General features: G+C 65.6%; 427 protein-coding genes, 7 tRNA genes and 4 pseudogenes (2 of these 438 cut by a window edge). 218 read left to right on the forward strand and 220 right to left on the reverse strand.

Annotated features, from left to right (window positions below):
• Positions 1-3831 carry the 3' portion of an HAD-IC family P-type ATPase gene (locus ACTXG5_RS05150; RefSeq protein ID WP_445162665.1) on the forward strand. 1017 nt of this gene lie to the left of the window's left edge, so the window shows 3831 of its 4848 coding nt (coding positions 1018-4848); its start codon lies beyond the left edge, outside the window; the stop codon is at positions 3829-3831.
• 11 nt (positions 3832-3842) lie between these two features.
• Here ACTXG5_RS05150 and ACTXG5_RS05155 read toward each other — a convergent pair whose 3' ends face one another.
• The 3 genes from ACTXG5_RS05155 to mrf all read right to left on the reverse strand — a co-directional run bounded on the left by ACTXG5_RS05155 (position 3843) and on the right by mrf (position 7653).
• A complete protein-coding gene (locus ACTXG5_RS05155; RefSeq protein ID WP_445162666.1) occupies positions 3843-5402 on the reverse strand; it encodes an AMP-binding protein in 1560 nt (519 codons plus the stop codon).
• Positions 5399-6289, reverse strand: coding sequence for an SDR family NAD(P)-dependent oxidoreductase (locus ACTXG5_RS05160; RefSeq protein ID WP_445162667.1), 891 nt, complete (start codon positions 6287-6289; stop codon positions 5399-5401). The genes ACTXG5_RS05155 and ACTXG5_RS05160 overlap by 4 nt, the downstream gene beginning before the upstream one ends.
• 170 nt (positions 6290-6459) lie before the next feature.
• On the reverse strand, positions 6460-7653 hold the full coding sequence (gene mrf / locus ACTXG5_RS05165; protein WP_445162668.1) for a ribosome hibernation factor-recruiting GTPase MRF: 1194 nt from the start codon (positions 7651-7653) through the stop codon (positions 6460-6462).
• A 112-nt stretch (positions 7654-7765) separates the two neighbouring features.
• On the opposite strand from mrf, the gene rpmB reads away from it, so the two are divergent.
• Genes rpmB through rpsR (ACTXG5_RS05185) form a run of 4 tightly spaced genes read left to right on the forward strand, consistent with a single transcriptional unit; the run spans position 7766 to position 8730 of the window.
• Positions 7766-8002, forward strand: coding sequence for a 50S ribosomal protein L28 (gene rpmB / locus ACTXG5_RS05170; protein WP_445162669.1), 237 nt, complete (start codon positions 7766-7768; stop codon positions 8000-8002).
• Complete coding sequence (rpmG, locus tag ACTXG5_RS05175; protein ID WP_036465848.1) at positions 8002-8166, forward strand: 50S ribosomal protein L33; 165 nt, start codon at positions 8002-8004, stop codon at positions 8164-8166. The genes rpmB and rpmG overlap by 1 nt, the downstream gene beginning before the upstream one ends.
• Positions 8167-8472, forward strand: a complete 306-nt coding sequence (gene rpsN, locus ACTXG5_RS05180; protein WP_445162670.1) for a 30S ribosomal protein S14 — start codon at positions 8167-8169, stop codon at positions 8470-8472.
• Positions 8473-8730, forward strand: coding sequence for a 30S ribosomal protein S18 (gene rpsR / locus ACTXG5_RS05185; protein ID WP_445162671.1), 258 nt, complete (start codon positions 8473-8475; stop codon positions 8728-8730).
• On the opposite strand, the gene ACTXG5_RS05190 is transcribed toward rpsR (ACTXG5_RS05185), so the two are convergent.
• The 4 genes from ACTXG5_RS05190 to ACTXG5_RS05205 all read right to left on the reverse strand — a co-directional run bounded on the left by ACTXG5_RS05190 (position 8727) and on the right by ACTXG5_RS05205 (position 13096).
• Positions 8727-10121 (reverse strand): aldehyde dehydrogenase family protein, encoded by a 1395-nt coding sequence (locus ACTXG5_RS05190; RefSeq protein WP_445162672.1) that lies wholly within the window; start codon positions 10119-10121, stop codon positions 8727-8729. The two genes, rpsR (ACTXG5_RS05185) and ACTXG5_RS05190, sit on opposite strands and share 4 nt — an antisense overlap.
• Before the next feature lie 4 nt (positions 10122-10125).
• Complete coding sequence (locus tag ACTXG5_RS05195; protein ID WP_445162673.1) at positions 10126-11217, reverse strand: phenazine antibiotic biosynthesis protein; 1092 nt, start codon at positions 11215-11217, stop codon at positions 10126-10128.
• Positions 11218-11333: 116 nt separating this feature from the next.
• Positions 11334-12107 (reverse strand): SDR family oxidoreductase, encoded by a 774-nt coding sequence (locus ACTXG5_RS05200; protein ID WP_445162674.1) that lies wholly within the window; start codon positions 12105-12107, stop codon positions 11334-11336.
• Between the two features lie 92 nt (positions 12108-12199).
• Positions 12200-13096, reverse strand: coding sequence for a LysR family transcriptional regulator (locus ACTXG5_RS05205; RefSeq protein ID WP_445162675.1), 897 nt, complete (start codon positions 13094-13096; stop codon positions 12200-12202).
• A gap of 87 nt (positions 13097-13183) precedes the next feature.
• On the opposite strand from ACTXG5_RS05205, the gene ACTXG5_RS05210 reads away from it, so the two are divergent.
• Positions 13184-14173: an amidohydrolase family protein gene (locus ACTXG5_RS05210; RefSeq protein WP_445162676.1), complete on the forward strand. Its 990-nt coding sequence runs from the start codon at positions 13184-13186 to the stop codon at positions 14171-14173.
• Here ACTXG5_RS05210 and ACTXG5_RS05215 read toward each other — a convergent pair.
• Positions 14170-15123: an oxygenase MpaB family protein gene (locus tag ACTXG5_RS05215; RefSeq protein ID WP_445162677.1), complete on the reverse strand. Its 954-nt coding sequence runs from the start codon at positions 15121-15123 to the stop codon at positions 14170-14172. The two genes, ACTXG5_RS05210 and ACTXG5_RS05215, sit on opposite strands and share 4 nt — an antisense overlap.
• Positions 15124-15228: 105 nt before the next feature.
• Here ACTXG5_RS05215 and ACTXG5_RS05220 point away from each other — a divergent pair, with 105 nt between their 5' ends.
• The 3 genes from ACTXG5_RS05220 (at position 15229) to ACTXG5_RS05230 (ending at position 18089) form a co-directional block, all read left to right on the forward strand.
• The gene (locus ACTXG5_RS05220) at positions 15229-15828 is read left to right on the forward strand and encodes a TetR/AcrR family transcriptional regulator (protein WP_445162678.1); all 600 of its coding nucleotides are present in this window, start codon (positions 15229-15231) and stop codon (positions 15826-15828) included.
• Between the two features lie 20 nt (positions 15829-15848).
• On the forward strand, positions 15849-17228 hold the full coding sequence (locus ACTXG5_RS05225; protein ID WP_445162679.1) for an adenylate/guanylate cyclase domain-containing protein: 1380 nt from the start codon (positions 15849-15851) through the stop codon (positions 17226-17228).
• Positions 17229-17351: 123 nt separating this feature from the next.
• The gene (locus ACTXG5_RS05230) at positions 17352-18089 is read left to right on the forward strand and encodes a class I SAM-dependent methyltransferase (RefSeq protein ID WP_445162680.1); all 738 of its coding nucleotides are present in this window, start codon (positions 17352-17354) and stop codon (positions 18087-18089) included.
• A gap of 15 nt (positions 18090-18104) precedes the next feature.
• On the opposite strand, the gene ACTXG5_RS05235 is transcribed toward ACTXG5_RS05230, so the two are convergent.
• The 3 genes from ACTXG5_RS05235 to ACTXG5_RS05245 form a co-directional block, all read right to left on the reverse strand.
• Complete coding sequence (locus ACTXG5_RS05235) at positions 18105-18911, reverse strand: SDR family NAD(P)-dependent oxidoreductase (RefSeq protein ID WP_445162681.1); 807 nt, start codon at positions 18909-18911, stop codon at positions 18105-18107.
• Between the two features lie 18 nt (positions 18912-18929).
• Entirely contained in the window at positions 18930-19388 is a 459-nt protein-coding gene (locus ACTXG5_RS05240) for an SRPBCC family protein (RefSeq protein ID WP_445162682.1), read from the reverse strand.
• A gap of 89 nt (positions 19389-19477) precedes the next feature.
• Positions 19478-20170 (reverse strand): SDR family oxidoreductase, encoded by a 693-nt coding sequence (locus tag ACTXG5_RS05245; RefSeq protein WP_445162683.1) that lies wholly within the window; start codon positions 20168-20170, stop codon positions 19478-19480.
• Between the two features lie 85 nt (positions 20171-20255).
• On the opposite strand from ACTXG5_RS05245, the gene ACTXG5_RS05250 reads away from it, so the two are divergent.
• Positions 20256-20891, forward strand: a complete 636-nt coding sequence (locus ACTXG5_RS05250; RefSeq protein ID WP_445162684.1) for a CGNR zinc finger domain-containing protein — start codon at positions 20256-20258, stop codon at positions 20889-20891.
• Here ACTXG5_RS05250 and ACTXG5_RS05255 read toward each other — a convergent pair.
• The gene (locus ACTXG5_RS05255) at positions 20845-21606 is read right to left on the reverse strand and encodes a 5'-methylthioadenosine/adenosylhomocysteine nucleosidase (protein ID WP_445164270.1); all 762 of its coding nucleotides are present in this window, start codon (positions 21604-21606) and stop codon (positions 20845-20847) included. The two genes, ACTXG5_RS05250 and ACTXG5_RS05255, sit on opposite strands and share 47 nt — an antisense overlap.
• Positions 21607-22222: 616 nt before the next feature.
• Here ACTXG5_RS05255 and ACTXG5_RS05260 point away from each other — a divergent pair.
• The gene (locus tag ACTXG5_RS05260; protein ID WP_445162685.1) at positions 22223-22828 is read left to right on the forward strand and encodes a PaaI family thioesterase; all 606 of its coding nucleotides are present in this window, start codon (positions 22223-22225) and stop codon (positions 22826-22828) included.
• A gap of 15 nt (positions 22829-22843) precedes the next feature.
• Here ACTXG5_RS05260 and ACTXG5_RS05265 read toward each other — a convergent pair whose 3' ends face one another.
• From ACTXG5_RS05265 to ACTXG5_RS05275, 3 genes are all read right to left on the reverse strand, one after another.
• A complete protein-coding gene (locus tag ACTXG5_RS05265; protein ID WP_445162686.1) occupies positions 22844-23608 on the reverse strand; it encodes a DUF2127 domain-containing protein in 765 nt (254 codons plus the stop codon).
• 62 nt (positions 23609-23670) lie between these two features.
• Positions 23671-25059: an MmgE/PrpD family protein gene (locus tag ACTXG5_RS05270; protein WP_445164271.1), complete on the reverse strand. Its 1389-nt coding sequence runs from the start codon at positions 25057-25059 to the stop codon at positions 23671-23673.
• Between the two features lie 56 nt (positions 25060-25115).
• Positions 25116-26009 (reverse strand): helix-turn-helix domain-containing protein, encoded by an 894-nt coding sequence (locus ACTXG5_RS05275; RefSeq protein WP_445162687.1) that lies wholly within the window; start codon positions 26007-26009, stop codon positions 25116-25118.
• Between the two features lie 121 nt (positions 26010-26130).
• Between ACTXG5_RS05275 and ACTXG5_RS05280 the strand changes: the two genes are divergently transcribed.
• From ACTXG5_RS05280 to ACTXG5_RS05305, 6 genes are all read left to right on the forward strand, one after another.
• Positions 26131-27183 (forward strand): zinc-binding dehydrogenase, encoded by a 1053-nt coding sequence (locus tag ACTXG5_RS05280; protein WP_445162688.1) that lies wholly within the window; start codon positions 26131-26133, stop codon positions 27181-27183.
• The gene (locus ACTXG5_RS05285; protein WP_445162689.1) at positions 27180-27590 is read left to right on the forward strand and encodes a nuclear transport factor 2 family protein; all 411 of its coding nucleotides are present in this window, start codon (positions 27180-27182) and stop codon (positions 27588-27590) included. The genes ACTXG5_RS05280 and ACTXG5_RS05285 overlap by 4 nt, the downstream gene beginning before the upstream one ends.
• 17 nt (positions 27591-27607) lie before the next feature.
• Positions 27608-28426: an SDR family NAD(P)-dependent oxidoreductase gene (locus ACTXG5_RS05290; RefSeq protein ID WP_445162690.1), complete on the forward strand. Its 819-nt coding sequence runs from the start codon at positions 27608-27610 to the stop codon at positions 28424-28426.
• A 344-nt stretch (positions 28427-28770) separates the two neighbouring features.
• Positions 28771-30069 carry a sodium:proton exchanger gene (locus ACTXG5_RS05295; RefSeq protein ID WP_445162691.1) on the forward strand — a complete coding sequence of 433 codons (1299 nt, stop codon included), beginning with the start codon at positions 28771-28773 and terminating at the stop codon, positions 30067-30069.
• Between the two features lie 195 nt (positions 30070-30264).
• Complete coding sequence (locus ACTXG5_RS05300; protein ID WP_445162692.1) at positions 30265-33327, forward strand: ATP-binding protein; 3063 nt, start codon at positions 30265-30267, stop codon at positions 33325-33327.
• A gap of 43 nt (positions 33328-33370) precedes the next feature.
• Positions 33371-34207, forward strand: coding sequence for an SDR family oxidoreductase (locus tag ACTXG5_RS05305; RefSeq protein ID WP_445162693.1), 837 nt, complete (start codon positions 33371-33373; stop codon positions 34205-34207).
• On the opposite strand, the gene ACTXG5_RS05310 is transcribed toward ACTXG5_RS05305, so the two are convergent.
• Positions 34204-35988 carry a SulP family inorganic anion transporter gene (locus ACTXG5_RS05310; protein ID WP_445162694.1) on the reverse strand — a complete coding sequence of 595 codons (1785 nt, stop codon included), beginning with the start codon at positions 35986-35988 and terminating at the stop codon, positions 34204-34206. The two genes, ACTXG5_RS05305 and ACTXG5_RS05310, sit on opposite strands and share 4 nt — an antisense overlap.
• A gap of 9 nt (positions 35989-35997) precedes the next feature.
• Positions 35998-37077 (reverse strand): sulfate ABC transporter substrate-binding protein, encoded by a 1080-nt coding sequence (locus tag ACTXG5_RS05315; protein WP_445162695.1) that lies wholly within the window; start codon positions 37075-37077, stop codon positions 35998-36000.
• Between the two features lie 165 nt (positions 37078-37242).
• On the opposite strand from ACTXG5_RS05315, the gene ACTXG5_RS05320 reads away from it, so the two are divergent.
• A complete protein-coding gene (locus ACTXG5_RS05320; protein WP_445162696.1) occupies positions 37243-38643 on the forward strand; it encodes a DUF2252 domain-containing protein in 1401 nt (466 codons plus the stop codon).
• Between the two features lie 5 nt (positions 38644-38648).
• On the opposite strand, the gene ACTXG5_RS05325 is transcribed toward ACTXG5_RS05320, so the two are convergent.
• The 4 genes from ACTXG5_RS05325 to ACTXG5_RS05340 form a co-directional block, all read right to left on the reverse strand.
• Positions 38649-39701 (reverse strand): FUSC family protein, encoded by a 1053-nt coding sequence (locus tag ACTXG5_RS05325; protein ID WP_445162697.1) that lies wholly within the window; start codon positions 39699-39701, stop codon positions 38649-38651.
• Positions 39702-39775: 74 nt separating this feature from the next.
• Positions 39776-41347 carry a flavin-containing monooxygenase gene (locus ACTXG5_RS05330; RefSeq protein ID WP_445162698.1) on the reverse strand — a complete coding sequence of 524 codons (1572 nt, stop codon included), beginning with the start codon at positions 41345-41347 and terminating at the stop codon, positions 39776-39778.
• Positions 41344-43143 carry a flavin-containing monooxygenase gene (locus tag ACTXG5_RS05335; RefSeq protein ID WP_445162699.1) on the reverse strand — a complete coding sequence of 600 codons (1800 nt, stop codon included), beginning with the start codon at positions 43141-43143 and terminating at the stop codon, positions 41344-41346. Before ACTXG5_RS05335 ends, ACTXG5_RS05330 begins: the two co-directional genes overlap by 4 nt.
• 52 nt (positions 43144-43195) lie before the next feature.
• Entirely contained in the window at positions 43196-43843 is a 648-nt protein-coding gene (locus ACTXG5_RS05340) for a TetR/AcrR family transcriptional regulator (protein WP_445162700.1), read from the reverse strand.
• Between the two features lie 84 nt (positions 43844-43927).
• Here ACTXG5_RS05340 and ACTXG5_RS05345 point away from each other — a divergent pair, with 84 nt between their 5' ends.
• Positions 43928-44626: a trimeric intracellular cation channel family protein gene (locus tag ACTXG5_RS05345; RefSeq protein WP_445162701.1), complete on the forward strand. Its 699-nt coding sequence runs from the start codon at positions 43928-43930 to the stop codon at positions 44624-44626.
• A complete protein-coding gene (locus ACTXG5_RS05350) occupies positions 44623-45252 on the forward strand; it encodes a TetR/AcrR family transcriptional regulator (protein WP_445162702.1) in 630 nt (209 codons plus the stop codon). Before ACTXG5_RS05345 ends, ACTXG5_RS05350 begins: the two co-directional genes overlap by 4 nt.
• Here ACTXG5_RS05350 and ACTXG5_RS05355 read toward each other — a convergent pair.
• Positions 45193-45696: a YkgB family protein gene (locus ACTXG5_RS05355; RefSeq protein WP_445162703.1), complete on the reverse strand. Its 504-nt coding sequence runs from the start codon at positions 45694-45696 to the stop codon at positions 45193-45195. The two genes, ACTXG5_RS05350 and ACTXG5_RS05355, sit on opposite strands and share 60 nt — an antisense overlap.
• A gap of 112 nt (positions 45697-45808) precedes the next feature.
• Here ACTXG5_RS05355 and ACTXG5_RS05360 point away from each other — a divergent pair.
• Positions 45809-45976, forward strand: a pseudogene (locus ACTXG5_RS05360) (pyridoxamine 5'-phosphate oxidase); the annotation flags it as partial.
• A gap of 1 nt (position 45977) precedes the next feature.
• Here ACTXG5_RS05360 and ACTXG5_RS05365 read toward each other — a convergent pair.
• Positions 45978-46451: an SRPBCC family protein gene (locus ACTXG5_RS05365; protein ID WP_445162704.1), complete on the reverse strand. Its 474-nt coding sequence runs from the start codon at positions 46449-46451 to the stop codon at positions 45978-45980.
• 348 nt (positions 46452-46799) lie between these two features.
• On the opposite strand from ACTXG5_RS05365, the gene ACTXG5_RS05370 reads away from it, so the two are divergent.
• From ACTXG5_RS05370 to ACTXG5_RS05410, 9 genes are all read left to right on the forward strand, one after another.
• Positions 46800-47927 carry a sulfotransferase family protein gene (locus ACTXG5_RS05370; protein WP_445162705.1) on the forward strand — a complete coding sequence of 376 codons (1128 nt, stop codon included), beginning with the start codon at positions 46800-46802 and terminating at the stop codon, positions 47925-47927.
• 25 nt (positions 47928-47952) lie between these two features.
• Entirely contained in the window at positions 47953-49017 is a 1065-nt protein-coding gene (locus ACTXG5_RS05375; protein ID WP_445162706.1) for a hypothetical protein, read from the forward strand.
• Between the two features lie 24 nt (positions 49018-49041).
• Entirely contained in the window at positions 49042-49863 is an 822-nt protein-coding gene (locus ACTXG5_RS05380) for a mycofactocin-coupled SDR family oxidoreductase (protein ID WP_445162707.1), read from the forward strand.
• 224 nt (positions 49864-50087) lie between these two features.
• The gene (locus ACTXG5_RS05385; RefSeq protein ID WP_445162708.1) at positions 50088-52334 is read left to right on the forward strand and encodes a heavy metal translocating P-type ATPase; all 2247 of its coding nucleotides are present in this window, start codon (positions 50088-50090) and stop codon (positions 52332-52334) included.
• Between the two features lie 43 nt (positions 52335-52377).
• Positions 52378-53760 (forward strand): alpha/beta hydrolase, encoded by a 1383-nt coding sequence (locus ACTXG5_RS05390; RefSeq protein WP_445162709.1) that lies wholly within the window; start codon positions 52378-52380, stop codon positions 53758-53760.
• Between the two features lie 243 nt (positions 53761-54003).
• The gene (locus ACTXG5_RS05395; RefSeq protein ID WP_445164272.1) at positions 54004-54819 is read left to right on the forward strand and encodes a polysaccharide deacetylase family protein; all 816 of its coding nucleotides are present in this window, start codon (positions 54004-54006) and stop codon (positions 54817-54819) included.
• A gap of 11 nt (positions 54820-54830) precedes the next feature.
• On the forward strand, positions 54831-55604 hold the full coding sequence (locus tag ACTXG5_RS05400) for an HD domain-containing protein (RefSeq protein ID WP_445162710.1): 774 nt from the start codon (positions 54831-54833) through the stop codon (positions 55602-55604).
• Positions 55605-55731: 127 nt separating this feature from the next.
• Positions 55732-57021, forward strand: a complete 1290-nt coding sequence (locus ACTXG5_RS05405; RefSeq protein ID WP_445162711.1) for a lipase family protein — start codon at positions 55732-55734, stop codon at positions 57019-57021.
• Between the two features lie 24 nt (positions 57022-57045).
• Positions 57046-57678, forward strand: a complete 633-nt coding sequence (locus ACTXG5_RS05410) for a TetR/AcrR family transcriptional regulator (protein WP_445162712.1) — start codon at positions 57046-57048, stop codon at positions 57676-57678.
• A 16-nt stretch (positions 57679-57694) separates the two neighbouring features.
• On the opposite strand, the gene ACTXG5_RS05415 is transcribed toward ACTXG5_RS05410, so the two are convergent.
• Entirely contained in the window at positions 57695-58864 is a 1170-nt protein-coding gene (locus ACTXG5_RS05415) for an acyl-CoA dehydrogenase family protein (protein WP_445162713.1), read from the reverse strand.
• Positions 58865-59103: 239 nt separating this feature from the next.
• On the opposite strand from ACTXG5_RS05415, the gene ACTXG5_RS05420 reads away from it, so the two are divergent.
• On the forward strand, positions 59104-59571 hold the full coding sequence (locus ACTXG5_RS05420) for a winged helix-turn-helix transcriptional regulator (RefSeq protein WP_445162714.1): 468 nt from the start codon (positions 59104-59106) through the stop codon (positions 59569-59571).
• A gap of 28 nt (positions 59572-59599) precedes the next feature.
• Here the strand turns inward: ACTXG5_RS05420 and ACTXG5_RS05425 are convergent, their stop codons facing one another.
• Complete coding sequence (locus ACTXG5_RS05425; RefSeq protein ID WP_445162715.1) at positions 59600-60214, reverse strand: TetR/AcrR family transcriptional regulator; 615 nt, start codon at positions 60212-60214, stop codon at positions 59600-59602.
• A 65-nt stretch (positions 60215-60279) separates the two neighbouring features.
• On the opposite strand from ACTXG5_RS05425, the gene ACTXG5_RS05430 reads away from it, so the two are divergent.
• From ACTXG5_RS05430 to fadD1, 3 genes are all read left to right on the forward strand, one after another.
• Entirely contained in the window at positions 60280-61110 is an 831-nt protein-coding gene (locus ACTXG5_RS05430) for an alpha/beta fold hydrolase (RefSeq protein WP_445162716.1), read from the forward strand.
• Between the two features lie 61 nt (positions 61111-61171).
• Positions 61172-61942 carry an SDR family NAD(P)-dependent oxidoreductase gene (locus ACTXG5_RS05435; RefSeq protein WP_445162717.1) on the forward strand — a complete coding sequence of 257 codons (771 nt, stop codon included), beginning with the start codon at positions 61172-61174 and terminating at the stop codon, positions 61940-61942.
• A 169-nt stretch (positions 61943-62111) separates the two neighbouring features.
• Positions 62112-63755 (forward strand): fatty-acid--CoA ligase FadD1, encoded by a 1644-nt coding sequence (gene fadD1, locus ACTXG5_RS05440; protein ID WP_445162718.1) that lies wholly within the window; start codon positions 62112-62114, stop codon positions 63753-63755.
• Here fadD1 and ACTXG5_RS05445 read toward each other — a convergent pair.
• Genes ACTXG5_RS05445 through ACTXG5_RS05470 form a run of 6 tightly spaced genes read right to left on the reverse strand, consistent with a single transcriptional unit; the run spans position 63700 to position 69992 of the window.
• Positions 63700-64347 carry a PadR family transcriptional regulator gene (locus tag ACTXG5_RS05445; RefSeq protein ID WP_445162719.1) on the reverse strand — a complete coding sequence of 216 codons (648 nt, stop codon included), beginning with the start codon at positions 64345-64347 and terminating at the stop codon, positions 63700-63702. The genes fadD1 and ACTXG5_RS05445 overlap by 56 nt on opposite strands.
• Before the next feature lie 6 nt (positions 64348-64353).
• A complete protein-coding gene (locus tag ACTXG5_RS05450) occupies positions 64354-64776 on the reverse strand; it encodes a Zn-ribbon domain-containing OB-fold protein (protein WP_445162720.1) in 423 nt (140 codons plus the stop codon).
• Positions 64773-65942, reverse strand: coding sequence for a thiolase family protein (locus tag ACTXG5_RS05455; protein WP_445162721.1), 1170 nt, complete (start codon positions 65940-65942; stop codon positions 64773-64775). Before ACTXG5_RS05455 ends, ACTXG5_RS05450 begins: the two co-directional genes overlap by 4 nt.
• Before the next feature lie 12 nt (positions 65943-65954).
• The gene (locus ACTXG5_RS05460) at positions 65955-66293 is read right to left on the reverse strand and encodes a hypothetical protein (protein ID WP_445162722.1); all 339 of its coding nucleotides are present in this window, start codon (positions 66291-66293) and stop codon (positions 65955-65957) included.
• A 1-nt stretch (position 66294) separates the two neighbouring features.
• Entirely contained in the window at positions 66295-68634 is a 2340-nt protein-coding gene (locus ACTXG5_RS05465) for a CoA transferase (protein ID WP_445164273.1), read from the reverse strand.
• 2 nt (positions 68635-68636) lie between these two features.
• A complete protein-coding gene (locus tag ACTXG5_RS05470) occupies positions 68637-69992 on the reverse strand; it encodes an amidohydrolase family protein (protein ID WP_445162723.1) in 1356 nt (451 codons plus the stop codon).
• 276 nt (positions 69993-70268) lie between these two features.
• On the opposite strand from ACTXG5_RS05470, the gene ACTXG5_RS05475 reads away from it, so the two are divergent.
• Both ACTXG5_RS05475 and ACTXG5_RS05480 read left to right on the forward strand, forming a co-directional pair.
• Positions 70269-71246: a LacI family DNA-binding transcriptional regulator gene (locus tag ACTXG5_RS05475; protein WP_445162724.1), complete on the forward strand. Its 978-nt coding sequence runs from the start codon at positions 70269-70271 to the stop codon at positions 71244-71246.
• A 50-nt stretch (positions 71247-71296) separates the two neighbouring features.
• Positions 71297-72133, forward strand: coding sequence for an amidohydrolase family protein (locus tag ACTXG5_RS05480; protein WP_445162725.1), 837 nt, complete (start codon positions 71297-71299; stop codon positions 72131-72133).
• Here ACTXG5_RS05480 and ACTXG5_RS05485 read toward each other — a convergent pair.
• Positions 72123-72737 (reverse strand): TetR family transcriptional regulator, encoded by a 615-nt coding sequence (locus tag ACTXG5_RS05485; protein ID WP_445162726.1) that lies wholly within the window; start codon positions 72735-72737, stop codon positions 72123-72125. The genes ACTXG5_RS05480 and ACTXG5_RS05485 overlap by 11 nt on opposite strands.
• Before the next feature lie 17 nt (positions 72738-72754).
• On the opposite strand from ACTXG5_RS05485, the gene ACTXG5_RS05490 reads away from it, so the two are divergent.
• Positions 72755-73831 (forward strand): DUF1214 domain-containing protein, encoded by a 1077-nt coding sequence (locus ACTXG5_RS05490; RefSeq protein WP_445162727.1) that lies wholly within the window; start codon positions 72755-72757, stop codon positions 73829-73831.
• Entirely contained in the window at positions 73828-75000 is a 1173-nt protein-coding gene (locus tag ACTXG5_RS05495) for a sulfotransferase family protein (protein ID WP_445162728.1), read from the forward strand. Before ACTXG5_RS05490 ends, ACTXG5_RS05495 begins: the two co-directional genes overlap by 4 nt.
• 113 nt (positions 75001-75113) lie before the next feature.
• On the opposite strand, the gene ACTXG5_RS05500 is transcribed toward ACTXG5_RS05495, so the two are convergent.
• The 3 genes from ACTXG5_RS05500 to ACTXG5_RS05510 are packed head-to-tail and all read right to left on the reverse strand — an operon-like array spanning position 75114 to position 78990.
• Positions 75114-75527 carry a Zn-ribbon domain-containing OB-fold protein gene (locus ACTXG5_RS05500; protein ID WP_445162729.1) on the reverse strand — a complete coding sequence of 138 codons (414 nt, stop codon included), beginning with the start codon at positions 75525-75527 and terminating at the stop codon, positions 75114-75116.
• Positions 75528-75533: 6 nt separating this feature from the next.
• Positions 75534-76742, reverse strand: coding sequence for a thiolase family protein (locus ACTXG5_RS05505; RefSeq protein WP_445162730.1), 1209 nt, complete (start codon positions 76740-76742; stop codon positions 75534-75536).
• A gap of 22 nt (positions 76743-76764) precedes the next feature.
• Entirely contained in the window at positions 76765-78990 is a 2226-nt protein-coding gene (locus tag ACTXG5_RS05510; RefSeq protein WP_445162731.1) for an acyl-CoA dehydrogenase, read from the reverse strand.
• A 188-nt stretch (positions 78991-79178) separates the two neighbouring features.
• On the opposite strand from ACTXG5_RS05510, the gene ACTXG5_RS05515 reads away from it, so the two are divergent.
• The 4 genes from ACTXG5_RS05515 (at position 79179) to oxlT (ending at position 82618) form a co-directional block, all read left to right on the forward strand.
• A complete protein-coding gene (locus tag ACTXG5_RS05515) occupies positions 79179-79766 on the forward strand; it encodes a TetR/AcrR family transcriptional regulator (protein ID WP_445162732.1) in 588 nt (195 codons plus the stop codon).
• Positions 79767-80343: 577 nt separating this feature from the next.
• A complete protein-coding gene (locus tag ACTXG5_RS05520) occupies positions 80344-80568 on the forward strand; it encodes a hypothetical protein (protein WP_445162733.1) in 225 nt (74 codons plus the stop codon).
• Positions 80569-81095: 527 nt separating this feature from the next.
• A complete protein-coding gene (locus ACTXG5_RS05525) occupies positions 81096-81254 on the forward strand; it encodes a hypothetical protein (protein WP_445162734.1) in 159 nt (52 codons plus the stop codon).
• 86 nt (positions 81255-81340) lie between these two features.
• Positions 81341-82618 carry an oxalate/formate MFS antiporter gene (gene oxlT, locus ACTXG5_RS05530; protein ID WP_445164274.1) on the forward strand — a complete coding sequence of 426 codons (1278 nt, stop codon included), beginning with the start codon at positions 81341-81343 and terminating at the stop codon, positions 82616-82618.
• Between the two features lie 33 nt (positions 82619-82651).
• Here the strand turns inward: oxlT and ACTXG5_RS05535 are convergent, their stop codons facing one another.
• The 10 genes from ACTXG5_RS05535 to ACTXG5_RS05580 form a co-directional block, all read right to left on the reverse strand.
• Entirely contained in the window at positions 82652-83734 is a 1083-nt protein-coding gene (locus ACTXG5_RS05535; RefSeq protein WP_445162735.1) for a zinc-binding dehydrogenase, read from the reverse strand.
• Positions 83731-85167: an MFS transporter gene (locus tag ACTXG5_RS05540; RefSeq protein WP_445162736.1), complete on the reverse strand. Its 1437-nt coding sequence runs from the start codon at positions 85165-85167 to the stop codon at positions 83731-83733. The genes ACTXG5_RS05535 and ACTXG5_RS05540 overlap by 4 nt, the downstream gene beginning before the upstream one ends.
• A complete protein-coding gene (locus ACTXG5_RS05545) occupies positions 85164-85856 on the reverse strand; it encodes an HAD family hydrolase (protein ID WP_445162737.1) in 693 nt (230 codons plus the stop codon). Before ACTXG5_RS05545 ends, ACTXG5_RS05540 begins: the two co-directional genes overlap by 4 nt.
• Positions 85857-86093: 237 nt before the next feature.
• On the reverse strand, positions 86094-87092 hold the full coding sequence (locus ACTXG5_RS05550) for an ABC transporter ATP-binding protein (RefSeq protein ID WP_445162738.1): 999 nt from the start codon (positions 87090-87092) through the stop codon (positions 86094-86096).
• Between the two features lie 3 nt (positions 87093-87095).
• Positions 87096-88145, reverse strand: a complete 1050-nt coding sequence (locus tag ACTXG5_RS05555; protein WP_445162739.1) for an ABC transporter permease — start codon at positions 88143-88145, stop codon at positions 87096-87098.
• Between the two features lie 58 nt (positions 88146-88203).
• Entirely contained in the window at positions 88204-88827 is a 624-nt protein-coding gene (locus ACTXG5_RS05560; RefSeq protein WP_445162740.1) for a cysteine hydrolase family protein, read from the reverse strand.
• A 23-nt stretch (positions 88828-88850) separates the two neighbouring features.
• Complete coding sequence (locus ACTXG5_RS05565) at positions 88851-90491, reverse strand: GMC family oxidoreductase (RefSeq protein WP_445162741.1); 1641 nt, start codon at positions 90489-90491, stop codon at positions 88851-88853.
• Positions 90492-90595: 104 nt separating this feature from the next.
• Positions 90596-91426 (reverse strand): helix-turn-helix domain-containing protein, encoded by an 831-nt coding sequence (locus tag ACTXG5_RS05570; protein WP_445162742.1) that lies wholly within the window; start codon positions 91424-91426, stop codon positions 90596-90598.
• Between the two features lie 121 nt (positions 91427-91547).
• Positions 91548-92147 (reverse strand): cytochrome b, encoded by a 600-nt coding sequence (locus ACTXG5_RS05575; protein WP_445162743.1) that lies wholly within the window; start codon positions 92145-92147, stop codon positions 91548-91550.
• On the reverse strand, positions 92144-93277 hold the full coding sequence (locus ACTXG5_RS05580) for a catalase family peroxidase (protein ID WP_445162744.1): 1134 nt from the start codon (positions 93275-93277) through the stop codon (positions 92144-92146). The genes ACTXG5_RS05575 and ACTXG5_RS05580 overlap by 4 nt, the downstream gene beginning before the upstream one ends.
• Positions 93278-93561: 284 nt before the next feature.
• On the opposite strand from ACTXG5_RS05580, the gene ACTXG5_RS05585 reads away from it, so the two are divergent.
• From ACTXG5_RS05585 to ACTXG5_RS05600, 4 genes are all read left to right on the forward strand, one after another.
• A complete protein-coding gene (locus tag ACTXG5_RS05585) occupies positions 93562-95322 on the forward strand; it encodes an N-acyl-D-amino-acid deacylase family protein (RefSeq protein WP_445162745.1) in 1761 nt (586 codons plus the stop codon).
• A gap of 11 nt (positions 95323-95333) precedes the next feature.
• Positions 95334-96671: an aromatic ring-hydroxylating oxygenase subunit alpha gene (locus tag ACTXG5_RS05590; protein ID WP_445162746.1), complete on the forward strand. Its 1338-nt coding sequence runs from the start codon at positions 95334-95336 to the stop codon at positions 96669-96671.
• Entirely contained in the window at positions 96668-96967 is a 300-nt protein-coding gene (locus tag ACTXG5_RS05595) for a hypothetical protein (protein ID WP_445162747.1), read from the forward strand. Before ACTXG5_RS05590 ends, ACTXG5_RS05595 begins: the two co-directional genes overlap by 4 nt.
• Before the next feature lie 120 nt (positions 96968-97087).
• Positions 97088-97465: a hypothetical protein gene (locus ACTXG5_RS05600; protein WP_445162748.1), complete on the forward strand. Its 378-nt coding sequence runs from the start codon at positions 97088-97090 to the stop codon at positions 97463-97465.
• A 13-nt stretch (positions 97466-97478) separates the two neighbouring features.
• Here the strand turns inward: ACTXG5_RS05600 and ACTXG5_RS05605 are convergent.
• Positions 97479-97643, reverse strand: a pseudogene (locus ACTXG5_RS05605) (response regulator transcription factor); the annotation flags it as partial.
• A 122-nt stretch (positions 97644-97765) separates the two neighbouring features.
• Between ACTXG5_RS05605 and ACTXG5_RS05610 the strand changes: the two are divergent.
• Both ACTXG5_RS05610 and ACTXG5_RS05615 read left to right on the forward strand, forming a co-directional pair.
• Positions 97766-98080 carry a TetR/AcrR family transcriptional regulator gene (locus ACTXG5_RS05610; protein WP_445162749.1) on the forward strand — a complete coding sequence of 105 codons (315 nt, stop codon included), beginning with the start codon at positions 97766-97768 and terminating at the stop codon, positions 98078-98080.
• A complete protein-coding gene (locus ACTXG5_RS05615; RefSeq protein WP_445162750.1) occupies positions 98080-98388 on the forward strand; it encodes a hypothetical protein in 309 nt (102 codons plus the stop codon). Before ACTXG5_RS05610 ends, ACTXG5_RS05615 begins: the two co-directional genes overlap by 1 nt.
• A 499-nt stretch (positions 98389-98887) precedes the next feature.
• Here the strand turns inward: ACTXG5_RS05615 and ACTXG5_RS05620 are convergent.
• The 5 genes and pseudogenes from ACTXG5_RS05620 to ACTXG5_RS05640 form a co-directional block, all read right to left on the reverse strand.
• Positions 98888-99550, reverse strand: a pseudogene (locus ACTXG5_RS05620) (Crp/Fnr family transcriptional regulator); the annotation flags it as partial.
• An 809-nt stretch (positions 99551-100359) separates the two neighbouring features.
• The gene (locus ACTXG5_RS05625; RefSeq protein ID WP_445162751.1) at positions 100360-101097 is read right to left on the reverse strand and encodes a TetR family transcriptional regulator; all 738 of its coding nucleotides are present in this window, start codon (positions 101095-101097) and stop codon (positions 100360-100362) included.
• Positions 101098-101273: 176 nt separating this feature from the next.
• Positions 101274-102800 (reverse strand): SulP family inorganic anion transporter, encoded by a 1527-nt coding sequence (locus ACTXG5_RS05630; RefSeq protein ID WP_445162752.1) that lies wholly within the window; start codon positions 102798-102800, stop codon positions 101274-101276.
• A 309-nt stretch (positions 102801-103109) separates the two neighbouring features.
• Positions 103110-104438 (reverse strand): sensor histidine kinase, encoded by a 1329-nt coding sequence (locus tag ACTXG5_RS05635; protein ID WP_445164275.1) that lies wholly within the window; start codon positions 104436-104438, stop codon positions 103110-103112.
• Between the two features lie 197 nt (positions 104439-104635).
• Positions 104636-105523 (reverse strand): fructose bisphosphate aldolase, encoded by an 888-nt coding sequence (locus tag ACTXG5_RS05640; protein ID WP_445164276.1) that lies wholly within the window; start codon positions 105521-105523, stop codon positions 104636-104638.
• Between the two features lie 169 nt (positions 105524-105692).
• Here ACTXG5_RS05640 and ACTXG5_RS05645 point away from each other — a divergent pair, with 169 nt between their 5' ends.
• The 4 genes from ACTXG5_RS05645 to ACTXG5_RS05660 all read left to right on the forward strand — a co-directional run bounded on the left by ACTXG5_RS05645 (position 105693) and on the right by ACTXG5_RS05660 (position 109334).
• On the forward strand, positions 105693-106304 hold the full coding sequence (locus tag ACTXG5_RS05645; protein ID WP_445162753.1) for a TetR/AcrR family transcriptional regulator: 612 nt from the start codon (positions 105693-105695) through the stop codon (positions 106302-106304).
• 27 nt (positions 106305-106331) lie between these two features.
• On the forward strand, positions 106332-107543 hold the full coding sequence (locus ACTXG5_RS05650; protein WP_445162754.1) for an acyl-CoA dehydrogenase family protein: 1212 nt from the start codon (positions 106332-106334) through the stop codon (positions 107541-107543).
• 10 nt (positions 107544-107553) lie between these two features.
• Entirely contained in the window at positions 107554-107973 is a 420-nt protein-coding gene (locus tag ACTXG5_RS05655; protein ID WP_445162755.1) for a hypothetical protein, read from the forward strand.
• A 140-nt stretch (positions 107974-108113) separates the two neighbouring features.
• Positions 108114-109334 (forward strand): MFS transporter, encoded by a 1221-nt coding sequence (locus ACTXG5_RS05660; protein ID WP_445162756.1) that lies wholly within the window; start codon positions 108114-108116, stop codon positions 109332-109334.
• On the opposite strand, the gene ACTXG5_RS05665 is transcribed toward ACTXG5_RS05660, so the two are convergent.
• The 4 genes from ACTXG5_RS05665 to ACTXG5_RS05680 form a co-directional block, all read right to left on the reverse strand.
• Positions 109267-110394 (reverse strand): LLM class flavin-dependent oxidoreductase, encoded by a 1128-nt coding sequence (locus tag ACTXG5_RS05665; protein ID WP_445162757.1) that lies wholly within the window; start codon positions 110392-110394, stop codon positions 109267-109269. The genes ACTXG5_RS05660 and ACTXG5_RS05665 overlap by 68 nt on opposite strands.
• A 13-nt stretch (positions 110395-110407) precedes the next feature.
• The gene (locus tag ACTXG5_RS05670; RefSeq protein ID WP_445162758.1) at positions 110408-111802 is read right to left on the reverse strand and encodes an NtaA/DmoA family FMN-dependent monooxygenase; all 1395 of its coding nucleotides are present in this window, start codon (positions 111800-111802) and stop codon (positions 110408-110410) included.
• A gap of 24 nt (positions 111803-111826) precedes the next feature.
• A complete protein-coding gene (locus ACTXG5_RS05675) occupies positions 111827-113032 on the reverse strand; it encodes an LLM class flavin-dependent oxidoreductase (protein WP_445162759.1) in 1206 nt (401 codons plus the stop codon).
• Positions 113033-113345: 313 nt separating this feature from the next.
• On the reverse strand, positions 113346-114434 hold the full coding sequence (locus ACTXG5_RS05680) for an LLM class flavin-dependent oxidoreductase (RefSeq protein WP_445162760.1): 1089 nt from the start codon (positions 114432-114434) through the stop codon (positions 113346-113348).
• A gap of 181 nt (positions 114435-114615) precedes the next feature.
• Here ACTXG5_RS05680 and ACTXG5_RS05685 point away from each other — a divergent pair, with 181 nt between their 5' ends.
• Entirely contained in the window at positions 114616-115833 is a 1218-nt protein-coding gene (locus ACTXG5_RS05685; protein ID WP_445162761.1) for a GNAT family N-acetyltransferase, read from the forward strand.
• A 7-nt stretch (positions 115834-115840) separates the two neighbouring features.
• On the opposite strand, the gene ACTXG5_RS05690 is transcribed toward ACTXG5_RS05685, so the two are convergent.
• Complete coding sequence (locus ACTXG5_RS05690) at positions 115841-116653, reverse strand: adenylate/guanylate cyclase domain-containing protein (RefSeq protein ID WP_445162762.1); 813 nt, start codon at positions 116651-116653, stop codon at positions 115841-115843.
• Positions 116654-116710: 57 nt separating this feature from the next.
• Complete coding sequence (locus tag ACTXG5_RS05695) at positions 116711-117652, reverse strand: alpha/beta fold hydrolase (RefSeq protein ID WP_445162763.1); 942 nt, start codon at positions 117650-117652, stop codon at positions 116711-116713.
• Between the two features lie 110 nt (positions 117653-117762).
• Between ACTXG5_RS05695 and ACTXG5_RS05700 the strand changes: the two genes are divergently transcribed.
• Positions 117763-118413: a DUF998 domain-containing protein gene (locus ACTXG5_RS05700; protein WP_445162764.1), complete on the forward strand. Its 651-nt coding sequence runs from the start codon at positions 117763-117765 to the stop codon at positions 118411-118413.
• Here ACTXG5_RS05700 and ACTXG5_RS05705 read toward each other — a convergent pair.
• From ACTXG5_RS05705 to ACTXG5_RS05715, 3 genes are all read right to left on the reverse strand, one after another.
• A complete protein-coding gene (locus ACTXG5_RS05705) occupies positions 118410-119111 on the reverse strand; it encodes an ABC transporter permease (protein WP_445164277.1) in 702 nt (233 codons plus the stop codon). The two genes, ACTXG5_RS05700 and ACTXG5_RS05705, sit on opposite strands and share 4 nt — an antisense overlap.
• A gap of 71 nt (positions 119112-119182) precedes the next feature.
• The gene (locus tag ACTXG5_RS05710) at positions 119183-120148 is read right to left on the reverse strand and encodes an aliphatic sulfonate ABC transporter substrate-binding protein (protein ID WP_445162765.1); all 966 of its coding nucleotides are present in this window, start codon (positions 120146-120148) and stop codon (positions 119183-119185) included.
• Entirely contained in the window at positions 120145-120927 is a 783-nt protein-coding gene (locus tag ACTXG5_RS05715; RefSeq protein ID WP_445164278.1) for an ABC transporter ATP-binding protein, read from the reverse strand. The genes ACTXG5_RS05710 and ACTXG5_RS05715 overlap by 4 nt, the downstream gene beginning before the upstream one ends.
• Positions 120928-121234: 307 nt before the next feature.
• On the opposite strand from ACTXG5_RS05715, the gene ACTXG5_RS05720 reads away from it, so the two are divergent.
• Positions 121235-122470 (forward strand): MFS transporter, encoded by a 1236-nt coding sequence (locus ACTXG5_RS05720; protein WP_445164279.1) that lies wholly within the window; start codon positions 121235-121237, stop codon positions 122468-122470.
• Between the two features lie 9 nt (positions 122471-122479).
• On the opposite strand, the gene ACTXG5_RS05725 is transcribed toward ACTXG5_RS05720, so the two are convergent.
• Positions 122480-123421, reverse strand: a complete 942-nt coding sequence (locus tag ACTXG5_RS05725; protein ID WP_445162766.1) for an alpha/beta hydrolase — start codon at positions 123419-123421, stop codon at positions 122480-122482.
• 129 nt (positions 123422-123550) lie between these two features.
• Positions 123551-124441: an SAM-dependent methyltransferase gene (locus ACTXG5_RS05730; protein ID WP_445162767.1), complete on the reverse strand. Its 891-nt coding sequence runs from the start codon at positions 124439-124441 to the stop codon at positions 123551-123553.
• 131 nt (positions 124442-124572) lie between these two features.
• Between ACTXG5_RS05730 and ACTXG5_RS05735 the strand changes: the two genes are divergently transcribed.
• From ACTXG5_RS05735 to ACTXG5_RS05745, 3 genes are all read left to right on the forward strand, one after another.
• Positions 124573-125658: an LLM class flavin-dependent oxidoreductase gene (locus ACTXG5_RS05735; RefSeq protein WP_445162768.1), complete on the forward strand. Its 1086-nt coding sequence runs from the start codon at positions 124573-124575 to the stop codon at positions 125656-125658.
• A gap of 13 nt (positions 125659-125671) precedes the next feature.
• Complete coding sequence (locus tag ACTXG5_RS05740) at positions 125672-126439, forward strand: DUF1684 domain-containing protein (RefSeq protein WP_445162769.1); 768 nt, start codon at positions 125672-125674, stop codon at positions 126437-126439.
• Positions 126440-126559: 120 nt separating this feature from the next.
• Positions 126560-127984 (forward strand): MFS transporter, encoded by a 1425-nt coding sequence (locus ACTXG5_RS05745; protein ID WP_445162770.1) that lies wholly within the window; start codon positions 126560-126562, stop codon positions 127982-127984.
• 13 nt (positions 127985-127997) lie between these two features.
• Here the strand turns inward: ACTXG5_RS05745 and ACTXG5_RS05750 are convergent, their stop codons facing one another.
• Entirely contained in the window at positions 127998-128714 is a 717-nt protein-coding gene (locus ACTXG5_RS05750; RefSeq protein ID WP_445162771.1) for an NUDIX hydrolase, read from the reverse strand.
• Positions 128715-128847: 133 nt separating this feature from the next.
• On the opposite strand from ACTXG5_RS05750, the gene ACTXG5_RS05755 reads away from it, so the two are divergent.
• Complete coding sequence (locus ACTXG5_RS05755) at positions 128848-129423, forward strand: hemerythrin domain-containing protein (protein WP_445162772.1); 576 nt, start codon at positions 128848-128850, stop codon at positions 129421-129423.
• A 78-nt stretch (positions 129424-129501) separates the two neighbouring features.
• On the forward strand, positions 129502-130401 hold the full coding sequence (locus ACTXG5_RS05760) for a class I SAM-dependent methyltransferase (protein ID WP_445162773.1): 900 nt from the start codon (positions 129502-129504) through the stop codon (positions 130399-130401).
• Here ACTXG5_RS05760 and ACTXG5_RS05765 read toward each other — a convergent pair.
• From ACTXG5_RS05765 to ACTXG5_RS05775, 3 genes are all read right to left on the reverse strand, one after another.
• The gene (locus ACTXG5_RS05765; protein ID WP_445162774.1) at positions 130398-131279 is read right to left on the reverse strand and encodes a TIGR03854 family LLM class F420-dependent oxidoreductase; all 882 of its coding nucleotides are present in this window, start codon (positions 131277-131279) and stop codon (positions 130398-130400) included. The genes ACTXG5_RS05760 and ACTXG5_RS05765 overlap by 4 nt on opposite strands.
• A 94-nt stretch (positions 131280-131373) precedes the next feature.
• The gene (locus ACTXG5_RS05770; RefSeq protein ID WP_445162775.1) at positions 131374-131796 is read right to left on the reverse strand and encodes a nuclear transport factor 2 family protein; all 423 of its coding nucleotides are present in this window, start codon (positions 131794-131796) and stop codon (positions 131374-131376) included.
• 51 nt (positions 131797-131847) lie between these two features.
• Positions 131848-132405 carry a TetR/AcrR family transcriptional regulator gene (locus tag ACTXG5_RS05775; protein ID WP_445162776.1) on the reverse strand — a complete coding sequence of 186 codons (558 nt, stop codon included), beginning with the start codon at positions 132403-132405 and terminating at the stop codon, positions 131848-131850.
• Between the two features lie 95 nt (positions 132406-132500).
• Here ACTXG5_RS05775 and ACTXG5_RS05780 point away from each other — a divergent pair, with 95 nt between their 5' ends.
• Complete coding sequence (locus ACTXG5_RS05780; protein ID WP_445162777.1) at positions 132501-132908, forward strand: hypothetical protein; 408 nt, start codon at positions 132501-132503, stop codon at positions 132906-132908.
• Complete coding sequence (locus ACTXG5_RS05785) at positions 132905-134386, forward strand: FAD-dependent oxidoreductase (protein ID WP_445162778.1); 1482 nt, start codon at positions 132905-132907, stop codon at positions 134384-134386. Before ACTXG5_RS05780 ends, ACTXG5_RS05785 begins: the two co-directional genes overlap by 4 nt.
• Here ACTXG5_RS05785 and ACTXG5_RS05790 read toward each other — a convergent pair.
• Positions 134367-135428, reverse strand: a complete 1062-nt coding sequence (locus ACTXG5_RS05790; protein ID WP_445162779.1) for a ketopantoate reductase family protein — start codon at positions 135426-135428, stop codon at positions 134367-134369. The two genes, ACTXG5_RS05785 and ACTXG5_RS05790, sit on opposite strands and share 20 nt — an antisense overlap.
• Before the next feature lie 196 nt (positions 135429-135624).
• Here ACTXG5_RS05790 and ACTXG5_RS05795 point away from each other — a divergent pair, with 196 nt between their 5' ends.
• Positions 135625-136200, forward strand: a complete 576-nt coding sequence (locus tag ACTXG5_RS05795) for a TetR/AcrR family transcriptional regulator (RefSeq protein ID WP_445162780.1) — start codon at positions 135625-135627, stop codon at positions 136198-136200.
• A gap of 112 nt (positions 136201-136312) precedes the next feature.
• Positions 136313-137644, forward strand: coding sequence for a cytochrome P450 (locus ACTXG5_RS05800; RefSeq protein WP_445162781.1), 1332 nt, complete (start codon positions 136313-136315; stop codon positions 137642-137644).
• A 4-nt stretch (positions 137645-137648) separates the two neighbouring features.
• On the opposite strand, the gene ACTXG5_RS05805 is transcribed toward ACTXG5_RS05800, so the two are convergent.
• A complete protein-coding gene (locus tag ACTXG5_RS05805; protein ID WP_445164280.1) occupies positions 137649-138122 on the reverse strand; it encodes a hypothetical protein in 474 nt (157 codons plus the stop codon).
• Between the two features lie 537 nt (positions 138123-138659).
• On the opposite strand from ACTXG5_RS05805, the gene ACTXG5_RS05810 reads away from it, so the two are divergent.
• Together ACTXG5_RS05810 and ACTXG5_RS05815 are read left to right on the forward strand one after the other, a co-directional pair.
• The gene (locus ACTXG5_RS05810; RefSeq protein WP_445162782.1) at positions 138660-139361 is read left to right on the forward strand and encodes a sensor domain-containing protein; all 702 of its coding nucleotides are present in this window, start codon (positions 138660-138662) and stop codon (positions 139359-139361) included.
• 245 nt (positions 139362-139606) lie between these two features.
• Positions 139607-140251 (forward strand): sensor domain-containing protein, encoded by a 645-nt coding sequence (locus ACTXG5_RS05815; RefSeq protein WP_445162783.1) that lies wholly within the window; start codon positions 139607-139609, stop codon positions 140249-140251.
• A gap of 10 nt (positions 140252-140261) precedes the next feature.
• Here the strand turns inward: ACTXG5_RS05815 and ACTXG5_RS05820 are convergent, their stop codons facing one another.
• Positions 140262-140435 carry a hypothetical protein gene (locus ACTXG5_RS05820; RefSeq protein ID WP_445162784.1) on the reverse strand — a complete coding sequence of 58 codons (174 nt, stop codon included), beginning with the start codon at positions 140433-140435 and terminating at the stop codon, positions 140262-140264.
• Positions 140436-140573: 138 nt separating this feature from the next.
• On the opposite strand from ACTXG5_RS05820, the gene ACTXG5_RS05825 reads away from it, so the two are divergent.
• From ACTXG5_RS05825 to ACTXG5_RS05835, 3 genes are read left to right on the forward strand one after another with little or no spacing between them, the layout of a single operon-like run.
• A complete protein-coding gene (locus ACTXG5_RS05825) occupies positions 140574-141176 on the forward strand; it encodes a TetR/AcrR family transcriptional regulator (RefSeq protein WP_445162785.1) in 603 nt (200 codons plus the stop codon).
• Entirely contained in the window at positions 141169-142746 is a 1578-nt protein-coding gene (locus ACTXG5_RS05830) for a flavin-containing monooxygenase (RefSeq protein ID WP_445162786.1), read from the forward strand. The genes ACTXG5_RS05825 and ACTXG5_RS05830 overlap by 8 nt, the downstream gene beginning before the upstream one ends.
• Complete coding sequence (locus ACTXG5_RS05835; protein ID WP_445162787.1) at positions 142743-143570, forward strand: mycofactocin-coupled SDR family oxidoreductase; 828 nt, start codon at positions 142743-142745, stop codon at positions 143568-143570. The genes ACTXG5_RS05830 and ACTXG5_RS05835 overlap by 4 nt, the downstream gene beginning before the upstream one ends.
• Before the next feature lie 471 nt (positions 143571-144041).
• On the opposite strand, the gene ACTXG5_RS05840 is transcribed toward ACTXG5_RS05835, so the two are convergent.
• Together ACTXG5_RS05840 and ACTXG5_RS05845 are read right to left on the reverse strand one after the other, a co-directional pair.
• Positions 144042-144245, reverse strand: coding sequence for a cold-shock protein (locus tag ACTXG5_RS05840; protein ID WP_313860636.1), 204 nt, complete (start codon positions 144243-144245; stop codon positions 144042-144044).
• 120 nt (positions 144246-144365) lie between these two features.
• Positions 144366-144686, reverse strand: a complete 321-nt coding sequence (locus ACTXG5_RS05845; RefSeq protein ID WP_445162788.1) for a DUF1330 domain-containing protein — start codon at positions 144684-144686, stop codon at positions 144366-144368.
• A gap of 126 nt (positions 144687-144812) precedes the next feature.
• Between ACTXG5_RS05845 and ACTXG5_RS05850 the strand changes: the two genes are divergently transcribed.
• Positions 144813-145844: a fused (3R)-hydroxyacyl-ACP dehydratase subunits HadA/HadB gene (locus tag ACTXG5_RS05850; protein ID WP_445162789.1), complete on the forward strand. Its 1032-nt coding sequence runs from the start codon at positions 144813-144815 to the stop codon at positions 145842-145844.
• A 200-nt stretch (positions 145845-146044) separates the two neighbouring features.
• Here ACTXG5_RS05850 and ACTXG5_RS05855 read toward each other — a convergent pair whose 3' ends face one another.
• The 22 genes from ACTXG5_RS05855 to ACTXG5_RS05960 all read right to left on the reverse strand — a co-directional run bounded on the left by ACTXG5_RS05855 (position 146045) and on the right by ACTXG5_RS05960 (position 169609).
• A complete protein-coding gene (locus ACTXG5_RS05855; protein WP_445162790.1) occupies positions 146045-147517 on the reverse strand; it encodes an amidase in 1473 nt (490 codons plus the stop codon).
• A 354-nt stretch (positions 147518-147871) separates the two neighbouring features.
• Positions 147872-150262, reverse strand: a complete 2391-nt coding sequence (gene dnaB / locus ACTXG5_RS05860; protein ID WP_445162791.1) for a replicative DNA helicase — start codon at positions 150260-150262, stop codon at positions 147872-147874.
• A 531-nt stretch (positions 150263-150793) separates the two neighbouring features.
• The gene (rplI, locus tag ACTXG5_RS05865) at positions 150794-151252 is read right to left on the reverse strand and encodes a 50S ribosomal protein L9 (RefSeq protein ID WP_445162792.1); all 459 of its coding nucleotides are present in this window, start codon (positions 151250-151252) and stop codon (positions 150794-150796) included.
• 33 nt (positions 151253-151285) lie between these two features.
• On the reverse strand, positions 151286-151540 hold the full coding sequence (gene rpsR / locus ACTXG5_RS05870) for a 30S ribosomal protein S18 (protein ID WP_313862744.1): 255 nt from the start codon (positions 151538-151540) through the stop codon (positions 151286-151288).
• A gap of 54 nt (positions 151541-151594) precedes the next feature.
• Positions 151595-152116 carry a single-stranded DNA-binding protein gene (locus tag ACTXG5_RS05875; protein ID WP_445162793.1) on the reverse strand — a complete coding sequence of 174 codons (522 nt, stop codon included), beginning with the start codon at positions 152114-152116 and terminating at the stop codon, positions 151595-151597.
• Positions 152117-152219: 103 nt separating this feature from the next.
• A complete protein-coding gene (gene rpsF, locus ACTXG5_RS05880) occupies positions 152220-152510 on the reverse strand; it encodes a 30S ribosomal protein S6 (protein ID WP_061557737.1) in 291 nt (96 codons plus the stop codon).
• A gap of 94 nt (positions 152511-152604) precedes the next feature.
• Positions 152605-153159, reverse strand: a complete 555-nt coding sequence (locus ACTXG5_RS05885; protein WP_445162794.1) for an HD domain-containing protein — start codon at positions 153157-153159, stop codon at positions 152605-152607.
• On the reverse strand, positions 153156-153995 hold the full coding sequence (locus ACTXG5_RS05890) for an inositol monophosphatase family protein (protein WP_445162795.1): 840 nt from the start codon (positions 153993-153995) through the stop codon (positions 153156-153158). The genes ACTXG5_RS05885 and ACTXG5_RS05890 overlap by 4 nt, the downstream gene beginning before the upstream one ends.
• The gene (locus ACTXG5_RS05895; protein ID WP_445162796.1) at positions 153992-155188 is read right to left on the reverse strand and encodes an alpha-D-ribose 1-methylphosphonate 5-triphosphate diphosphatase; all 1197 of its coding nucleotides are present in this window, start codon (positions 155186-155188) and stop codon (positions 153992-153994) included. The genes ACTXG5_RS05890 and ACTXG5_RS05895 overlap by 4 nt, the downstream gene beginning before the upstream one ends.
• A complete protein-coding gene (locus ACTXG5_RS05900) occupies positions 155185-155931 on the reverse strand; it encodes an ATP-binding cassette domain-containing protein (RefSeq protein ID WP_445162797.1) in 747 nt (248 codons plus the stop codon). Before ACTXG5_RS05900 ends, ACTXG5_RS05895 begins: the two co-directional genes overlap by 4 nt.
• Complete coding sequence (locus ACTXG5_RS05905; RefSeq protein ID WP_445162798.1) at positions 155928-157745, reverse strand: alpha-D-ribose 1-methylphosphonate 5-phosphate C-P-lyase PhnJ; 1818 nt, start codon at positions 157743-157745, stop codon at positions 155928-155930. Before ACTXG5_RS05905 ends, ACTXG5_RS05900 begins: the two co-directional genes overlap by 4 nt.
• Positions 157742-158851: a carbon-phosphorus lyase complex subunit PhnI gene (locus tag ACTXG5_RS05910; protein WP_445162799.1), complete on the reverse strand. Its 1110-nt coding sequence runs from the start codon at positions 158849-158851 to the stop codon at positions 157742-157744. The genes ACTXG5_RS05905 and ACTXG5_RS05910 overlap by 4 nt, the downstream gene beginning before the upstream one ends.
• Positions 158851-159432, reverse strand: a complete 582-nt coding sequence (phnH, locus tag ACTXG5_RS05915; protein ID WP_445162800.1) for a phosphonate C-P lyase system protein PhnH — start codon at positions 159430-159432, stop codon at positions 158851-158853. Before phnH ends, ACTXG5_RS05910 begins: the two co-directional genes overlap by 1 nt.
• Positions 159429-159860 (reverse strand): phosphonate C-P lyase system protein PhnG, encoded by a 432-nt coding sequence (locus ACTXG5_RS05920; protein WP_445162801.1) that lies wholly within the window; start codon positions 159858-159860, stop codon positions 159429-159431. The genes phnH and ACTXG5_RS05920 overlap by 4 nt, the downstream gene beginning before the upstream one ends.
• Positions 159853-160605 carry a GntR family transcriptional regulator gene (locus tag ACTXG5_RS05925; RefSeq protein WP_445162802.1) on the reverse strand — a complete coding sequence of 251 codons (753 nt, stop codon included), beginning with the start codon at positions 160603-160605 and terminating at the stop codon, positions 159853-159855. Before ACTXG5_RS05925 ends, ACTXG5_RS05920 begins: the two co-directional genes overlap by 8 nt.
• A gap of 97 nt (positions 160606-160702) precedes the next feature.
• Entirely contained in the window at positions 160703-162349 is a 1647-nt protein-coding gene (gene phnE, locus ACTXG5_RS05930; protein ID WP_445162803.1) for a phosphonate ABC transporter, permease protein PhnE, read from the reverse strand.
• Entirely contained in the window at positions 162346-163134 is a 789-nt protein-coding gene (gene phnC, locus ACTXG5_RS05935; RefSeq protein ID WP_445162804.1) for a phosphonate ABC transporter ATP-binding protein, read from the reverse strand. The genes phnE and phnC overlap by 4 nt, the downstream gene beginning before the upstream one ends.
• Entirely contained in the window at positions 163134-164096 is a 963-nt protein-coding gene (locus tag ACTXG5_RS05940) for a phosphate/phosphite/phosphonate ABC transporter substrate-binding protein (RefSeq protein WP_445162805.1), read from the reverse strand. Before ACTXG5_RS05940 ends, phnC begins: the two co-directional genes overlap by 1 nt.
• A gap of 192 nt (positions 164097-164288) precedes the next feature.
• A complete protein-coding gene (locus ACTXG5_RS05945) occupies positions 164289-164927 on the reverse strand; it encodes a DJ-1/PfpI family protein (protein WP_445162806.1) in 639 nt (212 codons plus the stop codon).
• Positions 164927-166591 (reverse strand): glycosyltransferase family 87 protein, encoded by a 1665-nt coding sequence (locus ACTXG5_RS05950; protein ID WP_445162807.1) that lies wholly within the window; start codon positions 166589-166591, stop codon positions 164927-164929. Before ACTXG5_RS05950 ends, ACTXG5_RS05945 begins: the two co-directional genes overlap by 1 nt.
• Positions 166588-169191 carry a transglycosylase domain-containing protein gene (locus ACTXG5_RS05955; RefSeq protein ID WP_445162808.1) on the reverse strand — a complete coding sequence of 868 codons (2604 nt, stop codon included), beginning with the start codon at positions 169189-169191 and terminating at the stop codon, positions 166588-166590. The genes ACTXG5_RS05950 and ACTXG5_RS05955 overlap by 4 nt, the downstream gene beginning before the upstream one ends.
• Positions 169184-169609 (reverse strand): DUF5318 domain-containing protein, encoded by a 426-nt coding sequence (locus tag ACTXG5_RS05960; RefSeq protein ID WP_445162809.1) that lies wholly within the window; start codon positions 169607-169609, stop codon positions 169184-169186. The genes ACTXG5_RS05955 and ACTXG5_RS05960 overlap by 8 nt, the downstream gene beginning before the upstream one ends.
• A 100-nt stretch (positions 169610-169709) precedes the next feature.
• On the opposite strand from ACTXG5_RS05960, the gene ACTXG5_RS05965 reads away from it, so the two are divergent.
• The 15 genes from ACTXG5_RS05965 (at position 169710) to ACTXG5_RS06035 (ending at position 184313) form a co-directional block, all read left to right on the forward strand.
• Positions 169710-170582 carry a DUF1707 SHOCT-like domain-containing protein gene (locus tag ACTXG5_RS05965; RefSeq protein WP_445162810.1) on the forward strand — a complete coding sequence of 291 codons (873 nt, stop codon included), beginning with the start codon at positions 169710-169712 and terminating at the stop codon, positions 170580-170582.
• Between the two features lie 159 nt (positions 170583-170741).
• Positions 170742-171284 (forward strand): PadR family transcriptional regulator, encoded by a 543-nt coding sequence (locus ACTXG5_RS05970; protein WP_313864774.1) that lies wholly within the window; start codon positions 170742-170744, stop codon positions 171282-171284.
• Between the two features lie 76 nt (positions 171285-171360).
• A complete protein-coding gene (locus ACTXG5_RS05975) occupies positions 171361-172458 on the forward strand; it encodes an inositol-3-phosphate synthase (RefSeq protein ID WP_445162811.1) in 1098 nt (365 codons plus the stop codon).
• Between the two features lie 246 nt (positions 172459-172704).
• Positions 172705-173832 carry an LLM class flavin-dependent oxidoreductase gene (locus ACTXG5_RS05980; RefSeq protein WP_445162812.1) on the forward strand — a complete coding sequence of 376 codons (1128 nt, stop codon included), beginning with the start codon at positions 172705-172707 and terminating at the stop codon, positions 173830-173832.
• On the forward strand, positions 173829-174998 hold the full coding sequence (locus ACTXG5_RS05985; protein WP_445162813.1) for a sulfotransferase family protein: 1170 nt from the start codon (positions 173829-173831) through the stop codon (positions 174996-174998). Before ACTXG5_RS05980 ends, ACTXG5_RS05985 begins: the two co-directional genes overlap by 4 nt.
• Positions 174999-175001: 3 nt before the next feature.
• Complete coding sequence (locus ACTXG5_RS05990) at positions 175002-175802, forward strand: sugar phosphate isomerase/epimerase family protein (RefSeq protein WP_445162814.1); 801 nt, start codon at positions 175002-175004, stop codon at positions 175800-175802.
• A gap of 2 nt (positions 175803-175804) precedes the next feature.
• A complete protein-coding gene (locus ACTXG5_RS05995; RefSeq protein WP_445164281.1) occupies positions 175805-177013 on the forward strand; it encodes a DUF1214 domain-containing protein in 1209 nt (402 codons plus the stop codon).
• 155 nt (positions 177014-177168) lie between these two features.
• Positions 177169-177591 carry a nitroreductase family deazaflavin-dependent oxidoreductase gene (locus ACTXG5_RS06000; protein WP_445164282.1) on the forward strand — a complete coding sequence of 141 codons (423 nt, stop codon included), beginning with the start codon at positions 177169-177171 and terminating at the stop codon, positions 177589-177591.
• A 215-nt stretch (positions 177592-177806) separates the two neighbouring features.
• The gene (locus ACTXG5_RS06005; RefSeq protein ID WP_445162815.1) at positions 177807-178721 is read left to right on the forward strand and encodes an alpha/beta fold hydrolase; all 915 of its coding nucleotides are present in this window, start codon (positions 177807-177809) and stop codon (positions 178719-178721) included.
• A gap of 26 nt (positions 178722-178747) precedes the next feature.
• On the forward strand, positions 178748-179563 hold the full coding sequence (locus ACTXG5_RS06010; protein WP_445162816.1) for an LLM class F420-dependent oxidoreductase: 816 nt from the start codon (positions 178748-178750) through the stop codon (positions 179561-179563).
• 110 nt (positions 179564-179673) lie between these two features.
• Entirely contained in the window at positions 179674-180417 is a 744-nt protein-coding gene (locus ACTXG5_RS06015) for a GntR family transcriptional regulator (protein WP_445162817.1), read from the forward strand.
• Positions 180418-180467: 50 nt separating this feature from the next.
• Entirely contained in the window at positions 180468-182276 is a 1809-nt protein-coding gene (locus ACTXG5_RS06020; protein ID WP_445162818.1) for an ABC transporter substrate-binding protein/permease, read from the forward strand.
• Positions 182273-183022, forward strand: coding sequence for an amino acid ABC transporter ATP-binding protein (locus ACTXG5_RS06025; protein WP_445162819.1), 750 nt, complete (start codon positions 182273-182275; stop codon positions 183020-183022). Before ACTXG5_RS06020 ends, ACTXG5_RS06025 begins: the two co-directional genes overlap by 4 nt.
• Before the next feature lie 64 nt (positions 183023-183086).
• Positions 183087-183593, forward strand: coding sequence for a MarR family winged helix-turn-helix transcriptional regulator (locus ACTXG5_RS06030; protein WP_445162820.1), 507 nt, complete (start codon positions 183087-183089; stop codon positions 183591-183593).
• A 48-nt stretch (positions 183594-183641) separates the two neighbouring features.
• Positions 183642-184313, forward strand: coding sequence for an SDR family oxidoreductase (locus tag ACTXG5_RS06035; protein WP_445162821.1), 672 nt, complete (start codon positions 183642-183644; stop codon positions 184311-184313).
• Positions 184314-184331: 18 nt separating this feature from the next.
• Here ACTXG5_RS06035 and leuS read toward each other — a convergent pair whose 3' ends face one another.
• The gene (gene leuS / locus ACTXG5_RS06040) at positions 184332-187241 is read right to left on the reverse strand and encodes a leucine--tRNA ligase (RefSeq protein ID WP_445162822.1); all 2910 of its coding nucleotides are present in this window, start codon (positions 187239-187241) and stop codon (positions 184332-184334) included.
• A 187-nt stretch (positions 187242-187428) separates the two neighbouring features.
• Between leuS and ACTXG5_RS06045 the strand changes: the two genes are divergently transcribed.
• From ACTXG5_RS06045 to ACTXG5_RS06055, 3 genes are all read left to right on the forward strand, one after another.
• The gene (locus ACTXG5_RS06045) at positions 187429-188592 is read left to right on the forward strand and encodes an LpqN/LpqT family lipoprotein (RefSeq protein WP_445162823.1); all 1164 of its coding nucleotides are present in this window, start codon (positions 187429-187431) and stop codon (positions 188590-188592) included.
• Positions 188593-188660: 68 nt separating this feature from the next.
• The gene (locus ACTXG5_RS06050) at positions 188661-189002 is read left to right on the forward strand and encodes a hypothetical protein (RefSeq protein ID WP_445162824.1); all 342 of its coding nucleotides are present in this window, start codon (positions 188661-188663) and stop codon (positions 189000-189002) included.
• Positions 189003-189040: 38 nt separating this feature from the next.
• On the forward strand, positions 189041-190054 hold the full coding sequence (locus tag ACTXG5_RS06055; protein ID WP_445162825.1) for a bile acid:sodium symporter family protein: 1014 nt from the start codon (positions 189041-189043) through the stop codon (positions 190052-190054).
• Here the strand turns inward: ACTXG5_RS06055 and ACTXG5_RS06060 are convergent.
• Positions 190051-190659, reverse strand: coding sequence for a YqgE/AlgH family protein (locus tag ACTXG5_RS06060; RefSeq protein ID WP_445162826.1), 609 nt, complete (start codon positions 190657-190659; stop codon positions 190051-190053). The two genes, ACTXG5_RS06055 and ACTXG5_RS06060, sit on opposite strands and share 4 nt — an antisense overlap.
• Positions 190660-190800: 141 nt before the next feature.
• Here ACTXG5_RS06060 and ACTXG5_RS06065 point away from each other — a divergent pair, with 141 nt between their 5' ends.
• Positions 190801-192087, forward strand: a complete 1287-nt coding sequence (locus ACTXG5_RS06065; RefSeq protein WP_445162827.1) for an MFS transporter — start codon at positions 190801-190803, stop codon at positions 192085-192087.
• A gap of 10 nt (positions 192088-192097) precedes the next feature.
• On the forward strand, positions 192098-192871 hold the full coding sequence (locus tag ACTXG5_RS06070; RefSeq protein ID WP_445162828.1) for a TIGR03084 family metal-binding protein: 774 nt from the start codon (positions 192098-192100) through the stop codon (positions 192869-192871).
• Positions 192872-192947: 76 nt separating this feature from the next.
• Here ACTXG5_RS06070 and ACTXG5_RS06075 read toward each other — a convergent pair whose 3' ends face one another.
• From ACTXG5_RS06075 to ACTXG5_RS06100, 6 genes are all read right to left on the reverse strand, one after another.
• Complete coding sequence (locus ACTXG5_RS06075) at positions 192948-194153, reverse strand: PPE domain-containing protein (protein ID WP_445162829.1); 1206 nt, start codon at positions 194151-194153, stop codon at positions 192948-192950.
• A gap of 18 nt (positions 194154-194171) precedes the next feature.
• On the reverse strand, positions 194172-194477 hold the full coding sequence (locus ACTXG5_RS06080; protein ID WP_445162830.1) for a PE domain-containing protein: 306 nt from the start codon (positions 194475-194477) through the stop codon (positions 194172-194174).
• A gap of 178 nt (positions 194478-194655) precedes the next feature.
• Positions 194656-198735 (reverse strand): type VII secretion protein EccCa, encoded by a 4080-nt coding sequence (eccCa, locus tag ACTXG5_RS06085; protein WP_445162831.1) that lies wholly within the window; start codon positions 198733-198735, stop codon positions 194656-194658.
• Between the two features lie 6 nt (positions 198736-198741).
• Positions 198742-200250: a type VII secretion protein EccB gene (gene eccB, locus ACTXG5_RS06090; protein ID WP_445162832.1), complete on the reverse strand. Its 1509-nt coding sequence runs from the start codon at positions 200248-200250 to the stop codon at positions 198742-198744.
• 51 nt (positions 200251-200301) lie between these two features.
• Positions 200302-200631 (reverse strand): DUF2710 family protein, encoded by a 330-nt coding sequence (locus tag ACTXG5_RS06095; protein ID WP_445164283.1) that lies wholly within the window; start codon positions 200629-200631, stop codon positions 200302-200304.
• Between the two features lie 68 nt (positions 200632-200699).
• Positions 200700-202178, reverse strand: coding sequence for a DUF5631 domain-containing protein (locus ACTXG5_RS06100; protein WP_445162833.1), 1479 nt, complete (start codon positions 202176-202178; stop codon positions 200700-200702).
• 148 nt (positions 202179-202326) lie between these two features.
• Between ACTXG5_RS06100 and ACTXG5_RS06105 the strand changes: the two genes are divergently transcribed.
• Entirely contained in the window at positions 202327-202470 is a 144-nt protein-coding gene (locus ACTXG5_RS06105; protein ID WP_169718264.1) for a hypothetical protein, read from the forward strand.
• Positions 202471-202481: 11 nt separating this feature from the next.
• Here the strand turns inward: ACTXG5_RS06105 and ACTXG5_RS06110 are convergent, their stop codons facing one another.
• The 6 genes from ACTXG5_RS06110 to ACTXG5_RS06135 all read right to left on the reverse strand — a co-directional run bounded on the left by ACTXG5_RS06110 (position 202482) and on the right by ACTXG5_RS06135 (position 206736).
• Positions 202482-202793 (reverse strand): DUF2694 family protein, encoded by a 312-nt coding sequence (locus tag ACTXG5_RS06110; RefSeq protein WP_445162834.1) that lies wholly within the window; start codon positions 202791-202793, stop codon positions 202482-202484.
• Positions 202790-203107 carry an ESX-1 secretion-associated protein gene (locus ACTXG5_RS06115; RefSeq protein ID WP_445162835.1) on the reverse strand — a complete coding sequence of 106 codons (318 nt, stop codon included), beginning with the start codon at positions 203105-203107 and terminating at the stop codon, positions 202790-202792. Before ACTXG5_RS06115 ends, ACTXG5_RS06110 begins: the two co-directional genes overlap by 4 nt.
• 45 nt (positions 203108-203152) lie before the next feature.
• Positions 203153-204595 carry a DUF4226 domain-containing protein gene (locus tag ACTXG5_RS06120; RefSeq protein ID WP_445162836.1) on the reverse strand — a complete coding sequence of 481 codons (1443 nt, stop codon included), beginning with the start codon at positions 204593-204595 and terminating at the stop codon, positions 203153-203155.
• 136 nt (positions 204596-204731) lie between these two features.
• On the reverse strand, positions 204732-205094 hold the full coding sequence (locus ACTXG5_RS06125) for a DUF4226 domain-containing protein (RefSeq protein ID WP_445162837.1): 363 nt from the start codon (positions 205092-205094) through the stop codon (positions 204732-204734).
• Positions 205095-205123: 29 nt separating this feature from the next.
• Positions 205124-205951 carry a C40 family peptidase gene (locus ACTXG5_RS06130; protein WP_445162838.1) on the reverse strand — a complete coding sequence of 276 codons (828 nt, stop codon included), beginning with the start codon at positions 205949-205951 and terminating at the stop codon, positions 205124-205126.
• Complete coding sequence (locus tag ACTXG5_RS06135) at positions 205948-206736, reverse strand: helix-turn-helix domain-containing protein (protein WP_445162839.1); 789 nt, start codon at positions 206734-206736, stop codon at positions 205948-205950. The genes ACTXG5_RS06130 and ACTXG5_RS06135 overlap by 4 nt, the downstream gene beginning before the upstream one ends.
• Before the next feature lie 143 nt (positions 206737-206879).
• On the opposite strand from ACTXG5_RS06135, the gene ACTXG5_RS06140 reads away from it, so the two are divergent.
• The 5 genes from ACTXG5_RS06140 (at position 206880) to ACTXG5_RS06160 (ending at position 211850) form a co-directional block, all read left to right on the forward strand.
• Positions 206880-207296 carry a WhiB family transcriptional regulator gene (locus ACTXG5_RS06140; protein ID WP_445162840.1) on the forward strand — a complete coding sequence of 139 codons (417 nt, stop codon included), beginning with the start codon at positions 206880-206882 and terminating at the stop codon, positions 207294-207296.
• Positions 207297-207387: 91 nt separating this feature from the next.
• A complete protein-coding gene (locus tag ACTXG5_RS06145; RefSeq protein ID WP_445162841.1) occupies positions 207388-208770 on the forward strand; it encodes an acyl-CoA dehydrogenase family protein in 1383 nt (460 codons plus the stop codon).
• A 48-nt stretch (positions 208771-208818) separates the two neighbouring features.
• Positions 208819-209799 (forward strand): pirin family protein, encoded by a 981-nt coding sequence (locus ACTXG5_RS06150; RefSeq protein ID WP_445162842.1) that lies wholly within the window; start codon positions 208819-208821, stop codon positions 209797-209799.
• Positions 209796-210137 carry a GNAT family N-acetyltransferase gene (locus tag ACTXG5_RS06155; RefSeq protein WP_445162843.1) on the forward strand — a complete coding sequence of 114 codons (342 nt, stop codon included), beginning with the start codon at positions 209796-209798 and terminating at the stop codon, positions 210135-210137. The genes ACTXG5_RS06150 and ACTXG5_RS06155 overlap by 4 nt, the downstream gene beginning before the upstream one ends.
• 351 nt (positions 210138-210488) lie before the next feature.
• The gene (locus tag ACTXG5_RS06160) at positions 210489-211850 is read left to right on the forward strand and encodes a PPE family protein, SVP subgroup (RefSeq protein ID WP_445162844.1); all 1362 of its coding nucleotides are present in this window, start codon (positions 210489-210491) and stop codon (positions 211848-211850) included.
• A gap of 14 nt (positions 211851-211864) precedes the next feature.
• Here the strand turns inward: ACTXG5_RS06160 and ACTXG5_RS06165 are convergent, their stop codons facing one another.
• Both ACTXG5_RS06165 and ACTXG5_RS06170 read right to left on the reverse strand, forming a co-directional pair.
• The gene (locus ACTXG5_RS06165) at positions 211865-212758 is read right to left on the reverse strand and encodes an SCO6745 family protein (RefSeq protein ID WP_445162845.1); all 894 of its coding nucleotides are present in this window, start codon (positions 212756-212758) and stop codon (positions 211865-211867) included.
• A gap of 121 nt (positions 212759-212879) precedes the next feature.
• Positions 212880-212965, reverse strand: a tRNA-Leu gene (locus ACTXG5_RS06170).
• Positions 212966-213222: 257 nt separating this feature from the next.
• Here ACTXG5_RS06170 and ACTXG5_RS06175 point away from each other — a divergent pair.
• The 7 genes from ACTXG5_RS06175 (at position 213223) to pknB (ending at position 223096) form a co-directional block, all read left to right on the forward strand.
• The gene (locus tag ACTXG5_RS06175) at positions 213223-214899 is read left to right on the forward strand and encodes a DUF3662 and FHA domain-containing protein (protein WP_445162846.1); all 1677 of its coding nucleotides are present in this window, start codon (positions 213223-213225) and stop codon (positions 214897-214899) included.
• A 108-nt stretch (positions 214900-215007) separates the two neighbouring features.
• Complete coding sequence (locus ACTXG5_RS06180) at positions 215008-215475, forward strand: FHA domain-containing protein FhaB/FipA (RefSeq protein WP_313860605.1); 468 nt, start codon at positions 215008-215010, stop codon at positions 215473-215475.
• Positions 215472-217010 carry a PP2C family protein-serine/threonine phosphatase gene (locus tag ACTXG5_RS06185; protein WP_445162847.1) on the forward strand — a complete coding sequence of 513 codons (1539 nt, stop codon included), beginning with the start codon at positions 215472-215474 and terminating at the stop codon, positions 217008-217010. Before ACTXG5_RS06180 ends, ACTXG5_RS06185 begins: the two co-directional genes overlap by 4 nt.
• Positions 217007-218416, forward strand: a complete 1410-nt coding sequence (locus ACTXG5_RS06190) for an FtsW/RodA/SpoVE family cell cycle protein (protein WP_445162848.1) — start codon at positions 217007-217009, stop codon at positions 218414-218416. Before ACTXG5_RS06185 ends, ACTXG5_RS06190 begins: the two co-directional genes overlap by 4 nt.
• Positions 218413-219891, forward strand: a complete 1479-nt coding sequence (pbpA, locus tag ACTXG5_RS06195) for a D,D-transpeptidase PbpA (RefSeq protein ID WP_445162849.1) — start codon at positions 218413-218415, stop codon at positions 219889-219891. Before ACTXG5_RS06190 ends, pbpA begins: the two co-directional genes overlap by 4 nt.
• Positions 219888-221219 (forward strand): serine/threonine-protein kinase, encoded by a 1332-nt coding sequence (locus tag ACTXG5_RS06200; RefSeq protein WP_445162850.1) that lies wholly within the window; start codon positions 219888-219890, stop codon positions 221217-221219. Before pbpA ends, ACTXG5_RS06200 begins: the two co-directional genes overlap by 4 nt.
• Positions 221216-223096: a Stk1 family PASTA domain-containing Ser/Thr kinase gene (pknB, locus tag ACTXG5_RS06205; protein WP_445162851.1), complete on the forward strand. Its 1881-nt coding sequence runs from the start codon at positions 221216-221218 to the stop codon at positions 223094-223096. Before ACTXG5_RS06200 ends, pknB begins: the two co-directional genes overlap by 4 nt.
• Here pknB and ACTXG5_RS06210 read toward each other — a convergent pair.
• Complete coding sequence (locus ACTXG5_RS06210; protein WP_445162852.1) at positions 223074-223772, reverse strand: aminodeoxychorismate/anthranilate synthase component II; 699 nt, start codon at positions 223770-223772, stop codon at positions 223074-223076. The genes pknB and ACTXG5_RS06210 overlap by 23 nt on opposite strands.
• A gap of 49 nt (positions 223773-223821) precedes the next feature.
• A complete protein-coding gene (locus ACTXG5_RS06215) occupies positions 223822-224565 on the reverse strand; it encodes a DUF881 domain-containing protein (protein WP_445162853.1) in 744 nt (247 codons plus the stop codon).
• Positions 224566-224683: 118 nt separating this feature from the next.
• Here ACTXG5_RS06215 and crgA point away from each other — a divergent pair, with 118 nt between their 5' ends.
• Both crgA and ACTXG5_RS06225 read left to right on the forward strand, forming a co-directional pair.
• Positions 224684-224965, forward strand: coding sequence for a cell division protein CrgA (gene crgA / locus ACTXG5_RS06220; protein WP_313860613.1), 282 nt, complete (start codon positions 224684-224686; stop codon positions 224963-224965).
• Between the two features lie 155 nt (positions 224966-225120).
• Positions 225121-225555: a PH domain-containing protein gene (locus ACTXG5_RS06225; RefSeq protein WP_445162854.1), complete on the forward strand. Its 435-nt coding sequence runs from the start codon at positions 225121-225123 to the stop codon at positions 225553-225555.
• A gap of 11 nt (positions 225556-225566) precedes the next feature.
• Here the strand turns inward: ACTXG5_RS06225 and ACTXG5_RS06230 are convergent, their stop codons facing one another.
• Positions 225567-226115, reverse strand: coding sequence for a peptidylprolyl isomerase (locus tag ACTXG5_RS06230; protein WP_445162855.1), 549 nt, complete (start codon positions 226113-226115; stop codon positions 225567-225569).
• A gap of 138 nt (positions 226116-226253) precedes the next feature.
• Here ACTXG5_RS06230 and cwsA point away from each other — a divergent pair, with 138 nt between their 5' ends.
• On the forward strand, positions 226254-226691 hold the full coding sequence (gene cwsA / locus ACTXG5_RS06235; RefSeq protein WP_445162856.1) for a cell wall synthesis protein CwsA: 438 nt from the start codon (positions 226254-226256) through the stop codon (positions 226689-226691).
• Between the two features lie 123 nt (positions 226692-226814).
• On the opposite strand, the gene ACTXG5_RS06240 is transcribed toward cwsA, so the two are convergent.
• The 10 genes from ACTXG5_RS06240 to dnaA form a co-directional block, all read right to left on the reverse strand.
• Positions 226815-227117, reverse strand: coding sequence for a CDGP domain-containing protein (locus ACTXG5_RS06240; RefSeq protein ID WP_445162857.1), 303 nt, complete (start codon positions 227115-227117; stop codon positions 226815-226817).
• A 164-nt stretch (positions 227118-227281) separates the two neighbouring features.
• Positions 227282-227354: transfer RNA gene (locus ACTXG5_RS06245), tRNA-Ala, on the reverse strand.
• 154 nt (positions 227355-227508) lie between these two features.
• Positions 227509-227582 (reverse strand) — tRNA-Ile (locus ACTXG5_RS06250).
• Positions 227583-227646: 64 nt separating this feature from the next.
• Entirely contained in the window at positions 227647-228534 is an 888-nt protein-coding gene (locus tag ACTXG5_RS06255) for a DUF3566 domain-containing protein (RefSeq protein WP_445162858.1), read from the reverse strand.
• Between the two features lie 120 nt (positions 228535-228654).
• The gene (gene gyrA / locus ACTXG5_RS06260; protein ID WP_445162859.1) at positions 228655-231174 is read right to left on the reverse strand and encodes a DNA gyrase subunit A; all 2520 of its coding nucleotides are present in this window, start codon (positions 231172-231174) and stop codon (positions 228655-228657) included.
• Between the two features lie 38 nt (positions 231175-231212).
• Entirely contained in the window at positions 231213-233246 is a 2034-nt protein-coding gene (gene gyrB / locus ACTXG5_RS06265; protein ID WP_445162860.1) for a DNA topoisomerase (ATP-hydrolyzing) subunit B, read from the reverse strand.
• A gap of 267 nt (positions 233247-233513) precedes the next feature.
• Complete coding sequence (locus tag ACTXG5_RS06270; RefSeq protein ID WP_445162861.1) at positions 233514-234077, reverse strand: DUF721 family protein; 564 nt, start codon at positions 234075-234077, stop codon at positions 233514-233516.
• On the reverse strand, positions 234074-235240 hold the full coding sequence (gene recF / locus ACTXG5_RS06275; RefSeq protein WP_445162862.1) for a DNA replication/repair protein RecF: 1167 nt from the start codon (positions 235238-235240) through the stop codon (positions 234074-234076). The genes ACTXG5_RS06270 and recF overlap by 4 nt, the downstream gene beginning before the upstream one ends.
• Positions 235241-236440: a DNA polymerase III subunit beta gene (gene dnaN, locus ACTXG5_RS06280; protein ID WP_445162863.1), complete on the reverse strand. Its 1200-nt coding sequence runs from the start codon at positions 236438-236440 to the stop codon at positions 235241-235243. It lies immediately after the preceding gene.
• Between the two features lie 526 nt (positions 236441-236966).
• Positions 236967-238487: a chromosomal replication initiator protein DnaA gene (gene dnaA / locus ACTXG5_RS06285; RefSeq protein ID WP_445162864.1), complete on the reverse strand. Its 1521-nt coding sequence runs from the start codon at positions 238485-238487 to the stop codon at positions 236967-236969.
• Between the two features lie 612 nt (positions 238488-239099).
• Between dnaA and rpmH the strand changes: the two genes are divergently transcribed.
• The 9 genes from rpmH to ACTXG5_RS06330 all read left to right on the forward strand — a co-directional run bounded on the left by rpmH (position 239100) and on the right by ACTXG5_RS06330 (position 245623).
• Positions 239100-239243: a 50S ribosomal protein L34 gene (rpmH, locus tag ACTXG5_RS06290; RefSeq protein ID WP_003874369.1), complete on the forward strand. Its 144-nt coding sequence runs from the start codon at positions 239100-239102 to the stop codon at positions 239241-239243.
• Positions 239244-239264: 21 nt separating this feature from the next.
• Positions 239265-239621 (forward strand): ribonuclease P protein component, encoded by a 357-nt coding sequence (rnpA, locus tag ACTXG5_RS06295; RefSeq protein WP_445162865.1) that lies wholly within the window; start codon positions 239265-239267, stop codon positions 239619-239621.
• Positions 239618-239977: a membrane protein insertion efficiency factor YidD gene (yidD, locus tag ACTXG5_RS06300; protein ID WP_445162866.1), complete on the forward strand. Its 360-nt coding sequence runs from the start codon at positions 239618-239620 to the stop codon at positions 239975-239977. Before rnpA ends, yidD begins: the two co-directional genes overlap by 4 nt.
• The gene (yidC, locus tag ACTXG5_RS06305; RefSeq protein ID WP_445162867.1) at positions 239961-241073 is read left to right on the forward strand and encodes a membrane protein insertase YidC; all 1113 of its coding nucleotides are present in this window, start codon (positions 239961-239963) and stop codon (positions 241071-241073) included. The genes yidD and yidC overlap by 17 nt, the downstream gene beginning before the upstream one ends.
• Positions 241074-241156: 83 nt before the next feature.
• Positions 241157-241729: a Jag family protein gene (locus ACTXG5_RS06310; RefSeq protein WP_445162868.1), complete on the forward strand. Its 573-nt coding sequence runs from the start codon at positions 241157-241159 to the stop codon at positions 241727-241729.
• A 66-nt stretch (positions 241730-241795) separates the two neighbouring features.
• Complete coding sequence (rsmG, locus tag ACTXG5_RS06315) at positions 241796-242539, forward strand: 16S rRNA (guanine(527)-N(7))-methyltransferase RsmG (protein WP_445162869.1); 744 nt, start codon at positions 241796-241798, stop codon at positions 242537-242539.
• The gene (locus ACTXG5_RS06320) at positions 242536-243555 is read left to right on the forward strand and encodes a ParA family protein (protein WP_445162870.1); all 1020 of its coding nucleotides are present in this window, start codon (positions 242536-242538) and stop codon (positions 243553-243555) included. The genes rsmG and ACTXG5_RS06320 overlap by 4 nt, the downstream gene beginning before the upstream one ends.
• Positions 243556-243578: 23 nt before the next feature.
• Entirely contained in the window at positions 243579-244562 is a 984-nt protein-coding gene (locus tag ACTXG5_RS06325) for a ParB/RepB/Spo0J family partition protein (protein WP_445162871.1), read from the forward strand.
• Between the two features lie 296 nt (positions 244563-244858).
• Positions 244859-245623 (forward strand): acetyltransferase, encoded by a 765-nt coding sequence (locus tag ACTXG5_RS06330; RefSeq protein WP_445162872.1) that lies wholly within the window; start codon positions 244859-244861, stop codon positions 245621-245623.
• Here ACTXG5_RS06330 and ACTXG5_RS06335 read toward each other — a convergent pair.
• From ACTXG5_RS06335 to ACTXG5_RS06370, 8 genes are all read right to left on the reverse strand, one after another.
• Positions 245620-246840 (reverse strand): N-acetylmuramoyl-L-alanine amidase, encoded by a 1221-nt coding sequence (locus ACTXG5_RS06335; RefSeq protein WP_445162873.1) that lies wholly within the window; start codon positions 246838-246840, stop codon positions 245620-245622. The genes ACTXG5_RS06330 and ACTXG5_RS06335 overlap by 4 nt on opposite strands.
• A 132-nt stretch (positions 246841-246972) precedes the next feature.
• Complete coding sequence (trxA, locus tag ACTXG5_RS06340) at positions 246973-247326, reverse strand: thioredoxin (protein WP_445162874.1); 354 nt, start codon at positions 247324-247326, stop codon at positions 246973-246975.
• Positions 247323-248339 carry a thioredoxin-disulfide reductase gene (gene trxB, locus ACTXG5_RS06345; RefSeq protein ID WP_445162875.1) on the reverse strand — a complete coding sequence of 339 codons (1017 nt, stop codon included), beginning with the start codon at positions 248337-248339 and terminating at the stop codon, positions 247323-247325. The genes trxA and trxB overlap by 4 nt, the downstream gene beginning before the upstream one ends.
• Before the next feature lie 93 nt (positions 248340-248432).
• Positions 248433-249209, reverse strand: a complete 777-nt coding sequence (locus tag ACTXG5_RS06350; RefSeq protein WP_445162876.1) for a hypothetical protein — start codon at positions 249207-249209, stop codon at positions 248433-248435.
• Between the two features lie 58 nt (positions 249210-249267).
• Positions 249268-249855: an RNA polymerase sigma factor SigM gene (gene sigM / locus ACTXG5_RS06355; protein WP_445162877.1), complete on the reverse strand. Its 588-nt coding sequence runs from the start codon at positions 249853-249855 to the stop codon at positions 249268-249270.
• Between the two features lie 61 nt (positions 249856-249916).
• Positions 249917-253414, reverse strand: coding sequence for a lipid II flippase MurJ (locus ACTXG5_RS06360; protein ID WP_445164284.1), 3498 nt, complete (start codon positions 253412-253414; stop codon positions 249917-249919).
• Positions 253415-253614: 200 nt separating this feature from the next.
• On the reverse strand, positions 253615-255972 hold the full coding sequence (locus ACTXG5_RS06365) for a DUF6049 family protein (RefSeq protein WP_445164285.1): 2358 nt from the start codon (positions 255970-255972) through the stop codon (positions 253615-253617).
• Positions 255973-256016: 44 nt separating this feature from the next.
• Entirely contained in the window at positions 256017-256649 is a 633-nt protein-coding gene (locus ACTXG5_RS06370) for an NUDIX hydrolase (protein WP_445164286.1), read from the reverse strand.
• A gap of 262 nt (positions 256650-256911) precedes the next feature.
• Between ACTXG5_RS06370 and ACTXG5_RS06375 the strand changes: the two genes are divergently transcribed.
• Complete coding sequence (locus ACTXG5_RS06375) at positions 256912-258354, forward strand: CCA tRNA nucleotidyltransferase (protein ID WP_445162878.1); 1443 nt, start codon at positions 256912-256914, stop codon at positions 258352-258354.
• Between the two features lie 13 nt (positions 258355-258367).
• On the opposite strand, the gene ACTXG5_RS06380 is transcribed toward ACTXG5_RS06375, so the two are convergent.
• Positions 258368-260275 (reverse strand): serine/threonine-protein kinase, encoded by a 1908-nt coding sequence (locus ACTXG5_RS06380; protein ID WP_445162879.1) that lies wholly within the window; start codon positions 260273-260275, stop codon positions 258368-258370.
• Positions 260276-260426: 151 nt separating this feature from the next.
• On the opposite strand from ACTXG5_RS06380, the gene ACTXG5_RS06385 reads away from it, so the two are divergent.
• From ACTXG5_RS06385 to eccA, 11 genes are all read left to right on the forward strand, one after another.
• Complete coding sequence (locus ACTXG5_RS06385) at positions 260427-262349, forward strand: serine/threonine-protein kinase (protein ID WP_445162880.1); 1923 nt, start codon at positions 260427-260429, stop codon at positions 262347-262349.
• 39 nt (positions 262350-262388) lie between these two features.
• Positions 262389-264470, forward strand: coding sequence for a serine/threonine-protein kinase (locus ACTXG5_RS06390; RefSeq protein ID WP_445162881.1), 2082 nt, complete (start codon positions 262389-262391; stop codon positions 264468-264470).
• Between the two features lie 54 nt (positions 264471-264524).
• Positions 264525-265034, forward strand: coding sequence for a pullulanase (locus tag ACTXG5_RS06395; RefSeq protein ID WP_445162882.1), 510 nt, complete (start codon positions 264525-264527; stop codon positions 265032-265034).
• A 140-nt stretch (positions 265035-265174) separates the two neighbouring features.
• Positions 265175-265498, forward strand: coding sequence for a WXG100 family type VII secretion target (locus tag ACTXG5_RS06400; protein WP_445162883.1), 324 nt, complete (start codon positions 265175-265177; stop codon positions 265496-265498).
• 50 nt (positions 265499-265548) lie between these two features.
• The gene (locus ACTXG5_RS06405) at positions 265549-265845 is read left to right on the forward strand and encodes a WXG100 family type VII secretion target (protein WP_445162884.1); all 297 of its coding nucleotides are present in this window, start codon (positions 265549-265551) and stop codon (positions 265843-265845) included.
• 59 nt (positions 265846-265904) lie between these two features.
• A complete protein-coding gene (locus ACTXG5_RS06410; protein WP_445162885.1) occupies positions 265905-266738 on the forward strand; it encodes an ESX secretion-associated protein EspG in 834 nt (277 codons plus the stop codon).
• A 35-nt stretch (positions 266739-266773) separates the two neighbouring features.
• Positions 266774-267802, forward strand: a complete 1029-nt coding sequence (locus tag ACTXG5_RS06415) for a nucleotide-binding protein (protein ID WP_445162886.1) — start codon at positions 266774-266776, stop codon at positions 267800-267802.
• Positions 267802-269295: a type VII secretion integral membrane protein EccD gene (eccD, locus tag ACTXG5_RS06420; RefSeq protein WP_445162887.1), complete on the forward strand. Its 1494-nt coding sequence runs from the start codon at positions 267802-267804 to the stop codon at positions 269293-269295. The genes ACTXG5_RS06415 and eccD overlap by 1 nt, the downstream gene beginning before the upstream one ends.
• Positions 269292-270950 (forward strand): type VII secretion-associated serine protease mycosin, encoded by a 1659-nt coding sequence (gene mycP / locus ACTXG5_RS06425; protein ID WP_445162888.1) that lies wholly within the window; start codon positions 269292-269294, stop codon positions 270948-270950. The genes eccD and mycP overlap by 4 nt, the downstream gene beginning before the upstream one ends.
• A complete protein-coding gene (eccE, locus tag ACTXG5_RS06430; protein ID WP_445162889.1) occupies positions 270947-272485 on the forward strand; it encodes a type VII secretion protein EccE in 1539 nt (512 codons plus the stop codon). The genes mycP and eccE overlap by 4 nt, the downstream gene beginning before the upstream one ends.
• Positions 272482-274332, forward strand: a complete 1851-nt coding sequence (gene eccA, locus ACTXG5_RS06435) for a type VII secretion AAA-ATPase EccA (protein WP_445162890.1) — start codon at positions 272482-272484, stop codon at positions 274330-274332. The genes eccE and eccA overlap by 4 nt, the downstream gene beginning before the upstream one ends.
• A gap of 17 nt (positions 274333-274349) precedes the next feature.
• Here eccA and ACTXG5_RS06440 read toward each other — a convergent pair whose 3' ends face one another.
• Positions 274350-275165 (reverse strand): hypothetical protein, encoded by an 816-nt coding sequence (locus ACTXG5_RS06440; protein WP_445162891.1) that lies wholly within the window; start codon positions 275163-275165, stop codon positions 274350-274352.
• Between the two features lie 336 nt (positions 275166-275501).
• On the opposite strand from ACTXG5_RS06440, the gene ACTXG5_RS06445 reads away from it, so the two are divergent.
• Positions 275502-275783: a WhiB family transcriptional regulator gene (locus tag ACTXG5_RS06445; protein ID WP_445162892.1), complete on the forward strand. Its 282-nt coding sequence runs from the start codon at positions 275502-275504 to the stop codon at positions 275781-275783.
• Here the strand turns inward: ACTXG5_RS06445 and ACTXG5_RS06450 are convergent.
• Entirely contained in the window at positions 275780-276214 is a 435-nt protein-coding gene (locus tag ACTXG5_RS06450; RefSeq protein ID WP_445162893.1) for a nitroreductase family deazaflavin-dependent oxidoreductase, read from the reverse strand. The genes ACTXG5_RS06445 and ACTXG5_RS06450 overlap by 4 nt on opposite strands.
• A 21-nt stretch (positions 276215-276235) precedes the next feature.
• Complete coding sequence (locus ACTXG5_RS06455; protein ID WP_445162894.1) at positions 276236-277072, reverse strand: NAD(P)H-binding protein; 837 nt, start codon at positions 277070-277072, stop codon at positions 276236-276238.
• A 122-nt stretch (positions 277073-277194) separates the two neighbouring features.
• On the opposite strand from ACTXG5_RS06455, the gene sigI reads away from it, so the two are divergent.
• A complete protein-coding gene (gene sigI, locus ACTXG5_RS06460) occupies positions 277195-278079 on the forward strand; it encodes an RNA polymerase sigma factor SigI (protein ID WP_445162895.1) in 885 nt (294 codons plus the stop codon).
• A 16-nt stretch (positions 278080-278095) separates the two neighbouring features.
• Here the strand turns inward: sigI and ACTXG5_RS06465 are convergent, their stop codons facing one another.
• A complete protein-coding gene (locus tag ACTXG5_RS06465; protein ID WP_445162896.1) occupies positions 278096-279379 on the reverse strand; it encodes a MinD/ParA family ATP-binding protein in 1284 nt (427 codons plus the stop codon).
• 663 nt (positions 279380-280042) lie between these two features.
• On the opposite strand from ACTXG5_RS06465, the gene gltB reads away from it, so the two are divergent.
• Positions 280043-284638: a glutamate synthase large subunit gene (gene gltB, locus ACTXG5_RS06470; protein WP_445162897.1), complete on the forward strand. Its 4596-nt coding sequence runs from the start codon at positions 280043-280045 to the stop codon at positions 284636-284638.
• Positions 284631-286097, forward strand: coding sequence for a glutamate synthase subunit beta (locus tag ACTXG5_RS06475; RefSeq protein WP_445162898.1), 1467 nt, complete (start codon positions 284631-284633; stop codon positions 286095-286097). Before gltB ends, ACTXG5_RS06475 begins: the two co-directional genes overlap by 8 nt.
• Before the next feature lie 374 nt (positions 286098-286471).
• Here the strand turns inward: ACTXG5_RS06475 and ACTXG5_RS06480 are convergent, their stop codons facing one another.
• Positions 286472-287323: an LLM class F420-dependent oxidoreductase gene (locus ACTXG5_RS06480; RefSeq protein WP_445162899.1), complete on the reverse strand. Its 852-nt coding sequence runs from the start codon at positions 287321-287323 to the stop codon at positions 286472-286474.
• Between the two features lie 49 nt (positions 287324-287372).
• Here ACTXG5_RS06480 and ACTXG5_RS06485 point away from each other — a divergent pair, with 49 nt between their 5' ends.
• Both ACTXG5_RS06485 and ACTXG5_RS06490 read left to right on the forward strand, forming a co-directional pair.
• The gene (locus ACTXG5_RS06485) at positions 287373-287813 is read left to right on the forward strand and encodes a hypothetical protein (RefSeq protein WP_445162900.1); all 441 of its coding nucleotides are present in this window, start codon (positions 287373-287375) and stop codon (positions 287811-287813) included.
• A gap of 21 nt (positions 287814-287834) precedes the next feature.
• On the forward strand, positions 287835-288845 hold the full coding sequence (locus ACTXG5_RS06490; protein WP_445162901.1) for a PHP domain-containing protein: 1011 nt from the start codon (positions 287835-287837) through the stop codon (positions 288843-288845).
• On the opposite strand, the gene dinB is transcribed toward ACTXG5_RS06490, so the two are convergent.
• Positions 288834-290042 carry a DNA polymerase IV gene (dinB, locus tag ACTXG5_RS06495; RefSeq protein ID WP_445162902.1) on the reverse strand — a complete coding sequence of 403 codons (1209 nt, stop codon included), beginning with the start codon at positions 290040-290042 and terminating at the stop codon, positions 288834-288836. The two genes, ACTXG5_RS06490 and dinB, sit on opposite strands and share 12 nt — an antisense overlap.
• Before the next feature lie 23 nt (positions 290043-290065).
• Positions 290066-290707 carry a TetR/AcrR family transcriptional regulator gene (locus ACTXG5_RS06500; RefSeq protein ID WP_445162903.1) on the reverse strand — a complete coding sequence of 214 codons (642 nt, stop codon included), beginning with the start codon at positions 290705-290707 and terminating at the stop codon, positions 290066-290068.
• A gap of 77 nt (positions 290708-290784) precedes the next feature.
• Between ACTXG5_RS06500 and ACTXG5_RS06505 the strand changes: the two genes are divergently transcribed.
• On the forward strand, positions 290785-292254 hold the full coding sequence (locus tag ACTXG5_RS06505) for a flavin-containing monooxygenase (protein WP_445162904.1): 1470 nt from the start codon (positions 290785-290787) through the stop codon (positions 292252-292254).
• Here ACTXG5_RS06505 and rraA read toward each other — a convergent pair.
• The 9 genes from rraA to ACTXG5_RS06550 form a co-directional block, all read right to left on the reverse strand.
• Positions 292251-292730, reverse strand: coding sequence for a ribonuclease E activity regulator RraA (gene rraA / locus ACTXG5_RS06510; RefSeq protein WP_445162905.1), 480 nt, complete (start codon positions 292728-292730; stop codon positions 292251-292253). The two genes, ACTXG5_RS06505 and rraA, sit on opposite strands and share 4 nt — an antisense overlap.
• Positions 292730-293176: an Rv3852 family protein gene (locus ACTXG5_RS06515; protein WP_445162906.1), complete on the reverse strand. Its 447-nt coding sequence runs from the start codon at positions 293174-293176 to the stop codon at positions 292730-292732. The genes rraA and ACTXG5_RS06515 overlap by 1 nt, the downstream gene beginning before the upstream one ends.
• A 106-nt stretch (positions 293177-293282) precedes the next feature.
• Positions 293283-293795: a copper resistance CopC family protein gene (locus ACTXG5_RS06520; RefSeq protein ID WP_445162907.1), complete on the reverse strand. Its 513-nt coding sequence runs from the start codon at positions 293793-293795 to the stop codon at positions 293283-293285.
• A complete protein-coding gene (locus tag ACTXG5_RS06525; protein WP_445162908.1) occupies positions 293792-294466 on the reverse strand; it encodes a YcnI family protein in 675 nt (224 codons plus the stop codon). The genes ACTXG5_RS06520 and ACTXG5_RS06525 overlap by 4 nt, the downstream gene beginning before the upstream one ends.
• A 15-nt stretch (positions 294467-294481) precedes the next feature.
• Positions 294482-295138 (reverse strand): DUF6474 family protein, encoded by a 657-nt coding sequence (locus ACTXG5_RS06530; protein ID WP_445162909.1) that lies wholly within the window; start codon positions 295136-295138, stop codon positions 294482-294484.
• A gap of 122 nt (positions 295139-295260) precedes the next feature.
• On the reverse strand, positions 295261-295659 hold the full coding sequence (locus tag ACTXG5_RS06535; protein ID WP_445162910.1) for a transcriptional regulator: 399 nt from the start codon (positions 295657-295659) through the stop codon (positions 295261-295263).
• 454 nt (positions 295660-296113) lie between these two features.
• Positions 296114-296809, reverse strand: coding sequence for a TMEM165/GDT1 family protein (locus ACTXG5_RS06540; RefSeq protein ID WP_445162911.1), 696 nt, complete (start codon positions 296807-296809; stop codon positions 296114-296116).
• Between the two features lie 255 nt (positions 296810-297064).
• Positions 297065-297598 carry a peptidase gene (locus tag ACTXG5_RS06545; RefSeq protein WP_445162912.1) on the reverse strand — a complete coding sequence of 178 codons (534 nt, stop codon included), beginning with the start codon at positions 297596-297598 and terminating at the stop codon, positions 297065-297067.
• 196 nt (positions 297599-297794) lie between these two features.
• A complete protein-coding gene (locus tag ACTXG5_RS06550; RefSeq protein WP_445164287.1) occupies positions 297795-298418 on the reverse strand; it encodes a superoxide dismutase in 624 nt (207 codons plus the stop codon).
• A gap of 873 nt (positions 298419-299291) precedes the next feature.
• On the opposite strand from ACTXG5_RS06550, the gene ACTXG5_RS06555 reads away from it, so the two are divergent.
• Complete coding sequence (locus ACTXG5_RS06555) at positions 299292-300332, forward strand: DUF4328 domain-containing protein (protein ID WP_445162913.1); 1041 nt, start codon at positions 299292-299294, stop codon at positions 300330-300332.
• Between the two features lie 4 nt (positions 300333-300336).
• The gene (locus ACTXG5_RS06560) at positions 300337-301161 is read left to right on the forward strand and encodes a glycerophosphodiester phosphodiesterase (RefSeq protein ID WP_445162914.1); all 825 of its coding nucleotides are present in this window, start codon (positions 300337-300339) and stop codon (positions 301159-301161) included.
• Here ACTXG5_RS06560 and ACTXG5_RS06565 read toward each other — a convergent pair.
• From ACTXG5_RS06565 to ACTXG5_RS06575, 3 genes are all read right to left on the reverse strand, one after another.
• Positions 301158-301709, reverse strand: a complete 552-nt coding sequence (locus tag ACTXG5_RS06565) for a ferritin (RefSeq protein ID WP_445162915.1) — start codon at positions 301707-301709, stop codon at positions 301158-301160. The two genes, ACTXG5_RS06560 and ACTXG5_RS06565, sit on opposite strands and share 4 nt — an antisense overlap.
• Positions 301710-301874: 165 nt before the next feature.
• Positions 301875-303137, reverse strand: a complete 1263-nt coding sequence (locus ACTXG5_RS06570; RefSeq protein ID WP_445162916.1) for an LCP family protein — start codon at positions 303135-303137, stop codon at positions 301875-301877.
• 78 nt (positions 303138-303215) lie between these two features.
• The gene (locus ACTXG5_RS06575; protein WP_445164288.1) at positions 303216-304013 is read right to left on the reverse strand and encodes a DUF2470 domain-containing protein; all 798 of its coding nucleotides are present in this window, start codon (positions 304011-304013) and stop codon (positions 303216-303218) included.
• A 94-nt stretch (positions 304014-304107) separates the two neighbouring features.
• On the opposite strand from ACTXG5_RS06575, the gene pheA reads away from it, so the two are divergent.
• Positions 304108-305070 (forward strand): prephenate dehydratase, encoded by a 963-nt coding sequence (gene pheA / locus ACTXG5_RS06580; RefSeq protein ID WP_445162917.1) that lies wholly within the window; start codon positions 304108-304110, stop codon positions 305068-305070.
• Positions 305067-305762, forward strand: a complete 696-nt coding sequence (locus ACTXG5_RS06585; RefSeq protein ID WP_445162918.1) for a histidine phosphatase family protein — start codon at positions 305067-305069, stop codon at positions 305760-305762. The genes pheA and ACTXG5_RS06585 overlap by 4 nt, the downstream gene beginning before the upstream one ends.
• Here ACTXG5_RS06585 and ACTXG5_RS06590 read toward each other — a convergent pair whose 3' ends face one another.
• From ACTXG5_RS06590 to ACTXG5_RS06600, 3 genes are all read right to left on the reverse strand, one after another.
• Entirely contained in the window at positions 305763-305954 is a 192-nt protein-coding gene (locus ACTXG5_RS06590) for a hypothetical protein (protein WP_445162919.1), read from the reverse strand. It abuts the gene before it with no gap.
• A 63-nt stretch (positions 305955-306017) separates the two neighbouring features.
• Entirely contained in the window at positions 306018-306368 is a 351-nt protein-coding gene (locus tag ACTXG5_RS06595; protein WP_445162920.1) for a metallopeptidase family protein, read from the reverse strand.
• A 5-nt stretch (positions 306369-306373) separates the two neighbouring features.
• The gene (locus ACTXG5_RS06600) at positions 306374-307744 is read right to left on the reverse strand and encodes a septum formation family protein (protein ID WP_445164289.1); all 1371 of its coding nucleotides are present in this window, start codon (positions 307742-307744) and stop codon (positions 306374-306376) included.
• A gap of 110 nt (positions 307745-307854) precedes the next feature.
• Here ACTXG5_RS06600 and serS point away from each other — a divergent pair, with 110 nt between their 5' ends.
• Positions 307855-309126, forward strand: a complete 1272-nt coding sequence (serS, locus tag ACTXG5_RS06605) for a serine--tRNA ligase (protein ID WP_445162921.1) — start codon at positions 307855-307857, stop codon at positions 309124-309126.
• Positions 309123-310334, forward strand: coding sequence for a formate-dependent phosphoribosylglycinamide formyltransferase (gene purT, locus ACTXG5_RS06610; protein ID WP_445162922.1), 1212 nt, complete (start codon positions 309123-309125; stop codon positions 310332-310334). The genes serS and purT overlap by 4 nt, the downstream gene beginning before the upstream one ends.
• Before the next feature lie 40 nt (positions 310335-310374).
• On the opposite strand, the gene ACTXG5_RS06615 is transcribed toward purT, so the two are convergent.
• Entirely contained in the window at positions 310375-310854 is a 480-nt protein-coding gene (locus ACTXG5_RS06615; protein ID WP_445162923.1) for a DUF2834 domain-containing protein, read from the reverse strand.
• Positions 310855-310923: 69 nt separating this feature from the next.
• On the opposite strand from ACTXG5_RS06615, the gene ACTXG5_RS06620 reads away from it, so the two are divergent.
• Both ACTXG5_RS06620 and ACTXG5_RS06625 read left to right on the forward strand, forming a co-directional pair.
• Positions 310924-311568: a TetR/AcrR family transcriptional regulator gene (locus tag ACTXG5_RS06620; RefSeq protein ID WP_445162924.1), complete on the forward strand. Its 645-nt coding sequence runs from the start codon at positions 310924-310926 to the stop codon at positions 311566-311568.
• Positions 311569-311617: 49 nt separating this feature from the next.
• A complete protein-coding gene (locus tag ACTXG5_RS06625; protein WP_445162925.1) occupies positions 311618-313174 on the forward strand; it encodes a phytoene desaturase family protein in 1557 nt (518 codons plus the stop codon).
• On the opposite strand, the gene ACTXG5_RS06630 is transcribed toward ACTXG5_RS06625, so the two are convergent.
• From ACTXG5_RS06630 to ACTXG5_RS06640, 3 genes are read right to left on the reverse strand one after another with little or no spacing between them, the layout of a single operon-like run.
• On the reverse strand, positions 313171-313503 hold the full coding sequence (locus tag ACTXG5_RS06630; RefSeq protein WP_445162926.1) for a hypothetical protein: 333 nt from the start codon (positions 313501-313503) through the stop codon (positions 313171-313173). The genes ACTXG5_RS06625 and ACTXG5_RS06630 overlap by 4 nt on opposite strands.
• A complete protein-coding gene (locus ACTXG5_RS06635; RefSeq protein WP_445162927.1) occupies positions 313500-315050 on the reverse strand; it encodes a Rieske 2Fe-2S domain-containing protein in 1551 nt (516 codons plus the stop codon). The genes ACTXG5_RS06630 and ACTXG5_RS06635 overlap by 4 nt, the downstream gene beginning before the upstream one ends.
• 37 nt (positions 315051-315087) lie before the next feature.
• On the reverse strand, positions 315088-315831 hold the full coding sequence (locus ACTXG5_RS06640) for a phosphotransferase (protein ID WP_445162928.1): 744 nt from the start codon (positions 315829-315831) through the stop codon (positions 315088-315090).
• A gap of 59 nt (positions 315832-315890) precedes the next feature.
• Between ACTXG5_RS06640 and ACTXG5_RS06645 the strand changes: the two genes are divergently transcribed.
• From ACTXG5_RS06645 to ACTXG5_RS06675, 7 genes are all read left to right on the forward strand, one after another.
• Positions 315891-316658 carry a lysophospholipid acyltransferase family protein gene (locus ACTXG5_RS06645; RefSeq protein WP_445162929.1) on the forward strand — a complete coding sequence of 256 codons (768 nt, stop codon included), beginning with the start codon at positions 315891-315893 and terminating at the stop codon, positions 316656-316658.
• 6 nt (positions 316659-316664) lie between these two features.
• Positions 316665-317420 carry a lysophospholipid acyltransferase family protein gene (locus ACTXG5_RS06650; protein WP_445162930.1) on the forward strand — a complete coding sequence of 252 codons (756 nt, stop codon included), beginning with the start codon at positions 316665-316667 and terminating at the stop codon, positions 317418-317420.
• Between the two features lie 14 nt (positions 317421-317434).
• Positions 317435-318220: a lysophospholipid acyltransferase family protein gene (locus ACTXG5_RS06655; protein WP_445162931.1), complete on the forward strand. Its 786-nt coding sequence runs from the start codon at positions 317435-317437 to the stop codon at positions 318218-318220.
• Positions 318217-319032, forward strand: a complete 816-nt coding sequence (locus ACTXG5_RS06660; RefSeq protein ID WP_445162932.1) for an HAD family hydrolase — start codon at positions 318217-318219, stop codon at positions 319030-319032. The genes ACTXG5_RS06655 and ACTXG5_RS06660 overlap by 4 nt, the downstream gene beginning before the upstream one ends.
• Positions 319033-319188: 156 nt before the next feature.
• The gene (locus ACTXG5_RS06665; RefSeq protein WP_445162933.1) at positions 319189-319812 is read left to right on the forward strand and encodes a hypothetical protein; all 624 of its coding nucleotides are present in this window, start codon (positions 319189-319191) and stop codon (positions 319810-319812) included.
• Positions 319809-320975, forward strand: coding sequence for a glutathionylspermidine synthase family protein (locus ACTXG5_RS06670; protein WP_445162934.1), 1167 nt, complete (start codon positions 319809-319811; stop codon positions 320973-320975). Before ACTXG5_RS06665 ends, ACTXG5_RS06670 begins: the two co-directional genes overlap by 4 nt.
• 32 nt (positions 320976-321007) lie before the next feature.
• Positions 321008-321478: a DUF350 domain-containing protein gene (locus ACTXG5_RS06675; protein ID WP_445162935.1), complete on the forward strand. Its 471-nt coding sequence runs from the start codon at positions 321008-321010 to the stop codon at positions 321476-321478.
• Between the two features lie 9 nt (positions 321479-321487).
• On the opposite strand, the gene ACTXG5_RS06680 is transcribed toward ACTXG5_RS06675, so the two are convergent.
• The 3 genes from ACTXG5_RS06680 to ACTXG5_RS06690 all read right to left on the reverse strand — a co-directional run bounded on the left by ACTXG5_RS06680 (position 321488) and on the right by ACTXG5_RS06690 (position 326175).
• Positions 321488-323410, reverse strand: a complete 1923-nt coding sequence (locus ACTXG5_RS06680; RefSeq protein WP_445162936.1) for an alanine racemase — start codon at positions 323408-323410, stop codon at positions 321488-321490.
• Between the two features lie 46 nt (positions 323411-323456).
• Positions 323457-325088 carry an N-acetylmuramoyl-L-alanine amidase gene (locus ACTXG5_RS06685; protein ID WP_445164290.1) on the reverse strand — a complete coding sequence of 544 codons (1632 nt, stop codon included), beginning with the start codon at positions 325086-325088 and terminating at the stop codon, positions 323457-323459.
• A gap of 169 nt (positions 325089-325257) precedes the next feature.
• Positions 325258-326175 (reverse strand): PirG, encoded by a 918-nt coding sequence (locus tag ACTXG5_RS06690; RefSeq protein ID WP_445162937.1) that lies wholly within the window; start codon positions 326173-326175, stop codon positions 325258-325260.
• A gap of 245 nt (positions 326176-326420) precedes the next feature.
• Between ACTXG5_RS06690 and glf the strand changes: the two genes are divergently transcribed.
• From glf to ACTXG5_RS06745, 11 genes are all read left to right on the forward strand, one after another.
• Positions 326421-327620 (forward strand): UDP-galactopyranose mutase, encoded by a 1200-nt coding sequence (gene glf, locus ACTXG5_RS06695; protein WP_445162938.1) that lies wholly within the window; start codon positions 326421-326423, stop codon positions 327618-327620.
• A 49-nt stretch (positions 327621-327669) separates the two neighbouring features.
• On the forward strand, positions 327670-329559 hold the full coding sequence (locus ACTXG5_RS06700) for a glycosyltransferase (RefSeq protein WP_445162939.1): 1890 nt from the start codon (positions 327670-327672) through the stop codon (positions 329557-329559).
• Positions 329552-330079, forward strand: a complete 528-nt coding sequence (locus tag ACTXG5_RS06705; protein WP_445162940.1) for a phosphatase PAP2 family protein — start codon at positions 329552-329554, stop codon at positions 330077-330079. Before ACTXG5_RS06700 ends, ACTXG5_RS06705 begins: the two co-directional genes overlap by 8 nt.
• Before the next feature lie 11 nt (positions 330080-330090).
• Entirely contained in the window at positions 330091-331002 is a 912-nt protein-coding gene (locus ACTXG5_RS06710; RefSeq protein ID WP_445162941.1) for a decaprenyl-phosphate phosphoribosyltransferase, read from the forward strand.
• Entirely contained in the window at positions 330989-332983 is a 1995-nt protein-coding gene (gene aftB, locus ACTXG5_RS06715) for a terminal beta-(1->2)-arabinofuranosyltransferase (RefSeq protein ID WP_445162942.1), read from the forward strand. The genes ACTXG5_RS06710 and aftB overlap by 14 nt, the downstream gene beginning before the upstream one ends.
• Before the next feature lie 324 nt (positions 332984-333307).
• Positions 333308-334348 carry a diacylglycerol acyltransferase/mycolyltransferase Ag85A gene (gene ag85A, locus ACTXG5_RS06720; protein WP_445162943.1) on the forward strand — a complete coding sequence of 347 codons (1041 nt, stop codon included), beginning with the start codon at positions 333308-333310 and terminating at the stop codon, positions 334346-334348.
• Between the two features lie 182 nt (positions 334349-334530).
• A complete protein-coding gene (locus tag ACTXG5_RS06725) occupies positions 334531-335430 on the forward strand; it encodes an esterase family protein (RefSeq protein ID WP_445164291.1) in 900 nt (299 codons plus the stop codon).
• Positions 335431-335561: 131 nt separating this feature from the next.
• On the forward strand, positions 335562-336575 hold the full coding sequence (gene culp6 / locus ACTXG5_RS06730) for a carboxylesterase Culp6 (protein ID WP_445162944.1): 1014 nt from the start codon (positions 335562-335564) through the stop codon (positions 336573-336575).
• A 323-nt stretch (positions 336576-336898) separates the two neighbouring features.
• Entirely contained in the window at positions 336899-338794 is a 1896-nt protein-coding gene (fadD32, locus tag ACTXG5_RS06735; protein ID WP_445162945.1) for a long-chain-fatty-acid--AMP ligase FadD32, read from the forward strand.
• 10 nt (positions 338795-338804) lie between these two features.
• Entirely contained in the window at positions 338805-344210 is a 5406-nt protein-coding gene (pks13, locus tag ACTXG5_RS06740) for a polyketide synthase Pks13 (protein ID WP_445162946.1), read from the forward strand.
• On the forward strand, positions 344210-345784 hold the full coding sequence (locus ACTXG5_RS06745; protein ID WP_445162947.1) for an acyl-CoA carboxylase subunit beta: 1575 nt from the start codon (positions 344210-344212) through the stop codon (positions 345782-345784). Before pks13 ends, ACTXG5_RS06745 begins: the two co-directional genes overlap by 1 nt.
• On the opposite strand, the gene ACTXG5_RS06750 is transcribed toward ACTXG5_RS06745, so the two are convergent.
• The 4 genes from ACTXG5_RS06750 to ACTXG5_RS06765 all read right to left on the reverse strand — a co-directional run bounded on the left by ACTXG5_RS06750 (position 345781) and on the right by ACTXG5_RS06765 (position 349860).
• Positions 345781-346278 (reverse strand): FAD-binding oxidoreductase, encoded by a 498-nt coding sequence (locus ACTXG5_RS06750; protein WP_445162948.1) that lies wholly within the window; start codon positions 346276-346278, stop codon positions 345781-345783. The genes ACTXG5_RS06745 and ACTXG5_RS06750 overlap by 4 nt on opposite strands.
• Positions 346279-346329: 51 nt before the next feature.
• Complete coding sequence (locus tag ACTXG5_RS06755; RefSeq protein WP_445162949.1) at positions 346330-347637, reverse strand: FAD-binding oxidoreductase; 1308 nt, start codon at positions 347635-347637, stop codon at positions 346330-346332.
• Between the two features lie 151 nt (positions 347638-347788).
• Entirely contained in the window at positions 347789-348091 is a 303-nt protein-coding gene (locus ACTXG5_RS06760) for a hypothetical protein (RefSeq protein ID WP_445162950.1), read from the reverse strand.
• Positions 348088-349860: an acyl-CoA dehydrogenase family protein gene (locus ACTXG5_RS06765; protein ID WP_445162951.1), complete on the reverse strand. Its 1773-nt coding sequence runs from the start codon at positions 349858-349860 to the stop codon at positions 348088-348090. The genes ACTXG5_RS06760 and ACTXG5_RS06765 overlap by 4 nt, the downstream gene beginning before the upstream one ends.
• A 150-nt stretch (positions 349861-350010) precedes the next feature.
• On the opposite strand from ACTXG5_RS06765, the gene ACTXG5_RS06770 reads away from it, so the two are divergent.
• On the forward strand, positions 350011-350877 hold the full coding sequence (locus tag ACTXG5_RS06770) for a cyclopropane mycolic acid synthase family methyltransferase (RefSeq protein ID WP_445162952.1): 867 nt from the start codon (positions 350011-350013) through the stop codon (positions 350875-350877).
• Positions 350878-350901: 24 nt separating this feature from the next.
• Here the strand turns inward: ACTXG5_RS06770 and ACTXG5_RS06775 are convergent, their stop codons facing one another.
• From ACTXG5_RS06775 to ACTXG5_RS06800, 6 genes are all read right to left on the reverse strand, one after another.
• Positions 350902-351396, reverse strand: coding sequence for a hypothetical protein (locus tag ACTXG5_RS06775; RefSeq protein WP_445162953.1), 495 nt, complete (start codon positions 351394-351396; stop codon positions 350902-350904).
• Between the two features lie 189 nt (positions 351397-351585).
• Positions 351586-354807 (reverse strand): arabinosyltransferase domain-containing protein, encoded by a 3222-nt coding sequence (locus ACTXG5_RS06780; RefSeq protein ID WP_445162954.1) that lies wholly within the window; start codon positions 354805-354807, stop codon positions 351586-351588.
• Positions 354804-358136, reverse strand: coding sequence for an arabinosyltransferase domain-containing protein (locus tag ACTXG5_RS06785; RefSeq protein WP_445162955.1), 3333 nt, complete (start codon positions 358134-358136; stop codon positions 354804-354806). The genes ACTXG5_RS06780 and ACTXG5_RS06785 overlap by 4 nt, the downstream gene beginning before the upstream one ends.
• A gap of 78 nt (positions 358137-358214) precedes the next feature.
• A complete protein-coding gene (locus ACTXG5_RS06790) occupies positions 358215-358841 on the reverse strand; it encodes a maleylpyruvate isomerase family mycothiol-dependent enzyme (protein WP_445162956.1) in 627 nt (208 codons plus the stop codon).
• Positions 358838-359326 carry an SRPBCC family protein gene (locus ACTXG5_RS06795; RefSeq protein WP_445162957.1) on the reverse strand — a complete coding sequence of 163 codons (489 nt, stop codon included), beginning with the start codon at positions 359324-359326 and terminating at the stop codon, positions 358838-358840. The genes ACTXG5_RS06790 and ACTXG5_RS06795 overlap by 4 nt, the downstream gene beginning before the upstream one ends.
• Entirely contained in the window at positions 359323-359655 is a 333-nt protein-coding gene (locus ACTXG5_RS06800; protein ID WP_445162958.1) for an ArsR/SmtB family transcription factor, read from the reverse strand. Before ACTXG5_RS06800 ends, ACTXG5_RS06795 begins: the two co-directional genes overlap by 4 nt.
• A gap of 82 nt (positions 359656-359737) precedes the next feature.
• On the opposite strand from ACTXG5_RS06800, the gene ACTXG5_RS06805 reads away from it, so the two are divergent.
• Positions 359738-360088, forward strand: coding sequence for a hypothetical protein (locus tag ACTXG5_RS06805; RefSeq protein WP_445162959.1), 351 nt, complete (start codon positions 359738-359740; stop codon positions 360086-360088).
• Between the two features lie 3 nt (positions 360089-360091).
• On the opposite strand, the gene ACTXG5_RS06810 is transcribed toward ACTXG5_RS06805, so the two are convergent.
• From ACTXG5_RS06810 to ACTXG5_RS06845, 8 genes are all read right to left on the reverse strand, one after another.
• Positions 360092-363367: an arabinosyltransferase domain-containing protein gene (locus tag ACTXG5_RS06810; protein ID WP_445162960.1), complete on the reverse strand. Its 3276-nt coding sequence runs from the start codon at positions 363365-363367 to the stop codon at positions 360092-360094.
• The gene (locus ACTXG5_RS06815) at positions 363367-365343 is read right to left on the reverse strand and encodes a galactan 5-O-arabinofuranosyltransferase (RefSeq protein ID WP_445162961.1); all 1977 of its coding nucleotides are present in this window, start codon (positions 365341-365343) and stop codon (positions 363367-363369) included. Before ACTXG5_RS06815 ends, ACTXG5_RS06810 begins: the two co-directional genes overlap by 1 nt.
• A 2-nt stretch (positions 365344-365345) precedes the next feature.
• Positions 365346-366110: a decaprenylphospho-beta-D-erythro-pentofuranosid-2-ulose 2-reductase gene (locus tag ACTXG5_RS06820; protein ID WP_445162962.1), complete on the reverse strand. Its 765-nt coding sequence runs from the start codon at positions 366108-366110 to the stop codon at positions 365346-365348.
• On the reverse strand, positions 366111-367502 hold the full coding sequence (locus ACTXG5_RS06825) for an FAD-binding protein (protein WP_445162963.1): 1392 nt from the start codon (positions 367500-367502) through the stop codon (positions 366111-366113).
• A 32-nt stretch (positions 367503-367534) separates the two neighbouring features.
• Positions 367535-367963, reverse strand: coding sequence for a GtrA family protein (locus ACTXG5_RS06830; protein ID WP_445162964.1), 429 nt, complete (start codon positions 367961-367963; stop codon positions 367535-367537).
• 39 nt (positions 367964-368002) lie between these two features.
• A complete protein-coding gene (locus ACTXG5_RS06835; RefSeq protein WP_445162965.1) occupies positions 368003-368482 on the reverse strand; it encodes a GreA/GreB family elongation factor in 480 nt (159 codons plus the stop codon).
• Positions 368483-368674: 192 nt separating this feature from the next.
• Complete coding sequence (locus tag ACTXG5_RS06840; protein WP_445162966.1) at positions 368675-369799, reverse strand: SPFH domain-containing protein; 1125 nt, start codon at positions 369797-369799, stop codon at positions 368675-368677.
• 58 nt (positions 369800-369857) lie between these two features.
• Entirely contained in the window at positions 369858-370073 is a 216-nt protein-coding gene (locus ACTXG5_RS06845; protein WP_445162967.1) for a hypothetical protein, read from the reverse strand.
• A 173-nt stretch (positions 370074-370246) separates the two neighbouring features.
• Between ACTXG5_RS06845 and ACTXG5_RS06850 the strand changes: the two genes are divergently transcribed.
• Positions 370247-371383 (forward strand): glycosyltransferase, encoded by a 1137-nt coding sequence (locus ACTXG5_RS06850; protein ID WP_445162968.1) that lies wholly within the window; start codon positions 370247-370249, stop codon positions 371381-371383.
• Here ACTXG5_RS06850 and wzm read toward each other — a convergent pair.
• The 5 genes from wzm to ACTXG5_RS06875 all read right to left on the reverse strand — a co-directional run bounded on the left by wzm (position 371380) and on the right by ACTXG5_RS06875 (position 376494).
• On the reverse strand, positions 371380-372210 hold the full coding sequence (wzm, locus tag ACTXG5_RS06855) for a galactan export ABC transporter permease subunit Wzm/RfbD (RefSeq protein ID WP_445162969.1): 831 nt from the start codon (positions 372208-372210) through the stop codon (positions 371380-371382). The two genes, ACTXG5_RS06850 and wzm, sit on opposite strands and share 4 nt — an antisense overlap.
• Positions 372207-373121 carry a galactofuranosyltransferase GlfT1 gene (gene glfT1 / locus ACTXG5_RS06860; RefSeq protein ID WP_445162970.1) on the reverse strand — a complete coding sequence of 305 codons (915 nt, stop codon included), beginning with the start codon at positions 373119-373121 and terminating at the stop codon, positions 372207-372209. Before glfT1 ends, wzm begins: the two co-directional genes overlap by 4 nt.
• Positions 373114-373959, reverse strand: coding sequence for a galactan export ABC transporter ATP-binding subunit Wzt/RfbE (wzt, locus tag ACTXG5_RS06865; RefSeq protein ID WP_445162971.1), 846 nt, complete (start codon positions 373957-373959; stop codon positions 373114-373116). The genes glfT1 and wzt overlap by 8 nt, the downstream gene beginning before the upstream one ends.
• 12 nt (positions 373960-373971) lie before the next feature.
• Positions 373972-374439, reverse strand: a complete 468-nt coding sequence (locus tag ACTXG5_RS06870; protein WP_445164292.1) for a bacterial proteasome activator family protein — start codon at positions 374437-374439, stop codon at positions 373972-373974.
• Between the two features lie 84 nt (positions 374440-374523).
• A complete protein-coding gene (locus tag ACTXG5_RS06875; protein ID WP_445162972.1) occupies positions 374524-376494 on the reverse strand; it encodes a DUF6541 family protein in 1971 nt (656 codons plus the stop codon).
• 128 nt (positions 376495-376622) lie between these two features.
• On the opposite strand from ACTXG5_RS06875, the gene ACTXG5_RS06880 reads away from it, so the two are divergent.
• Positions 376623-377819, forward strand: coding sequence for a cysteine desulfurase-like protein (locus ACTXG5_RS06880; RefSeq protein ID WP_445162973.1), 1197 nt, complete (start codon positions 376623-376625; stop codon positions 377817-377819).
• Positions 377820-377990: 171 nt separating this feature from the next.
• Here ACTXG5_RS06880 and ACTXG5_RS06885 read toward each other — a convergent pair whose 3' ends face one another.
• A complete protein-coding gene (locus tag ACTXG5_RS06885; RefSeq protein ID WP_445162974.1) occupies positions 377991-378959 on the reverse strand; it encodes an NAD(P)H-quinone oxidoreductase in 969 nt (322 codons plus the stop codon).
• Positions 378960-379026: 67 nt separating this feature from the next.
• On the opposite strand from ACTXG5_RS06885, the gene ACTXG5_RS06890 reads away from it, so the two are divergent.
• Positions 379027-379113: transfer RNA gene (locus ACTXG5_RS06890), tRNA-Ser, on the forward strand.
• Positions 379114-379118: 5 nt separating this feature from the next.
• Here the strand turns inward: ACTXG5_RS06890 and ACTXG5_RS06895 are convergent.
• The 3 genes from ACTXG5_RS06895 to ACTXG5_RS06905 all read right to left on the reverse strand — a co-directional run bounded on the left by ACTXG5_RS06895 (position 379119) and on the right by ACTXG5_RS06905 (position 382393).
• Positions 379119-380201 (reverse strand): Rv2629 family ribosome hibernation factor, encoded by a 1083-nt coding sequence (locus tag ACTXG5_RS06895; RefSeq protein WP_445162975.1) that lies wholly within the window; start codon positions 380199-380201, stop codon positions 379119-379121.
• Positions 380202-380297: 96 nt separating this feature from the next.
• The gene (gene lipE, locus ACTXG5_RS06900; RefSeq protein ID WP_445162976.1) at positions 380298-381542 is read right to left on the reverse strand and encodes a lipase LipE; all 1245 of its coding nucleotides are present in this window, start codon (positions 381540-381542) and stop codon (positions 380298-380300) included.
• Between the two features lie 26 nt (positions 381543-381568).
• Positions 381569-382393: a crotonase/enoyl-CoA hydratase family protein gene (locus ACTXG5_RS06905; RefSeq protein ID WP_445162977.1), complete on the reverse strand. Its 825-nt coding sequence runs from the start codon at positions 382391-382393 to the stop codon at positions 381569-381571.
• A gap of 23 nt (positions 382394-382416) precedes the next feature.
• Here ACTXG5_RS06905 and ACTXG5_RS06910 point away from each other — a divergent pair, with 23 nt between their 5' ends.
• Positions 382417-383001: a TIGR03086 family metal-binding protein gene (locus tag ACTXG5_RS06910; RefSeq protein ID WP_445162978.1), complete on the forward strand. Its 585-nt coding sequence runs from the start codon at positions 382417-382419 to the stop codon at positions 382999-383001.
• Between the two features lie 133 nt (positions 383002-383134).
• Here the strand turns inward: ACTXG5_RS06910 and ACTXG5_RS06915 are convergent, their stop codons facing one another.
• Complete coding sequence (locus tag ACTXG5_RS06915; RefSeq protein WP_445162979.1) at positions 383135-383596, reverse strand: DUF4334 domain-containing protein; 462 nt, start codon at positions 383594-383596, stop codon at positions 383135-383137.
• Positions 383593-384663, reverse strand: a complete 1071-nt coding sequence (locus ACTXG5_RS06920) for a pyridoxal phosphate-dependent aminotransferase (RefSeq protein ID WP_445162980.1) — start codon at positions 384661-384663, stop codon at positions 383593-383595. The genes ACTXG5_RS06915 and ACTXG5_RS06920 overlap by 4 nt, the downstream gene beginning before the upstream one ends.
• A 90-nt stretch (positions 384664-384753) precedes the next feature.
• Here ACTXG5_RS06920 and ACTXG5_RS06925 point away from each other — a divergent pair.
• Together ACTXG5_RS06925 and ACTXG5_RS06930 are read left to right on the forward strand one after the other, a co-directional pair.
• Positions 384754-384844, forward strand: a tRNA-Ser gene (locus tag ACTXG5_RS06925).
• Positions 384845-384864: 20 nt separating this feature from the next.
• Positions 384865-384937: transfer RNA gene (locus ACTXG5_RS06930), tRNA-Arg, on the forward strand.
• A gap of 534 nt (positions 384938-385471) precedes the next feature.
• Here the strand turns inward: ACTXG5_RS06930 and ACTXG5_RS06935 are convergent.
• The gene (locus tag ACTXG5_RS06935) at positions 385472-385690 is read right to left on the reverse strand and encodes a hypothetical protein (RefSeq protein ID WP_445162981.1); all 219 of its coding nucleotides are present in this window, start codon (positions 385688-385690) and stop codon (positions 385472-385474) included.
• Between the two features lie 23 nt (positions 385691-385713).
• On the opposite strand from ACTXG5_RS06935, the gene ACTXG5_RS06940 reads away from it, so the two are divergent.
• Positions 385714-385881, forward strand: coding sequence for a hypothetical protein (locus tag ACTXG5_RS06940; protein WP_445162982.1), 168 nt, complete (start codon positions 385714-385716; stop codon positions 385879-385881).
• Between the two features lie 342 nt (positions 385882-386223).
• Here the strand turns inward: ACTXG5_RS06940 and ACTXG5_RS06945 are convergent, their stop codons facing one another.
• Entirely contained in the window at positions 386224-387222 is a 999-nt protein-coding gene (locus tag ACTXG5_RS06945; protein ID WP_445164293.1) for a phosphotransferase family protein, read from the reverse strand.
• A 75-nt stretch (positions 387223-387297) separates the two neighbouring features.
• Positions 387298-388026, reverse strand: coding sequence for an IclR family transcriptional regulator (locus ACTXG5_RS06950; RefSeq protein ID WP_445162983.1), 729 nt, complete (start codon positions 388024-388026; stop codon positions 387298-387300).
• 93 nt (positions 388027-388119) lie between these two features.
• On the opposite strand from ACTXG5_RS06950, the gene ACTXG5_RS06955 reads away from it, so the two are divergent.
• The 3 genes from ACTXG5_RS06955 (at position 388120) to ACTXG5_RS06965 (ending at position 393607) form a co-directional block, all read left to right on the forward strand.
• Entirely contained in the window at positions 388120-389286 is a 1167-nt protein-coding gene (locus ACTXG5_RS06955; RefSeq protein ID WP_445162984.1) for a pyridoxal-phosphate-dependent aminotransferase family protein, read from the forward strand.
• 69 nt (positions 389287-389355) lie between these two features.
• Positions 389356-390669, forward strand: a complete 1314-nt coding sequence (locus ACTXG5_RS06960; RefSeq protein WP_445162985.1) for an MFS transporter — start codon at positions 389356-389358, stop codon at positions 390667-390669.
• Positions 390653-393607 (forward strand): FAD-binding and (Fe-S)-binding domain-containing protein, encoded by a 2955-nt coding sequence (locus ACTXG5_RS06965; protein WP_445162986.1) that lies wholly within the window; start codon positions 390653-390655, stop codon positions 393605-393607. The genes ACTXG5_RS06960 and ACTXG5_RS06965 overlap by 17 nt, the downstream gene beginning before the upstream one ends.
• A 137-nt stretch (positions 393608-393744) precedes the next feature.
• Here the strand turns inward: ACTXG5_RS06965 and ACTXG5_RS06970 are convergent, their stop codons facing one another.
• The gene (locus ACTXG5_RS06970; protein WP_445162987.1) at positions 393745-394092 is read right to left on the reverse strand and encodes a nuclear transport factor 2 family protein; all 348 of its coding nucleotides are present in this window, start codon (positions 394090-394092) and stop codon (positions 393745-393747) included.
• 127 nt (positions 394093-394219) lie between these two features.
• Between ACTXG5_RS06970 and ACTXG5_RS06975 the strand changes: the two genes are divergently transcribed.
• On the forward strand, positions 394220-395161 hold the full coding sequence (locus ACTXG5_RS06975) for a class I SAM-dependent methyltransferase (RefSeq protein WP_445162988.1): 942 nt from the start codon (positions 394220-394222) through the stop codon (positions 395159-395161).
• Here the strand turns inward: ACTXG5_RS06975 and ACTXG5_RS06980 are convergent.
• The gene (locus ACTXG5_RS06980; protein ID WP_445162989.1) at positions 395158-396108 is read right to left on the reverse strand and encodes a zinc-binding dehydrogenase; all 951 of its coding nucleotides are present in this window, start codon (positions 396106-396108) and stop codon (positions 395158-395160) included. The two genes, ACTXG5_RS06975 and ACTXG5_RS06980, sit on opposite strands and share 4 nt — an antisense overlap.
• Before the next feature lie 94 nt (positions 396109-396202).
• Here ACTXG5_RS06980 and ACTXG5_RS06985 point away from each other — a divergent pair, with 94 nt between their 5' ends.
• The 5 genes from ACTXG5_RS06985 to ACTXG5_RS07005 all read left to right on the forward strand — a co-directional run bounded on the left by ACTXG5_RS06985 (position 396203) and on the right by ACTXG5_RS07005 (position 399519).
• Positions 396203-396613: a MarR family winged helix-turn-helix transcriptional regulator gene (locus tag ACTXG5_RS06985; RefSeq protein ID WP_445162990.1), complete on the forward strand. Its 411-nt coding sequence runs from the start codon at positions 396203-396205 to the stop codon at positions 396611-396613.
• Positions 396614-396790: 177 nt separating this feature from the next.
• Positions 396791-397027, forward strand: coding sequence for a hypothetical protein (locus ACTXG5_RS06990; RefSeq protein WP_313865100.1), 237 nt, complete (start codon positions 396791-396793; stop codon positions 397025-397027).
• Positions 397028-397037: 10 nt separating this feature from the next.
• Positions 397038-397193 carry a DUF6131 family protein gene (locus tag ACTXG5_RS06995; protein WP_445162991.1) on the forward strand — a complete coding sequence of 52 codons (156 nt, stop codon included), beginning with the start codon at positions 397038-397040 and terminating at the stop codon, positions 397191-397193.
• 126 nt (positions 397194-397319) lie between these two features.
• Positions 397320-398024, forward strand: coding sequence for a response regulator transcription factor (locus tag ACTXG5_RS07000; RefSeq protein WP_445164294.1), 705 nt, complete (start codon positions 397320-397322; stop codon positions 398022-398024).
• Positions 398002-399519 (forward strand): sensor histidine kinase, encoded by a 1518-nt coding sequence (locus tag ACTXG5_RS07005; RefSeq protein ID WP_445162992.1) that lies wholly within the window; start codon positions 398002-398004, stop codon positions 399517-399519. Before ACTXG5_RS07000 ends, ACTXG5_RS07005 begins: the two co-directional genes overlap by 23 nt.
• Here the strand turns inward: ACTXG5_RS07005 and ACTXG5_RS07010 are convergent.
• Positions 399512-399985 carry a lipoprotein LpqH gene (locus tag ACTXG5_RS07010; RefSeq protein WP_445162993.1) on the reverse strand — a complete coding sequence of 158 codons (474 nt, stop codon included), beginning with the start codon at positions 399983-399985 and terminating at the stop codon, positions 399512-399514. The two genes, ACTXG5_RS07005 and ACTXG5_RS07010, sit on opposite strands and share 8 nt — an antisense overlap.
• Positions 399986-400152: 167 nt before the next feature.
• Between ACTXG5_RS07010 and ACTXG5_RS07015 the strand changes: the two genes are divergently transcribed.
• Entirely contained in the window at positions 400153-402033 is a 1881-nt protein-coding gene (locus tag ACTXG5_RS07015) for an alkyl/aryl-sulfatase (protein ID WP_445162994.1), read from the forward strand.
• A gap of 28 nt (positions 402034-402061) precedes the next feature.
• Here ACTXG5_RS07015 and ACTXG5_RS07020 read toward each other — a convergent pair whose 3' ends face one another.
• The 6 genes from ACTXG5_RS07020 to ACTXG5_RS07045 all read right to left on the reverse strand — a co-directional run bounded on the left by ACTXG5_RS07020 (position 402062) and on the right by ACTXG5_RS07045 (position 407544).
• Positions 402062-403030: an NADPH:quinone oxidoreductase family protein gene (locus tag ACTXG5_RS07020; protein WP_445162995.1), complete on the reverse strand. Its 969-nt coding sequence runs from the start codon at positions 403028-403030 to the stop codon at positions 402062-402064.
• Positions 403030-403641: a TetR/AcrR family transcriptional regulator gene (locus ACTXG5_RS07025; RefSeq protein WP_445162996.1), complete on the reverse strand. Its 612-nt coding sequence runs from the start codon at positions 403639-403641 to the stop codon at positions 403030-403032. The genes ACTXG5_RS07020 and ACTXG5_RS07025 overlap by 1 nt, the downstream gene beginning before the upstream one ends.
• Positions 403638-404945: an acyl-CoA dehydrogenase family protein gene (locus ACTXG5_RS07030; RefSeq protein ID WP_445162997.1), complete on the reverse strand. Its 1308-nt coding sequence runs from the start codon at positions 404943-404945 to the stop codon at positions 403638-403640. The genes ACTXG5_RS07025 and ACTXG5_RS07030 overlap by 4 nt, the downstream gene beginning before the upstream one ends.
• Before the next feature lie 70 nt (positions 404946-405015).
• Positions 405016-405774, reverse strand: a complete 759-nt coding sequence (locus ACTXG5_RS07035; RefSeq protein ID WP_445162998.1) for an SDR family NAD(P)-dependent oxidoreductase — start codon at positions 405772-405774, stop codon at positions 405016-405018.
• A gap of 1 nt (position 405775) precedes the next feature.
• Positions 405776-406831: a phosphotransferase family protein gene (locus ACTXG5_RS07040; protein ID WP_445162999.1), complete on the reverse strand. Its 1056-nt coding sequence runs from the start codon at positions 406829-406831 to the stop codon at positions 405776-405778.
• A 53-nt stretch (positions 406832-406884) separates the two neighbouring features.
• Positions 406885-407544: a class I SAM-dependent methyltransferase gene (locus tag ACTXG5_RS07045; RefSeq protein ID WP_445163000.1), complete on the reverse strand. Its 660-nt coding sequence runs from the start codon at positions 407542-407544 to the stop codon at positions 406885-406887.
• A 109-nt stretch (positions 407545-407653) separates the two neighbouring features.
• On the opposite strand from ACTXG5_RS07045, the gene ACTXG5_RS07050 reads away from it, so the two are divergent.
• Positions 407654-408262 carry a histidine phosphatase family protein gene (locus tag ACTXG5_RS07050; RefSeq protein WP_445163001.1) on the forward strand — a complete coding sequence of 203 codons (609 nt, stop codon included), beginning with the start codon at positions 407654-407656 and terminating at the stop codon, positions 408260-408262.
• Between the two features lie 9 nt (positions 408263-408271).
• Positions 408272-409321, forward strand: coding sequence for a phosphotransferase family protein (locus tag ACTXG5_RS07055; RefSeq protein ID WP_445163002.1), 1050 nt, complete (start codon positions 408272-408274; stop codon positions 409319-409321).
• On the opposite strand, the gene ACTXG5_RS07060 is transcribed toward ACTXG5_RS07055, so the two are convergent.
• Positions 409318-409695, reverse strand: coding sequence for a LapA family protein (locus tag ACTXG5_RS07060; RefSeq protein WP_445163003.1), 378 nt, complete (start codon positions 409693-409695; stop codon positions 409318-409320). The two genes, ACTXG5_RS07055 and ACTXG5_RS07060, sit on opposite strands and share 4 nt — an antisense overlap.
• Positions 409696-409807: 112 nt before the next feature.
• Between ACTXG5_RS07060 and ACTXG5_RS07065 the strand changes: the two genes are divergently transcribed.
• From ACTXG5_RS07065 to ACTXG5_RS07085, 5 genes are read left to right on the forward strand one after another with little or no spacing between them, the layout of a single operon-like run.
• Entirely contained in the window at positions 409808-410755 is a 948-nt protein-coding gene (locus ACTXG5_RS07065) for an ABC transporter substrate-binding protein (RefSeq protein ID WP_445163004.1), read from the forward strand.
• Positions 410756-410777: 22 nt separating this feature from the next.
• Complete coding sequence (locus ACTXG5_RS07070; RefSeq protein ID WP_445164295.1) at positions 410778-411875, forward strand: ABC transporter ATP-binding protein; 1098 nt, start codon at positions 410778-410780, stop codon at positions 411873-411875.
• A gap of 2 nt (positions 411876-411877) precedes the next feature.
• A complete protein-coding gene (locus ACTXG5_RS07075) occupies positions 411878-412564 on the forward strand; it encodes an ABC transporter permease (RefSeq protein ID WP_445163005.1) in 687 nt (228 codons plus the stop codon).
• Positions 412561-413304, forward strand: a complete 744-nt coding sequence (locus ACTXG5_RS07080; RefSeq protein ID WP_445163006.1) for an ABC transporter permease — start codon at positions 412561-412563, stop codon at positions 413302-413304. The genes ACTXG5_RS07075 and ACTXG5_RS07080 overlap by 4 nt, the downstream gene beginning before the upstream one ends.
• Positions 413305-413351: 47 nt before the next feature.
• Positions 413352-413906: a putative glycolipid-binding domain-containing protein gene (locus ACTXG5_RS07085; RefSeq protein WP_445164296.1), complete on the forward strand. Its 555-nt coding sequence runs from the start codon at positions 413352-413354 to the stop codon at positions 413904-413906.
• Here the strand turns inward: ACTXG5_RS07085 and ACTXG5_RS07090 are convergent.
• Positions 413869-414813: a prephenate dehydrogenase gene (locus ACTXG5_RS07090; protein ID WP_445164297.1), complete on the reverse strand. Its 945-nt coding sequence runs from the start codon at positions 414811-414813 to the stop codon at positions 413869-413871. The genes ACTXG5_RS07085 and ACTXG5_RS07090 overlap by 38 nt on opposite strands.
• A 131-nt stretch (positions 414814-414944) precedes the next feature.
• Here ACTXG5_RS07090 and ACTXG5_RS07095 point away from each other — a divergent pair, with 131 nt between their 5' ends.
• The 3 genes from ACTXG5_RS07095 (at position 414945) to ACTXG5_RS07105 (ending at position 416039) form a co-directional block, all read left to right on the forward strand.
• The gene (locus ACTXG5_RS07095) at positions 414945-415466 is read left to right on the forward strand and encodes a tRNA adenosine deaminase-associated protein (protein WP_445163007.1); all 522 of its coding nucleotides are present in this window, start codon (positions 414945-414947) and stop codon (positions 415464-415466) included.
• The gene (locus ACTXG5_RS07100) at positions 415463-415921 is read left to right on the forward strand and encodes a nucleoside deaminase (protein WP_445163008.1); all 459 of its coding nucleotides are present in this window, start codon (positions 415463-415465) and stop codon (positions 415919-415921) included. The genes ACTXG5_RS07095 and ACTXG5_RS07100 overlap by 4 nt, the downstream gene beginning before the upstream one ends.
• 29 nt (positions 415922-415950) lie before the next feature.
• A tRNA-Ser gene (locus ACTXG5_RS07105) sits at positions 415951-416039 on the forward strand.
• A gap of 31 nt (positions 416040-416070) precedes the next feature.
• Here the strand turns inward: ACTXG5_RS07105 and ACTXG5_RS07110 are convergent.
• Entirely contained in the window at positions 416071-416613 is a 543-nt protein-coding gene (locus tag ACTXG5_RS07110; protein WP_445163009.1) for a winged helix-turn-helix transcriptional regulator, read from the reverse strand.
• 396 nt (positions 416614-417009) lie between these two features.
• On the opposite strand from ACTXG5_RS07110, the gene ACTXG5_RS07115 reads away from it, so the two are divergent.
• The 5 genes from ACTXG5_RS07115 to ACTXG5_RS07135 all read left to right on the forward strand — a co-directional run bounded on the left by ACTXG5_RS07115 (position 417010) and on the right by ACTXG5_RS07135 (position 420145).
• Positions 417010-417960 carry a fumarylacetoacetate hydrolase family protein gene (locus ACTXG5_RS07115; RefSeq protein WP_445163010.1) on the forward strand — a complete coding sequence of 317 codons (951 nt, stop codon included), beginning with the start codon at positions 417010-417012 and terminating at the stop codon, positions 417958-417960.
• Positions 417961-418012: 52 nt separating this feature from the next.
• Positions 418013-418771 carry an SDR family oxidoreductase gene (locus ACTXG5_RS07120; protein WP_445163011.1) on the forward strand — a complete coding sequence of 253 codons (759 nt, stop codon included), beginning with the start codon at positions 418013-418015 and terminating at the stop codon, positions 418769-418771.
• Between the two features lie 61 nt (positions 418772-418832).
• On the forward strand, positions 418833-419198 hold the full coding sequence (locus ACTXG5_RS07125) for a nuclear transport factor 2 family protein (RefSeq protein WP_445163012.1): 366 nt from the start codon (positions 418833-418835) through the stop codon (positions 419196-419198).
• Between the two features lie 41 nt (positions 419199-419239).
• A complete protein-coding gene (locus ACTXG5_RS07130) occupies positions 419240-419623 on the forward strand; it encodes a tautomerase family protein (RefSeq protein ID WP_445163013.1) in 384 nt (127 codons plus the stop codon).
• Positions 419624-419695: 72 nt separating this feature from the next.
• Positions 419696-420145, forward strand: a complete 450-nt coding sequence (locus tag ACTXG5_RS07135; RefSeq protein WP_445163014.1) for a tautomerase family protein — start codon at positions 419696-419698, stop codon at positions 420143-420145.
• Positions 420146-420348: 203 nt separating this feature from the next.
• Here the strand turns inward: ACTXG5_RS07135 and ACTXG5_RS07140 are convergent, their stop codons facing one another.
• The 3 genes from ACTXG5_RS07140 to ACTXG5_RS07150 all read right to left on the reverse strand — a co-directional run bounded on the left by ACTXG5_RS07140 (position 420349) and on the right by ACTXG5_RS07150 (position 423393).
• Positions 420349-421629 carry an MCE family protein gene (locus ACTXG5_RS07140; RefSeq protein ID WP_445163015.1) on the reverse strand — a complete coding sequence of 427 codons (1281 nt, stop codon included), beginning with the start codon at positions 421627-421629 and terminating at the stop codon, positions 420349-420351.
• A 102-nt stretch (positions 421630-421731) separates the two neighbouring features.
• Complete coding sequence (locus ACTXG5_RS07145; protein WP_445163016.1) at positions 421732-422490, reverse strand: alpha/beta fold hydrolase; 759 nt, start codon at positions 422488-422490, stop codon at positions 421732-421734.
• Positions 422491-422757: 267 nt separating this feature from the next.
• Positions 422758-423393: a TetR/AcrR family transcriptional regulator gene (locus ACTXG5_RS07150; protein WP_445163017.1), complete on the reverse strand. Its 636-nt coding sequence runs from the start codon at positions 423391-423393 to the stop codon at positions 422758-422760.
• A gap of 149 nt (positions 423394-423542) precedes the next feature.
• On the opposite strand from ACTXG5_RS07150, the gene ACTXG5_RS07155 reads away from it, so the two are divergent.
• On the forward strand, positions 423543-424103 hold the full coding sequence (locus ACTXG5_RS07155) for an ERG2 family protein (protein ID WP_445163018.1): 561 nt from the start codon (positions 423543-423545) through the stop codon (positions 424101-424103).
• A 79-nt stretch (positions 424104-424182) separates the two neighbouring features.
• Here the strand turns inward: ACTXG5_RS07155 and ACTXG5_RS07160 are convergent, their stop codons facing one another.
• The gene (locus tag ACTXG5_RS07160) at positions 424183-424818 is read right to left on the reverse strand and encodes a TetR/AcrR family transcriptional regulator (protein ID WP_445163019.1); all 636 of its coding nucleotides are present in this window, start codon (positions 424816-424818) and stop codon (positions 424183-424185) included.
• Between the two features lie 192 nt (positions 424819-425010).
• On the opposite strand from ACTXG5_RS07160, the gene ACTXG5_RS07165 reads away from it, so the two are divergent.
• Genes ACTXG5_RS07165 through ACTXG5_RS07175 form a run of 3 tightly spaced genes read left to right on the forward strand, consistent with a single transcriptional unit; the run spans position 425011 to position 427365 of the window.
• Positions 425011-425940: a metal-dependent hydrolase gene (locus tag ACTXG5_RS07165; RefSeq protein ID WP_445164298.1), complete on the forward strand. Its 930-nt coding sequence runs from the start codon at positions 425011-425013 to the stop codon at positions 425938-425940.
• 8 nt (positions 425941-425948) lie between these two features.
• On the forward strand, positions 425949-427133 hold the full coding sequence (locus tag ACTXG5_RS07170; protein ID WP_445163020.1) for a DUF7802 domain-containing protein: 1185 nt from the start codon (positions 425949-425951) through the stop codon (positions 427131-427133).
• A 55-nt stretch (positions 427134-427188) separates the two neighbouring features.
• On the forward strand, positions 427189-427365 hold the full coding sequence (locus ACTXG5_RS07175; protein WP_445163021.1) for a hypothetical protein: 177 nt from the start codon (positions 427189-427191) through the stop codon (positions 427363-427365).
• 110 nt (positions 427366-427475) lie between these two features.
• Here ACTXG5_RS07175 and ACTXG5_RS07180 read toward each other — a convergent pair whose 3' ends face one another.
• Positions 427476-427829, reverse strand: a complete 354-nt coding sequence (locus ACTXG5_RS07180; RefSeq protein ID WP_445163022.1) for a hypothetical protein — start codon at positions 427827-427829, stop codon at positions 427476-427478.
• A 72-nt stretch (positions 427830-427901) separates the two neighbouring features.
• A complete protein-coding gene (locus ACTXG5_RS07185; protein ID WP_445163023.1) occupies positions 427902-428096 on the reverse strand; it encodes a hypothetical protein in 195 nt (64 codons plus the stop codon).
• 112 nt (positions 428097-428208) lie between these two features.
• Here ACTXG5_RS07185 and ACTXG5_RS07190 point away from each other — a divergent pair, with 112 nt between their 5' ends.
• Positions 428209-428859 (forward strand): HD domain-containing protein, encoded by a 651-nt coding sequence (locus ACTXG5_RS07190; RefSeq protein ID WP_445163024.1) that lies wholly within the window; start codon positions 428209-428211, stop codon positions 428857-428859.
• 148 nt (positions 428860-429007) lie between these two features.
• Positions 429008-430579 carry a GMC family oxidoreductase gene (locus ACTXG5_RS07195; protein WP_445163025.1) on the forward strand — a complete coding sequence of 524 codons (1572 nt, stop codon included), beginning with the start codon at positions 429008-429010 and terminating at the stop codon, positions 430577-430579.
• 54 nt (positions 430580-430633) lie between these two features.
• On the opposite strand, the gene ACTXG5_RS07200 is transcribed toward ACTXG5_RS07195, so the two are convergent.
• From ACTXG5_RS07200 to ACTXG5_RS07210, 3 genes are all read right to left on the reverse strand, one after another.
• The gene (locus tag ACTXG5_RS07200) at positions 430634-431665 is read right to left on the reverse strand and encodes an SDR family oxidoreductase (protein WP_445163026.1); all 1032 of its coding nucleotides are present in this window, start codon (positions 431663-431665) and stop codon (positions 430634-430636) included.
• Positions 431658-432137 (reverse strand): MerR family transcriptional regulator, encoded by a 480-nt coding sequence (locus tag ACTXG5_RS07205; RefSeq protein ID WP_445163027.1) that lies wholly within the window; start codon positions 432135-432137, stop codon positions 431658-431660. The genes ACTXG5_RS07200 and ACTXG5_RS07205 overlap by 8 nt, the downstream gene beginning before the upstream one ends.
• A 70-nt stretch (positions 432138-432207) precedes the next feature.
• Positions 432208-432957, reverse strand: coding sequence for a response regulator transcription factor (locus tag ACTXG5_RS07210; protein WP_445163028.1), 750 nt, complete (start codon positions 432955-432957; stop codon positions 432208-432210).
• 250 nt (positions 432958-433207) lie between these two features.
• Here ACTXG5_RS07210 and ACTXG5_RS07215 point away from each other — a divergent pair, with 250 nt between their 5' ends.
• Complete coding sequence (locus tag ACTXG5_RS07215; protein WP_445163029.1) at positions 433208-434332, forward strand: LLM class flavin-dependent oxidoreductase; 1125 nt, start codon at positions 433208-433210, stop codon at positions 434330-434332.
• 51 nt (positions 434333-434383) lie between these two features.
• On the opposite strand, the gene ACTXG5_RS07220 is transcribed toward ACTXG5_RS07215, so the two are convergent.
• Positions 434384-434710, reverse strand: a complete 327-nt coding sequence (locus ACTXG5_RS07220; RefSeq protein ID WP_445163030.1) for a hypothetical protein — start codon at positions 434708-434710, stop codon at positions 434384-434386.
• 184 nt (positions 434711-434894) lie between these two features.
• Here ACTXG5_RS07220 and ACTXG5_RS07225 point away from each other — a divergent pair, with 184 nt between their 5' ends.
• From ACTXG5_RS07225 to ACTXG5_RS07255, 7 genes are all read left to right on the forward strand, one after another.
• Positions 434895-435968 carry a diguanylate cyclase domain-containing protein gene (locus ACTXG5_RS07225; protein WP_445163031.1) on the forward strand — a complete coding sequence of 358 codons (1074 nt, stop codon included), beginning with the start codon at positions 434895-434897 and terminating at the stop codon, positions 435966-435968.
• 78 nt (positions 435969-436046) lie between these two features.
• Complete coding sequence (locus tag ACTXG5_RS07230; protein WP_445163032.1) at positions 436047-436667, forward strand: TetR/AcrR family transcriptional regulator; 621 nt, start codon at positions 436047-436049, stop codon at positions 436665-436667.
• A gap of 62 nt (positions 436668-436729) precedes the next feature.
• Positions 436730-437503, forward strand: a complete 774-nt coding sequence (locus ACTXG5_RS07235) for an SDR family NAD(P)-dependent oxidoreductase (protein ID WP_445163033.1) — start codon at positions 436730-436732, stop codon at positions 437501-437503.
• An 11-nt stretch (positions 437504-437514) separates the two neighbouring features.
• Positions 437515-437958, forward strand: coding sequence for a nuclear transport factor 2 family protein (locus ACTXG5_RS07240; RefSeq protein WP_445163034.1), 444 nt, complete (start codon positions 437515-437517; stop codon positions 437956-437958).
• On the forward strand, positions 437955-438800 hold the full coding sequence (locus tag ACTXG5_RS07245; RefSeq protein ID WP_445163035.1) for an enoyl-CoA hydratase/isomerase family protein: 846 nt from the start codon (positions 437955-437957) through the stop codon (positions 438798-438800). The genes ACTXG5_RS07240 and ACTXG5_RS07245 overlap by 4 nt, the downstream gene beginning before the upstream one ends.
• 32 nt (positions 438801-438832) lie before the next feature.
• Entirely contained in the window at positions 438833-439936 is a 1104-nt protein-coding gene (locus ACTXG5_RS07250) for a nitronate monooxygenase (RefSeq protein WP_445163036.1), read from the forward strand.
• Between the two features lie 60 nt (positions 439937-439996).
• Positions 439997-441085, forward strand: a complete 1089-nt coding sequence (locus ACTXG5_RS07255) for a Rieske 2Fe-2S domain-containing protein (RefSeq protein ID WP_445164299.1) — start codon at positions 439997-439999, stop codon at positions 441083-441085.
• 33 nt (positions 441086-441118) lie between these two features.
• Here ACTXG5_RS07255 and ACTXG5_RS07260 read toward each other — a convergent pair whose 3' ends face one another.
• The 3 genes from ACTXG5_RS07260 to ACTXG5_RS07270 form a co-directional block, all read right to left on the reverse strand.
• A complete protein-coding gene (locus ACTXG5_RS07260; protein ID WP_445163037.1) occupies positions 441119-442249 on the reverse strand; it encodes a 1,4-beta-xylanase in 1131 nt (376 codons plus the stop codon).
• 98 nt (positions 442250-442347) lie between these two features.
• Complete coding sequence (locus ACTXG5_RS07265) at positions 442348-442824, reverse strand: TM2 domain-containing protein (protein ID WP_445163038.1); 477 nt, start codon at positions 442822-442824, stop codon at positions 442348-442350.
• Positions 442825-442866: 42 nt separating this feature from the next.
• Complete coding sequence (locus ACTXG5_RS07270; protein ID WP_445163039.1) at positions 442867-446034, reverse strand: ATP-binding protein; 3168 nt, start codon at positions 446032-446034, stop codon at positions 442867-442869.
• A 175-nt stretch (positions 446035-446209) separates the two neighbouring features.
• Here ACTXG5_RS07270 and ACTXG5_RS07275 point away from each other — a divergent pair, with 175 nt between their 5' ends.
• From ACTXG5_RS07275 to ACTXG5_RS07295, 5 genes are read left to right on the forward strand one after another with little or no spacing between them, the layout of a single operon-like run.
• Positions 446210-446596 carry a DUF2237 family protein gene (locus tag ACTXG5_RS07275; RefSeq protein WP_445163040.1) on the forward strand — a complete coding sequence of 129 codons (387 nt, stop codon included), beginning with the start codon at positions 446210-446212 and terminating at the stop codon, positions 446594-446596.
• 9 nt (positions 446597-446605) lie between these two features.
• A complete protein-coding gene (locus tag ACTXG5_RS07280) occupies positions 446606-447853 on the forward strand; it encodes a sulfotransferase family protein (protein ID WP_445164300.1) in 1248 nt (415 codons plus the stop codon).
• A 9-nt stretch (positions 447854-447862) separates the two neighbouring features.
• Positions 447863-449122, forward strand: a complete 1260-nt coding sequence (locus tag ACTXG5_RS07285) for an MBL fold metallo-hydrolase (protein WP_445163041.1) — start codon at positions 447863-447865, stop codon at positions 449120-449122.
• A 21-nt stretch (positions 449123-449143) separates the two neighbouring features.
• Positions 449144-449629, forward strand: a complete 486-nt coding sequence (locus tag ACTXG5_RS07290) for a VOC family protein (protein WP_445163042.1) — start codon at positions 449144-449146, stop codon at positions 449627-449629.
• 1 nt (position 449630) lies between these two features.
• A complete protein-coding gene (locus tag ACTXG5_RS07295; RefSeq protein WP_445163043.1) occupies positions 449631-450602 on the forward strand; it encodes an LLM class flavin-dependent oxidoreductase in 972 nt (323 codons plus the stop codon).
• A gap of 296 nt (positions 450603-450898) precedes the next feature.
• Here the strand turns inward: ACTXG5_RS07295 and ACTXG5_RS07300 are convergent, their stop codons facing one another.
• From ACTXG5_RS07300 to ACTXG5_RS07310, 3 genes are all read right to left on the reverse strand, one after another.
• Positions 450899-452221 carry a M1 family metallopeptidase gene (locus ACTXG5_RS07300; protein ID WP_445163044.1) on the reverse strand — a complete coding sequence of 441 codons (1323 nt, stop codon included), beginning with the start codon at positions 452219-452221 and terminating at the stop codon, positions 450899-450901.
• Complete coding sequence (locus ACTXG5_RS07305) at positions 452218-456162, reverse strand: Pls/PosA family non-ribosomal peptide synthetase (protein ID WP_445163045.1); 3945 nt, start codon at positions 456160-456162, stop codon at positions 452218-452220. Before ACTXG5_RS07305 ends, ACTXG5_RS07300 begins: the two co-directional genes overlap by 4 nt.
• A 65-nt stretch (positions 456163-456227) precedes the next feature.
• Positions 456228-456887 carry a GntR family transcriptional regulator gene (locus ACTXG5_RS07310; RefSeq protein ID WP_445163046.1) on the reverse strand — a complete coding sequence of 220 codons (660 nt, stop codon included), beginning with the start codon at positions 456885-456887 and terminating at the stop codon, positions 456228-456230.
• Between the two features lie 67 nt (positions 456888-456954).
• On the opposite strand from ACTXG5_RS07310, the gene ACTXG5_RS07315 reads away from it, so the two are divergent.
• The 5 genes and pseudogenes from ACTXG5_RS07315 to ACTXG5_RS07335 all read left to right on the forward strand — a co-directional run.
• Positions 456955-458328, forward strand: coding sequence for an LLM class flavin-dependent oxidoreductase (locus ACTXG5_RS07315; protein WP_445163047.1), 1374 nt, complete (start codon positions 456955-456957; stop codon positions 458326-458328).
• Positions 458321-459505, forward strand: coding sequence for a CaiB/BaiF CoA transferase family protein (locus ACTXG5_RS07320; protein ID WP_445164301.1), 1185 nt, complete (start codon positions 458321-458323; stop codon positions 459503-459505). Before ACTXG5_RS07315 ends, ACTXG5_RS07320 begins: the two co-directional genes overlap by 8 nt.
• 18 nt (positions 459506-459523) lie before the next feature.
• Positions 459524-460432, forward strand: coding sequence for an HpcH/HpaI aldolase/citrate lyase family protein (locus ACTXG5_RS07325; protein ID WP_445163048.1), 909 nt, complete (start codon positions 459524-459526; stop codon positions 460430-460432).
• A gap of 83 nt (positions 460433-460515) precedes the next feature.
• Positions 460516-460671: a hypothetical protein gene (locus ACTXG5_RS07330; protein ID WP_267733058.1), complete on the forward strand. Its 156-nt coding sequence runs from the start codon at positions 460516-460518 to the stop codon at positions 460669-460671.
• Between the two features lie 186 nt (positions 460672-460857).
• Positions 460858-461373: pseudogene (locus ACTXG5_RS07335) on the forward strand (type 1 glutamine amidotransferase domain-containing protein) (it continues 183 nt past the right edge of the window).

The following is a 461373-nucleotide window of genomic DNA, read 5'->3' on the forward strand; positions in this document are numbered from 1 at the left end:
GGCTCAATCGCGGGTCCGGTGGAGAGCTACGTCGATTCCGCGGCGAACGGGTCGTTGATCGCCGCAGCGAGTGCGCTGGTGGCCGGTGGCGGTACCGAAGACGCCGCCGCCGCGATCGAAGCCGGGGTGCCCAGAGCGGCGCACATGGGCCGCCAGGCGTTCGCGTCCACGCTGGGTCGCGGCCTGGCCAACGGCGGCCAACTGGTCCTCGATCCGGGCGCGTTGCGCCGCTTGGACCGGGTGAAAGTCGTCGTCATCGACGGCGCGGCGCTGCGCGGTGATCATCGCGCCGTACTGAAATCGCTCGGTGATGCACCCGGCTGGGACGACGACCGCGTTTACGAGGTTGCCGACGCGCTCCTGCATGGCGAAGAGGCACCCGAGCCCGACCCCGATGAATTGCCCGCCACCGGCGCGCATCTGAGATGGGTTCCGTCGCAAGGCCCGTCGGCGACGCCCGCCCAAGGCCTGGAAAGTGCCGACCTGGTGGTCGACGGCGCAATCGTGGGCAGGGTCGAGGTTGGCTGGGAAGTCGACCCGTACGCCATCCCACTGCTGCAGACCGCGCACCGGACCGGAGCCCGGGTGGTTCTGCGTCACGTGGCCGGCACCGAAGACCTGACTGCCAGCGTCGGTGCGACGCATCCGCCCGGCACGCCTCTGCTGGGTGTGGTGCGCGACTTGCGGGCCGATCGCGGGCCCGTCCTGCTGATCACCGCGGTGCACCGGGATTTCGCATCGACCGATACGCTGGCCGCGTTGGCAATCGCCGATGTTGGTGTGGCCCTTGATGATCCACGTGCCGCGACGCCGTGGACCGCGGACATCATCACCGGCACGGACCTGGCTGATGCGGTGCGGATCCTGTCCGCGATTCCGGTAGCCCGGTCGGCCAGCGAATCGGCCGTACACCTCGCCCAGGGCGGTACCACGCTGGCCGGACTGCTGCTGGTCACCGGGAGTGGGCAACAGCGATCCACCAACCCGTTGAGCTTCCGCCGCTGGCTTAATCCGGTCAACACCGCAGCGGCCACCGCGCTGCTAGCCGGAACCTTCTCGGCCAGCAGGGTGCTGCGCCTGCCCGACCCCACCCCGCAGCCGCTCACCGCCTGGCACGCACTAGACCCGGAGATCGTGTACTCGCGGCTGGCCGGCGGTGCGCGCCCGTTGGCCGTCGAGACCCTGACGCCATCCTGGCGGCGGCGCCTCGACGACCTGTCCTACAGCCCGGCATTCGAGCCGCTGCGCGGACCGCTCCATAACGCGGCGCGGTTGGCCTCGGCGACCCGCGTCGAGCTCGCCGACCCGTTGACCCCGATCCTGGCGGTCGGGGCGGCCGCGTCGGCCATCGTCGGCAGCAACATCGACGCGCTGCTGGTCGGCGGCGTCATGATGGTCAATGCGATAACCGGTGGGACACAACGGTTGCGGGCCGAGGCGGCAGCCGCCGAGCTGTTCGCCGAACAGGACCAACTCGTGCGCCGCGTCGTCGTCCCGGCCGTGGCCACCACACGCCGGCGCCTGGAGGCGGCCCGGCACGCCACCCGCACGGTCACGGTGTCCGCCAAGTCGCTGCGGCCCGGCGACGTCATCGACCTGGCCGCACCGGAGGTGGTTCCGGCTGACGCGCGGCTGCTGGAGGCCGACGACCTCGAGGTCGACGAATCCTTCCTCACCGGCGAGTCGCTGCCGGTGGACAAACAGGTGGAACCCGTCGCCGTCAACGACTCCGAGCGGTCCAGCATGCTGTTCGAGGGCAGCACGATCGTCGCGGGCCACGCTCGCGCGATCGTTGTGGCCACCGGAGTCAATACCGCTGCGCACCGGGCGATCTCGGCGGTCGCCGGCGTCGAAACGGCGGCCGGAGTCCAGGCCCGGCTGCGCGAGCTCACCAGCAAGGTTCTGCCGCTGACCCTGACCGGCGGCGCCGCGGTGACAGCGCTGGCGTTGCTGCGCCGCGCATCACTGCGTCAGGCCGTCGCCGACGGCGTCGCCATTGCGGTGGCCGCCGTGCCGGAGGGACTGCCGCTGGTGGCCACCTTGTCCCAGCTCGCCGCTGCCCAGCGCCTGACGGCGCGCGGAGCGCTCGTGCGCTCGCCGCGCACCATCGAAGCCCTGGGCCGGGTCGACACCGTATGTTTCGACAAGACCGGCACTCTCACCGAGAACCGGCTGCGCGTGCTGTGCGCCGTGCCGCACGATGCCCGTCCGGGCGATCCATTCCCTGAAGCTGAGGATCCGCGATCGGCCCCAGTACTGCGGGCAGCCGCATGGGCGTCCACGCAGCCCCAAGAGGGACAGGGCCACGCGCACGCCACCGACGAGGCGATCATCACCGCAGCGAGTTTCCTTCTCACCAAGAACAATTCGGGATGGCAGGTGCTCGCCGAGGTACCGTTCGAGTCCAGCCGTGGCTTCGCCGCCACGATAGGTACCTTCAGTACGGATTCCAACTCGCCGGTTCTGATGCTCAAGGGCGCACCCGAGGTGGTTTTGCCGCGCTGCCGGTTCACCAACCCGGAAGCTGACCATGCGCACGCCGATGCGGTGGTACGCAGCCTCGCCGAACAAGGGCTGCGCGTGCTCGCGGTGGCGCGACGTCCGTGGCCCAACGGGACCACCCATGACGAGGACACCGACGCCGACGCCGTCGACGCCACCGCGCAGGACCTCGAGTTGCTGGGCTACGTCGGTTTGGCCGACACCGCGCGGGCATCGTCGCGGCCGCTTATCGAAGCGTTGGAGGCCGCCGACCGCAACGTGGTGCTGATCACCGGCGACCACCCGATCACCGCGCGCGCGATCGCCCGTCAGCTGGGATTGCCGGCCGACGCGCGCGTCATCACCGGCGCCGAGCTGGCCGGCCTCGACGAGGACGCCTGCGCCAAAGTGGTCGAAAACGTCCAGGTTTTCGCCCGCGTCAGCCCGGAGCAAAAGGTGCAGATCGTGGGCGCGCTGCAACGCTGTGGGCGAGTGACGGCGATGGTCGGCGACGGCGCCAACGACGCTGCCGCGATCCGGATGGCCGACGTGGGCATCGGGGTCAGCGGTCGCGGATCGTCGGCAGCCCGCGGGGCCGCCGACATCGTGCTGACCGACCGCGATCTGAGCGTGCTGCTCGACGCGCTGGTCGAGGGCCGCAGCATGTGGGCCGGTGTTCGCGACGCCGTCACGATCCTGGTCGGCGGCAACGTGGGCGAGGTGCTGTTCACCATCATCGGAACCGCGTTCGGCCAGGGCCGCGCGCCGGTGGGAACCCGTCAGCTGCTGCTGGTGAACCTGCTCACCGACATGTTCCCCGCGCTTGCGGTTGCCGTCACTTCCCAGTACGTCGAACCCGACGAAACCGAGTACGAAACCAAAGAAGAGGCCGAAAAGGCGCGTGCCGCACACCGGCTCGCGGTGCTGACCGGCCCCACCCCTTCGCTCGACGCCCCGCTGATGCGCCAGATCGTCAGCCGCGGTGTCGTCACGGCCGCGGGCGCGACGACCGCCTGGGCCATCGGGCGCTATACGCCGGGCAGCGAACGCCGGACGTCCACAATGGGATTGGCGGCATTGGTAACGACCCAGCTTGCACAGACACTGCTGACGCGCCAGCACAGCCCGCTCGTCGTGGCGACCGCGTTGGGCAGCGCGGGTGTCTTGGTCGGAATCATTCAGACCCCGGTGGTCAGCCAGTTCTTCGGATGCACACCGCTGGGACCGGTCGCCTGGTCGGGCGTGATGGGAGCCACGGCGGGAGCCACCGCTATCTCATGGCTGGCACCCAACTGGCTGAACAGGACGATCGGTGTCATCCAACCCAACGGCGAGCCCGGCGACGAGTGAGGCGTCGGCGCCTAGGTCGCCAGTTCCTTGCGGATGACCTTGCCGGCGGGATTGCGTGGAATGCTGTCGACGACGTGGATGTCCCTGGGTTGTTCGAAACGAGAAACCTTGCCCTTCAGATACTCCCGTAGCGCCGCCACCTCGATGCCACGCTGAGTGCGGGCAACGACGAACGCGGCCAGGCGCCGCCCGAACTGCTCGTCAGGCACCCCGACGACTGCGTTCTCGGCGACGTCGGGATGTTCGGCGAGTGCGTTTTCCAGCGCGCGCGGATACACGTTCTCACCGCCCGACACGATCATGTCGTCCTCGCGACCGACGATGTACAGCCGGCCCGAGTTGTCGAGATAGCCCATGTCGCCGGTGCTGGTCATGTGGTCGATGACGGTCTTGGCGCCACCGCCGATGTAGCCCTTGGTTGTCAGCTCACCGCCCACGAAGATACGGCCGGTAACCCGCGGTCCAACGGGCCTGCCGGTCTTGTCGAAGATGCGAACCGGGCAGCCCGCGACCGGTCTACCAACTGTATCGGGGGCATGGCGCAACTCGAAAGGTGTTGCCAAGGCCCCGATCCCGACCTCGGTGGAACCGTAGCCGTTGTAAAGGACATCGCCGTAAAAATCCATGAACCGGCGCGCCAGGCTGGGATCCAGCCGATCGCCACTGGATATCACGACCTGCAACGCCACTGGATTGCGCGCACGCACACGTTGCGGCAGATCCATGATGCGCGCCAGCATGATCGGAACCACACTCAACGCATCGGCACGCTGCAGCGACGCCTGCGCGAGCGTGGCCTCGGCATCAAAGCGCCGATGGGTAAGGACCGTGCCACCCAGGCTGACGGTGAGCATCAACATGCCGAGGCCCAGGCCGTGAAACATCGGCACGGCCACCGCGATTCGCGACCCGACGCGCAAGCCGGTGCGCTCGAGAATGGTCATACCGACGCCCACTCCCGAACTCATTCTCGGCATCCGCGGCACGCCCTTGGGCTTACCGGTAGTCCCCGAGGTCAGCAGAATGAGCCGGCCGGACTCGACGACGCGGGGTCGTGGCGCGCCCGGCTGGATCTGCACGGTTGCCGGATCGATCACTGGAATTGATGGCCCGGCATCGTGGACCTGTTCGGCAAACTCGTTGTCGCAGAACATTGTTGTCACCTGATGCGCGCTCAGCGCGTCCGCGAGAGCGGTGGTGCGAAACTCCGTATTCACCAGCACCACGTCCGCTCCGACCAAGGCGGCTGCGAACACTGCCGTCGCGAAGTCGCGACCGTTGCGGCACATGATCCCCACCGCCTCGCCCGGACCCGCACCGCCGCGGACAAGCTCGCGTGCGAGCGCCTCGGTCTTGGCTTGCAGCTCGCGGTAGCTCAGCGCCCCGTCGTCGTCGATGATCGCCGTGCGCTCCGGCCAGCGAGCCGCCGCGACGGCCGGCAGCGTAGCGAGATTCGTGCCACCGCGAAGCACCTCGCGGATAAGCCGCAGCACCGCGATCGGTGTGGGCACACTCAGCAGCCGCGACGACGCCAATGCCCGGGCCGTCGTGACGACCACGCCGTCGGTCATCGCTCGTCGTTTCGCGCGCCGGATTCGGCGAAGAACCGGCGATGCCACAGCCGGGCTGCCCAATCTGCCGGTCCGGCCAACAGCACCGAAGCCAGCTCGGCCGGATACACCCAGGGCGGTTCGTTGGTGCGCGGGCGCTCGATGACGGCCTTGGCGATGGCGTCGGCGGCCTCCTCCGGGGATAGCCCGGGCAGGCGGCCCAGGATCGGCGTCGGTGCGATCATCCGGGTCCGGACCAGCGCGAAGTAGACCGACGTGACCTGCACACCGTCGGCGTGCAGTTCGGGCGCCACGCTGCGCAGCCAGCGATCGAAAGCGCCCTTAGACGCCTGGTAGGCGCCCCATTGCGGCCCGGGGACCACGCGCACGCCGACACTCGAGACGTTCACGATCTGGCCGCCGCCGTTTTCTCGCATGGCCGGCAGCAGTCCCAGGAGCAGCCAAATCGGGCCCAGGTAGTTGATGTCGATGGTGCGCTGGAAGTCGTGTGGGCGGTCGTACTGGTGATGCAACGACCGGCGCAGCGACTTGCCGGCATTGCTGACGACGATGTCGAGCGGGCCGTGGTTCTCGGTGATCTGCTTGGCCAGGACGTGGACGGCGGCCTCGTCGCTCAGATCCGTCGGGTAGGCGACCGCCTGCCCGCCACCGGCGTTGATCGCCGCCGCCAGATCGTCGAGCCGCTCCGCCGATCGGGCGACGACCAGCACTGTCGCTCCTGCCGCGGCCAGCCTGCGGGCGGTCGCCTCTCCGATTCCGTAAGACGCGCCGGTGACCAGCACCGTCTTGCCGGAAACGGCGCTGCGCAGCTTGTCGGGGTCCGACACCCGCGCCGGGTTGGCCAATCGGTCTGTCACCGTCTTAAAGGCCTGGCCTATCAAGTTCACCTTCACACCGCATTCACCGAGCTGGCGTGCTGAGTCCTGATGCAGCGCTGCTTTCCCAACGCTTCGTGACTCGTAACCTACAGCTACCAGACCACCCGCACAGCCCGAACCCCTGGTCCTGGCTAATCGGTGCGAGTCGGGGTTGATGCGGGTAGCGCCGCGGCGTTAGTTCACGGTTCTCGGCGGTCGGCCTCTGAGGCGACTTCTTCTGCCGCGCCCGAGGTTTCGTCGCAAGGGTCCTTGTGCCAATCGCCGAACGGGTCCGGGTAACCGCTCCACTCCCGCGGAGTCGCCATTTCCTGGTCGGTGAGCAGCGCGCCGTGCAGGGCGTCGAGAATGTCGGGGGGCTCTGCGCCGCAGACCAGCACCGTCATCGCGGTGTGCCGGTCGCCGAACCGGTGTTCCCACTGCAGCTCGGCGAACAGGCGCCGTTCCGCGTCGGCATTGGCCGCCTCCCGGGCGGTCATGGCCGCCAGCCACTTTCCCGCGCAGGCGACCCGCAAACCGCCGCCGGCCGATTCCAGCCACATGACCTGGTCGGGTCGACTGGCCAGCCACAGCCGCCCACGGGTGCGCACCACGCCACTCAGCAGCAGATCCACCGCGGCATGCAAGCGCTCAGGGTGAAACGGGCGGCGGGCATTGAACTCGACGATGCGCACCATCTCGTCGGCGACCAGCGGCGGGCTGCCGGCCAGCAGCCATCCATGCGGATGATCGCTGCTGCCGCGTCGCGAATCGTCTTCCAGGTTCGCCAGCGCCATCTCGACGCGGTCGAGCCCCACGGTGATTCGCGCCCGCGGAGCAAGTCGACGCAGGACGGCCAGCGTCACGGGTTCCGGGCGGGTCAACACCAGCAGGTCGGCGAACTCCGCTTGGTTGACGACGACCTGGGCCATCGTGCGCCCGTCCGGCAGACCATCACCCTCGAGTGCGCGGGTGAGCCAGTTGTCTGAGTCGATGCATGTCACCACCCCGGCGATCGCCACGTCCAAGGCGGCCGGGCCGTCGGGATATCCGGGACCGACGCGCACCCGGACGTGATTGATCGCGACGCAGATGGGTTCGGGTTCGAGCCAGCCGGTCAGATGCACGACGATGCGCTCGATCGCGTCGTCGCGGGCCAGCCTGCGCAGCAGTGCGAGCAGGTCGTTGCGAACGGTGCAGGCCACGCACCCGTGTGCCAACTCCAATGCGTCCTCGGCGGTCGTTAATTGGCCATCGCGCAACGTGATCGTTGTCCGCCGCACCACGTGGCCGTCGAACCGGTGCTCCACGACCACTGTTCCGGGCCGGCGTAACAGACCGCCCGTCACCGCGTCGGTGTCGCCCTGACCTGCTACCAGCACCACCGGGGTCCGCATCCTCGCTCCTTATTGCAAACGATTGTCAATAACGCTTAAGTCACGGTACAGTCCCTGGCGGACCTTGTCGAAAATGATTTTCAATAAACGTATGCCGCGAAGAGGAGGCGTCATGCCCATGCACTGTCAGGTCACCGGCCGCACAGTCGGTTTCGGCAACTCGGTGTCGCACTCGCATCGCCGAACCCGGCGGCGATGGTCGCCCAACATCCAGACCAAAACGTATTACCTGCCGTCGGAGGGCCGGCGCCTCACGTTGCGCGTGAGCGCCAAGGGAATCAAGGTCATCGATCGCGACGGCATCGAGGCCGTCGTTGCCCGGCTGCGCCGGCAAGGCCAGCGCATCTGATGGCGCGCAACGAGATTCGGCCCATCGTCAAGCTGCGCTCCACCGCGGGCACCGGCTACACCTACATCACCCGCAAGAACCGGCGCAACGACCCCGACCGGCTCACCCTGAGGAAGTACGACCCGGTGGTCCGCCGCCACGTCGAGTTCCGGGAAGAACGCTGAATGGCCAAGAAATCCAAGATCGTCAAAAACGACCAGCGCCGCGCGATCGTCGAACGCTACGCGGAGCGCCGCGCCATGCTCAAAGAGATCATCCGATCACCCGCAAGCACTCCCGAGCAACGGCTGGCCGCTCAGCAAGCGCTCGCCCGCCAGCCTCGCGACGCCAGCGCGGTGCGGGTACGCAACCGCGACTCGGTCGACGGTCGTCCGCGCGGGCACCTGCGCAAGTTCGGGTTGTCCCGGGTGCGGGTGCGCGAGCTGGCGCATCAGGGGCAACTACCCGGCATCCGCAAAGCGAGTTGGTAGATGGCCGGCAAATCGAAACGCCCAGCCCGGCCCGCAGCACGTCAGCCAACGGAGAAAAAGAGGAACCTGCTGGCCGGCCTCGATATCAAAGCTGTTGACTACAAAGACGTCACGACGTTGCGGATGTTCATCTCCGAGCGCGGCAAGATACGATCCCGCCGCGTCACCGGCCTGACCGTTCAGCAGCAACGGCAGGTGGCCACCGCGATCAGGAATGCCCGCGAGATGGCGCTGTTGCCCTACGCCAGTGCTCGCTAGTCACGAATGAAGCCCTTGTTGCGCATCAGGAAGTCCGCCAGGAATCCGTCGTGCGGGATTTCGGGTGCGCCGTAGAACGTCGGGTGGTTTCCGCGGTAGACGTTGCTGACCGTTGGTTCGCCGAGCAAGGCGTCGATCAGATCGTCGTCGCCGGTAATCGCGTTGATTACCAAGGATTGTCGCAGCGGGCCCAGGCCGGCGGCGCGCGACCACGGCGACACCCACACGCAGGGGAACGGCAGTTCGATGTTGAGCCTATCGACGTCGGGTGCGGCCAGCAGATGCACCGCCGGACGCAGGGCGGCACAGCCGTCGCCCACTGCGGCGAAGACCTGATCGGCGCCGAGCAGCGGGGTCGTGCCCGCGGCCTTGGCCGCCAGATGCTTCGCCAGCGCCTGCGCCTTCTCGACGGGCTGAGTGGGCAGGATCGCGCGCTCGTCCTCGGTGGGCAGCGGCTCGATCGTCGCCAACCGGTCGGCGATCGCCGCAGCCAGCGGGGCCGGATCGCCTTCGTAAAGGACTGCGGTGGTGTTGACGCACGCCATGCCACCCAGATTGGCGATCGAGTCGACGATCAGGTCGAGGTAGTCACGCCAATCGCGGTCGGCGGTGATCAGGATCTTGGCGCGCCCCGGTCCGTTCACCATCACCGTCGGATCGATGGCGTATTTGTCCACGACATCCTGGCCGCCGTACACCATGGCGAGGTCGGCCGACCGGATGATCTCGTCGGCTCCGCTATGGTCGGTGGGCAGATAGACCGCATCTTCGGGACGAAATCCCGCCTGGCGCAAGGCGTTAACGAGTCGATGGCCGGTGAGGGGTTCGCGCCGCGATGGGCGCACCGCGACCCGGTAGCCCAGGGCAAGCGCCTGGGGCCACAGGCCGTGCACACCCGGACCGTTTCCCGCGGCGTGCACGGCGAACACTTCACCGCGCCGCGTCCAGACCGCACTGCCGTCGCGGGTGCGTTCCTCCCGCCAGTCGCGGGCCGCGCCGACCGGCTGGGCTGGGCGCACCGCGTCGAACGCGCTGCCAACGGCGTCGGCGACGTTGCGGGCTCCGGCGCGGGTCACCGCGATCGGCACCCCCGAAATCCGGCTGGCCAGTTCGACATAGGCGTCGAAGTCCAGGCCACCGATGGTCGCGGTCCGGAAGATATCGGCCGCATTGGCCAAAGCCTTTTCGCGCTGCGCGACCGGCAGCGGTGCGACCTTGCGTTGCGCGCCGACGGTGCGCGATACGTACAGGGGCGGCACCATGCTCAACTCGACGACCGGCACTCCGGCTGTGCTGGTGACAATCTCACGGTTACGGGTCCGATACTCGCCACTGGGCCCAAGTGCGTCGACGAGCACTAAATCAGTGGTGACGCTTGGTATTTCGCTCACCACTTCAGTACACGCCTTCGATGACGGCCTCGCCCTCGAAGGTGGACACCGGCCGCACCGCACTGACCGAATCGCTGAGTTTGCTTGCGGGCCCGGGCATTCGGATGGCCATGTCGCGTTCCAGGTTATTCGGCAGGAACATGCCTTTGCTGACGTGGTTCATCACCACCTGGCCGAGCTCCCCGTAGGGCACCTGCTCTCCGGTGTCGGGGTCGATTACCCAGAACACCACATACGGTGTCCGCGGGTCGAAAACGAGTGCCTCGCCATCGGTTCGGGTGACCGCCTGCGAGAGAATCATGGTGCTACCGAAGGCCATCGTGATCGTCGTGTCCGGGAAGATGTCGCGCAGCAGGTCCAGCGTGTCGGCGTCGACGTGGGCGCCGCTGAGCAACAGGTAGCGAATCTTGGCGTTTACCAAGTCCACCACGTCGTCGTTGCGGGCAATCGCTTCGAGCAACGGCGGAGTGGCATGCAGGTTCGCGACGTTCTGCGTCTGCAGAACGTGTACCGCCTGCTCGAGGACGTGGTCGACATAGGCCGCCACTTCCGCGGCGGCATTGCGCGCGGCGATCTTCTTCACCCAGCGGGGATCGATGTCGATCGCGTGGAACGCCGAGCCGAGCCGCTCGGCGACCAACCGCGAGAAATAGCCCACGCCGTGCGGGCCGCTCGGCATCAGGCACAGGAAGCCCTGGCCCCGCTGGAAGCCGCCGGTGGCAAAGTCCTCGGTTTGCCATTCGATGACTTGTGCAACCCAATCCGGAAGCTGCGCAGTCCGTTTCGGCGCCCCGGTAGTGCCGCCCGATTCGAATATCTGCGGTACCGGTGGCGGTGCGCCGTATCCCCTCGGTATCAGTTCCTCGATCGGCACATTGCGCAGCTCGCTGAGCAGATTGGGAAACAACCGAAGATCCCTGAAGGTTTTGATATCGGTCAACGGCTCGAAGTCCAGCGTCTTGACGGTCCGTAGCCAAAAAGCAGAGCCGGTGTCCTCGCCGAAGTGCCAGGCGATCGCCGCACGCAAATAGGCCTCGGCGTCTTCGACCGGTACCGATCTCGGGACGTCCAACAACGAAAAGTCGATATCGGCCATGTCATCGATCCTGTCGCATGCCGGTCCCGCCCGCCACGCAGCCTCAGGTCTCACCGGGCATACAAGGACTGAACGTTAGCCTCTGCCGCGGCGAATTCTGGGTTACCGCAAGGTTTTCACTTGTCCGCACCCCGCTGCCAGGCCGTGATCGCCTCGTTGAAAGCGGGATAGATGTCCTGGTAGGTGCCGTCGCGTTCGGCGAACCGGAAATTCTTGACGCGCTCCACCACGATCTCATCGGGCGCCGGCTCCGACTGCAGCAGGGCCATCGTCTCGGCGACATAGTCGTCCAGCGGCATCGCCCTCGGGTCGAATCCGCGCTCGCCCTGCAGCGCGGTCTGCACATGCGGCGGAATGATTTCGATGACCCGGATCGCGGTGTCGCGAAGCTGGAAGCGCAGCGACTGCGTGTAGGAGTGCAGTGCTGCCTTGGCGGCGCAGTAGGTCGGCGTGAGCGCACTGGGCATGAATGCCAGGCCCGAAGTCACGTTGAGGATCGCCGCGTGCGGCTTTCGCAACAGCGCCGGAAGCAGAGCCGAGATAAGCCGGATCGGGCCCAGCAGGTTGATCGCGATGCTTTGCTCCGCCAAGCCGGCGCTACTGGCGGTGAGGTCCTCGACGCGCTGAGTGCCGGCGTTGTTGACCACGACGTTGAGTTCCGGGTAGCGGTCCGTCAGCTCGACGGCGAACCGCCTGACGTCGGCCGCGTCCGATTGATCCAACGGCAGGTAGTCGATGCCCGGGTTGTCCGCTACGACGGCTTGCAGCAGCTCACGACGACGGCCCGCAATCACTACCTGGTTGCCGAGCCGGTGCAACGACTCCGCCAATCCGCGGCCGATTCCGGTGCCGCCGCCAGTGACCAGCACGGTATTGCCCGTCATTTGCATCGCTGTGCTCCTTACGCTTGGACCGACGTAGCGTAATGCCCCGATATGCCTCGGGGTAACCACCAGTTTCCGCGCGAGTCACCAACACGTCGTCAGGAACCCGCGACGGCGTGCACGATCCCGCGAAGCCAGCGGTGGGAGGGATCGGTGTCGAGGCGTGGATGCCAGACCGCGTAGAACTGCACGTCGCCCAGCTCGCGGGGAGCGTCGAGTACCCGAACACGATCCGAGTCGGCAAACCGCGAAACCAGCCGAGCCGGAACGGTCAGCACCAGATCGGTGCCGGGCAAAATGCTCGACCCCACCACGTGGTACGGCATGGCGACAGCGACGCGACGAGCCGCACCGCGTGCCTCGAGCGCCAGATCTACCCAGGGCCGGCCCACGTCGATACTCAGATGCGGCCACCGCAGATACTGCGACAGCGACACCGACGTGCGACCGCTAAGTGGGTGTTCGGCGGCCACCACGCAGACGAACCGATCGGTGAACAGGTGCTGGCTGCTGTACCGGTCGGGTGCCGCGCTGCCGTAGATCGCCAAGTCGAGCGTCCCGGCGTCCAATTTGTCGAATGCACGCGCGTCGAGGGCCTCGCAGACGACCGTCGAATTCGGAGACTGCATCAGGATCCGCTGGACCAACGCGGGACCGAAGGCCGCGACGGTGTAGTCACTGACGGCAAGGCGAAACGACTGCGGCGTGGTGGCGGGGTCGAAGGTCTCGGTGGCGAACAGCTGATCCAATTCCGTTACCACCGTGGCTAATTGAGTTCTGATGCGCTCGGCGCGCGGCGTCAGCGAGTAGCCCTCGGAACCCCGAACCAGCAACTCGTCGCCGAAATGCCGGCGCAACCGCTGCAGGGCCCGGCTCATCGCGGGCTGGCTGAGCGCAAGGCGGTCGGCCGCCCGCGACACGTGGCGTTCTTCGAGCAACGCCTCCAGGGGCGGTAACAGATTCAGATCAACTCGATCGATATGCGTCTCAGGCATACTTCTAATACTAAATATTCATTTCACAAATAGGGGGATCGGGGCGCAGAGTCGAAGGGAGAGAAACAACCGAGGTAAGGAAAGCCGATGCGCTACATCGCCTTAGAGGAAGCGTTCTTCATCCCCGAATTGGCCGAGCGCCAGCCCACCACGGCGCACCAGCAGCTATGGAAGCGCATGCAACCGCAATACGCCGAGCGCTGCGCACTGCGGCTACCCGATTTCGCCGAATACCGGCTCGCGGAGATGGACGACGCCGGCATCGACATCCAGGTGCTGTCCCTGACATCGCCGGGTCTACAGGTCGACATCGGCGCCGAGCGGGCTCGCGACAACGCCCGGTTCGCCAATGAATACCTGGCGAAGGTCATCGGTGAACATCCGGATAGGTTCCGCGGTTTCGCCGCGCTGCCCCTACAAGACCCCGCAGCTGCCGCGGCCGAGCTGGAACGCGCCGTCACGCAGGACGGACTGTGCGGCGCGTTGGTCAACGATTGCGTGACCGGGCCCGGCGGCCGCTACCTGGACGCACCCGAATACGACGAGGTGTGGTCGGCGGCGGAATCCCTTGGCGTGCCGCTGTATTTGCACCCAGGATCGCCGCCGGCCGATCAGTGGCAAGTCATCGAGGGTCGTCCCGAACTGTACGGCGCGACCTGGAGCTGGGCCGCTGAAGTCAGTGGGCACGCGCTGCGGATCCTGTTCAGCGGGGTGTTCGATCGGCATCCGGGCGCGACGATGATCTTGGGGCACATGGGCGAGTTCCTGCCGTTCCAGCGCAGCCGACTGGACTCCCGCTTCGCGTCGACATCGTTCGCGGCGGCCAGCACGCTGCAGCGCGCACCGTCGGCTTACCTCGGCACCAACATCGTTTTCACCAACAGCGGCGTGTTTTCACCGGCGGCAATGCTCGGTGCCGTACTCGAGGTCGGCGCCGACGCAGTGATGTTCTCCATCGATTACCCGTACGAGTCCTCATATGACGCCGTCCGGGGATTCGAGCAGACGACGCTCAGCCCCGCCGACCGGGAAAAGATTGCGCACGGCAACGCCGAACGGCTGTTACGGATCGGCTAGGCCGGGCGGTTATGGAGCCCGCGCGGGTCGACACCCGCCCGGCGCCATGCCGCCACCGCCCACGTCGTGTAAAGGAACCAGAGCGGGAACCGGTTGAACACCGGGTTCAGCGCGCGCACGACGGCGGCGAAACGCTGAAATCGCTTCTCCTTCTTCGCATCCCATTCCAGCTGACACACCTCGCGCATCTGTGGCGGCATGGTCCCGACCAGCACGACACGGGTGTAGGCGTTCAGCGGCGCGGACACCATCTTCCAGATCGGCGTGGGGAGCCAACGCGGCCCCGGGATGCCTTTGCGGATGTAGCCGGTGCCGTACAGGACGGTCTTGTGCGGCACGAACCGCTCGAGCATGTCGTCCCAATACGTGACGAACTCAGCGTAGGTCTGCGGCTGGCCGCGGCCGCTGACGCCGTACAGGCTGTACCAGACCTTGCCTTCATTGAAGATCTGTTCCTTCTCCGCGTCCGTCAGCCGCCGGATGAACATGTCGGTGTTGTAGATGACCTGGTCGACGAAAGTGGCATGCGCCCAATAGAACAACTCGGGATTCAGGGCGTGGTACCTCGAGCCGTCGCTGATGGTGCCTTTGATCGGTTTGTGGAAGTCGCGCACCTTACGGCCCCACTCATGCGGGTCGTCGGAGTAGACGGTCTTCATCAATGGCGGCGCGGTTCGCTTGGCCCGACCCAATGTGTCGCTGAAGATCACCGAGTGATCGAGCACTCCCTGGGCGAGTTGCTCGATGCAGTTTTCGACACCGGCCACGCGCTGGAATCCGAAGAATTGTGTGCGGTGATCGCCGTAGAACTTCCAGATCAGAGAGTCGGGTCCCAGCCGCGGCGCGGCCTGGGCGATCTCGTCAACCAACAGGGGGACGGCTTCCCGAACACCGGTATCGAAACGGGCACCGGCGGTCGAGCCGGCCAACTGGTCATTCTGGGCGCTCATGCCCACCTCCCTGCGGCACGCACATCGTGAAGCACTGACACAAAAGTGTATCTTTGTTCCAAGCTACCAATTCTTGCGCCGAGATTGCCGTGAGGGTCGTGATCCATGCAGAACCGCAGCCTTGCCGGCATTCTCGACGAAAGCACCGATATCGACCGCGCCATTCTGGACACCGCGCGAGCGGTCTTCGAGACCTACGGCGTGCGCCGGGCAAACATCGAGGACGTCGCCGCCCGCGCCGGGGTCAGCCGCAGCACCATTTACCGGCGTTTTCCCACCAAGGACAAGCTGTTCGAACAGGTGGTGCGGCGCGAGGCCGAACTCTTCTTCTCCACCCTCGACGAGGCCACCAGCGGTTGTAACCCGCAAGAAGCCGTGATCGAGGCGTTCGCACTGGGCGTACGCCTGGTCCAGGACTCATCGCTGTACTCCCGGATCGTGGAAAGCGAACCCGAGCTGTTGGGCTTTTTCTCCCGATCGCACGTCTTCCCTACCGGCCAATTCGCCGACGGAATCGCCCACACCCTGCGCAGATGTGGAGCCGACATTCCCGAGACCGACCTGGCCAACATCGCCGACATTCTGCTGCGCGTCGCGCTGGGCATCATCATCTTCCCCACCGACCGGCTCGACATCTCGGATGATGCCGCCGTTCGGGAGTACGCGGCGCGCTATCTGGTGCCGATCATCGGCGACTTGTCATAGCCCTGCATTAGCCTGGTGACGTGGCGCCGGTTCCGCGGACTCGGTACGCCAGTTGCGGTGAGATCGACATCGCCTATCAGGTCTTTGGTGATGGCCCGATCGACTTGCTGGTGCTGCCGGGCCCACTAATTCCGATTGACTGTGTCGACAGCGAGCCGTCGATGTACCGCTTTCACCGTCGGCTGGCGTCCTTTTGTCGCGTGATTCGGTTCGACCAGCGTGGGATCGGCCTGTCGTCGCGGCTTCCTTCGCTGGACATGATCGGGCCGAGCTCCTGGGCACAGGACGCGGTCGCCGTGATGGACGCGGTCGGGTGCGAGCGGGCGACGGTCTTCGCCCCCGGATTCACTTCGCTGGCCGGGCTGGTGCTCGCCGCCGATTTTCCCGAGCGAGTAAGCAACCTGGTGATCTTCAACGGTGCGGCAAGGACGCTTCGTGGTCCCGACTACCCGATCGGCAGCGACGCGAGCGCCGCAGAGCCGTACACGACGGTCGGCGTCGAGCCGGATGCCGTCGAGCAGGGCTTCGACATGCTCGGCATCATCGCTCCTTCCGTGGGCGGCGACGACGCGTTCCGCGCGTGGTGGGACCACGCGGGCAACCGGGCCGCATCCCCGAGCATGGCTCGCCTCTTCATCGAGACCATTCGGCAATCCGACGTGCGCGACGCACTGCCGCGCGTTACCGCACCGACGCTGATCCTGCACCGCGACAATGCGGAGTTCAGTCCGATCGGGCACGGCCATTACCTTGCCGAGCACATCGCCGGGTCGCGCTTCGTCGAGCTACCGGGCGAAGATGCGCTGTACTGGGTGGGCGACACTGCGCCGATGGTCGACGAGATCGAGGAGTTCATCACCGGCGTCCGCGGCGGGTCGGATGCCGAGCGCCTGCTGACCACGATCGTCTTCACCGACATCGTCAGTTCGACCGAGCGCGCCGCCCTGCTCGGCGACGACCGCTGGCGCGACCTGCTGGACAACCATGACACCATCGTGCGTCACGAACTGCAGCGATTCTCCGGCCGCGAAGTCAACACGGCCGGAGACGGATTCGTCGCCACGTTCAGCAGCCCGAGCGCGGCGATCGCGTGCTCGGACGCCATCGTCGACGCGGTCCGGGTGCTGGGAATCGAGGTGCGGGTCGGGATCCACGCGGGTGAGGTGGAGGTGCGCGGCGGCGCCTTGAAAGACGACATCGCCGGCCTGGCCGTGCACATCGGCGCCCGGGTTGCCGCCCAGGCCGGCCCCAGCGAGGTATTGGTGTCCTCAACACTGCGCGACATCGTCACCGGATCGCGGCACAGGTTCACCGACCGCGGCGAGAGCGCACTCAAAGGGGTACCAGGCCAGTGGCGGCTGTACGCCCTGGAGAGCGAGCATTCGGTCGTCAAGCGTTAACGAAGGCCACATGCTCCGCGGGTCGAAGTGACCGGTGGCCGCGCGTAGGCTGCCGTAGGGGCTGTCAGCGTCGCGGCTCCCGGATTTCGCTGTACAGCTTGGTATTTGATCGAAGGAGTACGCATGACCGACGTGCATGTCTCGCTTCCTCCCGCGCTGCGCCGGGCGCTGGAACTACTTGCCGATCCGCCGGCGGATCCGGACGTCAGCAAGGGCTATCTCGATCTGCTCGGCACCGGATCCGAGGATGTCCCGAAGAACACCGGCCCGATCCAGGCGGCGTGGGCGTCGCCAATCGGGTCAATGCTCTACGACAACGCCCAGGCTTTCTCGCGGCGGCTGATCGCCGCGCTGCAACACCCCGCCGAATGGCTGGACGTACCGCCAGGCGGGACCGTGCTCGATGTCGGCTCCGGTCCGGGTACCGTCACCGCCTCGCTGGCGCGCGCTGCCGGCGAGGACGGACTGGCTTTGGGCGTGGACATTTCCGAGGCGATGCTGACCCGGGCCGTCCGCAACGAGGCCGGCCCGCACGTCGGGTTCATACGTGCTGACGCACAACGACTTCCACTGCGCGACAACACTGTCGACGCGGTGGTATCGATGGCCGTCTTGCAATTGGTTCCGAATCCGGCGGCCGCCCTCGCCGAGATCGCGCGGGTGCTGCGACCCGGCGGACGGCTGGCCGTCATGGTCCCGACAGCGGGGCGTGCCGCGCGGGTTTGGCAACTGCTGCCGAACGTCGGGGCACATCTGTTCGGCGAAGACGAAATCGGCGACATCCTGGAAGACAACGGCTTCGTCAGCGTGCGGGTGAAGAGCCTCGGCACGTTTCAGTGGGTGCGCGGTAAAAACGGTTGAGGCGCAGTCGCGCCGCTAGTCGTTTTTGAAAGCCGGGTGACCGCGTACCAGTAGCGGCAACAACGACTCGGGCGGCGCGATCCGGAAAAACGCCGAAGCGATCCGGTTGACCCGACCGGGGACGACGACGGCCTTGCCGGCGGCCAGCCCGTCGATTCCGGCCTGCGCGACCTTGTCGGCGGGAAGCCACATGATCCGCGGTAGGGCGGCTTCGGCTTCCTCTTTGCTGAAGCCCGCCGCCTCGCCGAACCCGGTGTCCACCGGGCCCGGACATAGCGCGGTCGCGGTGACGCCGGTGCCGCGCAGTTCACCGCGCAGGCTGTGGGTGTAGGACAACACGAACGCCTTGGCGGCCCCGTACGCGGCTTGGCCCGGCAGCGGCCCGAATGCGGCCACCGACGAGACATTGAGCACCGCACCCCGACGACGGTCGACCATGCCGGGCAGCAACCTGCTGCACAGATCGACCACGGCGGCCACATCGACCTCGACGAGGTTGATTTCCTGCTCGGGAACCGATTTCGCGACGCGTCCGAGAGTCGACAACCCGGCGTTGTTGACCAGGATGTCCGGAGTCAGCCCGAGTGCGGCGACCCGGTCCGGCAGGGCCGCCCGTTCGGATCGGTCGGACAGGTCGGCGGGCAGCGGGTGCGCGTTCGCTCCCAGACGTGCGGCGAGCTCTTCGAGGCGGTCGGCGCTGCGGGCCACCAGCACTACCTGATAGCCACGCCGAGACAGTATTGAGGCGAAATGTTCGCCGATACCCGATGATGCGCCGGTGACGATGGCGGCGCGGTCATTTCCTGGAGGTGGGAGAGCCATGCGGTGACCGTAACCCTCTTACTCGTAACGCTGGGCGAGCATGGCGAGGTTGTCCATCGACTCGCGCAGCATCTCGGCCGTCGTCGAACGCGCCTTCTCCAGCCGCTTCGCGTCGGTCAGCGCGGTGAAATCGTAGGTGTGGGTGACGTTGGTCAGTGTTGAGTTGATCTCGCTGAGCTCCCAGCGCCACAGATGGCCGGGCGGCGGCCTACCGGGTTCTGCTGGACGCCACGCGATCTTGGTGGCCTCGATGAACTCCACGACGTGGTTCTCCCGCACGGCACCGTTGGTCAACGTCGTCTTGAACACGTCACCGACTTGCCGCACGCGCTGCCCGGGAGCCGAGGAGGCGAGGTTGTTGTTGCCGTCCCAGCTCGGCTGGCTGGACGGCTCGGCGATGAGTTCGAAGATTCGCTCGGCGCTAGCCGACATGGCGCGCGTGGCGCTCACAATGCCTTCGGGATCCGTATCAGCCATGGCCCTATCCAAACATGTCACCCGCGACCAGGGTCGGCTGACTGCCGGCCCCGACCGCGGGTGACTTGCGTTTTGTCGGACCGCGAATCTCACCTCATTTGGAGCACTTCGACCGGCCCGGACAGAACCGATTTCACGCGGCGGCTGACATCATCGGCCAGCACCTCGGTGTCGCCGCGCTCGATGCCGTCGACAATTTCGCGCGCTACCTGGCGCGGGTCGGTCTTCGGCACGTCGATATGGCCGAACATTTCGGTGTCGGTGTAACCCAGGTGCACGCCCGTGACCAACGTGCTCTGCTTCTCGAGCTCGATGCGCAACGAATTGGTTGCCCCCCAGATCGCAGCCTTGGAGTCTCCGTAGCCACCCATGCCGCCAAGCCAGGACGCCACCGAATGGATGTTGATTAGCGCTCCGCCGCCGTTGTCGGCCAGGACCGGTGCGAACGCCCTGGCGACCCGAAGCGCACCGAAGTAATTGGTCTCGAACACTGCGTGAATCTCCGCGTCGTCACTACTGAGGAGCTTCGGCGCACCCGCGGTGCCGGCATTGTTGATGACGATGTCGGCATCTGATGCCGTAACGGCCAGCGCCGCAACGGAATCCGCCTTGGTGACGTCGAGCGCGACGCTCACGACGCGGGGGTCCTCGCTGGGCTTCGGTGTCCGCGCCGTGGCATAGACCTTCGCCGCGCCCCTGCGCAGAAACTCGTCCGCGATGGCCTTACCGAGCCCGCGCTGTCCGCCGGTAACGACGACGGTCGACCCCTTGATGTTGACCATGATCCGTACTCCTTGACTGAGGTGAACTACCTTTGCATCAGTCACGTTAGTTGCCATGCTCGACATAGTCAAGTAGCATTTGATTATGTCTGAATGGTCTGCCTCGGGTCGGCTGCCGGTCGCGTCGGCACCCGGCGGCCTGGGGCTGGTGCAAGATTTCCTGAACACGGTCAACGTGCAGGACTACGGCCCCGACTTCCTGGCTGACACCGCACTCGCGCGGGACTGGGCCGCCGCTGCCGTGCGGACGTGGTCGCTGCTGCGCGGCGTCGATGCCGAGCCGCCCACACTGGACGATGCGGACCTGTCGAGGCTTCGAGCCTTACGCGACACCATCGCCAAGATGGTCGCCGGAGAACCGCCGGACCAGACGGCCGCTGTTTCGGCCACTTTCGCGCTGTCGGACACCGGCGAGGTGCGGCTCGAACCCAGCGGTGGTGGCTGGCGCTGGCTGGCCTCGGCACTCTGGGCCGAGATCATGCTCGGCCAGCAGGATGGCACCTGGCGACGGGTCAAGCGATGCCACAACCACACGTGCGGGTCGACCTTCTACGACCGTTCGAAGAACAACAGCGGCGTATGGCACGACGTGAAGACGTGTGGCAACGTCGCCAATCTGCGGGCCTCGCGGGCGCGCCGGCGCGAACGTGAGCGCGCCGCCGAGGACAGCCGGCTCAACCCAGCGTCGGGAGCAAGTGCAACAGGACTCGAGCCGAACTGATCGCAACCTCTTGCGCGAAGAGGTTGAAGTCAACGCCCGAGTCGGCGCCGGCCAGATCGGACAGCGCGCGGACCACCAGCCAGGGGATGTCGAAGGCTTCGCAGACTTGGGCCAGCGCCCCGCCCTCCATCTCGATAGCGAGAGCATCGAAATCGTCGCGCAGCCGGGTGCGGGTGGACTCGCAGTGCAGGTACTGGTCGCCGGTCAAGACGGTGCCGTAGGTGATCCGAGGAGGCGTGTCGGTGCCGCCCGCCGCGGCCGGTAGCGCCGGAAGGGTGAATCCCTCGAGACGGCGTGTGACGCGATCGATGAGTTCGGGGTCGACCGGGTAGCCGAATCGGTCGGTCGCGTTGATGAACGGGATATGTCCGGGCTGGTAGGGCGCCAGCCGCTCGTCTTTGATGACCCCGAAATCGTGCTGCACCACTCGGTCGGCGATGACGATGTCACCGATGTGCAGTCGCGGATCCAGCCCGCCCGCGACTCCGGTGAAAACCATTGTGTGGCAACGGAATCTGTCGGCCAGCAGCGTTGCCACCAGCCCCGTGTTCACCTTGCCCATGCCGGCCGCGGCCAGCACCACCCGGTGCGCGCCGAGTTCGCCGGAATCGAAGGTGATGTGTGCGATCTGTTCGCGCTCGGCTCCCGACAGCACGCTGCGCAGATGAGCCCACTCTTGCGGGATCGCACAAATGATGCCGATCGTCACCGCGATCCGCTCGGACGCAACTCGAACTCCAATCGCCGGGCTCCGGCCCTGGCACCGCCGGCGATTGTATCGACCCCGTCAGGCGGTCAGCAGCGCTCGTCGCCTCTACGCATGACGCGCGAGTCAGCTACCTGCCCGCGTGACCTGGTTCTCCGCACAAGGTTCAATGCGTCACAGGCGCGCGCTTTGATCGGGGCCACTACGTCAAGGTTGGTAGCGCTCTGGTTGATCAAGTTCTGCAGTGTTGGCACAGTCTCGACCCCTCCTCTGTCGGCCTCGTCAGCCGACTTGTCAATTGGAACCCAGCTGTTTTACAAGTGTGCAGCAACTTGGTAAACGCTGAGATAATGCGGTTTGTGGCGTAGCCCACACCTCCGGTCTTCGCGGTCGCCCCGTCACGCATCCGCGGGCCACCGGAACCGCCCGGACCAGCGCTGATCGTGTCGAGAGGGCCACGCAGGCGCGCCCTCGACTGCTGGGCCCGGGGATACCCGGTTAGATTCACGCTGGCGAAAATGGCGCTGCCACAATGGAAGTCCGCCGACTCTGGCGGTGATAAGACCAGTGTGCCACATCCGCCGCCGTGAGAGCGGTCCCGTTACCGGAATGTTAGGTTGCCTATATGTCTGACGAAATGGTCTGCATTGATTACAGCCGGCTCGAATCGGTCTACGGTGCGCTGGCCGAATCGATCCGCCGACTCGTCGACCTCAGCATCCGGACCGAAGCAGACCCCGCGACGGTGGCGCAGGCAAAAGCCAAAATCGACAGTGCCGCAGACGAATTGAGCGTCTCTGCACTGCCCGGAACCTTTGGTGTGCAGCAAACTCGGGACGGCCAGACCATCGCTTGGGGCAACGCGGTGGTCGGTCTGCGCAACCCGGTCGCCCCACCGTTGGTGCTCCATCACGACCCGGACGGACTGGTGTGGTCAGAGTTCACTCTCGGCGCGGCGTACGAAGGCCCGCCGGAGCATGTTCACGGTGGAGTGTCAGCCCTGATCCTCGACCACGTGCTGGGTGCCACGGCCCACAAGCTGGGTCGACCCGCCTACACCGGCACCCTTACCCTGCGTTACCGGCGCCGGACCGCGCTCGGCCGCGCCTTGCGGGCGGAAGCGCACGTCGAGCGCACCGAAGGGGTCAAGACGTACTCCGTGGGTCATATCGCCGACGAGGACGGTGTCACCGTGGAAGCCGAAGGCGTGTTCATCCACCCCAAGCCGTGACATGACACGTGCGCGTCAGGTGGTCATGGCGGCCCGCTCGACGTCGAGCAACTGCTCACCACGTCGTTCTTCGTCGTAGGCTTTGCGCCCTCCCCGCAGGCCGAACAGCCGCTTGGAGATCAGCAGGTAAATCACCGCCAGGACGTTGATGGAAAACGTGACCAGGCGCGTCATCGTGATGCCTTTGGCCAGGTCATGGATCTCCAACGGCAGAAAGACCGAGGTGGCTATCACCGCGAAGTATTCGCCCCAGCGTTTGAGCAACCACAGGCCGACCCCCTCGAGCACCTCGATCAGTGCGTAGGCGGTCAGCATCAGGGTCAGCAGCGCCAAGGTGGATGGTTTGGCGGTCAGCGCCTTTTCCAGCTCGTGCACCACCGTCATCTGGTCGACCTTGAAGCCGGCGGCCCGGAAGATCGGCAGATCGCGGTCGAGGGTGGCCTGGATGGATCCTCGTGCACCGCGAAACTTCCACACCGCATAGGCCGCGAGCACGATCACCACCGCCCGGCAGAGTCGTTCGACCGCGAGCGCACGAATGATGATGGCTTGCCGTAACGCCTTGCCGCGCATGATCATCGGGGCGTCTTCTGCGTGGCCCCGTCCGTGTGGTTCGCCGATGGTGAATTCTCCGCAGCGTAGACACCGCCACACTTCGCCCAGTCCGGTGGTCCCGCTGAGCCGGTCGGCAAGTACCTGCTCATCGGGCGCGTACGTGACATGGCCTGCGAGCGCGCAGGTAACCAACTCCCAGCGGTTGATGCCGCCATCTTTGCCCATGGCCGATCATTCAACGCGGGCGGCAAACGATGCAAGAGGGCGCGCACAGCCGCGGCCGAAAGTCAGAACCGCGGTCGGCTGCGGGGCCGCCGCGGTACCGAGCTCACCGCCCCAAGGAGTCCGGCGAGCTCGGCGATCGGGATGTCGTCGATGCGTTCGACGGCAGTGACGATCTCGGCACGCAGCGCCTGTTCGCAGAACGGTTCGGCGAGCCAGTGAAACTTATCCACGACTCGGTCCCACGACATCGGCCGGGTCGGTGACCCCTCGTAATCGCTTTCCTCGCGCCTGAATTCCCGCCCGTCTCGGGTGACGACATGCACCCGCGTTGCGGTGCGTCGTGGATAGTCCGCGGTCAGGTCGGCTGCGGCGACGACGTCGACCCGCGCCAGCAACTCCTGAACATCGCTGCGCAGAACACGTTCGGTCTCAAGCTGTTCGGGTCCCACCCCGCCGTCGAGCAGTGCAACCGCGCTGAGGTACTTGAGGTTGTAGTCGGCCTGTTCCTTGGTCTGCGGATGATCTTTGTTGCCGTAGGCTCCCCCACCGGCGATGTCGTACGCGCTCTGAAAGACCTCGACGGTCACCCGTTCGATGTCGTCGCCGCGCAGATCGTTGTCGGCCCGAATCGCTAAGACCGCGTCGATGATGGCCTGCCCGTGGATCAGCGCGCAGTACTGCTTGAGGTAGGTCTGCTCGACCGCCGTCAGCCCTCGCTCGGCGGTGTTGAAATCGATTGGCTGATCGAAGAGTTGCACGAGGCCGTTCGGGCCCTCGAACAATGACTTGGGTCCGGTGATCCCACGGCCGGCCAAGATCGTCGTGTAAACCGCGCGCATGCCGGTGATGGCCGGTGAGATGCCTTTCCAGTTCGAAACCGGCTCGGTGTGAACCGCGGCAACCGACACGTTGTCGGCCGCGGCGGCCGCGATCGCGTTGGCGGTGCGCTCCGCGTCCAGCCCGAGCAGCTTCGCCGATCCGGCCGCGACCGACATCGCCAGCTGCAGTGCATGGTTGAGGCCTCGTGCCATCACGGGAACCTGTGCGCTGAAACGGCATTGGACCTCGTAGGCGACCGCGAGAGCGAGCAGGAAATCGGCGCCAGTGGCGTTGACGTGCTCCGCCACGGCCAGAACCGCGCCGAAATTGTCAGCGGGGTGGCAGAGGCCGCCCACGGTCAGATACGTGTCGAGCAGATCGGGGTAGCGCACCAGCACCGCATTGAAGAACGCGGCCTGATCCACCGAGGCCCGGCCACCCCCGACGAGTGTCGCCGACGCGGCCCCGCTGAATTGGCCGGTGTGCTGCCGAATCGTCGCAATGAGTTCACCGTCGAGCGAACCGACGGCGCAGGCAATGCTGTCGAGCACGTTGCGTTTGAGCAATGCCCGTGGATGTGCGCTCAGGTCCGGCGGCTGCGCACCGACGACGAACCCGGCAAGGTCGTCCACAACATAGGTATGTGCCACCGCTTTTCGCCCCTTCGCCCGCTACCTATGGGGCGAGCTTAGGCCCGGCGACGATGCGCGCCGCTGTGCTCCTCGAGGTCCACCACTGCCGGATGCTGCTGGGCTTCGCTGATTGCCGTGGTTTCGTCGGTGAGCTTTTTTCCGATGACCCGGATCTGCCGCGCGTTCAGGGGCGACAGCGGATGCACCGCAACCATCAGGGCCACCTGGTCGCGGCGGTCGAAAACCGGTGCGGCAATGGTCACGACCGGCTGCTTGCGCCGCCCGGGGTTGTCGTCGGAGAGAAAGCCGATGGTGGTGAACTCGACGAGCAACTGATCCATGATGTGCCGCACCGGAGTGGGCATGTCGTTGCCGTCCAACGTGGCGACTGCCTGGGCGGCCTGCGCCAGCGCCGGCGTTGTCCAGTCGACATCGAACCCACGCTCGCGGGTGTGCTGCAAAACCTGCTCCAGGCGCTGGGTGCGGTCGGGGTTGTCGCCCGCGCCCCGCCGGATCCACGCGCGCTGCTCTTCGGCGGCATCCCAGGCGGCCAGCGCGACACCGAACGGCGGCGCGTACGGGATGCGATCACCCGGTATGCCCGCGGGCTGGGTGGCCGGATCACCCTCAAAGGCCGTGACTACCAACGAGTCACCGAACCGTTCGACCACCGAGCCGGCGTAGCCGACCTCGCGCGAAAGTCGCAGCGCCGCAGAACGAGCGGCATGCGTGAGCGGCCGTGCGGTGTCCATCCGCGCGGCGACCACGGCGAGCGAGGGGCCCAGAGCAAAGGTCTTCGCCACCGGATCGCGGCTCGCCCAGCCGCGATCACACAGCGTCTTCAGGATCGCGTGCACCGTCCCCTGCGTCAGGTCGAGCTCCCGCACGATGTCGGAGAACCGCAGTTGGGTGTTCCCGGACCGCGCCAGCAGCTCGACCACATCGAGCACCCGCGCGGTCGGCGCCGAGGTAGATCCGCGAATGGCTTGACTCCTTTACGATCCGGTTCCTACAGTTATAACGAACATTCGACACGTTAATTCGATTATTCGAGAAATTGGAGCGGACGCGTTGCGCGCTGCGGTACTGAGAGACGGTCGGGTGACGGTCCGCGAGACGGCAGACCCCGAGCCCGGGCCTGGTGAGTTGTTACTTCGCACGCTGAGCACCGCGATCTGCGCGTCGGACGTGCATTTCATGGACCACCCCGAGCTCGCGATCGACGACCCGACCGGCCGCTCGTTGTACGACACGGACCGCGACATCGTGCTCGGTCACGAATTCGTCGGCGAGGTGATCGGGCACGGGTCCGGCTGCACCGATCAGTTCGCGATCGGCACACGGGTGACGGCGATGCCGATACGCCTGTTGGACGGCGGCGCCGGTGGCACGCGGATCATCGGTCAGCATCCCGAGGCGCCGGGCAGTTTCGGCGAGTTGCTGGTGATTTCAGAAGTTGCGGCCAAGCCGGTCGCCGCCGGTGTCTCGTGCGACGCTGCCGCGCTTACCGACGCGTTCGCGGTCGGCGAATTCTACGTTCGTTCGGCGCAGGTGCAACCGGGCGAGATCGCCATCGTCATCGGCGCCGGGGCGGTCGGCCTTTCTGCGGTTGCCGCCCTGGCCAGTCGGGGTATCGATCCGATTATCGTGGCGGACTTCAAGTCCGAACGACGCGAGCTGGCCCGCGACCGCTTCGGCGCACATATCCTGGTCGATCCCGCCGAGAAGTCACCGTTCGGCGCGTTCCAGGAGCTGCGTGCCCAGCGTGGGTTGCCAGGACCCGCGGTCGTATTCGAGTGCGTGGGCGCCGCCGGGCTGATCCAGAACATCGTCGAGTCGGCCGAAATGGCGACCCGGATCTATTGTGCGGGCGGCTGGTACACCGGGGACACCCTGAACATCACCACCGCCACCCGGCAAGGCGTGACCATCCAGTTCGGCGGCGGGCCACACCCGCAGGACTGGTACGGAACGCTGGACGCCATCGCCGAAGGACGGCTGGACCCCCTGCCCAGCGTCGGCAAGATCATCGGCCTCGATGAGGTTCCCGACGCGCTCGACCTCGCGCGCAAATCGGACGGCCCCCCACGAATCATTGTGCACCCCAACGGAGATATCGAATGACCGGACGAGACGACCGTCAGGACATCTCCGATCTCCTGGTGCGTTACGCCACCGGGATCGACCGACGCGACTGGCCGTTGTTCCGCACCGTGTTCACCGACGATTGCGAACTCGACTACGGCGAGATCGGCACCTGGCAGGGTGTGGATGCGGTCACCGACTTCATGGACACGACGCACGCGATGGCGGGCAACACCCTGCACCGCTTAACCAACCAGGCCATCACGCTCAACGGCGACACTGCATCGGCCCGCACGTATGTCGACGCAGTAATCATGTTCGGCGACAATCAATCCGGCGTCAACGCCTGGGGTTTCTACGACGACGAGATCGTCCGGGCCGCCGATGGCTGGCGTATCGCCCGCCGCCGGTTCACCCAGGTGCGTATCACGACATTCGGTCCGTGACGGAGCAGGAGATTCAGGTGACGTTCGCAACCAAGTACGGACCGTGGGCGCTGGTCGCCGGCGCCTCTGACGGCTTAGGCGCCGCGTTCGCCGCGGGACTCGCCGAGCGTGGCGTCAACGTCGTGCTGCTGGCCCGCCGGCAGGCCGTGCTCGATCAGGTCGCGGCCCAGATCGAATCCGAGACTGGTGCCCAAACCCGGACTCTGGCCATCGATCTCGCGGTGCCCGGAGCGGCAGCGGCAATCGCCGAGGCGACCAGGGACCTGGAGATCGGCTTCCTGGTGTACTGCGCGGGCGCCGACCCGAATTTCGCGCCGTTCCTTGCTAATTCGATCGAGACCGCCGAGGCGATGGTGCATCGCAACTGCATGGTGCCCATGCAACTGTGCCACCACTTTGCCCCCGCAATGGCCGAGCGAGGCAGCGGCGGAATCGTCATCTTCTCCTCCGGCGCCGCATTGGCCGGTGGCCCCAACATGGTCGCCTACGGAGCCTCCAAGGCGTTCGACATGGTCTTCGCCGAGGCACTGTGGGCCGAATTGCACGACAAAGGCGTCGACGTGCTCGGTCTGATGCTGGGCAAGACCAACACACCCGCGTTGCGGGAACTCGAATACAGCCGCGGCCTGCTCAGTTCGCCCGACGAGGCTCCGGCGGGCGCAAGCTCGGTGGACGAGGTCATTGCCGAGGCGTTCGAGAACCTGACCAATGGGCCGACCTGGATGGCGGGCGAGATGATGCGCGCCGGCGCACAAATGATCGCGTCCCTGACGCGCAATCAGGCCGTCGAACTGTTTACCCAAGCCGCGGCCGCGGCGATGGGGCCCGACCACTAACGAGCGTCGGGCGGAACCGCGAAGTCCAGCAATGCGTCGTCGTGGATGTTGATGTACCACGGTTGGTTCATAGACGTGCCACCGAACACTTCCCCGAACCCGTCCCAAACCTCACAGAGTCACCGCTAGGCAGCTAGATCGGTTTGCCATAATCTGAAGTTAGCTGTGCCTAACTTTTGAGATTGAGTGCGCTGGCCAGCAAATATAGATCAATGGTCGGCGCCACTTGGCGCGCTCACAACGTTGCTGGATAAGGCTCTAGCAGGTACCTTTGGCGAGCAGGTCAAGCCACGGCCGCGAGCCAAGGACCCATTCATGATCGGCGCCGAGAGTTAAGGACGACGATGCTCGCCACTGACAGGCCGCCCGCCTCGGTTTCGACGGCAGCACGCTCGCCACGTCGCACTCTCTCGCGTTCGGCGGTGATCACGGCGATATTCATCGCCCCCGCGGTCGTGGTCCGGGTCGTCGGCCTGCATCCAGATCCGGTGGCCGCCCTGTTGATCTTCGGTGCCGCGGTCGTCTCGGCCAGCTTCCTGCTCGCGTGGGCAGCCGAGGCCGCGCAGATCGACGTCTCCGGCGGCCTGGCCATCGCGGTGCTCGCTCTGGTCGCGGTCTTGCCGGAATACGCCGTAGACCTGTACTACGCGTACGTGTCGGGCCACAACCCGGACTACACGCAATACGCGGCGGCCAACATGACCGGATCCAACCGGCTGTTGATGGGCCTGGGCTGGCCGGTCGTGGTGTTGGTCAGCATGCTGGCGGCACGCAGGGTCGGCGCCGGCAAGACTGCCGGCCTGCGGCTCGAGCCCACCAATCGCGTCGAACTCGGGTTCCTGCTGATCGCTGGAGTGGTCGCGTTCGCGATACCGGCCAGTGGCGAAATCCACCTCACGCTGGGGTTGGCGCTGCTGGCCTGGTTCGGTTTCTACCTGTACAAAGTCAGCCACGGTGATGTCGAAGAGCCCGACCTGGTCGGCACCGCCGCCGCTCTGGGGGAGCTGTCGGACCGGAACCGGCGCGCTGTCGTCATCGGCCTGTTCGTGGTGTCCGGTGCAGTGATCCTGTTGTGTGCCAAACCGTTCGCCGACAATCTGGTCGCGGCCGGTACCGAGCTCGGTATCGACCGGTTCCTGCTGGTGCAGTGGCTCGCGCCGTTGGCCTCCGAGGCGCCCGAGTTCATCATCGCGACCATCTTCGCGTCCCGCGGCAAGGGCACCGCGGCCATCGCCACGCTGATCTCCTCGAAGGTCAACCAGTGGACGTTGCTGATCGGCTCGCTGCCGGTGGCCCATCTGCTGGGCGGTGGCGGCTTCTCCCTGGCACTCGACTCCCGCCAGATCGAGGAAGTGTTGCTGACAGCCTGCCAAACGCTGATGGGTGTCGCGTTGATCCTGGCACTGCGCTTCAACCGAACGGCCGCGTGGACGCTGCTGGGACTGTTCATCGTTCAGTTCCCACTCACCTCCACCACCGGGCGTCTGGGGCTCTGCGGTATCTACGCCGTGATCGCCGTCGGCGGGCTGGTCATCAACCGCCACCACCTGGCCGCCACTCTTCGGGCGCCGTTCATCGGGACAGCCATCCGGCACGCCGGTCATCCGCACCACGAAGCGGAGAGTTCCACGCTCGCGAGGTAGCACCCGCCCGGCAAAGGGTCAATATCCGCGCTTCCCTGCGGCAAGCCGCCTATTCTTAGCGACTGGGGTGGTACGGCCTGGATGGGTGGTGCTCACGTGACGACGTCGACAGTGTCGTGCCCGTCATGCAGCGCCGAATTGCGCTCCACCGCGAAGTTCTGCGATGAGTGCGGGTCGCCAATGGCGGCTTCAGGCATGCCGGCCGAGTACAAGCAAGTAACGGTGTTGTTCGCCGACGTCGTGCATTCGATGGATATCGCCGCGGCGGTGGGCGCGGAACGGCTCCGCGAGATCATGGGCGAACTCATCGAGCGCGCCGCGGCGGTGGTGCAACGATTCGGCGGCAGGGTGGACAAGTTCACCGGCGACGGGATCATGGCGGTCTTCGGCGCGCCAGTCGCATTGGAGGATCACGCTTTTCGTGCGTGCCTCGCAGCGCTGGGAATCCAGGATGAGGCCCAGCATGTCGCCGGTGAGGTCGCGCCCCGCGACAAGGTCGACCTACAGCTAAGGGTTGGCCTGAATTCGGGTCAGGTTATCGCCGGCGAAATCGGCTCGGGCGCTTTGGGTTACACCGCTATCGGCGAGCAAGTTGGAATGGCGCAGCGGATGGAGTCGGTGGCACCGCCGGGTGGGGTGATGCTCAGCGAGTCAACCGCTCGGCTGGTCGAGGATGCCGCGACGCTCGCGGATCCGGAAATGGTGTACATCAAGGGAGCCCGTAAACCGGTGCCGGCTCGCCGCTTGCTCGCAACGACAAGTGATCACCGCCGCCGGAAGGACCCGCAGTTGGTCGGGCGCACTTGGGAACTCAGTACGATAGCCGGCATCCTCGATGAGGCGGTCGGCGGCGCAGGATGCATCGTCGGTGTCGTCGGCCCACCTGGGATCGGCAAAAGCCGTACCGTTCGCGAATCGGTGGAGTTGGCGAAAAGCCGCGGCATGGATGTCTTCACCACCTACTGCGAGTCCCATACCAGCGATATCGCCTTCCACGCGGTGACGGGGTTATTGCGCGCCGCCCTCGAGATCGACGGGCTCAACGGCGAGGCCGCGCGGGCACAGCTGACAGCCCGGTTTCCCAATGCTGATGCCGAGGATCTCTGGCTGCTCGACGACCTGCTCGGCATTGCGGATCCTGCCGTTGAGGCGCCCGACATCGAGGGTGACGCACGACGACGGCGGCTGACCGCGCTGGTCAATGCCGCATGGGTGAGCCGCCATGGGTCCGCGCTGTATGTGATCGAGGATGCCCATTGGATTGACGAAGTCAGCGAGACAATGCTGGCCGATTTTCTGGCAGTGATTCGTCAAACCCGCTCGATGATGCTGATCACGTATCGCCCCGAGTACGAGGGCGCGTTGGCGGCAATTCCCGGCGCACAGACCATCGCCTTGCGTCCGCTGAACACCGCGCAAACGGTAGCGCTGATTGGCGAATTGCTCGGCACCGATGCCTCCGTGCACGGCCTCGCCGAAGTCATCTCCGAACGTGCCGGCGGCAACCCGTTTTTCGCCGAGGAGATCGTGCGCGACCTCGCCGAACGGCGCTCGATTCAGGGCGAGCGTGGTTCCTATCTGCTGGATGGTGAGGTCGCCGACATCACCGCACCGCCCACATTGCACGCCGTTATCGCCGCCCGCATCGACCGTCTCAGCTTTGCGGCCAAACGGACGCTCAGCGCCGCCGCAGTCATCGGATCCCGGTTCAGCCCGGACCTGGTGACCGCGCTGAGGGTCGAACCGATCCTCGACGAGCTCGTCAGGGGCGAGCTGATCGACCAAGTGGCTTTTACCCCGAAGATCGAGTACGCGTTTCGCCATCCACTGATCCGCTTCGTTGCCTACGAATCGCAACTGAAATCCGATCGCGACGAACTGCACCGCCGGCTAGCCGCTCTGATCGAGCGGCGCGAGCCGGAATCAACCGACGAAAACGCCGCGCTCATCGCCGAACACCTCAAGGCTGCGGGAGATCTACCCGCAGCGTTCGGCTGGTACATGCGCGCCGGGACGTGGCTGACCCACCGCAATATCACTGCGGCACGCGCCAGTTGGCGGCACGCACGAGACGTCGCGGACCGATTGCCAGACAGCGCCTCCGGCCGGGCCGCCATGCGGATTACCCCACGCACGCTGCTGTGCGCCAGCTCGTGGCTGGCCGGCGGGACCATGGCCGACACCGGGTTTGACGAACTGCGCGACCTCGCCGACGCCGCCGGTGACAAGGTGTCACTCGCCATGGGTATGGCGGGTTGGGTGTCGGCCCTGGTCACTCACGCCCGATTCGACGAAGCGTCACGGTTGGCGACCGAACTCACCGGCCTGCTCGAGTCGATTGACGACCCGACGCTGGTTCTGGGGTTGCTCTACAGTCCGGTCGCGGCCAAGTACATGGGCGGTGAGATGACCGAAACTGAACGCCTCGCGCAACAGATGATCGACCTGGCCGATGGCGACGTCACCAAGGGCAATCTCATCGTCGGGTCTCCGCTGGTAGGCGCGATCATGCTGCGGGGCTGTGCACGATGCTTCCTGGGGAAGCCAGGCTGGAGAACCGACCTCGACCAGGCCGTGACGATGAGCCGCGGCCTTGACCCAACGTTGCGCGCGATGCTCCTGCTGTTCAAATACACCCTTCTCGCAGTCGGCGCCTGGCTCCCAGATATGACAGACCTCGATGCGACCGCAGAACTACTGGAAATCGCGGAGCGACTCGGCGACGATCTGACCCTCGCTTGTGCCCGACATGTTCGCGGCATGGCGCTGGCGACCTACTTCACCCCCGAGCGCGATGATGCGATCGAGTTGCTCGCCGCGGCCCGAGAGGCCGCTGTGCAAGAGCGCTTCACAGCGGTGGCCGCCGCCGCCGTCGATCTGTATGCGGCGCAGGCAAGAGCGCGCGCCGGCGACCTCGACGCAGCGATCGAATTGTCGCGCGACGCCGTCGAGGAGGAATACAGATGCGGCGACATGATTATGCGCGCGGCCAGTGTTTCCGGTCTGGTAGGCGTGCTGCTGCGCAGGGGCTGGCCAGCGGACCTCCCGGAAGCGCGGGCGGCGATCGACCGGCTGGCCGCGGTGCCGACCGAGCCCGGATCCGTCCTGCACGACCTGTGGCTACTGTCGCTGCGGGCGTCGGAAGCACAGGCACTCGGCGACGAACCCGCATATCGCGACTATCGCGACCGGTATCGTTCGATGGCGAATTCCCTTGGCTTCGAAGGACATATCGCCTGGGCAGCAGCCATGGAGTGACCCGCCACGTCATCCGAAATCACGGTGCGTATACGGTCCAGATATGAATCCAGTGTCGGTGATCACAGGTGGCGCGGGCGGCATGGGTCTGGCGACCGCCAAAATCGTGGGCCGCGACCACACCGTGGTCCTCTGCGACGTCAGGCAGGACCGGCTAGATACCGCCGCCGCAACCCTGGAAGACCTCGGGATCACCGCCACGGTCGTCAATTGTGACGTCACCGACCGGGGCGCGGTCGCCGAGTTGCTGGACACCGCGAAGAACCTCGGGACCGTCGCATCCGTGATCCACGCCGCGGGAGTGAGCCCCAGTATGGGCCCCGCCGACTACATCATGCGGACCAATGCCATCGGCACGGTCAACGTCAACGAGGCGTTCCACGCGACATTCGGCGAGGGCTCGGTGATCGTCAACGTCGCGTCGATGTCGGCCTACCTGATGCCCGCGGAAATGATTCCGACAGAGCAATTCCCGCTGGCGCTTCAGGATGCCGATGCTTTCATGGCCGCCATGCTGACCGCCTGCACCATCGCTCCCGAGAATATGCGATCTGGTATCTCCTACGCGCTGAGCAAGAGCTTCGTGAAGTGGTACAGCCAATCGCAGGCGGAACGATTCAACGCACGCGGAATGCGCATCGTCTCGGTATCTCCGGGGTCCGTCGACACCGAGATGGGCCTGCTCGAGGAGCAGGCCGGGGCCGGTGCGATGGTTGCCAACGCCGCGGTCCCGCGGTGGGGCAAGGCGGAGGAGATGGCAGAACTGTTCGCCTTCTGCGCCAGTGACAAGGCGGGTTACCTCACCGGCACCGATATCCTCAACGACGGCGGCGTGGTCGCCTCGATGACCGAGCGCGCCAGGGTCGCCGCCGCCAACTAGACCAGGTAGTACAGGTCGGTGTGCGGCGTGCGTTCCGGTGAGGCCGTGAACGGCGCTTTCAGCTTCAGCTCGGCCAGCTTGTTGTGGGCATAGCGCACCGCCTTGAGGGTCGCCGAGTAGTTCTCATCCTCTTCAGGGAAGACATGCTCTGCGGTGAACCAACTTTGGAATCCGACGTTGTTCAGCACCGTGAGCGTATCGGGACGCACCCCGGCCAGCAGGATGGTCGCGCCCCGCGCGGTCTCTTCGCGCAGGAAGTGCTCGATGCGCTCGACGCACACGACGTCCGGGTGGCGCACCCGTTTGAGTCGCAACACCACGAACTTGATGTCGTCATCCGCGATCCGCTTGCTGATCTCCAGGAGGTAGCGGTCCAATTCTGGTGCGGCGCCAAAGAACAGCTCGCCTTCAAGATCGTAGATGACGACCAATGAATCCGCGAGGTCACCCGAAATACGCTCACGCACAACGCGTTCGGGTGTGACAATGAGTTCCCTGGATTTCAGCTTCGCCGCGCGCGGCACGAATAACAAGATTGACAGGATTACGCCCAGCAGTACTGATTTGTCGAGATCGATTGCCACACCGGTGAATGCGGTAATGATCACCAAACCCGCGTCATAGCGAGATGCCTTGACGGTGTAGATCAGGCGCTTGAAGTCGACCAGCCGCACGGCAGTTACCAGCAGCAGCCCTGCCAGTGCCGGTTGCAGAACGTACCGCAATAACGGCGCAAACAGCAGTAGTGCCGCGGCAACCGTTGCGGCCGAGACGATCCCGGAGAATCGGGTTTTGGCCCCGGACTGGAAGTTGATCGCCGATCGCGACAGCGAGCCCGAGCCCGGCAGGCTCTGGAAGAAGCCGCCGGCGAGGTTGGCCAGGCCCTCGGCCATGATCTGCCGGTTGTAGTCGATCTTCTGCTGTGTCTGGTGGGCAATGGCTTTGGCGATCGACAGCGCCTCGATGATGCCGACGAAGGCAATGGCCAACGCGCCCGTGGACAACTGCGGCAACCACTCGGTGTGGACCTCGGGAACATGCGCGGTGGGCAAACTGCGCGGGATCTTGGCGGCCACGGACACCGCGGTATGGCCGCCGGCTCCCGGAATCGACCAGCCCGCGAAGTAGGCGATCAGCGCGGTGATGATCAGCACCGCAAGCATGTCGACCTGCGGCAAGCCGTAGCGCTGCACCAGCTTGCGCAGCACGACCGCCAGAACCACGGCGCTGGCGCTCAGTATCAGGGCGCGGTAGTTGACCGCATCGCCATGGGTCAACGTGAGCCACACCCGGCGCAGAACCTGCATGTGCCCGTTGCCCTTGTCGTGCACGCCCAGCGCGTTGCCCAGTTGTCCGATGGCGAGCAGAAACGCGGCGGCCGCCATGAATCCGATGATCACCGACTCGGAAATGTAGCGGGTCAGGTTGCCGAGCTTGAACAGGCTGATCACGATCTGAAACGCGCCAACCAGGACGGCCAGCAGGAACAGCCCCTCGAACAGTTCGGTGCTGTTCTCCGAATCGATGAACGCCAGCGCGGTGAACACCAGCAGCGATATGGCGCTGGTCGGCCCGTTGATCAGATGCGAGGACGACCCGAAGATCGAGGCGACGATCGTGACGACGATGGCCGAGTACACGCCGAACCTGGGGTCGACCCCGGCAATCAGCGCATACGCCATCGCCTGAGGGAAGGAGATGGCGGCGACGGTGAGGCCGGCGATGACATCATGCCTGCCTTTCACCGCGTCGTAGTTCAGCGCGAAGCCCACCTTGTGCACGTCTTTCCGCTAGGTTCCCGACGCCGCGGCGGGCGGCGCTGAGATCGTGTCGAGGATTCCGTTGGTGCCGAAGAACTGCTCGCGCGCGTCGTTCCAGTCCTTGGCGATCTCGCCGATCGGGAACAGCGCCAGCGGGGGCAGCCGGTCGGCGTGTTTGGCGAGAATTTCGGGCTTGAACGGCCGATAGCCGAATTGTGCGGCCTGCTCTTGTGCGGCATCGGTGAAGAGGTATTCGAGATACGCCTTGGCATAGGTCGCGGTCTTGGGCTCGGTCACGTTGGCGTCGACCCAGGCCACGGCCGGCTCGGCCCGGATGCTGACCGGCGGGTAGACGAGTTCGAGTTCGTCCTTATTGGCGGCAACCTCGCGCAGCGCTTCATTCTCCCAAGTCAGCTGCACGTCACCGATCTTGGCCAGAGTGAAGCTGTCGCCGGCACTGCGGGCGCCGGCGTCGGATACCGCCACGTGTTGCAATAACGCCTTGACGTAGGCGGCCGCTTGGGCCTGGCTGCCGCCGCGCGTGGTGACCGAGCCCCACGCGGCGAGGACGCTCAATTGGCCGTTGCCGGAGCTGCGCGGGTTGGGGGTCACCACGGACACATAACTATGGACCAAGTCGGGCCAGTCGAGGATGTGTTTCGGATTGCCCTTCCGGACGACGAAGACAATGGTCGACGTGTAAGGCACCGAATTGTTCGGCAGCCGCTGCTGCCAATCAGGCGCGATCAGCCCACGCTTGCTCAACGTCTGGATGTCGCTAATCAACGCCAGCGACACCACATTGGCTTTCTGGCTGCCGTCGAGGACACTGCGCAGCTGGCGACCCGAACCACCGTGCGACTCTTTGATGTCCAGGCTGACACCGGTGCGCGTGCGATATTGCGGGATGAACGAGTTGTCGATCGCCGCGTACAACTCGCGCGTGGGGTCGTAGGAGACGTTCAGGAGTTGATTGGACCCGGCCTCGGGGACGTTCTTGACCACGAGTGCTGTCGTCGCGAACACGATGGCCACCACACCGAGGACGTTGAGCCAGGGAATGCGCCAGCGGGAAGAGGCGTGCTCGGCTGGCGGAGGCGTTTCCACCATCGGCAGGCGTCCTCTCAGAACGAACTTCCAGACAATTGCCTGGCATCCAGCATTTCCAGCGATATTAACCAAGAGGACACTTCGTGACAGCGGTGAAAATCAGTCTGACGCTAAAGGTGCCTTCCTCAGCCGGTGAAAGCCCGCTCCGCTACGTATGCTGAGCACATGCCGCAACGGATGTTGCGTGACCGCTTGGTCGAACTGGAAGTTCCGGGCGAGGATGTGGCGCGCGGCCGGGCGCTGCGCAAGACCGCCCCGCGCCGCTCGCTGGCGCAGCTGACTCCTTCCTCGCGATCCGCCACGGAAATTCTCGTCGCCCAAAATGCCGGGCGGCTAAGGGAACTCGTTCCGCTGCGGTTCGCCCGAATGCTCGCCGACCCGTTCGCCTTTTACCGAGGTTCGGCGGCGGTGATGGCCGCCGACCTCGCCGCGAGCCCGACGAGCGGGATCGAAATCATGTGCTGCGGCGACGCACACGTCTCCAACTTCGGCTTGTACGCCGCCCCGCACCGCTCGATCGTCTTCGACCTGAACGACTTCGACGAAGCCGCGGTGGCGCCGGCCGAGTGGGACGTCAAGCGGCTGATCACCAGCGCGATCATCGGGGGCCGCCACGCCGGGTACCCGACCAAGGCCGTCCGCCGATGTGTCGAACAGGCGGTCGTGGGTTACGAGACCAGTCTGACGGCGATGCTCGAGGAGATGGACGTTCTGGACCGCTATTACCTGCGGGTGGAACCCGAGCACTACACCGGGAAGTTCTCCAAGGGCCTGCAGGCAGTGATCCAGAAAACGATATCCCGGGCCCGCACCCGGACCTCCGCGCGGGTCTTCAAGCAAATCACCGAGATTGGGCCGAACGGGACACCACGCCTGCGGGAAGCGCCCCCCGTCCTGCAGCACGTCGACGAGGACATCGAAGCCCTGTTGGTGGAATCGATTCAGGAGTATCTGGCCGCGGTCCCGGCCGACGTCGCGCTGCTGCTCTCCCACTTCCGAGTCACCGATGTCGCGTTACGGGTGGTTGGCGTCGGCAGCGTCGGTACCCGTTGTTACTTGGTCATCCTGGTGGGCCCGAACGACACACCGCTGATCCTGCAGATCAAGGAGGCCACGCGTTCGGTGCTCGACGAATATGGCGGATGGCCCCAGCCGGACACCCTGACCGCGGCAATCGAGGCCAATGGCCAGGGGGTGCGCGTCACCGACGGCCAGCTGATCCTGCAGGCCATGTCGGATGTGTTCCTCGGAACGACACGCAAGGACGGCCGCGACTACTACGTTCGTCAATTCCACGACATGAAGGGCACCATCGACACCGAAGGCATGTCGCCCTCCACGTTCTCCGACTACGTCAGCGCGTGCGCGGTGCTGTTGGCGCGGGCGCACGCGCAGAGCGCGAACGCCTCGATACTGCGCGGGTACGTCGGCACCAGCAATGCGGTGCACGACGCGGTCGCCGAGTGGTCGTACGCCTACGCCGACAAGTCCCTCGACGACTTTCATCAACTGCGCGCCGCGGCCGCGGCCGGCGAGATCGAGGTTGCCGACGATCCCGTCCGATAAGCCAACTATTGCCGAAGGTCGATCACCAGTTGTAGGTCGTCGACGCAGGTTTCGACGACGTTGGTAAGTGCCAGATTCGTTCGGGTTGCGCCGGCCGAATCCAGCACGGCAACGTGTTCGCGCGTGGCGGCGACGCGGGCACTCGCTCCGCCGGGATCCGTCTCACTGTCGGCCAGCCCGGCCGCGAGGTCGCTGATCGCATCGTTCACCGGTTGTGGCAGCGAGCCGCTGACGCCGAAGGCCGTCGTCAGGGTACGCGCCAGGTACAGCAGCGAGCCGGCGAGCAGGGCCACCTGCGCTGCCTGCCGATCCGCGGCCCGGACGGTGTCGCGTGTGGCCCACCGCCGTGGCGCGATCCACACGAGATGACGAGCGTGGGTGCGGGCCTTGCTGAGTGCATCCAGTCGTTCGTGCAATTGATCGACGGCGGAGTACTGCCAGCCCGACGGGATCACCGCACCACCGCCGACCCTGTCCTCGGTCTCGGCCAGCACGTCATGCAGGGCGCCGAGTACGCCGATCCGAGCGTTGCGCAGCGCGGTGTGCGGGTTGGGCGGGAACAGCACGATGCTCAACACGAGCGCCACACCGCCACCGATCAGAGCCTCCTGGAGGCGCTGAAAAACGCTGTCGGTACCGACCGAGAGCGCCATGACCAGGATGGCGGACCCGGCGGTTTGATTGGCGAAGGTCAAATCTCGTGCGAGGATCCCCTGCCCGAGCAGCACCGCGGCGCATAGCGCGACAAAGACCATGGCAGCCATCGCGATCCACTCGGTGCCGAACAGTTGCTGCACCGTGGCGCCCAGACAGATCCCCAGTGCCACACCGACAATGTTCTGGATCGCCCGTTGCGCTTGGAACACGTTGCTCGCCGACACGAACGCCGCCGCGGCGATCGGAGCGAAGAAGGGGTCCGGGTGACCGAGCACGTCATGAGCGACGTACCACGCCACGCCCGCGGCCACCGATGCCTCGGCGATCGGCCACAACACACCACGCAGACGTTGAACAGCCGCGTGGGCGCTGTCGATCGTCCTGGTAAGGAAAGCAGTCATCACGGTTGCTAACCCCACCACAAGCTGCGAATTCTCGCTACCGGCTCGACGAGATCAACGATGCCTACTCCGACCTAGCCTCCGGTGAATTGATCAGCGGGGTAATCGATTTCGGCATCTGCGAGCCTTCGTCCGCCGGCCGGAGCCACACCGGCGCGGTGCAGCCAGTCTCGGGGTCGCAGCCGCCAGGTCCGGCGAGCGTATTCCAGCTCGGTGTAGGGCCATTGGGTGACGATCCGGCCCGTTGACGAGCGGAAATAGCTGTCGCACTGGGTCCAGATGGTGCGCTCCAAATCGGCGGAAAGCCGGTCGTTGTAGCGCGTTTCCGCTTCCGGGCGCACGTCGAGATAGCCGCCGCGGCGCGCCAGCCTGGTTGCCGCGCTGGCCACCAGTCGCGCGCCGGCCTCCAGGATGTACACGATCGAGTTGCCGCCCTGGTTGGTGTTGGGGCCATAAAGCATGAAGAAGTTCGGGAACCCGCCGACAGCCACGCCCAGGTACGCGCTGGGATCGTCGCCCCAGCGCTCGTGCAGGCGCTGTCCGCCGCAACCGACCACGTCGATCCCCGACAGGTAGCGCGACGTCTCGAACCCGGTGGCCAGCACGATCGCGTCGACGTCGAGTGCATCGCCTGCGGCCGTGACGACCGACGTCTCGGTAATCCGGTCGATGGGGTCGGTGATGAGCGCGACGTTGTCTTGCTGCAACGCCCGGTAGTAGTCGTCGCCAAGCAGCACCCGCTTACAGCGGAACGGATACTCCGGCGTCAGGGCGCGGCGAAGCCGCGCGTCGGCCACGGTGCGCTCCAGGAACGAGGTGGCGACCTGGGTGCGGGCGGCGACCACCGGGTCGTCGGCGAAGGTCGCGGTGTTGTCGTGCTGAAACTTCCAGATCTGCCAGCGGGTGCGGGGCACCGCCAAGGGGTTGCGGCGGAATTGTGCCAATTCGGTTGCGCGGTATGGACGATCGTCTTTGGGAACCATCCATGGCGGTGTGCGCTGAAACACCGCCACCCGGGCGGCGACCTTCGCCAGTTCGGGAACAAGCTGCACCCCACTGGCACCCGTGCCGATCACCGCCACCTTCTTGCCCGCCAGCGCGATGTCGTGCGTCCACTGTGCGGTGTGGATGACCGAGCCTCCGAAATCGCTCAAGCCGGCAATATCGGGAAGCTTCAACGACCCGAACAGGCCGACGGCGCAGACCACCACGTCGACGGTCAGTGTGCTGGCGTGTCCGGAGCGCTCCAGTTGACAGTCCCAGCTCCAGCTATCCGCATTCCATTCGATGGAACGCACCCTGGTTCCGAGCCGCAAGTGACGGCGCAGATCGAAGTCGTCGGCCACCGACTCCAAGTAGGCAAGAATCTCGGGCTGTCGCGCGTAGGTCCGGCTCCAGGACTTGTTGGGCGCGAACGAGAACGAGTACAGGTGACTTTGGATATCGCACGCGGCGCCCGGATAGGTGTTGCGCCGCCAGGTGCCCCCGACACCGTCGTCGGCCTCGATGATCACCAGGTCGTCGATGCCGGCGCGGCGCAGCGCCACCGCCGCGCCCAGCCCGCCGAATCCCGCGCCGATGATCGCTACCTTCGGTGAGCGTCGACGCCGGGTGGCCGCCCTCACCCGGCCGAGCAGGTACTTCACGGCCCGGCCCCGGCACCGCGAATATCAAGCCCGGCAAGATCTCCCGTGGCCCGCCAGGCCGCCAAGATGTCGGCGTACTCGGTGGGAGCGCCGAAGAAGAAACTGCCCTGCCGCGTCTTGGCGTCCGCCTTGCCCTCGCGGTTGTAGTAACCGGGAGTGCACGTCTTGGCGCGCTCGGCGGTCGCGGTCGACCGGGCCACCACCGTATCGACCCAGGCGGCTTCGGCGGCCGGGGACGCCTCGACCTCCGCGACACCGTGTTCAAGGGCCCACGCGATGATCCAGGCAGCGTGGCTGGCTTGTACGTCAAGCACGTACGGGAAGTTCACTGTCAATCCGGCCTGGGAGATGCTTTCGATGAAGCAGTTCGGAAAACCGTTGGCGCACAAGCCCTGGAAGGTGCGAACGCCGTCACGCCAGCGTTCGCTCAGGGCCACGCCGTCGCGGCCGATCAGCTCGAACCCGGAGCGACGGCAGTAGTCGGTGCCTACTTCGAAGCCCGTCGCGAAGATGAGGCAGTCGAGCTCGTACGACACGCCGTCGACGACGACGCCGGACTCGGTGATGCGCTCCACGCCGCGACCGTGGGTATCGACCAGGGTCACGTTGTCTCGGTTGAAGGTTTGCAAATATTCGTCGTGAAAGCAGGGGCGTTTACAGAAGTAGCCGTACCACGGTTTGAGGGCCTCGGCGGCGGCGCAGTCCGCCACGATCTCGTCGACTCGCGCCCGGATTTCCTCCATCTTGGCGAAGTCCGCGAGCTCGCTATTGCGGCTGCGCTGCTCCGGGTCCACCGACCCGTCGCTGTCATGGCGCATCACGGGGAGCTTGCGGGTGATGCTCGTCCAGGCGTCGGCGACGAGATCTTCGGGTGCCTGCCCACCGGCGGTCAGGATCTGAAAATTCTGGATGCGCTGGCGTTGCCACCCCGGCTGTAATGTGTTGACCCACTCCGGATCCGTGGCTTTATTGGCGCGCACGTCGACCGAAGATGGCGTGCGCTGAAAGACGTAGAGGTGCTGCGCGGCGGCACCCAGATACGGCACACACTGGATCGCGGTCGCGCCGGTGCCGATGATCCCGACTCGCACACCGCCCAGGTTCTCAAGCTTCTCGCCCGTGTAGCCGTAGTCCCAGCGGCTGGTGTGGAACGTGTGACCGCGAAAAGACCCGAGCCCTCCGATGCCGGGCAGTTTGGGTTTGGCTTGATACCCGTTCGCCATCGACACGAACTTGGCCCGCATCTCGTCGCCCCGGTTGGTGCGGATGATCCAGCGGGATTCCGCCGACTCCCAACGGATCTCATGGACGTCGGTGCGCAGGCACGCGTCGCGGTACAGGTCGTAGTGCTCTGCGATGCGCTGGCAGTGCGCAAATATCTCGGCGCCCTTCGCGTACTTTTCCGTCGGTATGTAGCCGAGTTCTTCCAGCAGCGGGATGTACACATAGGACTCGACATCGCAGGCGATCCCCGGATACCGATTCCAGTACCAGGTGCCTCCGACGTCGGCCGCCCGGTCGATCAACCGCACACTTTTCACACCGAGCTCACGCAGCCGCGCCCCCGTCAACAGCCCACCGAAGCCGGCGCCCACGATCACGACGTCGACTTCGTCGGTCAGGGGTTCGCGGACGAATTCCTGGTCGACCCATGGGTCCTCGGCGAAACGGGCGAACTCACCCGCGATTTCCACATACTGGTCAATGCCGTCCGGGCGCAGTCGCCGGGCACGCTCTTCCGCATACTTTTGCCGCAGCGCATCGACGTCGAACGCGCACCCAACAGTCTCGGTCAAGTCCCGACTCCGCTCTTCGTGAGTCGACTCTATAATCAATCGCCTGATCGTATCAAGGAGAAGCCGGCTGTCCGCCGAATAAGGCACCTCTGACCAGCACCTTCGCTGAACTCAGCGCGGCGTGGTAATCCGCCGGAGGCAGGGTGGCGGCCAACTCCGTGAGGCCGTAGACGAGCGCATAGATCGCCGCGACGACGCCCCGGGAATCGGGATGATCACCCAGCTCGCCACGTCGGCTCGCATCCTCGACGACGCCCTCGATGATGTCGCGGAACGCCTCGAACCCGGGATTCTTCGGTTGCCCGCGGGCCTTCCGCCGAACCGGCGCGACAACAGTTTCCGCCCGGATCGCGAACTCGAATGCGGCCAGGTCCGGATATTCACGCATCAATTGGCCACATTCGTCGAGCACCGCTTCGATTCGATCGACAATGTCGCCGGGACCTTCCGCGGCCTGTCGTAACCGGGGCATAGCCGTGTCGGTTCGGGCCGCGATAGTGTCCTTGATCAGTTCGGACTTGTTCGGAAAGTAGTTGTACAGGCTGGCACTGGTCACATTGGCCGTGCGGGCGATCTCACGGATCGTCGCCTTCGCGTAGCCGACCTCGGCCACACATTTCATGGTCGCGGCGATGATGCGCCGGCGGGTCTCTTCACCGCTGGCGCCGACGGGGCGCCCCAGCTGGGTTCTCGCTTGCATAGTTGCCCACCCTTCGACCGCGGGCGCAGTGCCGACATGGTCGAATATATTTGACCAACAGCTTAATCCCGGAGGTGAGCGGCCGTGAGTCTCGCGTTGGGGGAATTCTCGCGCGGAATCGACTTGGCCGGCGTGTTCGTCAACGCTGTGCTGGGCGGCGTGGTGGCTCGCGAATTCCGTATGGACCCTGTGGGATTCGTAGCGCTCGCGATTTTGTCGGGCCTGGGCGGCGGCGTGATCCGCGATACCCTATTGCAGCACGGCCCGCCGGTGGCATTGACGGACTCGCTCTACGTGGTAGTTGCGCTGGTGGGAGCGGCGGTCGCGTTTTTGATACCGCTGCGCGCCCGACTGTGGTCACTGACCTATCCGGTCGTCGATGCGCTGGCGTTGGGCACCTGGGCGGTGGCCGGCGCGGAGAAGACATTGGCAGCCGGATTGAGTTGGCTCCCAGCGATTTTGCTCGGCACGGTCAGCGCCGTGGGCGGCGGGGCGCTGCGGGACCTGGCGGTGCACCGCACGCCGGCGATCTTCGGCGGCAACACTCTCTACGCGACGTGCGCGGTGGCGGCCAGCGGCACCGTGGTGGTGCTCTCCCGTTACGGTCTGGCGCCGCAGGGCGAACTGGCGGGAATCGTGGTCGGTTCAGGTCTGTGTCTGCTGGCCAGGTGGCGCGGTTGGCGGCTCGGTGAGACCTCGCCCGCGGAGTACTACCTGACGCGGCGAAAGCGGACGTGGCGCATTCGGATCGGTAGGCGAGTGCGCCGCCCCGAAGACCCGTGACTCAGCTGGGCCGCCCGGTGGGGGCGAGCAGTGCAGAGACCCGTCGGCGAATCATCACCGCCGCGATGCGCTGCGTGGCCGAGGTCGGCTACTCGCAGGCGACCATCCGCGAGATCGCCCGGGCCGCCGACATGACCAGTGGCAGCCTGTACCACTACTTTCCGAACAAGTCGGAACTGCTCCAAGCGACCGGCGAGGAGATCGAGGAGATCGTCTTGCCGCGGCTGCGTGCGGCCGCGGCGCAGCACGACGACGTCATCGACCGACTCGAAGCGGTGCTGGACGAGTCGACGCGGCTGATCCGCGACTATCCATACCTGACCGGTTTCCTGCGGGCGCTGCGCGCCGGGAGCACAGCCCGGGCAGGGCGCGGTGTCCCGAAATCCCCTGGGTCCAAGGCGTTGCACGACGTGGTCTTCGAGATCGTCGACGATGCGCAAAAGTGCGGGACACTGTCCCCCGAGACGGACACGCGCTCGACGGTGGAAGCGATCTGTGCACTGACCCGGGGGCTGTCGGAGCAGGCGGACAGCCTGTCCGCGGAGACCTACCAAGCGACGCTGAGCTCAGCCAAGGGACTTATCAGGGGAACGCTGTTCACTCAGCGCATCGCCCAGCGTCCATAGCGCCACCCCGATCAGCACCAGGTCCTTGAGCAGGAATTGGCCCGGCATTCCCGACAGCACGGGCAGGCCGGCGGCGTGGGTCGAGACCACGCCGGGAGTGGTGAACAAGAAGCTCAGCGTCCCCAGGAACAGCACCACCGCCAGCGCGCTTCCGGCCGCCGACACCCGCGGCCATACCGGGCGCAACGCAATGAGAAGGGCGGCAAGGATTTCCATCGTGCCCAGCGCGCGGGCGACGGTGGTGACGCTGAATACGTCGTAGACCCAACTCATCAGCGGGCTGTGTTCGATGAGCACCCGGGATTCCATTTTCACGTACTTGCCGAACCCGATCCAGGCCAAGACGACCACCAGGCCGTAACGACTGATCAACTGGCCCAAGCGGGTCAGCGAGTCCGACAGGGTGCGCGTTGTTGTGCTGAGGGTGAGGCTGCGGTCGGTCATCGACAAAGTCCTTCGGTGGGCGGGGCTGATCATCCGAAGGAACCACGATTCACACCGTGACCGCGTTCACATCTGCAATCGCTCGAGCCCGGCGACGATGAGCTGCAACCCGCCCTACATCGAAGAGATGTCGGAGCGGGAAAGCCGTGTCGTCATCCGCTGTCGCCCTTACGCCACGTTCGGTCAGCCCCCGCGTCACCTGCACCGCAACGACCAGGCCGAAGAACTGACCCACTGGGTCTCGGGCACGGTCGCGTGGGACGCCGACGACCCGTCCTGATTTACTCCGCGGCGTAGCGATCACGCAGTTTGGCCAGCGTCGACTCAATGCCGGCCGCGTTGGCTTTCGCGAAACCCATCCGCTCGTAGTACTTCAGCTTCTTCTTCATTGTGCCCGCGTCGCGGTAGTCGAACGTCTCGGTGACCCTGGTCAGGGTGGGTGAGAGCGACTCGAATTTCCAGCGCCAGCGGTGACCGAGCGGATGGCGCCATTCGATCAATTCGTGCGGTTTCAATGCGGTCACCGTGCTGGTGAGGCGATACGGCACGCCCAGCATCTTCATGCGCGTCGAAAACTTCGAACCGACAACCAGTGCCTCGGGCGCTTTGATATTGCCCACAACGGTGCCCGATCCGTCGAGTTCATGGTGCCGCCGAGGGTCCGCAGCGAGGTCGTACAGTTCCGCAGCCGGCGCGGCCACCTCAACCTGCCGACTCACTTGTTGGGGTCCTGCTTCGACAACGATGACGGTCATGACGTCTCCTTCCACCTAGCCGGAAGCCTAGCGCCGCCTAGTCCTGCAGTTCCGGAATGTTCGGATCCCACACCGGTGCGGGTACGAAACGTGCCGGCCAAAAGCCGGATTTGGTCAAAACCGGCAGGACTGGTTTCCCGAATCGGTATTACCTGACCGCCCCGATCCGGCAATATCGTCGGCGATATGGCCACGGTGCCGCGATGCGATGCCGTGCGGGTCTGGCTGGCGATTCGAGTCGGACGTCTGAGAGGGAGGTCGACTACATGTGCGACCAGACCATTGAAGTCGCCGGCGGTCAGTGGATGGGTTGACCGTGGCGCCAACGACTTTCGCAGGGCCCAGGCGATGCTGACCACCGCCGAGGTCATGGACGAGTCGAGTGCGCAGACCGGACTGGCCGACTTCGGTGCAGTCTCCTTCGCCGAAGGCCTCGACATCCTGCTCTCCGCGCTACGCAACGAGGCGCAACTCCACGGCCGCGGCCAGGCGTTCCTGCATCAGCGCATCGTGGGTTACTTGTCGCAGCGACTGCAGGTCGAGGATTGGTATCGGCGACACCCGGAGATCGACGACGTGCCGGTCGCCGCGCCGTTGATCGGCTTGGGACTGCCACGGACCGGGTCGACCGCGCTGTCGATGCTGCTGGCTCAGGATCCCGACGTGCGTTATCTACGGCGATGGGAATCGTCGCAGCCATGTCCCCCGCCTTCCACGGTGCAGGGCGTGGACCCGCGCATCCCGCCGGACACGGGTGAGATGATCGGCACCCGCCACCATGTCCCCGGCGACACGCATGGGCCGATGGAATGCCACGAACTGATGGCGCTGGATTTCAAGTCGCACATCTTTCAGTCCTTCGCGGAAATCCCCTCGTATTCAACATGGTTGGTCCAGCAAGCCGACCTCACCTCGACATTGCAGTATCAGCGCCGCGTGATGAAGCTGCTCGCGTGGGGTGAGCCCAGTCGCCCGTGGCGACTGAAATGCCCGTCGCACGTGTTATGGCTCGACGCCCTGAATACGGTGTTTCCGGACGCGCGGTTCGTGATGACGCATCGCGATCCGACCGATGTCATCTTGTCCGTGGCCGATCTGTATGCCGACATCATCGGATCGTTCAGCTCCACGATCGACCGTCGCTACATCGGTCGGCTCAATGTCGAGCATTGGTCGCTGGGCATGCAGCGGGCGCTGCAGTTCCGCACCGACGGCGCTGAGGATCGCTTCTACGACATCGACTTTCGCGCCATGCAGGACGATCCGATCGCGGAGGTCACCGGCCTGTACGCCTGGCTGGGCGTCCCGGTGAGTGCGCAGTTCGAAGCACGGATGCAAAGCTGGTGGACGCATGCTGCCGCGGAGCGTGAGCCGAGCTCGCATGCCGATCCGGTGGAATTCGGCATTGATCTCGACAAGGTGCGGCCCCGGTTCACCCACTATGTGGACAGTGCGCGCCGGTGGACTTCGCACTGAAACGCCTACGAGCAAAGGATATTCGATGGCTGTTGATCTGACCGGGGGTATCGATCCGGCACGCGAGTACCTGCTGGCGCAGCGGCCGGAGGATCCGGAGATCCGTGACTCAGTGAGCTTCTGGGTGGTCGACGATCGCGGCGAGATTGGCTTGCCGCGCATCGGAATCGAGGCGGTGGGCGCAAACTGGGAAGCTCACGACATTCAAGTCAATGTCGCATTCCCCGACGGTCGGGTCTACCGGCTCCGCACCAACGGGCCGTCGCTACCCGCCGAGGGTTCCGACGGGCGCGCCAGCGTATTGGGGGCCGGGGGCCTGGTGTTCCGCTGTAACGAGCCCTTCGACACCTGGACGATGTCCTACGACGGACCGGCGGTGCAGACGTCGTCGGCCGATTTGGTCGCCGGCAAGAAAGCGGGTCCGTCGGTCGACATCAGTTTCCATGTCGAAGCCACGATGGCCGTGCCACCCTGGGTACAGGGGGCGCTGCAGGCCGATGCCGATAACCAGCTGCGCACCTCGAACGTCGGTGAGATGATGGGCGGGCCGCGCTACGAGCAATTGTTCACCGCCACAGGTGAATTCCGCAGCGCGGGCCAGCAGCACGAGTTCACCGGCAGCGGGCTGCGCATCCGGCGCACCGGTGTGCGCAAGCTGGCCGGTTTCTGGGGGCACTGCTGGCAGTCGGCCGTGTTTCCCGGCGGGAGGGCGTTCGGCTACATCGCCTACCCCCCGCGTCCCGACGGCGAGCCCACCTTCAACGAGGGCTTCGTATTCACCGGCGACGGCGGCCTCATCCCGGCCCGTGCGGTGCGGGCCCCATGGTTGACTCGGCTGCAGCCGTTGGGCGAGGACGTCTCGCTGGTCTTGGAGACCGCCGAGGGTGTCGTTGAAATCGCCGGTGAAACAGTGTTTTCCACGCACGACATTCATCACAACGATGACATGTATTCCATGCAAGCCCTCAAACAGGAGATGGCGAGCTTCCCCGCGGTGCAGCAGGCCGGGGTCAGATACAGCTGGGACGGCGAGGAGGCCTATGGCATGCTCGAACGCTCCAACCCGCTCGACAAGATCACCGGCCACTAGAAGGCAAAGGAGCTCAAAAGACCGATGAGCCAGTTAATCCCAGAGAAGGTGGCATTGGTTACCGGCGCCGCACGTGGACAAGGCCGGGCGCACGCCGTGCGTCTGTCCGCCGAAGGCGCCGACATCATCGCGGTCGATATCGCCGGCCCGCTGCCGCCCAGCGTTCCCTACGACTCGCCCACACAAGACGACCTGGCGGAGACGGCGCGGCTGGTAACCGCTAACGGCCGAAAGGTCATCACCGCCGCGGTCGACATCCGCGACCTCGACGCGCTCAAAGCCGCCGTCGACCAGGCGGTCGTCGAGCTGGGCCGACTGGACGTCATCGTCGCCAACGCCGGAATCTGCAGCCCGGCCCCGTGGAATCAGATCACCGCGCAGGCATTCCGGGACACCATCGACACCAACGTGATCGGCACCTGGAACACCGTGATGGCCGGTGCCCATCACATCATCGATGGCGGTCGCGGCGGGTCGATCATCCTGATCGGATCCGCCGCCGGCATCAACATGCAGTCGTTCATGATCCATTACACGGCGAGCAAACACGCCGTCGTCGGGATGGCACGCGCGTTCGCCGCCGAACTCGGCCGATACAACATCCGGGTCAACAGCCTGAACCCGGGCGCGGTCGCCACCCCGATGGGCACCGGCCGGATGCGCGAGGCGCTGCAGTCGGCCGCCGACGACTACCCGCACCTACGCGGCATGCACAAGCCGCTGCTACCCGAAGGCATCGCCCAGCCGGAAGACATCTCCGATGCCGTCGCGTGGCTGGCCTCCGACCAATCCCGATTGGTCACCGCTACGCAGGTTTCGGTCGACATCGGCGTGGGATACGTCTGATTCGCGGGCTGATGGGCGGGCTGAAAGACAAAACCTTCCTGTCCGCCGGCGGACCCACTGGGATCGGCGCGGCCACCGCCGAATGCCCGGCCACACGCCGCCGCTGCCGACCAGGCAGAATCGTCCTGACATCACGCGGCGACCAGGTCTTGACGGGAATACCCCCCAGGGGTGTATACGTTAGTGAGAGGTATGTACCCCTGGGGGGTATCGGAAGGAGCGTCATGACCACGAGCGCGGTCAGCAACCTTGAGCTGGACATCGCCGGGATGACGTGTGCCTCCTGCGCGGCCCGGCTGGAGAAGGCGCTGAACAAACTCGACGGCGTGACGGCGACCGTGAATTTCGCGATGGAACGAGCCAGCGTCACCGTCCCGGCGGGATACGACCCGCAGTCGCTGGTCGCCGAGGTGGAAAAGGCCGGCTATACCGCTGTTCTGCCGCAGCGGCACGAGCAACCCGCCGCGGCCGACGACCTCGAGCTGGAGTCGCTGCGTAGTCGCCTGATCACCTCGATAGTGCTCGCCACCCCGGTGATCGCCATGGCGATGATCCCGGCCCTGCAATTCCGCTACTGGCAGTGGGCGTCGCTGGCCCTGGCCGCACCGGTGGTCGTGTGGGCCGGCCGGCCATTCCACGCCGCCGCCTGGGCCAACCTCAAGCACGGCGCCGCCACCATGGACACGCTGATTTCGATCGGCACCCTGTCGGCGTTCCTCTGGTCGCTGTATGCCCTGTTCTTCGGGACGGCCGGCGAGGCGGGCATGCGCCACGGCTTCGCGCTGACCGTCACACCCAGTGACGGCGCGGGCAACATCTACCTCGAAGTGGCCGCCGGCGTGACCTTGTTCGTCCTGTCCGGCCGCTACTTCGAGAAGCGCTCCAAGCGGCGCGCCGGTGCCGCCTTGCGCGCCCTGCTGGAGCTCGGCGCCAAGGACGTCGCGGTGCTGCGGGACGGCGCCGAGACGCGCATCTCGATCGACCAGCTCAAAGTCGGCGACGAGTTCGTCGTGCGTCCCGGCGAGAAGATCGCGACCGACGGGATCGTCGTCTCCGGCTCGTCGGCCGTGGATGCCTCGATGCTCACCGGCGAGTCCGTTCCGATCGAAGTCGGCGAGGGCGACGCCGTGGCTGGTGCCACCGTCAACGCGGGCGGGCGGCTCGTCGTGCGTGCGACCCGGGTCGGCGAGGACACCCAGCTGGCGCAGATGGGCAAGCTGGTCGAAGCCGCCCAATCGGGCAAGGCCAAGGTGCAAAGGCTCGCGGACCGTGTCTCCGGAGTCTTCGTTCCGATCGTCATCGCCATCGCCGTGGCCACCCTCGCGGCGTGGCTCGCCGCCGGATTCCCGATCGCCGCGGCGTTCACGGCCGCGGTCGCGGTGCTCATCGTCGCCTGCCCGTGCGCACTCGGGCTGGCCACTCCGACCGCACTGCTGGTCGGCACGGGTCGCGCGGCCCAACTCGGCGTGCTCATCAAGGGACCCGAGGTGCTGGAGTCCACCCGCAGGGTCGACACGATCGTGCTCGACAAGACGGGCACCGTGACCACCGGCAAGATGACCCTCGTCGAGGTCATCACCGCGCCGGACACGGACCGCGCAACGCTGCTGCGCTACGCCGGAGCACTGGAGGACGCCTCCGAACATCCCGTCGCTCAGGCAATCGCCAAGGCCGCCGCCGCCGAACTCGGGTCCCTGCCGGTGCCTGACGGTTTCGCGAACGTGGAAGGCAAAGGCGTGCAAGGCATCGTGGACGGCCATAGCGTCGTCGTCGGCCGCGAGAGCCTGCTGGCCGACTGGGCCCAGCACCTCGACCCGACGCTGTCGGCCGCGAAAGTTCGCGTCGAGAGCGAAGGCAAAACCGCCGTCGCCGTCGGCTGGGAGGGTAGCGCGCGCGGGATCCTGGTGATCGCCGACACCGTCAAGCCCACCAGCGCCGAGGCCATCCGACAGTTCAAGCGGCTTGGCCTGACGCCGGTCCTGCTGACGGGTGACAACGAGAACGTGGCAAACCGCGTCGCCGGCGAGCTCAGGGTTGCGCACGTCATCGCCGAGGTCATGCCCGCCGACAAGGTCGCCGTGATTCAGCGTTTGCAGTCCGACGGCAAGGTCGTCGCGATGGTCGGCGACGGGGTCAACGACGCCGCCGCACTGGCCACCGCCGATCTGGGTCTTGCGATGGGCACCGGTACGGACGTCGCGATCGAAGCCGCCGATCTGACATTGGTCCGTGGAGACCTGCGCGCCGCCGCGGACGCAATCCGGCTCTCCCGCAAGACACTGGCCACCATCAAGATGAACCTGTTTTGGGCGTTCGGCTACAACGTCGCCGCGATCCCGCTCGCCGCGCTCGGCCTGCTCAATCCGATGCTCGCGGGCGCCGCGATGGCCTTCTCCAGTGTGTTCGTCGTCGGCAACAGCCTGCGGCTGCGCTCCTTCACGAGCACGATCCGTTCGGACGATATGGGATAGTGAGCCTGGCCTCCCGGGTTCCATAGCTTTAAGGTCTCGACGTTTGCCCCAATTCCTCGGACAACTGTCCTTGCTGCACGGCTGGTTGCCACTCGCAACGCAAGTGTTCGCGTTGCTGGTGGCGCTGATCGTCATCGACTGGCGCAGGCGGAGTTGGTGGCAGCGCGCGCTGCCGGTGGCGCTGGTCGCCGCGGTCGCAGTGACCGCGCTGGCGTACTGGTACATCGCCTCGCTCGGAGTAGCCGGGGACCCGGCACCTAAGTCGCTGTGGCTGTGGATCGCGATGAGCGGATTGACCGCCGCGGTGCTGGTGCTGGGGTGGAAGGGCGCCCGCTGGTGGCGCCGGGGGCTCGCGCTTGTTTCCGTCCCGCTGTGCGCACTGTGCGCGAGCATGTCCTTGAACCTTTGGGTCGGCTATTTCCCCACCGTGCTCGCCGCCTGGAATCAGCTGACTTCCGAGCCCCTGCCCGATCAGATCGACCGGCTGCGCGTCACCGCGATGCAGGTCGCCGGCACCAGGCCGGACAAAGGGGTCGTGGTGCCGGTCAACATCGACTCCGACGCATCCCACTTTCCGCACCGTCAGGAACTCGTCTACCTGCCTCCGGCGTGGTTCAACACCAACCCGCCGCCCCGCCTGCCGACGGTCATGATGATCGGCTCGGCGTTCAACCTCCCTTCCGACTGGCTAGGGCCCGGCGGCGCCTTCACCGCCATCGACGGCTTCGCCGCCAGCCATCACGGTTTCGCCCCGGTGTTCGTGTTTGTCGACGCCACCGGCTCGTTCGACAACGACACCGAGTGCGTCAATGGGAGCCGCGGTAACGCCGCCGATCACCTGACAAAAGATGTGGTGCCGTTCATGGTCTCGAACTTCGGGGTCAGCGCCGACCGGGCGAATTGGGGAGTCGCCGGATGGTCCATGGGCGGTACCTGCGCCGTCACCTTGTCCGTCATGCATCCGGAGTTGTTCAGCGCCTTCGTGGACATCGCCGGCGACTTCCGGGCCAACATCGGCAGCAAGGAACACACCATCGCCCAGTTGTTCGGCGGCGATACCACCGCGTGGGCGGAATACGACCCGCTCACCGTGATGACTCGGCACGGCCGCTACACCGGGTTGTCGGGATGGTTCGACATCCCCACCCCACCCGGTGCACACAGCGTCGCGCAGGCCGCTAATCCCAGCCTCGGAAGTACCAGTGCGGCCAACCCTGAGGGCCAGGACGCTGCCGCCAACGCTTTGTGCACCATCGCCGGCGCCAATGGGATTAGCTGCGCGGTGGTGACGCAGCCAGGCAAACACGACTGGCCATTCGCCGCCCAAGCATTCGCGGCGTCGTTGCCATGGCTCGCTGCGACGCTGGGAACCCCCGACGTCGAGCCGGTGCAGTTGCCGCAACGGGGCACCGGGGAGCCGCATTGATCCGGTCGCTGCCGAGACCACATCCGTGGCCGGCGCAGCTCTGCGCCATTTTCAATGGAAATTCACAGCTGACCCTCCCGTAACGTAGCCGACATATTGGGACGCGCGATGGTACGGTTCGCTGCTGTGGCTGCGAAGTTTGGCGAGGTAGGCGACCCGTACGCGGGCTCGCCTGGCGGCCACCGCGCGGCAAACAGACGGCAGTCGTCGCGGGTGGTCCACCGCACCGCCGAGCAGGCAGAGATGAAGCGCCGTCGATTCCTCGGCTCGCTGGCCGCGGCCACCGTTGCCGCCGTGGGCGCGGCGCGCCTGATCGTCGACCCGCAACCGCGCACGTTTGCCCAGGTGCCCCTGGACTCGGCCGCGACCTCCGGCCCGGTCGCCCCTTCGCCGGTCGGTTTGTTGCCACCGCCACCGCTGAGTGCTCGCATCCCGCTGCCTGGCGGTGGCGCCCTGATGAAGATCCCTGGAGACGGTGACTTGCTCGCCCTGACCCTCGATGACGGGGTCAACAGCGATGTGGTGCGTGCCTACACGCAGCTCGCCAAGGACACCGGTGCCCGAATGACCTTTTTCGTCAACGGCATCTACGACTCGTGGACCGAAAATCTGGATCTGTTGCGGCCGCTGGTGGAGTCCGGGCAGATCCAGCTCGGCAACCACACGTGGTCGCACCCGGATCTGACGACGGTGCCGCAAAGCAAGGTCGAAGACGAACTTAAGCGCAATGACGAGTTCCTGAAGACGACCTACGGCGTCGGCGCGAAACCGTACTACCGGCCGCCCTATGGAAAACACAACGGCGTCGTCGACACCGTGGCGAACGAGCTCGGCTACACCGTCCCGACCCTCTGGTCGGGTTCATTGTCGGATTCCACGCTGATCACCGAGGAATACATCCTCAAGATGGCCGACGAGTACTTCACTCCGCAAAACATTGTGATCGGTCATCTGAATCACCTGCCCGTCACGCACGTGTATCCCCAACTCATCGACACCATTCGCGACCGGAATCTTCGTACCGTCACGCTCAACGACGTGTTCATCAGAACGCCTTAGCGACAACACGATTGGCCGCGCACACCCCGGATCCGCAGCGGCTCGGCGGCCTCGGTTGGGCCCGTCGCACCGGTGGTCAGTTGTCGCGTACAGAGCGTCGGCGTCTCGTGCTCGCGACCGCGGCGGGGCAATGGACGAACGCCGTGGGACGGATCAAGCTCGCATTGGGTCGGGTCCCCGCGGCGGCCGCGCACGTTGATCTCGACGCGTTGCGAGTACCCGATTCCAGGTTCGCGCGGGAGGCCGAAGAGGCGTGTGCCCAATTGCCGCCGGCCCTGCTGGGCCACTCCTACCGCACTTGGTTGTTCGGGCATGCGCTCGCGGCGGTCGACGGATGCGAGCTGGACGACGAGCTCTTCTATTGCGGGGCGCTGCTGCACGACTACGGCATCGTCAACCCAACGGCCAACCGCGATTTCACCCTCGGCAGTGCCGACCAGATGTTCGCCTGCGCGCAGGCCGCCGGTGTCGATGACCAGAGTGCGAATCTGCTCGCCGACGGCATCTGTGTGCATGCGACACCGGGAATCCAGGTGGACGCCGACGGCGCGATGGGCTGCTATCTGCAATGGGGCGCGATGGCCGACGGCGCGGGATTGCGCATCTGGGACATCGCCCCCGGCAACGTAGCCGAGACGCTGCGCCGTTACCCACGAGGCGATTTCAAACGCGAACTGGTGAGCATGATCCGCGCGGAGGCCGCAGCGGTACCGGCGGGCCGCATGGGCCTGCTCGTCCGCTGTGGATTGCCGTTGGCCGTGCGGCTAGCACCTTTCGACTCCTGAGGTCGTGCAGTGGATTCCGCTGACAACAACATATGAAGCCACCGCTAAAAGCGTTCACCCGAGCAAATCTCTAAAATTTTAGAGATTCCCCTTCCGCTGGCGACCCATACATTGTTACCGTTTCGTGATGCGCCGCGGTGGGGGAATCTTCGCAATACTTCTCGTGTTCGTTTCAGCGCTGATCTGCATCGGTAATGCGCGAGCCGACGGCGGGGATGAGCCGCAGTATGCCGCGTTCTACACCCCGCCGGATCCGCTACCACCTGGGAAGCCGGGCGACCTGATCCGCACCGAGCCGTCGAGGCTGGTTCTGGAGCCGTCGGGTCAGCTAGGCGCGATCATGGCCACCGGCACCCGAATCATGTACCGCAGCAACGACACTCGCGGCAATCCGATCGCGGTCACCGGCACCTACTTCGAGCCCTACAACGCGTGGCCGGGCCGCGGCCCACGCCCGCTGATCAGCTATGCGCCCGGCACTCAAGGTCAGGGCAATCAATGTGCCCCCTCGCGAATGTTCAACCAGGGCATCCACTATTCGGGCGGCTGGGACATCATGTTCAACTACGAGGAGCTGTTCGTCGCGACGATGGTTGCCCGTGGTTTCGCCATTGTGATGACCGACTACGAGGGCCTGGGGACGCCGTCGATGCACACGTATGTGGGTCGCGTAGCGGAGGGACAGGCCGTACTCGATGCCGCCCGTGCCGCAATGCGTCTGCCTGACACCTCACTGGATCCGCATGGACCCGTGGCTTTTTGGGGCTATTCGCAAGGTGGCGGGGCGACGGCGTCAGCGGTGGAGCTTGCCCCGTCGTATGCCCCGGAGCTGCACATCGTGGGCACGTACGCCGGTGCGCCTACGGCCAACCTGAAGGAACTCCTGCCCTACGCCGACGGCAGCGTCTTGGTCGGCGCCGTCGGCTACGCCCTCAACGGTGTGATGGCCGAATATCCCGAGTTCGCCGACTTCATCCGCTCCAAAATGACACCCCGCGGGCTGGCGATGCTCGAATCGGCGTCGCGCCAGTGCGTCGGACAGACCCTGCTGGATTTCATGTTTCGCCATCTGCGCCCCTACTTCACCGAAGACATTTATCAATTGGTCAACGAAGAACCCTTCAACACGATGTTCGAAGAGCAGAAACTCGGACGCTACAAACCCAGCACGCCGGTGCTGATCAACAGCAACCGCTACGACTCGCTGGTGCCGTGGACCGCGGCAAACCAACTCGGCCGCGACTGGTGCGCGCAGGGCGCCGACGTGGAATTCCGCACCAACGAGGAACCACCGTTCCTCAACAAGCTGATCATCAACCACGCGCTGCCGATGCTCGTCGACGGTGAACCGGCCATGCAATGGATCGCCGCCCGCTTCAATGGCGAGCCCACCGCACCAAACTGCGGTCAGTTCTGAATCGCTCATAACATCGAGATCGCCATGGCGACCAGTGCACGCAGGAAGCACAACGCACCCGAGCGGCGTCGACACCTCACCGACGCCGCCATCGACTTGCTGGGCAGCAACGGTGTACACGGCGTGAGCCATCCGAAGGTCGACGAACGCGCCGACGTGCCCGCCGGCAGCACATCGTTCTACTTCCGCACCCGCCGAGCACTACTGCATGCGGTCGCGGAGCGGCTCGCCGAGCTCGACGTCGCCGACTTCTCGTTGATGACCGAACTGGCCGGCTCGCAGTCAACCCCATTCACCGGCACGGCGGGCCTGGCCCGGATTGTGATGTACGTGAACAGCGAACCGTGGCTGACCCGCGCCAAGGCACGCTATGAACTCATGTTGCTCGCCAGCCGCGATCCCGAATTGGCAACCAGCCTCAGCGAGTCTTCCGACCGGCTCTACACGCTGGCCCGCGAGGTTGTCACCCAATGGCATCCCGCGGGAAGCACACCGGATCCGGGGTTGATCGAGGACCAAGCGATGGCCACCCTCACCTACATCAACGGGGTGATGATGACGTTCGTTGCCGGCCGACCGGTCGTCGACAGCGCCGAGCACCTCGACCGACTCATCCAGGGCGTCATCGCGGGAGTCGCTCAGGTTCGCGGCGACTGAAACGTCGCGCGGCGCCTCAATAGGCGGGGTAGGGCGGGCGGTTGCCGAAGTAGAGTCCGCCGGCCCATTCCCACACCCGTTGGTTGGTCAGTCCATGCTGGGCGATCATGTTGAGGTCACGCAGTTGTCGGCCCAGCGGGGAGGAGCGTTGCAGCGCAGCCGAACCGACCGCGTCGACCAGCATTTGCACGGCGTCTCGACAAGTCGTTCCCGTGTGGACAACGCATCCCGCCCATTGCGCCCGCTGATCGAAGGAGGGTTCATCGCCCGCCTGAACGGTGGCAAAGAATCCGCCCAGCGTGTCGTAGACATAGCTGCGCGTCGACCCGATCAACGCCGCGGCCCGAGCCAGGGCCGCACGAACATTGGGTTCTCCCGTAACCGAGCCCATCAGCACCTTGCTGTACTTTTCCTGCAGCGAGCTGCGAGCCACATCGAAAGCCTCGGCGGCCACCCCGAGCGCCACGCCCACGCCCGCGCTGGGAGCCAGGCCAAACCAGGAATACAGCGGCTCGGGCCGCCTGTAGTGTCCGGGAACCCAGGTGTACTCATCCGGGACGAATGCATCGGCAATCGTGTAGTCATGACTTCCACTGCCGGCCAGGCCATCTGGGTCCCACGTTTCCAACACCTGCCACTGCGTAGCGGGCAGCATGGCCACCCGCACATCCGGCCTTCCGCTCTTGGTGCGTCGCGGCTCGCCGTTCTCTGTCACCGTCGCGCCGCCCAAGATGACGTCGGCATGAGTGACCCCGCTGCCAAACGACCAGCGGCCCGACAAGCGGTAACCACCGTCGCAGACCTCGAGCACTCCCGACGGCCCCTGAAAGCCCGCGACAATCGTGTCCAACGAGGGGAACAAGCGCCGGGACGCAGGCTCGTCGATGTATGACGCGAAGAACCCGCTCTCTGAACCGATCATTGCGCACCAGGCCGCGGACGCGTCGGCCCGCGCGAGTGCCTCGATGATCTCGACCTGTTTACCGACGTCGGTTTCCGGGCCGCCCCAGGCCGCCGGCATCGCCATCCGGAATACGCCCGACCATCGCAGCGCATCGACAACCGCGGAGCTCAACCTGCGTTCACGCTCGGCCTGGGCGGCGTGCTCGCGCACAATTGGGTCGATCTCCTTAACCCGGGCCATGATTGCGGCGGTATCGAGCGCCGCCGGCGTGCATTGCGTCATGTGTTGTCTCCTTAGGCCACCGCCAGCCTAGCAATCAAGGTTTTATGACGCAACTGATTATCGGCCGCACGTATCGAGACCCGAGATGACTCCGGCGGTTGAATACCTAGCGATACTCGGTCATGGACAGTGGGTTTAACGCCGCAGGATAGGCTCGGAATCACTCACAACCACCCGCGCGTCTGGTATCGATCACGCACACTTGGTCTTGTCACGCAACTTAGAGTAGTCTCACGCACATGCTCAATAGTGAGTACAGCGGCGAGAACTGCTCGGTTGCTCGCGCGTTGGAAGTTGTCGGTGAGCGCTGGACACTGCTGATCGTTCGCGACCTGTTGACCGGGCCCCATCGTTTCGCCGAACTCCAACGCAAACTGGGCGTCGCCAAAAATGTTCTGACAGTTCGCCTTCAGAAATTGGTGGATGAGGGCATCGTCGAGAAGACCCCTTACACCGGTGCCGGCAACCGGAACGATTACCGACTCACCCGCAAGGGAAAAGACCTATTCCCGGTGCTGAGCGCCCTGATGGCGTGGGGCGACCGGTACGCGGCGCCGCCCGGTGGCCCTCCGCTGATCTTCGAACACGAATGCGGCCACGCCGCCGGCCACAGAATGGTGTGTGCCTACTGCGGCGACGATCTCGTTCCACGGACAGTCAGAGTCATCCCCGGGCCCGGCGCGACGACCAACATGGCCCCCGCCTGAGCCGGTCGGCCAACCTCGTCACCGTTTGTCAACGCGTCGGGTCGTGCAGCATCGCGTCGATCAGCCGGTGTAGCACCTGCGCCGTCTCGCGGCGGGCGCGTTTGGGGTCGTCGGCGGTGGCGATGACCATGGCCGCCTCATCGAGCGCGCCAATCAGCACATGCGCCAACGGCCGCACCGGTTGCCGAGCCAGCTGGCCAGCCTTGATGGCCTCCCCGAGCAACTGCTCGGTCATGCCCAGGCTGTATCGCTGCGCGACGTCACGGAAGCCGGCCCAGCCGAGCACGCTCGGTGCATCCAACAGGATCAACTGACGTACCTCCGGATCGCCGGAGACCTCCAGCCAGGCGTCGACGGCGGCGCGAATTGCGTCCGCCGGTGATGTCCCGCCCGAGGCGGCCACGATGGTGGCCATCCGGGCCATGACATCCTGCTCGACGGCTTCGACAACCTCACTGAATAGCGCTGCCTTATCGGCGAATTGGTGGTACATCGCCCCCCGCGTAACGCCCGCGGCGGTGACGATCTCGGGCGTTCCCACCTCCGCGTAACCCCGCTGTCCCCACAGCCGGCGGGCAGCCGAGATCAGCGCGTCGCGGGTCGCCGCGGAGCGCTCCTCCTGAGTGCGTCTCTTGCTTTCCATACAACCTGTTGGTAACTTACGAACAGACAGTCTGTTTGTAAGACTAACCCTAGTAGGAGTCATCCATGTCGACGATCGACATTAGCGCCGGAACCATCCACTACGAAGCAATCGGACCCGAGAACGGCAGGCCAGTTGTGTTCGTGCACGGCTACATGATGGGTAGGGAGCTCTGGCGTCTGGTCAGCGAGCGCCTCGCCGCCTTGGGTCTGCGGTGCATCGCCCCCACCTTTCCTTTCGGGGCGCACACACAACCGCTGCGCCCCGGCGCCGACCGAACCATCTACGGTGTGGCGCGCGTCGTAGCCGACGTGCTTGCCGCCCTCGACCTCGAGGACGTGGTGCTGGTCGGCAACGACACCGGCGGATTGGTCACCCAACTCGTGGCCGTGCACTATCCCGAGCGCCTTGGCGGACTTGTGTTCACGAGTTGCGATGCGTTCGAACACTTTCCGCCTCCCATCCTCAAGCCGCTCATCATGGCGGCACAGGCGAAGCCGCTGTTTCGGACTGCAATCCAGGCTGTCCGGGCGCCGCTGGTGCGCAAGCGTGCCTTCAACGGACTGGCGCACAGCGACATTGACCACCTGACCCAGCTCTGGGTCCGCCCGGCACAAAGCGACCCGGCGATCGCCGAAGACCTGCGCCAATTCACCCTGTCGCTGCGCTCGGAGGTCGCCACCGGTGTCGCGGCCCGGCTGCACGAGATCGACATACCCACCCTTGTCGCCTGGTCGGCCGACGATGTGTTCTTTCCACAGGAGGACGGCCGGCGTCTGGCCGCTACCATCCCCAACGCCCGCCTCGAAGTCATCGACGGCGCGCGGACGTTCTCGATGGTGGACCAGCCGGACCGGCTCGCCGATCTGATGTCGACGATCGCGGTGCGCGCCTAGCGCGCTCACCTCTTTCAAGGCGGTGCAGTGGCGGTTGCCCAGGCCGTATAGCGTTTCGGCCATGGCAGACGTGACGTCACCGCTCAACGACCGACGAATCCTGGTGACCGGTGGAGCGACCGGAATCGGTGCGGCCGCCGTCGCGGTTCTCACCGCGGCGGGGGCTGACGTCGCCGCGACTTATCACCAGACGCCGCCACCCGAGGGCCTCGCCGCCAGCTGGACGCAATGCGATGTGCGGGATGCCGATGCCGTCTCGGCGATGGTTCAACACACCGCCGAGCAGCTTGGCGGGCTCGATGTCCTGGTGAACGCCGCGGGGCTGTGGCAGGCCGGGATACCGGGCTATATCGGCGCCGACGACATTTCATTCCTGTTGGACACCAACGTCAAGGCGACCATCCTGACCAATCAGGCCGCGTATGGCGTCATGAAAGATCAAGATCCCAAGGGCGGCAGGATCATCAACTTCGGGTCCTCCGAAGCCGTTATGGGCAGCCCAATTTCGGCTGTTTATGCCGCGACCAAGGGGGCGGTGCAGGCCTGGACGCGATCGGCCGCCAAGGCCTGGGCCGCCGACAATGTCACCGTCAACGCTCTCGCGCCCGCGGTGCAGACGCCGGGTGCTGATCGGCTCCGGGATTTCCTCGGCCCGGAGGCCGCCGCGCTGATCGACCAGCAGATGAAAATGATGATTCCGCTTGGTGGAACGTTGGGAGATCCGGCCCGCGATGTCGGCCCGATGCTGGTTTTCCTGGCCGGATTGGGATCGGGCTTCATCACCGGGCAGCTGCTGGCCGTGGACGGCGGCCTGATGATGGTGGGCGGGTAGGGAACTGCCCGGCGCGCTCATGCGTGCACTGGGCATCGTATTCATCAGCGTCGTCGGGCGACCTCCCGTCGACTTCGTAGCAGCACGTGAATTACTGCGCGAATCGACCCGCTAATATAAGACGGACCGTCTCGTCTCGTAAGGGTGGGCAGAGTGAAGGTGAATCTCGATGGCTGACGACACGATGCAGGCGTTCCTGCGACGGCGCCTGTCGGATCCGAACGTCGCCGTGAAACATCGCGATCTGCAATGGAGTTGGAGCCAGCACCTGGAACAGGCAACCGCCCGAGCGGCGGCCCTGATCGGCGCTGCCGATCCGCAACGACCGATGCACGTCGGCGCGCTGTTGGGCAACACCCCGGAGATGCTCAACCAGATGGCGGCGGCCGGACTCGGCGGCTATGTGCTGTGCGGTCTGAACAACACCCGCCGGGGCGAGGCGCTGGCCGCCGACGTCCGGCGGGCTGACTGCCAGTTCGTGGTGACCGACGCCGAACACCGGCCGCTGTTGGACGGGTTGAACCTCGAGGGGACGCAGATCCTCGACACCTCGACGCCGCAATGGGCCGAATTCACCGGTGCTGCCGGCGAACTGATTCCGCATCGGGAAGTCAGCGCGACGGACGCGTTCATGATGATCTTCACCTCGGGGACAAGCGGAAATCCCAAGGCGGTTCAGGTGTCACACCTGATGGCGATGTTCGCCGGCACCAACCTGGTCCAGCGCTTCGCACTCTCCGAACAGGACACCTGCTATGTGTCCATGCCGCTGTTCCACTCCAACGCGGTCGTCGCCGGATGGGCGCCCGCGGTGGTCTCCGGCGCCGCGATCGTGCCGGCGAAGTTCTCGGCGACCAACTTCCTCGACGATGTCCGCCGCCACGGCGCGACCTACATGAACTACGTCGGCAAGCCGCTCGCCTACATCCTGGCCACCCCCGAACGTGACGACGACGCGGACAACCCATTGCGGGTGGCGTTCGGCAACGAGGCCAACGACAAGGACATCGAAGAATTCGGGCGCCGCTTCAGTGTCCAGGTGGAGGACGGCTTCGGCTCGACGGAGAACGCGGTCATCGTGATCCGCGAAGACGGCACGCCGAAGGGCTCGATCGGCAGAGGCATCGACGGGATCGCGATCTACAACAGCGACACCATCACCGAGTGTGCGGTGGCACATTTCGACGCCAACGGCGCGCTCGCCAACGCCGACGAGGCCGTGGGCGAGTTGGTCAACACGACGGGATCGGGCTTCTTCACCGGGTATTACAACGATCCCGCGGCCAACGCCGAACGCCTGCGCCATGGCATGTACTGGTCAGGAGATCTCGCCTATCGCGATGCCGACGGATGGATCTACCTCGCCGGCCGCACCGCCGACTGGATGCGGGTGGACGGCGAAAACATGGCCGCCGCACCGATCGAGCGAATCCTGCTGCGCCACGGCGTGATCAACCGTGTCGCCGTGTATGCCGTCCCGGACGAGCATGTGGGCGACCAGGTGATGGTCGCTGTCGTGCTCAATGATGGCCAGACTCTCGATCCCGATACGTTCGAAGCGTTCCTCGACGCGCAGCCCGATCTGTCCCCCAAGGCGCGGCCGCGATACGTGCGTATCGCGACCGACCTGCCCAGCACCGCCACCCACAAGGTCCTCAAGCGCCAACTGATCGCCCAGGCGACGGCCATCGGTGCGGGCGAGACTCTCTGGGTACGCGAGCCACGCGGCACGGCCTACCGGATCGCTTCGTCCGCGGCTAGTCTTTCGGTGCCCGACGGCGGATCTGCCCCTTCGCCCGCGGCACCCGTTTGACCGGATCTCGGGTTGTGCCGCTGGCGATCTCGTCGCGCAGCTGCGCGATGTTGGAGATCTCGGCGTACAACCCACGGATCGCGTAGTCCAGGACGGCAAACGAGAAGCGCTGGTCCGGATCGTCGGTGATGCCGAGTTCGCGGGAACGCTGGCGCGACCACAGGGCCTCGTCCAGCCGAGCCCGGGTCGCGTCGAGATGGCGGTCCAACGTGTCGACGACGCGTTCGGGATCTTCGCCCCGCGCGAGCCAGGTTCGCAGGATGACGGGGTGCTTGATGACGACCTGATCGTCGCCCGGAAAGTGCTGGACCCACCGACGAAGGGCATCGAGCCCGGAATCCGTGGTCTCATACAACGTGATCGCGCGCTTGCCGGACTGAGCGCCGATTTCACTGACCATCCCCCGCGCCAACAGTCTGTTCAGTTCGCGCCGCACGTGACTGACCGACGGCGACCAGTAGAAGTGGCCCACGGTCAGCTCGGCGCGCATCTTGATCTCGCCGGCGGTCAGTTGCTCATCGTTGGCCGCCAGCACACCCAGCACCAGATAGGCCGTTACCGGTAGGCCGTTGGTGGTGCGCCGGGGACTCACGGCCGTCTATTTCTGACTGGTGAAGTACGGCAACGTCAGGTCCGGACCAACGACCTGGAAGTGCACCCGCACGCGCATACCGATGGCCAGATCGCCGGGCGCCACACCGACGACGTTGGTGAGCATCTGGTAGCCCTCATCCAGGGTGACGATGGCGGGCGCGTAGGGCGGTTCGAACTCCGGCGTGACGGGCCGGTAGACCACCGTCCAGCTGTAGATCTCGCCCACTCCAGCACTTTTCGTCCAGCCCAGTTCGGCCGAAAGGCATTGGCGGCAGTGCTCGGTCGGCGGGAAATTGGCCAGTCCACACGCGTCGCACCGCTGGTAGCGCAGCTCCCCCGATTGACATCCCTGCCAGAACGGCACGCTGAGGTGACTATTCGCGTGCGGCAACGGACCGGTCTGCGGTCGCAAAGATTCGGCGGTCACAGCGGCTCGTCCCCGACCAGCAGCACCGTGGTGAACAAAGCGCCTGCTCCCCCGTTGCTGCACAATGCAATATGTGCATCGGGCACTTGGAGCGCGCCCGCCTCACCACGTAGTTGCTGGACGGCACGGATGGCACGTTGCATCATTTGCGGATTGGCGCCGGCGTGGCTGAACGACATGGTTCCTCCATCGGTGGTGATCGGGTGACTGCCGCCAACGGCGATGTGGCCGTCGGCGACGAATGGCCCTCCTTCGCCCTCACCACAGAAGCCGAATGCCTCGAGCTGGCGGATGATTTCGAACGAGAACGGGTCGTAGAGTTCCAGTACATCCACGTCATCAGGCCCGATGCCGGCGTGGCGGAACGCACATTCGGCCGCGCGTCTTCCGACGACACCGTTGACGTAGCGGCCGTGATCACCGCGCCGCCCGGCAAGGTCCCAGGCCGGTGGGTGCTGATACGACGGGCCGTGGAAGTCCGCGCCGCTGCCGAGCACGTAAATCGGCCGACGTGCCGCATCGACTTTGTCGATGTTCGCGACGACCAGTGCACAGCCGCCCTCGGAGGTGGTGGCGCAATCGAGGAGATGAAACGGGTCCGCGATCGGCCGCGATGCGGTGATGTCGTCCGGACTGAACGGACCCCGTTGGTAATAAACGGCTTCGGGGTTCTGCGATCCGTTGTTGCGGATGGTGGCCGCCACGACGGACAGCTGCTCGCGTGTGGTGCCGTAGACGTGCATGTGCCGTCGGGCGATGAGCGCGAACTCGGCGGTGGTGAACATTCCCCATGGCGCGACGAATTCGTTCTCGGGCCTGGTCCATGGCGCCGTGGCCTCGTGATCGCGGTACTCACCGGCTTGGGCGGCCACCAGTACCACGACGTCGGCCATGCCGTGCTCGATCGCGGTGACCGCCTCGGTGACCATGCCGACCCCGAAAGCCAGCCCCTGCCAAGCCGGTCCGATCCGCAGGTCGTAGATCAACGAGGTCGAGTGTGGGCTCGCACTGATGCCGTCGACGTCGTCCAGGCTCAGACCGGCATCGTCGAGCGCGCCCAGAATCGCCTTGATCGCCAAACCGCGCGAGGTTTCGCCGTCCAGGCGCCGTCCCTGCCGGGTGTTGTGCACCCCGACGATCGCTGCGGTGCGCTTCGTTGCGCTCACTCGTGCGGCTCTTCAGTTTTCATCTGCTACTACCCCTAAATAGGTGCCCAGTACGTCGCATTGCCGTCCGTCGCGAACGATGGTGCCGATCATCGTCGTCCGCGCATCCTCGGGTTTCGCGCCCGCTGCCCCGCTTTCCAAGACATCGATTCGCACGTCCACCGGCCGCGCGGTTTGTGGGTCGGTGATCTCGACGACCATGGCCACCGCGCGCTCTCGCTCGTCCCACTCGACGCTGGTAATCCGATGCCGCGCCGTCAGTTCCATCACGACGGAGTCCTGACGGACCAGAAAGCGCACCGGCGCGCACAGCTCCCCAGCACGCGGTGGCACGCACAGCGTGACCGCCATGTCACAAGCCCGCGGGCCGCACGCTGGTTGCGCCCGCCGCCCGCAACTCGGCCAGGTCTTGTTGGCTGCGGCCCAGAATGCTCGTTAGCACCTCGGTGGTGTGCTGGCCGTACAGCGGCGATATGCGGTGCACCCAGCGTCTCGGCTTACCGACGAACGCGAAGGGCATTCCGGTGCAGAGGAAGGAGCCGGCAACAGGGTGGTCGACCGTTTCCCAGAACCCCCGGGCAAGCAGGTGTGGGTCGCTCAACAGCGCGGCCGCCTCCGTCACGCGCGCGGCGGGCACCTCCGCGGCGCGTAGGGTGCGCACCGCGTCGGCCACCGGGTGCCGCGCGGTCCAATCCGAGATCAGTTTGTCGATTTCGTCGGACCGCTCCCGCCACCCGGCCTCGTCGGATCCGAGTTCGGGCTTGTCGATGAGCCCGGCCAAGGATGCGCGCGCCGCGTCGGTCTGCACGGCGAGCGCGACCCATTCGTCGTCGCCCCGGCAGCGATAGACGCCCTGCGGCGTCGCGCCCGGACCGCGATTTCCCTGCCGGCGCATCTGGATTCCGTTGCGCGAGTATTCGAGCAGCATTTCGGCGGCCACGTTCAGCGCGGACTCCACCATCGTGGATTCGACGTGCATGCCGGTTCCCTGCCGGTCCCGGATCGCCAGCGCCGCGACGGCCGCGAACGCGGCATGCAGCCCTGCCATCGGATCGCACACGCCACGCGGAATCACCGGGGGGCCGTCGGCATGTCCCGTCATCCATGCCATCCCCGTCGCCTGCTCCATCGTCTGTGCGAAGCCGACGCGGTCGCGCCACGGGCCGTCGAGGCCAAACGCCGGCATCCGGACCATGACAGCACGTGGATTTGCCGCACGCACCGCGTCCCACTGCAGGCCGAAGTTTTCCATCACCCTGGGGGAGAAGTTCTCGATGACCAGATCGCTTGCCGCAATGAGCTCCAGCGCGAGCGCCCGGCCGGCGTCGGTGCTGAGTTCGACACTGATACCGCGTTTGTTGTTGTTGCTGCACAGGAAGACTGGGCCCCACTCCCACCATTGGTCCCAGTCGGGAGGACGGCCCGCGGAGAACCGCATACCGTCGGGGCGGCGCACCCCCTCGAGCTTGATGACGTCGGCGCCCAGCGCACCGAGGAATTGAGTGGCCACCGGTCCGGCCCAAAACGCGGTGAAGTCGGTTATCCGGATGTCGGACAACGGAAGTACGTCGGGGTCGCTGAGTTCCGGCCGGTCGGACCGCGGTGGCCAATGCACTCGGCCGCTGTCAGCACCCAGCAGCGGAGGTCGTCCGGGCGGGCGCGTCGTGAAAGCGTCGCTGCGATACGGCACCCGCGGCTGCAGGACCCCGAGCTCGGATTCGACGAACACTTCGCGTTGGACAAAGTGGTCGACTGTTGGCAGTTTGTCTGGCGCACCGATGGGTGCCACCGGGATACGAAACGCCACCGCGAGGTCGACGATCTCTTGTGTGGTCCGAGTCTGGGTCCACTGGGTGACCATGCCGAGGAACTCGTCGCGGCGCTCGACGCGGCCGACGAAGGAGGCCAACTCGGCATCGTCGACCAGATCGGCACGATCGATCATGATCAGGAAGTCTTGGAACTGCTGCGCGGTGATGGTGCAAAAGCCGACCATGCCGTCGGCCGTGGGGACGATCGACGGCAGTTCCAGACTCCGTTGGTGCAGCAGGGAATCCACGCCCAAGACACTGGCGGACATGGCGGAAAGCCCACCCATCGCGATCGCCATCGCCTCATAGGTCGAGACGTCGACGATGTCGCCACATCCACCCCGGGCGGCGTGCCGGCCCGCGGCAGCCGCGACCGCAGCGGCGAACGAACCCGCCAACCACTCCCCGAGCCGGCCACCCGCCTGCACCGGTTCATCGCCCGGCCAGCCCCGGCCCGCGATCGAGCCGCACAACGCCTGCAGGATGAACTCGTTGGCCACCAGATGGTCGTCGACATAGGGACCCGTCAACCCGAACGGAGTCACCGTGACGACCACCGCCGACGTGCCCGTGTGCGCAGTGATGTCTTCGAGCGTCCAGCCGTCGGTCAGGTCGGTGAGCACGATGTCGGCGCCGGCCAGCAGCGCCGTGATTTCCGCATCGTCGCGACGGACCACCGATTTTTTGCCCGCCGCCAGGTAGCCGAACAACGCGCCGGGCGGGCCGCCGGCTGAACAACCGCGCATCGAATCACCGTGCGGCGATTCGATCTTCACCACCTCGGCGCCGGCGTCGGCGAACATCTTGGCGGAGTACGACACCGCGATCCCATTGGACTGCTCCAGCACGCGCCAGCCGGTGAACGGTGCCTGCGGCGCCACGCTCAATTACCCAGCGTGGTAGCGCGGCCGGCGATGCCGGCAACCTCGGCCGTCACCGACGCCTGCGCGGAGGCCTGTGCCTGCAAGGCGAACTGCGTCATCCGCGTCCACGCGTCACGGTCACGCTGACTGGCCTCGCGACCGACGTGGGTGACGACATCCACGTCGGTGGCCTGCGAGCGCAGGTAGCCGGCCCGGGCATGCTCCTTCGGTATGTACTTGAACGGATCGAACGAGTAGGCGGCCATGGCGTTTTCGTGAGTGATTTTGTTGATGACCGTGTCATCGAGGTGGCCCATCGTTACCACGATGTCCTCAGGCGCGAATGGCCAGTTGCTGTCGGAATGCGGGAAGTCGGACTCCCAGCACAGCATGTCCTCGTTGAACCAGTCCATATTGCGCACACCGACTTTGTCACTGATGAAGCAGGTGTAGAAGTGCCGCTTGAACACGTCGGTGGGCCCGCTATAGCCGGGAGGGAATTTCGCGAGCGTCCAACCTGAGTGACGGTTATAGACATGCTCGGCCCGCCACACGAAGTACGGCATCCAGCCGACGTCGCCCTCGGTGAGCGAGAACTTCAATTGCGGGAAGTCTGCCCAGAACTCGGCCCAGATCAGCTCGGTGAAGGTGAACATGCTCATCATCGAGGACGCCGTCATCTGCACACTGGGTGGGGCGTCCGTCGACACTTGCGGTGATCGCGACGCGGAGCCGACGTGGGTGCACAGCACCGTATTGTTTTCACACACCGCCTCGAACAGCGGGTACCAGTATTTGGTGTGAATGCTGGGCATTTGCAAAGCTTCTGGATTCTCCGAGAACGTCACCGCGTGGCAACCCTTGTCCGCCAGGCGCTTGACTTCCTTGGCCGCCTCGGCGACGTCGAAAAGTGGCAGGATGCCGCACGGGATGAACCGCCCCGGATAGGCACCGCACCACTCGTCGACATGCCAGTCGTTGTAGGCCTTGATCATCACCAGATTGACGTCGCGGTCGGGGCCCTGGTTGAGAACCTGGCCGGAGAAGCCGGTGAAATTCGGGAAGTTCAAGCCCGCCAGCTGCCCGCCGGCGTTCATGTCGCGGACCCGCTCGTCGACGTTGAAGCAGCCCGGCCGCATCTCGTCGTAGCGCGAGGCGTCGATGTTGTACATCTCGCGGGGCTTGCCCGCGACGGCATTCAGGCCCATGTTCCGGCCGCGAACCTCGCCGTAGTACCACTGCTGGATGCCGTCGGGCTCGTTGACCACCCGCGGCGCGTACTCCTTGTACTTCGCCGGAACATGCGCGTCGAACATGTCCGCCGGCTCGGCGATGTGATCATCCACGCTGATCAGGATCAGATCGTCTTTGTTCATGCCGCGCTCCTTGAGTACAGCGACTAGTAGACAATGATCCCAGTCACAGTTGCCATGCCAGGCAGTGCTGCTTCTGGGAAGTTAAAGTGCCGTAATACCGGTAATATACAGCGGATACCCGGACAAGCAACCACGCCGGCTCCTGGACGCTAACTAGTGACTATTAGTCCGTCTTGATCACGAGCGGCGCTTCCGCTGCGGTTGCGGGATCGTGCGCTGCCGATCGTCCTCGCGTGCCACCATGAGTCATGGCTGGGCCCCGGAAGGTGACGCGAGTTGACCACGAATAAGGCGGCGCGGCCGACCAACGCCGACGTGGCTCGTTTGGCCAGCGTTTCGACCGCGACCGTCAGCTACGTATTGAACAATGCTGCGGGCCGCAGAATCTCGGCACGAACCCGGGACGAGGTCCACCGCGCCGCGGAGCTATTGGGCTATCGGCCCAACCTCGCCGCGCGCAACCTCGCGCGGGGCAAGAGCGGCGTGGTTCTCTACGTGGTACCGCACGTGGCGGTGGGCGAGATGCCGATGCAAGCCGGCAGCCGGATGACGACCGAACTGACGCGCCTGGGTTTGCTTCAGGTGCAGATCTTCGAGACCGAGGATGACCAGCACGTCGTCGATGCGATCGAGAACCTCGACCCGGTCGCGGTCACGAGCCTGTTCCCGCTCAGCAGGGCAGCCGCGCGCGCGGTGCAGGCTGCGGGCATAGCGAACATCGAGATCGGGACGCTGCCCGGGCTCGGAGACCCACACCTGTCTATTGGCGAGCTGCGGGTCGAGCATCTTGTCTCGCGCGGTCACCGGCAGATCGCGTTCGCCTTCACCGGAATTCAGAGGTGGCGTGCGCTGGGCGACTACTGGTTCGGCGGCGTCGTGCGCGCGGCGCGGGCGCGTGACCTGCCACGGCTGGCCGTCGCCGACGTGACTGTGGACAACGCCGCGGAGGTGGTGCGCAATTGGGTGCGCGACGGCGTGACAGCCGTGTGTGCGCAAAGCGACGAGATCGCCTGCCTCGTCCTGTACGGCATTCACGAAGCGGGGCTGCGCTGCCCGCGCGACCTTGCCGTCATCGGGGTCGATGCCAGCCCGATGGGGGTGGTGAGCAGCCCGCCACTGACCACCGTGCAATTCGACCCGCGGGCGGTCGCCGACGTCGCTCTCGCCGCGCTCTGCGAACGGTTGGGATACCCGGTCCCGCCATCCGGGGCGCCGACCGAGATCGCCCGCCTCATCGTGCGCTCGTCCACCTAGCCGCGCTGGCATACTCCCGTCTGAGCACACCACCGGATAGGAGCATCTCGATGGACATTGTCGACGCCCAGGTGCACGCCAACATGCTCGGCACCGAGACCACGCTGGCGATCATGGATGCCCTGGGCATTGCAGCGGTGCTCGTCGACGAGTTCGACACTTTTGCCGAGGACGGAACGCTGAGACCCGGCTATCGGCTCGCCAACGGCGCCTTTCGCAGCGTTGGACCCAACGCCGAGGCGGCGGCGATACACCATCCCGAGCGATTCGGCTTCTTGATGCGGGTGGATCCAACGGATCCGGGCATCGAATCCTGGGTTGAGGCGCTGACGGCCGCCCCCGGTTTCAAGGCCCTACGCACCACGATCTTCACCCCTGCCGAGGGCGCGGTGTTCGAGGACGGCGGCCATGATCGGCTGTTGAAAACCGCACGGGCCCATGGCCTGCCGGTGTTCGTCACATGCCCCGGGAGGGTTCCGCACCTGGCGCAATACGTGCAACGTTATCCCGACGTCCAATTCGTCATCGATCATTGCGGCGCCGCGTTCGACGCGCCGCCCGGCCAAGCCAGCATTGACGACGCCGTGGCGATGGCGAATTACCCCAACGTGGCCTACAAGTGGGCACACGCGGCATCCTTCCTGTCAACCGAGCCCTACCCGTTTGCAGACCTCGAGCCCAAGCTGCGCCGCGCGGTGGATGCCTTCGGACCCCAGCGCGTCATGTGGGCCAGCGACTATACGATGACCCGCCACCGTGCCACTTGGGCCGAGACCCTGTTCAGCATCAGTGGCTCTGCGGCGCTCTCGGAGGACGAGAAGAAGTGGATCTTGGGCGGAACAGCCCGCAAAATTCTGAAATGGCCAGCGCCGCAAGCTAGTTCGTAGGATACGAACCGGTGATGGTGATCGCGGCCAGGCCGTGACCCACCCGGTCGGGCAACGATCCGCCGTCGCGCAGCCAATCGTCCAGGGCGATGCGAACCGTGGCCATTGCCAGCGCACCGATCAGACGGGGCCTGGGATCCTCGGGAGCTAGCTCACCCAGGCGCGGCGCGACCAGCTCGGCGATGGCCGCTTCGTAGCGCACGTAGATGTGCAGCGTCCAGGCGTCTAGCGTCTCGGATGATCTTGTCAGCGCGGCTAATTCACGTACCTGGTCCTCGATCTCGGCGAATCCGAGTGCGAGGTGATGAAAGGCTCCGACGACCGCTTCAGTGGCGGACAGCTGGGGCCGCTGAATGGCCAGCGCAGTGGTGATCCGGTTCAGCCAGTGCACATTCACGCCCTCGGCGACGGCGTCTTCCTTGGAGTTGAAATAGCGGAAGAAGGTCGCCCGGCTGATGTCGGCGGCATCGGCGATGCGGTCCACGGTTGCCCCCGCTAACCCATGACTGGCGACCAGCTGCGCGGCCACCGCGGCAATGCGCTGTCGCGTGGCCGCGCGCCGGCGCTCGGCGGGCGAGGTCGTGCTAGACAACGCGTGAGTCATAGTCTAAATATAAGACTATGACTCAAGGCTCCGCAAAGACGCTGGCGGCGTGGCAATTCTTCCAGCAGATGATCACCGACATCACCAAGATCGTGACCGAAGACGCCGAATCCGACCGCGAGCTCCTCGAAGGGCTGCGGGTCATCGCGCGGGTGTCGTCGCTGTGCGCGCAAATGTCGGTCGAGGCCGACCCTGCTCGCCCGGCCTTCTTTGATATGTGTTCGGACACCAGGATGATCGGCGGACCCAATCCCGACGGCAGCTACTTCCTGGCGATGATCCGTGGCGATCGGCGCTACCGGATCACCGGCACCCGCGGCACGACCGCCTACCTCGGCTTTCAGATCCTGGCCGGCACCGGCCTGACTCCGCGCCGGATGTCCAACTACGTCGGCGACACAAACCTGGACCTGACTTCGGGTGAATTCGCGCTGGTGCTCTCGGCCGACGAACCCGCCGATCTCGGTGGCGCGCAGTGGGTACAGATCCCCGATGACGCGTCATCGGTCGTCGTCCGGGAGTACATCGGCGACCGCGACTCCGAAGAGCCGGCCACCATGCGGATCGAGGCGCTGAACCCCGACCCGGTGACCGCGTTGTCCGACGACGAACTCGCCGACCAATTCACCGCGATGGCGTGGTCGCTGATGAAGCTCACCACGCTGCACCGCACCATCAAGCCGGAGCTGCTGGAGAAGCCGAACACACTGCTGACTGCCGAGGCCGCCGATCTGGGTGCGGCCGACACCACGCCGGACAACCTGTACATGATGGGCACCTACCGCCTCGATCCCGGCCAGGCGCTGGTGCTCGACATCGAGCCGCCCGATACGCGCTACTGGAACGTCACGCTGGAAAGCATCTGGCACGAGTGCCTGGAGCCGCGCCGCCGCCACAGTTCGGTGACCAATCGTGCCGTACAGCCGGACGCCGACGGGCGAGTACGTATCGCGATCTCGGCAGAGGACTTCGGGTTGGGGCATTGGCTCGACACCGGTGGCCGGCATCGCGGGTTCGTGATTTTGCGCTGGCTGGACAACCCGAGCGCGCCCGACGTGAAGGTTTCCGTGTGCGAAGGCGATGAGCAAGCATGACCTTGAAGCAGCGATTCAACCCGGAGAGCCTCATCGCCGCCGCCTGCGAGGAGGCCGGCAGCGACGACTTCGGCGATGACGGTTGGCAACCCGGACTAGAGCGCGTCGCCGATGGACTGGTCAACGATGCGCGGCTCTCCGTGATCGGTGTGGAGGTCGCCTACCTCGACTTGATACGTGGCCTGAAGAATCGGCTCGACGTGATCGACTGGCGCAAACAACATCCCGAGATCGCCGAGAAGCCGATCACTTCGCCGATCTTCATCGTCGGTCAGCCCCGCACCGGAACCACCATCCTGTACGACCTACTGGCCCAGGACCCCGAGCTGCGAGCACCCCTGACCTGGGAGGTCGACGCGCCCTGCCCGGTTCCGCAGCCCGAGACCTACCACGACGATCCGCGCATCGCCCAAACGCAGGCAACCATCGAAATGTCGGAGCAGATCGTTCCGGGGTTCCTGGCCTTCCACCCGATGGGCGCGCTGGTCGGGCAGGAGTGCGTCCGCATCACCGCCAGCGAGTTCACCAGCATGATCTACACCGTGCAGTACCGGCTACCGGACTACTACCGCTGGCTGCTCTATGAGGCGGACCACACGGGTGCCTACCGATTCCATCGAATCTTCCTGCAACACCTGCAATCTGGGGTTCCGGGTCAGTGGGTGCTGAAGTCGCCGGCGCATCTGTGGCAGCTCGACAAACTGCTCGCCGAATACCCCGACGCGTTGATCGTGCAGACGCACCGTGATCCGCTCAACGTCATTTCGTCGATCGCCGCGCTGACCCACCACCTCCGACGGATGTGTAGCGACGAGTCGAACATCGCCGATTGCGCGGCCCAGTCCTATGAGGAGATCACCGTCGGTCTCGAGCGCGGGATGGCGTTGCGCAACAGCGGCGTTGTCCCCGAGGGCCGGATGATCGACGTCCAGTTCGCGGATTTCATGAACGACCCCTGGACGACGATCAAAGACATCTACGCCAAGCTCGGCCGCGAGCTGCAACCCGATGCCGAGCAGAAGATGCGCGACTTCCTGGCCGCCCATCCCGGCGACGGCGGACGCGGTCGCTACACCTGGTCGGACACCGGCCTGGACGCCGGCGAAGTGCGCGACCGGGTGCGCGCTTACCAGGAACGCTACGCCGTGCCGACCGAGGAGTTGCGCTAGCTGCCTAGCGCGAGTGTGAAGCTGGCCGCACATTCGTGGTCGAGCGTGAGGCTGGCCGCACATTCGTCGAGTGTGGCTTACTCCACGTGGGAGTCACGGAAGGCGCCGGCTCGCTATTCCGCGGGCTCGTAGCGCAGCATCGTGACGTCATGGTCGGGGTAGTCGAAGAACACCGGCCGCACCCGCATGCCGACGCTGAGTTCGGCCGGATCGACGTTGACCATTTCGGTGGAAAACCGTGGCCCCTCGTCCCATTCGACGATCGCCAGCAGCTGCGGAACGGCGTCGGCGAAGTGCGGGCTGACCGGGCGGTACGCCACGGTGAAGGAATACAACGTCCCCATACCGGATATCTCACGCCATTCCAGGTCGTCGGCCAGAGTGCCCGGCGCCCGTACCCGCGGATAGAACACATACGCGTCCGACGACGGCGAGTATTGAATGACGATGCGATGCTGGGCCAGCGCATCCCAAAACGGCGCGGTGGTAGGCGTTTTGACAGGCATCGGGCGTTCGAATGTCACCATCGGTCCTCAGTCTCCCTGCAGGATGAGCGTCGTTTGCTCGGAAAGGATTCCGCCATTGCCGGACACGAAGGCACGGTTGCAGTCGGCGACCTGCGCCGCGCCCGCCCGGCCCATGATCTGGCGGGTGGCGTCGCAGACGTGGTGCATGCCGCCGGCCAGTCCCGCTTGTCCGAAGCCGAGCTGCCCGCCGGCGGTGTTGAGCGGAAAGTCGCCCCGGAAGGTCAGGTCGTGGTTGGCGACGAATTCCATCCCGGTGCCCTTCTCGCAGAAGCCCGCGTCCTCGAGCGACAGCAGAACGGTGATCGTGTAGCAGTCGTAGATCGATACCATGTCCATCTGCTCACGCGTCAGATCGGTCATGGCGAAGGCGGTGTCGGCGGCCTCCCTAATCGGTGTTGACAACAGATCCTCGGCATAGGTGGGCGTTTTGAATGGCACGTGTTCGCCAAAGCCCTTGATCCACACCGGGCGATTACGCGAACGCTTGGCGATGTCGGCGTTGCCGACGACCACCGCGGCGCCCCCGACGCACGGCATCACGATCTCCAGCATGTGCAGCGGGTCGGCGATCACCGGGCTAGCCAGCACGTCCTCGACCGTGAGTGGCTTGTCCTTCCAGATCGCACCCTCGGTGTGGTTGGCATTAACGCGGGTATCGACGACGAGCTTGGCCATCGCCCGCTCGTCGTAACCGTAGATCGCGGCATAGCGCTGGGCCACCTGACCATATGGCCCGTTCTGGCCGAGGTTTCCGTACGGAATCTCGAATTCGGCCTGCGGAGAGCCGTATTGGTTGCTCGACGAGCCGAAGAACATCGCGTCGATCATCGGTCTCGGTTTCTTCTTCGATGACGGCGTGATGTAACGGGCCGGCAATGCGCACAACACGGCGTCACAGATACCGAGCTCGACAGCCGCGGCCGCTCGCCACACCATGGCCGCGGCGCTGGCTCCGCCAAGATCCACGTGCTCGGCGAATCGTGCTCCTATCCCTAGGTATTCGGCAATCGTGGAGGGGACGAATATCTCCGACTCGGCGAGGTGGGAGGCGACGATCCCGTTGACCACGTCGCCGGGCAGTCCCGCATCCTCGAGCGCGGCGGCCGATAGCTCGGCCCACTGCTCGATGACGAATGGCGCGGGTGAGGCCTTGTTCAGCCGCTCGGGCGGCAGCTCGACGTACCCGACGATTGCGGCCTCTCCGCGTAATCCCATGGTGTGTCCTTATTTTCGGTGTTTACTTGCGAGGTAGGCCGAGAATCATCTGCGCGATGATGTTGAGCTGGATCTCCCTCGTTCCGCCGCCGATAAGCTCGGCAGGCAAGTGCAGATAAGGCTGCACGATGGCGGGGTCGGAGTCGGCGACCATAGCCACCCGCCCGGTCAACTGCAGCGTCGCCTCGAACGTGCGCCGCAGCAGCACGTTCATCGCGACCTTGGCGATGCTCGACGCCGGGCCGGACGGCTGCCCGTCGAGTAGCCGGATGGTTTCGCGCACCCCCAGCGCTCTGATCGCGTTGGTGTAGGCGTCGAGTTCTCCCAACGCCCGCTCAGCATCGTCGCGTTCGGGTCCGGGTTCGGCCGCCAACTGGCGCAGCGCAACAGCACGATCGAACTTGACGTATCCGCTGATGGCGGAACGCTCTTCGGCCATAGTGGCGATCGCGAGGCTCCAGCCGTCGGTAGGACCGCCCAGCAGCATGTCGTCAGGTACGAAGACATCGCTGAGGAAGACCTCGTTGAAGTGCGCCTGTCCGGTCGCCGTCTTGATCGGCTGCACCTCAACCCCGGGGGATCGCATATCGAGGATGAAATAGCCGATGCCGCGGTGCTTGCTCGCCTCCGGGTCGGTGCGCGCCAGCAGGGCGCCCAGGTCCGCGTACTGCGCCAACGACGTCCAGATCTTGTGGCCGTTGATCTGCCAGCCGCCCTCGACCTTGGTCGCCCGGGTGGCCAACGACGCGAGGTCGGAGCCGGCTCCGGGCTCGCTGAACAGCTGGCACCAGTGAATGTCGCCACGTTGCGTTGCCGGAATCAGGCTTTCCTGCAACTCTTTTGGCGCGGCGGCCAGGACCGACGGCAAGATCCATTCGGCGATATTCAGCGACGGCCGGACCAGTCCGGGGCGCTTGGCGAACTCCTCGTCGATGATGAGCTGTTTGAGGGGACCGGCATCGACGCCCCACGGCGCCGGCCAGTGCGGCGCCATCAGACCGGCGTCGGCGATCAACGTGCGCAGCGGCCCGCTGGCCTGGTCCTCGTAGTCGCCGTGCGGTGCGGGTTTATCGTTGCGCAACTGCAGGGCGGCGTCCAACGTCTCAGCTACCCAGGACCGGAAGTCCGATTCGGCGTCGCCCAGATTGACCGACATGTCGCGCTGCTGGGCGCAGCCCAGTTGTCCTAGCCGCCGGGCCCAGCGACTGGCCGGGCCGATCGATCCCGCCAGGCTGATGGCCCGCCGCCAATACAGGTGCACGTCGTGTTCCCAGGTGAAACCGATAGCGCCGAGCATCGTCAGGGCGTCCAGCACCAGGTCCGGCACCGGCGAGATCGCGATGACCGCGGCCCCCGCCGCGGCGAGGCGGTGCTGATCGGGCGGTTCGTCCGCGGCACGCACCGCATCCCAGGCTGCCGCGGTGGCTAATTCGCTGTTGACCAACAGCATCGCCGCACTGTGCTGCAGGGCCTGAAAGGTGCCGATCACCTTGCCGAACTGTTCCCGGGTGCGCAGGTGTGCGGTGACGACGTCGACGCACCACTGAGTGATACCGGCTGTCGTGCTGGCCACCAGACCCACGACCACACCCGCCGCGCGGTCTTCGTCGATTCCGGTCAGAACGTCTGACTCGACGGCCCGATACTTCGCGAGCCGCAGCACTCCGACATCGGCGACCAGGTCGGTGCCGTGCGCGGATTCGACTGTCGCGGTGGGCTGTCCGGTGTCGACCGCCACCCAGATGACCTCGCCGCCGTCGGTGCGCGCGCCGACCAGGATCACCCGCGCCGCACACACGCCGGCAGTGAACTTCGAGCTGCCCGTGATCAGCCATCCCTGATCGTCGGCGCATGCCTGGAAATCCGCGTCGTCGGGCAGGACGATCGCGGCGGGTGCTCCCGAGGCAAGTTCGCGAATCAGTGATTCGGAACTCGACGGCGGATCAGCAAGCAGCGCAACGGCTCCCGTAGCCACGGTCGGGAGTAGCGGCCCGGGCAATAGCGCCTTGGCCGCCGACTCCAGCACACATGCGGCATCGATCAGCCGTCCGCCCTGACCGCCGAGGTGCTCGGGCAGGTGGACGGCGTGAAAACCGTTGGCGACCAGAGCGTCCCACCATTCGGGAAGTTGCCCGGCCGCTAGGCCGTCGAAATTTTCTCGCGTCGCGGCGATCGGGGCGTGTCGGGCGGCGAATTGCTCTACGGCGTCGCTGAGATCCTGCTGCTCCGGGGTCAGTCCCAGGGTCATGACTTGGTCATAAGGTGGGCCGCCAATTGGCGAACATGGGCGTCGGCCGCACCGGCTGATATCCTTCCGTCTTACAAGACGAACCGTCTCGTCTTGTGGCAGGTTACCGGGGCGGATCGAGATATGTAAAGCGATCCGGATCCCCGCGGCGAGGACGGTGAGGGACTGTGAGAGATGAGGATCAGCAGATGCCAACCGATCTCACTCAGGCGAGTCCGCGGCGCCGCCGCAGCGAGAAGTCACGGACGGCGATCGTCACCGCCACGCGCGAGCTGCTTCTCGAGCGCGGATTCGACGGGTTGACGATCGAGGCGGTCGCCGCACGCGCCGGTGTGGGAAAGCAGACGATCTATCGCTGGTGGCCCAGCCGTCCGGCGCTGGTCGCCGACGTCATGCTCGAAGACGCCGACAAGATTCTCGCGTCGGTCGATCACACCGACGACCTGGCGGCCGACCTGGTGGGCTGGGTACGCAAACTGACCGCAACCCTGACGACGGAGCGAGGCTCGGCGATGCTGCGGACGTTGACCGTCGCCGGTATGGAGCATGCGGACACCGCGGTCAGGTTGCGCGCCGGATTCAGTTTGCCGCTGCACGACAGCGTCCGCACCAGGCTCTTGGCCGCCGGCATCGATGCGGACACCGCCGAGTCGGCGGCCGACGCCATTGTCGGCGGCGTGGTGTATCCGATCCTCTCTGACGCGCAGCAATATTCACGTCGGCGGGCCGAATTGACCACTCAGATCATCGTCGAGTCCTTGCAGCGAGAGCGCTGAACGCATCGGATTACCCGAGCGGATCGGGGGCCGACACGTGACGCCGGGGTCCGCGGAGAAAAGTTAGACAGGCGAGGTATATCGGCAGCGCCGTCCCGGAATTGACTGCTCCGCAAAATATTTGCGCACCACCACCCCGGCGACTTCGAAAGTGGCTGGGCTATAGCATCATCAATACGGATCGCGGGTATCACAAATTCGGATTGGACCTCACTGCGGGCGGATGTAAGGATCCGATCAGTACGTCGACCGGATGACAAATCCAGGAGCCCAGCCATGGATCTAGCTATCGGGAGAGCGCGGTGCTCTCAGACCGCCACGCCGGACCGACCGAGCAACCGCATCAAGGATTGCCGAGAAACCCAGGGTGGTAGTCGCGCGGCCTCCCGAAAACAGGCCCGAGCGATTTAGGCTCCGGCTTATGACGAACCGGTCGCATCCGTGGGGGAATGAGCGAGGGCGACTCTCGCATCAACTGGACATGCGCGGTGAAGTTCTCGGCCGCAGGCGCGCGCGACGACTTTGCCACCGTTTCGCACGCGTCGGCGTCGAGACTTCGCCGGACCGACTCAGAGCGATGGCGGCCGGCGCACCCGTCGCGGCCAATGAAGAGGCGGACGTCAGATTTGCATTGATCGCGGCCGAGATTGATCGTGAAGCCCGCATCGCGAAGTACAGGCAGTTGCGACGCGAGGGCGCGCGGTCACTGCTGATCGCAGGCATGACTCTGCTTGCGTTGAACTTCCTGCTCTGCGCGGCCTACGCGCTGTTGAACTTGGCCCAACAGTCCGCGCCGTACTAGTCGACTCGGGCTCTGCTCTTACGTTGGGACGCTGCCGGCGCGGTGCGGCAGCTTAACGATTGCGTTTCAGCCCACGGCGTCGAGTCGGTTCCTGCGCCAGTGAGGCACGTTAATAGCCTTGAAATAGCGCCGGTTAATTCGGGTAAGCGCACGTATCGACGTGTCTGTGCTGCCTACTCCGCGATCCGGCCCCCGAGGGGTTTGTAGCGGCAATCACAGTGCGTGCACAGAATGTGGATCTAGCACCCCTTGTCCCGTAACGATATACAGAATCTATCACCGTGCCCGTCGCATACGGCGGTTGCAAAGCTGTAGCGTGGCAACAGTATTCGAGTCAACTATGCGAGTCGGATTCGGCTGTGAGTGAGAGTTAATACGGCGGTTACTATCGGCACTGTTCCGGCAACAACCGAAATCTAGTGTTAGCAACACACATTGGTATCACACCAATTCGCACTATCTGAAAGCGTCTGCGGCCACAGTTGTTCCGGCAGCACCACGCTAGCTAACTAGATGGAGAGTCAGCGGTGGATTTTGCCGTGTTGCCGCCGGTCAACCGGGCAATGATGTCGATGTTGTTGGCTACCACCGTTTTTGCGCAGAACACTTCGCTGATTGCGGCCACGTGTCGTGCAGATCCCTTGCATGCCACCAGAGGGCTCGCGGCCCACGTCATCGAAAGCTGATCGGACCATTCCCGGATGCCGTCAGATATCGGCGGACAGCACGCAATTCGAAACGGAGAACCACATTGAGTACCCGCACGGACGCAGTGGAAGACACAGTCGCGCCTATCGCGCCGACCCTCGCACGGACCCGTTGGCTTCAGCTTGGTCTTGGCCTTGTTTGCATGATGACGATATCGAGTCCGCAATATGTATGGACGCTGATGACCAAGCCGCTTGGCGCCAAACTCGGCATCGCCTTGCCTGAATTGCAGGTTACCTTCTCAATTCTCGTGGTGTTGCAGGCCTTCTTTTCGCCATTCCAGGGCGCGCTGATCGACCGCTTCGGGCCGCGCCTGTTGATCTCAATCGGCACGCTGTTGGCGGGCGTGAGCTGGATGCTGGCTTCCGACGCGCATAGCGTGCCGATGCTGTACCTCACCTATGGCGGTGTCGGTGGTCTCGGCACGGGCATTGTCTACGTCGGCGTGGTTGGACTGATGGTCCGGTGGTTTCCCGATCGACGCGGTTTCGCCGCCGGTGTGGTAGCGGCCGGCTACGGGATGGGCGCGGTTCTCACGACCTTTCCGATTGCTTCATCGCTGGCTGCGCACGGCGTGGAGTCGACGTTATGGCTGTTCGGTATCGTCTTCGCCGTAGTCGGCTGCATTGCCGCGCAAGGGTTGCGCGCGGCGCCGGTGGATTTGGAGCTGAGCGTGTCGAGCGCCCAGACGTCGGTAACTTCGCGCGATTATCGCCCGGCCGAAATGCTCAAGCGGCCGCTCTTCTGGTTGATGTTCCTGATGATGACAATGATGGCCACCTCGGGCCTGATGGTCACGTCGCAGATGGCGACCTTCGCGACCGACTTCGGTGTGAGCAAGGTCTTGGTGTTCGGGCTCGCGGCTTTGCCGCTGGCCTTGACGATCGACCGCTTCACCAATGGCCTGACGCGGCCGTTGTTCGGTTGGGTATCGGATCGACTGGGCCGGGAAAACACCATGGGGTTTGCCTTTGCGCTGGAGGGCGTTGCCATGGCGCTCTGGTTGCTGACGCGAGACGACGCCGTGCTGTTCGTCCTCCTTTCAGGTTTGGTGTTCTTTGGTTGGGGCGAGATTTTCTCGCTGTTCCCGTCCACCTTGACCGATACCTTTGGCACCCGCTACGCCACAGCGAACTACGGATGGCTCTACATCTCGTTTGGGATTGGTTCGATCTTCGGCGGCCCGCTCGCCGCGCTGCTGCATCAGCAAACCGGGAGCTGGATTCCGGTATTCGGGTGCGCGATTGCGCTCGATCTGGGCACCGCAGCGCTGGCCCTGTTCGTGTTGAAGCCGGCGCGTGGACGTTTCGTCGGCGCCGGGGCGCTGAGAAGCTCCGGCTAGATCAGTGCGACCGACGGGCTGCATGCAATCTAATTACCATGTGGGGCAAATAGATTGGCGCAGCGATAGCGACGACGCCGCGCTGCGCAATGCATCGTCGAGGTGGTCAAGATCGGCCGCCGCTGCCACCAGCTCGGCGAACGGGTAGCGGTCGTGGTGGGCGACCAGGAAGTCGACGGCAGTCCGCAGATGTTGAGGACGGTAATTGTGCACGCCAGTGATGGTCATCAGGTTGCGGACCAGATGCTCGGGGTCGATCGAGATGGGCTGGCTGGTGGCCACTGATCCCGCGAGAACGGCCTGGCCGCCGACATCCAGGCAGGCGATGCACGCTTCAACCGCAACCGGGCTGCCCGAAAGTTCCAGCGCCACGTCGACCGGAGGCACTTCCTCGGCGTCACCGACAACGAGGTCGGCACCGAAGCTGTACGCCGTTTCCTGCCGCGCCGGGTCGGGATCGCACACCGCCACCCAGGCACCGAGTGCATCGGCCATCGCAGCGGCGGTGATTCCCAACATGCCGGCGCCGGTGATCAGGATCCGGGTGGGGTCTCGGTGCCGGTCCAGTTCGGCAGCGTCGAGCACGGCCGCGACTGTCGCGGTGGCGCACGACGCGGGCGCGGCCACCGTGTCCGGCACGCTGTCGGGTACCTCCACGATCGTGGTGCCCGGCAGCAAGACGCAGTGACTGGCGAAGCCGCCGTTGAGCGGCCAGGCGCTGTCGAGCGCCTCGTGACCGTACTTCTTGAGGTGCAGACACTTCTGTTCCAAGCCCCACACGCAATTGCGGCATCGTCCGCAGGACGCCGTAATGGACCACACGATTCGGTCGCCAATCGCCACCTCGGCGCCACTCGGATAGTGGGGACGCGCGCCGGAACCGATTGCCACCACATGACCGACCTGTTCGTGGCCGAGGATGCCCGGATGCGGGGCGTTCCTGCGTCCATGCACGGTGTGCAGGTCGCTACCGCAGATGGTGGCCAGGTCGATCGCGACCAGCACCCGGCCTGGACCGGGATCGGTCGCCGCACTGGTCGTCACCACGGTGATCGGCCGTCCCACCCCGTCCCAGCGGGCATACCGGGCGGCGACCGCGCCGTTGACGCCGGTCACGCCGACACCGGCCGCGAGCCCGGCTGCGCAATGAGCTTGCCGGCGCGCCGTTTCGACTGCTCGGTATCGGTGGCTGAGGTGTCCAAGGCGTCCAACTTGGCACCGTTGGGTTCGTTGAGCAGCATCGTGGCGGCGATACCGAGCACAAAGCATGCCCCGGCGATCAGTACCGTCGGCCGCAGACCGAAGTGAGCAAGGGCCACCGGGGTGATCAGGGCACCGAGGAAGGCGCCTACCTTAGCGGTACCGGCCGAGATCCCGTGTGCCGTACTGCGTATCGCGGTCGGATAGCTTTCCGCCGCCAGCAGCATCGTCGTGTAGTTGGGTCCCACGGCGATGCCGAAGAGCGACAACCCGAAGACCACGGCAAACGGCGTCACCGTGGACGTCAGACCCGGGATCGTGGCGATCAGCGCCATCGACAGTGCCGAGAGGCCAAAGCCGAACATCTGCAACGGTTTACGGCCGACTCGATCCAATAGGGTCAACCCGACGAGGGCGGCGACCAGGCTGAAACACACCACCAGCGAGGCGTTGATCGCCATGTTGGCGACGACGCTGGTGTGCGGCGCGATGCTATTGATGAGCAGCGGCTGGCTCACCGAATTTCCGTACACGGCGACGTTGAAGAAGAACCAGCTGCCGGCGGTGCCCAGCAGGGTGAGCTGAAAGGGTCGGGAGCGCAATGCCTTCCACAATGTCACCGATGTAGGCGAGCGGTCGGCAGTGACCCCCTGCACCGCGCGGCCGGAGAAGACACTGAGATCCTTTGCCGCCCTGTCGACATCGCCGGCGACAGCCAAGGTCCACCGCGGGGATTCCGGCATGTGCCGACGGTTCCACAGCACCAGCAAGGACGGGATCGCCCCGAGGCCGAGGATCAACCGCCAGGCAAGCCCCGGCGACGTGCCCAGCCCGACGACTACCAGCGCGACGACGTAGGCCGCCACCTGCCCGAAGACGTAAAACAGGAAGGTCAACCCCACCAGACGACCGCGGTTTCGTCGGTTGGCGTACTCGGTCATGATCACCCCGGAAGCCGGGTAGTCGCCGCCGATGCCGACACCGAGGACCGCGCGGGCGATGAGCAGGCTGATGAAGTTCGGAGCGAAGGCTGAGGCGAGTGCACCGATGATCATCAGCACCGCCTCCAGCCCGTACACCCGCCGGCGCCCCAACAGGTCGCCGAGGCGCCCGAATATGAACGCGCCCACCGCGACCGCCAGCAGGGTCGAGCTGGTCAGTGCGCCGACCTGGCCGGCCGACAGATGGAACTCGGGTTTGACGAGCAGGGTCACCGTGCCGATGACGTTGAGGTCGTAGGAGTCGGTGAAGAATCCCATCCCGGCGGTCACGGCGGCTTTCAGGTGAAACCGGCTGACCGGCGCATCGTCGAGCTGGGCGCGCACACCGCCGGTGTCCAGCGTGGTCATCGCGACACCGCTCGGTTGTGGATGTCGATGCAGGCGACCAGGTCGGCGACGGAGTCCAACACGTGGGTGTGCGGCACGGTGGCGAAGTCGGCATCACTGTGCGCACCGGTCCGGACGCCGGCGACGATCGCGGCGCCAGCCCGACTACCTGCCGTCAGGTCGCTCGTGGTGTCGCCGGCGACGGCGATCTGGTCGACGGCCTCGGTACCGGTGCGCAGCAATGCCGTCAGCACCATGTCCGGGTAGGGACGTCCGCGACCGGCGTCCACCGGTGACAGCGCCAGCGTGATCAAGTCGCCCCAGCCCAGGGCGGCGATGATGTAGTCGCGAGTGGTCGGTGCGAAGCCCGCCGTAAGCACGACGGCGCAGCCTGATCCGCGGAGTTTTTCGATGGTTTCGGCGGCCTGCGGAATCGGCGCCATGCGGTTGCTCTGGACGGCTTCGATGTATGCCGTTTCAAACGCGCGGTTAGCCGCTTCGGCGCGGTGCAGATCGTCATCGAAGATCGACCGAAACACTTCGATCTTCGACTGTCCCATTGTCTCGTGGACATAGCGGACGGCCGATTGATAATCGGGACTCCCGGCAGACAAGCCCGACGCCGACAGGGACGCGTCAAACGCATCCGCGACAGCACCGTCGTCGAGCACTGTGGTGCCCGCCATGTCCAGGCAGGCCAATTTGATCATGTCCGTCTCCTCCAGTGCCGGTGCCGGGGCCTTGGTGAAACGGTCTGGCGGAGCCCTGGCGAGCCGGCTTCGCGAAGGTAGACGAAACGTGAACGTTGACAGCCGATCTCATCGCAGTTGTTCGAACAAGTCGGAGATCGTCGGTCTGGTACTGCGGCAGAGTACCGCTCGATCGTACTAATCCCGGAAGACGAGATTCGGGGCTTCAACGACGGGCCACGGGTGCGCCGTCAGTAGCTAGGATTGGTCGCCGGCAAGCGCGTGTTGCCCGATCAGCTCGCTGATACCTGTCGCACCGAGCCGCTCACGGAACGCCTGCGCCGTATAGCCGACGGCTGTCGCGTCGGTTCGGGCGCGCACCGTCGCCGAACGCGGCATGTGAAACAGCACACCGATTTCGCCGAAGTAGTCCCCGGGCCCGGCTACCTTGACCAATTCCTCACCGCCGTCGGCCAATTCGCGCACAATGTCGAACTCTCCTTCAGACACCACGTAGATCAGATCGCCCATCGTGCACTGTTCGAACAGCACCTCGCCGGCCTTCACCTGCACGGTTTCGGGTGGCCGGTTCGTTGACGCGAGCGCGGGTGCCAGCTCGACGACGTGATCTGCCATCGGCAGTATTCGGCTGTCGTGGGTGGCAACCACCACCACACGCTCGCCCGCCGCGAGCGAGCGGATCAACCGCAGCACCTCCTCCACCTGGATGAAGTCGAGGTGCGCGGTCGGCTCGTCCGCCAGGATCAATGGGGGCTCGAGCGCGATAGCGCGAGCGATCGCGACGCGTTGCTGCTGCCCGCCGCTCAGGTCGCCCGGTCGGTGTTTCATTCGCTCCGCAAGATTGACGCGCGTCAGCAATTCCTCGGCACGCCGACGCGAGTCCGCACGTGACATCCCCGCCGCGCGCAGTGGCACCATCACGTTCTCGAGGGCGGTGAGGCTCGGCACCAGGTTGAACGCCTGGAAGACGATGCCCACCTTGTCGCGCCGATAGTGCGCAAGTGCGGTGTGCTCGAGCGCCGTGACGTCGACGCCGTCGAACTTGATTGCCCCAGACTTCGGACGCAGAATGCCGCCGAGGCAGGACAGCAACGTCGTCTTGCCGCAGCCGCTCGGCCCGAGCAGGATCACCAGTGACCCCGCCGCCACCTCGAGGTTCAAACCATTGATCGGCCGGACCGCGTACCCACCGCTGGAGTATTCGACGACCAGGTCGGCAATGCTCAGATCGCTCATCGCCTAGGGACCTCCAAACGCGAGCGCCGGATCGACGGCCACCGCGCGCCTGAAACCAGCAAGGCTGGCCAGCAGACCGACCACGGTCGCGACCAGCGGTAGCGAGATGTAGGCACTCATCGGCACCACGATGAGCAACGGGAACAACGGTGCCAGCAGCCACGAAAGGATCACGCCCAGCACCGCAGCGAGCAGCGCGACGACGACGGCCTGCAGCGCCAGCCCCGCCAGGATCGAACGCGCAGGCACGCCAATCGCTTTGAACACCGCAAAGTCGCGCAACCGCTCCAGTGCGGACAGATAGACAACCGACCCGACGATCAACACCGCGATGATCCACAGCAAGACAGCCACGATCGTGATGGAACCCCCCGCGACCTTTACCGCGCGCATCAGGTCGTCGACACCGGCCGCTCGACCGACGGTCTGGTAGCCGTCCGGGAGCTGCCGGGGCGTGCCCTGGATCGCGATAGACGTAACGATCGGCTGCCCGTTGTACGCCAATTGCTGCACGCCTTGGGTGGTCAGGAAGACATTGGGCATCTTCGCCAGCGAGGTGGAATTCGGCACGATCCCGACGACCTGCATGGTGCGCACGCCGATCTTGATTTCGTCGCCAACGTGGTGGCCGAGTGTGCTCGACACAGCGACCTCGTCCGGCGTCGACGGATCCCGCCCCTCCGACACGCTTGGCATGCCGAGTCCGTGTGCTGGTGCCCCGAACGCCGTGACGTTTCGTCTTGACGAGCCATCTTTCACCGTCGATGGCGCGCAGGCCAATGGAGCCGCGACCGCGACGCCCGGCACAGCGGCCACCCGAGCCAATTCAGCTTCGGCGAATGGGGTGGCACCCAGGAATGGTCCGGCCGCCCCGTCTTTGACCACGAACGTATCTACGCCAATGGCATCGACGGTTCGCTGAGCCTCGACATGAAAGCCGTTCGCAAGTCCGGTCAGGACGAGCGTCATCGCGAACACCAGTCCGGTGCTTACTACCGCGATGACGAGGCGCCGCATTCGCCATTGCATATCGCGCAAAGCCGCGAACAGCATGTCCAGACGCTACCGCCGCCCACGGTGGTTGACCAGGCCTTACAGCTACGACAACTATTTAGCCCGCTAGCGACGAAATCTTTGCAACGACTTCGTCGGTGGTGACAATCGCGCTCGCGTAGTTCGGGATATTGACTTCGAGAGCGGCATGCATCTCATTATCGGAATAACTCGCCGTGGCGTCCTTGACCATCGTCACCTCGTAGCCGAGCTCCGCGCCGTATCGAACGGTTGCCTCGACACAGGTGTGGGCGATCAGGCCCACCACGATCAGTCGATGGATGCCGTGCTTCTTGAGCAGTAGATCCAAATCGGTGTTGGCGAAACCACTGGAGCACCAATGCTCTTGGGCGACAATGTCGCCTGGCTGCGGCTCGAAGTCGCGATGGAGTTCGCCGCCCCAGGTTCCGTACTCGAAGGTTTTGCGTGACCATGCGGCCTTCTGGATTGGCGCCACGTATTTCCACGTCTCGTAGTCGCCCGGACGGTAGCGGCGGTGCAGCGCGTAAAAGACGCGAATCCCCGCCGCTCGTGCCGCGTCAAGGGTTTGACGCATATGCGGGACGCACCCGTTGGCCTCAGCGACACCCTTCAGTCGATCCCATACTTTTCCGCCTTCGGAGATGAAATCGTTGTACGGATCGATTACGACAAGGCCGGTGAGATCCTTTTCCTGCGTCACGTTCACATGGTCGCACGCCCCACTCAGCCCGAATGGTCGCCGATCAGAATTTCCGCGGCACGTTCACCGATGATCACGCACGGGGCCATCGTGTTGCCGGTGGTAATCCGCGGCATGATCGAGGCGTCCGCGACGCGGAGGTTCTCGATCCCATACACCCGCAGCGATGCGTCGACGACGGCGTCGCAGTCGCGTCCCATCTTCGCGGTACCGCACGGGTGCCAGTAGCTGGCGGCGGCGTCGCGCACGAATTCCTCGAGGTCGCAACCTTTGAGGTTGCCGGGCATGACCTCGCGGCTGACAAACGACCCCAGGGCGGGCGAGTTGGCGATTTCGCGACACAACTGCACGCCGGCGATCGCCGTCTTGACGTCGTCGGGGTCATCGAAGGTGTTGGCGTCGACACGGATTGGGTCGCCTGGGCTCGGTCCGGTCAATTCCACGCGGCCGCGACTCTTGGGGTGCGTGACGCCGGCGGCCATGGTCCACCCGGACTCTGGAAGACCGAATCGGGCGACGGTCTCATCGGTGCCCAGCGGTACCTCTGCCTGGCAGATGAACACGTCGGGCGCGTCAGCGTCAGACGTCGTCCAGTACACGGTGGACTCGGCCATGTTGTTGTGCGGCGTCAGTGGCATCCGGGCCTGCCACACGCAGTACAGCGCGAGGTGATCCTGCAGGTTGCGGCCCACACCCGGAAGATGCTGGCGCACTGGGATTCCAGCGCGGTGCAGCTGCTCCTGATCGCCGATGCCCGAGTGCATCAGCACCTTCGGCGTGTGCATCGCCCCCAACGAGAGCACGACCTCCGAATCGGCTCCGATGACCCGGGTCGAACCGCGGTAGGAGATCTCCACACCGGTGGCACGGTTTGCTTCCAAGGTCACGCGCGTCACGAGCGCGTTGGTGAGCACCGTTAAGTTCGGCCGATCCATCACCGGGTAGGTGTAGGAGCGGAAGACCGACTCCCGCTTGCCATTACGTAATCGGACATCGGTAATAGCCGCTCCTCCTGGGCCTTCCATCATGCGACCGTTCTGATTCTCGTAGGTGGGAATGCCGATCGACCGGGCAGCCAGCAGGGTGGCCGGCGCCAGCGGGCTCGGTTCGGGGGCCGGCTGCACGAACACCGGGCCTCCGGTGCCGCGATGGTCCGGATCGGCGACCCCGTGCCAATCTTCTATCCGGCGGTAGATGTCGAGCACCGCGCCATAACCCCACGCCGGGTCGCCGGCTTCGGCAGCGAAGAAGTCCCAGTCGCTGCGATGTCCACGGGCCCAAACCATCACGTTGACCGCGGATCCGCCACCCAGCACTTTGCCCATCGACATTGATATTGACCGCCCGTTCACGCGCGGGTTCGGTTCCGCGCGGAAGGCCCAGTCACGTTCGCTTCCCAAGTTGGCGGGCCACTGGCTTGCCTCCACGACAGCCGGGGCGGTGTCACAGCCGCCGGCCTCCAGCAACAGCACGCTGGCGTCAGGATTCTCCGCCAGCCTTCGCGCTACCACCGAACCCGACGAGCCGGACCCGCAAACGATGAAGTCGTAGCGGGGTTTCAACGCGGCGGTGAGAAGCTGTTGGTTGGCATGAACCCTTTCGGAAAACTCTTCTGCCGGTTCCGAACAGCCAGCGAATGTGGCAGGTGCCGATTCTGAGGTCATGCGCTGAGGGTTCCGTGGGTATCGGGCGGCCGCCAGACCGCGCTTTTCCTGGTAACAGCGCAACCAGTCGGCAATGTTGCGCGCGGGGCGATTAAGCCGAAGGCCTAGGTCCGTGGGCCCGCGAGGGTGGCGAGCAAATGCAGCCTCTCCTCGGCGGTCGTTCCGGCGTCGGCGTAATAGGTGACCAGGACCTGCCTGGTGTCGGGTAGCACGAAGGTGCGGTAGCGCAGCTCCAGCAAGCCGACCTGGGGGTGGTCGATCATGGCTGGGCCGCTGGTCTTTTGCTTGACGTCCTGGCGAGCCCACAGGGTCCGGAACCGTTGGCTGGCGATGCTGAGTTCGCCGATCAGCGACTGCAGTTCGGGATCGGTGGAGTTTTCTTCGGCAACGTTGAAGCGCAGCGACGACGCCAGAATGCCGGTGACCTCGTCCCAGTTGCCCACCCAGTTGCGCAACTCGGGTTCCAGGAATACCGCCCGCAGGTGGTTGACGCCCGGGGCAAAATACGGCGACAGGGCGCACGCCATCGCGTTGGCGGCCACGATGGTCATCTGCCGGTTGTGTATATACGCGGGTGTCAGGTGCCAATTGTCGATCAAGGTCTGCAGCCCGGGCTCAACTTTTCCGGCCGAAGCTGCGCCGCGCCGTCGCCGACGGGGCGCGGGGCGAGCCAGGTTGCGCATGTACTGAGTCGCGTCGTCGTTGAGCTGTAGCGCACTGGCCAAGCCCTCCAGCACCTGATCGGAAGGCTGGTGTTCCCGGCCTTGCTCGAGCCGTAGGTAATACTCGGAGCTGATGCCGGCCAGCATCGCGACTTCTTCGCGGCGCAAACCTGCCACCCGCCGACGCTCGCCCTCGGCCAGCCCGACATCGGCAGGCTTCAGCAAATCGCGGCGGGTACGCAGAAACGTCGCCAACGACTGCGGATCGGGCATAAGCCCGACGATAGCGCTAACCCGGCCGCCGAGGGTAACCCCGCCGCTACCAGGAACGATGCCGTCCGGCGCTGCGCGACTTATCTTGCCCGCCAAGGGAATCCCGATAGAGCAGCTTGACCTACGAACTGGCCCGTGTCTCACCTTGCCGCGCAGCATCGCGCTTGACGGGCCACAGTGCCATCCGATCGATGAGTCTGTCCCGCAGAACGAGCGTGTGAAACAGCACCGCGCACATGTGGGCGGTGAACGCCGCGAACAACAGGAAAGCGAAAACCCCGTGGCACTCCCTCAGCAGCGCATACAGATCGAGATTCTGCGGAGCGATCCCGGGCAGGCGGATCGGCCCCACCAGCGTGATCGGGAGGCTGGCGGCCGACAGCGTGGCCCATCCGATTACCGGCTGGACCAGAAGCAAGGCATAGAGCGCGTATTCCGACCACGTCGCGATGCGCCGCTCGGCGCGGCTCATGGTGGCCAAAAACGCTGGCGGCCGGTGCGTGAGACGGTTGGCCAGTCGCACCACCGCGAAAATCAGGATCGCCACACCCAATGGCCGGTGGATGGCCAATAGCAGCGGGTAGTAGCTCAGCGAAGCGATCATGATCACGCCAATGAGCAGCTGCGCGACGACCATCGGCGCCATCGTCCAGTGCAGAATCCGGGACGGGAGCGTGAAACGTGCTGACGGGCCGGCTGTTTGAACTTTTTCGCCGGTCATGAGAGCACCTGGTGGACGTTGACCTCGCTAGGCGACTTGGGTTCCTCGGCGCGGCGGGTGAACGAGCGCGCGTAAACCGCCGACCGCGCGGCCAGCAACGGATCGTCGGACACGGTGATGCCGTCGGGTAGCACCGTCGGGTCGAAGTTGATGTCGCGCGCATTGCCGGCTTCCTCGGTCTGCACCCCGGTGATCGTGAGGGTGCCGGCGTCGATCGACCGCCGCGATTGCGGCCAGGGCTTGGTGGCATCGTCGGTCGGATCGCCTGGTTCGCCGACCGTGAGAACGAGCTTCCACGTCAGCGACCGCTGCACCGCCGCGTGGATGAGGTCGTCGAACAAGTAGTCCTTGCCGACCGATGCCGGCCGGACTGCCTCCCCGCCGGCTTGCTGCGGAACAGCCGACCAGCGCACCGGGACGCTCGCTCCGGCGCTGTTGGTGAAGTAAAAGGCATTGAGTCCGTGAAACGTGCTGTCCGCGAAGCCCGCGCTGGGCGGGGACTGCTTAATGATTTTCAGCGCCGCGGCCGTCTCGGGGTGCCGGTCGAGGAAGGCGGCCATCTTCTGCGGATCGGGCTTGCCCGTGGCGGGAACGGGTTTGGAGGCCAGCAACCGCTCGTAAAAGCCTTCCGGAGTGCGGTCGGTGAACACGGGAAAATTGACCATCGCGGTGCGCCACTGCTGGCCGTTGGGTGTCTGGAACGACAGCCCCAGACCGCGAACCGTGTCGGGCTTGTCGCTCTGGTTGGGCAGCCCTCCGCCCAGCGAAAACCGGCCGATCACCGGAACGCTTCCCGGCTGGAAGACCGCCGCCCGGCAGATGGCTGCGCCTGCTCCCGTGCTCGTAAACGATCCTGTCGCGCTGAGGCCCTTGGCGTGATTTCGCCGAAACCCGTCATGCCGGCCGAAGACGTGTTCGAAGCGATCGGCGAAGCGCGGTGGGGTCAGCGCGTCGGGCCGCAGCCATCCGCCGGCATAGGCGAACCCGCCCACGTCCACCGCGGCGACGCCGGCCACCACACCCATCCCCAGCAGCGCGCCGCGGCGGGTCAGTGCGCCGAAGCGGCCTTGACCGGACTCTGTTTCGGCGGGCCCATCCTCCGGCTCGCGATCGCGATCAGCGGGCTCCATGGCCCACCGTCCTTTCCATTACTGCCGCGCAGCGTGGAACTTAAGTCGCTGAAGGCAATTGATCCATGGGCTGTTGTGGTGCGCAACTCTTTAGGGCTACCGACGCACACAATGCGGACCACGACGCGGCGGGGGGATTCGTTCAACTCTCGTGAAGACCTTCACTATTTACGCTCCGAGGCGTAGCGTAATGACTCGACCGAGGCCGGGCGCACCCCGGCCTCGCGTCCACCAGCTCCGGCCAGCCAGCCCATGGCGACCCCGAACAGACTCGGAGGACACTCGTGTTCGATCTGAAGATCACCGGTGGAACTGTTGTCGACGGCACGGGTGCCGAGCGCTACCGCGCCGACATCGGCATCAAGGATGGCCAGATCGTCGACGTTGTCCGCCGCAGTGCCGATGACCCCGAGATGGGCGGTGAAGCCGCCGAAACCATCGATGCGACAGGGCATGTGGTGGCCCCCGGCTTCGTCGACATCCACACCCACTACGACGGCCAGGTGAGCTGGGACAGTTCGCTGGAACCGTCCAGCGGTCATGGCGTCACCACGATCGTGACCGGCAACTGCGGTGTCGGCTTCGCGCCGGTGCGGCCCGGCAGCGAGCAGTGGCTGATCGAGTTGATGGAGGGTGTCGAGGACATCCCCGGCACCGCGCTCACCGAGGGCATCACCTGGGGCTGGGAGACCTATCCGGAGTACCTCGACGCGATCGGCAAGCAAAACTACGCGATCGACGTGGGCAGCCAGGTAGCGCACGGCGCCATTCGCGCCTACGCGATGGGCGAGCGGGGCGCCCGTAACGAGCCGGCCACCGCCGAGGACATCGCGGCGATGGGCCGACTGGTCACCGAAGCGATCGAAGCCGGTGCGCTCGGATTTTCGACGTCCCGGACGATGGGACACCGCGCCATGGACGGCGAGCCGGTCCCCGGCACGTTTGCCGCCGAGGACGAACTGTTCGGTCTTGGCCGCGCCATGGCGGCCGGGGGCCAGGCGGTGTTCGAGCTGGCCCCGCAGGGATCCGCGGGTGAGGACATCGTCGCCCCGAAAAAGGAACTGGACTGGATGCGGCGGTTGAGCGGCGAGATCGACCGGCCGGTGTCGTTCGCTCTGATCCAGGTGGACGCCGATCCGAAATTGTGGCGCGAGATGCTGGACCTCTCCGCCGACGCGCACGCGGCAGGCAGCCGGCTGTACCCCCAAGTCGCGGCGCGCCCGTTCGGCATGATGATCGGTTTCCAGGGCCATCACGGTTTCAGCCATCGGCCCACCTATCGCCGGCTGAAGGCCGAGTGCAGTCGCGAGGATCTCGCGCAGCGCCTGGCTGATCCCGCGGTGAAAGCGGCGATCCTTTCAGAGGACGACCTGCCCGCCGACCCGAGCCTGTTGTTCGACGGAATGTTCGCCTTGGTGCAGCACTCCCTCAAGCGGCTCTACGCGCTCGGCAACCCCCCGGACTATGAGCCCACCCCGGACCGCACCGTCGCGGCCATCGCCCAGGCGCGTGGCGAGGATCCGCTGTCTACCCTCTACGACCTGATGCTCGAGCGAGACGCGACCTCCATGCTGATGCTGCCGCTGTTCAACTACGCCGACGGCAACCACGACGCGATCCGCGAGATGATGCTGCACCCCGCCGGCGTACTCGGACTTTCCGACGGCGGCGCCCACTGCGGGATGATCTGTGACGCTTCCTATCCCACCTTCCTGCTCACGCACTGGGCGCGGGACCGGTACCGAGGCGAGAAGCTGGCGCTGGAGTACGTGATCCGCAAGCAATCTCGCGATACCGCTCACCTCTTCGGTCTCACCGATCGCGGCACCATTGAGGCGGGCAAGAAAGCCGATATCAACGTCATCGACATGGACGCCCTGGCGCTGCACCCCGCGGCGATGGCCTTCGACCTGCCGGCCGGCGGTAACCGGATATTGCAGGGAGCAAGCGGATACGCGGCGACGATCGTCAGCGGAACGGTGACGCGCCGCAATGACGTCGACACCGGAGCCCGGCCCGGCCGCCTGGTGCGCGGAGCGCGCTAAGGCTTCGGTCAATGACAGCGGCTGCCGGTAATCCGGCACGCACCCGGGACGAGGATGCGATCGGCACCCCGCCCGAAAGCCCAACGCTGGTGCCGGCTGAGCGCTACTACTCGCCCGCATTCGCACAACTCGAGATCGAACGAATGTGGCCGAAGGTGTGGCAGGTCGCCTGCATGGTCGACCACGTCGCCGAGCCCGGCGACTACTTCGAGTACCGCTGCGGCCCATACGGGGTGCTGATCGTCCGCGGTGACGACGGCGTGCTGCGCGCATTCCAGAATGCCTGTCGCCATCGCGGCAACACGCTGTGCCTGGGGTCGGGTTCGGGACTGCGCGAGCTCAAATGTGGCTACCACGGCTGGACCTGGGACCTGGCCGGCGCGCTCAAGCGAGTGCCCAACCGCAAAGGATTCGGCGCACTGCACATGTCCGACTTCCCGCTGGTGCCGGCGAAGGTCGATAGCTGGGAAGGACTTGTCTTCGTCAATCTCGACGTCAACGCGATGCCACTGATCGAGTATCTGGAGGCGGTACCCGAGGACATCGCATGGTGCCAATTGGGCGACTTCCGCTGCTACGCCACACTGACGGTCGAGGTCGAAGCAAACTGGAAGACGATCGCTGACGGCTACAGCGAGACCTACCACATCCAAACGCTTCATCCCGAGTTGCTGCGCTGCGTGGACGACATCCATGCGCCACAACAGGTCTGGGGCCATACCGGCAAGTCCGACCAGCCCTACGGTGTGCAAAGCCCGCGCTTCGACGGCACGCTGAGCGACGAAGAGGTCTGGGACGCATACGTATGCACCCAGGGTGCGCTGATGGGCGTGGCCGAAGGCGCACCCTTTCCGGCCGGCGAACGCGAGCCCGGACAGACGGTCCAGGATCTGATCGCGGCACGCACCCGGCAATTTGCGGCGTCCCGGGGAGTGAACCTCGACTGGGCCGATACCGACCGGGTCACCCGGCTACACCAGTACAACGTGTTCCCGAACATGACCTTTTTGGCCAACGCCGACCACTTGACGATCATGTCCTCGCGCCCCGGCCCGGATCCCGATAAGGGCGAGTTGGTCATGTTCTTGATGACCCGGATGCCACCGGGCGCGGCGCGCAACAAGCCGACGGACGTCCGGATGTCGGCCGGCGAAGCCGAACCCGGTCTGGTGCTTACGCAGGACATCCGGGTGCTGCCAGGACTCCAGCGCGGTATGCATCAGCCCGGCTTCACCCACCTGGCCCTCTCCGGCGAGGAGCGTCGGGTGATCAATATGCACCGCAATCTCGAGCGCTACCTCGACCTACCGGCATCCCAGCGCATGACCGGGGGTGACGCCCGCGCGTGAAAGTCGATCGCGAGGACGTCATCGTCGGTCTTCCGCTCGGGCCACTGTTGACGTTGATCGGCTACCTCGCACTCATGCAGTCGGGCGCGACGATCACCGACGCCATGCTGCTCGGATTGGTCATCTTCCCGACCGCGCTGGTGCTCCTCGGCGCCGCACTCGCCGCCTTGCTGCATCTGGGTGCGCGCCGTTGGGTATCGATAGCGGTCGGCACGGCGGCTGGGACGGCGGTGGCGGTGGTCATCGTGGGCGGCGGGATCTCGTTGATCGCCTGGACGCTCTCCGATCCCGCCTGAACAACCGGAATCCCAGCGAATGAGTAAGCCTGGCGTGCGCCAGAACCCGGCGAATTCGTGCGGCCGATTTAATCGGCGAGGGCACCCGAAAGGGCGCCGACGGGTCTAGACTTCCGGCTTGTGACGACAGCGTCGAATCCCTGTGGTGACGAACGAGGACAGCTGCCACATCGGTTGCATATGCGATATCAGATTGTTGGTCAGCGGCGGGCGCGGCGCATGTGCCGGTCTTTCGCGGACGTGGGTGTCGACACGGGGCCGGTCCGCCTCCAGCAGATGCTCGCCGGCTTGCCGGTCACCGAAGACGAAGTGACCGATGTCAATTTCGCGCTCATTGCGACCCAGATAAAGCGCGATGAGCGCAGCGCGAAACTCAGACAGCTACAGCGTCAGGGCACCCGCTCGCTCATGTTTGCCGGGATGATTCTGCTCGTCATGAATTTCCTGTTCTGCCTTGCCTACGTCCTGCTCAACCTGACCGACCAGGCCCCTCTCTGAGCCTTTGGAACGATCAGCGGGGCGCGACGATCCCGTTGTCGTAGGCGTAGACGATCGCGGCCGCACGGTCTCGCAGGCCGAGTTTGCCGAAGATCCGGCCGATGTAGCTTTTGACGGTGACACCCGAGATGCAGAGTTCATCGGCGATCTCGGTGTTGTAGAGACCTTTTCCGATTAATCGCCACGCTTTTGTCGCTCCCCCGCCCTCCTGACCGACAGTCTTGCCAATGGACAGTTCTTCGAAGCTGGTTAGCTTGCCGCACTGCGCGGAACTTATCAATGGTCAGATTGCTCGGTCCAGTGACGCCCCTTGACAACGGGTACGCCGCGGCTCTACCACCACGGGCAGCTAGAGCGAGCGCGATAGAAGAAGGCCAGACCGTCGGTGTTGCGGCGGTCAGCATACGTCGCATCGCGCGCCGTGCTGGCGTTTCACATGCTGCACTGGCCTACCAATTTGGCGACAAGCGCGGAATCTTCACCGCAGTGGCGACCGAGGGATTTCATCTCCAAGCAGAGATGATCGGCTCCGCCGCGACCGGCCCGGATGGATTCCTGCGCGGCGGCCACGTCTACATACGTTCACCCTTGCCCACCGCGGCCACTTCGAAGTGATGTTCCGCCCCTACCTGTACCGCAGCGACGCGGCGAAGCGGGTGCTCGCCAAGAACGCAGCTTTCGACATCCTCTACGACACCGCGCGGACCAGCCTCACCTCACATCGCTCGCGACCGGCGACCGGCGATGACGTCCGCAGGCTCGCCATGGCGGGCTGGTCACTGTCCCACCGCTTCGCCACTCTCGCCTTGACCGCCAACATCCCCGAGCAACAAGATGCCGACCCCAGCGAGCTCGCCGGCAGATCACCCAGGCGTCATTGCGCTGGGAGGACTAGCGAAACAGCAGATCGTCTAGCCCACTGATTGATTCATCTGTTGAATCAACAGCGGGTGATGTCCCAACACAGACGTCTGCGCGAAACTTCTGATCCAGGCGACATGATGAGCCAAGTGCAGGTTGACGATAGTCACGTGTTTGATAAAAGATGTTGATGTACAACGCATCTCGATATACTGGGTGGCTCACTGGCCGAATATGCTTGCACACCAACCTAGTACACGGATTGGTGACGTGCAGCGAACCGCACTCAGCCCAAAAATCTGTTGCAGCACAAAGCAACAGGGAATATGAGGCAGTGGTTTACCGGTACCCCGCCAATATTCGAATCCGCCGTAATCCTCCCGGCCCGACTGGAGTGGGAAGAGGGTCGACAGCCGATCATTCGCCCGTTGGTGATTTGAGTCCCCCGAGGGCGCAATCGAGGACTGTCCGGACCTCGTGTGGGGCAGTGCCCGGGTCCACGGCGTCGGTGATGTAGGGACGGCGTTTAGTGTTAGTCAGTGGAGCTGCTGTGACGTGGGCGGCGAGTTTAGCTGGCTTGTCAATGACCAGCGCTTGGCCGTTGCGGTGGATCCAGCCGAGTTGGGTGAAGTGGGCAAGTGTTTGGTTGACGGTTTCGCGTGCGGCTCCGACGAGTTGGGCCAATTCTGTTTGCGTGAGTTGGTGATTGACGGTTAGTGATTGCGTGTTGGGGGTACCGAATTGCCTGGCGAGGGCGAGTAGGTGTCGGGCCACCCGAGTGGATACATCGCTGAACGTCAAGCTGTCGTAAAGGAGGTTGTTGGTGCGTCGTAGTCGACGTGTGAGCGCGCGCAATAGCTGTTCTGCGATCTCGGGATGCTCGACGATCCGGTTCTGCAACGTGCTTCGATCCATGGTCACCGCGTGCACCTCCGTGACAGCAATTGCCGTCGCACTTCGGGGGCTGGGGTCTATCAGAGCGAGCTCACCGAAGATGTCGGCGGGGCCCAACAGCGCAAGCAGGCTTTGCTGACCGCGTGGCGTTGCTTGGTGAATCTTTACCTTGCCCGCGACGATGATGAATAGCTCATCGCCAGGCTGGCCTTCGGCGAAGATGGTGTATTTGCGCGGAAAGTACGCGTGCGACAGGCCACGGACCAGCGCGGCGGCAGCACCGTGGGAGATGTCGCCGAGGACGCCGGTCTGGGCCGCAACGCTGTTCACGCAGCTGCCTTCAACGCGGTGTTCGACTCGTGCGAGATGTTCATGTGCTCTGCGGCCACTACGACAACCGAGACGGTGCCGGCTCGCGGCGTCGGAGTGGCTGTGCGGCTGGAAACTTCATATCGTGCCCGTTGGGCATGAAGCCCATGCGGTACTGGTCGACGGTTGCAAAACAGGACCTTGGCGCCCACCGGCCGTGGCTGTGTGAGATCTGCTGCGGGGCCGTGATGCCGCGTCCTAATAACTGTCGATGGTTGCGGCTGGTTTCGGCCGCCAGCGCCGCGGCCGCCATGACAAATCATCTTCAAGAGCCCCTCGCGACATGCGACGTTCACAGTGAATGTGACATCTCAAGTGAATCTAATTGGCCGGACGGCAGCTCGCAACTCTAGGGCCGACAACCCGGTCAAGACAGACTGCTATGGCCAGCTCGATTGGCCGCGGGACCGGTTGATCGGCCTTTCGTCGTGGTCGTTCACCCGAGAATCCCTAGCAAGCCCCGTCCCAAATCATGTGGCGGCGACCACGTCTGCCCATGCTGTCAACTCGGGCCGCCACGGCCTAGCCGTGTGGGCCAATGCGTCCAAAGCCGCCCCGAGGCTCATCGGTGATGCCGCATTGACAGAAACCATCACATCGGCGTTCTAGTCACACGCCACCTGCCCCAATGGTGGTTCAACCCAACAACATAATCACGATCACGACAAACACTCACGGTGCATGCAGTCGCTGAGCCGCGTGGCGGTTCGGCGCCGTTGGATTTCGAGGTGCCGTGGGAGCTGCTGCACGGTGGTTGATTCTCAGGTTGGTCAGCACGTCGGTCGCTGAAGACGCGCCATGACACGGCCTCGGCGGGTCACGTCGAATGTTTGGCCGGCCGCTGCACGCTCGAGGTAAGTGCTGGTTGTGGCGTGCAGTTGGCCGCTGCCCACGCGGATCGGTGCGCGCGTGGGACTGCTGGCGGGTGCTGTGTGGTAACTACGCAGGAGCATCTCGATGACAGCCATCGCTTCTTGGCGCGCTGAAGCTGGCCTGGCGGATTGTGCGATAGCAAAGGAGAGTTCGGTCAGTGTGCCACGCATGGTGGCCACGAGCATGGTGGAGGCGCGATCGCCGGTTCCGGTAGGGGTCAGCATCGCAGCGAATTGTTGCGTCAGGTCGGCGTAGCAGCCGGTGTCGAGTTCTCGCCAGCGCGCCCATCCGATGGCGGCGGGACCTTCTTGGAGTACCACCATCTGGTACGGGGGCTCGGTGCATGCATCCAGGAACGCGCCGATACCAGCGCGGATTCGTTCCCAAGGTTCGTGCTCGTTGCGGATGGCTTCAACTGCTCGCAGGTAGACGTCCTGCTGGAGGCCTTCGAAGACCGCCATGAACAAGCCCAGCTTGCTGCCGAAATGATGCTGCAGGGCCCCCCGGGTAACGCCGGCACGATCGCAGATTTGCACGCCACTGACATCGGAATACGGGTGCTGAGAAAAGATCTCGTGTCCGGCTGCCAAGATCTCGGACCGAGTGGCCTCGGCGTTGTGGTCGCGCCGGCTCATAACGGCTACCCTTCCCCTCCGTGCGGCGTGCACTACGAATGCTACATTCACGGCGCGTTCCTTTGCACCGGCATGAGTGCGCCTTTCTGGCGCCTCTTGTGGAGCAGGGCATCCACCCAGGTCGGTGGTATCGGGCCTCCTCACGTGTAGCTCAAGTTAGATACCCTAAGGTGGCGCTAGGCCGGCTCCGGAACGGGTTGAACCGGCGTCGGGCGGCCCACTTCCACCGCTCCATGGATCTGAACCGATCCGCCGGTCGCGTGGTGTTGCTGCTGCCAGTCGCTAATGGCCTGGTGCGCAGCGTGATCCAGGTAGCTGACCAGTAGATGGACGGTGACCGTGGTCCGTTCGGGAACGGACGCCAAGACCCGAGTCAACCGGGGTAAGGCCAGGAAGGTGCATGCCCCCTCGTCGACGACCCACCATTCGTCGCCTGCGGGCTTGGCCTCGATCGTGGTGCGAATCACCCGCCACCCGGTCAGTGCGATAGCGAGAACGAGTCCGATCATCACCCCGTGCAGCAGATTGAGAAAGACGACGGCGACGACGGTCACCAGGTAGATCGCCAAATCCCCCGTCTTCGACGCCGTTTCAATGTGAGCCGGCTGCAGTAGTTGTATTCCGATGACAATGAGCAGACCGGCCAATGCCGCGGTCGGGATCAGCTCCACCAGTTCCGCGAACGGTAGCGCGAACAGCAGGATCCAAAAGCCGTGCATGACGGTCGAGGCTCGGGTTTTCGCGCCCGCGTTGACGTTGGCCGCGCTTCGGACGATGACGCCGGCGATGGGAAGGCCGCCGATTGCCCCGGACACGATGTTGGAGGCACCCTGTCCGATCAGCTCGCGATTGAAGTCGGTCCGTGGACCGTGGTGCATCCTGTCGAGCGATACCGCCGTCAGCAGGCTCTGCACGCTGGTGATGAGGGTCACGGTGATGACGCCGATGACGACGGCGCCCCAATTCCCTTCCGGAATTGCCGGCAGTTGCAACGCTTCCAGCACCGATCCGTCCAGCTCGATCCGGGATACGCGGAACGGAAAGACCAGCGAGACAATCGTCACCACCACGATCGCGACGAGCGGACCGGGAACAGCTGCTACCTTCGCGGGTGCCCAACGCCAGGCGATCAGGATACCGATCACGAGCAGCCCCAACAGAACTCCGGGCCGGTGTGCGTTCACAATTTGTTCGGGCAGCTCAATGACGTTGCGCCAGGCCGTGCTTTTGGACTCTCCGCCCAGCAAGACATGGAATTGCTGAAGCGCGATGGTGATGCCGATTCCAGCCAGCATCGCGTGCACAACGACGGGTGAGATCGCCAGGGCGGCGCGGGCAACCCGGCTGAATCCCAAGAGAACTTGCATGATCCCTGCACAAACGGTGATGAAACATGTGACCATCCAACCGAATTCACTGATCAGATCGGCCACCACGACAGTCAGGCCGGCCGCGGGGCCACTCACCTGCAGTGGCGAACCACCAATGGCTCCGCCCACGATTCCACCGACGATGGCGGCGATCAGACCTGCGAGCACGGGCGCGTCGGATGCGATTGCGATTCCCAGCGATAACGGAAGAGCAACAAGAAAGACCACCAGCGACGAGGACAAGTCGTGCCGGATCACCGGTCGCAGCCGGTCCTTCAGTGATACGGATCCGTGCTCGACAGCTTGCCCTTCGGGCTGTTCGATGCATTGCATCGGTACCTCCCTCGTTGGATTTGCGCGGGGGACGTTTCGCTGCCCGCCCCGTCCTGCGATAGGTAACCTTGACGTAACGGACTGGTACACAGGCGATTACGTTATTCACCAACTCCATTGTTCGGCTGGGAACGCCTGGCTTCTGTTCGAAGGTATGTGCGCTATCGGCGCGGGTCAACCGGACGAGCCGGGCGCATATGGAATGCAAATTTTTTGGTTGCGCGGTAATGAATTTGTAATGGCCCCGTGGTGAAAGACGCCGTTTCGGCTAAATCTTTTGGCCTACCGCATATTTCGGATGTGATCGGTTCACGCCGGGCCGCGACCGTCACCCGCCAGATTCAAAAGAAGTCGCGACCCGCCCAGCGCGCTGGCGTGCAGGGATGCGTTCCCGCCGTGCAATTCGGCCTGTTGGGCGACGAGCGCCAGTCCCAACCCGGAACCCGAACGCGATGCTGTCGACCCGCGGGAAAAGCGTTCGAAGACCGCCGTGCGTTCCTCCTCGGGAACGCCGGTGCCGTCGTCGTCGATCGCAATTTCCACGCCTTCGCTGGAACTGCTCACGTTGAGTTTGATCGTGGAGGCGCCGCCGTGTTTGACGGCATTCGCAATGGCGTTGTCGATCACCAGCCGCAGACCCGTGGGCAAACCCACCATCAGTACGGTGGGCGACGGCACCAGCGATACCTCCACGTCGGGGTAGATGCGAAGCGCGTCATGTGCGGCACGATCCAAGAGTTCGGTGATGTCGAACGGGACGAAGTCGTCCACGGTGGTCAGCTCGCCCTGCGCCAGTCTCTCGAGTGCCGTCAGGGTTGCTTCGATGCGGCTCTGAGTACGTATGACGTCGCCGATGACTTCCTGGCGCTGCTCGGCGCCCAACTCCAGGGTGGACAGCACCTCCAGGTTGGTGCGCATGGCGGTCAGCGGGGTGCGGAGTTCGTGCGAGGCGACCGCGGCGAAGTCACGAGCCGACTCGAGTGCTGCCCTGGTGCGCTGTTGCTCGTTGCCGATGCGGTCCAGCATCTGCTCGACCGCTTCGGCGATCTCGACGGCCTCACGCACGCCGCGGACCTGAACCTCGTCGGGACTGGACTGGGCGTTGATGGCACGGGCTTGACGAGCCAGCAACACGAAGGGGTTGACCATGATCAGCGAGATCACCCACCCGACCAGGAATGTGCCGAAGATGACCCCGGCGCAGATCAACAGCACCCGCAGGTGCAGCTCGTTGATCCGATGTTGAGCCTCAGCCAGCGGCGCGGCGAGCGCAATCGAAACCGGACCCGCCGAAAAGGTGCGGACACGGTATTGCACGCCGTTGATGGTGGTGTTCGCATACCCGTTCGCGAGTTTGGGCAAGACGATGTTGCTGGGCACCGACACCGTTACGTCGCCGATGCGTGCGGTGCGTACCAGGTTCCCGTCGGGCGTGGGCCGATCGGGGTTGATCTGCTGCGGGCTGTTGATCAGCGAGTTGATATCGCCCAGGCTGCTGACCGAATCCAGGCGGCGATCGAGCTGGCTGTATTGATCGTTGGTGACACCGACCCACACCCAGACACCCAGCGTGACGACGAGGGCGATCACCCCCAATTGCGCGACGATGACGATGGTGCGCAACGACAACACACGCATCGGCAGCCGGATTTTTCTCAACGCGCGAATGTTGGGCTCCCTTACTGAGCTACTGCAGGTTTGCGACCATCATGGCCTAATTTTCGTTTACCGGATCGCTCAACCGTGTTACGCCAATAGCGTGTTGGGATGCTGGCAGCGCCTGTTCGAAATGAAACACTACGCGGTGCAACGACTCTCATCGCCGCACCATGCGGCTACGTCACCGAGGCCGCGTAGATCTCATCAATATTGGATCCGAGCTTCGCGTCGAATTCGGCATCGGTCTGCTGGACGGTCAGGCCCTCGGTCAAGGCCCGCGAGAAGCTCGCGATCAGGCGGTGATTGCGGGTCAGGATCGCGCAACTCTCGGTGAGGCTGTAGCCCCCGGACAAGGCGACCACCCGCATTACCCGGGGATGGTCGATCAGCGAGGCATAGAGGTTGTCTTCGTCGGGCAACGTCAGCTTGAGCATGACCTGCCTGTCGTCCGGGAGCTCGTCGAGTTTCGTGCGCAGCGCCGACACCAGCAGGCTGTCCGCCTTGATTTTGTCGGGACTTTTGATGCTGACCTCGGGCTCGATGATCGGCATCAGTCCGCGGCCGGCGATTTTGTCGGCGTAGTCAAATTGCTGGTCGACGATGGCCTTGATGCCCTCCTCGTTGGGCTCTTGGATAAACGAGCGCATCTTGGTGCCGAAAATGCCCTGGTGGACGGCCCGCTCCAACAGGGGGTCGAGCTTCGTCATGGGCTTCATGAGCTGCACGCCATTTTCGACATCGCTCAGCCCCTGATCGACCTTCACGAACGGCACGATGTGCTTTTGCTTCCACAGAAACGCCGCGGAGTCCTCGCCATCGATGGTTCGATCCATGGTTTGTTCGAACAGGATCGTCGCGATCACCTTGTCGCCGGTAAAGGTCGCGCTCGATATCAACCGGGCGCGCATCTGGTGGATGAGGTCGAACATCTGCTCATCACCTTCGTATGCGTCCTCCTCAATCCCGTAAAGCTTCAAGGCTTTTGGCGTGCTGCCGCCGCTCTGGTCCAGCGCGGCGATAAAGCCGCGCCCCGACGCCATCGCGCTGCGTTGCTCTTGGTTCACTGCGGTCCTTCCATCGTTGCTTGATCCGGGCGCGCGGGCCCGGTGCTGGGAACGTCCGACCCCCGGGTTCCAGCATTGTGCAACGCCACCCCTTCCGGCTACCACTCCCGGCCCGGCCGGCTGCCAGGGCGCGTTTGCCATCCGGACGGTGAGTGAGTACTCTCTCACCATGTCCGACTCGGGACGCGATCGACTGCTGGCGGCGGCACTGCGGCTTTTCGCCGCCAAGGGCTACTCGGCGACATCGGTGGCCGATATCCAGCGGGCATCGGGTCTTGCTCCGGGATCGGGAGCGTTGTACAAGCACTTCGCCTCCAAGCGCGAGCTGCTGGAGGCGGCGGTTACCCACCGGATCGACAGCATCGTCGCCGCGCGGGAAGAGTTCGACGCCGGGCAGCCGGGCAGCGTGGAGCAGGCGGTGCGTACCGCAGGCCAACTGATCTGGAGCAACCTGAACCAGAGCGAGGATTTGCTCAAGGTCATGCTGCGCGAGCCCGAAGAGCTCGGTGATCTCGACGAGAAAACCTGGCAGGTCATCACCGACAACGCCTATCAGCGGTTCGCCGACGAGCTGGCCTCATCCAATCGCTCTGGCCGCACCAGCATTCCCGATCCCGAGGCGGCCGCGGCCGTGGCGATCGCCTCTCTCTCCTACGCGGCGACGCTGCAGGCGCTGTCCGGCCGCTTGCCGGGCAATGTCGATGAAGACCGCTACTTCGAAGCTTGGGTCGACCAGACGGTCAGCGTCCTCGCCCAGCACACCACTCACAGAAATCGCTGAGCATCAACCTATTTCAGGAGCCGAACCGTGACTTTCTCACTGCAACTGAGTGACGACGTGATCGAGGTGCGCGATTGGGTGCACAAGTTTTCGGCAGACGTCATCCGCCCGGCCGCGGCCGAATGGGATGAACGCGAGGAAACCCCGTGGCCGGTGATCCAAGAGGCCGCGAAGGTGGGTCTGTACTCCCCTGACTTCTTCGCGCAGCAGGCCGGCGAACCGACCGGGCTGGGCATGCTCACCGCGTTCGAGGAGATGTTCTGGGGCGACGCCGGGATAGCGCTGTCCATCATGGGCACCGGGCTGGCCGCGGCGGCGTTGGCGGGCAACGGAACTCCCGAACAACTCGGCCGCTGGCTACCCGAGATGTTCGGCACGCCCGATGACCCCAAGCTCGGTGCGTTCTGCTCCTCGGAGCCCGATGCTGGGTCGGACGTCGGCGCCATCCGCACTCGCGCGCGCTGGGACGAGGCGACCCGGGAGTGGGTGATCAACGGCACCAAGACCTGGGCCACCAACGGCGGTATCGCCAACGTCCACATCGTGGTGGCCTCGGTCTATCCCGAACTCGGCACCCGCGGCCAGGCTAGTTTCGTCATCCCGCCCGACACCAAAGGATTCGCCCAAGGGCAGAAGTTCAAAAAGCACGGTATCCGCGCGTCGCACACGGCCGAAGTGGTGCTCGACAACGTCCGGCTGCCCGAGGACGTGATTCTCGGCGGCCGGGAGAAGTTCGAAGCGCGGATCGCCCGGGCCAAATCCGGAGCTTCGTCCGGCGGGCAGGCGGCGATGAAGACTTTCGAGCGCACCCGGCCCACCGTCGGCGCGATGGCCGTCGGCGTGGCCCGGGCCGCCTACGAGTACGCGCTCGACTACGCCTGCCAGCGTGAGCAATTCGGACGCAAGATCGGCGAATTCCAGGCCGTCGCGTTCAAGCTGGCCGACATGAAGAGCCGGATCGACGCCGCACGCCTGCTGGTGTGGCGCGCGGGCTGGATGGCACGCAATAACCAGAACTTCGACTCGGCAGAGGGTTCGATGGCCAAGCTGGTGGCCAGCGAGGCCGCGGTCTATGTCACCGACGAGGCCATCCAGATCCTGGGCGGCAACGGCTATACCCGCGACTATCCCGTGGAGCGGATGCACCGGGACGCGAAAATCTTCACCATCTTCGAGGGAACCAGCGAGATCCAGCGCCTGGTGATCTCGAGGGCGCTGACCGGCCTACCTATCCGTTAGGTTTGGCGTCATGAAACGTGCAGTCGTCGCGGCAATCGGATTCGTCGTCGTCGGCAGCTGCATGGGGATGCCCCAGGCCGCCGCGGATAACCCGGCCTGTACGGCGTCGATGTGCGCTTTCTTGTCCCCGTCACGCAACATCAGCTGCGAGATCAACTACCAGCGTGACCCCGGCATATCCGACTCAGCCTATTGCCAGACCAACTCGCCGCCCCAGTCCGTACACCTGTCCAAGGGTGGCGTCGTCAGCAGCTGCACGGGCATTTCCTGTGTCGGCAATGCCGGGGAGGGCACGCCGACCCTTGCTTACGACCAAACCGCCGGCGTCGGTCCATTCAGCTGCACATCGAAGTCCGACGGAATTACCTGCACTGTTTCCCCGGGCCACGGGTTCACGATCTCCGACGCGGGGATCACGCCGATCGGCTGACCTTGTGCGACGTCCCGCATTCACGCGAGTCCGCGCTTCGCTTTCTGTCCCATTCCCGCACTAAACAGTCCTGGCCTGAACACCGCACACCGCCTGCTCCGTAGTCTTTGAGAAGGTACTTTCGTCGGAAGGGCCACATCATGCCCCGCGCGGTGTCGACCAGGGTCGGGCTTTATTTCGGATTGCTGCAGCTGGTCTTTGGGCTGACTTGGGTGGGGTACGTCATCTATCTGCCGCAGCTTGCGGCGCGTGCCGGGATCAGCCCCGGCGTGGTCGGATGGCTTCTGGTGTTCGATCAAATCATCTTCGCGCTGTGCGACTGGGCGGCCGGCGTCGCCGTCGACCGCGTGGCGCGGGTCGTTGGGCGAGTGGGCAAGATCGTCGCGGCAGCGACGGTGGTCTCGACGCTGGCGTTCCTGCTTCTGCCGTTCGTATCGCGTTCTAGCGCTGATGTATTCGTCGCGGTGATTGTCGTCTGGGCGATCACTTCCTCCGCCTTGCGCGCGCCTCCGCTGGCACTTCTCGGCCGCTACACACCTGTCGGCCGGCAACCGTGGGTCTCCTCACTGTTCGTGGTCGGAGTGGGCCTCGCGACCGCGAACAGTGGGGAGACCCCGTTTCTCAGCGGGCGGATCGCGGCATACGACCCGCGAATCTTCTTCTGCGCATCGGCTGTCTCCGTTCTCGCGGTGACCTTGTCGATCGTCTGGGCCGAAAAGACACTCACCCGGGATGCCCAGCCCGAGAAACCCGCGCCCACCGAGATTCGAATCAGCATCCTCCTCGTGTTCCTCGCGGCGGTTCTCTTGGCGCAATTAGGATTTCAGGTGCACTCCGCAGTCAATGCACAGCGGCTCTTCGCCAAATACGCTCGCCCGGGCGAAGTTCCGGCCCTGTTGTCGGTGTTCTGGATCGGATTCGTGCTGTTGACACCATTGGCGTCGTTGCTGGCGAAACGTTTCGGCGGCATCGTCTCCATGATGTTAGGGGCATTGGTAGCCGCCGGATCGGCCTGGGCCGCAGCGCAAGCCACCGACGTGGTGTCGCTCGGCATCGCGCAATTCATCTGCGGCGCGGCCTGGGGTTGCGTGATGGTGAGCGCGGTCGTTGCGGCCTTCGCGATCGGCCGCCACGGCAGCCAGGGCACCGTGGTCGGCGCGCTCTTCTCGGTGATTGCGGTGGCAACCATGGCGCGGATCGCGCTGGTGACCGCTCACGGTGATCAGGTTCCTGCGGTCGCCGCCGCGTTGCCCTGGTTGCCCACCGTGGCATGGCTGGCAGCGGCGATGCTCCTTATCGGCGTGCCCACTCTTCGGCGAGCAGCTGGTACGAGCGCACTCGGTCGTGATGGTCGTGCGTAATCGTGGTCACGATCAGTTCGTCGGCCTCGGTGGCATCGCGCAATCGCTCCAGCTGGTCGGCGACTTGGGCTGCTGATCCGACGAATTGGGTTTCCACCCGGTCGACGACGAGTTCGCGATCGGCGGCCGTCCAGGTGTGGGCGTGTGCTTCGTTCGGGGTCGGAAACGGAATCGCGCCCGCACCGTTTCGGATGCTCTTTACCCAGGGCCCGTAGCCCGCAGCGAGCTCGCGAGCGGTGGCCTCGTCGTCGGCGACGACGACATCCGCGGACACCGCGACGTAGGGCGAGTCGAGCTCTGCCGAGGGCCGAAACGCCGCCCGGTAACCATCAGCCGCCTCCAGGACGGAGGCGGGGGCGACGTGGTAGTTGGCCGCGAACCGCAGTCCCCGACGCCCGGCGACCACTGCGCTCTCTCCCCCGCTGCTGCCCAGAATCCACACCTGCAGGTCTGCACCGCCGCCGGGGTCGACGTGCGCCTCTTGGCCGTCGGCGGAGTAAGTGTCGGCGATCAGCGCAAGAATGTCATCGACCTGCTCGGTGTAGTTTTGCGACTGCGCTCCGGGCAGTTGCAGCAATGCCTTGTGCAGCGCGAAGCGCGGCGATTTCAGCAGCGGTGTCAGGTCGAACTGCGGCGGTATCAACAACCCTTTGGCTGCGCGTCCGTCGGCCGATCTTCGCGATGCCGAGGCGGCCGGAGCCGGGGACGCCGGCCCGCGCGGCTTACCGCCCGAGCGCCCCAAACCGAGGTCAAATCGCCCGGGGTGCAACGCATCCAGCAGGCCGAATTCCTCCACGGTGGCCAGCGCGGTGCGATGCCCCATCTGCACCGCACCCGACCCAAGTCGGATCGTCGTGGTTTCGGCAGCGGTCAAAGCCAGCAGCACCGCGGGGGACGTACCGGCGACCCCGGGATTGAGGTGGTGTTCGGCGAACCAGTACCGCGTGTAGCCCAGACTTTCGGCGTGCTGGGCGAGATCGATGCTGTTGCGCAATGCTTGGGTCGCGGTCGATCCCGACGAGATCGGGACCAGATCGAGCACCCCCAAGGCAGTCGTCATCGCGCGCAAGGCTTCACGATGCCACCCCGGTCGAGGCACTCCGGCCGCCGGACCGCCGCGGCGTCGGCAGCTTCGCGAGACCGAGGTGCTCGCGCAGCGTCGTGCCGGTGTAGTCGGCGCGGAACACGCCACGCTCCTGAAGCAGCGGCACGACCCGATCGACGAACGGATCGAGTCCACCGGGTGTGATGTGCGGGACGAGGATAAACCCGTCGCTGGCGTCCGCCTGGACGAAATCATTGATCGTCGCGGCGACAGTCTGAGGCGATCCGATAAAGGACTGGCGGCCAGTGACCTCGACGATCAGTTCTCGGCTGCTCAGGTTCTCCGCCTCGGCCTTGGCCCGCCAGTCATTGGCGATCGCAATTGGGTCCCGGAACATCCGAACGCTGGCCCGGCCACGCGAGATGGTGTTCTCCCCCACGACGGGGTCCACCGTGGGCAGCGGCCCATCGGGGTCATGGTCGGACAGGTCTCGGTTCCAGAGTTGCTCGAGGAATTTGATCGCAGTTTGCGGGGATACCTGCGCCAGCCGTACCTCGTACCCGATGTCGGCGGCCTCGGCATCGGTGTCGCCGATCACGAACGTCGCGGCCGGCAGAATGAGGAGCTCGTCGCGACCGCGCCCGTAGCGGACAAGCCGGCCCTTGACGTCTTCGTAAAACGCTTGCCCGGCCCCCAGGGTGCTGTGCCTGGAGAAGATCGCATCGGCGCCAGCCGCGGCGAAGTCGCGACCCTCCTCGGAATCGCCGGCCTGGAATACCACCGGGCGGCCCTGTGGGCTTCGCGGAACGTTGAATCGACCGTGGATGTCGAAATGGGCATCCCGGTGGGCAAATGCCCCGGCGTCCGGATCGGAAAGAAAAACACCGGTCTTCTTGTCCGCCACGATTTCGTCACCGCGCCAGGAGTCGAACAACTCCTGGCTCGTCTGCAGAAAGGTCTTTGCCCGCTCGTAGCGCTGGTCCTCTGCCAGGAATCCCCCACGCCGAAAGTTCTCACCGGTGAAGGCATCCCACGAGGTGACGACGTTCCAAGCGGCACGGCCGCCGGAGAGATGGTCCAAAGACGCGAACTGCCGAGCCACCTCGTAGGGCTCGTTGAAGGTGGAGTTGATGGTTCCGGTCAGCCCAAGTCGGTCGGTTACCGCGGCAAGTGCGGCCAGGATGGTGAACGTGTCGGGGCGACCCACCACATCGAGGTCGTAAATCTGCCCGTTCTGTTCGCGAAGGCGTAGGCCCTCGGCGAGGAACAGGAAGTCGAACTTGCCCCGCTCGGCGCTCTGTGCGAATTGTGCAAACGAGCTGAATTCGATGTGGCTGCCGGCCGCCGGATCGCTCCATACCGTGGTGTTGTTGACGCCCGGAAAATGCGCCGCCAAGTGAATCTGCTTTATCGGCTTACTCATTGGAAAGTCCTCGGTGTCGATGCGTCAGGCGATCGCGTAGCGGTTGGCGGGGCGGGGCAAGCCGAGCAACCCGCGCAGCGTCTCGGCTTCATACCCGGCGCGGAAGACGCCCCGGCGCCGCAGCTCGGGCACCAAGTGCTGGGTGATCTGGACCAGGTCATGGGGCAGCGTGGCCGGACGTAGCCGGAAACCGGATAGCCCCGCGGCGTGCCACTCCTGCAGCAGGTCCGCCAGCCGCGCCGGAGTCCCGACGAAAACTTCAGCGTCGCTGAGGTATTCGGCTCCAGCAAGATCGTCGAGCCGGTGTCGTCGTGCGCGTGCCGCCGCAGGAGTGCGATCGAGGAACACCACCAAGTCACCGAAGATGTGCAGCGTGTCCTGGCTTCTACCGACGGCGCGTTGCAGCGTCCCGATCTCGGCCGTGATGTCTGCGGCCTGCGCGGCATCGCGGGGGGTGACGAATCCGACGTCGACGCTTTCGGCGATGAGCTGATGGGAGACCCCACCGTGACCCAGGGCCGCGACAATCGGCTGGCCCTGCGGTGGTCGCGGCGTGATCGAAGGCCCTTTGACGGAGAACCAGCGTCCGTCAAAGTCGATGTAGTGCAGCTTGTCCCGGTCGATGAACCGGCCGGTAGCGACATCGCGAACCTCAGCATCGTCCTCCCAGCTGTCCCACAGCCGGCGCAGCACTTCGACGTAATCCGATGTCTCGGTGAAGTATTCGCCGACCTGCTGCTGCACCGACGGGTCGTTGAGCGTGTTGACCGAGACGAAGGGCAGATCGCGGCGCCCGAAATGCGCTGCCACATCGTGGCGTGCCGAGATCTGCACCCGGACTCCGGCTCGTCCCGAGCTGACATAGTCAAGGGTAGCGATCGACTTTGACACATGGAATGGCTCGGTGTGGGTGACAATTGCTGTTGGCACCAGACCAATTGCCTTGGTGCGCGGCGCGATCCGGGCGGCTATGAGCACCGCGTCCAGTACGCCCCGGACGCGATCGACGCGGTCGTCCGCCTCGAGGTGGTCGTCGGACTGCAACGTCAGCGAATCCTCGATCGTCACGAAGTCCAGCGCGCCACGTTCGGCTTCAGCGACCAGATCGGCCCAGTAGCCCGCGCCAAACAACTCGTCCGGACGCGCGTCGTCCGCACGCCATGCCGCGGGATGCCAGCCGGCACCATCCAACGCCACCGCAAGGTGAATGAAGTTCGACGAATCAGACATCAGCAAGACCACTTTCGTAATTGACGCCGGGCCCCGGGCGACGACAACCGATGGAGGCCGGTTCCCGCTAACGCGGGGAGTCGCCGATCAGGCGGGAAAAGCCGCCGCGCACGAATGTGGTGCCGGCGGCTGACAACACTGTGCTGACCGCATTGTCGACTCCCGTCCTGCTCGCACACCTTGCAATGCCGATGCTAGTTACGCCGATCGGATGGCGCCGCGCGACCACATCGCGGCCTACGCGCTTCGCACCGTCCGATATGCAGCGGCGCTGCTTAAATCACTGCGAGTTAAAACTCAGCGTCGAGCGGCATTATTCCGTCTTGGCCAGCAGGGGCAGTACGCCTTCGGCGAACCAGTACGCCTCTTCGAGATGCGGGTAACCGGACAGGATGAACTCGTCGAAACCTAGCGAATGGTATTCGGTGATCAGATTCGCGACTTCCTGGTGGCTACCGACCAGCGCGGTCCCGGCCCCACCTCGGACCAAGCCCACCCCGGCCCACAGATTGGGGTAGATCTCGAGCTTGTCGACCCGGCCGCCGTGCAATGCGGTCATCCGCCGTTGTCCCTCGGATTCCGAACTGGCATGCTGCGCCGTGGCTTTGGCGATCTGCTCGTCGCTGAGTTCGGCCAGCATCTCGCTGGCGACGGCCCAGGCCGCGGCCGAGGTGTCACGGGTGATGGTGTGCAGCCGAATCCCGGCCCGGACCTTCCTGCCCCGCGCGGCGGCCTCGGCCCGCACCTTCTCGATCTTGGCGGCGGCTGCTTGCGGCGGCTCGCCCCAGGTGAGGTAGACGTCCGCGTACTCGGCCGCGATCGGCAGCGCCGGGCCCGATGAACCGCCGAAGTAGATCTCCGGCAACGGATTCGGCGGTGCGGACACTCGGGCATCTTCAACGGTGTAGTACTTTCCGTTGAAATTCACCGAGTCCTGCGTCCACACCGATGTCACGATCTGCAGGAACTCAGCAGTGCGGCCGTAACGCTCGTCGTGACTGAGGAAATCGCCGAAACGACGTTGCTCGGCGTCATCGCTGCCACTCACGACGTTGAGCAACACCCTGCCTTCGGAGAACCGCTGCAACGTTGCGGTCTGCTGTGCGGCCAGGGTGGGTGGTACCAGCCCGGGCCGGAATGCGACCAGGAACTTGAGTTTTTCCGTCTCGGCCAGCAGCGCGGCCGAGGTCAGCCACGCGTCTTCGCACCAGGTACCCGTCGGGGTCAGCACGCCCTCGAAGCCCAGCCGGTCGGCGGCGCGTGCCACCTCGGCCAGATAGCGCCGGCTTGGCGCGCGATACCCGTTCGGGATATCGCGGTTCGACGAGGCGTGCGAGCCGCCGACGATCGAGCGGCTGTCGCCGGTGGTGGGCAGAAACCAGAAGAATCTTGGAGCGGCCATCCGAGCCGACGCTAGGGTCCCGCCGAGCGCCACGCAAGTTGCGTTCTGGCCGGATTTAACTCGCCCCACCCGGGACCGTGTGGAGTATTTTTGCCTGGCGTGCCGCGCGAGGCTCGGCCGCGATGGGCGGGGCAACTGAGGCGCCTGGGCCGTCGGTGCGGGCACCAGACATGATGGCCTGATGACCACCGAGATCCGGGTTCTCGACAGCGAAGACGACCTCATCGCCGCGGCGAACGTGTTTCGCACCGCGATGGTGGGCATTCCGCCGCTGCCGGATCTGCCCCCCGGCCAGATCACCACGCTGCTCGATCCCGGCCGCACGATCGGCGCATTCGTCGGAGGGCAACTCGCAGGCACCACCGACGCGGCGACGAGCACGCTGACCCTTCCCGGCGGAGCGATCGTGAACCACGCCGCCGTCACGCACATCGGGGTGCTCCCGTCGTTCACTCGAAAAGGCATCGCCACCGACCTGGTACGTCATCAGTTGCGGGACAGCGCGGCGCGCGGTGAGGTCCTCGCGTCCTTGCGCGCATCAGAGGCCACGATCTATGAGCGGTACGGCTACGGCGTGGCGAGTTCATTCCAGAGTGTGGAGGTTCAGACCGCCCGTGCGGCGCTTCGTCCCGATGTCGGTGCCGGCGGCCCGGTGCGACTAGTGGACGCCGCCGAAGCATGGGAGATCCTGCCCCGCGTCTATGACGCCAATCGTCCGTCTCGGCCGGGAACCATCGACCGCCCCGCGGTGTGGTGGCAGGGCGTGCGGCTGCGCACCGAAGCATCGTCGGGGGCTTGGTATGTCGCGGTGCACGGCGAGCCGGGCTCCGAGTCGGGGTTCGCCCGCTACCGCCCGATTGACACCGACAAGTGGTTTGTCAGTGACCAGCGCACCATTGTGGTCGAGGATTTCTTCGCGCCTACTACGGAGGCCTATCTTGGGCTGCTGCGTTTCCTGCTCGGGCTGGATCTTGTTGACCGCGTGATGTTTTGGATGCTCCCGCTCGACGATCCGCTGCCCTGGCTGCTCGTCGACCGCCGAGCCTTACGGGTCACCGCGACACACGACGAGACGTGGCTACGCATCATCGATGCCCGCAGCGCGCTCACCGCGCGGCAATACGTCGGCGACGGCTCGGTCACCGTCGCTGTCAATGATCCACTCCTGCCGAACAATTCAGCTACATTTGCCATCACGGGCGACGGTGTCGAAGCGACCAAGCAGCGAGCCCAACTACACGTGGGAGTTGAGGGGCTGGGCGCTGTGCTGCTCGACGGCGTCACCTGGCGAAGTCTCGCCGTAGCCGGCCTGGCCCACGCAGACGAGCCCGCGGCGCTGGTCGTGGCCGATCGACTGTTCGCGGTGCCCGACGCACCATACGCGGGGGTCTTCTTCTAGCCTGGGGTCACTCGGACACCTTGACGGGGTACAGGTTATGGCTGCCCTGTAGGCCTTTGAGTTCGACCTCCACCGGTGCGCAGAGCTCGATGTCGGGCAGGCCGTCGATCGCGGCGCGCACCGTTTCGCTGATGAGGATCTCACCGCCGTCGGCTTGTCCCGTGACTCGCGCCGCCATTGCGACGTTGCGCCCGAAAAGGTCATCACCGCGCCTGACCGACGTCCCCAGATGGATGCCGATCCGGACCCGGATTCCCTCCCTCTCATCAGCGTTGTCGAGCAGGGCCCGTTGTACATCGACGCCGCAGCGCACGGCCTGGCCGGCATCGGCGAACGCCATCATGAATCCGTCGCCTTGATTCTTGATGACGTGGCCGCCGCGATCCTCGACATGCTTGTGAATGAGCTTGTTATGCCGCTCCAGCACCTTCATCCATCCGCGGTCGCCCAGGGCCTCGTTCTGTGCGGTGGAATTCTCGATGTCGGAGAACGCGATCACGACATCGCCGTCGGCGGTGAGCCTGGCGAGATCGGGACGCTCGACCTGAGCCCAGCCCGCGAGATCCTCGACCGAGTTTCGTACCGTGGCGCCGATGCCTTTGCTGATCAGCGAATCAGCCGTCTTGAAAGCGGTCCTGATCGCAAACGGCGCGACGCCGGGGCGGCGCCGGCGACGCCGGTTGCCCTGACTACGGATGCGCTCGAGAGCGCTACGAGCCCCTTTGATCTGCCGCCGCGACACGATGAGCAGAACGCCGAGCGCGATGAGGCCGGCGAGTTCGACCAGCGCGAGCGCCGCAAGCAGCACCGTCAGACTCATTGCTCGTTCCCCGCTGCGGGAGGCGCGGTCATTGGCCGAGTATGCCGCAGCGGCGTATCAGCGCTGCGGGACAGACCTCTGCGTCGCCAGAGCTACCGCGGCCACCACCAGGTCGGGTTGGTGGATCTGAATGAAGTGATCGCTGCCTGTCGCGACGATGTGCGGCGTTTGCGGTCGCAGCGCGACAAGATCGGCGGCGGCCTCCCGCCACGCCTGTTCCAATTTCGCGCCCTGCTCGGATGGCACCGTCGGGGGAATCACAAAGGGTTCGGTCCTGGTCAGCACGACGGTGGGGATGGGCGGGAACGGCGGAGCGGCGGCGACCTGAGTGAGGCTGTTCTCGATGTCGATCTCCTCGAACGACGGCGCATCGGTGAACTGCGGCAGCGGTTCATCCAACGCCTGCCGGTAAGCGGGCCAGTCGGATCCCAACAGGCTCGGTATCTCAACGCCGAAGGCGTCGACGAATACCACCGCGCGCACCTGGTCGGGGTAGCTCTGCGCGTACAGCCGGGCGAATAACCCGCCCAGCGAGTGCCCGACCAGAATGTACGGGCCCGGAAGATGCGCGGCGGCAAGTAACGCGTGCAGGTCGCCGACGACGTCCCGCGCGGTGCGCGGCATCGCGGCCGGTGAACTGCGGTCGCTGAGAGTGGGCGGGTCGGAATAGCGCAACGTGCCGGGCCGGTCGTAGGCGCAGACGCGATGGGTGCCGGCCAGGGCGGGCAGCACGGCGGGGCCTACCGCCGGCGCGGCGGCTTCGGACTGGTTCCACGGATCCGACGAGTTGTGATAGCCGGATTCCAAAATGACTGTCGGGCTACCCTTTCCGCTGCATTCGAGGTAGAGGTGTCGTCCGTTGCCGATGTCAATCGGTCCGCGAAAATCGCCCGACGAACCCGATCCCGGCGTTGGGCGGCCGCCGTGTGTATCGGCGCAGCCCGCCAGCACGAGCACCAGGACGGCGGTCGACAGAAAGACTTTGCAAACTGGACGCATCGCGTTCATTGTGCGGGTACACAACACGCCCGCGTCGGACCGCCCGCGGCGTTGCGCGAAACCCTTCGTCCCGTCGACCGCTTCAGTAGGGTCGGCGTATCAACGGGAGGTTGACCACCTTGGCTACCGGACGTGGCGCCACGCCCTGGGTCGTGGCGGCCGTCGGGTACCTGCTGCTCGAGGCGATTGCCGCCGCAGGTTTTGCACCTGCGTACAGCTATACGCGTAACTACATCAGCGATCTCGGGGTTGACGCCGGTCAGCTGGTGCACGGCCGGACGTTCAACTCCCCGCGGTCTTACTTGATCCACATCGCGTTCTATCTGCAGGGCATTCTGTTCTTCCTGGGCGCATGGCTCATCGTGGGTATCCCCGAACGCCTAAGGGCCCAAGTCTTTTTGGGATTGATCACCGCGAACTCGATCGGCAACATCGTGATCGGAACGGTGCACAGCGGGAGCCTGCATCGCGCCGGTGCCGCGCTGGCGATTGTCGGAGGCAACACCGCGATTCTGGCGGGATCCGCAGTCGTCGCGACCGTTGGCGGCTGGCGCTGGTATCGCCGCATCTCCAATCTCCTGGCAACTCTTGGCTTGCTGAGTCTGCTGATGTTGATCATCAACTCGGCAACATCAAGGGCCAACCTGCTGCCCGACGGGGCGTGGGAGCGCGGAAGCGTGTACTCAATCATCTTGTGGCAGTTGCTTACCGCCGCCTGCGTGCTGGTCATTCGGCGCCAAGCCGCGCCAGACGCCGGCTAGCTGCGCTGCCGAACCATCCGTTGCTCGACAGCGCCCAAAACTGCGTCGCTGAGTTTGCCCAGGGCGGCCAGCAGGACGATAGCCAGCAGCATCACGTCGGTGCGGCCGGTGTTCTGGCTGTCGAGGAGGAGAAAACCCAGACCCTTCGATGAGGCGATCAACTCGGCCGCGACCACGAACAGCCAGGCGTTCGCCAGTCCTAATCGAAGCCCATTCACCAACTCCGGGGCGGCGGCGGGCAACATCACCGTCGTCAACAGCGAGGCGCCGTGTCGACCGTAGGCCCGGCCCACTTCCAACAGCTGCGGGTCAACGTGTGAGAGCGCCGACGCCGTTGTCGTGTAGACCGGAAAGAACGCGCCGATGGCGACCATCAGGATCTTCGGGGTCTCGTCGATGCCAAACCATAAGAGCAGCAACGGCACCCACGCCAAGGACGGCACGGTGCGAAAGGCGGCGACCGTCGGCGCCAGCAATCGGCGCACGCCAACCGATAGCCCGATGAGTGAACCGAGTGTGAGCCCAGCGGCCGCGCCGACCAGGTAGCCGACGAGAACTCGAGAACCGCTCGCCTGCAAGTGAGTCCATAGTTGGCCGCGCCGAACCAGCTCGCCCAGCGCGGACACCACATCGGCGGGAGGTGGGAGCTGGCTGGGCGAGAAGAACCCCGCGCCCGCCGTGGCAAGCTGCCAGATCACCAGCAGCAGCGCTGGGACGATCAGCCCCACAAGTACGAACGGTAACTTCGCGAGCCGCCCGGGCCGGGACGTCAGTGCGCTTGTTGGATGTACTTTGGCTCGATCAGCGTGCTCAGCGCGTTGCGGCCGGCGTCGTCGGATTTGATATCGGAATCGGCCACCGCGATCGGCTCCACTCGGGTCAGCACCGCCCGCTGAGCGTCCCCCGGCACCGGATCGATGTCCACCAATGTCCGGCTCAGTTCCTCCTGGGCCACGCTCAGCGCGATGTTCGCCTGCGAGGCCAGCAACGCTGCCAGTTGATCGGGATGCGCCTTCGCCCATTTCCGGGCCTCCTCATAGCTGTCGACCACGGCTTGGACGGCCTCGGGGTGGTCGGCAATGAAATCCTCCCGAGCATCCACAAAGCCATAGGAATTGAAACTCGGGTTGCGGTAGATGAAACGGGAGCCCGACTGCTGGATCGTCTGCGCGATGAACGGGTCCAGCCCGGACCAGGCGTCGACGTTGCCGCGTTCCAAGGCGGTCTTACCGTCGGCGTGCTGCAAATTGACGATCTCGATATCGCTGGGCGAAAGCCCGGCTGTCGCAAGCGATTGCAACAGGAAGAAGTACGGGTCGGTGCCCTTGGTGACCGCGACCTTCTTGCCTTTCAGGTCGGCCACCGAGTTGATCGGCGAGTCCTTGGTGACCAGCAGCGCCGTCCACTCGCCCCCGGCGAACAAATCGACGGCCTTGATCGGCGACCCATTGGCCCGCGCGACCAATGCGGCCGAGCCGGCGGTAGAGCCGACGTCCAGCGCCTTGGATCGCAGGCCCTCGTTGGCCTTGTTGCTTCCCGCCGAAAGAACCCACGTCACGTTGTAACCACGGTTTTCCAGCAGGTGTTGATCGCGCACCACCAGGCTCAGCGGGCTGTAGTACGCGTAATCCAGATGAATGTCCTTCGCGGCCGTATTGCCGGCGTTCGAACCGCAGCCGGCAACCGCGATCACGCTGGCAATCACCGCAATTGAGGTGAGATATCGACCCTTCATGCTGTGGCCTCCTCGTCGATAGCAGCCCGCAGGTTCGTGCCGCTGCGTCGGGGCACGCCGAGCTCGTCCAGCAATTGATCCCGCAGCACGGTGATACGCGGGTCACCGCGGTCACGGGGTTTGAGGATTGCGATGTCGTGCGTCGCGGCGATACGGGCGCCGCCCGTTGCATCAGCGCGCAGGATCAGCACTCGGTCGGCGAGGATCGTCGCCTCGTCCACGTCGTGGGTCACCAACACCGTTGTCGTGCCGGCCTCTTGCTGTACGGCATCAAGTAAGTCCTGCATCCGCAGTCGGGTCAGTGCATCGAGGGCGGCCAGCGGCTCGTCGAGTAAGAGGACGCGCGGGCGCCGTGCCAGGGCACGCGCGAGGCCCGCGCGCTGGGCCATACCACCGGACACGTGCCGCGGATAGTGGTCGCCGAACTCGCGCAACCCGACCACATCGAGCCAGTGCTGCACTGCGGCAGAGCCTTTCGCCCGTGCCGTGCCGGGCGCCAAGCCATACTCCACGTTTGCCGTCAGCGATCGCCAGGGCAACAGGCGGGGCTCCTGGAACACCACCGCACAGCGCGGGTCGATTCCGCGAACGGCTACGCCGTCGATCTCGATCCGTCCACCGGTAGGGCTGTCGAGGCCCGCGATGAGCCGCAACAGTGTCGACTTGCCGCTGCCCGACGACCCGAGCAACGCGACCACCTCGCCCGGCTCGATCTCGATGTCGACCTCGTGGAGCACGGTGTGCGCTCCGAATGTGCGGTCGACGCCACGAAGAGACACCCGTGCCGGCGCCGGGTTGGTCGACATCACCCGCGAAGCCTAGGAATCGCGATGGCCGACCACCAGGTTTGCGTCGGTCGTGATTCAAACCCGGCCCGGGCGGGCAGACTCCGCGATGACAACCGATGTTGCACCGCAAGCAGGAATAAGCACCTGAGCGGCGTCGTCTGTCATCGGGGTGCAGCGCAAATTCTCGCGGCGCACTTCGCGGCACAAAGCTGTGGCCGATATCACCGCAACACAAAGTTCGTCGATCAACCGCGTGCAGAGATTGGGGAGGAAGTTAGTGATCAGGTCGAATGTGGCAGTGTGCCGCCGGGTTCGACCCGCGCCGGTCCAACCGCATGGACGTGACGGGCGCGGCGAATCTGGCGGATCCGAGCTTCTGTTCGCTGCGGTATTGACGCTTCTCCTGGCGACGGGGTGGGCGGCCAACCACTACGCCGGGTTGATCCCCGCGATCAGCGATCGGCAGCATCTCGGCAGGGCCACGCTCGACGCGATCTTCGGGATCTATGCGGTGGGACTGCTCCCCGGCCTGCTGATCGGCGGCCGTGCCTCGGATCGGCTGGGACGGCAACCGGTGGCCTGGGCGGGGGCGATCACCTCGCTGGCGGGCACGGTAGCGATGTTGGTGTCGCAGCAGTCCGGTGTGTTGCTGGGTGGCCGTTTGGTGGTTGGTGCCGGCGTGGGGCTGGTGATCAGCTCGTGCACCGCATGGGCCTCGGACCTCAAGGGTCCCGCCGGCGCAGCCGTCGCCGGCGCCGTCCTGACGGCCGGTTTCGCGGTCGGTCCGTTCGCATCCGGGGTGATCGTGTCGGCGGGGCAAGCCGGGCTCTGGGAGTCGTTCGGGATCGCGGCCGCGTTGGTCGTGCTGGCGACCGTCCTCGCAGTGGTGGCGGCCCAGCGCGCAACCGTGCCCGCGCCGGTGTCCGCGCGTGGACAGAAGCCGTCGGTGTCGGCGCGTCGGGACATCACGCGGGCGTTGAGCTGGGCGCTGCCACTGGCGCCATGGGTATTCGCCTCGGCGACTTTGGCATTCATCACGATCCCTACCCGCGTGCACACCGGGCTCGCGGCCCCGATAGCCGCGGGGACCGCCGCGTTGATTGCCAACGGTGCCAGCGGCATTACTCAGCTGATCGCCCGCGCCCGCCGGTGGGGCCCCCAAGCCGGCACCTTTGGCGCCGTGTTGGCTGCCCTCGGGTACGCGGTAACCGCGGCCGCGCCGTCGACCATTCCACTGGGGGTGGGCTTGTCACTGCTGGTGGTTCTCGGGTGCGCGTCCGGCCTGCTGCTCCGTGAAGGCTTGATTGACTTGGAAGCCGCTGCGCCGCAACGCCTGCGCGGTGCCCTCACCGGAACGTTCTACACAGTGAGTTATCTGGGCTTCGGGCTGCCGATGCTGTTGAGCACCATCGGGTCCGCCGGATCCGCGGTAATCCTCGCCGTGATGGCGGTGTTGGCGTCGGCGACCGCAGCAAGCCGGGCAATACGGCTGCGACGAGATGGCCACCGGCAGAGCGAGTTTCTCTCTGCGTGATCGCCTGCGCTACAACGCCAGCGCTTGGCGTAACACCGCAAGCGTCTCGGCCTGCTGACGCTTCGAGATCGCCGCGTCTTGGATCAACATGGAGCCGTGGAAAGTCCCTGGGAATAAATGCAATTCGACGCTCACGCCCGCGGCGAGCATGGCCAGCGCGTAGGCGACGCCTTCGTCGCGGAGCGGGTCGAAGTGCATGACGGAGACGTATGCGGGCGGCAGACCCGCCAACTCGGTCGCCCGAGCCGGCGCGGCATAGATCGGTACGTCGGCGGTACCGGCCCGACCGGGTCCCAGGTAACAGTCCCAGCTGAGTACCGCTCGGGGGCGACTCCACATTGGGGTATCGGTGAAGCTGGTCATGCTTGCCGTGGTGAGCCGATCGTCGAGTTCGGGCACGGAAAGCAGTTGGAACGCGATATGCGGCCCACCGCGGTCACGGGCCAGCAGCGCCAGCGCCGCACACAGTCCGCCACCGGCGCTGGTGCCCTGAATGACGATGCGTCCGGGGTCGATACCTAATTCGTCGGCATGCGCCGCCGTCCAGACCAGCCCCGCGTAGACGTCTTCCAGCCCACCGGGGAACGGTGTTTCCGGCGCGAGCCGGTAGTCGACGGACACCACGACGACGCCGAGTTCGCGCGCATGCATGACGTTGATGGCATGTTCGGTGTCAAGATCGCCGGCGATGAACCCGCCCCCGTGGACGTTGTACACCGCGCCCGGAGCGCTGCGCTGTTCGGGCCGGTAAATGCGGATGGCTACCGCGGGATCGCCATCGCGGCCAGGGATTTGACGGTCCTCAATCTGCACTCCGCTGGTGTCCGGTGGCGGAAACTGGGCGATCATCTCCGAGAGCGCCGCCCGGATTGCCAACGGATCGTCGCCCGGGAGATCGGGCAGAAGTGGAACCACCGCAGCTAATTCCGGATCGAACGCATAAGTCGTCATGTAGTACTCCTGAATCGATCGACGGCCGTGTCGCTCAGTAATCTTGCCTGTGGCGTGGGTATCTGGCTAGATCGACTGGGCGTTTGTGCGCACCTGAACACGTTGGGCGCTTTTATGCCGCTGTCCGGCTCAACGATCGCGTGTCGCGGTGAAGAATTTATCGCGCAACAATCTCTCGAAGACCAAGGGCAGTCCGCGCAACGGTCGGCCATATTCGCTCGCGGCCTTGTCTAACAGGTCAGCACCGGCGACTGCCCAACCCCGTTCGGCGAGCCAGTCTTTGGTGTCGTTGCGCGGGTCGTCAAACCACAGATCCGCAACCGGTGGCTGGGCAGCGAGTTGGCTCGTGGAGGACATGCCATCGGCGAACTCCCGCAACTCTCCGGGCTCAGGACCCAATTCGGCGGCGATCTGGCTACCGGCAGCGGACAACTCGTGCAACCGCTCGAAGAGCGCGTCCTGCGCGGCGCCCGGAAGATAGGGCAGCAAGCCTTCAAGCGCCCAGGCCGTCGGTTGGTCGGGGTCGAATCGCGCCGCGATCAGAGCGGCGGCCCAGTCCTCCCGCAAGTCGGTGGCAATGACGACACGGCGCGCCGTCGGCACGGCACCCTGCTGGTCAAGAACCCGCTGCTTGAACTCCAGCACGCGCGCCTGATCCACTTCGAAAACTGTCGAGGCCGGCGGCCATGCCAATCGATAGGCACGCGAATCGAGTCCGGCCGCCAAGATGACCGCTTGGCGCGTCCCGGACTGGGCGGCGCGGGTGAAGAAGTCGTCGAAAAACCGGGTGCGCACCCCCACCCACTGCGCGTTGAACGCTGCCGCGCTGTCCAGATCGGTGTTTGCCACTGCGGCAATGAGATTCGGCTCACCTGCGGCGGATACGAAGCCGGCGGCGAAATCATCGTTAGCCAGCGCCGGATCCAGCGCGGCGTCGAGGGCACGCGCCGCGCAGACAGCCAACGCGGTCAGGCCGACGCTGGTCACGATGTCCCAGGTGTCACCGGCAGTTCTGGACATAGCAGCCTCCCAGCACGAGAGCGAAGGATCGCGGGCCCGCCTATTTCGTTCGGGCAACTAACGAAACTGTACACCGGGCTTCGCCGGCCGTTCGGGAATGAAGTCGAGAACCAATCGGTTCGACTAACCAAATGAGGTTCCTACTGATCACCCTGATTACTGATGTCCCTGATCCGGTTTCGGGTGAGAAAAAAAGCCCGGCGGATCGGCTGCGTGATGTCCTCGACAAGGCAGTGCTCGCCGAGGAGCTGGGTTTCGACGGCTTCGCGGTGGGCGAGCGTCACGAGGATCCGTTCATCTCGTCGTCCCCGCCGGTGGTGCTGAGCAACATCGCGGCGCGCACCTCGAAAATCAGTCTGTTCACCGGGGTTACGACGTTGAGCCTGCTCGATCCGGTCCGCGCATTCGAGGACTACTCGACGCTGGACAACCTCTCCGGTGGACGGCTCGAACTGATCATCGGCAAGGGCAACGGCGCGGCACAGGCCGAGTTGTTCCACGTGACCACCGACGACCAGTGGGATCGCAACCGCGAGGGTTACGAGCTGTTTCGTCTGCTCTGGGACAGTGACGACGTCACATGGTCGGGCCGGTTCCGGCCGCCGCTCGTCAACGCCAAGACACTTCCCCGGCCGTTGCAGGACCGGATCCGCATCTGGCATGGCAGCGCGACCAGTAAAGATTCCGTGGACCTCGCGGCCCGTCATGGTGATCCGCTCTTCTCGGCCAATGTCATCAAGTCCGTTGAGCCCTACGCCGAGCTGGTGCGCTACTACCGGCAGCAGTGGCAGTTTTACGGCCACCGACCCGAGGACGCCCTGGTCGGTGCCGGGACGGCGGGGTTCTATATCACCCGGACATCGCAGGAAGCGGTGGCCACCTACCGGCCGATGTTCGAGGCGCGCTTGGCCTACGCCCGCCGCGCCGGGCTTCCGGTGGCATTCGAGTCGATCGAAGATTTCGTCGAACGAAGCTCGGCGCTGATCGGCAGCCCCGAGCAGGTGATCGACAAGGTAAGTCGCTATCACGAGCAGCTCGGGCACGAAGTGATGCACCTGTCCGCCGATACCGACGGCGTGACACCTGACCAACAGCGTCGTAGCCTTGAACTGTTTCAGTCCGAGGTCGCCCCGATTCTCCGTGAACGTATTCCGAGTCGACCGCTGATCGCGCAGTCGGCTCCGAATGATGTTGTGTCCGTGCGACAAAGCAAGTAGGTAAGTGAGGATCATGACCACTAGCGCAGGTACCACAGTAGGAACGTTCGAGGCAGCCTGGAACCAGTGGCACGCTGAGCGTGAACGCTCTTACGCCGATCCGCTCGGCTGGGTCAGCCTCACCGGCTTGTACTGGATCACTGAAGAATTCGAGTCGGTCGCCGACCTTCCGGGACGCTGGCGAGCCGACCGCGAGGCGGTGTACATCGAGGGGATCGACGGAACCGACCGGCTCGAACCCGTCGAGGGCGCACCGGGATTGCTCGTGCAGGCCGGTGACCGCCGTATCGAGGTGATCCGCCGAACAGGCTCGGTCGCGTTGCGCGTGCATGATCCGAAATCCCCGCACCTCAAGGCGTACAGCGGTATTCCCGCGTATTCTCCGAGCCTGCGGTGGCAGGTGGTCGGCAATTTCACACCGTATGCCGAGCCGAGGACCGTCACCACGGGCGCCGTCGTCGAAGGCCTCGAGCATCACCTGCGCGCCGTCGGCGTCATCGACTTCGAACTCGCGGGCACCACGTCGGCGCTGGTCGCTTTTGGCGACACCGCGAGCGGGTTGCGCGCACTATTCACCGACGCCACCAGCGGAGTGACGACATACCCTGGCGCCCGGGTGCTTTCGATCGAGGCGCCGGACGCCGACGGGACAGTGACGCTCGACTTCAACCGGGCGTCCAACCTGCCGTGCGCATTCACCGACTACGCGACCTGCCCGGTAGCTCCCGCCGAGAACAGGCTCGCGGTTGCCGTGGAGGCCGGCGAGAAGAATCCGCGTTGAGCCGGATCCTGGCGGCAGGCGCGGCCCTCGCCATCTGGGTATTGTCGACTATACTTAGTTAACTCGGCGGGCGGCGCGGTTTCGTCGATCGGTGGGCGAGCTCAACCGCAAGGCGGATCAGTGACGACGACGCAGTTATCGGCAGCGCGCTCGGCGACGACCATGCTGGTGGTGTCCGCCGCGGCATTTCTTGCCAGCATGGACCTGTTCATCGTGAACATCGCCTTCCCGGACATCCGCAGAGCTTTCGGTGCCGCCGACCTCGGCGCGATGTCGTGGATTCTCAATGGCTACACCCTGGTGTTCGCCGCATTCATGACCCCGGCGGGTCGGCTCGGTGACAGATACGGGCACCGCCGAATATTCCTGTGGGGTTTGGCCGTGTTCACGTTGGGATCGGCGGCGTGCGGGCTGTCGGGATCATTCGCCATGTTGGTGGCGTTCCGCGTCGTTCAGGCGTTCGGCGCCGCAATGCTCATGCCGAGCTCGCTGGCGCTGCTGCTGGCCGCCGTTCCCGCCTCGCGGCGCGCCGTTGCGGTCAGCACCTGGTCGGCGGTGGGCGCCATGGCCGCCGCGCTCGGGCCGCCGGTCGGCGGGATGCTGGTCGAGTTGTCTTGGCGGTGGATCTTTTTCGTCAATGTGCCGCTGGGATTGCTGGCCCTTGCCGCTGGCCGCTGCGTGCTCGCCAAAACCATCCCCACCGGCGCCGGGCTTCCCGATCTATTCGGCGCGCTGTGCCTGGTGCTCGGTGTCGGCGCCTTGGTGTGGGCCCTGATCGAACTGCCGGTGGCTTCCAGTGGCGCGAAGGTCGTGATCGCCCTAGTGGGTGCCGGATGCGCGATGGCGCTGGCAATATGGCGTTCGTTACGCCATCCCTCGCCGGCACTGGATCTGGCCGCCGTGCGGGTGCTGCCGATGCGGTCGAGTTGCCTCGCGCTGCTGCTGTTTGCCGCGGCGTTCGGTGCGATGCTGCTGAGCAGCGTCATGCTGCTTACCACCGTGTGGGGCAAATCCCCAGAAGTCGCCGGCTTGTTCCTGTCGCCGGGTCCCGTTGTCGTAGTGATCATGTCGCTCACGCTGGCCGGTCGACTGATCGGCCGGATCGGCGTCGGTGCTGTCGCCGCGACCGGGGCGGGCCTCTATGTGGTGGGGATCGTGATCTGGCTGTGCCGGATAGGCCCACACCCCGACTACGTCGCCGATTTCCTTCCGGGCCAGCTGTTCACCGCAGCCGGAGTGGGGCTGGTCTTTCCCAGCCTCGCCGCGGTCACCGGCCTGGCACTGCCCGCACACCGGTGGGGTGCCGGATCGGCACTGACCAATACCGCCCGGCAGCTGGGCACGGTCTTGGGCACCGCGGTCCTGACAATGATCTACCAGCCGGGCATCGACCTGGGCGCCATCCGGCGAGGCTGGGAGTTCATGGTCGCGGCCGCAGGCACCGCCGCACTCATCGCCGCGGCGCTGGCGCTGCGGCGGACGACCAGAACCGGACAACTACCGCTCAATGGCGACATCCAGAGCGAACGGGTTTGCGCCACTTGATGTTTCCCGGATCTCATTTCCAGGCGAATACCGGCTGCTCCAGCTCGTCGACCGGGTCGTGCCGGCCCTCCAGGCACAGCCACCGCAGTTGAAGCAACACCGCACCCGTCGGCGCGTGGATGAGGTCGTTCCCCAACGGGATTTGGACGACCGGATACGGGCTTTCCGGGATGGTGATGAAGCGCGGCGAGTCGTCGCGTTGCAGCTGGTGCAACCCCACCCGGTAGACCGCCACCACCTCGTCAGGCGCGGGACGGGGATCGAGCTTGCCGCCACCCCAGATCACCACCGGCGTGATGACATATCCCGACCGGGTCGGGTAGTCGTCGAGCATCCCCAACACCGCCGAATCAGGCAGCCTGATACCCACCTCTTCGTCAAGCTCCCGCAGGGCGGCGTCGACAGGGGTTTCACCCGGGTCGAGGCGGCCACCCGGCAGCGCCCATTGTGCTGCATGTGATGAGAGTCGAGATGCCCTGCGGCACAACAGGAAAGCGGCACCTCCCGAAACGTCGACCATCCGCCCGTCGAGACCGGCCTCCATCGGCCGCCCGGCGATCCAGTCATCGACCGGCGCGGGATCCACCCTGTCCTCACCGATCTCCGAATCGACCACCACCACCGCGACTGCCGCGTGCCGCTTCGTCGGGTCGGTCACGGTGCGGCGGTCGTGACTCGCCAGATTTACCCGGACCCGTTCCCGCAGCGTCTCGTCATAGGTGATCGTCACCGCTCGACCATAGGACGCGACCGCACGCACCCGTCTGTCGGGCGTTCGACGGTGTAGCGGGCTGACGGCGCGTCTGGCATCGTCGGACACGATGGCCGAAAGGCGTAGGGGTCAGGGAAGGCGGGGAGTCGCAGTGGCTGACATCACCATGCTGATCCTCGCCGACCACGACTGGTTCCGCGAACAATTCGCCAGACTGGACGATCTGCAGGCCCAGACACCGGTAAACCAGGGCGCGCTCGCGCGGGTATGGCGTCCGCTCGCCGACAAGCTCGACGTGCACGCCTACATCGAGGAGAAGATCTTCTACCCGCAGCTGCTCATCCGGGGCACCGACGATCCCGAAGGCGAGACGCTGGATGCGATCGGCGATCACAACGACATTCGCGACGGCGTTCGCGACGCCAACGAGGCCGGAGTCGGCACCGAAGAGTGGTGGTCGGCGGTGGGCCGTACCCGGCTAGCCAACGACGATCACATGGGTGAAGAGGAACGAGAAGGACTCTCGGACTTTCGCCGCAACGCGCCGATCGGCCTCCGCGAAGCGCTCGGGCAGCAATACAGCGAATTCATGAGACGGCACCCCACCACCAAGGGCCTGTCGATCACCGACCGCGACCCGCAACGCTACGTCGAAGAATTCGAGGGCACCTCGCCATCGAAGCCCGACGACTTCTCCCTTCGCATCGGCAGTCTGAAAGGCCAATGAGCCCCTGCCGCGGGTACGGTGGGTGCATCACTTAAACTAGCTAAGTAATGCACGTTCGCGTAGAAGGAAGTTGGGTGGATGGCCCGTACCGAGAACGACACCTGGGATCTGGCGTCTAGCGTCGGCGCGACCGCGACCGCTGTTGCCATGCAGCGCGCGATGGCTTCCCGGGGTCCGGATCCGCTGCTCGATGACCCCTGGGCCGATCCGCTGGTTCGCGCGGTGGGCGAAGACACCTTCATCAAGCTGCTCGACGGCGCGCACGGGAGCAACGACGATCCCGTGCTGAACCGCCAGGCGGTGAACCACCAGATCACCGTGCGCACCCGGTTTTTCGACGACTTCTTCCTGCAGGCGACCGGTTCGGGTATCCGCCAGGCCGTGATCGTGGCATCCGGTCTGGACACCAGGGCGTACCGGCTGCCGTGGCCGGCCGAAACGGTGGTCTATGAGATCGACCAGCCTGAGGTCATCGAGTTCAAGACGCGGACGCTGGCCGGCCTGGGCGCCGAGCCCACCGCGCAGCGGCGCACGGTGTCGGTCGACCTGCGCGGCGATTGGCCCTCGGCATTGGTGGCAGCCGGGCTCGACACCAGCCAGCCGACCGCGTGGAGCGCCGAGGGCTTGCTGGTCTACTTGCCGCCAGATGCGCAGGACCGCCTGTTCGACAACATCGCCGCCCTGTCCGCGCCTGGCAGCCGGATCGCGACCGAACACATGGATCTGCGCAACACCCCGTCGGACTGGGCACAGAAGCTGACGGAGCGATCCGAGCGGGTCGGCTCCAACATCAACCTCGCCGAGCTGTTTTTCACCGGTGAACGCAATAGCGCCGCCGAGTACCTCACCGGGCACGGATGGCAGGTCGACATCCGGACGACCGAACAGGCCTTCGGCGCCAATGGATTCCAGGTGCCCAACGACGAGCTCGCTTCGTTCGGCGGCGATTCCGGCTACTTAACGGCGACGCTGGCCTAGTTCTGCCGGGCGACCAGCTCGGCGACAAAACGATCGATGAAGCCGTCCAGCGGGCCTCCACCGGCGGGCCGTATGACGAATTTCGTCAATCCGGCATCCAGGTAGGCGTCCAGTCGACGGTGTAACTGATCCCAGCCGGCGGCGATCAGGTCACTGGGGTCGACATCGGGACGACGCCGGTGGGCCGCGGCGGCTAACTCTGCTGGCAACTCGCCGTCAGCTACCGCCAACGAAATACCAAAGTGATCCGGCTCGATCTGTCGGCCGGCCTGCTCCGCGGCCCGCTCGATTGCCTCGCGCCCAGCCCGCGCCTCATCCGGGGTAAGGAAGCTACCCAACCAGCCATCGGCCAGCGCACCGATGCGCCGAAATGCCGCGGGCGCCGAGCCGCCCAACCAAATATCAAGCGGAGGCACAGGTTTCGGTGCGACCGCGGCTGCGCTGACGGTGAAATACCGGCCAGAATAGCTGGCCGAATCGTCGGTCAGGGCCAGGCGCAGCACCCGCAGCGACTCGTCGAACACCGCCGCTCGCTCTCCGTTCGGGACCACGAACACCTCGCGCTCGGCTGGAATCGCCGAACGCAACCCGAAGGCCGGAAGAACCCGCTTGGGCGCGATGGCCGCCAACGACGCCAGCTGTTTGGCCACCAGCACCGGATGGCGCCCCGGCAACACGGCCACCGAGGTGCCCACCTTCAACTGGCTCGTCCGGGCGAGGGCAAAGGCCATGCCGACCATTGGATCCACCGCAGGGGCGTACACCAGCTCGGAGAACCACAGCGAGTCCACTCCGCTGCTCTCCAAATGATCGACGATGCCGGCGAGCTGATCAGGAGCGCTGTCCGCACCCAGCCCAATCCCGAAGCGAATCTTCACCCGCGTCTCCCTCCGTGTAGTCGCGCACTGCCGTAACGCAACACGGCGGCGCCCCCGTTTGTGCCCGCTTCGCAGTCGGCAGGCTGACAATCGGCTACGCGGTGGCGAACTTCTCGGCCAGCTCCGACGCCTCCTGCTGGATCCGTTCGAACTGGGCGCCCATCGCTTCGGATAGCGCCGTCGCCCCCGACAGCGGCCGCACCATGACCATGAAGTCGTCGATCAGCCCGTCCTCGTCAAAGTGCAAGAAGTCGCAGCCGGTGATCCTTACGCCCGGCGCCCCGGATATCCCGGTCTCGAACACGAGCGCGTGGTCGCGGCCGTCGCTGCCGGCGATCTCCCGGACGTAGTGAAAGTCCTCGAAGATCCGCAGCACGCCGAGCAGAATCGCCGCGGTGATCGGCTTGCCGACATACGGCTTGAACGCCACCGGGCTGGTGAACACGACCGTGTCGGCCAGCAGCGCCTGGATGGCCACCTCGTCGCGGTCCTCGACCGCCTTCCGGAAGGGATGCATCAGTCACCTTTCCTCACTAGAGGCCCAACTAGAGCCGTCACGACATCATGATCATGGTGCAGGATCCGCCAGGTAGTGCGCGAGCACCGGTCGCATCCATTCGATGAGTCGTGCATCGTCCATGTCAACCAGCGGCGGGATGCACAGGATGTAGCGGCCCACTGCGAGGCCGAGCAGTTGCGATCCCACCAAGGCGGCTCGCTCGGGAGCGCGGTCGGGGACGACCGCGGCCAGCGCCGGGGCCACCTGGTCGACGAACACTGCAAGCAGCGCATCCGCGGCGGTCCGGTTGGTCGCGGCCGCGCGCAGTAGCGGCAGCAGCGGGCCCTGCGGACCCCATACGCCGATGAACACCGGCAGCAGCACATCGGCGATGCGGTCGGGGGCGATGGCGGAGAGATCGGGGAACTTGACGTCGAATCGGGAGGCGGCGGCGAAAAGCTCTGCCTTGCTACCGAAGTAGTGCATCACGAGCGCGGGATCGACGCCGACTTCCGACGCCACCGAACGGATGGTAGTGCGTTCGAAACCGTGGGCCCCGAACTGCCCACGCGCGGTGGCCAGAATCGTCGACCGTGTGGCCTCCCCATCACGGGGTTTCGTCGGCATGCCGCCCAGTGTATTCAACGGCTGTTGACACGGTCCCCACGGGGGCTTAGCGTTGAGTTCAACGGTTGTTGAACTCAACAGGGGAGGCCACCACTATGACCGTCACAGCCATCCAGATCGGACTCGATCCCGACGTGATCGATTGCTCCTCGCCCGACTTCGCTCAATTTCCCGGCCTGTCCACGGAGAGGTTGCGGGCCGCCAACAACGACAATGTCGCCGCGTTGCGCGCCGCGGGCTACGACGTCGACAACTGCCTGATCGACTTCGGCCAGGCAGGTTCCGACAAAGCCCGCCAGTGGCTGCAGGCCAAGCGATACGACGCGGTGCTCATCGGCGCCGGCGTACGACTGGTCGCCGGCAACACGCTGCTGTTCGAGTCGATCGTCAACGCCGCCCACGCCACCCAGCCCGACTGTCGCTTCGTCTTCAATCGTGCGGCCGTGCCGACCCCCGACGACATCCGTCGCTGGTACCCCCATCCGGAAACGGTGACACGATGACGACCCACCATGTCGACGTCCTGGTCGTCGGCGCCGGGCCGACGGGGCTGACCGCCGCCGGTGACCTCGCGCGCGCCGGGCGCTCGGTCGCCGTGCTGGAGCGTTGGCCCGCGATCAACCCGTCCAGCCGCGCGTTCGCCACCATGGCCCGCACGCTCGAAGTTCTCGACGCCCGCGGGCTCGCCGACGACCTGCTGGCGCGTTCGCACCAGGCACCGGGAGTCACGATTTTCGGCGGTGCCCGCATCGACCTCACCCACCTCGACTCGGCCTACCAATTCGCGATGATCACCCCCCAGACCGATGTCGATCAGGCACTGGCCGGTTATGCCGCCGCTCAGGGCGCCGACATTCGGCGCGGTGTGCAGGTCATCGCCATCGATCAGGACACCGACGGGGTGACCGTGCACACGCACGGCGACGACGCGAGCGATCACAGCCGTTGGCGGGCGAAGTATGTGATCGGTGCCGACGGCGCGCACAGCACGGTTCGCGCGTTGGTGGGTGCGGACTTTCCCGGCCGGACGATCCTGTCGTCAATCGTCCTTGCCGATGTGAAGCTTGCGCAAGGGCCCGCCGGACGCGGCCTGACGCTGAGCAGCACTCGGAACGAATTCGCCTTCCTGGCCCCCTACGACGACCACGACGCCAGTGGTTCGTGGTACCGCGCGATGGTTTGGGACCGCAGCAACCAGCTGTCCGATAGCGAGCCGGTCGACCGCGACGAGATCGCCGACATCCTGACGCGGGCCATGCACCCCGATCCCGGATTGCTCGAGGTGGGGTGGAAGTCCCGATTCCATTGCGACGAACGCCAAGTCGCGCAGTATCGGCATGGCCGGGTATTTCTGGCTGGAGATGCTGCGCACGTCCACTCCCCGATGGGCGGTCAGGGCATGAACACCGGCATTCAGGACGCCGCCAACCTGGCGTGGAAGATCGACGCCGCGCTCGCCGGCGCCGACGACGCGGTGCTCGACAGCTACCACGACGAACGTCATCCGATCGGCAAGCGGGTCTTGTTGCAGTCCGGCCTGATGGCCCGGGGCATCACGCTTCGGCCGCCCGCTGCGCGTGGACTGCGAAACATGCTGGCACCCAGGTTGCTTCGCATTCCCCGGGTTCGGGACGCGATCGCCGGGAGCTTCGCCGGAACAACGTTGCGGTACGCCCACCGCAGGGGCGAGAGCGCCCTGGTGGGAACCCGCGCAACGCAGATTCCGTTGCGGCACGGGCGAATCACCGAGCTGCAAAGGCTGCCCGGCTTCGTGTTCGTTCGCGAACGGGGTGCGCCTGTGGTCGACGCGGCCTGGCTCCCCCAAGCGGTGCGGACCGACGGCGGCCCGGCGGTGTTGGTGCGTCCCGACGGCTACATCGCCTGGGCGGGTGACTCGGCCGACCGGTCCGCGTGGTCCGAGACGCTTGCGGGCTGGGCCGGCCAATCCCGAGCCGACCGAGTCAGCTTTGCGCCGCGGTAATCCCGTTGAGCCCCAGTAGTTCTGCCAGTTGCTCGGCCGAGTACTGCCCCGGGGCGAGGCCGTTTCGCACCGTTGCACGTGCCGCCCGGGCTAATGCGGTGTTCAGCGGGGCCGCGGTGCCGTGTCGATGCGCGATCCGGACAATCTCCCCGTTGAAGAAGTCGGTCTCCACGTTGCCGGTCTGGCGGCTCAACGATTGCCACGTCGAATTGTTCGGTCCGGTGTTCGATCCGGGCACCGGACGTATCGTGGGTCCGTCGACGCGCGTCGCCGTCGACACCTCGAACGAGACGAATTCGATTCCCGCTTGCCGCAACACATTTTCGCCTTCACGCCGCAGCGCGGCCACCACCTCGTCCACGCCGGCGGCGCCGGCGGTCAGGGCGCCCACCGCATTACCCAGGTTGCTCAGCAGCTTGTTGTACTTCCAGGGGGCGACGTCGTCGGGGGTGCGCACCCGGATCCCTGCCGCGGTCCACGTTTGCGCGAGCTCCGCCAACAAGTCGGCGTCATCTTGGGTGCGCAGCGAAGCGGGCCACCGCGAGACGTGGAACTGCCCGACCACCGGCCACGCCCGCACGACAACCTCGCCCGGTTCGAGGTGCACGGCCGGCAGCCAGACGCAGATCCCGAAGACCCGGCGGAAATAGCGCAGCGCTTTCTCTTCTGCGGCAACGCCGTTGAGCGCGGTCATCGCCGGCAGTAGCTCGCCCGCGGTTCCGATGACACCATTCGGGCCATGGACGGGTTGGTCCACCCATTCCTGCAGGGCCGCATCGAGTTGTTGGGTCTTGGTCGCGAACACCAGGACGTCGCGATCGGTCAACAGAAGATCGTCGGGTCGCGACGCGGTGGTGACCGCGGTGCCGAAGGTTCCGTCGGGCGTTTTCAGCGTTATGCCGTCGGCCGCTAAGACCTCGGCGTGCCGCCCGCGGGCAATCAACACCGTGGGGACACCGGCGCGGGCCAGTACCCCGCCGACCGTGCCGCCGATCGCGCCGGCGCCGACGATCACGTATCGGTGGTCGACTCGTGGGGACAATTGGCCCGCCTTCCTCTCGGCTTCGAACCTGCTCTTGCGCGAGATTACGGATGCTCCCTGGGAAGCACGTGAGCGCGCGAAAGCGGGCCTCCTCTAGAGGTTGCTGGTACCCCGCGACCAGCAACCCCTGAAGGAAGCCCGCTTTCTCTTTGCCATACACGCCTGTAGTCGCTTGACTACGGTGTAGTGTAGACACGTGACTACACGGAGCGCAAGCCCCAACCGGACGCAGGCAATTGCGCCGACCGGACGCGACGAGGTGATCGCCGCGATCCTGGACAGCGCGGCGGAGATGTTCGCCGAACGTGGACCGACGGCAGCGTCCATTCGCGACATCGCAGCTCGCGCGCGGGTCAACCACGGCCTGGTCTTTCGCCATTTCGGAACGAAGGAGCAGCTCGTCGCGGCCGTGCTCGATCACTTGGCCGCCAAGCTGACCACATTGACCGACGGGAAGGCGTCCCCGAGCGAGATCGAGACGGCCACCACGCGGCAACTGCGGGTCATCGCGCGGGCACTTCTCGACGGGTTTCCGGCGGGTCAACTGCAGTCCAGCTTTCCCGCCGCCGCCCGACTGCTCGACGGCATCCGCCCCGAGCATGAGAGCGACGACAGCGCCCGGCTGGGAGCGGCGAACGCAATCGCCCTGCTGCTGGGCTGGCAACTGTTCGAACCGTTCATCCGCTCGGCGACCGAACTCCACGATCTGCCGCGGGAAAAGCAGCGCGAATCGATGTTCACCGAGATGGGCAGGCTGGCCGAACCGCATTGATGCGCGGGGGCGCCGTCGTCTCGAGGTTCGCAATCGGCCGATGCTCGGTAGGCTGAGTGGGCGTCGAAGCCCCGAGGAGGCGCTGATGTCCCGCACCGGTTGGGCGAGCTGAATGAACCAGACGACGCCCGCCGTGACGGATCGCCTGGCGCAGCTACCATCACCGCCGGGGCCGCGCTTGCCCAGTGTCGTGCACACCGCGTTGTTCCCCTACCGCCACCGCATCACTCCGTTGATGCGCAGACGCTACGGCGACATCATCGCGGTTTCGGTACTCGGCCGACCCGCTGTCCTGCTGTGTAGTCCCGAGCTCAATCGGCGCGTGTTCTTCGGCGACGCGACGACCTTCCACGCCGGCGAAGGACGGCTCCCGGGAATACGCCGGGTGATGGGCGACCACTCCGTGGTGACCACCGATGAGGCTGCCCACCAACGGCTTCGCAAACTGCTGATGCCGCCGTTTCACGGCCCGGCGCTGCGGGGGTACCGCGACATGATGAGCGAACTCGCCGCCGAAGAAGTCAGCCAATGGCCGGTCGACACCCCGTTCGCGGCGCAGCCACGGATGAACGCGGTCACGCTCGAGATGATCTTGCGGGTCGTCTTGGGTGTCAGCGAGGGGCCCCGATTCGAGGAGATTCGTCGCACATTCTCCGGGCTCGTCTCCGCACCCGCGGTGGTCTACTTGGCCGAATTAGTCACGCCGCTACAGGGTTTCGGACCCTGGAAGCGATTCAGTCAACTGTTGGCGCGCATCGACGAATTGCTCTACGCGGAGATTCGAGAACGACGTAGCGCCCCCGACACCGCCACTCGCGCCGACGTACTATCACAGCTGATAGCCGCGCCGATCGATGAAGACCGGCTCTCCGATGTCGAGCTGCGCGACCAGATGGTCACCCTGTTGCTGGCCGGCCACGAGACCACCGCCACCACGTTGGCCTGGACGCTGCATGAGCTGGCGCATGATCGCGTGTTGCAGGACAAGGTCGCCGCTGCCGCCGCGACCGACGACGACAAATACCTCGACGCCGTCTTGAAGGAGTCGATGCGGCTGCATCCGGTGTTTTACGCCGTCGCACGAGTACTCACCGAGGACGTCGAATTGGGCGGCTACCGTATCCCGGCCGGCCACACTGTGTTTCCGGGCATCGGACCGATACACGGCGACTCCGGTCAGCACGCCGACCCTGAAATCTTCCGACCTGAACGGTTTTTCGACGGCTCCGCCACGGCGGCGAACTGGCTGCCATTCGGCGCCGGTGTCCGCCGCTGTCTCGGCATCGGGTTCGCGATGATGGAAGCCACCATCATCCTCCGCGAGATCCTGCGCACCCACCGCCTCGCGCCCGGCCGCACCCGGCCGGAGAAACCCCGTGCGCGCCAGGTCGTCTACGCGCCCTCGCGTGGCGGACGCATCATCGCCCATCCACGCATCAAATGAGCCGTCAGAGCATCGAATTGACCATCGAGCCGCCGTCGTTGGCGGCCTCAGTAGTCGCGTCGCCATTTTGCCTGAAGTTGATGAAAGCCGTCTGCAAAGTCGAGGTGTTCAGCAGCTCACTGAAAGTGCCGATGACAGGAACCGGTCCCTGGGGTGCTGACACCACCCCGGTGTAATCGATGAAAGCTTCCTGCTGGAATTTGTTGCCGAGCAGCATCTTCGTATCGGGTGCGGTCAAGTTCGTCACGTTGATCAACCCCGCCGATGGCATGGCGGTCAACTGATCGATATCGGCCTGCAGCATAGCGACGAGATCGGTCCCGCCGGCCGGTTTGACCGCGACTCGGAGCTGCGCGCTGGAGTTGGCGTTGGACAGTGCCACCCAGTTGGGGCCCCGGTTTCCGACCGTCCAACCCGGCGCCGGGGTGATCGAGACGCCCGGCACGATGCCGACCGAATCGGCCGAAGCCAGCGCCACCGTCGCCCGGTTGGCGACGGTGATGAAGACGACCGCCGCCGTCACGGCACCGGCTATGGCGACCGATCCCAGACGGCGCACGTGCGAGGTTTGTTTCGTCGACGAGGTGGTCATGCTCTTGCTCCTGACGCTGTGTTAGGCGTTGACGAATTTGCCTATCGGCTTCTAGAGTCGCCCAACGGTGCAAGTCTTGCCCAAGATTGGGTTGCTATAGCCCGAGATATTCCGCTTTTGAACGTTTCCGATGATCCAGTTCGCGGGTATTAAGCCCGATAGCCGAAATCTGTTTATTGCGATGCCGACAGGAATCCTGGCTATCCGGGCGACAACGACGAACAGGCAGACCGCGTGGCAGGCAATCAACCGCCGGATTACCCGGGCCGGCAGACACACGGACATTCCTCCACGTCCCCGTCGAACTGGGGCGGTCCCCCCGCCCCGTCGTTCCCGCCGGGCGCTGTTGCCCCACCATGGCTACCTGGCCCGTCGACGTTTCGACCGCCGCCCCCCGGCCCCGCGCGCATCAAAAGGTGGCTGATGCTGGCCACGGCCATCTTCGCGGTCGCTGCCATCGCCTTAGGGGCCATGCTTGTTAGCCGCATCATGACCAGCGACACGGCGGCGGCCGTGCCACGCCATACCCCGTCCGGCGCATCAGTGCCGGCAACATCGGGTCTCGTCCACCCGGCAAATCTCAAGGATCTGCTGCTGAGCCCCGCCGAGCTCGACGACATCCTGCACACGCAGGGCTTGACCGTTTACCAAGGCGGCAAGAGCGGTCTGTTTATCGACACCGCCGATCCACCCGATTGTGCGGGCATTTGGGCGCCGGGCATGCAGCAGGTGTACGGCGGCACTCGCTTCATCGACGCCCAGACCGACGAGCTCCATGGCCCCGTTGAGTACGTGAAGCTGACGTTGCAGGCAGTGGTGGCATATACAAGCGCGGCCGACGCCAGCGCCGTCTTCCAGGACATCGTCCACAAGTGGGACCACTGCGCCAACACCGAAGTACTGGTGCATCGCCGTGAGGGCGGCACCATCGCCGTTGGCGACCCGAAGATGCTCGACGGCTTGCTGACGGTCTCGTGGACCAAGACGGGCGGAACCGGGTGGGGCTGTCAGCGCGCGCTGAAGACTCGCAGCAACATCGTGATCGATATGAGGGTCTGTGACTTCGGCGGTAGTACTCAGGCCCCCGAACTCGTCGACAAAGTCGCCTCCCGGGTACCGCAATGACCGGCCCAGGTGATCCTCGTCAGAGCAGCGGTCCGCCGCCGTCGCGGCCGGCGCCCCCCTGGGGAGCCCCGCCGGGGCGCTACCCGATGGCGCCCGGACAACTGCCGCCGCCCTCCGCCGGCGGGACCTGGCCGGACCAGCCCGGGCCGCCCCATTTCGGTCCCCCACCAACAGCACCGGGCCCATGGCCGGCCTCTCGTCGAGAATCTGTGCGCGGCTGGTGGTCGCTCACAATCGCCACAGCCGTGCTGACGGTCGGACTGCTGGTCGCGCTAGCGGTCTACCAGCCGAGTCACCCTGCTACCCAGCCGGTCTCCCCCTCCGCGCTATCCGATGTGCTGCTGAGCGCAGAGGAAGCCGCGCACGCGGTCGGCGCCAATACGATGGCCGGCGAACAGGTCCAGGACAGATTGACCGATACAACGATCGTCGACGAGGACTGCGCGGGGATGTCAACGCCCGCCCAGCAGAAGGCCTACGAAAACAGTGGGTGGACCGCGGTGCGGTCCCAGGAGCTCGGCGACCAGCCCGCAATAGGGTGGCGGCTCACACAAGCAGCAGTGTCCTTCCCGGACGCTCACGCCGCAAATGACTTCGTCGCCAATGCCGCCGCCAGCTGGCAGAAGTGCGCCAACCGCGAGATCAACACACGCGACGTCAATAAAGACGATCCCCGCAACATCTTCTGGAAAACGGAATCTGCGTCGCAGAGCGATGGCATCCTCGCGATGGACATGATCCAAGAGGCCCAGGGCTGGAACTGTCAGCGCTCCCTCAGCTCACGCAACAACGTCGTCATCGACCTCGATCTCTGCGGCAGCAACGCACCGGGATCCGTTGTGGCCGAATATGTTACCGCGGTCGAGCGAAAGATCGATGCGCACTCATGAGCTGGCCTGGCTAGGCGGCGGTCGCCGTGCCCGTCGTTACCGGGGTCACCTCGGAGTGCACGTGGCCGCAGGTTCCGCATCGCACCTCGTACTCGAGTTTGTCGTCGCCGATTTCCAGGAACCGGTACTCGGCCCATGCCGCGCATCGCGGGCACCGCGCACGACCCTGCTCTACTGTCGTCATCTCCTGGCCCCTTACTCGACTGTGCGGTGAAAATACCCGCTTGAGGCCTGGTCAAACCAGCAATTTCAAAAATTCAGTACGGCGCGGGCGGCCGGCGCACGGTTGACCGGGTTGAACACATATCGTTAATGTGTTCAAGTGCCCGTCGATGCCGCGCGAGACACCAGACCGGTGCCGAACGCGTTATTGACCGCCGCCAGCGATACCCTGCGCCAGCTCGGACCACGGCGCTTCAGCTTGACGGCGGTGGCCGAAGCCGCCGGCGTGTCGCGTGGCACCGTCCACAATGTGTTGGGCACCCGCGACAACGCGATTGCCGCAGCTCTCAATCAGCTGGCCGCAGGGTTCATCGAAACCATGGCCGTCGAGGTGGCCAAGGAAGCAACCCTGGCCGAGCAAGCGGCTGCCGTCGCGGTGCTGATTTGTGCGCATCGTCAACGCTCGCAGTCCATGCCGCGAGGCATCGACCGGAGCATCCTGGTCCTGTTGTTAGATCACGGCGGCGACGAGCTGATGCGCCGCTCGATCGAATTGTGGAAGCCCTTGGTCAAATCCGCCCAGCGCACTGGAGAAGTTGGCCCGACGGTCGACGCGGCGCGCGCTAGTGAATGGATCGTGCGAATGCTGTTCAGTTTCGAGCTCATCCCGCCCATCGCGGTCAACCTGGACAGTCCACGTGCCGTCCGCCGCTACGTGGGCGATCACATCGTCGCCGGCCTGACCGGGGCCGACCGTGGCTGACCCCGATTACGAAGTGGCGATCATCGGCGCCGGGCCGGGCGGTATCGCTGCGGCAAAGCTGCTGCGCGACAAGGGCATAACCGACTTCATCATCCTGGAACGTGGCCCCGACTTCGGTGGCACCTGGCGTGACAATCACTACCCCGGCCTGGCCGTCGACATCCCAGTGCTGTGGTACCAGTTGTCGTTTGCACCCAACCCCAATTGGACGCGTTTCTTTGCTCCCGGCCCCGAGATCTACCGGTATCTGCGTGATACCGCGGCACGCTTCAAGCTGTACAAGCACCTGCACGCCAATGCCGGAGTCGTCCAACAGAAGTGGGATGCGTCGGGCAATCGATGGCACCTATCCATCAAGGACCAGCCCGCGGTGTCGGCACGCTTCGTGATCAACTCGGTTGGTGGCTACGTCAACGCCAAGAATGTCATCGACATCGCGGGCGTCGACGACTTCGCGGGAGCCATCCTGCGTCCCAACGCCTGGGATGACGACTACGACACCACTGGTAAACACATCGCGATCATCGGCACCGGATCCAGTGGTGTTCAGATTGCCGGGGCCCTGTCGAGCCAAGCCGCCAGTCTCGTTGTCTATCAGCGAACCCCGGCGTGGGTACTGCCCAAGATCGACTTCGACATCCCGCCCTGGATGCGCAGGCTGTTGCGGTTGCCCGGCATGTTCGGTGTTGTCAATGTCCTGGGCCGGGTGGGCATGGACGCCTTCATGCTCGCGCCGCTGATGCACGTACTACCGCTGCTCCCCGGCCGGGTGCTCACCCGACTCATGCCGCTCTATGACAACTGGTGCCGGATGCTGTATCGACTACTGCTGCGCGCGGTCGTGAAGGATCCGCAGACGCGCCGCGAGCTGGTGCCCCGCTATGGCCTGCTGGCCAAACGCCCGGTCATCTCCAGCAGCTTCCTGCCCGTCTTCAACCATGTGGGCACTGATCTGATCACCACTCCGATCGAACGAATCACCCGCACCGGCATCCGCACCACCGACGGGACCGAGCGCCCCGCCGATCTGATCGTATTGGCTACCGGCTACGAATTGTGGACCGACCCCGAGACATACCGGCATGGAACCATACTGGGCGACAACGGGTTTGACCTCGCGCAGTACTACCGCGCCGAGGGATTGCGCAGCTATTCCGGTACCGCCCACCCACGCCTGCCTAACCGATGGGAGATCGTCGGGCCGCTGGGCTTCGTCGGATTCGCCTGGCCAGACTTCGTCGAGACGATGGCGGCCCACGCCGTGCGCATCATTGACGAGGCCAGGCACCGCGGCGCAACGTCCGTAGCGGTCAGCGAATCGGCGTTCGAACAATGGAACGATCAGATGGACCGGCAGGGCAAGGCCGTTCACCTGTATCTGACGGCATGTAACCCCGGGCTTTCCACCTACTTCGTGAATTCTCAGCGCGACACCGTCTATCACCGCCCGCAAACCATCACCGCATCGCGCCGGTTCAGCCGGCGATCGCCCTTGACGGACTACGAGTTTCGCCACCAACCCGCCACCCAGCCGCGGCCAGCGCCGCAAGCAGAGGAGCTATTGGCATGACCGACACTGCCACCCCGTTAGTCGGGAAGGTCGCCTACGTGACGGGAGCGGCTCGCGGACAGGGCCGCTCACACTGTATCCGGTTAGCCCGGGCCGGTGCCGACATCGTCGCGATCGACGCGTGCACGCCGGTTGCCGAGCACAACGGCTATCCCCCGGCCCGGCCCGAAGACCTCGCCGAGACTGTCAGCCTGGTCGAGGGCGAGGGCCGCAAAATCCTTGCCGAGGAGGTTGACGTCCGCGACCTGGCCGGCCAGCAGCGGGTCGTGTCGAATGCGATCGAACAGTTCGGACGCCTCGATATCGTCGTGGCCAATGCCGGTGTGCTGAATTGGGGCCGGCTGTGGGAGATTTCGGCTCAGCAGTGGCAGGAGACTCTCGATACCAACCTCACTGGGTTGTGGCACACCATCAAATCCGTAGTGCCACCGATGATCGCTGCCGGCAATGGTGGATCGATCATCAACATCAGCTCCGCGGCGGGAATCAAGGCCGTCCCGGGCTGCGGCCATTACTGCGCAAGCAAATTCGGAGTAGTCGGCCTGACCAACTCGTTGGCGGTCGAACTCGGTGAATTCGGCATCCGGGTCAACTCGGTGCATCCCTACGGCACCGACACCCCGATGGGCAACGACCTATCGATGTACCAAGTCTTCCAAGACCATCCGCATTACATCCACAGTTTCTCACCGGGGGCGCTGCCGACCGAATCGCTGGCTGCCCCCGGCCTGATTTCCGACATCGTCGTCTGGCTTGCCAGCGATGCGTCCTCGTTGATCACCGCCGCCCAAATCCCGGCCGACAAGGGCTATCTCAAGATCTGAGCCGTGAGCCGTACAGGTCCACAAGCCACCTGACAGGTCGAGCGGCGGGGCCGGCTCTCGGTCAAGCCCTTACGACGGTGGCCTCTGAGCGGCGGAATCGCTGTTGGGGCGGTCGGAGAAAGTAGGAAGTTGCACCGGTTCCGAATCGCGACCGGCGTGGGACGCGGCCTCTTGCTCGGGCTCGGGCTGATGCGAAAACAAATCCGAAGATTTCATGGAGCGGGGTCCTTAAATTGGTTGGGCTTCGGCGCAAACGGTTCGTCTGTCGAGCGAAGGGCGATCGATTCGTGAGCTGCTCATCTACATACAAAATGTCTACGGTGGCAGTGCCAACACGAACGTCTTATCCACCAATCTACACGCCAGCGTCAGAAAAGACGTCGCCTTGAGCGGAATGGGCCGAGAACCCCCCGCAACGAGCTGTGGGCTGGCGGGAAACAACCCACCAGCCCACAAGAGGTAGAAATCTGACTAGACGACAGTTACCCCAACTGCCTGCGGACCCTTGGTCCCCTGCTCGATGTTGAACTCAACTCGCTGGTTGTCCTCGAGCGACTTGTAGCCGTCACCCTGGATTTCTGTGTAGTGGACGAACACATCTGCTGCGCCGCCGTCCGGAGCGATAAAACCGAAGCCTTTTTCGCTGTTAAACCATTTCACAGTTCCCTGTGCCATACCTTCAACTTCCATCATTCTGTACGGATGCCGACGGGCATCCCGGGACAATCTAGCACGTGCCGCGGGGAGAAAATGTCTTCGACTGCGATAGAAGGCTTTTCATGCGCTGAGCTGCTGTTATCGACTCAGTAACGGCCTGAGGTCGTCGAGGCGGTCGAACAGGTGCCAGACGTATCCCGATGACCCATCCGCGCGATGCGGATGTAGATCGGCGAGTTCCGGATCGTTGCAGTAACTGTCGAAGGCTTCCTGCGATTCCCATTCCACGAGTATCAGCACCTGACGGGGCTCGATGTCGCCGACAACCGCACGCTTGAAACCGCCGAGCGCGACGACGCGGCCGCCGTGCCTTGCCACTTCGGCGGGTGACCGTCGTGAATAGGCGCGGTACTCGTCGGCGTCGGCGATGTCGAAGAGGTTCAGGGCATAAACGGTCATGTCGCCGACGTTACGTGGCCACCACGTGCGCCAGTCAGCGTCGCGGCGTCTACTGGCCTGGTGTCGGCGCGTTAGTGTGCTTTGGTCGGCCTCCGTGAACAGGCCGGTAGAAAAGTTGGGCAATTCATGACCGCAGCAGCGGAAACCTCGGCGCTCGAATTGCGGGTCGGCCACTACTACCAGATCGACGAGACATACCAGGTCGGCCGCGAGAAGGTGCGCGAGTTCGCCCGTGCCGTGCAGGACTATCACCCCGCGCACTGGGATGTCGGCGCCGCCGCTGAGCTGGGATATTCGGACTTGGTGGCGCCGCTGACGTTCACGTCGGCCCCGGCTATGGCAGCCAATCGGTACCTGTTCGAATCGGTGGTCATCGGTTACGAGATGTACCTGCAGACCGAAGAAGTCTTCGAGCAGCACCGACCGATCGTGGCCGGCGACGAACTGCACATTGACGTCGAACTGTCATCGGTGCGCAGATTCGCCGGCAGAGACTTGATCACCGTGACCAACACATTCACCGACACTGCCGGCGAGCGGGTGCACACCCTGCACACCACCGTCGTCGGCGTCACCGCCGAGGATGTCGATCCGGCGATCAGGGCGACCGCGCAGCAAGTGATGATGCACGACGTGAACCTCGCCGGAATCGACTACGCCGATGCGAACTACCAGAAGACGGTGCGCCCCGTGGGCGAGGCTCGGATCTCCGAGGGAGGCACGACCCGCACGCCTCGGACGCCGTCCTTCGAAGACGTGAAGGTCGGCGACGAGTTAGCGGTGCACCACACCCGACTGTCCCGCGGCGACCTGGTGAACTACGCCGGGGTGGCCTGCGACGCCAACCCGCTTCACTGGGACGAGAACCTTGCCAAAATGGCGGGACAGCCCGATGTGATCGCCCACGGGATGCTCACCATGGGGTTGGGTGCCGCATTCGCCTCCGCATGGTCGGGCGACCCCGGTGCGATTACCCGCTACGCGGTCCGGTTGTCTGCGCCCGCGATCGTGTCGGCCAGCGAGGGTGCAGACATCGAATACAGCGGCCGGATCAAGTCGCTGGACCCGGCAACCCGCGCCGGTGTCGTCATAGTCGGCGCGAAGTCCGGTGGCCGAAAGATCTTCGGTCTGGCGACGTCGAATATCCGCTTCCGCTGAGGCGTCGACCGCTCACCCCGTGCCGCGGCCTCATGACATGGAGTCGCTGAATTTGCAACTGTTACAATGGCATTCACTATATCGCCGTGTGTAAAGCCGTGCGCCTACCGGTCCGCCTTGCTGGCGAGATCGATGGCGTACTGATTCACGAGGGTGGTCGTAGCGTTCTTTTGCCGCAGGGCTGGATCGCGAATGTGGGTCTACCAGGCACTCGTCTGACGTTCGATCTCCGCGGCGGCGCGGAGCAGCAGCGCCTCGCCGAACTCAGGGCCGACGACTTGCAGCCCCACCGGGAGACCCTGAGCTCCGTGGCCGCACGGTACCGAGATCGACGGCAGGTCGGCGTAGCTGAACGGGATGGTGTAGCGCCGCCCTCGGGTGAATTCGTCGGCGTGTGTGTCGAGGCGCGGCGCTACCGTGGGCATCGTCGGCGTCAGGAGGAGATCGACCTCGTCGAGTGTGCCCCGCATGGGTGCCGCGTCCGAGAATCGGCGGGCGACCGCGGCGTCGTAGTCGGCCTGGGTGAGCTTGGTTGCAGCTGACATGTCGGCGCGCACGGCGGGCCCGAAGATGCTCTTGTCGGCGGCCGCGCCATAGATGTCGTGCATCGCCTGCGCGAATTCCCAGTGCAGGATCGTGAACGCGGCGGTGAAGTCCAGCATCGTCGCAAGGTTCTCGATCTTGACGGTCGTGACCCGCGCACCAAGGCGCTCGAGTACCGGCAGGACCCGCTGCACCGCCGCTTCCACGTCGGGGTCGAGCCCGGTGAGGCTGAAGTCCTCGATCAGCCCGATACGTAAGCCTGCGATGCCGCGATCGAGGCCCGCCAGGTAGTCGGTCTTCGGAGCGGGCCGAGAGTAGGGATCCCGCGCGTCGTAGCCAACCATGGCGGTGAGCATCACCGCGGTGTCGTGAACCGTGCGCCCTAGCGGGCCCGCGACATCGAACCGCGGCGCGCGGGGAAAGGCGCCGTACAGGCTGATCAGACCGTGGGTCGGCCGGATGCCGACGACGCCGTTCCACGCGGCGGGGACTCGCACCGAGCCACCGGTATCGCTGCCGATGCCGGCCGCGACGATGCCCGCTCCCACCGCCGCGCCTGTTCCGCTCGACGACCCGCCTGCCGACCGGTCCAGCTGCAGCGGGTTGTGGATGTCGCCGTAGTAGGCGTTCTTGCCGTCGATCCCCGCGGCGAATTCGTTGAGGTTGGTCTTGCCGATGCTGACCGCGCCCGCGTGGGCCAGTTTGGCGACCACGGCCGCGTCCTCGGTGGGCACGCGGTCGGCGAACACGTGTGACCCGACGGAGGTGAGCACGCCCGCGGTGGAGTAGAGGTCCTTGCACACGATGGGGATACCGTGCAGCGGGCCACGGTCGGCGCCGCGGGCAAGCTCCGCGTCAAGCCGCGCCGCGACGTCCAGCGCCTGTCCTGCAGTGAGCGTGATGAACGCATTGAGCCGCGGCTGCTGCCGTGTCGCCTCGGCCAGGGCGTCGCGCGTCAGCTGCACCGACGTCACCCGGCCGGAGCGCAGCAGCGCGCCGGCCTCCGCGATCGTCCGGGGCGGACGCACGGGAGAAGCAGCAGGAGTACGAGGAAGTTCGGTCACGAGTGCTGTCGCGGCAACTGTCCCGGCGGCCGCCAAGCCCGCCGTCAGCAGGCCTCTCCGAGACATGCCCCAGTGCTTGGCCATACCGCTCCTCCGGAGCGGACACCGTCACTTCGTCGCCGACGCCAGCCTCAGCACAGGGAGGCGCAGTGCTCGGTGTCCTTCGATCGATACCGGTTAACCTCCGCACCCTACCCACCGGGATACTTCCCGGGTGTCACGCGCGTGTGACGGCACCAAGCGACCATCCACGTTGTCAAACGGCGCTCGGTACCCGTCGTGTGAAGTGCTCGCAGGGACTGCTGACAACAGGTTGATCCAGGCGAAAGCGTTCCGGCCCTGAGCAACTCGCCCTGACGATTCAGGACCGCACTGTGGAGTGGCACCTGGGCAATATCTCTACCCGGACTCGTATCCGTCTTACCTCGCCATGTTGGTGAAGCGCGACAGGTGCAGCTGGTGTGCGACGGTGACCGTCTTAGTCGGGCCGTTGCGGTGCTTGGCCAGAATGAAATCGGCCTCTCCCCCACGCGGATCGTCGCGTTCGAAGGCATCCGGCCGGTTCAGCAGGATGACCATGTCCGCGTCCTGCTCCAGCGATCCGGACTCGCGAAGGTCGGACAGCATCGGCTTCTTGTCGGTGCGCTGCTCTGGACCACGGTTCAGCTGAGCGATCGCCACCACCGGTACCTCGAGCTCTTTGGCCAAAAGCTTGAGTTGCCGGGAGAACTCCGAGACTTCCACCTGCCGTGACTCGTGCTTCTTGCCCGACGTCATCAGCTGCAGGTAGTCGATCACAATCAGCCTGAGGTCCGACTTCTGCCGCAGCCGTCGCGCTTTGGCGCGGATCTCCATCATCGTCAGGTTCGGCGAGTCGTCGATGTACAGTGGCGCCTCGCTGATTTCGCTCATCCGCCGCGCCAGCCGGGTCCAGTCGTCGTCGTTCATCCGGCCCGAGCGCATATCGGCGAGCTTGATTTTCGCCTCGGCCGACAGCAGCCGCATCACGATCTCGGACTTGCTCATTTCCAGCGAGAAGATGACGCTCGCCATGCGGTGCTTGATCGAGCACGACCGCATGAAATCCAGGCCCAGGGTCGAGTTATGGGTGGGAATCATGGCGTTGCTCGCCAGATACATGTGGCTGGCGTTGTCCACTTCGACACACCGCACGGGAGCCGTCTGGACCTGGCGGACGTCCACAATGAAGCGTGATCCAGAGCGCTCGGTGCCCACGGCAGCCCGACGTTCCTTGTGCGCTATGGCTTTTCGCTGCAATGCGAACACCACGTCGTCGGTGGAAAAAGTCAGGGTGTAAGCGATGCTGGACGACTCCCGGCGGCCTGGCACGCGCTTCGTCGAGGTTTGGCAGCGATAGCCCAGGCTGACGACCAGCTCGGCGACATCACCGGCTAGCCGACGGCTAGTGACGGAAAATTGGACCGCCCCGCCCCGGGTCACTGTTCCGTCAGTGTCGAGCAAGCCGGCGAGCAGGGCGCGCCGCTGCATCTCGGACCCCCGCAGGTATTCCGCCGGAATGTGCTTGTTTCCGAGCACGCCGAGTGTTCGTAGTCGTCCCTGCAATGTCCCCACAGCGGCGTGGTCGAAACCGTCCGCTTCGATCCGCATGATGATTTCTGGATCGGCCGCGGTGATCTGGGCTGAGGCACTCGTGCCATCCCCCAGCCAGGCGCCGAGAGTGTATGCGGGGACTAACAATTCGCGATCCGGCAGGTCAAGTGCACGCGCATTGACCACGCTGTGGTTCAGTCGCTGGTCTCGCGTGTCGCAGCGCAGGCTCCCGGCGATCTCGACCGTCGTCCGCACCGCCGCAAACGTGCGCTGATTTTTGTAGCGGTGGTAACCCGCCGCCGCGGCTTGCGCTGACTTCCGGGATGCGCGTGTATCGGTCAACCACTGGTGCGCCGCATCCGCGACGATCACTGTCCCGTCAGAGAACTCCACCTCGTAGCACGGCCGCCCTAACATCACGTCGGTGACAGCCACGACCCGCGTCGGCTGCCCGTCGGCGCCAAGCAACTCGTCACCAACCGCGACGTCGCCCATCGTCGTCCAACCGGTCGGGGTGGGCAGCGGCGTATCCAACGCGAGCGCCTTGCCCACACCAGGCCTGGCCGCGACGATGATCATCTGTCCCGGGTGCAGTCCGTTGGTCACCTCGTCGAGTTCGGTGAAGCCGGTGGGCACGCCACGCGAGACGCCGCCGTTGGAGGCGATCGCGTCGATCTCGTCCATCGTCGGCTGCAGCAGGTCCTCGAGCGCAACGAAGTCCTCCGTCGTGCGACGCTCCGCGACGTCGTAGATCTCCGCCTGCGCACGGTCGACGATCTCGGCGACGTCGGCACCCTCGGCGCCGGCATAGCCGTACTGCACGACCCGCGTTCCGGCCTCCACAAGCCGGCGTAGCAGCGCCTTCTCGGCCACGATGCCCGCGTAGTAGCCCGCGTTCGCGGCGGTCGGCACCGTGGAGATCAGGGTGTGCAGATACGGTGCTCCACCGATCCTGCGTAGCATCCCGCGGCGGTCCAGTTCGGCCGCCACCGTCACCGCGTCGGCGGGCTCCCCGCGCCCGTACAGGTCCAGGATCGCGTCGTAGACGTTCTGGTGTGCCGGGCGATAGAAGTCGCCGGGCCGCAGCCGTTCGAGGACATCGGCGATGGCGTCCTTGCTCAGCAGCATCCCGCCCAGCACCGACTGCTCGGCGGCCAGATCCTGCGGTGGTTGACGGCTGAATTCCTCGCTGGGCGGCGAAGCGTCCATGCCAGCCGTTACGTCATCGACGACCGCCACAGACTCTCACATCCCTCTGCACCATGATACGAACATACATTCGATAGCCGACACTGAACGGCGTCGGCCAGGGCCCTCACACCCCCGAGACAAGCGCTTAAAGCCAAGCGCCGGGAAGACCGTAAGCGTTGCTGGGCAGCACTTGAAAGGGCCGCTGTTCATAAGGCTGTGCATCGTGTGTGCATATCCTTCGACACCTGTGTTGAGTGGGTTGTGGAGAACCTGTGGATTAAAACGCGGCGCTGCGACATCCCTGCTGATAAGGGTCGTACACGACCAGTGAATTCGTGTGGAGAAGAATCTCTTCGGCGTGTCGGCGCAGGTTACTGCGCCGGGCGTGTTGGCTTTCGGCCACATTTTCGCTGAGTTACGGGGCGGTTAAGGGACCCCCTCGGCGGCCCCGCTGAAATAGTTCGCCAGCCGAGGTAAGGCGCCCGCGCTCCACAGACGCTGTTAGCGCGCTAACGGCACGACAAAATCCGGCGGCCGCCGATATAGCGCAGCCGCCGGATGCGAACAAACAGTGCTGAGTTAGCTATCCGCGACGACGTTGAGCACAACGTCGACATTGATCTCGGGGTGCAGATGCACCTCGACCGAATGGGTGCCCACAGCCTTGATATGCGCTTTGGGCAACCGAATAATGCGCTTGTCGAGATTCGGGCCGCCGGCCTTCTTGATCGCCGCGGCGACATCACCGGCGGTAACCGAGCCGAACAATTTCCCGGAATCGGCCGCCGTCTTCACCGGCAGCGGCACCGGACCCAGCGTCTGGATCGCCGTCTTGATCTCGTTGGCGTGCCCAAGATCGCGCACGACCTTGGTTTCGCGGGCCCGACGGATGTCGTCGGCCTGCTTCTGTGCGCCGCGCGAAGCGAGGATGGCCAGGCCACGCGGAAGGAGGAAGTTGCGGCCGTACCCGTCCTTGACCTCGACAGTCTCGCCGACGGTACCGAGATGGTCGACGTCACCCGTCAGAATCAGCTTCATCGTTTTTAGTGCTTTCAGTTGGACGTTCGGCGGCTATCGAGCCGAGGAGGTGAAGGGCAGCAGGGCAACCTCGCGGGCGTTCTTGACAGCGATCGCGATGTCGCGTTGGTGCTGCACGCAGTTGCCGGTGACACGACGTGCCCGAATCTTGCCGCGCTCACTGATGTAGGTGCGCAGCATCGTGGTGTCCTTGTAGTTGATCGGTTGCCCCTTCTTCGAGCAGAAGATGCATTTCCGTGTCTTGATCGGCTTTTCCGGAGCCGGGCGCCGTTTGGTGGACTTGGGCATGTGTTTCTTTCTTTCCGTTTGCTAGTGGTCTTGTGTGCAGTGAAGTGGTCGAAGTCAGAACGGCGGTTCTTCGTCGCCGCCGGCGAAGGAGCCCGACGCCGGGGCACTGCCCCACGGGTCGTCGGTCGGCGCGCTGCTGGGCTGCGCGGCCGGAGCCTGACGGGATCCGCCGCCGCCGCCGAACCCACCGCCACCGCCGCCGCTGCCACTGCGGCTGGCCTTGTTGACTTTGGCGGTGGCGTACCGGAGCGAGGGCCCGATCTCGTCGACCTCGACCTCGAAGACCGTGCGCTTCTCACCCTCGCGGGTCTCAAAAGAGCGTTGCTTGAGCCGTCCGGTGACGATCACCCGCGACCCGCGGGTGAGGCTTTCCGCGACGTTCTCCGCAGCCTCGCGCCAGATGTTGCACCGCAAGAACAGCGCGTCACCGTCTTTCCATTCCGAACTCTGGCGGTCAAAGATCCGGGGCGTCGACGCCACGGTGAAATTCGCGACGGCGGCACCCGACGGCGTGAACCGCAGTTCAGGGTCGGCAGTCAGGTTTCCGACAACGGTGATAGTGGTGTCACCAGCCACAATTTCCTCCTGAGTCCGCCCGGGGACGGTCAACGGTCATGAGCGTGTTTTCGCTGAGCCTACGCAAACGCGCCGACGACGGGGAGCGTGCACGCTCACCGGTTTAGTGCTTGTCGGTGCGCATCACCTTGGTGCGCAACACCGACTCGTTGAGGCTCAGCTGACGGTCGAGTTCGGACACCGTTGCCGGTTCCGCCTTCAGGTCGACAACCACGTAAATGCCTTCGGCGTGCTTGGCGATCTCGTAGGCCAGCCGGCGCTTACCCCAGATGTCCACCTTGTCGACGCTTCCGCCGTCCTTGCGGACGACGTTCAGGAACGTCTCCAAGGACGGAGCAACCGTGCGCTCGTCAAGTGTGGGGTCGAGAATGACCATGATTTCGTATGGACGCATGAAACCTCACCACCTCCTCTGGTCTGGTCGGCCACGGTCGTTCCGCGGCAGGAGGGTCGCCTGCGTCGGCAACCGGATCAGGCTACAGCAATCGTCACTGAGCTGCGAAATCGCGCCGTGCCGCGGTCAGCCTGTCGTAGGCGTCAAGCAATTCGGCCATGGTGAGCTCGGGGCCACGCGGATCCTTTGCCTTGTCGTCCCAGCTCCGCACCATGATCGCCTCGGTGGCGCTGGGGTGGGCACGGAATTCGGCGACCTGCGCCTCGGTCATCGGGCCGCCCTGGCGCTGCAGTGAGGCGATCGACGCGGGGCTGAGCTGGGCGGAGTACGCCTTATCGGTGGCGACGAGGTAGCGCTTGGCCGGCACATGTTGGGCGATGATCCAGGCGGCTCGCTCACCGAGGTGCGCGCGTGCGAATGCGGCGCCGGACAACTCATGCGGCAGATCCGGCCACTGGGCAGCCACCGGCTTGGCCCGCCCGATGTCGTGCAGCGTGGCGGCCAGCAACAGTTCGTCTGCAGCGCCGGCTTGTTTCGCGTGCCAGCCGGTCTGCAGCGCATGCGCCCGCTGGTCCACCACCTCGCCGCCGTAAGGCAGGCCGGCCAGGTCGTCGATGAGCGCGGTAAGAGTTTCGCGGGTGAGGGTCATGGTGTGTCCTTACTCTGCTGCGGCTCGCGCAGAGTGTTGACCAGTTCTTCGCCCAGCGCGGGCGTCGCGGCCACCACACCCGACCAGCGACGGCTCAGGTCGGGGTCGATCTCCAGCGGCCTGCCCCAGACATCCAGCACCACGCCGCCGGCCGCGGGCACCATTACCATCGCGGCGGCCAGGTCCATGATCCGATGGGTGTCGGATCCGGCATCGGCGAAAGCGTCGGTGGACCCTTCAGCCACCAGTGCGGCCTCCAGGCAGCTGGTGGACAGGATCCGCACCCGGCCTGCTCGCTTGGCGACGCGCCACCACGCCGCGTCGTCTTCGCCGTGCGGACGCAACAAGCTCACCGCAGCGCCGTCGAGGTTCCTGCGCCCGCTGGTGGAATACGGCACCGAATGCCCCGCTACCGCATGCCAGCACCGCCCGGTGTCGAACCAGCACGTCAATGCCTCGGTGGCGACGCCGTCGACGGCCACCACCCCGGCGAACGCCGACAACGGAACCCCGGCCGCGGCGTTGGCCGTGCCGTCGACCGGATCGACCACCAAGGTCACCGCCGAACCGTTGTCGACGGCACCGATCTCCTCGCTGAGCAGGTTCACCCGATGCCGGTTCGCCACCTCGACCACCGCCGTGTCGACGATCATGTCCAGGCGCATGGTCGGCGTGCCGTCCGCGCCGATCTGAACCTTCTCGGCCAGGGCCGCGCGGTCGTATCGCGTGCGTGCGGCGCCGAACGCCTCCGCCGCGGCGCGGGCGGCGTCGGCCAGCGCGGGATGGATACCTTCGGGCAGCTGGGGTTCGGGCACCGGCCAACCAATGTGGGTCATCGGCCGCTCACCAGGACCGAATGCACGACCGGCCAGCGATCCCGCGCCGCGATGAGCGCCAGATCCGCCCGCAAGCCGGGCTGCAGCCGGCCGCGGTCGGCCAGCCCCGCCACATCCGCCGGACCCGAGGTCACCAACGCGACGGCTGCGGCCAGGCTGACCCGGGCAACGGCGACGAGCGTGAACACCGCGGCGAGCAGGCCCGACGGCAGGTAGTCCGACGCGATCGACGTCACCAGCCCGCGCTCGATCAGCTGCCGGCCGGACGCATTGCCGTTGTGCGAGCTGCCGCGCAGTACGTTCGGCGCACCCACCACCACCGGCAGCCCGCGCTCACGCGCCGCCTGCGCGGCCGCCAGGGTGGTCGGGAATTCGGCAACCGCGCCGCCGCGCGCCACCAATTCGTCGACCTCGGCCTCCGACGTCAGATCGTGGCCGAGCAGCCGGATCCGACCGGCCAGCGCTTGCTCGGCCAGCCAGCCCATCGCTTCCTCGCGGATCCCGAGCCGTCCGCTGCGCTCGGCGATGAGGTCGTCGACGTGGCGAACCGCCTCGTCGGCGGTCATCCCGCGCGAGCCCATCATGTAGCGCTCGTAATACGCGCGTTCGGCGTACTGCCCAATCCCGGGAGTGTGGTCCTCGTGGGAGACCAGCAGCAACCCCGTCCGGCCGGCCAGCCGATCCTGAAGCGCGACAAGGCCTTCCGGGCTGCGCACGTCGAGCCGGTACAGGATCCGGTGATCAACCAGACCATCGGGCCGCGCCTCGATGGTCTCGCAGAATCGCACGGCGTCCTCGACCGTGCGCGGGGTGCCGCGGCCCATGCTCTGCTCGAACCCGGCGCCGTGAAACACCGTCGTCACCCCAGCGGCCCGCAGTTTGCCCTCGAAAGACAACAGCGCGAACTCCATCGGCAACTCGGCGCCCGGCCGCGGCAGCCGCTCCTTCTCCAGCCCGTCGCTGTGCGTGTCCACCAGACCCGGAATGCACAGCAGGCCTTCACCATCCACGTCCGCCGACAACCCGGGACGGTGTGGTTCGACCCCGGCGATCACGCCGTCGCGTACGGCCACCACCGCGTCATCGATCACGCCGTCCGGTAGCACCGCCCGGACATGGCCGAGCACGTAGTCGGCCGGCGGCGCCGCCAGCGGCCAGCGCTGCACTCTCCGTTGGAACACCTGGGTCGTCATGCCACTCCTTCGAAGACGTCGGCCGGTGCACCGTCGCGCACAACCCGGCCCTCCCGCATCAGCACCACCCGGGATGCCAACTGCCGCATCGCATCCAGATCGTGGAAGACCCCAAGCACGGCGACACCCTGCGCCGCCAGGTTCGCGATCAGGTCGAGCGCCGCTTCCCGGTTAGCCGGGTCGAGCGCTGACACCGGCTCGTCGAGCAGCAGCAGCCGCGGCGGGCGGACCGTCCCGGCCGCCAGGTTCACCCGCTGACGCTCTCCGCCGGAGAGCACCGAGCAGTCCACGTCCCACAGCACTTCGTCGAGGTTGAGCCGTTGCAGCGCGTCTGCGGCCGCCTCGCGCGCCTCGGCACGCTCGACACCGCGACGCCGGGCCGTAGCCACCACGAACTCCAACGGGCTGGTGCGCGGCGGGGCCGCCAAAAACTGTGATACGTAACCGAACTCGCGGCCCCGCACGCCGGCCATCGCCCGGTCCGGTAGGTCTGTCAACGTGATCTCTTCGTCCGCCACGGTGCGCAGCACCACCGAACCCGAGTCCGGCAGATAGGTGCGGTTGACGCAGCGCAACAGCGAGGATTTGCCTGCCCCACTCGGCCCGGCCAGCGCGACATGTTCGCCGGCGCGCACATCGAGGTCGACACCGCACAACGAGTGCACGACACGGCCGTCGATGGTGTGCAGCGTGAACGATTTGCGCAGCGCGCGCACGGTCAGCACCGGTGGCAAAGCGATCACCTCCTGGCCGCGGCAACCAGCCGCTGGGTGTAGGGCTGGTGCGGGTCGTGGAACAGTTGATCGGTCAGGCCTCGTTCGATCACTCGGCCCAGCTGCATGACAAGGGTGCGGTCGGTCAGCGCCTCGATCACCGAGAAGTCGTGACTGACCACGACCGCGGCGATATTGCGCTCGAACAGCAAGCCGCGCAACAGGTCGAGCACACCTGCGGCCACCGACGCATCCAGTCCCGTGGTCGGCTCGTCCAGCAGCAACACCGGCGGTTCGGTCGCCAGCGCCTTGGCGATCTGCACGCGTTGGCGCATCCCGCCGGAGAAGGTGCCCACCGGATCGTCCATCCGGGACAGCGGAATTTCCACGCGCTCGAGAAGTTCGGCGGCCCGGCCGCGGATGTCGTGATATCCGCGCCAGCCCGCGGCGGTGAGCCGCTCGGCGATGTTGCCGCCGGCGCTGATCCGCAGATCGAGCCCGTCCGCGGGGTTCTGGTGTACCACCGCCATCCCGTAGACCCCCAGCCGGCGCCGCTCGGCGTCCGGGAGCAACAGCAGATCGGTGGCCCCGTCGTCGACCGTCGCGAGATGTACCGAACCCGTTGTCGCGCGCTCGTTTCCGATGACGCACGACAGCACGGTCGACTTGCCCGACCCGGATTCCCCGATCACGCCCAACGCCTCGCCGGGTGCGACATCGAACGACACGTCCCACGCTGCGACGACCGCGCCCGTGTTGGGGCTGATCGCGGTGCCGTATTCGGGCCCGGTGCCCTCGACGGCGTAGACCCCGCCGGTGCCGTGCACCTTGCCGATCGACTGCACGCGCAGCACCCACTCGGGGCTGCCCGCCCGCACCTCGCGCAGCGGGATGGCGCGCTGCGGTCTGGTCATGTCGGGCCCGGCGCGGCGCTGTGCATCCGGCAGTAGGTGCAGCGGCGCCCGCTTGTGATGCGCCGCGCGGTCGGCGTCACCGGCGCGCACCCGGGCGCACCATTCGGTGTCGCTGCACACGAAACCGCCTGCGGGTCCGGCCTCGACGAGAAACACGTCGTCACTGCCGCACAGTTTGCACACCGCGCCGCCTGCGTACTCCACCTCGAACGGCACGTCATCGAATGTCAGCGGCGTCACGTCGGTGTGCGGCGGAACCGCGTAGATTCGCTTCTCCCGGCCGGCGCCGAACAGGTTGATGTGCTCGCAGTGATGCAGCCGGGGGACGTCCCAGCGCGGAATCGGCGTGGTGGCCATCACGTAGCGGCCGGCGACCAGCACCGGGTAACCCGTGGTTCGGGTGATCATGCCGTTGCGGACGATATCCTCGTACAGGCCCACCCACATTGCCGCGTAATCGTTTTCGGCGTGCATCCGGGCGCATTCGGCGACCGATTTCTGCACTCTGCGCAGCGGCTCGGGCACCGGCACCTGATACACCAGCAGGTCGCCCGACGACAGCGCCTCCTCCGGGATGCGATGGCGGGTCTGCACCACGTTCGCCTCCCGGGTGTCGGCCGTCTCGGCGCATCCGGTGGTGGCCGCGATCATCCGGCGCAGGTTGGTGGCGTTCACCCCGCCGTCATCGCCCTGGTCGATGACCTTCACGGTGTCACCGGCGCCGATCACCGCCAACGTCACCTGCAGGCCGCCCGAACCCCAACCACGCGCCACCGGCATCTCCCGCGAGCCGAACGGCACCTGGTACCCCGGCACGCAGACCGCGGTCAACGCGGCCCGGCGGATCTCGCGTTTGCCGGATTCGTCGAGGATTCCGGACCGCGGCTCGTGATCGGCCAGCTCGGTGAGCAATTCGGCTGTCGTGGTCATTCGCAGTCCCTTCCGGCGGGCTCGGGCACCCGCGCGGCGCGGACAGCACCGGCCGCTTGCAGCGCCTGCTTGCGCTCGACCATGGAGCGGAACGTCACGTAGTGCGGCAGCTTGAGGTGCTCCAGGAAACCGCCGGCGTCAAGCCCGTCGGTGGTTAGCAGCAGCAGCTGCTCGAGCGGACCGGACCGACCGAACCGACGGTTGGCGATGTCGAGGTTCGCCATAGCGATCGCCTTGCGTTCGTTGTGCCCGAAACACATTCCGTAGCCGACGTCGAACCGGCTGCGATCCTCCTCGGCACCGTCTAGATCCTCGATAGCCTCGGCCTCGGTGACCCGGAACTCGCCGATCGTGACCGGCTCGCCGGTGTGTGGATGCTTGACCTCCAGCGGCAACCGCCCGTGCCGCACCTCGCCGAGAGTGACCTCGTGAATGTCACCATCGGGGCCGAGGATCGACCGATACCACAACCCCACCAACGCGCCGGTCTCCGCGCGCGCCATCGCCGCCAGAATCGCCGAGCGCGGCGCCGGGGGCCGCGGTGGAATCCGGGTGATGTCAAAGGGTTCCGGGTCGTCGCCGGTGCGGTGGTCGACGACCAGACCGGCCTCGCGCAGCAGGTTGAGGAACCGCCGCGGGCTGCGCTGCTGCGCGGTGCGCTCTCGCGCCGGCGCCTCGGGTTCATCGGCTCTCGCAGCGGGCGGTGCGGTCGGCTTGTCCAGCAACCTGCGGGTGTAGTCGGTGGTGCGGCCCAGCAGCTGCGGCCCGTCCGGCTCGCGGAAGGCGGGCACGATGCGGCGCATGACCGTGATCCGATCCGGATCGATCGGCTCGCTGATCGCCAGCCGCGGCAACGTGGACCGGTGCGCGCGCAACAGGTGCGCGGCCTCCAGCAGGTCGCCTTCGGCCTGGCGCAACGCCGCCGCCGCGGCGGCCTCGTCGAACAGCCCCGCCTCCCCCATGACCCGGTCGACCGCCAGCCGGAAGCGCGCGACGATCTGCTCGGTGCTCGCCCACGGCACCGGTGCGAGATCGCGCGCCCGCCACACCAAATCCTCCGCGGCGAGAATGGCCTCCAGCCCGCCGCGCGCTCCTGAATACCCCATCAGTTCTCCTCGATGATCGCGGTCGTGCGCGGCAGGCCGACGACGCGCCCATCGTCGGTAACCAGCAGGACGTCGATGCCGGCCGGGTACGCGTCGACCGCCTCGGCGCGGGCCGCGACGAACCCGGCGGGCAGGCCTTGCGGCGCGACGATGACGGTGCCACGAACACCCGGACCCGACAGCGTCCACCGCCGCGGGCCGCCGTGTACATCGCGCACACCGAGCGCCACCAGCGCCGCGTCCTCTGGCGCCGCGGCGCAACCGCGAGTGAAGCCGCGGACCTCGTCTGCACTGACGGGCCGGACCGAGGCCACCAGTCGAGCCATCTCGGCCGGCCAGGTGGGCGCCGAGGTGGCGGTGGTGACGGCGTCGGCCCATGGGTCGCCGGGGTTCTCCAGCACGCACACCCCGGTGGTCAGGTCGGCGAGCGCGAAGACCGGTACCACGGCCGCAGCCAACACCTCTAATGGTCCGTGCGGCAAGGCCATTGGCATGCCGGGCCGGGCCAGTGCTTCCAGCACCGCGCGGAACACCTGCTGCGAATCCGCCGGGTGCATCGCAATTGCGCTCGGCGTCGTCACGCCAATTCCTCGAATGCGACGATCGTGGGCGCGAGTTCTGCCCACTCGCGGTCCTCGCGTTCCACCCGGCGCGTCGCGACGACATGGCACAGCGCGTCCACGTCCGCGGCGTGCGGCCTGCCCGCCTGGACCTCGGCATCGAGCACCGCGGCGGCCAGCACCGCGGCCCGGTCGTCGCCGAGGCGCATCGCCCAGCCGCGCTGCCCGTCGAGTTCCACCTCGGCGCGGCAGGCCATCACATCGCCCAGCAGAAATCGCTCGGCGGCCACCGGCTCCCGCACCTGGGCGGACACGAATCCGACCTCGGGCACGACCAGCACCTGGACGTCGACACCATCGGCCAGACACGCATCGGCCAGCACCCGTAACTCGTCCGCCTCGGCCAGGGCCAGCAGACCGCAGCGCTCGGCGCGGCTCAAGTCACTCACCCTGCTCCCCCCCTTCCGAATCGCGCGCGACGCTGACGTCTTCGAGTTCGACGACCACCCGCACCGCGTCCGCGCGAGTCCATGCGCTGCTGCTGAGCAGCACGCGACCGCTCTCGGCGTCGCGGCTGATGCTGTCGATCCGCCACACCGGCACACTCGCCTCGATGCCCAGGCCCCGCAGCACGTCGACGGGCGGAATGTCCAAGCTGGCGCGACACCACGCCCGCACCGGCCGCGCCCCACCCAGCTGGCGCAGCACCATGTCCACCGACTCCACGCTGCGCAGCGCGATGTCCAGGTCGGGCACGGCCGCGACGGGGATCAGCTCCTGGGTCACCGAGGCCAGCAGATCGTCGATGAAGAAGTGCCGCTCGATCCGGTACATCGGAGTACCCACCGGCCAGCCCAGCTGATCGACGTCCTCGGCGGCCAGCGCGATCCGCTGCACCTCCTTGGTCTGCGAGCGTGGGGTGGCGCCGCTGGCGATCACCGTGGCGTGCCAGGACGGCGGCCTGGACCGCGAGATCACGTAGTCGATGCGCCGATTGACGAAGGTGCCCGCCCCCTGGATGCGGCGAACTAACAGTCGCCGCTCCAGTTCCTGAAGCGCCGAGCGCGCCGCTGCGCGTCCAACACCGAACCGGTTGGCGAGTTCGGGCTCACTGGCCACCCTGGTGCCGGGCGCACATGCGGCCAGCTCGCCCGCCAACTCGTCGGCGATGTCCAGATACCGCGCTGATGTCACGCCACCACGTTGGTGCGCGTGGTTGTCCGGACAACTTCGCCGCGGCCAACGTGGGCGCGCCCAGAGGTGAACATCCGGAACAGTTGTTGCCCTGCGCTCAGCTCACCTCGTGCCGCAGCCATACCGCCAGCGCCTCCACCACCAACACGGTGCTGAACACCATCAGCAAGATCGTTGTGACCAAACCGAATTCGAGGATCTGCGCGCCGCTGAGCAGGTCGAAGCCGATACCGCCGGCCCCCACGATGCCCAGCAGGGTAGCCGAGCGGACGTTGACGTCGAGTTGGTAGAGCACGTGTCCAATGAAACTCGGTGCGGCCTGCGGCAGTGTTCCGCTGCAGAACACCTGCCAGCGACCGGCGCCGGTCGCTCGAATGGCCTGCTCTGGACCCGGATCGATTTCCTCCAGCGAATCGGCCACCAGTTTGCCCAGCAGCCCGATGCCGCCCACACTCAGCGCCAGTGTGCCCGCCACCGCACCGAGCCCGGTGATCACCACGAATACCACTGCCAGGACCAGTTCCGGAACGCCGCGGATCACCACCACGAAGATCCGGAACATCTGAGCGACACGCGGATTCGGCGCGACATTGCGAGCGGCCAGGCAGCCGATGGGTAATGCCAGCACGGCGCCGATCAACGTGGCGCCCAGCGCGATCTTGACCGTCAGCCACAGATCGGAGCACAGCTGGCCGAAGATGCCCGCGGTGTTCGGCGGCCAGAACAGCCCGAGATTCTTACCGGTGCCCTGCAGTGAATCCAGAAATTGGACCGGGTTGAGGTCCGCGCCCCCTGCCGCCATCAGCACCACCAGCACGGTCAGTACGCCGTACCCGGCGTGGCGCGCCCGCACAACCGTCCAGGGCGGGCTGATCTGATCGCCGGTGTGCAATGGCGCGCTGTGCGTCGACTGCCCATCGGTCTTGCGCAGCAACGCCCGTCGGATCGCCCCGGACATCAGCTCGACCAGGATGCACAGCGCGAGAACGACAGCGGCCAACGCCATCCCGCGCCGGTAGTCCAGTTGCTTGAATGCCGTGGCAATCGCGTAGCCTAGGCCGTTGACGCCGACGAAACCCAGCAGCACCGAGATCCGCAGATTGATGTCGAGGCGGTGCAGCGCGGTCGCCACGAACGCCGGCATCACTTGCGGCAGTACGCCGGAGGTCAGCTCCTGGCCCGCCCCGGCGCCGCTGGCACGAATCGCCGCGCGCGGTCCCTCGTCGATGTGCTCGATCGCGTCGGCATAGAGCTTGGCGACCATACCCACCGAGTGCAGGCCCATCGCCAGCACACCGGTCATCGCGCCGAGCCCGAATATCCGGAAGAACACGATGGCCATCACCACATCGGGGACGGCGCGAACCATCACGATCAGGGTGCGGGCGCCAAGCCGGGCCCCGGTACCGGGTGTGGTGTTAGCCGCGGCCAGGACCGCCAGCGGAACACTCATGATCACGGACAACACCGTGGCGGACACGACGATCGCCAGCGTCTGCCCGGACAGCCGCAGCAGCTCCAAAGCGGGAGGAAAGTCCAGCGGCAGCATGCGTCCGGCGAAATCCACCGCATTGCGGCCACCATCGATGAACGTCGCGGCGTTGATCCGCAAGTCGACGACGGCCCCGCAACCCACCAAGGCGAGGGCGCCGATGACCAGCCAGGCCGCCGTGCTCCCGACCCGCGGTGCCGCCAGGGTGCGCTGAGCCTGCGGTGCGGTCTCGGTGGTCGGAACCGAAGTCACGCAGGAGCGCCGGCAACCAGCAACGGGCCCGCATCCACGTTGGCGTACAGCGACATCGCGTCGTCGTGGTCAAGACCCGTCACCGGGCGGTCGAGCACCACCTGCCCGGCCCTCAGCCCGATCACCCGGTCGCCCCAGTTCAGTGCGAGCGCAACCTGGTGCAGGCTGCACAGCACCGTGAGCTGCTGCTCGGTGCTGATCTCCCGGATCAGCCGCATCACCTGGGCCGCAGATTCGGGGTCGAGCGACGCCACCGGCTCGTCGGCGAGCAGGATCTCCGGGCGCTGCATGAGCGCCCGGGCCACCGCGACTCGCTGCTGCTGGCCCCCGGAGAGGGTGTCGGCGCGCTGAAAAGAGCGGTCCAGCAAGCCAACCCGGTCCAGGTGTCCCAGGGCCTCGCGGCGCACGTCTCGGGGGTAGCTGAAAAGCCCGAGCCGGGGCCAGCGCAGCCGGCCCAGCGCGCCGGTGCACACGTTCTCCAGGACGCTGAGGCTGCCAACCAGGTGGAAGTGCTGAAACACGAAACCGACCCGACGACGCAGGCGTCGCAGTTCGCCGCCGGTCGCGCGGCCCACGTCCATGCCCAGCACGGTGACCGTGCCGGAAGTCGGCCGCTGCAGCCCGTCGACGTGGTGCAGCAGAGTGGATTTGCCCGACCCGGACAGTCCCAGCAGGACTGTGACCTCACCGGGCGCCACGGTCAGCGAGATATCGTCGAGCGCGCGGATCTCGGGCCCGAAGAGCTTGGTGACGCCCTCAAATCGGACGGCCACCTCCGCAGTCATCAGCCCTGCCCCGCGCACTGCTTGGCGTGAGTTGTCTGGCACACCTTGCGAACACCGTCGTAAAACGAATTGTCCACCGCCACATAGCCCCAGCCATTGACTTCACCGAGATGCGCACACGCCGGGGTGCAGATGCCGTTGGCGTTCATGTAGTCGACGTTGGCGTTCGGGAACGCGTTGATGATCTTGGTCTTCAAGTCGGGCGCGAGGTCATCGCTGATGCCGATCGGCGAGCCGGGGATCAGATCCGACTTCCACACCACGTTGAGCTGGCCCGGCTTGAGCTGACCCTTAGCCGGGAGGGTCGTATCGATCATGCTTTCCTGAGCAAAACCGGCGTCGCACTGGCCGTTGAGTACCCCTATCGCCGACGCGTCGTGGCCACCGGCCATCACTTGCGTGATGTCCTTATTCGGGTCGATGCCGGCGTTGATCAACGCCGCCGACGGGTACAGGTAGCCCGACGTCGAGTTCGGATCGACAAGGCAGACTTTCTTGCCCCTGAAGTCAGCGATGCTGTTGATGCCGGTACCGGGCCGAGTGATGCCGTAGGAGTGATAGCCGGGCGGGACGCCCTTGGACACTGTTTCCGCGGCGATCGGGGTGACCTTGACCCCGCTGTTCTGCGCGGTGACCAACGAAAACGGGCCGTACTGGACGAAGTCGGCCTTGTTGGCGCGCTGAGCCTCGATAGCGGACGAGTAGCTGGTGGCGCTCTGGAACCGAATCTTCTTGCCGGTTGCCTTCTGCAGCAACGTGATGAGCGGCTGGTAGGCCTGTTGCAGACTCTGCGCGTTCTCCGACGGCACCGCGGCGAAGACCAGTTCGTCGGGGTTGCGGCCGCCGCCGGACCCACTGCCGCTGCGGCCGGCACTGGCGCTTTGGCCACATGCGGCCAGCAACACCGCCGTCAGCACCGCCATCGCAGCTAAGCCGAGCGGGCGTCGGGGGCGAGCTAGCATCCGGATTCTCCTATTCGTCGGCCTGCTGGCAGCAGCAGACGCCCAGATGGTTCTGGGGGCCGGTGCAGTTGAGGAGACGGGGTGGTTACCAGCGGGCGAACTTCGGTTGTGAACTAGCTCCACTCGGCCGCATGAGCATCAGCGTCGCGACGCGTGAGAAGGGGCCGATCCTTTGCTGCGCATGCCGTCCGGTTACTGCCGCGCTTGCAGATATTCGTGCGCCCTTTCGACCGTTGCCTCATCAGCCTTGGCGAGCGCACCGGAGTCGAACGGCGGCTGCGGGTCGTATTCGATGAGTAACTGCGCGGCCTGTGCGGCCTCTCGGTCGACGAGAAGCTCGGCCAGCCGCAAGGCCATGTCGATGCCGCTGGACACCCCGGCAGCGGTGATGATGCGTTCGGGTAGATGTTCGACGACCCGGTCGGACACGTAGCGCGCGCCCAACTCGTTGAGCAGATCCGCAGCCCGCCAATGGGTCGTCGCGGTGAGCCCCTCGAGCAATCCCGCCGCGGCGAGCAACAGTGCGCCCGTACACACCGAGGTGGTGAAGGTGGTCGTCGGGTGCACCGACTGCAGCCAGGCGCGGATGGGTTCGTCGTGAATCAGTTGGCGGGTTCCGATACCACCGGGCACCACCACCACATCGGGCGCGCCGACTTCGTCGAAGCTGGTGTCGCAGGCGACGCCGAGCATCCCGTTGTCCGTGCGCACCTCGCCCCGGCGGTGCCCGACGAACGTCACGTCGATCGACGGAATGCGTTGCAACACTTCGTAGGGCCCGACGGCGTCGAGTGCGGTGAAGCGCGGGAACAGCGGGATCGCGACCAGCATCACGCCTGCCTTGGACCGGTTGCTGTTTCGAGCTCGGAGTCGGTGTCGAGTGCCGCCACGGGTGCGGTCGGCCGCCGCGATCGGGCCGGACGCAGCCAGTCCGGAAGCCAGCCGGGCGGCGCATCGGGGGCGCGGTCGAAAGGCCCGCCCACCGGATCGTCAATGCGTCCGCCCCAGCGCACCAGATCTTCGTCGGGCCGGTAGATCTGGCGGATCATCAGCGCGCACAACGCGACGACGGCGATGTCACGCAGCAACACCGTCGTGGTGAAAAACTGCTCCGGCAGCGAACGATTCGGGTTTCCGTACAGGAAGTACATCCGCGGCACCCACACCAGCGCGTCGATCGTCATCCACGCCAGCAGCACCCGCCGATGCGGCAGAGCCAGCACCGCCAGCGGCACCAACCACAGCGAGAACTGCGGGCTCCACACTTTGTTGGTCAACAGGAACGCCGCGACGACGAGGAACAACAGCTGCGCCACCCGGGGCCGCTGCGGCGCGGTGAGGGCGATGTAAGTGATTGCCGCACAACATGCTACGAACAACACCGCGACCACGGCGTTGAGCACCGGGGGCGGTTCCCAGAAGCCCAGCTTGGGATCGAAACCGCGCCAGCCGGTGAACGACTTGATGACGTTGTACACCGAGTCCATGTCGTCGCCGCGGCGGCCGTTGAAGCGGAAGAACTCCGACCAGCCGCGCGGATGGGTCACCAAAATAGGCAGATTCACCAACAGCCAGGTCACCGCGGCGGCCCCCGCCGTGCGGGCCAGCGCAGCGAGGCGCCCCGTCCGAATGGCCAGCACCAGCATCGGGCCCAGGAACAACAGCGGATACAGCTTGGCCGCTGCGCCCAACCCGATCAGCACACCGGCAAGCACCGGTTTACGCCGCGCCCAGGACAGCAGTCCGGCCATCGCGAATCCCGTTGCGAGCGCATCGAAGTTGGTGAAGATCTGAAAGATCAGCAGCGGCGAGGCGGCCACCAGCGCCGCGTCCCAAATGCGTCGGCCTGACAGGCCTGCGGTTGCCCATACGGTCGCCAGCCAGGCCAGCGCCAGCCCGAAGGCGGCGACGTCGAAGAACACCACCACTTCGGCGATCACCGGAAGTGGAGCAAGCTTGCTCATCGCGGTGTAGGTCTTGGCCAACGCCATCGACGCGTACTGATAGAGCCCGGTCAGCACCGGATACTCCATGTAGCGCACTGCGGGCTTGCCGTCGTAGCGAATCTGCGGTGTGTTGTTTCCGTCGGTTTCGACCCAGCTCGACTTGTACGGAAACATGCCCTTGTTCAACAACTCCGCGCCGTACAGCGGCACCGTATCCGAATAGCACAACTCGTAATAGGCGCGCTGGTTATCCCAGTTGGCGACGCGCTGATCTCCCGTGCCGGTGCCACTGCTTTGCAGGCATGCCGCCTTCGTCGACCAGCCCAGCGCCAGGAACACCAGGGCGATCAGAAACATCACCCGCAGCGGCGTCATCAACCGGGCGCGGCCAATCAACGCGTGCCGGCCCACCGGTCCGCCGATGACATCGGCCAGGGCGGCGCCCAAAGAGTCTGTGTGGCTGGGGCAATCACGGTTGCCGGCGCTACGCAAATCGTCCGCCAGCGGCCGCGGTGAAATGATGGCGCTCTCCTGCTGAGCGCCGGTCACGGTGGCGGTTGGCCGAATGGCGGGGCTTGGGGGCCGCCCGGTGGGGCGCCCGGCGCGCCGGGCGGGGGCGGCGGTGCCACGGTGATCGTCGTCGGCGGTCCGACCGGGATGGTGATACCCGGTGCGACCTCGATCGTGGGCTGGATGACGGTCTCCGACGGCGGCGGTGGAGGCGGGGGCGCCGCGGGTACGCCCGCGTAGCCACCGATCTCGGTCGGCTTGGGGAAGGTCTCGTTGGAGGTGCCTTTCAGCGCGCCGTCCATCGTCGACTTCCAGATATCTGACGGCAGACCCGAGCCGTAAACCTCTGCGCCCGAAGCGGTTACCAGCGGCACATTGTCCTGGACGGTCCCCACCCACACCGCCGTCGACAAGGACGGGGTGTATCCGACCATCCAGGCATCCTTGTTGGCTTGAGTGTCGCCCAGCTGCACCGTGCCGGTCTTGGCTGCCGACGCCCGGCCGCCCGCCAGGTTGTGGCTACGCGAATAGGCTGCGATCGGTTGCATGGCGGCGGTGGTGTTGTCCGCGACCGCCTTGTCGATGCGTTGGTCAGCGCCCTTGTCCGAGGTTCCGGCGTCGAACAGCGTTTGGCCATCGGCGTTGACGACCTTTTGCACCAGATGCGGCGGGTGGTAGACGCCGGAAGCGGCCAATGTGGCGTAGGCCGAGGCCATGTCGATCGGCCGAGTTTGATACTGCCCCAGCACAATCCCGTTGTTGGGTGGGCCGCCCTTGCCGTCCTCGGACAGCGCGTGGGCCACGCCGGGGAAACTCTTGGCGATGCCGGCCTGGAACGCGGCGTCGGCGACGGCCTGGGGTCCGTTCTTGAGTTTGAGCATCAGCCGGTAGTAGGCCGTGTTCAGCGACATCTTGAGCGCCTCGGCGATATTGCAGATGCCACAGTTCTCGCCGTCGACGTTGGTGATCTTGATGCCGTCGACCGTCAGCGGCGAGCTGTCGACCTGGTAGCCCAAGCCGATGTTCTGCTGGAGGGCGGCAATCAACGCGAACACCTTGAACGACGATCCGGTCTGCAGCCCCGCCTGAGCGAAGTCGAAGCCGTTGGCGTCCGCGCCGCCGTAGTATGCGCGGATCGCGCCGTTGTGCGGGTCGATGGACACCACGGCCGAGCGCATGTCGGGGTCTTGCCCGTCAAGATATTTCGACACCGCCTTTTCTGCGGACTGCTGGGCCTTCGGATCGATCGTGGTGGTGATCTGCAGGCCCTGGGTGTTCAGGGTCTGCTCGTCGATATTGAACAGCTCCATCAGCTCTTTGGTGACCTGACGTTCGATCAGGCCGCCGGGGCCGGTGATCTGGTTCTGGGCGCGGGCCTGATCGGGGGGCACCGTCTGTGGAAATACCTGTCCCGCACGATCGCTCGCCGATAAGGCCTTGGTTTCCACCATGCCGTCGAGGACCCAGCTCCAGCGAGCCTCGGCGCCCTTGGGATCCACGGCCGGGTCCAGCGAAGAGGGCCGGCGAATCAGCGCCGCCAACAGGGCTCCCTCGGAGACGCTCAGCTGGTCGACGGGCTTGTCGAAGTAGGCCTTGGACGCCGCCGAAATCCCGTAGGCGCCGCGCCCGAAGTAGATGATGTTCAAATAGGCCTGCAGCACCTCATCTTTGGACCACTCCCCCGACATCTTGGTGGCGATAACGAGTTCCTTGGCCTTACGCATCAGGCCGGCGAACCCGTGTTGCGCAGAGCCGACGAGCGCGTTCTTCACGTATTGCTGCGTGATCGTCGACCCGCCCTGCAGATCGCCGTTGCCGAACAGGTTGTTCTGCACCGCCCGCGCGAAGCCGGCGAAGTCAAACCCTGGGTTCGAATAGAAGTTGCGGTCTTCGGCCGCGATGACGGCCTGACGAACGTGCACGGGCACTTGGTTGATGTTGACGTCGACCCGATTGCCTTCGGGGGGAACAATTTTCGCGATCTCCGAGCCGTCGCTGGCCAGGATGGTGGAGACCTGGTTGGTGCGGATGTTGCCCGGCTTGGGAATGTCGACGATGAAATATGCCATCGTGAAGGTGACGATCGGCAACAGCACCAGGATCGCCGCGCTGAGGTAGGCCGCGCGCCGTACCCATCGCCAGTTGATCTGTTCGACCCAGCTCCAGTTCACCCCCGACCCGGGGGCTCGGTGGCTTGGCCCATCGGGCCCGTCGGGGCCACCGGGACCGCCGGGAGCACCGGGCCGTCGCGGTGGAGGCGGAGATGGCGGAGGGCCTTCCGGTGGGCGACCGGAGAGCGGGCGGTCACGCCGCGGCGAGGCGGTCGACCGGCCATCGAGGGCGGCCTTCACCTCTTCGATCGCGTCCCGGGGCGGGGACTTCGACGAAGGGCCGTCCAACGCGGCCTTGACCTCGTCGATGGAGTCCGACCGTCGAGGCGACCGGTCGTCGACGACCGGAGGCAGGATCGTCGTCTGCCGATCGTCAGGAGGAACCCGGCGACGGGTCCCGCCGTCGGAGCGGTGCGCCGGACGGCCGGAATCGTCCGGACGATCCGCTTGGGGTTCCTTGCTCATCCGCTCAGTCGCGGACCCGCTCGGGTCATCGGGCGACTGATCGTGGCGCCCTTCGTTATTCAATGGCCGTGCGGGCGCCGTTGCGTGCCGTCCGCGGACCGCGGGTCCCCTTGGGCGGGCGTTCCGCGCCGAGCACATACGACTTGACTAGGTGATTCCAGCTGCAGGTCCGGCACACCTCGACGACGTGAACCGAGAATTCGTCGAACTTGGTCGCCAGCATGACCAGCTCTTCTGCGGTGCGGGCCGAACCCGATACCGCGCCCAGATGGTCGCCGAACACCCACGACACCAGCGTGAGCTGTTCCTTGCGGCAGATCGGGCACATCACCTGGCTGGTTTTGCCGTGAAACTTCGCGGCGCGCACCAAATAGGGGTTTGCATCGCATACCTCGGACACACCCGTGCGGCCGGAGTACACCTCGGCCAGCAGTGAGCGCCGCCGGAGCGCGTAGTCCACCACCTGTCGCTGCAGTCGCACGTTGACCAGAGTACGTCGCCGTCGGCACGGGCGACACGCAACCAAGGCTGTCGGCACCGCCGCGCCGCGCTCACAACAGGTGACTTCTACGATCGTCCCCATGGCGAAATGGCTGGGCGCACCACTCGGCGGCGGCGTGACGACTGCGACCCGGGCCAAAGACACTGACCGGCAAGAGACCTGTGCGGTGCTCGACAACGCGCTGAGCGACGGCGAACTGTCCGGCGAGGAACACCGCGAGCGGGTCAGCAAGGCCACCAATGCCGTGACGTTGGGTGACCTGAGGGTCCTCGTGTCGGATCTGCAGGGCGACAACACGCCGGCGCGGCTGCGCTCGGCGAAGCCGAAAGGACTGCCCAGCGGGCGTGGCATCGCGATCGCCGCGTTGGTGGTGTCGGTGCTATTCGGCATGGGCCTCGGCTGGGGTCTGTACGGGAACACCAGCTCGCCGCTGGACTTCACTAGCGACCCCGGCGCCAAGCCGGATGGCGTGGCCGCCGTGGTGCTGACCCCGCCGACGCAGCTGCATTCGCTCGGCGGACTCACCGGCCTGATTGAGCAGACGCGCAAACGGTTCGGAGACGTCGTGGGCTACCGCCTGGTGATCTACCCGACCTACGCGATCCTCGACCGCCCGGACCCCTCCGACGACCGCCGGGTGCTGGCCTATGACTACCGCGGCGGCTGGGGTGATCCGTCCAGCTCCGCCAAAAGTTCCGCCGACGGGCAGGCGGCGGTCGACCTGAGCAAGTTCGACGTCACGGCGACGGTCGGCATCATGCGCGGCGCGCCGCAGACGCTGCATATGAAGCCGTCCGACGTCAAAACCATGTACTTGATCGTCGAGCCGGCCACCGATCCGACCGCGCCCGGTGCGTTGTCGCTGTCGTTGCACGTCTCCGGCGACTACGGCGGGGGTTCCATCACCTTTTCCGGTGACGGCACAGTCAAACGGTTGGATCTGCCTTCCTAAAACTGCTGGTAAAGCCTTTTTCCCCGCCCCAAGCCGGTCAGATTTCGAGGTGGCTAATAGCGCGCCAACATTCGGTGGTGTTGTGGCGAATATATCGAGGCGATACAGTTACGCGAGGCGTCGAACCGTCGTAACTAGCCGAGCAAAGGAGGTGAATCGATGCTGGAGCTCGCCATCCTGGGTCTCCTGATCGAATCACCGATGCATGGCTACGAATTGCGCAAGCGGCTGACCGGCCTACTCGGCGCGTTTCGCGCGTTTTCGTACGGTTCGCTCTACCCGGCGCTGCGGCGCATGCAGGCGGATGGGTTGATCGCCGAGAACGCCGCGCCGGCGGGTACTCCCGTCCGGCGGGCCCGTCGGGTCTACGAGCTGACCGAGAAGGGTCGTCAACGTTTCGGTGAGCTGGTGGCTGACACCGGTCCGCACAACTACACCGACGACGGCTTCGGGGTACACCTGGCGTTTTTCAATCGCACTCCGGCGGAGGCGCGGATGCGGATCCTCGAGGGCCGCCGCCGTCAGGTCGAGGAACGCCGCGAAGGTCTGCGCGACGCCGTGGCACGGGCCAGCAATTCACTCGACCGCTACACGCGTCAGCTCCATCAACTCGGGCTCGAGTCGAGTGAGCGCGAAGTGAAGTGGCTCAACGAGCTCATCGCCGCCGAGCGGGCGGCGCCTGGCCTCACCGAGCAGATATAGACCCCTCGCACGAACCCGCACTAAAAGCAGTCACCAGATATCGAGACATAGGTAATTGAGGTTAGGAGAACGCCCGATGAGTGAGCACAACGCGCCAGAGGCCTCGACCGAGGTACGGGTCGCCATTGTCGGCGTTGGTAACTGCGCGTCCTCGCTGGTTCAGGGCGTGCAGTACTACTACGACGCCGACGAGAACAGCGCCGTGCCCGGCCTAATGCACGTGAAGTTCGGCCAGTACCACGTCAGAGACGTGAAATTCGTGGCCGCGTTCGACGTGGACGCCAAGAAGGTCGGCTTTGACCTCTCGGAGGCGATCTTCGCGTCGGAGAACAACACGATCAAGATCGCCGACGTGCCGCCGACCAACGTGACGGTGCAGCGCGGACCGACGCTCGACGGCATCGGCAAGTACTACGCCGAGACCATCGAGATCTCCGACACCGAGCCGGTCGACGTGGTCAAGACGCTCAAGGACAACGCGGTCGACGTGTTGGTGTCCTACCTGCCGGTGGGCTCCGAAGAGGCCGACAAGTTCTACGCTCAGTGCGCCATCGACGCCGGCGTGGCGTTCGTCAACGCGCTGCCGGTGTTCATCGCGAGCGACCCGGTGTGGGCGAAGAAGTTCACCGACGCCGGCGTGCCGATTGTCGGCGACGACATCAAGAGCCAGGTCGGCGCCACGATCACCCACCGCGTCTTGGCCAAGCTGTTCGAGGACCGCGGCGTACAGCTGGACCGCACCATGCAGCTCAACGTCGGCGGCAACATGGACTTCCTCAACATGCTTGAGCGGTCGCGCCTCGAGTCGAAGAAGATCTCCAAGACGCAAGCCGTCACCAGCAACCTGCAGCGCGAGTTCAAGACCAAGGACGTGCACATCGGCCCGTCCGACCACGTCGGCTGGCTCGACGATCGCAAGTGGGCCTACGTCCGCCTGGAGGGCCGCGCGTTCGGTGACGTGCCGCTGAACCTGGAGTACAAGCTCGAGGTCTGGGACTCGCCGAACTCCGCCGGCGTCATCATCGACGCGGTGCGGGCGGCGAAGATCGCCAAAGACCGCGGCATCGGCGGCCCAGTGGCCGCGGCTTCGGCCTACCTGATGAAGAGCCCGCCGAAGCAGCTGGCCGACGATATCGCGCGCACCCAGCTCGAAGAGTTCATCGCCGAGGGCTAGTACCGCAAGTCATCGACTGTGGGGTCAGGTCGCATTGTGCGGCTTGGCCCCACAGTCGTTTTGTGTGCGCTGACGGTTTCGGGTGTGCGCTGACGGTTGAGATATCCCGACATTCGCGCCCTGGCCGCACAGTCGAAGCCAAGAGAGCACACTCAATTCGCCGACACCCCCGGCCATTCGTGCTGTGCAGTCGCTTAGCATTACGCGGAGCACCCCGCCATCGACGAATCAGGCCGCGAATCACTGATGAGAGTTCAGCCCGCCGCGTTCTTGCGAACGACCCTTCCCCTCGACTTGTCGCGCCTCGCTGAGCTCGACGGCGGGCGCTACCACTCGATCTGGCTGCCCGATCACATGGTCAGCTTCTGGCCGGACTCGATCTGGACTCCCGAATTCACCGACCTCGCCACCGCGTCGCCGTCGCCGCATCGCCATCTCGACGGTCTGTCCGTGGCGGCCGCCGCCGCCGTGCTGACCGAGCGGGTTCCGCTGGTGAGCGCGGTGGTCGACACCGTGCGGCGCCACCCGTCCCTGCTCGCCCAGACCGCGTTGACGATCGACCATCTCGCCAAGGGGCGTTTCATCCTCGGCCTGGGCAGCGGCGAGAGTGAGAACACCCTGCCGTACGGCTTCGACTTTTCACGACCGGTCAGCCGTTTCGAGGAGGCGCTGACGGTGATCCGCCTGCTGTGGGACAGCGACGGACCCGTCGACTTCGAGGGGCAGTTCTACACCCTGCATCACGCGCGCTTGGACACCGAGCCGTATGGAGGGAACCCGCCGCAGATCTGGATCGGCGCCAGCGGCCCCCGCATGCTCGACATCGCCGGCCGCCACGCCGACGGGTGGTGGCCCGCCGGGGCCTGGACCCCGGAGCATTACGCCGAGATGCTCTCGGCCGTCAGGACATCCGCTGAGCATGCCGGTCGCGATCCGATGGCGATCACGCCGGGTTTTATGCAGATATGCCTGATCGGTGCGAACGAAGACGCCCTGGCCGAGATCCTGCAGGCGCCGTTGGTCAAGGCATTTCTGCTGCAGGTTTCGGCAGAGACGTTGCGCGGCTTCGGGTTTGACCACCCGATGGGCGAGGGTTGGCGCGGGTTCCAAGACATCGACCCCGCGGTGCTCACGCGTGAGCGGATCATGGCGTTCCTGGCCAACGTGCAGCCCGAAATGCTCCTGGCCGTCGTGCCGCACGGAACACCCCGCGAGGTTGCCAAGATCATCAAGACCTATGTGGACGCGGGTTTGCGGGTGCCCAAGATTCTCGACTACGGTGCCATGGCCGGCCTGAAGTACGCCGAGTCGTCAGCGTCGAACGTCCGTGCGGCAGAGGATGAACTGATGCAGCTGTGCGGCGATCTGTCGTGAGCATTCAATTGGACGCCGCTGAGTTACTGCACGCCGCACAAGCGGAAACCGGATTGCACGACTACGGCGACGCCACGTTGCCGGAGCGCTTCGCCGTCGCCGCCGACCATCTGAACGGCCTCGGCATGGACGCCGACGCAACCTACGAGGCGGCACAGGTGTGCCGATGGCTGCTGACATCACGCCTGGAATTCATCGCGGACCGCCACCGCTACCCGATCGGCGACGAAATAGTCGAGGCGCCGATGTTCGTCACCGGCGAACCGCGTTCCGGCACAACCCTGATGCACGCGCTGATGTCGGTCGATCCGCATGCGCGGGCCCTGCGCTTCTGGGAAGTAATGTACCCGTCACCGCCGCCGGGACTGGCCGGCCCGGACGACCCCAGGCGAGAGCTGGCCGATGCGGACTGGCGCGAGATCAACGGGAAAATGCCCAAATGGCTGCACAGCCATCCCTACAACGACATGCTCGGCAACGGCTTACCCGAAGACGAACGCACCTGGGCGTTCGACTTCCGGGTCATGACCCCGACGGCATGGTGGCGGGTGCCGATGCAGTCGCTGGTCGGCGGCCTGGCCACCGACCCGGCGGCCCAGTACCGGCTGCACAAGGCCATGCTGCAACAGCTGCAATACAAGCGGCCGCGAAAATACTGGGTGCTGAAGGGCTTTCACGGATTCCGGCTCAAAGAAATGTTCGAGACTTACCCCGACGCCACCCTGGTCTGGCTGCACCGCGACCCGGTACAGGTCGCGGCGTCGCGCACCATGATGATGGCTGACATCATGGACGGCATCGTCGGTCCCGTCGACCTGCACGCCGAAGCAAAGAAGCACCTCGAGATGACTCGCGCCAGCATCGCCAACACGATGAGTAATCCGATCGTGGACGATCCGCGCATCCTGCATATCCGCTATACCGACTTCATCGCCGATCCGGTCGCGACGGTACAGCGCTACTACCGGTTCTGCGGCCGTGAGGTCACGCCCGACGCCGAATCCGCGATGCGCACCTACCTGGCCGACAACCGCGGCGACCGATACGGCAAGTTCCGCTATTCCACTCAACTGTTGATCGACATCGGGGAAGACTTCGATGCGCTGCACGCGGAATTCCGGCCGTTCCGTGAGCGATTCGGTGTCGCGATCGAGAACCGCGGCTGAGCGATGCCGGCCCACAAACGTCTGTCCGTACACAACGTCACCTTCTACGGTGCTTCGTTGGTCGAGCTGGAACAGCACTGGGCGGCACTGGGCGTATCCCGGTTGAGCATTCTGGACAACCAGCTGCTCGATCCCGATTTCCCAAAGCTGCTGCAGCGCAACGACTACACCGTCGAAGCGATCTACCATCTTTTCGCCGGCGGCCGGCTGACCACCGACCCGCAGGCCGCGCGGGACACGCTGCTGCCGGTGATCGACGCCGCTGCTCACACGGGGGCGCGCATGGTCTACCTCCTCACCGGCGGCCGCGACAGCCTCACCTGGGGACAGGCCGCCGACCGTTTCTGCACCATGATCGCCCCCTGCGTGGCGCACGCCAAGCAAGCCGGTGTGGCGCTGGCGGTCGAGAACGCCTCCAGCCTCTACGCCGACCTGCATCTCGCCCATACCTTGCGCGACACCGTCACGCTGGCCGAGATGAGCGGGCTGGGTGTCTGCATCGACGTGTTTCACTGCTGGGCGGAAGGCGATTTCGAGGCGATGGTGCAGCGCGCCCTGCCGCGAACCGAGCTGATCCAGCTCAGTGATTACGTCCTGGGTGATCGTGCGCTGCCGGGCCGGGCGGTCCCCGGCGACGGCACAATTCCGATCGAAGGATTCGTCGCCAAAGCTCTTGCGAGCGGCTACTCGCATGGGTTCGACTTGGAGCTGATCGGACCCCGAATTGAGCAGGAGGGCCGTCTCGAATCCGCGCGGCGCGCCTGCGCAGTGGTCGGGGCAATGCTGGACAGATTGGGTGCGTGACAATGGCTTTCGGCGACGGTGCTGACGACGCGGCGCTACGTTCGGCATGGAGCGAATTCTGCGCGCAGCTGCAGCGGGCGGGTGAGCAGGTCTTCAAAGACGCCAACGCCACGTCGGGGGCGCAGCGGGTCGACGCATTCCGCTTTCTCACCCAGAACCTCGGCCAAGCCTTCGATCTGTCGCTCGAGACCCGCAACACCCACTACCCGGTGCTGCACACCTTCTGCGGCCCGACCCGCAAGCTGGGCGGTGACTGCGCCGACTTCACCTACCAGCAAGCCTGGATCGACGGGGAGTCGATCTACCGGCTGTCCGGCAACCGCGGTACCGCACGGTTTTTCAACGTCACCGTCCAGGGCGCGCGCGTGCCCGGCCCCGGCGTGCTGCACGAGCCCTTCGGCGACACACCGGAGGCCAACCTGTTCGGCCGCCAACTCAGCGTCGGCGACGACGGTGGATTCGAGATCTACATCGGTGGGCCCGAGCGTGGCCCCAACTGGCTGCCCACCACCGCACAGTCGCGAAAGCTGTTCATCCGTCAGGGATTCGACGGTTGGGACGAGCTTCCTGCGCAAATGCGAATCGAGCGGGTCGACATGGCCACCCCCAAACCGCTTCCCACACCCGAGACCATGGTCGAGGCCGTCGAATGGGCCGGCGATTTCGTGACCGGCCTGATGTCTGACTGGCCGGAGTTTCCATTCACCTACGGCGGCGTGGACGCCGAGCAGCCGAACACGTTTCCGCGAGTGGGCGCGACCGAGGCGGACAGCAAGCGGGGCCGTGCCGCCGCCAACATGTACTGGGAACTGGCACCCGACGAGGCGCTGATCGTCGAATTCGACGCCCACGACGGGCTGTGGATGTTCACCAATATGGGGGTCTTCTTCAACAGCATGGACTACCTCTACCGGCCGGTGAGCTACACGCCGAGCCGCACGAACACCGACCGCGACGGGCGCATCCGTCTGGTCATGGCTCATCGCGATCCGAACGTCCACAATTGGCTGGACACCCAGGGCTTTTCGCGCGGGAACCTGACCTACCGCCACATGCTGGACGGCGAACCCTCGGTGCTGGACACCAGAGTGGTCAAGCACGACAAGATCATGAGCGCGCTTCCACCGGACACCGCCACCGTGACCGCCTCCGAGCGCAGCGCCGCGATGTGGGAGCGATTCCGCGGCATTCGGCGCCGCTATGTCCTCTGAAGCGTGCCGGGCTTTGCCTCGATTGAAGTCACCGGCTCGATCGCCGACCGCGGGGGCGGCCGGTTGAACCCGAACTCTCGGTAGCGTTTTTCATCGTGGATCGGGATTCACGGGTTGGGGGAATAGGTAAGCGCGCCTCGCTGTTCGCATCTCACGTGACTGAACATGCCGAGTTGAGCCCGACAGATTGGGTGCGCGAACAGACCGAACGGATTCTGCAGCAAGGCACGACCGACGGGGTCGAGATCCTGGATAGGCCCGTCGTCTTGGTGACCACCACCGGAGCGAAGTCTGGCAAGCAGCGGTACGTACCCCTGATGCGCGTCGAAAAAGACGGGCGCTACCTCATGGTGGCTTCCAAGGGTGGTGCTCCCGCGCATCCGTCGTGGTATTTCAACGTGAAGGCCAACCCCGCTGTGACGCTGCAGGATGGCGACAAGGTTGTCGCACTGGTAGCGCGCGAGCTCGACGGGGACGAACGCGACGAATGGTGGCAGCGGGCGGTTGATGCCTACCCGCCATACGCCGAGTACCAGACCAAGACGACACGGCGGATCCCGGTCTTCGTCGTGGAATAGCCGCGGCTTCTCCACCCGACCAGAACGATCGCCTGCAACTAATTGGATTGTGCTGCAGTCGGTATCAAGGCCATCGGAGCAGCAGGACGTACCAACCGTACGTGTGATTCGCGCGCATCCGCTCGCCGAGATTGCGCTGCTCTCCGAGGACTCGACCGGTCCCGGATGAGGCGCGCCTAGCGCCGGCCGCGGCCTAGTTCGTAGTGTCATTGGTTATGACCGAGATCTCCGAAGACGAACTTGCCGGGCTGTCCGAATTCTCGCTGCTGTCCGAGAACGCCGAGCAAGCCGGCTTCACGGGTCCGCTGCCTGAGGTAGAGCGGGTCGAGACCGACACGGCAAACGGCCGGATCAGCGCGCTGCGCTTTGGCCGCACTCCCCCGCGGATCGTGTTTTTGCACGGAGGCGGCCAGAACGCACACACCTGGGACACCGTCATCGTCGGCCTCGGTGAGCCGGCGCTGTCCGTGGACTTGCCCGGCCACGGCCACTCGGGCTGGCGCGAGGACGGTGACTACTCGCCTCGGAACAACGCGGACGCCGTCGCGCCGGTGCTCCGAGAACTCGCACCGGATGCCGAGCTCATCGTGGGCATGTCGTTGGGCGGATTGACCGCGATCCGGGTGGGCGCGATAGCACCCGACCTGGTGCGCGAACTCGTTCTCGTCGACGTCACTCCGTCGGCGTTGCACCGGTATGCCGAGCTGACCACCGAGCAGCAGGGCACGGTGGCACTGGTCCAGGGCGAGCGGGAGTTCCCCAGCTTCCAGGCCATCCTTGACCTGACGGTCGCGGCGGCACCGCACCGTGAAGTCAAGGCGCTGCGCCGGGGCGTGTTCCACAACTCGCGCCGCCTCGACAACGGCAACTGGGCATGGCGCTACGACGGGATCCGCGTCGTTCCCGACTTCGGTGATTTGTGGAACGACGTCGACGGGTTGGCTGCACCCGTCACGCTGGTGCGCGGCGGCTCGTCGCCCTTCGTCACCGACGACGATGCGGCTGAACTCGCCACGCGTGCAACGCATTTCCGCAAGACGCACGTCGTCGAGAATTCCGGTCATTCGGTGCAAAGCGATCAGCCTCGCGCGCTGATCGACCTGCTAAGCGGGGTACTCGGCGCACGCTAAGAGTCTGCGGCTCCTACGGTGGTCGGATGACCTCAGCTGATCGTCCCGTTCGAATCGGTGTACAACTGCAGCCGCAGCACGCCCCCCACTACCGCCCCATCCGCGACGCCGTTCGCCGCTGCGAGGACATCGGGGTCGACGTCGCATTCACCTGGGATCACTTCTTCCCGCTCTACGGCGATCCCGACGGAGCGCATTTCGAATGCTGGACCGTGCTGGCGGCCTGGGCCGAGCAGACATCACGTATCGAGTTCGGCGCCCTGGTGACGTGCAACTCCTATCGCAATCCGGAGCTACTGGCCGATATGGCGCGCACCGTGGACCACATTTCCGAAGGCAGGCTCATCCTGGGCATCGGATCGGGCTGGAAAGAAAAGGACTACGACGAGTACGGGTACGAATTCGGCACGGCGGGTAGCCGTCTCGACGACTTGGCGGCCGCGTTTCCCCGGATCACGTCGCGACTGGCCAAGCTCAACCCCGCGCCGACCCGTAACATCCCGATACTGATCGGCGGCAAGGGTCCGCGGAAGACACTGCGACTGGTCGCCGAATACGGCGACATCTGGCACGGCTTCACCACCGTCGACACCTACCCGGCCGCAGCCGCCGTGCTGGACGAGCATTGCGCCGCCGTCGGGCGGGACCCGTCCACTATCGAGAGGTCAGCCGGTGTGGAGGACAACAGCGGCGTTCGCCGCGGCGAAGGCATCGACGGGTTGATCGCCAACGCCGAAGGCCTTACCGCCTTGGGAGTGACGCTGCTGACCATCGGAGTCAATGGTCCGGACTACGACCTCAGTGCGGCCGAGGAATTGTGCCGGTGGCGCGACAAGCGGTAGGCCGTCTAATTCGGGTTCGCCTTCAATTCATCTGCCAAACACCTTAACGAAGGCGCGAATACATGAGAGGCTTTGCACCGCTGATCGCTGGAGCGGGCTGAAAGAGACTGATGCCGAAGAAATATGGGGTCAAAGAAAAAGACCAGGTCGTCAACCACATCCTCAACCTGGTGCTGACCGGCAAACTGCGTAGCGGCGACCGGGTCGACCGCAACGAGATTGCCCTTGGCTTGGGCGTTAGCCGTGTCCCGATTCAAGAGGCACTGGTCCAACTCGAGCACGACGGCATCGTGTCGACCCGCTATCACCGGGGCGCATTCATCGAGCGGTTCGACGAAGCCACCGTCCTCGAGCATCACGAACTCGACGGCTTGTTCAACGGCATCGCTTCGGCGCGCGCAGCCACCAACCCCACACCGCGGATCCTGGGACAGCTCGACGCCTTGATGCGCGCGCTGCGCACCGCGAAGGATTCCCGGGTCTTCTCCGAAATCACTGCGGAGTACCGACGCACCGTCAACGACGAGTACGCGGGCCCGCGACTGCGGGCCACGATCCATGCCTCGCAGAATCTCATCCCCCACGCGTTCTGGATGAACGACCAGAACAATCGCGACGACATGCTGACGTACTACGAAGACGAAACGTCGGCAATCCAGCGGCGTGACCCGGAAGCCGCACGGGCGGCGTGCGTCGGCCGCTCCTACCTGATGGCGCAGACCATGCTGACCGAACTGTTCCGGCGCAGGGTCTTCGCCCCGCCCGACGACGCTCGCCAAGTGATCTCCGCCCCTCTTGTTGGCGTCCTGGCGGGGTCCGATGCGGTCCGCGGCGAGCCGTCGATGGCGCTTTAAATAGCGCTCTCATCGCGCCGAGTCGCCGTTCGCTCGATACCGTGGCCGTAATGAATCCGTGCGAAAGCCCGCGCGCGAAGCGCGGAGCCAAGCTGTTCGGACTGAGCGCGACGATTCTGATCGTGTGCAGCCTGGCGTTGGCCGGACCCGCGCTCGCCGATAAAAATCAATGCGCGCCGGGCGGCTCCGAGAGCGCGGCCGCCTTGCCGAAAGACCTGGCCACCATCAGCGGCGTCGGCCAGGACGACGACCACACGACGCCGACCGTCGAGCCGCTCAGCGCGATCAACGTCGACGCGTTGGGCCTGCGGACACCCGGCGTCCTGAACGTCGGCACCCTGTCGGATGCCCCGCCCTCCATCTGCGTCGACGCCACCGGCACCTTCAGCGGCTTCGACAATCAGCTGCTGACCGCCATGGCGAAAAAGCTGGGCCTGCAAGTCCGCTTCGTCAGTACGGATTTCTCCGCGCTACTGGCCCAGGTGGACTCCCGGCGTTTCGACGTCGGCTCGGCATCGGTGAAAGCCACTGCCGCCCGGCGTCGCACCGTCGGGTTCACCAACGGCTACGACTTCGGCTACTACGCGCTGATCGTGCCGCCCGGATCGCCGATCAAGAACTTCGGTGATCTCGCCGAGGGCCAACGCATCGGAGTCGTTCAGGGCACCGTCGAGGAGTCCTACGTCGTCGACGACCTGCACCTGCAGCCGGTGAAGTATCCCGGCTTCGCCACCGTCTACGCCAATCTCAAGATGCGTCAGCTCGATGCCTGGGTGGCGCCGGCAGCGCTGGCGGCCAACGTGATGCGTCCGGGCGATCCGGCGGTGGTCGTCGCGAATGCCTTCAGCCCCGGCGATTTCGTCGCCTATGCCGTTACGGACGATAACCCGCCGCTGATCGCCGCCCTGAACTCCGCGCTGGATGCCGTCATCGCGGACGGCACCTGGGCGAAGCTGTATTCCGCGTGGGTCCCCCGACCGCTGCCGCCGGGCTGGAAGCCCGGATCCAAAGCCGCCCCGACTCCACACCTGCCGGACTTCGCCGCGATCGCGGCCGGCAACCACCACAAACCGGTGGGTCCGGCGGCCCCGAAATCCATACTCGCGCAATTGGGCGACCAGTTTCTGGACTGGGATCTCTACAAGCAAGCCATCCCCGCTTTGCTCACGACGGGGTTGCCCAACACGTTGATGTTGACCAACAGCGCCGCCGTCATCGGGCTGGTGTTCGGAATGGTGCTGGCAATGGCAGGCATGTCGCAGTCACGCTGGCTGCGCTGGCCCGCGCGGGTCTACACCGATATCTTCCGTGGTCTTCCTGAAGTGGTGATCATCCTCATCATCGGGATGGGCGTGGGACCGCTGGTCGGCGGGCTGACGAACAACAATCCCTATCCGTTGGGCATCGCCGCGCTGGGGTTGATGGCCGCCGCTTATATCGGCGAGATTCTGCGCTCGGGAATTCAGAGCGTCGACCCGGGCCAACTGGAGGCGTCGCGCGCGCTCGGCTTCAGTTATTCGGCCGCGATGCGGCTGGTGGTAGTGCCACAGGGCATCCGGCGGGTGCTTCCGGCGCTGGTCAATCAATTCATCGCGTTGTTGAAGGGCTCCGCGCTGGTGTACTTCCTGGGCCTGGTCGCCCAGCAGCGAGAGCTGTTTCAGGTGGGCCGCGACCTCAACGCGCAAACCGGCAACTTGTCGCCGCTAGTCGCCGCGGGTCTCTTCTACTTGTTATTGACTGTTCCGTTAACGCATTTGGTGAACTACATCGATACCCGGCTGCGCCGCGGCAGTCCCACCGACGAGTCAGACGAATCTGCCACGATGGTCACCTCCACCCTCGGTCAGGGGATGACATGACCGCTGACACCGTAGGCTGGGCGTCAGTATCGTTGGAAGCCAGGGATATTCATAAAACCCTCGGCGGGAACAAGGTGCTGCGTGGCGTGACTTTCGAAGCCCCCGCCGGCACGACCGTGGCCGTAATCGGGCCGTCGGGCTCCGGTAAGTCGACGCTGCTGCGCGCCCTGAATCGCCTGTACGAGCCCGATAGTGGCGACATCCTGCTCGACGGACGGTCGGTGCTGGACGACGATCCCGACGGGCTCCGCCAGCGCATCGGCATGGTGTTTCAGAACTACAACCTGTTCCCGCATCTGAGCATCCTCAAGAACGTTGCGCTGGGGCCGCGCAAGTTGCGCGGGCTGTCCGCGGACGCGGCCAAGGAGCTCGCGCTGACTCAGCTGGAGCGAGTTGGCCTGAAGCACAAGGCCGGTGCCCGCCCCGGAATGTTGTCAGGAGGCCAACAACAACGGGTTGCGATCGCCCGTGCGCTGGCCATGGCGCCCCAGGTGATGTTCTTCGACGAGGCCACCTCCGCGCTGGATCCGGAAATGGTCAAGGGAGCTCTGCAGCTCATCGCCGACCTCGGCGCCGGCGGCATGACGATGATTGTGGTCACGCATGAAATGGGTTTCGCCCGCTCGACATCGGACACTGTCGTGTTCATGGACCACGGCAAGGTCGTGGAATCCGGGCCGCCAGAGCAGATTTTCGAGGCCGCTAAGACCGAGCGCCTGCAGCGGTTCCTGTCCCAAGTGCTTTGATGGGCTAAAAATAGTCGCTGTAGCTACCTCGTACGGCACCAATATCGGGTTAGACTGCCGACTTATGGCGGACAGCGACTCCACCGCGCCCGAGGTAACCGAGCTTGCGGAAGGCTTACACCGCGCGCTGTCCAAGCTGTTTTCGATACTGCGCCGCGGCGACCCGAGCGGGGTGGTCGCCGGCGAATTGACCTTGGCGCAGCTGTCGATCCTGGTCACGCTGCTCGATCAAGGCCCCATCCGGATGACGGACCTGGCCGCGCACGAACGGGTGCGGACCCCCACCACGACCGTGGCGATCCGCCGCCTGGAGAAGATCGGGCTGGTGAAGCGCTCTCGCGATCCGTCCGATCTGCGGGCCGTGCTGGTCGACATCACCCCGCGCGGGCGGGCCGTTCATGCCGAGTCGCTCGCCAACCGGCGCGCCGCCCTGGCCGCGATGCTCAGCCAACTCCCGGAATCCGACCTGAACCTGCTGACGAAAGCGCTGGCGCCACTGGAACGCCTGGCCTTGGGCGAACCGGCATCGGGCCCCGCAGGAGGAGAATCCCCCGCACGTAAGCGTGCGTGAAAGCACCTGTTTTCCAACGGCATTGGTGATGTCCGTAGACTGAAGCACATGCCAACTGCACTCATTACCGGTGCCGGCGGCGGTATCGGTTCCGCCATCGCCACAGCGCTGGCCCCGACGCACACGCTGCTGCTGGCCGGTCGACCCTCCGACCGGCTCGACGCCGTCGCCGAGCGGCTCGGCGCCACCACCTTCCCACTGGACTTGACCGATCTCGATGAGATCGAGGCCGCCTGCGAAATCGTGGACGAGCTCGACGTGCTGGTGCACAACGCGGGGGTGTCTGTCCCGGGCCGTGTCGCCGAGTCCCACGTTGACGAATGGCGCGCCACCTTCAACGTGAATGTCTTTGGGGCCGTGGCTCTTACGCTGGAGCTGCTGCCGGCCCTGCGCAGCGCCCGCGGTCGGGTGGTGTTCATCAACTCCGGGGCTGGGCGAGCGGTTTCACCGGGTATGGCCTCCTATTCGGCCAGCAAGTTCGCGTTGCGCGCGTTCGCCGACTCGCTGCGCGCCGACGAGCCGGGCCTGCGGGTCACCACGATATTTCCGGGCCGCACCGACACCGAGATGCAGCGCGAGCTCGTCGCATTCGAGGGCGGCGAGTACGACGCCGCCAACTTCTTGCGGCCGGAAACCGTCGCGGCGGCGGTCGCCCAGGCGGTGGCTACCCCGCCCGACGGCCACCTGCACGAGGTAGTGCTGCGGCCGGGCCGGTCGTAGTCGGCTCGCAGCCGGCTTTCACACGACCAGGTTGACCAGCCGGCCGGCGACCACGATCACCTTGCGAGGGGTGGCTCCGGCCAAGAACGCCTGGACCTTTTCGTCATTGAGCGCCGCGGCCTTGAGCGTGTCGTCATCGGCGCCGGCGGCAACCACCACCCGTCCCCGCACCTTGCCGTTGACCTGCACCGGGTACTCGACGGTGTCGTCGACGAGGTAGGCGGGATCTAGTTCCGGGAACGGGCCGTGCGCCAACGAGGTGGTGTGCCCCAACCGCGACCACAGCTCCTCAGCCATATGCGGGGCCAGCGGGGCCGACATCAGCACCAGTGGCTCGACCGCTGCCCGGGGCACCGCGTCGCGATACCCTTTGGTGAGGTGGTTGGTGTACTCGATCAGCTTGGCCGCCGCGGTGTTATTACGCAGGGCCGCATAGTCTTCCGCCACTCCCGCGATGGTGCGGTGCAGTGCGCGCAGGGTGCCGGTGTCCAGCTGCTGCTGCGCATCGTCCACCCGGATGTCGCCGGTGCTCTCGTCGACCACCAGCCGCCACACTCGCTGCAGAAAGCGGTGCGCGCCGATGACATCCTTGGTTGCCCAGGGGCGCGAGGCCTCCAGCGGGCCCATCGACATTTCGTACACCCGCAGGGTGTCTGCACCGTATTCGTCGCAGATCGTGTCGGGCGATATCGAATTCTTCAGGCTCTTACCGATTTTGCCGAATTCTTGGAAGACTTCGATCTCGCCGTCAGGTCCCGGAAGGAAGAACTTGCCGTCACGCTCGATCACCTCGTCGGCGGCGACGTAGGACCCGCGCTTGTCGGTGTAGGCAAAGGCCTGGATGTAGCCCTGATTGACAAGCTTGCGGTAGGGTTCGCGCGAACTGACGTGACCCAGGTCGTACAGAACCTTGTGCCAGAAGCGGCAATACAGCAGGTGCAGCACCGCGTGCTCGGCACCGCCGACGTACAAGTCGACGCCACCCGGATCCTGTGGACCGTGCTCGGCTGGCCGCGGGCCCATCCAGTAGGCCTCATTTTCCTTGGCGCAGAACCGTTCCGAGTTATGCGGATCGGTGTAGCGCAGCTCGTACCAGCAGCTGCCGGCCCACTGCGGCATCACGTTGGTGTCGCGGGCGTAGGTCTGCAGGCCATCGCCGAGATCGAGCTCGACGTGCACCCACTCGGTCGCTTTACCCAACGGCGGCGACGGTTCACTGTCGGCGTCGTCCGGGTCGAACGACACCGGCGCATAGTCCGGGATGTCGGGTAACTCAACCGGCAGTGCGGCCTCGGCCAGCGCATGCGGGCGTCCGTCGCTGTCGTAGACGATGGGGAACGGCTCACCCCAATACCGCTGGCGCGCGAAAAGCCAATCACGCAACTTGAATTCGACGCGCGCCCGGCCCCGACCCTCGGACTCCAGGCGGGCGGTGATCACTTCCTTGGCCGCCGTCACTTCCATTCCGTCGAGGTAACCGGAGTTCACCAGCACGCCGTCGCCGGCATAAGCGCCTTCCGAAATATCGCCGCCAGCAATAACTTCCACGATCGGAAGGTGCAACGCGTTGGCAAAGTCCCAGTCGCGCTGGTCGTGGCCGGGCACTGCCATGATGGCCCCGGTGCCGTACCCCACCAGCACGTAGTCGGCGATGAAGATCGGTACCGGTTTACCGTTGGCCGGGTTGGTCGCGTAGCTGCCCAAGAAGACGCCGGTTTTCTCCTTGCTCTCCTGACGCTCGAGGTCGGACTTTGCCCCGATCGCGCGACGGTAGGCAGCAACGGCTTCGCGCGGTGTGGCGGCTCCGTCCGTCCAACTGGGGTCGACACCGTCCGGCCAGGCGGTGGCGACCAGGTCGTCTACCAGCTCATGTTCGGGTGCCAGCACCAGATAGGTTGCGCCGAACAAAGTGTCGGGGCGCGTGGTGAAGACGTCGATATCGACGATGTCGCCATGCGTCGTCGTCGTCGTCGAGAACGACGCCTCCGCGCCGGTGGAGCGGCCAATCCAGTTGCGTTGCATGGCCTTGACCTGATCCGGCCAGTCCAGTAGGTCGAGGTCGTCGAGCAACCGGTCGGAGTAGGCGGTGATTCGCATCATCCACTGCCGCAACCGCTTCCGGAATACCGGGAAGTTGCCGCGGTCACTGCGCCCGTCGGAAGTGACCTCTTCGTTGGCCAGCACCGTGCCGAGCCCGGGGCACCAATTCACCATCGAGTCGGCCCGGTAGACCAGTCGGTGGCTGTCGATCACGTCGGCGCGCTCCCCCGCCGACAGCGTCGCCCAGTCCCGGCCACCGTCGACACGGCGGGCACCGGAGTCGAATTCGGCGATCAACTCGGCGATCGGACGGGCCTTGTCGGCCGCGGCGTCGAACCACGCGTTATAGATCTGCAGGAAGATCCATTGCGTCCACTTGTAGAACTCGACGTCGGTGGTCGAGAACGTTCGCCGACTGTCGTGGCCGAGGCCCAGCCGGCCCAGCTGTCGGCGGAAGTTGACGATGTTCGCCTCGGTCCGGGTCCGCGGATGGGTGCCGGTTTGCAGGGCGTACTGTTCGGCGGGCAGCCCAAAAGCATCAAAACCCAAGGCGTGCAGGACGTTACGGCCCATCATCCGGAAGTAACGGGCGTACACGTCGGTCGCGATATAGCCCAGCGGATGTCCGACGTGCAGTCCGTCGCCCGACGGATACGGGAACATGTCCTGCACGAACAGTTTGTCGTCGGGCACCGGTAAACCGTCCGTCGGAGCCAGTGATCCGACCGGGTTGGGCACGTTGAATGTCCCGAGCCGCGCCCAGTTGTCCTGCCAGGTGCCCTCAATACGGCCGGCGAGCTCCGCGGTGTAACGGTATTGCGGCGCGTCGGACTCCGTCGGGGCACCCGCAGGGTTGCTCCGAGACGAAGCGGTCGGCGATTGGGTCACCTGAACAGCGTATAAGGACGGTCTTGGCGGGCCCGCCGGCCACAGGTTGGTAAAGGTTGCATTGCGCTCGGGTCAGGGGTTCATCCCAGCTCTATTTCGGACCTGTCCTGGGGTTTGACCTCTGGTTACAGTCAGCCTCTATACGTGCGGATGCTGGTGGACCAGCCATTCGGAAGGACCGACAGAGATGACTCAGATCGCCGCCACCCGGCGCGTAATCGCAGGCGGTTTCGCCGCCAGTGTGATCGGGTTCGCGCTATTTTCGGCTGCTACGGCTTCGGCCGATCCGCTGGTTCCCGTGCCGCCAGGTCCTATCGTCCCGGTGCCGGCAACGCAGTACATCCCGGCGGGTCCGAGTACGCCCAACAGCAACCGGTTCGTCCCCACCCCGCCGGCCGCCAATCCGTTCGCGCCGCCGAGCCTCGCCTCCGCACCCGCGGCGCCGAACGCTGCCGCGGTGCCTAACGCCGCCGCCGTCCCTAACGTCGCTGCGGCGCCCAACGCTGCTGTGGCGCCTGGCGTCGCTGCGGCTGCGCCGATGCCGCAGACGGTCACTCCCGCGGCCTCGGGAACGCTGCGCGACTATTTCCAATCGAAGGGCGTCAAGCTAGAGGCGCAGAAGCCGCAGGAATTCAAGGCGCTCGACATCACGCTGCCGGTGCCTGCGCGCTGGACCCAGGTGCCCGACCCCAATGTGCCCGACGCGTTCGCGGTGATCGCCGACCGGCAAGGCAGTAGCGTCTACACATCAAACGCGCAGGTCGTGGTCTACAAGCTGGTCGGCAACTTTGATCCCAGAGACGCCATCTCGCATGGCTACGTCGACAGCCAAAAGCTGCTGGCCTGGCAGTCCACCAACGCATCGATGGCCGATTTCGACGGTTTCCCGTCCTCGGTCATCGAGGGCACGTACCGCGAAGGCGACATGACGCTGAACACCTCGCGGCGTCATGTCATCGCGACGTCGGGCCACGACAAATACTTGGTGTCGTTCTCGGTGACCACCGACCGGGCGGTGGCCGTCGCGGACGCGCCCGCCACCGACGGCATCATCAGCGGGTTCCGGGTGGCCGCACCCGGGGCCCCCGCCGCGCCCGCCCAGGCTCCCACCGCCGCGCCCGTCGCGGTTCCGCCCCAGGCACCGGCTGCCGCACCCGTCGCGGTTCCGCCGCAGGCCCCCGCTGCCGCACCCGTCGCGGTTCCCCCGCAGGCCCCCGCTGCCGCACCCGCCGGGGTTCCCGCGCAGACGGCAGTACCCAACCAGCTGCCCTCCCCGCAGCCCAGGCCCAACCTGTTGGCCCTCGTGCCAGGACTGCCGCCCCTGCCGAACTTCAGTAACCTGGGGCGCTAATTCGGCACCGACACAAGCGCTGTGGAACCCGGCGCGCGGATCGATGACCGGGCTCGTATTGTGAGGCCATGTTGATCGCGGGCGTGGTGTGCGTGTGTGCGGCAATGGCTTCGGCCGGGTTCGGGACTTGGTCGCTATCGCACAACCACACCGTCGATGCCACTCAACTGGCGCTGCGCGCCATGGCCCCGACACAGCTCGCGGCCGCGGTGATGCTGACCGCCGGCGGTGTGGTGGCACTCGCCGCATCCCCGCACACGGCTTTGGTGGTGCTGATCGTCTGCGTGGCCGGCTCGCTTGGCACGCTGGCCGCCGGCTCATGGCAGAGCGCACGCTTCGCCCTGCGCCGGGAAGCAACAGCACCCGCCTGCGTCGGCCAGTGCAGCGCCTGCACCCAGACCTGCCACTGACGGATTCACGCCGGCGCGACGTCGTGCGGTAAACCACCATGCTGATGCGCCTGTCGACGATCCTCGATCCATTCCTGCTGGCATTAGCCGGAACCGTGGCGCTTGCCGCCGTCCTCCCCGCCCACGGAGCGGCCGCCGACGCCGCGTCGATCGCCGCGAAGTCCGCAATCGCGCTGCTGTTCTTCCTGTACGGCGCCCGCCTGTCGCCGCAGCAGGCCTGGCACGGCGTCCGGCAATGGCGATTGCACCTGCTCGTGCTGGCCACCACGTTCGTGCTTTTCCCGCTGCTCGGGCTGGCCGCCCGGGCGTTGGTGCCCGCAGTACTGACGAGCGACCTCTACCACGGCGTGCTGTTTCTGTGCCTCGTCCCGTCGACTGTGCAGTCGTCCATCGCTTTCACTTCGATTGCGCGGGGCCATGTTTCGGCCGCCATCGTCAGCGCGTCGTTGTCGAACATCCTCGGCATCGTGCTGACGCCACTGCTGGTGGTGCTGCTGATGGACACCAGCGGCGCCATCCGGGTGGACGGTAGTTCGATCCGCGACATCGTGGTACAGCTTTTGCTGCCGTTCGGCGCCGGCCAGCTGGCGCGGCCATGGATCGCGGGGTTGATCACCCGTTACGCGGCGCTGCTCAAGGTCGTCGACCGGGGGTCCATCCTGCTGGTTGTGTACACGGCGTTCTCGATGGGCGTGGTGCAGGGCATCTGGGTCAGTGTCGACGTCTGGCGATTGATCTTGGTTTCCCTCGTTGCGGCGGTGCTGTTGGCCGTGGTGCTGGCCGTCACCACCGTGATCGGCCGAGCGGCGCGGCTGGACCGCGGCGATGCGATTGTGCTGCTGTTCTGCGGTTCGAAAAAGAGCCTGGCGTCCGGGCTGCCGATGGCGCTGGTGTTATTCCCCGCCGCCACCGTGGGCCTGACCATGTTGCCCCTGATGATCTTCCACCAGATCCAACTCGTGGTGTGCGCGGTGATTGCCAGCAGGCTCGCGCGGGAGGCCGACGAGACGTCGTCGCAGTCAGCGACGGCGGAGGTGGGGGAGGAGACCTAGTTTCGGCTGACGTCGATCGGGTGGGTGGCAAGCAGCGATAGCGGCATCGGCTGCCGGCGCAGGACCTGCCCCCACAGGTCCTCCTTGCCCCCGACGAGAACGTCAGATGGCAACGCCGACAACACAATCCAGTCGTCGCGTTCGATCTCACCTTCGAGCTGACCGATGGTCCAGCCCGAGTACCCGGCGTAGATCCGGACACCCTCGATCAGCGGTGCGATCAAGTCGGGCTCGGCGTCCAGATCGACCATCACGATTCGACCGGCCACGTGCCGTAAGCCGGGCACGCCTTGGGGATCGGCGCCGACCCGCAACGCCGCCAGACACAGGGCCGCGTCGCGCTTCACCGGCCCACCGATGAACATCGTCTTGGGCTTGACGGCGAGTTTGGCCCACTGCGGCAACACGTTGTAGACCGCGGTCTCGCTGGACCGGTTGAGCACCACGCCAAGCGTGCCGCCATCATTGTGCTCGACGATGTAGATGACGCTGCGGCGAAATGTCGGTTCGAGAAGGTCGGTGTTGGCAAGCAGCAAAGTACCCGCACGCACCCGCTGGGCAGCGGGTGCGATGTAATCTTCGGGATCTTCTGGCGGCGGCATCAATCCATCATCGCACTCCCGTAGCATCGCTCGGCGCAAACAAACGCCAGCTGTAAATATTTGTACTGTTACTACGACAACGTCGAGTATGACGGCCCGTGTCCAGCCAAAATCGTGGAAGTCGGTTCTGTGTTCCAAACCCGAATGCGATCGCGCGCATCTGTCGAACTCTGGCAGACGGTGCGCAGCCTGCCAGATTTCTGGCGGCTGATTCAGCTGCGCATGGCGAGTCAGTTCGGCGATGGGCTCTTTCAGGCGACGGTGGCCGGGGCGCTGCTGTTCAATCCGGACCGCGCGGCCGACCCGCTGTCGATCGCGCGCGCATTCGCGGTGCTGTTCTTGCCCTATTCGCTGCTGGGACCCTTCGCCGGAGCGCTGATGGACCGCTGGGACCGACGCTGGGTACTGGTCGGCGCCAACCTGAGCCGCCTGGTGCTGATCGTCGCGATCGGCACGATTCTGGCGGTGCGGGCCGGCGAGCTGCCGCTGCTGTTAGGGGCGCTGCTCGCCAATGGCTTTTCGCGATTCGTGGCCTCCGGCCTCTCGGCATCGCTGCCGCACGTGGTGCCGCGCGAAAAGGTGGTGACGATGAACTCGGTGGCCACTGCCGGGGGCGCCATCGCGGCCTTCTTCGGCGCCAACTTCATGCTGATACCCCGCTGGTTCGTCGGCGGTTCCGACCGCGGCGCGTCCGTCATCATCTTCATGACCTTGATTCCGGTGTCGGTCGCGTTGCTGCTGTCGCTACGGTTCGGCCCTCGGGTGCTCGGGCCGGACGATACCAAGCGCGCGATCCACGGATCGGCCGTCTACGCAGTGTTTACCGGGTGGCTGCACGGCGCGCGGACGGTGGTGTCCACGCCGACGGTCGCTGCCGCCCTGTCGGGCTTGGCGTCGCACCGGATGGTGGTGGGCATCAACTCGCTGCTGATCCTGATGCTGGCGCATCACACGAAGAACCCGGCGGTCGGTGGCTTGGGGATCGCGCTGCTGTTCTTCGCCGCGTCGGGGCTTGGCTCCTTCCTGGCGACCCTGCTGACCCCACCGACGGTGCGCCGCTGGGGGCGCTACGCGGCCGTCAACGGTGCGCTGGTCGCGGCCGCGCTGATTCAGCTGGCCGGGGCGGGGCTGATGCTGCCGGTGATGGTGGCGTGCAGTTTCTTCCTCGGTGTGACCGGCCAGATGATCAAGCTGTGCGCCGACTCGGCGATGCAGATGGACGTCGACGACGCCCTGCGCGGCCATGTGTTCGCGGTGCAGGATGCGCTGTTCTGGGTCTCGTTCATCGTTGCGATCACGGTGGCCGCGGTGTTGATCCCCGCCGACGGGTATGCGCCCACGTTCGTGCTGTTCGGATCGGGGTTGTATCTGCTCGGACTTGTCGTGCACAGTGTCGTCGGCCGGCGCGGTCAGCCGGTAACTAGCCGCTAAGGAGGTCATGATGGCGGATTCCGGGCCGATGGTGGCCGACCTGCGGGCCGAAAGCGACGATCTCGACGCGCTGGTGGCGCCGCTTGCCGCCGAACGCTGGGCCGCCCCGACGCCTTCGCCGGGGTGGACCGTCGCCCATCAGATCGGGCACCTGTTGTGGACCGATCGGGTCGCCCTGATCTCGGTCACCGACGAGGCGGGGTTCGCCGAGGTGCTGGCCGGCGCGATGCAGGACCCTGTCGGCTTCGTCGACGCGGGTGCTGAAGAACTCGCGGCGACGGCGCCGCCTGAGCTGCTGAGCGATTGGCGGGCCACCCGGCAGCGGCTGCACGACGCGCTGCTCACCGCGGCTGAGGGTCGAAAACTGCCGTGGTTCGGGCCACCGATGAGCGCGGCGTCAATGGCTACCGCACGGTTGATGGAGACCTGGGCGCACGGGCTTGATGTCGCCGACGCGCTCGGCGTCAAACGGCCGCCCACCGAGCGGCTGCGCTCGATCGCCCACCTGGGGGTTCGCACCCGCGACTACGCGTTCGCGGTCAACGAGTTGGCTGCGCCGTCCGAGCCGTTTCTGGTCGAGCTGCGCGCACCCGCCGGCGACACCTGGTCCTGGGGTCCGGCGGATGCCGCGCAGCGGGTAAGCGGCGCTGCCGAGGACTTCTGCTTCTTGGTCACCCAGCGACGTCCACTGAACGCCCTCGATATCACCGCGCACGGGCCCGACGCGCAGCGCTGGCTGGAGATCGCGCAGGCCTTCGCCGGCCCGCCCGGACCCGGGCGATGAGCGCGTAAGCGCGAGGAGAGCCGGGGCCATCCACTCAAGCCCCGGGCGATAAGCGCTAGGGGAGCGTCGCGACCTATTACGTTTCGTCGGTCCGATCGCCGCCGACGACGACACGGGCACGGGTCACGTCCTTGTCGGCCTGGCCCTCCTTGCCGTGCCCCAGCATGCCGGCCGGCGACATCGGCATCGCCGAGCCGCCCATCCCGGTTCCCGTCGGAGAGGTGGGACCGCGCACTTCGGCGGCATTGAGCACGCCAGCGCGAAGGCTGGTCGGTCTGCCGCCGGCCTCCGGCTCAAAGCTGCTGGTCGGACGGGTGTAGCTGGTCAGCCCGGCGCCCGGGAAGCCACCACCCGCACCCACGCCGCCGCCTCCAGCCCCTCCGCCAAGCGGACCGGTCGCCCCGGCCAGAAAAGGCTCGGCGGCGGCGCCGGCCGCTCCCGCATTGCCTCCGCCCGCCGACGAAAACGCGCTCGTCATCGACTGGAGCAGCCCCTGCGGCATGCTGGCCATCCCTTGGAACGCATCCATCGGGGCCTTGACGGCCTGCTGCAGCGGTTCCATCACGCCGGAGATCATTTGCATCGGCGTCTGCATCAGTGAACTGAGCTGGCTGCCGCCCTCGGCGGGCGCGGACGCTGCCTGCCCCGCACCCTGCGTCGCCTGACTCGATACCTGCGTCGCGCCGTTCATGCCGGCCTGGGCCGCCGCCTGACCCACGGCCGAGGCCGCCGCCGCCGGGCCGGCAGGAGAAGCGCCCATCGGCGCGATCGGCGGGGGAACGGCAAGCGCCGCAACGAGTGCGGCCAGCGCGCCCGAGTAGGTCCAACCGATGCTCGAGTTGTGCGGCCAGTGCTCGCCGAAGTACTCGCCATCCCGCTCGATCATGCCGCCAGTGTTTTGACCGAAAAAGTTGGTGTCGGACAATCCTTGCCATTCAAACCGGTTGGTCACCGACACCACCGACGGGATGACCGACGACCGCGCGATCATGAACGCCTCCACGGCGGCCGTGGTGACGCCAATCTTCTCCGCGGTCCAGCCCACCAGCGTTTGCAGTCCGGCATTGAGCCCGGTCGAGGTAACCATCGAAGCGAGTGCACCCACGCCCTGCCACTGCGCCGCCGTGGCCAGAGCGTTGACGCTGGAAAGACCGGCCGCCAGTTCCTTGTTCGTGGTCTCGGTAATCCAGACCGCATTGTTGGCGAGCACCGAAGCCGGATTGCCAGCCTCGAAGATCGCAGCGATTCCCTCGGGGGGACCGTTGAATCTGGGATCAGGCATTGTTCTTTACAACGTTGTTTACAACGCGTTCGCGGCGGCGTTGGCCGCGTCGACGGCGACGTTAGTGACAGACGCCAGGCCTTGCGCGCCTGAGAACGCGGACCGCTGCCCGGCGTGCTCGGACGCGGTCGCCAAGTAGGCCGCACCGGCCGCGTTAAGCGCGGCGGCGAATTCCACCGAGTCGGCGTCCGGCGCCATTGGCAGTACGCCGGTCAGCGCTGCCGCGCCGGCGGCGGTCGTTGCCGACATTTCCTCGCTGATCGCACCTTCTGTGGCCGACGACAAGTCGACGGCGCCCGGCACCATTCCAAAGATCCCAGTCATTTTGCCCTCCGTATTTTCAATGCCCGGATGCATCCGTAGGGGGATACCCCCTTTGGCTGGCTCCCCACCAGGCAAGTTGTGCCCGCCGATAACACGCGGAATGGACCGATTCTATGGTGGCCGCTGGCAGGTGTCGATTCACCTTTTCTGACGCCCCATCCGCAAGCCGAAGATCGGCCTATTCCGGCGTTCCTACCAGCACGCCTTCGATCGCTCCGTCGGTGGTGACGAGCAGCCCGCGCCCCTGCGGGAGTTGCTGAGCGCCGACCCTGCCGAACACCTTTACCATCGCCGGGTCGTTGTCCATGAATAGCGTGGGCGCCCGCGAACTGGTCATCTTCTGCAGGAATGGATTGGTTATGGAGATACCCGCCCAGTTTCCGGGCAAGCGCGAGGCAATCACGTGCAGGCCAATCTCGCGACTGCGTTCGATCAAGCCCCACAACGGCGCGCTGGCAGCAGCCTTGCCGATCGCGCCGTGTTGACGGAGTTCCTGCTCGTCGTCAATCAGAACGAAATGGTGTGGACCTTCCCACGTGCTTCGGGTCAGCAATTCCTCTTGGCTCAGACCCGAGGGGGGAAGACGGTCGCGCATCATCGCCGCCAATTCCTCGATCACGGCATCGATATCGTCGGCGGTATAGGCGTATGCCCGCACATGCGGTCCGCGAATTTTGCCAATCAGCGATGTCTTGGGATCGATGATGGTGATCTGCGCCTGCTCGGGAGTGAACCGGCTCATCACCGCCTGTCCGAAGGCAGCCAGGGTCGTGGTCTTGCCGCACCCCTGGCGGCCCAGCACCAACATGTTGGGCACCACGCGGGTCGGCAAATACGTTGGCTGCAAAGCGCTTTCACCGATAGCGAAGGGAACGTTGAACGGGTCCGACGCGACATCGGTCTCCGTGAACGCGGCGACGATCTGGGCCAGCTCGATCCGTTCGGGCAGTCGCGCCAACTTCTCCAGCCGGCCGACACCGGTCACCTCGGCAATGACGGCGCCGAGTTGCCGCGTCGTCACCCGTTCACCGGCGGCCGTCGTGATCTCCGGCACGCCGATCAGCAACTCGTGGCCTTCCCGGGTAACCCCGAATCCGGGCCGGTCCAGTGTGTTGCGGGCGGCTTTTCGGCGCTCGAGGCCTTCGCCCATCTGGGTTTCGTCGGGATTGCTCAGCCGCAGTTGGATACGGGCGTTCGACACGTTGACCAGCGCCTGCTTCTGCCCGACCAGCCACGCCGTGGCAGTGGTCGCAACGTGGACCCCGTAGGACAGGCCCTGGCGGGCGATCGTGACCAGGCGGTCTCCCATCGCCGAGTCCTTGTCGTACAGGTCGCTGAAGTTGTCGACGACGAGGAAGACATCGCCGAACTTGTCGGCGGGATCGGTGCCGCCTTCCCGCTCGGTCCCGAACCGTCGTTCCCGGAATTCGGATATGTCGATTTGGTACTGCTTGAAAGCCGCCTCCCGCGCCAGGATCAGGCCCTCGATCGACGCGACGGTTCGCGACACGCCCTCGTTGTCCGTTTGGCTGACAACGGACGCCACGTGCGGCAGATCTTCGACCGGATACAGCGAGGCGCCGATGCAGAAAAACGTGACCCGTTCGGGCCGGTACATTAACGCCGCCGACGTGATCAGCGACATCAACGTCGTCGACTTTCCGCGTTGGGCGGTCGCCACCACCATGATGTTGTCCATCTCGGCGTCGACGGTGTACACCCGCTGGGCGTGGTCTTCCGGGATGTCGACCACCGCGACCGGGAACACCAGGCCCGGGTTCTGCCCGTAGTCGACATACCACGGCTTGCGCCGCCAGCTGGCCACCAGCATGTCCATCGGCTCACTGACTTCCAAAGGCGGAAGCCAAATTTGGTGGGGTGGGCGCGCGCTGTGCGCCATCAGCGACTCGCGGATGACGTCGACCAACTTCTTCTTGCGGAACCCGTCGGAGTGGTACAGGAACTCGTCGGGCTCCTCGGGTTCGTCGGCGACGGCGAGCGCTTCGCTGTCCGCCTCGGTGAGCGGCTGGTACGCCCAGGTCAACGAGCGCGGCTGGGAAAAGCTCATGGCCACCGTTTTGTTCACGTTGACCACCCGCTTGGGCACCACGAACGGAGCCGATACATAAAAGCACCGGAACTGCTCCAGGTCGCGTGGCCCTACTTTGAGTAGCGCGTACCCGTTCTCCTTCGACGGAAGATGCAGTGCTGCGTCGCTACCGATCACATCGCGGGAGTCCTCCGCGGTCTCGGCGCGCAGTGCGACCCGAAAAGCGATGTTGCTCTTGACCTTACTGAGTGACGACAGATCCAACCGCTGACCGCCGAGGGTGAAGAAGACGTTGCAGCCACGGCCCTCTTGCCCGATATGGATGACCAGATCGATCCATTCCGGATGATGAATGAACAACTCGAGATATTCGTCGATGATCACCAGCAGAATCGGTACCGGTTCCAGATCCCTTCCGGCGAGCCGCATCTCTTCGTATTCGTTCGCATCACGCGCCCCGGCTTGGTTGAAAAGCCGGTAACGGCGGGCGATCTCGCCGTTGACCGCCTTGCGCATCCGCTCGGCGAGGTGCCGGTCGTCCTTGCCCAGGTTGGACAGCGAACCTGCGACGTGAGGAAATCCCTGTAGGTCTTGGGCCGCCGATTCGAATTTCATGTCGACGAATATCACGATGAACGTCTCGGGGGAGTGCGTCAACGCGATCCCAGTGCACAGCGACAGGAAGTATTCCGACTTGCCGGAACCGGATGTCCCGATCACCACCGAGTGGAACCCGAAACCGCCAAAGTCCTTGGCGCGCAGAATAACGTTCTGCAGCTCGCCGCCCTGCTTGACGCCCACGGGCATCATCGCCCATTTGTGGTCGCCACGACCGCGGCTCTCGCCCCAGAGCCGGTCGACGTCCAGCTCTCGGGGGTCGCTGATCCCCAGCGCGCGTAGCAATTCGCCGCCCTGGCTGTCGGTCTCCGAGAGTTCCCCGGCGCTCATCGGGGCCCAGCGGGCGAGCGCTCTCGCGTACCGGTTGGCGGTGCTCTCGGCGAGCATGTCGGCGACGGCATAGAACGTGCCGCGGTGCGTCAGTCTGCCCTCGCGTAGACCGAAACGCTCACTTACGTCGGCGAATCCGACACCCAACCCGGCCCGGGTGGCCAGCCGCAATACGGTGATGCCGGCCATGCCCTTCTGCCCGGTGACGCCCTCCCATTGCTCGGGGGTGCCGACGTTGTCGTCGACGATCACCCAGTGCGGTCCCAGTGCCAGGCCGGTACTGGACTCCATCGGCGATGGCATTGAGGTCGGGCTCATCCCGGCCGGTGGCGTCCAAGGTCCACGACCCTTGCGGTGCAGCTCGGCGTCGAGCGCCTCTTCCAGCTCGGTAGGGGAGGTGAACACCAACCGGCGCAGACCGCAGGCGTCGAACATCTCGTCGTGCTGGTTGTGCGGCAACCACACCAGCCACGACCACAACTCGGGATGCCGGGTAACCACCATGACTTTGAGATCGCTGGGACTGTGGTAGACGGCCAGCGAGCACAGCATCGAACGGGCAAGGCTATGCAGCTCGCTCGGATCGTCGCCGATGAAACTGAAGCCGGGTTTCGCGCGCAGGCTCAGGACCTTCCCGATCCCGCGGATCTTGCTCTGCTCGAGGATGAAATCGCGTAGCGCGCCACCAGTTACCGGCTCGAGCTCTTCGCCGATCGGAACGTCGGGCCACTGCAGCGACACCGCCGATTCGCTGGCTTGCTGGATGCCGATCCCCAGGCGGACTTCGAGAAAATCCGGGTCGGCGGCACGCCGCTCCCACATCCGCGGCCCACCGATGACGGTGTCCAGCTGCTGCGGGTCGCCATGCACGAACAGCTGGCTGCGTCGCTGATACTGGGCGGCACGTTGCACCTCGTCGCGGTCCTCGTCGAGTTGGCGCAAATAGGTACGGCGCTGTTTCTCTTGCTCGCCCCAGCTGATCCGGCGCCCGCGCCCGAGGCGCCCACTGAACATCAGGGTGCCGAACCCGACCAGACCGATCATCGGGAAGAAGCCCGACTGCAGGGATCGAATCCCCGACGCATACATCACGACCAGGGTGCCGATGATTCCGACGAGCAGCGCGGGAACCGCGATCATCAGCAGGATGTTGCGGGGCTCACGCTCGGGCAATGCCAGCGGTGCGGCGACTGCGATTCGCACCGGCGGAACATTCGGCGGTGGCTTGCGGCTGCCACGAACGAAACCTCTTTTGGACATCGTTGATTAACCCCCGCCTGCCAATTCGTTGAGATCGGGAATCGGCGCCACCGCACCGCCGCCGGAAATAGCGTCACGCGCCACCAAGGCCGCATCCCGGCCAATCGCCGGCCCGACTGCGAAGGTACGGACGATCGGCCAGGGCGCTTGCACGGCCAGCCGCGGATCCAGGCCCAGGGCCTGCAAAGTCGGGTGATCGGACTGAATCCCGTATCGAACACCCTGCGGTGAAATCCAATACAAGCTTTCCCGGCTGTCGGCCGTCGCGACGCCGCTGGTTGTCGTCACGAAGTTCGCCGCACCCGGAAGCATCAAGGTCTGTTGCGCCTCAGCGGAATTGGGGTCGCGGTCGTCGCGGACCAGATGAACCACACGGGGATCCATGCCGATCGGAATAGGCAATCCGCGGCCGGTGAAGATCGTGATCCGGGCCTGTGGGTCACCGGATTGCTTCGCCCAGCCCACGCATGTCACCGGATTTGCCGATGTGTCAACAAATTCCAATTTCTCCGACGGATAGTAGTCGACATCGAGCACATCGACCACCGGGATTTGAATCAGCTTGTCGGGCGCAACCAGAGTGGGTGTCGTCGAGCCCTCCGAATCCGCGGTCCGCAACAAGTCCGCGACGAAGCTGGTGATTTTCTGCACGCCGTCTGGTAGTAGGACATAGAAGCCGTTGACCGTGCCGCTTGCGTCGCGGGTTTGCAGCACCCTGCCCACAATGGACCCCGGCAGCCACCGCGACGGCGACCCGCGACCCGGAATCGAGGGCAGCGCAATAGGTTCCGTTGACGGCATCGCATCAAAGAGCGCGTTGGAGATTTCGATCGGGTACGTCACACCGGGATCGAGACCGAGGTTGAACGTCACCGATCGGTCCGCCGGGTCGATGCGGGACCGTTGACCCCGCCACACCACATACGTTGCGCCCTTGTGGGTTGCCAGGATGGCCTGCTTCGGGCCCATCGGCTCCGACCGACCGACGGGGGAGAGCTGACCGGCGATGGAGGTCACCAGTGGAGCGGTTCCGCTTCCACGGGTGGCTCCCCCGGTTTGCGAGGTGTCGCAGACCGACCACGCCGATTCAGCGCTCGCTGTGACCGGCAAGCTATCCGGTGCACCGGGAATGCCGATGATCGGGCCGGTCGGGTACTTTGCGATCTCGCTGGCTCTGACCCACGTTGGGGCGCCGGCACTGCCGACCGCCAACCGCGCCGAGGTCAGGTTGAGCGCGGGGTAGAGCCGTCCGTTGATCTTTGCGTAGACCGCGCCGGTGTCACGGTCGCCGATGATCGACGATTGGCCGACCAGCCCTGAGGGCTTCATGACGTGGAGCAGCGCCATCCAGCCGACGCCGATGACGACGAGCACGATCGACAGCGCCACGGCCGCTTGCTGTTTGCGGTCGTCGTGCTTCATCCGGACCGAGAACCTGGTGATCGCAGCGCGCAGCCGCCGGTTGTAGAAAAGGTGCCCCGAATTCTGGTCCCGGTTGGACAGATTGAGTGGCACGGTCATTCTCCTTTCGGCGGTCGAGGCAGAGGTCCTGCATCGACACCGACATCAGTGCAGTTCGCCGCCGTACCTTGCCCGGTTCTCGGCTTCTGCCTCGTCCCGAAGAGCTGCGATAGCGAGGTTCAACCTGTCAGCCAGTTCTGCGTGGGCGTAGCCGGTCATCACGCCCGGATGCAATGTCAACTCGACCAGCTTGCCGTCGGAATTTGCCACGGCGCGAATATCCCCCAAGTCCACGCTGTACGTCACCGTCTCGGCCTGCGCGACAAGAGCTTCCCACTTGTCGGCCGCCTCGCTCAGTTCACGTAGAACCGACTCGACGAGATCTCGGTCTTTCAGGTCGCTCTGTTCGTTGCGACCGCCCGATCCCGACACCATGTCAGTATCATCGACCCCTCCAACCAGCGTCAATTCACGATTTTGGGGGTTGAGCGGCATGCGCTGGATTACTGCGACGGCTCCGTGCTCCACTGGCTGCCCAGCGGCTCGTCGAGCTTCTGGAACCAAGCCAAGTGATAGTTCGCCGATGTCGCGTCGCCAGCCACGCTGCTTTCGGTAGCGGCCAACAACAGGCAATTGAGCAGGAGAGCGGGTTCGGCATCCGGATACTGGTTCAGGAGCTGGTAGCGCGCGGTGTCGAGATGCACGCGCAGCAGGTCGGCTTCCTCCTCCACGACACCGGTACCCGCAGTGGCGGCCCTGGCCAGCGTGTGCACCAGCCGCGGTAGTCCGTCGCGCCAGTGCGTGACTCGACCCAGCTCCCATCCCAGATCTTCCACCGCCGGCAGCTCGCGGGCCTGCACCGAGGGTTCCGTCTCGGCGAAGTCTGCCGGCCGGCCGGCCGGATCGCCCGGGGTATAGGTCGCGGTCTGCGTCGCCTCGCCGAGCAGCGCGGAGGCTTTGCCGATGTGCCGCCCGGGCGCCAACAATCGCACGCCCACCGGAAGCGTGATGCCCGAAGGTATCCAGCCGTACGCGAGGTCGGTGACCAAGAGCGTCGTGCCGTCCGCGAAACTGCCGACTGCCCAGTTCAGGCGTGGTTCCTGACGGACCACGAACGCCAGGAGCCGGTGCAGTCGTTCGGTATCGGATTCGGCGGCGACTGGGGCGGCCGCAGCCCCCTCGACCTCGGGTTCCGGCGGGGTCGCGGCGACCACCGCGATGTCCTCCGCGGGGGCAACCCAATGCCGGCCCTCCGCAGCTTCGGCATCGTCATCCCCGACCGGCGCCGCCGGTGCTTCGGGCGCCGCCGGTTCCCGTTCCGGTTCCGGCGAGCTGGTGACCACCGCAAGATCTACCTCGGCGGGAGCGCGGTGCCGGCCCTCCGCAGCTTCGGCATCGGCATCGGCATCGGCATCGGCGGAAACGTCAGGCGCCGGCTCCTCGGAGGCAAACGCGGGCTCGTCGGCGACGGGCCCCACCGCCCGGACGACCGGTATGACCTGCGTCTGATCGATCGTCGGCGCACCGATTTCGGGCTCTGCCGCCCGGACCACAGGAATGATTTGGGTTTCTTCGAGCGCCGACCGATCGACATCGGGCTCTGCCGCCGGGACCGCGGGGATGACTTGCGTCTTGTCGATATCGGTCCTGAATCGCGCCGCGACCTGCGCGCTATGACGTCGCGCGCGCATCTGGGCCTTCATCATGTCCAGTTGACGAATCGTCGACTCAACTCGCCGGGCGGCGCGAGCGCGAGCCTCGTCGATGACTCGGGTCTCTGCCGCGTGCCGCGCCGCATCAGCCAGCCCCGATCGTTTGACGATGCTCAGCTCGTTGTTGGCGCTACTGGTGATTCGCTGCAGATCGGTCCTGAGATACTCTGCGAGCGTGGCGGTTTCGTCGGTCAACGTCGACAGTTCGGCAGGCCAGAGCCCACCGATCACCCATGGGGTGCAATCGGTAGGAGAGCTGAAAGCCGGCATCGACAATGATTCCCGGGTAGCTCTCCGGAGGCGCTGGCGCGCCGTCTTTCGACCGAAGATCGCCACCGGCTCAGACTACCGACACGTTGCGAACGCTCTTTACGAAAGGTGAATTGTGCGGCCGTGAGGAGCTCGGTAGCGTGGGGCCATGGCTGATTCTGCGCTGCAGCAGCAACTCGACGAGGTGCGCGCTCTGCTCGGGCGCGCCCGAGAGTTGTTCGGAGCCAATCCCATTGAGCCACCGACCGATATCGCGCCGGATCCCGACGCCGCCAAGACTTGGCTGATCTAGACGCCGCGGAGTTAGTCCGCACCGTCGCGGCGGCGCAGCTTGTGCGCCAACAGCTTCTCGATCGCCGCATCGAGGTCGTTTGGGTTTGGTACTTCCGCCGACGGAGTGTGTCCGGCCGCGACGATCTCATCCCGGACTTCAAGCAACGCTTTGAGCCACGACACATCCGCGGTCAGCAGAATGCCCCGGGCCAAGGTCGCGGCGTCGGTATCCATTGCCTCTTCGCTCAGCGCGACGCTGTGCATATACCCGCCGCGACAAGAGCGGACCAGGATGTGCCCACTCGGGTGAACGGTGTCGAAGGCGGGATTAGCGTCTGTCATCGACCGCCGTCGACGATGCGGCCGAGTTCACCAGCCGCATCTTGCTCGTGTTGATCCCAGGTTGTTGCCGAGACGGTCAGCTTGTGCGCCATATCGGCGTGGTCATCCGCCTGCTGCTGGTAGCACTGGCGCCTGAGTTCGAGCAGTTCGCGTCCGGCGTCGCGAAGTTCGCCGAAGATGGGCCCCAGTGAGTCCAGGCTCTCTTGGATGGCGGCGTGCGCCGACGGAATGGTGCGCAAGTAGTCGGAGGTCTCCTGGTGGTGTGCCGCGGCTTCACGTAAGTGGGCGGGCACCACATGGATTCGATCTGCCATCCGCTGTCTCCTGTTCCTACGCCGCCGGCCGGGCCGGCGAGTTCACTATTGTCGCGCGGTCGGCGTGGCCGCCGGCCGGGTCGGTGTCGGTGCGTCGGTCCTCGCGGGGGCGGTCGCGGCCACCGCGGCCGGCGGATGCTCCCAGCCTAGAAAGCTCGGGCCGCTTACGGTGGCGATGTGCTGAATCTGGCCGTCCAGCAGGGCCTTGCTGTGGCCGAGGGCCAGCGCATGGCGATCGGTGAAAATTCCGATATCTCCGGGGGCGACCTGGATCGGGTCGATCGGACCGGCCACCGCGGTTCCCGGTGCGGGAATGGTGATTCCCTGCTGATGGAACGCATCCGGGATCGACGCGCCGCCCACGGCTGCCTCGATGGCCGCGGCCAACTGCGGGCTGGCGGCCGTCACCGTCTCACCATCGGGCAGGGACACCGTGGTGGGACCCGCCGGCTGCGATTCAGCCGTCGACACGTCCTGATCATGGTCGTCGTCTTCGCGTTTGTCCGGATCGTCCGATTCATCGTCGGCCGGGTCCGCGTCGAGATCGTCGAGACCCCGCAGTGCCGGATCGGTTTCGCTGCCCTCTTGGCGCCCGGGCAACGCAAATCCGCCAGGCGCGCCCCAGCCGCCCATCGAACCCGGCCCGGGCGTCGACCCCAGACCGACGTTGGGAATGCCCGGCAGTGCCGACGGCATCGTAGGTGCCGCCGCGCTCTCGGTCGGACTCTGCCCCACATCCCCGGTCAACAGGCCGGGATCGTCGGCGAGCAGCGGATCCAGTAACGGATCCCATCCGGCATCGGCGGGGTCGGGCGACTGTTGACCGGTGCCGCGCGCGGGTGCGGCAACCGGTGCCGCCGATGCGCTCTCGCCGGCAACGCTCTGTCCGCCCTTCGCGGCGTCGTACAGCGATGTCCATGCGGCCATCAGCGCTGACTTCGACGTGTCGTCCAGGCTGGCGTTCACGACCACAGCCCGGATGTCTCGCAGCTTGCCGATGAGGAACCGCTGGAAGTCACGTGCTCCTGCGGGAGTGTCCAAGTCCGATCGGTTGTGCACGGCGGCCTCGGTCTCGCGCTGCAACGTGCTCAGCGCTTCTGCGCCTTCGACAGTCTTCAGGTGTGCGTTCATGATCGCCGAAATGACTTGCAGGTCGAGCTGAGAACTCGCCGAATTCTGGTGTGCCAGCGCGGCTTCAGCGCCTGCTATGGCTTCGGCGGCGGCGCCCTCCTCTCGATCCGACGGCGCGTGGGGTACGTCTGCTATCTGTCGAGTCGGCGGGCCACCGGGGGTCGCACCGGGGTCGAATAGGCCCGGGTGTTGTTGGCGGATCTTGGTGAGAATCGTGTCGAGTTGTTCCGGACGTGGCGTGGGGGTGACCACCGCGGCCAGCTCTGTCGGCGTCAGCCCGCTCTGCCACGCATTCGGATCGCCGGTGCGGTCGCGCACGACTTTGACCGCGGCCAGCAGCTCGTCATATGTCGACATCGGCTAGGCAAACGGTGCTGCGCCCCAGTGCGGGCGGTGTCGCGACCCCTCCATGCCGGGTGACAGTACTTAGGCGGGCCGCTGCCGACAATTCACCGCGACACGACTGTGGATGAACATCGCCGGCAGCATCTCGCTAGCCCGCGGACACGCCGTACTCTCCCCGCAAGCTTTCCAGCACAGCCGTTTTCGCGCGATCCAACTCGTGCGCATCCGCTACGACCGCCGCGATCTCGCGCTGCTTGGCAACCAGAAACTTCTGAAACTCCCTCGCGCCCATGGGGGTATCGGTAGCCAGACTCGCCTGATGCGGAACGGCGCGGTCGATCTCGTCGGCGATGGCGTCCAGGCGCCTGATGCTCTCCCGCATCGCGGCATGTGCGCTGGCGAGCACGTCCGTCAGCACCCGGTCGGCCTCGGCGACCGCGCTGTGCCGGGTCACCAGTGCCGACTGCCGCGCCTGAATGGCGCCTAGCGAAGGTCCGGCTTGTTCCGACATGCGTTCAACCTAATCATCGAGCCCACTTTTCATATCGGACGGCGAATCGCGACGTAGTTTCCCAGCTGGCTGATCCGAACCGAAGCACCCGAATAGGGCGCTTCGACGACGAGATTGTTGCCGATGGCCATCTGCACGTGCCCGGTGTGCGGGAAGACGAGATCGCCGGGCCTGACGTGCGAACGCGGCACCGGGATCCCGTCGTTGATCTGCTGAAACGTGGTGCGGTCCAGATGGATACCGGCCTGCGCATAAGACCACTGGACCAACCCGGAACAGTCGAACTGATCGGGGCCGGTCGCGCCCCAGACATAGGGGCGACCCAGGCGGGATAGCGCCGCACGCACCGCAATTCCGGCACGGCCGGTCGGCGACGGCAGCCGCAGTCCGCCCATTCCCGGACGGTGATGGTGCAGCATCCGGTAGCGCAGTGCCCGCAACGCCATCGAATGCCGTCGCGCACGTAAGCGGGCAGCCAATACGTGCGCCCGTTGCGCGTGGAGCCGCGCGACCCGACGGCGCATGGCCTCGCGCTGGGCCATCGGCGTCATTGGCGCAGCGGCGGCATCGGCGCGGGCCTCGTCGAGGACGTTCTTGGTCAGCTCATGAGCCTGGGCCCGATCCTGGTGGGCGGCGGCGATGACGCCTACCGCCGCGGCATCCGTGCGCGCTGCCGAGCGCAGCGCTTCGTGGCTTCGGACTACCCGGTATCGGTAATTACCTGGTCCCACACTGCTATTCAGTGCGGGGTTTCGGCTCATTAAGGCGCGCTGCGGCCCGTCCAGCGTTGGCGGCCGCGTGCTGCCGGCGAACAACTGATGAGCGCGGCTCAACGCCTCGATATCGTTTTCGGTCATCGGTGCCCCCCGCCGCTGCCCTGATCTGTGCCGTCTTGGCTCGTCGACCCCATCGTGTCGGCAAACTCGCGAACTCGGGGGAGCACTCCGGTCGGGATCACCCCACGGTTGCGGATGTCCCACATGTCGTCACTGCTCACACCAAGCAGCGCCGCGATGATCGCGTCGGGGAGCGGGGACTGCGCGCAGGCCCGGTCGAACCGCGCGCTCAAGCTGGTGGGCATTCGCTTCAGTAGAGCGCCACGCGTTTCCTCGAGGGCGTGGAGATGCTCCATCAGCCGGTTCGTGGAGTCGGCGCCGGCGTTCACGGCCACGCGCCATGAGCTGGCGGCGAGCATCTCTGCCTTCACGCATTGCGCGATCACAGAGAGAATATACGTCTCATATTCGTTTGATGTCGTCGCCGGCAGCCGATCGATGACGGATTTGAGGGCATCGAGTTGGGCTTCGGCGTAGCCTTCCAGCACGTCGGTGTCACTGTGACGGTCGACGACCACCGCTCCGGCGCGTGGCGGGGACATCGTTTCCAGGGGCTGCGCGGCGACCAATCGGGCCAGCTCGGCATCCGGATCGGCCGCCACCAACAGCCGCGAGTAGGTGCCGGGCGGCAGGCCCAGGCCGTTTTCAACCTTCTGAACAGTGCTTTTGTGGGGCTTGCGGGCGCCGCGCTCCAGATAGCTCAGTCCCATGATGCTGACGCCGGTTGCGGCAGCAAGCTCCGCTAGGGACCAGTCGTGCGACTCCCGCAATGCACGGATCGCCGCACCTGCCGATTCACGGCTCACCGCAGGCTCCGGCCATGGGCCGGATATTACACAGCCCTGGTCCTATCGCTATGTATATATGTTTTTATCTCGTTTCTCTTGCGCGGGCCGCCAGGTTATGTATACGCTTTTGCCTACGTTCTATCTCAGACAAGGAGGCCGACATGGGACACCCCTGCACAACCGACCCGGAACTGTGGTTCGGCTACCCCGACGACGACAGCGGCGACGGCGCGGCAAAGGCCCGTGCCTACGAGCGGTCGGCCACCGAGGCGCGGATCCAATGCCTGCGCCGCTGCCCGTTGGCGCAACAGCGTCGATGCGCCCAGCACGCCATCGCCCATCGCGAGGAGTACGGCGTCTGGGCCGGCGTCAAACTTCCTGGCGGCCAGTACCGCAAGCGCGACCAGCTTGCTCGAGCCCATGACATCCTGCGGCGCATCGCCGCCGGCGAGATCAACTCCCGGCAGCTACCCGAGAACGCAACGCTGTTGGCGCGCACCGAGCACGAGGCCATAGCGATGCCCGCGGTGGTGTTGCACCTACCGACCGCGCAGGTTGGGCCACGGTCGGCAGCCTGACCGGCGCTGTGCCGCGTGAACGTTTGTTCACCCAATCGACGGGGTAGTCGGCGTCGGCGGGACATCAGACCGTCGACCCAAAGGCGCATTCATGACCTTCGACCTGACACCAACGGCAGCACAACACGACCTTGCCCGGCGCACGCACGAATTCGCGGAGTCGGTGATACGTCCGGTCGCGCTCGAGTACGACCAGCGGCAGGAATTTCCCTGGCCGGTCCTCGAGGAGGCTGCCGAGCGCGGCTTCTATAGTCCGTTGTTCTACCGCGATCTCATCGGCGATCCCACCGGCCTGTCGCTGCCGATGTTCATGGAAGAGCTGTTCTGGGGTTGTGCCGGAATCGGTTTGGCGATTGTGATGCCGGCACTGGCGCTCTCGGCGATCGGTCAGTCCGCTTCCCCGGAGCAGATGCTGCAGTGGGCACCCGAATGTTTTGGCACCCCAGGCGATCTCAAACTCGCCGCACTGGCGATTTCCGAGCCCGAAGGTGGCAGTGACGTACGTAATCTGCGCACCCGGGCACGCCGCGACGGCGACGACTGGATCATCGACGGCCACAAGATGTGGATCGGTAATGGCGGCATCGCCAACGTGCATGTGGTCAACGCCGTCGTCGACGAGGAACTCGGCCACCGCGGGCAGGCCCTGTTCGTGGTGCCGGGTGGCACACCGGGACTGGAACTGGTGCGCAAGCTTGACAAGCTGGGCTGCCGCGCGTCACACACCGCCGAGTTGCGGTTCAACGGTGTACGCGTTCCGGACGCGAATTTGCTTGGCGGACAAGACAAGCTCGAACACAAACTCGCCAAGGCCCGCGAACTCGTGGCGGGCGGAGAGCGCTCCGGCTCGACGACCCTGGGCACCTTCGAACAGACTCGCCCGATGGTCGCAGCCCAGGCAATCGGCATCGCGCGTGCCGCACTGGAGTATGCGACAGCGTATGCCACCGAACGGGAAGCGTTCGGCGGACCGATCATCGATAACCAGGGAATCGCGTTTCCTTTGGCCGACCTGGCAACACAGATCGACGCGGCTCGGCTACTGACCTGGCGGGCCTCCTGGATGGCAGCCAACGAGGTCGCGTTCGAGCGGGCAGAGGGCTCGATGGCCAAGCTGGCCGCCAGCGAGGTCGCCATCAAGGCCACCGAACGCGCCATTCAGACCATGGGCGGCTGGGGCTATATCACCGATCACCCGGTCGAGAAGTGGTACCGAGATGCCAAGCTGTACACCATCTTCGAGGGCACCAGCGAGATTCAGCGGATGGTCATCTCGAATGCGCTGGGCGCCACCGTAGGCACCCCGCCGCTGCATGTCGTGCTCGAGCCGTCCGGCGGACCGCTGAACCGGATGTTCGGCCGAGGCGCCCCGCTACGGTCCCGCGCGGCCGACGCGGCGCTCTCGGTGAAGGATCAAATTCCCGAACCGATCATGCAGGCGGCCATGCGGCTGCTGCGGCCGCCGGGCAGGTAAGCCCGCGCGGTACGGTCGCGGTGTTACGCCCGCAACGAAGGGTGCACGGTGAGCAACCTGGAGACCGCGCCGGCCGAAGTCGCCTGCAGCGCTTCACGGGATTCGGGTATCGAGGTTCTGCGGCCGCGAGAGGTTCCGCTGGGCGGGCCGCGAGCCATCCGGGTGCAACGCACCCTGCCGCAACGGCAGCGCTCACTGATCGGAGCATGGTGCTTTATCGACCACTACGGCCCCGTCGCCGCGCGCATGGATGTTCCTCCTCATCCACATACGGGACTACAAACGGTGAGCTGGCTGTTCAGTGGGGAAGTGGAGCACCGCGACAGTGCAGGCGTGCACGCCCTGGTCCGGCCCGGCGAGTTGAATCTGATGACCGCGGGGGCGGGGATTTGTCATTCCGAGGTATCGGTCGAGCCGGACGCCGTTCTGCACGGAGTGCAGTTGTGGGTCGCGCTGCCCGATTCCGATCGCGACACCGACCGAGGCTTCGCTCACCATGTGCCCGACCCGGTCTCGCTTCCGGGCGCGGTGGCACGGGTGTTTCTCGGAGAGCTGGCCGGAACCCGTTCGCCGGTGCATACGTTCACGCCGCTGATGGGCGCCCAGATCGATCTCGACGGCGAAGCTGAGCTGCTCATCGACGTCGACCCCGCATTCGAACACGGTGTGCTCTGCGACTCGGGCACCGTAGCGCTCGGCGGAACGCCGCTGGCAGTCGCCGACCTCGGCTACCAAGGCCCGGGCAGGCCCGCACTACACCTGCGCAATGTTGGGGATCAGCACGCGCGGGTAGTGCTGTTGGGGGGCGCCCCGTTCACCGAAGAGCTGCTGATGTGGTGGAACTTCGTCGGGCGCAATCACGACGAGATCGTCCGCTATCGCCAACTATGGGATGACGCCGACGGGCGCTTCGGCGCCGTCGAGGGCTATCGGGGCTCGGTCTCGCGACTGCCCGCCCCGCCGTTGCCGGCAACCCGGCTGCGGCCACGACCAACACCGCACGGACCGAATGGAAAGGAATCCACATGACAACCGATAAGACCGGTGCACCGACCACAGTCGCCGAGGGGCGCCAGACGTACACCATTGCCGTCGAAGGCCAGGCCGTCGGCCACGCCGACTACGCGGACCGCGGCGACCAGCGCGTTTTCTACCACACCGTGGTCGATCCTGAATACGGCGGACGCGGCCTGGCAACCATCCTGGTCGAGGAGGCGCTGAACGGGGCACGCGACGCCGGCAAACGAATCGTGCCGGTGTGCTCGATGGTCGAAACGGTGCTCAAGAAGCATCCCGAATTCGACGAGATCACCGACCCCGTCACCGCCGAGGTCAGGGGCTGGGCGCTGACGCAACCCAGCAGCTAAGCGGACGTCTTGTCGGCGACGACTTCCCACAGCCTTTACTGCGACGAGTGCCTAGCGTCCGCCGCCCTTATCGGCAGCTAAACGTTCCCAGAAACCGCGAGCCGGGCTTGCGAATTCGGCGGATATTGCCTATCGACGTGGCATAACGTCTTCTAGCAGGACAGCTGGGTAAATTGGGTATCCCAGTACGCGTGCATCGGGGTTACATCGCGGGGTCCGGGACCTCCCAGCTAGTTCACAGGTCTCCGTGAGCAAAATGGTTGACGCTGCCGGCCAGGTCCGACCAGGGCGTCGTGTTCGTTTGCCGTTCACTATGCCGCCAGCACTGGGCCCGCTCGATCGGAGGGACACATGGATTACGCGGTACTGCCGCCGGAGATCAACTCCGCGCGCATCTACGCCGGACCTGGTTCCGGACCGATGCTGGTCGCCGCGTCGGCATGGGAAACACTCGCCGCCGAGCTGCACTCGACAGCAACCTCGTATCAGTCGACAATCGCCGAGCTGACCGCTGGACCCTGGCTCGGCCCCGCAGCGGCAGCGATGGCTGCCGCGGCAGCCCCCTATGTGACCTGGTTGAGAACCGCCGCCGAGCAAGCCGAGCAGACCGGCAACCGGGCTGTTTTGGCGGTGGCCGCCTATGAAGCGGCGTTTGTGGAAACGGTCCCCCCGCCGGTGGTCGCCGGCAACCGCAGCCTGCTGGCTGCCCTGGTGGCCACAAACTTCTTCGGACAGAACACGTCGGCGATCGCGACTACCGAAGCGCAGTACGGCGAGATGTGGGCCCAGGACACCGGCGCCATGCAGAGTTACGCAACCGAGTCGGCGTCGGCCACATCGCTGACGCCGTTCGAGTCGCCATCATCGAGCACCAGCACCGACGGGTCCGCGAACCAAGCCGAGGCGGTCAGCCAAGCCACCGGCGTCTCGGCTGGCAGCGCGCAGCGGACCGTCCAGCAGACCATGTCCGCGGTCCCCAACGCGCTGACCAACCTGGCGAGCCCTGACCTAGGCTTCCCGGGTTTTGGGGGGCGGGACCTGCTCGGCTTGCTTGCGGACCTGAGTGCGGTTTTTGTCGATCCGGAACTCGGGGCGGCGGGCCTCAGCGCCGATACCTCGCTGGGGACGACAGCTCTTCCTTTCGACGTGGGCGGCTACTACACCGGTGTTCACACCGACGACATCGTTAGCGGCTGGGGGGGTGTACAACCGTGGCCCGGCAATGCGCCGGCACCGCCGACGTCATTTCCGGTGCTCACCAACCCCGCCTCGACGGTTACCGGGGGTTTCAACCAAGCGAATTCGATCGGACGGTTGTCGGTGCCGCCAGGGTGGGCGTCCGCGGCCCCCGAATTGCGCGCCCTGACGACGGCGCTGCCGGCCGCGACCGTCGGCGCCGCCGCACAAGCGACCGGTTCCAGCGCGGGAAGCCTGTTCAGCCAGATGGCGTTGGCGAGCATGGCCGGACGCGCAATGGCCGGTACGGGCGGCGGTGGTATCGCGGGACGCCAGGAGCGTATCGGGATGCTCGGGCGCAAGCCGAAGGACTCAGCGTCGGCTGAGGCGCCCGAAATGCCGCAGGTCCCGGTCGGTGGCCCGATCACCAGCATCGCCGCCGAGCTACGGGAGCTGGCCTCGCTGCGGGACGCGGGGATTCTCACCCAAGACGAATTCGTCGACCAGAAGCAGCGCCTGCTTCCGCGCGATCCGTAGCCGCCCAATCCTCGCTAGGCGGAGTTCAAGTGCGCGCTGGCGTCGTGTAATTCGTCGCGGCGCAACGCCATTGGAGTGACGGCCAGAACATCGCCGCCCTCCACCACCGCCCGGGTGATCGGCGTGAGTGCCTGGAACAGCGCCTCCGCCTCGTCGTCGCTGAGCGCCTCGAGCGCCGACAGGCCCAGTGCGTCTGTGCTCGCTTCGACGTGGTTCTTCAGGTCGCGGCCGGCCGCGCTCAGCGATCCGTCGCCGTTGAGCAGTCCTCGCTCGGCCAGCCGTTGTTCGTGGTGACGCCACTCGGTGTCGTCGTAATCCCGGGTACGGGCGATGTAGTCCCGCGGGAGGCGGCCCGCCGCGGCGTGTAGCACGTTGGACTCTCGTCCCGAGATGCCGGCGGCGGTCAACACCGCCACGTGGGCGTCGCCGCGGTGCTCACGCAACAGCGTGGTGGCATGCCACAGCGCGGCCAGCGGATTGTCCGGCCAGGGCAGCGCCAGATTGGCGGCGAATAGCGGTCGTCCGTCAACAGTCGCGTGACGCGCCGCCTTTCCTGCTAATTCTGCTGCGGCACTGATGTTTTCGTCTTCTTTCAGGCCGTAGCGACGCAGCGTCGCGACCGCTGAGTCCTGGCGGGCTCGCAACGCGGCTTCCGGGCCGGCGATCTGCCATGCCGCCGGCAGTGCCTTGGCGACGCGTTGGGGGGCGAAGTTGTGGAAAATCGCGGTGACCACCTCCGGCGGCACCATGCCCAGCGGCGCCGACCGGGCCGCGAAGTAGCCCATCCAGAAACCTCGGTAACCCAGCTCGTCGAGGGCCGCCCGCGCCTCCGGCGCGAAGTAGGTGACCGCGTGCACCGGCTCGAATCGATCAAAGAAGCGTCGCGCCAGCTCTGGTTGTCTGCGCACGATTGCAGTTAACCACCGCCGGCGAGCGCGACCAATCCCCATCCCGTGGACGGGAACCAGTGAGGGTCACGACCCCTCGTAGCGTTCGTGACCTCAATGTCGGCAGTCCGTAGAACCGCTGTGGTGGGCGAAGGGGGACTTGAACCCCCACGTCCCGAAGGACACTGGCACCTGAAGCCAGCGCGTCTGCCATTCCGCCACTCGCCCGGGGAAAACAACCGATGGACCATATCACTGTAATGGCCCTTCGCCCTAACCACGCCCGTGGCCGCCCAAGCCTGTTCCGTGCCGGGCCACCTCGCACTGGGACCGGGTTTGACCAGCATGGATGTGATTCTCAGAATTCTCACGGTGACGCAGCGCCGCGGTGTCCCGATACCATGCTTGGGTGATGCGACACGCGGGCGGGACGTTTGCCTTGCGCCGGGCGATATGCCGCGACAAGTGCGGGCGAGCGCACAGGCATGGGTAGCCAAAAGGGGCTCGCCGCGCGGATCGAACGCAGACTTGAGTCGACCGTCGGCGATGCGTTCGCCCGAATGTTCGGGGGATCGATTGTCCCTCAAGAGGTTGAGGCTCTGTTGTGCCGTGAAGCCGAAGACGGCGTCCGGCCACTTGGCGGAAATCGCCTTTTGGCACCCAACGAATACGTCATTACCCTCGGTGTGCACGACTTTGAGAAGGTGGGCGCCGATCCGGATCTCACATCGGGCGCTTTCGCTAGATACCTGGCCGACTACATCCATGAACAGGGGTGGGAAACGTATGGTGATGTCGTCGTTCGGTTCGAGCAATTGCCGAACCTGCATACCGGCCAGTTCCGCGCCCGCGGTGCTGTCAACCCCGATGTCGAGCCCCGCCCGACGGTCAACGATCACGCCCGGCCACAATCAGATCAGGCGTTCAGCGCAGAACCAGGAGTACCACCAATGAGTGACAACTCGAGCTACCGCGGCGGTCAGGGGCAGGGGCGTCCCGGCGACGAGTACTACGACGAGCGTTACGCGCGTCCGCAGGACGATCAGCGCGCCGGTCAGGATCCGCAGGGCGGGCCCGACCCGCGCGCGGGACTTCCGCCGGAGCAAGGCGGCTACCCACCCCCGGGCGGATACCCGCCGCCTCGCCAGCCCGACCAGGGCGGCTACCCAGACCCCGGCGGCCACCAAGAACAACGCGGCGGGTACCCCGAGCAGGGCGGCTACCCAGACCAGCGCGGTGGCTATCCCGAACAAGGCGGTTACCCGCCACAGGGCGGTTATCCTCCGGCCCAAGGCGGCTACCCGGACCCGGGCCGCGGCTACCCCGACCAGGGGCAGGGCGGCTATCCGCCGTCGTATGAGCAGCGTCCGCCTGCTGGCGGCGGCTACGGCGGTCAGGGCTACGACCAAGGCGGGCAAGGTTACGACCAGGGCTACCGTCAGGGGGGCGGCGGCTACGCTCCTCCTCCCGGTGGTGGTCAGCCCGGCGCTGGCCAGCCGGGTTACGGCGGCTATGGCGATTACGGTCGCGGGCCGGCGCGTCCCGAGGAGGGCGGTTACCCGCCCCAAGGCGCGCCCGAACAGCAACGGCCGCCCTACCCCGAGCAGGCTGGCGGCTACGACCAGGGTTATCAGCAGGGTGCCCCGGGCTACGGCGGCCAGCAGGAGTACGGCGGCGCGGGCGACTACACGCAATACGCCGAGAGCATTCCGGGCGGCGGCTACCCCCCGCAGGGCGGCGGTGGATACCCCGAGACGGCCCAGCCCGACTACGAGTACGGCCAGCAGGCCGAGTACGGGCAGCAGCAGGGTGACTACGGCCAACCGGCCGCTGGCGGCTACGGCGGTTACGGCCAAGGCGGTTATGGGGCCGCCGGAACGGCGGTCACGCTGCAGCTCGATGACGGCAGCGGCCGGACCTACCAGCTACGCGAAGGTTCCAACATCGTCGGTCGCGGACAAGACGCCCAGTTCCGCCTGCCCGACACCGGTGTGTCGCGACGCCACCTGGAAATCCGCTGGGATGGACAGGTCGCACTGCTGTCCGACCTCAACTCCACCAATGGCACGACCGTTAACAACGCGCCGATACAAGAGTGGCAGTTGGCCGATGGTGACGTGATCCGTTTGGGCCACTCGGAGATCATCGTTCGGATCCACTGAACGCACCGGGCACAAGCTGCCGTGCTTCGCCCCGCGTCGAGCGCCCTCCAAGTATCGTGACGTTGCTTGGTTTCACGAGGTGCGGCGCCAGGACGGAAAGGACGCCAGATGCAGGGACTGGTACTGCAGCTGACGCGCGCCGGATTTTTAATGTTGTTATGGGTATTCATCTGGTCCGTTCTGCGGATCTTGAAGACTGACATCTACGCACCAACCGGTGCGGTCATGGTGCGCCGTGGCTTGGTATTGCGCGGCACGCTGCTGCCGTCCCGCCAGCGCCGCCATGCCGCCCGCTATCTAGTGGTGACCGAAGGGGCATTGGCAGGTGCGCGCATCACGCTCAGCGGACAGCCCGTTTTGATGGGACGTGCCGATGATTCGACGCTGGTACTGACGGACGACTACGCCTCGACGCGGCACGCCCGGCTATCTCAGCGCGGCTCGGAATGGTACGTCGAGGATCTAGGATCGACCAACGGTACTTACCTTGACAGGGCGAAGGTGACGACTGCGGTACGAGTTCCAATCGGAACGCCGATTAGGATCGGCAAGACGGCAATCGAGTTGCGCCCGTGAGCCTGGTCCTCCGATATGCCGCCCGCAGCGATCGCGGCCTGGTACGCGCCAACAATGAAGACTCGGTCTACGCGGGCGCTCGACTTCTGGCCCTTGCCGACGGCATGGGCGGCCACGCGGCCGGCGAGGTGGCCTCCCAGTTGGTGATCGCCGCATTGGCTCACCTCGACGACGACGAGCCCGGTGGCGACCTGCTCGCCAAACTCGATGCGGCAGTGCGCTCCGGTAACTCGGCCATCGCCGCACAAGTGGAGATGGAGCCCGATCTCGAAGGAATGGGCACCACGCTTACCGCAATCCTGTTCGCGGGCAACCGTCTTGGATTGGTGCACATCGGAGACTCGCGCGGCTACATGCTTCGCGACGGCGAGCTGGCCCAGATCACCAAGGACGACACCTTCGTCCAAACTCTGGTGGACGAAGGACGGATCACCCGGGAAGAGGCGCACAGCCACCCGCAGCGATCGCTGATCATGCGGGCGCTGACCGGCCACGAGGTCGAGCCCACCTTGACCATGCGAGAAGCGCGCGCCGGTGATCGCTACCTGCTCTGTTCGGACGGGCTATCCGATCCGGTGAGCGACGAGACCATCCACGAGGCCCTGCAGATTCCCGACGTTGCCGAAAGCGCTTACCGTCTCATCGAATTGGCGTTGCGCGGTGGCGGCCCTGACAACGTGACGGTCGTGGTTGCCGATGTCGTCGACTATGACTACGGCCAAACCCAGCCGATTCTTGCCGGCGCGGTATCCGGTGAAGAAGACCAGCTGACGCTGCCCAACACCTCGGCGGGCCGGGCTTCCGCAATCGGTCCTCGCAAAGAGGCCGCCAAACGCGTTGTGCAACAAGAGGAGCCGGCCAGCCGGCCCCGGTGGGCATGGCGGCGGATGTTCATTGTCGTCACGCTGGTGGTACTGCTGGCCCTCGCGGGCCTGGCCATCGGACGAGCCATCATCCGCAGCAATTACTACGTTGCCGATTACAACGGCATGGTGTCGATCATGCGGGGAATTCAAGGGTCGCTGCTGGGCATGTCCTTGCACGAACCCTATTTGGTGGGCTGTCTGAACGCACGCAACGACCTATCGATCATCAGCAACAGCCAATCCGGCAGTCACCTCGACTGCCGGACGATGCAACTGCAGGACCTGCGCCCTGCCGCACGCGCACAAGTGTTGGCCGGGCTTCCGGCCGGGACTCTCGATGAGGCCGAATCACAGTTGAAAGAGTTGTCGGCCAACAACCTCTTGCCGCCCTGCCCGCCGCCTCGCGCGACCTCGCCGCCCGGGTCACCGGCCCCGGCAACCAACGCGACGACACCGCCGAGCGCCACCGCGCCCCCTAGCCCTTCCGCCGGCACCCCACCCAACAGCACCGCCGTAAGCCCTGCCCCCGCAAGCACCCCCCCAGCAGCACCCGCGACCACGTCGCCCACAACCACTCCCCCGCAAGCGGGCGGTACCCCCACCCAGACGGTGACTACTCTCCCGCCACTCCCACCTCAGCCGGGCATCGACTGCCGGGCGGCTGCATGACCACACAGGTCCAACCGCCGGTCGCGGTTACGCCTCCGCTGCCTACTCGGCGCAACTCCGAGCTGCTGCTGTTGTGCTTCGCCGCCCTGATCACCGTCGCTGCGTTGCTGATCGTCGAGGCCAACCAGGAGCGGGGCCTGCGCTGGGACCTGACCGGCTACGGACTGGTCTTCCTGGCCGTGTTTGGAAGTGCGCACCTGGCTATCCGGCGCTTCGCCCCCTACACCGACCCGCTGCTGCTGCCAATTGTGGCTCTGCTCAACGGACTTGGCCTGGTAATGATTCACCGGCTCGACCTCGTCAGTAATGAGCTCAGCGGCCGCCATCACCCCAGCGCAACCCAACAACTGCTGTGGACCCTGGTCGGGGTTGCCGCGTTCGCGCTCGTGGTCACCTTCCTCAAAGACCACCGACAGCTCGCGCGCTACGGCTACATCTTCGGACTCACGGGTCTGGTCTTCTTGGCAATCCCCGCCATCCTGCCGTCATCGTGGTCCGAGCAGAACGGCGCGAAGATCTGGATTCGCTTCCCGGGCTTCTCAATTCAGCCCGCCGAGTTCTCCAAGATTCTGCTGCTGATCTTCTTCTCCTCGGTGCTGGTCGCCAAGCGCGGTCTGTTCACCAGCGTCGGTAAGCATTTGATGGGTATGACCCTGCCGCGCCCGCGAGACCTGGCACCGCTGTTGGCGGCCTGGGTGATCTCGATCGGTGTCATGGTCTTCGAAAAAGACCTCGGCACTTCGCTACTGCTCTACGCGTCATTTCTGGTGGTGGTCTACCTCGCCACCCAACGCTTCAGCTGGGTGGTACTCGGGCTGGTGCTGTTCGCCGCGGGAAGCGTTGCGGCGTACTTCATTTTCGGACACGTACGCATTCGCGTGCAGATGTGGTGGGATCCCTTCTCGGATCCCGACGGCAACGGCTATCAAATCGTGCAGTCGCTATTCAGCTTTGCCACCGGTGGCATCTTCGGCACCGGACTGGCCAACGGGCAGCCCGACACGGTGCCGGCCGCGTCCACCGATTTCATCATCGCCGCATTCGGTGAAGAACTTGGATTAGTGGGTCTGGCGGCCCTTCTCATGCTGTACACCATCGTCATTGTCCGGGGCCTGCGCACAGCGATCGCGACCCGCGACAGCTTTGGCAAGCTGCTGGCCGCAGGTCTGGCATCGACGCTGGCGATCCAATTGTTCATCGTCGTCGGCGGCGTCACCCAGCTCATCCCGCTGACCGGATTGACCACACCGTGGATGTCCTACGGCGGATCCTCGCTATTGGCCAACTACGTGCTGTTGGCCATCTTGGCGCGCATCTCGCATAGCGCCCGGCGCCCGTTGCGAACCCGCGTACACGACACCTCGCCGATCGCGGCGGCCGGCACCGAGGTGATTGAGCGGGTATGAACACCTCTCTCCGCCGGATCTCGGTGACCGTGATGGTGTTGATCGTGCTGCTGCTCCTCAACGCCACCATGACGCAGGTCTTCGCCGCTGACGGGCTGCGCGCTGACCCGCGCAATCAGCGGGTCCTGCTCGACGAGTATTCGCGGCAGCGCGGCCAGATCATCGCGGGCGGCCAGCTGCTGGCCTACTCGGTGGCCACCGACAGCCGGTTCCGTTTCCTGCGGGTGTATCCCAACCCCGCGGTGTACGCGCCGCTCACCGGCTTCTACTCGTTGCGGTATTCCAGCTCCGGCCTGGAACGAGCCGAAGACTCGCTGCTGAACGGTTCCGACGAGCGCCTGTTCGGGCGCCGGCTGGCCGACTTCTTCACCGGCCGCGATCCGCGCGGCGGCAACGTCGACACCACGATCAACCCGCGTATGCAGCAGGCCGGCTGGGACGCGATGCAGCAGGGTTGCGGCGGGCCGCCCTGCAAGGGAGCCGTGGTTGCGCTGGAGCCGTCCACCGGCAAAATTCTGGCCATGGTGTCGTCGCCGTCCTATGACCCCAACCTGCTGTCCTCCCACGATCCCGAGGTGCAGGCGCAGGCTTGGCAACGGCTGCGCGACGACCCCGACAACCCGCTGGTCAACCGCGCGATCTCGGAGACCTACCCGCCCGGTTCCACATTCAAGGTGATCACCACCGCGGCGGCGCTGCAGGGCGGCGCCACCGAGAATGAGCAATTGACGTCGGCGCCCACGATCCCCCTGCCCAACAGCACGGTCACCTTGGAGAACTACGGCGGCACCCCGTGCAGCGACCAACCAACCGTGTCGCTGAGCCAGGCCTTCGCCAAGTCGTGCAACACCGCATTTGTCCAGTTAGGCATCCTCACCGGGGCCCAGGCCCTGCGCAGCATGGCGCATTCGTTCGGGCTGGACACCACCCCGAGCGTGATTCCGCTGCAGGTGGCGGAATCGACTGTTGGGATAATCGCGGATGCCGCCGCACTCGGGATGTCTAGCATCGGGCAGAAGGACGTGGCGCTGACCCCGCTGCAGAATGCGGAGATCGCCGCGAGCATCGCGAACGGCGGCGTGACGATGCAGCCCTTCCTGGTCGAGAGTCTCAAAGGGCCAGACTTGGCGAACATCAGCACGACGGCGCCCTATCAGCAGCGTCGCGCGGTATCGCCGCAGATCGCCGCTAAGCTGACAGAGCTCATGATCGGCGCCGAGAAGGACGCACAACAGAAAGGGGTCATTCCCGGCGTGCAGATCGCATCCAAGACCGGTACCGCAGAGCATGGCACCGACCCGCGCAACACTCCACCGCACGCGTGGTACATCGCATTCGCGCCCGCGCAGGCACCGAAGGTCGCCGTGGCGGTGCTGGTGGAGAACGGCGCCGACCGCCTTTCCGCGACCGGCGGTGCGCTCGCCGCGCCGATCGGACGGGCCGTCATCCAGGCCGCACTTCAGGGGGGCCCATGAGCCCACGAGTTGGCGTAACGCTGTCGGGCAGGTACCGGCTGCAGCGCCTGATCGCCACCGGAGGCATGGGCCAAGTCTGGGAGGCCGTGGACAGCCGGCTGGGCCGGCGCGTCGCGGTCAAGGTGCTCAAGGCCGAGTTCTCCCAGGACTCCGAGTTCATCGAGCGGTTCCGGGCCGAGGCGCGCACCACCGCGATGCTCAACCACCCCGGGATCGCGGCCGTGCACGACTACGGCGAAAGCCAGATGGACGGCGAGGGGCGTACCGCCTATCTGGTGATGGAGCTGGTCAATGGTGAGCCGCTGAATTCGGTGCTCAAGCGAACGGGTCGGCTGTCGCTGCGCCATGCGCTGGACTTGCTCGAGCAGACGGGTCGCGCTCTGCAGATTGCGCATGCCGCCGGGCTGGTACACCGCGACGTCAAACCGGGCAATATCTTGATCACCCCGACGGGGCAGGTGAAGATCACCGACTTCGGCATCGCCAAGGCCGTCGACGCGGCGCCGGTAACCCAGACCGGCATGGTGATGGGCACCGCCCAGTACATCGCGCCCGAACAGGCGCTGGGTCACGACGCCACCCCCTCCAGCGATGTCTACTCGCTGGGAGTTGTTGGCTACGAAGTGGTTTCGGGCAAGCGGCCGTTCACCGGCGAGGGCGCTTTGACCGTGGCGATGAAGCACATCAAGGAACCCCCGCCACCGCTGCCTCCCGAGCTTCCGCCAAACGTGCGCGAACTCATCGAGCTCACGCTGGTCAAGAACCCCGGCATGCGCTACCGCAGCGGGGGACCGTTCGCCGACGCCGTAGCCGCGGTACGAGCGGGCCGGCGGCCTCCGCGCCCCAGTCAGTCACCGCCCGCAGGGCGGGCCGCGCCGGCGGCCATTCCGTCGGGCCCGCAGACCAGGTCGGCGCCCGTCGCCACTCCGCGTACTGCTGCGCCCCGCCGATCGCGGCCGGCCACGAGTAATCATCGGCCGCCCCCGGCCCGTCGTACCTTCTCGTCGGGCCAGCGCGCGCTGCTGTGGGCCGCCGGCGTGCTTGGCGCGCTCGCCATCATCATCGCGGTGCTCATCGTGATCAATTCCCGCGGGGACACCCAGCAACAATCTCCGCCCCCGACAGTCACCGATACCGGCACCCCGCCGGCGACCGGGCCCCCGCCGGCAAGCAAGACCCCCAGCGGTTCCGGCCCGAGTCTGCGACTTGATTGGACGGATCGCGGCACGATAAGCAATTCTGGACTCCACAGCAGGCCACCAGAACTGAGCTGGGCTAACCCCTTGACGCCCAACCTGTCTCCGGCCCGACGCGAGACAAGACAATGACCACCCCGCAGCACCTGTCCGACCGTTACGAAATTGGCGACATCCTCGGTTTCGGCGGTATGTCCGAGGTTCACTTGGCCCGCGACGTCCGCTTGCACCGCGACGTCGCGGTGAAGGTGCTGCGCGCCGATCTGGCCCGCGATCCCAGTTTCTACTTGCGCTTCCGGCGCGAGGCGCAAAACGCCGCGGCGCTGAATCACCCTGCCATCGTCGCGGTCTACGACACCGGCGAGGCAGAAACACCCGCGGGCCCGCTGCCCTACATCGTGATGGAGTACGTCGACGGTGTCACGCTGCGCGACATCGTGCACAACGACGGCCCCCTGCCGCCGCGGCGCGCGATCGAGATCATCGCCGACGCCTGTCAGGCCCTGAACTTCAGTCACCAGAACGGCATCATCCACCGCGACGTCAAGCCGGCGAACATCATGATCAGCACGACCAATGCGGTCAAGGTGATGGACTTCGGCATCGCGCGCGCGCTCGCCGACAGCGGCAATAGCGTCACCCAAACCGCGGCCGTGATCGGGACCGCCCAATATCTTTCGCCGGAACAGGCTCGTGGTGATTCCGTCGACGCCCGCTCCGATGTCTATTCGTTGGGCTGTGTGCTTTACGAAATGCTCACGGGCGAGCCGCCTTTCACCGGAGACTCGCCGGTTTCGGTTGCCTACCAACATGTCCGCGAAGACCCGGTGCCACCGTCGAAACGGTACGAGGGCATCTCCGCGGAACTCGACGCCGTCGTGCTCAAGGCGCTGGCCAAGAACCCGGATAACCGGTATCAGACCGCGGCAGAGATGCGCGCCGACCTGGTTCGGGTGCACAACGGTGAGGCTCCGGAAGCACCCAAGGTGTTCACCGATGCCGAGCGGACCTCGATGATGGCGGCCACCGGCCCCGGCCACGGGAGTCCGCGCACCGACCCGTTACCCCGTCAACGCTTCAGCGCCGCCGACCCCGATCGCATGGGTGGTCCGGTCGGTCGCTGGGTTGTCGCGGTCGCTGTGCTGGCGGTGCTGACGATCGTGGTCGTCATCGGGTTCAACACCTTCGGCGGATCGACCCGCGACGTTCAAGTGCCCGACATGCGGGGCCAGGTGTCCGCCGACGCCGTTGCCGCTCTGCAAAACCGCGGCTTCAGGACGCGCACGCTGCAGAAGCCCGACTCGTCGATCCCGCCCGACCACGTCATCAGTACCGATCCCGGCGCCAACGCGTCGGTGGCTGCGGGCGACGAGATCGCGATCAACGTCTCGACCGGACCCGAACAACGCGAAGTGCCCGACGTGTCCTCGCTGAGTTACTCCGACGCGGTGAGCAAGCTGAAGGCCGCCGGGTTCACCAAGTTCAAGCAGGCGAACTCGCCGTCGACCCCGGAGCTGCTGGGCAAGGTGATCGGCACCAACCCGCCCGCCAACCAGACGTCGGCAATCACCAACGTGGTCACCCTGATCGTTGGCGCGGGACCCGAGACCAAGCAGGTCCCCGACGTCGCGGGCCAGACGGTCGACGTCGCCCAGAAGAACCTGACGGTCTACGGCTTCACCAAGGTCACCCAGGCGCAGGTGGACAGCACCCGTCCCGCCGGCGAGGTGATTGGCACCAATCCCCCCAAGGGCCTGCCGGTTCCGGTGGACTCGATCATCGAGCTCCAGGTGTCCAAGGGCAATCAATTCACGATGCCCGACCTGACCGGCATGTTCTGGACCGACGCCGAACCGCGGTTGCGCGCACTGGGCTGGATCGGGGTGCTGGACAAGGGTGCCGACGTCGATGCCGGCGGCTCCCAGTCCCACCGGGTGGTTTACCAGAACCCGCCCGCGGGTTCCGGGGTCAACCGGGACGGCCTCGTCACGCTGAAGTTCGGTCAGTAGCCGCCGGGTCGGCCGGGAAATGCGGCCGCACCGCGGCGCGAACTTCGTTCTCCAGCCGGCGGATCAGGGTGTCGTCGCGCGACCATCCGCAATCGGCCAGCCAGTTGGCCAGCATCCGGTGCCCGCCCTCGGTGAGAATCGACTCCGGATGGAACTGGACGCCGTGGATCGGTAACTCGGTGTGGCGCACCGCCATGATGACCCCGCTGCGCGTGTGGGCGGTGACCTCGAGCACCGCCGGCAGCGACTCCGGCAGGATCGTCAGCGAGTGGTAGCGGGTCGCCGTAAATGGATCCGGAAGTCCTTGTAGCACACCAACATTGGTGTGGTAGACGCTGCTGGTCTTACCGTGCAGCAGTTCGGGCGCACGATCGACGGTGGCGCCGAACGCGACCCCGATGGCCTGGTGCCCGAGGCAGACCCCGAGCAGCGGGGTGGCAGCCGCAGCGCACGCGCGGACCAGGTCGATCGACGCGCCGGCACGCTCCGGGGTTCCCGGCCCGGGGCTGAGCAGGACGCCGTCGAACTGCGCGGCGATGGCGGCGTGGCCGTCTCGTGAGTCGGCGAGCCTCGTGTCGTCGTTGCGCCACACGTCAGCCTCGACTCCGAGTTGCCCCAGGTACTGGACGAGGTTGAACACGAAGCTGTCGTAGTTATCGACAACCAGGATCCGCATCGTGTCAGGTTACCGCCCGGCCGGCCTGCGGATGCTGCTCAGTGGGTGCTCAGTACCCGACTGGGCCGTCCGGCTCTGCGAAATGCATCCGGACCGGCTCGCTGTGGCCGACGATCTGCACGTCGGGCTTGGCGTCTTCGTGGTAGCCGAGCCCGAACCGGACGACGTACTGCTTGTAGAGGATTACCAGGGGAGCGGCGGCCAGGGCCGCCTGCATGGCGTTGGCATTGCCGATAGCGGTGATCGTGTACGGCGGGCTGTAGGTACGCCCGTTGAGCAGGAGCGTGTTGCCGACACAGCGCGGGACCGAGGTGGCGATGATCCGCTGATCCTGCATCTGGATCGCCTCCGCGCCGGCACTCCACAGTCCGTTGAGAACGGCCTGGATGTCTTGCTGGTGCACCACCAGGTCATCGGGGGAGGCGTCGCGCGGGAAGCGGCCGTTGGCGTCTCGCTGAGCGTCATCGAGCGTCACCACCAGGCCCGGCCCGTGCACCGGGTTCATGTCCGCCTCACCGGCCAACTCCGCCGAGCGCCTGAGCATGGCCGCCAGTGCGGCGTCGGAGGACTTCAAATGCGTCGAGTCGATCTTGGCGGCCAGCTCGTCGCGTTCGGCCTTGAGCCGATTCACCGTGGCCTGCGTGTCTCGCACCAGATCAACGAGACGCGGTGCATCGCTGCGACGGATCTCGGCGCCGCCGGATACCGCGTGCGTAGCGGCCAGCAGCAGTCCGGCCAGCAGGCAGACCAACGGGACACCGAAGCTCCATGGCGACCGGCGGGTCTGGATCATCGGGTCTCCAATTTCCTGGTCGGGGTGCCAGGTGGGTTAATCTCGTAGCCAAGTCCTGCATGTAGCTACAACCGCTATCGTTGCACCCCGTCCCGTTCACCGTTATCCCGAGGTAATGATGCCCAAGTCCAAGGTCCGCAAGAAGAACGACTTCACCGTCAGCGCGGTCAGCCGGACGCCGGTGAAAGTTAAGGTCGGACCGTCCAGCGTGTGGTTCGTCGCGCTGTTCGTAGGTCTCATGCTGATCGGCCTCGTCTGGCTGATGGTGTTCCAGTTGGCGGCCGTCGGAAGCCAGGCCCCGACAGCGCTCAACTGGATGGCGCATCTGGGTCCGTGGAACTACGCGATCGCGTTCGCTTTCATGATCACCGGTTTGTTGCTCACGATGCGCTGGCACTGACCAAGATCAGATCAGAAATGAATTCATTTCGGGGTCGATTCGCGGCTAAGCCAGCAACCTTGTGACTACCCAATCACACGCGTGTGATTTATCCCCACTGTTGATAGCTGATGTGGATAACTCCATCGGCAGTGGTGGGAGAGGCTAAGAACCGCATGCAGCAAACACGGTGGGAACCGCGCGTTGTCGGAATTGCTGGTTGTGGGGTCGCTGGGGTTTTCATGGCTATCGCCTGTGTGACCGTCGTCACAGACCTGCCGGGGCGCGTCTTGGCGGGGATAGCCGGGGCGGGTCTGCTGTTGTTTGCGGGCGCGACGTGGCGCGCGCGTCCGAAGCTGGCAATTACCCCTGCCGGTCTGGCGATCCGGGGGTGGTTCCGAACGCAGGTATTGCAGCATTCCGATATCAAGATCATTCGGATCACCGAGTTCCGCCGCCTTGGGCGCAAGGTTCGGTTCCTCGAAGTCGAAACCGCCGACGAGGGGCTGGTGCTGTTCTCCCGATGGGACCTCGGCACCGAGCCGTTGGACGTGCTCGACGCGCTCACCGCCGCCGGCTACGCCGGCCGAAAGGGCGCCGAGCCGGCTTAGCTAGGGCCGGCTTAGGAGATCGTGATCGACTCGATGACGACCGCGTCGGAGGGACGGTCGCTGGCGTCGGTGGACGTCGTGGCGATGGCGTCGACGACCCCCTGCGACTCCGGGTCGATGACCTCGCCGAAGATGGTGTGCTTCCGGTTCAGGTGCGGCGTCTGGCCCACCGTGATGAAGAACTGCGAGCCGTTGGTGCCGGGACCCGCGTTGGCCATCGCCAGCAAGTAGGGCTTGTCGAATTGCAGCTCGGGGTGGAATTCGTCGGCGAACTGGTAGCCCGGGCCGCCGCGCCCCGTACCGGTCGGGTCGCCGCCCTGGATCATGAAGCCCTGGATCACTCTGTGAAAGACCACGCCATCGTAGAACGGACCGGCAGGGCTACCCGAAGCGTTTTGGGTCGAGTACTCCTTGGTGCCCTGCGCCAGACCAACGAAGTTGGCGACAGTCTTGGGCGCGTGGTTTCCAAACAGGGCGATCTTGATGTCGCCGCGGTTGGTGTGCAGTGTGGCAGTGGCAGTCTGATGCGGGCTGTTGGTCACGACAGGAGAGTCTGCCATTACCCGCGGGCACGCCCGCACCCGGTGTCACCCGGTGCGGGCCGGTGCCGAAAATGCCGACGTTGCGCGGCAATAGGCCCGCCGGTGTTTTTATGGTGGCAGTCTGTAGGTTCCACGAGCGGCACAGAAAGGCGGCAGATGAGTGCGCAGGCGGAATCCCGGCTCACCCCTAGGCAGCGACTGTCTCGAGGCCTGACTTACTCGGCGGTGGGGCCGGTGGACGTCACGCGCGGCGTCATCGGACTGGGGGTCGACTCCGCGCAGTCGACCGTATCGGAGTTGCGTCGCCGCTACCGCCAGGGCCAGCTTTCTCGCGATATCGCCGCGGCACAGGAAACGATCGCCCAGGAGCTGGCCGCCGCACAGGACGTCGTCTCGAACCTGCCGCAGGCGCTGCAGAGCGCCCGTAAATCCCAACGCCGCCGCGGCAAGCGGCCCTTGCTGATCGTGGGAGCCGCCGTCGTCGTCCTGGCCGGCGGCGCGGCCGCATTCAGCATCGTTCGGCGTTCAACCAACCGGGATAACCCGGAGCCGTCGCCCCGGCCACCCAGCGTGGACGTGCAACCGCGCCCCTGACGCCGCTTCGGCAGCAAAGCCCGGAAATTTCCCAATTACACTGTGCCCGTAGGCCGATCGGCCTTCGACTTTTGCGGCCGGGCGCGCGCCGGACGGCTTCTTCGGGCAGCGCAGCTTGCCGCTTTAGTCGTCGATGTGGTTCGGCGGCTGCCCGAGCGGCGCGGGCTGCGCCGGGTCGACCGGGTAGCACTCGGGCGGCGGGGTCACCTCACCCATCACGCCCCGGGGGCCGAAGATCGGGGTGCTGGGACGCTGGTAGCACCGCTCCCAAATCCCGTTCGGGCCTACCGGTTTGTCGCAATAGGATTCCCCAGGAATGGGGGTGGGCTGACAGGCCGCCGAGGCGGTCGGCGCGCTTCCGATTCCGCAGATTGTCAGTGCTGCCCCTACCGACGCGATCGCGGTAGCCAACGCCGATTTCATCATCACCCGCACCATACCGCTGCGGTGTGACCGCGGCTGCCGACTCAGCAAACGAGCCCAGGGCAAGGGGCGGGGACGAGATCCGCGGCCCACGAACTGTCGGGGGTTGCGCAATTGGTCACCGCGACCGGAAATTCGGAGGCCGCTTGGGCCCGGCTTTTGATTTGTGGAGCCTAGGGGAATCGAACCCCTGACACCTGCCTTGCAAAGGCAGTGCTCTACCAACTGAGCTAAGGCCCCTCTTGACCGTTAGGTGAGTCAATGGGTGCTGGATCAACTGCTGCCACGTGCCAGACCTCGACCCCGCGTCGTGACCGCACCACCGCTGCCACCAAGGCAATCAGTGCCAGCGGCAATGCAAGTCTCACGCAACGTTTTGACGGGCACATGGTTGTGGGCCTAGGAGGACTCGAACCTCCGACCTCTTCGTTATCAGCGAAGCGCTCTAACCACCTGAGCTATAGGCCCGTACACACGGGTACGGCCGAGCGACGAGATTACCGCAATCGCCGCCCCACCCCAAAACCTCGCACTAATCCCGATCCGCCAGCGTCACTTCGATGCCGCCGATCAGGTCGGTCGCCAAGTTGTACACGAACGCGCCGATGGTGGCCATGGCGGTCAGCAAGACGATGTTGACCAAGCCGATCAACACGGCGCCGCCGAAAATCGTGCCGCTGGACACGAGTTCGCCACTGCTACCGCTGGTGTTGTTCAGCAGGTCACCGACGTTGCTGTTGAGCTTGGCCCAGACACCCATGCCGCCGAGCACCAGATACAGGAACGCCACGGCGATCATCCAGACGAAGAACAGCGCCACCGAAAGCATCAGCGACACCTTCAACGTGCTCCACGGATCGATCCGGCGGATCTGCATGCTGGCCCGGACCGGGCCCCGGCCTCGCCGCGGCACCTGAACGACGCTGTCGCGGTTCTCCCGGGATTCGGTAGTCGTCGAGCGTCCCGATCCCGCCGATGCTGAGGTTTCCGAGCTGCGCTCCGGGGTGGTCTTGCGCTGCGTTCCCCGCGGAAGCGGACCGGACAGATCCGGCAACTCGCTGGCGTAGGCCTCATGCGGTGGCCCGTCACCGCGTGTCGGCGCGTCGAAGTCCTGGCTCTTCGACGGCGATGGAGCGCCGGCTCCCGGCGCGTTGCCACCGGAGATGAAGCGGTTCAGTCGCGCATCAACACCGGAAGGTGCGCCCTGCGGCCGCGCCTCGGTCGGCGGTTCGGTCTGACGATTCGCGGGGTTGGCGGCCCGGGCGGCGCCGCGCTGCCACGGTGGCGAGTCCCCGCCCTCCTGACTACGGCCTGCCTGGGTGGGCGTCCCGCGCTGGGGCACACCGGCACGCTCGGCCGAAACATCCCCATTCGGGCTGTCGCCCTTTTTGGGGGCGCCCGGCTCGCTCGGTGAGGTCACCCCGACTCCTTAGCTCTGCTGCCTTGGCAGTCGCATTGTCTCTGGTTCGGCTGAGTCTAATTGCCCGTGTCCTGTGGCAGTCCGTTGGCAGGCCGCTGCTTGACCCCGCGGCCTGCCGGGCTAGCTTTCGGACTCCTCGACGCCGTCGACTCCATCGATGTCTTCGTCGGCGCCTTCTTCGGCGTTGCGTGCGATGGCTAACAGTGTGGCGCCCTCGCCCAAGTTCATCAACCGAACGCCCTTGGTCTGCCGGCCGGCCTTGCGGACCTGGCGCGCCGCGGTGCGGATGACGCCGCCGCCCGAGGTGATCGCGTACAACTCGCTATCGTCGTCGACGATCAACGCCCCCACCAGCCTGCCGCGCCGACGGTCGTACTGCACGGTCAGAACTCCCTTGCCGCCGCGGCCCTGCACCGGATACTCCTCGATAGCAGTGCGTTTGGCGTAGCCACCGGCGGTGGCGACCAGCAAGTAGAGGCCTTCCTGAACCACATTCAGCGACAGCAGTCGGTCGTCCTCGTTGAATCGCATGCCCTGGACGCCGGAGGTGGCGCGACCCATCGGCCGTAGCGCCTCGTCGGTCGCCGAGAACCTGATGGACTGACCGAGGGCCGAGACCAGCAGCAGATCCTCCTCGGCCGAGCACAGCACCGCTCCGACGAGCTCATCGTTGTCGCGGAGGTTGACGGCCACGATTCCACCCGAGCGGTTGGAGTCGAAGTCGGTCAGCTTGGACTTTTTGACCAGCCCGTTCTTGGTGGCCAGCACCAGATACGGCGCGTCCTCGTAGCTCTTGATCTGGATGACCTGGGCGATGCGTTCCTCGGGCTGGAAAGCCAGCAGGTTGGCGACGTGCTGACCGCGTGCCGTCCGGGATGCCTCCGGCAGCTCGTAGGCCTTGGCGCGATACACCCGGCCCTGCGTGGTGAAGAACAGGATCCAGTCGTGGGTCGACGAGACGAAGAAGTGCGCGACGATGTCGTCTTGCTTGAGCCCGGCGCCCTGCACGCCCTTCCCGCCACGTTTCTGGCTGCGGTACAGATCGGTCTTGGTGCGCTTGGCGTATCCCGTTTCGGTGATCGTGACGACGACATCCTCGCGCGCGATCAGGTCCTCGTCGTTGACGTCGCCGTCGGCCGCGATGATCCGGGTACGACGGTCGTCGCCGTACTTTTCGGCGATCTCGGCGAGTTCGTCGTGCACGATCCCGCGCTGCCGCTCCGGCTTGGCCAGGATGTCTTCCAGGTCGGCGATCTCGGCCTCGATCTTGGCCAGGTCGTCGACGATGCGCTGACGTTCCAGGGCCGCCAGGCGCCGCAGTTGCATGTCCAGGATGGCCTGGGATTGGATTTCGTCGATATCCAGGAGTTCGATCAGGCCGGTCCGCGCGATGTCGACGGTCTCCGACGCCCGGATCAAGGCGATGACTTCGTCGAGTGCGTCGAGCGCTTTGACCAGACCGCGCAAGATGTGCGCGCGTTCGTTGGCCTTGCGCAGCCGATAGGTGGTGCGCCGGATGATGACGTCGAGTTGGTGCGCCACATAGTGGCGGATCATCTGGTCGAGGCGCAGGGTGCGCGGCACCCCGTCGACGATCGACAACATGTTGGCGCCGAAGCTGGTCTGCAGCTGGGTGTGCTTGTAGAGGTTGTTGAGCACAACCTTGGCCACCGCATCGCGTTTGATCTCGACGACGATTCGCACACCGACGCGGTCGCTGCCCTGGTCTTCGACATTGGCGATGCCGGTCAGCCGGCCGTCGCGGACCTGCTCGGCGATCGAGGTGATGAAGTTGTCGTGGTTGACCTGATAGGGCAACTCGGTGATCACGATCGAGGTGCGCCCGCGCGAGTCCTCTTCGATCTCCACGACTCCACGCATCCTGACGGACCCGCGTCCCGTGGTGTAAGCGTCGTGAATCCCTTGGGACCCAACGATCAGACCGGCAGTGGGGAAGTCCGGCCCCTTGACTCGTTCGCGGACGGCAGCCAAGGTGGCTTCCTCGTCAGCGTCGTGGTTCTCCAGGCACCAGAACACCGCCTCGGCGAGCTCGCGCAGGTTGTGCGGCGGGATGTTGGTCGCCATGCCGACCGCGATACCGCCCGAACCGTTGGCCAGCAGGTTGGGGAACCGGCTGGGCAGGACCGTCGGCTCCTGCACCCGACCGTCGTAGTTCGGGATGAAATCGACTGTCTCCTCATCGATTTCGCGCAACATCTCCATCGCCAGCGGAGTCAGGCGCGCCTCGGTGTACCGCATCGCGGCGGGCGGGTCGTTGCCCGGCGAGCCGAAGTTGCCCTGGCCGTCGACCAACGGATACCGCAGTGACCACGGCTGGGCCATCCGCACCAAGGTGTCGTAGATCGACGAATCGCCGTGCGGGTGATAGTTACCCATCGTTTCGGCAACCGACCGTGCCGATTTCGCGTGCCCGCGGTCAGGGCGGAAGCCTGAGTCAAACATCGCGTACAGGACCCGGCGGTGCACCGGCTTGAGGCCGTCGCGCACTTCCGGAAGAGCGCGGCCCACGATGACGCTCATCGCGTAATCGATGTAGCTGCGCTGCATCTCGTGCTGGATATCGACCGGCTCGATCCGGTCGCCGGGTGCGTCGCTGGGCGGCAACGTGGTGTCAGTCATGTGTTCCTTCGGTCGCTAGAACTAGCGGTCTCGACGTCTTAAACATCCAGGAAGCGAACGTCCTTGGCGTTACGAGTGATAAAGCTGCGCCGGGCCTCGACGTCCTCGCCCATCAGGATCGAGAACAGCTCGTCTGCCGCGGCCGCGTCGTCGAGGGTGATCTGTCGTAGCACCCGCACCGACGGATCCATCGTGGTTTCCCACAACTCTTTGGCATCCATCTCACCCAGACCTTTGTAGCGCTGGATCCCGTCTTCCTTGTTGATCTTCCGCCCGGCCTTCTGCCCTGCCTCCAACAAACCGTCCCGCTCACGGTCGGAGTAGGCGAATTCCGGGTCGGTGCGCTGCCACTTCAGTTTGTACAGCGGCGGCTGCGCCAAATACACGTGCCCGTGCTCGAGTAGCGGCCGCATGAACCGGAACAACAACGTCAACAACAGCGTCGAAATGTGCTGGCCGTCGACATCGGCATCGGCCATCAGCACGATCTTGTGGTAGCGCAGCTTGGTGAGATCGAACTCGTCGTGAATTCCGGTACCCAGCGCCGTGATGATGGCCTGCACTTCGGTGTTCTTCAGCACCCGATCGATACGGGCTTTCTCGACGTTAATGATCTTGCCCCGCAACGGAAGAATCGCCTGGAACATCGAGTCGCGGCCACTCTTCGCCGAGCCGCCGGCCGAATCGCCCTCCACGACGTACAGTTCACACTTTCGCGGGTCGGTGGAGCGGCAGTCGGCTAGTTTGCCCGGCAGACCACCGATATCCGTGGCACTCTTGCGGCGCACCAACTCTCGAGCTTTTCGGGCGGCCATCCGCGCTTGTGCCGACGACACCGCCTTGTTCACAACGGTTTTCGCTTCCGAGGGGTTGGCCTCGAACCAGTGCGTGAGTTGCTCGTTGCAAACCTTCTGCACGAAAGACTTGACTTCGGTGTTGCCTAGTTTTGTTTTGGTCTGGCCCTCGAACTGGGGTTCGCTGACCTTGACCGAGATCACCGCGGCCAGGCCCTCGCGGATGTCGTCGCCGGTGAGGTTGGCTTCTTTCTCCTTCAGCAGCTTCTTGTCCTTGGCGTACTTGTTCACCACGGACGTCAGTGCACTACGGAAGCCTTCCTCGTGGGTACCGCCTTCGTGGGTGTTGATGGTGTTGGCGAAGGTGTGCACGGACTCGGAATATCCGCCGTTCCACTGCATCGCGATCTCGACTTCGTGGCCCGTGCCCTTACCTTCGAAGTCGATGATGCTCTGCTGAATCGGGCTCTTGGTGCGGTTGATGTGCTTGACGAAGTCCACCAAACCGCCCGGGTAGTGGAATGTGCGGCGCTTGACCTTGTGTGGGGCGGACGACTCGGCGGCTTTATCTTCCGCCGACTTGGGCGCCTCGGCCGTGTCGCTGACGACCTCGTCAACGACGTCTTCCTGGGCCACTCGCTCGTCGGCGAGGTTGATCGTCAAGCCCTTGTTGAGAAAAGCCATTTCCTGCAGCCGGCGCGCGACCGTCTCGAAGTCGTACTCGGTGGTTTCGAAGATCTCGGGATCGGCCCAGAACCTGATGGTGGTTCCGGTCTTCTTGGTGGCCTCACCCTGTTTCAACGTTCCGGGTACCGCGCGCTCGTAGTACTGCGACCACTCGTGGCCATCGCGGGAGATGTCGACCTCGAGTCGCCGGGAGAGCGCGTTGACCACCGAGACACCAACGCCGTGCAATCCGCCGCTGACCGTGTAGCCGCTGTTCTCACCACCGAATTTGCCGCCCGCATGGAGCTGCGTCATCACCACATCGACGGTGGGGGCACCGGTGGAGTGCATGGCGACCGGGATGCCGCGGCCGTCATCGACGACCTCGACGCCGCCGTCGTCGAGCATCCGCACATCGACCTGGCTGGCGTAGCCGGCCATCGCCTCGTCCACCGAGTTGTCGACCACCTCCCAAATCAGGTGGTGGAGACCACGCTCGCCGGTGGACCCGATGTACATGCCGGGGCGTTTACGGACGGCCTCCAGCCCTTCGAGCACGGTGATCGCTGACGCACCGTATTCGTTTTGCGCCTTCTTCTTCTGGGCAGCCACGGTCGGAATGTTCTCCTCGGGGTTTCATGCGGGCGGTCCAGTCACCGCAGCAGTCGCATCAGTCCACTCTACCGTGATCGGGGGTCCGGACCGATTCTCTGGGCGCGTTTCCACCTATCTGGACGCGCCGTGTGCTCGATTTTTTTGTTAACGGCCCGTCCGGACGTCCGTCGCGGGGGTCTGTTTCGTTCTCGCGGATCTCAGCGGGCGATCCTATACGCTATGCGTACGGCGTGTCGGCGGCGTTGACTAGGCCCCTCAATTGTCTCAGCCGTAGGTATCGCGAGGCCCCCGGCCGGAGATGTGTCGGGGCCCCTTCCGCCAGGAAGGGGCCGACGGCCCGGTGATTTTCAACGATGTCACCACGCCGTTGCCGACCGCCGCGGCAATCTTGGCCAACAACTGCGCCTGGACCATCCGCAGCTGGGTGGCCCAGGCGGTGGATTCGGCTGTCACACTGAGCACCCCCTCATTGAGGGCGGTTGGAGTCGCGTGGTCGGCGATCTGGTGGCCCACCACCGACGTCCAATGGCCGAGCACCGTGCCTTCGGCGACGTGTCCCGACCAGCCGCGCTTTTTCGCAAGGTCACGGACAACCCTTCCCATCGGTTGCGGATCCCGGATGTCGGGTCCCGGACCCGACCAGCTTCGCCGCCGCCCGGCAACACGGCGCGGAACGGGATTGCTTCCGCGCCCGCGCCCGGCGTCCTTACCCTGGGCTCGCGCCGCCGCGCGGGCCTCCTCGAGCGTGCGCCGCACCATGTCCATACCGCTGAGCCCGCTTGGTTGTTCGGAGCGACCGGGGTCTGGCTCTTGCTCGGTGCCGGTCATGATTGCATCACCGATACCCGTCCGGAGTCATCGTCTTGCAAGTCGATGTGCACCCGCCTAGCGTCCCAGCCCGACGGGATATCTTCCAGTACCGCCGCGGTCACCAACACCTGTTCCGCCGACTCCGCCACCGCAGCCAGCGCCCGGCGGCGCGCCGAGTCGAGTTCGGCGAACACGTCGTCAAGCAACAACACCGGGTCGCTGCCGTCGGCCCGGAGCAACTCGTAGGCGGCCAGCCGCAGCGCGATCGCAAAAGACCACGATTCTCCATGGCTGGCAAAGCCTTTCGCTGGTTGATCGCCGAGTCGCAGTTCCAATTCGTCGCGATGCGGGCCCACCAGACACACCCCGCGTTCCAATTCGACGCCGCGGCGGGCCGCCAACGCGGCGAGCAGCGCGGCTTCCAGAAATTCCCGGTCGCTGCCCGCGGCGTCTCCTGCGCCCTCGGTATCCAAACCGTCGATGCTCGTTCGGTAATTGATAGCCGCGGGCCGCGACCCCGGTGCCAGCAGCTGGTAGGCCTTCTCCACCTCCGGCGCCAACTCGTTCACCAAATCGATACGCGCAGCCATCAATTCGGCCCCGTGCTCGGCCAATCGGCTATCCCACACATCCAGGGTCTCCAAGGCTCCTTGGTCACCTCGATGCCGTGACCCGGCCGCCGACTTCAACAGCGCGGTGCGCTGCCGCAACACCTTGTCGTAATCCGCACGCACCGCGGCGATCACCGGGCGGCGCACGGTCGCCAGTTCGTCGAGATAGCGGCGCCGGTCTGCCGGATCCCCGCGAACCAGCGCCAGGTCCTCCGGAGCAAACAGCACCGACCGCAATACCCCGACCACCTCACGCGTACTGCGTACCGGCGAGCGGTTCAACCTAGCCTTATTAGCGCGTCCTGCGGCGATCTCCAGATCGATCGCGCATTCCCTGCCCTCGTTCACGACGATCGTCGAAATCACAGCTCGAGCGCTGCCCGTACGGATCAATGGCGCATCGGTGCCTACCCGGTGTGAACCCAGGGTCGTCGAATACCACAGTGCTTCAACCAAATTCGTCTTCCCAAATCCATTGGGACCGACGAACACCGTCCTGCCCGGTTCCAGCTCAAGGTCGGCGTGGGCCCAGGACCGGAAATCGCGTAGCCCCAAATGCCGGACGTACACCTATCCGGGCAACCGAACTGGCATCAACAGATAGACGTAGTCCGTCGGCAACGCGGCAAACGGGCCAGCACCCGTCGGATGGCTCACGTCGTCGAACGCCGGGCGTAGCAACGCCGGCTTGCCCGGGGTGGTGAAGCCGAATGACACCCGATCGGCATGCACCGATCCGAGCCCGTCGGTCAGATAGGTCGGGTTGAAAGCGATGGTCAACGGCTCGCCGGCGAAATCAACGGCAAGTTCTTCTTCGGCCCGGCCGACATCGTCGGCGCCGGCGGAAAGACGCAACATGCCTTCGGCGAATTCCATGCGGACCTGTGCTCCCCGGTCCGCCACCAACGCAACCAGCTTGATGGCTTCGGTCAACTCAGCCACATTGATGGTCGCCACCGCGGTGTGTTCGGCGGGCAACAACTGGCGAAACTTCGGAAACTCCGCGTCCAGCAATCGCGTGGTGCTGCGCTTGCCGTTCCCGCTGATACCGAGGAGCCCCTCTTTTCCGACTCCCGCGCCGGCGCCCAACGACAACCGAACATCCGAACCGTCCGCGCCAGTTTTGGCAGCCTCGGCCAGGGTCTTGGCCGGCACCAGCACAGCCGCTTCGATCTCGGGCGACAACGCCGACCAGGTCAGCTCACGAACTGCCAGGCGGAACCGATCGGTGGCGGCCAAAACGACCGTCTCACCCGAAATCTCGACCCGGATGCCGGTCAACATCGGCAGCGTGTCATCGCGGCCGGCGGCAATCGCAACTTGGCTGATCGCCTCGGCGAACAAATCCGACGGCAAGGTCCCGGTTTCTTCCGGCAGCGTCGGCAGCGTTGGATAGTCCTCAACCGCCATCGTCGGCAACGAAAACTTGGCGCTTCCGCAGGTCAGTGTGACCCGATTCCCGTCGACGTAAAAGTCGATCGGCTTGTCCGGCAATGCCCGGGTGATATCGGATAACAGCCTCCCCGATACCAAAACGCTTCCCGGAGAAGCGATTTCGGCCGCAACCTGTGCTTCGGCGGAGACCTCGTAGTCGAATCCCGAGATTGTCAGGCCCTCATCCGTGCCGGTCAACAGCACGCCCGACAGAACGGGTACCGCCGGCCGACTCGGCAGATTCTTCGCAACCCACGACACCGCATCAGCGAAAGATTCTCGGACCAGGCGAAACTTCAGATCGGTGAGGCTAGCACTTGTCGTCGCCACGTCCATAGCGTCCCTTCACCTACCAAAAATTCGAATCCAGCAGCTAGCCATCCGTCCCCGCTAGCGGGGCCCCGCAACAAACGCCGCGGGCAAGTCATGCGCCACGACGTCCACAACGGGAGTCGAATCACAACCGTAGAGCTTCTGGGCCCATCTTGAAAGCTAATCGCAAAGGCCGACAAGCTGAGTGAATGAGCGCTTCGTGGGTGCTGTGAAACGCTCCGTCCCCAAGGCTGTTCTTCAAAGAAGAATCGATGAAGAGATCTCAGTACCAGTATTAAGGCCTGTGCAGTCTGGGGACAGGTCCGTCTACGTGCAGCTAGCGCCGCGATCGGCTTGTGGATTACTGGGTTGGTAACTGTGCAGCCGATGTTGGGCGCTGGGGATGGGGGAGTGGTGTGCACTTCAAGGGCGATCGCTGCACTGGTGTTTGGCACGTTCGTACACAATGCTGCCAACATAGTTTTCGTGTGGCTGGAGTTACAGACGTGCGAGAAGTTTTTCGAAAAAAGTTTGGCGCGCGGTGGCCGAATCAGCGCTTGGAGCGCTGACGGATGCGAGTGGTGAGCTCTTTGACGTGATCGAAGATCTCACGCCGCTGGGCCATCTCGGACAAGATCTTTCGTTGCGCGTACATGACTGTGGTGTGGTCACGGCCGAACGCCTGGCCGATCTTGGGTAGCGACAGGTCGGTGAGTTCGCGACAGAGATACATGGCGATCTGGCGCGACTGAGCCAGCGCTCGAGTCTTGCCCGGCCCGCGTAACTCCTCGACGGTGGTGTCGAAGTATTCGGCGGTGGCGGCCATGATGGTCGCCGCGCTGATTTGCATGGTGCTGGCATCGGCGATCAGGTCGCGCAGCACGATCTCGGCGAGGGCCTTGTCGATCGGTGTTTTGTTCAACGAGGCGAACGCGGTAACCCGGATCAATGCTCCCTCGAGCTCACGGATGTTGCGCTCGATGCTGCTGGCGATGAGCTCGAGTACGTCGTCGGGCACCGCGAGGCGTTCCATCTGTGCTTTCTTACGCAGAATCGCGATCCGCGTTTCCAGTTCAGGTGGCTGCACGTCGGTGATCAGGCCCCACTCGAACCGTGTTCTCAACCGGTCTTCGAGGGTGGCGAGTTGTTTGGGCGGCCGATCCGACGAGATGACGATCTGCTTGTTGGCGTTGTGCAACGTGTTGAAGGTGTGGAAGAACTCCTCCTGGATACCTTCTTTGCCTTCGATGAACTGGATGTCATCGACCAGCAACACATCGACGTCGCGATAGCTGCGTTTGAAGGCGACCTTGCGATCATCGCGAAGCGAGTTGATGAAGTCGTTGGTGAATTCCTCGGTGGACACGTACTTGACCCGCATACCGGGGAACAGCCGTTGGGCGTAGTTGCCTGCGGCGTGCAACAGGTGGGTCTTGCCGAGCCCGGACTCACCCCAGATGAAGAGCGGGTTGTAGGCGCGGGCCGGTGCTTCGGCGATTGCCAGGGCCGCGGCGTGGGCGAACCGATTGGAAGCACCGATGACGAAAGTGTCGAAGGTGTAGCGGCGGTTGAGGCTGGTGCCGCCGACAACGGCCGGGTCGGTGCTGTGTGGGCGTTCGGTGAAGTAGTTGGGCCAACCCTGTTCGGCGACGACGACTTCGCCGTTTTCGTCGCCCTCGTCGACGTCACCTGACGTTTCTAGGCCCATGTCGTCGGTGAAGGCACCGCCGGGGGGAAAGGGGGTGTCCTCGGTGTCGTCGGAAGGCGGAGCGATGCGGACGCCGAGTTGGATCTGCTGCCCGAGCCGGCGGCTGAGTGCATCGGTGATCGGGGTGCGCAGATGGCGTTCGATCTCGTTTTGGACGAAGCTGCTCGGCACCGACAACAGGGCGAAGCCCTCGACGATGGTGAGCGGTTGGACGAGATTCAGCCACGCTCGCTGCTGAGGGGTCAGGGGAGTGACGAGAGTCGTGCGGATGCCAGCTGCACCGTCCGCCTCGGCATCGCCATTGAGTTCAGAGACGACCGCGTTCCACACGGTAGTGAAACCAGAACCGGGGTCATCGGTCAACGACGCATCTCCCTGGGTCTGACGTCGAGCTACAACAACGCTTTGGCGACAAGGCAACTGTCCACATAGTTATACACAGGTGTGGACAGGATAAGCGCATGCGAGCCGCAACCTATCGGAGACAGCTCGCGATCCACGGGCTGGAGACAACCCGAGCTAGGTCGCCTGCACAGCTGGTAGATCCGCCATCATGCTTCGTTGTCGAGCGCCGTTCCAGTCTGAAACGGCATGGCCCGAAGCTAACAGTTTTCCGTGCGGCTGCCAACAGTTCCGTTGCATTCCAATCGGGTTCTTTAGGGTCTGGCGGGGCGTCCTGCGGCGTGTCGATGACGCCGCGCCGCTAGGCGTCCCCGGCCGGCAAGATTTCATGTTGGGTGTCAGTGGGTTTGTTGGGGCAGGCCAAGTTTGACCCAGCGAACGCGCGTCAGTAATCTCATACAGTCGCCCGAAAGTCGGCGATACGGCTGCGACCCAGGAATTACGTACCCGGGGACCGCGCCGGCCAGCAGCAAGACCACTTTCCGACCGAATCACGAAGCAATCTAGCTGAACCAAACGTGAGCGGCCGGAGGGCTGGGAAAGCTTCGAGCGAGACAGAACGAGGAGAACGGCGTGGCCAAGGGCAAGCGGACTTTCCAGCCGAACAACCGGCGCCGTGCACGCGTGCACGGCTTCCGCTTGCGCATGCGCACCCGCGCCGGACGGGCGATTGTGTCCGGCCGGCGCCGCAAGGGCCGTCGCGCCCTATCTGCCTGATCTGATCGACAGGCTCTGGCGGTGCTTCCCGCACGCAACCGCATGAGGCGGTCACGGGAATTCGACGCGGCAGTGAAGTACGGGGTGCGCACAGCGCAGCCCGACCTTGTCGTGCATGTGCGCCGGGGCGGCGAATGCGAAGCGGGTCCGCGGGTGGGGTTGATCGTGGCTAAGTCGGTTGGTTCAGCCGTCGACCGGCATCGGGTGTCACGCCGGCTTCGGCATGCGGTCCGAGGCATGCTGACCGATCTCGATCAATCCGACCAGGTGGTCATCCGAGCGCTGCCAGGGAGCCGCCAGGTGTCATCGGCCCGGTTGGAGCAGGAGCTGCGCAGTGGTCTACGGCGTGCTTTCGAACGGGCGGGGACGAGCCATTGAATACGACGGCGCCGGCGCGCGCGGGAGTTGGCGGCGCGGGCAGGACCGTCGTGCGAGGACTGGTTTTCCTGATCCAGCTGTACCGCCACATGGTTTCGCCGCTGCGCCCGCCGACATGCCGCTTCATACCGACCTGCAGTCAGTACGCCGTCGAGGCACTCACCGAATACGGCGCGATTCGGGGGGGCTGGCTGGCGGCACTCAGGCTCGCCAAGTGTGGACCATGGCATCGGGGAGGATGGGACCCGATACCGGAGCACGCCTCCGAACACCGCGGGTGCCGGGTGAACTTCGAAGACACCAGCGCCGTCGGGGACGCCCCGGCGCCGCGAGGGGAGAGTGAATCTTTTGTTTGATGTATTCAGCCTGGACTTCGTCTACTACCCGGTGTCGTGGATCATGTGGGTTTGGTACAAGCTGTTCGGTGCGCTGCTGGGACCCTCGAACTTTTTCGCGTGGGCGCTGTCGGTGATGTTCCTGGTCTTCACGTTGCGGGCACTGCTCTACAAGCCGTTCGTGCGCCAGATCCGTACCACCCGGCAGATGCAAGAACTGCAACCACAGATCAAGGCGCTGCAAAAGAAGTACGGCAAGGATCGTCAGCGCATGGCACTCGAGATGCAGAAGCTGCAGCGCGAGCACGGGTTCAACCCGATCCTGGGCTGCTTGCCCATGCTCGCCCAGATTCCGGTGTTCCTCGGGCTCTATCACGTGTTGCGCTCGTTCAACCGCACGACGGGGGGCTTCGGTCAGCCTCAGATGTCGGTCGTGCAAAACCGCTTGACGGGCAACTACATGTTCAACGCGGTCGACGTGGGTCACTTCCTGGACGCCAACCTTTTCGGTGCGCCCATCGGTGCGTCGATGACGCAGCGCACCGGGTTGGACGCATTCATCGACTTCAGCCGCCCCGCGGTCATCGCGGTGGGCGCCCCGGTGATGATCCTGGCCGGCATCGCGACCTACTTCAACAGCCGCGCCTCGGTGGCCCGACAAAGCGCGGAGGCGGCAGCCAACCCGCAGACCGCGATGATGAACAAGCTTGCGTTGTACGTGTTTCCGCTCGGCGTGGTCGTCGGTGGGCCGTTCCTTCCAATCGCGATCATCTTGTACTGGTTCGCGAACAACATCTGGACTTTCGGTCAGCAGCACTACGTGTTCACGATGATCGAAAAAGAGGACGAAGCCAAGAAGCAGGAAGTGCTTGAGCGTCGCGCGGCCAACGCACCCCTTCCGGGAGCCAAGCCGAAGCGCAAGGCGACCCCGGCGAGCGGCAACGGCTCGTCGACGATTGGCGACGAGGGCGCGCCGACGACGGATACCGACGGTGATGTGCCGGAAGGAAAAACGACGGACGCTGTACCGGACAACCCGGATGCAGCAGGGGGCACCAACGGTCCGGGTAATCGCACACCCAGACCCGGGGCTCGACCGAAGAAACGGAAGCGCTGACAAAAGCGCCACAGCTTTACCGGGCCGTCTCCGGAGAGTGATCCGAATGAGACAGGGACGGACCCATGGATGAGGGAGAGAGAATGACGGACGCTGATACCACCGAACGCGACTTGGACACCCCACTTGCGGTCGAGGACGAAACCGAGGAGGCGACGGCAGCAGAAGCCGGTGCCGACGAAGGTGACGACCTGGAGGAGCGGTTGGTCGCCGAAGGAGAGATCGCCGGCGACTATCTGGAAGAGCTGTTGGATCTGTTGGACTTCGACGGCGACATCGATCTGGACGTCGAGGGCAAACGAGCCATCGTCAGCATCGACGGCAGCGACGACCTGAATAAATTGGTCGGCCGCACCGGCGAAGTACTCGATGCGCTCCAAGAGCTCACCCGGCTGGCGGTACATCAGAAGACCGGTGTGCGTAGCCGGCTGATGCTCGACGTCGCGGGTTGGCGGCGCGGGCGCCGCGAGGAACTGGCCGCACTTGGCGACAAGGTGGCACGGCGCGTGCTGGAGAGCGGCGAGCGCGAAGAGCTCAAGCCGATGACTCCGTTCGAGCGGAAGATCGTCCACGACGCCGTCGCGGCGGTGGACGGTGTGCACAGCGAGAGCGAAGGCGTGGAGCCAGCACGCCGAGTTGTTGTTCTGCACGACTAGTCGCGAGCGGGTTACATCCGTGTAGTTCGCCTCGCGGACGACGCCGTAGGTCCGAAGACCGGAGGAATGTTTCACGTGAAACATGTCGACGGTTCCGACCGGGCCGAGGCGCCGGCCGGAACGCCCGACCCCGTTTCCGGAGCGGCGCCGGTTGCGGCAGCCGAGATCTTCGGGCCGCGGCTCGACATTGCGCAGCGGTATGCGGTGCTGCTCGGCACCAGCGGGGTGGAGCGCGGACTGCTGGGGCCGCGTGAAGTAGACCGGGTGTGGGACCGCCACCTCATGAATAGTGCGGCGGTGGCCGAACTGCTCGAGCACGGCGAGCGGGTGGTCGACATCGGGAGTGGGGCGGGATTGCCGGGGATACCCCTGGCGATCGCCCGACCCGATCTCGATGTCGCCCTCCTTGAACCGCTGCTGCGCCGCAGCGAGTTTCTCAAAGAGGTCGTCGCGGAACTAGGGTTAAGCGTCGAAGTGGTGCGGGGCCGCGCCGAAGAGTCTTGGGTACGCGAGCGGTTCGGCGAGAGGGATGTCGCGGTGTCGCGAGCGGTCGCTGCGTTAGACAAGTTGACGAAGTGGAGCATGCCGTTGCTACGGCCTGGCGGACGGATGATTGCGATCAAGGGGGAGCGCGCTCCCGCCGAAGTCGAAGAGCACCGGCGTGGGATGGTGGCGTTGCATGCTGTTGATGTCAGGGTGGTGACATGTGGCGCGAGCTATTTGCGTCCGCCCGCAACCGTGGTGATAGCGCAGCGCGCAGAACGGTCGCGTCGCGGGTCGGCACCAAGGGCGGACAGGAGAAAGCGATGAGCTTCCCCCGGGATAGCTCCGAAGGTGCCGGCTCCCGCATGCAACGCCCGCAGCCGACGGCAGGATCCGTCGCACCGCGGCTGGCGCCGGAAGAGACGGTGCCGCTGGCGGACGAATCGCCAAGCGAAACGATCGCGGATGTTTCACGTGAAACATCGGCGGAATTCGACACCCCGATCGGCGCGGCCGCCGAACGCGCGATGCGGGTACTGCACACGACGTACCCGCCATTGCGCCGCCCGAGCCACCGCCGCGTCTTCACCGTCGCAAACCAAAAGGGTGGCGTCGGCAAGACGACCACGGCGGTCAACATTGCTGCCGCGCTCGCACTGCAAGGACTGAAGACCCTCGTCATCGATCTCGACCCGCAGGGCAACGCCAGCACGGCGCTCGGCATCACCGATCGCAAATCGGGCACGCCCTCGTCATACGAAGTGCTTCTCGGCGAAGAGTCGCTAGAGTCCGCGCTGCGGCGCAGCCCGCACAGCGAGCGCCTGTTCTGCGTCCCAGCGACGATCGATCTGGCGGGTGCCGAGATCGAATTGGTCAGCATGGTGGCGCGCGAGAACCGGTTGCGCACCGCGTTGGCGCAGCTGGAGAACTTCGACTTCGACTACGTCTTCGTGGACTGCCCGCCGTCGCTGGGGCTGCTCACGATCAACGCGCTCGTCGCCGCGCCAGAGGTGCTGATTCCGATCCAGTGCGAGTACTACGCGCTCGAGGGTGTGTCCCAACTGATGCGGAACATCGAAATGGTGAAGGCACACCTCAACCCTCAACTCGATGTGACGACCGTGATCCTCACCATGTACGACGGCCGCACCAAGCTAGCCGACCAGGTCGCCGAGGAGGTGCGCCGCTACTTTGGCAACAAGGTGTTGCGCACCGTTATCCCGCGCAGCGTCAAGGTGTCCGAGGCGCCCGGCTACAGCATGACCATCATCGAGTACGACCCCGGTTCGCGCGGGGCGATGAGCTATCTCGACGCGAGTCGCGAACTCGCGCAGCGTGACTAATCACCATCCGTGAAGGGACGACCATGACGCAGCCGTTACGCAAGAAGGGCGGCCTCGGCCGGGGCCTGGCATCGCTGATCCCGACCGGCCCCGCCGAGGGCGACTCGGGACCGGCGACCCTTGGCCCGCGGATGGGGGATGCGGCCGCCGATGTCCTGATCGGTGGGTCTGGGCCGGCCGCTGCCGGGATGGGCGCGGTGTATCGCGAGATCTCGCCGGCTGACATCGAGCCCAACCCGCGCCAGCCGCGCCAGGTGTTCGACGAAGAGGCGCTGGCTGAGTTGGTGCACTCCATCCGCGAGTTCGGTCTCTTGCAGCCCATCGTGGTGCGAGTGGCGCCCGCATCGCCGGGCGGCGCGCGTTATCAGATCGTGATGGGGGAGCGGCGCTGGCGAGCGGCGCAAGCAGCAGGCCTGGCCACCCTTCCGGCCATCGTGCGGGAGACGGAAGACGACAACCTGTTGCGCGACGCCTTGCTGGAGAACATCCACCGAGCACAGCTGAACCCGCTGGAAGAAGCGGCGGCATACCAGCAATTGCTCGACGAGTTCGGGGTCACCCACGACGAACTGGCCTCGCGGATCGGACGCTCGCGGCCGTTGATCAGCAACATGATCCGGTTGCTCAAACTTCCCATCGCGGTGCAGCGCCGAGTGGCCGCGGGGGTGCTGTCCGCCGGCCACGCCCGCGCGTTGCTGTCGCTGGACGCGGGCCCCGCGGCGCAGGAAGAATTGGCAAGCCGGATCGTCGCGGAAGGTTTGTCGGTGCGCGCCACCGAGGAGGCCGTGACATTGGCCAACCGCGGTGACACGGCGGCGCCGGCGCAGCCGCGCCGCAAGCCGATCCAGATGCCCGGCCTGCAAGACGTCGCCGAACGCCTATCGAACGCCTTCGATACCCGGGTGACGGTCAGCCTTGGTAAGCGCAAGGGGAGGATCGTGGTGGAGTTCGCCTCGGTCGAAGATCTACAGCGGATCATCGACACTATGGCCCCGCCCAAGGCATAACCGGTCATACGCTGTAATTACGTCACTGTGACACCGCAAGCCTCTGGGGCGTGCATTCGGTTCGCTCGGGCGTCGCGATCGGACGGAGATCCGGTGTGCATCAAGCCTTTTCGGCGTTTGGCGCACGGCGGCTCCGCGCTGCGGACCGTTTCGGCGGCCGCGTCGACGTGGCGGGGCCAACACTGGCCCGAGAGTGACAAACTCTCCTATCCTGGAGGGGTTGGTTTTACCCGTCAGCCTGGAATCAGCCGGGCTTGCGGCAATGGGCTGCGGTACGCACGGAAGCCAGGAGGCTAGTGTCTGCTCGAATCACGCCGCTGCGGCTCGAAGCCTTCGAGCAGCTCCCCAAGCATGCGCGCCGATGTGTTTTCTGGGAGGTCGACCCGGCGACCCTCGGCGGCCAGGACCACCTTGCCGATCCCGAATTCGAAAAAGAAGCCTGGCTGTCGATGGTGATGCTGGAGTGGGGTACGTGCGGTCAGGTCGCGACCGCGATCTCCGACGAGCACAGCCACACCGAACCGCCATGCTTGGGCTACGTTCTGTACGCACCGCCGGGGGCGGTACCGAGGGCACATCGGTTTCCCACCGCGCCGGTGTCACCGGACGCGGTGTTGCTGACATCCATGGGCATCGAACTCGGACATGCCGCTGACGACCTGCCGCACAGTCTCCTTGCTCGGGTGATCGACGAATTGGTTCGGCGCGGAGTCCGTGCGCTGGAAGCCTTCGGCCGCACACCGGCGGCTTCGGAGTTGTCGGATCCGCAGCTGGCCGACCCCGATACGCGGCCGGTGCTGGAGTCCCTCGGTGACTGCTCGGTGGATCGCTGCATCATCGATGCCGACTTTTTGCAAGACGTGGGTTTCGTTGTGGTGGCACAACATCCGTACTTCCCGCGGCTGCGCCTCGAGCTGGACAAGGGGCTGGGGTGGAAAGCCGAGGTGGAAGCCGCCCTGGAGCGCTTGCTGGCCAGTGCCCAGCTGCAGCAGCCGGTCGGCGCCGGGTCCGGCAATGTTTTGAAGGCGGGAAATACGTTGCAGAACAAGCAGAACGGTTAAGAGCCGGCGAGCCGGGTCGTCCGCTCCACCGACAATTCGTGAGCAAGCAGCTCGGCGAAGGTGAACGTGCCAGTGGGCCGGTCATTCTTGCCAAGCAGGTAGAGCCGCTTGACCGCGGCGAGGATACCTTCGGCGACGGCATCACGGGTCTGCGCGGAGATCAGCATGTCGCGATCGCCCGGGTTGGTGATGTAGCCGACGTCGACCTGGACCGTGGGCATCCGCGTCAGTCGCAGCAGATCCCATGTCCGACCATGCGTCCGGCAATCCCGCAATCCGGTGCGCGCCACCACTTCTCGCTGAATGAAGTCGGCAAGATTGCGACCGATGGTCGACACCGACCCGTGCGAGTTACCGAAGTGGAATGAAGCTACCCCGTTGGCCGAGGGGCTGGACTGAACTTCGCAGCGCAGGCTGATCATCAGGTCCGCGCCCACGTTGTTGGCCGTAGCCGCCCGCTCGGCGTCCGAGGGGCTGCGGTTGGTTGGCCGCGACAGGAAGGTCTCCATGCCGATGGCCGTCATCCGACCCTCAAGCCGACTGGCCAAGTCCCACAAGATATCTGCTTCGCTGACGGGGCCGGCCGGGCCCTGCGCGATCAAACCGTGGTCGCCGCCGCCGCGGCCCGGATCGATGATGATTCGCTTGCCCGAGAGCCGGGGACCCGATCGGCGGACCAGTTCTTCTTCGCGGATTGCGTGGGGTGAGCCACCGGTGACCCGCGAACTCAGAAAGTACAACGACCGCAAGGTTTCCGGGCCGCAGATACCGTCGGCGGACATCCCGTATTCCCGCTGGTACGACATCAACGCCTTATGGGTCTGCAAGCCGAAATGTCCATCGACCAACCCCGTGTAGAAGCCGAGGTCCTGCAGCCGAGCCTGCAATGTCGCGACGTCGTCACCGTAGAGGGGAGCGCCGAACTGGTGATACAGCGTGCGTGCGCCGAGCCGGTAGGAGGCCTCCTTCAACGCGCGGTAGGTGGCCTCGCCGACCATGCCGTCGACCAGCAGTCCACGATGCTGCTGGAAGGCACGCACCGCCTGATCGAGCTGTTCATCGAAGAGGTCGAGGGCCACATGCCGACCCGTGGACAAATCTTCGTCGGCGTCATCCAGCAGCCCCAGCGCTGAAAGCGAGGCCCGGATTTCGGTCACCGCTGAGCTGCGCTCACCACAGCGCAGCGCGTCGCCGTTTTCGCGGCGCGGACTCGACATACCAGGGGCCCTCCGGGACAAACTGACAGGCACACAAACGCACTACAGCTAACCGGTATTGTCGCAGATCCCGCTCAATTTCGGGAAAACCCCAGGCTGAACGGCGGGGCAACGCCGCAAAGTAGATCGCCTTCAGGTGAGGTTGGGAACAGCGTCGGCAAGCTCCCGCAACAGCGCCGCCTTACCCTTGGCGCCCACGATCCGCTTCACCGGCTGGCCGTCCTTGAAGAGGATCATCGTGGGGATCGACACCACCTGGAAGTCGCGCGCCGTCTCCGGGTTTGCGTCGACGTCGAGTTTGGCGACGGTCAGCTGATCTGAGCGCTCGGCCGCGATCTCCTCGAGGACCGGCGCGACCATCTTGCACGGTCCACACCATGTCGCCCAAAAGTCAACCAGCACAGGCTTATCGCTGGACAACACGTCCGTGGAGAAGGACGCGTCAGAGACTTCCTTTGTGGCTCCGGCTTTTTCGGCATCGCTCATCGTGGTGCTCCAATCAAATCGGTACTGTCCGCATTTCCAGCTGCTGTCTTGGGCTCGGCGGCAGCCGCCTCATCCTGGTCGGCCAACCAGCGCTCGGCGTCAATGGCCGCCGCACAGCCGCTGCCGGCCGCGGTGACCGCCTGGCGGTAGGTGTGGTCTACCAGGTCACCCGCCGCGAAGACGCCTTCCAGCGCGGTGTTGGTGGTGCTTCCCTTGACGAGTACGTAGCCCTCCGCGTCGACGTCGATGACGCCGCGCACCAGATCCGACCGCGGGTCGTGACCAATCGCGACGAACACACCCGTCACCGGGAGCGCGGTTTCTTCGCCAGTGACGTTGTCGCGCAACTGCAATCCGGTAACCGTTGTGTCCCCGTCCACCGCGACCACCGTCTGGTTGGTCATGAATTTGATCTTGTCGTTGGTGCGGGCACGGTTGAGCATGATCTTCGAGGCGCGGAATTCGTCGCGACGGTGCACGAGCGTCACGCTACGGGCAAATCGGGTCAAGAACGTCGCCTCTTCCATGGCCGAGTCGCCGCCGCCGATCACGGCGATGTCCTGATCGCGGAAGAAGAACCCGTCGCAGGTGGCACACGCGCTCACCCCGCGGCCCAGCAACTCCTGCTCACCCGGCACGTGCAGATAACGTGCCGCGGCGCCCATCGCCAAGATGACGGCGCGGGCCTTGAAGGTCTCGCCGTCGGCCGTGACGACCGACTTGACCGGGCCGTCCAGCGAGACCGATTCGACGTCTTCCATCCGCAGGTCCGCCCCGAAGCGCAACGCCTGCTCGCGCATCTGGTCCATCAGCTCCGGGCCGGTGATGCCCTCGCGGAAGCCGGGGTAGTTCTCCACCTCGGTCGTGGTCATCAACGCCCCACCGAATGACGTCCCCTCAAAGACCAGGGGCGCCAGCTGTGCGCGCGCCGTGTACAGGGCCGCTGTGTACCCGGCCGGACCAGAACCAATGACGATGACGTCGTGGACTTTGTCATGAGCGGAGTCGGTCATACGAGCCTTTCAGATACAGACTTCTTCAATCGTGTCGAACGCCAGCGTAAGCGTGGCTGTTCCCGCTCGTGTTGCGCAACACGTGGCACCACCTTAAGGGCGGGGGACCTGGGTGCTGGCTAACAGCCCGGTATCGGCGGCGCTGCAGTTCAGCGCCACCGCAACGACCGTCAGGTCGGCTGGCGTGTCGGCGGGGAGCACGAGCAGCACGCCGGGGCGGGCATTGATCTCGATCGGCCGCGCGCCCAGTACCTGCGTCGACGCCGGGTAGCCCAGACCACCAAGGCATGACGCGCGGCGGGACGGGTCGCCGAGCGGACCGTAATCGGGAGCGTGGTCGAGCAGCCCGACGATCTCGGCCGGCGAGAGCGGGATCGCCATGGGCGGTGTCGACACCGTGATGTGCTCGGCGGTGGTCGGGGTGCTCGGCGCGGGTGCAGGTGCGTTGAGCAGTGCGACCGTGCCGAAGCCGATCGCGGCCAGCACCGCGCAGACACCGGCCACACCGGCGGCGACTCTGGCGGGGCGAATGTGCGGACGCGCGGAGTGGGTGGCCACGCTCGGGGAGCCGCCGGGACCTGCCGATCGCAGCGCCTCGGAGATTCGGGCGGTCACCTCGGCGGGTGGCTCGGGCGCCGACGCCGGATCCGCGCCGACAGCGGCGACATCGCGGCGCACCTGGTTCAAAGCGCGAAGGGCCGCTTCGGCCTCCGGGTCGTCGCGAACTTGCCTACGTAGCCGGGCGGCGGCCTCGTCGTCCAGCAGACCGGCCTGGAGGTCGGCGAGCAACTCGACCATTGCCGGTGGGTCCGCTCCCGCATTCCGATGATCCGGGTCGTGATCCGCCGGCTGGTTCTCTGCTTCGCCCATCCGCCCCAGTGTCCGTCATGGGCAGACCGATGATCGCGCCCGGTCCGTGCGAGGGGTGTTAACGCTGCCCGGCGGGGTGGTCGGGTGTGGTGCGGGCGCCGGCGTCGAGATAGCCGAGCAGCTGGGCAAGCCGAACGCGGGCGCGGGCGCACCGGCTTTTGACCGTGCCCTCGGCGATGCCCAGCAGCGCGGCGGTGTCGGCGATCGAGTAGCCCTGCATGTCGACCGCCACAATCGTGGCGCGCTGCTCGACGGGAAGCCGCATCAGTGCGCGTTGCACCACCATCGCCGTTTCGACCTGAGCGGTGCGGTCGGGCACGGGGTAGACGTCGTCGAGCGGTGTGGTCCGGTGGGATTTGGTGCGCCGCAGCCGATCCAGGCAGGCGTTGACCACGATCCGGTGCAGCCAGCTGCCGACCGCGGCGTCGTGCCGGAACGCGCCGGCGCCCCGGTGCGCCGACAGCATGGCGTCCTGCAGCGCGTCTTCGGCGTCCTCGGGAGTGCGGGTGGTCAGCCGGGCAAGGCGGTGCAGCTGGCGACGATGGCGACCGAACAATTCGCCGAAGGCGTAGCGGTCACCGGCGACATGGGCGGCCAGCAGCTCGGCGTCACTGCGTTCCTGCTGGATGTATCCACCGAAGCCCACGGCCGGACAGTAACCAATCGGTTGCCGTGCGGCACTTCACTTGACGTCGTGGTTGTGAGTCTCAGGACGCGGCTTGAACGGTGATCTTCGAGAGTTCCGAGCGGTTCTTGCCGTCGGTGCTGCCGAGTGTCGTGATCCACACCAGCACGTTCGACGTCGCCGCGCCGGCTCGCACCGGGATGGTGTTGTGCCCGGTCTTGAGCGCCGTCGACGGCGTCAGCACGGTGGTGTCTTCCAGCTTGCCCGGCGTCGATGTGGACGAGGAGCGAATCTCGACCTTGGTCCCGGTGCTGGGGGTGTCGATGGAGACCGCACCAACCACCGTGGGGCTGGGCAGCTGCAACATCAGCCCGACACCGTTTTTGAAGCTGGGGAACGGGACAGCGTCGGTGTAGATATCGGTTTGCCAGCCCGCGGTGGAGCTGCCATCGATGGCCCAGGCCGCCTGGCCCGGGTTGTCGGCTTCACCGTCGGGGGAGAAGACCGTGGCCCGGGTGGGTTTGACGACGCTGCCCGCGGGCGCGGAACTCGCTGACGACGATGAGCTCGACCCGCCCGGCCCGTTGAGGCCGAGTTCATCCTTGTTGAGGCCGCCGCCGACGTTGCCGAAGATCTTGCTCACGATCGATGCCAGCACCAGCAGCGCGACCACGATGACGGCGATCGCAGCGGCGCCACCGATCATCAGGTTGCGGCGACGCCGCATCAGGGTCGCGTACTCCCGCCCGGTCGAGCGGGGGATCGGTGGTGGCGGCGAGTCGTCGATCGGACCCAGCACCTCGGTGCGGTCGGCCACCGCGGTCGCCTGTTGCAGGAGGTTCAAAAGTGTTGATGCACTGCGTATTCCGCCGTCCTCCTGCACGGCCCGGACGGCGACTGCGGAGATCTGGAAGGGAATGTCGCGATCGATGGTGGTGGGTTCGACGGGAAGGCCCGATCCATCCCGGTCGGCCGGCGCGAGCCCGCTGCGCACCCCGAACTCCGGCAGTGGCCACCGGTTGACCAACAGGGCATACAGCGAAGCGCCGATGCCGCGGATGTCGTCCTCGGGGTTGGCGTCCGGCATCGTCGCCGGGTAGGCGAGCACAACATCGCCTTCGATGCTGACCCGCACCCGGCTGGGGTGATCGATCGACAGGGCGACGCCGGCGCGGTGGGCGGTGTCGGCGGCAGCGGCCAGCGACTGCATGGCCCGGACGGCGCCGACGGCCGAGGGTGCGGTGTCGGCCACCTCTTGGAGCGAACCGCCACGAATCCACTCCGCGACCACCAGGCCGCCCGCGCCGCTATGGACCACGTCGAGCACCCGGGCGATGCCGGGCTTGTCGATCCGGCTGAGCCGCAACGTGCGGGACAGGATCTCCTGCACGACGTCCTCGGGCAGGGCTCCGTCGGGGTCGACGAAGGTGAGCGACACCTGGCGGTCCAGCGCGGTGTCGAGTGCCTGCCAGAACTGCAGGGGAGGGGCACCGCCGTGGAAGACCAGCAGCCGATACCGGCCACCGGCGATGCGGGCGCCGGGAACCAACTGCGCGTCGTCGCCCGACGATTCCGCGCCGCGTTCACCTGGAGCTTCGTACGGGATCGCCCCACGGGCCGGCTCGCCGGCGAAACCGCCGTTGCGCTGCTCTGACGGGGGTGGGCCTGACGGGTCGGGCTTGCGCTCGGGCGGAATGTCGGGCTGGAAGTCGTCGGCGGCCGGCCGCGGCGGCACGCCGCTCGACCCCACGCCGGAACCAGCGCCGGACGCGGCGCTCTCGAAGGGGCGGTCAGTCACCTCCGGTCCTTTCGCTAGCCGGGCGTTGCCTGCTTGATCCGGAGGCCTGCGCCGGATCGGCTCCTGGACCGCCTCCTGAAGCGCAGGACCCCCCGGCGGGGACGAATTCCTCTGCTCAGGGTACGTGACAGGGCCCCGGTGAGACGATCCCTGTGGCATTGCCGCCGGGCGGGATTCCAGCGCCGCGCTCGGGCCGGCGCCCCGGCCGCCGATCCGGCGCCTGACGGCAGCCAGCCCCGCCACCGCTTCGGGAACCCGCCCGCGCACCATGACCGTCGCCATGATCGGCAGCATGATGCAGCCCAGCACCAATAGCCGCAGCAGCGAACCGGCAGCGCCACCGTGCGCGGTCAAGTCGGCCAGCCCCAGCAGCCGGTCGGCCACATGGGCGATCAGGCCGGCGAGCATCGACGCGACGACTGTCACCAGGACCGTCCGTACCTCTGCGCGCCCGACCGGATGGCCGCCGGCCGGCAGCAGAGTGCGCCGCAGCAAGTAGTAGCCGACGATCGCGCCGGCCAGAAAGCCGAGCCCGTTGGCCAGCCCGAGGAACCCGGCCACCAGCCGGGGGTCGTTGGTGAGGTGAGGCGCCAGCACCGAGCCGGCGATCTTGACGGCCGTGATCACGAGGATGATCACGATCGGGGTCCAGGGTTGCTCCCGTGCGTAGAAGACGCGCAGTTGCAATAGCACCAGGCCGTAGGGAATCAACGTGAACGCCGACAATGCGATCGCGGCGCCCAGGTACCCGGCGTCGACCCCGCCGAAGTGACCGTAGGCGAAGAGCGCGCTGCCGATCGCGGGGCCGCCGACCGTCATGAACGCCACAATCGGGATCAGCGTGATCAACGTCAGCCGGGTGGCCAACGACAGGTCGGCGAGCACCGCGCCGGTGTCGTTGGCGGCGGCGTTGCGGCTCAGCCGCGGTGTCACCACCGTCAGCACCGTCACGCCGATCATGCCGAAGGGCAGCATCAGCACCAGCCAGGTGTAGTTGTAGATCGCCGGGCCGGAAGCCGCTGCGGTACTGGCGATTTGGTTTCCCACGACCAAGCCGAGCTGGCTGATCAGCACGTAGAGCACCATCGCGGAGGCCATCGTGCCGAACCGCTTGAGCCGCTCGTCGATTCCCCATAGCGGGCGCAGGCTGACGTGCTGGCGCCGCAGCGCGATCAGGAGCACCGCGACCTGCGCGAACACCCCCAAGTTGGTGCCGATCCCGAGCACCAGCAGCTTGGCATTGCCCATCCGCACGGGATCGACCGAAAGCTCACCAGGGACGAGCAGGTACACACCCAGGGTCGTGATCGCGACGATGTTGTTGACGACGGGCGCCCACGCTGTCGGCCCGAACACGTTGCGGGTGTTCAGGATTGCCATGAACACCGACGTGAGGCCGTAGGCGAGCACCTGCGGCAGCAGCAGGTAGGCGAAGGCGGTGGTCAGCGGTTCGTTGACCTGAGGGTTGCGGCCCAGCATCAGCCGGACCAGCAGCGGCGCGGCCAGCACCGACACCGTTGTGGCGACCAGCAGCAGCGTGGTTGTGACTGTGACCAGGCGCCGCACGAACGCGGCACCGCCGTCGGGGTCGCCTTGCTCGGCACGTACCAGCACCGGCACGAAGATCGCGGTGAACGTCGCCTCCAGCACCAGCGCGGCGATCAGGTTCGGCAGCTGAGTGGCCACCGAGAAAGAGCTGGCCAGCGCGGCGCCCAGGATCGCTGCCAGCAACACCACCTTGGCGAAGCCGGTGATCCGGCTGATCAGCGTGGCGAACGCCATCGCCCACGAGCGTGAGACCAGCGCGGCGTCGGACAGTTCCACCCGCCGCGTGGGTAGGTCCGGGCCCGGGGGGCCCAGGGGGATCTGTCCCGTCGGCGGCGGAACCCGGCCCGGTGGCGGCGACCAGGGCGGTCGCTGTGGCGGTGGTGGTTGGTGTTGCTGCGGCGGTTGCCGTGGATGGGGCCGCCGGTAGGCGGGTTTCATACGCGGTGCTCTTCGTCGACGCGATCGCCGGCCTCGCGCCCGGTGTCGGCGGGGTTGTGGTGCGGTGGGTCGGGGCGATCCAGGTCGGCGCGGTCGGGCTGGCCGCGGAACCGGTGCCACAGCCGGCGCCCGGCCAGCAGCACCAGCACGGCCGCCGCGGTCAGGGTGATCGCGAACAGCACCTTGCCGTAGGCGTTGGAGTGCACCGACATGCGCACCGGTTCGCCCAGCCGCGTGCCGTCCGGGGTCCGCAGCGTCACGTCGATCGCGACGCGCTGGGTGAAGTTCACTTCGATCGGTACCCGCAGCGGCAGGTAGCCGGGCGGCAATTCGATCTCGCCGACGTCGGTCACTGTCATCCCGGGCGGAGCGGTGACGTGCAGGCGGACCTTGATCGGCACCGCGAGGCCGTTGTGCAGTGCTACCGGCAGGGGGCTGTGCTCGGTGGCCAGGGTGTACGAGCCGCCGGGGTTGACGATCGTCACCGCGCCGAACAAGTCGTCGATCGTGGTACCGACGACCGCGAGCCGCTGCTGCGCCAGCCCGTTACGGGTATCGGGTGGTTCCGATTGGCTCAACGAACGCAACATGTCTTCGCGCAGCGGCGCGGTGTACTGGCCGCCGGTCAGCCCGGTGCGTTCGTCGGTGCTCAACGCCGAGGTCAGTTTCCACAGCCGGCCGGCCTGGTTGCTGATGTCGGCGGTGACCTTCTCCCCGAAGCGGCCGCGCTCCGGGGCCGTACCGTCCAGCGGATCCGGCGGCTCGGTGCGGGCCGCGGCTTCGGCGATCACCGCCGCGAGCGGTCGGGGTACCGCCAAACCCGACCGGATGGTGGTGGCCAGCGCCGTCAGGATGACCTGCGCGTCATCGGCGTGCAGGTTCCATGTCGCGGGCGGGACCAGGATTTGCGTCCGCGGCGGGGCGTCTCGCTCCAGCGCATGCCAGAACATGGAGCCCAACGCGTCCTGACGCCGGGCGGTGTCCGAGTCATGCGCGAGCCGAACCGTCAGCGAGGGGTCCAGGTAAGTAGGGACGCTGGGGTTGTTGCCCACCCCGGCCAGGGCCGCACCGACGGCCGGATCGAACGGCGCAAGCACCACCTGCGGGGACACCCGCCGGGGTGCGGTGTCGACACCGTTGGGCGCATCGGGCCCCGACGCCTGCGAGTCGGGGGCGACCAGGCCGGCGGCGGCGACGGCAACCGTGCTGTTGTTGGCGTTGAGCAGATCGACCGCACCGCCCGTCAGTGGGCCGTCGGGCAGCAGGGTCGCACCGCGGGTGGACGGGATGCCGAGAATGTGGTCGACGATGTCGCCGACGCTGGTGGTGGCGACCGCGCTCAGCCCCGGATCGTTGACGCGTTGCAAGGCGTCCAGGTCGGCTTGCGCGTAGGGCAGCGGCGCCACGCAGGTGCGCCTGCCCAGTGCGCGTAGCCGGTTCAGCCAGCCGGTCGCGGCGGTCTGCCCGGTGCCGGGGTGCGTCGGGGTGCCGGGTTGTTGCGCGGAGCCGTCGGGGGAGTTGGACACGATGTAACCGGCCGTCATCGCGTTGACGGTGACCAGCAGATCCGGGTCAATGGCCAGGCACAGGGCCCGGCCGACCGCGCCATCGGGGTCGACGTCGTGGCTGGTGGCGACCTCGGCAGCGGACAGCAGGATGTCCAGCCGCCCGCCGGTGGCCAACGAGGTGCCCAGGTCGTCGTCGACCAGCCGGACCGGGAAGGTGCCACCGGGTTGTCCCGGGGACAACCGCGGTCGGTCGGCCAGCGGCCACAGCATGGTCAGCCACACGGGTTTGGAGGTGTCGGGCGCGACCGCGGATTCCAGGGCATCGGCACGGTCGGGCGGCACCCCGATCACGGGCAGCAGGAACCGCGCGTTGTCGAGCCGCGCGGGGGCGCCGTAGTCGGGTGTTCCGTTGGCGTTGACCAGCACGGGGTAGATCCCCGGCTGGTCGATACCGAGGGACGGCTTGGCCAACGAGCGCAGCGGAGCGGACAGGGTGAAGCCGGCTTCCTGGCCGCGCTGCAGCTCGGGTGCCACCGTGAGGAAGTCCGCAGCCGGCTGGTACTGGTCGGTGGCGCCGTCCAAGGAGGTACGCAGGCCCGCGGATGCGTTGACCGCCGCGGCGTGTTCGAGCCGCACCATCACGTCGCGGACCGGTCGATCACCGATGTTGGTCACCGTTCCGGTGACGGTGACGACGGGCGGGCTCGTCGTGGTGACGACGTCCGGGGTCACCTGATCGATGCGGACGCGGACGAATGGCGTGGATCCGGGCTCGTGGGCAGCTGCGCGAGGGATGCCGACCGACCCGGTGAACACCACTGCAATACCGGCCACGATGCCGACCACGGCGGCAAGGCGCAATACGCCGGCCCAGCAGAGTCGCGGCGCGGTCACGGCCCCGGCCCGTGACCGTTCTTACGACCGGGGGGTTTGTCGGAATGCCGGGTTCGGGAATGGGTCTGCGGGTTTCGCCGAGGTGCGCTGGGCGGTAGCGGCGGAAGCGCGGTGGGACCGTCGGTCTGCAGCTTTCCGATCAGTTCGTCGGCGACCTCGGCGAGGCGACGTTCGTCGGCGTAGGCCAGCCGGGACGGCAGCTCTCGTATCGGTACCCACGCCACTTCGGCGACTTCGAGGTCCTCGTCGGACAGCTCGCCGCCCGAGAAGCGCATCAGATAGTGGTGCACGGTCTTGTGCACCCGGCGGCCGTCGGTGACGAACCAGTAGTCGATACGCCCCAGCGCGGCCAGCACGCTGCCGCGAATTCCGGTCTCCTCGGCAACCTCGCGAATGGCCGTCTGCTCGGCGGTCTCGCCGAGTTCGATATGCCCTTTGGGTAGTGACCACAGCATCCGTCCGCGCCGGTCGATGCGCCCGATCAGGGCTGCCACCTGCGCGTCGCGCGGTCCGTCGATGCCGTCGATGACCAGTCCGCCCGCGGATGTTTCGTGCACGGTACGAAGTCGCTCCGGCACGCGGGGCGCGCGGGAGCGGCGTCTGTTGCCCGTCGCCGGGGTGGCGGTCACTTTGGCGGCGGCATCGTTTTCGGATGCACTGCCACCGCCACGACCGCGACGGCGACCCCGGCGTCGACGTGGTTTGGCTTGTTCGCCATCCGACACCCAAGCGATAGTAGCTGGCACGAGCTGGTCTTCCAGACATACTCGCCGCTGGTGCGGGCGCGACGGTGGGGCGCGTCCCGGCCGGACGAACGCGACTACGTTTAATTGCCGCGCTCCTCAGCGGGCCGTTCCGGCCCGCATCGTCACGCGACTAGGCTCATCGAACGTGTCCGAACCCGCCGACGATGTGGAGCTGCTGACGTCGGCTGCGGTCGCCCTGAATCCGCACGCCGAGGTGCTGCGCGGACTGGGCGCGTTGTTCGAGGCCGCCGGACACGAGCTGTATTTGGTCGGGGGCTCGGTGCGAGACGCGCTGCTGCGCCGCTTGAGTCCCGATCTGGATTTCACCACTGATGCCCACCCCGAGCAGGTGCAACAGATCGTGCGGGGATGGGCCGACGCGGTCTGGGATACCGGGATCGACTTCGGCACCGTGGGCATCGGCAAGGACGACCGCCGCTTGGAGATCACCACATTCCGCGCGGACCGCTACGACCAGGTGTCACGCAAGCCAGAGGTGCAGTTCGGCGAATGTCTCGAAGACGACCTGGTCCGTCGGGATTTCAGCGTGAACGCGATGGCCGTGCGCATCACGTCGACCGGGCCGGGCGAATTCCTTGATCCCCTAAGCGGTTTGGCGGCCCTGCGGGCCAACGTGCTGGACACCCCGGCGGCGCCCTCGGTGTCCTTCGGCGACGACCCGCTGCGGATGCTGCGCGCCGCGCGGTTCGTTTCGCAACTCGGATTTGCCGTCGCCCCGCGGGTGCGGACGGCGATCGAGGAGATGGCCCCGCAGCTGGCCCGGATCAGTGCCGAACGGGTGGCTGCCGAGCTGGACAAGCTGCTCCTCGGTGCGGATCCCGTCGCCGGTATCGACTTGCTGGTGCAGACCGGCATGGGTGAGGTAGTGCTGCCCGAAGTCGGGGGCATGCAAATGGCCATCGATGAACACCACCAGCACAAGGACGTTTATCAACATTCGCTGACCGTGCTGCGCCAGGCCGTTGCCCTGGAGGATGACGGCCCGGACCTGGTGCTGCGCTGGTCCGCGCTGCTGCATGACATCGGCAAGCCCGACACCAGGCGCCACGAACCGGATGGCGGCGTGAGCTTTCATCACCATGAGGTCGTCGGCGCCAAGATGGTCCGGAAGCGACTGCGGGCGCTGAAGTACTCCAAACAGATGGTCGAGGACATCTCGCAGTTGGTGTATCTGCATCTGCGGTTCCACGGCTACGGCGACGGGAAGTGGACCGACTCCGCGGTGCGCCGCTACGTCACCGACGCCGGGCCACTGCTACCGCGGCTGCACAAGCTGGTGCGTGCCGACTGCACGACCCGCAACAAGCGCCGGGCCGCGCGGCTGCAAGCCAACTACGACCGCCTCGAGACGCGCATCGCCGAGCTGGCCGCGCAGGAGGATCTGGCGCGGGTGCGCCCCGACCTCGACGGCAACCGGATCATGGAGCTGCTCGACATTCCGGCGGGGCCGCAGGTCGGTGAGGCGTGGCGGTTCTTGAAGGAGCTGCGGCTGGACCGCGGGCCGATGACCGACGAGGAGGCCACCACCGAGCTGCTGGCCTGGTGGCAATCACGGGGGAACGCCTAGCGGCAGACCGGCGCTAGTTGCCGGTGCGCACAAATTTGTCGTCGAATTCCGCGTTGATGGGGCAGGACCCGGTCTGCTCCTGGTGACCGTGCGCGGTCAGGAGTGTGATCGGATTCTGTGGTGGTTGCGGCAGCGAATACCGCGCGCTGGCTTTGACATGCATCGGGCCGCCGCCCTGGTCGCACTTGCCGTCGAAGTCGCGCGACCACACCCAGTTCCCGTCGCCGAAGACCAGCACGCGTGCGTTATTGGGAGGTGAGTGGAAATAGCTCATGCATCCGGCGCCGGAGCGAAGACAGTCGGTCCGGACGGCCCAGTCGAACTCTGTGGTTTTCGACCCGTTGGCGTAGGTCCGCGTCTGGTGGTAGCGGCCGTCCAACGCTTCAGCCGGGGACACCACCCGCGGCGGCAGGTTGGCCGGGTCGGGAAGGCTCTTGACGTCGACGTCTCCGCTGCGGGTGAAGGTCACGGTTCGTTTGCCGCTGCAGTTGTTGCGGGCAGCCCAGCGGTACTCGCCCGACAGGGTGCCGTCGGGACGTGGTTGCAGGTCGAACACCTCCCAGGTTTCGGAGGTAATGCCAAGGCAGCCATATTGCCCGGTACCGACGGCCAACCACCGGCCGTCGACATCGTCGAACACCATCGCCGAGGACAGTACGTAGTCGCCGCTTCGACGCGACGCGTTCGCGACACAGCCGGTGGGCCCGCACGTCGAGCGGACGGCCCACGTTTCGGTTACCGGAGGTTTGTTCTCCGCCGGGTTGCCGTCGTAGTCGGTGCCGGGGCCGAAGTTGGCGGTGTACATGCCGGTGAATGGGCCATTGTTGGGCAGTGCGGTAGCGACCGGCCAGGGTTGCTCGCCTCCCGGCTGGGAGATCTTGACCGCCGCGAAGGTGCCGCCCCCGACCAACAATGCGATGGCCACCAGGGCAGGAATCAATATCTTGGGGCGCCGCCACACCCGTGTGCCGGGGGGCTTTGCCGGCGGTGCTTGTGCCGGTTGTGGTGGCGCAGGCGGTCGTTGCAGGGCGTACGCGGCCACGGTGCGGGCCAATTGAGTGTGTTGCATGTCGGAGGGCGCTGCGGCCACCCGGGCGTGTAGTTCCCGAGTGAAGTCTTGGCAACTGTCGAACCGGTCGGCGGGCACTTTGGCCATCGCCCTGGCGAATACCGGGTCCAGGGGCGCCAATTCCGGGCGGCGTTCGCCGATCGGTGGTGGTGGGCCCATCACGTGTTTCGTGATCACCACCGCCGCACTGGAAAAGTCATACGGTGGAGAGCCGACGAGCAGGTGAAACGCTGTGCATGCCAGCGCGTACTGGTCGGCACGGGCATCGACGGGCTCACCCATCAACTGCTCAGGTGCCGCATAGGCCACCGTGCCCACCGCAATGTTGGTCGCGGTCAGCCCCGCGGTGTCATCGACGCGGCGCGCAATGCCGAAGTCGCTCAGAAAGATCCGACGTGACTCCGAATCGGGTTCGGCCAGCAGGATGTTGGACGGTTTGACGTCGCGGTGCAACAACCCGCGCCGATGCGCATAATCCAGCGCCGAGGCAACCCCGGCGATGATCGGGAACACTTCGCCCGGGGGCATTCCGCCGGGGTAGTGGTCGTGCAACAGCCGGGCCGCATCCGTGCCTTCGACATAGTCCATCGAGATCCAAAACTGGCCGTGGTATTCGCCGCGGTCGTGGATGCCGACGATATTGGGATGCGACAGGCTCGCCCCGATGTCGGCCTCGCGCAGGAACCGAGCCCGAAACCCCGGGTCGGTGGTCAGTTCCGCCGACAACACCTTCACCGCATCGTGACGAGGTAACCGAGGATGCTGCGCCAAGTACACCGTGCCCATCGAGCCGGCACCCAGTACCCGCAAAATCCTGTACCCGGCAAACTCCTGGCCGACCGCTAACGGCATGGGCAAATGGTAGATGCGTCCTGCGTGGCAAACTGCAAATTCGCGCCGATCGCCACCGTCGAGCTGCTGGCCTGGTGGCAATCACGCGGGAATGGGTAATAGTCCGCAGCATGGACCGTGGCGGGGCGGCGAGGAGTTTTAGGATTTGCCCATGCCGTTAGGTGAGGGGGCGCAGTTCGCGGGCTACACCGTGGTGCGGCTGCTCGGAATTGGCGGCATGGGTGAGGTCTACGCGGTCCGCCACCCCCGGTTGCCCCGCCTTGAGGCGCTAAAAATCTTGCGCGCGGATGTGTCGGCGGATTCCGATTATCAGCAACGTTTCAACCGCGAGGCCGAACTGGCGGGCGGGTTATGGCATCCCCATATCGTCGGAGTACACGACCGCGGTGAGTTCGAAGGCCAGTTGTGGATCGCCATGGACTATGTCAACGGGCCCGACATCCGCGCACTGATGGACCAGCAGTACGCACGCGGGATGCCGGCGGGCGAGGTGGTGGCGATTGTGACGGCCGTGGCCGCGGCCTTGGACCATGCGCACCACCGGGGCTTGCTGCATCGTGACGTCAAACCGGGCAACATCATGATCAGTCGACCCGACGACGGCAGCCCGCCACGAATCATGCTGAGCGACTTCGGTATTGCGCGCCCCGTCGATGACACCACCGGCCTGACAGTGACCAATGCGATGGTCGGCACCGTCGATTACTGTGCCCCCGAACAGCTGTTGGCCCATCCGATCGATGGGCGTGCGGATCAGTATGCGCTGGCCGCGACGGCCTACTACTTGCTCACCGGCGCCAAATTGTTTTCCAACGCCAGCCCGGTCGCGGTGATCAGCGCTCACCTGACGGCGCCGCCGCCGCTGCCCGGTGGGTTGCGTCCCGATCTGGCCGGCGCCGACCCAGTGTTCGCGCGGGCGCTGGCGAAAAACCCCGCCGAGCGGTTCGACCGTTGCGGCGATTTCGCCGCCGCTCTGGCCAGCCAGCTGCGGCAGGCTGCACCCGCCGCCCAGCTCGCTCGACCGGCACCGCCGCAATCGATGAATGTCCCACCGCCCACCGGGATTCCGCGCGGTACCGGGCCACGTGCACCCCGGCGGCGTGGGGTGCGAGTCGCAGCGTGGCTCACGGCCGGGATCGCCGCTGTGGGCATCGTCGCCGCCATTGCGATCCCGCGAATGATCGGTCACGGGCACCCGGTGCAAACGGCCCCGCAGCAGCAGGAAGCTGCCCGGCTTGCCGGGCAGCATTACCTGGAGGCGCTCGCTCGTGGTGACGCTGCGGCCGCACTCGCGCTGAGCGCAAATCCCCCGGCGACAACGCAATTCGCGACCGGCGAGGTGCTACGTGCCCAGCTCGCAGCGACGCCTATCAGCGATATCACCGCGACCCCTGCCCCGGTGCCGGCGGGCGACGACCCGCAGCAGGTGCAGTATCTGATGCTATCCGCCAGGTTCGGCCCGACGCTGTCGCAGGCCCGCGTCGCCGTGCACCGCAGCGGCGACGAATGGAAACTCGACACCGCGACCGTTGCCGTCGACATCGGAACACCCGGAAGCACCGACGCGTCGCTCAAAGCGGTTGCGCTGTGGGGAGTTGCCACCGACGGGGCATCGCCGGTCGCGATCTTCCCGGGTGGACTGTCGGTTTCGTCGAGTAACCGCTTCGTCGATATCTCCGCACAGACCCAGCCGCTGTTGCTCGATGCACTCGGCGGCGCCACCGACCGGCCCACGATCAAACCGGTAGCTGCGCTCAACGATGCGGGCCGCCAAGCTGCCAAGGCCGCGCTCGACACGTGGACGCACCACTGCTACCGAGGAGTCGAACCACCGCCCGACTGCCCCCGGCTCACCCCCGACAACCCGACGATCGCCGTCGACGGTCCAGGCGATTTCAGCAAGACGACCTTCAACTTCGATGCGAACGCGATGGTCGTTGCGATTGGCGGCGGGATGGTTTATCAGGGTCACGCCGCTGGCGTCCCCGACTACACGGTGACCCAGAACCTCCTCGGCACGGTCGACCTGACTAGGGAGCCCCCGATATTTGTGCGCACCGCTAGCCATGGATAAACACGCCCGACAGTCGTTCGGCGAGCTTAAGATGCGCGCATGCCGTTAAGCGAGGGGGCGCAGTTCGCGGGGTACACCGTGGTGCGGTTGTTGGGTGCGGGCGGTATGGGCGAGGTGTACTTGGTGCGCCACCCGCGGTTGCCGCGTTTCGAGGCATTGAAGGTGTTGGGTGCCGAGGTGTCGGCGGATCCCGATTACCAGCAACGATTTAACCGTGAGGCGGAACTGGCTTCAGGTTTGTGGCATCCCAATATCGTGGGCGTGCAGGATCGCGGCGAGTTCGCGGGCCAGCTGTGGATCGCCATGGACTACGTTGACGGGTCCGACCTCGGCGCGCTGATGGACCGGCAGTACCCGGGCGGCATGCCGGCCGGGGAAGTGGTGGCGATCGTCACCGCCGTGGGCGCTGCCCTAGATCATGCGCATCACCGCGGGTTGCTGCACCGCGACATCAAGCCGGGCAATATTATGATCAGTCGGCCTGACGACGGTAGCCCACCGCGAATCCTGCTGTGCGACTTTGGTATTGCCCGCCCGGTCGACGACGCCACCGGTCTGACGGCGACGAATATGACGGTGGGCACCGTGTATTACTGCGCGCCCGAACAGTTGTCGGGTAGGCCACTCGATGGGCGCGCGGACCAATATGCGCTAGCCGCGACCGCCTACTACTTGCTCACCGGGGCCAAGTTGTTTCCTCATGTCAGCCCGGTGGCGGTGATCAACGCACACCTGACTTTGGCTGCGCCGCTGCTTGGTGGATTGCGGCCCGATCTGGCGAGCGCCAATTCGGTCTTTGCACGGGCGCTGGCCAAGAATCCCGCCGAGCGGTTCGACCGTTGCGGTGATTTCGCGGCCGCGTTGGCCGGCCACCTGCCGAACGTCGGCACCGGGCACACTGCGCCGTTTACTCGCCCGACCACGGCACCGGCATCCGAACAAACCCTGCAATCCGCAGCGACCGAGGCCACCCGACCAATCTCACGGCCGCGCTCAGATTTCAGGCCACCCGCCCCGGCCGGATACCCGGGTCCCCCGATGCCACCGCCACCGTGGGGCGCCCCGCCCGGGCTGAATGCCGGTCCGGAGCCACCGCGCAGCCGCAAACGCCTTGTGGTCCTGAGCCTTTCACTGCTTGCCGTGCTGGCGCTGGTGGCGGGAGTGGGGATATTCGCGGCCGGCAAGATCATGAGCGGTGACGCCACGAAACGGGCTGAGCAGGACCGCGAAGCCGCCAGGCTGGCCGGGCAGCATTACCTGGAGGCGCTTGCGGTCGGCGACGCTCGCACCGCGCTGTCGTTGGGCGGAGACCAGCCCGCCACGCCACAGTTGCTCACCGACAAGGTGCTGCGCGCTCAGCTCGCCACCACTCCGATCACCGAGATCAAGGTGACCAACGACCTGACCCAGGAACCGAACACCCCGCCTGATGCCCAGCGTCTCGTCCTGGCCGCGAAGTTCGGCGTCACGCCGACTCAAGTCGTGATCTGGGCACACAAGAAAGACGGCCAATGGAAGCTCGACACCACCACCACCGCAATCGCTGTCGACAATCCACCCAATGCTGTTGAAGCAATGAAAGACCTTGCGGTGTACGGAGTGGGGACGAACGGCGCCGACCCTATCCAGGTTTTCCCCGGCCTCGTTCAGGTCGGGTCGACCAATCGCTATATCGATATCACCGCGCCGCCGAAACCGGTGCTGCTCGAGGCGCTCTCCGCGCCGGCGACTAACCGGCCGACTATCCAACCCACCGTCGCACTCAACGATGCCGGGCGCCAGGCCTCTCTGGCCGCCATTGATACCAGGCTCCACTACTGCTTCAACGGGGTACCCGCCCCGTCGGGGTGCTGCCCCAAAGGCGGCTGCCCACGCCTGAGGGAGCCAATTCCTGGTGTCGACGAAAGCACCGTGAAACTCGAGAATCTCGAGAACACCCAAGACATGACCTACGAACTGGACGCCAATTCGATGACGGCGCACGTCTCGGGAACCGTCAACTATCGGGCGCAGGTGCTGGCGAACTCGCAACCTACTACGCTCCAGCAAACTTATGTTCTCGGGGATAACCACGTCGACCTGACCAAAGAACCGCCGGTTTATGTGCCTAAACCGCAATGACCCGGCACGGGCGATAGCGGGAACCACAGGCGGTCAACACGCGTCGGAAAAATCGTGGACTACTGCATCGGATCTGACGACGGCACGGCGGCGATCTGGCATGGCCAGCCCGACCTAGATCTCGACCATGACGGTCGGCTCGAATCGATCGGGCTCGATTTCGATCACGACGGAATGCGCGACGACGCCCTCGCGGATTTGGACGGCGATGAGATGGTCGATCACGCCGTGCTCGACCTCAACAATGACGGCACTCCCGAGGCGTATTTCACCGACGACGGCTCTGGGACCTGGGCCGTGGCCGTGGACCGCGCCGGCGGACTGCGCTGGTACGGGCTCGACGGCACCGAGCACACTGGCGGCCCATTGGTCGACTTCGACGGCCGCGGACACCCGGACGACCGGCTGGTGGACATCGACGGCAACGGCGTCGCAGACCGGGTGCTGTGCGCCGACGACAACGGGTTGACGGGCTATGTGGACACCGACGGTGACGGGCGCTGGGACGTCCGGATCACCGATACCGATGGCGACGGCGCGGCCGACGGCGCGAGCAGTCTTTGACATGGTGTTTTGCGGCATTCGCCAATGGGTAAATCAACGCCTGTGTAGCAGCCAAAACAACTGAAGTGACAATGCCCGATACCTGTCTAGACTGCTATCCATATCCAGGCGGGGAGCCTAAGAAATCGAGGGAGAAACACATGGCGGGGTCAACGGTCGTCTCACCGGAACTGCTACGCAGCTCGAAGCAACGGATCGAATCGCGACTGCAAGAGGCAGCCGCAATCGCCAATCAATATCTGAGTGGCCACGAGAACATCGTCAGCGCCACCGGCTGGGCCGGGCAAGCCGGGTCGACGTCGCTCAACACGGCCGGCCAAATACAGCATGACTTGCAGCAGATCATGACCGGCGGTAACCGATTGGCCCACGGCCTCGGCCAGGCGGCAACACTGATGGAGCACCACGAGGCCGATTCGGCCCACAGTCTGAATGGCGTGTTCGGCGGCGGCCAGTCCACCTAAGTCGGCATTCCGCCAATCCCAGAAGCTTATTCAAGTTAAGGAAATCGAACATGTCAGAGCAGATTGTTTACAACCACGCCGCCGTCAGCGGCCTAACCGGTGACATCGCCACCCAGGCGGCGCAGTTGATGGAAATCCACGACGACGTTCTTCACATCACCCAGTCGTTGGCCGAGTTCTTCCAGGGCCACGGCGCCACGGCCTTCTTCGACGCACAACAGCAGATGCTGCACGGCTTGCAGGACATGATCCAGACCGTCAGCTTGCACGGCCACACGGTCAACAACGTGCACGACAACGCGATCAATACGGACAGCCAGATCGGCGGTCTCTTTCACAGCGCTTAGTCCTGGCTTGGCGGGGCGCACGAGAGCGTGCGCCCCGCGCTTGGCTTTAAGGGAAGACCGTGTTAACCACCTCATTGGACGGCCTGTGGGTACTTCAGGTACTCACAGGCATCGAGGTCTTGGCTCCCGAAATGGGGCTGCGACCGCATTTGCCCAGCGTTGAGCCCAAGCACAAGGCACTGCAGCACCCGGTGACCGCCGAACTACGCGCCGCTGGGGTGATCGATGAAACGGGCTCCGTCGACGGCGCGGTCGTCGAATGGTTGACCGTGCTGTCGCGCCGCGACATCGGGCTGATGATGCACTTCCGCCTGCCCGACGACGGCGAACCGACGCGGGCGCTGCTGGCCAGGTTCGCGCACTGGTGGGTCGCCATCGAACGATCGGGAGACCTCGTTCGGATCAGCGGGGCGGGCATCGCGGGCAACGAGGGTACGGCCAGCGCGGTGCTCAACGCACAGATCGAACGGTTATGCGGCGCAAGCGATCCCGCGCCGCTACATCCCGTCACGCTGGACGCCGATGCCATGCGTGCCGCCGCCACCGACGAGGGATCGCTGCACGGATTCCTTGGCACTCAGGGGCTCGAAGCCGATCAGGTGCACATGCTGAAACTCGCCACCGACCCCGAGCGATCGGCCCAGGCCTCGATCGTCGCGATCCAGTCGGGGGTGGACAGCGGGCGGCCCACCCGGACCTACATCGAACCGGGCGCGGTGACGATCATCGATACACCGGAAGGACGACTGGTCGCAGAACACGTTTCTTCCGGGGCCAAGAAGTGGATGATCATCGCCCCGGGTACCAAGAGCAACATCGGTTCCGCGATCAGCCATATGGTGCGGCGGTTGCCGGCCGACCAGGAATGGCATTCGTACCGAAAAATCGTGTAGTCGAAGGGTAGAGCGAAAATGATAGCATCGGCATCGTGACAAATCCGTGGACGGGCTCATCAAATTCTCCGGAACAAGGCGGACCGACTCGCCGAGAAACGCCCGCCGCGCGCTACCAAAATCAAGACTCAGTGTCCGGCACATTGCGCATTTCCGATATGGTCGCCCCGCGCAAAATCCCACCGGGCGGGGGGTGGCGCAAATTTCTGTACCAGGCGACATTCCACGCCATTAATTTCGGCGAATCGCCGGCCGAGAGGCATTATCGGGAATTGCAGGAGCGAATTCGGCGCCATATCCGAAAGCAGTACGTCGTCGGGGTCATCTCGGGCAAGGGCGGCGTCGGTAAGACCACGATGACCGCCTGCATCGGCGCGGTGTTCCGGGAATGCCGCCCCGAGAATGTGGTGGCGATCGACGCCGCCCCGGGCTTTGGCACGCTGGCCGGACGGATCGACGAATCCCCACCGGGCGATTACGCGGCGGTGCTCAACGATACAGATGTCCAGGGCTACGCTGACATCCGAGAACACTTGGGGCAGAACAGCCTTGGCCTTGACGTGCTGGCCGGAAACAGAGCGTCGGACCAGCCGCGGCCGCTGGTTGCATCGATGTTCTCCGGAGTGCTCTCGCGGCTGCGCCGCACCCACACCGTGATCGTGGTGGATAGCTCCGACGACCTCGAGCACCCCGTGATGAAGGCGGTGCTCGACGCGTGCGACACGCTGGTGTTCGTCTCCGGGCTCACGGCCGACACCTCGTTGCCGGTGACCCGCGCGATCGACTTGCTGCGGTCGATGGGTTATCACGAATTGGTGTCTCGCAGCATGGTCATCCTGAACGACAGTCGCAATAAATACGAAAATGAGGCGCGCACGTATCTCACCGAGCGTTTCGCGCAATCGGGTGCGACGGTCGAGTTCATGCCGTATGACCCTTATCTCGCTAAAGGCGGGATCATCGATACCCGGCACGAGCTGAAGAAGAAAACGCGCCTGCGCATATTCGAAATCACCGCCGCATTGGCTGATAAATACATTCCAGATGCCGACAGGCCGCGCTAATGACCGCGTACGTGGGCAAGGTCTCGTTTCCAGCCCGTTGCGCGGTCGCGGTCGTATGTGGGGAACACCTGGTTTCGCAGGTATACCCCGCTTCGGTGCCGATCGAGGCCTTCCTCGACAACGTCGTGGAGTTGCTCAACGAGGAACTCAAGCGTCGGGGCTTCACCGGACTGGAGTCCGGTGTCCGGTACGAACTCCACAAGGCCAACGGAGTACGGCTGGATGTCACCAAGACGTTCGATCAGCTGGGTGTCGAAGACGGCGCCACGCTCACCCTGGTTCCCGCGGTAGCTGGTGAATCGTTCGAGCCGCAGTACGAGTCGTTGTCCACCGGCCTGGCCCGCGTCGGGAAAGCCTTGTTCGAGCCGGTCACCCTCCAAACCGCTGCGCGCACCGCGCTGGTCATCCTCGCGATGGTGTCGTTGACCCTGCTGGGACTGGCTGTGCGCCAACGCCTCTCGACCGACTCCTTGATGCCCACCATCGTGACTGGCGTGGCCGGTCTGCTGACCGCCGGTGGCGCGGCCGCGGTGTGGCGTTGGTGGCCGGGTCGCGCCGACATGGTCGACGGACTCGGCTGGATCGCGTTGCCGTTGCTCACGGCGAGCGTTGCCGGCGGCGCGCCCGGACACCTCGGTGCCGCCCACGTGTTCATCGCTGCGCTGGCCGGAGCGGTACTGACTTGCGGAATCGCTTCTGCGACAGGGCGTCACGCCAACGTCGCGGCGACTGCGGTGACCATACTGGGGCTCGGTGGCGCCGCCGCGGCCGCACGAATGTGGTGGCCGGTTCCCGCGCAATGGCTGGGGATGTGCACGCTTGTCGCCCTGCTGCTGCTACTGACCATGGCCCCGACGGTTGCGCTGTGGGTCGCGAGGATCCGGCCGCCGTACTTCGGCTCGATCACCGGACGCGATTTGTTCCGTCGCAGCGCCGGTCTGCCGGCCGACGCGGTGTCGCCCGTCGATGAGGGTGCCGACGAGGAAGCAAGTCCGGACACCACGCCACGCGGTGCGCAGATCGCGTTGGGGGCGGTCCACGCCAACAACGTCCTGACCGGAATCTGCGTGGGAGCCGGGCTGACACTGCCCGCCGCGGTGTGGGCCACTTTGATGCCAGGCCACGACCGGAGCATGGCGGCCGCCGTGCTGGCCGGGCTGTTCGTGGTGATCTTCACCAGCCGCGGGCGGGCCTTCGCCGACAAACGACAAGCGATCGCGCTGGTGTGCGGTGCCGCCGCGGCAATGTGCGTCGGCGTCGCCAAATACGTCGTGCACGAGCCGACTTCATCCGGCTACGGGGTGCTATGGGGCGCGCTGGTCTTGTTCGGCTTCGGCGGCGCCGGCCTGCTGGCGGCTCTGCTGGTACCGATCACCAGGTTCACTCCGCTGGTCCGGATGATCGCCGAATGGGTGGAGATAGCGGCCATCATCGCGGCCCTGCCGCTGGCCGCGTGGATCGGTGGATTGTTTAACTGGGTGCGCATGCGATGACCCAGACGGCGCTCACCGCTCGCGCGTTGACCCAGCGGGTCGCGGCCACGGCGCTGACGAGTCTGCTCGTCGCCATGATAGCGAGTATTCCTGCAGCACAGTCGATCCCACCGCCGACCGTCGACCCCGGCCGGGTACCGGCGGACGGCAAGCCCGCCTCCGATCAGCCCATGCGGCAGAGCTTCGCCTGTGGACGAACGATCACCGTCGCCGATCCGAATGTGGCTTTGCCCGCGCCGGGCACCACGATGCTGAACGTCAGCAAGGCCTGGCAGTACTCAACGGGCAACGGGGTGCCGGTCGCGGTCATCGACACCGGTATCAATCCCAATCGGCGGCTGCCGGTGGTCGCGGGCGGCGATTACATCATGGGCGGCGACGGCCTGACCGACTGCGACGCCCACGGGACCATCGTGGCGTCGGTGATCGGCGCTGCGCCGCAAGGCACTCCGATGCCCGCACCGATGCCGAGCGTCCCGGCGTTTCCGCCGCCGGCGGGCCCACCGCCGAGCGATGCGGGTGCACCGCCGCCGGGCGGGCCACCGCCGCCGCCCGCGCCCCCGCCACCGCCTTCGCCGGTGACGATCACCCAAACCGTGCCGGCCGCACCGCCACCGCCGCCACCCGACGCTCCGTCGAACGGGCCGGGGGACCCCGCGCCCGGCCAGCCCGACGACCCCGAGGTGCCGCCCCCGCCCCCGGGCGCACCCGACGGAGTCGTCGGAGTCGCGCCGCATGCCGTCATCATTTCCATCCGCCAGTCCTCGCGGGCCTTTGAACCGGTGAATCCCGGTGCCGGCGACATGGAGGGGCGCAAGAAGGCCGGCACCATCGCGACACTCGCCAGCGCCATCGTGCATGCCGCGAACATAGGCGCGAAGGTGATCAATATCAGTGTCACAGCGTGTGTTTCGGCCGCCGACCCGCTCGATCAGGGCGCAATCGGTGCCGCCGTCTGGTATGCGGCAACCATCAAGGACGCAGTGATCGTCGCCGCGGCAGGCAATGACAGCGAAGACGGCTGCGCCCAAAACCCGTCATTCGATCCGCTCAACGCGTCCGATCCGCGCGACTGGCATCAGGTCAAGACGGTGTCGTCGCCATCCTGGTTCTCGGATTACGTCCTGTCGGTGGGGGCGGTCGACAACACCGGCGCACCGATCAACAAGAGCCTGGCCGGACCCTGGGTGGCCGCAGCGGCACCGGGCGTGGGAATCATGGGATTGTCTCCGGAAACCGGAGGACCGGCGAATGCCTATCCGCCGATCCGCCCGGGCGAGAAGAACATGCCGTTCTGGGGCACCAGCTTCTCCGCGGCCTACGTCAGCGGAGTGGCCGCACTGGTGCGGGCCAAGTATCCGGCACTGTCGGCCCACCAGATCATCAATCGGATTCTGCAGACCGCACACAATCCACCGCGCGGAGTCGACAACCAGGTGGGTTACGGTGTCGTCGACCCGGTGGCCGCGCTCACCTTCGATGTGCCCGCGGGAGAACGGCTTCCACCTGCGGCCGCTAGCCGCATCGTCCACCCGGCCCCACCGCCGCCACCACCGGATCACCGCGCCCGCACCGTGGCATTGGTATTCGCCGGAGTCGTGCTGGCCGCCGTCGCGGTGGTCTCGCTGATCGTTCGAGCACGGCGCGAGCGATGACAGCCGCGACGAAGCTGACGATCATCGTCGCCATCTTTGTTGCCGCCGTCGTCGGATGGGCGGTTGGTGGATACCCGGGTGCGGCAGCAGGTTTGGTGATCGGAATCGCTGCAGGTGTCATTCGATGGCGGGGTCAGCCGCTGTGGTCCTGGCTGATCCTGTGGTGGCGGCGCCGTCGGCCGATTTGGTGGAGCGAGCCGCTCACGGTCGCCAATGACCGTGCCGGCGGTGGCATCAGGTACCAGGACGGCGTCGCGGTGGCCGCGGTCCAACTGCTCGGGAAGGCCCATGCGCCAACGTTGTTCACCGGCTCGACCGCGACGTACACCGACAACTCCTTCGATGTCACCGACCTGATGCCACTGCTACACCAAAGCCTCGGCCTCACCTTGGACTCGCTGAGTGTGATCACCGCGGGGGCACGCCGCCGCAGCATCGGCGACTATCCGCGGGTGTACGACACCCTGATCGGTACACCGCCCTATGCGGGTCAGCGCGAAACGTGGCTCATCGTGCGAATCTCGGCCCTGAACAACGTCGAGGCGCTGCAGGGGCGTACTTCGGTCGGCACCGCGACGCTGGCAGCGGCACAGCGGATCAGCGCGGCGATGCGCCAACACGGCATCCGCGCCAGGGTCGCGACCGCGACCGACATCGTCGAGATGGAGCGGCGATTGGGCCGCTCCGCACTGGACGTCGGTAATCGGCGCTGGCGATCGGTGCGCGGGGACAGCGGTTGGTTGACGACCTATTGGTACCGGCCGGTCGACATCACTTCGGAGACTCTGGCCGAAGCGTGGTCGGCGCGCGTCGACGGGATCGTGCAGAACGTCACGCTTTTCAGTGATGGCACCGCAACGGCCACCGTGACCGTGCGCAGTGCCCAACCACCGACGGCGTCGTTGAGTATGCGGTTGCGGACCCTGCGGGGCGAGCAGCCGCAGGCGGTTGCCGCCAACCTGTGCGGTCCGCTGCCGGCGCTGCGCGGAATCCGCCGCGGTGTGCTGCGCGGTCCGCTCGTCGTTCCGATCGGGCCGTCGGGTGTGCTGCTCGGCAAGGTCGCCGGCGGGAATCGCATGCTGCTGCCGCTCGACGATGCCGGCGAGTTCAGCCGGGTGCACATCGCCGCAGAGGACACACTGGCCAAGAGGTTCATCATCCGCCTCGCCGGTGCCGGCGAGCGAATCACCGTGCACACGCGAAACATGCAGCGGTGGGCCAGTGTTCGCATGCCCGATATCGCTGTGACGGATCAACCGAAGCCGGTGTCGGGCACCACGGTCAGCGTCGTGGACGGCAGCATGTCGCCGGCGCCGCGGCCGAACACACTGATCTCGGTCGGGGGACCGGGCGAGCCGTACCGGGGGACCGCCAACGTATTGATCACCCAGACCGGCCCCGCGACGGTGGACGTGATGGCCGACGGTCATCTGCATGCGGTGGAGGTGGAGTTGTTCCGCGCCGAGAATCGGTACGTATCGTCGGAACCGATGGCTCTGCGAACTCCTGATCTCGAAGCGGTGGACACGCCATGACCAGCAGCACCACGCCGGCCGCCGCCCGCAAGTATTTCGATGCGGCGATGGCCTTGCTCGACAGCGACGTCGCCGGGGCCGCGGCGCGGTTTCGGGAGGCGACCGAAGTCGACCCGTCGATGGCCGACGCCTGGCTGGGCCGGATCGCCATGGGTGACGAGGCGCTGTCGACCATCGAGCAGCTCTACAGCTACGGGAGCCGGCTGCATCGGGAGACCAACCGGATAGGGGCACGCTTGTCGGCCCCGATCAAAGCGGGCCCGTATCTGTCGATTTCGGTGACCGAGGCCTCACATGCCGGGCTGGCGCTGGCGAGCGCCCTCATCGACGAACGCCAGTACGAGAAAGCCGAAGCGCTGCTTGCGGATTCGACGCTGCTGGACACCTGGGAAAACCACCAGTGGAAGCAGTACGTCGAGTCCTATCTGATGTTCGCCACCCAACGATGGCCGGACGTCATCTCGGTGGCGGCGGCCATCCTGCCGCCGCAGGCGATCATCATGTCCGCGGTCACCGCGGCCACCTGCACGCTGGCCGCGCATGCCGCGGCCCATCTCGGTCAGGCCCGGGTCGCGCTCGAGTGGACCGACCGGGTCGAGTTGCGCGCCGGACACGGCGGCCCGAGCGAGGCACGTCGTCAGCATCTCGAAACTGCCGTCACCGCAGTGGATCCCACCGACTTCCCGCTGATCGCCGCCGACCTGGCCTATGTGCGCGGGATGGCGCATCGCCAGCTCGGCGAGGAGCCCAAGGCGCAGATCTGGTTGTCCAAAGCGACGATCAACGGCGCATTGATCGAGCCTGCCAAGCAAGCGCTGGCCGACCTGGCGCTGCAATTGGTGGTCACCGACGAGGACGCCATCAGCTCCCGTAGCAACAAATGGGATGTGACCACCGAGCTGTCGGAGCAGCAGCGGCAGGAGGAGGGGCACCAAGAGCGGCGCACCGAACTCCTGCAGGAGGGTCGCGCGCTGCTCGACAACCAAGTCGGGTTGGCCGACGTCAAACGCGCGGTCGCCGAGCTGGAGGACCAGATCGAGGTCCGCGCGCTGCGTCTGGCGGCGGGGCTGCCGGTGGCCAATCAGACCAACCACATGCTGTTGGTCGGACCGCCCGGTACCGGTAAGACCACCACGGCCGAGGCGCTCGGGAAGATCTACGCGGGCCTGGGCATCGTGCGCCATCCGGAGATCGTCGAAGTCAAGCGGGCCGATTTCTGCGGGGAGCACATTGGCGCGTCGGGACCGAAGACCAACGAGCTGATCAGCCGGTCGCTGGGCCGCATCCTGTTCATGGATGAGTTCTACTCGCTGGTGGAACGGCATCAGGATGGTCGGCCGGACATGATCGGCATGGAGGCGGTCAACCAGCTGCTGGTGGCACTCGAGGTGCACCGGTTCGACTTCTGCTTCATCGGCGCCGGATATGAGAAGGAAGTCGACGAATTCCTCACGGTGAACCCGGGTCTGGCGGGCCGGTTCAACCGCAAATTGCGCTTCGAGTCCTATACACCCGACGAGCTGGTGGAAATCGCGATCCGCTACGGCAAGCCGCGCGCCACGGTGCTCGACCCCGCCACCGCCGAGGCGCTCAACGCCGCATGCGCGACGCTGCGCGCCTACCGCGCACCCGATGGCCAGCATGGCATCGATGCCATGCACAACGGCCGGTTCGCCCGCAATGTCGTTGAGCGCGCGGAGCGACTGCGGGACTCGCGGGTCGCCGCGCAGCATCGCGTCGACAAAGGGTCGGTGACGGTGGAGGACCTGCAGACGCTACGTACCCAGGACGTCGTTGCGGCGGTCAAGGGTGCGTGCGCGGAAAAGCATGTGCCGATAGTGCTTTGATCCCGGGCCGACGGACCTTAGCTGATTCGGCTGACCAGTGTTTCGATCGCCGCGTTGACGTCAGCGGACAACGGCTCGTCGTCCTCCGCGCGCACGATCATTTCTTCGGCGACGCCGGCGGCTTGTGCGGTCTCCAGAGTGGACAGGTTCGCTCGCCGCCGCGCCGCATACAACCGCTGCGCCAGCGGCGCACCCGGAATACCTGCCCCGAGAGTCATTAATTCGTCGCGGTGCCGGCGAACGGCGCCCAGGGCCCTGATCAATTCCGGGGTGATTCGGCTGATCCGGGTTGCCCGCACGACAATCGCCTCGAGTTGACGCAGATCGGCGAGGATGGGTGCCGCGCGCTCGATGAACTCGCGACCCTCGGCCGGGGGCAGTGCGGCGATCGCCAGGCTGCATCCGTCCACGGCCGCCACGACGGCCTGAGCGACCAACGACGCCGCGCCATCGGCCTCCGGGTTGTCTCCCAACGGGCCGTCGATCGATGCGGCTTGCGTCGTCGTGTTCTCGGCGACGGCTCCCCGGTGGCGGATTCGCGCGATGTTTCCGACCGGCCACTGCAGCACTTCCTCGAGTTTCGCGCGGGTCCGTTCCCGCGGCCAACTGCGGCCTTTCTCGAAAGCGATCAGTGCGCCGGCGTTGATGATCCCGTCCGCCGCAAGGCTGCGCTGGCTGATGTCGAGTTCTCGACGACGGGCGGCGGCTGCGGCTCCAGCGCGAACCACGCCCGGATCCGGACCGCCGGTCGCGATGATGTCCCCCTGCTCGTCGGAATCGTGAGGCTCCCGCGGCTCGACCGGTTTCGGTGGTCTGACGATTTCAAACCTCAAGGCTTTCCCGCCGTCTCGGATCACCGGGCTTGATCGCGTGCGATGTGTCGCCGCTACGCACAACCAGCAGAGCTGGCGGGGCAGTTGACGCGGCATTGGGCATCGGCAGGGATTCCTCGGTGAGATTTTTTTGCGGCGGGCTGCTCGCTGTCACGATTCTAACTGCTAATGCTATCGCGTCGCTACGGTTATACGGACGAGTTGCTACGGGCGCGGTGGCGCTCAGCCGTTGGAGTCGCCCCCTAACGGAGGAGAACTGTTGCATCGCTATAGTTAGTGCTATACCCTTTCCACCATGGGACGCAGAACTGCAACGCTTTCTGGAGGAACGTGGCGATGACCGCACCAACTCCGTACAACATCCCGTTGGGCGCTTGCACCAACGATCCCGACCGTTGGACGACGACTCCCGATGCGGAGGCCAAAGGCTTATGCCGGGCCTGCCCGCGCCGGTGGCAATGTGCCCGCGAGGCGGTTGAGGCGACGGGTGCGGAAGGCCTGTGGGCCGGCGTCGTGATTCCCGAATCGGGCCGGCCTCGCACGTTCGCGCTGAATCAGCTGCGTTCGCTGGCCGAGCGCCACGGATACCCGGTGCGCGAGACCGCCAAATCGGCCTAGTCGAAGCGGAAAACGGCGAGCCGGCCCGCGAGCGCCTCGAATTCGTCGGCGGTGCCGTCGCGCACCATTCCTGATCGCTTCGCGAACGACACACCAACCGGCACCTTGCTGGGGAACTCTCGCAGCACCGGGCGCGCTTGCTCGGCGGTCAGTTCGACGATGCTGACTTCCCGGGATCGTCGGCCCCGAGCCAGCGTGCCGCTACCCGCGGCACGGGCGTTGGCCGCCCAGTCCGCGCCCGGATAGCCCGCGACTACGTAGAGACCGCCCTGAAATTCGAATGGTGTCATCGGAGTGCTGCGCGGTTGACCCGACTTACGGCCGGGCACCGTAAGCACCATGGCAGGACCGGTCGGTATTCCTAATCTCTGCATCGCCATCATCATCTTGTTCATCGGTTTGAGGTAGCGCGGCGGGCGTGGTTCGGACATCTCGGAACTCCTATCGGGGATCTAGTTCGTGTACAGGTCGCGGTGTTCAGACACCCACTGCGCGAAGGAGACTGGCGCGCGGCCGAGAATCTTGTCCACGTCGTGAGTGACAAGTGCGGGGTTGTCGAGCGTTTCGGCGAGCATGCCCATATAGGCATCGCCGAAGTCGGCGCCGAACCCCAAGCCGATGAACCGTTGCCGTACTGCGTCCGGCGGTATTTCCCGGTACTTCAGTGGGCGGCCCAGCGCGGCGCCGATTACCTGCACAAGTTCTGTGTTGGTGAACGCCTGGGGGCCGGTCAACGGAACCCGCTGACCGACAAGCTCATCGGCCAGCAGCGCCTGCGCCGCGACCGCCGCGATGTCGATCTCGGCGATGGGTGCGGTCGAGGCCGCGGCATAAGGCCCGGCCACCACATCGCCGGCGCGTATCTGCGCGGCCCACATTCCGGCGAAGTTCGTCGCGAAGACCGTCGGTCGCAGGCTCACCCACGTCAGACCTGAGTCGACGGCGAGCTGTTCAACCTCCTTGTTACGGTCGCCGCGAAACCGCGATGGCTGCCGCGAAAAGTCGTCATCGGCGTTGATCGCCGACAGCGCGACCAGTTTGGTGACTCCCGAGCGCCGGCATTCGGCCACCACGCTGGCGAGGTCTTCGCCGAGCGCGCGGGAATTCAGGAATACCGCCGACGCCCCCGGCAACGCCTCGGCCGCCGCGCCACTCACTTCGACGCTCGAGGGAAACCCGGCGGATTTCGGGGTGCGGGTGACGGCCCGCACCCGGGCGCCCGCGGCGAGAAGTTCGGCAACAAGCGGGCGTCCGACATTGCCGGTCGCACCGGTTACGACGATTGTCATGGTGGTTTCTCCTCAAATCGAAAAGACTCGTTCAGATAGCTCGCATCAACGACGGGCGCGGAGGAGGGAAAGTTACAGTCGGTAGCCAGTAACTTTTTCCGGTAGCAGATCGTCGATGTCTCATGAACCAGACCCAGCCGCCAACCGACCAGATCGCCGATGCCTGGCGTCGGCACCGCCCCTATCTGGTCAATCTCGGATATCAAATCCTCGGAGATGTCGGCGACGCCGAAGATGTTGCGCAAGAGGCATTTCTGCGGTTATCACGGGTCGGTCCCGACGAGATCGACGACATCCGCGGCTGGCTCACCGTGATCACCAGCCGACTCTGTCTTGATCAGGTGCGTTCGGCGCGAACGCGCTACGAGCGGCTGAGCCAGCCCGACCATGCAGGCCTGGACACCGTCGTCGCGGAATCGCGGACCCTGGACCCAGCCGATCGGGTCACCCTCGACGACGAGGTCCGCACCGCGTTGATGGAAGTCCTGCGGCGCCTCAGTCCCGGCGAGCGGGTCGCGTTCGTGCTGCACGACGTGTTCGGCGTCCCGTTCGACACGATCGCCGAAACCGTGGGCCGCCCGGTCGGCACCTGCCGTCAACTGGCGCGGCGTGCACGATCGAAATTCACTGCGGCGCAGCCGAAGTTGAGTGAGGTGGAGTCTGCCGAGCACCAGCTCGTCACCGAGAGATTCATCACCGCCTGCGCCAACGGCGACATCGCCGCGTTGACCGCCGTCCTGGACCCGACGGTCTGGGGTGTGGGCACGCTCCTGGGCGACCCGGCGCCCCCGCCGCAGATCAACCACGGACCGGTTGCGGTGGCCACCAACCTGATGCGCTATCTGGGGCCGGGAGTCACGCTGGTCAGCGGTCCCGCCGGGCAGCACGTCGTGCTCGCGTTCGCCGAGCGCCGGCTCTTCGCCGCCATCGTGCTGACCATCCGCGGCCCGCTCGTCACCAAGATCGAGGCGATTGCTGACCCGTCGGCGCGGATCGCGGCCTCCTGACGCAAGCCCGAGGGCGTCAGGTCCTGTCGTCAGCCGGCCGGGAGTTGCGCGTGCGGTCGGGGCTCGCCGCGAAATACCCGGAGATCATCGCGGTGGCCTGCAGAAATTTGCGCCGTGTGGCGCCGGCCATCTCGTGGCTCACGTCGATGACGCCGCCGGGTCGCAGATGAGGGTCATAGGGCACCTCGACCACCGGCTGCCCGTGATCGACGAACTCGCGGGCCAGCAGCGCCCGAGTGCGTTTGTCGGCGTGGCCGTCGGAATCGTTGAGCACCACGATCGTGTTGTGCAGCAGCTCCGTCATGCCCTGATCCGACAGCCATTCCATGGTCCGGGCGGCCGCGGAGGCCGCGTCGGCCCACGGTGAGGACACCACGATCAGTGCATCCAGGTCGCTCAGGACTTCCTGCGTGACCGGCGAATCCATCGTCGAACCGCAGTCGATGACCGAGATCGTGAAATGGCGATCCAGCCTCGAGGCGGCTTCCCGGTAAATCGCGGGATCCAGCACCCGGCGCGGACCGGCCGCCGGTTCGCCGGCCAGCACATGCAGGCCGACCGAATTACGGCCGACCCGGTCGGCCACGTCGGTGAAGGACTCCAAGTTCTTGTCGGCGGTCAGTTCCCAGAACGAGCTCGTCGACCGCGGATCGATTCGGCTGCTCAATCGGCCGAAGGCGGTATCGGCATCGATCGCCACGACGTGGTCGTGCTGGCGGAGTTCGGCGAACAGCGATCCGACACTGGCGGCGACGGACGTCTTTCCCACACCGCCCTTGCCGACCACGCCGACCTTGTGGTTGCCACGGAAACCGGTCCGGATGGTTGCTTCGAATTGGGCATCTTGGCGTTGCGCGGGCGACGGACCCAGCTTGACCAGGCCAAAGGTGAGCAGTCGCAGGATGCGTCGCCACCCGCGGTCGGGGACCTCGGCCGCGTCCGGCGGAACCGGTACGAGGCCGGCATCGGCGGCCGGTAACCGCGACGTTGCCACGTGGGTTATCAGCGAAGAAGCCGACTGCTGAGGCGCCCCAGCGGGCCGCGGCCCGGGCGGGGGGGCGACGGGTTGACGTGGTGGCGGGGGCGGAAACGGCCGCTGGCGCGGTGGAGGCGGGGGCCCCGCGGGCTGCCGCGGCGTGGGAGGCGGAAACGCCGGTGAGCGCGGCGGTGCGGGCGGCGGAGAAGCTGCCGGTGGCGCGCCGCGGTGGTCCCTGGGATGGGGACCGGGCGGTCGTGCGGCGGGGGTGCTGGGCCGGTCGGGCTGCAGACGGTCCCGCAGGAATTCGTCGCGCTCGTTCATGGGGCTCCTCGGTGCCGGGCGATCGTTCGCCGCGCGTTGGCCGGCCGCCGGGCGATCACCTGACCCATATCGGTCCAGTAGTGGTCACCCGGTCTCAATCAGTATCGCGCAAACTCGGTAGGCCTTGACGCGGTGCCACCACAACGGCCCGGGCGCCCGCCGGGCATGCCGAACGGCGATGTGGACAGCATTGCTGCCACGCATTATCGCTATCTGTGGTGCGAATGCGACGGTGCGCTGTGATGTCCCGCCCTGCCGGTGCCGCCCTATGTCCGGGGTCACAGCAAACCCCGGTAAGCGACCGGTGCGGGCCGCAGGCCGCCGGGGTCGGGGCTGTTGGGTGCGGATTGTCGGTGTTGAACCGCATTTTCTGGGGTGAGCGATCGCCGCCCGCAGCGAATTTACGCCGCCGCTACCTGCCGGGTTAGACTTGGCGAAGTTGGCATGTCAGGCGGTTGTTGTCATATCGTTTTACGACTTGTCGAGATCGGGTACACGCCACCGTTCAATGCTGCACGGACGATTCCCTTACCGGATCATTTTCCGTCTGGGAGACAGCCTATCGACAAGACCGAAGGGGCCAGCCCGCAACCTCCGGGTGTAGCCCCTTCGGAGCTACTAAAAACGGCCGCGCAGCAGGTTCTGGTGAAGAGGCAGGTGCATATGAGGCCCACGCGCGTTGGGTTATATAACCCCGCGTACGAGCACGATTCGTGCGGGGTAGCCATGGTCGTCGACATGCACGGCCGACGCAGCCGCGACATCGTCGACAAGGCGATCACTGCACTGGTCAACCTCGAGCATCGTGGCGCCCAGGGTGCCGAGCCGCGCAGCGGTGACGGCGCGGGCATCCTGATTCAGGTCCCGGACGCCTTCCTTCGCGACGTCGTGGACTTTGAGCTCCCGGCGCCGGGCAGCTACGCCACCGGTATCGCGTTTTTGCCGCAATCGTCGAAGGATGCCGCAGCGGCGTGCGCCGCGGTGGAGAAGATCGCCGAGGCCGAGGGCCTGACGGTCCTGGGCTGGCGCGACGTGCCCACCGACGACTCGTCGTTGGGCGCACTGTCCCGCGACGCAATGCCCACCTTCCGGCAGGTGTTCATCACGGGTGCCTCCGACATGGCCCTGGAACGTCGCTGCTACGTGATCCGCAAGCGCGCCGAGCACGAACTCGGTACCAAAGGCCCGGGCCAAGATGGGCCGGGCCGCGAAACGGTGTACTTCCCAAGCCTGTCCGGCCAGACGATGGTGTACAAGGGCATGCTGACCACCCCGCAGCTCAAGGCGTTTTACCTTGACCTGCAAGACGATCGGATGACCAGCGCGCTGGGCATCGTGCACTCCCGATTCTCGACCAACACCTTCCCGTCCTGGCCGCTGGCGCATCCATTCCGGCGTATCGCCCACAACGGCGAAATCAACACCGTCACCGGCAACGAGAACTGGATGCGGGCCCGTGAGGCGCTGATCAAGACCGACGTCTTCGGGTCGGTGGATGACCTGGAGAAGTTGTTCCCGATCTGTACCCCGGGCGCTTCCGATACCGCGCGTTTCGACGAGGCGCTGGAATTGCTGCACCTGGGTGGGCGCAGCCTGCCGCACGCGGTGCTGATGATGATTCCCGAGGCCTGGGAACGTAACGAGTCGATGGACCCGGCGCGGCGGGCGTTTTACGAATACCACGCGTCGCTGATGGAGCCCTGGGACGGTCCGGCGTCGATGACGTTTACCGATGGCACCATCGTGGGTGCTGTGCTTGACCGCAATGGGCTTCGCCCGTCCCGGATTTGGGTCACCGAGGACGGCTTGGTGGTGATGGCGTCCGAGGCCGGCGTCTTGGACCTGGATCCGTCGACGGTGGTGCGGCGAATGCGGCTGCAACCGGGCCGGATGTTCTTGGTGGACACCACTCAGGGCCGCATCGTCGCCGACGAGGAGATCAAAGCCCAGCTGGCCGCCGAGCACCCGTACCAGGAGTGGCTCGACAAGAACCTCGTTCCGCTCGACTCGCTGCCGCAGGGAAAGTACGCGCGGATGGCGCATGATCGACTTGTCATGCGGCAGTTAGCCTTTGGCTACACCTATGAAGAGCTCAGCATGCTGGTGACCCCGATGGTCCGCACCGGTGCCGAGCCGTTGGGATCGATGGGCACCGACACCCCGGTCGCGGTGCTGTCGCAGCGTCCCCGGATGTTGTACGACTACTTCCACCAGCTGTTCGCTCAGGTGACCAACCCGCCGCTGGACGCCATCCGCGAGGAGGTGGTGACCAGCCTGCAGGGCACCACCGGCGGGGAGCGTGACTTGCTCAGCCCGACCGAGGAATCGTGCCACCAGATCGTGCTGCGTCAGCCGATTCTCCGTAACCATGAGCTGGCCAAGCTGATCAACCTGAACCCCGACGGCGAGGTCAACGGGCGCCCACACGGTATGCGCTCCAAGGTGATTCGCTGTCTGTATCCGGTCGCCGACGGTGGCGCCGGGCTGGCAGCTGCGCTGGATGAGGTGCGTGCGCAGGCGTCCGCCGCGATTGCCGAGGGCGCCCGGGTCATCATTCTTTCCGACCGCGAATCCAACGAGCAGATGGCCCCGATACCGTCACTGCTCGCCGTCGCCGGGGTGCACCACCATCTGGTGCGGGATCGGACCCGCACCCACGTGGGTCTGGTGGTCGAATCCGGTGATGCCCGCGAGGTGCACCACATGGCGATGCTGATCGGCTGCGGCGCCGCCGCGGTCAATCCGTACCTGGCGTTCGAGTCGATCGAGGACATGCTCGACCGCGGCGTCATCGACGGCTTCTCCACTGGGCAAGACCGCGACAAGGCGTTGAACAATTACGTGAAGGCGGCCGGCAAGGGTGTGCTGAAAGTGATGTCCAAGATGGGCATTTCGACGCTGGCTTCCTACACCGGTGCGCAGCTATTCCAGGCAATCGGGATCTCCGAGGACATCCTCGACGAGTACTTCACCGGGCTGGCCTGCCCGACCGGTGGGATCACGCTGGAGGACATCGCCGCCGACGTCGCAATTCGGCACAACCTGGCCTATCTGGACCGGCCCGATGAGCGCGCGCACCGCGAACTCGAGGTGGGTGGGGATTACCAGTGGCGCCGTGAGGGCGAGTACCACCTGTTCAATCCGGAAACCGTTTTCCGCCTACAGCACGCCACCCGGACCGGGCAGTACAAGATCTTCAAGGAGTACACCGCTCTGGTCGACGACCAGAGCGAACGGATGGCCTCCCTGCGCGGCCTGCTGAAGTTCCGCGGCAATGTGCGTCCCCCGGTTCCGCTGGACGAGGTCGAACCGGCCAGCGAGATCGTCAAGCGGTTCTCGACCGGCGCGATGAGCTATGGCTCGATCTCCGCCGAGGCGCACGAGACGCTGGCCATCGCGATGAATCGGCTGGGCGGCCGATCCAACAGCGGTGAGGGCGGCGAGGACGTCAAGCGGTTCGATCGCGATCCCAACGGGGATTGGCGCCGCAGCGCGATCAAACAGGTCGCCTCGGCGCGGTTCGGTGTGACCTCGCACTATCTGACCAACTGTTCGGATATCCAGATCAAGATGGCCCAGGGCGCGAAGCCCGGTGAGGGCGGCCAACTTCCAGGGCACAAGGTGTACCCGTGGGTGGCCGAGGTCCGGCACTCCACACCCGGCGTCGGGCTGATTTCGCCGCCGCCGCACCACGACATCTATTCCATCGAAGATCTGGCCCAGCTGATCCACGACCTGAAGAACGCCAACCCGTCGGCGCGGGTGCACGTCAAGCTGGTGTCCGAGAACGGTGTCGGGACGGTGGCCGCGGGTGTGTCCAAGGCGCATGCCGACGTGGTGCTCATCTCGGGGCACGACGGCGGCACCGGCGCCACGCCGCTGACTTCGCAGAAGCACGCGGGTGCGCCCTGGGAGCTCGGGCTGGCCGAGACGCAGCAGACCTTGCTGCTCAACGGGTTACGCGATCGGATCGTCGTCCAGGTGGACGGGCAACTCAAGACCGGACGCGACGTGATGATCGGCGCGCTGCTGGGCGCCGAGGAGTTCGGTTTCGCCACCGCTCCGCTCGTGGTGGCGGGCTGCATCATGATGCGGGTCTGCCATCTCGACACCTGCCCGGTCGGCGTTGCCACGCAGAACCCGGTGCTGCGGGAGCGCTTCACTGGCAAGCCGGAGTTCATTGAGAATTTCTTCATGTTCATCGCCGAAGAAGTTCGGGAATACATGGCGCAGTTGGGCTTCCGTACTTTCACCGAGGCCGTCGGTCAAGTGGGTGCGCTGGACACCACGCTGGCGCGCGCACACTGGAAGGCGCACAAGCTGGATCTGGCTCCGGTGCTGCACGAGCCGGAATCCGCATTCATGAACCAGGATCTGTACTGCAGCTCTCGCCAGGATCATGGCCTGGACAAGGCGCTGGATCAACAGTTGATCGTGATGAGCCGGGAGGCGCTGGACTCCGGCAAACCGGTCCGGTTCTCCACCACCATCAGCAATGTCAACCGCACGGTAGGCACGATGCTCGGCCACGAGCTGACGAAAGCCTATGGTGGCCAAGGCTTGCCGGACGGAACGATCGACATCACCTTCGACGGCTCCGCCGGCAACAGCTTCGGTGCCTTCGTGCCCAAGGGCATTACCTTGCGGGTGTACGGCGATGCCAACGACTACGTCGGCAAGGGCCTGTCCGGTGGCCGAATCGTGGTGCGGCCGTCGGACAATGCGCCGCAGGACTACGTCGCCGAGGAGAACATCATCGGCGGCAACGTGATCCTGTTCGGCGCTACCAGTGGGGAGGTTTTCTTGCGCGGTGTGGTCGGGGAACGGTTCGCGGTCCGCAACTCCGGCGCCCATGCGGTGGTCGAGGGCGTCGGCGATCACGGCTGCGAATACATGACCGGCGGCAGGGTGGTGATCCTCGGCCGCACCGGGCGTAACTTCGCGGCCGGCATGTCCGGCGGTGTGGCCTACGTCTACGACCCCGACGAGGAGCTGCCGGAAAACCTGAACACTGAGATGGTGGACTTTGAGGCTCTCGACTCCGATGACGTGGACTTCCTGCACGGCATCATCCAGGCGCATGTCGATGCCACCGATTCCGCTGTCGGTCAGCGGATCCTGGCCGACTGGCGCGGGCAGCAACGGCACTTCGCCAAAGTGATGCCCCGGGATTACAAGAAGGTGTTGGAGGCGATCGCCCAAGCGGAGCGCGACGGCGTCGATGTCGGCAAGGCGATTATGGCGGCCGCGCATGGCTGATCCAAGCGGCTTCCTGAAGTACACGCACCGGGAACTGCCGCAGCGCCGGCCTGTCCCGCTGCGGCTGAAGGACTGGAACGAGGTCTACGAGGAATTCAGCGACGAGACCCTGCGCGAGCAGGCGACCCGTTGCATGGACTGCGGTATCCCGTTCTGTCACAACGGCTGTCCGTTGGGCAACTTGATCCCGGAATGGAATGACCTGGTACGCAAGGGCCGATGGCGCGACGCGATCGAACGGCTGCATGCCACCAACAACTTCCCCGACTTCACCGGCCGGTTGTGTCCGGCGCCGTGCGAGCCGGCGTGTGTGCTGGGCATCAACCAGGATCCGGTGACGATCAAGCAGATCGAGCTGGAGATCATCGATCACGCCTTCGACGAAGGCTTCGTGGTGCCGATGCCGCCGACGAAGCTGACCGGAAAGACGGTGGCGGTAATTGGTTCGGGCCCGGCCGGATTGGCCGCCGCCCAGCAGCTCACCCGCGCGGGCCACAGCGTCACCGTCTTCGAACGAGCCGATCGCATCGGTGGACTGCTGCGCTACGGCATCCCGGAATTCAAGATGGAGAAGCGAGTCCTCGACCGCCGACTGGACCAAATGCGGGCCGAGGGAACCGAATTCCGGGCCGGCGTCAACGTCGGAGTCGACATCACCGCCGAACAATTGCTCGCCGACTTCGATGCGGTGGTGCTGGCCGGGGGCGCGACCGACTCGCGCGACCTGCCGATTCCGGGCCGTGAATTAGAGGGCGTCTACCAGGCGATGGAATACCTGCCGTGGGGCAACCGCGTGCAGGAGGGCGACGACGTGCTGGGGCCCGACGGCGAGCCGCCGATCACCGCCAGGGACAAGAACGTGGTCATCATCGGTGGCGGCGATACCGGAGCCGACTGCCTGGGCACCGCGCACCGGCAGGGTGCGATCGCGATCCACCAGTTCGAGATCATGCCGCGTCCACCGGAAGCCCGCGCTGAATCCACGCCGTGGCCGACGTACCCGCTGATGTACCGGGTGTCATCGGCGCACGAAGAAGGCGGCGAACGGATTTTCTCGGTCAACACCGAGCAATTCGTCGGCAAAGACGGTCGCGTGACCGCGCTGCGGGCGCACGAAGTGACCATGCAGGACGGCAAGTTCGTCAAGGTCGAGGATTCCGATTTCGACCTCGAGGCCGACTTGGTGTTGTTGGCGATGGGCTTTGTCGGCCCGGAGAAGCCGGGCCTGCTCACCGACCTCGACGTGAAGCTGACCGACCGCGGCAACGTCGCCCGCGGTGCCGATTTCGAGACCTCGGTGCCCGGTGTTTTCGTTGCCGGGGACATGGGCCGAGGCCAGTCGTTGATCGTCTGGGCGATCGCCGAGGGCAGGGCCGCTGCGGCGGGCGTGGACCGGTATCTGATGGGGTCAACCGCGCTTCCGGCGCCCATCAAGCCGACGGCCGCACCGCTTCAATAGTCACACCAGTCACACCAGGAACATGCCGATAATCGCTCGGCGAGTCTCCCGTAGTTTGCCAGACGGCGGGTGTCTAATAGCCACTTGTGTGCTTCGTCACAACGGAGCACACGATGGAGGAGACCGATCGCAGGAGTGGTCACTGTGCATATGAACCCAGTAACTCGGTCGCGGGTGGGAAGAATGGCCTGGTCATTGTTTCGTCACCCGGTGAAGAGCCGCGAGTTTCCCGCTAAGCGGGAGCGGCTGGTAACCATCGAGGAGATGTTGCTCTTCGGGGTGTAGCAACCCGATTTGTCTACTTACGGTGCTACGGCGGGTTTGCTCGTCGTACCGGAGTCGGCATTTCGCCGAAGGTAACCCGTAATCCGCGTCTATCCGTCCCACAACCCCGAATCCCGGATCGCCTCAGCCAACGGCTCCAGGACGGCCGGGTCGTGCGGCGGGGGCAGGTAGACGATTCCCAGATCCAGACCCTCGGCCCCTAGCCCGGCCGCGGTCTCGATGACCTCTGCGTAGTTGAGGTCTTCGCCCAGCCGAACGTGGGCCGACATGGTGATTTCCTTCGGGTCGCGTCCGATGTCCGCGCAGCGCGCGGCCAGCACGTCGCGTTTGTGGGCGAACTCCTCGGGCGTTCCGCCGGCGAAATTCCAGTGCTGGGCGTAGCGCGCGGTGATCGGCAGCGTGCGCTTCTCCCCGCTGCCGCCGATGCAGATTGGCGGGTGCGGGCGCTGCGGGCCCTTGGGCTCGTTGTGCGCGTCCTTGAGCTGGTAGTACTTGCCCTCAAAGGTGGTGGTCTGCTCGCTGAGCAGGCTGATCAGCACCTGACAGGCTTCCTCGAACCGGTCGAACCGTTCCGTGATGCTGCCCAGTTCGATGCCGTAGGCGCCCGACTCCTCCTCGTTCCAGCCGGCGCCGATGCCGAGTTCGAGTCGCCCGCCGGAGATGACGTCCAGCGCGGCGGCCATATTGGCCAATACCGCGGGGTGGCGGTAATGGACGCCGGTGACCAGGGTGCCCAGCCGCAGCCGTGTGGTCGCCTGCGCTAGCGCGGTCAGCGTGGTCCAACCTTCCAGGCAGGGGCCGCTGCTGTCGGAGAAGATCGGGTAAAAGTGGTCGAAAGTCCACCCGGACTCAAAGACGTCGATACCGTCGGCGGCCTGCCAGACCGCGAGCATTGCGGCCCAGGTGGTGTTCTGCGGTGAGGTTTTGAACGCGAATCGCATGAGTTCGACGCTAGTCGAGAATTATGAAGCGCAACTAAACTCGCGGGCGATGACTACCGCGATGGGGCCCCTCGGCCTCGACACCAAGATCACCCTGCTGGCGGGCGGCCTGACCTTTTTGCTCGCATTGGTTCTCGGCGTCTGGAAGTACCGGCAGATCATGACGTCCGCCGACCACCGGGCGCATCCGTATGTCGACATCGCCCACCGAGCGGCATTGCTCTATTCGTTCGCGACGCTGCTGATCGCGGCCTTCGTCGAACTCAGCGCCTGGCCGACCTGGGTCAACCTGACGGCGGCGATGGTCGTCGTGTTCTTCTTCGTCGCGGCGATCGCCGCCTACATCGAGCACGGTGCGCGGCGCGACACCGTCAACCAATTCGAAAACCCGGTGCGGGGGTTGGGGGTGCTGATGGTCATGCTGATCGTCGGCGAGATCGGCGGCTTCGGGGTGATTTTCGCCGGGTTCATCGTCGGGCAGCTGTGGTGAGGGGGCAGGCACACTGGAGTGATGGACCCGGTAACTGCTCTTCGGCAGATCGCCTACTACAAAGACCGGAGCCGGCAGGACCCTAAACGCGTCATGGCGTACCGCAATGCCGCCGATATCGTCGAGGGTCTCGACGACGCCGAGCGGGAGCGCCACGGGCAGGCCAACAGCTGGCAGACGTTGCCGGGCATCGGGCCGAAAACCGCGAAGGTCATCGCTCAGGCCTGGTCCGGCCGCGAGCCCGACACATTAGTTGAATTGCGTTCTACTGCCACTGATCTCGGTGGTGGCGAAGTGCGTGCCGCGCTACGCGGGGACCTGCATCTGCATTCGAACTGGTCGGATGGGTCCGCGCCGATCGAAGAGATGATGGCCACCGCCGCGGCGCTGGGCCATGAGTACTGCGCGTTGACCGACCACTCGCCGCGGTTGACGATCGCCAATGGTCTGTCGCCGGAACGGTTGCGTCAACAGCTCGACGTGATCGACGGGTTGCGGGACACGTTCGCGCCGATGCGCATCCTCGCCGGTATCGAGGTCGACATCCTCGACGACGGCAGCCTGGATCAGGAGCCCGAGTTGCTGGAACGCCTCGACATCGTGGTAGCCAGTGTGCATTCCAAATTGTCGATGGACTCGGCCGCGATGACCCGCCGGATGGTTCGCGCCGTCTCCGACGGCCACGCCGATGTGCTCGGTCATTGCACGGGCCGGCTGGTCGCCGGCAACCGTGGCATCCGGCCGGAGTCGAAGTTCGACGCCGAGACGGTCTTCACCGCCTGTCGGGATCACGGCACCGCGGTGGAGATCAACTCCCGTCCCGAGCGCCGCGATCCGCCGACCCGGCTGCTGAACCTGGCGCTGGAAATCGGTTGCGTGTTCAGCATCGACACTGACGCGCATGCCCCCGGCCAGTTGGACTTCCTGGGTTACGGCGCTGCGCGCGCGCTGGAAGCCGGCGTTCCGGTCGACCGGATCGTCAACACCTGGCCGGCCGACAAGCTGCTGGAGTGGACGGCGTCAGTCGGGTAGGTGCGGCATCTCCGGACCCGGGTCGCGGCCGACCAACACCCCACGGGTGAGGGCGGATTTGCCGAAGCGCTGACGGACCTGGTCGACCGCGGCGTCTATCGCCAGCGGTCGGGTTTCGGCCTCGTTGAAAGGCAGCATCAGCTGCTGCGCACCGCTGCGATCGATACCCGACACCGCGAAACCAATCAGCGTCAGTCCACGTTGCGCGATCGCGGGTGCGGCCGCCGCGACCAGCTGCCGCGCGGCGGTCAGCAGGGGCTGCGTCGACGACGTCGCCCACGGCAATGTGTGGGACCGGGTCGCCCGGGTGAAGTCGTCGAAGCGTAGGCGCAGCACCACGGTGCGCCCCGACCGTTTCGCCGCACGCATCCGGGCCGTGATGCGGTCGATCAGATTGACCACGATCGCGTCGATCTCATCGGTAGACATGCGATTTCCGGCACGGCCCAAGGCCCGCTGGGCGCCCACGGACCGGCGCCGGACACCGGTGTTCACCCGGCGCCGGTCGATGTTGCGCGACAGTGCATACAGTTGGCGGCCCATGGCCACGCCCAGCAGCGAGGCCAATGTCGACTCGCTGAGCTCGGCGACATCGGCCACCGTCGTGAGGCCGTAGGCGTGCAGCTTGTCGGCGGTCACCGCGCCCACGCCCCACAACCGGCGCACCGGCAACGGGCGCAGGAACGCCAGCTCCTGATCCGGCACCACCAGCAGCAACCCGTCGGGCTTGGCTTCCTGGCTGGCCACCTTGGCCAGGAATTTCGTCCGGGCAATCCCGACAGTGATGGGCAGGCCAACGTGTTCACGCACATCCACGCGCAACTGTTCCGCGATCTGAACCGGCGTGCCGGAGACTCGGCGCAAACCGCCGACGTCGAGGAAGGCTTCGTCCACCGACAGCGGCTCCACAATCGGTGTGGTGTCACGGAACACCTCGAATACCGCGTCGCTGGCGCGGGAATAGGCCGTCATGCGCGGTGGCACCACGACGGCATCGGGGCACAGGCGGCGTGCCTGCATCCCGCCCATCGCCGTGCGCACGCCGTAGGCCTTCGCCTCATAACTGGCGGCCAGCACGACCCCGCTGCCCACGATCACCGGGCGGCCACGCAGGCCGGGATCGTCGCGCTGTTCTACCGACGCGTAGAACGAATCCAGGTCCGCGTGCAGGATGGACGCATCGCACCGCACGAACATATGTTCGCACTGGGCGGTGACAACTAGCCCGATTCGCCGTAGATGCTGCTGACCCAGATGTGGGTGAGGGTGTCGACGACCCGGTCGACGTCGACAGCCGGTGTCTCTGCTCCCAGAGCCGCCATCATGGTGCGCTCGTTCATCTGGTTCAGCGAGGTGGCCAGGTCCGCGGCCGGGATGGTCTCCGGTGCGGCGCCACGTTCCCGTTCCGCGGCGATCAACGACGCGGTGTGGTCGATCCACTTCTGCATGAATCCCGACCACATCGTGCGCACTTCCGAGCTGGTGGCCAGTGCCTCGGTTGCGGCCCGGGCTAGCGCAGGGTGCGAGTGGAAAGCCACGAAGAATGCGTTGATGCCGTTGCGCCACACCCGGCGCGGGTCCGCCGGCAACCGCTGCACCGCGCCGTCGAATTCCGAGTCAGCACGCGCGATCACCGGCACGAGCAGCGATAGCAATACCGCCTCTTTGGACTTGAAATAGAAGTAGAACGTCGGACGCGAGAGGCCGGCGCCTTTGGCCAGGTCGTCGACCGAGATGTCGGCGAGCGAACGCTCTTCGAGCAGCCGCGCGGCGGTCGCAAGGATCGCCTGCTCGCGGTCGTCGCCCGAAGGACGCAGAGAGCGGCGGCCGCGCAAAGCGCGAGTCTGGCCGGCAGTGGTCACGCCCGCTACTTTACACATGGTTGAGAATCTCGACAGTGTGTTGACTAGATCAACACCCCGTTGATAGCGTGGCTCTCATGACTGAGCACCTTGACGTCGTCATCGTGGGCGCCGGGATCTCCGGCGTGAGCGCGGCCTGGCACCTGCAGGACCGTTGCCCGACTAAGAGCTACGCCCTCCTCGAACGCCGCGACGATCTGGGCGGCACGTGGGACCTGTTCAAATACCCGGGCATTCGTTCGGACTCGGACATGTTCACCCTCGGCTTCCGGTTCAAGCCGTGGCGTTCGGCGAAGTCGATCGCCGACGGCGCCTCGATCAAGGCCTATATCGAGGAGACGGCACAGGAGAGCGGGATTGCGCCGCACATCCGCTATCGGCACCGCGTGGTGGCCGCAAATTGGTCCGATGCCGACAACCTCTGGACCCTGACCGTGGAGCACGACGGCCAACAGCGGGACATGACCTGTTCCTTCCTATTCGCGTGCACCGGCTACTACAACTACGACGAGGGATATTCGCCCGCGTTCCGGGGCTCCGAGGATTTCAAGGGAACGATTGTCCATCCGCAGCACTGGCCGGAGGACCTCGACTACGCCGGCAAGAAAATCATCGTCATCGGATCCGGCGCTACGGCGGTGACCCTGATCCCGGCGCTGGTCAACTCCGGCTCCGGTGATGTGACGATGTTGCAGCGCTCGCCGACCTACATTGGTTCGCTGCCCTCGGTCGACCCCTTTGCCGAGCAGTTCAACCGGCTGCTGCCGGAGCGCCTCGCGCACATGGCGAATCGCTGGAAAGCCATCGTGTTCAGCACCTTTCAGTACCAGCTGGCCCGGAAAGCGCCGGCCTACATGCGCAAGACCTTGATGACCATGGCCGAGCGGCGCCTGCCGAAGGGCTACGACGTCGAGAAGCACTTCGGTCCGCGATACAACGTGTGGGACGAAAGGCTGTGCCTGGCCCCCGACGCCGATTTCTTCCGGACCATCCGGCACGGCAAGGCCGACGTCGTCACCGACACCATCGATCGGTTCACCGAAACCGGAATCAGGCTCACCTCGGGCGAGGAACTGCAGGCCGACATCATCGTCACTGCGACGGGCTTGAACATGCAGTTGCTGGGCGGGGTGAGGCCGTCCCGCAACGGTGAACCCGTCGAGCTGACATCGCTGATGACCTACAAAGGGTGCATGTTCTCCGGGGTACCGAATTTCGCGATCACCTTCGGCTACACGAATGCGTCATGGACGCTGAAGGCCGATCTGGTCTCCGAATTCGCCTGCCGGTTACTGAACTATATGGACGCCAAAGGTTTTGACACCGTGGAGCCAAAGCATCCCGGCGATGCCGTCGAGGAGTTGCCGTTCATGGACTTCAGCCCCGGCTACTTCCAGCGTTCGGCGCACCTACTTCCCAAATCGGGCTCACGCGCGCCATGGCGGCTCAAGCAGAACTATCTGTTCGACATGCGCATGATCCGGCGTGGCAAGATCGCCGACGAGGGATTGAAGTTCTCCAAAATGCCTGTGTCAGTACCGGCTTAGGGTTTGACAAGGACGATGCCGTCGTCATCGCTGTAGGCGATCTCTCCCGGCACGAACGTCACACCCCCGAGGCTGACCTCGACGTCGCGTTCGCCGTCGCCGGACTTGGAGCTCTTGCGGGGATTGGTGCCCAGCGCCTTGATGCCGATGTCGATACCGCGCAACGCGGCGGCATCGCGCACCGCGCCGTTGATGACCAGCCCCGCCCAGCCGTTGGAGCGGGCCAGTTCGGCGATGAGGTCGCCGACCAGCGCGGTGTGCAGTGAGCCGGCGCCGTCGATCACCAGCACCCCTCCCGCACTCGGTTGTGACAGTACGGATTTCAGCAGCGCGTTGTCCTGAAAACAGCGCACGGTGCTGATCGGTCCGGCAAATTCCACCCGGCCGCCGAACTGACGGAGCTGAAGATCACAGCTACGTACGTCGGGTCCGATGCTGTCGACGAGATCGGCGGTCGCGGTAAAGGAGACGCTCATCAGCGGCGGCGCAGCTGCCGGATCATCAGGATCGCGAGCAAGCTCACCACGATGGCAACCACCAGTGGCAACCGCGACTGGCCGGGCACCGACTGCGCAATGTTGGCGGGAACCGGGTTATTGGCGCCGTCTACCGTTGACTTCGCTTGTGCCGCCACATCTTTGGCAGCAGCGGCAAGTTCACCATCCGGCTCGATCCGGGGCTGTGGATCTTGCTGCGTCGCCGCCGGTTGCGGCGGCGTGGGCGCCGGGCTCTGGGCGGGTGTCTTCTTGGCGGGTGCTTTTTTGGCGGGTGCCTTCTTGGCCGGAGCCTTCTTCGCGACGGCCTTTTTCGCAGGCGCCTTTTTCGCGGGTGCTTTTTTGGCGGCCTTGGCAGGCGGCTTCTTCTCCGGCGGCGTCGCTACACCGTCGACTTCGCCGTTGCGTTGGTCTTGAGGGTCTGCCATGCGGCCGCTCCTTCGCAGCTTTCTCTCGGCCATATCTAGCGCCACCAAAAGTTACTCGGAGCCCATCATGCCAGGACGTGTGATGCGGGCTTGCCTGCCGGGCCAGTCAGGGCTTGCGGCGCAGGGTCCACCACAGGCCCGCGCCGACGATCGCCGCGGCGACCGCCACAAACGGCCAGACGGGAGTGTCGGCGCCGGTATCGCTGGTAGCGGCGGTGGGCCCCGGTGTGCCGGTACCGGCCACCGTCAGCCGAAACGACCACGACCCGGACACCACATGGCCATCCGCAGACGTCACCCGGTAGTTCACCGTGTAGGTGCCGACGGGTCCGAGTGGGCGCAACCCGATGCCGACGATCGCGCCCTGCACGGTGGTGTCCCCGCTGGACCACACGTTCCCGTCCGGCCCGACGACGGTCATGGCCGCGAAGGTGGTCTGCAATCGCTCGTTGAATGTTGCGCTGACCCGGGCGGGACCGGTCGCGAGAACCGCATTGTCGGCGGGCTCGGCGGACACCCGGGTGGCATGTGCCCATGCGACTTGTGCGGTCAGTGCTGCGGTCAACATCATGGCGGCGAGCACCAGGCCCGCCCAGGCGACGAAGGCCAGCCGCCTCATGTCCGGCGGCGGACCAGCACGAGGACGATGCCCAGTGCGGCCACAACCAGGGCGGCTCCGCCCAAGACGCGAGCGATGCTGTCGGCTGATGTCGACCCCGATGCGCCGGCGTGATCGGAGGGCATGCCCGAATGGTGGTGTTCATGCGGGGCAGCGGGCACCGCCGCAAGTGTCAGCGTGGGCGCCGGATGTTCGGGCTCGCTACCGTCGCGCAGCGCTGGCTGGTCCCACTTCACCACCGACCCGTCGGCGTAGGTCTGGGTGGCCGGGAAGCTGACAGTATCGGCGTCGGGCAGCTTCACCGATATCCGGAACAGCGCGAACTGGTCGACTCCGATCCCGCCGTTGGGCGCGGCCGTCCAGGTCACCGAGTGCACGGTGCCGGAGGCCGCGTCGCGGTCGAGCTTGGCCGTCCACCCAGGCATGGCTTCGGTGCGCGCGGACGCGACGTCGGGGAGGGTGACCGTCAGTGCCGTCGTTGCGGCGCCCTTGTCGGATTCGTTGGGCACCTGAAAGGTCACGATCGCCATGGCGCCGCGGACCGCGTTGTCGCTGCTGGCATGGACGTGCGCCCACGCCGGCGGGGTGGCACTCAGTGCGCCGACGTAAAGCGCGGCGGCGGCGGCGACGGAAGTCAGGACGCGCGAAACCCACCGGGCGTGGAATGACATGTCAGGACACTACTTTCAGGTCAGTCCGAGCCGAGCCATCAGATCGGCTTCGATACCGTCGAGTTGCGATGAGATCGCCGAGTGCGCCGCGCGCCGGCGGGCGGCCGGCATGTTCTCCGCGGCGGTGACGGCCGCCGACAGATCACTGAGCCGCTCGGAGATGGCGGCCGCGAACTGCTTAGTCTCAGCGTCCTTGGGCTTTTTTTCTTGCACCATCCGCAATGACTTCTCCGCACCGGCGATCCGGGCCGACAGCTGGGCGCCGTGCCCGGAGAACTGGCCGATCTGGGCCAACGGAATCCCGAGTTGATCCGCGCGACGCTGGTCGATCAGCGCGCGGGCGGCCATCGCCGCCCGGTAGATCACCGGCGTCAGGATTGGCGCCAGCAGTCGCGACACCGTCAGCACCCGGCGGATCCGCGTCGGCGACAACAACTTGCCCTCCCGCGCCGCCTTGAGTTCGGCCTCGGCGACCTTCAACGCGGTCCGGTCGCTGTCGCGGTGCGATTTGATCTGCGCCTTGAGGACCTTGTCGGCGGCCTTCCGGTCGTCCCTGAGCCGGCGAGCGTGGTTCTTGGCGGTGAGCTTGGCCTCCAACTTGGCACGGGCCTTGATCGCACGGACTTCGGCGCGACGTGTCGCGCGACTCTTTCGCTTGCGAAACAGGCCCATTCCCGGCCGCCTCCCGGTATCTCGTGGACTATCGCTGCCGCGTGTGCGCGATCCGTGAGGCCAACCCTAATCGGAATCGGCCGACGCCAGCCGTTCAGGTCTGGCTGTCGGCCGGTAGCCGCCTAAGCGTCGAGGCGTTCTGCGCGACGCAGCTCGTTGACGCGCTCCACAAGGTCCTGCTGCGCCTGCGGAGACAGTCCAACGGCCCGCACGGCGATGCGGCGGACACCGTCATCGCGCACGGCGGCCAGCCACGACAATTCCTTGTCGAGCTTTTCGTAGTACTCATCGTCAGTGAAGTACGCCGGCTTGATGCGGAAGAAGTTGGCCAGCGCAGCCATCGTCGCCGACGACGGGTTCGTGCGGTTGCCCGAGCGTAGCTGCGACAGGTAGGGAGCCGACATGGTGATGCCCTCCGACTTGAGCGCCGCGATCACCTCAGCAGAGGTGTGCGCCCCGCGCCCGGGGGGATACACCGTGTCGAACAAGCGGTTCAGGCGGGCGGAAAACGTCGTGCTCATCGATATGACCTCCACTGGGCTGTAGAAGTGAACTATTACCTATGTGTATTTGCTGACCATGGTAGCGACTGTTTGTGTCCGCAACCAGGTGCAAACCAGGGCGGCTTCGCTGGGGGCATCCCTGAGGTTCGCTGCGTCCACACTTGACGAGCGTCCAACTAAATCACGGCAGTGTCCATAAAGCGAACGAAACTCACAGGTTATCCGCAGAAAGCAAGTCTCATGACGGCGCACTTCGGCGCCGCGCCGAGGCGCGGCGAAACGGCCGGGCGAACGATGCGGGGCTGATATCTCGCAACGATCACACGAGGCAGACCCATTGATAGCCTACTTTGCTGCCGAGTCGGATTTAGGGCACGTTAAGAGGGCAAGGGTGCACCAAATAGCCCTCAGAGATACCTCTGGGAGCAAGGGCCGGGCTCGGCTGGCTTGAGGGCAGGAGTGTCGCTGCACCTTAAACGGTTTCCGGTGACCTCCCGGCGAATGAAGCTCCCGTGCGGCGGCGGCGCAGAGTTTGCGCCGTGGCCGCGGTTACGACAGCCAGCGCCACCACCGCGATCACCGCGATGGCCACCGACCGCCAGCCCAGTGCGCTGTCGAACAGCATCCACAGGCCGAACATCAGGAACAGCACACTGGCCAATACGTGCAGCAGCTGCTGGGGGAGGCGGCGATGCAACAGCATCCCCGCACCGATCGCCAACGCGTCGGCCAAGACCATGCCCAGGGTGCTGCCGATCCACACACCGGCCCAGTCGTGGTCGCTGGCCAACGTCACGGTCGCCAATGTCGTCTTGTCGCTCATCTCGGCGAGCGCGAACGACGACACCACGGTCAGCAGCGCGAAGCGGGGTTCCGGCGTGCTCGACGCGGCTTCGTCGTCGGCGGCGCCTTCGCGCCAGGCCCACGCGGCGAAAATCAGGAACGCGATCGCGGACGCGAAGGCCATCGGGCGCGCTGGCAGCGCCGCACCCAGGAAGTGGCCGATCGTCACCGAGACCCCGTGCACCAGGAACGCGGCGAGTGCCACTCCAGGCAGCACCACCCACCATCGGAATCGCAACGCGTAGGTCATCGTGATGAGTTGAGACCTGTCGCCGAGCTCGGCGAGAAAGACCACTCCGAGACTCAGGAGTGTCGCGGCAAGCATTGGGGGTGACCTTTCGACGCGTCGTTGACAACCGCTGTGGTCATCGAACACCGGTCGAAGGTCTCGCCCACCGATCCGTTGGGATCGGTTCGCCGGCCGGGCTATTCGCCAGTATGTCGACGCGACGATTCGGGGCTACTCCCCTTCGCTAACGACCCCAGGTTAGCGGGCAAATCGGGGGCGCGCCAGGAAGGACGGAAGTTCGGGCGCCCGTATCTCTGGATTCGGGGGGCGAACTAAATCATTTGAATTCCCTTATGCCGCAAGCAGCATTGCCAGAATCGCGGTGTCGGGATGGCTGATGGGGTCGACTCCGACACGGCTCACCATGGACGTGATGGTGCCGTCGGCCTCGGCCTCGACCCAAGCCGCCCGGTGCTCTAATCCCAGATACGGCAACCCCGGGAGCAGCACGCATCCCGACGCTGCTCCGGTGCATTCCGGCAACGAGGGCGTTGTTTCCGACGGCGGATGCAGCATCAGCAGCGCGGGGGGTTGATGGTTCGCGAAATACCCTGGCTGGATTGCTGATTCACCGAACATCGTGCCCTCGGCCAGCACCAGGCCGACGGTGTCCGGCTCGGGCTCGTCGGGCAACTCTTCGCGGGCGCCGAATACCGTTGTGGTGGAGAGCAATCCGGGTAATGACGCGACCCGGACCGCGACTATCAGCAGCTGGGCCCACTCCTTGGTCGAATCAGGCCAACGGCCAGAGATCACGAACCCTTTCAGGGCACCACGAGCGTGGAAGGGGGCAACCCCTATTGGCCGGCCCGACCCAGTTTCCATCTCGACCTCCGCGCGACGCCTTGGTTCGAAACAACTACGCTGGTAGCTCGAATACGTAAGCATGCCTGCGGTTTAGGCGCGTTGCAACTCGACACGGCCACTGGCGCCACCCTTTCCTCAAGCGAGCGGTCACGGGCCGGGATAAAGGCAAGGGCGCCACGCGATCCGCGTGACGCCCCAGCCTTGCGAGGTGGTCTTAGCCGAAAATCAGGCCTTGGGTCTTCGACGTTGCGGCCGCGTAACGCGACTGCACGTCTGCCCAATTGACGACGTTCCAGAACGCCTTGACGTAGTCCGCCTTGACGTTCTTGTACTGCAGGTAGAAGGCGTGCTCCCACATATCGACCTGCAGCAGCGGGATGATGCCCAGCGGGACGTTGGCCTGCTGGTCGTAGAGCTGGAACGTCAGCAGCCGGTCGCCCAGGGTGTCGTAGCCGAGCACCGCCCAGCCCGACCCCTGTAAGCCGTTGGCGGCGGCACTGAACTGTGCGCGGAATTTATCGAACGACCCGAAGGCGTCGTCGATGGCGGCGGCAAGGTCGCCGGTCGGCTTGTCCCCGCCGTTCGGGGACAGGTTGTTCCACCAGATCGAATGGTTGACGTGACCACCCAGATGGAAGGCCAGGTTCTTCTCGTTCAAGAAGATCGCAGCGTGGTCGTCATTAGCGCGAGCGTCTTCGAGTTTGGCAATGGCGTCGTTCAAACCCTTGACGTAGGTGGCATGGTGCTTGCTGTGGTGGATCTCGTTGATCTGACCGGAGATGTGCGGTTCCAGCGCTGCGTAGTCCCATTCCAAATCGGGCAGGGTGTATTCAGCCACGGCATTCCTTTCGTCGATGATCGTCTTGACGCGCAATCGCGCGGAGTCCGCCACGCGGCAGGCTCAGCGTAATCAACCCTGCTCCAAGACCGCGCGCGCCGCAAGGACGACCCCTACGCGCCGAGAAGCCGAATACCCGTTCGGCACGGTTTCAAGACGAAATGATCAAGACAAAACAATGAGGGCGAGAACCGCGAGCAACGCCAACGCGATCAAGCCGGCACGCAAGGCGGCGATGCTGTAACTGTGGTTCCAGGCAGGCGATCCGGAGTAGGAACTCGACTGGGCCGGCGAAGCCGGACCGAACGAATGCATCGCCATCAATCGCCTTTCACCGGTAGGTCGCCTCGGTCTCGTGAGGTGAATCACAACACTTTTGGTGATGGCGATCATAACCCTTTGTGATGGGCTTGAAAAACGTTCCGAACGACATGGCGCTGACCTGCGGATTCGTGCCGATGATCGCCGGGGCGGGTCAGTGTGGGAAGGGAATGGGCACGCGCACCGACGTGGCGGGTCCGATTGTTGTGCCAGGGGTGTCCATTCGCTCGACTGCTCGTCTGGCCTGTCGAAGGCGCGTGATAAACCCCTGGCGTTATCCACAGTTGGGGCCGGGGTTAACCGTTAGTTGGCTGATTGGCCGCGTGTGTACCCCCACTGCCCATGTGGATAAACCTGTGGAAACTGTGGATAGCCCGGAAGTAGCTGTGACCGCCGTAACACCTGTCGATCCACCGCGTTGGCGGTTGGTTGAGCCCACGTAGCGGTGCGGTCTTGCGAGGCACTCCGCGTGGCCCGCAATCCGGCGGTATCCGCGCTCCTCAGCGGGGCCGCGTTCGGTGGTCAGCGTGGTGCCGGCGCTAGGCTGATCCGGTGATCCAGGTGTGCTCTCAATGCGGCACTCGGTGGAACGTGCGTGAACGCCGACGCGAGTGGTGCCCCCGTTGTCGCAGCGCGTTGATGGCGCCCCTGGCGGATGTGCCGGCGGCCGACCCCCGGTGGAGTACCTACGGCAGCCAGTCGGTTCCCGCTCGATCCTCCGCACCGCCACGCACGCCGCCGCGGCTGCCGCCGGGCTTCCGTTGGATCGCGGTGCGTCCCGGTGCCGCACCACCGGCGCGGCGAGGACGGCTGTCGCTCGGCCCCACGCCGCGCTATGCGGTGATCCCGCGTTGGGGCTTGACCGACCACGTCGACCAGGCTCCGGCTGCCGCCCAACAGTCCACCCGGACCGGCCCGTCGGCGGCGGCGGTGCGCCTTGCGCTTTTCGTCAGCGTGCTCGTGCTTGGCAGTGCGGCGCTGGTGTACGTGCTCCGGTATGTCCTATTGGTTTTCAACCGGAAAACCTTGCTGAACTCGATCGTCGCCATCGCCGCCGATTGGCTCGGGGTGCTGGCCAGTGTGGTGGCGATCGGGGCCGCGGGCACCGCGGGTGTGCTGCTGATTCAGTGGTTGATCGCGCGACGTGCCGCCGTGTTCGCCCATTACGGTCTGTCCGACCAGCGCTCCGTTCGTGCGTTGTGGGCCGGCTGCCTGGTGCCGCTGGCCAATCTGCTGTGGGCTCCGGTGTACGTCATCGAGCTGGCCGCGATCGAAGAGCAGTACACGAGGCTCCGCCGACCGATCCTTCAGTGGTGGGCATCGTGGGTCCTGAGCTACCTGGTTTCGATCTGGGCCATCGTCACCAGCTTCGCCACCGACCCCCAGGGCATCGCGAACAACACCGTCCTGATGGTGTTCGCCTACCTTCTGGCGGCGGCGACAGTGGCCACCGGTGCCCGCGTTTTTGAGGGATTTGTCCGCAAACCCGTCGAACGGCCCGCGCACCGCTGGGTCGTGGTCACCGCGGATCGTCCCGCCGAGCCCGCATCCGCTGCTCCGGTTGAGTTGGAGGGGGAGGAACCGGCAGCATAGGGGTATGACGTGGCCCGACGATGTGCTCGCCGGGCACCCCTTTGTCGTTGCCCACCGAGGCGCGTCAGCGGCTCGCCCCGAACACACGCTGGCCGCGTACGACCTCGCGCTCAAAGAGGGCGCCGACGGTGTCGAGTGCGACGTACGGCTGAGCCGCGATGGCCATTTGGTTTGTGTGCACGACCGCCGGCTGGAGCGGACGTCGACCGGAGCCGGTTTGGTCAGCACCATGACGCTGGCTCAGCTACGCGAGCTCGAATACGGTGCCTGGCACGACAGCTGGCGGTCCGACGGTACGCACGGCGATACCAGCCTGCTGACGCTGGACGCCCTGGTTTCGCTGGTTCTTGACTGGCACCGGCCCGTGAAGATCTTCATCGAGACCAAGCATCCGGTCCGGTACGGCTCGCTGGTCGAAAGCAAGGTGCTGGCGCTGCTGCACCGCTTCGGCATCGCCTCGCCGGCCTCGGCGGACCGGTCGCGCGCGGTCGTGATGTCGTTTTCGGCGGCCGCCGTCTGGCGGATTCGGCGAGCAGCGCCGTTGCTGCCCACGGTGCTGCTCGGCCGGAATGCCCGCTACCTGACCAGCAGCGCGGCCACCGCCGTCGGAGCCACTGCCGTCGGGCCGTCGGTGGACGCGCTGAAGGACTATCCGCAGCTGGTGGATCGTGCTGCCGCCCAGGGCCGGGCCGTCTACTGCTGGACCGTCGACGGGTATGACGACATCGACTTCTGCCGCGACGTCGGGGTGGCCTGGATTGCGACCAACCACCCCGGCCGCACGAAAACCTGGCTGGAGAACGCGCGGACCATCGGCGGCAGGGGCTAATTCGAGAGGTAGCCGCCCGCGGCCGGCGGTGCGCCCGCGCTGACGGCCGGCGCAGGAACCTCGCGGGCGACGAAGTTCTCTAGCTCGAATTCATTGGCTCCCGCGCGCTCGGCCACCCGAACCAGGGTCCGCATCAGGCCCACCTCTTCGATCTGTTCTTTGAGGAACCACTGCATGAACTGCTCGCCGAGGAAGTCACCCTCGTCGCGGGCCACCGCCGCCAGCTGGCTGACCTGTTCGGTGACCGCACGTTCCTGATCCAGCGCCAGCGCCAGCGCGTCGTGTGGCTTGTCGAATTGATTGCGCACCGCACCCACACCCGGGATCTCGACGTCCACATCGCGATCGAGCAGATGCTGCACCAGCATCATCGCGTGGTTTCGTTCCTCGACCGCCTGGCTGTAAAAGTGCTTCGCCAATTGCGGCAATTCGGCGCCGGCGAAATAAATGCCAATTGCCATATATTGCTGGGAGGCCGTGAATTCGTTGAAAATCTGCTCCTGCACCAATGCATGGAACTTCGTCTTGGGGGTCTCATTTCCGCTCACGGCCGCAGGTTATCGCAGGTAGAACCCGTTCGCAACGAAGGTATCACTAACTCAGGAAAGGTTTTCCTTAGTTTTCAGATGTGCATGATACAAATTTGCTGAGACCAGGTTTACTTAAGTAAAGAAAGCCTACATTGGGTATTTACTGGGCCGGCGACGACGACGTTAAGACTGTCCGTCGAGTGCGGCGGTGGGCACCGGCGAGTCGGAGGCCAGCGCGTCGAACAGCTTGCCGGCCACGTCGTGGTTCCACACCACGACCGAACCGACGCTGTTGCTGGTGAATTCGGCGATCGGAACGGTCAGCGTCGTCGTGGATCCGTGCAACGCCCAGCCCAGCCGAGCCAGGTCCCATACGTGATCGCTCTCGTTGACGGTCAGCGCGTCGGCCGCGGCGTGCGGTACCGAGTACCAGCGCCACGGATTGAGCCACACCGACGGCCTGGCGCCGCGGTGCAGCAGCGCCGAGATGAACTGCCGCTGATTGACCATCCGGTCCAGATCCGCCCGCGGGGTGTCCCGGGTCCTGACGTAGCCGAGCGCGTTGCGGCCGTTCAGCTCTTGGCAGCCGGCGGGCAGGTCGATGCCGGCCAACGGATCGTTGATCGGCGTGGTCGGGCAGACGGTGATGCCGCCAAGGGCGTCCACCAGGACCGCGAACCCGCTGAACCCGATCTCGGCATAGTGATCGAGGCGCAGTCCGGTGGCCTGCTCCACCGTCTGGGTCAGCAACGGTGCCCCGCCCATCGCAAACGCGGAGTTGATTTTGTCCTCGCCGTGATCGGGGATGGGCACGAAGGAGTCGCGCGGAATCGACACCATCGTCGTCGGGGTGCTCGACCCCAACCCGGGGATGTGTATCAGCAGAATCGTGTCGGTGCGGCTGCTACCTACATCGCCGCCGGTGGCCAGATCTTCTTGCTGCCCGGCACTCAGGCCTTCGCGACTGTCGGAGCCGACGAGCAGCCAGTTCGTGCCACGGCCGGGCGCGGGCCGATGGGGATAGTCGGTCAATACCGACTTGCGATGCAAGGTCGTGTCCAACCAGAAGGCGCCGCCCAGGACGCCGGCGCCGGCCAGCAGCACACCGATCAGCAACGTTGACGCGATTGCCCGGCCCCAGCGGCGTCTTTTGCGTTTGCGGCGCACTCCCGGCACGCCGGGTTGCGGCGGCGGCGGCGGCGCTGACCGGGCGGGTGGACGGGTGCGCGGGCTCGGCTTTCCCGGCGGCGCCAAGGGGCCGGGGGAGTAAGCAGCTGCACGGTTGGAAACCGGCGGCGTGACGCGGGGCAGCGGCACCGTCTGATCCGTGGCGGGCGACGGCGCAGTGGTGTGGCGCGCAATCACCGGCGGCGGCTCGGGACGCGACTCCCGCGGTGGGGTCGGCCTCTCAGGCCGTCCACGTCGTGGTGATCGGTCGCCGTTCACCCGGCTAACTTACGTGCCCCCACCCGGAGCAGCCAGACACAAACGCGTGCGCCGCGACCCTCAATCGGCAAACGACAATTACGGGCGGGCGCGCAGGCCGTTGATGAACGGGCAACCCATCAGCACGCGGATGGCTTGGCTCAACCCGGTCATGTCGTCCACCGGCTTGTGGAACGGCAGCCGGATGTCCTGGTCGCCATCGTTGCCTTCGATGCGGAACCGCACGCCGTACCGGTCGAGACCCAGCGGGCGGACGTCTCCACGCCGTAGCGGCGCCGGCAGCCGGGATACCAGGCGTGCCACCACGTCGCCGTGGGCGTTGTCCAGGTGCCACAGCAAGCTCGACTCGATCTCGCAGAACGGGTCGGGCCGGGCGGCGAGCAGATCCTCGATGCTGACCGGCTCTGCGCCGGTGGCGTCGGTAACCACGACGGATGCGATCTCGAGCCGTAGCAGTGTGTACCGGTCCTCGCCGGGGGAGGGCGGCGCACATCTCGGAGTGTCGACCTGCAGTAGTGCCGGATGCGGACACTCGCTGGCGATCACATCGAGGGTGGCGTTGATTTCGGCCGGCGGGACCTGCCGCAGGCCGCCGCGGACCCACACCAGCGAACGGACCGGTTCCCGCAGTGGAAGCGGCGCGTAATCGGTCAGCTCGAGCAGTGCTTGCGATCCGCAGACCCGGCCACCCGTCGCGAACTCGGTGGGCAGCGCTACCGCGAAGGATCCGTCGTGCAGGAGGTGGTGCACCGGCGTCGGCACCGGATCTTCGCGGGCATCCCTGTTCTCGATGGCCAGCAGGGCACCGCCGGCCCGGGCACAGGCGCTGCGGATGCGTTCGGCAGTCGTCGGCGCGGCGCTGGTCAGCGGTAACATCATTCTCCCTCGGTTCTTAGGTAAGCCTAAGTTAACTTAGATCGTAAGTCGAAGCAAGGCCTGTTTTCGGAACGACGCCACTAGGGTTGTGGGCGTGGTCGGCATCACTTACCTCGGTCCCGAAGGGACCTTCACCGAGGCGGCGCTTCTGCAGATGACCGACGCCGGCCTGATCCCCGACCAACATCTGGGGCCGGTGCACCGGTTACCGATCGACAGCACTCCCGCGGCGCTGGAGGCGGTCCGTAATCGCGAGACCGATTACGCGTGCGTGCCGATCGAAAACTCGATCGATGGCTCGGTGACGCCCACGTTGGACACCTTGGCGATCGGATCGCCGTTGCAGATTTTCGCCGAGACGACGCTGAACGTGGCGTTCAGCATCGTCGTCAAACCAGGTCGCAGCGCTGGCGACGTTCATACGCTGGCGGCCTTTCCCGTGGCCGCGGCCCAGGTGCGGCAATGGCTGGCCGCTCATCTACCCGGCACCGAACTACGGCCGGCGTACTCGAACGCCGACGCCGCACGGCAGGTGGCCGTGGGCGAGGCCGACGCCGCGGTGACCTCGCCGCTGGCCGCCGCCCATTGGGAGCTGGCGGCCCTGGCCGAAGGCGTGGTCGACGAACTCAACGCCCGCACCCGCTTCGTCCTGGTCGGCTTGCCGGGGCCGCCACCGGTTCGCACCGGAGCCGATCGCACGTCGGTGGTGTTGCGCATCGAGAACGCACCGGGTGCGCTGCTCGCCGCGCTGGGCGAATTCGGGATCCGCGACATCGACCTCACCCGAATCGAATCTCGGCCGACCCGAACCGAACTCGGCACCTACCTCTTCTTCGCCGACTGCGCCGGCCACATCGACGACGACGCCGTCTCCGAGGCACTCAAGGCGCTGCATCGTCGTTGTGTGGATGTGCGCTATTTAGGTTCCTGGCCGACGGGCCCGGCGGCAGGGATAGGACCACCACCACCGGACGAGGCGTCGCGCTGGCTGGCGCGGCTGCGCGAGGGCAAACCTGAGCAGGCCGAGAGTTCCGGGGTGGGGGGATTGGAACGGTGAGTGGTCGTTTGGTGCTGCTGAGACACGGCCAGTCTTTCGGCAACGTCGAGCGCCGGCTGGACACTCGGCCGCCCGGGGCGGAGCTGACGCCGACCGGACGCGACCAGGCCAGGGCGTTCGCTGTTGATGCCGGACGGCCGGCGCTGCTGGCGCATTCGGTGGCCACCCGGGCGTCGCAGACGGCCGCGGTGATCGGCGCGGAGGTCGACGTGGCTCCGCAGGAAGTCGCCGGCATCCACGAGGTCCAGGTCGGGCAGTTGGAGAACCGCAACGACGACGAGGCGGTCGCGGAATTCAATGCCATCTACGGCCGATGGCAGCACGGCGAACTCGACCTGCCGTTGCCCGGCGGCGAGACCGCCAACGAGGTGTTGGACCGTTACGTCCCGGTGCTCAGCGACTTGCGGATGCGCTACCTGGACGACCGCGACTGGAACGGTGACATCGTCGTCGTCAGCCATGGCGCGGCGATCCGGCTCGTTTCCGCGGTGCTGGCCGGCGTGGATGCCGACTTCGCGCTGGACAACCACCTGGGCAATGCCGAGTCGGTGGTGTTGGCCCCGATCACCGACGGGCGGTGGAGCTGTGTGCGGTGGGGAACTCTGACGCCGCCGTTCTACCCCGAACCCAGTGAAGCCGCGGTCACCCCGGTCGCCGACGCGGTTTGGTCGAGCACCGATCCGATGGGCTGATCAGACCGCCAGCGCCACCAATTCCGTGCAGGTGCAGCCGACGGCATCGCAGTCGATGACGAAGGTGTGCGCGAACAGCTCCGGACTGACACAGTCCGTCTCGGTGCATTCCGAACGGCGCAGAGAGTGTCGAATGATGGTGCCGTGGCAGTGCTCCACGCCCGTCCGGCAGTCGCGGCAATCAGCGCTCATAAGCCGTTCCTAGCACCAGGGGATGACAAATCGGCGCTGCCGCGCCCGGATGTCCGCGGATTATCAGCCCCAGCCCAGTTCTTCCAATCGGTCGTCGTCGATGCCGAAGTGGTGGGCGATTTCGTGGATCACCGTGATCGCCACCTCCTCGACGACGTCGCCGTCGGATGCACAGATCTCCAGCAGCGCCTCGCGATAGATCGTGATGGCGTCCGGCAGCGACCCGCCGTAGTCGGAGTCGCGTTCGGTCAACGTCACGCCTTCGTACAGTCCCAGCAGCTCGGGGTCGTCGGGGTGGCGGTCTTCAACGAGGATGACGACGTTGTCCATGGCGGCCGCCAGCTGGGCAGGGATCAAGTCGAGTGCGTCGGAGACCAGTTCGTCGAACCGCTGCGGATCCATCCGCACGGCCACCCGGCCTAACCTCCTGGCGCCGGCTCGGCTGGCGGAGGCGGTGGTGCCCCGGGCGCGGGTTCGGCCGGTGCGGGTGCGTCCAGCGGCGGGCCGGACCCCGGCGGCAGTCCGCCGTCTTGCGGCGGGACCTGCTGTGGCGCCTGCGTCGCCGGAGCCTGCGAGGCGGGTGCCCGGGGCGGCGTCACCACCGGCTGTTGTTGTGGCAGGTGCTGATTGCCCTGCGGCATCTCCGGCGGAGCGCTGGACTGCGCGGGCGGGGCGCTCGGCACCTGAACCGGGATCGCCGGCATCGTGAGCCGCTCCTCGGGAATGTCGGGAGGGGCCACCGGGGCTTGACCGTTGATCAGCAGCTGACCCTTGGCGCTATTGACCATGGTGGCCCAGCCCCCGTTACCCAGCGTGGCGCCGATGCTGCAGGCGACCTCCCGGCTACCCGCCGACCAACTGGGCAGCGACACGGTGGGGTAGATCAGCGTCAGCGTGGTGGTGCGCAATTTGACGGGCGCGAGGTAGGCGTCGGTCATCTTGGTGCAGGCGTCCTTGATGTAGCCGTCCTGCTCGGGTTCGGCAGGCAGTGCACCCGGGAATTTCTCGGCCAGGTTGACCGTGCCGGTGACCTCCATCGCGTGCGGGGCCTTGCAGTCGGTCGGAACGTCGATGGGCTGGTTGGCAGCCGGGTCGATGCCCAAGCAGGTGCCGGCGGGCCAGACCTTGGACTGGTCGACGTCGGCGATCTTGCCCTTGAAGGCGGCCTGTTCGTTGTTCAAACCGGGCATCTGCAGCCCGCACAACATGCGTCGCTCGCCGGACTGGCGCCACGCCCGGTCACCCGCCCACAACAGGCTGACGCTGAACTTGCTGTTCGGGTCGTACTTGGGGCCGAGGTACCGGCCCACCGCGGCCTCGCATTGCTCCTGGCTGATCTGCTGAATGCGGGCCGGCGACGGCGGGGCGGCATTGGGCCCGTACTCCGAGCCGGGGAATGTCCGCATATCGATCGACTCGGCGACCTCGAACTTGTGGTCGTCTGTGCACTTGACGATGCTCGCGGACTCCGGCGTGACGTCCGGCCACATCAGGCAATCACCGCTTTTGGCGCGGTTGAACGCGGCGTCGCTCTTAGCTCCGGTGCTGGGCACGGGATTGCTGTTGAGGTAGCCCGCAAGCCGGCCCTGGCCGGGACCGCCGACCGGGAGGGCGGTGACCAATCCGGCTATCAACAGCCCGCCGAGCGCGAAGAGGAGCAAGGCCCGCCGGGTCGCCGTTGCTTGCAGGGAGCGCGGCAACTGGAAAGTCGCCAGCGGCTGCTCCGCCTCAGTGGCGGGCGGGCTGGGTGCGGCGACTTCCGTCTCGAGCGTGTCCGACATCCCTTCCATTCTGACAGGGCCCATGCGCTGACGTGACAAAAGTTACAGATGTGAGTCCTGGGAGTAGCTGTAGTGGATGCTCCGCGCGGCGACGCCGAGCCGAAAGTAATCTTCAGGCCGTGATCGACCTCAAGCTGCTCCGGGAAGACCCCGACGTTGTCCGCCGTTCCCAACTCAGCCGCGGCGAAGACCCGGCGCTGGTGGATGCCCTGCTGACGGCCGACGCCGGCCGCCGGGGCGCCATCTCGACCGCCGATACGCTGCGCGCCGAACAGAAATCCGCCAGCAAGAGCGTGGGCGCCGCGTCGCCCGAGGAGCGCCCGGCCTTGTTGGCGCGCGCGAAGGAGCTTGCCGAGCAGGTGAAGGCCGCCGAAACCGCCCAGGCCGATGCGGAGACGGCGTTCACGGCGGCCCACATGGCGATCTCCAACGTCGTCATCGACGGGGTTCCCGCCGGCGGGGAGGAGGCCTTCGCCGTCCTCGACGTCGTCGGCGAGCCCCCGGCGATCGAAAACCCGAAGGATCACTTGGAACTGGGTGAGGCGCTGGGTCTGATCGACATGGCGCGCGGCGCCAAGGTGTCCGGCTCGCGGTTCTACTTCCTGACCGGGCACGGCGCGCTGTTACAGCTCGGTCTGCTGCAGCTGGCGCTGCGCCTGGCCGTCGAGAACGGCTTCATCCCGATGATCCCGCCGGTGCTGGTGCGTCCGGAGGTGATGGCCGGCACCGGATTCCTGGGCGCCCACGCCGACGAGATCTACCGGGTCGAGGCCGACGACCTGTACCTGGTCGGCACCTCGGAGGTGCCGTTGGCCGGCTACCACTCCGCCGAGATCGTGGACCTGTCCGGCGGGCCGCTGCGGTACGCGGGCTGGTCGTCGTGTTTCCGCCGCGAGGCCGGCAGCTACGGCAAGGACACCCGCGGCATCATCCGGGTGCACCAGTTCGACAAGGTCGAGGGGTTCGTCTACTGCACGCCCTCAGAAGCCGAGGCCGAACACCAGCGGCTGCTGGGCTGGCAGCGCGAGATGCTGGCCCTTATCGAGGTGCCGTATCGGGTAATCGACGTGGCCGCAGGCGATCTGGGCTCGTCGGCTGCCCGCAAGTTCGACTGCGAGGCATGGGTTCCGACGCAGCAGACCTACCGTGAGCTGACGTCGACGTCGAACTGCACCACGTTCCAGGCGCGCCGGCTGGCCACTCGCTACCGGGACGGCCGGGATCCCAAAGGCAAGCCGCAGACCGCCGCCACTCTCAACGGGACGCTGGGCACCACCCGCTGGCTCGTCGCGATCCTGGAGAACCACCAGCAGCCCGACGGCAGTGTGCGGGTGCCCGCCGCCCTGGTTCCGTTCGTCGGCACTGAGGTGCTGGAACCGGTCCGCCGATGACCACCATGGGAACCCCACTGTCGCCGAATGCGACCAGGGTCATGCTGCTCGGCTCCGGCGAACTTGGCCGCGAGGTGTTGATCGCGCTGCAACGCCTCGGCGTGGAGACCATCGCCGTCGACCGCTACGAAAACGCGCCGGGCCAGCAGGTCGCCCACCACGCACGGACCATCACGATGTCGGATCCGGACCAGCTCAAGGCCCTGATCGAGGCCGAAAGGCCTGATCTGGTCGTACCGGAGATCGAGGCCATCGCCACCGGGGCGCTCGAGGAACTGGAAGCGGCCGGCGTCGTGCGGGTGATCCCCACCGCCCTCGCGGCGCGCCTGACGATGGACCGGGAAGGAATCCGCCGGCTGGCCGCCGAAACCCTTGGCCTGCCCACCAGCCCGTACCAGTTCTGCGACTCGCTGGCCGAATTGCAGGCGGCCGCGGACGCCATCGGCTACCCCTGCGTCGTCAAACCGGTGGTGAGCAGCTCGGGTAAGGGCCAGAGCAAGCTCGACGGACCCGACGAGGTCGCGGCGGCCTGGGCCTACGCGATGGCCGGCGGTCGAGTCAGCAACGGCCGGGTCATCGTCGAGGGTTTTATCGACTTCGATTACGAGATCACACTTTTGACTGTCCGGGCGTGCGATGGCGCCGGTGAGGTGGGCACTCAATTCTGCGCACCGATCGGCCACAAGCAGGTCAGCGGCGACTACGTCGAGAGTTGGCAACCGCACCCGATGTCGGCCGCCGCGCTCGACAACGCGCAGCGAATCGCCCGCATCGTCACGGAAAGGCTTGGGGGGCAGGGAATTTTCGGGGTCGAGCTGTTCGTCAAGGCCGACCACGTTTGGTTCAGCGAGGTCAGCCCGCGCCCGCACGACACCGGCATGGTTACGATGATCACCCAGTGGCAGAACGAATTTGAGCTGCATGCCCGCGCCATTCTCGGGCTTCCGGTCGACACCACGTGCAAGACGCCGGGCGCCAGCGCAGTGATCTACGGCGGTGTTGACGCCGAGGGTGTGGTCTTCGACGGCGTGGACGAAGCGCTTCGGGTACCGCGCACGGAGCTGCGCCTGTTCGGAAAGCCGGAAAGCTTCGTCAAACGGCGCATGGGTGTCGCACTGGCCTACGACGAAAACCTGGACACCGCGCGGCGCAACGCGGTCGAGGCGGCCAGTCGGGTCAGGCCGCGCGAAAGCTCACGCGGTCACTGAGATCGGCCAGCCCGCTTACACGCCGGCCGGTGCTCAAGCCTTAGGCGGTGACTGCCTGGCGGGACTGCTCGTGTCGGCGCTGCCGTTCCATCGTCGCGAAGTAGAAGGCAAACGGGAACGCGAAGCTGGTGAAGAAGCTGGACAGGAAGAACAGCCAGGGGCGTCGGATCCCGCGCCGCAGGCCGTCGACGATGGTGAACACCGGCATCAGAATGACATTGGCGATCATGTAATCCTGATTGCCTGAACCTGCGGCCGGGTTGGCGAACTGCTCCCGCAGGAAGGTCGGATAGCTGGCCGGCCCGGATATCAGATTGCCCTGCCCGTGTGCAGCCATCACGAAGTGGATGTTGAACCAATAACCCAGGGCGATCGACGCTATGCCGGCGGCGTAGTACACACATTCCAGCGGCGAAAGCCATGGTCCGCCCTGGGGTTTGGCGTAGATCTTCGGGTTGGATGCGATGATCCCGGCGATGCAGGCAAGCCCGAGCGCGAAGTGAATGATGATGGAGGCCATGGGCGCAGTCTCACCCCCGCCCGAAAGTTTTGTCAATATTGACACAAGAATTCTTGGTACCTTACTGCAATGGTCAGGCCCGCTCAGACGGCGCGCAGCGAGCGCACACGGGAAGCGTTGCGCCAGGCGGCGGTGGTGAGATTCCTGGCCCAGGGCGTGGAAGACACGTCCGCCGAGCAGATTGCCGCCGATGCCGGGGTGTCGCTACGGACGTTCTATCGCCATTTCACTTCCAAGCACGACTTGCTGTTCGCGGACTACACCGGGCTGCATTGGTTTCGTGCGGCCCTGGATGCCAGGCCGGCCGACGAATCGATCATCGATTCGGTGCAGGCGGCCATTTTCTCGTTCCCGTATGACGTCGACGCCGTGGCGAAGATCGCCGCGCTGCGACAAGACGAGCTGGACCCCGGTCGCATCGTCCGCCACATTCGCGAGGTGCAGGCGGACTTCGCCGATGCCATTGGAGCGCAATGGGAACGGCGTGGTCGCGGGGCCAACGGAACCGCGGGGACGGTCGACGACCTGGTGCGTACCGCGGTGACCGCGCGCTGCATTGCCGCCGCGGTATTCGGTGCGATGGAGGTCTGGATGGAGAGCGACGACCGGTCCCTGGGCGAGCTCGCCCGGCTGTGCCACGCGGCGCTGGAAACGCTGCGGGCGGGGATCACCGACTCCTGGATCACTGCCGTCGCTCGGCCAGTTTCGTCATAATTGACAAAACTTTGCGACCGTGCGAGCCTCCTTTCCGAAGGGCAGGGACATGACTGGTTACGACGCGATAGTTATCGGTGCAGGGCATAACGGGCTGACCGCGGCGGTGCTGCTGCAGAAGGCCGGACTGCGGACGCTGTGCCTGGATCCCAAGCTCTATGCCGGCGGCATGGCCTCCACCGTGGAGCTCTTCGACGGCTACCAGTTCGAGATCGCCGGTTCGGTGCAATTCCCGACGGCGTCCGAGGTGGTCAACGAGCTGGGCCTGGACACCATGCCGACGATCGACTTGGACGTGATGTCGGTGGCAGTGCGCGGCGTCGGTGATGATCCCCTGATTCAATACAGCGACCCCATCAAGCTGTTCACCCACCTCAACGAGGTGCACGGGGCCGACGCCGTCAACGGAATGGCCGGGCTGATGGCGTGGAGCATGGCGCCGACCCGGGCGCTGGGCCGGTTCGAAGCCGGCATGCCGCCCAAGAGCATCGACGAGATGTATGCCTGTGCCACAAACGAATTCGAACGCTCAGCGATCGATGACATGTTGTTCGGATCGGTCACCGACGTATTGGACCGTTACCTGCCCGACCGCGAGAAGCATGGCGCCCTGCGCGGCTCGATGACCGTGCTGGCCGTCAACACGCTCTACCGCGGGCCGTCCACCCCGGGTAGCGCGGCGGCGCTCGCCTTCGGACTCGGCGTTCCCGACGGCGACACCATGCAGATGAAGAAACTGCGCGGTGGCATCGGCGCGCTCACCTCGCATCTGTGCGAGGTGCTGAAGAGCAACGGCGGCGAAGTTCGGTTGCGTACCAAGGTGACCGAGATTCTCGTCGCCGACGGACAGGTGACCGGGGTGCGCACCGAGGCGGGCGAGACGTTGAGCGCCCTGATCGTCGTTTCCGGCATCGCGCCGGACGTCACCCTCAACGAGATGATCGATCCCGCCGCGCTGCCCGCCGATATCCGGGAACGCTATGCGCGCATCGATCACCGCGGCAGCTATTTGCAGATGCACTTCGCACTGGAGGAGGCCCCGGCCTTCGCCGCGCCCTACGAGGCCCTCAACGACCCGGCGATGCAGGCGTCGATAGGCCTGTTCTGCACGCCGGAGGAAGTCCAGCAGCAGTGGGAGGACGCTCGGCGCGGGATCGTTCCGGCCGACCCGACGATGGTGTTGCAGATTCCCTCGCAGAACGATCCGGACCTGGCGCCGCCGGGAAAGCACGCGGCGTCGGCATTCGCGTTGTGGTTCCCGATCGAGGGCGATGTGGATTACGGGCAGGCGAAGGTCGAAATGGGACAGCGGGTGATCGACAAGGTCACCCGGCTCGCACCGAATTTCGAGCGCAGCATCATCCGGCACACCACCTTCACGCCCAAGCACATGGGGGTGATGTTCGGCGCCCCTGGAGGGGACTACTGCCACGGCCTCTTGAATGCGAATCAGGTCGGCCCGAACCGGCCTGGGCCGAAAGGTTATCTCGGACAACCGATCCCGATCAAGGGGCTCTACCTGGGTAGTGCGGGCTGTCACGGCGGACCCGGAATCACCTTCACCCCGGGCTACAACGCCGCTCGCGCGGCCCTGGCCGACCGCTAGCCGAACCGAGCCAGCAGCTCGTCCAGCAGGGCGAGGAACTCGTCCGGGCGCGCGGGAGTGAACGCGGGGCTCGGCCGGGTTCCCGGAATGTCCAGGGTGATCAGCGTCGACTTGAGTGGCCGCTGTACGTCCAGCGGCAGCCAATGACGTGGGTCGGTGCCGCCCCAGAAGGTGAACCGCGCTGTAAACCAGCCCAACGACTGGGCCTTGTACCCGCGGACCATGCTCAGCGCGATGATCTTCGACGTACCGGACGGAAAATGGTAGCGGCGCAACGTGATCGCCGTCCGATCCAGCTGCACCAGGCCGTCGTCGTAGGTGTCGCTCATGCGCGGCGGCTCCGCAGCTGGTGACCGCGGGTGGTCAGGCAGCGACCATCTTGCAGTCGCCATTGCCAGCCATGCAGATTGCAGGTCAACGTGTCGCCTTCTGCCACACCAAATTTCGAAAGGTCGGCTTTGAGGTGGGGGCAACGTCGCTGAATCTCCCAGCCGTTCACTGTGATCGACGCGGAGTCATCGTGGGTCTCGGCGAACCAACCGTCGGCATAGGCGATCCGTTCGTCGGTCAGACACTTGAAGAATGTGTACAGGTATTCGTTGTAGCCGCCGACCCGCCATGCCTGGAAACGAGTGGACAAGAAGATGGTGTTGACCCAGTCCGGCTCGCCGTCGCGCAACACGGTGCGAACCAGCGCGGGCTCGATGGCGAAGCCGTAGCGAACCTTTTCGTGGGGAATGCGTTCGCGCACGGTCCGTTTCGGGAAGTCCAGAACCACGGTCTCGGGACCGATCACCAGCTCGACGGGGTAGCCGATGCCGTCGCAGATCTCGTCGCTTTGCAGCATGATCGGCTCGAACAGTGCGCGCAGCGGTTCCAGCAGCGGCTCGCCGGCGGCGGGGGCCCAGCCCGCTCGCTCCGCGGCCAGGACCGGCGCCATCCGGTCGGCGTACTCGGCGATATAGGCCGACTTGCCGGTGGTGAAGATGGCCTCCACCTCGCCGAGGGGCAGCGGATGCTGTACCGAATTCAAAGACTTGCCAGTGAAATCCGCGACCGACCCGGGAATCATCAGCAGGCCGCGATCGTGCCCGTGGCTGCGCATCTGGTCCAGGAAGACCATCTGGTCGGGAAAGATGTTGGCCGGATCGCCGTGGTCGTCGTTGAGGTGGCGCAGCTCGGGGTCCAAAAAGCACGGCGGTCCCGCGGACGGCACCACCCAGGTCGCGTCCACCTGGGCGATGTACTGACGAGCGCGATCCATTTGGCGCTGCCGTTTCTGGGTGCCGAACGACTCCTTGGCACGGGCCGGCATGTCGTAGACCATCGGGTACCAGATCGCGCCGGAGTACTGCAGCAGGTGCACATCGATGTGCCCGAACTCGCAAGTCAGCATGTCCAAATCGACCGGCCGAGCGTCGTTCATGTTGAAAACCGTTGTCGCGCCGTCGGAGACGACCAGGGCCGAATCGCCGATCGGGCCGTCGGCGGGTGCGCGCAGCGCGATGACCATCAGGTCGAGGTCGCCCTTGGGCCCGCTGACTCGGTGTTTCACCGAGTCGCTGGTCTCGAAGAACTGGTGAAAACCTAAATCCTGCAGTTCATTTCGAAGATCGAGCACAGGGAAGTCGGGCAGCAGCACCACCGCGTCCTTGTTGACGTGATCGCGCAGATGCTGTGCGTCGAAGTGGTCCTTGTGCAGGTGCGAGACATACAGGTAGTCGCAGTCGCCGAGCGCGTCCCAGTCCAGGGCGGTGTTGTCCGGGAACGGGAACCATGACGCGAAGTAGGCCGGATTCACCCAGGGATCGCACAGAATGCTGCCGGCCTGGGTTTGGATCAGAAATCCAGCGTGGCCTACGCTCGTGACCTGCACAAATGCCTTTCAAGGGGTTCTCGGAATCGTTTCGAGTTTAGCGTGAGGTGCCATCGGAGGCCTGCCACAGCCGCCGGTAGTAGTCGATACGCGCCGGGTCTGGTTCGACGCCGTAGGCGGCGAAGAACTCCGCCTCCCATCCCCGGCCGGGATAGTTCCAGCCCAACGACAGCGTCGCGATGGCGAGATCGGCCCATCGGTCGGCCACACCGAGTTCGCCGAAGTCGACGTGCCCGCAACAACGGCCCTCGTCGTCGATCAGCGTGTTGGGTGCACACGCGTCGCCGTGACAGACCACCAGCCGATCGACCGGCGGCGGCTGGCCCAGGCGCGCACGGGCGGCCGGCGTCAGCGCGGCCAGCCGGCTCGCCGCCGACCACTCGAAAGGGCATGTGCGCTCCGGCAATCGGTCGTGCAGTGCGCGCAGCCCCGCACCGATCGCTCGCACCGCCACGTCCGGGGCCGCCAGCCAGCGTGGGTGCACGGCGGACAGGCCCGGCAGCCCGCGGGTGTGCAGCCAGGCGCTGTCTGCGTCGACCCCGAATCCCAGCACTTGCGGCACCGCCACGTACCGAGCCGCCCAGCGCAGCCGCCGCGCTTCGGCGGCGAAGTCGGTGCCGCGCGCGTTGGTCACCTTGACGAAGTCGCGACCGGAGCCGCCCGTGCCCAGCCGGAAGGTCACGCCGCCCTCCTCGTTGACCCAGACCGCGCGCACGGGCCTGCCATCGGCGAACCGGCGAACCACCGCGGGCACCGGCGGGTGCGACGAGGGGAAGGTCACAGGTGCCTCTTTTCACCACTTCAGGCGGCTCACAGACGGGAGCACTAGGCTGGCAAGCTGTGGAACCGGTATACGGCACTGCGATCCTGCTTGCTCGCTCGATCTGGCGCATGCAGGGCCTGAAGATCACCGTCTCGGGTGTCGAGCATCTGCCGGCCAGTGGCGGTGCGGTCATCGCGATCAACCACACCGGCTACCTCGACTTCACCTTCGCCGGTTTGCCCGCCTACAAGCAGGGGCTGGGTCGCAAGGTGCGATTCATGGCCAAGCAAGAGGTGTTCGACGGCAAGATCACCGGGCCGATCATGCGCAGCCTGCGGCACATCGCGGTGGATAGACAAGACGGGGGCGCCTCCTACGAAGCGGCCGTCAGGAACCTCAAGGACGGTGAGCTGGTCGGCGTCTACCCCGAAGCCACCATCAGCCGCAGCTTCGAAATCAAGGAATGCAAGAGCGGTGCCGCACGGATGGCGGTGGAGGCCGGAGTGCCGATCATCCCGCACATCGTCTGGGGTGCGCAGCGCATCTGGACCAAGGATCACCCGAAGAAGCTCGCTCGCCCGAAGGTGCCGATCACGGTGCTGGTCGGCGAGCCGATCGAACCGACACTGGGCGTGCCGGAATTGCGCGGACTGCTGCACTCCCGGATGCAGCATTTGCTGGAACGGGCGCAGGAGCAGTACGGACCCCACCCGGCCGGTGAGTTCTGGGTGCCGCATCGGCTGGGCGGCGGTGCCCCGTCATTGGCTGACGCCGCGCGCCTAGACGCCGAGGAGCTGGCCGCTCGGGCCGCTCGGCGGGCTCAAGCCGCGGGGGCGCCGGAGTAGCTGCCGATGGTGGAGCCGACCTATCGCACTTTGGAGATCCTGGCCCAGCTGGCCCTTCTGGCGACGGGCACCCGGATCACCTACGGCGGGATCGAGAACATCCCCGAGCGCGGGGGTGTGGTGGTCGCGATCAATCACACCAGCTATGTCGACTGGCTACCGGCCGCGTTGGCGACGCGTCGCCGCGGCCGCCGGCTGCGATTCATGATCAAGGCCGAGATGCAACGGGTGAAGGTGGTCAACATCCTGATCAAGCGGACTGGCATCATTCCGGTGGACCGCGGCGCCGGGGCGGGTGCCTACGCGGTGGCCGTGCGGCGGCTCCGCGAAGGGGAACTGGTCGGGGTGTATCCGGAGGCCACCATCAGCCGCAGCTTCGAGCTCAAGGAGTTCAAGACGGGTGCCGCGCGCATGGCCGGCGAAGCGGATGTCCCGATCGTCCCGCTCATCGTCTGGGGTGCGCAGCGGGTCTGGACCAAGGACCATCCACGAAAGATCGGCCGTCACAAGGTGCCGGTCACCGTACAGGTCGGCCCGCCGTTGCATGCCGACGACGACATCGCGCGGACCGACGTCGCGCTGCGCGAGTCGATGACCAAGCTGCTGTACGAGGCGCAGCAGCAGTACCCGCACCCGGCCGGGCAGTATTGGGTGCCGAACCGGCTGGGCGGAAGTGCGCCGACAATGGCTGAGGCGGCACAGATCGAGGCTGACGAGGCCGCCGCGAGGGCCGCGAACCGTCCCCCGCGCCAGCAGCGTTAGGCGAAGGAGAAGACATGGCAGAGCCGTTCTACCGGTTCGGGGAATTGATCGTCCCTTCGCTCGTCGCGATGAACGGGACCAAGTTCACCTTCCGCGGACTCGAGAACATTCCGCAGCGGGGTGGCGCGCTGCTCGCGCAGAACCACACCAGCTACCTGGACTGGCTGCCGCCGCTGCTCGCCGCGCGGGAACGGGGCCGGCGCATGTACTTCATGATCAAGGCCGAAATGGCGGACGTGAAGGCCGTCGATTACGTGATCAAGCACGCCAGGCTCATTCCGGTGGACCGCAGAAGTGGGCACGACGCCTTCGCGTTGGCCGTGCAGCGGATGCGTGCCGGTGAGTTGATCGGGATGCACCCCGAGGCCACCATCAGCCGCAGTTTCGAACTCCGGGAATTCAAGACCGGGGCAGCGCGGATGGCGTTGGAGGCACAGGTACCGATCATCCCGGTAATCGTCTGGGGTGCCCACCGGATATGGCCCAAAGATCACCCAAAGAAGTTGTTCCGCAACAAGGTTCCGATCACCGTGGCCGCTGGACGGCCGATTCCGCCGCATGGTGACGTCGAACAACTCAACGTCGCGCTACGCCAAGCCATGAACGGCCTGCTCTACCAGGTGCAGGAGGAGTATCCGCACCCCGAGGGCGAGTACTGGGTGCCGCGCCGGCTGGGTGGCAGCGCGCCGAATCGGGAAGACTCCCAGGCGATCCGGCTGGCCGAACTGCAACAGCGGATTGCCAAATACGGCACCGACGGAGTGACCCGGCCGGGCGACCCGCAAAGCGGACGGCATTGACGAAGCCGGCGCTGATCGCGTGCGATGTCGACGGCACCTTGTTCGACGAGAACGAAACCATCACTCCGCGTACTCGTAACGCGGTGCGCGCCGCCGTCGCCGCGGGCGCCAAATTCGTTGTGGCAACGGGCCGCCCGCCCCGCTGGATACGTCCGATCGTGGACGAGCTGGGGTTCGCGCCGATGGCGGTGTGCGCCAACGGCGCCGTCATCTACGACCCCGCCAGCGACCGGGTCGTGTCGGCGCGCACTCTGCCCGTCGACGCCCTGGCCGAACTGGCCGAGCTCGCGGTCCGCGTCATCCCGGGTGCCGGCCTGGCGGTCGAGCGCATCGGCCGAAGCGCCCACGACACGGCGACTCCGCAGTTCGTCAGCTCGCCGGGCTATGAGCACGCGTGGCTGAACCCGGACAACACCGAGGTATCCATCGAAGACCTGCTCAGCGCGCCGGCGATCAAACTGTTGATCCGCCAGGCCGGTGCCCGCAGCGCCGATATGGCCGCCGAACTGGCCAAGCACGTCGGCGTCCAGGGCGACATCACCTACTCCACCAACAACGGGCTGGTGGAGATCGTGCCGCTGGGAATCAGCAAGGCCACCGGCATCGAAGAGATCGCCAAGCCGCTGGAGATCGTCAGCGCCCAGGTACTGGCGTTCGGGGACATGCCCAACGACCTGCCGATGCTGCGGTGGGCCGGTCACGGCGTGGCGATGGGCAATGCCCATCCCGACGTCCTCGCCGTCGCCGACGAGGTCACCGCCACCAACAGCGACGACGGGGTGGGACGCGTGCTGGAGCGTTGGTGGGGCTAGCGGACTGAGCCGGAGCTGTCCTCTGCCGCAGCCGTAGCAAATGTGGCAGACTGCCCGCGTGCCCGCCTTCCGGCTCGTCGCCCCTCGTCACGTGTTCGGTTGCCTGAACAACGTGGGCGCCGCGTGCGGCAATGTGTCCGGGTCCAAGGACCGGTAGTGGCGTCGGAAGAAGAGCCACCGAAGGGTGGCGAGCCCGCGGACGACAAGTCCGAGCCGGAGACGCCCAGCGAGGCCGAGCAACCCGAGGACGGCGAGGACGAATACTCGGCCGGCGGCAGCATCGAATTTCAGGATGCTGCGACGACGAAGCCGCGGCCGCCCACCCCCGCCGAATTGCGGGCGCGGGACAAGTACGCCAAAAAGCAGAAGGAGCTCGAAGAGGCGCGCCTGGAAGCCGAGGCCAAGCGGCGCCACCAGCGCCGTGTGTTGATGGGCGCCGCGGCCGCCGTCGGTGTGGTGGGCGTCGTGGCCGCCCTCGGCTATTGGGCATTGTCGACACCGAACGTCACCGCCCAATGCGTCCAGGAAGATCCGAGCGGACAGCCGGTGATCGTGCCGGACGGCTACTGCACGGGTCACACCGAGGGGCTCAACGGGTTCTACTACTTCGGCGGGCACCAATACCACTACTACTACGGCAGTTCGGGGTCGGTGGGCTCGCGCCCGAGCGGCGGGACGACGTCCGCGCCCAAGGGCGCAAACATCACCACCAAGTCCGGAACCAGCATTTCGCGAGGCGGTCTGGGCGGCTCATCCAGCGGCAAGGGCAGCGGCTCGTGAAACGGGCCAGGCACCAGCCGCGGCCGAAGTGGCAATCGATCGTGGAATCGCAAGGCCTGGTGTATGGCGCGCCGGCGCGCGACGCGAGGGGCCGGGACCGGCCGTACTGGGACGAATCAGTCCACTACGAGTTCGACATGGACGAGATCCTGGCGCTGGAAGCCGACGTCGAACTGCTGCATTCGATGTGCCTGAACGCCGTCGAGCAGGTGGTCCTGATGGAGCGCTTCGCGGATTTCGGTCTCCCGGAATGGAGTTGGCAACCGATCGCCGAATCGTGGCGCCGCTCCGACCCACATGTGTACGGGCGCTTCGACTTACGTTACGACGGGCGCCGCCCGGCGGTGCTGCTCGAGTACAACGCCGATACCCCGACGACGCTGCTCGAAGCCGCGATCCTGCAGTGGTATTGGCTCAAGGACGTTTTTCCCGGCGACGACCAGTGGAACTCGTTGCATGAACAGCTGGTCGACCGGTGGAAGCAGCTGCGGGATCTGCTGCCCAGCGACGAGTTGCACTTGAGCTGGTCGGGTGTGGAAGCCACCGGTGAAGACCAGATCACCACCACCTACATGCAGGAAACCGCGGCGGAGGCGGGTTTTCAGACCGTCGGGCTGACGATCGAGGACCTCGGCTGGGACTCCGCACTGGAGCGCTTCTGCGATTTGGAAGAGTCGCAGATTCACGCGGTCTTCAAGCTCTACCCGTGGGAATGGGTGCTCGACGACGAGTTCGGCAAAAACGTGGTGTCCAGCCTGCCGCAAACGGCGTGGATCGAACCGCTGTGGAAGACGTTGTTGTCCAACAAGGCGATCCTGGCCATCTTGTGGGAGATGTATCCGGGTCACCCAAATCTGTTGCCCGCCTATCTCAATGATCCGCACGAGCTGACCGAGTACGTCCGTAAACCCAAGCTCGGCCGGGAAGGGGCGAACATCACCGTGGTCGGTGCCGGCATGGAGACCGCCACCGGCGGGGTCTACGGCGAAGAGGGCTACGTCTATCAGCTGCTGGATCCGCTGCCGGAATTCGACGACATGCGACCAGCGTTGGGTGCCTGGATCGTCGGCGATTCGGCGGCCGGACTCGGCATCCGCGAGACCGCGGGACTGATCACCGACGACGGCGCAGCCTTTGTCCCACACCGGATTCCCCAAAAGTGAACTTCTGAGCAAGTGAACGGAGTTGATCATCGATGACAACAACCATCGTGGCGCTGAATTCAGGCTATTGGGATGCCGGCTATTGGGCGGTGCTCGGTCGCGGCGCGGGTGCCATTGTCCTGTACGCGGTCGTCGGCCTGGTGCTGATGCTGGTCGGGTTCTACGCCATCGACCTGACCACACCGGGGCCGCTGCGCCAGATGGTCGACGAGGGTAAGCCGAACGCGATCATCGTGTCCGCCGCCGGCATGGTGAGCATGGCGTTCATCGTGGTGCTGGCGATCTACTCGTCGTCCGGAAAGCTGGCCGAAGGGCTGATGGGGTCCGCGGTCTTCGGGCTGGTGGGAATCATCGCCCAGGTGGTGATGATGCGGATCGCGACCATGGTGATCGGCATCGACATGGACCGGCTGTTCAACGCCGACGAATTCAAACACGAGGCATTGATGGTGGCCGCCGCGCAGGTTGCGCTCGGCATCGTGGTGGCGGTCGCGATTCTCTGACGCAGCGATCTAACCGGGCGTCCGCAAGCTTTTCGGCGGCACGGTGGATGCGATCAGCGAGTCCGCGTCGAGGGTGTGGGGCTGGTAGGGCAGTGTCGGCAATCGCGCCGACATCACCGCGACGGGATCGTCGCAGGCGTCGGCCAGCCCGGAAAGAAACGCCCACTCGTGCTCGTCGCTGCCGAAATAGACGACAGTCCCGAAGGTTTCGTGAAAACGCTGCCACGACACGTGCAGCGACTCGTTGCGCCACAGTGTCGGGCAGCCGGCCTGAGCGACGACGACGCGACCGATATCTCGGCAGCGCTGCAGGAAGTCGGTGTCGTAGAGCCGGTTGTGCTGGACGGGTTCGGTTCGCTCGTCGGGAAGGTCGATGACCACGATGTCGTATGACGTGGTGGACCGGTCCACGAATTCCCAGCCGTCGCAATAGTGCACGGCGACCGGCCCGAATCCCTCTTCCGCCCTGCGCAGTTCGTCCACTGTGTAGCCGTAGGGAAGGTGCTGCGCGCACAGCCGGACCGCTTTGCGATCGATGTCGACATGATCGACCTGCGTGGCCCCCGCCGATACCGCCAGCTGGCTGACCACGCCCTCGCCCGAGCCGACGACGAGCACGCGGTCGACCTTGCCGGCCAGCAGCAGCGCCGGCACCAGCAGTGCCTCGTGATAGACGAGCTGGCTGAATTCGGTGCTCTGACGTTCGCTGTCGCTGAACAGCGCGACGCCCTGGGCCGTGCGGCCGATGACCAGGTTCTGGAACTCGGTGTCCACGTCACAGCTGACCTCGGCGAGGTGCCAGGTTCGCGTCAGGCCCGGCGCCAGCGGTTCGACGATCTCCCGGCCCCGGGGGTCGGATGCATCCGCGAAATATGTTGGCAGCGCGGGAAACCCGTTGAACGCCACCGAGGCATAGCTCGCGGTATATGCGCCGGCGTCGTCGATCTCGACCCGATCGCCGGGGCGCAGGGTGACCGGAAGCGGATACCGCTGGTACAGCACGTCGTCGCCGTCGCAGGTCGGCCCGGCGACGACCGCATCATCGACCGGATCGCCATCGCGGTCGGTCCGTAGCCGGTAGCGGATGTACTCATTCTCCGTCTCGGCCAGACCACCGTAGCGGCCGATGTCGAGGTACACCCAGCGCCGGGCATCGGTGCCCGTCCGCACCGACACCACCTGGCAGCTGATCGTGCCCGCCGAACCCGCGATCACCCGCCCGGGTTCGACGGCGAGCCGCGGTGGGTGCGCGCCGAAATGACGGGCCAGCGCCGATGTGATGACCTCGGCGACCACATCGAGGTCCGGCGCGTCGAGCGCATACGCAAGCGGGTACCCGCCGCCGACGTTGATCGTGGTGAGTTCGTTGACCGCGTCAAAAATTGAGGCAGCATCACGTATTCCAAGCTCCCACGCCGCTGGGTCGAGTTGCTGTGAGCCGACGTGAAAGCACACGCCTTCCGGGCGTAGTCCTAGTCGCTGGGCGTGTCTCAGCAGCCCCGCGGCCGCATCCGGGGCGCAACCGAACTTGTCTCCGAACGGCGTTACCGACGACGGAAACTCCGGCGCGATACGGCATTCCACCGCTGCGCCCGGGGCGTGCTCGGCGATGGCCGTCATACCCTGTTCGGTGTCGAACGCGAACCGCGCAACACCACGTGCATACGCCCGGGCAATGTCGGCGGGCTTCTTGACGGTGTTCCCGAACGTCAGCAGGCGGCCCTCGATGCCGGCGGTATCGCACGTGTCGATCTCGCCGATCGATGCGATATCGAATGCGGACCCTTCCGTCGCCAGCAGGCGCAGGACGGGTTCGGCCGGGTTCGCCTTGACCGCGTAGCGGATCTGCGCCTCGGGCAAAACCGTGCGCAGGGCCCGGAAGTTCTTGCGCACCTGACCAAGATCGATGCTCAGATACGGTGTCTCGGGCACAGGTCGCAGACTAGTACGCGCCGCGGCGCCGTGCGCGGGCCGCCAGTCAGGCGTCGGGGTGCGACGGTAACGAGAAGTGTTCCGGCGGGACGGCCGGGGCGCTGGGCGTTTGCGCCGAGAGTGCTGTCGTGATTCCGTCGAGGATCTCGTCGACGTCCCCGGTGAGTCGGTTGTAGTTCAGGGTCCCGTGCGCGAAGTTCTGCGTGATCTGCAGCGGCTCTTGGATTTCGGCACTGGTCGGCAGGCCGAGCGGACCGCGTTCGTAGCTCTGCGAGGCCCAGGCGTCATAGATCGCGCCGGTCACGGGTTGTGCCCCTGTCACGGGCGACCAGTACATGGCGCCCTTGGCGAAGGTGGAGTAGCGCGCATCGCCGTCGGCGTTGTCTTCCGGCGAGGTCGGTGCGCCCAACGTGCTGTTCATACCGCCCAGCTCCTGCCAGTGCTGGTAGATCGCGCCGCCCTGCAGCGCCTCGATCAACTCCTCGGGCGGGTCGTTGAAATGGGATGCGATATCCCGGATTTCGTCCATCAGCGCGTAGGCAGCGTTGCCGGGGCAGTCGGTGTTTCCGACGTCGCGATGGGTGAAGATAGTGGGCAAGGTCGCCAAGGCGCCGGCCGGAAACGTGGTGTAGTGGCTTCCCGCGGACTCCAATGTCACCGTGCCCTTGGGGTCGACGCCGTCCATGCCCAGGCGCCAGCCGAGCAACCGTCCCACCGCGCGAAGCTGAAGCGGGGTGGGCGGTACGTTGTCGAAGTTGCCGATCATCGCCACACCCCAGGTGTTGCGGTTGAATCCGCCGGTGTGGAAGCCCTCGACCGCCTTGGTGAGACCCCCGGCACTGCCCTCGAACACCTGGCCGTACTTGTCGACCAGCGCGTTGTAGGCGATGTCGCACCAGCCCAGCGTCTTGCTGTGATAGGTGTAGATGGCCTTGACGATCCCCGCCGATTCGAGCGGGGAATAGTCATTGCTACCCGCGGTGTGATGAATGACGGCCGCGCGAATCCCGTTGTCGTACTGCGGACTACCGCACCGCAGCGATTCGTCGGCGCCCCATTCCGCGCGGCTGATGATGGCGGGCGGCTGGCCGGGCATCATGACTCCGGACGGCGGCGTCCACTGCGTCTTGGCAGGCGCCTGCGGCGGGGAGATGAGGATCGCGGAGATGTTCTGCCCGAACGGCTGTTCCTTGGAAGCGGGCCGATATCCAAGGCCGCCAAAGTCGCGGGACGGCTCCGTGGGCGGCTGAGTCACCGCGGCATCGAGCGGGCGGGTGACCGCGATCTGCACGGTCGTCGTGGTGCCGACGAACACCGGATCGGTGCTGCGGGGCCCTTCGGTCGGTCCGGCGGGTCGGCCCGATTCGCTACCTGAGGCATTGTCCGGTGCCGCGGTCTCATACTCGGTCTGATACCAGGGCCCCCACGAACCGTCGGGGCGCTTCGCGCGCACCCGGGTAGAAGAGCCGGCCAGATCGCCGGTGAGGGCGACCAGAGAAAACGGCGTCTGCTGGGTGAGTTCGCGAACCGAGACGCCGCCTCCGAGCCCGATCAACGGCTGCTCGGTGAGTTGGGTGTCGTGCGTCGGCCGTGCCGCGTCGGGCGCGTCGCGTTCGCGGGTTAAGTGCGCCACCGCCGAAACGATGACAACCGTGGCCGCGATGGCAGTAAGCATCATCGTGGGCGCACGACTGCGGGACGACACCAGCTGATGTTACGTGTGGGTCTGGTGTTATTTATGAGGCGACACGAATTTCCCGTGTCTCAACTTCGCCAGAAACTGTTCGACGGCACCGCAGAGTTTTGGTGACTCTGCGGTGCCGTCAGGTGACAGGACCCCCGAAGTTCTAGACGGGAGGCAGCGCCGGCGGGAGAGCTGCGGCCGCACCCGGCAGGGCGCCAGCGGCACCCGGCAGGGCACCCGCCGCACCCGGCAGGGCGTGCGGCAAAATACCCGCCGCACCCGGCAGGGCGCCGGCGGCACCCGGTAGTGCGCCGCCTTGGGCCTGCGTGATGGCGGGCATCATGACGCCCTTGAGCAGGTCGACAAGCTGACCAGCGCCGAGCTGGTTGGCGGCTTGCATCACGTCGTTGACGAGCCCGCCGCTAGCGCCGCTGCCGCCGGCCGGCGACCCACCCAGCGTCGACGGGTCACCGAGGATCGGATAGGAGCCGTCGGCACCCGCGTCCAGCGGCGCGCTGATCGGCACCTCGTTGGCGCCGCCCAGACCGCCCGGAGTGAGTCCGGCCGGGCTAGTCAGCGCCGGGTTCAGCCCTGCGCCGGGCGTCGTCGGCATGCCGGGAGTCGGCAGACCAGGCGTCAGCGCACCGGGCGCGGTGCCGCCAGGCGTCAGACCCGGGCTCGTCAGACCTGGGCTCGTCAGACCTGGGCTAGCCAAGCCCGGCGTGCCCAAGCCAGGAGTTCCCAGGCCGGGGCTGGTCAGACCAGGCGTTCCCAGACCGGGGCTGGTCAGACCAGTAGTGCCCAAGCCCCCAGTTCCCAGACCTGCGCCGGTACCGCCACCGCCCAGGGCGGGAATGGGCGGCAGGTTGACGCCGAACGAGGACAAGCCTTGGGTCAGTGCGCCGACGAGCTCACCGGGCAGGTCGGTCATGACCGCTGCCTGCTTGAACTCGTGGTGCTCCGGCGGCTTGCTGCCAGAGGTCGATTCGTAAACAAGGAAGTATGCGCAAGGACTCGCCACTGCCAGGGCGGCGACCGCGCTCATGGCTGTCGAGAGCTTGCGACGGCGTCGGTTCGGCACGGAAGGCTCCTCAATCTATGTGTTGTGTCGGCGGGCCCCGCCAGTCGGTGGGATCCACACAAAGTCGATGGTACGAGTGGGAAAGCTGTTACTAGAGTGGCGATATTGAATCGTGAGGTTTTTGCGACTCTGCGCGTTACGTGCGATTCGGGTCACTGCAAACAAGTCTTCACGTGCCCGAACCCCAACCCGTCCGCCTTGTCGGATGGGGTTGTGCCCGCGGTGTCGGATACCCTAAGCAACCGATGACTGCTCGTTTTGACCTCCTGATCGTCGGCTCCGGATTCTTCGGGCTCACCATCGCCGAACGCGTGGCCAGCCAACTCGGAAAGCGTGTGCTTGTCGTCGACAGGCGCCCGCACCTTGGCGGCAACGCCTATTCCGAAGCCGAGCCGCAGACCGGCATCGAGGTGCACAAGTACGGCGCGCACCTGTTCCACACCTCGAACAAGAGGGTCTGGGACTACGTGCGTCAGTTCACCGACTTCACCGACTACCAGCACCGCGTGTTCGCGATGCACAACGGGCAGGCCTACCAGTTCCCGATGGGGCTGGGCCTGGTGTCGCAGTTCTTCGGCAAGTACTTCACCCCCGAGCAGGCGCGCCAGCTGATCGCGGAGCAGGCCGCCGAGATCGACACCGGCGACGCGCAGAACCTCGAGGAAAAGGCCATCTCGCTGATCGGCCGGCCGCTCTACGAGGCATTCGTCAAGGGCTACACCGCCAAACAGTGGCAGACCGACCCGAGGGAACTCCCCGCGGCCAACATCACCCGGCTGCCGGTGCGCTACACCTTCGACAACCGCTACTTCAACGACACCTACGAGGGCTTGCCGGTCGGCGGTTACACGGCATGGCTGGAGAACATGGCCGCCGACGACCGCATCGAGGTCCGGCTGAACACCGACTGGTTCGACGTCCGCGACCAACTGCGCGCCGACAGCCCCGACGCCCCGGTTGTCTACACCGGCCCGCTGGACCGCTACTTCGACTACGCCGAGGGCCGGCTCGGCTGGCGCACCCTGGATTTCGAGCTGGAGGTCTTACCCGTCGGCGACTTCCAGGGCACACCGGTGATGAACTACAACGATCCCGAAGTGCCCTACACCCGCATCCACGAATTCCGGCACTTCCATGTCGAGCGCGACTACCCGACCGACAAGACGGTGATCATGCGCGAGTACTCCCGGTTCGCCGCCGACGACGATGAGCCCTACTATCCGATTAATACCGAGGCTGACCGCGCCCTGTTGGCCGCCTATCGTGCGAGGGCGAAGTCCGAGACCGCTTCTTCGAAGGTACTTTTCGGTGGGCGGCTGGGCACCTATCAATATCTGGATATGCATATGGCGATTGCCAGTGCGCTGAACATGTATGACAACACCCTCGCGCCACATCTGCGCGACGGGGTCGCTCTAGTCGAAGAGGAAGGCGTGCGCGGATGAGTCGTGCCATCGACGATGCAGAGCGAAGCGATGAGGAGGAGTGGCACTGATGACCGCCGTGAGCCTGCTGTCCCGAATCATCTTGCCGCGGCCGGGTGAACCGCTCGACGTCCGCAAGCTGTACCTGGAGGAGTCGACAACCAACTCCCGGCGTGCGCATGCGGCCAGCCGCACCTCGCTCGAGATCGGCAAGGAGTCCGAGGTCTCGTTCGCCACCTACTTCAATGCCTTCCCGGCGAGTTATTGGCGGCGCTGGTCGATCTGCGAATCGGTGGTGCTGCGGGTCGGGCTGACCGGAACCGGCCGCGTCGACCTCTACCGGACCAAGGCCACCGGGGTGCGGATCTCGGTGGAGGGCCGCCAATTCGTCGGCACCGACGATCAGCCGGCCGTCGTCGAGATCGAGTTGGCGCTCAAGTCGTTCGAGGACGGCGGCTGGATCTGGTTCGACATCACCACCGACACCGCGGTCACCCTGCTCGACGGTGGCTGGTATGCGACCGAATCCGCGCCGGGCACGGCCAACGTCGCCGTCGGCATCCCGACATTCAACCGCCCCGCCGACTGTGTCAACGCGCTCGCCGATCTCACTACAGATCCATTGGTGGACAAGGTAATTGGCGCGGTGATCGTCCCGGATCAGGGCACGCGCAAGGTACGCGATCACCCGGACTTCGCGGCAGCGTCCGCGGGCCTGGGCAATCGGCTCTCCATTCACGACCAGCCCAACCTCGGCGGGTCCGGTGGTTACAGCCGAGTGATGTACGAGGCGCTGAAAAACACCGACTGCCAACAGATTCTGTTCATGGACGACGACATCCGCATCGAGCCGGACACGATCCTGCGGGTGTTGGCGATGAACCGCTTCGCCAAGACTCCGATGTTGATCGGCGGTCAGATGCTCAACCTGCAGGAGCCGTCGCACCTGCACATCATGGGCGAGGTCGTCAACCAGTCGAACTTCATGTGGACCGCCGCGCCGCACACCGAGTACGACCACGACTTTGCCGAATATCCGTTGGGCGACAAGAACGATCGGAGCGCGCTGCTGCACCGGCGCATCGACGTCGACTTCAACGGCTGGTGGACGTGCATGATCCCGCGGCAGGTCGCCGAGGAGCTGGGACAGCCGTTGCCGCTCTTCATCAAATGGGACGACGCGGAATACGGTCTGCGGGCCGGCGAGCACGGGTATCCGACGGTCACGTTGCCCGGCGCCGCGATCTGGCACATGGCCTGGAGCGACAAAGATGACGCGATCGACTGGCAGGCCTACTTCCATCTGCGCAACCGGCTGGTGGTCGCGGCGATGCACTGGGACGGCGATATCACCGGCCTGGTCCGCAGCCACCTGAAGGCGACACTGAAACACCTTGCGTGCCTTGAATATTCAACAGTCGCTATTCAGAACAGAGCCATCGACGACTTCCTTGCCGGCCCGGAGCACATTTTCTCGATTCTGGAATCGGGGCTGCCGGAAGTGCACCGGCTGCGCAAGGAGTACCCGGACGCCGTCGTGCTACCGGCGGCGAGCGAGCTGCCCGCGCCGCTGTACCAGAGCAAGGCGATGAAGCCCCCGGTGAACCCGGTGTCCATCGGTTACCGGCTGGCCCGGGGGATTGTGCACAACCTCAGGGCCGCCGACCCCGAAAGCCACCAGCGACCGGAGTTCAACGTGCCGACCCAGGATGCGCGCTGGTTCCGGCTGTGCACCGTCGACGGTGTCACCGTCACCACCGCCGACGGGTGCGGTGTGGTCTACCGGCAGCGTGATCGGCGCAAGATGTTCACCCTGCTGCTGCAGTCGCTGCGCCGTCAGCGTCAGCTGTTGAGCCGGTTCGACCAGATGCGCCGGGTGTACCGGGACGCGCTGCCGGTGCTGTCCAGCAAGCAGAAGTGGGAGACGGCGTTGTTGCCGGCCGCAGCACAGCATGGCTGAATCGGCGCCTAGCGGCGAGGTCGCCGCGATGGTGGCCGTTCAATCGGCGCTGGCTGGCCGTCCCGGCGTGCTGGCCACCGCACGCGGAATGTCCCACTTCGGGGAGCACAGCGTCGGCTGGCTGGTCGTGGAGATGGTCGGCGCGTTCGTGGCCCCGGCCCGGCGCCGGGAATGGCTGGTGGCCGGGGCGGGCACGTTCGTCGCGCACGCGGCCGCCGTGCTGATCAAGCGGGTGGTGCGGCGCAAACGTCCGCATCATCCGGCCGTCGCGATCAATGTGGGCACACCCAGTCAGCTGAGCTTCCCGTCCGCGCATGCCACCTCCACCACGGCCGCGGCCCTCCTGATGGGCCGGGCCGCCGGGCTGCCTCCTGGAATCGGCGCCGCGGTGCTCGTTCCGCCGATGGCGCTGTCGCGGATACTGCTGGGCGTGCACTATCCCAGCGACGTTGTCTTCGGCGTGGCGCTCGGCGCCGCGGTCGCGCGCCTTGCACTCTGGCTCGATAGAAAGTCGAGATAGGTGTGGCCGAAATGAGTGAAGACGTGGCGACCGGACGACCCCCGGCGTATCTGATCACCGGTGTGATCAAGGCGATGCGCCCCCGGCAATGGGTGAAGAACGTGCTGGTGGTGGCCGCGCCGGTGGCTGCGGCCGGCCGCGGAGTCCGCTACGACTACGCCGAAGTGGCGACCAGGGTCGGCGTGGCCTTCGTCGTGTTCTGCCTGGCGGCTTCGGCGATCTACCTGATCAACGACGTCCGCGACGTCGAGGCCGACCGGGAGCACCCCACCAAGCAATTCCGGCCGATCGCGGCCGGCGTGGTGCCCGAATGGCTGGCCTATGCGCTGGCCGCGGTGCTGGGTACGGCCTCCCTGGCGATTTCCTGGTGGCTCACGCCGAACCTCGCCGTGGTCATGGCCGTCTACATCGGAATGCAGCTGGCCTACTGCTTCGGCCTCAAGCACCAAGCGGTGATGGACATCTGCATCGTGTCGTCGGCGTATCTGCTGCGGGCCATCGCCGGGGGTGCGGCCGCCGCCATCCCGCTGTCCCAATGGTTCTTGCTGACGGCGGCATTCGCCTCGCTGTTTATGGTGGCCGGCAAGCGCTACGCCGAGCTGCAGTTGGCCGAGCGCACGGGAGCGGCGATCCGCAAATCGCTGGAAAGCTACACCAGCACCTACCTGCGGTTCGTCTGGACGATGTCGGCGACAGCGGTGGTGTTGTGCTACGGGATGTGGGCGTTCGAGCGGGATCATTACTCCGGATCCTGGTTCGCGGTGTCGATGGTCCCGTTCACGATCGCGATCCTGCGTTATGCGGTCGACGTCGACGGCGGACTGGCCGGTGAGCCCGAAGACATTGCGCTGCGGGACCGGGTGTTGCAGCTGCTGTTTCTAGCGTGGATCGCAACAGTGGGTGCCGCGGTTGCCTTCGGCTAGCCCCGGTCTGCAGGCCATCAAGCGCGAGGTGATGCGCCGCCGGCCGGGCGTCATGCGGGGTGGCCGGCCGCCGTTTCCGTACGACGCCGTGGTCCGGGTCAGCCTGTGGATCAGCGTGGCGGTGGTCGCCGTGCTGTTCGGCTGGGGCGCGTGGCAGCGGCGCTGGATCGCCGACGACGGACTGATCGTGCTGCGCACGGTGCGCAACTTGTTGGTCGGCAACGGGCCGGTTTTCAACCAGGGCGAGCGGGTGGAGGCCAACACCTCGACCGCGTGGACCTACCTGATGTACGTCGGAAGCTGGGTCGGCGGCCCGGTGCGCATGGAGTACGTGGCGCTGGTGCTGGCACTCGTGCTGTCCGTGTTGGGCGTGGCGCTGCTGATGCTGGGCGCCGGGCGGCTCTACGCCCCCGGCTTACGCGGACGTCGGGCGATCATCTTGCCCGCCGGGGCGCTGGTCTACATCGCGCTGCCACCGGCGCGTGACTTCGCGACGTCCGGGCTGGAAAGCGGTCTGACGCTGGCCTACCTGGGATTGCTGTGGTGGATGATGGTCTGCTGGTCACAGGCCCTGCGCAACCGCCCGGATCGCGACGCATTCCTCGGCGTGCTGGCCTTCGTCGCGGGGTTCAGCGTTCTGGTGCGCCCCGAGCTGGCCTTGATGGGCGGGCTGGCCCTGATCATGATGCTGATCGCGGCCCGGACCTGGCGCCTTCGGGTGCTGATCGTGGTGGCCGGCGGCTTCGTTCCGGTGGCCTACGAGATCTTCCGGATGGGCTACTACGGCTTACTGGTGCCCGGGACGGCGTTGGCCAAGGATGCCGCCGGTGACAAGTGGTCCCAGGGCATGACCTATCTGTCGAATTTCATCGAGCCCTACGCCGTGTGGCTGCCGGTGCTGCTGGTGGTGCCGCTGGGGCTGCTGCTGATGGCGGCTCGACGCCGGCCGTCGTTCCTGCGTCCGATGCTCGCGCCCAATTACGGCCGACTGGCCCGGGCCGTGCAAAGCCCGCCCGCGGTGGTGGCGTTCGTCCTCGTCAGCGGACTGTTACAGGCGATCTACTGGATTCGGCAGGGCGGCGATTTCATGCACGCGCGAGTGTTGCTGGCGCCGGTATTTTGTTTGCTGGCCCCGGTGGCGGTGATCCCCGTGCTGATCCCCGACGGGCAGGACTACTCACGGGAGACCGGTTACTGGCTCAGCGGTGCGGCCAGCCTGCTCTGGCTCGGCATCGCGGGCTGGTCACTGTGGGCAGCAAACTCGCCGGGGATGGGTTACGACGCCACCCACGTCACCTACACCGGCATCGTCGACGAGCGGCGCTTCTATGCCCAGGCCACCGGCCACGCACACCCGCTGACCGCCGCCGATTACCTGGATTACCCCAGGATGGCGGCCGTGCTGGCGGCGCTGGACAACACGCCGGACGGAGCGTTGTTGCTGCCGTCTGGCAATTACATTCAGTGGGACATCGTGCCCATGATTCAGCCGCCGGCACCGGCCCCGGGCAGCCCTCCCGACAGCAGAGCGCCGCAAAAGCCGCAGCACGCAGTGTTTTTCACCAACCTGGGCATGCTGGGCATGAATGTCGGGCTCGATGTCCGGGTGATCGACCAAATCGGGTTGGCGAACCCGCTCGCCCAGCACACGCAGCGCCTGACGCACGGCAGGATCGGGCACGACAAGAACCTCTTCCCGGATTGGGTGATCGCCGACGGCCCGTGGGTGAAGATGTATCCGGGCATTCCGGGCTATCTGGATGCGAATTGGGTCGCCCAGGCGGTGGCGGCCCTGCAATGCCCCGGGACCAAGGCGATGCTGGCCTCGGTGCGCGCGCCGATGACGCTGCACCGGTTCTTCTCAAACTTCTTGCACTCCTTCGAGTTCACCACCTACCGGATCGACCGCGTGCCGCTTTACGAGCTCGCCCGGTGTGGCCTGCCGGTGCCGGAGCCGAGTCCGCCGCCGCCTCGCGAGTGAATATTGCGCCGAGAAATCTCACAGATCGCGAACTAGTCACAATTTGTCGGAGCCGGGCACTGACAGCAAATTCACATGTGTCGCTTCACCAGTGGCCGTTCACCGTCCGGCACATGCGGAAATGCCGTTTCCGGCCGTCGTAGGCGGCCCGAAAACCCCAAGAAATCACCGCTGTAGGACGGTTTGCGGAATCTCCTCGATGAGAGCGCGCCAGGTTTGGTGTGGTTCACTACAAGAGCACTGCTGCGCCGGATCGCTTGCAGTGCGACCCCAATCAACGACGCGTCCTGATCAAGGGTGCGCCGAGAAGATGAGGAAGCAAGGATGACGTTTGTTGACAGGTTTCGCGGCGCCGTGGCACGCATGCCACGCCGGCTCGTGGTGGGAGCCGTTGGCGCGGCCCTGCTTTCGGGTCTGATCGGCGTCGTGGGGGGCCCGGCGACCGCAGGAGCGTTCTCTCGCCCCGGTCTGCCGGTGGAGTACCTGCAGGTTCCCTCGGCCGGAATGGGCCGTGACATCAAGGTCCAGTTCCAGAGCGGTGGCGCCAACTCGCCCGCGCTGTACCTGCTCGACGGTATGCGCGCCCAGGACGACTTCAACGGCTGGGACATCAACACTCCCGCGTTCGAGTGGTACAACCAGTCGGGCATTTCGGTCGTGATGCCCGTCGGCGGACAGTCCAGCTTCTACTCCGACTGGTACGCGCCCGCCTGCGGTAAGGCCGGCTGCACCACTTACAAGTGGGAGACCTTCCTGAGCAGCGAGCTGCCGCAGTACCTGTCGGCCCAGAAGCAGGTCAAGCCGACCGGCAGCGCCGCCGTCGGTCTGTCGATGGCCGGATCGTCGGCGCTGATCCTGGCGGCCTACCACCCCGACCAGTTCGTCTACGCCGGCTCGTTGTCGGCGCTGCTGGACCCGTCGCAGGGGATGGGCCCGACGCTGATCGGCCTGGCCATGGGTGACGCCGGCGGCTACAAGACCAAGGACATGTGGGGGCCGTCTAGCGACCCGGCATGGCAGCGCAACGACCCGTCGTTGCAGGTCGCCAAGCTCGTCACCAACAACACCCGCATCTGGGTGTACTGCGGTAACGGCAAGCCGTCCGACCTCGGTGGCGACAACCTGCCCGCCAAGTTCCTGGAGGGCTTCGTGCGGACCAGCAACCTGAAGTTCCAGGAGGCGTACAACGCCGCCGGCGGTCACAACGCGGTGTGGAACTTCGACGCCAACGGCACGCACGACTGGCCCTACTGGGGTGCGCAGGTGCAGGCCATGAAGCCTGACCTGCAGTCGGCGCTGGGCGCCACCCCGGGCGCCGGTCCGGCCACTGCTTCCAACGCCGGGTCCACTACTCAGGGCACGTAGTCAGGCAGCGTAGAACCAAGCAAGACAGCTAACGGCGGCGATCCCGAGGGGTCGTCGCCGTTAGCTGTCTGTGGGGTCGCGGCGAGTGTGGTCCATTTCACTACCCTGCGGGTCAGCTCTCGTTCGGCCCTGGTTACTGTGCAAACACAGCGACTACATGATGGAGGGCGGACATGGGTAGCTTGCGGGGTCTGTCAACGCTTCTGCGGGTGCTCTGCACTGCCGCGTTAACGCTCGGGGTGGGCGGTGTGACGGCAGGAATCACGGGCAAGGCCGCAGCGGCGGGTTACGAGACGCTGATGGTGCCGTCGGGGGCCATGGGACGTTCGATTCCGGTGGCCTTCCTGGGCGGCGGGCCACACGCGGTGTATCTGCTCGACGCGTTCGACGCCGGTCCCGACGTCAGCAATTGGGTCACCGCGGGCAACGCGATGAACACGATGGGCGGCAAGGGGATCTCGGTGGTCGCGCCGGCAGGCGGCGCGTACAGCATGTACACCAACTGGGAGCAGGACGGCAGCAAGCAGTGGGACACCTTCCTGTCCAGCGAGCTGCCCGACTGGCTGGCCGCCAACAAGGGCCTGGCACCCGGTGGTCATGCCGCGGTGGGAGCCTCCCAGGGCGGTTACGCCGCGATGGCACTGGCCGCCTTCCACCCCGACCGGTTCGGCTTCGCCGGCTCACTGTCCGGCTTCCTGTACCCGTCGAACACCACCACGGGCGGTTCGATCCTGGCCGGTCTGCAGCAATTCGGCGGCGTGGACGGCAACGGTATGTGGGGAGCCCCGCAGCTGGGCCGGTGGAAGTGGCACGACCCGTATGTGCATGCCGCGCTGCTGGCGCAGAACAACACCCGGGTATGGGTCTGGAGCCCGACCACCATGGATGCCAGTGATCCCGCCGCCATGATCGGCCAGGCCGGTGAGGCGATGGGCAACAGCCGAATGTTCTACTCGCAGTACCGCAACGACGGCGGCCACAACGGCCACTTCGACTTCCCGGGCGGCGGCGACAACGGCTGGGGCTCGTGGTCGGGCCAGCTGGGTGCCATGTCGGGCGACATCGTGGGCGCCATCCGCTAACCTCCCTGCCCCGCTGGCAGGACGGACGGCGCCGCGCGCCGAGCCGGTACGGTGTATTGGGAGCAGCAGAGGGCGGACGGCCGCTTGTTTTTATTCAAGCTGCGACCTACCGACTCTGCTAGCAGGAGAACATGACCACGAACGCCGCGCGGCGGAAGCGCCGCCGAATCCTCGCCTGGGTTGCCGCGCTCAGCATGGCCGGGGTCGTTTTGTTGGTCATCGTCGCCGTGGTGACCATGCTGCGCAGCTCGGAAACACCGCCCAGCGCGGTACCTCCCGGTGTCCTGCCGCCGTCCTCGACGACGACCCATCCGCACAAGCCCCGACCCGCGTCGCAGGATGCTTCCTGCCCCGACGTGGAGTTGATGGTGATTCCCGGCACCTGGGAGTCGTCCCCGCAGGACGATCCGCTCAACCCGATGCAGTTTCCAAATGCCCTGCTGCACAAGTTGACTGGGGCGATCAGCCAGGAGTTTCCGCCCTCGCGGGTGCTGACCTACACCGTTCCTTACACGGCGCAGTTCAACAATCCGCTGGGCGGCGTCAAGCAAATGTCGTACGACAACAGCCGGGCGGAAGGCACCCGCGCGGCCGTGCAGGCGCTGACCGACATGACCAACAAGTGCCCGTTGACCAGCTACGTGCTGATCGGTTTCTCGCAGGGCGCGGTGATCGCCGGCGACATCGCCAGCGACATCGGCAATGGCCGCGGACCCGTCGATGACGACCTGGTCCTCGGGGTGACGGTGATCGCCGACGGCCGCCGCCAGCAGGGCGTCGGCAACGACGTCGGGCCCAACCCGCCGGGGGAGGGCGCCGAGGTCACTCTGCACGAGGTGCCGATGCTGTCCGGGCTCGGTTTGACGATGACCGGTGCGCGGCCCGGCGGTTTCGGCGACCTCAACAGCAAGACCAACGAGATCTGCGCACCCGGGGATCTGATCTGCGCCGCTCCGAACGAGGCGTTCAGCGTCGCGAACCTGCCGAATACCCTCAACACGCTGGCCGGGGGTGCGGGCCAGCCGATCCACGCCATGTACGCCACCCCGCAGTTCTGGAACCTGGATGGCGTCACGGCCACGGACTGGACGCTGAACTGGGCGCGTAACCTCGTCGAGAACGCGCCGCACCCCAAGCACGGGTGACGGCCGGGCAGCTCGGGACGATGCCTGCGGGTGAGCTGGGCCGCTGGGTGAGCTAGGCAAGGGGACACAGCGGCCAGGTGGCCGGTACCGGGGGCAATCGGCGGTACCTTGAGATTTGGTCTGCCGCGCGCCGCCGCCTAACATTAAGAGAAAACTAAGAGCGATAAGAGTTTGGTGGTTCCCGACCGGGTCGAAGCTTGCTCGGACAACGCGAGTTTGCGTGGTGCGCGAGAGGCAGGCCCGCGCGCATAGGAAATCGTCGGCGACGCCGGCACCAGGACCGCCGGAGCAGCAGACCGGCGAGTGTGACAGGAGAAGGCGGCATGAGGGCGTACCACAACCCGTTCATCGTGAACGGAAGAATCAAGTTCCCGGATAAGACCAACCTGGTTCGCCACGTCGAGAAGTGGGCGAAGGTTCGCGGCGACAAGCTGGCTTACCGGTTCCTGGATTACTCCACCGAACGCGACGGTGTCGAGCGCGACATTCTGTGGTCCGAATTCAGCGCCCGCAACCGCGCGGTGGGTGCCCGTTTGCAGCAGGTCACCGAACCGGGTGACCGCATCGCCATCCTGTGCCCGCAGAACCTGGACTACCTCGTTGCCTTCTTCGGCGCGTTGTACTCCGGCCGGATCGCGGTGCCGTTGTTCGACCCGGCCGAGCCGGGTCACGTCGGCCGTCTGCACGCGGTGCTCGACGACTGCTCCCCCTCCACGATCCTGACCACCACCGACTCCGCCGAAGGCGTCCGCAAGTTCATCCGTGCCCGTTCGGCTAAGGAACGGCCCCGCGTCATCGCCGTCGATGCGGTGCCCACCGAGGTCGCCGCCACCTGGGTTGAGCCCGAGGCCGATGAGAGCACCATCGCCTATCTGCAGTACACGTCAGGCTCCACCCGCACCCCGACGGGCGTGCAGATCACCCACCTGAACCTGCCCACCAACGTGTTGCAGACGCTGGTCGCCCTGGAGGGCGCCGAAGGCGACCGCGGCCTGTCCTGGCTGCCGTTGTTCCATGACATGGGCCTTATCACGGCGCTGTGCGCGCCGGTGCTCGGCCAAAGCTTCACCTTTATGACGCCCGCCGCGTTCGTGCGGCGGCCCGGTCGCTGGATCCGCGAACTCGCGCGCAAGCCCGGCGAGACCGGCGGCGTCTTCTCGGCCGCGCCGAACTTCGCTTTCGAGCACGCCGCGGTGCGTGGCTTGCCCCGCGACGATGAGCCGCCACTGGACCTGAGCAACGTCAAGGGAATCCTCAACGGCAGCGAGCCGGTGTCGCCGGCGTCGATGCGCAAGTTCTACGAAGCCTTTGCGCCCTACGGCTTGCCGGCGACGGCAGTCAAGCCCTCGTACGGTCTGGCCGAGGCGACACTGTTCGTCTCGACGACCCCGGGCGACGAGCCGCCGACAGTCATTTACGTGGATCGGGAGGAGCTGAACAACCAGCGCTTCGTCGAGGTCGCTGCCGATGCGCCGAATGCCGTCGCGCAGGTTTCCGCGGGCAAGGTCGGTGTTGACGAGTGGGCGGTCATCGTCGATGCCGACGCGGCTAGCGAGCTGCCGGACGGGCAGATCGGCGAGATCTGGTTGCACGGCCAGAACCTGGGTACCGGCTACTGGGGTAAGGAAGAAGAGACCGCTCACACTTTCCGCAATATCCTCAAGTCGCGGATCAGCGAGTCGCGCGCCGAGGGCGCCGCCGATGACGGGCTGTGGGTACGCACCGGCGACTACGGCACCTACTTCAAGGACCACCTCTATATAGCGGGCCGCATCAAGGACCTGGTCATCGTCGACGGCCGCAACCACTACCCGCAGGATCTCGAGTACTCGGCGCAGGAGGCCAGCAAGGCATTGCGCACCGGATACGTGGCGGCCTTCTCAGTCCCGGCCAATCAGCTGCCGCAAGCGGTGTTCGACAACCCGCACGCGGGACTCACATTCGACGCCGAGGACACCTCCGAGCAGCTGGTGATCGTCGCCGAGCGTGCCGCCGGTACGCACAAGCTCGACTACCAGCCCATCGCCGACGACATTCGCGCGGCCATCGCCGTGCGCCATGGGGTAACCGTCCGTGACTTGCTGCTGGTGTCGTCGGGGTCGATTCCCCGGACCTCCAGCGGCAAGATCGGGCACCGCGCCTGCCGCGCCGCCTACCTCGACGGCAGTCTGCGCAGCGGTATCGGGTCCCCGGCCGCGTTCGCCACCGCAACAGACTGAAACAGGAACCATGGCTGACACCGAATCTGACCTCCCGGACAACTCTGAAGATGCCGCCTCGGCCGCTGGTGGAGAGCTGCCCGCCAAGAGGGCCGACCTGCGCGCTGGCGACGATGCAGAGCGAAGCGATGAGGAGGAGCGGCGCACACTGACGGTCCCCGAGATGCGGCAATGGCTGCGTAACTGGGTGGGCAAGGCCGTCGGGCAGTCGCCCGACGCGATCGACGAGTCGGTTCCCATGGTCGAGCTGGGATTGTCGTCGCGGGATGCCGTGGCGATGGCCGCCGACATCGAAGACATGACCGGGGTCACGCTGTCGGTCGCGGTGGCATTCCAGCATCCGACCATCGAGTCGCTGGCGACCCGGATCATCGAGGGCGAACCCGAAAGGGCCGATGACGACCTCGACGGTATCGACTGGACCCGCACCGGCCCCGCCGAACGCGTCGACATCGCGATCGTGGGCCTGGGCACCCGGCTGCCCGGTGATATGAACACCCCCGACGAAACCTGGCAGGCCCTGATGGAGGGCCGCGACGCCATTACCGACCTGCCCGAGGGCCGCTGGTCAGAGTTCCTCGAAGAGCCCCGGTTGGCCGCGCGGATCGCGCAGGCGCGCACCCGCGGCGGATATCTGTCGGACATCAAGGGCTTCGACTCGGAGTTCTTCGCGGTGGCCAAGACCGAGGCAGACAACATCGACCCGCAGCAGCGGATGGCGCTCGAATTGACCTGGGAGGCACTCGAACACGCCCGCATCCCGGCGTCGAGCCTGCGCGGTGCGGCCGTCGGTGTCTACGTCGGCGTCTCGAACAACGACTACGGCTTCCTGGCGATTTCTGACCCGACCACCGCGCACCCCTACGCCATCACCGGCAACGCCAGCTCGATCATCGCCAACCGGGTGTCCTACTTCTACGACTTCCGCGGCCCGTCGCTCGCGGTCGACACCGCCTGCTCGAGCTCGCTGGTGGCGATGCACCAGGCGGTGCAGGCGCTGCGCAATGGCGAGTGCGACGTGGCGGTCGCTGGTGGTGTCAACGCACTCATCACTCCCGCGGTGACCCTCGGTTTCGACGAGATCGGTGCGGTGCTCGCCCCGGACGGCCGGATCAAGTCGTTCTCGTCGGACGCCGATGGCTATACCCGCTCCGAGGGCGGCGGCATGCTGGTGCTCAAGCGGGTCGCCGATGCCCGCCGCGACGGCGACCAGATCCTGGCCGTCATCGCCGGCAGCTCGGTCAATCACGACGGCCGGTCCAACGGCCTGATCGCACCCAACCAGGACGCGCAGGCCGAAGTCTTGCGCCGGGCTTACAAGGACGCGGGAATCGATCCGGGCACCGTCGACTACATCGAGGCGCATGGCACCGGCACCGTTCTCGGCGACCCGATCGAGGCCGAGGCGCTGGGCCGCGTCGTCGGCCGGGGGCGGCCCGCAGACCGGCCGGTACTGCTGGGCGCGGTGAAAACCAATGTGGGACATATGGAGTCGGCCGCGGGTGCGGCCGCGATGGCCAAGGTGGTGCTGGCGCTGCAGCACGACAAGCTGCCGCCGTCCATCAACTTCGCCGGGCCCAGCCCGTACATCGACTTCGACGCGATGCACCTGAAGGTCATCGACACCGCGACCGACTGGCCGCGATACGGCGGCTACGCGCTGGCCGGCGTTTCCAGCTTCGGCTTCGGTGGCGCCAACGCGCACATGGTGGTGCGCGAGGTCCTGCCGCGCGACGTCATCGAGCGCGAGGTTGAGCCTTCCGATACGACGGAAGCCACGGTCGCCGAGGCGGCTCCCGCCGAGGCCCCCGAGCTGGAAGGCCACTCGCTGCGGTTCGACGACTTCGGCAACATCATCACCGACGAATTCGAGGCCGAGGATTTCGAGCCCGAGCTGCCCGGCGTCACCGAGGAGGCGCTGCAACTCAAGGAAGCCGCGCTGGAAGAGCTTGCTGCGCAAGAGGAGTCCGAACCGACGACGCCGCTGATCCCTCTCGTGGTGTCGGCGTTCCTGACCTCACGGAAGAAGACCGCCGCGGCCGAGCTGGCGGACTGGATGGAGAGCCCCGAGGGCCAGGCTTCGTCGCTGGAATCGATCGGCCGCTCGCTGTCGCGGCGTAACCACGGCCGCTCTCGCGCCGTGGTGTTGGCCCACGACCACGAGGAAGCCATCAAAGGTTTGCGCGCGGTCGCCGACGGAAAGCAGCGGCCGAACGTGTTCAGCGTCGACGGCCCGGTCTCCAGCGGCCCGGTGTGGGTGTTGGCCGGATTCGGTGCGCAGCACCGCAAGATGGGCAAGAGCCTCTACCTGCGCAACCCGGTGTTCGCCGAGTGGATCGAGAAGGTCGACGCGCTGGTCCAGGACGAGCTGGGCTACTCGGTACTAGAGCTGATCCTGGACGACTCGCAGGACTACGGCATCGAAACCACGCAGGTCACCATCTTCGCGATCCAGATCGCGCTGGGTGAGCTGCTCAAGCATCACGGCGCCAAGCCCGCCGCGGTCGTGGGCCAGTCGCTGGGTGAGGCGGCGTCGGCCTACTTCGCCGGTGGCCTGTCGCTCGCCGACGCCACCCGCGCGATCTGCTCGCGCTCGCACCTGATGGGCGAGGGCGAGGCGATGTTGTTCGGCGAATACATCCGGCTGATGGCCCTGGTGGAGTACTCCGCCGACGAGATCAAGACGGTGTTCTCCGACTTCCCCGACCTCGAAGTGTGCGTCTACGCCGCACCCACCCAGACCGTCATCGGCGGCCCGCCCGACCAGGTCGACGCGATCATCGCGCGCGCCGAATCCGAGGGCAAGTTCGCCCGCAAGTTCGAGACCAAGGGCGCCAGCCATACCCAACAGATGGATCCACTGCTCGGCGAGCTCACCGCCGAGCTGCAGGGGATCAAGCCGATGAGCCCGACCGCCGGCATCTTCTCGACGGTGCACGAGGGCAGCTACATCAAGCCGGGCAGCGAGCCGATCCACGAGGTGGAGTACTGGAAGAAGGGGCTGCGCCACAGCGTCTACTTCACCCACGGCATCCGCAACGCCGTCGACAGCGGCCACACCACGTTCCTGGAGCTCGCGCCCAACCCGGTCGCGCTGATGCAGGTGGGTCTGACCACCGCGGATGCCGGGCTGCACGACGCCCAGCTGATCCCGACGCTGGCCCGCAAGCAGGACGAGGTCGAGTCGATCACCTCGACCCTGGCGCAGCTGTATGTGTACGGCCACGACTTGGACGCCCGGACGTTGTTCAGCCGCGCGGCGGGCCCGCAGGACTACTCCAACATCCCGCCCACCCGGTTCAAGCGCAAAGAGCACTGGCTGGATGTGCGCTTCTCCGGCGACGGATCGGTGCTCCCGCCGGGTACCCACGTCGCGCTGCCGGACGGCCGCCACGTGTGGGAGTACGCTCCCCGCGCCACCACGGATCTAGCCGACCTAGTGAAACAGGCTGCGGCGCAGGTCATTCCGGATGCGCAGCTGACGGCCGCCGAGCAGCGGGCGGAGCCCGCCTCCGGTGCCCGGCTGGTGACGACCATGACGCGGCACCCCGGCGGTGCGTCGGTGCAGGTGCACGCCCGCATCGACGAATCCTTCACGTTGGTCTACGACGCGCTCGTCGCCCGGGCGGGTCAAACCCTCGGCGCACTACCCACCGCGGTCGGCGCCGGTGCGGTGATCGCGGCGGGGACTTCCGTGGCCGCAACAGGATTGGCGGAAGTGCCGGTCACGGCGCCCGTCGAAGAGGCGGATGCCGAAACGCTGTCGGACAGCTTGACCAACCGCTACCTGCCGGCCTCCACGGGCAGATGGTCACCGGAGTCCGGCGAGGCCATCGCCGATCGACTGGGACTGATCGTCTCGGCGGCCATGGGTTATGAACCCGAGGACCTGCCGTGGGAGGTGCCGCTGATCGAGCTGGGCCTGGACTCGCTGATGGCGGTGCGGATCAAGAACCGGGTCGAGTACGACTTCGACCTACCGCCCATCCAGTTGACGGCTGTGCGTGACGCCAATCTCTACGCCGTCGAGAAGCTGATCGAGTATGCGATCGAGCACCGCGACGAGGTCGAGCAGCTGGCCGAGCACCAGAAGACGCATACGGCCGACGAGATCGCCAGGGAGCAGGCCGCGCTGTTGCACGGTGGCCCCAAGACCGACGAGGCACCGGCGGCTACCGAGCCCGAGCCTGCGCCGACTCCTCCTGCCGGGGACCTGCCGATTCCACCGCCGCCGACCGACCCGTCCGGCCCTTCGACCAACGGTGCCAAGCCGAATCTGACCGAGGCGCTCAGCCAGGAGGCGGTGGCCAAGGCGCTGAATTCCGATGTGCCGCCGCGGGATGCCGCCGAGCGGGTCGTGTTCGCCACGTGGGCAATCGTCACGGGCAAGTCCCCGGGCGGCATCTTCAACCCGCTGCCCAAGCTGGACGACGAGACTGCCGCCAAGATGGCGCAACGGCTCGCCGAGCGTGCCGAGGGTCCGATCAGCGCCGAGGACGTGCTGACGTCGGAGACCATCGAGGCGCTGGCCGAGAAGGTGCGTGCCTACTTCGAGGCCGGCCAGATCGACGGGTTCGTCCGCACGCTGCGCGCGCGTCCCGACGACGACTCCAAGGTGCCGGTGTACGTGTTTCATCCGGCCGGCGGCTCCACGGTGGTGTACGAGCCGCTGCTCAACCGGTTGCCGGCGGATACTCCGATGTACGGCTTGGAGCGCGTCGAGGGCACCGTTCAGGAGCGGGCTGCCCAGTATGTGCCGAAGCTGTTGGAAATCAACGACGGTAAGCCGTTCATCCTGGCCGGGTGGTCGCTTGGCGGTGCGCTGGCGTATGCCTGCGCGATCGGGTTGAAGCGGGCCGGAGCCGACGTGCGATTTGTCGGAATGATCGACACGGTGCGCGCTGGCGAGGAGATTCCGCAGACCAAGGAGGAAACCCGCAGGCGCTGGGACCGTTACGCGAAGTTCGCCGAGCGCACCTTCAACGTCGAGATTCCCGGGATTCCCTACGAGCAGCTCGAAGAGCTCGACGACGAGGGGCAGGTCAGGTTCGTGTTGGACCTCGTCCAGCAAAGCGGCGTGCAGGTTCCGGGTGGCATCGTCGAGCACCAGCGGACGTCCTATCTGGACAACCGGGCGCTCGAGACCGTCGTGATCGAGCCGTACGACGGCCACGTGACCCTCTACATGGCCGATCGCTACCACGATGACGTCATCGAGTTCGAGCCGCGCTACGCCGTCCGCAAGCCCGACGGCGGCTGGGGCGAGTTCGTGGCGGACCTGGAGGTGGTTCCGATCGGTGGCGAGCACATCCAGGCCATCGACGAACCGATCATTGCCAAGGTCGGTGCCCACCTGGCCGAGGTGCTGAATAAGGTGGAGGCGCAAACCAGTCAGACAAGTGAGGTAGTCAAGTAGTGACGGGTACCGTGCCAGCTCCCTCCCCCCACAGCACAGCCGAGAAGCTGGCCGACCTTCGTTCCCGTTTGGAGCTCGCCAAAGAGCCCGGCGGCGAGAAGGCCGCCGCCAAGCGCGACAAGAAGGGCATCCCGAGCGCGCGTTCCCGGGTGTACTCGCTGGTCGACCCGGGCACCTTCCTGGAGATCGGCGCGCTGGCCAAGACGCCCAATGACCCCAACGCGCTCTACGGTGACGGCTGCGTCACCGGCCACGGCATGATCGACGGACGGCCGGTCGGGGTGTTCTCGCATGACCAGACCGTGTTCCAGGGCACGGTCGGGGAGATGTTCGGCCGCAAGGTGGCCCGGCTGATGGAGTGGTGCGCGATGGTCGGGTGCCCGATCATCGGCATCCAGGACTCCGGGGGCGCCCGGATCCAGGACGCGGTCACCTCGCTGGCGTGGTACGCCGAGCTGGGTCGTCGGCACGAGGCGCTGTCCGGGCTGGTGCCGCAGATTTCCCTCATCTTCGGCAAATGCGCTGGGGGAGCGGTGTATTCGCCGATCCAGGACGATCTGCTGGTCTCGGTGCGCGACCAGGGCTACTTCTTCGTGACGGGACCGGATGTGATCCGGGAAGTCACCGGCGAGGAGGTCAGTCTCGACGAGCTCGGCGGGTCCGACGCGCAGGCCCGCTACGGCAACATCCACCAGGTGGTGGATTCCGAGGCCGAAGCGTTCCAGTACGTGCGTGACTTCCTGTCGTTCCTGCCCTCCAACAGCTTCGACAAGCCACCGGTCATCAACCCGGGACTGGAACCGGAGATCACGCCGACCGACCTCGAGCTCGACTCGATCGTGCCGGACTCCGACAATGCGGCCTACGACATGCACGAGATCCTGCTGCGGATCTTCGACGACGGCGACTTCCTCGACGTCGCTGCGCAGCACGGGCCGGCCATCATCACCGGGTATGCCCGGGTCGACGGGCGTCCGGTCGGCGTGATCGCCAACCAGCCCATGTACTTGGCCGGGTCGATCGACAACGAAGCCTCCGACAAGGCCGCGCGGTTCATCCGTTTCTGCGACGCGTTCGAGATCCCGCTGGTCTTCGTGGTGGATACACCCGGATTCCTGCCCGGGGCCGAGCAGGAGAAGAACGGCATCATCAAGCGCGGCGGCCGCTTCCTGTACTCCGTCGTGGAAGCCGACGTGCCCAAGGTGACGATCACCATCCGCAAGTCCTACGGCGGTGCCTACGCGGTGATGGGGTCACGGCAGCTGACCGCCGACTTCAACTACGCCTGGCCTACCGCGCGCATCGCGGTGATCGGGGCGGAGGGAGCCGCGCAGCTGCTGATGAAGCGCTTCCCGGATCCCACTACGCCCGAGGCGCAGCAGATCAAGAAGGACTTCATCGAGGGCTACAACCTGAACTTGGCGATCCCGTGGACGGCCGCCGAGCGCGGGTTCATCGACTCGGTCGTCGACCCGCACGACACCCGGCTGCTGATCCGCAAGTCGCTAAAGCTGTTGCGGGACAAGCAACTATGGTTCCGCGTTGCGCGCAAGCACGGACTGATCCCGGTCTAGCCGCCGGCGACGGCGATCTTGAAGATGGCCTTCGTGATGATCCCAAAGGTGTTGTGACCGCCGATGAAAAGTCGCTTGGTGTCGTAGCCGGCAACGTCTTTCATGTTCTGCCCGCCGAATCGTGCGCTGGCGTGGCCGTCGGGAAGGACGACGTCGACCCCGAGCAGTCCGTGGCGCACCGCGAGTCGCTCGTCACCGGTGGCGGTGGCGATGAGTTCGCCGACCGTGCGCTCGAGGCCTCCAGCCGCGATGGCAGGGCATGTCACAGATTGCTCGCGCAGCTGGTGGGTCAACTCGGCAAGGGTGATGTCGGCGCCGACTGTCAGATTCAGGTTGGCCGTGTTGATCTCGACTGCAGTCTCACCGGCACTGCCGTATCCGCCGGTGGTTTCGGTGACCGCCGGTGCCGCGCCTTTGTGGGCCTCGAGCGCCGCGCGGACCGCAGCCTCGAACACGTCGACCGCGGGCTCCTCGGCCGCGAGGTCGGGCAGCATAATGCCGGGATTGAACAGCTGCGTGGGATCGAAGACGCGTTTGATGGCGCGCTAGGCAGCGATCTCCACTGGGGTGAATCGTTTGGTCATGAACTGGCGCTTTTCGGTGCCCACGCCGTGCTCACCGGTGATGGTCCCGCCCAATTGCAATGCAGCGTCGATGATTTCGCCGTTGGCCGCCTCCAATGCGGCTGGCGCATCGGGGTTGTCGCGATCGTAGAAAGTGGTGGGATGCAGATCACCGTCGCCGGCGTGCCCGCCGACCATGATGAACAGCAGCGCATCGGAATGCCGGGCGGCGGCATCCTGGATCGCCTGCTGCATCTCGGGGATATGCTGGCGAGGAACGGTGACGTCGCCGATGAAAAAGCCTTTCCCGCTATGTAATACGGCGTCCGGCGCGTGCAGACGGCCATACCACAGCTTGGCCCGTGCGTCGTCGTCGTCGGCACGACGTACTTCGATCGCGTGCTGCCGCAACACCTTCTCCACGATCGCCGCATCGCGGTCCACCTCTTCGGTGGTGCCGTCGACGTCGATCAGCACGATCGCGTCGACGTCGAGCGGATATCCGGTATGGGTGAACTCTTGCAGGCCCGCGATGCCGGCGCGGTCAAGCCACTCCACCGCGGCGGGCACGGTCCCGGTCTGGATGATCGCGGAGATGGTGTGGGCGGCTTCTTGGGCGGTGGCGAAGCTGCCCATCAGGCTACGGGTCACCGGCGCGACTGGCCGCAGCGCCACGGTCGCTTCGGTCAGGATCGCCAGCGTGCCTTCGGATCCGATCAGCACGCCCAGCAAGTCAGGGCCGTCGTCGGCGGCGCTGAGCTGCACGACGGTGCCGTCGGTCAGCACCGCTTCGGCGCTGACAACGTGGTTGTAGGTAACGCCGTATTTGAGTGCGTGTGGGCCGCCTGCGTTTTCGATGATGTTGCCGCCGACGGTGGCCAGGTGGGCCGAGACGGGATCGGGTGAGAAGACCAGCCCATGGGGAGCGAGCTTTTGTTGCAGATCGAAATTGATGACCCCCGGCTGTACGCGAGCGGTGCGCGCGTGCGGATCGACGCTCAGGATCTGATTCATTCCGCTGAGGTCGAGCATCACCAGATCGGGCCCGGCCATTACCCCCGCGCTGCAGTTGGATGCTCCGCCCCGGGTGACGAGCGACACCTTGTGTGCGGCGGCCACCCGTACGACGGTGACCACCTCGTCACGGCTGCGGGGGCGCAGCAGCAGGCCCGGATTCTCACCGAACCCCCAATAGTCTTTGCCGAGGGCTGCCAGGGTCGCGGCGTCGGTGACGACCGCGCCCGGGCGGTTCAGGACAGCGAGGAACGCATCGACCAAAGTGGTGTCCATGGAGTCGCTCTCCTTGGTTGATGAGCAAGTTGACTCCATCTTGGTCCGCCAACTCGGCGTGGCCAATGGAATGGGAACCAACGATCAGATGACCGGATTGTTTTGCCGAACAATGAAATGGCTGGCACCCGAGCCGCGCCCGGCTCGGCTATCAGACTGGCTCGACCAGCGTCAGCCGTGGTCCGACGACATCGTAGGAGAATCGAACGAGAGTCCCGTTCTGCATGCTGTTCTGCAAGATGGCAAGCCAGCCAGTGAAATTGGGATCATCGCGGGCCAATTGGTAGATAGCGGCGTGCCGGCCGAACGTCACCCCCACCGGGGCGGCGGGGTCGGCGGTGTTGAGGCCGGCGACAACGTCTTGTTCAACGACGGGCGCAGCCGCCGCATCTCTGCCCGGCGTAAACGCCAAGAGCGCCAACACAATCACGACGAGAATGCCGCACTGTCTCATAGCCGCAGCGCCCCCTCGACCAACTCGTCGAAGCGCTCCAATGCCTCGTCGGAGTCGGCGTCGATACCACGTAGCGGCCCGCGATCGGCAAGGTACCGCTGCGCGTACAGCGCGGCCACCAGTGCCTTGCGGCCACCGCTGCGGGTTTCCCGCTCCCAGGCGGCCTGTTCGATCAACAGCGCGCCGCCGTAGACGTCGCCCATGAATTGGGCGAGCGGGAACAGCCGTGCCTCGGCGACGGTGTTGTCGAGTTTGGTCCAGGCCGTGATCGCGGCGTCGAGATCCTCGATGCGGCGGGCCACCAGGGCGGTAGTCTCGTCGTCATCGGAGACCGACACGGCATCGTGCAGCCGCGCCAACAACGTCTCGTGTGCCCGGGTCTGCTCGATACCGCGCCGCACATCCAGACACAGGATGTTGTCCGGGCCTTCCCAAATCGTGTTCACTTGTGCGTCGCGCAAAAGCCGTGCCACCGGCCAGGTCTCGATATAGCCGTTGCCGCCATGGATTTCGATCGCATCCGAGGCCGCGGTGATACCCAGCCGGCACACCTTGAGTTTGGTGACCGGCACCGCGATGCGCTGGCGCATACTGCGGGGCTGGCGATGGTTGGCCGCGCCGGTGCCGTCGAAAACCATTGCCTGCGCGGCTTCGACGTCGACGATCAGCTCGGCCAGCTTGCGCCGCATCAATGGTTTGTCGATGAGCGCCCCGCCGAACGCCCGGCGCTGCCGCGCGTAGCACAGCGACTCGACCAGGGCGCGGCGCGCATTGCCCAGACCGAACAACGCGATGCCGAGGCGCGCGGCGTTGGTCAGCTCCATCATCCGGCCCAGCCCCTTGCCGTCGGACGGACCCGCATCGCTGCTGGGTTCGCCGGACAACAGGAAGGCCTCGGCGTCGACGAACTCGACCTCGCCGGAGGCCACCGAGCGGGTGCCGAGTTTGTCCTTCAATCGCCGGACCCGCACTCCGTTGCGCGAACCATCGCGGCGGGTCCGCAGCACCAGGAAGTTCGCGATGCCGCGGGTCGAGTCGGGAGCGCCGTCGGGTTTGGCCATCACCACGAAGGCCTCCCCGGCGCAGTTGGACGCGAACCACTTGAACCCGTTGAGCAGCCACGCGTCCCCACTACGGGTAGCCGTGGTCTCCAGCGCCCCGAGATCGGATCCGCCGGTGCGCTCGGTCAGCAGCTGCGCCGTCTCGCCGGCCCACTCGCCGGAGGCGAACTTGGCCAGCACGTGGTCGCGCACGTCGGCGGGTGCATACGCGGATACCAGCGACTGGACCATGCCGCCGCCGGTGCCCAGCGCGCAACCCATCCCGATATCGGCCTGGTTGAGCAGGTAGTTGGATGCGAATAACGCCAGTCCCGAGCTCACCTTGGCCGCGCGCGCGTCGGTGCGCAGCGCCTGCTGGGCGCCCAGCACGGCACGCTTGGACTGTGTGAACGACTCCGGCATGACGACCTGACTGACGTCGTGTCCCCACCGGTCGTAGCGGTCCAGCCGCGGCGGGTTGCGGTCGGTCTCGTCGGCCCACCGTGCCACCGGACCACCCATCAGCTCACCGATGCGCGTCAGGTGGGGTTCGACGACGGCCAGCTCGTCGGGCTGTAGGTAGTACGCCATGGTGAACTGCAGCGTGGGATCGGTGCGGTACCAGTTGAGGCCCACCGCACCGCGATAGTCGTCCGTTTGGTAGCGCAGCGCCTTCTCCGGAGTGGAAAAGGGCAACCGGTCCACGGCCTCGAGGTCGTACTCGCTCATAACGCGACGGTATTACAACCCAGACCCCGTGAGGCGAACGCGACGAACTGCTCGCTCGTGGAGTTCGTCTTACAGTGGACCACGACCCACCAACCCCAAGCCGCATGGCGACTGGACCGCCGACGGGGTCCAGGGAAAGGCAACACAGTCATGGCTGAGGAGCTGACGCCGCATTTCGCGGATGTACAGGCGCATTACGATCTGTCTGACGACTTCTTCCGCCTGTTCCTCGACCCCACCCAGACCTACACGTGCGCCTACTTTCTGGGTGAGGACCTGACACTGGAACAGGCTCAGATAGCCAAAATCGACCTCTCGCTTGGCAAGCTGGGCTTGCAGCCGGGCATGACATTGCTTGATGTCGGCTGCGGCTGGGGCGCGGCCATGCTGCGAGCCCTCGAGAAATGGGACGTCAACGTCATCGGCTTGACGCTGTCCAAGAACCAGGTTGCCCACGTCGAGCAGGTGTTCGCGGCATCGGATAGCCCGCGTTCCAAGCGGGTGCTCCTCGAGGGCTGGGAGCGGTTTCACGAGCCGGTGGACCGCATCGTGGCGATCGGCCCGTTGGAGCATGTCGGCTACGACCGCTACGACGCCTTCTTCGCGAGGACGTACGAGCTATTGCCGGCCGGCGGCACGTTCCTGCTGCATACGATCACGAAACTCTCGGAGAAGGAGATCATCGAGTCCGGCCTGCCGCTAACGATGAAGATCGTCGAGTTCGGCGACTTCATGCAGACCGAAATCTTCCCCGGCGGCGCCCTGCCGACCATCCAGATGGTGAAGCACCACTCGGCGAAGGCCGGCTTCAAGCTGAAGCGTCGCCAGTCGCTGCAGCGGCATTACGCGAAGACCCTGGACATGTGGGCCGCGGGCCTCGAGGCACACAAAAGCGAGGCCATCGAGATTCAGTCCGAAGAGGTCTACGAGCGGTACATGAAGTACCTCACCGGCTGCGCGAACCTCTTCCGCAAGGGCTACATCGACCTCAACCAATTCACCCTGCAGAAGCGGTGATGGTGCCCTGCCGACCGGCGGGTCCTATACCGGCGCGACAAACTCGGAAGTGTAGTACTCGGCCGGGTTTTGCGAGTTTGGGTTCGGGCGCTCGATAATTACCCAGACGCCCGTCGTGCCCGGGCGAATAGTGTCCGAAACGGTCACCGTTCCGCCGCCGGCCCCGTCGGTGTCAAAGCCGCTAAATGCGGTGCCCGGAGTCCCGGGGCCACAGTTAGCCGACGCCGGCCGAGGTTCCTGAATCAGGCCGACGTCGAAGTGGGTTCCCGGCTCGGGGGCATCGGACAGATGCACCTCCGCGACCGCTTTCCCCCCGGCACTGTGGATCACGACCGAGCCGGTGCCCAGCGCCGACTGCGGCACCATGGGCACGGTGCTCACCAGGCTGAAATCGCAACGTCGCAGCTTGCTATCCAAAACGACGATTGTCCCGGATTCGGCCCCGGCAGTGGCGATCCCCACGGTCGCCACGGTGCCACATGCCGCCCCGCATGCGGCTAGGCGCCTCCACGTGTGCATCGAGTCACTCTTCCTCCCCTGGATTAGCTGCATCACAGCGGAGTAGATATTGACCTTTCTTTGCCGGAATTAAACCGATTTTGCCAAGAATTACTCGAACGTAAATAAATGACGGTTATTCGACTGGTGACTAATTACGAGTGCACAAATAGGGAAACATCCGTTGCAATACAAGCGTTCTCGCGGCGATTAGGGCTTAATGCGGATTTGGCCGGGCGACCACCAGCCGGTGCGGGTCGCGGTGCCCAGGTCGAGTTGGGCGGGCTGGGCATCCGCGATCGTGTCGAACTGACGCAGCGATCCCCAGTCGCGGCCCCAGTCACGGGACAGGTAGGTCGACATCACGTGGGCCCGCAGCAACAGGTCGGTGATACCCAGCAGGCCGCCGTTGACGCCGTCCTGCCAGGTGTCAGTGTCCTGCTTCTTGGCGTTGTAGTCCGGGGTGATGCGGAACTTTGGAATCTCGGTAACGCCGTTGACGTGCAGCATCGGTTGCTGGCAGGGGAAGGCCAAACCGACCGCCCAGTCCATCAGCACCGGCTGCGTCGAGCCGACGTACTCCTGCAACGAGCGCAGCTCCGGTACCCGCGGCGGGGTCACTGCGATCCAGTCCTCCGGTGTCAGGGACAGGTCCTCGGCCACGACCCGCACCGCGACCGAGTCGGCGGGCATCTGGGAGCGCGCGAAGCGCAGGTTCCGCCACACCTTCGGCTGCTCCCCGTACAGGTCGTAGGGCAGTAGCGTTCCGGCCGGGACCAGGTCGCCATCGGGGCCGGGCCTGCCGTATTCCAGCACGACGTTCTGCCCGCTGGTGTGCCCGTGCAGCACGCTGTTGCCGGCGATCGTGCCCGCCGCGGTTACCACCACCAGGGGATGCCCGGCGTCGGGTTTGGGTAGCTGGTACCAAGCCGAGGTGAGTCTGCTTTGTTGTTGCGGACCGGTGACGTAGCTACCGGCAAGCGGAACCCGTTGCGGGTCAAGGCCATAGGGCAACGGTGCCGTCGACCCGTTGACACCCGGGGTCTTCAGCTTGGTCGGCCCGTACCAGTCGTAGTCGGTACCGGGCTGCGGCACCGACGTCTCCCGGACGGCCTCGGCCAGAGTGCGTTCCGGTACACCGTTGGGAGCGAATCCCGTTGGGTTGACACCGCCCAGTGGTCCCAACGGGCCGTAATTGTCGGGTAGGGCCGCCATGAAGCCGGCGTTGCTGTCCGGCTCGACGAGCACGTCGTCGGCCAGCCCGCAGCCTCCGCTGAACTCCCGCAGGTTGTCCCAGGCATTGGAGTACGTCGGGTACTGGCGAACGATGCCGGCCGCCATCGACGCCACGAACACCAACGCCATGAAGCCGGCCGCGAGAGGGATGGGTGCCGCCGTGAGCGCCCGCGCCAGCCGTCCTTCGCCGTGGTCTCTGGACGCCAAGTGCAGGTAGGCCGCGTACAACGCGGTGATCACGAACAACGCGAAAATCATTGCGCTGATGCTGATTCCGGACAGCCTCGGCATGACGTTGTTGAACGGGACGCCGTAACTCGAGACGTACCACCAGCCGTTGGTGGTGGCGAAGCACAGCGCCACAACGAACAGCACCGCAGCCAGGAACGCCATCCGGTTGCGCGACCAGCGCAGCACCTTCGGCGACACCAGCACTGTGGTCAGCGCGGCCATCGCCGCGCCGACCGCGGCGAACAGCCCGAAGTGGTGGACCCACTTGGTCGGGGTGAACATCAGGAAGAACATGGTGCCGAAAATGACGCCCATCAGTCGCCACGCCGGCCCGCGGGCCACTCCCGGAACTCGCTTGCGCCGCAACATGATGAAGAGCGCCGTGAATAGGCACAGCGCGGTGAGTAAAAAGCCGAACCGTCGGGACAGCGAACCGTCGACGGTGGGCAGGATCAGGTAGTAGTAGCGCAGGTTCTCGGTGTACCACGCCTGGCTGGGCCCGATCGCGGTGCGGATCCTGGTGGCTTCCAACACCGTTGACAGCGTCTGGTCGGCGAACACCACGGTAAGGATGACCGTGCCGGCGGCCAGTATCGGGGCCACCAGCGGCCAGGTGCCGACCACGCGATGCCGTCGCACCAGGATTCGCAGGATCGGACGGCCACCAGCGACCAGGGCGGCCACCGCGATCAGACCGGTGGGTTGCACGCCCAGGGTAAATGCCGCGGTGACCACAGCCAGCGCCGCCGGGGTCAGCCGAGACGCGCACATCGAACGCTCGATCAGCACGTAGGTGATCAGCGATCCGAGCGCGATGATGGGCTCGGGCCGCAGCCCGTTATCGAACGGCATCCACGCGGTCAGCAGGACCAAGCCCGCCGCCCAGTTCGCGGCCTTGCTCGACGTCACCGCGGGCCCCAACCGGGGCAGCACCTCACGCGACAGCAACAGCCAGCACACCACTCCGGCGATCAGGTCGGGCAGTCGCATCCACAGGCTGGCGTCGCTGACGTGGGTCATCAGCGCCAGCAAGTTGTAGTACCAACCGAACGGGTCCTCCGGGCTGCCGAACCAGCGGAAGTAGTTGGACATGTAGCCGGCGTGATCGGCCACCCGAGCCATGCCCAGGATGTAGCCATCGTCGGAGGAGTTCGCCCCGATCACATGCCACAGCACGAAGCCGAAGATCACCGTGGCGTCGGCAAGGGTGAACTTTTTCCACCGTGTCGGGATCAGCCGGTGCATCCGGCGGCCGTCCAGCTGGTCCAGCCGCCACAGCGCGACCAGCGAGACGATGGTGGCCAGGATGGCGCCGACCATCGCCAGCAGCTTCAATGTCGTTGGGGTGGTGGAGAACCGAGTGTCGATGGTCGCCGAGAACCGCAATCCAGGCGGCGCGGGACCGGTCAAGTCGGTGAACAAACCGACGATCTGGGGGCGCAGATTAGGGTCGGCGAAACCGCCGGACTGCGGCTTGCCCGCCGGGTCGGTCAGCCCGACAAAGGTGGCGAAAGTGCCCGCCCGCGTGGACGTTATCTCGATGCGCTGACACTGTGCGGACTCCGCCTGCTCGCGCGACACGCTGGCGATCACCACGTTGCGGTCGGTGACGTCGACGCGCTTGCCGTTGACGACGACGAACAACGCGTTGAGCGCCGCGTCCTTGCCCTTCTTCGGTGCGGTGCTCAGTACGACGCCGCCCTCGGCGGGCAGGTCGCGGACCACGGTGCATGGCACGCTGGCCGTCACGTCCACCGGGCTCAGTGAAATGAGCGGTGCCGTAACACTATTCAGTTGGCCGTTCTGCGGCCAGTTGAGCAGCGCGGTTGTCTGCACCACCGGCAAAAGCGGTGTCGCGACGGACAACACGAAGCCGATCAACCCGGCGATCGTGGCGACCCAGCGGGTGACCCGGACCTTGTCGCGGGTATGGGCGACCGCTTGTTCTTCGTGGATGACGCTCATGGCAGTGCCCGAATCGGCCCTTGCCGGCTCCAGCCGTACATGGTCTGCACGCCCTGTTCGATGACGGCGTTGGGCGCCTGATCACTGGGCACTAGCGGGAGGTACTGCTCGACCGAGCCCCAATCGCGATACCAGTCGCCGCGCAGGTAGGTCGCGACCGTCGACGTCCGCAGCAGCACCTGGGTGAACAGGAACGGGCCGCCGGTCTCGCCGGCCTCCCAACCGTTCGATGACGACGCCGTCTGTTTGTGATCGGGCAGGATGCGGTACCCCGGAAGTTCGGCCACGCCAAGGTGTTCGGAGAACGGCCGCTGGCACGGGAAGTTGGCCGCGGTCGCGATGTCCATCAGCACGGGTTTCTGTGATCCGATCATTTGCTGCAGAGTTTGTAGCACCGGGACCCGCGGCGGCGTGAACGCGAACCACTGATCCTCACTCAGGTTCGGGTCGTAAGCGACGATGCGTGCCACGTTGGCCTCCGGCGGCGCCCAGGTCAGTGGGAACCGCAGATTGCGCCACGCCGGCTCCGGCCCGTTGTCGATGGGCTGCACCTCCCCGAGTGGCTGGGTGGTTCCGTCGGGGCGAGAGATGCCCCACTGCAGTTTCAGCGACTGCCCGTAGGTGAAGGTGCCGTCCTCTTTGTACGACCAGATAGCGCCGGCGGCGGAGACCACCACTAGCGGCCGGTCGGGTGTGCGCGGCGGTAACTGATACCAGGACGAGGTGGTGGTGGCGGCCAGCGAATTCTCGCCGTAGCTGCCCATAATCGGGGTGCGGGCCGGGTCGAGGCCGAACGGTAGTGCCACAGTGGACCCGTTCACGCCGACCGGGCCTTTCCCGCCGGCCGTGCCTGCCGAGTCACTCATGGCGGCGTTGGGCTTGTTGGGCGACGCGTCGGAATTCACCACCCCCGGTTTGGTCACCACCGGGTAGGACCTCAAGTCATCACCCACGCCGTTGGGTTTGAAACCGACCGGGTTGACACCCCCGAGCGGCCCGTCCGGGCCGAAGGCCTGTCCCGGAACCGGTTGCAGCAGGCCGATATTCGGGTCAGGCTCGGTAAGTACGTCTTCGGCCATCGCGCAGCTGGTGGGCGACAGTCCGGACTCGATGGCCGCCAGGTTGGCCTTGGCGGTGGTGTAGAGCGGGTAGCGGAACGCCGCGCCCTTGGCCAGCGAGCCGACTTCGCCGAGGACCATGATCGTCGCGACGATCAATAGCGGGGTGGAAGCCAGGACGCGGTTGCGCCGGTTGTCCTTGACCTCGGTGTGCCCGGCGTAGTCCATACGGAAGTGCTGCCAGGCGGCCAGCAGTCCGGTCGCGATCGAGAGCGCCAGGAACATCGACGTGACCGGGTGGCTGGCGATGACGGGCTGGATGTCGAACCACGGCACCCCGTAGCTGCCGACGTAGAACCAGCCGTTGACGCCCGAGGTCGCCCACGCCAGCACGAACAGCAGCGCCGTCACATACAGCGTCAGGTTGCGGCGGTTGTGCAGACCGATGCGGGCGAGGGCGAAGGCGGTGACAGCGCCGAGCGCGCCGGCCAGGCCGGCGAACGCGCCGAACTGCACGGCCCACTTCGTCGGCGTGAACGTCAGCAGCAGCAGGCCCACCGCGGTGGTGCCGATCAGGCGCCAGGCCGGACCGCTGGCCAGCCCGGGCACCCGGCCGCGCCGCAGCAGCACCACCAGCATGCCGAACAGGCACAGCAGTAACACCAGCACTGCGAAGCGTCGCGCCATCGAGCCGTCGGGGTTGGACTCGACCGTGAGGAAGTAGTAGCGCAGCCAGTCCTGATACCAGGCGATCGTCGGCCCGACCTTGTATTTGATGCGGGCCGACTCGGCGATCGTCGCCAGCGTTTGGCTGCGGAACACCACCACGAGGATCAGCGACAGTGACGCCGCGAGCACCGCGAGCGGGGCCAGCAACCCGTCGGTCGCGCGGCGGCGCCGGATGACCGCAGCGATGGCCCGGGCCCCGGTCAGCAGCGCGGCGACGGCGATCAACCCCTGCGGCGCCAGCGTCGCGGTGAGCATCGCGACCACGATGGCCACCGCGGCAGGAGCCAGCCGCTGCAGTGCGATCGCGCGCTCCACCAGCATCCAGGTGGCGATCACGCCGAGGGCGATCAGTGGCTCAGGCCGCAGACCGTTGTTGAACGGCAGCCAGGCTGCCAAGAAAACCACGCCCCCGGTGAGCACGGCCACCGTGTTGGACCCCAGGCCGCCCTTGCCGGGCCCCAACCGGCGTAGTCCCCAGTGGCTGATGATCAGCCAGCAGGCGATCCCGGCCAGCGTGGCCGGTAGCCGCATCCACACGCCCGCCGTGCTGACCGAGGCCAATCTGGACAGCACCGATAGGTACCAGTCGAATGGCGCCTCGGTCGTCCCGAAGTACCGGTAGTAGTTGCCGACGTAGCCGGCTTTCGGCGCCACCCGCGCGATGGTCAGGTTGTAGCCGTCATCGGACGAGGTGGCACCGATCACGTGCCACACCAGCAGCGTCGCGATCACACCCACGTCGCTCAGCCAGGTCGCCCAGCCGATCCGCCACCAGTTGGCCCGCTGTTCGCGCGGTCGGTAGCGGGACAGCCAGGCGATCGGGGATCGCCAGTTGACCAGCGTGCCGCCGCGGTTATGCCGGTCCAGCACGGACAACGCGATGATGGCGACCAGGACCGCCAGCGCGCCCGCCGCCATCACCAGCTTCTTGAGGGCCGTTGGCGTCGTGATGAACCGGGTGTCGATGTCGACGCGGGCCGACAGTCCCGGTTGGGCGGGCACCTTGAGATCGGTGAAAATTCCGCCGACCTGGGGCTTCTTCTCGGCGGACAGGATGCCGGCGGCACCCGGTATGCCGACGAAGTCCGCGCCCGCGGCTCCGGCGTCAGCCCAGACGTGCAGCACGCTGCAGGCGCCCGCGGCGATGGCCGAGCGCTTCGCCACCGCGGCCACCGTGTCCCGGAACGCGACGACGACCACGTCTTTGTCGGCACGGACGAAGAGCCCGTTCTTGCCCGGGTCCACGCCGCCGGTCGGCAGGGTCGAGATCACTAACCCGCCGCTGGCCGGCAGGGTGGCTATCACCGGGCAGGGAACGGAGATGTCGAGTGCCCGTGGGGCGCCGGATAGCAATGGTGCGGTGACCTGGGCGACGTGCCCGTCGGGACCTCCTGTGGTGCCCTGCGGCCATGCGATGGCTGCGGTGGTCTGTTTGACCGGGAGCAACGGAACGGTGCCGCACAACACCAGACCCGCGATGCCGGCGACGACGGCGACCAACCGGAGGATCCGCTGCGATCGCTCACTACCGTCGTGGGGCACGGGGTTCGATGGTAAGCGACGCCGCTTTGTCGGGTGAGGACGCGGGGCCGCGCAACGGGCGACCGTTCGCCGGGAGGGTTATCGGGGCAGCCTTGCGGCGAACGTGGCGCAGCCTGGGCCGCTGAGGTCGGCGAGGGCCGAGCGGCGGCCGGCCATCGCCATCAGCAGCGCTTCTCCCGGGCCGGTGATCTCGGGTCCGTGGCCGTGCGCCCAGTCGATATCAGTGGCACGTAGTTGTAGACCCCTGATCCGGCGGCCGGCTCCCAGCCTGGGGTTCCCGGGCACCAGGCCGAGTACCCGCTCGAGGCGATCGGCCGGAATGTTGCGCGGTCGACCCAGCGAGCGGCGGATGTCCTGGTGATGGATCGTGCCGTCGACGAGTGCGATCATGCCGCCGAAACCCGCTGTCAATCCCTGTGGTTGGAGGTGGTTGCGCAGGAACGCCAACAGTTGTTGCGGGTTCAGCGTCGCGAATTCGTCGACACCTACCTGGTTGGCCCGGACGATCCAGCCTTTCGCGAAGCGCTTCAGCAGTCCCAGGGCGCCGAGCTCTTCGTAGCTAATAACGTGCGCGACAACGTCTTTGACGTCCCATTTGGAGCATAGGCTGGGCGCCGCCCAGTCCTTCGGCGTGAGGGTGGTCAGAAATTCTGCGAGGTTGGCCCGTTCGGCGTGAGCCATGCTCATCATGGATGCGGCGGTCATTGCCGCACTCCGGCGGTGAAGAGGCCGAGATAACGACCCAGATACAACGGCCATCCGGCGTCGCCGTCCACTCCGTCGGCAATCGACTGCCAGCCCGGGCCGTGCCGGTCAAGGTGGCGGTGTTCCAGGTCCACGCGGGTGCGGGTTTCGGACTCCGCAGTGAAGCGCACCTCGACCTCGCTGGTCCTGGACTGGTCGGGTTCGCGTTGCCAGGCCGGACTGATGTCCCAGGTGAAGACCAGCCGGCGAGGAGGCTGGTAAACCAACACACGCGCCCATTGGCACACGCTGCCGTCCACGCCACGGTCGTAAATATGGCCTCCCACATGGGTTTCGAACACCGTCTCGGCGATCGGGACCGCCAGCAGGTTGTGCTCGCGCGGCTTGAAATCACCGAACTGTTCGGTGAAGACCGCGAACGCGCGCTCAATCGTGGCGTTGACGACGACATGATGCCGAATGTCGGGGATCCGCGGCTGGGTCATGACGCATCTCCTTCGATCTCGGTGAACTTGGCCGCGTAGTTGGCCAGGGCTTGCGTCCAGAACCGGTCCAGCTCGGTGCGCAATACCTCGAGGCCGGTCGGATCGAGCTGATAGACGCGCCGGGTACCGGCCGCGCGGTCGCGCACCAGCCCCGCGCACTTGAGCACCTTGAGGTGCTGAGAAACGGCCGGCCTGCTGACCGGTAGCTCCCGGGCCAGTTCACCCACGGCCGCCGGGCCGTGCGCAAGGCGCTCCATGATGGCCCGCCGCGTTCGGTCCGCCAGGGCGACCCAGGCGTCACCGCTCCCAACGGGTTGGTAAGTCACCACGAACCGTAAGTCTACACTTACCGATACTCCTGTCAGGAGATTTTTGGGATCGGTAGCACCGCCGACCGTATGCACTGGCGACATGAACACCCCTCGCCGTATGAAGCGGATGCTCGTCGGGGCGTTGCTGTCGGGCGGCTTCGCCGTCGCCGGGTTAGGCCTGGCCACGGGAACCGGCCAGGCTCAGCCCGCCCCGATGGTGTGCCAGGACCCGAGCACGGGGCCAAGCCCCACCAACAGCTGCACCTATCAGTGGTGCCCGGGCTCACCGGTGCTCAAGAACATGCCGAATTGGGACCGAAATACCTGTCACCCTTGGTATTTCGACCAGAACAGCCCGCCGACGAACTCGGCCCTGATCGAAGGCTTTCCACCGCCGCGACCACCGTCGCCGCCGTGCATACCGTTCATCAATTGCTTACCGGGACTGTAGTAACTAGCCCCGGCGAAGCGGGGCCGGGTCCCACAAACCGCTGCGCGTCGCCGTCCCCAGCTGGAGACGGGCGGGCTGGGCGTTGGCGTAGTAGGGCGTCAGGCGTTGCAGCGAACCCCAATCGCGTGACCAGTCGTCCTTCAGATAGGTGGCCATCGTGGTTGCCTTCACCAGCAATTCGGTGACGCCCAGCGGGCCACCGCCGTTGTTGTCCATCACCGGCGAGTTGGCCTCGGCACCGAACCGGTCCGGCAGAATGCGCCATGTGGGTGTTTCGTCGACGCCGTTTTGGTGGCCGAACGGTCGCTGGCACGGGAACGCCAGACCCACCAGCCAGTCCAGGAACACCGGGTCTTGGGAGCCCACCACCTGCTGCAGCGTGCGCAGCTGTGGAATCCGCGGCGGCGTGACCGCGATCCAGTGCTGCGGCGCCAGATCTTCGTCGTTGGCGATCAAGCGGACCTGGGTGGCGGTGTCAGGAATCAAAGACAACGGCAGCCGCAAATTACGCCACGCCGGTGACGCGCCGACATCGAAGAGCTGGAACGAGCCGCCCGGGTGTCCGCTGGCCGCCTCGTCGTCGGTGGCCCATTGCACCTGCACCTCGCGGGGATCGAACCGGCCGGCCGCCGACACCACCAGCAGCGGCTCCGCCTTGTCGCGGGGCGGCAACCGGTACCAGCCCGACCGCAGGATGGCGGGCACCTGGATGCCGGACCGCCAGCTGCCCAGCACCGGGGTGTGACCCGGATCGAGGTTGTAGGGCAGCTGGGCGCGGGAGCCGTTGATTCCCGGCGCGGCGCTGGTGCCGCCTTCGGTGCCGGCCTCGCTGGTTGTCGTTCGTCCGTCTTCGTTGATGAAACTACGGTCGCCCGGACGCTCCATCACCGGGTCGGCGGAGATGTCGGCGGGAATCCCGTTGGGCGTGAAGGCTTCTGACAGGCCGGCGCCGAGGGCGTCGCCCACCGAGCCGGACACCGGCGCCAGCGTGCCGGTGTTGGGATCCTGCTCCACCATGACGTCCTCGGCCAGGCCACAGGACTTGCCGGTGAGTGCCTCCAGGTTGGACCGGCCCACCGACCAGGCCGGGTACTGTCCGGTCATCGCCAGGGTCAGCGACACCACTTCGAACGTCACCAGCGCCCACGCCGCAATTGCCAACGGGGACTGAATGATTCCGGTCATCCGTGCCCCAGTGCGGGTTTTGGGAGGACCACTGACTGGCCCGTCGGGGGACATGAAGTGGAACCACGCCGACAGCAGCAACACCAGCACGGTCAGCCCAAGCAGCGCCGTGGCAAACGCGTAGTGCCATTGTGGGAATGAATTCGACCATGGGACACCGAAGTTGGATACATACCACCAGCCGTTGACGCTGGCGAACGACAACGCCACCAAGAACAGCACCGTCGCGGCGAACACCGTGCGGTTGCGGCGTGAGCGCATGGCCACACTCGTCACCGCGACGGCGGCCAACGCCCCCAGCGAGCCTGCCAGCCCGGCGAACACCCCGAAGTGATGTGTCCATTTGGTCGGAGTGAACATCATCGCGAGGAACGAGATGATCGTAATGCCGAGAATGCGCCGGCTCGGTCCGGCGGCGGTGCCCGGAATTCTGCCCTTGCGCAACGACATTGCCACCGTGATGCCCAGCGCGAGAAGCAACGCCAGCACCGCGAAGCGCCGGGCGACGGATCCGTCGGGGCTGGCCATGAACAGTCGCTCGTAGCGGATGTGTTCGTCGAACCAGCTGAGGCTGGGCCCGAGCGCACGCTTGAGTGCGGTCGCCTGCATTTCGCCGGCCAGGGTCTGGTCGCGGAAGATCAGGATCACCGTGACGGTGGCCGCGGCCACAATGGGCGCCAGCAGTGGCAGCGCACCGAACTGTCTGGATCTGCGATGCATGATGGTCCGCAGCGGCCCGATCGCGACCAGCAGGGCGCCGATGGACGCGATACCGGTCGGCCCGGAGAACAGGGTTAGCGCGCCGATGATGCAGGCGGCCGCCACCGGCAGCAGCCGGTTAGTGGCCACCGCCCGCTCCACCGAGCACCAGGTGAGCAGGATGCCGAGGGCGATGATCGGCTCGGGGCGCAGCCCGTTGTCGAGTGGCAACCAGGTCGCCAGGAACAGCCCCGCGGCCGTCCACGCTGCCGCACGATTGATCTTCACGGCGTGGCCCAGCCGGGGGATGACTTCGCGGCTGATCGCCCACCAACAGGTCAGTGCCATGGCCAGGGTGGGTAGCCGCATCCAGACGCTGCTGGTGCTGACGTGTGCCCACAGTGCGAGCAGGTCGTAGTACCAGCCGAAAGGCGCCTCGGGGGTGCCCAGCCAGCGGTAGTAGTTGGCCATGTACCCGGCGTGCTCGGACACCCGGGCCATAGTCAGGATGTAGCCGTCGTCGGAGGTATTGGCCCCGACGAAGTGCCACCACACCAGGACGGCGATGACGAGCGCATCGAGAGCGCCGATCGACCACCACCGCGATGGCAGGAAGCGGCGGTGCCGGGTGCCGTCGGCGGTGTCGAGGACATGCAGCGCGATTAGTGCGATGACGGTCAGCACCACGCCCAGGATCATTGCGGCCATTTTCAGCGGCGTGGGGCTGCTGCTGTAGCGGGTATCGACGGTCGCCGAGAAGCTCAGACCCGGGGGTGCCGGTCCGGTCAGGTCGGTGAACACGCCCACGATCTGCGGCCGGAAGTCGTAGCCGCTCTTCTCCCCGCGCAACGGCGAGCCGGGATGCTCGGCGTTGGGTCCCTGCGTCAGCCCGACGAATTCGGCGGTGATCCGGTCGGCGTGCGCGGTAAAGGTCACGCGCTCACACGCCGGGCTCAGGACCTGGCTCAACGGGGCGGTGACTACCGGGACGTTGCGCACCACCAGCACTAATTCGTCGTTGGCGCGCAGGATCAGCAGCCCACGGTCGACGGCTTTCGGAGCCTGCTTGGGCACCGTCGACAGCAGCACCGTCTTGCTCGCGTTCTGCGGCCCGGCCAGCCCGGCGGCGGCCGAACACGGCACGCTCACGTTCAGCTCGGGGGCCACATATCCGATCAGCGGCGCCTCGACGCTGTCGAATGTGCCGTTCTGCGGCCAGTTGAGTTGGGCGGTGGTTTGGGTGACCGGCAGCACGGGCGTGACGATCGCCAGCAGGGCTCCGAGCAGCCCGGCGACGACGGCCACGACGCGAGCGATCCGGTAGCTTGCACCCGCGCCCTTCACGGACGTAGATGCTAGTTCTTCGGCCAAGTCACCTGAGGTGTCGGTCGCCATCAGCGGCTTGCCATCGGTTCTGCCACCGGCCTGCGGATGGCCAGCACGAACGGGCCGACGCTTTGCACGGCGAACCGCGGGTCGTCGAACAGCGCGGCCCGCAGCTCGACGGTGTAGCGACGAACGTTGGGCTGATTGGGGTAGACGTCCTTGGCCAACCGCAGCGTGTAGTTGTTGTTCGCGCCATGGCGCATCAGGAACACCGTCGGCGCCGGCCAGGGCGACGTGTCCAGCGCCTGGAGGAATTCACCGGGGGATTTGAGTCCGGACCACTTCTTGATCTGTGCGGCCCGCAAGTCGAACTGCGCCAGCGGGTTGGCGTAGTGCGACGTCAATCCCTGAAAGCCCCAATACGGGTAGTAGGACAGGAAGCTGTAGTCGGCGGTCATGACCACCGTTTGATCCCGCGGCTTTCCGGTGACCGCCAAGATGGCGGCGTCGATGGCGGGATAGAACTTCTCGGAGCCCGCCGGTCGCAGGTCGCCGCGCTGGCCGTGGCCGTCGGTGTCGGTATACGCGATGGTGAGATCCGGCCGCAGCACGTCGGGAATGTCCTGGCTGAAGGCGATGGCGGCGACCACCCCGATCGCACCGGCCACCGGAACGACGGCGCGGCTGCGCTGTCGCAGCGCGACGGCGGCCTCCAGGAAGCCGAAGACCCCGGCGGCCACCAGCAGCACGCTCAACGTCGGCTGCAGCCGAAACGACAGCAGGGTGGTGCGTGCCAGCGTGGTCAGCATCGACAGCAGCGACCACAGGTAGACGGCCAGCACGCCGATGGTCAGGGCGCCGGCGCGGACGGACGAACGGGTGCGCACGATCAGCCACAGGGTGCCGATCATGCAGATCGCTCCCAGCAGCGAGAACTGCAGCATCGGGAAGGTCAGCTCGGCGCCGTCGGCCGGCAGGTAGTGGAAGGCACTGCCGCTATCGCTGACCGGGCCGTGGATCGCGCGCAGCAGGAACGGCAGCCAAGTGGTGGCCCCGATGGCTGCGGCGATGACGGCGATCACGGCCACCCGGCGCAACGGGTCCAGCGCGGCCTTGAGCCCGGCCCGTCGCCAGCGTGACACCACCAGCAGCAGCGCCATCAGCGCCATCGTGAATGCGGTGTACCCGAAGAGCAGCGAGTACCAGGTGGCGGCGAAGCCCAGGAATAACCCGGCGCCGGTCACCGCGGCCCAGCCTGCGCGTCGTGATGTGTGCTCCTCGCCGAGTGTGAAGTTAGCTTCACGTTGGGGCTCGAGTGTGAAGCTAGCTTCACGTTCGGACCCTCCGGAACGCTCGCCGGCGCGCAACCCCGACCACGTCAGCACCAGCATCGGCGGCAGCAGCACGGTGATCATCGCCGCGTAGGGCTCCGGCGAGCTGTAGGCCAGCGTGACGGCCGCGGTCGCGGTCGTCACGATCAGCGCGTACTCGAACCGGATCATCCGCCACCACAGCACCAGCGCGACGGCGACCGCGATCGTGATCGAGGTGATCGCCCACGGCTTGTACATCTCCCACGCGGGCATCCCGGTCAGGGCCGCGGCCCGCCCGCCGATCCAGAACCATCCCGGCGGATAGAAGGACGGCAGTCCGAGGTAAGTCATGTCGTGCAGGGCGGGGCTGTCGGTGAGCCGGGTCAGGTATTCGGTGCGGAACTGCTGGTCCACGGAGATACCGAACAGGTACAGCTTGGTCGCTCCCAGCGGCATGCCCAGTGTCACGACGGTGAACGCCGACACGAGCACCACCCCGCCCAGCTGGGCCGGCAACCGCCACCGGCCGCCGCGCCGCCACAGCCAGCCGACGCCGAGAAGCCCGACCAGGCAACCGACCTGGCCGACCGTGGTCAGCGCGTGTAGCTGGTTCGACGACGGAAAGGCCGGCCACTGGACCCGTGCGATGGCGATCAGGGATACCACCGAGACGATGACAGCCACTACGGCCGCCGCGAACATCTGGCCGAGGCTGGCCAGCGCGTTACGCATGATCAGATTGGCAGCTTGCGGAAGATGCTCCGCGGGATGTGTCGCAACACCATCATCACGTACCTGAATGCTGCTGGCGCCCAAACCAATTCCTTACCCTTTGCGGCCGCGGTCACCGCGAGGTTGGCGACGTACTCTTTGTCGACGGTGAGCGGCGCCTCCTTGACGTGCGCGCTCATCCGGGTACGTACTTGGCCGGGGCGGATCACCAGAACACGAACGCCGTACTCGCGCAACGCCTCTGCCAATCCGAGATAGAACCCGTCCAGGCCGGCCTTGGTGGAGCCGTAGACGAAGTTGGACCGTCGCACTCGCTCGCCGGCGGCCGAACTCATCGCGATGATCTGGCCAAAGCCCTGGGCGCGCATCTTCTCACCCAGCAGCACGCCCACCGAAACCGCTGCGGTGTAATTGATCTCGGCAGCAAGCACAGCCTTCTGCTGGTTCTGCCACAGCTCCTCGGCATCCCCGAGGATGCCGAACGCCACGATGGCCACGTCGACGTCTCCGTCGGCGAAGGCCGCATCGATCATCTTGGGGTGACTCTCAGGCTCGGTGGCTTCGAAGTCGATCAGCTCGACCGAACGCGCACCGGCGGCCTTCATCTGCGCCACCGCGCCGTCACGACCAGGGTCGCCGGGCATGGCGGCCAACACGATTCGCGCGTGCGCGTTCTGCAGGTAGCGTTCGCAGATCGCCAGCCCGATCTCGGAAGTCCCGCCCAGCACCAGGATTGTCTGCGGATTTCCTACGGCATCGAGCACCATTTAGAGCAGCTCCAAACGTCGGGCCATGTCGGAAGCGAAGACCCGTAGCGGGTCGACCTTGCGGCGCACGGCGATCCACTCGTCGATGCGGGGGTACATGGCATGAAAGGTTTCGGCGGTGGTACGGGAGTCCTTCGCGGTGTAGACGCGACCGCCGAATTCCAGTACCCGGTGGTCGAGTTCGTTGAGGAACTCGTTGATCCCCGGCTTATTCGGGAAGTCCATCGCGACGTTCCAGCCGGCCATCGGGAAGCTCAGCGGTGCCCGGTTGCCCGGGCCGAAAAGCTTGAACACGTTCAGCGCCGAATAATGGCCCCGAGTCTGGATCCAGCGGATGATGGCCTTGAATTCGTCCATCGCATCCGGTGGGACTAGGAACTGGTGCTGAGCGAAACCTGTTGGCCCGTAAGAGTTATTCCAGCCGCTGACAAGGTCGAGCATGTGGTAGAACTGCGACAGATTCATGATCTTGCCGGTGTAGGTTCCGCCCAGCCGGTAGTACACCTCACCGATCGCCATGAACGACAGTTTGTTCATTGCGCTGACCGGAAACACGTTCGGCACCGTCAACAGGTGCGGTGCATCGAATTTCAGCGGATTCTTGGCGAGCTTTTTCGGTAGTTGGTCCAGCTTGGCCAGGCTGCCCCGGCTGACGGCGGCCCGACCGAGCTTCGGTGGCGGACTGATCAGGTCGAACCAGGCGCTGGAGTAGGTGTAGTTGCTTTCGCTGCCGTCGAGGTGCACGGCGACTGTTTCGTCGAGGTCCTTGGTGGCGACGCCGTCTGCGATGAAGTACGCCGTCTCGGTGCGCGTCATCGCGATGGTGGCCCGCAAAACGATGCCGGTCAGGCCGTTGCCCCCGACGGTGGCCCAAAACAGCTCGGCGTCTGCGCTGTCGGGGCCGTCGGGAGTGATCGTGCGGATGGTGCCGTCGGCCATCAGCAGGTCCATCGACCGCACATGGCTGCCGAAGCTGCCCGCGCTGTGATGGTTCTTGCCGTGGATGTCGGAAGCGATCGCGCCGCCGACGGTGACTTGGCGGGTTCCCGGCAGCACCGGAACCCACAGCCCGAATGGCAGCGCCGCCCTCATCAGTTGGTCCAGGCTGACGCCGGCGTCGACGTCGACCAACCGGGTGTCGGCGCTGATCGAATGGATGCGGTTGAGCACCGTCATGTCGATCACCAGGCCGCCGCCGTTTTGTGCGTTGTCCCCGTAGGACCGGCCCAGCCCGCGCGCGATCACGCCCCGACCGCCCGAGTCGGCCACCCGGGCCACTGCCTTGGCAATCACCTCGGGATCGGGGGTCGAGAGCACCTGGGCGACCGACGGCGCGGTGCGGCCAAAGCCCATCAGCCGGGTCGGGGTGGTCGGAAAGTCGGCGCTCAACATCGTCAAAGAGGGTACCGCTTGCGCGGTGGGGGTCAGCGGATACGGAAGATTACGACTCGCTGCACGATGAAGTTGATCACCGTGGCGGTGCCCTGTGCGATCACGAATGCGACGACGGCCGCCCACCCCGTGTAGTGCATCAACACCAGGCACAGGTGGTTCAGCCCGACCTGAACCGTGAAGGTGAGGGCGTAGAGAACCATGACCGCGACGAACCGCGCGGTGCTCGGCGCGGCCTGGAAGGTCCACCGGCGGTTGATCAGGTAGGCGGTGATGGTGCCCACCACGAAACTGGTGGCCTTGGACAGGTCGACCTGCACACCCAGGATCTTCCAGAGCACCATGTAGAGGCCGAAGTCGACGACGGCCGCCAGCCCGCCGGTCACGACGAAACGCGTGATCTGCGTGGTCAGACTCAGGCGCGGGCTCGGCGCCGCGGCCTCGGGCTCTGGGGGAAGCATTGGGGGAGTTTAACGGGGGCGGGTGCGCCCCCAAGGCGGCTAACGGGGCAGCTTGACCGCGATCAGGTCGACCTGGCTTTCTCCCTGCGGCGTCAAGTAGGTGACCGTGTCGCCGGCTTTATGCCCGGCCAGAGCCACGCCCAGTGGACTGTGGGCGGTCAACGTCTCGGCCTCGCGGCCGACCGGGGTCTCTTCGACGGTGGAGATCACATGCATCTTGACGACTTCACCGTCGGCAAATCGCAGCGTCACCTCGGTGCCGCCGGGCAGCGTTTCGTCTCCGTCGGAGTGCGAGGGCCCGGCGCGCAGCCTTCGGTCCAATTCATTGATCTTGTCGGCGAGGACAACCAATTCGTCAGCCCGCTGTATCGCCTCAGCCGCGTCGCCGTGATCGCCGATCATGCCGCGGTCGTTTTTGACCTCGGCCTCGAGGAGTTCGCGCCGCTGCCGTAGCCGTTCCAGCTCGGCGGCGAGGTTCTCCCGCGCCGCATCCGCCACTGATTGGGCCTTTTTAGTCACGTCCGTCGACCTTCCGCGGTGCGCCCGGCCTTGTCGCGGCGCGCACCAATTTGCCTGGTGGTGATTCGTGGTGGTCCAGTGTTGCACCACCCGAACTCGGCCGCCACCGAAATTCGGCGAGCGTTTTTTATCGGTTATACACGCGCGCGCCGCAACCGGACGGCGCCATTGTTCGCGCCGCCGGGGAACGTATTACTGGTGTGGCTCGGTGTTCGGGACCAGCGAGCTTTTGTCGTCGTCGTACTCGACGATCTCGCCGCGCAGCGCTTCGAAGATGGCCATGCCCTGCGAAACCAGCCCGGCGGCCACCTGGCCGAGACCTTCGGCGCCATTGAGCACCGTGAGGTTTGCGCTCGCGAGCCCAAGCGCGGCTTTCTCGACGATTTGCGGCAGCTGGTCGATCAGCGCCTTGTCGAGCGCCACTCGGTTGTGCGATGCCGCCGCCTCGGCCTGGATCTTCATCTTCTCGGCGTCGGCGACGGCCATGATCCGGACGCGTTCGGCTTCGGCCTCGGCGGGCTTGACCACTTCGGCGACCAGTTCCTGCTGACGCAGCTCCGCGGCGCGTTCGGCCAGTTCTGTCCGCATCTGTAGCACCTCGCGCTGGGCCTGTGCCTCGGCCAGCGGACCCGCCTGGGCGGCCTGGGCTTGAGCCTTGTCGACCTCGGCCTTGTACTGCGCCTTCACGATCGCGGTCTCACGGGCGAATTCGGCTTGGTTGCGCTGGGACTCCTGCTCGGCTTCGGCGGATTTCTGATTGGCCTGAGCCTGAGCGATCTGTGCCATTTGCTGGATGGCCGCGTTGTGCGGTGCCGACATCGCGTTGATGTAGCCGAGCCCGTCGTCGTCGATGGACTGGATCTGCAGGGCGTCGACGGTGAGCCCGATCCTGGCCATCCCCTCCTTGGAGCCGTCGAGCACCTCAGTGGCCAGTTTCTGACGTTCCCGGATGATCTGCTCGACGGTCATCGAACCGATGATGGAGCGCAGGTGGCCGGCGAAGATCCGGCCGGTGAGGATGGCCATCTGGTCTTGCTCGGACAGAAATCGCTGCGCGGCACTGATGATGCTTTCGGTGTCGTTGCCGACCTTGAAGGCGATCACCGAACGCACATTGAGGGTGATGCCCTGCTGTGTGACGCACTTTTCGGCGACTTCGGACTCGCACATGGCCAGCGTCAGGAATCGAGCCTTACGGAAGAACGGGATGACGAACGCGCCGTGGCCGGTCACGACGCGGAAGGGGGCGGTGCCCTTGCCTTTGGCGCCGGAGATCAGCATCGCCTCGTCCGGCGCGGGCACTTTATAACCGAGCATTGTTGTACTCCTTGTGGTTTCGCTGTTGCGTAGCAGGGGATTTCACTCGTCGTCTGGATCAGCCCAGGTCCTTCCAGGGCTCGACCACCACCGTGCGCCCGCCCCGGAGCTCTACCACCAGGACCTTGCTGCCCTTCGGTAATGGTTCGTCGGACCAGGCCAGGAAGGTCTCCTTGGACCCCCGTACGGTCACCAACACCTCGCCGGCGCCGCGGTCACCGCGCGTTGCCACTACCAGCGTCCCAACACAACCGATTGCCGAGGCGTCGCTCACGATCGCATATTCCTCCATCGGCGGTCCCAACGTCGAGTTTCGGCATCTTTGCGGTTTCGTGCACGCGGTTAGCCTCTGGGCGGTGCCTTGACGGATTCTCAAAGGACTCTTGGCGTAGTCACTAGAGGACTTCTGCGCGCCCGGCGCCAGCCTGATCGATAGTCTTGGCGTGCGTGCGCGTACTCATCACCGGTGTTCCCGGCCATGGACATCTGCTGCCACTTCTCCCGCTGGCTCGTGCGTTTCGGGAGCGGGGACACAGGGTCGCGGTCATGGTGCCGATGTCCTACGTCCCGGTTTTCGGCGACGAGGACATGGACGTACTGGTAGCGGGAGCCGACAGCCCGACGGTGATTGCCGAGGTGCTGCGACGCACTGGCGAGGATGTCAGGGGCGAGTGCACGCGCAGCGCCGTGGTCGAGGCGTTCACCACGGCGCGAAACGACCTGTCGGTCGACGACGCGCTGCCGGTGGTCCGGGATTGGCGGCCCGACCTCGTCGTCCACGATGTGATGGATTTCTTGGGACCGCTTGTCGCGATCGCGTGCGGTGCGCACCGAGTCGGCCACACCTTCGGCTCCGATGTGTCAGCCGACTTCATCCGCGCCTGCACGCAACGGTCTGCATCGGACTACCAGGAACGCGGAATGCGGTGGCAACCGGCCGACTGGGTGGCCGACATCTGCCCGAGCGATTTGCAGGTCCCCGGATGGCAGCCACCCCAGGGATGGCTTCCGCTACGACCGGAACCCCACCGTGCCCCCACCGCGTCAGCCGCGGGAAAACCGCGGCCGTTGACCGGGCACGCCGCGGTGCTGGTGACATTCGGGACTATTTTCACCGATCCGGAGTTGCTCACCCCGGTCATCTCGGACCTGACGGCGAAAGGTCACGGTGTGCGCGTCGCACTCGGTCTCACCGCATCATGCGCCGATTTCGCGGTCGACCGGGACGCCGTTGCCTTCGAAGAGTTCAGGCCCTATGCGGAACTTCTCGACGGAATCGATGTCGTGGTGGGCCACGGCGGTGCGGGGACGAATCTGGGTGCGCTCGCCGCGGGCATTCCTCTAGTGCTGACGCCTCAGGGCGCCGATCAGGGGGGTCAAGCCGAACGTGTCGCCGCGGCGGGGGCCGCGATCTGCGTCGGCCCAGATGCGTTCAGCGCCGAGGCGGTAGGCCGGAAGGTTGCCGAGGTGCTGGAACAGTGCAGTTACCGGGCCGCGGCCCGCAGGATCGCGGGCCAGATCGCGGCGATGCCCTCGACCGACGAGGTTGCCGCGCTGCTGGCGTCCCGGATCGCTGCGGGCTAGACCCAGTAGGGCACCCGGGCGCGGTATTGCCGCATCGCGAGCGCCGCCAGTATCCAGCCGACCACGGTCAGCACCAGCACCACCGCCCAATGCCGCAGCTCCTGGTGGGCGCCCAGCAACGGCGCGCGCACGATGTCGAGATAGTGCAGCAGCGGGTTGAGTTCGACGATGCTCGACCAGCGCCCGGCGCCCTGCTGCCGCAATGTGTCGTCGTTCCAGATGATCGGCGTCATGAAGAACAGCAGCTGCACGATCGAAAACAGCAGGGGACCGATATCGCGGTAGCGGGTTGCCAGGATGCCGAAGCACAGGGACACCCAGATGCAATTGAGCACGATCAACCCCAGCGCCGGAATCACCGAAAGATCGGCCCACGACCACGGTTTGGGAAAGATGATCGCGACGACGAGATAGATGACGATGTTGTGCCCGAACAGGATCATCTGTCGCCACACCAGCCGGTAGACGTGCACGCTCAACGGCGTCGGCAATTGTTTGATCAGTCCCTCGTTGGCGACGAACACGTCGGCGCCTTCCAGGATGGCGGCATTGATCAGGTTCCAGATGATCAGCCCGAGCGTGACGTAGGGCAGGTGCACGGACAGGTCGAGGTGAAACAGCTTCGAATACAGGCCGCCCATCGCGACGGCGGTGGTGCCGGTCGCGATGGTGATCCAGAACGGGCCCAGCACCGAGCGGCGGTAACGCTGCTTGATGTCCTGCCAGCCCAGGTGCAGCCACAGCTCGCGGCGGCGAAATCCGGCGACCAGGTCGCCCCGCGCCCGGGTAAAAGTTCGCGACTGTGCGGCTGCGTCGATGAATGTCACGGGGCTCCTCCAGGCTTGCCGAATTGCTCACGACGTCCCAAGCGGCGCAACCGGATCCAGTCCAGCAGGCCCTTGGGGTCGCGTCGGGATATCAGGAAGAACCAGCCGAACCGGAGCCACTCCTGGACCAGCAGCTTACGCAGACCCGGTTGCGACAACAGGTAGCCGCGATTGCGGTAGGTGTAGAACCGCTTGGTGGGGTTGTCGGGATACTGGGTATGCATGCGGCCACCCAGAATCGGCCGGAACTCGTCGGATCCACAGGGATGCAGGTAGATCGTGTCCAGGCAGGTTCCGAACGGCAGGCCGGAGCGGACCAGCCGGCGGTGCAATTCCACCTCGTCGCCGCGGATGAACAGCCGCAAGTCCGGCACACCGATCGATTCCAGGGTGGACGCCCGGAACAACGCGCCGTTGAACAGCGACGCGATCCCGCTCAACAGGTCTTGCCCGGTTTCGGTGCGCAATTCGCTTGCACGCCTGCGCCATACCAGGCCACGCCGCAACGGGAACGCCAGTAGTTCGGGGTCGTCCATGTTGCACACCATCGGCGACACCTCGGCCAGGCCGTACTTCTCGGCGCAGGCCAGCAGCGTGGCCAGCACCCCGGAGTCCTGCGGGCGACCGTCGTCGTCGGCCAGCCACACCCAATCGGCGCCCTGCGCCAGTGCATGCAGCATGCCGAGTGCGAAACCGCCTGCGCCGCCGAGGTTTCGGTGCGATGGCAAGTAGGTGGTCGAGATCGGCTGGGCGGCAACCAGATCGCGGATCCGGCTATCGGAGCCACCGTCGTTGTCGACGACGATCAGGTGATCGGGCAACCGCGTCTGCGCGCTGAGCATGTCCAGCGACTTGGCGAGTTCTTGCGCGCGCCGGTGGGTGACCACGACGGCGACGATGAATTCACTCATCTCCGGAAGCGCTTTGCGCCAGGGGTTTATCGGCGTCGAGCTGGCCGGTCTCTTCCAGCACCTCACGGACGTGCCGTGCGGCGTCTTCACCCTCGTACGCGCGCACCACGTCTTCGATGCCGCCGGTCTGGCGAATGACCCCGTGGTCGATCCACATCGCGGTCTTACACAGCCGGGCCAGGAATTCGTTGGAATGGCTGGCGAAAACCAGGATTCCGGAACGCTCCACCAGGCCCTGCAACCGCGACTGGGCCTTCTTCAGGAAGTCGGCGTCGACGGCGCCGATGCCCTCGTCGAGCAGCAGGATCTCGGGGTCGATGCTGGTGACCACACCCATCGCCAGCCGGACTCGCATCCCGGTGGAATACGTGCGCAGCGGCATCGACAGGTAATCCCCGAGTTCGGTGAACTCGGCGATCTCGTCGACCTTGGCCAGCATCTGTTTTCGGGTCTGCCCCAGGAACAGGCCGCGGATGATGATGTTCTCGTAGCCGGAGATTTCGGGGTCCATTCCGACGCCGAGGTCGAACACCGGCGCAACCCTGCCGGTGACCTTTGCCCAGCCCCGGGTGGGTTCGTAGATGCCCGAAAGTAGGCGCAGCAGAGTCGATTTCCCGGCCCCGTTATGGCCGACCAGGCCGACTCGGTCGCCCATGTCGAGCGACATGGTGATGTCGCGCAACGCCTCGACGACGACGACGTTGGAGTTGTTGCGCCCGATCGTGCCACCCGCCTTGCCCAGGAAGGCCTTCTTCAGCGAGCGTGACTTGGCGTCGAAGATGGGAAATTCCACCCACGCATTGCTGGTTTCGATATGCGGACCGCGAGGACCGGACACTGACACCTTCTCTTACAGGTACTGCCCGGTGCCCGAGCCCGGTCCGTGGCCTGGCCGCCCGATGCCGGGGGGCAGGGCTCCTTGGCGCATCTGTTCGAGCTGCGCGCGGGCGGCCATCTGCTGGGCGAACAGTGCGGTCTGGATGCCGTGGAACAGCCCCTCGAGCCAGCCGACGAGCTGAGCCTGTGCGATGCGCAGCTCGGCGTCCGACGGCTCGGCGTCCTCGTCGAACGGCAGGGTGAGGCGATCGAGTTCCTCGCGTAATTCCGGGGCCAGACCCTCCTCGAGCTCCCGAATGCTGGTGGCGTGGATCTCGCGCAGTCGCTTGCGGCTGGCGTCGTCCAGCGGTGCGGCCCGCACCTCTTCGAGCAATTGCTTGATCATGGTGCCGATGCGCATCACCTTGGCGGGTTGCTCCACCAGATCGGTCAGCGAGCGTGCATCGGAGTCCTCGTCATCGACCGCCTCGCGAATCGCCATGATTCGCGGATCGATGCCGCCGATGATCTCGACGCCGTCGTCGTCTGGGCCGTTACTCAATCCGGTCACCGTCCTCTAATGCATCTAAGGGCGTGGCGCTGCGGCGTTTCCGCGCCATTCGTAGATCTTGGCGCCGCCGTTGTCGTAGATCAGCGCCCACGACTTCGATTTCTCCAGCGAGACTAGTCCGTCGGGGACGGCGAACCCCCGAACCGTGGGTGTGCTGGTGTAGATGTAGCGAATATTGAGCGCTCTGATCGCCTCAGCCACCTTGGGATCGGAATCGCCGCGGCGGGCGTAGGCCCAGATGATGTAGCGCTCCGGTCCCGGCCCGGTTTGCTGGGGATAGTCGTAGTGGGTCCACAGCGGATGTAAGTCCGCCACCGCGTACATCCAGGCGGTGCCGTCGGTGTTGGCGTTGCCGATCACGGTGTTGTGTGCACCCGGCAGTTTCGACAAATAGGCCATGGCCATCAGGTCGCGCTGATCGATCATCACCGAGTCGTATTTGTCGCCGAACAGCACCAGGTGCCGATAGAGGTAATGCCGCGCGGTGAACACGGTCGTCACCACCAGCAGCACTGCGGTGGCCGAGACCCAGACCGGCGCGGGGAACTCTTTGAACCGGCCGGCGATTCGTTTGGCGATGGCGACCACGAGCGCGACCGCGCCGAACATCGCGACGGCTGCCATCGGTGTCACCAGCATCGTCACCACGGAGGTGAGCCGCCGCGGATCGTTGTAGAAGAACGTGCTGAGTCCTTCGATGGCGGCGCCGAGCGGGTTGTGAAACGGTGCGCCCGAATAGATGGTCGCCACGGTCAGCACCAGCCAGACCGCCACCGGCCACCAGATGCGCTTGTACAGCAGATACGCCAAGCCGAGGTAGACCAGCGCGACGAGGCCGTATTGGGTCGGAAAATCGTTGAGGTGGCGGGTGTGCAGCAGCAGCGCATCGATAACGCCCTGCTTGACGCTCTTGAAGCTGGGGAATGCATGCCCGGCGATGATGTCGGCCTGCTTGAGCACGCCGATGAACTGTGGCGCCAGGATCAGCGCGGTGGGCACCGCCGTGGCGGCCAGAATTCCGACGTCGGCGAGCCGGCCCCGCACCGGATGCCACAACGCATCCAGCAGCCACCAGCCCAACAGGAACAAGATGACGATGAATCCGCCGGTCAGGTGCACCGACAGCACACCCACCAGTGCCAGCACGGCCACCGGGATGCGGTCGCGGTGGCGCAACGTCGAGGTGATCAACAGGAATGTCGGGATCGCGACCCCGTAGGCCGCCAGGTTGGGCATTGCGGCCACCCCGAATTCGACGTAGGGCACCGAGGTGAACGACGCCGACAGTGCGGCCGCGGTGGCCGCGATCGCGGCAGTGCGCCCCGCCGTCGTCACCGGGCGCAGCAGATTCCAGGTCAGCATCGCCGCGCTGGTCGGGAACAGCCAGATCGAGGCCGCCACCGAACTCAGGGTGTAGCCGGTGGTCGGCGCCGCACCGGTGAGCTGGCAGAAGACCGCGGTCAGGGCGTGGAACACCGACGGGTAGTACAGCGCCTGGTGGGTCTCGACGTTGCGCAGCTCGCCCATGTGGGTGGAGGACGCCTGGCCGGTGTCGAGGATGTAGCGCACCTCGTTGGCGTGCCATACCGCATCCCAGGTGCTCGGAACCGACTGCCAATGGGTGAGGCCGCGATAAGCGGCCCACATGATCAGCAGCGTGCCCAGCAGCACACCGGCCGCGACCGTCAACGCGGGCCAACCAGCGATCCCACGCGCCTCGGCGTCGGTGTCGCGGTAGCGGGCGAGGAGCAGCTGCAGACCCGTCGTCACCACACACACGACAGCGAGCGCGGCGAGCGCAGTCCAACCGTTCCAAGGGATTCCGAGCGCACCGAAGGGGAGGATCGCCAGCGCGACCACGCCATAGGTCAGCGCCGGGCCAACTGCGACCGCGATTGGCCACGTCAGCTGGGCGATACGCGCGACGATTGTCCCCGGGGCGATCAGCAAAAACAGTGCGATCAGCGTTCCGAACCAGAGCCCCACTCGACTAGTATGGCTGGCCGGGTGACCTGGCTCGGGAAGCCACCGTCTGGCTGGAACGGCTTGGACCTTTCTAGGCACTCGCTACCGTCACAATTTCGCGGAGTAGCGGAAGCTCTAAGGTGGCTGGCATGGCTTATGACGTCGCCCGGGTGCGCGGACTGCATCCGTCTCTGGGTGACGGATGGGTGCACTTCGACGCGCCGACCGGGATGCTGATTCCCGATTCCGTGGCGACCACGGTCTCCACCGCGTTCCGCAGATCCGGTGCGACCGCTGTGGGTTCGCACCCGTCGGCGCAGCGCAGCGCGGCCGTGCTGGATGCGGCACGGGCGGCGGTGGCGGATCTTTTCAACGCCGACCCGGCGGGCATCGTGCTGGGCGCCGATCGTGCGATCCTGCTGGCCTCACTGGCCGAAGCGTCATCCTCGCGGGCCGGCCTGGGGTACGAGGTGATCGTCAGCCGGTTGGACGACGAGGCGAACATCGCCCCATGGTTGCGGGCGGCACACCGCTACGGCGCCAAGGTGAAGTGGGCCGAGGTCGACATCGAGAACGGTGAGTTGCCGACGTGGCAGTGGGAGAGCCTGATCGGGAAATCGACGCGGCTGGTGGCGCTCACCTCGGCGTCGGGAACACTGGGCACGGTCACCGATCTGCGGGCGATGACCAAGCTGGTGCACGACGTCGGCGGCGTGGTGATCGTCGATCACTCCGCGGCCGCGCCCTACCGGTTGCTCGACGTCAAAGAGACCGAAGTCGACGTGGTTGCGGTGAACGCGACGGGGTGGGGCGGCCCGCCGATCGGTGCGATCGTGTTTCGCGATCCTGCGCTGATCAACACGTTCAGCTCGGTCTCAACCGATCCCAACGCCACCGGCCCGGCGCGCCTCGAGCTGGGCGGACATCAGTTCGGTCTGCTGGCCGGCGCCGTTGCCAGCATCGAATACCTTGCGGCATTGGATGAGTCGGCTCGCGGCAGCCGGCGCGAACGGCTGTCGGTGTCGATGCAGTCCGCTGCCTCGTATCTGAACCGGATCTTCGACTACCTGATGGTCTCGTTGCGGTCGTTGCCGTTGACGATGCTGATCGGTCGCCCGGAGGTGCGGATACCGGTCGTCAGCTTCGCGTTGCAGGGCGTGCCCGCCGAGCGGGTCGTGCAGCGCCTGGCGGACAACGGAATCCTCGCGATCTCCAACGAGAATTCGCGCGTGCTCGACGCGCTGGGCGCCAACGAGGTTGGCGGCGCGGTGACCGTCGGGCTGGCGCATTACTCGACGACGGCCGAAGTCGATCAGCTGGTGCGTGCGCTGGCGTCGTTGGGCTAATCCGCTCCGCTCGCCTCGCGCTCCGGCTCGAGTGTGCGCTCAGGGCGTTGAGTGTGCGTCCATGGCTTTGGCTGTGCGCTCAGGGCGGAGGCACGCCGAGAATGCCGCCCCCAGCGCACACTGAAAACCCTGAGCGCACACCGAAAGTCTTGAGCGCACACTCGACGGTCGCTAGACGGCCAGGACGATCTTCCCGTGCACTTCCCCCGACACCAGCTTCTGGTGTGCTTGCGCCGCCTGCTGAATTGGCATGTGCGCGCCGATGATCGGCCGGACCCGCCCGTCAGCGATCATCGGCCACACCGACGCCGTCACCGCTGCCACGATCTCGCCCTTGCTGTTCGGGCCGGTCACCTTCCGGCCGCGCAGTGTGGTGCCGATGACGTGTGCTCGCTTGGCCAGCAGCTTGCCGATGTTGAGCTCGCCCTTGAGACCGCCCTGCATACCGATGATGACCAGCTGGCCGTCGGTGGCCAGAGCGTCGAGATTGCGGTCCAGATAGGAGGCGCCCATGATGTCGAAGATCACGTCGGCGCCGCCGGTTTCGCGCAGCCGCTCGACGAAATCCTCGTCGTGATAGTTGATGGTGATTTCGGCGCCCAGGTCGCGGCAGGTGTCCAGCTTGGCCGCCGAACCGGCGGTGACCGCCACCCGGGCGCCCAACGCCCGCGCGATCTGAATCGCGTGGGTCCCGATGCCGCTGGCCCCGCCGTGCATCAGCAGTAGCTGGCCCTTGCTCAGGTGGGCGGTCAGCACCAGGTTCGACCACACCGTGCAGGCCACCTCGGGTAGCCCGGCTGCGTCCTGCAGCTCGACTCCGTCGGGAATGGGCAGGATCTGAGCGGCGGGAACCGCGACGTATTCGGCGTATCCGCCGCCGGCCAGTAACGCGCAAACGTCTTGTCCGACGGCCCATTCCGTGACACCGTCGCCCGCTTCGGCGACGACGCCGGACACCTCCATGCCGATGATGTCGCTGGCTCCCGGCGGTGGCGGATACTTACCGGCGGCCTGCAGCACATCGGCGCGGTTGACACCGGCCGCGGCGACTTTGATCAGCACCTCGCCGGGTCCGGCGGAGACATCGGGGACCTCTTGCCAGATGAGTTGGTCGGAAGATTCGGCGACGATTGCGCGCATGCTCGCCACGCTACTACCGGGAATACGGGCCTCCGGCGACCAGGCGGTCACCGCTACCCTTATCAGCGGTGGCGTGGCAGAGCGGCCTAATGCACTCGCCTTGAAAGCGAGAGACGGCTAAAACCGTCCGGGGGTTCAAATCCCTCCGCCACCGCAGTATCAGCGGCGCGTTTGCCACGGTTCCAAGCGAAGTACCGCGGCGATACCGTCTGCCGGGGCAATCCGCTCATCGGTGCGGACCAGCGATGCTCCACCGGATATCGCCAACATCGGCAATACCTCATCAGCGCGCAGCGTCTTGGCGGAAGCAGCGTCATGCTCCGATAGCGCGCGGCAATTCGGAGCAACAGTGGTCAAGCCTGCGTCGGCGACCACCGTGGCGTCATCGATCTCGCCGATGATCATGGTGTCGACTGTTCCCTGACGCAGCGCCGAGCACACGGCGTCGAGCCCTTCGGCGGCCAGCCCGGACCGCCGGCCGATTTCCGCAGTGAAGCGCTCCGTCGCGTTGTCCATCACACTGAGCCGTTGCCGTACCAGCAGGGTGTCAATGGCCCGTTGAATCTCCACGAAGTCGTATCCGCCGCGCCGAGCGCCGAGCGGCAGTGCCACCGCCCGCCCACGAAGCCTGTCGGGCAGCGCCGCCAGCAAATCTCTCCGCAAACGCGCGTCGCCCACCACGAACATCGCGTCGTGCGACTCGTGATCAGCGAGTTCGCCGACGCGATCGGCAACGGCGCGCATCGTCAGGTCGCCGTATTCGTAAGCTTCGACTCCGCGTGCCTCACTCGCGCCGCCGTGGCCGGCCTTAACCGTCTCCGACCTCCGTGCGTGATCGGCGTGGCTGGTGATGAGAGCCCCGCTCGCGTCGACCACCACCAGGAGATAGTGCGGGTGCTCGAAGCCGTATTCGAGGATCGGAACGATGTAGGGCAACTCGGACACCCGTATGACCGGCTCGGCGGCCGGCCAGAGCAAGTGCTCGTTGAGTAGGACACCGGTGGCACCTGCGACCACCGCGCGTCCACTGCGGCCGACCGGCAGGCGCACGTCATTGACGGCGTGTTGGATTTCGGCGGCAACCGAATCGTCGGCTCCCAGCTGCTTCAGTTGATCGCGCAACGCCGGCCAGTCGAGGTCGACCTGAGCACCGATCTCGTCGGCGTCGTCCGAGTCCGCGAAATACACCGAGGCGAAGGGCCCCGGCGTATCCAGCAGTTGCCGGAACCGGCCGGTATTCATAGCGCTTAGGTTGCCCGTCGCGATGAGTTGCAAAACACGTTTGACCGCGCTCGCCCCCGATGTGCCTGGTGAGGCGGTGTTGTGACCGCCGGGTTCCTAACCGGTCGGGATCTGCGACGCGATGGTGTCCATCAGCGCGGTGTAGCGGCGCAGTTCGGGATCGCGGCCGGGTTTGCCGCTGCTGATCAGACCGGCGGACAGGCTGCGCTCGGGGTCGGCCCACATCGCAATGTTGCTGAGACCGAGATTGCCGAATGCGGCCGGTGCGTTGTGCCCGAACGGCCCCCATCGGTTCGTGCCGAGGATGAATCCCGTGCCCCAGCGGGCCGGCATCAGACCCACCGCGAAATCTGGCCGTAAGCGCCGGGATTCGGCGACTGCGCCCCGCAACGTTTCCGCCTGCAGTACCCGCACACCATCGAGTTCGCCATAACGGCGCCAGATTTCGGCGAAGCGTGACATCTCGTTGGCGGTCGAGATCGTGTTCGATGACGGGATCACGGTGGTCAGATATCCCCGGGTGTTCGTGTAGGGGATCATCTCGTGCACAGTTCCGCCGATCGCCTTGCGGAAGATCTGGGCGATCACGGGCGGCAATGGCCTGCCGGTGGGGTGACTCGGCGCGACTAGCGGGACGTCTTCGTTGTCGACGCCGAAGTTGGTCCACCGGAACGCCAGCGGGTCGAGGATCTCGGTGGCCAGGATCTCGCGGATGTCTTTACCGGCGGCCGCGTAGACGATCTCGCGCATCAGCGGGCCCCAGGTCAGCGCGTGGTAGATGTGCACCAGCCCCGGGCGGTACAGCGGTCGCAGCTTGGCGAGCTGCTCCTGGGCGTACTCGTGGTCGTCGGCGCGTTTCAGGTCCGGCTTGGGCCCCGTCGCAAACGGGACACCGGCGCTGTGGGTCAGCACATGCCGGATCGTGGTGCGGTCCTTGCCGTGACTGGTGTAGCTGGGTAGGTAGTCGCAGACGCGGTCGTCGAGGGAGAAGACGCCGCGTTCGACGAGCATGTGCACCACGGTCGCGGTGATGCCCTTGGACGCCGAGTACACGCAGAATGGGGTGTCCGTCGTGACGGGGACCTTCTCGGCGTCGGGCGCGTCGGTGGGCGCATTGCCCCAGCCGTGTCCGATGGCACGGTTGAGCACGACGCGGCCACGGTGCCGGATGCACAACTGGATCGCCGGGTGCATGCCCGCCTGGTACCAGTGGCGCGCGGCCTGCCAGATTCGTTCGACGGCAGCGCTGTCGATTTCGGCGCGGTCCTCGTCGCCGATCGCCGTCACGGAGTCCAGGTCGGTCGGCACACGAACTTTGCCGTCTTGAGTAGCGTCCCCCACCCCCGCGAGGGTACGTGGCGTCCGGGCTACTCCCCGGTGAACTGCGGCGGGCGCTTGGCGAACGTCGCCTGAATGCCTTCGGTCAGGTCCTTGGACGGTAGGAAGGCGGAGTTCCAGGCGGCGACGTAGCGCAGGCTCTCCGATACCGCCGCGATGCGCTGCTGGTCGAGCACGTCCTTCACGCCGTAGACGGCCAGCGGCGGGTTGGCGGCGATTTCGGCCGCGGTGGCGTGGGCGGCGGCCAGCGAGGCCTCGGCGTCGGCGTACACGTCGTTGACCAGGCCGATTTTCTCGGCGCGGGCCGCGTCGATGTCCTTGCCCGTCAGCGCCAGCTCGCGCAGCTGGCCGTCGTTCAGGATCAGCGGCAAGCGGGCCAGGCTGCCGACGTCGGCGACGATCGCGAGTTTGACTTCGCGGATCGAGAACTTGGCATCGGCGCTGGCATAGCGGATGTCGACCGCGGAGATCAGGTCGACGCCACCGCCGATGCACCAGCCGTGCACTGAGGCGATGGTCGGGGTGCGGCAGTCGGCGATCGCGGTGATTGCACCCTGCATCCGCCGCAGCTCGGTGTGGAAATCCGTGCGCGGGCGGGCCAACGCGCCCTCGGCCATCAACGGCGCGAACGTGCCACCCATCGCGGGCAGGTCCAGGCCGTAGCTGAAGTTCTTGCCCGACCCGGTGATGACGATGGCGCGGACTTCACGGTCGGCGTCCAGCGTCCCGAACACGTCCGGCATCTCCGCCCAGAAGGCGGGCCCCATCGCGTTGCCCTTACCGGGTCCGATCAGCGTCACTTGCGCAACGTGGTCTTTGATCTCGACGGTGACGGATTCGTATGTATCGCCCATATCGAGACCGTAGCGTGGCGAATATGCCTCGTGATTTGCGACCCGGGCCAGATTCTCCGCCGGCCGACGAGCTGCAAGGCGCCGAAGACACACTCGGGGTGCTGCAGCACGTCCTGCACACCATCGCCGGCGACGACATGTCCCGGCAGACCCCTTGTACCGACTACGACGTGACCCGGTTGACCGAGCATCTGCTGAAATCGATCTCCGGTATCGGCGGCATGGCGGGCGCGCAGTTCCCAGACCGCGACCCAGGCGATTCAGTGGAACGGCAGATCATCGCCGCGGCCCGGCCGGCCTTGGATGCGTGGCACCATCGCGGTCTGGACGGCAACGTGCCATTCGGCAAGAGCGAGATGCCCGCCAAGGCGGCGTGTGGCATCTTCTCGATCGAATTCCTGGTCCACGCTTGGGACTACGCGGTAGCCGTGGGACGCGACGTCGACGCCCCGGAACCGCTGGCCGAGTATGTGCTGGACTTGGCGCACAACACCATCCGGCCGGAACTCCGTGGCGCCGCCGGGTTCGACGACCCGGTCGACGTGCCCGCGGATGCGAGCGCCTTGGAACAGCTCGTCGCGTTCACCGGCCGCAATCCAGCGGGCTAGTCGCCCGCTCGCCCCACTCGCCGCTTCGAGTGTGCACTCAGGACTTTCAGTGTGCGTCCATGGCGGGATTTCCGCGGTTTTCCCGCCCTGAGCGCACACTCGAAACCGCCAGCGCACGCTCGAAGCCCGGGAGCTACACGCGTTCCAGGTAGAAGTAGTAATAGCGGCCGCCGTCCAGGACGCCCTTGCCGTTCATGATGCCCATCACGGCGTCGTCGTCGACCGTCTTGAAGTGATCGTGCACGGGCTGGCCGTCGTAGACCATCGTGGCAGTGACTTCGCCGCGGAATTCCTCGAGCCACAGGCTCGCCTCGCCCTTGCCCATCTCCTTGTTGGAGAACTTGTTGCCATCGGCGTCCAGGCAGACCAGCGGCTGGACGTCGCTGACCGACTTGAAGTTCTTGCCGAACCACCGGGCCTTCTCCAGCAGCGGGTTCATCATGTGGCCGGTGAAAAAGTCGCCGCCTTTCCACTCGCCGATCATGCCCTCGATCGTCGCCGGCTCAAGGCTGGCCCAAAAATCGTCGAGCTCGGCGTCGTCGATCTGGCCGCCGCGTTCCTTGAACTCATCGAACTTCTTGCGGGCAAGGCTCATTCGTCAGACCTCCGAGTGATCCAGTCGCGGGCAAATGCCAGCAGGGCATCGTTTTCTTTCGGTGCGCCGATCGAGACGCGCACCCCGTCGTCGCCGTACGGCCGAAGCACGATCCCCGCGGCGGCCGCCTGCGTGACGAAATCCTGGGTGCGTGGCCCTAATGGCAACCAGACGAAGTTGGCCTGCGACGGCGGCAGCGTGAAGCCGGCGGCTCGCAACTCGGCGCTCACCCGGGTGCGCGCGGCGACCAGGGCGTCGGTGCGGGCCAACAACTCGTCGGCAGCGTCCAGCGACGCGATGGCGGCGGCCTGCGAGATGTTCGTCACCGAGAACGGCACGAAGACCTGGTCCAAAGCGGTGATCAACTTCGGAGGACCGACCGCATAGCCGACGCGCAGGCCCGCCAGCCCGTATGCCTTCGAAAAGGTCCGCAGCACAACGACATTGCTGCGGCTCCGGACCAGTCCCAAACTGTCGGGCAACATGCCGTCACGGATGTATTCGACGTAGGCCTCGTCGATGGCGATCACGATGTGCGGCGGAACAGCCTCGACGAAGCGGGCCAGCGCGTCCGGGTCGACGACCGTGGAGGTCGGGTTGTTGGGGTTGCAGACGAAGATCAGCCGGGTGTGTTCGGTGATCGCGGCAAGCATCGCGTAGAGGTCGAAGGTGTGGTCGGTCAGCGGCACCTTGACGGGCGTCGCGCCGGCGACCTGGACTTGCGGCGGATAGAGCTCGAAGCTGCGCCACCCGAAGACCACCTCGTCGCCGGCCGATGCGGTGATCTGAACGAGCTGCTGGCACAGGCTGACCGAGCCGGCGCCGACGGCGACGTGCTCGGGCTCGAAACCGGAACCCAGATGCTTGGCGAGTGCCGCCTTGAGTTGCACGCAACCGTTGTCCGGGTAGCGGTTGATGATGTCGGCGGCTTGCTCGATGGACGCGCGAACACTGGGCAGCGGGCCGAACACCGTCTCGTTGCTGGCCAGTTTCATCGAACCCGGCACCGTCTTGCCGGGAACATAAACTGGCAGCCCAGCCAGCTCTGGCCGTAGGCGGGCAGTCACTTCGACAGCATATGTTGCCGCTGTGTACGCTATGCCTCCGGCGGTTCGGGGACTCCCGGATGGTGTCGGGTAACCTCAGAAAGTCCAAAGGGAGGCGTGCCAGAGCGGCCGAATGGGACTCACTGCTAATGAGTTGTCCCCTTACCGGGGACCGGAGGTTCAAATCCTCTCGCCTCCGCCAAAGGACATAACTGAAGACTGGCGCCCGTAGCTCAACGGATAGAGCATCTGACTACGGATCAGAAGGTTGGGGGTTCGAATCCCTTCGGGCGCACTCACTGCCAGCGCAGACACTCCCTGACAACCGTCGCCACCGTGCAGCGCGCTACCGCGTCAATGCCCTTCTCCGCGCGGTTGGTTTGCTACAAAACACCGCACTCGGGTAGCGGCATCGTTCGGCTTGACTCCCATCTCCACCAACCTCTGAACTATTTGGTCGGGAGGCACGGCTCCGTCGAGATCCGTCGAGATCACGTGAGCGCTGGGAAACCAAAATTCTGCATCTACCCCCGGCGGTGGGGGCTTCGTGTCGCCCCCTACGCAACTCACGTAACCACTGATGCCAGTGTCAGCGTGCGCAGACGGCGCCCCGGTCAGCACGACTGGGGCGATGAGCAGGACGGGGACGGCCATGCTGACCGCCGCAGCGACATAGATGGAACGCATGCTCACAAATTATCAGCTACCACGATCGATAACCGCACTTCAGCCGTTTGCTGGCCGATTGGCAGAATCCGCCGGAGCTACCGGGGGTGTTCGCCCGCGAAACTGACTTTCAATCCCCGCCGCCCACTCATTGAATTGAGGGTCAGGCGTCGCCGTCGGCGGCGTCCGTCTCCGTGGACTTGTCCGGCATCGGCCCAACCGTCGCGATCATCGGGACGCGCAGCGTCTTGCCGCCGGCGATCGGCACGTGGACCGAGAAGAACACGATCTTCAGCTCCAGGCTCACCTGCCGCATGGGCTGGGCGTACAGGTCGAAGCGCATTTCCCGTAACCGCGCCAGGCCGCGTTCGAGCCGACTCATGCGCTTGACCCTAGTTGCTCGGGTTGGCGGACCGCTATGGGCGTGGATCGAACGGCCGGCGCGTCGGCACGGTCACCGTTTGGGTGACGGTGCTGGTCTCCGTGCTCGGCGACACGGTGACAGTGCTCGGTGGGACCGTCGTCGTGGGGGTGTCGGTGCTCGGCGGTGGGGCCGCTTCGGTCACCGTCTGAGTCGGCTCGCCGCCGCCGCCTCCGGGTGGGTGGTGCCGAGGCGGCGCCACGGCACTGGTGGTGACCGCTGTCGTGGGGGAAGGCGTGGGGGCCGTCGTTGTCGTCGGACTCGGCGCGGGCGAACTGCTGACCAGGGTGACGATCGCGTAAATCGCCAAGCCGAGCACGATCACCCCCACTGCGCCCGCCGCGACCAGCGCTATCGGGCGGCGGTACCACGGCGTCGGGGGCTCCGGTTCGGGCCCCGGGTCGTAACCGCCGTAGCGGGCCGCCGCCGTCGGCTCGGAGTAGTAGTCGGGTTCCTCTGGGGGTAAGGAGGCACGTCAGCAGATGCTAATCCGGTCAGGACTCGTCGGCGATGTGGGTCAGCGCCCGCTCGAACAGGTGGACCGTGGCCGCGTGGAGTTGATCGCCGACCTCCTTCTCGGCCTTGCCGGCACACGCCCGAGCCAGCGTGCCCTCGATGACGATGCCCAGCTTGAAGCAGGCCAGCACGGTGTACCAGGTGATGTGCGACAGGTCGCGGGTGGTGTTGGCGGCGTAGCGCTGGAACAGCTCGTCGGTGGCGGCCAACCCGTCCTGACCACCCAGCGCATGGCTGAACACACTGGACCCGTCCGGCTGACGCCACGTGGCCAGCAGCCAGCCCAGGTCCAGCAGCGGGTCACCGATCGTGCACATCTCCCAGTCGACGATCGCGACGACGTCCGGCCCCGTACGGGAGAACATCACGTTGGCGGCGTGATAGTCGCCGTGCATGATGCCCGGTGTCCAGGTCGTCGGCCGGTGGCGTTCCAGCCAGGCCGCCACTTCCTCGATCCCCGGGATCTGCGGCCCGGGGTAACCGTCGTACTCGCTGTAGGAGTCCAGCTCCGACAGCCAGCGCGGCACCTGGCGTTCCAGGAAGCCATCCGGCTTGCCGAAATCGGCGAGACCCACCGCGACGTGGTCAACGGCACCCAGCTTCGCCAGGGCGTCGGCCATCGATAGGCCCATGCCGTGCTGCACGCTGGGATCGCCCGCGTGCAGCGGCGGCAGTCCCTCGCCGGCGTTGAATCCGTCGACCGGGTCCATCAGGTAGAAGACGGCCTCGCCGAGCACACTCAGGTCCTCGCAGGCGGCGATCAGGTGTGGGTGTGGCACGTCGGAACCGGCCAGCGCCGCAAGGACTTTGGTTTCTCGCAGGATCACGTTGTTGCTGCGCGGGCGCAGGTGTCGTGGTCCTCGCCGCAATACATAGGACCGCCCGGACCTGGTGAACCGCAGCATCACGTTCTGCGTTCCGCCTGTCACGGCGGAAACCTCCTGCAGCGGGCCCTCGCCCAGACCCTGCTCGGACATCCATTCCGCGACGGCGTTCAAGTCCACGTGCTCCACGTGGTGAGAGCCTAATGGGACCCGAGCAACGCGTTTTAGCTAGGCGCTCAGATTATTCGCGGCCTCACGCACCGCAGCACCGAACGCGGCTTCGGATTCCTCGGTCAGGCGACTCATCGGAAGATTCACGCTGAGACTCGCGATCGGCTTCTCGTCAGCTCCCATGATGGCTGCGGCGACACAACCGACGTCGGACCGCCATTCCCCGCGATTGACGGCGAATCCCCGTTCGCGGATCGCGGCCAGCTGGGCGCACAGCTCATCTCGGTCGGTGATCGTCGTATCGGTGTATCGCGGTAGCTCATCGGGGACCAGTTGCGCGACAACCTCGGGACTGCTGTGGGCAAGTACCGCCTTGCCGTTGCCCGACGCATGCATGGGGAGTGCGTGCCCTAACGCCATGCTGGTGCGTACCGGCTTGTCCGTCTCCAGCCGCTCGATCAGGACCATCTTGCCGCCATCGGGAACGGTCAAGTGGACGGTTTCTTCGGTGCGCCGGCGCAGCTTTTCCATGATCGGCACGGCCGCGCCGCGCAAATCCAGATCGCCGCTGCTACGACCGCCGACCGTGAGTGCTTTTTTGGTCATCATCCACCGGGTAACCTCGCCCGGCGCTGGGCGAATCCAGCCGGCTGTGTTGAGCGTGACCAACGCGCGCTGCACCGAACTCTTCGGCATGTCCAGGGCACGAGCTAACTCGCCGACGCCGATCGGCTGCCTCGATGCGACCTCTTCCAGCACGTGGAGCGTGTTCAGGACGTTTTGCAATGTCTTGACTCCTCGAAAGCGGCTGCCTACCATCACCGGACCTTTTCTCGGCACATTGTGCCATGTCACGGCACAGGATGGGAGGTTGGACTAATGACCACGCACAGTGGACGACATTTCCTGCAGATCCCCGGACCGACCAACGTCCCCGATCGGGTGCTACGCGCCATCGCGCAACCCACCATCGACCACCGCGGACCGGACTTCGCCGAGCTAGCCCGAGACGTCGCGCAACGACTCAAACCGGTGTTCGGCACCACCGGTCCGGTCGTCATCTATCCCTCGTCCGGTACTGGGGCGTGGGAAGCGGCGCTGGTCAACACCCTTTCGCCCGGCGACCGCGTGCTGGTGTTCGAAACGGGTCATTTCGCCAGCCTGTGGCGAGACATGGCGGAACGCCTCGGGCTGGTTATCGAATCCGTTTCAGCGGACTGGCGGCGGGGTGTCGATCCGGCGGTCGTCGCCGAACGACTCGCAGCTGACGCGACACATGGCATCGCCGCGGTGATGGTCGTTCACAACGAAACATCAACTGGCGTCGCCAGCCGGATACCTGAGATCCGGACAGCCATCGATGAAGCGGGTCATCCCGGGCTGCTGTTGGTCGACACGATCTCCTCGCTGGGATCCATGGACTACCGGCATGACGACTGGGGCGTGGATGTAACAATCGGCGGCTCGCAGAAGGGGCTGATGCTGCCCCCTGGCCTGAGTTTTAACGCCATCAGCGAGAAAGCGCTCGCAGCCGCGGCCACGGCGCGCCTGCCGAAGTCCTACTGGGACTGGATGCCGATCATCGAAGCCAACGAGCGCGGTTTTTTCCCGTACACGCCGGCCACCAACCTGCTCTACGGCCTCCAGGAAGCGTTGCTGCTCTTGGAGGAAGAGGGGCTGCCCAACGTGTTCGCACGGCACGACCGGCATGCCGAAGCGACCAGGGCAGCCGTGCGCGGCTGGGGCCTCGAGGTCCTGTGCGTCGATGAGCGCGAGTACTCCAGTTCGCTGACCGCCGTTTTACTTGGCGCCGAACACGATGCCGACAAGGTCCGCCAGATCATCCTGGACCGTTTCGACATGTCTCTGGGGACTGGCCTGGGCAAGCTCGCCGGGCGCGTGTTCCGGATCGGCCACCTCGGCGCGTTCAACGACTTAATGCTGGCCGGAACGCTTTCCGGCGTTCAGATGGGGCTCGAATTGGCCGGGGTAACCGTCGATCCCGCCGGCATGCAAGCCGCGTTGCAGGTATTGCGCGCTGAATGAGAACCGAGGACTTCCGCCAATAAAAGGACACCGGCGCCCACCCGGCGGCCGTGGACAAGGAGGTAGGTCGTGTTGATTGAGCGTGCTCCTCGTCGCCTGTCGGACATGAAGCGGTGGACCTGGATCTTGCCGGTGATCGTTTTCGTCTACGTCATCTGTTACATCGACCGAACGAACATCAGTTTTGCGCTGCCCCATCTCAAGACAGACATGCATCTGACTGGGGCGCAGCAGGGTCTCGCGAGCGGCATCTTCTTCTGGGGCTATCTGTTGCTGCAGATCCCGGGTGGATATGTTGCCGAGCGGTGGAGCGCGAAACGGTGGGTCGCGATCCTCCTCGTGCTGTGGAGTGTGGCCGCCATGGCCTCCGGATTCACCCACACCTTCGGCCAGCTGATCCTGGCCCGTTTCCTGCTCGGGGTGGCCGAGGGCGGCGTGCAACCGGCGTTGATGACCACCATCCGGTCCTGGTTTCCGTTCGCCGAACGTAGCCGGGCATACGCGGTGTTCAAGCTGTACACGCCCATCGCGGCGATAATCGCCGCCCCATTCTCCGGCATCATCCTGACCTACGCGGACTGGCGCTGGATGTTCATCATCCAGGGCGGTGCCCCCTTGATTGTCGGGCTCATCGCGTGGCTGGCCGTGGTCCGCGACACGCCCGCCAAAGCGGCTTGGCTATCGGAGACGGAACGCAATTTCATCGAGAGTTCTCGTATCGCGGAAGGTGAGCCGCTCCAGCAACGAGGGACGTTCAAAGGCGCATTCACGAGCCGGATCGTGTGGCGGTTCGCCCTCATTTACACGTTGACCCAAATGGGCTTGCTCGGCCTCACATTGTGGCTGCCGAGCGTGCTCAAGAAAGCGTTCCACACCGACATGCAGGTGGGTTTCGTCGCAATGCTGCCCCAGATCGCCGCCGGCATCGCCATCATTGCCGTCGGCCGGTCCGCGGACCGCCGGGGGAGGCACGTCGCCCACATGGCCGGGGTGCTTGCTTGTGCAGCGGTGATTCTCGCTGGTGCGAGCCTGATTTCGGCGCACCAGAAGTGGCTTGTACTCGTGGCGATGATCCTCGGTACGGCGGCGTCGATCGCCTGGTATGGGCCGTTCTGGGCGACGGTCACCAAGCTTGTCCCCGCGGCAGCGGCCGGCGCGGGGATAGGCCTCATTAACGGCGTCGGCAACCTGGGCAGCTTCTTCGGGCCTTACCTCGGCGGCTGGCTCAGCGACCTCGACGGTGGCGGATATGTGCTCACCCAGGTGTTCTTCGGCGTGGTCTTCGCGGCCGCGGGGCTGCTCGTCTTGACGTTGAACAAGCCTCTGCGCGAGGCGGCGAACCTCGAATCGCTCGAAAGGACTAGTGATGACCTTCGCGTCTGATACGGCCGCGACTGATCGTTCGGGTGTCGCCCGGGACCTTGAACACACGCTCCGCGCGACGGTAGGCGGCGAGGTCTCCTTCGATGACTACACCCGTCATCTTTTCTCGCGTGACGCCAGCATGTACTCGATAACACCGCTGGGAGTGGTGTTTCCCCGTCATGCCGACGACGTCGCCGCGGCGGTGAAGGCAGCCAGTGAGCTCGGCGTGCCGATCGTGGCCCGGGGCGCGGGAACGAGTCTGGCCGGCCAGACTGTGGGACCCGGACTGGTGCTCGACATGTCCCGGCACATGAATCGCATCGTGGAACTCGACCCGGTTGCGCGCACAGCGGTCGTGGAGGCCGGGGTGGTGCAGGATCAGCTCAATCAGGCCGCCGCCGCCCACGGACTGATGTTCGGCCCGGACACCTCAACGAGCAACCGGGCCACGATCGGCGGCATGATCGGCAACAATTCCGCAGGAAGCGGCTCTTTGACGTACGGCATGACGATCGATCACGTGCGGGCACTGGACGTCGTGCTGTCCGACGGTTCGCGCGCCCGGCTGGAACCCGTCGACGAGGTCGAGCGGAAACGCCGTGCGGCCGCCGAGACGCTGGAGGGCAGCATCTACCGTGCGCTTTCGCAGCTGGTCATCGGTAACGAGGAGATCGTCCGGGCCGGGATGCCGGCGTTCTGGCGCCGCGCGTGTGGCTACCGGCTTGAGCGCCTGGTCGGCTTTGGCGAAGACAACCCGTTCGATCTGGCCAAGTTCGTGGTGGGTGCCGAGGGCACCCTGGTGATAGTCACCCAGGCTCTGGTGGACCTGGTGCCCAAGCCCGCGAGCACGATTTACGCCGTCGGCCACTTCGCCGACACCGCGAGCGCAATCGCGGCCACCACTGACGCGTTGAGCTGCGAACCGTACCAGGTCGAGCTCCTAGATCGCACGATCTTGGAGCTGTCTCGACAGAACATCGAATACGCCGAGTTGGGGAAGATCCTCGTCGGCGGCCCGGGAGCGCTGCTATTCGTTTCGTTCGCCGGCGACGGTGCGGCGCAGCAGATTACGAAGCTCGAACGCCTGGAGAACCTGTGGCGGCAAAACGGGCATGGCTATCACACCCTGCGCGCGGTCACTCCCGCCGATCAAGGGGCGTTGCTCAAAGTCCGCAAGGCCGGCCTGGGGCTGCTGATGGCCGCCAGCGAGGGCACCCGTCGCCCGCTCGCCTTTGTGGAAGACACCGCGGTCGATCCGGCTCAGCTGCCCGAATACACCAAGCGCTTCAAGGAAATCCTCGACGAACACCAGCTGAAGGCGGGCTTCTACGGCCACTGCTCGGTGGGTTGCCTGCACATCCGCCCATTCGTAGACCTCACCAAGCCCGACGAGGTGGTCAAGATGCGCACCGTCGCCGAAGCAGTCAAGAAACTTGTCGCTGAGTTCGGCGGAGTGAATTCGAGCGAACATGGCGACGGCCTCGCCCGCAGCGAGTTCAACAGGGAAATATTCGGCGATGACCTGTACGAACTGATGCGCACCGTCAAGCGCATTTTCGACCCGGGCAATGTATTGAACCCGGGCAAAATCGTCGACGCGCCGCCGATGACCGAGAACCTGCGCGACCGCGACGCGCTGCCGCCCGCCCCGCCCCTGACGACGGCGTTGCGGTTCGAGGTTGTCGGCGGAATGCGCGGTGCCGCTGATCGCTGCATGAACATCGGCCTGTGCCGCAAGTCGATTTCGGGCGTGATGTGCCCGTCCTACATCGCCACCAACAACGAGGAGCACGCCACTCGCGGTCGGGCGAACGCGCTGGTAAAAGCACTATCCGAACCGGATCCCCACGCCGCCTTGGGTGGTGAACGGCTGCACGAGATCCTCGACCTGTGCCTGATGTGCAAGGCCTGCAAGAGCGAATGCCCGATGAGCGTCGACATGGCCTCACTCAAGGCCGAGACCCTCGCGCATCACCACGACATCCATGGTGTCCCGCTGCGCTCGCGCATCTTCGGCTCGATCCGACTCCTCAACCGGATCGGTTCAACAACCGCGCCGCTCTCGAACCTGCCCGGGCGGGCCCGGTTCGTGCGCCGGATCATGGACCGCGCCGTCGGTATCACGGCCGCGCGCCCGCTGCCCGTTTTTTGCCGGGACACCCTGATCCGCTGGTTTCGCCGCCACCATCACGGAGTGCCACCGCTCGGGTCGTCGTTGGGCACGGTCAACTGGCTCGCCGACTCGTTCACCACTTTCACCGAGCCGCACATCGGCAAGGCGGGCATCGAGATGCTCGAGCGCTCGGGCTGGCGGGTCGATCTCGTGAGCGGCGGCTGCTGCGGTCGGTCGAGCATGTCCAAGGGGCTGCTCGCCGACGCGAAGAAAAAGGCCGCGGCGCTGGTCCACTCCATTGCAACGAACACAGACCCCGGCTCGCCGATCGTCGGCTGCGAGCCGTCGTGCCTGTTCATGTTGCGCGACGAGCACGCCGCGCTGCTGCCCGGTTCAGATTCGGTGCGCGCGGTCGCGGGCCGGGTCAGGCAGGTCGAGGAGCTGCTTGTCGAAGCCATCGACGAGGGCCGGCTGACCCTGCGCGCAGACTCCTGGTTGGCCGGGCGGCGGATCGTGTTCCACGGCCATTGCCACCAGAAGGCCGAGGTCGGGACAACGGTCACGATGGCCTTGCTGCGCCGGATTCCGGGTGCACAGGTCGTGGAGATCGACGCCGGCTGCTGCGGAATGGCGGGCTCCTTCGGTTTCGAGTCCGAGCACTACGAGATGTCCCTCACGGTCGCCGCGGATCGGCTGCTACCGGCCCTTGCGGCCGAGCCAGAGGACTCGGTGGTGGCCGCGACGGGTGTGTCGTGCCGGCAGCAGATCTTCCACGGAGCGGGTCGCACCGCGTGGCACCCGGTTGAGCTAGTGCGCGAGGCGATGACCGGCACCGGCCGATGACGATTGCCTGCCGGGAAAGATGGAAGGGGTGGATACATTGACGCCAGCATCGAACCCACCTGAAATTGGCTGGGGTGCTGTACGTCCCGATCCTCGATTACGCACTGGCATTCGCGAATGAGACGCTGCGACGCACGTCAGCCCTTGGGCTGCGGGGTGTAGCGGAAGGTCTGCGTGCGGATCATTCCGTCGCGGAACACGAACGTGTCGACACCGTCGTCAACGCGGTTCACCGCCGAATCGGCGACCCACTCGAGGAATAGCACATCGCCGTCGAAGATCTCGGTTTTCAGCCCCCAGTCTGCGTTCGGCAGATCGTCGAGCAACCTGACGAAGGCCTCGCGGATGGCGTCTTTCCCACGTGAGACGCCGGCCGGGGTGATCACCACGGAGTTATCGGTGTAGTCGGCGACGATCTCGTCGAGGTCGCCTGCGGCCACCGCTTCGGCGTGGTGAGCGAAGATTTCCTGTGGCGTACGAGTCATCGTGGCGCTCCTTGTCAACCTGTGGGACCTCTGGGAAAACAGCGTAAGTCACCGTCCGCGATGCCTGGAGGCGTCGGCGGCTGGAAGAATAGTGAACGCAACCGACTATCAAGGTGGAGGACTGGCGATGCCGCGTACCGACAACGATTCCTGGGACATCACGCAGAGCGTGGGAGCCACCGCGCTCGGCGTGGCGGCGGCCCGCGCCGCGGAGACCGAGAGCGAGAACCCGCTCATCCACGACCCGTTCGCTCGTGTCTTCGTCGACGCCGCAGGCAAGGGCATGTGGAGCCTTTACGCCGATCCCGCGCTGTTGGCCAAGGCGGTTGAAATCGAGCCCGATGTGCGTTCGCGGATCCAGGTGATGATCGACTTCATGGCCACCCGGACCGCGTTTTTTGACGAGTTCTTTCTCGGCGCGGCCGACGCCGGCGTCCGGCAGGTGGTGATCCTGGCGTCCGGTCTGGACGCTCGCTCGTGGCGGCTGCCCTGGCCGGCCGGCACGGTGGTCTACGAACTCGATCAGCCGAAGGTGCTGGACTTCAAGACGGGCACGCTGAAAAAGCACGGCGCCGACCCGACCGCGGAATTGGTGACCATCCCGATAGATCTGCGCCAGGACTGGCCAAAGGCATTGCAGGATGCCGGATTTGATCCGTCGAAACCGAGCGTCTGGTCCGCCGAGGGGCTGGTGCGGTACCTGCCGGCACAGGCCCAGGACCTGTTGTTCGAGCGCATGCATTCGCTCAGCGCGCCGGGCAGCTGGCTGGCTTCCAATGTGCCCAGCCAAGGATTTACCGACCCTGAGCGGGTACGGCGGCAACGTGAAGACATGCAGCGCATGCGCGCTACGGTCGCCAAGCTGGTCGAGACGGAGGTAACCGACTTCGACGACCTCTGGTACGCGGAGGAGCGCACACCCGTCGACGAATGGCTGCGTGAACACGGCTGGGAGGTGGCCGCCCTGAGCTTCCCGGAGTTGATGGCCCGCTACAACCGCACCATGCCAGACGGCGGCGACGACGCCATGCCGCCCACGATGTACGTGTCCGCGCAGCGACGCCACTAGGGCGTGATGACGATCCGCTGCTCGCTGTCGGGGTCGTTCCAGGCGGCTTCGACGTCGGCGAGTGGCACGGCGCGGGCAGCGAGTTCGAAACCTCCACCGCTGATCACGGTCGCGATGGCGGGTAGTTCGGCCAGGATGTCGCGGGTCGGGACCGAGCCCTGTCCGCTGCCGACGATCTGCAGGCGGACGGCACGCAGTGCCGCGGACAGGATTTCGGCCGAAGCGCCTGCGACCGAGCCGATTTCGATCCAGGTGAGCGGCTTTGCGCGTTCGGACCGGTGGGCGGCGATACCGGCCATCGCCTCGGCGGTGATCGGACCCCAGAGGTAGTCGATCACGACGTCGACATCACGCGCCACCTGAGCGAGATCGTCTATCGCAGTGGCGTTACCGAGTTGAATGACGGTGTCGGCGCCCAGCTTGGGAAGGGACGCGAGCCGCGCGGCGTCGCGTCCGGCTCCGATGACATGGCCGGCGCCAAGGTGTTTGGCGACCTGCACCGCCATCCGACCCGAGCTTACGGTTGCGCCGAGGATCAACACCGCTTGACCGGGTTCGAAGTCGATGCGCCGGCGAAGGGCGATCCACGAGGACATCACGGGGTTCATCGCCGCGGCGACCAGGATGGGGTCGGTGCCGTCGGGAAGCGCGACACTTCGACGTTGGTCTATGACGGTCTGCTCGGCCATCGCGCCCATGGTGGTGTCGGGCAGGACGAAGTAGCGGATCGTGCCGTCGGGCGCGCGGCCCACCCCGTCGATGCCCGGGACCAGAGGTAGTGCCCCGGAGCTGGTGTAATGCGATCCGTCGGCCTGCGAGCGCACTCGTGGATGCAGGCCGGAGGCGATGACGTCCACCACGACCTCATCGTCGGTTTGCGGTGTGGGGCGGGGGAACTCGCCGTAGGCCGGAGGCCTGTCGAAAGTGGTGACGACGGCTGCATGCATGGTGGTTCTCCTTGGCGATACGGAGGCAAATATAGATGGTAATACGAACTATATTAGATGGTATTACGAACTATTTCAAGGTATTGTTCACGGCATGGAGACGGTCGACGACCTCAGGGACAACCTCGTCCAGGTGTCATTCGGAGTGATCGCGGTGCTGAGCCGTGTCGCCGCCGAACATGATTTGTCCCTGACTCAACTGCGGGTGCTGGGGATACTGCGTGATCGCGAACCCACGATGGCTGACCTTGCGACGTATCTCGGACTGGAGCGCTCGACCGTCAGCGGGCTCATCGACCGCGCGGTGCAGCGTGGGCTGGTTCGAAAGACCACCGACGCCGTCGACGGCCGTTCGGTGCGGGTCAGTCTCACCGCGCAGGCGCGGCGACTCGAAGTGCGGGTCATCGCCCAGATCGGTGAGCTGATGGCGCCGATGACAGGCGGGCTCAGCGTGGGTGAGCAGAAGCGGCTGACCGCACTATTGGCCAAAGTGCTTGAGCGCTAGGGTCGCCGTTCTTCACCTGGTTGGCTGCCCGAAATCACGACGCCGCGCGGCGTTCAAACCCCCGTTTTGAAGCGCCGCGAAACGACGCATGAGTTAGCCGCAGCGATGTTTAGACACGAGTCCAATGGGTATCGCTACGCAACGAGAAAACCCTTCTCGAACACAACGGAGGTCACCATGCGTGGTCGCGGAATTATCGGCGTCGTCGTCCTGGTGTGGCTGCTCATCGGCGTCTTCGCGGCATGGCAACGCGATTACTTCAAAACTGGGCAAACAGATTGTGTCACAGCGGGAAACATCGCTCTTACTGTGGTTGCCGGACCTTTGAACTATGGGGGCGTCAACCCCAAAGTCAAGGATTGCCGTGTGCCGCAGCCAAGCTCAATGCCTAGTGGCCTAGAGTCCCTCACGTAAAGGAAATGTCATGATCGTTTTGGGTATCGTTCTGCTCATTCTTGGCTATCTGTTCGCCATTCCTTTGTTGTGGACGATCGGTATCGTCCTCCTCGTTATCGGCGCGGTGTTATGGATCCTCGGCTCGGTGGGCCGCCCGGTCGGCGGCAGGCGTTACTGGTACTAGGAACCGCGCCGCAAGGTCGTTTGTCTGTTTCACAGGACACACAAAGGAATGTCATAGCGGCAGCCCAGTCGAGCGCGGATACTGGAACGTGTGACGCAGCCTCGAACCTCCGTAGAGCGCGTTGTCATGTGCCGCGCGGATGGCAATCCGATCAACGTGCTGGTCGTCGACGACGAATCCGTCTTGGCCGAAATGGTGTCGATGGCGTTGCGGTACGAGGGCTGGAATATCGCCACCGCCGGTGACGGATCGTCGGCGATTGCCTCGGCCCGTACCCAGCGGCCCGACGTCGTTGTGCTCGACGTGATGTTGCCCGATATGAGCGGGCTCGATGTATTGCACAAACTGCGCGAAGAGAATCCGCAGCTGCCGGTGCTGCTGCTGACAGCCAAGGACGCGGTGGAAGACCGCATCGCGGGGTTGACCGCGGGTGGCGACGACTACGTCACCAAACCGTTCAGCATCGAAGAGGTCGTGCTGCGGTTGCGCGCGTTGTTGCGGCGCACCGGGGTGACGACGATGGACAGTGGCGCGCAGCTCGTGGTCGGCGACTTGGTGTTGGACGAGGACAGCCACGAGGTGACTCGCGCCGGTGAGCCGATTTCGTTGACCTCCACCGAGTTTGAGCTGCTGCGGTTCATGATGCGCAATTCAAAACGGGTGCTGAGCAAGGCGCAGATCCTTGATCGGGTATGGAGCTATGACTTCGGTGGCCGGTCCAACATCGTCGAGCTGTATATCTCCTACTTACGCAAGAAGATCGACAATGGCCGCGACCCTATGATCCACACGCTGCGCGGTGCGGGTTATGTCCTCAAGCCAGCCCGCTAGGACACGGCGAGACTGGTCGCTTCGGCTGCGGCTTTTGGTCGGACAGGTCGTTGTGCTCGCCTTGGTCTGTATCGGGATCACCGCGGCAACCGAACTCTCGCTGAACCACCACTTGGTGCGACAGCTCGACGGCCAACTTGGCGGGACCTCGCATCGCTCGGCGCTGATGTACCCCGAACCGAACCGTCCGGGGTGGCGCCACGAACACTCGTATTACCCGCGCCCCGGCCCCGGCCCACGGTTCCTCGATGCCCCCGGCCAGCCGGCGGGCATGGTCGCCGCCGTGGTCAGCGGCGGCAAGACGGTCGACGCCGGCTACCTGACCAGCATTGGTTCCCGGGCCGCGCTGACCGACAAGGCCCAGGCGCAACTGGCGGCGATCGCCGCTAGCCGCGAGCCGGTAACCCTGGATCTCGACGGCCTCGGCCGGTACCGCGTCGTGGCCGCCCCGAGCCGGCGCGGCGGCGACGTGATCGTCACCGGACTGTCAATGTCCGACGTCGACGCCACGCTGCTGCAGATGCTGGTCATCTTCGGGATCGTTACCGTAATCGCGCTGGCGGCAGCCACGATCGCCGGGATGATCATCACCAGGCGAGCACTGGCGCCGTTGCGCCGCGTCGCGCAAACCGCGCGCAGGGTTTCCGACCTGCAATTGGACCGCGGTGAGGTCGAAATGCCGGTGCGGGTTCCCGAGTCCGACGCCAACCCCGCCACCGAGGTGGGCCAACTCGGGTCGGCGCTGAACCGGATGCTCGACCACATCGTGGCCGCACTGTCGGCGCGGCAGGCCAGCGAGACCCGGGTGCGCCAGTTCGTCGCCGACGCGAGTCACGAACTTCGCACACCGCTGGCCGCAATTCGCGGCTATACCGAACTCACCCAACGCATGGGCGACGATCGCGAGGCGGTGGCACACGCGATGAGCCGCGTCGCGTCCGAGACCGACCGGATCACGCGTCTCGTCGAGGACTTACTGCTATTGGCCCGCCTGGACTCGGGCCGGCCACTGGAACGCGAGCCGGTTGACCTGACCCAGGTTGCGGTGGACGCGGTCAGCGACGCACACGTCGCGGGACCGGATCACCAGTGGGAGCTCGACCTGCCCGAGGAACCGGTGGTCGTCACCGGCGACGCGGCGCGGCTACACCAGGTGTTGACCAATCTGCTTGCCAACGCGCGCATCCACACCAGCGCGGGGACCGTCGTCACGACGCGGTTGAGCGCCGAGCCGACGCAGAGCGTGCTGCAGGTGATCGACAACGGCCCCGGCATTCCGGCAGCACTGCAGTCAGAGGTGTTCGAACGGTTCGCCCGTGGCGATACCTCGCGCTCCCGCAAGGGCGGCAGCACCGGACTGGGACTGGCGATCGTGTCCGCCGTCGTCAAAGCACACAACGGGACGATCACTGTCGACAGCGCGCCTGGTCGTACCGAGTTCACGGTGCGGTTGCCACTCAACGGGTGGCAACCGCCCGCAGACTCGCCTAGCTAGAGCAGGTTACGTCGATCTCGAAGGGCTTGTTCACCGGTTGCGTCGGGTTCGCCATATCAACGCCAGTGGCATTACCGGTGATCTTGTACTTGTTGCCATCCTTGGTCGCCGAGGCATTGCCCCCGCTGCCGGCCGCATACGCGAGCGTCACGCCGTTGACGTTGCCAAGTCCGACGGACGTCACTCCCGGGGGGTTGGCGTCGGTGAGCACGGCGGCGATGCCGGTCGCGGCGCCACCGATCGCGATGTTGACGTTGCCGCCTGCCGTTGTGCACACGACCGAGCCGGTTACGTTCTGGTCTTTCCCGTCGATGATCACCTTCGTTCCGCCACCTCCGCTGGAGCTGGCCGAAGTGTTTGCACCCGAGGAGGACCCACTCGTACTTTTCTTGTCGCTCGAACAGCCGGAAATAGCCGCGGCCAGGATCGCCGCCCCAGCTACAGCAATCGTCAGTTCACGCTTCACCTGTGCTCCTTTGCCGATGTAGCGGTCCTCCGAGGGTGGAGGGCCCTCTCGGCAGTATGCGGGTTTGCCGGGTCGTAGAGAAGTGGTTACGGGAAATTGTTTCGTTTCGGTTAACCGGCCTGCTCTCAGCAGGTCCTATCCGGCAAGGGGGCGTTAATGGCAAGGTATTGCCGGTGGACCACAAACCTCCCACCGCGGTCATCGAGTCGGCGCATGGCGAACATGAGCTGCCCTGGGATGACACAACGGATTTCGACAATGCCGATCGCGGACTCATCGCGTCCCTGTCTCCCTGCGTCATCAAGGCGGCCGACGGACGGGTGGTGTGGGACAACGACTCCTACTCTTTCCTCGACGGTCCCGCGCCGACGTCGGTGCACCCCAGCCTGTGGCGGCAATCGACGCTCGCCGCCAAACAAGGCCTCTACGAGGTGGTGCCGGGCGTGTATCAGGTCCGCGGATTCGACCTCTCCAACATCAGCTTCATCGAGGGCGACACCGGAATCATCGTCATCGACCCGCTGGTCTCCACCGAGGTAGCCGCCGCGGCGCTGGCGTTTTATCGCACGCATCGGGGCGGTGACCGACCCGTCGTAGCGGTGATCTACACCCACAGTCACGTCGACCATTTCGGCGGTGTGCTGGGCGTTACGTCGCAGGAAGAGGTGGACGCGGGAAAGGTGGCGGTGCTGGCACCGGAGGGGTTCACCGCGCACGCTGTCCAGGAGAACATCTACGCGGGCACGGCGATGACGCGCCGGGCCACGTACATGTACGGCACCTTGCTGGGACGCGGACCCCAGGGGCAGGTCGGTTGCGGGCTTGGCCAGGCCCCGTCCACCGGCGAGGTGGCCATCATCGTCCCGACCATCGACATTCGGGAAACCGGTGAGAAGCACACGATCGATGGTGTGGAGATCGAGTTTCAGATGGCGCCGGGCACCGAGGCTCCCGCTGAAATGCATTTCTATTTCCCACGTTTCCGCGCGTTGTGCATGGCCGAGAATGCGACCCACAATCTGCACAACCTGCTGACCCTGCGCGGCGCGCTGGTGCGTGACCCGCACGCCTGGGCGGGCTATCTCACCGAAGCCATCGACACGTTCGCCGGCCGCGCCGACGTGGTGTTCGCTTCGCATCACTGGCCCACCTGGGGACACGAGAGCATCGTCGAGTTCTTGTCGCTGCAACGCGACCTGTACGCCTACCTGCACGACCAGACACTTCGGCTGCTCAACCAAGGCTACAGCGGGGCTGAAATCGCCGAAATGTTCCAGATGCCACCCGCTTTGGACCGAGCGTGGCATACCCACGGGTATTACGGATCCGTCAGCCATAACGTCAAGGCTGTCTACCAACGCTACATGGGTTGGTTCGACGGCAACCCGGGCCGGCTGTGGCCGCATCCCCCGGAGGCCCTCGCCCCCCGTTATGTCGACGCGATGGGTGGGATCGATCGGGTGGTCGGGCTTGCCCAGACGGCTTTCGATGCTGGTGATTTCCGTTGGTCCGCAACGTTGCTCGATCACGCGATCTTCACCGACAGCGATCACGGCGCGGCTCGCGCGCTGTACGCGGATACTTTGGAGCAACTGGCCTACGGCGCCGAGAATGCGACATGGCGCAACTTCTTCCTAAGCGGGGCAACCGAATTGCGCGATGGAAACTTCGGCACCGCTACCACGGCCACCTCAATGTCGATGCTCAGTCAACTGACGCCCGAGCAAATCTTCGACAGCCTTGCCATCAGCGTCAACGGACCGCGCAGCTGGGACCTCGATATCGCGATCGATATCGCTTTCGCCGACCTGGCAGTCAACTATCGGCTCGCCCTACGCAACGGGGTGCTCGTCTACCGCAAAGTGGCCGCCAACCCCGCGACGGCAACCGTTACGGTCAAGCTGGACACCAAGTCTCGCCTGTTGGCGGTGGCGATGGGCGACGTCACCTCAGCCGGGCTCGACATCTCTGGAGACCAATCGGCATTGCAGACGTTGCTGGATGTGCTCGACAAACCGGACCCGACGTTCAACATCGTCACGCCGTAGCCGCCCCATCCGCTGGCAGCCGTCACGATCACGCGACGTCGATGACCACCTTGCCCAAGACCTTGCGGTCGGCCACGTGTCGCAACGCCGCCGGAGTTTCGGACAACGGGAATCGTGCGCCGATGTAGGGCCGAACGGTGCCGGCGGCGAACATCTGCGCCAACTCCTGTACGTCGCGCGCGGCGTCGTCGGGCCGGTCGGCCATGAAGGTGCGGATCTCCATGCCGCGCACGCAGATATCTTTGAGCAGAATGAGATTGAGCGGAATGGCCGGAATCGTGCCAGCCGCATAGCCCAGGGTGACGAAGGTGCCGCCGCGGGCGAGACCGCGCAGTGCCGGCTCCGAATACGATCCGCCAACCGGGTCCAGCACCACCCGTGCGGCATCGCCGGTGAGTTCACGGATGCGAGTTTTCAGGTCCTCCCGGTCGTAGTCCACGATGGCCTCGGCACCGCGCTGCTGGCACAGCTCGAGCTTTTCCGGACTCGACGCCGCAGCCAGCACGCGAGCCCCCATCGCGACTCCCAGATCGACGGCGGCCAGCCCAACGCCGCCTGCGGCGCCCAGCACCACCACCCAATCTCCCTCGGCGACAGCGGCAGTCGAGCGTAATGCGTGATACGCGGTGCGGTAGGTCACGCCGAAGGCCGCGGCCGACGCGAAGTCGGCGTCGTCGGGCATGAGCTCCGCCTGACTCGCGTCGAGCAGCGCCTGTTCGGCGAACGCTCCGAAAGTGGTTCCCGATACTCGCTGTCCCGGGCTGAGTCGCGCGCCTTCACCGGCGGCAATCACCTCCCCGGCGATCTCGTTACCCGGTATGAACGGCGGCGGAATCTTCACCTGGTACTTGCCGGCGATGAACAGCACGTCGGGGAAATTGACCGCCGCGGCATGGACCCGCACCAGCAGCTGACCGGGGCCCGGCACCGGGTCCGGCACATCGTCGATAACCAGATCCTCCGGCGCGCCGTAGGAGCGACACACCACAGCGCGCATCAGTTGACCCCCAGCCCGTTGAGACAGAACCGCACCACGTGTGTGATGTCGTCGGGCTCGGGCCTATCCGCCGAGCCCATGTATCGACGCATCGTCGCCGCCGTGCAGCAGAACACGGCTTGGACGTCGCGTTCCACGTCGCTACTCCCAAGCGCCGCAACCGGATCGACCAGCAGATCCCGCAGCGGCCGCATCATATCCTCGTCGCCCGTGCGCCAATTGGTGTGGGCCGCCATCTGACCGGCCGCCGCGCGGCTTTTCCTGATCAGGTCGGGCTCGGCGACTTGCGCCAGGGTTCCCTCGATCCACCGGGCAATCTTGTCCCGAGGCTGCGACTCTTTGGCCATCTGATGCTGAAGGTAAGACACCACGATGCCGACCCCGCGCTCCATCACTGCCAGGATGACCTCGTCCTTGCCGGCGAAATAGCGGTAGAACGCCTTGTTGGACGACCTGGCCTCGGCAACGATGTCGCTGACGCGGGGCGCCTCGGGTGCGACCCGTTCCATCACCCGCACCGCGGCGGCCAGGATGCGTTCGACCTCCTCGGTAGCACCCCGCTGCCGGTCATCGAGGGCGCGCTCGACGGCCGCGGCTACTCTGTTGGTCATGGCGAATGTGGGTGCGCCGGAACGCTACCGACGAGGGCGCCGTACTTTTCCCGGGCCGCCGCGCGGCGCACTTCCAGCATTTCGCTGGGCCAGTCACCTTCTTCGGCGTCGTAGCCCTTGAGCAGCATCCGGGCCAGGTTGACCTTGTGTGCCTCGGTGGGTCCGTCGGCCAGACCCAGCGCGATGCCGCCCAGTAGCACGTTGACCAGCGGCAGCTGGTCGGTCAACCCAAGCGCGCCGTGTACCTGAATCGCGCGCAGCGCAATCGATTTCAACACCTGGGAGGCCAGGATCTTGCAGGCGCCGATCTCGGCGCGCGCGCCCTGCTCGTCGCCGCTGTCGATCAGCCACGCGGCGTGCAGCACGGTTAGCCGAAATGGGATCAGGTCGGTATACGAGTCGGCGACGAATTCTTGCACCAGCTGCTTATCGGCCAGCGAGCTCCCTTGGGTGTATCGGCTTTTCGCGCGCCGCGACATCATCTCGACAGCACGCTGCGCCATCCCGATGGCCCGCATCGCGTGATGCAGCCGCCCCCCGGCCAATCGGGTCTGCAGGATCAGGAAGCCCTGACCGGCTTCGCCGAGCAACGCGTCCGATCCCACCCGCACCCCGTCGTAGTGCACCAGGGAATGCCCCGGTTCGTGCGGGTCCGCCCCCACCAGGTGGTGGTTGGCCTCTAGGGTCAGCCCTTCGGTGCCGGCGGGAATCAGGAACGTCGAGGCTCCACGATGGACGGGCACATCCGGATCGGTAATCGCGACGACGATGAAGAAAGATGCGACAGAGGCGTTGGAGGAGAAGTACTTTCGTCCGGTGATCACCCAGTCATCCCCGTCGCGGACCGCGCGAGTGGTGAAGACCCGCGGATCGGCACCGCCCTGCGGTTCAGTCATCGAGAAGCAGGAAAATATCTCGCCGGACAGCAGTTCGGCCAGATAGCGGTCCTTCTGATCTTGGGTACCGAAGCGCGCGATGATCTCCGCGTTGCCGGTATCGGGCGCCTGGGTTCCGAAAACGATCGGCGCCCAGGGGCTGCGGCCCAGAATCTCGTTGATCAACGTCAGCTTGACCGCACCGAAGCCCTGCCCGCCCAGTTCCGGGCCCAGATGCGGTGCCCACAAGCCATTGTCGCGGACCTGCTGCTTGAGCGGATCGACGATCCGCCGGCGCTCGTCGTTGAGCGGCAAGAACTCGCAGCCGGGGAACAGCACCTCCAACGGCTCCACCTCTTCGCGCACGAACTCGCGGACCCAGGCGAGCTTCTTCTCGAACTCCGGTTCGGTAGAGAAGTCCCAAGACATTCGAATACTCCTACTCGTTCATTGTGGCGACCCGGTTCACCCGGCTCCGCCGCGCTTGCGGTCGCCACGTTCAGGGAATTCCGCCGTCGGTCCGCAGGATCGAACCGGTGGTGAAACTGGACGCGTCGGAAGCCAAGAACAGTGCGGCGCCGACGATTTCGCGCGGATCGCCGGCGCGTTTCAAGAAGTGGTGACTGAAATTGTTGCCCCCGCTGAGATCCCACGCCTTGCTGACGTCGGTCAAGTACGGCCCGGCCATCAGCGTGTTGACCCGTACTGTCGGCCCGAAAGCCTGTGCCAGTCCTTCGGTCATGGCGTTGAGCCCGGCCTTGGCGGCGGCGTAGGGAATGATGCCGCCGTTCGGGCGCAGCGACCCGGTGGAGCTCACGTTGATGATCGACCCGCTGCCGGCGGCCACCATCCGCTCACCCACCAACGCCGATAAGCGAAACGGCCCTTTGAGATTCAGGTTGACCACCGCGTCGAACAGCTTCTCGGTGACGTTGCTCAGCTTGTCGTAGAGCGGGGACATGCCCGCGTTGTTGATCAAGGTGTCGACCTTGCCGAACCGCCCGTAGGTGGCGTCGACCAATCCGTCGAGTTGGTCCCAGCGTCCGACGTGCACCTCGTAGGGCATGGCCGCGCGTCCGGTCTCGGCCTCGATCTCCTTCGCCGCGGCCACGCAGTTGTCGAAGTTGCGGCTGGCGATCACCACGTCGGCGCCGCAGTGCGCGGCGGCGAACGCCATTTCCCGTCCCAGCCCACGGCTGCCGCCGGTGATCAGCACCACGCGATCAGTGAGGTCGAAAAGCTGATCGGCGTAACCCATTTCAGCAGGCTCCAGTCGGCCTAGAAGGCAAAGTGCGCGCCAGTTCGGCTGCCTTCGCGATCAGCTCCAGGATCATCGGCCCGAAGGCGTCGGTGATCTTGGGGTCTACTTTTCCGGTGCGTACCCCGGCGGCGTAGGTCTTCTCCAGCACGATGCCGAGTTTCCAGTTGGCCAACACCAAGTAGTAATCGATGTTCTCGGTGGATAGCCCGCTGACCTTCTCGTAGTGCTGCAGCAATTCGCTGCGCGTCGGCATGCCACTCATATCCAGATAAAACCCGTCGTCCCGCGGGTTGTCGCCGTCGTAGCCCAACAGCGCCCAGGCAAGATCCAGTAGCGGATCCCCGACCGTCGTCATCTCCCAGTCCACGATCGCGGCGAGTCGAGCCTGGCTTCCGTGCGCGAACATCACGTTGGCGAACTGATAGTCGCCGTGCATGATGCCCGGCTTGTACTCCGTGGGCCGGTTGCGCCGCAGCCAATCGGCGGCTTCGTTCAGGCCGGGCAGCTCGCGCACCTTGTAGGCCTCGAGAAACGCCAGCCAGCGATCCACCTGCCGATCGTGGAACCCGTCCGGTCGGCCGAAGCCGTCGAGCCCTTGGCCGCGCCAGTCGACTCGGCCCAGCTTGGCGGCGCCTTCGACGAGTTCGAACGCCAGCCCGCGTCGCGCGGCGAGGTCGGTGTCGAACGGTGGCTGCCACCCGCCGTCCATCGGGCTCCAGCCGTCGATCGCCCGCATCACATAGAACGGCATGCCGAGCACGGTGCCGGTGTCGTCGGCGGCAATCAGCTCGGCGTGCGGTACATCGGTGCCGGACAGCGCACGCACCAGCCGGATCTCCCGCAGCAAGCCGTCGATGCGGGCCGCATCCGCTCGGGCACCGGGCATCCGCAACACCATGCGCTCGGTACCGCGCGCAATCAGGTACAAGGTGTTCTGCGAACCGCCCTTGAGCTGCTCCAGGAGCAGTTCTTCGCCGCTTCCCGGAACGTCGTTGGCGTCCAGCCATCGACCGAGGACACCTGGGTCCAGTTGGGTCTCACCAGCAGTCGTCATTGTTCCGCACACCCCACTCTCAGTGTGGAGAATAGCATTCTCCACGGCCGCCCCTAGTCGGACTTGTGCGCGCTGAGCAGGAATCCCGGCACCATGAAATGTCCTTCGTTGTCATCTTCGGCGTTCGGCAGCGCCGCATCGAGCGCGGCGGCGTTGCCGTAGACCTTCGCGGGCCGGATCTCATCGACTAGCCACAGCGTCGAGACGGCGTCGCGCAACTCGACCTCGGTAAAGCCACGAGGACCGGGCCGGCCGGCTTGTTCGCCTAGCGCCCCGGCGGCGAACGCCAGGATGTAGAGCGCTGCCCCGGGTGCGGCGGCCCGAAAGATCGACTGCAGATAGTTCTGGCGCCCCTCGGGCGGCAGGGCGTGGAACAGACCGCTGTCCAGGATGGTGGAGAAGCGGCCGTCATAGCCACCGAAGGTAGTGACGTCGGCCTGTGCGAAAGTCGCTGTTGTCAGTCCTTGTTCGGCGGCGGCCGCGACCGCGGCGTCGACCGCAGTCGCGCTGGCGTCCAGCCCGACAACTGTGTAGCCACGCGCGGCGAGGGCCAGTGCCAGGGCGGCGTGGCCACAGCCGGCGTCCAGCACCTCGCCGCGGACCTTGCCTTGATCGATCAGCACCGCCAGCTCCGGCTGCGGGCGGCCGATGCTCCATGGTGGTGGTGCCTCTTGTCGGTAGGCGGCGTCCCAATCCATGCTCGGCTGGGTCATGTGTCCTCCTAGAGATCAGGCCTCTATTGCAGATTAGGAGACGGCCGCGCGCCTCGGCAGGGTGCGATGAGAAACTGGCGAACCGGCCACTGCGACGACAGGGAGAAACATGCAAGTGCTTCTGGTCCGGCATGCGTTGCCGCTGCGCAGCGAACACGGCCAGGGTTCCGACCCGGACTTGTCGGACGAGGGGGTGGCCCAGATCGCGCGCCTACCCGAGGCGCTTGCCAGGTTCCCGATCTCCCGGGTGGTCAGCAGCCCGCAGCGACGCGCCGTCCAGACCGCCGAACCGGTCGCGGCGGCCCGGGACCTGCCCGTCGAAATTGACCAGCGATTCGCCGAATACGACCGCGACCTTCCCGTGTATATCCCGGTCGAGCAGATCCGAGCGGAAAACCCCAAGGAGTGGGAGCGACTGGCACAGGGCCATCTGCCCAGCGCGGTCGACGAAGACGCGTTCCGGGCGCGGGTGCTCGCGGCAGTGGACGATCTGGTTGCCACCGCCGATCCCGAAGACACCGTCGCGGTATTCAGTCACGGTGGCGTGATCAACCTGCTACTGCACCAGATCCTCGGGACGGCGCGGCTGTTGTCGTTTCCCGTCGACTACGCATCGGTCACCCGGCTGCTGTACTCGAGGTCCGGCCAGGCGACCGTGGCGGGAGTCAATGGCGTCGAACACGTGTGGGACCTGTTGCCGCGCAACCAGCGATGGTAAGAAAGTGCGGTGACTTCGGCTGATCGACTTGACGGGCTGGACCTGCCCGCGCTGGACCGGTATCTGCGCTCGCTCGGTATCGAGCGCGACGGCCAATTGCGCGGGGACTTCATCTCCGGCGGCCGCTCGAATCTGACGTTCCGGGTCTACGACGACAAAACGAACTGGTTGGTGCGGCGTCCACCGCTGCACGGGCTGACTCCGTCGGCGCACGATATGGCCCGCGAATACAAGGTCGTGGCGGGGCTGCAGCACACGCCCGTTCCGGTGGCTCGTGCGATCGCGCTATGCGAGGACGACTCGGTGCTGGGCGCGCCGTTCCAGATCGTCGAGTTCGTCGCCGGGCAAGTGGTGCGTCGCCGCGCTCAACTCGAAGCCTTCAGCCATACCGTGATCGACAAATGCGTTGACGCGTTGATCCGCGTACTCGTGGACTTGCACAACGTCGACCCGGATGCCGTGGGGCTGTCCGATTTCGGCAAGCCCAGCGGTTACCTGGAACGCCAAGTGCGCCGCTGGGGTTCCCAATGGGAGCTGGTGCGATTGCCCGACGACCATCGTGACGCCGACGTCGAACGACTGCATTCCGGTCTGCACCAAGCTATTCCGCAGCAGGGCCGCACCTCGATCGTGCATGGTGACTACCGGATCGACAACACCATCCTGGACGCCGATGACCCGACACGGGTCCGCGCCGTGGTGGATTGGGAGCTGTCGACGCTGGGGGACCCGCTGTCCGATGCGGCCCTGATGTGTGTGTACCGCGACCCGGCGCTGGATCTGATCGTCAATGCGCAAGCTGCCTGGACGTCGCCCCTGCTGCCAACGGCCGACGAGCTAGCCGACCGGTACTCGCTAGCTGCCGGTTTACCCCTGGCGCATTGGGAGTTCTACATGGCGCTGGCGTACTTCAAGCTCGCCATCATCGCCGCCGGCATCGATTTCCGCCAGCGGATGTCGGATCAGGCGAGCGGCAAGGCCGACTCCGAGCACAGGCCCGAAGTCGTCGCCCCGTTGATCTCGCGTGGCCTGGCCGAGCTGGCCAAGCTGCCCGGCTAGGCGCGCACTGCCGCGGCGTGCTGCTTCTTGGCGACGCGACGCAGCTGCAGGATTCGTGCGGTCCCGACGGCCACGGTAATCAGGCCGCCGACCACGGCCGCCAGCAGGATGGCCACCCCCAACGGCAAGCTCCAATGCCAGAACAAGAACTGGAACGGCGTCGTTGTCGTGTTCTGGGTAATGAAGATCAGCAACAGGATCAGAATCAGGAATCCCGCGAATAATGCCGTCCACAGGGCGCCGGCCCGGGTGAAGCCGATGGCCGGGTCTTTGGGTTTAGCGCCGGTGTGCGGTGCTGGGGCGGGCGGAGGGGGAGGCGCCGGAGGGGGCTCAGGCGGCGGCTGGCTCGGCGGGCCAGGGGTGTTGCTGCTCATAGATCCATCTTTGTCCCATCCTGCGCGGAATGAAACCAAACGACGCAAACCACGTGCGCGACCTGCTCAATGGGCACAGCACCTGGCTGGTTCTGCCGTTACTGTCAGCGGTATGAGGATGTTGCGGCGCGGATACCGCGCGATCATCCCCGCGGCAGTGTGGTTGTCGGCCGTGTGTCTGATCGCGTCCTGCAGCAACACCGATCCGCTGGCACCGGCGATCCGCAGCATGAAATCCATCGTGGTCGGATCCGCGGACTTCCCGGAGTCGCAGATCCTCGCCGAGATTTACGCACAAACCTTGCAGGCCAACGGTTTCGATGTTGGACGGCGGATGGGGATCGGTAGCCGTGAGACGTACATCCCAGCGCTCAAAGACCATTCGATCGATTTAGTGCCCGAGTATGTCGGCAATTTGCTGCGATACTTCGCCCCCAATTCGACCGCGACCATGCTCAACGCCGTCGAATTGGAGCTCTACCAGAAATTGCCGGGCGACCTGTCGATTCTGACGCCGTCACCGGCCTCCGACACCGATACGGTCACTGTCACCAGTGGAACCGCGACCGGGTGGAACCTCAAAACGATCGCCGACTTGGCCGCCCACTCACCGGAGGTGAAATTCGGGGCGCCTTCCTCCTTCGAGAACCGCCCGTCCGGCCTGCCCGGGCTGCGACAGAAGTACTCGCTCAACATCAGTCCCGGCAACTTCGTCGCCATCAACGACGGTGGCGGTGCGGTGACGGTGCGCGCATTGGTGCAGGGGAAGGTGACCGCGGCCAATATCTTCACCACCTCGCCGGCCATCCCGCAAAACCATTTGGTGGTGCTCGAGGACCCCGAACACAACTTCGTGGCCGGCAACGTTGTACCCCTGGTGAATTCGCAGAAGAAATCCGATCGTCTCAAGAATGTCCTGGACGCGGTCTCGGCGAAGCTCACCACATCCGTCCTGGCCGGTCTCAACGCGGCCGTAGCCGGCAACGCCGGCACCGATCCTGACCAGGCGGCGCGAAACTGGGTGCGGGACAACGGCTTCAACCATCCGATTGCGCAATGATGACCGGCTGGGGTGCGGCGCGTTGATCATCTTCGACAATGTCAGCAAGGTGTTCGCCGACGGGACCACTGCCGTCGATCGGCTCAGCCTCACGGTCCCGAACGGCAAGCTGACGGTCTTCGTCGGTTCCTCCGGCAGCGGCAAAACGACAGCGCTGCGGATGATCAACCGGATGATCGAGCCGACCTCGGGCACCGTAACCGTCGACGGGGCAAACGTTTCCACCGTCGACCCGGTGAAACTCCGGCTCGGAATCGGCTACGTGATTCAGCACGCCGGACTGATGCCGCATCAGCGGGTCATCGATAACGTTGCGACGGTGCCGGTGTTGCGGGGGCAGTCGCGTCGGGCGGCCCGCAAAGCGGCCTACGAGGTGCTCGAACGCGTCGGGCTGGACGCCAAGCTCGCCAACCGTTATCCGGCGCAGCTTTCCGGCGGTGAACAACAACGCATCGGTGTGGCACGCGCACTGGCCGCCGATCCGCCGATCTTGTTGATGGACGAGCCATTCTCGGCCGTCGACCCCGTGGTTCGCCTCGAGCTTCAGGACGAAATACTGCGTCTGCAAGGCGAATTGCACAAAACCATCGTGTTCGTCACGCACGATATCGATGAGGCGCTCAAACTCGCCGACCAAGTCGCGATCTTCGGTCGAGGCGGCGTGCTGCAGCAGTACGACGAACCCACCCAACTGCTTTCGCGGCCGGCCAACGACTTCGTGTCGAGATTCATCGGGCTCGGCCGTGGCTATCGGTGGCTGCAGCTGATCGACTCGGCCGGCCTGCCACTGCACGCCGTCGACACCATCCCGGCCAACGGCCTCACCAATGGCGGCGGCCCGCTCGTCGGCTGGGCGGTGGTGCTCGACGAGGACGGCCTACCGCTGGGCTGGATCGATGACGACGGTGTGCGGCGGCACAGCGGTGGTGCGTCGCTGTCCGACGCCATGAGCGGCGTCGGCGCGTTGTTCCGCCCCGGCGGCAACCTCAGCCACGCGCTGGATGCGGCGCTGTCGTCACCGTCGACAGTGGGCATCGCCGTCGACGGTGACGGCAAGGTCATCGGCGGGGTACTGGCGGCCGATGTGCTGGCCGCGGTCGAATCCCAGCGGCGGACCTGAACATGCACTATCTGCTCACCCACCTGGGCGATGCGTGGACGCTGACCGTGATCCACCTGCAGATGTCGTTGCTGCCGGTCCTGATCGGACTGGTGATCGCGGTGCCGCTGGGGGTGCTGGTGCAGCACGCACCGATTCCCCGACGACTGACCACGGCGACCGCCAGCGTCGTATTCACCGTTCCGTCGCTGGCGCTGTTCGTGGCCCTGCCGGTGATCATCGGAACCCGGATTCTCGACGAGGCCAATGTCCTGGTCGCGCTGACGGCCTACACCACCGCGCTGATGGTGCGCGCGGTGCTGGAGGCGCTGGATGCGGTGCCGACTCAGGTTAGTGACGCCGCCACCGCGGTCGGCTACTCGCCCATCAAACGAATCCTCAAAGTTGAACTGCCGCTGTCGATCCCGGTCATGGTCGCGGGGTTGCGCGTGGTCGTGGTGACCAATATCGCGATGGTCTCGGTGGGTTCGGTCATTGGCATCGGCGGGCTGGGAACCTGGTTCACCGAGGGGTATGCGACCGACAAGAGCGATCAGATCCTGGCCGGCATCATCGTGCTGTTCGTGCTGGCGGTCGTGATCGATGTGTTGATTGTGCTGGCCGGCCGGCTCGCCACGCCCTGGTCGCGCACGGGGGAAACCACACGCCGGCGACCGCTGGTGGCCCCGGTGGTGGGTGGTGCGCGATGAACTTCATCCAGCAGGCGGTTTCCTACCTGCTCACCGTCGACAACTGGACCGGACCCGTCGGGCTCGCGGCACGCATCTTGGAGCACGTGGAGTACACCGCCGTCGCGGTGGGCGCCTCGGCGCTGATCGCTATCCCGATCGGAATGATCATCGGCCACACCGGCCGCGGCACGCTGCTGGTCGTCGGCGCAGTCAACGGGCTGCGCTCACTGCCGACGCTCGGAGTGCTTCTGCTCGGGGTGCTGCTGTTCGGGCTGGGGACCGGGCCCCCGCTGGTCGCCCTGATGCTGCTCGGTGTCCCGTCGCTGCTGGCCGGCACCTACGCGGGCATCGCCAACGTCGATCCAGTGGTGGTCGATGCGGCGCGGGCGATGGGCATGACGGAGGCCCAGGTGCTGCTGCGCGTCGAGGTGCCCAATGCGATGCCGTTGATTCTCGGCGGTCTGCGTAACGCCACGCTGCAGGTGGTCGCCACCGCAACCGTGGCCGCGTATGCCAGCCTCGGCGGGCTGGGCCGGTACCTGATCGACGGGATCAAAGAGCGTGAATTCCAGCTCGCTCTGGTCGGCGCATTGATGGTGGCGGCGTTGGCGTTGATCCTCGACGGCCTGCTGGCGTTGGCGGTCTGGGTTTCGGTGCCGGGCACCGGACGGTTGCGTAGGCCTCATCGGTTCGATGATGTGACGGTGACCGCACTTGCCGACCAGCCTGCCGCGGCCAATGGGCACGTCTTACGGTAGGGAGTGTGAACAGCCCCTCTGACCCGACTGAGCGCGTCTGGTCCGCGATGTTGACCTGGCGCGCGCCCGACATCTCCCGCATGGAATCGGTGCGAGTGCAGGTGTCTGGCAAGCGAATTAGGGCCACCGGACGCATCGTGGCCGCGGCAACCCCGGCCAACCCGGCATTTGGCGCCTTCTACGAATTGCAGACCGACGAGAGCGGAGCCACCAAGAGGTTCGGCCTGACGATCACCCTCGCCGAGCGGGAACGCCAGCTCGCGATCGCCCGCGACGAAGAGAACATGTGGATGATCACCGACCACCAGGGTGAGCGACGCGAGGGATATAACGGCGCACTCGACGTCGACGTGGTGTTCAGCCCGTTCTTCAATGCGCTGCCCATTCGCCGGCTGGGGCTACACGAGCGGGCGGACGCGATCACGTTGCCGATGGTCTACGTCGACGTCCCGGATATGACGGTCACCCCGGCGACGGTGAGCTACTCCGGCGCGGGAGGCCTCGACGGGATCAAATTGCATTCGCCGGTCGCCGACACCACCGTGAGCGTCGACGCCGGCGGGTTCATCGTGGACTATCCCGGATTGGCAGAGCGGATCTGATCACCCCGCCCGCCCGGCCGGCAGCGGCCAGTTCCTCGCGCCAGTTGTCCGCGCCGATCACGACCGTGAAGATGTCGGAGCGCGGAAAGCGGTCGTAGCGCGTGCGCGCAGCATGACCCGCCTCGACGAGTTCGGCAACCGAGTTGTCCCAGTCCAGCGAGTCGCGGGCGCGGCCGAGCAGGTCGATCATCTTGTCGACCGCGGTCAGCAGGCGGCTCGTGTTGGCTTCGCACATCGCCCGCACGAGGTCCGGGGAGCTGCCGGCCACCCGGGTGCCGTCCCGGAAAGACCCGGCGGCCAGCGCGAAGGCCAGCGGCACCTCCGCTGCGGTCACCGCCAGGGCCTCGGCGAGCAGGTGCGGCAGATGCGAGATGGCAGCGGCCGCGGCGTCGTGCTCGTCGGATTTGGCCGGCACCACCACCGAGCCGCAATCCAACGCCAGCGTCATCACGTTCCACCACACCACCGGGTCCACGTGTTCGTCGACGCTGACCACCCACGGGGCCGCCGTGAACAAGCTGGCGTGGCCGGCCGACCACCCCGAGCTTTCGGTGCCCGTCATCGGGTGACCGCCGACGAAGCGTTCCCGCAGACCGGCCGCGGCGACCTCGTCGAGCACCGCCGTTTTGACGCTGGTGACGTCGGTGAGCGGGCATCTGGGAGCCAATTCGGCGACGTGGGCAAGCATCGTCGGCAGCGCCGGCATCGGCACGGCCAGCACAATCAATGCGCCCGTGTCGGCGGCGCGGGTCAGCGTGTCGGCGAGTTGGGTCGTGGCGTCAAAGCCGTCGGCGAGCGCGCCGTGCGCGCCCTCCACCGAGCGGTTGTAGCCGAATACCTCGCGGCCGGCAGCCGCGGCGGCTCGCATTATCGAACCGCCGATAAGTCCCAACCCGAGCACACACACCGGGGTCCTCGTCGCAGTCCGAGCCACAGTCCAAGGTTGGCACAGTCTGGTGGATGGCCGCGGCTCGAGGTCCCCACGCTGGTCTGCGTTGTCTGGTCAAGCAGCCTGGTCAACGACTAGCGTAGGCGCCCATGGGACGAGAGCGGGCCGCAACGCAAGGCCCGTCCGTGGACACACCGGACGGCTTTGGCGTCGCCGTCGTTCGCGAAGAGGGCCAATGGCGTTGTTCTGTGCTGGCCCCCAAATCGCTGACGAGCCTGGCTGCCGCCGAAACAGAACTGCGTGAACTGCGTAGTGCAGGAGCGGTGTTTGGGCTCCTCGATGTCGACGACGAGTTCTTCGTCATCGTGCGCCCCGCGCCCTCGGGGACCAAGTTGTTCCTGTCGGACGCCACCGCCGCACTGGACTACGACATTGCCGCCGAAGTCCTCGACAATCTGGACGCCGACATCGATCCCGAAGACCTCGAGGACGCCGAACCGTTCGAAGAGGGCGACCTGGGGTTGCTGTCCGACATCGGGCTGCCCGAAGCAGTGCTGGGCGTCATCCTCGATGAGAGCGACCTCTACGCCGACGAGCAATTGGGCCGCATCGCCCGCGAGATGGGCTTCGCCGACCAGCTGTCGGCGGTGATCGACCGCCTCGGTCGGTGACCACTGACGAAGATCTGATCCGCGCCGCGCTGGAGGCCTCCGCAGCGGCGGGCCCACGCGACGTGCCGATCGGTGCGGTGATCGTCGCTGCCGACGGAACCGAACTCGCCCGGGCGGCCAATGCCCGTGAGGCCCTTGGTGATCCGACCGCGCACGCCGAAGTCTTGGCGATGCGGGCGGCGGCCGCGGTGCTTGGTGACGGGTGGCGGCTGGAGGGGGCCACGCTCGCGGTCACCGTCGAACCGTGCACCATGTGCGCCGGCGCCTTGGTCCTGGCGCGCGTCGCGCGGCTGGTGTTCGGCGCGTGGGAACCCAAGACCGGAGCAGTCGGATCGCTGTGGGACGTGGTGCGCGACCGTCGGCTCAATCACCGCCCGCAGGTACGCGGCGGGGTGCTCGAGCGGGAGTGCGCCGCGCCGCTGGAAGCGTTCTTCGCCCGCCAGCGATTGGGGTGAGTGGCGCCTGGTTGGGTAAGCTGCTCGGCGGTGGCGTGTCCGAGCGGCCTAAGGAGCACGCCTCGAAAGCGTGTGACGGCAAAACCGTCCGAGGGTTCAAATCCCTCCGCCACCGCCACAACTGCCGGCGAGAAATCGCGGGTAGTTGATTACTTTTGCATTGGCTGCAACGGGCGCCCTGGTGGGCCCGGCAACTGGGGCTGGTCAGTCGGTGCGGGCCGAGTCACCGCGATGTCGCGATCTGGACTCCCTGCGGCGTAGATGGCGACATCGTCCGGATGAATTTCATAGCCGAGTTCGTCGATGAATCCGACGCGCACCGCACGTCCGGTGCGCCTGGCTTTGCGGAACATGCTGGGGCCTTCCTCGCAGGGCAGATGCTTGTCGCCCCAATCCGAGAGTGCGCCGATGACAACGTGGAGTTCGCGACCGATGGCGGTTAGGTGATAGGACGGCCGGCTGCGTTGTCCCGGCTCCTGGTAAGACCCGCGGGTCATGATGCCGTAGTCGACCAGAGTGGACAGGCGGTCTGCCAGTGTGTCTGCGGGCAGGCCGAGTTTGCGTTCGAAATCGGCGAAGCGGGTCTTTCCTGCCAGCGCTTCCCGCAGGATCAGTAGGGTCCATCGTTCACCGAGGAGGGTGAGTGTGCGGGCGATCGAACATTTCTGGTCGTCGACGTTTTTCTGTCCCATTGACGGCACTCTAGCAACCTGGCTCCGCGGATTCTACCCAGCCGCCCGCCCTTTCGATCACGCCATCGGCATTCGGCGGACTGGACGACGTGTACATAGCGTTCGAGTCTGCTTGGGCTGCTGGCATTAAGGACGACATGAGCCCTCTTCACGGGTGCCTTCGCGGCAAATCAACCTACGCCGCCCGTTCCTGAATCAGACTAGACATTTCCAAGTCAGGTGGCGTACGGTTCTCGGCAGGGCATTCAGTCACGGCTTCGCGCCGCCGGCCATGTGGCTCAATGAGGTGTCACCCGCGCGTGGCCGGATCACAACGGGATCTAGGAGTTGGCAAGTGCACCAACCACTTTCGTTGGCAGTGTGCTACTGGAACCACGTTTACCTGTGCAGTCGGTCATGAGTGCGGCTGCAGGTCGGTTCGCTGGGGTGGCCTCGTTGGGTGCCAGGTTGGCGAACCTCGAGCTGGAACCTGGCACCATCTCGTTGGGAGTCGAAACACCGCGCGGCGTCGTTGTGGTGCCGAGCGCGGCGAAGATTCATGGCATGTCCGCCCCGCAGGACATGGACGACCTGCTACAACATGGCCGCGCTGATGAGGTGCGCGCAGTGCTAGATGCAGTCGACACCGCATCGCTGGATAGCCGAGCCGCTGAGGCGGTGCTTGTCGATCCGGCGCAGCTTCGCTTCGCGCCGTTAGTCACACGGCCGCAAAAGATTGTGTGTGTCGGTTTCAATTACCGCGAGCACGCTGAAGAGACCGGGACACCGATCCCCACGGTGCCTCCGTTGTTCAACAAGTACAACAACTCCTTGAACCACCACGGCGGCACCATCGCGCTACCGACACGGGTGGCCTATCAGTTCGACTACGAGACCGAGCTAGTGATCGTGATGGGCCGCGAGGCCCGCAACGTCACCGCGGATCAAGCCCTGGCCTATGTCGCCGGCTATGCGACCGGCAACGACTTCAGCGCCCGTGACCTACAAACAGCGACAACGCAGTTCATGATCGGCAAGACCTCCGATGGGTTTGCGCCTATCGGGCCCTGGCTGGTGACCGCGGACCGAGTCCCGGACCCCAACAGCCTGCGACTGCGGACTCACGTCAACGGGGAACAGCGCCAGGACTGGAACACCAGCGACATGATCTTTAATTGCGCACAGCTGATCAGCTTTGCCTCGGGAATCTTTCCGCTCAGTCCAGGCGACGTCATCTTCACCGGCACCCCGCAAGGTGTCATCTTCGGCCAAAAAGAACCGCGGGAACAACGCGCCTGGCTCAAGGGCGGCGACGAAGTGACCTCCGAACTAGAGGGCCTCGGCCGCTTGACGGTGACTTTGACCTGACCAGTTGGCGTAAACGCGGAGAGATCGACCCCCGTCGACGAAACGAGGAAGCATGACCAGCCGGACCACTTCTGTTGCGGCTCAGCGTGAACCGGAGCTGCTCGGACAGACCGTTGTCGTGATCGGTGGCAGCGCGGGCATCGGCCTGGAAACCGCGCGTCGTGCTCGGGCGGAGGGGGCCGACGTCATCATTACCGGCCGCAATGTCGAGCGACTCACGCAAGCGGGCGAGGAGATTGGTGCGCAGCGCATCGCAGCCTTTGATGCCAAAGATACGGCTGCGCTGCAACGCTTCTTCGCTGAATTGACCGCACCGATCGACCATGTGCTGGTCAGCGGCGGCGGCCCACATTACGGACCGCTGTTGGAAATGGATACAGCCCAAGTGCGCGATGCGGCCACCGACCACCTGGTGCTGGCACTTGAGGTTGCCCGGCACGGCGCGAGCAAGATGCGCCCAGGCGGGACACTGCTTCTCATCGGCGGCACCGGCGGCCGGCGTATCGACCACGGCCTGGGGATCGTCTCGGCTGCCACCGCCGCGCTGCCACCGTTCACCGCAGCCCTGGCCCTCGAACTCGCGCCGATTCGGGTCAACCTCATCGCCGCCGGGTTCGTGGACACACCGTTGTCGGCATCACTGCTTGGAGACCAGCTCGAGGAACGCCGCCAGGAGCTACGGGCGACGCTACCCATCGGCCGCGTGGTGCTTCCGTCTGATGTCGCTGCGCTCGCGGTCCACATCATGAGCAACACCGCGCTCACCGGTGCAACGTATGACATCGACGGTGGACAGCAGTTCCTCGCATGATCACTGAAAGAATCCTGGCAATGGACACGACTAACACAGCGGGAGCGACATGAATCGGCAAGTGACACAGGGTGATACCGCGACGACGCAGCAAGTGCTTGCCCACCACCTCGAATTCTTCGGGAAGCGCGACCTCGCAGTCACCATGGCCGACTACGCCGACGAGGCGACGTTCTTCAGTCAAGGTGGCGTGCTGCACGGCTCCGACGCTATTCGCCAATTCTTCGGCACGTTGTTTGAGGAATTTGAGAAGCCAGGGATGTCCTTCGATTTGCTCCAGCAGGAGGTGGACGGCGATACCGCCTACATCGTGTGGAAAGCCGAGTCGGCAGACAACGTCTTCGAAATCGGCACCGACACCTTCATCGTGCAGAACGGCAAGATTGTCACCCAAACTTTCGCGGGCAAGATCACTCCCAAGAGCTGATTTCAGCCTTGACGCGGTCCAATGAGATAAGGACATCCATCATGCCACTCGCCCGAATCGACCTCACCCAAGGCCAATCGGCCGAGTATCGACAAGCCATCGGAGAAGTCGTGTACGACGCCATGGTCGAGATTCTGAAAGTACCTGAAGGAGACCGCTTTCAGGTCATCACCGAACATCCAGCGCAGAACTTCATCTTTGACCCCGACTACCTGGGCATCCATCGATCGAAGGACTGTGTGTTCATCCAGTTGACACTCCTGGGCGGCCGAACCGTGGACCAAAAATCGGCCTTTTACAAGGCTATCGCGGACGGACTGCACAAGCGCCTAGATATGCGCCGAGAAGATGTATTCATCAACCTAGTCGAAGTCAGCAAAGAGAACTGGTCCTTCGGCAATGGTGAAGCCCAATACGCGAAATAGCAAACAGCACATGGGGAATCGCAGAAATTTTCCCGAGGAGACTAACTCATCGACGGGAAGGGTCGCGTAGTTGTGCCGACATATGTTTGTTTAGCCGGAAGCGGCCAGATCAGCGCCGGACAGAGGCAGCGCATCGCTGCGGGAATCACGCTGATCCACAGTGAATGCACGGGAGCCCCACCGGCGTTCGTACAGTGCATCTTTCAAGACCTCGACGCGACCAGCCACTACATCGGCGCTGAGCCCGCACCGCAAAGTGTATGGGTGTATGGGCATATCCGGGATGGACGTGACGAAGGGGTCAGAGAGCGCATCTTGATCAGGATCTCTGAACTCCTCGTCGATATCTTGCACATCGACCCGTCACTAACGTGGGCCTACATCAATCCGCTGGCCAACACCGACATGGTCGAATTCGGCCGCACCCTGCCCTTGCCCGGCGCCGAACAGCAGTGGATCGAGCAGATGCCCGCCGGCGTGCGCGAGCCCCTGCTCGAACTCAACGAGCGCGCCACGCGATGATTCCAAACTGCCATCAGCGTGATGAAATCCAACTGCACTGGCAATGAGACCTTCCAGCCTTAGTAACAGTTAACTCCGGTGAACTAGCGTGAAATTTTCACGCAGCTAGAAGGCATTTTGTGCCGCCGAACAGCTAGCTGCATATGGTTCAATCCCTCCGCCACCGCGATAACCACCGGCGAGAAATCGCAGGTGAACAGCATCTATCCGCCACCTCCCATCGGTGCCGTTGCCGGCGGGGCTTGACCCAGACTCGCGTCAGGCATCGCCGCCGGCGGAGGCCCAGGAAGCGGGGCACCGTTCCCCGGCCCCGGTCCCAGGGGCACACCCGGCGGAGGTCCGGGCAGGGGAAGCGCGTTGGGATCGACCCACGGTGGCCTGACGGGGTCATGCAGCGGATCGAGGGTGTACTTCAAGCGATACGGGTCCCCGGGCTCGGGTGGTATGGGCATCCCCGGCTGCCCCCAGTGGGTGCCCAACATCAGTCCCTTCTTGAGCCGTGGAATCGTCAGGTCAAGCTCGGCAGTGATGTTGAAGTAGTCGCCTCGGAGCGCTCGGTCGATGAAGTTCTGGTTGAACGGGAATACGAACCCCGCCGCGATCGCCGTGCCGAACTCCGGTCCGACGTCGGCGAGCGCGCGGATGGTCGGCTCCAGGTTTTGCAGATTCTTGACCAGGTCGGCCTGGCTGTCGTTGACCAGCCGGGTGGCGGTGTTGCTGAACACGCGAAGGTGGTCCAGGGCGGTCGTCAGGCGCGGGCGTTCCTTGATCAGCACATCGAGTGCGGGCGGTATTTTGCGCAGCGCGTCGGTGAGAACGTCGCGTTGGTCGGCGAAGGTGCCGGCAAGCCGGTTCAGCGCCTGAATAGACTCGACGATGTTGTCCCGTTGTTCGTCCAGTGTTCCCACGAATGTGTCGAGGCGAGTAATCAGATCACGGAAGGCGCCCTCGTGCCCGGACAGGGCGGCGGAGAAATTGTGGATGACCTCCCCGATCTGTCCCAGTCCCCCGCCGTTGACGACCGCGCCCAGCGACGACAGCGTCTGCTCTGTCGAGGGGTAGGCCGACGACCGGCTCAGCGGGATGGTCGCGCCCGGTGCCAACCGTCCGTTTCCCGACTGGCCCAGCGGAGTATTGAGTTCCACGTGCATCGTCCCCAGCAGGCTGGTCTGACCGACGCTGGCTATCACGTTGGCCGGGACGGCGACATCGCGCTTGACCGAGATCTCGACGTCGGCGTGCCAGCCTTGCACCCGCATCGCACCGACACTGCCGACGACGACGTCGTCGATCATCACCGGCGAATTCGACTCCATCGTCCCGACATTGGGCAGCTCCACGTGGTAGATGTTGGCCCCCGGCCCGCGTCCAACCGCACCTGGCAACGGTAGTGAATTCAGGCCGTGGAATTCGCATCCCGTCGCCGTCAACACCACACAACAGCCGACGGCGAACACCCGCCGAGCCGCATCGCGGGCGATCATTGTTGTGGCCCATCTGAGGGAGGCAGCGGCATCGTCGCACCCGGAATCGCGAAATAGCCGAAATACGTGTGGATCAGCAGAATGAACTCCTTTCCAGTGCGATTACGGCGGGATTAGTGGGCCTATCGGTGTGGTGGTCGTCGCGGCGACGAGCAGTTCGGCAAGCTCAGCTGGCCGACTCAGGAACGGTGAATGCGAGGAGTCGATGGTCAGTGGTTCGACGCCGAGGCGCTTGACCACAACCTCAGAGAGCCACCGCGGCTTGGAGCGATCCTGCAGGCACAGGATGTAGCTGCGGGGCAGGTCGGCTGCCCAGAAATGGGGTACCGATACGGGCGTGGTCGTCGTGTCGCCGAACCGCTCCGGGCACAAGCGCTCAAACGCCCATCGTGCGGTTTGCTCGTCGCAGTCGTGGTAGAAGTATTTCCACGCGCCTTCGAAGGTGGCGAAGCTCATGGCGCCGTCGTCGCCGAAATGCAAGTGGCCGAACATCTCTCCGACGTCGGCGTCAAACGAACCGTCCTCGGAGTTGCGCATCGCCATCGCCTCGGGATAGGTGCGACCCTCACGAGGCAGCGCGGCCGCCAAGTAAATGATGTGGGCGACGAGGTCACTGGCTGCATCTGCGGCCAAGGTGATGTCGAAACCACCTCCGGAGTGGCCGACCAGGACATCTCCTGCTCGTAGAGCGCCAACGATGGCGTCGCGTCGGTTGGCAATCGTGGATTCCTCGTGAAGGCGCGTGCCGTGGCCGGGAATGTCGACGGCCACCGCGTCGTGCCCGAGGCGGTTCAGTTCGGGGATGGTCCGCTGCCAGCACCATGCAGCGTGAAAGCCACCGTGCACGAGGACGAAACGCATAGACCCTTCCTTTCCGGCCTAGGTGTGTCGAGGCCGAAGCGGCCGATGCCTAGCTACCCCCTGAGTTGGTGCCGCAGGCGTGCACATCACCGACACGGCCATCGCTTGCGCGGGCTCGTGATTCGTGCGCACCCGCGCTGGAGTCGTCGACGCCCTCAGCGCGTATCGGTGACCCATGGGCCCAGACGGTAACACGATTTCTACAAATGTAGGGAAAAAATCCTACGTTTGTAGAAAAATCTATGTGCGCAGGTCGGAGCCGATCGGTTAGAACTGGCCGTTGTGTACGTGATGGGAAGCGGCGACTCCGGCGACCAGCGCGTGCAGCAACTGAGTGAGTTCCTCGGCGCTGTCGACGCCCGGATGTCCAAACACCTGCCGGACGATCACGCCGTTGATGAAGGTTGTGATCGCGCGGGCCTGCTTCTCCACGAGAGCGCGATCGACAGGACCGGGCTGCAGCTGCGTGACCGCCTGTTCGCTCAGCGCTACGAAACCCGCAATCGCATCCTGAATGGCGCCCTGCAGCACTTCATCTCGGTGGGCATGCAACGCCAGTTCGTAGCGCGCCCGCGACCGATCCAGGCCGGGGCCGGTCGCCGAACGAATCACCATCTCGGCGAGTACCGACAAAGTTGTGGCGCTCGTTCCGCCGTCTGGCAGAGCGCACCGCAGCATGACGGCTTCGAAATCGACGGCGTCCAGTTCGGCCACGCGCTCAGCGGTTGCGCGGAGCAACGCCGAACGGGTCCGAAAGTACGATGACGTCGTGCCGTCGGGCAGCCCTGCGCGCTGCTCCACCTTGCGGTGCGTGAGCCCCTTGGCACCTTCGTCGGCAAGAAGTTGGATCGCGGCATCACACAAAATGCGGCGGCGCCCTTCGACATCAGCTTTCCGCTTCATAGCAACGCGGGCAGTTTATCCCAGCCGATCGTGTCCCGGGATGCGGCGCGAAACCCGCAATGCGAGGCGGGCCCGACCGAGCTATCAACCCGCAGGGACCTATCATACATTATGGACATCATATGTATGATGCGATAGCCTCGCTATTCATGGGAGCGATATTTGATTCCGAGACCCTGCACGCGATCGCAAAGAACGCGACAGGTCTGGACACTAAAGACGCGGCTTTTGCGCAGATCATCGCCGAGCTGAAAGGCGAGTATCGCGGTCACGTCCGTGATGACATCCCCTGGGTGTTCAACAATGCTGGCGGCGCCATGGGGCAGATGAAGCTTTTGCACGCGTCACTGTCGGAATACCTAATCTTTTTCGGCACCCCGATCGGCACCGAAGGTCACTCAGGCCGCTACGCCAGCGAGGTGTGGGACTTCATCATCGACGGCGAGGTGTGGTGCTACGAGGAGGGTCAATTCGAGCGCAGCGTGTACGGGCCTGGGGATGTGGCGTATTTGGCGGGAGGCCGAGCAAAGGGTTACGCCGTGCCAAACGCGGCGTTCATGCTGGAGTACGCGCGGGGGCCGATTCCAGGCATGATGCCCTTCGGTCTCGCTGATGCCATCTTCAGTACCATCGACCCGCCGACGATTGGTAAGACTGCCTGGTATTACACGCAGCTCGTCGTCGGTGAGCTCTTCAAGGGCAAGGTGTGACGCGAAGTTTCTCGTGCGCGGTTCGTGTTCAGCGCCAGCCAGTTCGGCGGTACCGTTCGAAACTGCCAACAGCCGGCCGCTAGTGCTCGTCGGCGACAGAAACGGCGGCGCCATGCTGCTGGGCCAAGATAGCCCCCCCCAGCCACCGTTTGATGAACCGCCGCAGTTCTTCTCGGCTCCGATTGGGGTCGTTGGGGGCCACGAAGAACGAGAGCATCGTGCGTAGGGTGAATTCCACGAGTTCGCGCAGCGCCGCCTGGTCGTAGCCGTACCGCACCCAGTCGACGTCGAAGCGGGTAATCATCCGCATCCCAAAAGTCTGGGCTTCATCGGATGCCAGGCTTGGCGTATGGGAGTTGCGGTACTGTTCTGACAGTAAGATACCCAAATGCGGTGTGCGCGTTACTTGTTCGAGTGCGTACAACACGCCTTCTGTCATCGCCTCGGCCGGATCGCCAATACCGCGGACGGCTTCGGTGAGTCGATCGAGAAAGCCGTCGACTGAGGCCACCGCCGCTGCGTGCATCAGAGCTTCGGCGGTCGGAAAGTACCGGTACACCGTCTGCCGGATGACCCCCAAGGACTCGGCGACCTCGGCGAGGCTGACATCGGAGCCGGTTTCGGCGATCAACTTGACCGCCGTGGCCACAATGCGCTGAGAGGCTTCCTCATCGTTGACCGGTGGATGCCCGTCCCAGCCGCGCCTACGCGCCACGGTCGACAACCCCAAGGAACAACATTCCCGCAGGATATCGGCTCCGCATAACCGCTACAGAAACGGCGGCGTGCCTACGCCATTGACGAGAGCCTGCCATTCGGGTAATCATACATACAAGCCATTAAATGTATGATAACTGTGCCAGCTGCCGCCGAGGGCGGCGCGCAGGAGACAAGTGAGGAGCATCTGATGACGGATCTCATCGTGCGCAAGATGCGGTTCGCGTTCGCCGACCACGACGTTCCTTTCCTGTGGAACGAGCAAAACCCTGCTTTTTCCAGCATGGCCAACGCGGTCTCGTTTCTGGCGATCGCGTTCGAGAAGATGATCGGCCAGATGATTCCCCAGGCCCTTCCATTGATCACCGATCCGGAAGTGGCAGAGGAAGCGCAAGCGTTTGTCCGGCAAGAGGGTCAGCATTCGATGGCTCACCGCCAACATGCGAAGGGATTGATCAGAAGCTATCCGGCGCTCAAGGAGACCCTCGATGAGGTGATTGCGGCGTTCGACGATCTGACTGCCAACACGCCGTTGGAATACCGGCTCGCGTACACCGCTGATCTTGAGGCGACGTTCACGCCGGCGTTCAAGTTGATGCTCGATCATGACGACACGCTGTTCGCTCGCGGGGACGATCGGGTGGCGTCACTGTTTTTGTGGCACTTCGTCGAGGAAGTCGAGCACCGGAGCTCGGCGTTAATCATCTACAACTCGGTCATCGATGACCCGTGGTATCGAATGCGGGTGGCGCCGTCGATCTTCAAACATGTCTGGTCGGTCCTACGGATAGCCTGCGAAGGGTTCAACAAGCACGTACCGGTCGAGGAGCGCAACATCGACACCCTGTCGATGTTCGGCATGCAACGCTGGAGGAGGGCGCTGGTGCAGAGGCTGCCGTTCTTCGATGCGCCGGATGACGGCCCGCTCGAAAACGCTTTCAAGCATCTGCCGCTGCGCAAGCAGCTCGTCGCCATGTCCGGCATCGTGCGCAGCCAGATTCCCGGTCACAACCCCGCACACGAGAAACTACCCGTCTTAGCCGAAGAATGGTTCCGGCGTTATGACGCTGGCTACGACGTCACTCACTGGTATACCGCAGCCGACACACAGAACGCGTGAGGATTGCTATGTCCGACCCATGCGCACCGACCTTCGTCGACCTTGCTGCAAGACTTGGCTTTTCGTGTCAGACCGCGGGTGGTCTCGTCGAGTTCCGCAATCCATTTGGGTTGCAGAACTGGACTCTGCCAGTGCTGGAAGTCACGGTGATCGCCGGAGCGGCACTCGCGCTGGTCTATGCCATCGTGCGGCTGCGTCGTCACCACGATCCGACAAACCTGGTGCTGTGGTTCGGAGCGATCGCCTATCTACTCATCATCGAACCGCCCCTGTACTTCCCAGCAGACTTCGGGATCAGCAGCCACGTCGACACAATGTTTGCCCACAACGTATTCACCGTCGACTTCCTGTGGGGCCGGCTGCCCCTCTACATCGTCGCGGTCTACCCGATGATGGCAACTGTGGCCTACGAGATCGTCCGTATGCTCGGGGTTTTCCGGCACTATGGCGTACTGGTCGGCGCGGTCTGCGTCGGCTTTGTCCACCATGTGTTCTACGAGATCTTCGACCAACTTGGGCCGCAACTGCGTTGGTGGGAATGGACTCTGGACAATCCGATGAACAAGCCGTTCTTCGATTCGGTGCCCCTCCCAAGTGTTGTGGTGTTCGCCGCGCTGTGGCCGATGTCGCTGGCGTTTTTCGTCCAACTTTTCGTCGGCCGTCAAGTCGAGGACGGCAAAACATTTTCCGGGTTACAGCTGCTGTGGCGCACCATCGCTATCGGTGTCCTGGCGTCCATCGGCACTGCGGTGCTACCGCTGCCCGCCACGATTGCGGGTGCGCTATCGCATAGCACGATCGTGGTCGGGATCATCTATAGCGCTGAACTGGCCGTGCTCGCCGTCATCGCCACCGTGGTCCTGATCAACCAATGGCGCCGGTCGCGCCGCGACGACGACTCAGAGGCTGTGCGCTATTCCAACCCAGCCATCCTCGGCTACGCCACCGCCTACCTCGCGGTCATGAGCATTCTGTGGGCGATGTCGCTACCGGCGTACTTCAGGGCCGTCAACGGCGCCACACCAAACGGCGATCCCACCGGCAGCCTCTGGTACACGATCGGATGCCTCCTCGTTGCCGGCCTATGCATCGCTGCCGCCGGAACCGCCGTAACACGCCGATCGCACCCACGTGGAGCGCTGTTGTCGATGCCGTCACAGTCCCCGTCCCTTCCCGTAAACCTTGATACGTAGTGAAAGTCGATGCCGTCCTGGTTATGGGTGTCGACCGGAAGGTGGAGGAGCTAACGTGGCCGACGCATCGCAACCCGACGAATCGCAATTGAACGTGGAGCGTGACGGCGACGTCGTCGTGCTCACAATGAACAACCCGCCGCGTCGCAAGAACGCGCTGACGCCCGGCGATGATCACTTTGATGGCGCAGGCCTGGGACGAGATCGACGCTTGCGAGCAATTTCTGGATGAGCAACAGCAAGCCCGCGAGGCACGGAAGGCTGCAGTTCGCCGTCAACGCACCATCGGCAAATCCGTCCACCTGCTCGGCCCGCGCGACGGCTGTTCGTGAATGCAATGAACTAGTTGGCCGCCACCGCTCGCAGTTCCTGGACCGACTCGTCGAGGAGTCGGCGCAACGCGGACGGATCATTCTGTTGCACCCATTGAGCGAATGCCAGCTGGAAAACGGTCACGCTCGCCTGGGCGGCGAGCATCGCCGCGTTCGCTGGTACGCCTCGTTCCACTAGTGCGGCCTTGACCGCTGCGGCGAGGTTCTGCAGCTTGATCAGTTCGCGCTCCAGCAGCTCCGGATTGGCCTCGATGATCCGGGTGCGGATCCGCGTGAAGGGGTGGCGCTCGGTGAACATGTCCGTGACGGGATCGAGTCCGGCTCCTGTCGCCCGTCGCCACAGCAGGCTTCTGTGCGTCGTCACGCCAGTGTCGTCGGTCGACGTCGCCGAGAGAGTCAACAGGTCGCCCTCGACGCTGGCGTACCGAAACTGCGGTTACGCCAACAGTTCCGCCATCATCGACATGGTGACGTCGTGGTGCAAGGTCGACGCTTCCTCGTCGGCAGAGAATCGCCCGCCGTATGCGACGTAGCCACGGTGTCGACGTTCGGGGGGGTACCACGGTCCTGCTGCTGTTCGCGGCCGCGAATCGGGATCCCGCATCTCGGCCGACATCAATGAGCGGCTCACGACGCAAGCAGCGGGCGGTGATGGCAGTTTCTGTGGGAAACATGGCGCATCCGACACCTCGGGATGCGCCGATACCGGGGTTGCATGGACTTCATCTGACCGAAAGGATCACATGACCGACACATTCACTGAGCGCATCGCCGGCGTGGTTATCCCCGACACCCCGCTCGTGCGTGAAATCACCGAGTACATCCGCGACACTGAGGACGAGCTTCTGTTCAACCACTCCCGCCGGGTGTTCCTCTGGGGCACACTGCAAGGTCATCGGCGTGGTCTGCAGCCTGACCCCGAATTGCTGTATGCGGGTGCGATGTTCCACGACATCGGGCTTACCGAGGGCTACCGGAGGTCGATGCTGCGGTTCGAGGTCGACGGCGCCGACGCCGCGCGCGATTTCCTGGTGGAGCGTGGCGTTGACGAAGCCGCGGCGCGTAAGGTGTGGCTTTCCATTGCGCTGCATACAACGCCTGGCGTACCGGAGTTCCTGGAGCCCGAAATCGCGCTTGTCACAGCGGGTGTCGAGACTGACAACCTGGGCATCGGCCGTGAAGATCTGTCCACCGAGGCGATTCAGGCGGTCACCGCTGCTCATCCTCGCCCCGATTACAAGAACCGTATCTTGCGGGCGTTCGCCGATGGCACAAAGCACCGGCCGCGTACCACATTCGGGACGGTCAATGCCGATGTGCTGCAACACTTCGACGATTCGTTCGTCCGCAACGATTACGTCGAGGACATCCGCAACTGCAGCTGGCCGGAATAGGGGCACGACGCAATCCGAGACATGCGCTCGATCAACCTCCATGGCGCGACGGCCGAGGGCAGCAGCGATGACTCCGCATTTCGCGGCGAGTATCGAGCGTAAAGCGCTCATGGCTGCCAGCCGATATGAGACGGGAGCAGGAGACGGAGTGGAGTCCTTCGATTACATCGTGATCGGCGCTGGCAGTGCTGGGTGTGTGCTGGCGAATCGTCTGACAACGGCCGATGATGTTCGGGTTTTGTTACTGGAGGCTGGTGGACCTGATGACGCGCCCGAGATTCATGTTCCGGCGGCGGTGCATTCGATGTTCGGCTCAGAGCATGACTGGGCGTACACGTCCGTTCCACAGGAGTTCACCGGGCGTTTCGTGCGGGTGCCCCGAGGTCGCACGCTTGGCGGGTCGTCGTCGCTGAACGCGATGATCTACACGCGGGGCAATCGCGCTGACTACGACCGCTGGCTTCAGCTCTACGGCGCGGAAGGTTGGGGTTTCGACGACGCGTTGCCCTACTTCGTTCGGTCGGAGGCCAACTCCCGCCTCGCCGGCGCCTTGCATGGAACCGACGGCCCGTTGCACGTACAAGATCCGCGGTGGATGCACGAGCTGTGCACGTTGTGGGTCGAGTCCGCTGTCTCAGCGGGTATGCCCGCCAATGATGATTTTTGCGGACCCCAGCAATCGGGGGCGGGCATCTACCAGGTGACCCAACGCGACGGGCTGCGCTGGTCGGTCGCTGATGCCTACCTGCATCCGGTCCTGGATCGCCGCAACCTGACCGTGCGCACGCGCAGCGCGGTCAGTCGCATCGTTATCGACAATGAGGTCGCCACCGGTGTCGTCTACCGTGACGAGTCCGGTGAGCAGATCGTGCACGCCGAGCGCGAGGTGCTGCTGTGTGCGGGGGCGATCGCCTCTCCGCAATTACTGATGCTTTCTGGTATCGGCCCCGCCGATCATCTGCGTGAGATGGGTATCTCGGTAGTTCTCGACGCGGTCAATGTCGGTGTGGGGCTGCAGGATCACCCGGCCACCGCGCTGGTCTGGACGACCGCAGGCGCGCCCGACTTTCGCGATATCGTGGCCACCGACCACGCCGCCAACCAGTGGGCGCTCGAGCGGCGCGGTCCGCTGACGTCCATCGTGAGCGAGGCCGGGATGTTCTTCTCGACCTCGGGCACCGGTGAACTGCCCAACGTCCAGGTCTATGCCGGGGCTACCTCGTACTGGGATGACGGGACGGGATATACCGACAAGCCGTGCACAACGGCACTCGTAACCCTCGTCGATCCGGCCAGCCGCGGCTCAGTACGACTTGCTAGCGCCGATCCCGCCGCCCACCCGTTAATCGACCCGCGCTTCTACACAGAACGCAACGACCTAGACGCCATGCTGGACGCAATGGAGGTCGCCATCGACATTGCGCATCGCAAACCGCTGATGGACTTCATTAGTGGGCCGTACATGCCCGACACCAATCAGCCGGACCGGGCAGCGCTGCTCAGTATCGTGCGCGAACACACTCAAACGATGTACCACCCCACTGGAACCTGCGGCATGGGCAGCGCCATCGACTCAGTAGTCGATCCCGATTTGCACCTTCGCGGCATCCAAGGGCTCCGCGTCATCGACGCGTCAGTCATGCCAGCCACGATCCGCGGCAACACCAACGCGCCAGTAGTCATGATCGCCGAGAAAGCCGCAGACCTGATTCTGACGTAAATCAAACAACCAAAGCTCGAGTGGTTGTCGGGTGATGGGGGGCTGCCTGCACGGTCAATTGTGGTTCAGCTCCAATTCGAGCAAGCTTTCGGCTGTCGCGGCGATCGTGTCGGCGGCCGAATGTGGTTGCCAGCCAAGCAATTTGGTCGCGGTGTCGGTCGACATCAACTTTGGCGGGCCCAGCAGATCGGTGAAGGTACCGAGCGCAGGCATGAACCGGGCCGCGGCACGCACCAGCCAGTCGGGCACGTCGCGCCTCGGTATCCGGCTGCCGGCATCGCCAATCCGCGAGCGCAGGATCGCCGCTATTTCGGGCAGCGACAACGGCTGACCGGCCGACGCGAGGAACCGCCGGCCTGCGGCCTGCGGCCGCACCATTGCCCGAAGATGCAGGTCGGCCACGTCGCGCACGTCGACGACAGCGAACGAGGCCCGCGGCAGGAACGGCGGCTTGCCGTCCAGCAGTGCGGCGATGAGTCCGACCGAACTGGCCAGGTCTGAGCCGAGCGTCGGCCCGAAGATTCCGACCGGGTTCACAACCGCCAGTTCCAGCCCGTCCGTGTGGGCGGCGAACTCCCATGCAGCGCGCTCGGCAATCGTCTTCGACTTGACGTACGGGCTCTGATTGCCGGTGGGGTCGGTCCAGTCGGTCTCGTCGTAGGGCAGCCCAGACCGTTTAGGGCTGTATCCGATCGCGGCGAACGAGGAAGTCATGACCACGCGCCGCACCCCGGCATGTTCGGCCGCCCGCAGGACTCGCAAGGCGCCTTCCCTGGCGGGGACGATCAGGTCGTTTTCGTCCTTCGGCTGCTGTGGCGGAAACGGCGAGGCCACGTGCAGCACGTATTGGCAACCAGAAACGGCCTCTCGCCATCCGGCGTCAGAGGTGAGATCGGCTGCCACGAAGGCTAATTGCCCGGTGTCGACACCCGCCCGCGCGAGGATGGAGCGGACTTCCGGTTCGCGGTCAAGCGAGCGGACAGTGGTCCGGACGTGCTGGCCGTCGGCAAGAAGCCGCAGAATGATATGTGCGGCAAGGAATCCCGATCCGCCGGTAACGAGGACGGGTGCGCCGGTGTCAGTCATTCTGTAGCCCAGCTTCTTCGGCGAGGAGTCGAGCGGAGAGTTGTTGCACCTTGGGGATAATTCGCTCCTCGGCGGCTGCGTCGCCGCGTTCCTTTGCAGCCCACAGCTCAGCTTTGGTCGCCACATATTGCTCGCGCAGCTTCAGCCGGGCGATCTCGTCCCTCAGCCGTTCGGCATGCCGGGCGAAGAGGTCCTTCTGCTCGGCTTCGCCGCCATGCCCGCGCTGCATGTTCGCGACGTAGGCGCGCATGTCGGCTACCGACATCCCGGTTCCGCGCAGACAGCTCAGCGCTTCGATTGCGGCGACGAGGGCCGACGGATACCGGCGGTGACCGCTGCTCTGGTCACGCGGAACGGGTTCGATCAGCCCGATGCGCTCGTAGTAGCGCAGCGCCGACTCCGCCAGCCCGGTGCGCCTCGACACCTGCTGAATGGTCAGGTCGGCGAGTTCGTCAGTCAGCTTGGTGCTCATGACACCACTCTGCCGAACTTGAAGCGCTTTAAGTCAAGCCTTCGTCAACCGCAGGTAGGCGTCGAGGCTCTCATCTCGTGAGCCAGCGTGACACCGCCTGGGCGCGGTTCGACGCGTCGAGCTTGCGCAGGATGTTCGACACGTGCGTCTTCGCGGTGCTTTCGGCGATGTCGAGCAGCCGGGAGATCCGGTAGTTGGTCTCACCGGCGGCCATCAGCCGTACCACGTCGAGCTCACGCTCAGTCAGCTCCAATGACGGGTCCGGCCGCGGCGGCGGGGGAGTGGACGCGGGGATCGGTGTGGACCACAGCCGCCCGGGGGCCTGACGGATCGCCTGGAGCTGATCGAGCAGCAGCAGCCGGCTTAGATGCGCGGCCAGGGTCTCGACGGCCAGTGCCAGCAGGTCGCACTGCGTGCGGCGCACCGAACGCTGCTGGAGATAACAGTCGACGTGGACCATGCCGATGACCGTCTTCTCGACCACGATGGGCACGACGCCGTAGTTGTCTGCTCGAGAGGCCGCGGCGATCGGCCGGCACACTCGGGGATGGGTCTGCACCTCGTCAACGACCAAACTGCACCCCGTCTTCGCCACATCGGTCTCGACCACCGCGTCCAGTGTGGTCGGTTCAGCTCGGCCGGCCTCAAGGATCGCGGCTGCCCACTGTGGGTCCCGGTGGACGAACATCGACTCGGGCAGCCAGACATCCTGGTCGATGCGGGAGAGCAGTACCCGGTCGAACCCGAGCTGGGCGATCGCCTCGGGGGCCTGCTGCACCAGTGCCTGGGCCGAGGACGCGGTGCGGAACTCGGTGATCACGTCCAAGAGCGTGCATGTCAGTCCTTGGTCCATGGGTTCCGCGCTCCCGGTTCGGCCCGCTGGGGGACTGTATTTGGGCCCTTGAGATCAACCTACGCGGGGGTGCCCGGCGATGCCGCGAAGCCGACGAGGCGATCCCGACTCATCCAAACGGCGCGCGTGCCGTCCACCGTTTGACCGATGTACCGCGCCGGTCGGGCGATGGAATCGTGGCGTAGCGGGAGTGCGTAATCAGTTGAGGAGACGCAGGATGAAGATCGCGACCGAGGTCCCCTGGCAGGACCGGCGCTTCACCATCCCGGTTGAACGAATCACGCGCTGCGAGCAATTGGGGTTCGACGCAGTGTTCACCGCCGAGGGTGTCGGCAATGACGCGCTCACGCCGCTCGGCTATCTCGCGGCGATGACCGAGCGGATGAGCCTGGGCACCCACATCGCGACGTTGACTGCACGCCCACCGACCGTGCTGGCTCAGGCGCTGATGACGATCGACGCGATGGCCGGCGGGGGTCGCGTCATCGCTGGGGTTGGCGGTGGTTTCCCCAGTTCTTCCGAGGGCTGGCACGGCCGGGGGTGGGGCAAACCGGTCCGCCGGATGCGGGACTATGTCGATGTGCTGCGACAGGTGTTCCGCACCGCCGGCTCCTACGACGCCCAGGGCAACCCGATTGAAACGACCGAGCTGTTCGCCGAGCAAACCCGGGCCCGCCTCGGTGCCGCGGTCCAGTGCCAGAGCTCGGAGATCAGCATCCCGTACGCCGGCGAGGACGCCCTAGAGGTTCATCCGTGGGTGAGCGCCCTGGAGCGGGGGCCTGCGGACCCGCCGATCGTGCTCGCCGCGGTTGGGCCCCAGATGATCTCGCTGACTGCCGAGCGCGCGGATGGCTGGTTCCCGTGGGGCTTCGCGCCCGGCATGATGCCCGCCTACGAGCCCCACCTTGCGGCCGGCTTCGCGCGGGCCGGCGAGGGTAAGCGGCGGGAGGACTTCGACATCTGGGCGATCGTCGACCTGGTGGTCAGCGACGACGTCCGGGCAGGGATCGAGCTGTTCCGGCCATACGTGGTGCATTGGGCGCCGCAGATGCGGTTTCAGACCGAGGCGCTCGGCTTCGCCGGCCTTTGCGACCGGGTGTCCGAGCTCGTCGCCGCCGATCGCTATCAGGAGGCACTGGCCAGCGTGCCGGACGAGTACGTCGACCAGTCGTTCCTTATCGGTTCACACGCACGGATCGCCGAACGGCTGAAGCTGTGGTCGGAGTCCGGGGCGACCGGATTGATCTTCCGCTACGGCCCCCAGGTGCAGGTCGGCGCTCACAACCTCATCGAAGACCTCGATGTGTGGGAGACGATCGCCCGGGCGGCGCAAGCCCTTTGACCGCGCACCCTGCCCAGGAAGCGTGGCTGGGCCCGCGGTGTATTTAGCGGGTCAGTTCTCCGGGGAAGGCTGAAAATCCCAACCCGGGTCGGCATTCCAGCCCGGATCCGGTTGGGATTGCTGCGGCTCCGGTGGGGGATTCCAACCCGGATTCGATGGGTCGTCTGCGGCGAATCCACCGTAACTGGCCTGGTCTACCAGGTGCACCGATCCGGATGTGGCAACGCTCTCGGCGCCATCGGGCTGCACAACATTGAACAGCGCAAGCGTCGCGATGGTTGCGGCCCCGGCAAATAGCAGCTGCGCTATCCGGATTTGTCGACGCCGACCGTCGGGTGATTTTGTCTCATGCTCGTGGTGGTCGATGGCTGTGTTCATGCTCTATCTTTGCGCTCCGCTACTAGCCGCAGCCTGGGCGATTGTTATCGATCAGATGTGAGGCCCGGGCTTTTCTCGTCGGTTCGAGGTATTTCGGACCGGCGATCGGATTTAATGTGATCCAACTCACTCAGTGGCCGCACGCGCTGAGGTTCGTGGGCCGGTGAGTGTGGGAGGGCAACCGATGAAGTGGCTGGCGGCGTGGTGGGGGCAGGCTGACCATTTCGATTGGCTGACAGGCTATTTGCAAGCCCACGGGCTGAGTTCAAACACCCGCCGCATTATGGCTGTGGTGGCGGCCTCGTTGGTGCTGGTGCCCGCCAACGTGTGGCTGGGTCCTGCCCACGTGTATCGGCCTTTGGCGCTGACGTATTCCGTCGTGGCCGCTGTGGTCGGGGTGGGCATGGCGATGCTCTGGTTGCGCGGCTGGCCCACTCGGCACCAGTCTCTCGTCTTCATTCTGACCGGCAGTGCAATTATCGGCGTCGGCTGCTTATGGGAACCGCAACCGCTTGTTGGGCTGATGGCATGCGCGTCCCTGTCGATTCCCGGCGGCTACCTCGCGTTCTTCCACACCGCCAAATACATGGCGCTGAACTTCTGGCTAGCCAGCACAATTGCGGCCTGGCAAGCGGCGCGTCTGGCTGTTGCGGGGCAAGCGGTCCTGGCCTTCAGCGGCTACTTCATGGTCCTGGAACTCAACGTGATCGTGCCGCTAGCCATTCAGATCGTCGTGCGCTCACTCTGGCTCGATCTCTTGCGCGCCAACCGCGACCCGCTGACCGGCCTGCTGAATCGGCGGGCCTGCAGTCGGGCCATCGTGGGGCGGATGCTCGTCGGCACCAACCATATGTTTTTGATGGTGGCCATGGTTGATCTAGACCAGTTCAAAAAGCTCAACGACACACACGGGCATGCCGCCGGCGATCAAGCGCTCGTCGCGGTAGCCGGCGCCCTGAACGCCGCCTGCAGCGACACCACCGTCGTCGGTCGGGTCGGCGGCGAGGAATTTTTGATCGCCGACATCGTGACAGCAGAACAGAAGCCCGGGTGGGGCCGACAACTCTGTGATGCCGTGGCCGCGATCAACGCCCCGGTGACCGCGAGCGTCGGAATCGCCACCATGGCGTTGCGGAGCGTCGTCTCGGACCATGCCGAACACACATTTCGCCGGTTGGTTGCCGACGCCGACAACGCTATGTATGAAGCAAAACGGTGCGGGGGCAACCAAACTCGCCACTACCAGCTCGTTGTCTGAGCAGCCGTCATGCGCTGGCCCCTGTAGCGAACCAGTGAAGTGCGTCGGCACACCTGCCTCGATGGGTATGGTTCGACGATGACGCCGGCCGCACAGCGCGAGAGCGGCGGGACTGCTGAAGACGCCACGCGTGGGCGCCCGCGCGACATGCAGCGCCGCGCGGCCGTCATCGCCGCCACTCGCGAGCTCCTAATCGCCAACGGCTACGACGAAATAACTCTGGCCGGCGTCGCGCGTCATGCCGGGGTGTCGCGGCCCTTTGTCTACGAACACTGGGGCAGCAAGTTCGCACTGGTTGAGGACGCCATCTTTTCCGCACCCGGCGAACTTCCATCGATCGACGATCTCCCTTTTGCCGAGGCGCTGACCAGCCTGATCACCGGCATGGTCCGCGTCCAGTCGGATCCTGCGTACTTGGCGGGCATGCCGGGCGTCGCGACCGTGCTCTATAGCCGGCCCGACTTGGTCGAACAGGTCGAGGCGCGCTACATCGCACCGATCCGGGCACGGTGGGTCCGGCTCATCGAACGCGGAAAGGCCGAAGGTCTGGTCAGGTCCGAGGTCGACGGGAGTGCGCTGATGGACACGGTGCGCGGTGCCGTCACGCTGCACACTTCGGTGAACAAGGCCCTCGGAGATGCCGAACTGATCGTCCATCTACGGTCATTGATCACCTACGGGATCACCGCTGACGAGTGACAATCGTTTAGTTTCCTTACATTGTGTAAGGTAATGGCGCTGCGGAGGAGGGCTGCTCAATCTTGACCAAGAATTCGCTGCACGCGCTCTTCGACCTCACCGGCCGCAGCGCCATAGTTACGGGCGGCACGCGCGGCATCGGGCTGGCCATCGCCGAGGGGTTGGTCGAGTGCGGGGCCAACGTGGTCGTCGCCAGTCGCAAGGCCGATGCGTGCGTCACGGCGGCGGAGAAGCTGCAGGCGCTGGGCGGCGGGCAAGCCGTCGGCGTCCCCACGCATCTGGGTGACCTGGACGCCATCGATCGTCTGGTCGACGCCACCGTCGCGGAGTTCGGCGGGATCGACATGGTGGTCAACAACGCCGCCAATGCCCTCTCACTGCCGCTGGGTGAGTTCACTCCCGAAGCCTGGTCGAAGTCCTTCTCCGTCAACCTGCAGGGTCCGGTGTTCCTGGTCCAGGCGGCGCTTCCGCACCTGCGCAAGAGCGAGCACGCGTCGATCCTCAACGTGGTGTCTGCCGGCGCTTTCATCTATTCGCCTGCGGTGTCGATGTATTCGGCGGCCAAGGCCGCGATGGTGTCCTTCACGCGGTCGATGGCCGCGGAGTTCGCGTCGCAGGGGATCCGGGTCAATGCCTTGGCGCCCGGATCGGTCGATACCGACATGGCGCGGGCCAATCCACCGGAGTTTCTCGAGGTGATGAAGGCCGCCGCGCTGCTGAAGCGGATCGCCGACCCCGTCGAGATGGTGCCGCCGGCACTGCTATTGCTTTCCGACGCAGGAAGTTTCATCACCGGGCAGACCATCATCGCCGACGGCGGAATGGTAGCCCGGTAGGAAGGGCAATGATGACCGACACAGACAGCGCAACGCGCGAGGCCAATAAGCAAACACTTCGACGGGCGATGGACGGCATCAACGCGCTCGATCTCGACGCGGTCATCGGCGAACTCCACGACGATGCCCGCTTCGAATTGCCTTACGAGGATGCGGTTCCGGATTCCGGCCGGGACGGCATCCGTGACCTGCTCGCGTCGATGTTCGTCATGTTCTGCAAGTTCGACATGACTGTTACCGACATCTACGACCTTGTCGACCCGAACATGTTGGTGGCGCGGTATCGGGGCGACGCGCTGGGGCGGGCCAAGCCCGTCGTCTACCAGAACGACTACCTCGGCGTGTTCGAGTTCCGCGACGGCCGGATCTCGTTGTGGCGCGAGTACGACAACCCCATGGTGTCTGCCGCGGCGATCGCGAAGTTGGCTGAGGACACGCCCGGGGCGAGCGCGTGAACGATCCGGCGATCGAGATCAAGCGCCTCGACGACGGTGCGATCGCCGTGATGACGATCAATCGTGCCCACCGCAGGAACGCGCTGGACTCACAGACCCTTGTCGACATGCATCGCCTGCTGGACGCACTGAACGGCGATCCCACGCTGCGAGCGATCGTGGTGACGGGCACGGGTGTTTCGTTTTGCGCTGGCGCCGACTTGAAGTCGCAGCCCGACGATCTCTCCGATAGCGAGGGTGTGCCGTGGGCCGAGCTGCGATCGGCGGCCACCTCGACCGTCGCCATCACGATGGCCGCGCAGGAACTCATGGCCTCTGCCTTCGAGAAGATCCACCGGCTGCGGGTGCCGGTCATCGCCGCGGTCAACGGATTTGCCCTGGGCGGTGGCTTCGCGCTGGCGTTGGCCTGCGACATCCGCTATGCCGCTGAATCAGCCACGTTCGGCGCGGTGTTCATTCGGCACGGGGTGTCGGCATGCGACATGGGCACCAGCTACTACCTGCCGCGCCTGGTCGGAGCGTCGCGGGCCGCCGAACTGATGCTCACCGGACGGGTTTTTGACGCGGCCGAAGCGGTCGCCATCGGGTTGGTCCTCGAGGTCGTCGACGCGGCGAGCGTGCTCGATACCGCGATTGCCAAAGCCCGTGAGATCGCGCGCAATTCGCCCTTGGCAGTCTGGATGACCAAGGAAACCATGTGGCAGACCATCGACTCGCCGAGCCTGCGTCACGCGCTCGACCTCGAGAACCGAACTCAGGTGATGTGCACGGGCACAGGAGATCTGGCCAACTCGTTCGCCGCCTTCCGCGAAGACGGGACTGCTCGTTGGAACCCACTGTGAGCAACGCATCAGAACATCGAGGAGACCGATAAATGGCGAATTCCCTGGTGGAGCGGCTCGGTATCGAGTTCCCGTTATTCGCGTTCTCGCACTGCCGCGACGTCGTCGCGGAGGTCAGCAAGGCCGGCGGATACGGGGTGCTGGGCGCGCTGGCCTACAACGCCGAGCGCCTCGAGGTCGAACTGTCCTGGATCGACGAGCATGTCGGTGGCCGGCCGTACGGCGTGGACTTCGCGATGCCGGAGAAGTTCGTCGGCAAGGGTGAGCCCTACAGCCTCGATGCGTTGCGTGAACTCATCCCGCCCGGCCACACCGAACACATGGAAAAGGTGCTGAGCAATCATGGCGTGCCGCCGCTACCGGAGGACGCCGAGCGGCGGGTGATCGCGGCCGGTCTCGGGGTCGAGGCGGAAGGGCCGGGCCAGGTAGAGGTCGCGCTGCGTCATCCGGTGTCGATGATCGTCAACGCACTAGGCCCGCCGCCGGCCTACGCGATCGAGGCCGCGCACGAAAAGGGCGTCCTGGTAGGCGCATTGAGCGGCGCGCCGCGCCACGCTCGGCGCAATGTCGATGCGGGCGTGGATGTGATTATCGCCCAGGGTGGCGAGGCCGGGGGACACACCGGCGAGATCGCCACCATGGTTCTGGTACCCGCGGTCGTGGACGAGGTCGGCGCGGACATCCCGGTGCTGGCTGCCGGAGGAATCGGCAACGGCCGGCAGATGGCCGCCGCGATGGCCCTTGGCGCCCAAGGGGCCTGGACCGGTTCGTTGTGGCTGACGGTCGCCGAGGCGGCCACCGAACCCTGGGTCGTCGACAACCTACTCAAGGCCGGGTACAGCGACACAGTGCGTTCGCGCGCGATGACCGGCAAGCCGGCCCGTCAGATCCGCACCGACTGGACCGAGGCCTGGGACGGCCCCGACAACCCCGATCCACTGCCAATGCCGTTGCAAGGCATCGTGTATGCGGATGCCTCTGCCCGGTTCATGCGCGCGCGGTCGAGCGCGCTGTCGGGTTCCCCGGCGGGGCAGATCATCGGGTCGATCAACAAGGTGAAACGTTCGCGGGAGGTGGTCCTCGACATGATCGAGGAATACCTGGCCACCGTGCGGCGCTTGACGGAAACCAGCTGAGGAGGAATCGCCGTGGTCGCAAGCATCAACGACGTCCGGGACATCGACACCGGCGCACCCATGACGCGCTTCGCTCGCGGGTGGCACTGTATAGGCCTGGCAGAGGACTTCCGTGACGGAAGTCCTCACGCCATCAACGCGTTTGGCTCTCGCCTCGTGGTGTTCGCCGACTCGGACGGCGGGCTGCACGTCCTCGACGCGTATTGCCGCCACATGGGTGGCGATCTGTCCCAAGGGACCGTCAAAGGCGATTCGCTGGCGTGCCCGTTCCACGATTGGCGTTGGCAGGGCTCGACCGGTCGCTGCTCGCTGGTGCCGTATGCCAAGCGCACGCCCCGATTGGCGCGGACCCGGCGTTGGCCGACCGGGGAGGTCAACGGGCAACTGCTGGTCTGGCACGATCCCGAGGGGTCGGCGCCCGCCACCGATATCCTCCCGCCGACGATCGACGGGTATGCCGAAGGACAATGGTCGCCGTGGTCCTGGAGCTCGATCCTCATTGAGGGGTCGCACTGCCGGGAGATCGTCGACAACAACGTCGACATGGCCCACTTCTTCTACATCCACCACGCGTACCCGACGTTCTTCAAGAACATCATCGAGGGCCACACGGCGACCCAGCTCATGGAGTCGAAGGCCCGTCCCGATACCACGGCGAACTACGAGAATCTCTGGGAGGGATCGAAACTCCGCTCGGAGGCAACGTATTTCGGCCCCGCCTACATGATCAACTGGCTGCACAACGACGTAGCCCCGGATTTCACGATCGAAGTGGCGCTGATCAATTGTCACTACCCGGTCACCCACGACTCATTCGTGTTGCAGTGGGGCGTGGCGGTTCAGGAAGTCCCCGGCCTACCGGCGAGCAAGGCGGCCAAGCTTGCCGCCACGATGAGCCGGACGTTCGGCGAGGGTTTCCTCGAAGACGTCGAGATCTGGAAGCACAAGACGCGCATCGAGAATCCGTTGCTCACCGAGGAGGACGGCGCGGTGTATCAGCACCGGCGTTGGTACGCGCAGTTCTACGTCGACGTCGCCGACGTCACCGCAGAGATGACCGACCGCTTCGAGATCGAGGTCGCCACCAACCATGCCAATGAGTTTTGGCAACGCGAGGTCGCGCAGAACCTCGCGGCGACTATCCGGTGATAGCTAGCGTCAAGCACTCGTCCTGAAATTGGGTTAGCCCATCCCGCCGGTCAGCCCGCGAACAGTTTGCATTTCGCCATTCCGATACGGCCGTCCATCGGGTAGCACCAAGTCGTGGAACCACACTTTCGGCGGCGCGGTGTACGGGTGATTCCACGAATCCCAGGGAAAGTAGGTTTGGGTCTTCCCGGCCACCAAGCCCCAGTTGAAAGCACCAACGTTGTGGCGCTTGGCAATTGGCAGGATCCCCTCGATGGTGCTGCCTTGAGACCGAGCCATGTACTCGGTGCAGAGGATCGGCCGCCCCATCGGCGCCAGTTCGTTGATCCGGCCCTCGAACTCGGCCGGCTTGCCGTAGCTGTGGAAGGTGATCACGTCGGCATTGTCGAGTTGGATGGCGCTGATGGCGCTACGGCTTGACGGGTCTCCCCAGGATCCTTGCCACACACCGCTTGTCAACGGCTGAGCAGGATCAACCGTGCGCGCCCACCGGAACACCTGGGGAAGCAGGTCGGCGACATGCTGCAGCTTGTCTGGGCGCTCGACCTTGCGATACTCCTTCGCGGGATTGTCGGGTTCGTTCCACAGATCCCAACCCAAAACCCGGTCGTCGTTGCGGAATTGGCTCAACACTCCGGTGACGTAGTCCTGCATGACGGGGACATAGCGGGGGTCGCCGAGGCGTTCGGCACCCGGGCTTTGCACCCACCCGGAGTTGTGCACTCCGGGTACCGGCGCGTGCTGCGGACCGGACTTGGGGAGCGGGTCCCAACAGGAGTCGAACAAGACGAAAAGTGGCTTAATGCCATGGTGCGCCGCGATTCCGACGAACTGGCCGAGACGGCTTTGGAAGCCCTGGCGATCCTGGGCCCACAACTGATCGTGGAGGAAGACCCGCATGGTGTTGAACCCGTTTGTCCGGGCGACGCCCAGCTCGCCATCGATGCGCTGCGGGTCGAAAGTCCCCGGCTGAAACATCTCGAGCTGATTGATGGCGGTCGAGGTGATGTAATTCGCGCCGACAAGCCAGCCTTGGGCTTGATACCAAGTCTTGGCACGGTCTGCCGACCACCGGCCGGCTTCCGCAGTGGCGCTAGGCATTTTGGCCAAGGCCGTGCCCGCTGCCAGCATCAGCGGCAACTTCATGGCCATTCGGCGGTTCACGAAGTGACATTAATTTTTCCAGGCCATCCGGGCGGTCCGACGCGCCGTTCGCAATGATATGAGGTTGGGAATTGTGACCTGATCGTGATCTGGCGGCTTCAGCGTAACTTGCGGCCGTGGTTGTCTTTAACGCTGCCAGTGAACATCAGGATCGCGTCGACGATGGCCCAGATGATGCTGCCCAGCAGGAACGGAAACCCGACAAGGCAGAACAGGGTGAAGACGAGCCCGGACAGACCCAGCAAAAACTGCGCAATCGCAATCTGGGTCGAGTCGATGTAGAAGCGACCGATGCCGAACATCCCAAAAAACAGCTGCAACAACCCGGCCGTCGTGGCGGACTTGTCGGACAGAGGTAGCCCCGTGGCGGGATCGCGCCCAAACGGCGCTTGGGGAACAATCGCGTTTCCCGGATAGCCGCCGTAACCGGGGTAAGGCTGGGGCGGCGGATAACCGGGTTGCGGTGGGTATCCCGGGTAGCCCGACGGCGGAGGCATCGGGGGGCCTTGCGGCGGTATGTAATCGGGCGGCTGCCAACCCTCAGGCGGCTGGCCGGGTGGGTTCGGCGTCGACATTGGCTTGAGTTGACTCCTGTGTTGAGGGCCGTACGCGGAATCTCAGTCGGGCATCGATGCGGCCCACTGTATATGTCCCTCAAAGCCCAGCGCGGTGGCTTGCGTGCGGTAGCGATCCCGGAGTTCGCGGTAACTTGCCTCGTCTCTGTGAGCCATGGCCAGCATCGTGCGCAGCCGCAGCACCGTCATCTCGCACGCGGCCCATTCGTCGGCGGGAATCGCCGCCAGCCGCTCGACCGCAGCCTCGGCTTCGGCGAGGTCGCCCTCGGCGCCGCGATTCAGCAGCGCTTCAGTCAGAAGAGCGGTGCTCCCGATCGCGTACATGTATTGCCCGTTGTCGAACAAGGTGTCCACGGATTTCCGCATTTGCGGTAGGCCAACGTAGTCGCCATCGCGGGCTTTCTCATTTGCCAGATATAGCTCCATCAATGCCAGCTCTGACCTCGGGAACCGAAGGTTCAGGGACATGTCGCGGACCTGCGAGACCAGGTCGAGCCTGCGCTGCCGATCCGATGCGCTGGCTCGGTAAAACAGCACGGAGCCCAGCACGTTTTTCACGGTGCCGAGAACGGTGTCGTCACCCGATGCCTCGGCGACCCGCAGCGCCCGTTCAAGGTTGTTGAGCGCGGTGTCGTCAACGCGCAGGACGCCGGTGAGGATCCCGTTGCCGTAGACCCACGCGGTGACGAAGGCCAACGTCCACGGGTCGGCATTGCGGGCGATGGCTAGAGCCTCGTCGAAGTCACTGCGCCATCCCGGACGGCCGAACCAAGAGCGCGCGTTACCGCGAAACGCCAATGCCATCGCCAGCGGCGAACTCACCACCGGGCCGCCCTTTGCGGGGTCACCGGCCGCCCAATCGATGGCCGTCTGAGCCCATCGCAATGCGTCGGCCATCTCGCCGCATTGCGCTTTGACGGAGATCGCCGAGAAAGCGGCACCGACCGTCAGCGCGGGATCCCCGATCGACTCGATCAGCGCCATCTGCTCGGAGGCCAGCCGGGACGCTTCTTTGATACGTGCGTACAGATAGTGCTCCGACACCATGCCGGTCATCGCGATGGCGAGCGAGGTCTTGTCGTCGGCTTGAGTGCACAGTTCGCGCAGTTCTTCGAATCTATCGGAAGTAGCTTCTGGTGTGCCTCGCCAGGACGTGCCACAAAGCATGGTGCGCGGGGCAATGCGCATACGGACGCGGTCTTCGTCGTCGGCGGGCAGTGCATCGGCCGCCAGGAGTGCGCGTCGCCAGCTGATCCGCGACGCGGCGACATCGCGCTCGAGCGACCACGCCGCAGCCCGCATATGCCAGTCGTAGGCGGCGTGCAGGTCGTCCGCGGACTGGAAATGCTCGGCAATCAAGGCGGCGTTCTCCTCGGCCGAGGCCGGGTCACGAGACTCGATTGAAGCGGCCAGGCGCCGATGGAGTTGTGCACGAGCGGATTTCAGTTGTGATTCGTAGGACACGCTGCGGATCACCGGATGACGGAAGGCGTATTCGGCGTCTGGCGTGAACCGCACCTGATCGATCAACTCAGCCCGGATCAGGTCATCCAGAGCAGGATCGATTCCCAGCGCGGTGAGCAGGTCTGCGGTAAACCGCGACCCTATCACCGCCGCCGCATTGATGGTTTGCTTCGCTGCGGGGTCGAGGCGATCGATGCGGGCGGCGATCGTTGCCTGCAGTGTGGCCGGGACGCTGATCTCACTCACGTCCGTCCTGCAGATGTATTGTCCGCGTTCACCTTCCAGGACGCCGCGGTCAGCAAGCTCGCGCACCATTTCCTGAGCGAAGAAAGGGTTGCCGGCAGCATGTCCAGCAATGAGGTCGCTGATCGCAGCGGCCGACGGATCTGTTCCCAACAGGTCGTCGAGCAGCGCGTTGGTTTCCGAATGACTGAGCGGCGCAAGCGAAACCGTTTGCGCTCCGGCCAGATGAGCCAGCGGTCCACGGTATTCGGGGCGGTAGGTAAGTAGCACCACCGAGTGGGTCTGCGGGATGACGCTCATCAAGTCGACGAACATCGACTCGCTTACGCCGTCGATCCAATGGATGTCTTCGATCACGTAGAGCGCCGGTGTGGTGCTGGCCAGCGACATCGAATTGATCAGCGCTGTCAGTCGCCGCCGCCGCGCGTCGGGGTCGATGTTCGGCACCGCGGTGTCGGGGTCCCGGATCCCCATCAAGTCATACAGCAGGAGCAGATCGTCGTCTCCGGTCTGCGTGAACCGGCCGGCTACCCGTGCGCGCGCCGCCTCATCGTCGAGTTCGGTCAACCGGCTGGACTCCCGCAGCAGCCGGGCCATCACGTGAAACGGGACATCGCTGGTATGGGATTCGCAAAAAGTCCCAAAGACCTCTACCCCCCGAGGGCGGGCCAGCGCGACGGTCTCTTGAACCAGCCGGCTCTTGCCAATGCCCGCGGGCCCCGCCACACCCACGACACACCCCTGGCCGCCTGCCGCGCGATCCAACACGGCGGCCACGGCGCTCAGCTCCCATTGGCGTCCGACCAGTGCCGTGTCCGACCGGCCGCTCTGGTCGGCTTGCGTACCAACCTCGAGCAACAACTGCGCGGGCACCGGTTCCGTGCCGCCCTTGATGTGCAGCAGCTGGCGTTCACCCAGTACCGCAGCGGCGCCAACCAGTCGCGCGGTGGACTCGCTGAGCATCACGCCACCCGGCGGAGCGACCGACTCCATCCGCTGGGCCATCCCGACCTGTTCACCGACGGCGGTGTAACCGAAAGGGCCAGAGCCGATCTCACCGGCGATGACCTGCCCCGAATTCAGGCCGACGCGTGCCAGCAGCTCGACTCCGTCGCGCCCGGCAACGTCAGCTGCAAGCCGCTTCGCCTGCTCTTGCACACCCAGGCCGGCTAGGCAGGCGCGAATGGCGTGGTCCTCCAGCGCGATGGGCGCACCGAACACCGCCATGATCCCGTCGCCGGTGAACTTGTCCACCGTGCCGCCATATTGCTGCACCACGGCAGCGGACCGGCTGACGAGTTCGGCCATGATCTCCCGCAGCCGCTCCGGGCCCACCGTTGCCGCGATGTCCATCGAATGCACGACATCGGCGAAGAGCACGGTGACTTGTTTGTACTCGGCCTGTGGTTCGGACTCGGCAACCGGCGAACCGCAGCCATGACAGAACCGAGCGTCCGCCAGAGGCTCGGTGCCACACGTGCGACATGGCGCTGCGGCCGTCATTCGAGGTTCGGCGCTCCCGGCGATTCCATGGTCCACTCACAATAAGACAGCAAACTCGTGACATGGCGGTTATCGGCCAACTCAGACCGCATCCCGGCCCATGCCGCAAAAATTCACCGGGCGCAGATGGCGACGCCTCTTCAAACTTTTGCCCCGACAGCGCGATACTAACGAGATGTCCGATCGCAACGTGCTCGGCGGCGAGCTGCAACCGTGCGGCGCCGAGCCCCTCACCGGTTACTACCGCGACGGTTGTTGCTCGAGCGGGCCCGAGGATATCGGCCGTCACACGATCTGTGCGGTGATGACCGCCGAGTTTCTCGAGCATCAGCGCTCCATCGGTAATGATTTGTTGACGCCGGTTCCCGAGTATCGGTTTCCCGGGCTGCTGCCCGGCGACCGCTGGTGCGTCACCGCCCTGAATTGGCTTCGGGCTCACCAGGATGGTTGCGCCGCCCCGGTGGTGTTGGCCTCCACCCACGAGCGCACCCTTGAGGTCGTGCCCCTCGAGGCGCTGCAGGAACATCAAGTCGACGTGCCCGATGACCTGGCTAACTTGTAGGGCCCCGACATCACTGATATCGATTTCGACGATCTGACGTCGCCGCAGCTGACCGATGTCCAGCGTCAGATTCTGGAATTCACCGAGGCCAAACGCGTCGAGTTCGACATCGATCGGATGCTTGCCGAGGCCGTCGAGCAAGCTTGTGTCGGCGATCTGGACGACACAGACGGTTTTGGTGACCGCCTGACCGCACACGTCGCCGCGATCGAAGCCGACGACGGCCTGCGGGAGCTGACCCGCTCGACCTTGCGGCAACGGGTAATTCGGCTGCTGCGAAACCGGTTGTCGCTGACCGAGTTCGTCAAGCGGTATCCCGAGATCGAGTCGATCCCGATCGAGAAGCCCTTCATCGTCGTCGGGATGCCCCGATCCGGCACCACTCATTTGGTGAATCTCATTGCGGTTGATCAGCGCCGGCGCTCGTTGCCGTATTGGGAAAGCCAGGATCCGATACCGGCTCGACGCCAGGGCCCCGACATCTTCGGGCTTGATCCCCGCTACACGCGAGCCAAGATCGAACACGACGCGCTGATGGCGAGCGCCCCGGTGGTGGCTGCCATGCACGACCGCTTCCCCGAGGCGATCGAGGAGGAAGTCGAACTCCTCGACCTCGACCTGGCCTCCTATGTCTTGGAATGGCACGCGCGCGTGCCTGATTGGCGTGACTTTTACCTGGCACTCGATCAAACTCGGCACTACGCGTACTTGAAGAAGGTCTTGCAGGCGCTGACCTTTTTGCGCGGCCCGCAGACCTGGATTCTCAAGAGTCCCCAGCACTGTGAGCAGCTCGGCCCGCTGATGGCGACCTTCCCCGACGCGACCGTCGCCTTCACCCACCGCGATCCCGTCGCGGTCGTGCAGTCGGCGATCACGATGATGGCCTACTCCGATCGGCTGCGCCGGACGAGCATCGACCCGGGTTGGCTGTTGGATTACTGGACCGACCGGGTGCACCGGCTGCTCAGCGCGTGTGTCCGCGACCGCGAGCTGGTGCCGGCCGAACGCAGCATCGACATCAACTTCCACCAGCTCAACGGCAACGAGATGCCGTTGCTCGACGAGCTTTACCGGCGCGCCGGAGTCGAAGTGACGCCTAAGGTGCGTAAGCGGTTCCAGCACTACCTGGATGGCAATCCACGCGGCAAGCACGGCCGTATCCGCTACGACTTGCAACGGCACTTCGGTGTCTCGCCCGACGAACTGCGCGGGCGTTTTGGGTTTTACTTCGACCGGTTCGACGTCCGCCCCGAATGAGGAGCATCGATGGGTAGCCAAGACTTCGAGCCGGTCTATCGCAGCAGGCCGGGTGCTGATGGTCTGCGGCCGGCGACTGCCGAACAGGCCGAGCAGATGGCCCCGGGACTGTGGTGCTCGCCGGGCCTGTCGAATGCCTACCTGCTGACCACCGGTGACGGTCGGGTGATCGTCAACACCGGGATGGGCTTCGAGGGCCCGGTGCATCGGGCCAACTTCGACGCCGTCGACTCCTCGCCGGTGCGCTACATCATCTTCACCCAGGGCCACGTGGACCATGTCGGCGGTCTGGACAGCGTCCGTGATTCCGATACAACCGTTGTGGCCCAGGCGAATTGGACGCAGTGGCGAGACGACAATGAACGCCTCATCCCGTACCGCGCCAGCCGCAGCGCCTTCGCTTTCAAGGACACCTTGGCGACCGGCGTCCGAGCCATTCAACGTCGTCTGGGTACAACGCGGCTGCCCGGCCAGAGCGTTCCCGCCGTCGACCTCGACTTCGAGGACACGCTCACCCTCGAAGTCGGCGGCCGGCGACTGGAGCTGATCGCAGTCCCCGGCGGTGAGACCACCGACTCGTTGGTGATATGGCTGCCCGATGAGCGAATCTGTCTGTGCGGAAACACCTTCGGCCCGATATTCGGACACATTCCCAATCTTGTCACGATTCGCGGCGACCGCTACCGTGACGCCCTAACCGCCATCGCGTCAGTCGAACGGGTACGCGATCTGCAGCCCGAACTCCTGGTGACTGGTCACTTCGAACCGATCGCGGGAGCTGATCGCATCCACGCCGAGCTCACCCGGCTGCGCGACGCCATCGAGTACATTCACGACCAGACCGTGGCCGGGATGAACGCTGGAAAGGATGTTCAGACCCTGATGCGCGAGATCACCTTGCCCGCGGAATACGAAGTGGGCCAGGGCTATGGAAAAGTCTCCTGGGATGTGCGGGCGGTGTGGGAGAACTATTCGGGCTGGTTCCACCACCGGTCGACCACCGAGCTCTATCCCATCGGGTTCGACGCGGTCGGCGCCGACGTGGTGGAACTGGCCGGCGTCGACGCGCTTGTGGATCGAGCGCGAGCACACCTCGCCGATGACCGCCCGCTGCACGCCATCCACCTTGCCGAGCTCGTCACCAGCACGCAGCCGGACCATCCCGGGGCGCGCGAAGTGCTGAAGGAAGCCCACGAAAGCCTGCTGGGCAGCACCACCAATTTCTGGGAAAGAGCCTGGCTCTCGCGACAGATAGCGAGTAACTCTTGACGGCACGGGAAGGACATCACTATGGCATTTGCCTTGCAGCCTAAGGACTTCTATCACACCGGCATCGTGGTGCCCGACCTTGACGCCGCGGCGGCTCGGCTCAGCGCATTGGCCGGCTACCGGTGGATCACTCCGCTCAGCTATACATTGCCCTTCCGCACCACGGCCGGCGTTCGCGAACTGACTTCGACGATCGTCTACTCCGTGCAGAGCCCGTACATCGAACTGGTCCAGGAGGTTCCCGGAACCCCATGGACGGCCGCGCCGGGTAATTCCGTCCACCACGTCGGCTATTTCACCGACAACCTCGTCGAGACCGCGCGCGCGTTGGAGAGCAACGGTTTCACCTTCGAAATGACCGGTGAGGTACCGGGGTCAGAGTTTGGCATGTTCGCGTACTACGTGGACAACTTTGGCACCCGGGTCGAAATCGTCGACCGCGCGCTGTTTCCCGACTTTGCCGCATTCGTTGAGTCCATCGCCGCGCCGGCCCCCGACGGAGCCTGACATGGTACTGACGGTGCTGCGCTTCAACTTCGCCTCACCGCAGGGAGAGCCACGCACGCAGAGCAAGCTGTTGTCGGCCGCTCTCGAACTGGCGCAATGGGGTGAGTCCCATGGCATCACCACGGTGAGCGTGGACGAGCACCACGCGACCGGCCACGGATGGAGCTGCAACCCGATCATGGCCGCGGCAATGTTCCTCGCGCGCACCTCGACCATGATCGCCAGCGTGGACTGTGCGCTGGGGCCGTTGTGGAACCCGGTCCGGCTCGCCGAAGACATGGCGCTCGTTGACAACATGAGTCGCGGCCGGCTGCACACGACGGTGGGGTTGGGCTACCGAACCGTCGAATACGAAGCGCTCCGAATGGATTTCAGTAAGCGGGGCGCGCTGATGGACAGCCTGGTCGAGCGGATGCTGGCAGTCTGGTCCGGGGTCGAGTCCGACGCGGGGATTTGTACCGGCACCTGGAGCCGGCCGCATCCGCCGCTGTATATCGGCGGCGGCGCACGTGCCACCGCACGCCGCGCGGCGCGTTTCGGGCTGCCGCTCAGCCTGGCCGACCATCTGCCCGACATTGCTGCCTACTACCGCGAATTGTGTTCCGCCGCGGGCATCAAGCCATTCATCTTGATGCCCGGGCCAGTCAATCGCGGAATGATTTATCTGCACGAGGACCCGGACCGGGCGTGGGCTGAGCTCGGGGAGCACATCCTCTGGGAGGCAGTCACTTACGGAGAATGGTCAACAGACCAACGTTCCCTGATGCACCTGCCCGGTGTCGAGACGCTGGATGAGGTCAGAGCATCGGGGCGATACCGGTTCCTGACTCCCGATCAGCTCATTGCCGAAGTCCGGGACAGCGACAATTACGGACCGCTGGTGATGCACCCGCTGGTCGGCGGCATGCCCGTCGACGAAGCGTGGAAGTCGGTGCAGCTGCTGACCGACACCGTGCTGCCCGCGCTGAGCTGACCCTCCGTTTCAGACTGCGTGATTGCGCTCGCGGATAGCGGGTATCGCTGACGAATACCGACTCAACGATGAGGAGGGGTTTCGATGAGCACTCGCGCTGTGAAAAAGGGATTCGCGCTGCTGAGTACTGCGGCAGTGCTTGTTATGGCGGTCGCGTGCGGAGGCGGCGGCGGGAATATGGCTGGCACGCCGGCGACATCGCCAGCGACTTCGTCGGCCCAGACGCAGGCGCCTGGTACGCAAACCAATCCGGTAAGTCCGGGCGGAGGCGGAGGCTGAGCCCACTCGCTAAACGGTCACGGCACTTCCGTCGAGTACAGCCACGCGTCCCACAGCGGCCGCAGCGTTTCGTCGGAATAGTTGGCTGCCAGCCCGGTGAAGTCGTCGGTGACGGCAGTGCCGTGGCGATGCCGAGACGCCCAATCCTTCAGCAGTGCAAAGAAATTATCGTCGCCCAGCCGGCCCCGCAGCGCATGCAGGGTCAACGCGCCGCGCTTGTAGACGCGGTCGTCGAACATGTCGCGCGCGCCGGGATCAGTGAGTAGCAGATCTTGTGGCTTAGTGCGTAGCTGCGCGTGGTGATGCTGGGCGAGTTCGTCGGCGCTGGGCCCACCGCTGTGCTCGGACCACAGCCACTCCGCGTAACACGCGAATCCTTCGTGCAGCCAGATATCGCGCCACCGGCCCGCGGTCACCGAGTTACCGAACCACTGATGCGCCAATTCATGGGCGATGAGCCGTTCGCTGGACTGCGTTCCGTCGCAATGGTTGGCACCGAAGATCGAAATCCCCTGGGCCTCAAGGGGGATTTCCAGCGGATCGTCGGTGACAACCACTGTGTAGGCGCTGGCCAGCGGATACGGTCCGAACAATTCGATGAACAACGTCATCATCTCGGGTTGGCGGGCGAAGTCGTGGTCGAAGTCCCGACGTAGCCGTTCGGGTACCGCGGCCTGTATCGACACCGGTGTCCTGGCCAGCTGCCGCATTTCGTAGTTGCCGATCTGCAGGGTGATGAGGTAGGTCGACGTGGGCTCACGCTGTTCATACGTCCACACCGTCCGGGAGGCTCGGACCCGGCGCGACAGCAGCTGGCCGTTGGCGATCACCCGGTACCGGCTCTCGGTGCTGATCTGAATATGGAACGCGGCTTTGGCGCTGGGATGGTCGTTGCAGGGGAACCACGACGCCGCGCCGTTGGGCTGCCCGGCGACCAGCACGCCGTCGGTCAACTCCTCGAAACCGACGTCGCCCCACAGTGAACGGAGCGGTCTCGGCGAACCGCCGTATCGCACCACGATCGACAACGCGGCTCCGGTCGGAAGCTTTGAGCCCATCCGGATGCGCAATTTTCCGCCGCGGCAGGAGAATTGGTCCACCCGTTTGCCGTTCACCGATACCTTCGACACCGTCAACGTGTTGGACAAGTCGAGCGTGAGTTGCTGCAACTCGGTAAGCGTGACGGCGGTGATCGTGGCCGATCCGGACAGTCGGTTCAGCGCGACGCGGTACTCGAGATCCAGCTCGTAACGCGATACCTGGTAGCCGGAGTTGCCGTTCTTCGGCAGGTATTCGTCGATCACTTCGGGCGACGGCGCTTTCTTAGCGGAAGCTTTCACGCCGCGGTGTCCTGGGCGCCACGGCCCGAGGCGGCCTTGCGCGCCTTCTTGCGGCTGGGATTCCACGGCTTGATCGGATTTCCTTGCCAGCGTGTCGATCCCGGCACCTCGTCGCCGCGCACCACTAGGGAGGCCGGACCGACGGTCGAGCCGGCGCCGAGCCGGGCGGCGGGTAGCGCAACGCAATGCGGCCCCAGCGTTGCGCCGGGTTCCAGCACGACGCTGTCCATGCGCATGATCCGGTCGTGGAACAGGTGTGTCTGCACCACGCAGCCGCGGTTGACGGTGGAGCCGTGGCCCAGGGTGACGAGGTCGGCCTCGGGGAGCCAATAGGTTTCGCACCACACGCCGCGCCCGATGCGGGCGCCCAGCGCGCGCAGCCACAGGTTCAGGATCGGCGTCCCGCTGGCCGCCCGCGCGAACCACGGCGCGGCAACGGTTTCGACGAACGTGTCGGCGACTTCGTTGCGCCACACGAACGACGACCACAGCGGAAATTCGCCGGCCCTGATTCGGCCGACCAGAAGCCATTTCGCGACGATCGTGATTGCACCGGCGATCGCGCCCGCCGCCAGCAGCACCAGCCCGCCGCCCAGTGCCGCCCACCAGATGCCGAATATCCTTGCCAGCGCCTGCAATCCGCCCAGCACGGCCAGTCCGATCGCGACCGACACGATCACCGGTAGCAACCGCAGCGTTTCCACCACCGCCCGCATCGCCTTCAGCTTCCGCGGCGGGTCATACGTCGTGGCCGCATCGGCGTCGGCCGGGCGACGACGCAGCCGCATCGGCGGGCTGCCAAGCCAGGACGAGCCACGCTTGGCCTTCGGTGGCGTGGCCGACAACACCGCCACCAGTCCGTCGTCGGGGACCCGGCGGCCCGGTTGGGTGATACCGGAATTGCCGAGGAACGCGCGCCGGCCGACGGTCGTTTTCGCCGCGTAGATCCAGCCGCCGCCGAGTTCGTACGAGGCGACCATGGTGTCGTCGGCCAAGAACGCGCCGTCCTCGATCACGGTGAACTTCGGCGTCAGCAACACCGTCGAGATCTCGGTGCCGTGGCCGACGTCGGCGCCCAGCAGCCGCAGCCACGTCGGGGTCAGCAGGCCGGCATAGAGCGGGAACAGATAGTTGCGTGCGGCGTCCATCAGCCGCTCGGTGGCCCATAGCTGCCAGCCGGCTCGACTGCGCACCGGGTGATAGCCCTCGCGCAACCCGAGCGACAGCATCCTTACCCCGAGCACCGTCAGCAGTGCGTAGACCGTGAACGCGGCGAGCGCCGCGACCGGTGTCCAGAGCAGCGCCGGAACCACGGCCTGCCCCAGGCGGTGCGTGTGGCGGACGGCCAGCCCGATGACCGCGAGACCGGTCCCCACCGCGATCAGCGGCAGGGCGCCGAGCAGGACCGACGTGAATCCGTACATCGCGACCCAGCGCGTCCTGCGCGGCGGCCGTTCGTCCGGCCACGGGTGGTTGACCCGGCCGGACTTCACCGCCGGCGAGCCCTTCCAGTACTGGCCGTTCTTGATCTTGTCCAGCACGCCCGAGCCCGGAGCCACGTCGGCGTTCTTGCCGACGACGGCGCCGGGCAGCAACGTGGTCCGGGCGCCGACCGTCGCGTCGTTGCCGATCGTGATGTCGCCGACGTGGAAGGCGTCCCCGTCAATCCAGTGACCGCACAGGTCCACTTCGGGTTCGACGGCGCAGCGATGTCCAAGCGTGAGGAGCCCGGTGACCGGCGGCAGCGAATGCAGGTCGACACCCCTGCCGATCTTGGCGCCGAGCGCGCGGGCGTAGTACACCAGCCACGCTGCCCCGGACAGGTTGTGGGCGCCGATCGCTTCGGCGAGCCGTTCGGTGAACCAGATCCGCAGGTGCACCGAGCCGCCGCGACGATAGGTGCCCGGCCGCACCTTCGACAGCAGCACCCGCGCGCACAACACCGTGATGCCCATCCGGCCCACCGGCGTGATGAACACGACGAACGCCACCGCGATCACCCACCAGTTCACCGCCACGGTCCACGGCACCACGTGCAGGGCGCGGGCGACGTTATTGCCCAGCGCCAGCCACGTCAACCACGGCAGCGCCGACAGCGTCGCCAACGGCACGGCAAGCAGGGTCTGCGTGAACCGCGTCAGCCACGGCGTCGGCCGGACCGTGCGCTCGGCGACCTGCGGCGGCGGCTCGAGTTCGTCGAGGAACCCGGCGAGCGAGCCCAACCGGGGGTGGTCGTACACGTCGGCAACGGTGACCTGCGGGTACCGCTGCCGCAAGGCGGCGACGAGTTGCGCGGCGGCCAGCGAGCCGCCGCCGAGTGCAAAGAAGTCCGCCTCCGGAGTGTCGACTTGATCGGTCTGGAAAGCGCCGAGTAAGTCCCGCCACAGTCCGGCCAGCCAGCCGGTCGTGCCGCTCAGATCGGCCGACTCGTCCGATTCGCCACCCGGCGGCGGCGGCCACGGCAGCGCCTCGCGGTCGACCTTGCCCGACGTGCGGGTGGGCAGCTCGTCTACCCGGACGAGCCGCGGCACCAGCGAGGCGGGCAGCTGCTCGGCGAGCCGGGCGCGCGCCTCGCGCAGGTCGAATTCCGGGTCCGCGCTCACGAGATAGCCGACCAGCACTGGCGTGCCGGTGGCGGTGTGGCGAATCGCGGCCGCTCCGCCACTGACCCCGGGCAGGTGCACCAGCGCCGAGTCGACCTCGCCCAGCTCGATACGCCGGCCCCCGACCTTGACCTGGTCGTCGCTTCGGCCGCAGAAATACAGCCCGTCGCGTTCCAGGCGCACCAGATCGCCGCTGCGGTAGGCGCGTGACCAGCCCAGCGAAGGCATCGCGGCGTACTTCTCGGCGTCTTTGTCCTTGTCCAGATAGCGGGCCAGCCCGACGCCGCCGATCACCAGCTCGCCGACGTCGCCGTAGGCGACCGGCAGAAAGTCGGCGTCCACGACGGCCAGGTCCCAGCCCGGCAGCGGCATCCCGATACTGATCGGCCCGGCGCCGTCGATCTTCGCCGCGCACGCGACGACCGTGGCCTCGGTCGGGCCGTAGGTGTTCCACACTTCCCGGCCGTCGACGGCGAGCCGCTCGACCAGCTCCGGCGGGCAGGCCTCACCGCCAAAGATCAACAGCCGCACCGCTTCCAGCGCCTCGCTGGGCCACAGCGCGGCCAGCGCGGGCACCGTCGACACCACGGTCACGTCGCGGGTGACCAACCAGGGACCCAGGTCCATTCCGCTGCGCACCAGCGAGCGCGGCGCGGGAACCAGGCAGGCGCCGTGCCGCCAGGCCAACCACATTTCCTCGCACGACGCGTCGAAAGCCACCGACAGCCCGGCAAGAACTCTGTCGCCAGGGCCAATCGGGTTGTCCTGCAAGAACATTTGCGCCTCGGCGTCGACGAACGCGGCGGCGCTGCGGTGGTTGACGGCCACGCCCTTCGGCGTGCCGGTCGATCCGGAGGTGAAGATGATCCAGGCGTCGTCGCGGGCCAGCGGCGCCGTGGCCCGCCAGCCCCGGGATGAGCCGACGCCCCGCAGCAGGCCCGCTTCGGTGATGACGCCGACGACGTTGGCCTCGGTGAATACCAATTCGGCGCGTTCGTCGGGGTCGTCGGCGTCGACGGGCACGTACGCCGCGCCGGTGGCCAGCGTCGCCAAGATCGCCACATACAGCGCGTAGGTGCCCGACGGCATCCGGATGCCGATCCGGTCGCCGCGGCCGATGCCGCGGGCGGCCAGCCATTCCACGCTGGCCTCGATGTCGCTGATCAGCTCGCTGTAGGTGAGCTGGACGGTGCCGTCGTCAATCGCCGTCGCGTCCGGGTAGCGCGTAGCGGTCTCATAAATGATGTCGATCAGCGTGCGCGGGCTCGGGGCGGCTGGCGACAGCAAGTACTGCGTCGGGACTCGCGCAGGGACCGGAGGCCGAAGAGGCGAAGTCACTCCACGAAAATACTCATATCCCGGCGGCGCGCCCGCGAGCGCGCGCGGCGTGTGACGGGTGAGCCTCAGACGGTGCGGCGCTGCTCGAGCCAGTCGGCCAGCGAGTGCCCGGCACCCAGGACGTGTCGTTCGGCGATCGTGCGGGCCCGCTCGGCGTCCTTGTCGCCGAGCGCGTCGAGCAGCTCTTGGTGCTCGACGAGCGAATGCTTCTCGTGGTCGGGGAACAAGGTGAGAAAGTTGCTCGGCACCACGCGTGCAGCCTGCTTAATCTGCGTCATCAGCCGCGGCGAGTGCGCGGCGCGGTGGATCTTTTGGTGGAAATGCCAGTTGGCCTCGCCGATGCTGTCGTCACCGGAGCGTGCGACCACATCTGCCGCGATTTCGCGCAGCATGGCGAGTTCGTCGGGCTCGATTCGTTCGGCCGCCCACGCCGCTGCCTGTCCGGTGAGAACGCCCAGGATCGTGAAGCTGTCCTTGACATCGGTGGGACTGATGCCGATCACGGTGACGCCACTGCGCGGCGCGACCTGGACCAACCCTTCGAACGAGAGCTCCAGCAGCGCCTCGCGGACCGGGGTCCGGCTGGTCGCGAACTCCGCGGTGATCGCGTCGAGGTCGACCCGCGAGCCGGCGGGCAGGGCGCCGGTCAGGATCCGATCCCTGAGTTCGCGGGCGGCCCGTTCGCGCACGGTGCCGGAGATGTCGATCCCGGAAGACGAAGCCATCGGGGAATGCTATCAAACCGCACATCTAGCATTTGAAATCTGAAATATCAGATGTTAGATTTCGACTATGGTTGATCGACGACAAGACAAGATGGCCCTCGTTGCTTTCATGCAGGCGGGCAGTACTTCCGTCTACGCCGGATCGTGGCGACACCCCGCGACCGAACACGGCTACCTCGACGCTTCCTACTACGCCAAGATCGGCCGCCAACTCGAAGAAGGTTGCTTTGACTTGATGTTCTTCGACGACCGACTAGCGATGCCCGGGGTGTACGGGGGATCGGTGGACGACGCGGTCGCCTACGGGGCCCGTCCGGTCAAATTGGACCTCAGCATCGTGCTCGGGGTGCTGGCGCAGGCCACCTCGCGAATCGGGCTCGGCGCGACCTACTCGACCACCTACTATCAGCCGTTCCACGTAGCCCGAACCTTCGCCACACTCGATCACCTGTCCGGCGGGCGGGCCGCCTGGAACGTGGTCACCTCGGTCAACGACAGCGAGGCGCAGAACTTCGGGATCGACGCCCACTTGGGCCATGACGAACGCTATGACCGCGCCGACGAGTTCATGGACGTGGTGGCGGGCCTCTGGGACACCTGGGAAGACGGCGCGATCCTGCACGACCGGGCGGCCGGGCGGTATGCGGACCCGGCCAAGGTGCACGAACTCGGACATGTCGGCAAGTTCTTCTCCTCGCGCGGACCGCTGACCGTACCGCGCACCCCGCAGGGCAGGCCGGTCATCATCCAGGCCGGTTCTTCGGGTCGTGGCCGCGAATTCGCTTCGCGCTGGGCGGAATTGATCTTCACCGGGGACCCGGGCATCGAGGTCGCGCGCAGCCACTACGCGGACCAGAAAGACCGCATCGCCGATGCCGGGCGTGATCCTGCCACGGTACGAATCTGCCCGATGGCCTACGCTGTGGTGGGCGAGTCCGAGGCCCACGCCAAGGAGCGCGAAGCTTTGTTCCTCAACGAACTGGTTCATCCCATGGCATCACTGACGTTGTTGTCGGAGTTGATGAATTACGACTTCGCGCAACACGATCTGGACGACCCGGTCACCGACGAGCTGATCGCATCGGTCTCCGGCATTCGGGGGCTGGTACAGAACCTGCGCACCCACATCGGTGGTGACACGGTGACCGTCCGCGATCTGGCTGGCCATCGCGCGACGCTGCTGCAGGGACCGCGCTTCGTCGGCACCGGCGAGCAAGTTGCCGACCAGATGGCGGACTGGTTCGAAAGCGGATCCTGCGACGGTTTCGTCCTGGCGGCAACGCATCTGCCCGGCGCATTCGAAGACGTTGTGCGGATGGTAGTTCCGGAACTGCAACGACGCGGGCTGTTCCGCACGCAATACGAGTCCTCGACATTGCGCGGACACCTTGGGCTGCAACGGCCCTCGAACACCCGAGTGGGCGCCGGTGCGAATGCTTGACGGCGTGCGAGTGCTCGACCTTGCCACTTTGGCGGCCGCCCCACTGGTGGCGACCTACCTGGGCGAGTTCGGCGCCGACGTGATCAAGGTCGAAGAACCGCGACAGGGCGATCCGATCCGCGGTTGGGGCAATCAGCGCGACGGGGTCGGGCTGATGTGGAAGTCGTTGTCGCGCAACAAGCGATCAATCACCCTGGATCTGCGCTGCGCCGAAGGCCAGGCACTGGTTCGTCGCCTCGTCGAGCATGCCGATGTCGTCATCTTCAACACCCGGCCGCAGACATTGCGCAAATGGGGTCTGGACTACGAGAGCCTGCGCGCGGTCAACGACCGGATCGTGATGCTGCATATCACGGGATACGGGTTGACCGGGCCGAAGAGTGAGCGCCCGGGATTCGGCACGCTCGGCGAGGCGATGAGCGGGTTCGCTCACGTCACCGGCCCGGCCGGCGGGCCGCCCACGCTGCCGCCGTTCATGTTGGCCGACGGCGTCGCATCGTTGAACGCCACCTACGCGGTCATGATGGCGCTGTACCACCGCGATGTGCACGGTGCACCGGGGCAGTTGATCGACGTCAACCTGATCGACCCGCTGGCCCGGCTGCTGGAGCAGACGCTGCTGAGCTACGACCAATTGGGCCTGGTGCCCGAGCGGGCCGGCAATCGATGGGACATCTCGGCTCCGCGCAACACCTACCGCACCGCCGACGGACGGTGGCTGGCCATGTCCGGAAGCTCGCCGGCGCTGGCGCTGCGGGCGTTCCGGGCCATCGGCCGAGACGACCTACTGTCCGACCCCGACTTCTCCGACCCCCAACGGCGACTGGCCCGGGCCCGTGAGGTCGATGACGTGGTCGCGGAATGGGTTGCCACCAAGACTCTTTCGGAGGCGATGGAGGTCTTCGAAGCCCACGAGGTCGCTGCGGCACCCGTCTATGACATCCGCGATCTGGTCGCCGACGAGCAGCTGGCGCATCGCGAAGTGTTCATCTCGGTCGAGGACCAACAGCTCGGACCGATGACGGTGCAGGCTCCGGTCCCGCGTTTCTCGGCGGCGTCCGGAACGGTCGGCCATCTCGGACCACGCCTCGGTGAACACAACGCCGAAGTCTACGGCGAGCTACTCGGCTTGACTCCCAACGAGATTGACGATCTGCGCGCCCGCGGCGTGTTGTGACGGAAGGAATTCTTCACGGTGACTGATCTTCTCCGTCGTTCCGAACTCGCGGTACCCGCGAGCAACGACAACATGTTCGAGAAGGGCGCCAAGTGCGGCGCGGACCTCGTGTTCCTCGACCTCGAGGACGCGGTACCCCCGGCCTACAAGGAGGAATCGCGCGTCAAGGCGATCGCCGCGCTCAATGACATCGACTGGGGACACACCGCGCGTGCGATCCGGATCAACGGCCTGGACACCCAGTGGTGTCACGATGACGTCGTCGACGTTGTCACCAAGGCCGGGAAGAACCTCGACACGATCATCATCCCCAAGGCCCGCCGGGCGCGCGATGTCTGGTGGGTGGACGTGCTGCTGACCCAGCTCGAGTCGAAACTTGGTCTGAGCAACCGGATTCGACTCGAGGTTCTCATCGAGGAAGTGGAAGGCCTTGCCAACGCGGAGGAGATCGCCGCGGCCAGCCCGCGGCTGGACGCGTTGATCTTCGGGGTCGGCGATTTCTCGCTGTCGCAGGGTGCGCGGGTGGACACCAACTTCGTCCCAGTCGGCGAATACCCCGGTGAATTCTGGGCTTACGCCCGCAACAAGGTGATCGTGGCGGCGCGCATTGCCGGCATCGACGCGATCGACGCGCCCTATCCCGACTACCGGGACCTGGCGGGATATGAGCGCGACGCGCGACGCGCCTCCCTGCTCGGCTATACCGGCAAATGGGCCATCCACCCCGACCAGGTTGCGGTCGCCAACGGCGTCTACGCGCCGACCGCGGACGAGATAGCCCGTGCCGAAGCCAATGTCGCCGCCTACCGGGAGGCCGAGGCCAAGGGCCGCGGCGCGGTCGGGGTCAACGGTGTGCTGGTCGACGCCGCCCACGTGAAGCAGGCGGAGCAGACGCTGGCCCGCGCCGCGTTGATCAAGGACAACTAGCGATACCTGATTGAGGGCGTTCGCGGCGGGGTAAACCCGAGAAACGATCAATTCAACTGACGCCCAATAGAAAGGGGCAGGACGTGATAGTCCTAGGCATCATCCTTGTCGTCATCGGGTATTTCGCCGCAATCCCGATTCTGGAAACGCTCGGTGGCATCCTCGTGCTTGTTGGTGTGGTGTTGTGGATCCTTGGGGCAGTCGGACGTCCGGTGGGCGGCCGTAAAGTCTGGTTTTAGCGGCGCTGCGACTTGAGTGCCATCACGCCGAGTGTGCGTTGACGGTGTCGAGTGTGCGATCAGGGCGCTCAGCGTGCACGATTCCCGCCCCGAATGCACACTCGAGGCCGTGGGCGCACTGTCAAGGCGCACAAGTGGTTTCGATGCGTTGCCGGCGTTGCGGTGACGACACAGTATCTTGACTCCATGGCCAAGATACTGTTTGTCGTCAGCGCAACGAGTTACTGGACACTGTAAGGACGGCACCAGACACCCGACCGGGTATTGGGCCGAAGAGTTCGCGGCCCCCTACGACGCGCTCACCCGGGCCGGCCACGAAATCGTGGTGGCTACGCCCGGCGGCACGGTGCCGTACGTGGACGCGATGAGTTTGCGGCCGTCGATGGCCGGCAGCGCCGAAATCGCCGAACAACTCGAAGGAATCCTGCGCTCCGCCGAACAGCTGCGCAGGCCAATCCAACTCGCCAACGCCCGCTTGGACGACTACGACGCCGTGTATTACCCCGGCGGCCACGGCCCGATGGAAGACCTGTGGCGAGATGTCGACTCCGGTCGGCTACTCATCGCCGCCCTTGCGTCGGGCAAGCCGCTGGCGATCGTCTGCCCACGCACCGGTCGCCATCCTGGCCACCCGCCGCGACGGCGTATCACCCTTCGCGGGCTATCGGGTCACTGCGATCACTAACGACGAAGAGGACGGGG

It is taken from the genome of Mycobacterium sp. Dal123C01 (assembly GCF_052566995.1).

What these genes read in the sequence shown, in the direction of transcription:
- ACTXG5_RS05220 (WP_445162678.1), top strand. Translation starts at nt 15,229, where the DNA reads ATGCAGAACCGCAGCCTTGCCGGCATTCTCGACGAAAGCACCGATATC.
- ACTXG5_RS06675 (WP_445162935.1), top strand. Translation starts at nt 321,008, where the DNA reads ATGACAACAACCATCGTGGCGCTGAATTCAGGCTATTGGGATGCCGGC.
- ACTXG5_RS06545 (WP_445162912.1), bottom strand. Translation starts at nt 297,598, where the DNA reads ATGGAAACTGGGTCGGGCCGGCCAATAGGGGTTGCCCCCTTCCACGCT.
- ACTXG5_RS05415 (WP_445162713.1), bottom strand. Translation starts at nt 58,864, where the DNA reads ATGACGCAATGCACGCCGGCGGCGCTCGATACCGCCGCAATCATGGCC.
- ACTXG5_RS06590 (WP_445162919.1), bottom strand. Translation starts at nt 305,954, where the DNA reads ATGAGCGCTGATTGCCGCGACTGCCGGACGGGCGTGGAGCACTGCCAC.
- ACTXG5_RS07310 (WP_445163046.1), bottom strand. Translation starts at nt 456,887, where the DNA reads ATGGCTTCGTCTTCCGGGATCGACATCTCCGGCACCGTGCGCGAACGG.
- ACTXG5_RS05405 (WP_445162711.1), top strand. Translation starts at nt 55,732, where the DNA reads ATGCGCCGCGGTGGGGGAATCTTCGCAATACTTCTCGTGTTCGTTTCA.
- ACTXG5_RS06095 (WP_445164283.1), bottom strand. Translation starts at nt 200,631, where the DNA reads ATGGTGTCGGGATCGGGCGGTCGCAACGAACAGAGCGACCTGAAAGAC.
- ACTXG5_RS05945 (WP_445162806.1), bottom strand. Translation starts at nt 164,927, where the DNA reads ATGCTGGTCGCGATCCCGCTGTTCCCGCGCTTCACCGCACTCGACGCC.
- ACTXG5_RS05845 (WP_445162788.1), bottom strand. Translation starts at nt 144,686, where the DNA reads ATGACCGTTTATGCCCTGAACCTCTTCGACATCGCCGACGCCGACGAG.
- ACTXG5_RS05615 (WP_445162750.1), top strand. Translation starts at nt 98,080, where the DNA reads ATGTTCCGCCCCTACCTGTACCGCAGCGACGCGGCGAAGCGGGTGCTC.
- ACTXG5_RS05695 (WP_445162763.1), bottom strand. Translation starts at nt 117,652, where the DNA reads ATGCGTCCAGTTTGCAAAGTCTTTCTGTCGACCGCCGTCCTGGTGCTC.
- ACTXG5_RS07040 (WP_445162999.1), bottom strand. Translation starts at nt 406,831, where the DNA reads ATGACGACTGCTGGTGAGACCCAACTGGACCCAGGTGTCCTCGGTCGA.
- ACTXG5_RS06780 (WP_445162954.1), bottom strand. Translation starts at nt 354,807, where the DNA reads ATGAGCGTCATCCACGAAGAACAAGCGGTCGCCCATACCCGCGACAAG.
- ACTXG5_RS07315 (WP_445163047.1), top strand. Translation starts at nt 456,955, where the DNA reads ATGGTTGATCGACGACAAGACAAGATGGCCCTCGTTGCTTTCATGCAG.
- ACTXG5_RS06005 (WP_445162815.1), top strand. Translation starts at nt 177,807, where the DNA reads ATGACCGAGATCTCCGAAGACGAACTTGCCGGGCTGTCCGAATTCTCG.
- ACTXG5_RS06885 (WP_445162974.1), bottom strand. Translation starts at nt 378,959, where the DNA reads ATGCGCGCAATCGTCGCCGAATCTTCCGACCAACTCATCTGGCAAGAG.
- ACTXG5_RS05395 (WP_445164272.1), top strand. Translation starts at nt 54,004, where the DNA reads ATGAAGCGCCGTCGATTCCTCGGCTCGCTGGCCGCGGCCACCGTTGCC.
- ACTXG5_RS06030 (WP_445162820.1), top strand. Translation starts at nt 183,087, where the DNA reads ATGGCGGACAGCGACTCCACCGCGCCCGAGGTAACCGAGCTTGCGGAA.
- ACTXG5_RS05895 (WP_445162796.1), bottom strand. Translation starts at nt 155,188, where the DNA reads ATGACGACCCAGGTGTTCCAACGGAGAGTGCAGCGCTGGCCGCTGGCG.
- ACTXG5_RS06310 (WP_445162868.1), top strand. Translation starts at nt 241,157, where the DNA reads ATGACGGACGCTGATACCACCGAACGCGACTTGGACACCCCACTTGCG.
- ACTXG5_RS05760 (WP_445162773.1), top strand. Translation starts at nt 129,502, where the DNA reads ATGGCCCGTACCGAGAACGACACCTGGGATCTGGCGTCTAGCGTCGGC.
- ACTXG5_RS06025 (WP_445162819.1), top strand. Translation starts at nt 182,273, where the DNA reads ATGACCGCTGACACCGTAGGCTGGGCGTCAGTATCGTTGGAAGCCAGG.
- ACTXG5_RS07020 (WP_445162995.1), bottom strand. Translation starts at nt 403,030, where the DNA reads ATGCGCGCTGTGGTGTGTCGCTCCTACGGCGCGCCGGAGGATCTGGTT.
- ACTXG5_RS06070 (WP_445162828.1), top strand. Translation starts at nt 192,098, where the DNA reads ATGGCGGATTCCGGGCCGATGGTGGCCGACCTGCGGGCCGAAAGCGAC.
- ACTXG5_RS05970 (WP_313864774.1), top strand. Translation starts at nt 170,742, where the DNA reads ATGCTGGAGCTCGCCATCCTGGGTCTCCTGATCGAATCACCGATGCAT.
- ACTXG5_RS06180 (WP_313860605.1), top strand. Translation starts at nt 215,008, where the DNA reads ATGCAGGGACTGGTACTGCAGCTGACGCGCGCCGGATTTTTAATGTTG.
- ACTXG5_RS07320 (WP_445164301.1), top strand. Translation starts at nt 458,321, where the DNA reads ATGCTTGACGGCGTGCGAGTGCTCGACCTTGCCACTTTGGCGGCCGCC.
- ACTXG5_RS06050 (WP_445162824.1), top strand. Translation starts at nt 188,661, where the DNA reads ATGTTGATCGCGGGCGTGGTGTGCGTGTGTGCGGCAATGGCTTCGGCC.
- ACTXG5_RS05800 (WP_445162781.1), top strand. Translation starts at nt 136,313, where the DNA reads ATGAACCAGACGACGCCCGCCGTGACGGATCGCCTGGCGCAGCTACCA.
- ACTXG5_RS05340 (WP_445162700.1), bottom strand. Translation starts at nt 43,843, where the DNA reads ATGCAAGCGAGAACCCAGCTGGGGCGCCCCGTCGGCGCCAGCGGTGAA.
- ACTXG5_RS06160 (WP_445162844.1), top strand. Translation starts at nt 210,489, where the DNA reads ATGGATTACGCGGTACTGCCGCCGGAGATCAACTCCGCGCGCATCTAC.
- ACTXG5_RS06475 (WP_445162898.1), top strand. Translation starts at nt 284,631, where the DNA reads ATGGCTGATCCAAGCGGCTTCCTGAAGTACACGCACCGGGAACTGCCG.
- eccD (WP_445162887.1), top strand. Translation starts at nt 267,802, where the DNA reads ATGACCGCGTACGTGGGCAAGGTCTCGTTTCCAGCCCGTTGCGCGGTC.
- ACTXG5_RS05685 (WP_445162761.1), top strand. Translation starts at nt 114,616, where the DNA reads ATGACCACCGAGATCCGGGTTCTCGACAGCGAAGACGACCTCATCGCC.
- ACTXG5_RS05655 (WP_445162755.1), top strand. Translation starts at nt 107,554, where the DNA reads ATGAAACGTGCAGTCGTCGCGGCAATCGGATTCGTCGTCGTCGGCAGC.
- mycP (WP_445162888.1), top strand. Translation starts at nt 269,292, where the DNA reads ATGACCCAGACGGCGCTCACCGCTCGCGCGTTGACCCAGCGGGTCGCG.
- culp6 (WP_445162944.1), top strand. Translation starts at nt 335,562, where the DNA reads ATGACCACGAACGCCGCGCGGCGGAAGCGCCGCCGAATCCTCGCCTGG.
- ACTXG5_RS06685 (WP_445164290.1), bottom strand. Translation starts at nt 325,088, where the DNA reads ATGATGCTTACTGCCATCGCGGCCACGGTTGTCATCGTTTCGGCGGTG.
- ACTXG5_RS06515 (WP_445162906.1), bottom strand. Translation starts at nt 293,176, where the DNA reads ATGGCAGACCCTCAAGACCAACGCAACGGCGAAGTCGACGGTGTAGCG.
- fadD32 (WP_445162945.1), top strand. Translation starts at nt 336,899, where the DNA reads ATGAGGGCGTACCACAACCCGTTCATCGTGAACGGAAGAATCAAGTTC.
- rpmB (WP_445162669.1), top strand. Translation starts at nt 7,766, where the DNA reads ATGCCCATGCACTGTCAGGTCACCGGCCGCACAGTCGGTTTCGGCAAC.
- ACTXG5_RS06320 (WP_445162870.1), top strand. Translation starts at nt 242,536, where the DNA reads ATGAGCTTCCCCCGGGATAGCTCCGAAGGTGCCGGCTCCCGCATGCAA.
- ACTXG5_RS07150 (WP_445163017.1), bottom strand. Translation starts at nt 423,393, where the DNA reads ATGAAGCGGAAAGCTGATGTCGAAGGGCGCCGCCGCATTTTGTGTGAT.
- ACTXG5_RS06630 (WP_445162926.1), bottom strand. Translation starts at nt 313,503, where the DNA reads ATGAGCGACACCTACGACGACGGCCTGGTGCAGCTGGATCGGACGGCG.
- ACTXG5_RS06045 (WP_445162823.1), top strand. Translation starts at nt 187,429, where the DNA reads ATGACTCAGATCGCCGCCACCCGGCGCGTAATCGCAGGCGGTTTCGCC.
- ACTXG5_RS06650 (WP_445162930.1), top strand. Translation starts at nt 316,665, where the DNA reads ATGGTGGAGCCGACCTATCGCACTTTGGAGATCCTGGCCCAGCTGGCC.
- trxB (WP_445162875.1), bottom strand. Translation starts at nt 248,339, where the DNA reads ATGACCGACTCCGCTCATGACAAAGTCCACGACGTCATCGTCATTGGT.
- ACTXG5_RS05980 (WP_445162812.1), top strand. Translation starts at nt 172,705, where the DNA reads ATGAGAGTTCAGCCCGCCGCGTTCTTGCGAACGACCCTTCCCCTCGAC.
- ACTXG5_RS06010 (WP_445162816.1), top strand. Translation starts at nt 178,748, where the DNA reads ATGACCTCAGCTGATCGTCCCGTTCGAATCGGTGTACAACTGCAGCCG.
- ACTXG5_RS05320 (WP_445162696.1), top strand. Translation starts at nt 37,243, where the DNA reads ATGCCGCAACGGATGTTGCGTGACCGCTTGGTCGAACTGGAAGTTCCG.
- ACTXG5_RS06390 (WP_445162881.1), top strand. Translation starts at nt 262,389, where the DNA reads ATGCCGTTAAGCGAGGGGGCGCAGTTCGCGGGGTACACCGTGGTGCGG.
- ACTXG5_RS05590 (WP_445162746.1), top strand. Translation starts at nt 95,334, where the DNA reads ATGACAGCGGCTGCCGGTAATCCGGCACGCACCCGGGACGAGGATGCG.
- rpsN (WP_445162670.1), top strand. Translation starts at nt 8,167, where the DNA reads ATGGCCAAGAAATCCAAGATCGTCAAAAACGACCAGCGCCGCGCGATC.
- ACTXG5_RS05230 (WP_445162680.1), top strand. Translation starts at nt 17,352, where the DNA reads ATGACCGACGTGCATGTCTCGCTTCCTCCCGCGCTGCGCCGGGCGCTG.
- rraA (WP_445162905.1), bottom strand. Translation starts at nt 292,730, where the DNA reads ATGAGCGTCTCCTTTACCGCGACCGCCGATCTCGTCGACAGCATCGGA.
- ACTXG5_RS06750 (WP_445162948.1), bottom strand. Translation starts at nt 346,278, where the DNA reads ATGCTGCCCGACCTCGCGGCCGAGGAGCCCGCGGTCGACGTGTTCGAG.
- ACTXG5_RS06710 (WP_445162941.1), top strand. Translation starts at nt 330,091, where the DNA reads ATGAGTGAAGACGTGGCGACCGGACGACCCCCGGCGTATCTGATCACC.
- ACTXG5_RS06705 (WP_445162940.1), top strand. Translation starts at nt 329,552, where the DNA reads ATGGCTGAATCGGCGCCTAGCGGCGAGGTCGCCGCGATGGTGGCCGTT.
- ACTXG5_RS06935 (WP_445162981.1), bottom strand. Translation starts at nt 385,690, where the DNA reads ATGAGTCGGCTCGAACGCGGCCTGGCGCGGTTACGGGAAATGCGCTTC.
- ACTXG5_RS05520 (WP_445162733.1), top strand. Translation starts at nt 80,344, where the DNA reads ATGGCGGCCGGCGCACCCGTCGCGGCCAATGAAGAGGCGGACGTCAGA.
- ACTXG5_RS06120 (WP_445162836.1), bottom strand. Translation starts at nt 204,595, where the DNA reads ATGTCGACATATGACGAGCTGCTGGCCGCGGTCAAAGTCGTGCGCGAC.
- ACTXG5_RS07205 (WP_445163027.1), bottom strand. Translation starts at nt 432,137, where the DNA reads ATGAGCACCAAGCTGACTGACGAACTCGCCGACCTGACCATTCAGCAG.
- ACTXG5_RS06270 (WP_445162861.1), bottom strand. Translation starts at nt 234,077, where the DNA reads ATGACCGGCACCGAGCAAGAGCCAGACCCCGGTCGCTCCGAACAACCA.
- ACTXG5_RS05810 (WP_445162782.1), top strand. Translation starts at nt 138,660, where the DNA reads ATGCTGGCCACGGCCATCTTCGCGGTCGCTGCCATCGCCTTAGGGGCC.
- ACTXG5_RS06975 (WP_445162988.1), top strand. Translation starts at nt 394,220, where the DNA reads ATGCCGCGTACCGACAACGATTCCTGGGACATCACGCAGAGCGTGGGA.
- ACTXG5_RS05625 (WP_445162751.1), bottom strand. Translation starts at nt 101,097, where the DNA reads ATGAGCCGGCGCGACCACAACGCCGAGGCCACTCGGTCCGAGATCTTG.
- ACTXG5_RS06380 (WP_445162879.1), bottom strand. Translation starts at nt 260,275, where the DNA reads ATGCCGTTAGCGGTCGGCCAGGAGTTTGCCGGGTACAGGATTTTGCGG.
- ACTXG5_RS07170 (WP_445163020.1), top strand. Translation starts at nt 425,949, where the DNA reads ATGTCCGACCCATGCGCACCGACCTTCGTCGACCTTGCTGCAAGACTT.
- ACTXG5_RS06530 (WP_445162909.1), bottom strand. Translation starts at nt 295,138, where the DNA reads ATGGGCCTGTTTCGCAAGCGAAAGAGTCGCGCGACACGTCGCGCCGAA.
- ACTXG5_RS05510 (WP_445162731.1), bottom strand. Translation starts at nt 78,990, where the DNA reads ATGACCCTGGGACTGACCCCGGAGCAGCAGGATCTCAGCGACGCCGTA.
- ACTXG5_RS05690 (WP_445162762.1), bottom strand. Translation starts at nt 116,653, where the DNA reads ATGAGTCTGACGGTGCTGCTTGCGGCGCTCGCGCTGGTCGAACTCGCC.
- ACTXG5_RS05550 (WP_445162738.1), bottom strand. Translation starts at nt 87,092, where the DNA reads ATGAGCGATCTGAGCATTGCCGACCTGGTCGTCGAATACTCCAGCGGT.
- ACTXG5_RS07035 (WP_445162998.1), bottom strand. Translation starts at nt 405,774, where the DNA reads ATGGGTTACGCCGATCAGCTTTTCGACCTCACTGATCGCGTGGTGCTG.
- ACTXG5_RS05240 (WP_445162682.1), bottom strand. Translation starts at nt 19,388, where the DNA reads ATGGCTGATACGGATCCCGAAGGCATTGTGAGCGCCACGCGCGCCATG.
- ACTXG5_RS05635 (WP_445164275.1), bottom strand. Translation starts at nt 104,438, where the DNA reads ATGCGTGTGTTGTCGTTGCGCACCATCGTCATCGTCGCGCAATTGGGG.
- ACTXG5_RS06055 (WP_445162825.1), top strand. Translation starts at nt 189,041, where the DNA reads ATGCTGATGCGCCTGTCGACGATCCTCGATCCATTCCTGCTGGCATTA.
- ACTXG5_RS07115 (WP_445163010.1), top strand. Translation starts at nt 417,010, where the DNA reads ATGAGTGCGGCTGCAGGTCGGTTCGCTGGGGTGGCCTCGTTGGGTGCC.
- ACTXG5_RS06820 (WP_445162962.1), bottom strand. Translation starts at nt 366,110, where the DNA reads ATGGTGCTCGATGCCGTAGGAAATCCGCAGACAATCCTGGTGCTGGGC.
- ACTXG5_RS06455 (WP_445162894.1), bottom strand. Translation starts at nt 277,072, where the DNA reads ATGACAATCGTCGTAACCGGTGCGACCGGCAATGTCGGACGCCCGCTT.
- ACTXG5_RS06080 (WP_445162830.1), bottom strand. Translation starts at nt 194,477, where the DNA reads ATGACTGGGATCTTTGGAATGGTGCCGGGCGCCGTCGACTTGTCGTCG.
- ACTXG5_RS06700 (WP_445162939.1), top strand. Translation starts at nt 327,670, where the DNA reads ATGACCGCCGTGAGCCTGCTGTCCCGAATCATCTTGCCGCGGCCGGGT.
- ACTXG5_RS06445 (WP_445162892.1), top strand. Translation starts at nt 275,502, where the DNA reads ATGACCGCACCAACTCCGTACAACATCCCGTTGGGCGCTTGCACCAAC.
- ACTXG5_RS06795 (WP_445162957.1), bottom strand. Translation starts at nt 359,326, where the DNA reads ATGACCCAGCCGCGGATCCCCGACATTCGGCATCATGTCGTCGTCAAC.
- ACTXG5_RS05385 (WP_445162708.1), top strand. Translation starts at nt 50,088, where the DNA reads ATGACCACGAGCGCGGTCAGCAACCTTGAGCTGGACATCGCCGGGATG.
- ACTXG5_RS05775 (WP_445162776.1), bottom strand. Translation starts at nt 132,405, where the DNA reads ATGCCGACGAAACCCCGTGATGGGGAGGCCACACGGTCGACGATTCTG.
- ACTXG5_RS06230 (WP_445162855.1), bottom strand. Translation starts at nt 226,115, where the DNA reads ATGGCAGACTCTCCTGTCGTGACCAACAGCCCGCATCAGACTGCCACT.
- ACTXG5_RS06945 (WP_445164293.1), bottom strand. Translation starts at nt 387,222, where the DNA reads ATGTCCGAGCAGGGTCTGGGCGAGGGCCCGCTGCAGGAGGTTTCCGCC.
- ACTXG5_RS06115 (WP_445162835.1), bottom strand. Translation starts at nt 203,107, where the DNA reads ATGGCAGATCGAATCCATGTGGTGCCCGCCCACTTACGTGAAGCCGCG.
- ACTXG5_RS06110 (WP_445162834.1), bottom strand. Translation starts at nt 202,793, where the DNA reads ATGACAGACGCTAATCCCGCCTTCGACACCGTTCACCCGAGTGGGCAC.
- ACTXG5_RS06035 (WP_445162821.1), top strand. Translation starts at nt 183,642, where the DNA reads ATGCCAACTGCACTCATTACCGGTGCCGGCGGCGGTATCGGTTCCGCC.
- ACTXG5_RS05495 (WP_445162728.1), top strand. Translation starts at nt 73,828, where the DNA reads ATGACCTTGAAGCAGCGATTCAACCCGGAGAGCCTCATCGCCGCCGCC.
- rpmG (WP_036465848.1), top strand. Translation starts at nt 8,002, where the DNA reads ATGGCGCGCAACGAGATTCGGCCCATCGTCAAGCTGCGCTCCACCGCG.
- ACTXG5_RS06015 (WP_445162817.1), top strand. Translation starts at nt 179,674, where the DNA reads ATGCCGAAGAAATATGGGGTCAAAGAAAAAGACCAGGTCGTCAACCAC.
- ACTXG5_RS07095 (WP_445163007.1), top strand. Translation starts at nt 414,945, where the DNA reads ATGGGACGAGAGCGGGCCGCAACGCAAGGCCCGTCCGTGGACACACCG.
- ACTXG5_RS06540 (WP_445162911.1), bottom strand. Translation starts at nt 296,809, where the DNA reads ATGCTTGCCGCGACACTCCTGAGTCTCGGAGTGGTCTTTCTCGCCGAG.
- cwsA (WP_445162856.1), top strand. Translation starts at nt 226,254, where the DNA reads ATGAGTGCGCAGGCGGAATCCCGGCTCACCCCTAGGCAGCGACTGTCT.
- ACTXG5_RS06980 (WP_445162989.1), bottom strand. Translation starts at nt 396,108, where the DNA reads ATGCATGCAGCCGTCGTCACCACTTTCGACAGGCCTCCGGCCTACGGC.
- ACTXG5_RS05730 (WP_445162767.1), bottom strand. Translation starts at nt 124,441, where the DNA reads ATGTCCAGAACTGCCGGTGACACCTGGGACATCGTGACCAGCGTCGGC.
- ACTXG5_RS05265 (WP_445162686.1), bottom strand. Translation starts at nt 23,608, where the DNA reads ATGGGCAAAGATGGCGGCATCAACCGCTGGGAGTTGGTTACCTGCGCG.
- ACTXG5_RS06985 (WP_445162990.1), top strand. Translation starts at nt 396,203, where the DNA reads ATGGAGACGGTCGACGACCTCAGGGACAACCTCGTCCAGGTGTCATTC.
- eccE (WP_445162889.1), top strand. Translation starts at nt 270,947, where the DNA reads ATGACAGCCGCGACGAAGCTGACGATCATCGTCGCCATCTTTGTTGCC.
- ACTXG5_RS05155 (WP_445162666.1), bottom strand. Translation starts at nt 5,402, where the DNA reads ATGACCGACGGCGTGGTCGTCACGACGGCCCGGGCATTGGCGTCGTCG.
- ACTXG5_RS05545 (WP_445162737.1), bottom strand. Translation starts at nt 85,856, where the DNA reads ATGATCAAATTGGCCTGCCTGGACATGGCGGGCACCACAGTGCTCGAC.
- ACTXG5_RS05850 (WP_445162789.1), top strand. Translation starts at nt 144,813, where the DNA reads ATGACCGCAGCAGCGGAAACCTCGGCGCTCGAATTGCGGGTCGGCCAC.
- fadD1 (WP_445162718.1), top strand. Translation starts at nt 62,112, where the DNA reads ATGGCTGACGACACGATGCAGGCGTTCCTGCGACGGCGCCTGTCGGAT.
- ACTXG5_RS05365 (WP_445162704.1), bottom strand. Translation starts at nt 46,451, where the DNA reads ATGACCGTCATCGTTGTCGAAGCAGGACCCCAACAAGTGAGTCGGCAG.
- ACTXG5_RS05910 (WP_445162799.1), bottom strand. Translation starts at nt 158,851, where the DNA reads ATGGGGTATTCAGGAGCGCGCGGCGGGCTGGAGGCCATTCTCGCCGCG.
- ACTXG5_RS06225 (WP_445162854.1), top strand. Translation starts at nt 225,121, where the DNA reads ATGCAGCAAACACGGTGGGAACCGCGCGTTGTCGGAATTGCTGGTTGT.
- ACTXG5_RS05580 (WP_445162744.1), bottom strand. Translation starts at nt 93,277, where the DNA reads ATGGAGCCCGCTGATCGCGATCGCGAGCCGGAGGATGGGCCCGCCGAA.
- ACTXG5_RS05285 (WP_445162689.1), top strand. Translation starts at nt 27,180, where the DNA reads ATGACCGGACGAGACGACCGTCAGGACATCTCCGATCTCCTGGTGCGT.
- ACTXG5_RS06995 (WP_445162991.1), top strand. Translation starts at nt 397,038, where the DNA reads ATGATCGTTTTGGGTATCGTTCTGCTCATTCTTGGCTATCTGTTCGCC.
- ACTXG5_RS05260 (WP_445162685.1), top strand. Translation starts at nt 22,223, where the DNA reads ATGTCTGACGAAATGGTCTGCATTGATTACAGCCGGCTCGAATCGGTC.
- ACTXG5_RS05555 (WP_445162739.1), bottom strand. Translation starts at nt 88,145, where the DNA reads ATGCTGTTCGCGGCTTTGCGCGATATGCAATGGCGAATGCGGCGCCTC.
- ACTXG5_RS05195 (WP_445162673.1), bottom strand. Translation starts at nt 11,217, where the DNA reads ATGGCCGATATCGACTTTTCGTTGTTGGACGTCCCGAGATCGGTACCG.
- ACTXG5_RS07265 (WP_445163038.1), bottom strand. Translation starts at nt 442,824, where the DNA reads ATGTCGACGCCGAACCCACCCGGCCAGCCGCCTGAGGGTTGGCAGCCG.
- ACTXG5_RS07080 (WP_445163006.1), top strand. Translation starts at nt 412,561, where the DNA reads ATGAACTTCATCCAGCAGGCGGTTTCCTACCTGCTCACCGTCGACAAC.
- ACTXG5_RS07060 (WP_445163003.1), bottom strand. Translation starts at nt 409,695, where the DNA reads ATGAGCAGCAACACCCCTGGCCCGCCGAGCCAGCCGCCGCCTGAGCCC.
- ACTXG5_RS07220 (WP_445163030.1), bottom strand. Translation starts at nt 434,710, where the DNA reads ATGAACACAGCCATCGACCACCACGAGCATGAGACAAAATCACCCGAC.
- ACTXG5_RS05710 (WP_445162765.1), bottom strand. Translation starts at nt 120,148, where the DNA reads ATGAAGGGTCGATATCTCACCTCAATTGCGGTGATTGCCAGCGTGATC.
- ACTXG5_RS05480 (WP_445162725.1), top strand. Translation starts at nt 71,297, where the DNA reads ATGGACATTGTCGACGCCCAGGTGCACGCCAACATGCTCGGCACCGAG.
- ACTXG5_RS05940 (WP_445162805.1), bottom strand. Translation starts at nt 164,096, where the DNA reads ATGCTAGCTCGCCCCCGACGCCCGCTCGGCTTAGCTGCGATGGCGGTG.
- ACTXG5_RS06020 (WP_445162818.1), top strand. Translation starts at nt 180,468, where the DNA reads ATGAATCCGTGCGAAAGCCCGCGCGCGAAGCGCGGAGCCAAGCTGTTC.
- ACTXG5_RS05215 (WP_445162677.1), bottom strand. Translation starts at nt 15,123, where the DNA reads ATGAGCGCCCAGAATGACCAGTTGGCCGGCTCGACCGCCGGTGCCCGT.
- ACTXG5_RS05855 (WP_445162790.1), bottom strand. Translation starts at nt 147,517, where the DNA reads ATGTCTCGGAGAGGCCTGCTGACGGCGGGCTTGGCGGCCGCCGGGACA.
- ACTXG5_RS07130 (WP_445163013.1), top strand. Translation starts at nt 419,240, where the DNA reads ATGCCACTCGCCCGAATCGACCTCACCCAAGGCCAATCGGCCGAGTAT.
- ACTXG5_RS06915 (WP_445162979.1), bottom strand. Translation starts at nt 383,596, where the DNA reads ATGAGCCTTGCCCGCAAGAAGTTCGATGAGTTCAAGGAACGCGGCGGC.
- ACTXG5_RS05375 (WP_445162706.1), top strand. Translation starts at nt 47,953, where the DNA reads ATGGCTGTTGATCTGACCGGGGGTATCGATCCGGCACGCGAGTACCTG.
- ACTXG5_RS07155 (WP_445163018.1), top strand. Translation starts at nt 423,543, where the DNA reads ATGGGAGCGATATTTGATTCCGAGACCCTGCACGCGATCGCAAAGAAC.
- ACTXG5_RS05975 (WP_445162811.1), top strand. Translation starts at nt 171,361, where the DNA reads ATGAGTGAGCACAACGCGCCAGAGGCCTCGACCGAGGTACGGGTCGCC.
- ACTXG5_RS06200 (WP_445162850.1), top strand. Translation starts at nt 219,888, where the DNA reads ATGAGCCCACGAGTTGGCGTAACGCTGTCGGGCAGGTACCGGCTGCAG.
- ACTXG5_RS06240 (WP_445162857.1), bottom strand. Translation starts at nt 227,117, where the DNA reads ATGATGAAATCGGCGTTGGCTACCGCGATCGCGTCGGTAGGGGCAGCA.
- ACTXG5_RS05645 (WP_445162753.1), top strand. Translation starts at nt 105,693, where the DNA reads ATGTCCGACTCGGGACGCGATCGACTGCTGGCGGCGGCACTGCGGCTT.
- rpsR (WP_313862744.1), bottom strand. Translation starts at nt 151,540, where the DNA reads ATGCCCAAGTCCACCAAACGGCGCCCGGCTCCGGAAAAGCCGATCAAG.
- ACTXG5_RS06620 (WP_445162924.1), top strand. Translation starts at nt 310,924, where the DNA reads ATGGTCAGGCCCGCTCAGACGGCGCGCAGCGAGCGCACACGGGAAGCG.
- rsmG (WP_445162869.1), top strand. Translation starts at nt 241,796, where the DNA reads ATGTTTCACGTGAAACATGTCGACGGTTCCGACCGGGCCGAGGCGCCG.
- ACTXG5_RS06765 (WP_445162951.1), bottom strand. Translation starts at nt 349,860, where the DNA reads ATGAGCGAGTACGACCTCGAGGCCGTGGACCGGTTGCCCTTTTCCACT.
- gltB (WP_445162897.1), top strand. Translation starts at nt 280,043, where the DNA reads ATGAGGCCCACGCGCGTTGGGTTATATAACCCCGCGTACGAGCACGAT.
- ACTXG5_RS06175 (WP_445162846.1), top strand. Translation starts at nt 213,223, where the DNA reads ATGGGTAGCCAAAAGGGGCTCGCCGCGCGGATCGAACGCAGACTTGAG.
- ACTXG5_RS05205 (WP_445162675.1), bottom strand. Translation starts at nt 13,096, where the DNA reads ATGCCTGAGACGCATATCGATCGAGTTGATCTGAATCTGTTACCGCCC.
- ACTXG5_RS05840 (WP_313860636.1), bottom strand. Translation starts at nt 144,245, where the DNA reads ATGGCACAGGGAACTGTGAAATGGTTTAACAGCGAAAAAGGCTTCGGT.
- ACTXG5_RS07285 (WP_445163041.1), top strand. Translation starts at nt 447,863, where the DNA reads ATGGGTAGCCAAGACTTCGAGCCGGTCTATCGCAGCAGGCCGGGTGCT.
- ACTXG5_RS06655 (WP_445162931.1), top strand. Translation starts at nt 317,435, where the DNA reads ATGGCAGAGCCGTTCTACCGGTTCGGGGAATTGATCGTCCCTTCGCTC.
- rplI (WP_445162792.1), bottom strand. Translation starts at nt 151,252, where the DNA reads ATGAAGCTGATTCTGACGGGTGACGTCGACCATCTCGGTACCGTCGGC.
- ACTXG5_RS06400 (WP_445162883.1), top strand. Translation starts at nt 265,175, where the DNA reads ATGGCGGGGTCAACGGTCGTCTCACCGGAACTGCTACGCAGCTCGAAG.
- ACTXG5_RS07295 (WP_445163043.1), top strand. Translation starts at nt 449,631, where the DNA reads ATGGTACTGACGGTGCTGCGCTTCAACTTCGCCTCACCGCAGGGAGAG.
- rpsF (WP_061557737.1), bottom strand. Translation starts at nt 152,510, where the DNA reads ATGCGTCCATACGAAATCATGGTCATTCTCGACCCCACACTTGACGAG.
- ACTXG5_RS05210 (WP_445162676.1), top strand. Translation starts at nt 13,184, where the DNA reads ATGCGCTACATCGCCTTAGAGGAAGCGTTCTTCATCCCCGAATTGGCC.
- ACTXG5_RS06525 (WP_445162908.1), bottom strand. Translation starts at nt 294,466, where the DNA reads ATGTCATTCCACGCCCGGTGGGTTTCGCGCGTCCTGACTTCCGTCGCC.
- ACTXG5_RS05500 (WP_445162729.1), bottom strand. Translation starts at nt 75,527, where the DNA reads ATGGTGACATTCGAACGCCCGATGCCTGTCAAAACGCCTACCACCGCG.
- ACTXG5_RS07045 (WP_445163000.1), bottom strand. Translation starts at nt 407,544, where the DNA reads ATGACCCAGCCGAGCATGGATTGGGACGCCGCCTACCGACAAGAGGCA.
- ACTXG5_RS05675 (WP_445162759.1), bottom strand. Translation starts at nt 113,032, where the DNA reads ATGTCTGATTCGTCGAACTTCATTCACCTTGCGGTGGCGTTGGATGGT.
- ACTXG5_RS05770 (WP_445162775.1), bottom strand. Translation starts at nt 131,796, where the DNA reads ATGCATCCCTTCCGGAAGGCGGTCGAGGACCGCGACGAGGTGGCCATC.
- ACTXG5_RS07240 (WP_445163034.1), top strand. Translation starts at nt 437,515, where the DNA reads ATGACCGACACAGACAGCGCAACGCGCGAGGCCAATAAGCAAACACTT.
- ACTXG5_RS06130 (WP_445162838.1), bottom strand. Translation starts at nt 205,951, where the DNA reads ATGACCGAAAACGATATCGAGGCGTTGAGCCGCGCTCATCAGTTGTTC.
- ACTXG5_RS05725 (WP_445162766.1), bottom strand. Translation starts at nt 123,421, where the DNA reads ATGACGACTTATGCGTTCGATCCGGAATTAGCTGCGGTGGTTCCACTT.
- dnaN (WP_445162863.1), bottom strand. Translation starts at nt 236,440, where the DNA reads ATGGACGTGGCGACGACAAGTGCTAGCCTCACCGATCTGAAGTTTCGC.
- ACTXG5_RS06490 (WP_445162901.1), top strand. Translation starts at nt 287,835, where the DNA reads ATGGACCCGGTAACTGCTCTTCGGCAGATCGCCTACTACAAAGACCGG.
- ACTXG5_RS07200 (WP_445163026.1), bottom strand. Translation starts at nt 431,665, where the DNA reads ATGACTGACACCGGCGCACCCGTCCTCGTTACCGGCGGATCGGGATTC.
- ACTXG5_RS06810 (WP_445162960.1), bottom strand. Translation starts at nt 363,367, where the DNA reads ATGGCGACCGACACCTCAGGTGACTTGGCCGAAGAACTAGCATCTACG.
- ACTXG5_RS06965 (WP_445162986.1), top strand. Translation starts at nt 390,653, where the DNA reads ATGACCTTCGCGTCTGATACGGCCGCGACTGATCGTTCGGGTGTCGCC.
- ACTXG5_RS07250 (WP_445163036.1), top strand. Translation starts at nt 438,833, where the DNA reads ATGGCGAATTCCCTGGTGGAGCGGCTCGGTATCGAGTTCCCGTTATTC.
- sigI (WP_445162895.1), top strand. Translation starts at nt 277,195, where the DNA reads ATGAACCAGACCCAGCCGCCAACCGACCAGATCGCCGATGCCTGGCGT.
- ACTXG5_RS06105 (WP_169718264.1), top strand. Translation starts at nt 202,327, where the DNA reads ATGGCTGATTCTGCGCTGCAGCAGCAACTCGACGAGGTGCGCGCTCTG.
- ACTXG5_RS06805 (WP_445162959.1), top strand. Translation starts at nt 359,738, where the DNA reads ATGAACACCCCTCGCCGTATGAAGCGGATGCTCGTCGGGGCGTTGCTG.
- ACTXG5_RS07140 (WP_445163015.1), bottom strand. Translation starts at nt 421,629, where the DNA reads ATGATCGCCCGCGATGCGGCTCGGCGGGTGTTCGCCGTCGGCTGTTGT.
- ACTXG5_RS05430 (WP_445162716.1), top strand. Translation starts at nt 60,280, where the DNA reads ATGTCGACGATCGACATTAGCGCCGGAACCATCCACTACGAAGCAATC.
- ACTXG5_RS06560 (WP_445162914.1), top strand. Translation starts at nt 300,337, where the DNA reads ATGACGTGGCCCGACGATGTGCTCGCCGGGCACCCCTTTGTCGTTGCC.
- ACTXG5_RS06125 (WP_445162837.1), bottom strand. Translation starts at nt 205,094, where the DNA reads ATGTCGGAACAAGCCGGACCTTCGCTAGGCGCCATTCAGGCGCGGCAG.
- ACTXG5_RS05540 (WP_445162736.1), bottom strand. Translation starts at nt 85,167, where the DNA reads ATGACCACGCTGGACACCGGCGGTGTGCGCGCCCAGCTCGACGATGCG.
- ACTXG5_RS06775 (WP_445162953.1), bottom strand. Translation starts at nt 351,396, where the DNA reads ATGCACACGTGGAGGCGCCTAGCCGCATGCGGGGCGGCATGTGGCACC.
- ACTXG5_RS05470 (WP_445162723.1), bottom strand. Translation starts at nt 69,992, where the DNA reads ATGAACAAAGACGATCTGATCCTGATCAGCGTGGATGATCACATCGCC.
- ACTXG5_RS06465 (WP_445162896.1), bottom strand. Translation starts at nt 279,379, where the DNA reads ATGAACGAGCGCGACGAATTCCTGCGGGACCGTCTGCAGCCCGACCGG.
- ACTXG5_RS07270 (WP_445163039.1), bottom strand. Translation starts at nt 446,034, where the DNA reads ATGACGGCCGCAGCGCCATGTCGCACGTGTGGCACCGAGCCTCTGGCG.
- ACTXG5_RS06825 (WP_445162963.1), bottom strand. Translation starts at nt 367,502, where the DNA reads ATGTTGAGCGCCGACTTTCCGACCACCCCGACCCGGCTGATGGGCTTT.
- ACTXG5_RS05820 (WP_445162784.1), bottom strand. Translation starts at nt 140,435, where the DNA reads ATGACGACAGTAGAGCAGGGTCGTGCGCGGTGCCCGCGATGCGCGGCA.
- glfT1 (WP_445162970.1), bottom strand. Translation starts at nt 373,121, where the DNA reads ATGAGTGAATTCATCGTCGCCGTCGTGGTCACCCACCGGCGCGCGCAA.
- ACTXG5_RS05505 (WP_445162730.1), bottom strand. Translation starts at nt 76,742, where the DNA reads ATGGGATTACGCGGAGAGGCCGCAATCGTCGGGTACGTCGAGCTGCCG.
- ACTXG5_RS06755 (WP_445162949.1), bottom strand. Translation starts at nt 347,637, where the DNA reads ATGGACACCACTTTGGTCGATGCGTTCCTCGCTGTCCTGAACCGCCCG.
- ACTXG5_RS05305 (WP_445162693.1), top strand. Translation starts at nt 33,371, where the DNA reads ATGAATCCAGTGTCGGTGATCACAGGTGGCGCGGGCGGCATGGGTCTG.
- ACTXG5_RS05250 (WP_445162684.1), top strand. Translation starts at nt 20,256, where the DNA reads ATGTCTGAATGGTCTGCCTCGGGTCGGCTGCCGGTCGCGTCGGCACCC.
- ACTXG5_RS07030 (WP_445162997.1), bottom strand. Translation starts at nt 404,945, where the DNA reads ATGTCTTGGGACTTCTCTACCGAACCGGAGTTCGAGAAGAAGCTCGCC.
- ACTXG5_RS06190 (WP_445162848.1), top strand. Translation starts at nt 217,007, where the DNA reads ATGACCACACAGGTCCAACCGCCGGTCGCGGTTACGCCTCCGCTGCCT.
- ACTXG5_RS05670 (WP_445162758.1), bottom strand. Translation starts at nt 111,802, where the DNA reads ATGAGTAAGCCGATAAAGCAGATTCACTTGGCGGCGCATTTTCCGGGC.
- crgA (WP_313860613.1), top strand. Translation starts at nt 224,684, where the DNA reads ATGCCCAAGTCCAAGGTCCGCAAGAAGAACGACTTCACCGTCAGCGCG.
- ACTXG5_RS05735 (WP_445162768.1), top strand. Translation starts at nt 124,573, where the DNA reads ATGAGGTTCCTACTGATCACCCTGATTACTGATGTCCCTGATCCGGTT.
- ACTXG5_RS06615 (WP_445162923.1), bottom strand. Translation starts at nt 310,854, where the DNA reads ATGGCCTCCATCATCATTCACTTCGCGCTCGGGCTTGCCTGCATCGCC.
- ACTXG5_RS06325 (WP_445162871.1), top strand. Translation starts at nt 243,579, where the DNA reads ATGACGCAGCCGTTACGCAAGAAGGGCGGCCTCGGCCGGGGCCTGGCA.
- ACTXG5_RS06895 (WP_445162975.1), bottom strand. Translation starts at nt 380,201, where the DNA reads ATGAATACCGGCCGGTTCCGGCAACTGCTGGATACGCCGGGGCCCTTC.
- ACTXG5_RS06350 (WP_445162876.1), bottom strand. Translation starts at nt 249,209, where the DNA reads ATGGGCGAAGCAGAGAACCAGCCGGCGGATCACGACCCGGATCATCGG.
- eccCa (WP_445162831.1), bottom strand. Translation starts at nt 198,735, where the DNA reads ATGTCCAAAAGAGGTTTCGTTCGTGGCAGCCGCAAGCCACCGCCGAAT.
- ACTXG5_RS05740 (WP_445162769.1), top strand. Translation starts at nt 125,672, where the DNA reads ATGACCACTAGCGCAGGTACCACAGTAGGAACGTTCGAGGCAGCCTGG.
- ACTXG5_RS06990 (WP_313865100.1), top strand. Translation starts at nt 396,791, where the DNA reads ATGCGTGGTCGCGGAATTATCGGCGTCGTCGTCCTGGTGTGGCTGCTC.
- ACTXG5_RS06970 (WP_445162987.1), bottom strand. Translation starts at nt 394,092, where the DNA reads ATGACTCGTACGCCACAGGAAATCTTCGCTCACCACGCCGAAGCGGTG.
- ACTXG5_RS07215 (WP_445163029.1), top strand. Translation starts at nt 433,208, where the DNA reads ATGAAGATCGCGACCGAGGTCCCCTGGCAGGACCGGCGCTTCACCATC.
- ACTXG5_RS06790 (WP_445162956.1), bottom strand. Translation starts at nt 358,841, where the DNA reads ATGACCGCCGCATCCATGATGAGCATGGCTCACGCCGAACGGGCCAAC.
- ACTXG5_RS07230 (WP_445163032.1), top strand. Translation starts at nt 436,047, where the DNA reads ATGACGCCGGCCGCACAGCGCGAGAGCGGCGGGACTGCTGAAGACGCC.
- ACTXG5_RS06815 (WP_445162961.1), bottom strand. Translation starts at nt 365,343, where the DNA reads ATGCGTAACGCGCTGGCCAGCCTCGGCCAGATGTTCGCGGCGGCCGTA.
- ACTXG5_RS06520 (WP_445162907.1), bottom strand. Translation starts at nt 293,795, where the DNA reads ATGAGGCGGCTGGCCTTCGTCGCCTGGGCGGGCCTGGTGCTCGCCGCC.
- rpsR (WP_445162671.1), top strand. Translation starts at nt 8,473, where the DNA reads ATGGCCGGCAAATCGAAACGCCCAGCCCGGCCCGCAGCACGTCAGCCA.
- ACTXG5_RS07075 (WP_445163005.1), top strand. Translation starts at nt 411,878, where the DNA reads ATGCACTATCTGCTCACCCACCTGGGCGATGCGTGGACGCTGACCGTG.
- ACTXG5_RS06360 (WP_445164284.1), bottom strand. Translation starts at nt 253,414, where the DNA reads ATGGCGTTCGCCACGCTGATCAGCCGGATCACCGGCTTCGCCAAGGTG.
- ACTXG5_RS07005 (WP_445162992.1), top strand. Translation starts at nt 398,002, where the DNA reads ATGTCCTCAAGCCAGCCCGCTAGGACACGGCGAGACTGGTCGCTTCGG.
- ACTXG5_RS05425 (WP_445162715.1), bottom strand. Translation starts at nt 60,214, where the DNA reads ATGGAAAGCAAGAGACGCACTCAGGAGGAGCGCTCCGCGGCGACCCGC.
- ACTXG5_RS07050 (WP_445163001.1), top strand. Translation starts at nt 407,654, where the DNA reads ATGCAAGTGCTTCTGGTCCGGCATGCGTTGCCGCTGCGCAGCGAACAC.
- ACTXG5_RS06760 (WP_445162950.1), bottom strand. Translation starts at nt 348,091, where the DNA reads ATGAGACAGTGCGGCATTCTCGTCGTGATTGTGTTGGCGCTCTTGGCG.
- ACTXG5_RS05325 (WP_445162697.1), bottom strand. Translation starts at nt 39,701, where the DNA reads ATGACTGCTTTCCTTACCAGGACGATCGACAGCGCCCACGCGGCTGTT.
- trxA (WP_445162874.1), bottom strand. Translation starts at nt 247,326, where the DNA reads ATGAGCGATGCCGAAAAAGCCGGAGCCACAAAGGAAGTCTCTGACGCG.
- ACTXG5_RS07145 (WP_445163016.1), bottom strand. Translation starts at nt 422,490, where the DNA reads ATGCGTTTCGTCCTCGTGCACGGTGGCTTTCACGCTGCATGGTGCTGG.
- ACTXG5_RS06625 (WP_445162925.1), top strand. Translation starts at nt 311,618, where the DNA reads ATGACTGGTTACGACGCGATAGTTATCGGTGCAGGGCATAACGGGCTG.
- gyrA (WP_445162859.1), bottom strand. Translation starts at nt 231,174, where the DNA reads ATGACTGACACCACGTTGCCGCCCAGCGACGCACCCGGCGACCGGATC.
- ACTXG5_RS06450 (WP_445162893.1), bottom strand. Translation starts at nt 276,214, where the DNA reads ATGTCCGAACCACGCCCGCCGCGCTACCTCAAACCGATGAACAAGATG.
- ACTXG5_RS07275 (WP_445163040.1), top strand. Translation starts at nt 446,210, where the DNA reads ATGTCCGATCGCAACGTGCTCGGCGGCGAGCTGCAACCGTGCGGCGCC.
- mrf (WP_445162668.1), bottom strand. Translation starts at nt 7,653, where the DNA reads ATGCGGACCCCGGTGGTGCTGGTAGCAGGTCAGGGCGACACCGACGCG.
- pks13 (WP_445162946.1), top strand. Translation starts at nt 338,805, where the DNA reads ATGGCTGACACCGAATCTGACCTCCCGGACAACTCTGAAGATGCCGCC.
- ACTXG5_RS06065 (WP_445162827.1), top strand. Translation starts at nt 190,801, where the DNA reads ATGCGATCGCGCGCATCTGTCGAACTCTGGCAGACGGTGCGCAGCCTG.
- ACTXG5_RS05905 (WP_445162798.1), bottom strand. Translation starts at nt 157,745, where the DNA reads ATGACCACGACAGCCGAATTGCTCACCGAGCTGGCCGATCACGAGCCG.
- ACTXG5_RS05420 (WP_445162714.1), top strand. Translation starts at nt 59,104, where the DNA reads ATGCTCAATAGTGAGTACAGCGGCGAGAACTGCTCGGTTGCTCGCGCG.
- glf (WP_445162938.1), top strand. Translation starts at nt 326,421, where the DNA reads ATGACTGCTCGTTTTGACCTCCTGATCGTCGGCTCCGGATTCTTCGGG.
- ACTXG5_RS05295 (WP_445162691.1), top strand. Translation starts at nt 28,771, where the DNA reads ATGCTCGCCACTGACAGGCCGCCCGCCTCGGTTTCGACGGCAGCACGC.
- ACTXG5_RS05565 (WP_445162741.1), bottom strand. Translation starts at nt 90,491, where the DNA reads ATGACCTCAGAATCGGCACCTGCCACATTCGCTGGCTGTTCGGAACCG.
- ACTXG5_RS05485 (WP_445162726.1), bottom strand. Translation starts at nt 72,737, where the DNA reads ATGACTCACGCGTTGTCTAGCACGACCTCGCCCGCCGAGCGCCGGCGC.
- ACTXG5_RS05570 (WP_445162742.1), bottom strand. Translation starts at nt 91,426, where the DNA reads ATGCCCGATCCGCAGTCGTTGGCGACGTTTCTGCGTACCCGCCGCGAT.
- ACTXG5_RS05665 (WP_445162757.1), bottom strand. Translation starts at nt 110,394, where the DNA reads ATGACGACTGCCTTGGGGGTGCTCGATCTGGTCCCGATCTCGTCGGGA.
- pknB (WP_445162851.1), top strand. Translation starts at nt 221,216, where the DNA reads ATGACCACCCCGCAGCACCTGTCCGACCGTTACGAAATTGGCGACATC.
- ACTXG5_RS05410 (WP_445162712.1), top strand. Translation starts at nt 57,046, where the DNA reads ATGGCGACCAGTGCACGCAGGAAGCACAACGCACCCGAGCGGCGTCGA.
- ACTXG5_RS06210 (WP_445162852.1), bottom strand. Translation starts at nt 223,772, where the DNA reads ATGCGGATCCTGGTTGTCGATAACTACGACAGCTTCGTGTTCAACCTC.
- ACTXG5_RS06100 (WP_445162833.1), bottom strand. Translation starts at nt 202,178, where the DNA reads ATGCCGGCTTTCAGCTCTCCTACCGATTGCACCCCATGGGTGATCGGT.
- ACTXG5_RS05490 (WP_445162727.1), top strand. Translation starts at nt 72,755, where the DNA reads ATGACTCAAGGCTCCGCAAAGACGCTGGCGGCGTGGCAATTCTTCCAG.
- ACTXG5_RS05885 (WP_445162794.1), bottom strand. Translation starts at nt 153,159, where the DNA reads ATGACCCTCACCCGCGAAACTCTTACCGCGCTCATCGACGACCTGGCC.
- ACTXG5_RS05630 (WP_445162752.1), bottom strand. Translation starts at nt 102,800, where the DNA reads ATGCAATGCATCGAACAGCCCGAAGGGCAAGCTGTCGAGCACGGATCC.
- ACTXG5_RS05835 (WP_445162787.1), top strand. Translation starts at nt 142,743, where the DNA reads ATGACCGACACTGCCACCCCGTTAGTCGGGAAGGTCGCCTACGTGACG.
- ACTXG5_RS05890 (WP_445162795.1), bottom strand. Translation starts at nt 153,995, where the DNA reads ATGACCCACATTGGTTGGCCGGTGCCCGAACCCCAGCTGCCCGAAGGT.
- purT (WP_445162922.1), top strand. Translation starts at nt 309,123, where the DNA reads ATGACCACCATGGGAACCCCACTGTCGCCGAATGCGACCAGGGTCATG.
- phnC (WP_445162804.1), bottom strand. Translation starts at nt 163,134, where the DNA reads ATGACTGCGGAGGTGGCCGTCCGATTTGAGGGCGTCACCAAGCTCTTC.
- ACTXG5_RS06405 (WP_445162884.1), top strand. Translation starts at nt 265,549, where the DNA reads ATGTCAGAGCAGATTGTTTACAACCACGCCGCCGTCAGCGGCCTAACC.
- ag85A (WP_445162943.1), top strand. Translation starts at nt 333,308, where the DNA reads ATGACGTTTGTTGACAGGTTTCGCGGCGCCGTGGCACGCATGCCACGC.
- ACTXG5_RS06335 (WP_445162873.1), bottom strand. Translation starts at nt 246,840, where the DNA reads ATGTCGAGTCCGCGCCGCGAAAACGGCGACGCGCTGCGCTGTGGTGAG.
- ACTXG5_RS05575 (WP_445162743.1), bottom strand. Translation starts at nt 92,147, where the DNA reads ATGACCGGCGAAAAAGTTCAAACAGCCGGCCCGTCAGCACGTTTCACG.
- ACTXG5_RS05200 (WP_445162674.1), bottom strand. Translation starts at nt 12,107, where the DNA reads ATGCAAATGACGGGCAATACCGTGCTGGTCACTGGCGGCGGCACCGGA.
- ACTXG5_RS05680 (WP_445162760.1), bottom strand. Translation starts at nt 114,434, where the DNA reads ATGGCCGCTCCAAGATTCTTCTGGTTTCTGCCCACCACCGGCGACAGC.
- ACTXG5_RS06385 (WP_445162880.1), top strand. Translation starts at nt 260,427, where the DNA reads ATGCCGTTAGGTGAGGGGGCGCAGTTCGCGGGCTACACCGTGGTGCGG.
- ACTXG5_RS05515 (WP_445162732.1), top strand. Translation starts at nt 79,179, where the DNA reads ATGCCAACCGATCTCACTCAGGCGAGTCCGCGGCGCCGCCGCAGCGAG.
- ACTXG5_RS06535 (WP_445162910.1), bottom strand. Translation starts at nt 295,659, where the DNA reads ATGAGCACGACGTTTTCCGCCCGCCTGAACCGCTTGTTCGACACGGTG.
- ACTXG5_RS06140 (WP_445162840.1), top strand. Translation starts at nt 206,880, where the DNA reads ATGGGACACCCCTGCACAACCGACCCGGAACTGTGGTTCGGCTACCCC.
- ACTXG5_RS06880 (WP_445162973.1), top strand. Translation starts at nt 376,623, where the DNA reads ATGGCTTATGACGTCGCCCGGGTGCGCGGACTGCATCCGTCTCTGGGT.
- ACTXG5_RS05990 (WP_445162814.1), top strand. Translation starts at nt 175,002, where the DNA reads ATGCCGGCCCACAAACGTCTGTCCGTACACAACGTCACCTTCTACGGT.
- ACTXG5_RS06485 (WP_445162900.1), top strand. Translation starts at nt 287,373, where the DNA reads ATGACTACCGCGATGGGGCCCCTCGGCCTCGACACCAAGATCACCCTG.
- ACTXG5_RS05995 (WP_445164281.1), top strand. Translation starts at nt 175,805, where the DNA reads ATGGCTTTCGGCGACGGTGCTGACGACGCGGCGCTACGTTCGGCATGG.
- ACTXG5_RS05300 (WP_445162692.1), top strand. Translation starts at nt 30,265, where the DNA reads ATGCCGGCCGAGTACAAGCAAGTAACGGTGTTGTTCGCCGACGTCGTG.
- ACTXG5_RS07110 (WP_445163009.1), bottom strand. Translation starts at nt 416,613, where the DNA reads ATGGGACAGAAAAACGTCGACGACCAGAAATGTTCGATCGCCCGCACA.
- ACTXG5_RS07290 (WP_445163042.1), top strand. Translation starts at nt 449,144, where the DNA reads ATGGCATTTGCCTTGCAGCCTAAGGACTTCTATCACACCGGCATCGTG.
- ACTXG5_RS06145 (WP_445162841.1), top strand. Translation starts at nt 207,388, where the DNA reads ATGACCTTCGACCTGACACCAACGGCAGCACAACACGACCTTGCCCGG.
- pbpA (WP_445162849.1), top strand. Translation starts at nt 218,413, where the DNA reads ATGAACACCTCTCTCCGCCGGATCTCGGTGACCGTGATGGTGTTGATC.
- ACTXG5_RS06840 (WP_445162966.1), bottom strand. Translation starts at nt 369,799, where the DNA reads ATGCTCGGTTATAAAGTGCCCGCGCCGGACGAGGCGATGCTGATCTCC.
- dinB (WP_445162902.1), bottom strand. Translation starts at nt 290,042, where the DNA reads ATGTTCGTGCGGTGCGATGCGTCCATCCTGCACGCGGACCTGGATTCG.
- ACTXG5_RS06155 (WP_445162843.1), top strand. Translation starts at nt 209,796, where the DNA reads ATGACAACCGATAAGACCGGTGCACCGACCACAGTCGCCGAGGGGCGC.
- ACTXG5_RS07190 (WP_445163024.1), top strand. Translation starts at nt 428,209, where the DNA reads ATGACCGACACATTCACTGAGCGCATCGCCGGCGTGGTTATCCCCGAC.
- ACTXG5_RS07000 (WP_445164294.1), top strand. Translation starts at nt 397,320, where the DNA reads ATGTGCCGCGCGGATGGCAATCCGATCAACGTGCTGGTCGTCGACGAC.
- ACTXG5_RS06480 (WP_445162899.1), bottom strand. Translation starts at nt 287,323, where the DNA reads ATGCGATTCGCGTTCAAAACCTCACCGCAGAACACCACCTGGGCCGCA.
- ACTXG5_RS06770 (WP_445162952.1), top strand. Translation starts at nt 350,011, where the DNA reads ATGGCTGAGGAGCTGACGCCGCATTTCGCGGATGTACAGGCGCATTAC.
- ACTXG5_RS07065 (WP_445163004.1), top strand. Translation starts at nt 409,808, where the DNA reads ATGAGGATGTTGCGGCGCGGATACCGCGCGATCATCCCCGCGGCAGTG.
- ACTXG5_RS06575 (WP_445164288.1), bottom strand. Translation starts at nt 304,013, where the DNA reads ATGTTACCGCTGACCAGCGCCGCGCCGACGACTGCCGAACGCATCCGC.
- ACTXG5_RS05370 (WP_445162705.1), top strand. Translation starts at nt 46,800, where the DNA reads ATGCTGACCACCGCCGAGGTCATGGACGAGTCGAGTGCGCAGACCGGA.
- ACTXG5_RS06955 (WP_445162984.1), top strand. Translation starts at nt 388,120, where the DNA reads ATGACCACGCACAGTGGACGACATTTCCTGCAGATCCCCGGACCGACC.
- ACTXG5_RS06905 (WP_445162977.1), bottom strand. Translation starts at nt 382,393, where the DNA reads ATGGGCGATACATACGAATCCGTCACCGTCGAGATCAAAGACCACGTT.
- ACTXG5_RS06910 (WP_445162978.1), top strand. Translation starts at nt 382,417, where the DNA reads ATGCCTCGTGATTTGCGACCCGGGCCAGATTCTCCGCCGGCCGACGAG.
- ACTXG5_RS06600 (WP_445164289.1), bottom strand. Translation starts at nt 307,744, where the DNA reads ATGGAAGGGATGTCGGACACGCTCGAGACGGAAGTCGCCGCACCCAGC.
- ACTXG5_RS05780 (WP_445162777.1), top strand. Translation starts at nt 132,501, where the DNA reads ATGACCGTCACAGCCATCCAGATCGGACTCGATCCCGACGTGATCGAT.
- ACTXG5_RS05235 (WP_445162681.1), bottom strand. Translation starts at nt 18,911, where the DNA reads ATGGCTCTCCCACCTCCAGGAAATGACCGCGCCGCCATCGTCACCGGC.
- ACTXG5_RS05435 (WP_445162717.1), top strand. Translation starts at nt 61,172, where the DNA reads ATGGCAGACGTGACGTCACCGCTCAACGACCGACGAATCCTGGTGACC.
- ACTXG5_RS05460 (WP_445162722.1), bottom strand. Translation starts at nt 66,293, where the DNA reads ATGGCGGTCACGCTGTGCGTGCCACCGCGTGCTGGGGAGCTGTGCGCG.
- ACTXG5_RS05315 (WP_445162695.1), bottom strand. Translation starts at nt 37,077, where the DNA reads ATGGTGGAAACGCCTCCGCCAGCCGAGCACGCCTCTTCCCGCTGGCGC.
- ACTXG5_RS06505 (WP_445162904.1), top strand. Translation starts at nt 290,785, where the DNA reads ATGACTGAGCACCTTGACGTCGTCATCGTGGGCGCCGGGATCTCCGGC.
- eccA (WP_445162890.1), top strand. Translation starts at nt 272,482, where the DNA reads ATGACCAGCAGCACCACGCCGGCCGCCGCCCGCAAGTATTTCGATGCG.
- ACTXG5_RS06215 (WP_445162853.1), bottom strand. Translation starts at nt 224,565, where the DNA reads ATGATCCAGACCCGCCGGTCGCCATGGAGCTTCGGTGTCCCGTTGGTC.
- ACTXG5_RS06830 (WP_445162964.1), bottom strand. Translation starts at nt 367,963, where the DNA reads ATGCTTCCCCCAGAGCCCGAGGCCGCGGCGCCGAGCCCGCGCCTGAGT.
- ACTXG5_RS07120 (WP_445163011.1), top strand. Translation starts at nt 418,013, where the DNA reads ATGACCAGCCGGACCACTTCTGTTGCGGCTCAGCGTGAACCGGAGCTG.
- ACTXG5_RS05660 (WP_445162756.1), top strand. Translation starts at nt 108,114, where the DNA reads ATGCCCCGCGCGGTGTCGACCAGGGTCGGGCTTTATTTCGGATTGCTG.
- ACTXG5_RS06075 (WP_445162829.1), bottom strand. Translation starts at nt 194,153, where the DNA reads ATGCCTGATCCCAGATTCAACGGTCCCCCCGAGGGAATCGCTGCGATC.
- ACTXG5_RS05245 (WP_445162683.1), bottom strand. Translation starts at nt 20,170, where the DNA reads ATGGTCAACATCAAGGGGTCGACCGTCGTCGTTACCGGCGGACAGCGC.
- ACTXG5_RS05380 (WP_445162707.1), top strand. Translation starts at nt 49,042, where the DNA reads ATGAGCCAGTTAATCCCAGAGAAGGTGGCATTGGTTACCGGCGCCGCA.
- ACTXG5_RS06870 (WP_445164292.1), bottom strand. Translation starts at nt 374,439, where the DNA reads ATGGCGATTCGCGAGGCGGTCGATGACGAGGACTCCGATGCACGCTCG.
- ACTXG5_RS07085 (WP_445164296.1), top strand. Translation starts at nt 413,352, where the DNA reads ATGTTGACCTGGCGCGCGCCCGACATCTCCCGCATGGAATCGGTGCGA.
- ACTXG5_RS05785 (WP_445162778.1), top strand. Translation starts at nt 132,905, where the DNA reads ATGACGACCCACCATGTCGACGTCCTGGTCGTCGGCGCCGGGCCGACG.
- ACTXG5_RS05355 (WP_445162703.1), bottom strand. Translation starts at nt 45,696, where the DNA reads ATGACCGACCGCAGCCTCACCCTCAGCACAACAACGCGCACCCTGTCG.
- ACTXG5_RS05965 (WP_445162810.1), top strand. Translation starts at nt 169,710, where the DNA reads ATGGCGAAATGGCTGGGCGCACCACTCGGCGGCGGCGTGACGACTGCG.
- ACTXG5_RS07225 (WP_445163031.1), top strand. Translation starts at nt 434,895, where the DNA reads ATGAAGTGGCTGGCGGCGTGGTGGGGGCAGGCTGACCATTTCGATTGG.
- ACTXG5_RS07025 (WP_445162996.1), bottom strand. Translation starts at nt 403,641, where the DNA reads ATGACCAACAGAGTAGCCGCGGCCGTCGAGCGCGCCCTCGATGACCGG.
- ACTXG5_RS07255 (WP_445164299.1), top strand. Translation starts at nt 439,997, where the DNA reads ATGACGCGCTTCGCTCGCGGGTGGCACTGTATAGGCCTGGCAGAGGAC.
- ACTXG5_RS07165 (WP_445164298.1), top strand. Translation starts at nt 425,011, where the DNA reads ATGACGGATCTCATCGTGCGCAAGATGCGGTTCGCGTTCGCCGACCAC.